This is a genomic window from Novosphingobium sp. PP1Y, assembly GCF_000253255.1.
Classification (GTDB): Bacteria; Pseudomonadota; Alphaproteobacteria; order Sphingomonadales; family Sphingomonadaceae; genus Novosphingobium.
The window spans coordinates 1,771,379-2,220,255 of record NC_015580.1 but is presented as its reverse complement, the minus strand read 5'-3'; the positions used below and the strand labels follow the sequence as shown (position 1 = coordinate 2,220,255).

The window sequence follows — 448,877 nt, the reverse complement described above, 5'->3', positions numbered from 1 at the left end:
TGAGCACGACGCTCATGATGTAGAAGGGAACACGCCACTTCAGGAAGTGGATGTTGGTGTTCTCGGGAACGAGTTTCAGGAGGCGCATGGCAGCAGGCCCTTACACGTGCAGTTCGGTCGGCCGCGCCTTGCGCAGCCAGGAGGCGACCCACATGCGGGTCAGCGTCACGCCGGTAAACACCGAGGTGAACAGGCCGATGATCAGAACGACGGCAAAGCCGCGAACCGGACCCGAGCCGAAGGCGAAGAGCAGCGCACCGGCGATCGCGTTGGTGACGTTGGCGTCGTAGATCGCGCGGCTCGCTTCCTTGTAGCCGTTCTCGACCGCGGCAATGACGCGCCGGCCCTTCTTGCGCTCTTCGCGCATGCGTTCGTAGATCAGCACGTTGGCGTCAACGGCCGCGCCGATGGTCAGCACGAAACCGGCGATGCCCGGCAATGTCAGGGTGGTGCCCATGACCGCCATCACGCCCAGGATCATCATCACGTTGAAGATCAGCGCGATCGTCGCGTAGATGCCGAAGCGGCCGTAGGTCACGATCATCAGCAGGACGACGAGCAGCGAGCCCACGCCCATTGCGATCAGGCCCTTCCTGATCGAGTCGGCACCCAGGTCAGGCCCGACCGTGCGTTCCTCAACGACGGTCAGGTCGACCGGAAGCGCGCCGGAGCGCAGCGCGATGGCGAGCTGCGTAGCCGACTGGACTGAAAAGCTGCCCGAGATCTGCGCGCTGCCGCCGAGGATGGGTTCGTTGATGTTGGGGGCCGAGAGCGCCTTGCCGTCAAGAATGATGGCGAAGCGCTTGTTCACGTTCTCGCTGGTCAGCTTGGCGAACTTGGCGCCGCCGGTCTGGTCGAAGGTGATCGACACCACCGGAGCGTTGGTCTTGGGATCGAAGCCCTGCTTGGCATTGGTGAGCTGGTCGCCCTTGATGCCGCCGAGGCGCTTGACCGCAAGCATCGGTACGCCGCCCGAACCGGGCGAATTGGGATCGGCCCAGGGCACCAGTTCGTCGCCCGGCGGGACAATGCCCTGCTGGATGTCGTTGGGCGCAGCCGTCTCGTCGACGAGCTTGAATTCGAGCTTGGCGGTCTGGCCGATCAGGCTCTTGAGCGCTTCGGGATCGTCGAGACCGGGAACCTGGACGACGATGCGTTCCTCGCCCTGGCGAATGATCGTGGGCTCGCGCGTGCCGAGTGCGTCGATACGCTTGCGGACGACCTCGATGGCCGAGTCCATTGCATCGGACACTGCCTGGTCGAGGCCTTCGCGAGTCGGCGTCAGCACGAAGCGGTTGCCGTCCTCGACCTTGATGTCCCAGTCGCGCTGGCCGGTAAGGCCGGCGCCCGAGGTGAGCGCGAGGATTTCGTCACGCGCGGCGTCGACCTGCGCGGGATCCTTGAGCATGAAGCTCAGGCGACCGTTGCTGCTGGAGATATCGCCGATGGCAATGCGCGGATTGGCGAGACGCAGGCGTCCGCGAACCGATTCCTCCATGTTCTCCAGCCGCTGCTGCGCGACCTGGCTCTTGTCGGCCTCGAGCAGGATGTGACTGCCGCCGGCAAGGTCGAGCCCCAGATTGACTTCGGGGGCGGGAAGGACGCTGGGCCAGGGAAGGCCGGAAACGGAAAACAGTGAAGGCAGCGCGGCTGCGGCGATGACAAGCGTCAGGCCCCAGTACCAGAGCTTCTTCCAGGTAGGAAATTCGAGCATTGCCTTGGGCTTCTCTCCGAGAGGGCGCGCCGGAATAGACGCATCCCGGATGTGTTTCGGGCCTCACGTGGCCCGGGCAGAATCGACTCAGTCGTTCGCGGGCTTGCTGCCTGCGGGCGGAATCACGTCGACGATGGTCGACTTGAGCGTCTTTGCACGCACGCCCTGCGCGATTTCGACTTCGGCGTAGTTCTCGTCGACCTTGATGACCTTGCCGATGAAACCGCCGCCGGTCAGCACTTCGTCGCCCTTCTTCAAGCCCGAAAGCTTGGCCTTGTGCTCCTTCTGCTGCTTCATCTGCGGACGCAGGATGAGAAACCAGAAGATCACGGCCATCGCAACGAACGGCAGGTACTGCACCCAGGCGGGCGGCCCGCCGGCAGGTGCAGCGGCAGCGAGCATGGGAAGAATCGAGTTATGCATGAAACAGATGCGCCTTCTTGTGTGGTCCCTCGAGCGACTCGCCTGCAGTCATCCAGACCGATGCGCGCCTGCCCGGGAAATCCACTTCACGGAAATTCCAAGTGCGCGGGCGGTTAGCAATAAAGCGAAGCACTGGCAACGCGCGGCCTCGGAACGGTACCGGGACGGGGCGAAACATAGGTGCGACGGGAAACCGTTCAACCCATGCGCAAAAGTATGTTCTTCGCGCTTGCGCTCCTCGAATGAGGTGCCTATAGGCGCACCCCTCGGTCGGGACGTAGCGCAGCCTGGTAGCGCATCACACTGGGGGTGTGGGGGTCGGAGGTTCGAATCCTCTCGTCCCGACCAAGATTTTCCAGGACATTCGGAAAATAAGGAAGCATCGCGGCACAGCCGGTCGCGATGCCCAGCGTGTACCGCAAGGCAAACGCAGCGTTTTCCTACACGCGCCGATTTGGTTACCTACCTGCGATCGCCAATTGCATTGCAGGAGTGCCCCATGCCGCTGCTCGATTCGCTGATCAGCCCGATTTCACACATCATCGACAAGGTCATTCCCGATCCGGACGCCCGCGACCGGGCCAAGCTGGAACTGCTTCGACTCGAAAATTCGCAGGAAATCGAGAAACTTCAGGCCAGCCTTTCCGCCGTCGTCGCCGAGGCCGGATCTGCCGATCCATGGACGAGCCGCGCCCGTCCCAGCTTTCTCTACGTCATGTACGCCATGATTCTCTGGGCCCTGCCGATGGGCCTGATCGGTGCCTTCAGCCCTTCGACCGCGCAGGCCATTGCCACGGGCATGACCGCCTACCTGCGCGGCATTCCCGAACCGCTCTATGCGCTTTTCGGGACCGGCTACCTTGGCTATTCCGCCATGCGCCAGTGGGGCAAAGCCAAAGGAAGCGACCGTTAACCGCTGCATGACATCAGGAGCGTACGAATTTTCGCGGTAAAACATTCCTAAGCTTTACCGTTCTAGGAGCAGATCGAAGCTTGCTCCTCTTCGTGTCGGACGCAGCAAGGACAACAGAATCGTGGGTCGCTCAATCTTGCGCACATTCCTGGCAATCGCGCCTGCCTTGGCCCTTTTCGGATGCGGATCGGGCCGGGAAGCCGAACTCGAACAGCAACTCGCAAAGGCCAAAGCCCAGGCGCAGGAACAGGCCCAGGCACGCGAAGCTGCCGAGCGCGAGGCCGCGGCTGCGCGAGACCAGGCCCGCCAGGCCGCCCTTTCCGACTTCTACGCGGGGTCCGGCGGCGACGAGGGCTATGTCGATGACGCGCCCGATTCCGATTCGGCCCCGGCCGACGATGCCCCTCCTCCCGATCCGAGCCTGCCTGCCATCGACGCCTGAGCGAGCCGATCAGCCACCCCGACTTGCATGGCCATGAGCAGTCGCTAAGGCTGTTCCCGAAAGACGAGGACCTTGCGCCGCTGCGTGAGAGACCGCACTCAAGGGAATGGTAAAAGATGACATCGAAGCTGGTCTATGTTCTGAACGGGCCCAACCTCAACCTGCTCGGCCAGCGCGAACCTGGAATCTACGGCGCCCAGACGTTGGATGACATCGCCGCGATGCTGGTCGAACGTGGGGGCGAACTCGATTGCGAAATCGAGATGCGCCAGTCGAACCATGAGGGTCATCTCGTCGACTGGCTGCACGAAGCACAGGCCGAGGGCGCGCACGCGGTGCTGCTGAACGCGGGTGCCTATACGCATACCTCCATCGCCCTGCTCGATGCGATCCGCGCGATCGATACGCCGGTCATCGAAGTGCACTTGTCCAACCCACACAAGCGGGAGGAATTTCGCCACAAATCATGGGTCGGCATGGCAGCCAAGGGGACGATCGCCGGCTTCGGTGCGAATAGCTACCTGCTCGCCCTGGAAGCTGTCGCCTCACTCTGACTTGCAAGAGTTGGCAACCGTCCCGACCTCCGTCAGCCTACGCGCTGAAAACGGGAAAGGACTTGCCGCAGATGTCGCAAACACGTGAAGGCAGCTGCTTGTGCGGCAGCGTGCGCTACGAAGTGGACTGGCCCCTCGCCGCCCTTGTCGTGTGCCACTGCACCCATTGCCAGAAGCAGGCGGGGAGCGCCTTTTCACTCGTGGGCGTTACCGCGCGCGAGGGTCTGCACCTTACCGGTGAACTGAAAACATACGAGGACAGCGGCACCACGGGCCAGACGGTCTATCGGCAATTCTGCCCGCAATGCGGCTCACCGGTGCTGACCGATACGCCCGCGGCCCGTGAACAGGGCATAATATTCATCAAGGCAGGGACGCTGGACAGCACCGAAGGGCTGGAGCCTTCGCTGCATTACTGGTGCGACAGCGCGCACGACTGGTTCGCGATACCCGACGGTGTCCAGAAGCTAGCGAAGCAGTAGCACGTCAGCCGCCCAACGGGACGCCGGGCTGGTTCTTCGAGGTTCGGATGGTCAGCGAGGTCTTGACGCTGTCCACGTTCGGCGCCGGCGTGAGCTTGGAAGTCAGGAACTCCTGAAAGCTCTGCAGGTCGCGGCTGACGATCTTGAGGATGAAGTCGATCTCGCCGTTGAGCATGTGGCACTCGCGCACTTCGGGCAGGCCCTGCATGTGCTCCTCGAATGCCCGCAGCGCTTCTTCCGCCTGGCTCTTCAAACTCACGAGCGCAAACACGGTGATCGTGAAGCCAAGCTTGGAGGCGTCGAGATCGGCGTGATAGCCTTGGATGATACCTGCTTCTTCAAGGCTGCGAACGCGGCGCAAGCACGGCGGCGCGGTCAGCCCGACGCGCTGAGCCAGCTCGACATTGGTGATGCGTCCTTCGTCCTGCAGTTCGGCGAGCAGTCGACGGTCGATTTCATCGAGATTGAACATTAGAACCTTCCTGTCGGCCGCAGCCCTGCAGCCACCCCTGATTGCAATTTCCACATCGAAAATGCGGCCAAGCTGTAATATTATTATCCCATAGCGTAATCGTCCCGCTTTGCAACGCCCCGAAACTGCCTGCTTCCGCTATTTCGCCACTTTGCTAGGATATTTTTCGGGTCAATTTGGCACCCCAGCGGAAGGACGTGGTTAACCTCTCACCCTCTAAGCGGACGGGACGCTCCTGGAGATTAGATGCATTTCGACGATCGCCTTGCCACGGTTATGCGCTTGCCCGCCTCTGGCGATGCACTCGCGCGTATCCAGTACAGGCAGCTCGTCGACCTGCTCGGCCGCCTTCCCTGCGATGCCCAGTCGGACATGCTCGAGGCCGGACTGGCCCGTGTCGAGGAACTGGCCGCCCATATTCCCGCAGCCGACCGTGCCCGCCTGCTGCGCCAGCCCCTGCAGCCGATCACCAATTCGCGCCTGCTGGCGATGCTCGCTGCCGACGAGCCCGATGTCGCCACTGCCGCGATCACCGGTGCGCGCCTGCAGCAGGACGAATGGCTCAAGCTCATTCCCGAACTGCCGGTCCGCGCGCGCGGCATCCTGCGCCACCGCCGCGACCTTGAACCGAAAGTCGAGGCCCTCCTCGAACGGCTCGGAATCCGGGATCGCGGCCTGCCTCCCGTAGCCAATCCGGTGCCAGCTGCAATTGAACCTAGCGGCCCCAGCCTCGATGACATTCTCGACCTCGCCGACGAATCCGCGATAACAACGCAAGCCGCGGCGCAGCCTGCGACTGCAGAGCCTGCGCCGCGCGCACAGCCCGCGCCTGCTCCTTCCAGTTCACCGGTCACGCCGGACCATGCGGCGGAATGGGCCCGGGCCGCAGCGGCCGTCCAGGCTGAACGCCCGCGCAATTCCGAGGCAGGGATCGGCGCCATCGTTCGGCGTATCGAGGAGTTCCGCAGGGCCCGCCAATCGCACTCCACGTTCGAAGTGGCGAACGACGATCCCCGCCTGCCGCTTGGCGATCTGGCGACGACGGCACCGCGCCTGCCCATCACGGTCGATTTCGAAACCGACCAGGAGGGCCGCATCACCTGGGCGGACAGCGCCTATGCGCCGTCGCTGGTCGGCCTCAGCCTCTCCGCCCATGAAGTGCCTGAGCAGCAGACCATGGCCGATCAGGACATGGCCACGACCATTCGCCACCGCCTGCCCTTGCTGGCGGCCCATGTGCGGATCGCGGGCGCTCCGCGCGTAACCGGTGAATGGCAGGTCGACGCGATCGCCAGCTTCGACGAACAGACCGGCCGCTTTTTGGGGTATCTTGGACGCCTGCGGCGCCCTGCTCGCCCTCGGCCGCACGACGTGCGTTCGGGCGGCAGCCTGAGCGAAGCCGATCGCATGCGCCAGATCCTGCACGAACTGCGCACGCCGGCCAATGCGATACAGGTGGCTGCCGAGATCATCCAGCAGCAGCTCTATGGCCCTGCCCCGCACGAATATCGTGCTCTCGCCGCAGCCATCGCCGGCGACTGCGCGCACATCCTCGCCGGGTTCGAGGAACTCGACCGCCTCGTAAAGCTGGAATCGGGCGCCATGCAGGTCGAATCGGGCGACTGCGACATCAGCGACATCCTGATCCAGACGGTCGCCCGGCTGCGAACCTGGACCGATCCGCGCCGCAGCGGCTTCGCGCTGCCGGTAGACATCGACTTTAACCCTTACCCGATCCAGGTAGACCGGATCGAGGCCGAACGTCTCGTCTGGCGCCTGCTCGCCGCGCTCGCGGGATCGACGGCCCCCGACGAAATTCTCGAACTGGCCTGCTCACGCGAAGCGGACACCTGCGTGGTCCTGCGCATCGCCCTGCCCACCGCGCTTGCCGCGCGCGATGGAAGCGAACTGTTCGACACGCCTCCGGGCGAACGGGGCCAGACGCTGTCTGCCGGCATGTTCGGCCTGGGCTTCACCCTGCGCCTGGCCGCCGCCGAAGCGGTCGCTGTGGGCGGCGCTTTGCGGCGGGAAGGCAATGACCTTCAATTAACCCTGCCCGGGTTGACCGCCGCGGCCGCTAGCCATAGCACCGCTGTCAATCATTCGCGCTGACACTTGCGGCGACTGGCAGGTGCAGGCGGATCGAGGGGGAATTCTTCTTGCCAGCGTCAAACCTGCTTGAGCCGCCCAAAGCGGCTGATCTTGCGACATTTTCCAGCGAATTCGGCCAGCGGTTCATCGTCACCGTCGATACCGAGGAAGAATTCGACTGGGACGCGCCGCTCAATCGCGACCGCCATGGCGTTGCGACGGTTCCGGCCCTTCGCAAGTTCCAGCAGTTCTGCGAAGGTTTCGGCGTCGTTCCCACCTATCTGATCGATTATCCGGTCGCCAATTCGGCTCTCACCAGCCAGGTGCTTGGCGAAGCCGTCAGCTCGGGCCGCGCCGAAATCGGGGTCCAGCTGCACCCATGGGTCAATCCGCCCTTCGAAGAAGAAATTAGCGAATTCAACAGCTACGCTGGAAATCTTGGCTTCGAGCTTGAAAGGCAGAAATTCCTGCAGCTGCGCGAGAAGATCGAATCCGTCTTCGGTATAGCGCCACAGATCTACCGCGCAGGGCGTTACGGCCTGGGTCCGCGCACCAGCGAGATCCTGACTGAGTTCGGCATTGCCATCGACACCTCGGTCCGTTCGCATTTCGACTACAGCGGCAAGGGCGGCCCGAACTATCGCAGCCATCCGCTCCAGCCCTATTGGGTGGACCGGGAACGCCGCCTGCTCGAACTGCCCCTCACGACCGTTTACTGGGGCCCGCTGCGCCAGCTCGGCAACGTCATCTACCCACATCTATGGCGCACGCCGACCGCACGCGGCGTCCTCGCCCGCACCGGATTGCTGGAGCGTATCCCCCTCACCCCAGAAGGCGTGACGGCTGACGAAGCGCTTCGCGGGGTCGACATCGCCATCGACGAAGGCCTGCCCGTCCTCGTCTTCTCGTTCCACAGCCCTTCGCTCGCGCCGGGCCACACGCCCTATGTGCGCACGGACGAGGATCTCGACGCGCTTTACGACTGGTGGCGCACGCTTTTCGCCCATCTCGAGCGGCGCGGCGTCAAGCCCACCAATGTTGCACAAATCATGTCGAGCGTGGAGCTTGCGTAGTTCGATGATGCAAGCTAACGCGCCTCAGCCCGGCTATGTCGATTGAAGCCGGGTCGGCGATTTGGGGCCTGTAGCTCAGCGGTTAGAGCTGGCCGCTCATAACGGCTAGGTCGCGGGTTCGAATCCTGCCGGGCCCACCATCGCCTGATATCGACGCCCGAGAGGTCGGGGAGTGGCGCAGTCCGGTAGCGCGCCTGCTTTGGGAGCAGGATGTCGCAGGTTCGAATCCTGTCTCCCCGACCAACTCGGAAAAAATCAATAATATCAGTTTCTTGAATGCACTAAATCCGCCTCTGTGGGGCAGGCTCGTAAGGCACAATCTGTCCCTCACCCAGCGACGCCATTAAAACTTTGTAAGAAATGAGGCCAACTCGGGGGACAACGGCCACCGCACTCTTGCCCGCGTTCTCTTGATGTTCCAGATTTTGTCTTGGACCCAAGAAAGGAGGATTCAAGATGAGTCAGAGCCATCCGCCATAAGAATCCCGAATTGACGCGAAACGTACCGCGATAACACTGCAGCGAACGTCTTTGTGACCAGCCTTCGCACGCTATAAAATAACAACAACCGCCGTCTTTGGTCAGTTACACGCACAGTAGCTCGGTTTGATAACCTTCGCGGGCACTAGGCCAACTCCCCTAAGGAGAATGCCATGCGTCCTTACAAAGTCTTCTATCTGCCAGATATGTGGAACGACTGGCACTGGTATATCTGTGACGCTTGCGACAAGTTTGTTGCGCGCTCGAACCGGGGCCACTTCCACTTAGTAGATGCGCAGAGGGAAGCTGAGGCCGTCTTGCAGTACCGCAAGGCGGGTTAGCACCTGAGCGCGATTAGAAAACATAACAACACGGTCCTGCCTGAGGGGGCAATCCGCCCCCTCAACCTTTGAGACTTAGGTCGAACGCAGGCAAAGGAACGTCTCATCGCGACGGACCAATTCGATCACAGATGAAATCTGTCTCCCCGACCAACTCGACTTCCGATCAGCCTGGCGCGCGCTTTCTTGCAGCTCCCATGCACCAGTGGGTGCGCAAAGCCGTGCCCTGCGCCCCCGTCTGTGCTTTTGCGCTATCGCAGGTCCGTCAGTCCTGCGGGATGAGGCGCATGGCCGTACCGCCGCCCGGGGCCAGCCAGATCTCGATCCTGTCGCCCTTGCGCACCGCTTGGGTTTCATAGGCAATTCGGTGGCGGGCCTCGGTCTGGTAAGTTGCGCCCTCGCCGTCCTTCCAGATCTTTGCCTCATAGGTCTTGCCCGCATCGAGGAAGTCGAAGCCGAGCGTGACCTTGCGCGCGGTGGCATCGTTCACGCCGCCCACGAACCATTCCGGCCCGTTGCGATCCTTGCGGGCGAAGATCGCATAATCGCCAACCTGGCCTGCGATCAGGTGACTTTCGGCCCAATCGGTCGGCACATGTTCGATGAATTCCATCTCGCGCGGATGGGCCTTGAGGTTTTCAACGAAATCGGCCGCCATCTGGATCGGTGAATAGAGCGCGAGATAGAGCCCGAGCTGCTTGGCCAGGGTCGAGGCCAAGGGGGCATGTTCCGCCCCCTCCAGGCTGAGCACGCCGGGAGTGAAGTCCATCGGCCCGGACAGCATGCGCGTATAGACGAGCGTGGGTTCATGGTCCGGCCCGTTGGCGAAAGTCCCCCAGGCATTGTACTCCATGCCGCGCGCACCCTCGCGCGAGACCCAGTTGGGATAAGTGCGTCGCAGGCCGGTATCCTTCACCGGTTCATGCGAATTGACCGCGACGTGATGCTGCGCAGCGACTTTCACGACATCGAGATAGTGGTTCACCATGCGCTGGCCATCGTGCCAGACCATCTTCGTTTCGCCCGGCTTGTTTCCGGGGGCGATGATCCCGCCGGCATCGGCGACGTAGCCGGTCTTGACCACGTCGACGCCCAGCTTTCCGTAAAGCGCCATGGCGTCGTCGAGCTGCGGTTCGTAGTTGGCGATGTTGCCGCCGGTCTCATGGTGGCCGATCAGGTGCACACCCCTTCTGGCTGCATAGGCGCTGAGCCCCTCGAGGTCGAAATTGGGCGTGGGCTGGGTGAAACTGAAATCATCGCCGTGGCCGAACCAGTCGCCGTTCCAGCCCTTGTTCCAACCTTCGACGAGCACGCCGCGAAAGCCATGCTGCGCAGCATAATCGATGTACTGCTTCGTCCGTTTCGTCGTGGCGCCATGGCGCGGTCCTTCCGCCCAGCTCCAGTCGCCGCGGATCATGCCCCACCAGATGCCGATATAGCGCGCCGGCTTGAACCAGCTCACATCGCCCAGCTTGTTGGGCTCGTTGAGGTTGAGCTCGAGGTCGTTCTCGACCAGACCGGCAGCGTCATTCGCAATGCGGACCGTTCGCCATGGCGTGGCGAAGGGCAGGTCGCGCACGACTTTCGCGCTGTCCGATCCCGGCGCCAGCTCGGTGCGGAAGAGCTGCCCGCTCGCGCGCTTGAACCAGTAGCCGGCATAGTCGACCAGCGCCGCTTCATGGAACGAGAGGTGCGTGCCGTCCTCCAGCCGCATGGTGATCGGCGTATGCGCCGTGGAAACCGCATCGATCGGCGTCTCCTGATAGACCTGTTCGTAGCGATTCCATTCGCCGCCCGGAATCCACCAGGCCTTGCCCTTGGGGACGATGTCGAACTCGGTCGTCTCCTCGGCAATGCGCATGGTCTTGAGCGCGGGCTGCTCGGGCAGTTCGTAGCGAAAGCCGATGCCGTTATCGAAGAGCCGGAAGCGCACGTTCATGCGCCGCGCGCCCTGCACTTGCGACTGCTGGAAACGCACAACGACCTCATTGTAGTGGTCGCGCACGTAGCGGCGCTCCCCCCAGGGCTGCTCCCAGGTGTCGTCGGCAGACGCTTTCTCGCTGCCGGAAATGGAAAAGCCGCGCACCATGTTGAGGCCATCGGTCAGGACGAAGCCCAATTTGCTGGGCGCAATCAGCAGCTTGCCCTTACGCGATAGCGACCATGTCGGGCGCGCATCGTTGTCGGTCGTGACCGAAAGCACCAGCGAGCCATCCGGAGATGACGCAGTCACGCTCGGCCGCTCCTCCTGCGCTGCGGCGGCATTGGCGCAAATCGCGGCGAGGCAAAACCCCGCCACAGCGAGAATACGTGTCGGTTTCATGATCGGTATTCCTCAGTTGATCCAGAGCGCGCCCCAGGCAGGCAAGGTGCCGGGCTCTGCTCCATTGACGGCGGCGACAACATTGGCCTGCGTCGGCACCTCGACCGGCCATGCGGCCGGCTCGGCGCTCATGTTGAACAGGGCCAGGATGCCCTGCCCCTCGCATTCGCGGCGCAGCACGAGGCGGGTTTCGTCGGCCAACAGAACCTCGCATGAACCCCGCCGCAAGGGCGCATTGCCGCGCCGCACGGCAATCAGGTGGCGGGTCAGGCTAAGCAGCGATTGCGGGTCGTCCTGCTGCCGGTCCACTGCGCGCGCGAGGTTCTCTTCACCCAGCGGAAGCCACGGCTCTGCGCTGGTGAACCCGCCAGCGGCATCATCGCCCTGCCATGGCATCGGCGTGCGTGCGCCATCGCGTGAAAGGGTCAGCGGCCAGTTCGCGATGGCCTCGGGGTCCTGCAGCATTTCGAAAGGCACATCGACCTGCAGCAGGCCCAGTTCCTCGCCCTGGTAGACGATCGGATTGCCCCTCAGCGAGGCCAGCAGCATCGCCTTCATCCGCGCGAAGGCCGCGCGATCCTGCGCCTTGCACCAGCGTGAGAGGGCGCGCGGGGCATCGTGATTTTCGAAGGCCCAGCTCGGCCACCCGGCAGATTGCTGCTCGGACCAACCTTCGAGAGCGCTTTGGACGAGCGAGGGAGAGAGCGCGTCGGCGTAGAGGAAGTCGAACCCGTAAGCACTGTCGAGCCGCTTGGCCCCTGCCGTGAACTCGCGCATTTCGCGTTCGGCGTTTCGACCGCCGACTTCGGCGAGCGAGAACGTACCTGGGTAGCTGGCGATCAGCGCCTGCAGTTTTTCGATGAACTGCGGGATATCGGCATGAGACTGGTTATAGGTCTGCAGCTGGTAATCGAACGAGCGCGTGCGCAGCTTGCCGTCCTCCGGTGCGGGCGGATTGTCGCGCAGCAGGGGATCGTGCATCGTGAAGTTGAGCGCGTCGATGCGAAAGCCGGAAACGCCCCGGTCGAGCCAGAACCGCGCGACATCGAGCAGCGCCTCCTGAACCCTGGGGTTGTGCACGTTGAGCTGCGGTTGCTGCGGCAGGAAATTGTGCAGGTAATACTGGCGGCGCCGCGCGTCCCAGCACCACGAAGGTCCGCCGAACACCGATTGCCAGTTGTTGGGCGGAGAGCCGTCGGGCTTGGGATCGGCCCATACGTACCAGTCGGCAAAGGGATTGTCCCGGCTTGCGCGGCTCTGTTCGAACCAGGCATGCTTGTCCGATGTATGAGCATAGACCTGGTCGACGATGACCTTCAGGCCAAGTGCGTCCGCACGGGCGACCAGCTCATCGAAATCCTCCAGCGTGCCGAAAATCGGATCGACCGCCCGATAGTCAGAGATGTCGTATCCGAAGTCGGCCATCGGCGAGGCGTAGAACGGAGAGATCCAGATCGCCTCGACGCCAAGCGAGGCCACGTAATCGAGCCGCGAGGTAATCCCCGGCAGGTCTCCTACGCCATCGCCGTTGGAATCGGCGAAGCTGCGCGGGTAGATCTGGTAGATGGCGGCTCCGCGCCACCATTCCGCTTGCCCGGTCGCAGCAGGGGGGGATGAAATGATATCGTCTGTCATCGTTGTCCAGGAGGGAGGAGTTGCACTGGTCTGGGGGATCAGTCGTCAGCCGCGCAGACGGCAAAACCCAGCGGCGGAAGGGAAACGGCGGCGCTGCCCGGCGCCGTTGCCATGGAAGGACACCCTGCGCCGGCCAGCGTCTTGAACTTGAGCGAACCGGTCTCGACAGAGACTTGCGCGGTGATGGGTTCGGCCGAGGTATTGAAGGCCAGCAGCACTTCCTTTCCGGTGTCGGGATCGAAGCGAGAGACGGCGAAGAGCCCCGGGCCTTCCGACGTTGCGCGCAGCCTGGTGGTGCCGGAGGTCAAGGCAGGCGTGTTCACCCGCAGCGCTGCGAGTTTCGCGATGAACCTGTAGAGCGGATGGCTCTCGTCGAAGTTCGATGCTGCGCTCGTGTCGTCTGTGCCGACCAGGCTGTCCGCGTTGTAGATCGCGGTGCGCGAGGGGAACATGTCCTGCCGCGATAGCTGGTCGCCGCCCTCGCCCCCGAAACCCTGCTCGTCGCCATAGTAGATCGTCGGCACGCCGCGCAATGTCAGTAGCATGGCGTGGCCCAGCTCTACGCGCGCCAGCAGGTCTTCAGGCGCGATCCCGGCATTGGCCTTCCTGATGAAGTAGGCGAAGCGCCCGGCATCGTGGTTGCCGAGGAACGTGGGCAGTTGCAACGCCGCCTGCCCTCCGCCCTGGTAGAGTGCATCGTCTTCTCCCAGCCGCGCCAGTTCCTGCGTCCCCGCCTTGCCGTCCACAGCAGCGATGACGGCGTGCATGAAAGCGAAGTCGAGCACGGCGGGCAGACCGGCATTGCGCGTCCAGCTCGCCAGCAGTGCCGGGTCGTATTCACCCGTCGCGACTTCCCCGAAGATATGAAAATTGGGGATGCCTTTTTGTCGCGCGCGCGATAGCATCGCGGGGACGAAGGCGCGCCAGAATTCCGGATTGACGTGTCTGGCCGTGTCGATGCGAAAGCCGTCTATGCCGAACCGGTCGATCCAGTCCCCGTAGATCGCGATCATCCCTTCCACGACGCGCGGATTCTCGGTCGCCAGATCGTCCAGCCCGACGAAATCGCCGTATTGCGAGGATTCGCCCTTCCAGTTCGTGTCGCCGCGATTGTGGTAGTAGATCGGATCGTTGAGCCAGGCGGGAACCTTCACGTTCTTCTCGGCCTTGGGCACGAAGGGTGTGTAGGCGAACGACGGATCGGTCAGCTTCGCCCAGTTCCGAGGCGTCGCCACGTCGTCACCGGCAAAGCCCGGGTTGATCGCCTTGCCGCTGGCATCGCCATGGGTCGAATAGGGATAGTCCGCCTTGCTGCGATAGGCGTAGTTGCCCTCCTTGCCTTCGCGGTACTGGATGACGTCGGCGGTGTGATTGGCGATGATGTCCATGTAGACCTTCATCCCGCGCGCATGGGCCGCATCGACGAGGGCCTTGAAATCGGCATTGGTGCCGAAATGCGGATCGACTTGCGTGAAGTCGGTGATCCAGTAACCGTGATACCCTGCGCTCTTGTTTCCTTCCGGGCCCTGCACGGGCTTGTTCTTGAAAATCGGGCCGACCCATATCGCCGTCGCGCCAAGGCGCTGGATATAGTCGAGCCGCTGCATCAGGCCCTTGAGGTCGCCGCCGTGGTAGAAGGCCTTGTCCGCCGGATCGAAACCGGTCGAGAACTTGTCGCCCTTCAACCCGCCCTTGTCGTTCGACCGATCGCCGTTCTCGAAGCGGTCGGGCAGAACGAAGTAGATCACTTCCTGCTCGGGCTTGCGCGCGCGAAAATCGCTCTGTGCCGCCGGAGCGGCAGAGGCCGTCTGTGCGAGCAGGCATGTGGCCATCGCGGCCAGCGAAGCGGTAAATCTGCTCAAGGAAGTGTCTCCAATTCGGGGGAGCTGGACAATGCCGAAGCGCAAGTCGCCGCCAGGAAATCCATGTGGCGCGGCATCGGGCCTACCGTCTGCAGACAAGCCTGTTCGACGGCGCCGAGGAAGCCGGCGAGATCTTCCTCGCTCAGGGCATCGGCAATGGGGTTCCAGCCGTTCGGCTCGATCCCCTGCCCGGCCATCACCTGCAGCCAGGCCGCCTCCTGGAACAGTTCGTCACCGGCAGGCTGAATCTGGCAGGCTTCCTCGAACTCGGCGATGCGGGCGGCCAGCGTATCAGGCACGGCCATGTCGCGGCAACGATCCCAGAACGGCTCGCCTGCGCGGGCATTGGCCTTGTAGTGCAGGATCAGGAAGTCGCGGATGCTCTCGAATTCTTCCGCGGTCCGGCGATTGAACGCGCTGACGATGGCAGGGCTTGCAGGACCGCAGGGCAATACGGTCAGGAACCGCATGATCGTCGACTGGATCAGGTGGATAGAGGTCGACTCCAGCGGCTCCATGAAACCGCTCGCCAGACCTACGGCCAGGACGTTGCGGTTCCACGCCTTGCGGCGGCGACCGGTCGTGAAGCGCAACAGGCGCGGATCGGCCTGCGCCGGCGCCTCGAGATGCGACAGCAGCAACCCGGTTGCGGCGTCGTCGCTCAGGTACTCGCTGCAATAGACGAGCCCGTTGCCGATGCGATGCTGCAGCGGAATGCGCCACTGCCAACCGGCGCTGCGGGCAATCGAACGGGTATATGGCGTGAACGGTCCCGCCGCCTCGCAAGGTGCAGCGACCGCGCGGTCGCAGGGCAGCCAATGGCGCCAATCCTCATAGCCGGTCTGCAGTTCCTCTTCGATGAGCAGGCCCTTGAAGCCCGAGCAATCGATGAAGAAATCGGCCGCAAGCGTCTGACCGCCCTCGGTCTGCACCGCAGCGATATCGCCTTCATCCTTGCGGATGACCCGGGCGATGCGTCCCTCGTGCCGGGTGACGCCCATGCTCTGCGCCAGGCGACGCAGGAAGGCGGCATAGAGACCGGCGTCGAAATGATAGGCCCAGGGCAATTCGGGAATGCCGGGACCGGACACGCCGGTTGCCATGCGTCCGGTGCGCGCGGCCAGTTCATTGGCAGCGTAGTGTGCCAGCGGCTTGGCAATGCCCGCCGCCTTCGCGCGCGCCCAGTAATGGCGGAAGGGCAGCAGGCCGAGGGGACGGCCCACCGTTCCGAAGGCGTGCATGTAGCTGTGGCCTTCGCCTAGCCAGCCGTCGAAGGCGATGCCCAGCTTGTAGGAAGCCGATGTCTCGCGCAGGAACTGCGCCTCGTCGATGCCGAGAGCCTTGTTGAACAGGCGGATGGCCGGGATCGTCGCCTCACCGACGCCGACGGTACCGATCGCCTCGCTTTCCACGAGCGTCACCGCGTATCCGGGAGGGGCAAAGCGGGCGAGTGCCGCGGCGCTCATCCAGCCGGCCGTTCCGCCGCCGACAATGACGATGCTGAAGCGGGTCTGGGTCACGCCTGTTGCTCTCCCGTCTGGTTCGGCCCGGCGCGCTCCACCGGCAGTGCCTCCTCATATCCCCTGTGCAGGGAGCGGCGGAACCGCAAAACTGTGTCCCAAATTGCGGTTCCGCCGCCCGGCGCCGAGAGCTGGAGGAGGAGGGATTCCCGGCGCCGAATTCTCTGGTCCGGCCCGGGGTTGCGCCCGGGCCGGGGCATTCGTCAGAACTTGTAGGAGAAGCCGGCCAGGAAACGACGACCGTAGCGCTGGTAGTCGATGATCTGGCGCGAATCGCCTCCGGGGTTGGTGGTGATGAAAGGTTCGTCGGTCAGGTTCTGCCCCTGCAGGTAAAGCGAGAGACCTTCGAGTGCGCTGCCTTCCTGGAAGTCGTAGCCGATCTGGCCGTCGACGATCAGCTCCGAAGCCGCCCGGCGACGTACGCGATTGGCCGCGAAACCGGAAACCTCGCCAATGAAGGTCGAGCGGTACCGAACCGAACCGCGCAGGTTGAAGCCAGCCTTCTCGAAGTAGGCGGTGCCGTTTGCGACCCACTTGGAATAGCCTGGAAGGTCGCTGGAAGGCGCGCCCGGCTCGGGCTGGATCTTCGTCTTCGTGTAAGCGACGCTGCCGGTCACGCCGAAGCCTTCAAGCGCCGGTACGAACGTGTCGAACGGCAGTGTTGACGCCAGCTCCACGCCGTAGAGCTTGCCGCCCTGCCCGTTGATCGGAACCTGGATCTGCGCCGTCGGCGAGATGGTCACGCCATTGCCCGGATCGGCAAGTGCCAGCAGGCTGGACGGGATCGTGATGTCCTGCTTGTAGACGTAGCTCTTGAGTTCCTTCCAGAAGAACTGGGCCGAGATATAGCCCTTGCCGCCGAAGTACTTCTCGAAGGTCAGGTCGAGGGCATTGGCGCGCCACGGACGCAGGTCCGGATTGCCGGATTCGCCGGTGACCTGAGCCACATTGCCGGTAATCGTGTAGCTCGTGCTGAGCGAAGCGCGCATGTCGTCAAGGCGCGGACGAATGATCTCGCGCGATGCGGCGAAGCGGATCACGAAGTCGCTCGGCAGGCGCAGCGAGAGGTTGAGGCTCGGCAGCACGTCGAGATAGTCCGTGCTTTCGTTGCGCACGAGCGAACCCACATTGGGCGAACCGTTGGGATTGGTGCCAAGCAGGACAGCCGTTGCGCCCTTCGAGTTCTGGTCGGTCCAGTTCGCCTGTACGCCGATGTTACCGGTCAGGTTGGCCGAACCGATATCGGCATCGAAGTTGGCCTGGACATAGCCGGTCATTATCCGCTCGCGGATCGAGTAGCTCTTGACCACGACATCGCCGTAGGGGTTCGCGACGAGGTTGTAGATACCGTCGTTGATCAGGTCGATCGGGTTGTAGCTGATGACCGGACCGAGGCCGAGGTACTTCAGGTCGGTAGTGCCGAGGCGGTACTCCTCGGGCACCGGAACGCTGGTGAGCCCGTCGGTATTGGCGGCAAGGCCGAGGAAGTATTCTTCCGGAACGAGCGACTTGGAGCGGTTGTTGTAGTTCAACCCTGCACGGATCGAATCCAGCCAGCCGTTCTGGATGTGCTTCTGCACCTCGACGCGGAACTGCCAGAGTTCGTCCTTGACGATGCGGTTGTTGTAGTAACCGTCCTGACCACCGACGATGCTGGTGCCATCCTGCGCGATCTGGGTACCGCCCCAGCCCTGCGGCGAGGTCAGCTGGATCAGGTCGTAGTCGCCGTAATCGAGGCCATGGGTAAAGCCCGTGCCGCTCGACTTGCTCGTGAAGCCGATGGTATCGGTCGCTCCCAGATCACCGCGCCCCGTGCCCGAATAGCTCTCGATAGAAAGCTCGTTGCGGTCGGTCTTGGAGTAGCTGGCGTCGAACATGGCATCCCAGCCGTCGTCGCCTTCCCACTTGTTGTTCCAGCCGAACGAGTAGAGCTTGGCATGGCGCTGGAACACGTCGTTGCGCAGCACGCCCTTGACGTCGTCGAAGCTGCCCGAAGTGATCAGGCCGTCGCTGGCGGTATAATCGGGATTGAGCGTTGCATTACCCCAGTAGAGCGGAAGCTCGATGCCGCGCTTGATCTGGTCGTCCTTGAAGTTCGAGTAGAACGCATCGATCGTCGAGGTGAAGCGCGGGTCGGGCCGCCATTGCAGCGTACCGTTGAGACCCAGACGCGTGAGCTTGGTCGAGGTGTTGTACGACTTCGAGCCGCCGATCACCTTGTTGCCGTCAGGCGTGTCGGCATAGCCCCAGGCGTTGAATTCCTCGATCTGATAAGGCTCGTCGGTGTAGCTGGCGCCCAGTGCCACGCCGATCGTGTTGTTGGCGAACTGGTCCACGTACATGCCGTTGACGCGGTAGCCCATGTCATCGGAGCCGGTGTTGAGCTTGCCGAGATCCGCATAGGAGCCGCGCGCACCGAAGGAGACGACCCGCTTGCCCGCTTCGAGCGGACGGATCGTGCGCATGTCGACGGTGCCCGAGAGACCCTGCCCCACAAGGCTCGCCATCGGCGTCTTGTAGACGTTGACCTGGCTGATCACCTCGGACGGATACTGGTCATACTCGACGGCGCGGTTGTCGCCGGTCGAGGTCTGCTCGCGTCCATTGAGCAGCGTGGTCGAGAAGTCCGGCGCAAAGCCGCGAATGGCGATGGCGTTCGAACGGCCGGAAACGCGCTGCGAGGTCAGGCCCGGCAGGCGGGCGATCGATTCCGCGATCGAGGCATCGGGCAGCTTGCCGATATCTTCGGCCGAGACCGATTCGACGATCTGCTGGGCCTGCTTCTTCTCGTTGATGGCATTCTCGAGACTGGCACGGAAACCAGTGACGATGATCACCTGATTGGCTGTATCCGCATCATCGGCCGCGGCGGTATCCTGCGCCTGCGCCGCGGCGGGAATGCCGGCAACAAGCGCGATGGCAATGGCCATTCCGGACGCAGTCCGGGCAGCCGAAAACTCTTTGCGAAGCGACATTCTGGTCCTCTCCTAAACCTACTTGCGGGGACCCGGAAAACTGGTGACCCACAACTGCTTCGATGAGGCCCGAAGTTCCATCCGCGACTCTCTCGATGACCCTTGCATAAGGGACGTTTTCATTACGCATAATATGGCATACGTATGCGAAGGTACGGCATGGCTCGCCGCATCGTGCCAGCGTACTATGTCGGAAAACTGAGAAATTCATTCGATTGCATTAACTTGGCGATCGTCAGGATGGGGTTGCCGGAATCCAGGCTACCTGGCGTGGGAGAAGAAGAAAGTGGGACGCAAGCCGAGCAACCGACCGACGAGTTTCGACATCGCCTATCGCGCCGGTGTATCCCAGCCCACCGTCAGTCGCGCATTGCGTGGCAGCAAGTCCGTAAGCGCCGCCACACGCGCCCGGATCGAGGAGATCGCCCGCGAACTCAACTACTCGGTCGACAAGAACGCATCCTCGCTGCGCACCCAGCGTTCGAACACGATCGCGCTGCTCTTCTTCGAGGAACAGACCCCCGACGATTCCAAGATCAACCCCTTCTTCCTCTCGATGCTGGGGTCGATCACGCGCCAATGCGCCCATCGCGGCCTCGACCTGCTGATCTCGTTCCAGAAGATGGAGGACGACTGGCACGTGCGCTATCAGGACAGCCACCGTGCCGACGGCCTGATCCTGCTCGGCTACGGCGACTACACCCTCTATGAAAGCCGACTGGAACAACTTGTCGGACAAGGCACGCATTTCGTGCGCTGGGGTTCTGTGGACGACGACAACATCGGCGCGACCGTGGGATCTGACAATCTCGGCGCGGGCAAGCTTGCGGGCGAACACCTGCTCGGCCTGGGCCGGAACAAGATCGCATTTCTGGGACAGGCGGACGAACACTATCCCGAATTCGCGGATCGCTACCGCGGCCTGTGTATGGCGCTCGAAGCGGCCGGAATAGCGCCTGACCCGGCGCTCAAGCGCAATGTCATCAGCCATGAGGAACTGGGCGGCGAGGCGATGGCCTCTATCATCGCAAGCGGCGTCCCCTTCGATGCCGTCTTCGCCGCCAGCGACCTCATCGCCATCGGCGCGATGAAGGCACTTGCAGCGGCAGGCCTCTGCGTTCCCGAAGACGTGGCAGTTATGGGTTTCGACGACCTGCCGGCAGCCAGCATGACCAATCCTCCGCTGACTACGGTGATGCAGGACCTGCGCAGCGCGGGGGAACTCCTGGTCGATACGCTGGTAGCCCAGATCGAGGACTCCCCCCCTCCGCCCCGCCAGATCGGCACCCGGCTGATCCCGCGCAAAAGCACGACGGGGTGAGCCTGCCGCCCGCCCCCTGCATGCCCATCCGGCAGTCACGCCGTGCATATTAGGCATTCGTATGCATGTTGCCGAGCGCTGCGCCGCATGCCACGCGATTGCTCTTGTGACGCGGCCGCGCCTTGGGGCGATGCATTCCGCGCCGACCTTTGGGGATGATGCCATGGAGATGCCCGTGCAGGGAGACATGCCTGCGGTGAACGAAAAGCCCCGGCTTGGGTTTGCCGGACTGTGGAACATCAGCTTCGGCTTCTTCGGCATCCAGATCGGCTTCGCTCTCCAGAACGCAAACATGAGCCGGGTATTCCAGTCTTTGGGTTCCAGCATCGATGACCTCCCTGCCCTGTGGGTGGCCGCACCGCTTACCGGCCTGCTGGTTCAGCCGATCGTCGGACACATGTCCGACCGCACCTGGCTGGGCCGGTTCGGCCGTCGTCGTCCCTACTTCCTCGCCGGAGCGATCCTGGCGACCATCGCTCTCCTGCTCATGCCCGAAAGCGGCGGACTGCTCATGGCGGCGATGCTGCTGTGGATGCTCGATGCCAGCCTCAACATCTCGATGGAACCGTTCCGTGCCTTCGTCGGAGACATGTTGCGCAAGGACCAGCACACCGCCGGCTATGCAGTGCAGACTGCCTTCATCGGCGCTGGTGCGGTGGTGGGATCCTTGTTTCCCTACGTCCTCGATCACCTCGGCGTTTCGAATACGGCGACAGACGGCGGAATCCCCGACACCGTGCGCTTCAGCTTCTGGGCCGGCGGCGCGGCGCTGCTGGCCGCCGTGCTGTGGACCGTGCTCAGCACGCGCGAATATTCACCGGAGGAACAGACCGCCTTTGCCGAAACGCAGGAAGGTGAATCCACGGCAACGTCACAGGCGCTGGCAGCGCGCAGCCCGCTCGGCGGACTGGTCTGGATTGCCGCAGGCGTACTTGTCGCGCTCGCAGTAAGCGGGTGGGGCCTGGAAAAGGAAGTCTACCTGCTCGCGGCCCTGCTGGCAGCCTACGGCGTCGCGGTTATCGTCGCGATCCGACTGGCGCGTGCCGGTCGTTCCGCCTCCATGCTGGCGGGAATTGTCGGTGACTTCTCGGGCATGCCTCCGATCATGAAGCGCCTCGCACTGGTGCAGTTCTTCAGCTGGTCGGCCCTGTTCATCATGTGGATCAACACGACACCGGTGGTTGCCCAGTATCATTTCGGATCTGCAGACCCTGCAAGCGCGGCCTATCAGGAGGCAGGCAACTGGGTCGGCGTGCTGTTCTCCGTCTATAACGGCGTCGCGGCACTGGCTGCCCTGCTCATCCTGCCTTGGCTTGCAGGTCGTATCGGCAAGGCGCGGACCCACGCCCTGTGCCTGACGGCGGGTGCGGCCGGCTTTGCCGGCTTCATGCTGCTGCGCGATCCCGATGCGCTGGTCCTGTGCGAAATCGGCATCGGCATTGCCTGGGCCTCGATCCTCGCAATGCCTTACGCGATCCTCGCCAGCAGCCTGCCGCAGGCCAAGCTCGGCATATTCATGGGTCTGTTCAACGTCTTCGTGGTTCTGCCCCAGTTGCTGGTGGCCACCGTCATGGGCTCGATCATGAAAGCCTTCTTCCCGGGCGAGCCGATCTGGACGATGGCCTTCGCCGCCGCCACGCTGCTGGTCGCCGCTGCCGGAGCGCTGCGGATCGGCCAGGAAACCTAGCTGCAGCTGTTGGTGCCGCTGGTTCCGGTGACGCCTGGCGTCAGGTTGCGATCGTCCCTGACCACGTAAGCCGCTTCCTGGTGGAACTGGGTGTTCGACGTGAACATCGTGCCGAACAGCGGCTGATACTGGTAATAGACCTCGGCATACATCACCGCCGATCCGCTGGGTGCGGTGACCGTGTGTCCCGAAGTCCCCATGGCCGTAACCGAGTCCCCCTGCTTGCCGTATGCGGAGTTCTTCGCAAGGCTCCCGCTGCACCGCTGCCAGTGGATGTACTGACCGCCGGTCGCGCCGTTCTTCTCCAGGCTGGAGAGGATGATCCGGCCATTCGTCTCGAAGTCGAAGGCATTGCCTTCGACCAACGCGCCCTTGATGACCGAGGAGATCTGGTCTTCCGTCACCGTTGGCGTGACCGAGCTGTTGTCCGTCTGGCCAAGGCGCGAGGCATTGTCGGCCACCGAGGTCGCAATCTGAGAGACCTGCATGTTGATCGTCGCCATGTAGGCCAGTTCAGTGCCGTAGAGCCCCAGCGTGATCAGGATCGGCAGGATCAGCGCGAATTCGAGGATCGAGACGCCGCGGCGATCCCGGCCGAGACGAGCGATCCGATCCGCCAGAACGGCGCGGGCAATCATGTGCAGGTCCTCGCCGAAGAACCGTACCGTTCCTGCAGGGCATAAGGCTGGTTCTTTTTCACTGCGGTGGCCGAAAGCGTGCGCGTGTTGTCCATGCTATCGAGGAACGGCAAGGGAAACACCGGTTCGTACGTGACCTTCACCGTGTAGAGCACGACATCGCCCGAACCGCCGTTTCCGTCCTGCCCGATGTCCGCGTCCCACTGGCCATTGCCGTTTTCATCGACATAGCTTTCGGAATTGTCGCACACCCCGTTGCCGTTGTTGTCGTTCCACGATTCAGGCCGGCTGATATCGGCAAAGTCGTAATAGCTGGTGCGGCTCGTCGTGATCCTTGCGCCGGGCGCGACGCCGGACACCACCTTCTTCACGTAGTCGTCGTCCGCCGAGGTGTCCGCGCCTTCGATCGTGCCCTTGCGCGCAACTTGCTGCACTGCGCCGTGCATCACGGCGGACAGGTAGGCCATGTGACCGATATCCCAGATCCCGACCAGCAGCATGATCAGCACCGGCGATGCCAAGGCGAATTCCACCGCAGTCACGCCGTCGCTCTCGCGGCGGCAGCGACGCAGCATGGTAACCAGGGGACTGCGCACGATCATTCCACGATCCTCAACTCGCCGACCTGCTTGGCGATTTCCTGGAAGGCGGTGTTGAGTTCGGCCGAACTGTTCGCCGTAAAGGAACTGTTGTCCGACGCGCAGGTCTTGAGGTCGTCCGATAACCCGGAAGTGAAGGCGACAACCCAGATTCGGATGCCCTTGTCCTTGATCGCGTTACAGACCGCGAGGAAACGGGAGGTATGGCGGGCAGTATCGTCGCTGTAGCCATCGCTCGTGACCCGGCGATCCCAGTATTCCATGCCCCAGGCCTGCTGGATGTCGTAATTGGGTTCCATCACACCGTCTGTCATGAACACGATGTGGCGTGAAACCTCACCACCATTGGATGGCTCGGTGTTGACGTTGTCCGCGAAGATGCCGTCCGGGGACAGCATTCGACCGCCCCAGATCATGCCGATATCGAGGTAGGTGCTGCCTTCCGCCGACAGTGAATCCGCATAAGAATCGAAGGTGCCTTCGCTCATTCCGGTAAGCAGTTGTGCCTTTGCCGGGCAATAGGATGACGCGGAACGCCCTGAATCCGAAGTAGCAGTCGTGCGATAGCCATATTGGTTGAAGCGCCGGTAGGCCACTTCGGGCCACATCGGAGCCCATTTGGTCGAATCCGCCGAGGACGGTGCCGTGTCGATATCGATATCCAGCGCACCCGAGGGCGAATAGCCGTTCGACGAGGAATAGCTGAAGCTCGACGAAGCGGTCGTACTACGCTCCTCGATGCAGCCGGCCCAGGTGGAGGAGACAGTCGCGCCACTTTCACCTGTATAAGTCGTGACAGGCGAGAACGCCTTGTATTGGCTGGTGGAATAAGAAACCGGCTTGTATTCCCAATAGTAAAAATCCGAGTTTGAAGTCGGATTTGTTACCACCTTGGCGTTGCTATACGTATCAGACGTAACTTTATCCCGGGTTTCATAATATACCCATATATAGTAGCTATAACCATAGCTCGACCTGGAGCACTGGTAACTCGCCTTTCTCTGCCCCTGTGTCGTCGTCTTGGTTATCGTCAAGCTGGATCCGCTTCCCGATTTACTCGTGCTGGAACTGGGCGAACCATAATCCGAATAGCCCGCATCGTTCGAAGGGACCTGGTATCCGCACTTGTTGTTGGAGTAGCTCGTGTTGCTGAGGAGATACCAGCCTGCGCCAGAGTAATTCTGATAACTCGGCGTACCGGCGCTCTTCGTTGCCGAAGTGTAGTCTATGAAATAGGCCTGCCGCGACTGGTAGGTCCGCGTATCGACAAGATAGCTTGGGTCCTCATCGTAAAGCAGCCGACCGACGTTCACACTGGAGGAATAGGGCACGAAGCCATAGCGGATGCGGGCATTGGTGCCGGACGTCGCATTGGCAAGCGTGTCGTAGAAGTTCTTCATCGCGTCGCGCAGCGCCATGATGCGGGTCTGCGAATAGGACAGCGAATTGTTCATCGATCCGGTGGTATCGAGCACCATCATGATGTCGGCATTGCCCACGCCCATCGACGATCCGCAGGTCACCGACAGCGTGAAGTCGTTGTAACCGAAAATGCGCATGATCAGGGTGTCGAGCACGGTCGTGGCCTTGCCGGTCACCGTGTTGGCCTTTTCGTCCGCCGTGACCGTGAAGGCCGTCGAATGGGTTTCCTGGCGACCGTCGTCGAAGTTCGCGGCGAAGAACGCCTTGGCCGCGCTCTGCGAAGCCGCGTCGAAGCCGTTGGTCGTGACCGTGCGGCGACCGGCAAGCACGCCCGCATCGCAAGCGGACTGAAGCCTGTTCTCCACCTTGTAGGCGCGGCTGAGGTCGATGCCCGAGCCCACCACCGCAGCGGCCACAAGCATGCCCACCGCGGCAAGGGGCAAGACATTCCCGCGGTTCTCGCGGGCAATCTGTGCCGGCAAGGACATCACATCACGCATCTGTTAACCAGTTCGCTACCGTTCCACATCGGTCCCCGCAGCGTTCACTACATTGCAATCCTTAACATTCCTTGCGAACCGCATGACGGTGGCCCCGCAGTCCACCCGATGCTTTTAAGCAAGCAAGGATGACGCCGCCTGACGCCCCCGCTAAAAGCCGGCACATGACCCGCGAACCCTTTCAGTCGTCCGTCCTCTTCGTCTGCCTCGGCAATATCTGTCGTTCGCCGCTGGCCGAGGCCGCGCTGCGCCATGAAGCACTGCAGGCCGGGCTGGAGCTATGCGTCGATTCAGCGGGCACCGGCTCGTGGCACGTCGGCAACCCGCCCGATCCGCGCGCGCAGGCGGAAGCCTTGCGTCACGACATCGACATCTCGACCTACCGCGCACGGCAGGTCAGCCGCGAAGACTTTGAGCGCTTCGACCATGTCATCGCGCTCGACCGGGCGAATTATGCCGATCTTGAGCGCCTCGCCCCACGCAATCCGCGCGCGCGACTGTCGATGCTCCTCGATCATGTTCCGGGCATGGAAGGCAGCGACGTCGCCGATCCCTATTTCGGCGGTCCGGAGGGTTTTGAGGAAACCTGGCAGGAAGTCGCGCTGGCGGCTCGCCATCTCGTCACCGCACTGCTGGGCGATTCCCGCTAGTCAGCCAACGCACGCATCCAATACTGCATCGCTTTCTCGCTCTCCCGAGCGTCACGATGGTCCTTCCACGCGAATTGCGTGACCAGGCCATCCACGGGAGAATAGCCGCGTTTGCGCCAGAAGCCGTCGAGCGGCACGTAGTCCGGCGGACGATCCGGATGATCGGGCGGGCGAACGACGGCTGCAAACGTGGCCCATGCCGCATTGCACTGCTTCGCCTGCGCTTCGCGATGGTCGAAAAAGGCATGGCCTATCCCCTGCCCGCGATACTCGCGCAGCAGGACGGACTCGCCGAAATAGAAAAGCCGCGAAGAATCGATGCCCCTTCCATCGAAAGGATCGCGAAACTCCGCCTTCTGAGCCGCCATCGGCGAGGCCGTCGCTGCCCCTACGATGCGGTTGCCATCAAATGCAGCGACGAGAATGCCCTCGGGCGCTGCCACGAATTCGCGCAGATAGTCGCCCTCGTAGGCTGGGTCGCCGTCATAGAGATAGGGCCACTCGGCGAAGACCGCGATGCGCAATGCGGCCAGATCGTCGATCGCCTCGAGAATCTGCGCGCCCGTCAGGGCCTTGATGGCTATCGTCATGTCGCTGGCGTGTTCCCTCAGGTCATTGCCATGATCAGCCAGTCTGCCACAAGCGCCGGTCGCACCCGCCCCTCGATCTCGACACTGACCTTGAGGGTCTGGCGATACCGGCCCGGGCCCGTCCCGACAATCTCCGCAACGCTGAAATGACCGCGTACCCGGGCCCCGGACGAAACCGGCTCGAGAAAGCGCACGCGATCAAGCCCATAGTTGAACCCCTTGGTAATCCCTGGAAGCCTGGGCGTCTGCGCGCTTTCCAGAAGGACCGAAAGCAGCGAGAGCGAGAGAAAGCCATGAGCGATGGTGCCTTCCAACCCGACCGACCGCGCCGCATCTTCGTCCACATGCAGGAACGTCCAGTCCTGCGTGACATCGGCAAACCTGGATATCATCGACTGGTCGACGGTCAGCCAGTCGGAAACGTATGTCCTGCCTAGGCTTTGCGCGATCCAGTCTTGCACGGCATCGGCGGTGTTCGTCTTCAATGCTACCGGCTCCCTTCTGGGCCGCGACCTTGCCTCCTTGCGCTGCTGTCCTCAAGTGTGAAGCCGCGCAGTTTGCTTTTGATCGGGCTTGCATTATATGCGCGAAGCGAACGCCCCGGCCCGCGCAGTCGTGAAAGCGACTCCATCGTGCCGGGGTTTGTACTTTTACCGTATCAAGGACGAATCCGATGTCCCGTCGCCGCCAGATCTACGAAGGCAAGGCCAAGATCCTTTATGAGGGCCCCGAGCCCGGCACGCTGATCCAGTACTTCAAGGACGATGCCACTGCGTTCAATGCGCAGAAGAAGGGCACGATCCAGGGCAAGGGCGTGATCAACAACCGCATCAGCGAGTATGTCTTCACGCGCCTCAACCATATCGGCGTTCCCAACCACTTCATCCGCCGCCTCAACATGCGCGAGCAGCTCGTGCGCCAGGTCGAGATCATTCCGATCGAGGTCGTCGTGCGCAACGTGGCCGCTGGTTCGATCTCCAAGCGTCTCGGCATTCCCGAGGGCGAACCGCTGCCCCACACGCTGATCGAGTACTACTACAAGGACGACGCGCTGGGCGATCCGCTGATCGCCGAAGAGCACATCGCGTGCTTCGGCTGGGCCAACAACGAGGAGATGCAGGACATCTCCGCCATGGCCATCCGCGTGAACGATTTCATGTGCGGCATGTTCGCGGCGATCAACATCCGCCTCGTGGACTTCAAGCTCGAGTTCGGACGCATCTGGGACGGCGACTACAGCCGCGTGATCCTCGCCGACGAAATCAGCCCCGACGGCTGCCGCCTGTGGGACATGGCAACCGGCGAAAAGCTGGACAAGGACCGCTTCCGCCGCGACCTCGGCGGTGAGGAAGAAGCCTACCAGGAAGTCGCGCGCCGCCTCGGCCTGCTGCAGGACGATAACGGCCCGAGCGAAGTCTTCGATCTCTCGAAGCACCGCAAGCTGCGCGGCAAGTAACCGGCCACGCGCCTCGATCGGGGCGCTGACAAAGCCTTTCAGGGCCCGGAACGCGGTGGCAATCGCGATCCGGGCCCTTGTTATATGCGCGCCGCTGGGGCAGGTCTGGGCGCGATGAGAGGACTCCTGATTGCGCTTCTCCTGCTCCTGCCGGCCCCGCTGGCAGCCCGGGAGAACACGCCCCCCCGCGACGACACTTCCTGGGCCTTCGAGGCCAGCGACATTCCGCTCGATCCGGACTATCGCTTTGGGCGCCTCGCCAACGGCATGCGTTACGTCGTCCGGCACAATGCCACCCCTGCCGGGACCGGCGTGGTGCGCATGCTGGTCGAAGCCGGCTCGCTCGACGAAAGCGACAGCGAACAGGGCTACGCCCACTTCGTGGAGCACATGGCCTTCAACGGCAGCAAGCGCGTGCCCGAAGGCGAGATGATTCCCCTGCTCGAGCGCGATGGCCTCGCCTTCGGCGCGGACACCAATGCCTCGACCAGCTTCGACCGCACGATCTACAAGCTGGACCTGCCGCGCAGCGATTCCACCCTGCTCGACACGGCGCTGATGCTCATGCGCCAGACCGCCAGCGAACTGACCATCTCGCAGGGCGCAGTAGAGCGCGAGCGCGGCGTCGTTCTGTCCGAGATGCGCGATCGCAACACCTTCGGTTTTCGCAATGCGGTCGACGGGCTGAAGTTCTTCTACCCCGGCTCGCTCTATGCCAATCGCCTGCCGATCGGCACGACACAGACACTCAATGCCGCCACGTCTCAAAGCCTGCGCGCCTTCTACCACCGCGAGTATGTGCCTGCGCACGTTACCGTTGTCGTCGTAGGGGATTTCGACATCGACGAGATGGTCGCCGGTATACAGCGCCATTTCGGAGACTGGCAGGCCGAACCGTCCGAGCCGCAGCCCGATGCCGGACCGATTCGGGCGAAAGACAAGAGCCGCACGGAAATCTACGTCGACCCTGCCCTTTCCGAGCGGATAACCGCGCTGCGCAACGGCCCCTGGCTCTACGAACCCGACAGCGTGAAGCAGCGGCAGGAAAACCTGCTGCGCTCGATCGGCTACGACATCGTCAATCGCCGCCTCCAGCGCCTCTCGCGTCAGGCGTCCCCGCCTTTCCGAGGCGCAGGGTTCGGCACCGGCGACGTTTTTGAAACCGCGCGCTCGACGCGCCTCATAGTCGATACCGTCGACGGCAAGTGGCACGAGGGACTTCAGGCCGCCGTAGCTGAATATCGCCGCGCCCTCGCCTACGGTTTTGCCTCCTCCGAAGTCGCCGAGCAGGTGGTCTCGATCCGCAACACCCTGGTCGATGCCCTGGGCTCGGCCGACACGCGCAGCAACCCCGCGCTCGCCGAGTCCGCGCTGGCGCTCGTCACCGACCGGACAGTGCCCTCCACGCCCGAAACCGTGCTGCAACGCTTCGAGGCCTTTGCGCCGCAGATAACCCCCGAAGCCGTCCTCGCCGCGCTTGAGCGCGAAGCGATCCCGCTCAGGAAACCGCTTTTGCGTTTCGAAGGCCGGATCGCGCCCGAAGGCGGCGGCGAAGCGCTGCGGGATAGCTGGAAACAGGCGATGAAGGCCCCGGTCGAGCGCAGCGAAACCACCGCGCTCAGCGATTTCGGCTACACCGACTTCGGCGCTCCGGGAGAAGTGGTCAGCGACCGGATCGGGCCCGAACTCGGCATCCGCGAGATCCGCTTCGCCAATGGCGTAATGCTCAATCTCAAGCGCACCGACATCGAAAGGGACAAGGTGCGCGTCAGCATCAGCATCGATGGCGGCGACAAGCTCGATACCAGGAGCGACCCGCTGGCGACGGAAATGGTCTCCTATCTCGACGAAGGCGGGCTCGGGAAGCACAGCCGCGACGATCTCGACACGATCTTCGCCGGACGGACTGTCGGCTTCGGCCTCACCAGCGCGGATGCAAGCTTCGACGGACGCTACCAGACCACGCCGCGTGACCTCGAGCTGCAGCTTGACCTCATCGCCGCGCTCATCACCGACCCCGGCTATCGCCCGGAGGGCGCGGTGCAGTACCGCCAACAGGTGAACAACTATTTCGCCCAGCTGCGGGCCACCCCGGCTTCGGCCCTGAGCGCGGACCTCGGCGCGATCCTTTCGGACAAGGATCCGCGCTTCAGCCTGCAGCCGGTCGACGCCTATCGCCACCGCACTTTCGACGAACTCAAGCGCGACATCGGCGACAGACTTGCCCACGGCGCCATCGAACTGGGCATCGTCGGCGACATCGACGAGGACAAGGCTATCGCTCTTGTCGCCCAAACGCTGGGGGCGCTGCCGCCGCGCGAAGCGGCATTCCGCGACTATGCGAACCAGCCGCCGCGCACCTTCACGCCAGATCGGGAACCGCGCGTCCTGCGACACACCGGCGCATCCGACCAGGCATTGCTGCGGTTGACCTTCCCCACCCGCGACGACAGCGACCCGCAGCAGACGCTCGAGCTGGAACTGCTCGAACGGGTCATGCGCATCGAGCTGACCGACGAATTGCGCGAAGCGCTGGGCAAGACCTATTCGCCTTCGGCCAGCAGCAAGCTCTCGCGCGAGTGGAAGGGATACGGCACGTTCTCGATCAACGCCTCGGTCGACGTGGCGGATGTCGCGGCGACCCGCAAGGCGATCCACAAGGTTCTCGCCGCACTAAGCTCGGCACCGGTCAGCGACGACATCCTGACCCGGGCGCGCCAACCGCTCTACGAAGCCTTCCAGAACGCCTTGAAGTCAAACACCGGGTGGCTCTCGCTGGTCGATCGCGCCCAGTCGGAAAGCGACCGGATCGACCGCTTCGTCAAGGCGCGCGAGCGCCTGATGGCGCTCACCGCCGCCGATGTCGAGGCGACGGCCAAGCGCTACCTCCAACCGGATGCCGGCGTGGAAGTGCTGGTCCTTCCGGAAGGCGTCGATCCGCCCAAGCCCTGATCTGCAACGGAACCGCGCCTGTTGGCTCAGCGCACAGAGGCGGTTCCCAGATAGTCAAGCGCGGGAATGAGCTGGTCGAAGTGATCGATCACCGCATTGGCACCCAGTTCGCGGGGCGGCTTGTCGCAGAAGCCAAAGCTCACCGCGACGCACGGTAGCCCCGCAGCGGCAGCCGCGCCGGTATCGTAAGTCGTATCGCCGACATAGACAGCGCGCGCCTCCTGCCGCGAGACACCGGCCCGGTCGAGCATCTCGTAGATGAGATCGGGGTTTGGCTTGGCCTTGCCCGGCCCCAGCGTATCGCCGCCGATGACCGTGAAGAAGCGATCCGACAGGCCGAGCTCGTCGAAGATCCGCACGGCGAAGCGCTCAAGCTTGTTGGTCACCACCGCGATCTTCACGCCGCGCGCAGCCAGACCGTCCAGCATTTCGAGTCCGCCCGGGAACAGGCGCGTCTCGACCGCGATATTGGCCTCGTAGAAATCGAGCAGGATGCGGTGCAATTCGTCGAAACGCGCATCGGAAACCGGCTCCCCGGTAACCTCCAGCGCGCGGGCGAGCATCTTCTTCGCTCCGCCGCCGATCAGGTCGCGCACTTCGGACGACGGGATCGCCTGCCTGCCCTCCAACGAGATCGCGTGGTTCACTGCCGCTGCCAGATCCCCGTGACTGTCGAGAAGGGTTCCGTCGAGGTCGAACCCGACGATATCGAATGGAAATGTGCTCATCGCGTCCCCAGTTAAGACTTGATGTGGAAACCGCAACATTTTGCTGGCACATGAGCGCCATGGCCGAAGACTCATCCCCCCTCGCCCCGCTCGCGGTCGTTGTCCTTGCCGCCGGCAAGGGCACCCGCATGAAGAGCAACCTGCACAAGGTCCTGCACCCCATTGCGGGCAGGCCGATGCTGGAGCATCTCATGGCCAGCGCGGCCGAACTCTCCCCGCAGCGGCAGGTCGTCGTGGCCGGGCACGGGCTGGAGCAGCTTGAAAAGGCCCTGGGCGAAAGCGTGACTTTCGCAGTGCAGGAGCCGCAGCTGGGCACCGGCCATGCCGTCCAGCAGGCACAGGGCGCTCTGCAGGGCTTCGACGGCGATGTCCTGATCCTTTACGGCGATGTGCCTTTCGTGCGCACCGAAACGATGCGCGCCATGATCGAACGCCTTCACGCAGAGGATTCCCCGGCGGTCGTGGTGCTCGGTTTCGAGCCGGAAGATCCGCTGCAGTACGGCCGGGTGCTCGCCCACGACGATGGCCGCATCGCAATGATGGTCGAGTACAAGGACGCAACCGATGAGCAGCGCGCCTGCCGCCTGTGCAACTCCGGCCTCATGGCGGTGAAGTCGGCGGACCTGTTCGACCTGCTCTCACGCGTGGGCAACGACAATGCGCAAGGCGAGTACTACCTCGTCGACATCGTCAATGTCGCCACGCTCGAGGGCCGCACCTGTGCGGTCATCACCACGGACGATCCGGACGAAGTGGGCGGCATCAACAGCCGCGGCGAACTGGCCGAGGCCGAAGCACGCTGGCAGGCCCGTCGCCGCAAGGACGCCATGGCCGATGGCGTGACGCTTGCCGCGCCGGAAACGGTGTTCTTCGCATGGGATACGCAGCTTGGCCGCGACGTCACGATCGAGCCCAATGTGGTCTTCGGCCCTGGCGTGACGGTCGCCGACGATGTCACCATTCGCGCCTTCTCGCACCTTGAAGGCGCAACGCTGGAAAGCGGGGTCGAGATCGGCCCCTACGCCCGCCTGCGCCCCGGTGCGGTGCTCAAGTCCGGCTCCAAGGTCGGCAACTTCGTCGAGATCAAGAAGGCGGTGCTGGGCGAAGGCGCCAAGGCCAACCACCTCAGCTACCTGGGCGATGCAGAGATCGGCGCGGGAGCAAACATCGGCGCGGGCACGATCACCTGCAACTACGACGGCTACTTCAAGCACAAGACGGTGATCGGCGAGCGCGCCTTCATCGGCTCGAACAGCGCCCTGGTCGCCCCGCTCCAGATCGGCGCGGATGCGATCGTCGCGGCCGGCAGCGCAGTCACGCGCAACGTCGCCCCGGGCGAACTGCGCCTCGTGCGCGGGGAACAGCTGGTCAAGCCCGGCTGGGCAGACCGCTTTCACGATACGATGAAGAAGAAGAAGGCCGAGCAGAAAAAGTAGTTCCGCCCGGCCTCCGGAGCTGAATTACGAACCGATTGCCTTCTGCCGGGCGATATGTCCCAGTTCGATGCTGGCGGCCTTGTTCCCAGGCTCGAATTCCAGCGACTGCCTGAACGAATTCTCGGCCGCTTCGAGGTTGCCGAGCATCATCTGGTTGTAGCCGATCCCCCGCAGCGCCCGCGCGGCAAGGTCGGCGTCAGGCCCAGCCGGGTTCTTGTCGGTCACGTCCCAGGCGCGCAGGAACAGTTCGAGCGAAGTCTTCCAGTCGCGGCGCGACTTGTAGAGTTCGGCATATTCGTTGGCGTAATGCGCATCGAAGGGCGCCAGTTCGGTCGCGCGGCGCAGTTCCGCTTCGGCCAGATCGCCGCGCCCCATGTCGATCAGGGCATAGCCCTTGCCGAAGTGCGCATCGCACACCGCAGCATCGATCAGCACGGGGCTTGTACCCGAAGCACCGGTCGCGGTCGTGATCTTCGAGGCATCGCGTTCATCGCGCGCGCAGAAGCGCGGACGCGGATCGCCCAGGTGCCTGCGGTCCGCCGCAGAAATCACTGCGTCGAATTCTGCAATCGCCTTCTTCAGCTTGCCCGCGCGTATGAAGCCGAAGCCTGCCGAAGTGCGCTGCTTGTCCATGACATTGGGCGCAACCACCAACTGGCTGACTTCGCCCAGATGGCCCGGCGAAACCGATTCGGCACGCGCCGGGAACGACCCTGCAGCCGCACCGACCGCCATGGCCATGCACATTCCGGGAATTAAGGCCTTCCAGTGGTTCATGCTTTCATCCTCACCCAAATGCGCCGCGCACCTTTTGGAGGTCGACGAATCCGCTGAAATGCCGCGCACCTTGTTAGTGGTCGACGAACTGCAAAGCGTATCCGATGAACGCGGTTTGACAAGGATAATCGCTCACCCCAAACCCGGGTTCCAGCAATTCACCCCAAAAGGAGGCATCATGTCCGGCAGTCCCTGGAGCCATTCGCGCAGTTCTTCGATTTCCGACGACGTCGACTTCGAGATCAAGGGCCAGGAACTCCAGTTCGTCGAGATCGAGCTGGATCCCGGCGAAAGCGCCGTGGCCGAAGCGGGTGCGATGGTCTGGAAGGATGCCCCTATCGAGATGTCGACCGTGTTCGGAGACGGTTCGGGCGGCGAAGGCAGCGGCTTCATGGGCAAGCTGCTCGGCGCAGGCAAGCGCCTCGTTACCGGCGAAAGCCTGTTCACGACCGTCTTCACCCATCACGGCAAAGGCAAGGCGCGCGTCGCCTTCGCCGCTCCCGTGCCCGGCGCCATTCTCCCGATCAAGCTGGACGACGTCGGCGGGCGCCTGATCTGCCAGAAGGACGCCTTCCTCGCCGCGGCTCGCGGCGTCTCCATCGGCGTCCACTTCCAGCAGCGGATCATGACCGGCCTGTTCGGCGGCGAAGGCTTCATCATGCAGAAGCTGGAAGGCGATGGCTGGGTCTTCGTGCAGATGGGCGGCACGGTGATCGAGCGCGAGCTGGCCGCGGGCGAAGAACTTCACATCGACACCGGCTGCGTGGCCGCATTCACTTCGGGCATCGACTTCGACGTGATCCGCGCCGGCTCGGTCAAGTCGATGATCTTCGGCGGCGAAGGCGTGTTCTTTGCGCGCCTGCGCGGCCCCGGCAAGGTCTGGGTCCAGTCCCTGCCTTTCTCGCGCCTCGCCGGTCGGATGCTGGCGGCTGCCGGTTCGCGCGGGGGACAGAACCGGGGTGAAGGGTCAATCCTGGGCGGCCTTGGCGACCTGCTCGACGGCGACTGAGCGAACTTTCCACCGCTCGCTTGCGAAGGTCGGCGGCTAAACCGATTTTCAAGCTTGTCCATTGCAGGACGGAGCGCCATCTGCAGGACCAGCAAGGCTGGGTCCAGCGACAACAACATTCATCCGGAACAAGGCGGCAAGCGCGGCACATGTGTGGAATCATCGGTATCGTCGGCAAGGAAGAGGTTGCAGAGCGCCTGGTGGACGGCCTCAGGCGCATGGAATACCGCGGCTATGACAGTGCAGGTGTCTGCACCGTTCACGATGGCCAGTTGATCCGCCGCAGGGCTGAGGGCAAGCTTCTCAATCTCGTCAAGGAACTGGCCGTCGATCCTGCGCCGGGCCTCGTCGGCATTGCCCACACCCGCTGGGCCACCCACGGCGCGCCGACCACGGTCAATGCCCATCCCCATGCGACCGGGGAACTGGCGCTCGTCCACAACGGCATCATCGAGAACTTCCGGCCCTTGCGCGAAGCGCTCGTCGCGCGCGGACGCAAGTTCGAGAGCCAGACCGATACCGAAGTGGTCGCGCACCTCGTCTCCGAACTGGTCGAGGCCGGCCGGTCGCCGCAGGAAGCGGTCAGGGCAGCCCTTCCGCAGCTGCGCGGCGCCTTTGCGCTTGCCATCGCCTTCCGCCGCTTCCCCGACATGCTGATCGGCGCCCGCCTCGGCTCGCCCCTCGTCGTTGGCTATGGCGAGGGTGAGACCTACCTGGGCTCCGACGCGCTGGCGCTGGCCCCGCTCACCCAGCGCATTTCCTACCTCGAAGAGGGCGACTGGGTCGTCATCACCCGCGAGGGCGCACAGATCTACGACGTCGAAGGCCATGCGGTGGAGCGCGAGATCGTAACCTCCGGCGCTTCGGCCGTGGCGATCGAGAAGGGCAACTACCGCCACTTCATGCAGAAGGAGATCTTCGAGCAGCCGACCGTCGTTGCCCAGACCCTGCGCAGCTATATCCGCCAGATCGACCACTCCGTCGCCTTGCCCCAGATCGATTTCGACGTCACCAGCGTCAACCGCATCACCATCGTCGCCTGCGGCACCAGCTATTACGCCGGCATGGTCGCGAAGTACTGGATAGAGCATTTCGCGCGCCTGCCGGTGGACATCGATGTCGCCAGCGAGTTCCGCTACCGCGAACCGGTGCTGGAGCCGGGCGGGCTGGCCCTGTTCATTTCGCAGTCCGGCGAAACCGCCGATACGCTCGCCGCGCTGCGCCACTGCAAGGAGGCGGGCCAGAAGATCGCGGTCGTCGTCAACGTGCCGACCAGCACGATGGCGCGCGAGGCCGACCTGCTTCTGCCCACCCATGCCGGTCCGGAAATCGGCGTCGCCTCGACCAAGGCCTTCACCTGCCAGCTTGCCGTGCTCGCCGCCCTCGCCGCACATCTTGCGGTCAAGCGCGGGCGCATGGCACGCGAGGAGGAGATGGAAGTCGTCAATCATCTCGTCGAAACGCCTGCCTGCCTCAACGCCGCGCTGGCCCATGACGAGGAAATCGCCGAGATGGCACACCTCATCGCCCCGGCGCGCGACGTGCTTTACCTGGGGCGCGGACCGGACTTCCCGCTTGCCCTCGAAGGGGCGCTCAAACTCAAGGAAATCAGCTACATCCATGCCGAAGGCTATGCCTCGGGCGAGATGAAGCACGGTCCGATCGCGCTGATCGACGATGCCGTCCCGGTCATTGTCCTCGCCCCTTCCGGGCCGCTCTTCGAAAAGACCGTCAGCAACATGCAGGAAGTGCGCGCCCGAGGCGGCAAGGTCGTGCTGATTTCCGACAGGGAGGGCATCGAGGAAGCCGGCGAAGGCTGCATCGCGACGATAGAGATGCCCAAGGTCCACCCGCTGATCGCGCCGCTGGTCTATGCTGTGCCGGTCCAGTTGCTCGCGTACCACGTCGCCTGCGTAAAGGGCACCGACGTCGACCAGCCCCGCAATCTCGCCAAGAGCGTAACCGTCGAATAACGGCCGTTCGTGGAAATAATTCAGGCCCTGGCGACTGATCGTACGACTTTTACCCTGTAATAACACTTGGTCGGTTATTCCAGGGGAGTGAACACGCACACGTCCACCTACTGCGCCATGCCACGGGAACTGCCAGTATTGGCGGTGCTCGGGCTATCGGATCCGGACGACGGCGATTGGAGTCGGCTGCGGGGAATACAGTATTCCTGCCTCGGCCACTCCACTTTCGCGCGGGTCACGACGCAGATCTCCGCCATGCTCGCAACCGCGGCGCTCGTCTTCGGGCAAGTGCCGATGGCAGCTGTCGCGGTCTGGATCGCAGTGGCCTGCGTCACGCTCTGGCGAGGGGTCCGCATAGACCGCACGCTGATCGACGCGGACAAGCGCCGCATCTCGCGCGACGAAGTCCACGCGCAGATGATCAGCTCCATTCTCAACGGCCTGGCCTGGTCCGTCCCGATCGGCGGCCTCGGATTCTTCGTCGACGCGCAGACGCAAGTAAAGCTGTGGATCGTGCTGGCCATGCTGATGACCGCATCGGCCGTGCTGCTGCCCGCTGTACCGCTGGGAACCTTGCTGTTCACCGGAATCACCGGCGCTACCGCCATCGTGTTCTTCCTGAGCCGCGGCATGTTCGACATGGCCGCGGTCAGCATCGCCTTCTCGGGGATCGTGATTGCCGCCGCCATCGAAAGCGCGCGGCGCCACGTCACTACCAAGATCGCCGAAGCCGGCATTGTCGAGAAGGACGAAGTCGTCTCGATGCTGCTGCGCGAGTTCGAGGAAGGCGAGGCAGACTGGCTCTGGCAGATCGATACCGCACGCCGCGTGCGGTCGGTCTCCCCGCGCTTCGCCTTTGCCCTGGGCATGGATGCCAAGGAGATCGAGGGGCAGCCCCTGATCCAGCTCATCGCCGGATCGGCGTGGGAAAGCGGCCAGTTCTCGACCAGCCTCCACGACCTTGCCGAGCGCATCAAGCGGCGCGAGAACTTCAACAACCTGCTGGTGCGCGTGACGATCCACGGCCAACCGCGCTGGTGGGAGCTTTCCGGCACGCCCAAGCTCGACGAAAAGGGCAATTTCGACGGCTTCCGCGGCGTCGGCTCCGACGTCACCGAAGCGCGCGAGAATTCCGACAAGATTGCCTGGCTCGCGCGTTACGACACGCTCACCGGCCTGCCCAACCGCATGATGCTCACCGAAGCGCTGGGCGACGCGCTGGACTACGCGGACAAGTGGCGCACGCGCTGCGCCTTCCTGATGATCGACCTCGATCGCTTCAAGGCGGTCAACGATTCGCTGGGCCATCTCGTCGGCGACCAGTTGCTGGCCCGGGTATCGGAGCGACTCAAGGAGCAGATGACCGACAACGAACTGTGCGGCCGCCTTGGCGGCGACGAGTTCGCCATCGTCATCCGCGACGCTTCGGACCTTGCCCATATCGACCGTGTCGCCGAACGCGTCATCAAGCGCCTCTCACAGCCCTACGAAGTCGATCACCACACTCTCTACGTCGGCGCCTCGGTCGGCTCTGCGATCGGCCCGCGCGACGGCTCGACTGTCGAGACCCTCATGCGCAATGCCGACCTGGCGCTCTACCGCGCCAAGGATACCGGGGGTAACGAGCACTTCACTTACGAACCGGCCCTTCACGCCCATGCCGAGGAGCGGCGCAAGCTGGAATTCTCCCTGCGCCGCGCCCTCGAACGTGACGAATTCAAGGTCGTGTACCAGCCCGTCGTCGCGGCAGACACCGAGGGCGTCGTCAGCTTCGAAGCGCTGCTGCGCTGGGAAAGCAAGGATCACGGCAGCGTCAGCCCGGCAAAGTTCATCCCGCTGGCGGAGGATACCCGCCTGATCGTGCCGATCGGGGAATGGGTGCTCCGGGAGGCCTGCAAGGAAGCGATGAACTGGCCCGAACACATCCGCGTTGCGGTGAATGTTTCGGGCGAACAGCTCCTCGACCAGAACTTCGTGGCCAGCGTGGTCGGTGCGCTCCAGCACAGCGGGCTCAGCCCGAACCGGCTCGAGATCGAGGTGACCGAGAGCATCTTCCTGCGCGACACGACCATGGCCAATGCCGCGCTGGAGGAAGTCATGGCGCTGGGCTGCGGCATCGCGCTCGATGACTTCGGGACCGGCTATTCCTCGCTGGGTTACCTGCGCAAGCTGCGCTTCTCCACGATCAAGGTCGACCGCATGTTCGTGCAGGGCGCCGCCACGGGCAATCCCGAGAGCCTGGCGATCATCCGCGCCGTCGTCGCCATGGCGGACAGCCTCGGCATGTCGACAACCGCCGAAGGTGCCGAGACCCAGAATGAGGTCGACATGATCCGGCAGCTCGGCTGCCGCAAGATCCAGGGCTATTTCTTCGGTCGCCCCATGGCCCCCGAAGATGCAATTGCGCTATTCCGCAATCCGGCCAATTCGCGACAGAGCGCGGCCTGAGCGGATCACCGCGCACGGCTGAAGATTCCGCGCGATAATGCGCGGGCCTTGTCGGCAATTGTGCACCACTTACGAATTTAAGGGGACCAGGCCGACTGCCCCGGGCCACGCCCGGGACGCCGGCCTGCCTGGCGATCAGGCGCCGACCAAGCCCCTGATAGCGCTTTCGAACAATGCGCGACCATCCGTGCCACCGTGGGTAGCCTCGATGGCACGTTCGGGGTGCGGCATCATGCCCAGCACGTTGCCGGCATCGTTGAGCACGCCGGCGATCTGCCGGGCCGAACCGTTGACGTCCTCGGCATAGCGGAAGGCCACGCGGCCCTCGCCCTCGAGACGGTCGAGCGTCGCTTCGTCGGCGAAGTAGTTGCCGTCGTGGTGGGCGACCGGAATGAGGATTTCCTGTCCCGCTTCATAGCCGCTGGTGAACAGCGACTGCGCGTTTTCGACCTTGAGGCGAACGTCGCGGCAGACGAAGCGGATCACCGAGTTGCGCAGCAGCGCACCGGGCAGCAGCCCGCTTTCGGTCAGGACCTGGAAACCGTTGCAGACGCCGAGCACCGGAACGCCGCGACCGGCAGCCTCGATGACGGCGCGCATCACCGGCGAGCGCGAGGCAATCGCACCGCAGCGCAAGTAGTCGCCATAGGAAAAGCCGCCCGGCAAGGCGATGAAGTCCAGTCCCTCGGGCAGGTCGGCGTCACCGTGCCAGACGCGATGCGGCGCGGTGCCCGAAACCTTCTCCAGCGCGTCCGCCATGTCGCGGTCGCAATTGGAGCCGGGAAAGGTGATGACGGCGGAGCGGAAGCTCATGCGGCGACCTTCTCGATACGGTAGTTCTCGATCACCATGTTGGCGAGGAGCTTGCGGCACATGTCGTCGAGCGCTTCGTCGCTGACGTTGTCGGCAACGTCGAGCTCGATCAGGCGGCCGGCGCGGACGTCGTTCACTCCCGAGAAGCCGAGGCCTTCGAGCGAGTGATGAATCGCCCGACCCTGCGGATCGAGGACACCGGGCTTGAGGCTGACGTGGACGCGGACTTTCATCGCGGGGGCCTTTCGCTTGGGCGGTCTGGTCAAATGCAATCCCGCTTCGCGCGGAATCGCCGGATTCGTTCGGACCGCCTATGGCCCCGAGAACGCGCGGGAGCAAGCGGCAGCACGCGCTTCGTGGGCAAGCTTTGCAATTGAACCGCGCCGCGCAACCTGCCATCTCGCGGCAAGCCCCCTCAAGCGCCAAGCCGGAGTGCCAAGAATATGCCCATTTCGTTCGAAGGACAGGTCGCAATCGTGACCGGTGCGGGCAATGGACTGGGACGCGCCTATGCCCTCGAACTGGCGCGGCGCGGCGCGAAAGTCGTGGTCAACGACCTCGGCGGCGAGCGCGACGGGCGCGGCCACTCCGACGCCGCACTGGCGGTGGTCGAGGAAATTCGCGTAGCTGGCGGCGAGGCCATGGCCGACGGCGGCGACGTTTCGGACTTCGCCCAGATGGAAGCGATGGTCGCGCGCACCAGGGAAGCATGGGGCGGCGTCCATGTCCTGATCAACAATGCCGGCATCCTGCGCGACCGCACATTCGCCAAGATGGACCCGGCCGATTTCGAGCTGGTCGTGCGCGTCCACCTGCTGGGCAGCGCCTTTGCGACCAAGGCGGTTTGGGAAACCATGCGCGAGCAGCGCTACGGCCGCGTTCTGATGACGACTTCGTCCTCCGGTCTTGGCGGCAACTTCGGCCAAGCCAACTACGGCGCAGCCAAGGCCGGCGTTCTCGGCCTCGCCCGTACCTTGCGCATGGAAGGCGCCAAGTACGACATCCGCGTCAACTCCATCGCCCCGACGGCGGGCACGCGCATGACCGCCGACATCTTTCCCGATGAAGCCTATAATGCTTTCGTTCCGGAAGCCGTGGTGCCCGCCGCCCTCTTCCTCGTATCGAAGGATGCGCCAAGCGATGCCATCGTGGGTGCGGGTGGCGGCGTCTACCAGGGCGCCTTCATCACCATGAACGACGGCGTCCTGCTGCCCGAGGCAGAGCGGACCGTCGAAGGATTCGCAGCGGCCTGGGAACGTATCCGCGACCGGCGCGGCGACCGTGTCTTCGACAACGGCATGGAGCAGTCGCATCACGCGATGGCGATGCTGTCAGGCAAGCGCGGCTGAGAACGGGAGCAAAACAGCCCCCTGCCCTCAATCCTCGACGACCTTGAGGAGCTTGCGTTCGAGGGGGCTGAGAATGCCGGCCAGTTCATGCCCGCGCTTGAGCACTTGCCCGGCCTCGCCGAACAATGTCCACATGCCCTGCTTTCCGCGCAGTGCCGGGCGCTTCTCCACCCGCGCCTGCGGGCGTTCTGCAGCGCGGCGAAAGGCGCTGAAATTCGCGGCGTCCTTGCCGAAGTCCATGGCGTAGTCGCGCCACAGTCCGGCCGCGACCATGCGCCCGTAAAGATCCAGAATGCGCATCAGCTCGTCGCGCTCAAACCCCACCTGCAGAGGCTTGCGCCCGGGGAATGCAACGACACTGCCGTGATGGGAATTCAGTCCGGCCGGCCCAACCGACATTCAGCTCAAACGCCCTTGCATGCCGGTTCGGTGGACTTGCGCGCCTCTTCACGTTCGGCCATGAGCGCCTCGACTTGCGCACGCAGGGCATCGATCTGCTCTTCGAGCTGGTCGACGCGCTGGTTGGGCGCCGGTTCGCACGGTTCCTTGCAGGGCGTGCCGTAAGGCATGAAGTCCTTAGCGTAAGTCTCTGCGGCGACAAGGGTCGAGCGCGCCTTGACGCCGATCATGGTCGCGCCATCGGGCACGCTCTCGGTCACGACGGCGCTGGCGCCGATGCGGGCGCGCTTGCCGATGGTCACCGGGCCGATGATCTGGGCCCCGGAGCCGACGATGACATTGTCCTCCAGCGTGGGATGGCGCTTGCCGCCCTTGCCGTTCGTCGGGTTGGAACCGCCAAGCGTGACGCACTGGTAGATGGTGACGTTGTCACCGATCTCGGCCGTCTCGCCGATCACGGTGAAACCGTGGTCGATGAAGAAGTTCTTGCCGATGGTTGCGCCCGGGTGGATGTCGATCGCGGTCATGAACCGGGAGAGGTGATTGACTGCGCGCGCGAGGAAGAACAGGCGCGCATTGAACAGGCGATGCGCGATCTTGTGCCAGAACAGCGCCCACACGCCGGGATAGAGCAGCACTTCCCAACGCGAACGAGGCGCAGGATCGCGCGCCACGACAGAATCCAGATATCGGACAAGATTACCGAGCATTGCCCGAATCTCCCATCAATTCGCCTGCAAGGCAAGCATCGTAGAGCAGACCTAGTTCCCGAGGCCTTCCGGAGCACCGCCTTTAGTCTCGATCAAGGCTTCGCGCCAGATGGCCAGTGTGGGGGCCTGCTTGCGTTCCAAACTGAGCCGATCGATCGCTTCGAGCAGCCGTTCGACCCCCAGATGGCTACGCTCGCACCGTGGTACAAGATAATCGGTTGCGGAATGGTCAAGAACGAGGCCGCGCATCTCGGCGTGGACTTCCATCAAGGCGGCCAGCATCTCGTCGTCCGGCACGTCGATTTCGAGGTCAAGTGCGGCTCCCAATCGCGAATTGAGGTCCGGCAGGCTGACTTTCCAGGCTCCTTCGCCATTGCCGCGCGGTCGGTTGCTGACGATGAGCAGGGGCCGTCCGCTCTCCTGCGCACGGTTCCAGCGGTGGAACAGCGCGTCCTCGTCGACCGTGTCGGCATCGTCGACGACATCGCCCACGCCCGAATCGGCAAACCAGCTGGCAAGCAGCGACTTGCCCGAGCGCGGCGGTCCGGTGAGGATCGCGGTATGGAATGGCCAGTTGCCCGGTTCCGACATCGCGTCGATCACGGACGCATTGGCATTGCCCACGACGATGCGCGGGGGCCTGTCCCGATTGGATGAAAGCGGTAATGCAATCTGCCTCATGCCCAAGGCCCGGTCCTAGCGGCTGATCCTCAGCGTGGAACCGCTGACAGAAACATTCCAGCCCTGCGCCTTCAGCGCCGCGGCAAGGCGTTCCGCCCCGCCCGTTGCGGAGACCCGCATGACCGAGGTTCCGCCGATGGCAAGGCTCACCGTAGCGGCCCCGCTCACGCCCGGCACGCCGCGAACGGCAGCCAGCGCCGCGTCGACCGCTCCCGCATCGGGCGTTGCGAACTGTACGGTCACCGTCTCGACCTGACCGGCAGCGACGCTTTCGGACGCGGCGCCCGGGATCGGCTGAGGCGTGAGAAGTTCTGGCGGCGGCGCGCCTTGGGGCATCAGCTTGTCGCGCAATTCGGCGAAAGCGCGGTCCAGCGTGAGGCGACCGGCGGTGATCGTCGGGTCGGGCTGCAGCAGCCCCTGATCGAGCGCACCGCGGTAGATGCCATCGATGCGCTGCACTGCCTTGTCGAGCATTTCAGGCAACTGCTCTTCGCTTGCGGCCGTCATTTCAAAGCTGGAGAGGAACTTGTTGTCCGGGCCGTAGCGCGCCGTGAACGTACCCTTCACCGGGCCGCCCGGCCACTGGCGCTCGAGCCGGGCCACCGGCACGATCACGTCAGCCGCATCGAACTGGTTGAGCACGTTTCGCCACCACAGGCGGCTGCGCCGGCCCGGCTGTCCCGCCGTGAGAATCAGCGATTCGCCGCCCGCACCGGCGGGGCGTACATAATCGATGGTACTTTGCGCGGCCTGGAACTCGGCCCAGGCGCGCTGCCACGGTCCGCGCACCTCGAAGACCTGACGCACACCGCCCGAGTAGAGCACGGGAATGACCAGCAGCGGCGCCGAACGGACCGTCGCACCGTCTCCGCCGACGAACTGGCCCGCCTTGGCCTTGTCGAAGATGACGCCCAGCGAGGCGATATAGCGGTGCGGACCGATCTGTTCGTGCTCGATCACCACGGACGAGACCATGGCATCGATCGATTCGACCGGCATGTCAGGACCGCCCAGCTTCTTCCAGGCTTCCTTTTCCGCCTCCTTCCATGCCTTTAGACGGGCATCGGCGCCAGTCTTGTCCGACACGTCGACCTTGATGCCGTTGACCTGGATATCCTCGGAATTGACGAGCGGGGCAATGCCCCGGTCACCATCGATCTGCGCGATCAGCGCGGAACCGCCGGCAAAGGCGAGCGCCGCCGCGGCTACGCCGCCGAGGATCAGGCCCTTGCGCCCAGCGGCGCCGTTGAGCGAACCGGTGCGGGCGAGCCGCCGGAATTTGTGGGAGATTGTCGTGGCCATTGTCAAAACCCGGGCCTTTTGCCCAAACGGCGAGCGAAATCCAAGCAGGAAAGCGACTGCGCCCGAACTTGGGCATCCCCGGCGTTTTTTGTGCGTCATTTTTGCGGGTCGGGCGTGACTCGAAACCGATTGCGCACTATGCGCGCGCAATGTCCGAAGATAACTCCTCGAAGAGCTATAGCTATGAGCAGGCCGGCGTTTCGATCGCGGCCGGCAACGCCCTTGTCAAAGCCATCGCCCCGCTGGCCAAAGCGACCGCCCGTCCCGGCGCGGACGCCGACCTCGGAGGGTTCGGAGGGTTCTTCGATCCACGCGCGGCCGGTTACAAGGACCCGCTCCTTGTCGCGGCGAACGATGGCGTGGGCACCAAGGTCAAGCTCGCCATCGATCACGACCGTCACGACCACATCGGCATCGACCTTGTCGCCATGTGCGTGAACGACCTTATCGTGCAGGGCGCGGAGCCCCTCTTCTTCCTCGACTACTTCGCTACCGGAAAACTCGAGAACGGCGTCGCCGAACGCGTCGTTGCCGGCATTGCCGAAGGCTGCAAGATGTCGGGCTGCGCCCTCATCGGCGGCGAAACGGCCGAAATGCCCGGCATGTATGCCGCTGGCGACTACGACCTTGCCGGCTTCTGCGTCGGCGCCGTCGAGCGCGGCGAGCAGCTGACCGGCGACAAGGTGGCCAGCGGCGACGTCCTGCTTGGCCTCGCGTCCTCGGGCGTGCACTCGAACGGCTATTCTCTGGTCCGCCGCCTTGCCGAGGACAAGGGCTGGAAGCTCGACCGCCCGGCCCTGTTCGATGCGGAAACCCTGCTGATCGACGCGCTGATCGCGCCGACGCGCATCTATGTGAAGAGCCTGCTGCCCTTCATCCGCTCGGGCCGCATCCACGCTCTCGCCCACATTACCGGCGGCGGCCTGCTGGAAAATATCCCGCGTGTCCTGCCCAAGGGCCTGCATGCGCGCATCGACGCAGGCGCATGGCTGCAGCCGCGCCTGATGGCGTTCCTCCAGGCCCAGGGCAACATCGAGCCCAGCGAGATGGCCCGCACCTTCAACTGCGGCATCGGCATGGTCCTTGCAGTGGCCGCCGACGACGCGGGCGCGCTGCAGGCCGAACTCGAAGCGGCGGGCGAAACCGTTCACGTCATCGGCGCGATCGAGCCGGGCGAGAAGGGTTGCACCGTGCAGGGCAAGGCCGAAGTCTGGTCCGCTCGCGAGAACTGGGAAGCGACTCACTTCGCTTGAGACCAAGGATGCTGGTATCCCTCCGGCCTGACGCGAACGGAAGTTTCGAATGAACCGCGAAAAGGTTGCCGTCCTCATTTCCGGCAGCGGCACCAACATGGCCGCCCTGCTTTACGCGAGCCGGGCCGAGGACTGTCCTTTCGAGATCGTCCTGGTCGCCTCCAACGACCCGGCAGCCAAGGGCCTCGTCCTCGCCGAAGCAGAAGGCGTGCCCACCTTCGCCCTTTCGCACAAGGGCATGGCGCGCGCGGAACATGACAAGGCAATGGACGCCGCGATCCGCGAATCGGGTGCGCAGTGGGTCGCCCTGGCCGGCTACATGCGCATCCTCACCCCGGAATTCGTCGCGGGGTGGGAGGGCCGCATGGTCAACATCCACCCGTCCCTGCTGCCCAAGTACACCGGGCTGCACACCCATGAGCGCGCCATCGAGGCGGGCGATTCGCATGGCGGCGTTACCGTGCACCTCGTCACCGCCGAACTCGACGACGGCCCGATCCTGGGCCAGACCCCGGTTGCGATCATTCCCGGGGATACGCCCGACAGTCTGGCCGCCCGCGTCCTGATCGCCGAGCACCAGCTCTACTCACGCTGCCTCGCGCGCCTCGTGACGGTCGAGCAGAGCGCGCAATAACCGCCTTTTGCGGCTCGGCATGAGCCTAACGCATGGCAACAAGTTGAAGCAATTGCACCGGCGCTGTGCCCGCGCTGATCTGCGCGGCGCCCGAGGTGATCACTGCTGCGATGAACGATGCGCCGGCTACAATGATGAATGTCCTGCCGATCAAAGCAAACCTCCTGCAATTCGGATTCAATTAGCTAACTATTGATTAACCGAACGATAAAGCCTGCCGCAAAGAAAAAGGCCGCCCAATCGGGCGGCCTTCATCCATCTTGCGAAGAATTAACCGTCGATCAGCCGACGATCTCTTCCGGCTTGAAGAAGTAGGCGATCTCGATCGCGGCGTTCTCATCCGAATCCGAACCGTGGACCGAGTTGGCTTCGATCGATTCGGCGTAGGTCTTGCGGATGGTGCCTTCGGCGGCATCGGCCGGGTTGGTGGCGCCCATGACGTCGCGGTTGCGCTTCACGGCATCTTCACCCTCGAGGACCTGGACCACGACCGGGCCCGAGATCATGAACGAGACGAGGTCATTGAAGAACGGGCGTTCCTTGTGGACGGCGTAGAAGCCCTCGGCCTGTTCCTGGGTCATCTGGATGCGCTTGGAAGCGACGACGCGCAGGCCCGCTTCTTCCAGCATCTTGGTGACGCCGCCGGTCAGGTTGCGACGGGTGGCATCGGGCTTGATGATCGAAAAGGTGCGGGTAACCGCCATGTCTGGTTCCTTGCGAAGTATGGTATTTGGGAAAGTTGCGCGCGCCCCTAGCGGGGTTTCGGTTGCGCCGCAAGCACGCCTTTATCCGGCCTGGACCCAGCGGCCGCCTTCCTGCTTCCAGTAATAGTGCTCCACGCCTTCGCGAGAGCGCAGTTCGCGCCAGACGCCGCGGGCCTGCTGAACCGTCGATTCGTCGAAGAGGTAGAAGGTGCGCGCAAACGGTTCGCTGCCTTCACGCCACTGCCCGTCGGCGATGGCCATGAACTTCGCCCCATTAGCCGGTTGCGGCGCATCGGACAGGAGGATCGGCTGGCGTTCCTCCTGTCCATCGCCAACCTCGCCATTGGCAAGGAACGTGTCGGGCCCAGCCGACCACAGGGCCTGCCGGATCCGCTTGCGCTGCTCGCCGTCAGCGGAGACCACCAGGAGGCGCTCGCCCGACCCGACGACCTTACCCGCGATCAGCGGCAATGCGACTTCGGCTGGATCGCGGCTGAGCTGGTAGAAATCGACCCGCATCGGCCGCGTCCCTCCCCTTGCCTATCAGGCTTCGAGCGTGTCGCGAACAAAACGGTCGAGCAGGCGCACACCGTAGCCGGTCGCACCCTTGTCCCAGGTCGCGCCGGGCTTGTCGGTCCAGACGGTACCGGCAATGTCGAGGTGTGCCCAGGGCGTATCGTTCTCGATGAAGCGCTTGAGGAACTGCGCCGCAGTGATCGAGCCGCCGAAGCGCGGGCCGACGTTCTTCATGTCGGCGATCTGGCTGTCGAGCATCTTGTCGTAGCTGGGGCCCATCGGCATGCGCCACAGTCGGTCGCCCGAGGCATCGCCGGCTGCGGTCAGCTCGGCGGCAAGCTCGTCGTTGTTGGAGAACAGGCCTGCATATTCGTGAGCCAGCGAAAGGATGATCGCGCCGGTCAGCGTGGCAAGATCGACGATCCTGGCCGGGCTGTACTCACGCTGCACCCAGGTCAGCGCATCGCACAGCACGAGGCGACCTTCGGCGTCGGTGTTGATGACTTCGATGGTCTGGCCCGAAAGCGAAGTGACCACGTCGCCGGGGCGCTGGGCATTGCCGTCTGGCATGTTCTCGACAAGGCCGCAGATACCCACGACATTGGCCCTGGCCTTGCGCAGCGCGAGTGCGAGCATGGTGCCCGCAACCGCGCCTGCTCCGCCCATGTCCCACTTCATGTCTTCCATGCCGGCCGCAGGCTTGATGCTGATACCGCCGGTATCGAAGGTCACGCCCTTGCCGACGAAGGCAACGGGCTTGTCGCCCTTGGCGCCGCCCATCCATTCCATCACCAGCAGGCGCGCGGGGCGAACAGAGCCCTGCGCCACTCCGAGCAGCGAGCCCATGCCAAGCTCGGCCATTTCCTTGTCGTCGAGCACGCGGATCTTGATCCCGGTGCCGGCCATGCGCTTTTCGCAGCGGGCAACGAAGCTTTCCGGATAGATCGTGTTGGCAGGCTCGGTCACCAGTTCGCGGGTGAAGGCAACGCCGTCCGCCACGGCGGTTTCCACGTCCCAGTTGGCAGCAGTGCCATCGGGAGCGCCGATCACCGAGATCGCTGCCAGAGTGGGCTTCGCTTCGTCGGACAGCTTGGTGCGATAGACGTCATGACGCCAGGAACGCAGCACCGCGCCGAGCAGCGCGCCTGAAGTTTCCTCGGCGGAAAGCCCTGCCCCGGTCACATCTAGCGCCAGTGCGGTCTCGCCACTGGTCAGGTACTTGGCAACGACGGCCGCACCGGCCTTTTCGATGGCAGCGCGGCGATCCTTGGCCGACGCGGCGCCAATGCCCGCCAGCACAACACGCACGACCTTGCCGTCACGCTCCACGAAACCTTCGAAGACCTGCCCGGCCTTGCCGGTGAAACGCGACTGCTTCGCTCCCTCTGCAAGCACCGGTTCGAGATCGGCAGGCATCGCATCTTGGTTGACGAGGCGGGCCACGAGGCGTTCATCACTGGGAGTAGCCGCATCGAGGAACTGGATATTCATGGATTCTCCTGAATTTTCTCATGCGATGGCGCCGTTGGTTTCACAACTTGTGCGGTTCACCGCATCACTGGATTGCAGTTAGGCACCGGCGATGCGATAGGCAAGTGATGCTCCCCGCCGCGCAGATACCGCAGCAAGCCAGTCATCGCCGCTTGCGTCCCGTTTCGCTGGGCATCCTCGCCGCAGGAATCGCCACGTTCACGCTTGCCCCAGGGGCATATGCACAGGATGCGGCATCGGCAGCCGATGCCGTGGCGCCGGCCAGTACCGAAGAAAAGCTTCCGATCGCCTTCGAGGCCGATACGGTAGAGTACGACCAGAACGCGGATTCGGTGACCGCCAGCGGCAATGTCGTGTTGCGACGCGAGCAGCAATCGGTCCGCGCCGATACGGTCACCTGGAACCGCCAATCCGGGCAGATCGTCGCGAGCGGGAATGTCCGCCTCGTGGATCAGGACGGCAACCAACTCTATACCGACCGCATCGAGTTGACCGACGAACTCAAGACCGGTGCCATGCAGAACCTGCTGCTTGCCATGCGCGAAGGCGGCCGGCTCGCCGCGGCAGATGGTGAGCGCCTGCCCAATGGCGACGTCATTCTCAACAAGGCCGCCTACACCGGCTGCGACGTCGTGGGCAGCGACGGCTGCCCCAGGAAGCCCAGCTGGCGCATCGTCGCCAAGCAGGTGATCTACTCCGAGGACCGCCAGCGCATCCGCTTCAACGATGCGCGTCTCGAACTGTTCGGCGCAGTCCAGCTGCCCCTGCTTGGCCTGACCGTCAGCACCAATGGCCAGGCCGTCTCCGGCTTCCTTGTCCCCGATTTCCGCCTTTCGCCCTCGAACGGCGTCGAGATCAGCGAATCGTACTACTGGAAGATCTCCGAGAACCGCGACCTCACCGCGACGGCCTATGCCTATACCAAGGCCGCGCCGATGGCCTCGATCGAGTATCGCGCCCTTACCGAGAGCGGCGCCTACCAGATCACCGGTTATGCCACGTCCAGCAACCGGATACCTATCATCGGAACGACAGTAGGCACCGAGGGCGAAAGCGCCTTTCGCGGCTACATCTTTGCCAACGGCAGGTTTCAGCTCGACGATAACTGGAGCGTCACAGCCTCGATCCGGCGCGCGAGCGACCGCACTTTCCTGCGCCGCTACGATATCAGCCGTGACGACCGTCTGCGCTCCATCGTCAACGTGGAGCGGATCGATCAGGACAGCTATCTCTCCTTCGCGGGATATGCGACGCAGACCATGCAGTCGAGCCGCGACCAGGGACAGATCCCCGTCGCCTTCCCCGTCCTCGATTATCGCCGGCGCTTCGACGATCCCGTTCTGGGCGGCAAGTTCGAGACCCAGATCAACACCCTGGGCATCACCCGCACCAACGGCCAGGACACCCAGCGCGCCTTCGCCAGCGCGCAGTGGTCGCTGCGCAAGCTGACTTCGATGGGTCAGGAAGTCACGCTTACCGGCCTCGCGCGCGGCGACGTCTACCACTCGGACGAGAACGACAAGACAAGCACCGCGATCTATCGCGGCGATCCGGGTTGGCAGACCCGAGGTATCGCCACCGCCGCGCTCGACGTGAAATGGCCGCTGGTCGGCAAGGTCTTTGGCGGAACGCAGGTCCTCACCCCGCGCGTGCAGCTCGTCGCCACGCCGAAGGTGAAGAACCTCTCGATCCCCAACGAAGATGCGCGAGCGATCGAGCTGGAAGACAGCAACCTGTTCTCGCTCAACCGTTTTCCCGGCTACGACCGGATCGAAGACAGCGTGCGCTTCACTTACGGCCTCGACTGGCAGTTCGAAATGCCGCGCTGGCGGATCAGTTCGACGGTCGGCCAGTCGATCCGCCTGAGCAACAAGCCGACCCTGCTGCCCGATGGCACCGGCCTGACCAACAAGACTTCGGACATCGTCGGCCGCACCGAAGTGCGCTACCGCAACTTCCTCAAGGTGATCCACCGCTTTCGCGTCGACAAGGACAGCCTCGCGGTTCGCCGCAACGAGTTCGACGCCGTGGTGGGCAACAACGAGACTTATCTCGAACTGGGCTACACCAAGCTCAACCGCGACATATCCAGCGACATCGAGGATCTTCAGGATCGCGAGGAAGTGCGCGCAGCGGGGCGCGTCGCCTTTGCCAACTACTGGTCGGTGTTCGGCTCCGCAGTCGTCAACCTGACCGATCGATCGGAAGACCCGATCTACGGGTCCAACGGCTTCCAGCCCCTGCGTACCCGCCTTGGCGCCGCCTACGAGGACGACTGCATGCAGATCGCCTTCACCTGGCGCCGCGACTACGAGGCCACCGGCGACGCTCGGAGGGGCAACTCCTTCCAGCTTCGCTTCAGCCTCAAGAACATCGGCTTTCGATGAAGCAGACCTGCCCTTGCCCGTCGGGGAAGACGTCCCTAAGCGGAACTACGGGGAATTCCTCTGAATTGCGGGTGTACAGGCGTTGGCAGGCCCGAGCAAAGCCGCTATCGGGTTGGCTCATATTCGGTTAAGCCGCAGCACGGCAGGAGCAAATTCTGGTGCGGCGGGCACGTGCGACACCTGTCCCTGCCCCCGGAACACATCCGGTTAGGTCCGGTCGAAAACGGGATTGAGATTACGGTGCAAGCAATCAATCGCAGCAAGTTCATCAAGCAGGCGCTCCGTTCGATCGGCGCTGCCATCGTCATCTCGGGAAGTCTCGCCGCCTCTGCGGCCAATGCTCAGTCGGCACCGCAAGGCCAGATCGTCATTCCCGATGACGTGAAGATGTTCGGGAACGACAATCCCAACATGCGCCGCGCGACTGCGGTGGTGAACGGCTCGGTGATCACGGGGACCGACGTCGACCAGCGTCTCGCGCTCGTTCTCGCCGCCAACCAGGGCAAGGTGAGCGACGAGGAAAAGAAGCGCCTGCGCCTACAGGTACTGCGCAACCTGATCGATGAAACCCTGCAGATCCAGGAGGCCAAGGCTTCGGATATCGACATCGCGCAGGCCGAGATCGACCAGTCCTATGCACGCGTCGCCGCGCAGAACTTCAACCAGAACACCGATGCGATGGATGCCTATCTCAAACGCATCGGCTCTTCGCCGGAATCGCTCAAGCGCCAGATCCGCGGCGAGCTGTCCTGGCAGCGCCTGCTCCAGCGCAACGTCGCGCCGTTCATCAACATCTCCGAGGACGAAGTGAACGAAGTGCTCGACCGGCTGAAGGCCTCGAAGGGCACCGAAGAATACCGGCTCGGCGAAATCTACCTCGCAGCGACGCCCGAATCGCACGACCAGGTCGCCCAGAACGCGATGCAGATCGTGCAGCAGCTGCGCGAAGGCGGCAGCTTCGTCGCTTACGCCCGCCAGTACTCGCAGGCTTCGACTGCGGCAGTCGGCGGCGACCTGGGCTGGATTCGCCTTGCCCAGCTGCCCAACCCGCTCGCTGCTGCCGCCCGCGAGATGCAGACCGGCCAGCTGGTCGGCCCGATCGAGGTGCCCGGCGGTTTCTCGATCATCTACCTGATCGACAAGCGCCAGGTCCTGACCGCGGACCCGCGTGACGCGGTTCTCGCGCTCAAGCAGATCTCGATGGACTTCCCCAAGGGCATCAGCGAAGCGCAGGCCGGCGCGAAGGCCGAGGCCTTTGCCAAGGCGATCAGCGCGGCCAAGGGCTGCGGCGATGTCGACAAGGTCGCCGCCGGGGTCGGCGCTCAGGTCGTCGCCAACGACCAGGTGCGCGCCCGCGACCTGCCCGGACCGATTCAGAACGCCATTCTCCAGCTTTCGCCCGGCGAAACGCTGCCGCCCTTCGGGTCGGTCGAGGACGGCGTGCGAATCCTCATGCTTTGCGGCCGCGACGATCCGCAGGTCGACAGCGGCCCAAGCTTCGACCAGCTCATGTCGCAGATGGAAGACGAGCGCATCAACAAGCGCGCGCAGATGTACCTGCGCGACCTTCGGCGTGACGCGATCATCGAGTACAACTGACCTGCAACGGAGCGGCTGACATGGCCCTTGCGGCCCCGCTCGCGATATCGCTGGGCGACCCTGCCGGCATCGGCCCCGAGCTGATCGCCGAAGCCTGGATCAGGCGCGGAACCGCGGGCCTCGCCCCGTTCTTCGTCGTCGGCGGAGCCGAAGTGCTTGCGGCCGCTGCACGCACGCGCGGCATCGACTTGCCCGTGTCACGCATCGCAGAACCTTCGCAGGCCGATGCGGCATTCGCCCTCGGCCTGCCGGTTCTGGGCGATGAAGACTGCAAGCCGACCTTCGGCTCGCCCGACATGGCGGGCGCGCGCCTCGCCCTCCATTCGCTGGGGGCGGCGACCGCGCTCGCCCGTTCGGGCAAGGCAGGCGGCGTCGTGACCGGCCCGATCGCCAAGTCGAAGCTGGCCGAAGTCGGTTTCACACAGCCCGGACAGACCGAATTTCTCGCCGATGCCTGCAGCCTGCCGCATGAGGACGCGGTGATGATGCTCGCCGGTCCGTCGCTGCGCACGGTGCCCCTTACCGTCCATACCGCCCTCTCGCAGGTTCCCGCCCTGCTGACGCAGGAGCTGGTCGTACACCGCGCCCGGATCGTGGCCAGCTCACTGGCCCGCGATTTCGGCCTTGCCCGCCCTCGCCTGGCGATCACCGGCCTCAATCCCCACGCAGGGGAAGACGGCCGCATGGGCGACGAAGAGCAGCGGATCATCCGCCCCGCCATAGAGACGCTCAAGGCCGAGGGGCTCGCCGTAACCGGCCCCCACCCGGCCGACGCGCTCTTCGCCGCACACGAACGCGGTGGCTATGACGTGGCCTTGTGCATGTACCACGACCAGGCACTGATCCCGATCAAGACGCTCGACTTCGACCAGGGCGTCAACGTCACGCTCGGCCTGCCGATCATCCGCACCTCGCCCGATCACGGCACGGCCTTTGCCATTGCCGGAGACAACACCGCCAGTGCGGGTGCGATGATCGCGGCGATCCGCATGGCCGGCGAATGTGCGGCGAGGCGCGCGGCATGACCACCCTGCCTCCCTTGCGCGAAGTCATCGCCAGGCACGGCCTCTCCGCCTCCAAGGCATTGGGCCAGAACTTCCTGTTCGACGAGCAGCTGCTCGACCGCATCGCTGCCATTCCCGGCGCGCTTGAAGGCCACAACGTCCTTGAAGTCGGCCCCGGCCCGGGCGGCCTGACCCGCGCACTTCTGCGGGCCGGGGCGCAGGTCACCGCGATCGAGATGGACCGCCGCTGCCTTCCTGCGTTGGCCGAAGTCGAGCAGGCCTTCCCGGGCAAGCTCAAGGTCATCGAGGGCGATGCGATGAAGATCGCCCCTGCCAGCCTGTTCGACGGCCCCTATCACATAGTTGCGAACCTCCCTTACAATGTCGGCACCGCGCTGTTCACCGGCTGGCTTTCCGGCGAGGAATGGCCGCCGCAGTGGCAGTCGCTGACGCTGATGTTCCAGGAAGAAGTCGCGCGCCGTATCGTTGCCGAAGCCAATACCTCCGCCTATGGCCGCCTCGCCGTTCTGGCGCAGTGGCGGTCGAAGGCGAAGCTGGCAATGAAGGTGCACCGCAGCGCCTTCACCCCGCCTCCCAAGGTCATGTCGGCCATCGTCCACGTTACGCCGGGCACCGCTCCCGAAGGTGTTTCGATGCGCGTGCTGGAGCGCGTGACCGAAGCGGCCTTCGGCCAGCGCCGCAAGATGCTGCGCCAGAGCCTCAAGGGCTTGCCCGGGGCACTGGCGGCGCTGGACAGGCTCGGGATCGATGTGCAGCGCCGCGCCGAAACTCTCAGCGTGACCGAATTCGTGGCCATTGCCCGCGAATTGACGCCTTAGCTCGCCAGACTTGCCATTGTCGGTCGGCCGTCATCCCGGACTCGATCCGAGATCACGATTGGAAGGGCATCGAAACCGGCAGGCGAGAGCCGCCTAGTCCCAGTCGCGGGTGGAGAGTGCGAGGTCGGTGGTGTCGCTTGCCGCTTCGCCGCTGCCCAACCGCGCGATCACGAAGGTGCTGCCGCCCAGCAGCGCTGCGAGCAAGACCAGGCGGACGGCGCGCGACTTGCCGAAGGACTTCCAGCGCGGCCCTGCAGAAATGCCGATGACATCCCGCTCCGTCATCCGCGATACCGGAACCGCCATGCCCTGCACGAGGTCTGGCACCCGGATTTCTTCCTTGAGTGCGATGCCGCAGCGGTCGCCATGCGACCAGCGGACGCGGCCTGCCAGCAAATGATCGCCGATCTCGATCTTGACCCGCCCGCCCTTGGCCGGCGGGTCGGCCATCATCGCCATGAGGCCGCGCGAAGAGGCATTGCCCACCATCGCATCGCAATCGCGATCGTTGACGCGGACACGCACCATCAATGCGGCGGGCTCTCGTCCCTGCACTCGTTCCTTGCGGAAGAACATGATCCTCCCCCCATCTTGCACCATCAGGCAGGATGGGGGGAATCGCTTAGGATTTCGCTAAGGCGATCTAGGCAGTCACCAGAGCCGATTTCTTCTTCAGGCGCCAGGCATGCAGCAGCGGTTCGGTATAGCCGCTGGGCTGCTCGACACCCTTGAAGACGAGATCGCAGGCTGCCTTGAAGGCAAGGCTGGTGTCCCAGTTGCCCGCCATCGGTGCATAGAGCGGATCGCCGGCGTTCTGGGCATCGACCTTTTCAGCCATCCGCTTCAGCGCGTCCATGACCTGCGCCTCGGTGCACACGCCGTGAAGCAGCCAGTTGGCCATGTGCTGGCTGGAAATGCGCAAGGTGGCGCGGTCCTCCATCAGGCCCACGTCATTGATGTCGGGAACCTTGGAGCAGCCGACGCCCTGATCGATCCAGCGCACGACGTAGCCGAGCAACCCTTGTGCGTTGTTCTCCAGTTCCTCGCGCACTTCGTCCTCGGACCAGTTGGCGCCATCGGCCAGCGGAATCTGCAGCAGCAGGTCGAGGCCCGGGATTTCCTCTGCGGCGATACCTTCACGCAGGCCGAACACATCGACTTCGTGATAGTGCATCGCATGGAGCGTCGCGGCGGTGGGCGACGGGACCCATGCGGTGTTCGCACCGGTCCTGGGATGGCCGACCTTCTGCTCCATCATGTCGCGCATCATGTCGGGCGCAGCCCACATGCCCTTGCCGATCTGGGCGACGCCCGAAAGACCGTGCCTGAGGCCGATGGCGACGTTGCGCTTCTCGTAGGCGGCGATCCAGGTCGAGCCCTTGATGGCGCTCTTGCGGATCATCGGACCGGCCCGCATCGAGGTGTGGATCTCATCGCCGGTGCGGTCGAGGAAGCCGGTGTTGATGAAGACGATGCGGTCCTTCACCGCGTGGATGCAGGCGGCGAGGTTGGCCGAAGTGCGGCGCTCCTCGTCCATGACGCCCACCTTGACGGTGTTGCGCGGCAGCTGGAGCAAATCCTCAACTGCGTCGAACAAGTCATTGGTAAAGGAGCACTCTTCAGGACCGTGCATCTTCGGCTTGACGATATAGATGCTGCCCTTGCGGCTGTTGCCGTAGCGGGTCATGCCTTTGACGTCCTGCGCCGAAATCGCGCTGGTGATTACCGCGTCCATGATGCCTTCGGGGATCTCGCTGCCATCGGGCAGGAGAATCGCAGGGTTGGTCATCAGATGGCCGACGTTGCGCACGAACAGCAGGCTGCGGCCGGGAAGTTCCTGCGCCTCGCCGGTGGGGACGGTCACGACCTTGTTACCCGCCAGCTCGCGCGTCAGGGTCTGGCCGCCCTTCTCGAAAGTGTCGGTCAGGTCGCCGCGGATCACGCCGAGCCAGTTCGAATAGGCAAGGAGCTTGTCCTCGGCGTCGACGGCCGCGACCGAATCTTCAAGGTCGACAATGGTGGTCAACGCCGCTTCGAGAACGATGTCGGAAATGCCGGCCTTGTCAGTCGCGCCGACCTGGCTCGAGGGATCGACGACGATCTCGATGTGCAGGCCGTTGGACTTGAACAGGCAGCCCTTGCGGGTCTCGCCGACGCACTGGTCCGGATCGACCAGGGTGACTTCCAGGCTGTCGACGTCGGCCCAGCTTCCCGATGCCAGCGGCAGCGCCTTGTCTAGGAACTTGCGTCCCTCGGCGATGACGGCGGCGCCGCGAACCGGGTCGTAGCCCTTGCCCTGCGCCGGCGCGGCGTCGAGCGCATCGGTGCCGTAGAACGCATCGTAGAGGCTGCCCCAGCGCGCATTGGCGGCGTTGAGCAGGAAGCGGGCGTTGAGCACGGGCACGACGAGCTGGGGCCCGGCCATCGTCGCGATCTCGGGATCGACGTTCCGGGTTCCGATCGAGAAGACTTCCGGCTCGGGCACGAGGTAGCCGATGTCCTGCAGGAACGCCTGATATTCGCCCTGCTCGATCGGCCTGCCCGCGCGCGACATGTGCCAGGCATCGATCTGCGACTGCAGGTGGTCGCGCTTTTCCAGCAGTTCCCGATTGCGTGGAGCAAAGCGAGCCAACAGCTGCGCAAAGCCGCTCCAGAACGCATCCGTATCCTGCCCGATGGGCGCAAGGACCTTCTCCTCGACGAAAGCCGCCAATCCGGCGTCGATCTGGAGGCCCGAACGTTCAACCCTTTGCGTCATCTTTCCTCACACTTCCTGGACGCACGCGCGAAACCAATGCGCCGTGCGATCATTGTAGATTACCAAGACTGTCCTGGGGAAGGATGCCCTGCCCTATGACGCATGAGCCGGCGATTGGCAACAGGGACTATCGCCCGGCTCCCGGCGCGACAGGCGGCTTCCAGCCTTGGGGATCGCGTCGGAATCACTTACACTTCAGATTCCGGTAACCATCGCAAGGACCGGAAACCGGGGACTGGCACAAAGGTTGCTAAGAGGTAAACGAGAAAAGAGGATCGAAATGTTCAGGAAAATCGCCCGCCTCTTCGTGATCAAGACACGCTGGGAAGCGTACATGATCATCTATGCGCTTGCGCTGGGAGCGATCGAACGCGGCAGCGTATACCTGACCCGGTTTCCCGGATTCGGCGGCAAACTCCTGTTCCTCGCCTGCACCGGTTCGGTGTTCATGGCCGGCGCGAAAATCCTCGACTGCCTGAAATACGAAAAGGCACAGCGAGAGGGCGAAGCCGCGCAGGCTACGCCGCCGCTCGCCCTGCCCGAAGACCAACGCGAGGCGGCCTGACCGCGCGAGCCTCGCTGCCCTGGGCAATTTCCTGATCCAATCTGCATGAAGTGGGGTGTTTCTGTTGCCAGGTACACCCCGAACCCCTGGAATCCGCTTCTGTTGACCGGTGGGTCCAACCGCGTTCTAGCTTTGTAACTTCAGGCCGTTAGGCCCTAGAATTACGCGGCGAGAGCAAGTGCTTCGTTGTCGTTGGCACTTATGAGTTTTGAGCCTTGAACGGGTTACTCAGCCCGGACGAAAACACCGCTTTTCAACACACGTCGATCCTAGTTCGGCCCCGTCATCAACGCCGCCTTGGCGAGGTTGGTGGTGGAGCCGCCGGGTACCGCCCCCGGGTCCGCTGTGCCTATTGCACGCCGCAATTTATCGTCATAGCCGACCGAAGCCGGCAATGACCCATATAGGCGATCAAACGTGAATGTGAAGTGAGCAAGCTGCGGGAAACGCGAAGTTCCCCACCATTCAGCCGCGCTTCTTCAATTCGTCGCGAATTTCGGTGAGCAGTTCGATCTCGCTCGGACCCGAGGGCGCAGGCGCCGCCTCTTCCTCTTTCTTTTCAACCGCTTCCATCAGACGGTTCACATAGCGAACCATCAGGAAGATGATGAAGGCAAGGATCAGGAAATTGATCACCGCAGTGACGAAGGCGCCATAACCGATCATCGCCGCCCCGGCTTCCTTGAGCGCGGCATAATCGTCCATCGCGCCCGCATAGCCGTCGGGCGTGCTGAGCAGGATGAAGTGGTTGGAGAAGTCCGCACCGCCGAAGATGGCCCCGATCACCGGCATGATCACCTCGTCGGTCAACGACTTGACGATCGCACCGAAGGCCGCGCCGATGATGACGCCGACCGCCAGGTCCATGACATTGCCCTTGGCGATGAATTTCTTGAATTCCTGAAACATCCAGACCTCCTCGGTGCGGTTTTCGCAGGATCCTGTCATCGCAACCGGTCATTACGCCGGTCAAGTCCTTGAACCGCCACTGTGCACCGCTACATTCCCCCGGTGATGACCGCTTCCGCAGCGGTCGGCGAGGAGTAGGGAACACCATGTCAGCTTCGAATACCCCGGCCGGGATGCTCTCGCGCATCGGCCGCTATGCGCTCGTGACGCTTGCCGCGATGAGCCTGGCCGCCTGCGGCTTCAACTCTGTCCCGACCAAGCAGGAGGCCGCGAAGGCCAAGTGGGCCGACGTGCAGGCCGCATTCCAGGAGCGCGCGAATCTCGTGCCGAACCTCGCCGCCGTCGCCAAGGGCGCCGCGGAGCAGGAGAAGGCGATCCTCACAGGCGTCGTCGAGGCTCGCGCCAAGGCCACCTCGATCCAGGTCAATGCCGACGACCTCAACGATCCGGCCAAGATGCAGCAGTTCCAGCAGGCGCAGGCCAATCTCGGCGCGAACCTGGGCCGGCTGCTCGCCAGCTTCGAGGCCTATCCGGACCTCAAGTCGATCACCAACTACCAGATGCTGCAGAGCCAGCTGGAAGGCCAGGAAAACCGCATCCGCATTTCCGTGCGCGACTACAATGCGGCCGTGCAGGACTATAACACCGAGGTCCGCACCTTCCCGACGATGATCGGCGCCAAGCTGCGCGGCGCGGATCCGCTGGTGCCTTATCAGGCGGCAACCCCGGGCGCCGAAGTCGCCCCGAGCCTCGAAGGCAAGATGTGATCCGGTGATAGGCTTGCGGCTCACCGCCCGGACACTCGCGCTTGCGCTCATGCTGGCCTTCAGCGCCCTGCTCGTCCCACAGGCGAGCGAGGCGCAGGAGTTTCCCAAGCTGACCGGCCGCGTCGTCGATGACGCCCAGATCATTCCCGATGCCGAAGAAGCACGGCTGACGCAGAAGCTCGCCGCGCTGGAAAAGCAGTCGCAGCGCCAACTCGTCGTCGTGACCCTGCCTAGCCTGCAGGGATACGACATTGCCGATTATGGCTACCAGCTCGGGCGCAAGTGGGGCATCGGCCAGAAGGGCGACGATAACGGCGCCCTGCTCATCATTGCCCCCAACGAACGCAAGCTGCGCATCGAAGTGGGCTACGGGCTCGAGCCGGTTCTGACCGACGGGATGAGCTTCCTCATCATCAACAAGGTGATCGTGCCCAAGTTCAAGGCCGGCGACATGGCCGGCGGCATCGAGGCCGGCACCGACGCGATCATCAAGCAGCTCACGCTTCCGCCCGAGGAAGCCCAGAAAATCGCCGCACAGGCCGATGAGCAGCGCGAAAGCAGCGGCGGGCCTCCACTCGGCGTCATCGTGTTCATCATCGTCGTCACGGCAGTCATCGTCATGCCGATGGCGAACGAGGCGCGCGGCTTCGGACGGCGTCGGCGCAGCGGCATGGGGCCGTTCATCTGGCTACCGGGCGGCTTCGGCGGAGACGACGATCACTGGGGCGGCGGCGGTGGCTTCGGTGGTGGCGGCTTCGGCGGCGGAGGAGGTTTCTCCGGCGGTGGCGGCAGCTTCGGCGGCGGCGGGTCGAGCGGAAGCTGGTAGCGGAGATAGAAATGCCCTCACCCACCTACCTTACCGAGCAAGACCACGTCCAGATCAGCGCCGCCGTGACGCAGGCCGAACTGCAGAGCGCCGGCGAGATCGTGACAATCCTGGCCGACCGCTCCGACGGCTATACCGACATCGCGCTGGCATGGGCTGCGCTCGCGGCCCTGCTCGCGCTTTCGGCGCTGGCGATCGCGCCCGATTTCTACATCGGCCTCTACGACCGGCTCATCGCCGACTGGGGCCACCAATGGAGCCCGCGCGCGCTATTCACGCTGGCGGCCGGGATTGCGACGCTCAAGTTCGCCGCGGTCCTGCTCATCCAGTTCTGGCAGCCGCTCAAGTTCTGGCTGATCCCCCCGCCGGTGAAGACCGCGCGGGTGCATGAACGCGCGATCCGCGCTTTCCGCATCGGCGCGGAACGCCGCACAATGGGTCGTACCGGCGTGCTGATCTATCTCTCCATGCGCGAACACCGCGCCGAGATCGTCGCCGACGAAGCGATCGCCACCAAGGTCGATCCCGAAGTCTGGGGCGAGGCGATGAGCGCGATGCTCTCCCATGTGCGCGAAGGCCGCATCGCCGAGGGCATGTGCGCGGCGGTCGAGAAGGTCGGCGCGATCGTGGCCCCGCACTTCCCCCGCGCCGATGACGACATAAACGAAATCCCCGACAGGCTGATCGAAGTATGACTGCAGATGCCGATGCCCCCGAAGAGATCATGTGGGAGGGGCGCTTCATCACCACCAAGCGCCGCGGCCGCTGGGAATACGTCGGACGCGCCCGCGGCATCCATGCGGCCGTGATCCTGGCCGTCGACGAAGACGATCACGTCATCCTCGTCGACCAGTACCGCGTTCCCCTCGGCCGGCGTTGCATCGAACTTCCCGCCGGTCTCGTCGGCGATCATGACGAACACGAGGGCGAAGATCCTTCCGTTGCCGCTGCCCGCGAACTGGAGGAGGAAACCGGCTATCGTGCGGGCCGCATGGAGAAGATCGGCGAGTTCTTCTCGTCACCCGGCATGGTGAGCGAAAGCTTCACGCTGTTTCGCGCGCACGATCTGGTCAAGATCGGTGAAGGCGGCGGCGTCGACAGCGAGGACATCGTCGTCCACCGCGTGCCGCTGCCGGGCATCGAACAGGCCATCGCCGCTTATCGCGAGGATGGCTATGCCATCGACGTGAAGATCCTCTCGCTGCTCGGCCCGAAACTGCTGGGCTGATCGCGGTGCGCACTCGCCTGGGCATTTGCCGGCGCAAGGCCCGCTACTCCAACGAGGAGGAAGCGCTGCGCGTGGTCGAGAAGGCACCCTTCCCACTGCGCCCCTATCGCTGCGAACTGTGCCGGCAATTCCACTTGACCAGCCGCACCAAGGGCATGCGCCTGCCGCGTTTCGAAATCGAGCGGCGGCAGGCGAAATAAGTCAGGTCAAAGCGTCGTAAAAATGGCGCCGAAGTCCTTGCCGCCGTTTCCGGCTTCCACGAAAGCCTCGTAGATCGCCTTGGCGTGCTCGCCCATGGGGACGCTGGCCCCCGCAGTCTGTGCGCCTTCCATCGCAAGGCGCAGGTCCTTGAGCATCAGGGCCGAAGCGAAGCCGCCCTGATAGCCGTTGTCGGCCGGACTCGTCGCCCCGACGCCGGGCGCGGGGGTATAGTCATTGAGCGACCAGTTGTAGCCCGTCGACTTCGAGCTGATCTCATAGAACTTCTGCGGATCGAGCCCCGCCTTCTCGGCCAGGGCAAGCGCCTCGCAGGTGCCGATCATGTGGATCGCGAGCAGCATGTTGTTGCACATCTTGGCAACCTGCCCGCTGCCGATCGCACCGGCATGGATCACCGCCTTGGCCATCGGATCAAGAACGGTCTTCGCCTTCTCGAATGCTGCATCGCTGCCGCCGACCATGAACGTGAGCGTGCCGCCGTTTGCCGCCGCGATACCGCCCGACACCGGCGCATCGACCATCTGGTAGCCCGCCGCCTCGGCGAGGCCGGCGACTTCGCGGGCAGTGGCAAGATCGATCGTCGAGCAGTCGAGGAACAGTGCGCCTTCAGGGGCCTTGCCGATCACGTCCTTGGTATAGACGCCCTTCACGATCGCGCCGTTGGGAAGCATCGTGACGACCGCATCGACACCGGCGACGGCCTCGGGAACCGCCGAATAGGTCGCGCAGCCATGCTCTGCCGCCTTGGCCAGCGCCTCCTCGGACAAGTCGAAGGCGTGGACTTCGTGGCCCGCCTTGACGAGGTTGGCGGCCATGCCGCCGCCCATGTTGCCAAGGCCGATGAATGCGATCTTCATGTCATGCTCCCAAAACTGCACGTCCCGGCATCTAGCGCCGGAAGGCCGCGCGGACAGCTAGCCAGAGTGCTGGTCCGCACGCCTCTTTCCCAATGGCCGATCGGACTTACTTGCCCTTCCAGACGCCCGGCCGCTTCTCGACGAATGCGGCCATGCCTTCGGCCTTGTCCTCGGTCGCGGTGAGGACCTGGAACATGCGGCGTTCCATGACGAGCCCGGTATCGAGGGTCGTCTCGAACGCGATGTTGACCATTTCCTTGTTCATCATCGCGGCGAGTGGCGGCATCGAGGCGATGGCCTGGGCCGACTTCATAGCGACGTCGAGCAACTGGTCGGCGGGGACCACCTGGCTCACAAGGCCCGAACGCTCCGCTTCGGCGGCATCCATCATGCGCCCCGTGAGGCACATGTCCATTGCCTTGGACTTGCCCACGGCGCGGGTCAGGCGCTGCGATCCGCCCATGCCGGGCGCGACGCCGAGCTTGATCTCGGGCTGGCCGAACTTGGCGTTTTCCGACGCGATAATGAAGTCTGCCATCATCGCCAGTTCGCAGCCGCCGCCCAGTGCGAAGCCATTGACCGCCGCAATCCAGGGCTTGCGGGTAGTCTTGACGATCTGCGCCGTCCAGCCGGCGAAGAAGTCCTCCGAATAGAACTCCGCGCTCGGCTTGTCGGACATCTCCTTGATGTCGGCGCCTGCTGCGAATGCCTTGTCGCCCGAACCGGTGATGACCGCGCACAGCTGCGAGGCATCGGCTTCGTATGCGGCGAAAGCATCGATCAGCTCCGACAGGACCTGGGAGTTGAGAGCATTAAGCGCCTTCGGGCGGTTCAGCGTGATCAGGGTGACTGCACCCTTCTGTTCGACCAGGATCGTTTCGTAGCTCATAAAGGCTTCCATTCCTCTTCAGTGGGGAGCGGCGCGAAGATCGCGTCCAGCATCGCTTCGGTCACACCGGCAGGCGTCGCCGGGTTCCATTTAGGCTCGTTGTCCTTGTCGACAATCACCGCCCGCACGCCTTCGGCAAAATCGGGCAGCGTCAGGACCCGCGAACCGATGCGGTATTCCATCGCCATGTTCTGGGTGAAGGTCGAAAGCTTGAGCGATTCGGCCAACTGGCGCAGCGAGACCTTGCAGGACTGCGGGCTCTTGGTCCTGAGCGCGGCCAGTTCCTTGGCCGCCCATTCGCTGTCGTCGCTTTCCAGCGAGGCCAGGATCTCTTCCAGGGTATCGAAGGCGAAGTGCTTGCGGATGAAGGCTTCGTCGGCGGCAAGCTGAGAGGCCGGCGGCGAGACCGAGAGGGCGCTGAGCACATTGGCGATCTCGTGCCCGGCGGCGATGCGGCGCTTGGCTTCTTCCAGCGCATCGCTGGGCAGATAGTGGGTGGCAAGGCCAGCCCAGAGGCAGTCCTCGCCCTTCAGGCGCGCGCCGGTCACCGCGAGGAACTGGCCAATGCGCCCTTCCAGGCGCGAGAGGAACCAGCCCCCGCCCACGTCGGGGAACAGGCCGATGCCGGTCTCGGGCATGGCGAAGCGAGTGTTCTCGGTCGCGACGCGGAAGCGCGCCGGCTGCGAGATGCCCACGCCCCCGCCCATCGTGATGCCATCCATGAAGGCGACGATCGGCTTGGCGTAACTGAAGATCTGGTTGTTGAGCTGGTATTCCTCATAGAAGAACCGTCGCCCCGAAATGCCGCCGTCGTTAAGGGCCGACTTGCGCAGCAGGTTGATGTCGCCGCCCGAGCAGAAGCCCCTGCCCTCGCTGTGATCGATCATGATCGCGCCGATATTGTCGTCATCCGCCCAATCGGCCAGCGCCGAGGACATGCCCCGGCACATGTCGAGCGTCAGGGCATGGATCGCCTTGGGGCGATTGAGGGATATGTGACCGGCGACGCCATCGTGCCGGATAATCAGTTCGTCCGTCATCACTTGAGCAGGTCCCGTCCGATGATCATGCGCATCACTTCATTGGTGCCTTCCAGGATGCGATGCACGCGAAGATCGCGCCAGAAGCGCTCGATGGGATAGTCCTTGAGATAACCGTAGCCGCCGAACAGCTGCAAGGCGCGGTCGACGACCGAAGAGCCGGTATCGCTGGCGATCATCTTGGCCATGGCTGCAAAGCGCGTCTTGTCGGCCGTCTTGGCCGTGACTTTCACCGCCGCCAGGTAGAGCAGCGCTCGGGCGGCCTCGAGATCGGCGGCCATCTGTGCGAGCGTGAACTGGGTATTCTGGAACTCCCCAATTGACTGGTCGAACTGCTTGCGCTCCTGAACGTACTGGATCGCCTCGTCGAGGCAGCGCTGCGCCCCGCCAAGCGAACAGGCCCCGATGTTCAGGCGCCCGCCGTCGAGCCCGGCCATGGCGAACTTGAAGCCATCGCCTTCAGCGCCCACGCGGTTCTCGGCCGGGATGCGTGCATCCTCGAAGATCACCTGCGCGGTGGGCGAAGCGTTCCAGCCCAGCTTCTTTTCGGGCGCTCCGAAACTGACGCCCGGCGTGTCCTTCTCGACGAGGAAGCACGAAATCCCGCGGGACTTGTGATCGCTCGTGCGCGCCATGACGAGATAGACGTCATTGACGCCGCCGCCCGAGATGAACTGCTTTGTGCCGTTGAGGACATAGTGATCGCCGTCGAGGCGCGCCGAAGTCTTCAAAGCCGCAGCGTCGGACCCCGACCCGGGCTCGGTCAGGCAATAAGAGGAGATCTTCTCCATCGCCACCAGATCGGGCAGGTAGCGGTCCTTGAGCTGCTGGTCGGCGAAGCTGTCGACCATCCATGCGCACATGTTGTGGATGGAGATGTAGGCCGAAGTCGCCGGGCAGCCATAGGCCATGGCTTCCATGATCAGGGCCGCGTCGAGGCGGCCGAGACCGATGCCGCCGCCTTCTTCCGACACGTAGATGCCGCCGAAGCCAAGCTCACCGGCCGCCTTCCACACGTCGACAGGATAGTGGTGCTTTTCGTCCCACTCCGCCGCGAAGGGCGTGATCATGTCGGCGGTGAACTTGCGCGCGGTTTCCTGGATCGCGACCTGATCCTCAGTCAACCCAAACTGGTCAGTCATGTCAGCCCCTCGGTATCGTCATCTGGGCCCGGTTCACCCGGGCTGCCCTCATGGGCATTTCTTGTAGGTAAGCGGTTCGGGTGAGGCGTCCGGTCCGGTATCCTCGCGAACGAGGGTCTTGCCGCCATCGGGGGTCGACAAGGCCACTTCGCGGATCCAGCTCTGGCCCTCTCCGGTGAATTGATAGGAAGCGCTGATGCTGTCGTCGCCGACTTCCTTGATGGGCCCCAGTTCCGCAGCCGATTCGTAGAACTTGAGGTTGTCCTCGCCGACGGTCATCAGGCCCTTTGCATCCCCTGCCGTGCTGGTGCAATCGGCAGGCACGAGACCCCAGCGCCCGCGCAGCACCTCGGGAATCTTCATCTCTTCCGCGACTGCAACCTGCGTGGCCGTCTCGCTCGGCGCCGGCGCCGGCTGCTCCTGGGAACAGGCGGCCAGTGCCATGGCAAGGGCGGCAGCGCAAATCAGGGAAGTCTTGCTCATCGGTATGCTCCTCAGACGGTTCGTACAGGACCGGGAACGCGCCCCGATCCCGTACGGTTGCCGCAAAAGTGTCAGCCGATCGTCTCGATGATGTCCTTGCCGAACAGTTCCTCGTCCGACGGGATTGTCTTGGTCTGCTCGAGGGGCTTGGAGACCCAGGTCTCATTGATGAGATCGCGCCAGGTCACGTTGTTGTTGGTGCCGTTGCCGCCCCACGAGCCGCAGCCCAGCGAGAAGGTCTGGCGCATGCCGTTCCACAGGTTGCCCGAGTTCGATGCCGCCTGCGGCTGGTTGACCATGACGCGGCTGGTCCGCGTGCCCTTGGCCAGCTTCATGATGTTCTCGTCCGAACTGGAGTAGATCCCGCAGGAGTGGCCCTGGCCCTGGTAGGCCTGGATGGCGTTGGTCAGCGCAATCGCCTCGTCGATGTCCCTGGCGCGGTAGAGCGCCATGGTCACGGTCATCTTCTCGCCCGAGAAGGGATGGTCCTTGCCCGCGCCGGATTCGGGCACGATGAAGAACTTGGTCGCCTCGGGGATCTCGAAGCCGGCATAATTGGCGATGAACTGCGGCGACTGCGCCACGACCTTGGCGTTGATGTGCTCGCCGTCTTCCCAGATCGCCTTCTGCAGCTTGCCCTTCTGCTCGTTGTCAAGGACGAGCCCCCCCTTCTCCTGCAGCTTGGCGAGCATCTTGTCGTAGATGGCATCGAGCAGGATCACCGAGTTGTCCGACGAACAGGAGGCTGCATAGTCGAGGGTCTTGGAGATCAGGATCTTCTCAGCCGCATCGTCGAGATCTGCCGTCTCGTCGACGGTGATCACGGCATTGCCGACGCCCACGCCGAGCGCCGGAGTGCCCGAGCTGTAGGCTGCGGTCACCATGGCCGAACCGCCGGTGGCAAGGATGCGGTCGCACTGCTTCATCACTTCGTTGGTCTTTTCGACCGAAGGCTGCTCGATCGGGATCACGAGATCCGCCGGCGCGCCCATCTTGACCAGCGCTTCGCGCATCAGGTTGCAGATCTTCGCGTTGATCAGCTTGGCACGCGGGTGCGGGCATATGATGATCGAGTTGCGGCCCTTGACCGCGCTGATCGCCTTGATGACCGGGGTCGCTTCCGGATTGGTCGAGGGCGAAAGCGCACCGATCACGCCGACCGGCTTGGCGATCTTGACGATGTTGCGCTCGCGATCTTCCTCGATCACGCCCACCGACTTGTCGTCGATGATATCCATCAGCGTGGCGCGGGTCTTCACGAAGATCTTCTTGAACTTGCCTTCGTAGTTGCCGAGCTGCGTCTCATCGACCGTTTCCTGGGCGATCTCCTCGGCCAGACCCGGCTTGCACACGGCATAGACCATGCCCCGGATCCAGTGGTCGACCTGTTCCTGGGTCGCATTTTCGATCTGCGCCTGGGCTGCGCGCGAGCGCGCAATCAGTTCCGCCACCTCGGCGGCGACAGGCGTTTCGGCGATCATTTCAGCAGTAGCCATTTTGCATCTTCCCTAGTGTAACCACACGAGCCTCCGACAGTCCGTTCCCGCGTGCGCACACCGTGCGCCGGCTGTCTGGCCAAAGCTCGTTAGGCCATGTGCCACAGGCTCGTCCCCTGCCCTTTTGGTGGAGCCAGATCAAGTTTCTTAATCGCGCGATTAAATATGGGGAGCTTGGCCTTTCAGTCAATGGGGGGCATCACATTGCCGCTCGCCGGCATTGACGCGTCTTTCCCCCCTTGTCCCTTCAGCCGCGAACAGGCAGGACGGCGCCGATGTCTTTGTGCGCTAGGCACCGCGACGGCTGGCCGCCGGTTCCTTACGCAGACGAACATTGGAAAATATCAAGTGCGGCGCCCGCACAAGCCGCGAGGAAGGATGTAATTGCGTGAGTGAGACAACGATCGACCCGGCCGATTTCCGCAAGGTCCTTGGCAGCTATCCGACCGGCGTCTGCGTCGTCACGTCCCTTGATGGAGACAAGGTCGCAGGCATGGTGGTGGGCTCGTTCACTTCGGTTTCGCTCGATCCGCCACTGGTCGGCTTCTTTCCCGACAAGAAGTCGACCTCCTGGCCCCTGATCGAAAAGGCCGGACGCTTCTGCGTCAATGTCATGGCCAGCGACCAACAGGACGTGTGCCGATCGGCCAGCGCCAAGGGCGACGAGAAGTTCGTCGGCGTGGAATACGCGATCTCCGACCATGACCTGCCGGTGATTGCCAATTCCATCGCTTCCATCGAATGCCGACTCTATTCGGTGACCGAGGCGGGCGACCACTGGTTCGCCATGGGCGAAATCCTGCGCATGGAAACCGTGCGCGAAGATGACCCGATGTTGTTCCACCGCGGTCGCTACGGCGGTTTCGCCGAAAGGATGTAACAGGCACGAGAGAGGACGAGATGGCCATGCCCCTTGAGTCATTTTCCGTCGAGACCGATGACGGTGCCACGCTTGCAGGCGTCAGGCGCGATGGCGAAGGTACACCGCTCGTCCTCATTCACGGGTTCGGAGCATCGCACCGCGACTGGCAGGGCCTGATCGAAGACTTGCCCTCAAAGCTTGCGCTGATCGCCTACGACCAGCGCGGTTTCGGGGAATCGTCGGCGCCTGCGGGCAGGACCTATTCCCACGGCCACGATCTTCTCGCTCTCCTCGATGCGCTGGGCCTTGCACAGGTCGACCTTTGCGGAATGTCGCTGGGCGGAGCCACCGCCCTCAACTTCGCGCTGGATCACCCCAACCGCGTGCGTCGCCTGATCCTGGTAAGCCCGCTGATGGTGGGCTGGTCGTGGTCCGAAGACTGGATCGAACGCTGGAAGCAGATCGGGCGCGCCGCACGTTCCGGTGACATCGCCAGCGCCCGAGAGCTGTGGTGGCAACACCCGCTGTTCGAAAGTACCCGCAAGGGCGCAGCCGCCTCTGCCCTAAAGGCCTCGATCGCAGCCTTCCACGGTCATCAGTGGATTGAGGATAACCAGCACCAGGCCCTGCCCGACCTCGATCGCCTGGGCCTTCTGGCCGTGCCGACACTTTTGTTGACCGGTGCGCTCGACACCGAGGATTTCAGGCTGATCGGCGATGCAATTTCGGCACTAGGTCCGCAAGTAACCCGGATCGACCATGCCGACGCCGGGCATATGCTGAACTTCGAGATCCCGGGCCGAATCGCCCGGGACATCGTCGATTTCCTGTCAGACTAGACCGAAGCGAGCGCCGGCTCGGCCGGCTGCACCCGCTTGACGGACTTCTGCCGCTTGAGCCCGATAAGCGGACGGAGCGGGCCGATTTCCCGGCCGATCAGGTAGAACATCCAGGACCCCAGCGCGACCGAACTGCACAGCAGCAAGAATTCGGGCAAGGCAGTCAGCCCCTTGTCGCGCAGCCAGTAGCTGACGAAGACCATGATCGTCTGGTGCGCGATGTAGACCGGGAACACGGCCTCGGCCAATGTCGCACGCCAGCGCGCATCGCGGTTCCAGAAGCGATCCGCGATCCCGAACAGGGCGATGATCGTGCTCCAGCTCTGGACGGCCTTGGCGAAATAGAGCGGCGCCTGCCATTCGCGCGGCGTCGGAATATTGCCGGGATAAAGATAGGCATTGCCTGCAGCCCAGATGAAACCGGCCGTGGCAAGTACCGCCGCGACCTTCCACTGCCGCGCGATCGCTTGCCTCACGGCGTCGGACTCTCGCAGCAGGAAGCCGAACAGGAACATCGCCAGGTAATGCAGGTGCGCGGCCCGGTCGACGAGGATGCTGTGCATGTCGGTCCAGCCGAACGGCAGGTACTCGCGCACCAGATAGACGAAGACGATCCCAAGTGGCAGCAGCATGGGTCCTGCCAGCGCTTTCTCGGCAGCGGCATGGATCTTCGTACGAAGCGCTTCGGGCAGCACTGCGCGCAAACCGCAGAACAGAACGGTATAGGCGAGCAGGTAGACCACGAACCACAAGTGCATCACCCGGGGCACATATTCGTAGCGCACGGTGCGGAAGGAGAAGGCGTCGTGGAGCAGGTAGTAGAGATAGCCGTGCTCATAGCCGGAATTGACCAGCCCCATGTAGGGCTGCGGCGGCACAACCACGATCAGGCCGAAGACCAGCGGAATACCCAGTCGCGCCAGTCGGCTCCGGAAAAATGCGCCGGTACTGCCGTCCTTGCCAAGCAGCGCCGCGCTCGCATAGCCGGAGATCGCGAACAGCAGAGAGAGCCGCCATGCACTCAGGCCCAGCAGCGGAATCTCAGCCCAGCCGACTACGCCGCGCGTGGGCGTCTGATAGCCCCAAGGCGTGAAATTGTAGCCGACATGGTAGAAGATGAGCAGGACGAACGCGCCGATGCGCAGCCAGTCCATTCCATAGTGGCGTTGCGTCGAGGCAGGCTTCATCACGGTCCGATGCAATGGCAGAAACCGTGCGCCCTTACGCGCGATGGCGGGTTTCTGCAATCTTTCGCTTGTAACAGCCCCGTTCCAGATCCCCGTTGAAACCGCGATCCAGCGACTTGGTAACCGGTAACAATGGGTTATACACTCGCGCCATGCACATCCCCTCCTCCCGCATCACGATCAACGACATCGCTCGCTTGTCGGGCGTTTCTAAGAAAACGATCAGCCGCGTCATCAACCAGTCGCCACTGGTGAGCGAGGAAACCCGTACCAAGGTCGAGGCAATCATCGCCGAGACGGGTTTCGTGCCCAACGCGCAGGCGCGGGCGCTGGCCCGGGGGCGCAACCCTCTGATCGCCCTCGTCCACGACGGCTCGGATCGCGGCATCCTCGAAGCGGTCGAACGCGGAATGCTGCGCGGCATGGAGGGCAGCGAGTTCTCACTCGTTCTTCGCCCCGTCGAAGGCGATCCGCTCACCCGCCTGCGCAGTTTCATCGACCAGCACCGCCCCACCGGGATCGTCCTGCTGCCGCCCCTGTCCGAGAGCGAGGACCTTGCCCAGCTGTGTGACGAGACCGAGACACGCTGCGTGCGCCTCGGCCGCGTGCGCGGGGAACATGGCCTTGCCTGCGACGACCGCTCCGCCATGTCCGGGCTGGTCGCCTGGCTCATCCGGCTGGGCCACACGCGCATCGGCCTGGTCAGCGGCCCGGAATCCTCGCTGACCGCACAGCAGCGCGAACTGGGCTATCTCGACGCGATGGCCGACCATGACCTCGATCGCGGCCCCGCGCTCATCGCTGCAGGCGACAACTCATTCGAATCCGGAATGGAGGCGGGCCGCCTGCTGCTGGAAGTCAGCCCGCGCCCTAGCGCCATCATCGCCTGCAACGACGAAATGGCGGCCGGGGTCATCCAGACCGCCCAACACTCGGGCCTCATGGTCCCGGATGCCATTTCGGTTGTCGGATTCGACGACACGCCGCTCGCGGCGAAAATCTGGCCGGCGCTCACCTCCATGCACATTCCCTGGGCCGCCATGGCACAGGAAGCGGTCGCACGCATTCGCGGACCGGTTATGGAGGCCGAGGGCGCACCTGAGCTCAAGGCAGACCTGGTCATCCGCAATTCGGTACTCCCGCTCGAAGATAAGGCGGGAGCATCCTGAGGCGCGGAACGATCAACGGCCGTTGAAGGCCGGCTTGCGCTTTTCGATGAAGGAATTGACGCCCTCAAGGAAATCCTCGGTGCGGCCTGCCGCGCGCTGGTTGACGCGTTCGGCCTGAAGCGCGCTTTCCAAACCGGAATCGAGGGCCTCCCAGGCCATCCGCTTGATGAGGCCGAGCGAGCGCGGACCTGCGGCAAGCTGCCGCGCAAGCTTCATCGCCGCCTCGTCCAGTTCCTCATCGGGCACCACCCTGGTCGCCAGCCCCCAGTCCAGCGCCGTCCTGGCATCGACCTTTTCGCCCAGAAGCATCATCTGCGTGGCGCGAACCCGGCCCACCGCCTGACTTAGCAGGTAGGTGGCGCCGCCATCGGGCACCAGGCCCACATGGCAGAAGGCGCAGAAGAAGTAGGCATTTTCCGACATCATCACAATGTCGCCTGCCGCTGCAAGACCCGCGCCGAAGCCTGCGGCGGGGCCCCGAATGGCGGTGATGACCGGTTGCTCCATCGCCTTGATCGCCAAAATCAGGGGGTTGAAGGCACGGTCGAGTTGCCCGCCGACATCGCGCATCGGGTCGGTCAGCATGTCCTGCGCGGCCGTCAGGTTCGCGCCCGAACAGAAGCCCTTGCCCTCCCCGGTGATCACCACGGCCCGCGCATCCTGCGCGGCACGGTCGAGCGCGTCGACCATCTCGCGGCCCATGTCCTCAGTCACGCCGTTCATCGACTTGGGATCGTTCAGCGAGATCCGGGCTACGCCATATTCGAGGCTGAAAAGGATGTGCTTGTAGGTCATTTCAACTCCCAGTCTTGCAACCTGCGCATGGCTTTCAGGCTCTTCGCGATATCCTGTCGCTCGCCAACTGTGCGATAGGGGAGGTCAAGGCAAGTGCGGATCGCCGGCAAGCGCGATGTTTCGGCGTTGCAAGACGATGTTTCCAAGGGGCTCGCGACATTGATTTCGCACCTGCCGTGCCTAGATCATCGGCAAGGTTTCAATGTCTGGAGACAGGTGAAGTGAACGGATTGAAAACGGCCATGCTGCTGGCGGCGCTGACGGCGCTGTTCATGGGGCTGGGCTACATGTTCGGCGGCAGCGGCGGGGCGATGATCGCGCTTGTCGCGGCGGCGGGCATGAACCTTTTCACATTCTGGAACGCCGACAAGATCGTCCTGCGCATGCACAATGCGCGCGAGGTCGATGCGCGGTCGGCCCCGCAGTTCTACGGGATGATAGCCGATCTCTCACAGCGGGCCGGCCTGCCGATGCCGCGCGTCTATATCGTCGACAGTGCAAACCCGAATGCCTTCGCCACCGGCCGCAATCCCGAGAACGCGGCCGTCGCAGCGACGACCGGCCTGCTCGACATGCTGAACCAAGATGAAGTCGCCGCCGTCATGGCGCACGAGCTTGGCCATGTCCGCAACCGCGACACCCTTATCATGACCATGGTTGCCACGATTGCCGGCGCGATTTCGATGATCGCCAATTTCGGCCTGTTCTTCGGCGGGCGTGGAAACGACCGGGTCAGCCCCTTTGCCGCCATCGCCGCGATGCTCATGGCGCCCTTCGCGGCGATGATCGTGCAGATGGCGATCAGCCGCACCCGGGAATATGGCGCCGACCGCGCCTCGGCCGAGATCTCGGGCGATCCGCGCGCGCTCGCCTCGGCGCTTTCCAAGATAGCCGGCCCCGCCCGCGCGATCCCCAGCCATGCGGCGCAAGGCAACCCTGCCGCCGCTCAGCTCTACATCGTGCCCACCGGAATCTCGGACTTGTTCTCGACGCACCCGGCCACCGAAAAGCGCATTGCCGCGCTCATGGCGCTTGAAGGCTCCGGCCCGACGCCTGACCGCGTTGCAGCGACCACGCGCGGCTCGCGGTCCGCGCTCGACCCCAATCGGCGCGGCTGACATGTCGCGATCCGCAGTCGCGGTGAGACTTAGTCGGTCCCGGTAATCGCACTGACCAGAGCGCGCACTTTCTTCTGCCGCCACTGCGGCAGCGGCGCAACGAGCCAGTAGCCCCTGCGACACGGGGTGACGGTGTGGACGAGATCCTTGCGGCCCTGCCCGACGAGCCCTTCGGCCAGAAGCGCGGGAACTCGTGCCCGGCCCAGCCCGGCGACGGCGGCGGCCACGGCCTGCCCGGCATCGCTTACCGTAATCGGGGGCTTGTCCTCTTCGCTGTCCTTGTCCGCAATCTCGCCGTCGCTGCCGGGGAAAGGATCTCCCGGCCAGCCGATCCAGTCACCCGCGCCGATCTCTGCCCATTCCGCAGGCGCCAGCGCGATCCCTTCCAGATCGCCCGGCCCGTCCGTCCAGCGCACCGCGAGATCGAGATTGGCTTCGGTGAAATCGGTCATCTCGCCATCGACGATGACATAGCGCACTTGCGGGTTTGCTGCGCGGAACGCGGCGAGACGCGGCGCCAGCCAGGCCGCGAAAAATTCGCGCGGGGCCGCAATCGTATAGACGTGGCTCGACTGGCCCGCCTGCATCGTCTGCACCGCATCCTCGAAATGCAGGAACCCGGTGCGCAGCGCGGCAAGGCCCGATCCGGCCTCCTCAGTCAGTTCCAGGCCTTTGCTCGTACGGCGGAACAGAACGACGCCAAGCAGGTCTTCCAGCGCACGGATCTGCTGGCCCACGGCAGCGGGTGTAACCGCCAGTTCGTCGGCCGCGCGCGTGAAGGACAAGTGCCGGGCTGCCGCATCGAAGACTCGCAAGGCATTGAGGGGCAAGTGCGTTCGCTTCATGGAAGCTACCTATGCCTCGCAGGCGGCGGGGGCAATGAAGTTTGCGTAACGCCGGTCAAGGCAGGACTTTGCCACGAGCAAGTCAACCCGGATCGAAACGGACAGGCCCGCTTCGCTCAGCCCGCAGTCGCCGGTGCCGCAAGCGGGAAGAACGGGATCAGCGCCTTCACCTCCCGCCCGTCTGCGCCCTGGAAGACATAATGCCCTTCCATGCTCCCTTGCGGCGTCGCCAACGGGCAACCCGAGACGTAATCGTGACTGCCGCCCGGCGCGATGACCGGCTGTTCGCCAACCACGCCATCGCCGTCCACGACATTCACTTCACCCTTGCCATCGGTGATGCGCCAGTGACGGGTGAGAAGCTGAAGGGGCTGTTCCGAGTGGTTCTCTATCCGGATGTGATAGACCCAGAACCATTTCCCCGCCTCGATACGCGATTGTTCGGGCAGGAAATTGACGGCCACGCGAACGGTGACGCCATCGGTTATTGCCGTATGTTGGAACAGTTCCTTCATGACAGCCGCCAGCCTAACGGCGAATGATCGCGGAGACAACTGCCTGACCGGCGTTTCCTGCAATGCACTGCCTGCCCCGCGCGGCCTGCGCCCCGCCCCAAAATCAGCTAATCGAAGCGAAGCCGCAGTCGAGCGACCAGCGAAACCCCTCCGGGCGATAGCTCGTCTCGATCGCGGCATCGAGCTTCACGCGCGGCACATCGACGATGATACGCGATCCGAAGCCGTGGTGCGCGGGTGGCGACACAGGCGGCCCGCCACTCTCCGTCCAGGAAATGCGAAAACGCGCGTCCTCTCCCGCCCCTTCGACCTGCCACGCGATCAAGACCTGCCCGTTGGGGACCGAGAGCGCACCGTACTTCATGGCATTGGTGCACATCTCGTGCGTGGCCATGGCCAGCGCCTCGGCTGCACCGGGAGAGAGCATGACCGTCTCTCCCTGGCAGATCACCTGCGAGCGCGCCTCCCCCAGTGACCGCAACTGGCCCTCGACCATTTCCAGCACCGGAACGTCCGACCACGAACGCCGGACAAGGACATCCTGGTTCGCAGCCAGCCCCTGGATGCGCTGTTCCAGCTTCCTGACGAAATCCGGCCCATTGGCATCGCCGCGACGCGCGAGGGACTGGATGATCGCCAGCATGTTCTTGGAGCGGTGATTGACTTCCTGCAGCAGCAGTTCGATCCGCTGCTCGGCATCGCGCATTTCGGTAACGTCGGTGTTCGTGCCGAACCAGCAGATGATCCCCCCGCGCTCGTCGCGGATCGGCACGGCGCGGGACAGGAACCAGCGGTATTGGCCGTCAGCCCCGCGCAAGGGGAAGGTATCCTCCCAGTCCTCTCCGGTGTCCCAGCTATGTTGAACGCGCTCGACCACGCGATCGACATGGTCGGGGTGGTGAACGGCCTTCCAGCCCCAGCCCTGCATGGCCTCCAGCGTGGTCCCGGTGTAATCGAACCAGCGCTTGTTGTACCAGAAAATCCAGCCTTCGCTGTCAGCGATCCAGGCAAGCTGCGAGATGTTGTCGGCCAGCAGGCGGAAGCGTTCTTCGCTTTCCTGCAACTGCGCCATCATCATCTTGCGCTCGGTAATCTCGCGCGCGATCTTGCTCGCACCAACGACATTGCCGCCCGCATCGTGCACCGGCGAAACCGTCACCGCGACGTGAACCTCGCTGCCGTCCTTGCGCAGGCGAACCGTCTCGAAGGTGGAAATGCGCTCACCCCGGGTGATCGCCGCGATGATGCGGTCTTCCTCACCCTGGCGATCTGCCGGGATGAGCGTACGCACGTTGCGGCCGACAATCTCCTCGGCTTTGTATCCGAAGATACGCTCGGCCGCGTGATTCCAGCTCAGGATGCGTCCCTCCAGCGACTTGCCGACAATCGCGTCGTCAGTCGATTCGACGATCGCGGCGAGCAGTGCCGCCGGATCGGCGCCGAGGGACAGCGGGCTCAGAGCCCTGCCTTGGCCAGGGCCTGGTCGAGATCCTCGATCAGGTCGTCGGGATCTTCCAGCCCGACATTGATGCGCAGCATTCCTTCCGAAACGCCCATGGCCTCCCTGCCTTCCGGCCCCATGTTGTGATGGGTGGTCGAGGCCGGGTGACACATCAGCGACCGGGAATCGCCGATATTGTTCGAAATATCGATGAGCTGCAGGGCATCGAGCAAGGCATGGGCCTGTTCTCGGCCGCCATCGAGCACGAAGCTGAAGATCGGCCCGCAGGCATCCATCTGCTTGTGCGCAAGAGCCTGGCCGGGATGGCCGTCCAGCCAGGGATGCAGGATCCTCCGCACGCGTCCGGCAACGAACTCGCCGACCTTGAGCGCATTCTCGCTCTGCTTCCTGGCGCGCATGTCGAGCGTCTCGAGACCCTTGAGCACGACCCAGGCGTTGAACGGCGAAAGGTTCGGCCCGGTGTTGCGCTGGAAGGGCAGCAGCTTCTCGTTGATGAATTCCTCGCTGCCGCAAACGGCGCCCGCCAGGACGCGGCCCTGCCCGTCCATCAGCTTGGTGGCCGAATAGGCAACGACGTCCGCGCCCCATTCCAGCGGACGCTGCAGTGCAGGCGTGCAGAAGGCATTGTCGATCACGGTAGTGATCCCGCGCGAACGGGCCAGGCCGCAGATGTACTCGAGGTCGGCGACGTCCATCGTGGGATTCGCGGGCGTCTCGAAGAAGAAGACCTTGGTGTTCGGGCGGATTGCCGCTTCCCATGCGGCATTGTCGGTTGCGTCGATCACGGTCACGTCGATGCCGAAGCGCGGCAGCAGGCTGTCGCCCAGCCAGCGGCACGAACCGAAGGCCGCGCGGGCCGAGACCATGTGATCGCCCGCCGAGAGCTGGCAAAGCAGCGCAGCGGTCATCGCCGCCATGCCCGATGCCTGTGTGCGGCACGCCTCGGCCCCTTCGAGCAACGCAATGCGTTCCTCGAGCATCGCCACCGTCGGGTTCTGCAGGCGCGAGTAGGTCATGCCGTCCTGCTCACCGGCGAAGCGCGCGGCAACCGTCGCGGCATCGTCGTAGCAGTAGCCCGAGGTGAGGAAGAGCGCCTCGCTCGTCTCACCCATTTCCGAGCGCCACGTACCGCCGCGAATCGCGCGGGTGGCGGGACGCCATTGAGAGGTCTTGGCTCGGTCCATTCCGGTAGTGCGTTTCATGGCTCCTGCCTCTAGATTCGCGCAAGGCGCAGCGCAAGCGAATGCAGCGCTCCTGCAGCGTGCCTTCGTCCACCGCACAAGTTCGGCGTCCCCTTGAAGGAGGGGAAGTTCCCCCCTATCCCGCAAAGCCGATGCCGCTCACCCCCCGCAAAGACCGTGATCCGCTCGGCTGGTGCCTCTTCATCACGCTCGGATTCCTTGCCCTGTTGCTCTGGCGCATCGACCTGCCGGGGCGATACTATTTCGACGAGATCCACTACGTTCCGGCCTCGCTCAAGCTGCTGGACCTGATCCCGGCGAACCGCGAACATCCGATGTTCGCAAAGGAAGTGATCGCCACCTCTATCCACTTTCTGGGCGACCGCCCGATCGGGTGGAGACTGCCCTCGGCGCTGTTCGGCGCATTGGGCCTGCTCGGGTTCGGCCGCCTGATGTGGCACGCCTCGCATCGCCGCGCAGCGACGCTGGCGGCGATGATGCTGCTGGCGACCAATTTCATGTGGTTCGTCCAGAGCCGCATCGCCATGCTGGACATGATCGAGGCGGGCCTGTGCATGGTCGGCCTGTGGCAGTTCGCGGCGGCCCTGCGGTCCGGTTCGAAAGCCGCCGGGCGCTTCAGGCTGCTGCTTTCAGGGCTCGCCCTGGGCCTCTCGATAGCAGCGAAGTGGACGAGCGCGCCGGCCGTCATGCTGCCGGGCCTGTGCTTCCTCATCCTGTGGATTCGCGAAAACGGCCTGACCTTTGCCGGACGCCCCAAGGGCGGACCGGTCAAGGGCATCTCGCTGATCGAGGCGGCCTTCTGGCTCGGCCTGTTCCCGCTCGCGGTCTACTGGGCCACTTACGCGCCGGCGATGTTCTACACCGACCGTCCGGTCTCGCCTTTCGGCTTCCTCAAGCAGCACGAGTACATGCTGCGCCTGCAGGAAAGCGTGAAAAAGCCCCATCCCTACCGCAGCGTGTGGTACCAGTGGGTCGGCGACCTGCGGGTGATCTGGTACCTGTTCGAGACCATGAAGGATACGCAGCGCGGCATCGTCATGCTGGGCAATCCGTTCTCGATGATGGTCGGCCTGCTGGCCCTGCTCTGGGGTATAGGCGCCGCGATCTACCAGAAGCGCCACGACGTGCTGGCCTTCGTCCTGCTCTATGCCGCGACGCTAGGCGTGTGGATCTACAACGCCAAGCCGGTGCAGTTCTATTACCACTACCTGCTGCCCGGTGCCTTCCTGATGGGGGTTCTGGCGCTTGCCCTCGATGCCATGTGGGCCAGCAAGGGACGCTGGCAGCGCGTGGGCACAGGGACTTTCGTCCTCGCCCTCGGCTTTTTCGTCCTGTTCTTCCCGATCCTCTCGGGGCTGCCCCTGCCAAAGGACGTCTACAACTTCTGGATGTGGCTGCCCGGCTGGCGCTGATATCGCGGGTCACAAAAAAGGCCCCGCCGATTGCCGCGCGGAGCCCTTGTTTGCCCGACCTTTCGCTAGGTCGGTTTAGCGCTTGGGAAGATCAGTACTTGCCCCAGACGAACTTGGACGACAGCGCGAAGTTCCAGACCGAGCCGAGGATGATGCCGGTCACAACGGCAACAACGTCATGGAAGCCCATCGTCTTGAGCATGGCGGCCGAACCGATATTGGTCAGCAAGCCCAGCGAACAGGTCACGCCGAACTGCGCCCAGCCGCGCATCAGCGGCACGAAGCCGCGCAGACGCTTGTCCGAATAGGTCAGCTCATTGTTGAGCACGAAGTTGAATGTCATCGCGACGACGGCGGCGATGGTGTTCGCCACGTTGAACGTCGCGCTTTCCGACCAGTTGCCGTAGACGAAACGCTCACGGAACACGACGTGGAGCATCATCCACAGCGCCGCTAGCTGGACGACCACGCCCATTGCGCCGACAGTGCCGAACAGCGCGAAGCGGGTCGGAATGATGCGGCCGAGCCATTTGTCGTAAAGACCAATGAGAAATTCGAACACGACGGTCTGATCCAGCTTGCTTTCGCCTTCCGCGCGGGCGGCGAAGTGGAGGGGGAATTCCTTGACCCGAAGCGGCCGATCGACCGTGGCAAGGATGTCGAGAAGGATCTTGAAGCCCACACCCGAAAGGCGGTGGGCGTCTGCACGCAAGGTTTCCGTGCGCAGCATGAAATAGCCGCTCATCGGGTCGGTCAGTTCGACCCCGGTCACCTTGTTGGCAATCCTGTTGGCAATGCCCGATGCCTTGACGCGGTCAGGCCTTCCCCACGCCTCGGTGCTCGCCCCTTCCGCAAAGCGCGAGGCATAGGCGAGATCGTACTCGCCCGACTGCACGGCCTTGAGCATCTGGGGCAGCAGTTCCGGATCGTGCTGGTGGTCGGCATCCATCACCGCCACCACCGGGGCTGCGGTGGAACACATGCCCTCGATCGCCGCGCTCGCCAGACCTCGACGCCCGATGCGCTGGATGCAGCGCACGCGCGGGTCTTTCAGCGAAAGGCGACGGGCCTCATCGGAAGTCCCGTCCGGGCTGTTGTCGTCAACGAAGATGGCTTCCCAGACCACGCCCTTGAGCGCGGCATCGAGCCGCTCGACCATGCCGGCAACGTTGCCGCGTTCATTGAACGTCGGCAGCACGATAGCCAGCTCGAGCGGCTGCGCGGCAACGTCCACGGCCTGAGCAAGATCGGAACGAGTAATGTTCATGCGCCCCATGTTTCTTATGGACTACCTTGGGTAAGTCCTGCGCCTGTTACAACCGTTCGACGACGGCGTCACCGATTTCCCGCGTTCCGGCGCTGCCGCCAAGATCGCCGCCCTTGATGCCGTCGGCAAGCGCCCTGGCCACGGCGGCCTCGATCCGCGCCGCTTCGGCCTCGAGGCCAAGGCTATGGCGCAGCAGCATGGCCGCGGAAAGGATCGTCGCCATCGGATTGGCAAGGTTCTTGCCTGCGATGTCCGGTGCCGAACCGTGGATCGGCTCATAAAGGCCGAAAGACCCCTCTGCCAGCGAGGCCGAGGCGAGCAGGCCGATCGAGCCGACGCACATGCTGGCCTGGTCCGACAGGATATCGCCGAAGAGGTTGCCGGTGACGATGACGTCGAACTGGCCCGGATTCTTGACGAGCTGCATTGCCGCGTTGTCCACGTACATGTGGCTCAGTTCGACTTCGGGATACTCGGCCGAAACCTCGATCACCACGTCGCGCCACAGCTGCGAGGTTTCCAGCACGTTGGCCTTGTCGACCGAAGTCAGCTTCCTGCCGCGGGTCATCGCGGCCTTGAATCCCGAATGGGCGATGCGGCGCACCTCGTCCTCGGCATAGGACATCATGTCCCAGCCCTGGCGGCGGCCGTCTTCCAGCGTACGCATGCCCTTCTCGCCGAAGTAGACGTCGCCGTTGAGTTCGCGAACGATGAGCAGGTCGATGGTCTGCGCGACTTCGCGGCGCAGCGTCGTCAGGTCCTCAAGGCCCGGGAACACGCGTGCCGGGCGCAGGTTCGCGAACAGGCCGAGTTCCTTGCGCAGGCCGAGAATGGCCTGCTCCGGACGCAGGTGACGTTCAAGATTGTCGCAGGAAAAGTCGCCCACGGCGCCGAACAGGATCGCATCGCTCGAACGGGCAATGTCCAAAGTCTGCTGCGGCAACGGGTGTCCGTGCTTGTAATAGGCCGCGCCGCCGACATCGCCTTCGACCAGTTCGAGGCCCGGCAGGTCCAGCGTCTCGAGCACGCGGACCGCCTGTTCGGTGACCTCGGGGCCGATTCCGTCTCCTGCAAAAACCGCGATGCGCATGGCGTCTCCAGACTCGTCTTGTAGCTTCAGATACGTGCCAGCCGCTCACGCAGCAGGTCGCGCGCCGCCATAACGTCTCTGCGCCGATCAGCAAGCGGATACCTTGCCAGTTCACGTCCCAGTCTGTCGAAAGTGTCGAGAACGGCGACCCAATCCTCGTCCTGTGGCCGGGGCACGGGCACCCCGTAGCCCAGTTCGCGCAGCAGCAGCACTTCGAAGGACAGCAGCGGCAAGGCCCAGCCGCGCGCGGACGGCGCCACGCAAATCGCATCGAGCAAGGCCTCGAGCGCATCGTAAAGCGCGGGATAAGGATGCCGCTCGGGCAAGGCGATCGCGGTGAGCGCGGTGACCCAGGAAATGGCGGCAGAAGGCAAGGGCTCGGTCAGCCAAGGCCCGCGACTCTCGACAAGCTCGAGCCGCGCATAAGGCAACTGGCTTTCCGATCGTGCTCGGATCTCGGCATCGACCACGTTGCCCGGAATGACCACGGGCCGCAGGTTGCGCCCCCTGCCTCCTGCCACGTAAGCCGCAACGATGCCGCTCTCCTGTGTCAGCAGGCGCGCAATCACCGCCGTTTCGCCGTGCGGCCTCGTGGAACAGACTATGGCGGGAGCGCGAAGCTGCATGGCTTCCCTGTGCTACGGTTGATCGGGCGGGGCAAGCCGAGCGCGATCACCTTCGCCGCAAGGACCAGGGCGCGAAGAGCCCCGCACGGCCAAGCGCGCCCCACAGGAAACCGCAGATGGCCAGACTTGCCGGAACCTGCGCGGCAATCAGCAGGTCATGCCAATCCCGGCGCGCGGCGATGACCTCTCCCACGAGAGGCGCTGCCTGCGCCGTACCGAGAAGATAGAGCAAGGTCGCCAGCCCCGGAAACAGCGCTGCGAAGGCAGGCACGCGCCGCGCGATGAGGATAGCGAGACCCCAGAGGCCAAGGACGGCGAATGGCAGGCCGAGCGCCAGCGCTTCCAGTTCGGCCGCCGCGCCGCTGCGGTCCATGATGCCGGACACCGGAGCGACGAAGTCGGAAATTCGCCGGAAATGCCAGGAAAGCGGCAGGAGACCGGGCACGAGCACAGCCGCCGGCATCCAGCGCGGCATGGCGTCCGGCCAGCGCAGGCGCGCACGACGCCCAAGCGCCAGTCCAAGGACCAGCGCAGCGATGCCGTACAAGGTCAGGTAAAGGGCGGGCACCGGATCTGCGTCCGATGGACCGATCAACCCTTGGCGGAGAGCTTGGCCTCGAGCGCCGCGACCTGCTTCTTCAGCGTCTCGGTTTCCTCGCGCGCCGTCGCAGCCATTTCCTTGACGGCGTCGAATTCCTCGCGACTGACGAAGTCCATGTCGCCCATGAGCTCCTTGAAGCGCTCCTTGGCGGTATCACGGGCCTCACGCGTCATGCCTGCAAACGTGCCGGCGGCGCTGTTCATCATCTTGACGAAGTCGGCGATGAAGGGATTTTCGCTTTGCATGGCCCTATGATGGTGCGCACCGAAACGCGGCGCAAGGGGGGTCAGATCTCGAAACGCTCAACCGCAGGCGCAACATCGACGCCGTCCAGCTTGGGATTGGCTTCGAGAAACGCGTAATTGAGGTAAGTCGCGAAGAAAATCCAGGCGAGATACGGCACCAGCAGTGCCGCCGCGATCGGCCGGACCCGATAGAACAGGACTGCCGTAAGCAGGACCAGCACGTCGAGCAATGCAATCACGATCAGCCCGCCGGTAATCTGATGTGCACCGAAGAAAATCGGAGACCACGCAAGATTCAGCGCGAACTGCACGGTGAAGACGAGCACGGCAATACCGCGTCCCCGCGCTCCGCGAGCCGCAGCCACCATCGCCAGCGCAAGTCCCATCAGGACGTACAGTACGGTCCAGACGATGCCAAAGGCCGCCGGTGGCGGATAGACCTCGGGCTTCACCAAGGCGGCGAACCATGGATTGTCCGGCCCGCTCTGGGCCATTTTGCCGGAAAGAAAGCCGAGCAGCACAAGTGTCGGCACGAAGACCAAAGCCCATCGCGCAAAACTGGCACGCAACTGACCTGACGAAGCAAGCAGGTTCATCCCCGCATTCACCCCCGAATCACCAAGAGACCATGAAGATTAGGCAATTTGTGTAACGGCTGGAGCAAAGGTGCAATCGTTAGACGCCCCTGCGTGCCGAAACGAGAAACTCCACATTGCCTTCCGGCCCCTTGATCGGGCTTTCGACAATGCCTTCTACTTGCCAACCTTCACCCTCCAGCCAAGTGCGCACTTCGGCGCAGACACGTTCATGCAGGGCTGGGTCCCGGACAACGCCGCCCTTCCCCACTTCGTTGCGACCGACCTCGAACTGCGGCTTGATCAGGGCGACGAGCCGGCAATCGGGGGCTGCGAGGCGCAAGGGAACTTCCAGAACCTTGGCAAGTCCGATGAAGCTGGCATCGCAAACCACCCAGTTGCAGGGCGCATCGATAAGCTCAGGCGTGAGAATGCGCGCGGAAGTCTGCTCCAGGACAGTCACCCGCGGGTCCTGCCGCAGCTTCCAGGCGAGCTGGTTGGTCCCGGAATCGACCGCAAAGACCCGGCTCGCCCCATTCGTCAGCAGGACGTCGGTGAAGCCGCCGGTCGAACTGCCAATGTCCATCGCCACCGCATCGGCTGGATCCAGGCCGAAATGCTCGATGGCATGGGCAAGCTTGATGCCACCGCGCGAAACCCAGGGGTGATCGCGGCCGCGTACTTCCAGCGGCATGTCGCCGCGCAGGCTCTGCCCCGGCTTGGCAATCTTGGTTTCCCCGGAAAAGACGAGCCCGGCCAGTACCAGCGCCTGCGCGCGGGTGCGACTCTCCGCCAGCCCGCGGTCGACCAGCATCTGATCGACGCGCGCCTTGGGGGCGGGCTTTGGTTTTCCGACAGATAGTTGCGCAGATGGGTCAGTCATCGGGCCTGGGTACTTGAGATGGAGCGATTGTCATTCCATACCGGGAGCATGAAGGCAAATCCGCGCCTGCGCTCCACCTCCGTTTCGCTTCGCCTCCTTTCGGTCCTGACCGGGGCCCTGGCGCTTGCCGGCTGCATTCCGCAAGTGGCGGCTCCCCCGCCCCAACCGGCGCAGCGCCCCACGCCCACCCCGGCAACGACACCGACGCCCCTGCCACCTCCGGCTAGCGACTGGCGCGACGCACCGGCGACGCCAGGCGACTGGCAATACGCCCCCGGTTCGGCCGGCTCTTTCGCCAGTTTCGCCGGCGGCCAGTTCATCCTGCGCTGCGAGCGGCAGCAACAGAAGGTGTCGCTGACCCGCGCAGGCGTAGCTGCAGGTCCCGTTTCGATGGCGATCCGCACCACCGAAGGCGAACGCACCCTCGTCGCCAATCCGGTGCAGGGCGGCGTTTCGACAAGCCTGGCCGCCCGCGACCCGCTGCTCGATGACATGGCCTTCAGCCGCGGTCGCTTCGCAGTGCAAGTTCCGGGCATGGCAGCGCTCTACATTCCGAGCTGGACCGAAGTTTCGCGCGTCATCGAAGACTGCCGTTAACCCGGCCGCCGCCACGAATCGATCTTCGCATTCAGCTTCGCCGCGCCATTTTGCGCACGAGGCATGACAAGGCGGCCTCGTACCGGCCTCCACGGGATCGCCACGCGGCTGCAATTCCGAATCGACCATTAGTCACAACGCCATATCGGCTTTCCCGAAGAGAGCGGATTCGACCGCAAGCGGCTGATTCGATTTGCCGATCCCCTGCACTAGACCGCGGTAAGGTATTGCCCAAGAGCTGGGTCGCCTCTCCATGGAGACGAATCACAAGCCGTCCAAACGGCGATTCGGACTTCAAAAGCGGGTGAAAAAGCGCTGATTTCGGTAAATTCCGGCTCTCTTCAGGCCGCACTCAGCGGTGCCCCGAGCGGTGGGTCGAAATCGACCTCCAAGCTGGGGAAAACTGGCCGAAGTCATCATAATGACCGCAAAAAAAACGAATGCAAGACTTGTTGTGCGATGCGGAATCGGACACAAAAATACTCAAGACCGAAGGCCCCGGGAAACGCGCCCAGGACGACCTGAAGTCCCAGCCGCGAAAGCGGTGATCTTTGGCTCAACAGCGCGAAAGGAGGTGATCCGATGTCTCATGGTTCAGCAGAGAGGTCGGCAATTTCCGTCGCGAGGCATTATCGCTGAATTCTGATCAGGCGATAAAGGCTTTCGCTGGCGGCACTTCCGGCCGCTGACCATGCGAATGGCCGCACCGGTTTTCCGGTGCGGCCATTCTCATTGAGCAAACAATTCTCATGCAGCAAACAATCGAGGTCGTCCCGACTCGCGGGCACGGCCTTTTTTCATGCCCAGCGCCCTGGAGCAGCGCGGCCCTGAAGCAGCCGAGCGCCCATGCGTGCCGGCGACACCGGACTCGCGCAGTCCGATGCATCCATCCCTGCTCCTCGAATTGAGAAAATGAGGCTGGAAAATCGCCGGTAAGACGCCCATTGGCATCACTTGCTTTCAGCCGTTGCGGAAGACACCGCGCGCGCAGCAATTTGCCTCGCTGCGGCGACATGCTAATACATTACAGCTAAGTATCAAAATTTCTTTTCGGTTGCACTGAGCGCAATTTTTGTTCAACAGCGCGCCGCACGTACAATGATGAGGACCTAGTTCGATGGCGACGCTCGCCGATGCCGGCCTGACCTTCACTTCCCTGCCCCACCCCTCGCCGACCGGCGCGGATCAACGGGCTGCAATTCTTGCCAATCCGGGCTTCGGCACGAACTTCTCGGACCACATGGTGGTGATCGAGTGGACCGAGGGCCAGGGCTGGCACGATGCCGTGATCGGCCCGCGCCAGCCGATCGCACTCGATCCGGCCGCCTCTGTCCTCCACTACGCGCAGGAAATCTTCGAGGGCCTCAAGGCCTACAAGCAGGCGGACGGCAGCATTGCCCTGTTCCGCCCCGAAGCCAACGCCGCGCGCTTCAACCGCTCGGCCGAACGCCTCGCCATGCCCGAACTGCCCGAAGCGCTCTTCGTCGAATCCATCGAGCGCCTGGTGCAGGCCGACCGCGACTGGATCCCCGAGGCCGAAGGCGCTTCGCTCTACCTGCGCCCGTTCATGATCGCGACCGAGGCCTTCCTCGGCGTGCGTCCGGCCAAGCAGTACAAATTCATCGTCATCGCCAGCCCGGCGGGCAACTACTTCAAATCGGGCGCCCCGGCGGTCTCGATCTGGGTCAGCGACTATACGCGCGCCGCTCCTGGCGGCACCGGTGCAGCCAAGTGCGGCGGGAACTACGCCGCCAGCCTCGTGCCGCAGGGCGAGGCGATTGCCCGTGGCCACGACCAGGTCGTCTTCCTCGATGCCGCCGAGCACAAGTGGATCGAGGAACTGGGCGGCATGAACCTGTACTTCGTATTCGACGACGGTACCCTGCTCACGCCGGAACTGACGGGAACGATCCTGCCCGGCATTACCCGCGACAGCCTGCTCACCCTTGCCCGCGAGGAAGGGCTCACCGTCACCGAAGGCCGCTATTCGATCGACCAGTGGCGCGAGGATGCGCAATCGGGTCGGCTCGTCGAGACTTTCGCCTGCGGCACCGCCGCCGTGGTCACCCCGGTCGGCAAGGTTTCCGGGCGCGACGGTGAATTCACCGTCGGTTCGGGCGGCCCCGGCCAGCTCACCCAGAAGCTGAAGAGCCGCCTCGTCGCCATCCAGCGCGGGCAGGAAGCCGATACCCACGGCTGGATCCGCAAGATCGGCTGATCGAGCCGCCTCTCGGTCACGGGATTTCGCGAAAAGGCCCGGCAACGCATGGCGCTGCCGGGCCTTTTCTCGTTGGACGAGCAATCGTCCGCTCCGAACCGACGCCCTGCCGTGCAGGACCTTGTCCCCGGACAGGGCCGATCTTACCTACCGGGCCTGTGCCCCTATCCCTTACAGCGAAACAGGATGCCCCCCGCATGACCGATCTCACCTACACGCCGCCGAAAGTCTGGACATGGGATGCGGAAAACGGCGGCCAATGGGCCAAGACCAATCGCCCGATCGCCGGGCCCACGCACGACAAGGAACTGCCGCGCGGCCAGCACCCGTTCCAGCTCTATTCGCTGGGCACGCCCAATGGCCAGAAAGTCACGATCATGTTCGAGGAACTGCTCGCGGCAGGCATAAGCGATGCGGAGTACGATGCCTGGCTGATCTCGATCGGCGATGGCGACCAGTTCGGATCGGGATTCGTCTCGATCAATCCGAATTCGAAGATCCCTGCTCTGCTCGACTGCTCGGGCGATGAGCCGATCCGCATCTTCGAATCGGGCGCGATCCTCGTCCACCTCGCCGAGAAATTCGGCAAATTCCTTCCCACCGCACCTGCCGCGCGCGCCGAGTGCATGTCATGGCTGATGTGGCAGATGTCCACGGCCCCGGTGATCGGCGGCGGCTTCGGGCACTTCTACGCTTATGCGCCCGAGAAGTACGAGTACCCGATCAACCGTTATGCCATGGAAACGAAGCGGATCTTCGATGTCGCGGACCGGCGCCTTGCCGAGAACCGCTACCTCGCCGGGGACGAGTACACGATCGCGGACATCGCCACTTACGGCTGGTTCGGCGCATTCCTTCGCGGTGACGCCTATGACGACGGAGCAACCTTCCTGGACATTCCCAGTTACAAGAATGTCGTGCGCTGGGGCGAGGAAGTGGGCAACCGCAAGGGAGTCCAGCGCGGCCGCATCGTCAACCGCAACAGCGAAGGCTTCGTAAGCGAACGCCACAGCGCTGCCGATATCGACGCGGTCCTTTCCGCCTGATCGCATGGCGGGGGGCCAATTGTCCGAAACATGCGATTGGCCCCTTTTCAGCCCGAACATTAGCCGCTAAGCGCGCATTCCCTGCTGGGGCGTCGCCAAGTGGTAAGGCACCGGTTTTTGGTACCGGCATTCGCAGGTTCGAATCCTGCCGCCCCAGCCAGCAGCTTTCTGCGAGTCCTGCCCTGTCAGCGTCACGGGCACAGAACGCGTACCGCAGATCAGCCTCGGTGAAGCTCCAGTTTCGCCACCGCAGAATCGCCTGGCGCGACGACAGCATAGGATCGGGCTCGTCCTGGTCATGTTCAGGCTCATCAACATATTGCTAATTGAACCTGCGCCAGCCCGTGGCTGCTGACGTAGCTACTGGCCGGTACCTTTTTCATCGGTCATGCGCTGGACGAGCAATTCGATCTCATCAGGGTTGAGGACCCATGTTCGTGTCTTCTGACCTGTTCTGAACACCGGTCGTGTCAACAGGATGCGCGCTTGTTCCTTGGCGAAAGGCTTGAAGAGCGAGAAGTGCATCACGCATTCCAGGATCGTTCCAATGACCGGCGTTTTGCCGTCCAGATCGATCAGCGTCGCAGGCTGGTCCCAGGGTATGTTCATCATCGCCCCCGATTATCGTGCAACACCTCGGCTGCAAAGCGTCAAACACCCGACCCAGCGACCTTATTGGCGAGGAATGGGATCGCCTAGCGCTGTCGATGCCCAAACCAAGGCGCTGATTCCCGACCATGCGAGGTAGATTTTCGCGAGGCAATCAACGCCGTGCGCCACCTTGTTCGGTCACCCTATAGCCGGTGCCAGGAACTGGCGCGCAGGTTATCGGGACGGGTAGCCGTTGCGGAGGGCTTCTTCACCCTGCCCTCTCCGCTCCGATGCGCATTGCTTTCAGCGGCACACCATCTGCCCTTGGAGACTGTCTGGCATGGCACACGAAAAAGGAGCGACCGCAACGCGCGATCGCCCCCTTCCCCTGCCAGCTTGCTGACAAACGTATTGATCAGAACTTGTAGGAGCCCTTGACCCCGAAGGTGCGGGGCTGCGGCGGCGCCACGATCAGCGTATTCTGGCCTTCACCGGCTCCAAGACGCGGGTTGGAGCTGCGCAGGATGTTGGTTGGCGTCTTGTCATCGAACAGGTTAGTGACAAAAAGTTCGACCGAGTAGTGCTCGCTGCGCAAGCCACCGCGCAGATTGAAGCGGTTTGCCGGATCGGTATAGGCAAGGTTCGCTTCGGTCGCGTACATCCGTCCGGTGTAGGTGTAGTCGAGGCGGGCAAAGCCGTCCCAGGTCGCATTGATCGGGCGATCATAGGAGACCGAGGCCGATCCGCTGAACTCTGCGTAACGCGGCATAAGGTTACCTACCGGATTGCGATTGCCGGTGATGAACACGCATTCTGCGCAGTCGGTATACTTGATCTCGCTTCCTGCCCAGTTGAACGTGCCCTCGATCGTGAGGTAGTTACTGGCTCGCACCGTTGCTTCAAGTTCGAGACCGTAAAGATCGGTCGAACCGTTAGCGAGAGTGACGGTCGTCGTCTGCAGCGTGGGCGTGCCGCCGACGTCGATGGTATAGGGAATGTTCTGATTGATCTGACGACCGCGCCATTTCATGTAATAGGCGGAGGCCAGAAGCCGCAGGCGCTTGTCGAAGAATTCGCCTTTAACGCCAGCTTCGAAGTTGGTGAGCTTCTCTTCAGGCACTGCAAGCGGGACGTCCTGAACCGCAAGAACGGCATCTATCGTGGTCTGCGGCAGGGAGAAGAAGTTGGTATTGAATGTGCCCGGGCGGGTGCCGCGCGAATACGATGCATAGACATCGACGTCGGGCGTCACGTGGAAGTTCGCGATCAGGCGCGGACTGAAGGACTTGAAGGTCTTCTTGGCATCCGCGGCTATGTTGTAATGGTGAACTTCGTCCCACTGGTAGCGGCCTTCGGCACTGATCGTGACGATCTGACCGAAATCGTAGCTGAGCGAACCGAAGATACCCGTCGTCCTTGCATCGTAATTTGTCGGGCTTCCGAGATTGATGAATGTGCCGTTGATGTCAGCACGAACGCCAAAGTAAATGCCTTCCTCGTAGTAGTTCGCGCCCACAAGGAACTGCAGAGGCCCTTTCCCCGAAGTGCCGAAGCGCAACTCGGCCGAGGTATTGTCGATGTTATAGGGCAGATAGACCGCACGGAAATAACTGGGGTCCGGCCTGTTATAAGTCTCGGTCAGCGCGCCCCAGTCGTTTTTGTTGTGCCCGAAGTTGCCCGAGATCGCGTAATCGTCGAGGTCGTAATTGAAGGAGCCGATGATCTGGTAGGCTTCACGCTCGAGACCGAGATGATCGATGAAACCATCCTTGAGAACGCCGTTGTCTGTAATGAGCGAATAATCGGTGAGACCACCGAGCAGGGTGTTCTGCGAAATCCACTGCTTCGGGGCCGAACCGACACCACCGCAGATATAGTTGTTGCCGTCAACCGCCCGACCCGTTCCGCCGGGATTGCAGTTGTAATGGTCCTCCGCAAGCAGGGCCTGTGCCGATGCACCGTCGGAATCTTCCCACATCGTGCCGTACAGGCGAACGTTCAGGCGGTCGGTGGGCTGGAAGTTGATGGCCAGCGATGCGGCGCGGGTTTCGCGCGAGCCCGCCTTGCCCGGGTAGCCGAAGTTGTCGTAGGCGCCATCCGTCTTGTAGTAATAACCACCGACGCGCACCCCCAGCACGCCCTTGACCACCGGGGCTTCCACGGAGGCATTGAGCGTAAGCGTATCGAAGCTTGCGTAGGAGGCATCAATCTTGCCGCCCCATTCCTCGAGCGAAGGTGCGCGGGTCACGAAATTGATCGCGCCGGCAAACGTCGAACGGCCGAAATATGCGCTCTGCGGCCCCTTGACGACCTCGACACGCTCAACATCGCCGAGGCCCGGAACGGCGCCGGTCGGGATGGCGACGCCATCGACGAATACGGTTACGCCCTGCCGGTTCGGAGAATCGCCCGGATACATGCCACGCATGGAGAAAGTGCTGAAACCGCGATCATTGCGGTTGGCGGAACTGTTCTGGTAGCGCAGGCCAGGCACGAAATCATTGAGTTCATTGAAACCCTGCACACCCCTGGCTTCGAGACCTTCACCGCTGATCGCAGAGATAGACAGCGGAACGTCGAGAATGCTTTCGTCGCGCTTTCGCGCGGTGACCACAATGTCACCCGAGAATTCGGTTTCCGCGGACGCTTTGTCACCGGAACCCGCAGTCTGCGCGATCGCCGAAGATCCGGCACATACCGCAACAAGTGCCGTAGTAACCTTAAGTCCACTCTTGATAATTTTCAAGTAATTGCCAGTCATGTTAGATGCCCTCATCAACGCCATAGCAAGTGCTTCGCCCTGCCCCACATTTTCTTGATTTATTTATTTAGTGTGATGCAAAGTTTGCCATGACCCCAGCCTGCAAGCGCACACTATCCACTGCGCGAGAAAAAACTACGACGCAAAAAGCTGTAAATGCGTCATCCTTATGACAAAGAATTCAATGCCTTGTCTCTACATCGCACAGCGATTGTGCAATATTCGTGGCCGTTTCCTGCAAGGGCCGAACAAAGCTGGCTTCAGCCTGATCCATCTTCGCGGCCCTGACAAAAAAGGCGAGGGTCAGTGCGCCGACAACCTCTGCATCACGCAGGATCGGCACTGCAATCGACGATGTCTTGCCCGGATTGGCCGTGAACTGATTGAACATGCGAGCCGCGTAACCCTCCGCGCGAATACGGCTGGCCAGTTCCTCCTTCTGAAACATCTCGAGGATTCCCGGGGACTCGATCTTAGGCAAGAGCTTCATGCTTTCCAGCAGTTGCTCGCGGTCCTCATCGCTCATGTAGGCGAGCGTCGCGTGACCTGCAGCGGCCTCCAGTATCGGCATCGAATAGCCCGGATGATAGGTATTGAAGGTCAGCGCCGTGATCGAATGCGTGGAATCGCGAATGACCATCGAATGGCCGACCCGGGTCGAAAGCGTGATCGGCCAGCCCACGCGCCGCGTCAGGTCGATGATATGAGGCCGGGCCGCCTGGATGAGGATGCCGTCGCCCTGGAATCCGTTGGAGAGCGTCTGGACCAATGCGGTCGGCCGGTAGCGCTTGCGGTCGGGCTCCTGCTCGATCAGTCCTTCGTGCATGAGCGAATGAACCAGGCGGCTCGCCGTGGGATAGGGAACCTGTGAAGCCCGGGCGATCTGCATGAGGGTCAGCGAACCGCCTCGGTTGATGGCCTGAAGGACAGCCAAACCTCGACTGAGGGCGCGGATCGGTTTGTCATTGTTCATGCTGCGGATATTCCGCATTTCTGAATGCCATGCGGATAAACTTATAGCCCTTTGATCGCCTGGCGGATAAAACCCTTACAGTTTCTTCATTTCATCGGCGGGAAAGCCCGGCGCCGCGGCCGATTTTCTCGGCTCACGGAGCAAACGGATCGACCGGCTACCGCGACTCAAGCCATTCGATCACCTCGCTGACCGGCAGGACATCGGCATATTTCAGCTGCAGATCGGTAAGGTTCGCATAGTGGAAACTCTCGTGCTTGTCGGCACAGGTCTCGATCGGAACGATCGTCCGGTACCCCCGGCTCAGCGCGTCGACTGCAGTAGCGCGAACACAGCCCGAAGTGGAGCCACCGGTAACGACCACGGTGTCGACATCGTGCGACGTGAGATAACTTCCCAGCGGCGTTTCGAAGAATGCGCTTGGCATGCGCTTGTCGAAGATCGCATCGACCGACGGATCTATCTCGCAGCGCACATCGAAGTCGTGACGCCTGCTGCCGCGCTTGATGTTCTCGAGACTGTCAGGCGTATTGGTCCGCCGTCCCCAGATCCCGGCATCGGCGCCGGTTCCCATGTAAGCCACTTGCGTCCAGACCACCGGCATCGCGCATTCACGAGCGAGGTGGGAAATCTGATTGGTGAATTCGATCTGCCGCGGATCGGCTTCGTAAGCGGTGCTGAACTCGTCGATCCGCGTGTAGGCATTCTGGAAGTCGACATTGACCACTGCCAGCTTGCGCCCAAAGCCGAAGCGGGCGCGTTGCGGATCGGCCATGACGCTTTCGAAGATCTCCTTCGCGGTGCGCGTGTCACTGGCCATTTTCGTGCCGCGTGGCATCGTATCGCAATCTCCTGATCTGATGGCGCTGACGCCGCCGCCTACCCTACTCGCTGACATCGGATCTGCGCGGGACGAAGCCATAGAATGTCCACAGGGTGGAGAGGGACGCTGCCCTCCTCCTCAAGCGAGCCCCCAGGCTGCTAGGATACCGCGATGACAGGACGCTTCCTTGGATCATGTGCACAAGCGCGGGCAGGCGTCCGTTCGCTGACCCGCAGATCGGTGCTGGCAAGGACAGCTTGCCTGCTTGCCGCCGCAGGCGCGTCCCGGCGCGGTCTTGCGCGGGAAGCTCTGCCAGACGGGGTCAGGACGATAGCGAAGGGGCTCAAGTTCCCCGAAGGCCTGTTCACATATCCCGACGGCGCAATCGGCTGCGTCGAGATTGCCGGCGGAACCCTGCTGCGCATCGACAGGAGGGGAAGGCAGGAGATCACGGCCCGCCCGGGCCCCGGGCCAAACGGCGCGGCGCTGCTGCCGGACGGATCGGTCCTCGTGGCAGACAACGGGGGCATCGCCTTTCGCCGGACGGAGCAAGGCTTGCGTGTTGCCGGATTACCTGCCGACCTCGCCCCCGGCCGCATCGTGCGGGTCGCGCCGGACGGTGCAGTAGAATCACTCTATACGCAGTGCGACGGCGCTGCGCTCAACGGCCCGAACGATCTCATCCTCGACGGCCTCGGTGGCTTCTGGTTCACCGATACCGGCAAGTTGCGCCCTACAGGCCAGGACCCCGGTGCGCTTTATCATGCACGGCTGGATGGAAGCCGCATCGAGCGAGTGCTCCACCCGCTCGATGCCCCGAACGGCCTTTGCCGTACGCCCGATGGCGATCTGCTCGTCGTCCTGTCCAAGGCGCGCACGGTACTCAAGTTGCCGGCGCGCGGCGACACGCTGGGGCCGGCTGCGGTCTTCGCGCGGCTGCCGGGAGCGATGATCCTCGACAATATCGTGTGCGACGAGGATGGAACCACGCTGATCGGCTGCGTCAGGCCAGGGGGGATCGCGGTGGTTTCACCGGGTGGGATCTTGCAGGCGCTCATCGCCCTGCCCGATTTTGCAGTGACCGCCCTGGCCTTCGCAGGAGAGGATCGACGCGAGGTCCTCGCCTGCCTCTCCAGCACCGGGCGGATCGTCAGCCTTGCATGGCCGCGGCCCGGACTGGACCGCGCAATGGTGCCCGGAACAGCCTAGACCGGCTTTACCCGCAAGGCGGTATCCATCGAAGTAATCGCCTCGCAGCCATCCTTGCGAACGATCATCATGTCCTCGACATGCGTCGTGCCCCAACCGAATTCGTGGTAGGGCATGTCCAGCGTGAAGACCATGTTCTCCTCGAACGTGAGGTGATGATGGCCCGGCATCTCGGCCCCTACCGAGACCGGATGATCGGTATGCTCGAGGCCGACGCTATGCGGCCCGGCGATGACGAAGCCGGGGAAACCCTCCGCGTGAACGGTCTTGAGCGTGAGGTCGACGATTTCCTTGAAGGTCTTGCCCGGCCGGATGTTCTCATAGGCGACCTGCAGCCCGCGATTGACCGCCTCGAAACGCCGCAGCATCTCCGCGTCCGGCTCACCGAACAGCACTGAACGTCCGACATCGCCGCGATACTGCTTGTAGCTGGTCACGCTGTCGAGCTTGATGAGTTCGCCTGCTTCCACTTTCCCGGTTGCGAGGCCGCGGATGTTGGCGATGATCCACTCCGAACGGCAGCCGTGTTCTGCAGCAAGGCGGGCATGGATGTCCGAGAGCGCCTCGAGCGGCATGCCCACTTCCATCCGGTCGATCACGCCGTTCAGGACGGTCTCCCCGACCCGGCCTGCAGTGCGCAGAAGTTCGATCTCCGCAGGACTCTTCACCATACGGATCTCCTTGAATACGTTGAGAGCGTCCATGCCCTCAAGGTCTTCAAGACCGATCTCGTGGAGCCAGCCGAGCACGCGCGGATCGTCGAAGCCCAGGCGCTTGTCGGCCAGTCCAGCTTCGCGAATGGCGCGGGCCAACGCGCGCGTCGCAGTCGTCTCGGAGCTTCCCTGGTGCGCGGCATAGCGATCGAGCAATTGCCGGTCACGCGGTGCCATCGCTGCATTCTCGCGCGTGGGAAAGGGCGTAAGCGGCGTGTTCCTGTCGATCGTATCTGCCGAGACGACCTGGTCCAGATCGAGTTCTTCGGTTGAAAACTCGTAGTCGCGCGCCTGTGTCTTGGGCGCGACGCGCGTGATGAAAGTCGCGACGTTGGGCATCCAGGTCGGACAATGTTCGAGGTGATAGACTCCGGTTCCCGGCATCACCAATGCCGCCGGAGCATTCTCGTCGCGCGGCAGCAACGCGTAGAGCGTGTAGTTGCGCGACATGAGGAACATCGTGCCCCAATAGTCGGAAAGATAGTAGATATTCTCGCGAAAGGCGGCCACGAGTCCGTCCAACCCGTGACGGTCCATGACCTGATTGGCACGTTCGCGATTGAGTAGCATGATCCGGACTCTTTGCTGCTGATGTACGGCCCCGGGTCTAGGTGGGATCTTGCCCGCTACAACGCGCAGCCGCAGTCATTATCCGCAGCGTGGATAGGGCGGCAAGGCCTCTATGCCAGTGGGCGCCGTGATGGCCTAACCGGAAGCGATGGAAATTATGCAATGAAGCACGAGGCCACTTTCGGGCAGCAGGATCAGGCGGCGCCGCTGCCCCTTGGCATCTACTTCGGATGGGGTCTGGGGACGCTCGGCATCACCGCATACATGGTGGGCAGCTATCTCCTGCTACGCTTCATGACCGACTACATGGCCGTCCCCGCCGAGGTCGCGGGAACGATCTTCGCACTGGCCAAGATCTATGACGCCGTAGCCGATCCCCTGATCGGTTCGTGGAGCGACCGCTTCAATTCGCGCTGGGGCCGCCGGCGCCCCTTCCTGATGGCAGGTGCATTCGGCTGCGGGCTGATCTTCATGCTCGCTTTCAACATGCCGGTTGTGCCTACCGAGGGCGCTGCGATTACCATGCTGGCGGGACTGCTGCTGCTCCACGCAACGTCCTATGCGATCTTTGCCGTACCCTACATGACGATGCCGGCCGAAATGACCGACAACGCACATGAACGATCGAAGCTGATGTCGTTTCGCGTCGTCAACGGATCGCTTGGCAACATGCTGGGGGGGTTTGCGACGGCCTCGCTGATTGCCTATTTTGGCGGCGGTCTGGCCGGTCACCGCGCGATGGGCGTGATCATGGGCATCGTGATATTCGCGATCCTGATGGGCTGCTTCTTCATGACTTCGCGGGCGCGCCTGCGGCCAGTCGATGCGCGCAAGCACATTCCCTACCGCCAACAGCTCAAGCTTGCGTCGCGCAACCGGCCCTTCGTCATCCTCCAGATCGCCAAGCTGATGCTCCTGAGCGCTGCGGCGCTGCATACCGCATCGGCCCCGTTCTTCGTGCAACGCAGCCTGGGCATGTCCGACGAATGGCTCGGCACGATCTATCTCACCCTCACCATCGGGACGGTGATCGCGCAGCCGGGCTGGTTATGGTTGGCCCGGCGGGTCGGCAAGCGTACGGCCTACACTTTCGGCGGCGTGTTCACGGCTTGCGTCTGGATCATGTGGTTCCCGCTCGGCCACGGCACGCCGGAATGGATGGTGATCGCCATCGGCCTGCTGGCCGGCCTCGGCAACGGCGGAATCGTGATGATCAGCCAGTCGATGTTGCCGGATACCATGCAGTTCCAGTATCTGCGCACCGGCAATCGCATCGAGGGCAGCTTCGCGGGGCTCTACATCATGGTCGAGAAGCTGGGGCAGGCGATCGGCGCCTCGCTGACCGGCATCATCCTCGGCCTGTTCGGCTATATCGAAGCCAAGGGCGGCATCACGGTTGCTCAGCCGCAAAGCGCGGTCCTTGGCATTGCACTGTGCTACAGTATCTTTTCGACCGCCTTCCTGGTCTTGAGCATCGTTGCGATGCGTTTCTATCCGCTGGACGAGCGCACGATGACCCTTCGCGGCGAACCAACTGCGGGAGACTGACATCCATGGACCGACCGTACCAACGCCGCCTCGCCGTCCCGGGCATGAGCCAGGGAGAAGACCGCCTGCTCGGCATGATCGTGGCGCTTACCTCACAGGTTGCGGCGATGCGTGAGCGTATCGATACACTCGAAGTCCTGCTCGAAGCGTCTGGCATGCTCGATGCGGATTCGGTTGAGCATTTCGAACCGAACGAAAACGACGCAGAACGTCGCGACGGTCTGCGCGCGGATCTCATCGCCAAGGTGATGCATCCCCTGCGCGATGCAGCCGCACGCGAGGCCGAGCAAGCCCGGAAAGGATCGCCCCATGACTGAAGGCCATGCAATGCTTGCGCGCACCAATCATGACGAAAGGGCCGAACAGCTCTTCGTGCGCGACCTGAAGACCTACATCGCCGGCACACTGGAGCCCTCGATTGCCAAGAGCGCCGAATGCCTCGATCCGGGCGAAGGCCACAATTCCCGTGCGGAAACGACATACCGGCTGCTGCAGGAAAGCGAGAGCTTCGGCGGCTACCTTTCCTTGCGCAGGGCCAGCCAGGAACTGCTCTGGTCGCTTGTCGGAGCAAGCGTGGACAGGCAGAGAGGCGACCTCGACGCAGCGGCGCGATCGGCACCGGTCCGCGGTTCGTTGACCCTCGATCCGCAGACCAAACAACCCGAGTACCTGGCTGATCGCGACGTACATCTCATGCCGGGCGGTTACGGTGCGGACATCGAAGGCGTCGCCCAAGGAGCGCTGATGGATCGCGGCGGAGCGGTCTACATGCTCGGGCGCAACGGCGGTCTTCTCAACGACGGGCGCGGATGGACACTCGCCTCGCACCTCAAGACACGCTGGCCCGGCCGCGCCCCCAAGCGCATCCTCGAACTGGGTTGCGGGATCGGTGCCTCGGCCGTCCCGCTTGCAAAGGCATTTCCACAGGCCGAAGTTCACGCGCTCGACGTCGGCGCCTCGATGTTGCGCTATGCCCACGCGCGGGCCGCATATCTGGACGTCGACATTCACTTCACGCAGGGCAATGCCGAAAGAGCCCCCTACGAAGACGAAAGCTTCGACTGCGTCTTCACTTGCGTCGTTCTGCACGAGACAAGCCCTGCCGGCATCGAGGCGATCATGGCCGAATGTGCCCGCCTGCTGAAACCCGGCGGTATCGTCGCACATCTCGAGGTGCCCCAACGATACGACAGTGTGCCGCTATGGACGAAAGTGCGTGGCGAGATCGAACACGAATACAATAACGAGCCCAACTGGAAAGTCGCAATCAGCGCCGACTACGCTGCGCAACTGACTCGCGCGGGTTTCATCGATATCGAAACCGGCTTCCAGGACGCTGTGCGCGACGCTTCGCCAGGATCTTTCGACCAGGTGAGCAAGGGAGTGTTTCGTTCGTGGTTCCTCGCCTCTGGCGTCAAGCCGCAATGATGGCGCAAGTCGATCGCGCCTTTGCCCGGATCGATGAAGGGCTGGTACATTATCGCCATGCCGGCATCGCCGATGGCCCGGTCCTGCTGATGCTCCACGCCTCTCCGGGCTCATCGCGTGGGCTCGAGCCCCTCATGGCCGCGCTTACAGGTGCCAAGCCGGACCTGCGCCTGATCGCCCCCGATACGCTGGGCAATGGCGATAGCGCGCCGCCCGCTCCGGATGAGCCCGAAATCTCCTATTTCGCAGACCGTCTGCTCGCGTTTCTCGACAGGCTCGGGATCGACCGTGTCGCGATCTACGGCACCCACACCGGCGCCCGCATTGCCGCGGAATGTGCGCTCCAGGCACCGCGACGGATCAGCCACGTGGTTTTCGATGGCATCGGCGATTACGACGAAGAAATGCGCGCGCTCCTGCTCGACCGATATGCGCCCGAAGTCACGCCCGGCGAATATGGTGAGCACCTGATCTGGGCTTTCAACTTCATCCGCGATCAGGCGCTCCACTACCCCTGGTTCCTGCGCGATCCCGAGCATCGGTTGATGACCCGCGCCGTTCCCGGCGGCCAGGAAATGCACGAGCGGGTCGTCGAACTGCTCAAGAGCATCAGCAGCTACCACAAGTCCTACCGCGCCGCCTTCGCCTATCGCGCCAGCGAGCGCCTGCCGCTGTTGGAAACCCAGGCCACGTTCCTCGACGGCCAGGCGGAACTGCCCGTACTCAAGGAAAAGCTCCGCAAGCTCGCTGCTTCGGTCCGCGGCGCGCAAGTCGTCGAAGTCGAAACCAGTCCGCAAGGCAAGGCCGCGGCCATCGCGGCGACACTCGACTGAAGCCGGGTTCCCGCGCGTTCAGTCCTTCCGGATTCCAGCCTGGCGCTGACATGGCCAAGCGCGGAATGGCCAAGCGCGAAATGGCCGAGCGCGGAATGGCGGCGGGCGATGGCATGAAGCTCTTCGAAACCGTCGCCACGGGGCCGAGATGCCTGTGTCATCCTCCGTGTCTCATGCGCAGGCCCAATCTGCCTCCTGACAACAGGCCGCGTAGCAGTGAGCACCCGAATTGCTCACTGTGCAGATAATCGGCGCGGCAGCCCTGCCCCGTTACCCGCAATGGACGCATCACCTGACCGACCAGTGCGAAGGGAAAGACAATGCTGCTCAACCGCGAACGCGCCAACCGGATCATGGACCGCGAAGGGCTCGACGCTCTCGTCGCCGTCGCTCCGATCAACGTGTACTATCTCTCGGACTATTGGGGGGCGCTGATGCGCATGCGCCGCTCGTTCTACAACTACGCGGTGCTGACACGCGACGAGAGCAAGCCATCCGCCCTGATCGTCACCGGCGTCGAGCACTTGCGCTTCTTCCATAACCCGGCCGCGACCTGGATGGAAAATCGGATGCCCTACGTCCACCCGATATACCAGGACAGGCGCGATTTCGATCCGGACGTCGAAGATCCCGAAGCGATTGAATACGGGATGAAATGGCCGATCTCGCACGACACGTTGAGCCCGCGCGACAAGGAATACCTGGCCTACATGGAGGCGCATCGCGGCAAGGCATCGGTCAATGCACTTTATGCTCTGAAGAAGGGCTTGCAGGAAGCCGGACTTGAAAGCGCTCGGATCGGTTCCGACGATCCACGCATCGGGCCATGGCTGCATGAAATTGGCTTGCCCGGCGTAATGATCAGCGAGGCGACCACTCTTTTCCGCGAAATCCGCATGGTCAAGACCCCGCGCGAAATCGAACTGATGCGGCAGGTCGCCCGGATGAACGAGGAAGCGCTGGAGGCCGTTATCGATTCACTGCGGGTGGGAATGCCGCGCACCGAGCTGGAACGCATCTACAACGTCGAAATCGCCAGGCGCGGCGGACGCGGCCTGTATCTGGCCACCGGACAGCACGGGACCAACAATAACCTTGGCGGCGTACTGGAAACCGAGACGATCACGTTCGACGGCCTGTGCGAATACCAGAACTACCATGGAGATCTCGGTCGCGTTGCGGTTTGCGGGAGCCCGCGCCCCGATGTCGTGGAGCGCGTGAAAGCGCTGGAAATCGGCTGCGAAACCCTGCTCAAGACGATTCGTCCCGGCATAACCGCAAACGAGGTGACATCGACGGTAATCGAAGCCGTGCGCAAGGGCGGCTTCGAGGGATTCTTCTTCGCCACACCGCACAGCATCGGCCTGGAACATTCCGACCACATGATCCCGATCGGCCCCACCCTCCCCGGCGGCAATGGCGAATTCGTGTTCGAAGAAAACATGATCTTCTCGCTCGACATGCCCTATTACGAAATCGGCTGGGGCAACCTCCATGTCGAAGACCAGATCCTTGTCACCGCCAACGGCGCCGAACCGTTGACGAACTGTGACGTTTCCCTGCGCGTGCGACCAGCCACGCCCTATGGCGCGGCGGCCTGACATCCCGGTCAGGCGCGCCTATGCGCAGGTCGGTCCCGGCCAGCTGCACTATCGCATCTGCATTCCGCAAGAGCCGACCCGGCGCCCCCTCATGCTGTTCCACCCGACTCCGAAAAGCGGCTGGATCTACGAAACGATCATGCCCCTGTTGGCGGCGCAGGGGCGGACCGTCATCGCACCGGACACGCCTGGCTATGGCGCCAGCGACCCTCCGCACGAAAGACCTTCCATCGAAGGCTATGCCGAAGCGATGCTGGCACTGGCCGATGCTCTTCTTGCGGGCGAATGCCTCGACGTAGCAGGCTACCACACCGGGTCCTCGACCGCCGTGCAAATGGCAGTGGCGCAACCCGAACGGATCGGCAAGATCGCGCTGTTCTCGATTGCCGCCTACGATGCCGAGGCCCGCGCGGCGAAACTGCGCAGCCTTGCACCGTTCAAGACCGTTTGCGAAGACGGATCGCATCTCTCCCGCATGTGGAACACGGTTGCGCAACTGAGCGATGCGCGTGCCGATCCTGAATGGCGCCAGCGTTCGGTGACGGAGAACCTGCGCGCAGCGGACGGACCTGCAGGCTACCGAGCGGTCTATAACCACGACTTGAAAGCAGCCGCGCGCAAGGTGCGCCAGCCGGTCCTTCTCATCAATGCGCAGGACGACCTGTGGGAACTGACCCGGTTGAACCGCGATTGCTTTCCTCACTGCATCTACCGAGAACTGCCAGGCACCGCCCATGGCATGTTCACCTTCGCCGCCCCAGAGATCGCGCGGCTCCTGCAGGACTTTCTAGACGTGGACTGACGCGCGCCGCCAGGCTTTGCCGGGGAACGGGCTCAGGCCTGTACAGTATATTCGGGCATGTCAGCCAGCGCCCTCTCGTCCAGCTTGTAACGCGACATCGCAAGAAAGCTGGAAAACGCCAACAGGGCCGGAAGGACGGCGATCCCTGCATACAGCGCAAGGACCGTGGAGTGTGATTGCGCGACAAGCGCTCCGCCCTTGGTCGCAGTATAGCCGGCGGCTGCAAAGAGCAGCCCCATCAGGCCAGGACCAACGGCAAAGGCAACCTTTTCCATGAAGGCGTAGATACTGGAATAGACCCCTTCACGGCGTTGACCGGTAAGTTTGCGGTCGTACTCCATGACATCCGGTAACATCGAAATGCCCATCAGGGTGACTCCGGCCGCGCCTATTCCGTTGATCGTACCGCGGATCCAGAGTTCGGTTACGGTAATGCCCTCAGCGGTGAACGCATAGCTTGCGTAAAGCAGGGCAAGACAAAGGATCGCGGCCTGGTACGAAGCGGTCTTGCCAAAGCGACGTCCGCACCAGGTCCAGAACGGTACGACAATCATGGCAGTGATATTCTGCGACAAGGTGAGGTGGACCAGCCCCTGGTAACCGACCTTGAGCACGTTGAGCAGAAACAGCAACTTCGTGGTGCTGATCACCGAAATGGCGAGATAGAGGAACATCTTGGCGGTCATCAGCTGAACGAAGGATCGATTACGCAGCAACGAGAGCCATTGCTCCTTCGCCGGTACACTGGTCCTTACGTCCCGTTCGACGCGCTTGGCCTTGCGGGTGCCGACAAAGGAAATCACCATGGTCGTGAAGACGAGCGAGGCGGCCGCTGCGCCCATCCAGGCATATCCGGGTCCGCCCCCCCCGCCCCACTCGACGATCATCGCCATGACGGCAGCCGAAGTCAGCTGACCGATGGCAATGAAAAAGGTACGGAAGGACAGCAGGCGGGTTCGCTCATGGTAACCGTCGGTCATCTCGCCCGCCATGGCCACGTAAGGCACAGCGAAGAGCGAATATCCGGTCGAGTAGATGACCAGGGCCACGGCCATATACACCGTCAGCCCCACACCCGTGAGCGCAGGCGGCGCGAAAACCATCAGCAGCGAAACCGCACCGATGATCGCGCCGGCGAGCAGGTAGGGGCGGCGGCGGCCCATGCGGCTCCTGGTGCGATCGCTGGCTACGCCGATCAGAATATCGGCCATGATGTCGTAGAGCTTGGAGACCGTAAGCAGCACTCCGGCAAGCGCCGCAGATTGGCCAAGAATGGTCGTCATCAGGACCGGGAAGAAGATCGTCACGACGTTGAGCATGATCGACACGCCGAAAGAGCCGACTCCGAAACCCAGGCACACCCCGAAAGGCAGGCGTTCCGGCTCGCTCCCCTCGGCGCGCGGTTTCGCGGAACTGGCGGCTGCGGGTCGAGAGATGTCCATGGCCGGACTATCTCTCAGCATCGCCCGCGCATGTAAAAATGTTGTCACACTATCCGTCAGGTGAAGAGTTGCTCGCGGTCCGGCACACTTGCGGATCCGTAACCGGCAGAATCGTCCTCCACCTCGCGCGACCTTCGCGGCCTCACGCCGCCCAGCCTCCCCGCGCCTCTCCGGTTTGGCGCCCCGTCCCTGTGCAGTCCGCAAGGCGCCGACAAGCGCGCTGCAATGCAGTGCGCGGGAACCCGCCGCAAATAGCACCCGCAATTCAGCAACCTGATCCGATCGCCGCTCACAATGCCCTTAGTCTCTTGCCTTAGGGGTTATGGTAGCGCTATCTGCAGGACTAGAATGATCGATCGTGAATCGGATGGGAGAGTTGTTCAGGGCATGTTTCTGGGAATTGACATCGGCACGTCCGGCGTAAAGGCGGTGCTCATCGACACGGCGGGAACCGTGCGCGACCAGGCGTCTGCCCCGCTGACAGTCTCGCGTCCGCAGCCGCTGTGGTCGGAACAATCACCCGACGACTGGTGGGCCGCTACCGAGGCTGCCGTGCTGGGGCTTTCGGCGCCACTTCGCGCCAAGGCCCAGGCCATCGGACTGGCCGGGCAGATGCATGGAGCGACAATGCTCGGCGCCGACGATCGCCCGCTGCGTCCTGCCATCCTCTGGAACGACGGTCGCAGCTTCCAGGAATGCGAAGACCTGGAGGCGGCCGAACCGGATTCGCGGCGCATCGGGGGCAACCTGATGATGCCGGGATTTACCGCTCCCAAACTTCAATGGGTGCGCCGCCACGAACCCCGGATCTTTGCCGAAGTCCGCTCGGTCCTCCTGCCCAAGGATTACGTCCGCCTCGTCATGACTGGCGAGAAGGCGACTGACATGTCCGATGCTGCTGGCACCCTCTGGCTCGATGTTGCCCGGCGCGACTGGAGCGATGCTCTCCTTTCGGCCACAGGCCTTTCGCGCGAACATATGCCCAATTTGTTCGAGGGCAGCGAAGTGACCGGGCAGTTGCGCCCCGAGATTGCTTCGCGGTGGGGCATGGACAGCGTTCCCGTCGCGGCAGGCGCCAGCGACAATGCCGGCGGCGCTGCAGGGATCGGGATGATTTCGGACGGCGATGCTCTGCTCTCGCTCGGCACCTCGGGCGTGATTTTCGTGGCGACGCAGCAGTTTCGTCCCAATCCCGGGCAGGCGGTGCATGCCTTCTGTCACTGCCTGCCGGACATGTGGCACCAGATGAGCGTCCACCTCTCCGCCGCATCCTGTGTCGATTGGGCCGCGCGCCTGATGGGGCTGGATGCACCGGCCGACCTGTTCTCCCTTGCCGAGCGGGCCGGCGCGGCGAACGGCCCGGAACTGTTCCTCCCCTATCTTTCGGGCGAGCGAACGCCGCATAATGACCCGCATGTGCGCGGTGCATTCCTTCGCGCGGACAACGGGACCGACCAATCGCGCCTGGCCGCGGCAGTGCTGGAAGGCGTGGCCTTCGCCCATGCCGACGGTCTTGCTGCACTGCGCGAAGCGGGGACGCATGTTTCGTCACTGTCGGTCATCGGCGGCGGCGCAAGGTCCCGCTACTGGGGTTCGATCCTCGCCGCTGCACTCGACGTGCGGCTCGAATATCTTGACGGCGGCGAAGTCGGTCCTGCGCTGGGCGCGGCCAAGCTCGCGATGATGGCCGCGACCGGCGCTTCGGCAGCCCAGGCGTGCGTGCGCCCAGCCGTCATCGACGCCATCGCACCCGATCCGCTGCTGGCCGAGCGCCTGGCACCCAAGCTTGAGAAATTCCGCCGCGCCTATGCGGCAGTTCGAGAACTGTGAAAGGAATAAGAAGGATGTCTGCCGAATACTTCGCCGAGTTCGACACGGTCCGTTACGAAGGCCCGGAAAGCACGAACGACCTTGCCTATCGCTGGTACGACAAGGACCGCATGGTCATGGGCAAGCGGCTCGAAGATCACCTGCGCTTCGCCGTCTGCTTCTGGCACACCTTCTGCTGGCCGGGCAGCGACGTTTTCGGCGCGGGCACGTTCACCCGTCCCTGGCACGCCGGCCCGAACGACGCCAAGGCCGCGCGTGCCAAACGCGAAGCCGCGCTTGCCTTCGTCGAGAAACTCGACCTGCCCTTCTACTGCTTCCACGACGTGGACGTGATGGCGGACGCCGAGGACGCCACCAGCTTCCGCGCCAGCTTCGCCGAAGCCGTCGATCATCTCGAGGAACTGCAGGCCAGGCACGGCCGCAAGCTGCTATGGGGCACTGCCAATCTCTTCGGCCATGCGCGCTACATGGCGGGCGCTGCGACCAATCCCGATCCGGAAGTCTACACCTGGGCGGCCATGCAGGTGCGAGATGCGCTGGAAGCCACCCATCGCCTCGGCGGTTCCAACTACGTCCTGTGGGGCGGCCGCGAAGGCTACGACACGATCCTCAACACCGAGATCGGCATCGAGCAGGAGAACTTCGGCCGCTTCCTGCAGCTTGTGGTCGACCACAAGCACCGCATCGGCTTTACCGGAACCATCCTGATCGAGCCCAAGCCGCACGAGCCGACCAAGCACCAGTACGACTTCGACACGCAGACCGTTTATGCATTTCTCAAGCGCTTCGGCCTCGAGAACGAGGTCAAGGTCAACATCGAGGCAAACCACGCGACGCTTTCGGGCCACACCTTCGAGCATGAACTGGCAATGGCGCGCGCGCTGGGCATTTTCGGCTCCATCGACGCCAACCGCGGCGACCCGCAGAATGGCTGGGATACCGACCAGTTCCCCAACTCGGTGGAAGAACTGACGCTCGCCATGCTCGAAGTGATCCGCGCCGGCGGCTTCACCACCGGCGGTTTCAACTTCGATGCCAAGGTGCGTCGCCAGTCGATCGACGCGGCAGACCTGTTGCATGGCCACATCGGCGGCGTCGACACGATCGCCAGGGCTTTCCTGCGCGCCGCTGCCATGATCGAGGATGGCCGCCTGGAGGCCTTCCGCGCGGATCGCTACGCAGGTTGGAAGGGTGAGCTTGGCCGCAAGATCCATGCGCCCGACGCCACCCTTGCTTCTATCGCCGATATCGCGGTCCATTCCAATCGCGCACCTGAGCCGAAGTCCGGCCGTCAGGAATGGTGCGAGAACTACGTCAACCGCTTCTGAGGTTGATCGACACCGACATGATAAAGACCCGCCGTTTGCATCAGCAGACGGCGGGTCTTTCGTTTCCCGATATTACTGCGCCCGATGGCTGCCCGACTCTGCGGCGCCTGGCCTGGCCTGGCCCCGGATCGGCCTTGACCTCATCTTTCCAGCGCTTTCTTCTCGATCTGCCCAACGTTTCCCATACCGCTTGCACCTTGATAGAACCAGAATACGATTCTGTAGATGCGCAAGAGACGGGATGCGTCAAAGTACCGTTGCCGAAATGGATCGAATGACCAGCGATGAATATGGCAGATGCAGCCCACACGACAGCAAGGATCGGGCTGCGATCCTTGCGCATCCTCGGATCTGCTTTAGTTCACCCGAGCAAACGGTTGCCTCGCTCAAAATCAGGTCGCCATTCAAGAACGGCAGGCGACTGGGCTCGATGACAGGGACAACATGAGCAAACCAAAGCCCAACATGAAACTGGCGGCGATCGCTCCGAAGGCCGGGACAGCCAAGTCCGAACACGCGCTTTCGGCAAGCCAGTCCGAGTCCCGCCAGCCAATGCAACCGCGCAGCCAGGCTTCTCTGGACCGCATGCTGACCGCAGCAAGGAAACTCATGATCGAGCGTGGCGGCGAGGACTTCACGCTTCAGGAAGTCAGCAATATCGGCAAGGTGTCGACCGGCTCGATCTATCATCGCTTCGCAGGCAAGGACGAACTGGTCCGCGCCGTGATCGAACGCGAACTGGCGGTCATGGCCGATGACGAGAACCGCGCCTTTGCCGAAGCGCTGAATAATTCAGCGAACCTTGACGCGTATATTCCAGCCTACGTCCGCGCGTTCTCAGACATCCTGCGCAAGAATTCGCTTATGCTGCGGCTTGCCATGCGGCGCGCAACCGTCGACCATGAAGTGTCCCACTCCGGTAACCGGCGTCACCGGGAATCGACCGAATCGCTCGCTTGCGACCTGAGCCGCTTTCGCGGAGAGATCTCTGGCGATGCGGACACGAAGGCCGCCATGGCTTTCCACATCGCCTTTTCCACGCTGGTCCGCCAGTTGAGCCTCGAGTCCATCGACCCTGAGTCAAACCATAGTGATTGGAGCATGATGCTTCACGAACTCAGCGAGATGATCCTGGCCTATCTCAAGTTCGGAAGAAGCCGCAGCACCTCCTGATTGACCAAGTCCCGAAAAGGCCACCACCGGGCCGGAAAGAGAGAAGGACGCGCAGATACCGGCGCCTTTCGAATTGTCGGTTGAAATTGAGTGTCGGTGCCGACCGATATGCCCTTCACTTCTCGCAAGTGCGCTCTTTCCAGGCTTCGCGGGCCTGCCAGCCACGTTCTTCCAGCTCGGGCGTCGCGGCCGCCTCGCAAGGGTAACCGATGCACAGGATCGCGATGAGTCGCCAGGTATCCGCAACGTCGAGCAGCTCGCTGACGAACCGGGGGTCGACGATCGAGACCCAACCCATGCCGATCCCGCGCACCCGGGCGGCCAGCCACATGGTATGGATCGCCATGACCACCGAGTAGTCGAGCATCTCCGGCATCGTCGCAATGCCCAGCCCCTTCCCCGCGACCGGCTTGCCATCGCAGAACACGGCCATGACTTCGGGCGCTTCGCGCAAACCGTGCAGCTTGAGCGACTTGTAGTGATCGCGCTGCTTCGCATCGTTGTAGCGTTCGGCAGCCAGTGCGCTCTGCTCGTCGACGTGTCGGGCCAGTCGTTCCCGCAAACCGGGACTGCGCACCCGCACAAAGCGCCATGGCTGGGAATTGCCCACCGACGGGGCCAGGCTGGCGCAGCGGAGCAGATGCTCGATATCGCCGCGGGGAATGGCGCGCGTGTCGAAATGCCGCACATCGCGCCGCCAGTGCAGCAATTGCTCAAGCTGCGCGGCAAACGCTGCATCGAAGCTGGGAGGCGCCTGCGTCAAGATGCTCTCCCTGCCCCGGTCTTGTCGTTGAAGGTCCGGTGCATCAGGTATGTATCCATAATCCAGCCGTGGCGCTCCCTCAATGCCTTACGCGCCTCGACAATGCGATCGGCAACCACTGGCAAGGAGCCGTGGATCAGGGCCTCGTGCTCCATGCCGAGATAAGCACCCCACCATATCTCTATTCCTTCAGGCTCCAGCGTTTCAAAGGCGCATCCGCGGTCGAGCATGACGACGACAACATTGGTCCCCTGCGGCCAGCCCTTTTCGCGCAACTGCCTGCCGGTGGTCACGACGAGAGGTTCGGCAAGGCGATTGAGCGCAATCGCGTGGGCGGCGGTCAAGGCCTGGATACTGGTGATGCCGGGGACCACTTCGATCTTCAGATCCATGCCGTCATCCTGCAGGCGCGCGGCGATGCGCAAGGTGCTGTCGTACAGCGAGGGATCGCCCCAGACGAGCAGCGCCAGACGCCCGCCTTGCGGCAGGTTTCGGGCGATTTCCCGGGCCCAAGTCCGGGCGATGGCATCGTGCCAGTCGTTGACCGCTTCAAGATAATCGCCGTGCGTAGCCCGAACCGGAAGGTCGAATTCGACGACGCGGACGGGCCGCTCCAGCACTTGCGCGCAGATGCCCCGGCGCAAGTCGAGCAGGTCCGCCTTCGCCTCACCCTTGCGCGGCAGCAGAATCAGGTCGGCCTCGTTCATGGCCCGCCGCGCCTGCATGGTCAGGTGATCGGGATTGCCGGTGCCGATCCCGATGAGGCTGAGCGCGATCATGCGTAGGGAGCGATCTGGTGGAAGAACGTGCCGGTCACCCGGCCGCGCCGCGACCCGGTTTCGGGCACGACGCTACCGTCGGCATCGGTAACTGCGGCCAGCGGCTCGTCGGGCTGCTCGAGGATCGTCGAGTAATGGAACTCATGACCGCGCAGACGGGTCCCCGCCGTCAGGTTAGCCACGGGTCCCAGCAACTGCGCACTGCGATAGCCCAGGTGCATCCTGCGCTGCGCGTAGCTGGTCACGAGGCCAAGCAGGCCGGCCATCGGGTGGCGCGCGCCTTCCTTGTCGACGAGTGCCTCGCCCAGCACCATGTAGCCGCCGCATTCGCCATGGACCGGACGGGTCTCGGCATGGCGGCGCAGACCGGCAAGGAAGCGCGACGCCGAGGCGATCCGGCCGGCGTGAAGCTCGGGGTAGCCGCCCGGCAGCCAGACGAAGTCCGCGCTTTTGTCGGGTGCCTCGTCCGCCAGGGGAGAGAATGGCATGATCTGCGCGCCTGCCCGCCGCCAGCCTTCCAGCATGTGCGGGTAGATGAAGGAGAAGGCCTCGTCCTGGGCCAAGGCGATGCGCTGCGCAGGAGGCTGCGGCAGGCCCGATCCCTCTCCGCGCTCGAGCGCCCTCGCCGCCTTGCGGATCGCCGGAAGGTCGGCATGTTCGCGCAGGAAGGCGGCATAATCGGCGATCTTGCGGTCGAGCTCGGGTTGCTCTGCAGCCTGCACCAGCCCGAGGTGGCGTTCCGGCAAGGTCAGGTCGCCGCGCCGAGGCAATGCGCCCAGCACCGGCATTCCAATGGCCTCCATCCCCCGGCGGACAAGGCGTTCATGGCGCGGGCTTGCCACACGGTTGAGGATCACCCCGGCGAAGGGGATGCGCGCATCGAAACGGCGAAACCCCAGCGCCGTCGCCGCGGCGGACTGGGCATGGCCGGACACATCGAGGACCAGGATCACCGGCCAGCCCATGCGCCGGGCGATGTCCGCGCTGGCGCCGTTGCCGGCCGCCCCTCGCGTGGCGACGCCGTCATAGAAGCCCATGGAGCCCTCGGCGACGCAGATGTCCGCCTCGGCTGCCATCGCCGCGACGGCATCCAGCAAGCCTGTGTCCATCGCCCAGCTGTCGAGATTGAACGAGGCATTCCCGCAGGCCGCCCGATGAAACGCGGGATCGATATAGTCCGGCCCGCTCTTGAACGGCTGGACCGCGTCGCCGCCCTCGCTCAATGCGCGCAGCAGGCCGAGCATGACAGTGGTCTTTCCGGTTCCCGAGGCGGGCGCGGCGACGAGCAGTCCGGGCGTGCTCATGCGATGCCTCCGGCAAAGCGCGAGGATGCATCCTGCGGCCGGAAGCGGCGGTCATAGCCGGGGGAATAGAGGCAGCTTTCATCGAAGCCCTCCCCCGCCAGCACTCGCCCGACGACGATCAGCGCGGTGCGCTCCATGCTGCCAGCGACTTCTGCCTCGATGGTTTCCAGCGTGCCGCGCACGATCCGCTGGTCGGGCCAGCTTGCGCGCCAGACGACCGCGACCGGGCAGTCGGGTCCATAGGCCGGTGTCAGGTCGGCCACGACCCGGGCCAGGTTATGAATCGAGAGGTGAATCGCCAGCGTCGCGCCGGTATCTGCGAAATTGATCAGGCTCTCCCCTTCCGGCATCGCACTCGCCCGGCCCGAAGTTCGGGTAAGGACCAACGACTGCGAAAGGCCCGGCAAGGTCAGCTCGGTTTCCAGCGCTGCTGCGGTTGCCGCGAAAGCGGGCACGCCCGGCGTCACGGTGAAGGGAATGTCCAAGGCCCGCAGCCTCCTGAGCTGCTCACCCATTGCCGACCATACCGAAAGGTCGCCCGAATGGAGCCGCGCCACATCGTGACCGGCAGCGTGGGCCGCGGCGATCTCTTCCATGATCGCGTCGAGATCGAGCGGCGCGGTGTTGACGATGCGCGCGCCGGGAGGACAGTGATCGAGCACTGCGGCAGGCACCAGCGACCCGGCATAGAGGCAGACCGGCGAGGCCGCGATCAGATCGCGCCCGCGCAAGGTCAGGAGGTCGGGCGCGCCGGGGCCGGCGCCGATGAAGTGTACGGTCATGGGAACGATCCTTGGGCAATGGCGCATGTCGCCATGCGGTCGGGGGAAATGTGGCGCGCCGCGATCAGCTGCGCGCCAGGGCCGGCGGCGGCCAGGGCGCTGGCTTCGGACACGCTCCCGGTTGCGTGGCTGGCAAGGCTTGCATCCGACTGGGTGGGCGTGACGATGCGGGCAAGCACCTGCGCCGAGACGCCGGTCAGCGGAAGACCCAGGACCGCGGCCAGGCGAGCCAATTCCGGGCTTGCCGCCTTGTCCGCCGCTGTGGCGAGCAGGGTCACGCGCGGCGAGAACTGCTGCGCCAGCGCCAGCGCGTCCTCCAGCGACTGTAGGGTCGCGCCCTGCCGGAAACCGAAACCGGCGACAATCACAGGACGACGCTCCACTGCACGACGGGAAAGCTTGCTCGCCAGCCCCGGCGACTGCCGAGCGGCGCGGCGTGGGCCAGTTCGATCCTCAGGAGATCGCCGCCCTTATCCGCCTGCCACTGGGCCAGCAGCGCTTCCGAGTCCAGCGTTACGGCATTGGCGACGAGCCGGGTTCCGCCAGGAAGCATGGTCACCAGGCTTTCCAGCAGCGCTTGCGACAGCCCCCCGCCGATGAAGACGGCATCGGGCGCATCGTCCCGTCTCTGATCGAGAATGCCGGGGGCACGGCCGGTCACCACCTCGAGCCGGTCGACGCCGAGCGCACGGGCATTGGCCCGGGCCCGCTCCGCCCGAACCGGATCGCTTTCGAAGGCCACCGCCCGGTTCGCCGGATGACGCAGCAACCATTCGACCGCAATCGAGCCCGATCCCGCGCCGATGTCCCACAAGGTCTCACCCGCCACGGGGGCAAGCGCGGAAAGCGTCAGGGCGCGTACCGGGCGCTTGGTGATCTGGCCATCGTGGTCGAACAGGTCATCAGCCAGTCCCGAGGCGCAAGGCAAGGCGCGCCCCTGCCCGGCGCAGGCAATGCCGACCGCGACGGGGTGAGCGACATCGCCGAAAGCAATTGCGTCAGCCCGCACGCGGCGCACCCGCTCACGCGGGCCGCCCAGCGCCTCGAGGACATGGAGATCCGATGGACCGAAGCCATGCTCGCCCAGATAGGCGGCCAGATCGCGCACAGCATCCCCGTCCCGCAGCAGGACCAGCATCCTGCGGCCTGCGGCCAGATGCGGGCGCAGACGCGGTAGCGGCGCGGCATGAAGGCCCAGGCACACCGTATCCTGCAGCGACCATCCCAGGCGCGAAGCGGCCAGCGAGAACGTCGAGGGCACGGGATGTGCGATCCATTCGCCCGCTTCGAGATGCCGCGTAACTGAGGCTCCGCCGCCGAACCAGAACGGATCGCCCGAAGCGAGCATGACCACGCGCTTCCCGCGATGGGCCAGCAACCCTTCGATGCCGAGCGCAAAGGGCACTGGCCATTCCTCGGCGCGGCAACTAAGCGCGGGCAGCAGCGAAAGGTGCCGGGGGGCGCCGATCACCAGTTCGGCCTGCGCAAGTGCATCGCGCGCGGCGGCCGAAAGCCCCTCCACCCCATCCTCGCCGATGCCGAGGATCGTCAGCCACCGACCGGGGCCAGTGAAGGAGGAAGTGTCAGCCATGCCGAAAGTTCTCCTGCTGGGCGGCACTACCGAGGCAAGCGCTCTGGCCCGCCTGCTCGCCGATGCCGGCGTGGACACGACGCTCAGCTACGCGGGACGGACTACCAGCCCCCGTAAGCAGCCGGTCCCGGTACGCGTCGGCGGATTCGGAGGTGCCGAGGGCCTTGCCGACTGGATGCGGGAAAACCGGGTGACCCACCTCATCGATGCGACGCACCCCTTCGCGGCAACCATGAGCGCCAATGCCGTCACCGCCGCGCAGCTTGCCGGAACGCCGCTCATCGCCCTCACCCGTCCGGCATGGGAACCGCAGGAAGGCGATCGCTGGCGTCACGTGGCGGACGTTGCCGCCGCTGTGTCCTCGCTTGCCGGGCCTGCCCGCAGGGTCATGCTGGCGCTGGGCCGCATGCATGTCGGCGCGTTCGCCGCGCAGCCGCAGCATCACTACCTGCTGCGCTTCGTCGATGCGCCCGAGGGCCCGCCGCCATTGCCGCGCCGCAGCCTCGTCGTCGATCGCGGGCCCTTCACTGTCGACGACGACATCGGGCTGATGCGCGAGCACGCCATCGAACTCGTCGTGTGCAAGAATGCCGGAGGAACCGGCGCGCAGGCCAAGCTCGTGGCGGCGCGCGAACTGGGCCTGCCGGTGGTGATGATCGACCGCCCCGCCATTCCCGCACGGCGCGAGGTCCACGATCCGCTTGAGGTCCTGCACTGGCTGGATCACGCGGCAGCTTCCACGGCTGAACGCGGCGTATAGAGAATCGGCCCGCCCTCGCGCGCGATGATGCGGGTGCGGCTCGACCCCACGATTACTACGGTGCGCATGTCGGCCATCTCCGGCCGCGCTTCACGCAAGCTCACGATGCGCAATTCCTCGTCGGGCGTGGTGACGGCGCGGGCGAAGAGGATCGGCCGCTCGGGCCCGCAAGCCTCGCGCAGAACCTCCAGGGCCCGTGCGAAACCTGCAGGTCGCGACGCGGAGCGCGGGTTGTAGAACGCCATCGCGAAGTCCGCTTCGGCGGCGAGGCGCAGGCGCTTCTCGATCAGGTCCCAGGGCTTGAGATTGTCCGAAAGGTTGATCGCGCAGAAATCGTGCCCCAAGGGCGCTCCGGCGCGGGCGCTTGCTGCAAGCATCGCGGTAATCCCGGGCAGCACGCGGATATCGATATCGAGCCACGCAGAAGGCCCCGCCTCCAGCGCTTCGAACAGGGCCGAGGCCATTGCGAAGACGCCCGGATCGCCCGAAGACACCACGACGACGCGACGCCCCTGCGCGGCAAGGTCGAGCGCATGGCGCGCGCGGTCCAGTTCCACCCGGTTGTCCGAAGGATGCAGCCGCAGCCCCTCGCGCGGCGCAATCCGCGCAACGTAGGGAATATAGCCGATCACATCGGTTGCCTCGGACAGCGCCTGCGTGACCTCGCCGGTCACCAGCGCCTCGTCGCCCGGCCCCAGCCCGGCGACGCAGACCCGGCCCCGATCCTGCGCCCCGTTCAATACCGGCGCCCCGCTCACGGGCGGCGTCCCTGACCGTGGATCAGCAGGATCGAGAAATAGGGCGTCACGTTCTCCGCCTCGGCAAGGCGGGTCACGCGCTGGTCCGGCATCGCCGCATGCTCGACCAGCCACGCATCCTGCTCGCGCCCGGCCGCGGCGACGGCACGGCGCAGCTTGGCCAGGTTGCGCCCGATCTTCATCACCACCAGCGCATCGGTATCGCGGATGCGCCTCTCCAGATCGGCCTCGGGCAATGTCGCGGTCAAGACGGTCAGGACGTCATCGCCCCATGTGATCGGCACATCGGTCGCATTCCACGCCCCCGACATGCCGGTGATCCCTGGCACGACCTCAACCGGAACATGCCCGGTCAGCCGCGAATGCAGGTGCATGAACGAGCCGTAGAAGAAGGGATCGCCCTCGCACAGGACGACGATGTCCTCACCTTCGCGGGCGAGCGCCAGAAGCCGTTCGGTACTCTGCGCGTAGAACTCGGCAAGACAGGCCTTGTAGCGCGGATCGTCGAAGGGGATCTCGGTGGTGACCGGGTACTCCAGCGGAATCTCGATCACGTCGGGACGGAGCAGTTCATCGGCAATGCGGCGCGCCTGTCCCGGTCGGCCGGCCTTGCGGAAGTAGGCGACATGGCGGGCGGAGCGCACCAGCCGGTCGGCCCGCACGCTGAGCAGATCCACCGCGCCGGGACCGAGGCCGACCCCATGGACGGTGCCGCAGGTCACGCCCCCAGTCATTCGGCGCGGCTCGCAAGCGCGTTGACGGCAGCCACGGTGATCGCACTGCCGCCCAGTCGGCCCTCGACAATGCAGCACGGCACCGGCGGCGCAGCCCAGAGCGCCGCTTTCGATTCCACCGCACCGACGAAACCGACCGGGCAGCCGACGATCGCCGCCGGGCGCGGGCACGCCGGGTCCTCAAGCATGTTGAGCAGATGGAACAGCGCCGTGGGTGCATTGCCGATGGCGACCAGCGCCCCCGCAAGATGCGGCCGCCACAATTCCAGCGCCGCGGCGGAGCGCGTATTGCCCATCGCCTTCGCCAGTTCGGGTACTTCGGGTGCGCGCAGCGTGCACAGCACCGGATTGTCCGCAGGCAGGCGGGCCCGGGTAATGCCTTCGGAGACCATGTGCGCATCGCACAGGATCGGTGCACCGCCTGCCAGCGCCTCTCGCGCGGCTTGCGCAAAGCCCGGCGAAAAGCGGACGTGCCGGGCAAGCTCCACCATGCCCGCGGCATGGATCATGCGTACCGCAACGGGTTCTTCTTCGGGCGAAAAGGCCGTCAGCTCGGCCTCGGCCCGGATCGTGGCGAAGGACTGGCGGTAGATCGCTGCGCCATCGGTTTCATAGTCATGCGGCATCAGCCTGCTCCGAAAAGAGCCAGGACCTCGTCCCGGCCAAGAGCGAGGCGCTCGCGCCCCTCGCCCGAAAGATCGTATCGCCCCTCGCGGCCGATCAGCGTCACATCGGCCCGCCCGGTCGCCGCACAGCGCTTCGCGCAGCCAGAGACATGCAAGCGTCCGGTGACCTGCGGAGCGATGCGGCGCGCCAGCGCGCGGGTCTCGACGCTTGCCTGCGGACACGACGGCGCACCCGGGCAGGCATCGACGCGCAGGAGCGGATCGGCCGGATCGTCCACCAGCCCCTCCACGGGCGCAAAGGCAGCGCCTTCGACGATGAGCAGCCGCCAGGGAGTGGTGCGCAGCGCCGTTGCCGCCGGGTCCGAGATCAGGCGGGCCAGCGCCAGTGCCGAGATCTGTCCGAAAGGCACGCCCCATGCCGCACCTGTGGATGTCGGGCCGGGCTGCAAGGGGCAAGACCCCCGCGCAGGCAGCAGCGAGCCTTGCGCCCACTCGGGAAGTTCAGCTGTAAACCGGCTCATGCGACCGGCCTCAGGCCCGCCGTTTTCAGCGAACCAGCGCGCCATGGCGATCAGGCGGTCGACTTCCGCGCCAGCGGTCACTTCCGCGCCCGCGGTCCGGCCCTGCGCGCGCAGGATCAGGCTGCCGCCGGCCGCACGCTCGATCCGGAAATCACCCGCCTCCCCCGGCAGGACAGGGACCGCCCCGGCGTCGATCACGAAGCCGACCTTGCCCGGCAACTCCGGCAACTCACCGAGCCTTGCGATGAGTTCAGCGGCAATCCGCGCAGTATCGTCGGCTTCCTGCCAGATGGGCGCGACAAGGAGATTGCGCTTCTTCTCGTGGACGGGATCGGCCTCGACCAGTTCCAGTTCGACGAGCCGTACAATAAGCGCAGGCCACTCAGCCTCGCTCACCCCGCGCAGCTGGAAGTTGCCGCGGCGGGTCAGGTCGATCAGGCCATTGCCGAAGGTCAGCGCGGCATCGCACAGGCCCAGCACCTGCTTGCGGTTCAATCGCCCGAGGCGCGGGCGCACCCGCACCAGCAGGCCGTCTCCCGCCGCCATCGGATGCCATGCATCGGGACACCAGCCCCTGATCGCGAAGCCGCTCATTGCCCGCCTCCCAGGCTGGCAAGGATCGAGTTGCGCCGCGTCCGCCACAGGCCAGCGGCATGAAGCGCGCCGAAGCGGGCTTCCATGGCTGCGAGCGCTTCGGGATTTTCGCGCGCCATGAACGCCCGCACTTCCGGCTCGCCGAGCGTCGCGTCGTGATAGAGATCGAACAGCTGCGGCGGCACCGAAGCGGCGAGATGCGCGAAGGCGCCAAGGTGATCGAGCGTCGCGGCCAGTTCGGCAGCCCCGCGAAAGCCGTGGCGCATCATCCCGGCAACCCAGCGCGGATTGGCCGCCCTTGCCCGCACGACACGCGCAATCTCCTCGCTCAAGGTCCGGGCATGCGGCCGGGCGGGATCGCGAATGTCGAGGTGGTAGAGCGCCGCCTTGCCGCCGGTAACCGATTGCGCTGCGGCAAATCCCGCCTCGTGCGCGGCATAGTCGGCCGCAAGCAGCAGGTCGGTCTCGGGCAGGTCCTGCAGGTGCACGAAAGCGTCAGCCCCGGCGACGCGCTCACGCAAACCCGCAGGATCGGGCGCCTCGTCCTGCCCGTCGAGCGCATGGTCGGACGCCGCAAGCCAGGCTTCACCGGCAGCCCGGCGCGCTTCGTCGGTATAAGTCTCGGCCGTATCGCGCAGACCGAGACCATAGCGCCCGGGACGCGGGCCATAGACGCGCGGGGCTGCGGCCCTGCCGGCGAAAGGATTCCACTCCGGCGTCTCGTCCCTCTCGCTCAGTGCGCGCACCGCCATCCCGAACAGGGAGGCAAGGACCGGAAACGCATCGCGGAACAGACCCGAGACGCGCAGCGTCACGTCAATGCGGGGCCGGTCGAGCATGGCCAGCGGCAGGATTTCCACTCCGGTCACGCGTTCGGACGCATTGTCCCACACCGGCTTTGCGCCAAGCAGGTGCAGGGCCATGGCGAACTCCTCGCCCGCCGTGCGCATCGTCGCCGAGCCCCACAGGTCGACCACCAGACCGCGCGGATAGTCGCCATGGTCCTGCAGGTGCCGGCGGACCAGTTCCTCGGCGAGGACCACGCCTTGCGCATGGGCCGTGCGCGAAGGCACCGCGCGCGGATCGACCGCGAAGAGGTTACGCCCGGTCGGCAGGACATCGGAGCGCCCGCGCCATGGCGAACCGGATGGCCCCGCCGCCACGCGCCGTCCGGCCAGTGCGGCCAGCAGTCCGCTGCGCTCCGCCTCGCCCTGCTCGCCGCGGCCGTAGACATGCAGGCCCTCGCCGAACTGGCTCTCCTTCACGTCGCACACGAAGCGGTCGATGCGGGTGATCGCCTCGACCAGCGAGGTCGCGCCGTCGAGGCCGAGTTCAGCCTCCAGCCCCAGCGCCTGCGCTTCCTCGCGGATGGCCGATTGCAGCCTGTCACGCCGCGCCGGATCGAGCCCGTCGGCGTTGGAAAACTCGTCCAGCAGCGCTTCGAGGCGCGTCAGTCCTGCGCCTTGCTGCGCGGGAGCCAGCGGCGGCGGTGCGTGTCCCAGCGTGACGGCTCCGATCCGGCGCTTGGCCTGCGCCGCCTCGCCGGGATCGTTGACGATGAATGGATAGATGACAGGCAGGGCGCCGGTCAGCGCCTCGGGCCAACAGGCATCGCCAAGCGCCACCGATTTACCCGGCAGCCACTCAAGCGTTCCGTGCGCGCCGAGATGGACGAGCGCATCGACCCGGCGCTCGTGCAGCCAGAGATAGAAGGCAACATAGCCATGACGCGGGCAACGCGAGACATCGTGGTAATCCTCGTCACGCTCGGCAGACCAGCCGCGCTCGGGCTGCAGGGCGACCAGGACATGGCCAAGCTCCACGACGCGAAAATGAAAGGCGCCGTCGGCAACGGCGGGGTCCCTTTCGGCGTCTCCCCAGGCCTCGGCCAGATCGGCCTGCAGCGCTGCAGGCAAGCGGGCCAGAGCGGCGCGATAGGCGCCGAGCGGCCAACTGGCGGTTGCTTCGCCAAGGCCCGCCACAAGGTCATGGCCGCATTCGACCGCGTAACCGGCCTGCGCCAGATCGGCGAGGATCGCATCGGCGGAGGCCAGTGCATCCAGCCCGACGGCGTGGGCCATCTGGTAGCCCTTGCCCGGATAGGTCGAGAGAACCATCGCAAGGCGCCGCTCTGCCGCGGGTTTCCGGCCCAGCGCGATCCACCCCGCGACGCGCGCGGCAATCGCTTCGATACGCGATGGCTCGGCGCGGTGGGCACTGCGCGAAAATTCAAGGGCATCGTCGCGCGCGGCGGCTTCCTTGAAGCTGGCCACGCCTGCAAAGATGCGGCCGTCGACTTCGGGAAGCACGACATGCATGGCGAGATCGGCCGGCGACAGACCGCGCGAGGCATCCTGCCAGGCTTGCCGCCCGCTCGTCGCCAGCGCGACCTGGAACACCGGGACACCGGCGCCGTCGAGCGGCGTCGCGCCTTCATCGTCACGCGCGGAAAAAGCGGTCGCATTGATCACCGCCGCGGGCTGCAGCGCCCGCACCCAGCGATCCACCCAGCCGCGAACTTCAGGGGCCTTCAGCGAGGGCACGTAAAGGCCCAGCACATCGAAACCGCGTGCGCGCAAGGCCGCGTGGAGTGCCTCGAAAGGATCGAGATCGGCGGAGCTGAGATAGGATCGATAGAACGTGAGAAGCACGCGCGGGCGGGATGCTGTCAGGGCAAAGGCCGCCGGACAGGCCGTGTCTTCACCTGGAAGCCAGGCCCCGGCAGTCGGCAGCGCCTGAATAGCCCGGACTTCGCAACCCGTCTTGCCGTCCGCCAGCAGGCCGCCCGCTTGCGCGAGCCGTGAAAGAGCTGCCCGCGCCGCAACCGCGCCGCCGATATCGCAAAGGCGGGTCAGTTCGCGCAGCGTGGAAACCGGAACGGTCGAGACGGCATCGAGCCTTTCGTCCTCGCGCCCGTCTGCGGGCAGCACGGCCAGCGCGATCCCGCGCGAACGCGCCAGCGCCTCCACCTGCTGCAGGCCGTAAGTCCAGTAGGGAAGCCCGCCGATGATCCGTACCAGGATCGCCTTCGCACATGCCAGCGTGCGCTCGACATAGGTGTCGACCGACAAGGGATGCGTCAGTGCCGCAAGATTGGCGAGGCGCAGCGAGGGCGGACTGTCCCCCGCATCGCGCGCGCTGCGCCACCCGGCAGCGAAAGCGCCGAGGTCGCTGTCCGAAAACGACAGCACCACGAGATCGGCCGGAGCCTGCCCCAGATCCTGCGGAACGGAGGCTTCCTCGATCCCGTGGGTCTCGCGGAAGATGACGTGCATCGCGGCCTCAGCCCTGCAGCACGGCCCTTATCGCAGCGGGATCGAGGTGATCGTGCTCGGCAATGGCGACCAGCGACGTGAGGCGCGCTTCACCGGGGCGCCAGGGGCGGTCGTAGTGGCTGCGTACCCGCGCGCCGACCGCCTGCACCAGCATGCGCATCGGCTTGCCGGCTACCGCGACATAGCCCTTCACCCGCAGCACCCGGTGATCGCTCGCCAGTGTTTCGATGCGTGCGGTGAGAGCAGCGGGATCGGCGATTTCGCCCAGTTCGATGACGGCGCTGTCGAAATCCTCGTGCTCGTGATCGTCCTCGCCATCGTGGTGCGAGGGACGCGCGGCAATGTCGTCCTCGGCAGCAGCGCCAAGGCCAAGGATCACACGCGGATCGACGACGCCCTCGCTCAGTTCGATGACCGGGACCGGGCGCGGGGCTTCGGCGGCGATGACTTCACGCGCGCGGGCAAGGCCCTCGGCGCCGGCAAGGTCGGCCTTGGTCAGCAGCACCATGTCGGCGCAGGCGAGCTGGTCCTCGAAGACTTCGGACAGCGGCGTCTCGTGATCGATTTCCGGGTCGGCCGCGCGCTGCGCCTCGAGTGCGGCGAGATCGGGTGCGAACCGGCCCTCGGCCACGGCCTCAGCGTCGGCAAGGGCAAGCACCCCGTCGACAGTGATGCGGCTGCGGATCGCGGGCCAGTCGAAAGCCTTGAGCAGCGGCTTGGGCAGCGCGAGACCCGAAGTTTCGATCAGGATGTGATCGGGCCGGGGTTCGAGCGCCAGCAGCTTCTCGACAGTGGGGATGAAGTCGTCGGCGACGGTGCAGCAGATGCAGCCATTGGCCAGTTCGACGACGTTCTCTGCCGGGCAGTCGGGGATGGCGCACGACTTCAGGATATCTCCATCGACGCCCAGCGTGCCGAATTCATTGACGACGACCGCCAGGCGGCGACCGCCGGCATTGCGGATGAGATGGCTGATGAGCGTGGTCTTACCCGCGCCCAGAAAACCGGTGATGATCGTTACAGGGACCTTGGACAGGTCAGGCATCGGCAATTCCCCACGCGCCATGGCGACAACGGCGGGGCTTGCCGGGAGCGAATCCGACCGACGCGCGGCGACGGGCGGGCGCGAAAAGGCACCCGTTACCGCGCGTTCGTGCAGCCCCAGCCGCACAGCTTCGTCGCTCAGACGGAAGAATTACCGTGCCGTGACCATCCCCTGGATCAAGGCAAGAGCGACCGGTGCGCCGGCAGGTCTCCTGGCTTGCGGGTCACTGCTTGATGCACGCCTTCCCGGATCGCCTTGCGGCTTCATCCAGTGGCCGGCCCTTCGCGTGAGGAAGGGAACCGTGTGCATCTCGCTATCCGCTCACAGTTGCAGGGACAGCCGCGGTTTTGGGAAGGAGAGACCTTCCCGCACCGCATTCCCGATTAAGCCCCTTTCGGGGCACCGGCGCGATCATTCGAAGCACAGAATCGATCCGTGCTTCGAAGCGAGGCCCTAGAACAGATCGACCGCCAAGCCAATCGCCTAAGGACCGCTTCTCATGCCGAGATGCGCACTTCGATATCGTCGAAGCGCTTCCAGCGGTAGATCGCGAAGCTGGCGAGCCAGCACAGCACGAAAAGGCCGATGATGCCGAACCCCAGGCTGTTGAAGTTCTCTCCCAGTTCGCCGGCAATATCGAACAGGCCGCCGGTGAGGCCCAGCTTATCGCCGATCAGGGCGACCGTTTCGATCCCGCCGATGACGATGGCGACAAGCGCCGAAATCAGGGTGATGGTGATGTTGTAGTAGAGCTTGCGGATCGGCTTGACGAAAGCCCACTCATAGGCGCCGAGCATGACGACGCCGTCGGCGGTATCGATCAGCGCCATGCCCACGGCGAAAAGCACCGGCAGGACGAGGATCGTGCCGATGGAGAGCCCGTCCGCCGCCTGCCCCGCCGAAAGGCCCAGGATGGCCACTTCGGTCGCGGTGTCGAAACCCAGCCCGAACAGGAAGCCCAGCGGAGCCATGTGCCAGCTGCGGGTGATGAGGCGGAACATCGGCCGGAAAAGGCGCGCCATCAGCCCGCGATTGCCCAGCAGCATGTCGAGGTCTTCCTCCACATAGGCGCCCCCGGCACGGACATGGGCGAAGGTCTTCCACACGTTGCGCAGGATGATCAGGTTCATGGCGGCAATCGAGAACAGGAAGATCGCCGAGATCGAGGTCGCGACGAGACCGCCGACCTGCTTGAGACTTTCGAACTGCGTCAGTGCGCTCGTCGTCAGGGCAATGGCTATGGCCGCGATGGTGACGATGCCGGAATGTCCGATGGCGAACCAGAAGCCGACTGCGATCGGGCGCTGACCGTCCTGCATCAGCTTGCGGGTCACGTTGTCGATGGCCGCGATATGGTCCGCGTCCACGGCATGGCGCAGCCCCAGGCCCCATGCCAGCAGGGCCGTGCCGAGCATGAGCGGCTGATCGTGGAACAGCGAGAAAGCCCAGATCCAGGCGGCGATATTGGCGGCCACGAGCGGGCCGAAAAGCCAGCCTATCCGGCGGCGCAGGTTGGGTCGAACAGAATGCGGCAATTGAGCCATGATGCGAAATCGTCCTCCGGCGTCTTGCGACAAGGCCGGGACGAACCGCTCTGGCGAACGGCCGGAAGGCGCAGGCAACCGGACGCCAGGGCCGGTCGACACGCCGCTCCGCTGCGGCCCCGACCGCAGGTTCGTCGCTCAGACGGAGTTCACCGTGCCGCGGCCATCCCCTGGACCAGGGCAAGAGCGACCAGACGCCGGCAGGTCTCCTGGCTCGCGGGTCACAGCTTGATGCACGCCTTCCCAGGCCCTTCGCGGCATGCCGCATTCGGCCCAGTGGCTGCTTCCCAGGCGCCCATGGCGCATGAAAAGCCCTGTGCATCGCGCTATCCGCTTACAGTTGCAGGGACAGCCGCGGACTTGGGAAAGGCAATCCCTTCCCCGCACCGCATTCCCGATTAAGCCCCTTTTACGAGGCACCGGCGCGATCAATGGGAATCGGCAAGAACCGATTCGAAGGTGCTGATAACACCCCGATTTCGCAGTGCCCATCGCAAGTTTGCGGCAATCGCGCGGCCCAGGCGCGGCGCGCAGCCTACAGGGCGCGTTCGGTAAAGGCGCCGCGCATGCAGTGGTTGGAACTCATCGCCGAGCCGTATCCCCCGGCATTGAGGAAGGCGATGAAGTCCCCCTCCTCAACGGGCGGAAGGAGCGTGTCGGCAGCCCAGATATCAAGCGCTTCGTTGATATTGCCGGCAATCGTCACCCGCTCGCCCGGCGCCGATCCATCGCCGCGCAGCAGGCAGGGAACCGGCTCGCACGGCAGGTCGTAGAAAGCAGGTTCCGGGTGGAGATTGAAGCCCCCGCCGACGAAGACGAACCGGGTGTCGCGCTTGATTTCGACGTCGGTCACGGGAAGCACGAGCATCCCGGCATCCTTGGCAATGTAGTCCCCCGGCTCAACGGCGATGCGCAGGCCGCGTCCGGCAAAATGGCGGCGCAGGATCGCGGCCCATTGCGCCAGATCGAGCGGCCTGTCCCCGCAGCGATGGGGCAGCCCCAGCCCGCCACCGACGTTGACCGTGCGCACCTGCGGCACTTCGTCGAGGAAGCGAGAGGCCTCCGCGACGGCCAGATCCCAGCTCTCCAGCTGATCGGTCAGGTATCCGCAGCCGACATGAAAATGCAGCGAGGTGATCGCCAGCCCATGGCTTTTCGCGAGGGCAAGCGCCTCGCCCCACTGCTCGCGGTAGATGCCGAACTTGGTCGTTCTTCCCCCGGCATAAGTCAGCTTCTCGGCATCGCCGTAGCCGGTGCCGCGCCCGGGATTCACGCGAATGCCGATCTCGCGGCCCGGCGTGCGCTCACCGATGCGTCGGATCATGCCCATGGTGTCGCAATTGATCGTGATCTCGGGATGGGACAGTAGTCGTTCCAGATCGCGCGGCGTGACGCCAGTGCCGGTGAAACTGATCTGACCGGGCGCAAAACCGCAGGCCAGGGCATGATCCAGTTCACCCGGAGAGCAGATGTCGACCCCGCATTTGCCGCTTTGTGCGAGCCGCTCAAGCAGGGGCGCAAAGCGGTTGGCCTTCATGGCGTAATAGACCGTGAAGGCGCAGCCGATATCGCCAAGGGCAGCGACCACCCTATCGAGATTGGCTTCGACGCGGTCGAGCGAATAGAGAAACAGCGCCCCCCCTTCCTCGCCCCCGCTCTCGCCCTCACCGGCCAGTGCGGCGACATCATGTCCCGCGAAGTGCAGGCGCCCGCCGCGATAATGCAGGTCTGGGCGCTCCCACCACGGCGCAGTCCCGGCCGATGAGCCCTGCTGCGGCACGGTCACGACTTCAGCGGCTTGGCCTGCCCGTCCAGAATTCGCCTGCCCTCCTCGTTCGCACTCTCGGCGCGCCCGGTGATCCACGCGCGGCAGCGCTGCGCGGCACAATGGCATGCGAATTGCCGATAGAGAACATCCTCCGTCGCGGCATAGTCGATGGTCAGGACTTCGCCAGCATCGATATCGCTAAGGGCGACAAGTTCGAAGCGCTCCATGTCCAGCCGGCAATTGGGCTCGCAACCGTGGGACAGGTAGCCGACGAATCGCGTGTCATGGACATGCATCCCCGGCGAGACCTGCAGGCTGTGCTGCAGCAGGTCGGCGCTGACTTCGCCGTTGAACCTGTCGAGCACCTCGCCCGCGGCAAAGGGGGCAAGCGCACGCACGCACAGGCCCAGCGTCTCGCAATCGCAGACGACAAGACGATCTTCGCCGGCTTCACTCGCACTGGAATGTCCCCGCGGCTGGATGAACAAGGCCGTTTCCCCTGACGCCTGCTGAATTTTGCTGATCTTCGAGGCTGTTACCCTAGGGGCAATTTCTTAGCGAAACGTAGCCTGTTGCATTCGCCTTCGCGCGCATATTCCACGCGGTCCATGATCCGGCGCACGATGTGGATGCCAAGGCCGCCGATCTCGCGCTCCTCCACGGAAAGCGAAGTATCGGGCGTCTCAAGCGACAAGGGGTCGAATGGCCTGCCATCATCGATAAGGTCGACCGCGACTTCCCCGTTCCCCACCCTGAGGCAGGCGGTTATGCGCGGCATATCCTGCTCCTTGCCGTGTTCGAGGATGTTGCTGACCAGTTCGTCGAACACGATCATGACCTTGGTCAGAACATCGAGCGGCAGGTCGGCGCTTTCCAGATAGGCTTCGATATCCTCGAGGAACGAGGGGAACCCTGCCCTTCCGTTGGCGAGAGTGCGTTCGTAATCGCAATCCATGCCACTCGATCCCCGTACCGGCGCCACGCGATTGCGGCCCCGGCCAGCTTAATCGAGTGGAAAAATTTCACAACTTCTCCAATAAGGTGCGTGGACACGATGAGAAGACGGGCGGAGACAGGGCGATGGAAATCAGCGAAGAAATCAAGGGTCCGGCCCTGGTGATGACCCTTGCCGGTCGGCTCGACAGCAATACCGCGCCGCTGCTCGAAACCCGTCTGCCTTCGCGGATCGAGGGCAATCCGGCCACCGTGATCGACCTGTCGCAGGTCAGCTACGTCAGTTCCGCGGGCCTGCGCATCCTGCTAAAGGGCGCGAAAGTGGCCAAGGCATCGGGCAACAGGCTCGCGCTTTGCGGTCTCGCTCCGTCAGTGCGTGAAGTGTTCGATATCAGCGGCTTCACCGCTATCTTTGCGATCGAACCTGACCTCGTTTCCGCTCTCGCCGCAGTCGGTTGAGCACGGAGGGCCGATCACGGCGAAGATGCCAGTCGGCTTCAGGAGCGCATCGAGACTGGCCAGCCATTCATCGGGCCCGATACCGCGCGCGGCCTTGAGGTAAACCCGCGCACGCTCCGCTTCATCGGCTTGCGCAAGCGTCACCAGCTGCAAGGCCCCTTTGGCCAATGGCGCACGCCATTCGTGCACGACCAGATCCGAAAGAGCATAAAGTTGGCCCGCAAGGTCCAGCGCGCGGCCGAGTTCAGCCTGCGAAGCGGATGCCTCGATCAATCGCCGGACATGGCAGGCCGCTGCCAGTGCATCGACAGGGTCCGCATCCTCGCAGCGCCCCAGCACGACGGCGCCGCCCTGCTCCATGTCGGCAAAGGCGAAGAAACTTCCCGCCGGAATGGCGCCGGAGGCGCGCATCGCAATGACGGCGTCCGCGGTGCGGCAGGCGCAGGGTGCGAATTCCACCGCGCGCGCATTCTCCAAGGCGTTTGCGAGGCTTCGTGTGCGGCCCTTGCGGACCTCGACGAGCGTTGCCCGAAGTTCGGCAGCTTCGCCGCTGGCATCCATGAGCCTCACCGCCCCGGCAAGATCCTGCGCCTCGCGGATACGCCATCTCACTTTGCCGTCCGGAACATGTCCCGACAGCGCGCGTCTGCTCAGGTCCAGTTCGCGGGTCAGGCGGCGGGCAACGAAAATGGCAAGCGCGCTCGCCAGGGCAATCAGCCCCAGAGCGATCAGCACCACGTCCCGGCGAATGAGGCGCAAGTGCTCTGCCATCGGAGCGCGGCTGAAGCGCGCTGCGACGAAACGACCCTCCCCTGCCGGTGCAAGCCCGATCACCCAGCCTTCCGCGCCGTCCTGCACCATCGTCCGAACGGAAGGCCGGCTCGGCCGGGCCAGCGCCGTGAGATCCCATTCCTGCCCCCCCGACTTGAGCGCAAGAGCCGGTCGGTCCGCCTCGACGAGATAGAGGGCGCCCAGTCCCTCGACATGCGCAAGGGCAGCCTCAAGCGCCTCGCGGCGGTTGGGCTGGGCAAGGGTCTTGCCCGGATCGGTCATTTCGCGTGTAAATTCTGCAACCGTAACAGCCGTCGCCAGGGCCTGTTCGCGAAGTGCATGCTCCAGTTCCGTGCGCTCCTGCGAATAGAGCAGCGCCCCGTTGACGAGCGCCAGCGCAAGAAACAGCGGCACGGCCAGCAGCAGGATTATCGAGCGGATCGTCATGCGTCAGCCCCGGCCCGGATCGCGGCGAGGCCCACCACGAAATCGGGACACTCGCGCGCGATGGTGAAAAGGTGCGGCCTTGCCAGGCACAAGACTTGCGCCCCCCTTCCTCCCGCGATGTAGTCAGCCCGCGTCGGCAGACCGAACAGCGCGGACGGCGCATCGAATACCGCGGGCGCCTGCCTGCCCTCAACGACAACCGAGCCGCCGACCACCGTGACCAGCCGCTGCGCCACCGCTCCACCTGCAAGGACCGTCTCACCCGGTTCATATTCGAAGCGGCGGGCATGGCTGGCGACAAGCAGCAGCTCGGTTTCGGTCAGCCGGTCGAACGGCGGACAGGCTGCAAGTGCCAGGGCCTCGGCAACGACCTGCGCCGCGATCATCGTGCTTCTCCCGGCCATACGACGAACTCGCCGCCCGTCAGCGAGACGAACGAGACGCGCTCCTTCGGATCGAAGCGGCCGGGATCGGCGTGCCGGCCTGCAACGCGAAGCCCGGCCTGGGGCGTTCCAATCCATTCAACCCAGCCAGCTGTGCCGTCAACCACCAGGCAAGCGCCCTGATCGCAGTCAGCGAGCATGGCCCAGTCCGCGCAGAGCGCCGGATTCTCGGCCATCGCTTGTGCGAGGCGCGCCATGGCGCGCTGGGCAAGAACCGTGCGCGCATCGGCGGGATCGCCGGGCGTCCAGGCAATCACGCGGCGAGCACCGGACAGCAGGATCACCGGCTGGCCCGGTCCGATGCCGGATCCGCTTGCCAGCAACCCTGCATGGGCGCGAGCGTCTTCCTGCACGCTGCGCTCCCTGCGCGCCTGCAACTCGCAGGAAATCTCCGCCGCACGTTCAAGCAGGGCTTTGCGCAGGACGGTGACTTCACGCGGCGCAGACCCTTGCGCCGCACTGTGCCCGCGACCCGCCGCAACCTGCAGGGTCTCTTCTGTAAGCGCCTCGATGGGCCCGGCAATACGCCGCACGAGCGCCAGTGAGACGAGCAGGCAGGCAAGCACCGAGCCAACACCGATCATCGCGCTCATGAACAGCGCATTCTGAGTGGCGACCTGTATGACCGAGACATTGACGTCCGCCCCGGCCGACGCCGCGATGCGCCCGCCCGCGCCTCTGACCGGGGCTGCCCCCGTCTTCAGCAGGCCCCACTGTTCCTGGTACTCGATCGGAGAAACATAGATCGATCCGGTATCCTCGACCCGCCTGAGACCTTCGGCCGTCTCGTCGGGCAAGTCGTCGCTGGAACCGAGCGGAGAATGATCCTCCCCCGTCGAGGCATCGAGAATATAGAGGATGTCCGCCGGGCCGCCGTTCACCTGGGTATAGAGGTAGGTCAGGTCCAGTTCCTTGCGGATACGCTGCATGGGCTCGACATTGCGGCGATAGGCAGTGCTGGCCTCGGCTGCCTGCGCGTCTCCGCCCTCGAAGGCCACTGCGATGAGGGCATCGTGATCTGCCGGATCGACCATCGCGCCGGCAAGCGCGCTCGTCGTCACCAGCTTGCGCTCGAAGCCCTCGAGGATCGAAGCGTAGAGCCAGTTGTAGACGAACACCGCCAGCAGAACCGCCACGACGACGACCGCAGGCAGGAAAGTGCGCAGCAGCAGCGCTTTGATCGGCACGCTTCTAGGCCGCATATTGCCGACCGTCCTGTGACTTGAGCATGACCAGTGCCAGTTCGGGGAAGCGCGCGGCGACTTCGCCCAGATCGCGATGGGCGATCCAGAACGGGGAGCCCCCAGCCTCCCCTGCAAGGGCCCCGCCTTCCGGCTTCTCGAAGACGGCGCACAGTACCGCAGCACCCAGCGCTTCGAGCGTAGCACCGCCAACCTCGGGATGGTCCGCCAGAGCCGCCAGCAGATCGAGCGAATGCGGCCGGGTAGCGCCGTCGATCTCCAGGAGATCAAGGACATGGCGGCGCACCATTTCGGGCATGCCTTCGCGGATCACCGCCTTGAGACGCTGGGTGAAGCCAGCGGCGTCCAGACGGTCATGGAGAACGTCAGCCGCCAAAGTCATTTCCATTGCCTGGCCGCTGGCGAGAGCCTCTACGAGAACCTGTTCGACATCGATTTGCGCGCCCTCACGCGGCTGCGCTTCGCCGTGCAGGAGCGGTCCGAGCAGGCGCAGATAGTGGCGAGGAACGCTGCTCTCGATTGCCTCCACCGCGTTGCCCCGCACCTTGGGGTTGGCGGAATGGAGCGAGACGATCAGGAGATCGAAATTCGGCAGCAGCCCGCCGATTGCAAGAAGTTCCAGCACGAAGTCTATCGCAGCTTCCGCCCGCTCGCGCTGGGCACGCGCCAGCAGTGCGACGGAGCGGTGCGTGCCGGCGTGGAGGTCGAGCAGGCTCGCCGTATGGCCGAGGCGCGAGGCTTCATCCAGTTCGCCGGTCACGAGACGATCGAGGTTGGCGGCAAACTGGGCGTAGGAAATCTGCGCCAGCGCGCGTGCCGCGATAGCGCGGGACCGATAAGCCAAGGCCCGGTCGCGCATCCCGCCCAGCAAGCGGGGGATCGCCGTCTCGCCCAGCTCCGTCAGCATCGTCGCAATTGCGCGCCGCGCCCTTGGCGCCAGTTCGGTGGCCGCCTCGAGAATGTCGGGAATGGATTCGCTGTCCGCGATCCGGCCGAGCAGCCGGATCATCCGCCGCCGTTCGTCGCGCTCCAATTTCGGAAGACACCGCGCCAGAGGCGGGACGATGTGCACGTCCTCGCGCGTTGCCAACCGGTCGATGGCCTCGGCAACGCCGATGCACTTCGCCGGATCGCCCAGCGTGAGCTGTGCCAAAAGGGCATCGATATCGGGCCCCTGCGATGCAGCAGACCCGCTAACGGGAGCTTCGCCCAGCAGGCGCGCGGCGATCTGCGCACTGTCTCCTTCACCTGCGGCGGCCCTGGCGAGCAGGCTCCTTGCCTCGGGTTCGAACTGCGGGGAAAGCACGCCGCGCCCGCCGAAGTTCATCCAGCCCTGCCGCATGTTGGCAGCCATCGCCGAAGGATAGAGCTGGCGCAGCGCGACAACGACGGCAACAAGCGTCGCGCCCACGATGATCCCGATGCCCGAAAGCTCGCGCATGTCGATCTGGCTGGCCGCGTAGATCAGGAAGCCGCCCGAGACGAGGCTGGCGAGCGGCTCGGCCATGCCCTCCATCACCGTGCGCAGCGGCCGCTTCACCCGCGAGGGGACGGCATTGAACAGCAGGTTCTGGTTGTTGTACTCGATCGAGGTCAGGACCCCGTGATAGGCGAAGAAAGCCGCAAGCGCAGCGCCCGTCCCCCCCTGCAGGAAGAACCACCCGAACACCGCAAAGTAGGTCAGCGGCTGGATGAAGGCGACATTGCGCACGCCCAGCCGCGCCACCAATCGGTTGAACACGAAAAGGCAGGTCACGAGGTTGAACAGGTTGGCTGCCGCGTAGAGCGTGCCGAACAGCGATGCCAGGGCCGCCTCGTCGCGGCCTTCCTGTAGCACCATCGAATACTGGTACTCGGCAAGATTGGTCATCAACAAGGTGACGAAGAGCACCAGCGTGAAGACCATCGTATAGCGCGACCGGCCAAAGGCGCGGCCGACCGCTGCAAGCTGGCTCAGGGCACCGCCCGATTCTTCCTCGAGATCGCTGTCGCTCTCGGCAATCTGGCTCCAGCGCCGGCGCAAAAGAGCGGCCAGTGGCGCGGTTGCCATGGCGATGGCGGCCCACAGCAGGAAGAAGTCCTGCACCGCCACGCTCTCTGCCAGCAGGCCCACCAGCATCGCGCCGCAGGCCGTACCGAGCGCGCAGAACGCGGCGAAGAGCGGGAAAAGTCGCTTGGCGTCCTGTATCGCGAAATAGGCGTCGGTATAATTCCAGAACAGCGAGTAGAGCGCGATGTACCACATCGCCAGGTAGAGCTTTACCGCGAAATAGAGCGGAACCTGCCAATCCGGCGGCAGTCCGGCATCGATCAGGGCCCAGAATGCCACTCCGCCCGCGACCAGCGCGGCCAGGGTCAGATCGACCATGCGATCGATCGAAAAACGCACGAGCAGGTAGGAAAACAGCACCGTGTAGAGCAGCATGACCGCCGGCGTCAGCATGAACACCAGCGGCAGGCGGTCCGCGCCGACATTGCTCAGGAATGCGGCATCGCCGGCACTGAAACCGACCCCCATGCCCATCTGCAACAGGAATCCGAACAGGCCGAACTGGATAAGTCGGGGCCATTCACCGCGCTCGAGCCGGAAGAGGCGGTTAACGAAATCGAGCAATGTTCTCCCCACCAATGTCGCGGTCCGGCTTAATCAATTTTTGCAAGTATCGCTGCAATAGGGCTTATTCCGTTTCTATCGCGTTATCAGGCACAGTATCGGGGGGATGATTTTCGTGGCGACCATGGATGGAGCGCAAAGGGTGCGCAGGTTCGGCCTCAAGCCGCAACTGCTGCTCCTGCTCTTTGTACTCAACCTGGTTTCCGCAACGGTCTATACCGCTGTCCTCTACAGTACCGACCGCAACGAGATCCTCACGGGCATCGACGGCAAGCTGCGGATCGCGACGAATGCCGTGCGCGAGATCATCCCCGATGGATACCACCGGCGCATCCGCGATGCGAAATCGGTCACGCCGGCTGAGTACAGGCAGATCCAGCAGCACCTGTCGCGCTTCGGCAATGCTTCGGGCCTGACGTATGTCTATACCTACATGAAGTTCGGCGACGACATCCGCACCGTGGCTACCAGCGCCACCGACGGCGAAATCGCGCAAGGCAGTGAGACGAAGTTCTTCACGCTCTACGACACCGCGCCCGACAAGCTCTATCGCAGCTTCGCCGACGGCACGGTGCGCTTCGACGAGTACAGCGATTCCTTCGGCCGCTTCCGCTCGATCTACATGCCGGTGAAAAGCCCTGACGGGCGCGTCCACGTCATCGGGGCGGACATCGACCTGACCTGGCTGGACGAGCGGCTGCACATGGCGCTCGTGAAGTCGATCGCGATCGGCATTGCCCTGTTCGCGCTGTCGATGGCGGTCGGCTGGTTCCTCGTCTCGCGCATCGTCGAACCGCTGGTGCGGTTGACCACCTTCACCCGCAACATGGAGACGCGCAGCTTCCGGCCCGACGAGGACGAAATGGACGCCATGCGCAAAATCAGCCGCGACCGGGGCGATGAAGTGGGCAGCCTTGCCGAAGCGATGGCCGGGATGATTGCGCGCCTCCAGCGCTACCTCGTCGAGGTTGCCGAAGCGACGGCGGCGCGCGAAAGGGTGGAAGGCGAGCTTTCCGCCGCGCGCGACATCCAGATCGGCATGTTGCCGCGCAAGTTCCCGCCCTTCCCCGACCGCACGGACCTCGACGTTTTCGCCCTGCTCGAACCGGCCAAGCAGGTGGGCGGCGACCTCTACGATTATTTCCTGATCGACCGAAACCGCCTGTTTTTCGTCGTCGGCGACGTATCGGGCAAGGGGGTTCCGGCCGCGCTGTTCATGGCCATGACCACCACCCTGTTCAAGGCGCACGCCATGTCGGGCGGATCGACCGGCCAGATCATGGAGCGGGTCAACGCCGAACTCTCGCGCGACAATGCCGCGGAGATGTTCGTGACCGTCTTCGCGGGCATCCTCGACTTGCGCAGCGGCGAGGTGGAATACAGCGACGGCGGGCACGAGGCGCCCTTCATCGTGCGGGCGGATGGATCGGTCGAACGGCTGGCCAAGCAGCAGGGCATGGCGCTCGGCGTGTTCGAGGACGTTCCCTTTCGCACCGGCCATTTCGACTTGCGCGAAGGCGATGCGCTGGTCCTGTTCACCGACGGCGTCTCGGAAGCGACGGGCGCGAACGACGAACTGTTTACCACGGCCCGCATCGCCGATGCCCTGGCCAGCGCACGCGCCGAATTTTCCGCCAGACTGATTGCCGAAGGACTCGCGCAATGCGTGCGCGGATTCGTCGGCGCCGTGCCGCAGTCGGACGACATCGCGATCCTGACGGTCTGCTACGAAGGCGCCCGCGAAACCGTCAGCCCAGCGTGATCGGCGGCCGCTCGAGCCCGTGCATCTTGCGCAAGTAGAGCCGCATGTCGTCGATCTGGCCGCGTAGTTGCTCGACGCTGGCCGGCCGGGCGTCGAGCGCGGCGGCGATATAGGGGCAGCTCTCGCGCTCCCAGGGCAGGAAGTCGAAACCTTCTTCCGCATCGTGCATCCACACGATCGGATATGGCCGACCGAACATCACGCCCTTCAGTTCCTCGCGCCCGACCAGGTACATCGCGACGGTCGAGAGATTGTCCGCACCCAGCAGCGCTTCGACCAGATCGAGCGATAGCACGAGACTGGCCGGACGGGCATATTTCGAAAGGCGAAAGCCCAGGTCGAGGTCCGGCCCGATGAAATCGAGATGCGGCGCGGCATCGTCCGAGGACAGTTCCGGGATTTCGAGAGCGATGTTGTTCTCGGCAAAGTCAGCCAGCCAGGCCGTGCCCTTGAGGCGCAATGGCAACGTCTCGAAATGGGTGGCTTCGTAAAGCCGCATGGTGCGCAGCAGGACGCGCAGGATCCCGGTCAATTCCTCGGCGCTGGAAGGCTGCGCGGTGAAGATCACCTCATCGCCCATGGCTTTCCAGACATCGACCGCCGGAGTCTCGTCCTCCTCGAGGAATTCGAAGCCCATCTGCCCCACCAGCATCAGCGGGAAGTTGGTGAAGAATGTGCGGAAGATCTCCATCCAGCCACCCGGCCCCTTGGCGGTCTTGGTCGCCTTGAACTGGGTCGAGCCGACCATGTCTACGGAAAGGAAGAGACGGGACATGGCGTGGACCCTGCAATCAGAAGCTGGCGGCAAGCGAGGCAATGACGCCCGCCCTGGCGAAACGGCCTGCCTCATCGGCACCGGAATAGTTGGTATCGACGTAGGACAGCGATGCGGTCAACGGTCCCGTCGCATAGGAAAGACCCGCTTCCCAGTCCCACTTGCGGTCGTAGGCATCGCCGTTTTCATAACCGAGATGACCGAACATGCTTACAGGCAGGCTGCCCAGCGGAACCTGGCCCTTTGCCGCAATGTAGATGTTGTCCCCGCCGAAATTGTCCTGCCGGGGCACCCAGCCCATGTCGAGACCGACGCTCCCGGTCCCCAGTCTGGTCGTGGCCGAACCCAGAACCTCGAAGTAGTTCACGCCCTGGCCACCTGGATAGACATAGGCTAGCGCAGTAACCGAATAGTCGATGCCGGCGAGAGAGCCGCCATAGCCGCCGTAAAGGTCGAGCTCGGTGTTGGAACCGCCGGAATCGGCAATGCTCGAAGCCCAGGTGCCGATGAACAGGCCGCTGTCATGGCTGAGGTCGATACCGCCCTGGATCGCCGGGTCCTTGCCCGACAGGCTGATGCCGCGAAAACGGTAGTCGGAAACGATGCTGGCATTCGCAGAGAGCTGGAAGGCAGGCGTGGCGCCATCGACGCTTTCACTCCCTGCGGCCGGCAGGGGCATCGCACCCAGGGCAAATGCGAGAAAGCCCGCTGTCGATCTTACACTCGATGCCACGCCCGTAGCCACTCCTTCCCGCGATCCGGCAGGCTTAGGCCCATTTGCAATAACTATTGGTAAATCAATGCAACGCGCAGACCGCAGGCGCCACCGCCTGCCGCTGTCCGGGAAGCGCCACTATAGCCTTGCGCCAGGCGCTTCCAAGAAAGCCCACCCGAATTTTGCAAGCGCGATCAGAAGCTGTTCTTTCAAAACTGCAATAGTCGATAGGAATATCGGTGCGCATCATAGGGATCAGTACGTAGATTGCGAAGAACTCAATATTTCTCCTGCTTCTCTTACTCTGACTCCATCGAAGTCCGTCTTCTTGTCGACTTGGGGAGCGTCGTTGCGATCCGGGCTGCCGATGGGAATTCGAGGAGTCCGACATGCTGCAATGGTTTGAAAAGACGGCCCCTATCCGTACGAAATTCAAGGCTCTGACAGCCCTGCTCGCCCTGATCGGCACGGCGGGACCGGCCACGACATGGCTCGCTGGCGGAAACGCCGAACTGATCGGCGCTGCCTGCGCTTCACTCGCCGCCACCGTGATCGTGATGATCCTCGCCGCGCGCCATATCACTACCCCTTACGTCAATACGGTCATGCGGATGGAAGCGCTGGCCGACGGGGACACCGACAGCCCGATCCGCTACACCGACTACAAGGACTGCGTCGGGCGCATGACCAAGGCCATGGAAACCTTCCGCAACAACGCCGTGGCCCTGCGCAGCGACAATGCCGCGCAGGAAAGGCAGATCATCGATGCCCTGAGCGGCGGGCTCAAGAAGCTCTCCAGCAATCATCTCGACTGCGAAATCCGCAATCCCTTCCCCGGCGCCTACGACGACTTGCGCAAGGACTTCAACGCCGCCGTCCGCTCTCTCGCAGGTACCATACGCTCTGTCCGCACCGCCGCTGCCAGCGTGCGCACCGGCGCAACCGAGATCCGTTCCGCCTCGGACGACTTCGCGACCCGCAACGAGCGCCAGGCCGCCAGCCTCGCCGAAACCGCATCGTCGATGAACGAAGTCACCAGCAACGTGAAGCGGACCGCCGACAAGGCGACCGACGTACAGCAGGCCGTTTCCGGCGCTCACCGCGAAGCCACCGAGGGGGGCGAAGTCGTGCGCAGGGCCGTCGCAGCGATGGGCGAGATCGAAAAATCGGCCCAGGAGATCGGCCAGATCATCAACGTGATCGATGGCATCGCCTTCCAGACCAATCTCCTCGCGCTCAACGCAGGGGTCGAGGCCGCCCGGGCAGGCGATGCCGGCAAGGGTTTCGCGGTCGTCGCCAATGAAGTGCGCGCCCTTGCCCAGCGCTCTGCCGAGGCGGCGAAGAACATCAAGGAACTGATCACCGTCAGCAGCAAGCAGGTCGGCGACGGCGTCGTTCTCGTCGGCGATACCGGCACCCTGCTCGAAAAGATCGTCGCCAGTGTGGGCGATATCGACGAGCTGATGGCCGAGATCGCCCGCAATGCCACGCAGCAGGCGGGCAACCTTCAGCAGATCAACGACGCGGTGGGCGAAATGGATCGCCTGACCCAGCAGAACGCCGCGATGGTCGAGCAATCTACCGCAGCCTCGCGCAGCCTCGCCGACGAGGCGAATGAGATGACCTCGCTCGTCTCCTCCTTCGTCACCGGCGAAGACGACATCGTGCGCCCGATGCGCAAGTTCGCCCCATCGGTGCCTTCGGCTCCTGCCCCTTCCCTCCATTCGGCGCCTCGTCCGCAACCCGCGTCGATGGGCAATGTCGCCCTGCAATCGGTGCCCACGAACGACGAGGACTGGAGCGAATTCTGATCCTCAAGCGATGGCAGCTTGTGCAAAACCCGTGAGACAGCCCTGCGATTGCGGGGCTGTCTTACATTCGCAAACCGCGCATTCCCGCCATTTGCGGCCCTTTGCAGGGCTATGGGAACCTGCAGGACTTGCCGAAGCGCCGAAAAACGGCAAATAGCGCGGCATGAGCTGGCTAACACGCGTACGCAATTCCCTCTCGCGCACGAGCAAGCGCGACACACCCGACAACCTCTGGATCAAGTGCCGATCCTGCGGTGAGATGCTGTTCGTCAAGGACTTCGAGGACAACCTCTCGGTCTGCCCGAAGTGCGACTACCACGGTCGTATCAGCGCGCAGGAACGCATCGGGCAACTGCTCGATCCCGGATTCTCGATCCTGCCCACGCCCAAGGTCAAGGAAGATCCGCTCAAGTTCCGCGACAGCAAGAAGTATCCCGATCGCCTCAAGGCCGCCCGCGCCAACTATCCCTACGGCGATGCGCTGACCAATGCGGTCGGCCAGATCGAGGGCAAGAAGCTCGTGCTGGGCGTGCAGGACTTCGGCTTCATGGGCGGTTCGATGGGCATGGCGGTCGGCGCAGCCTTCGTCAGCGGTATCGAGCGCGCGATTCGCGAGAACTGCGGCTATGTCATCTGCACCGCGGCTGGCGGCGCACGCATGCAGGAAGGCATTCTCAGCCTGATGCAGATGCCAAAGACGACGGTTGCCCTGCGCCGCCTCAAGGCTGCCGGATTGCCCTACATCGTCGTCCTGACCGACCCCACGACCGGCGGGGTCACGGCCAGCTACGCCATGCTGGGCGACGTCCAGATCGCCGAGCCGGGCGCGCTCATCGGCTTTGCCGGCCAGCGCGTGATCCAGGACACCATTCGCGAAAAGCTGCCCGACGGCTTCCAGCGCGCGGAATACCTCCACGAACACGGCATGGTCGACATGGTCGTGCATCGCCGGGACTTGCGAGAGACGCTGGCGCGCCTGCTCGATTATCTCCGTCCGGTTGCATCTGCAGCCTGACAACGCAAAACTGCGCACAGTCCCTTCGCGGAAAAAATGTGCAAGGTTAGGATTAATCCCTTGTCACGTGCTATCGCCCCCGCGATAGCCGCGGCAAAATATGCTGATCCGAGGAACGCATGGGTAACCAAACGAGCGGCAAGGCCGCTGGCATGAACATTGACAGCGCACTGGTGCGCGAACTGGCGGAGCTTCTCTCCGACACCAACCTCAGCGAGATCGAGGTAGAGGACGGCGAACGTCGCATCCGCGTCGCCCGCACGCTGATGGCAGCGCCGATGGTCCAGGCCGCGGTCGCTCCGGCCCCCGCGGCTGTCGCTGCTCCGGCCGCTGCCGCACCTGCCGCGGCAGAAGCCGCCGCGCCGGTCGTCGACGGCACCGCCGTCAAGTCGCCGATGGTGGGCACCGCCTACCTCGCGCCGGAACCCGGCTCGGCCAACTTCATCTCGGTCGGCCAGAGCGTGAAGGCAGGCGATACCCTGCTGATCATCGAGGCGATGAAGGTGATGAACCCGATCACCGCACCTGCCGCGGGCACCGTCAAGGCCATCTTGGTGGACAATTCCCAGCCGGTCGAATTCGACCAGCCGCTCGTCGTCATCGGCTGATCGCATGGGCATTTCCCGCATACTGATCGCCAATCGCGGAGAAATCGCGCTGCGTATCCATCGCGCCGCGCATGAAATGGGCATCGAGACGGTCGCCGTGCACTCCACGGCCGATGCCGACGCGATGCACGTTCGCCTCGCCGACCACGCGGTATGCATCGGCCCGCCCTCGGCCCGCGATTCCTACCTCAACGTCGCCGCGATCATCGCTGCGGCAGAGATCACCCAGGCCGACGCGATCCACCCCGGATACGGCTTCCTTTCGGAGAACGCCAAGTTCGCCGAGATCGTCGAAGCCCACGGCATTACCTGGATCGGCCCCAAGCCCGAGCATATCCGCACGATGGGCGACAAGGTGGAAGCCAAGCGCACCGCCGGCGCGCTCGGCCTGCCGCTGGTCCCCGGGTCGCCGGGCGCCGTCGAAGACCTCGACGAGATCCGCGAGCTTGCAAAGGAAATCGGCTACCCGGTGCTGGTGAAGGCCGCATCGGGCGGCGGCGGTCGCGGCATGAAGATCGTGCCCAGCGAAGACCAGCTCGAAACGATGGTCAGCCAGGCCCGCTCGGAAGCCAAGGCCGCCTTCGGCGACGACACCGTCTACGTCGAGAAGTACCTGGGCAATCCGCGTCACATCGAATTCCAGATCTTCGGCGATGGCAACGGCAATGCCGTTCACCTGGGCGAGCGCGACTGCTCGCTGCAGCGCCGTCACCAGAAGGTGCTCGAGGAAGCTCCATCGCCCGTCATCACGGCAGAGGAACGCGCGCGCATGGGCGGCGTCGTCGCCAAGGCGATGGCCGACATGGGCTATCGCGGCGCCGGCACGATCGAGTTCCTGTGGGAAAAAGGTGAGTTCTACTTCATCGAGATGAACACCCGCCTGCAGGTCGAGCATCCGGTGACCGAAGCAATCACCGGCGTCGACCTCGTGCGTGAACAGATCCGCATTGCCGACGGCAAGCCGCTGTCGGTCAAGCAGGACGAGATCGAGTTCAAGGGCCACGCCATCGAGTGCCGCATCAATGCCGAGGACCCGTGGACTTTCGTCCCCTCCCCCGGCCTTGTCGACACGTTCCACGCGGCCGGCGGCATGCACGTGCGTGTCGATTCCGGGCTCTATGCCGGTTACCGCATCCCGCCCTACTACGATTCGATGGTCGCCAAGCTGATCGTCTACGGCCGCACCCGCGAGGGCTGCATCATGCGTCTCAAGCGGGCGCTGGGCGAAATGGTCGTCGGCGGGGTCAAGACCTCGATCCCGCTGCACGAAGCGATCATCCAGGACCCGGAATTCCAGTCCGGCGACTACACGATCAAGTGGCTCGAACAGTGGCTGGCCGACAAGGCCGAAGCCGAAAGCGAGGCCAAATGATCTCCTATCTCGATTTCGAGAAGCCGATTGCTGCCCTCGAGGCGCGCATCCACGAGCTGCGTTCGACCGCCGACACCGGCGGCCTCGATCTGGTGAACGAGATCCAGAAGCTCGAGACCAAGAGCGAGCAGCTGCTGGCGCGCACATATGCCACGTTGACGCCGTGGCAGAAGACGCAGGTCGCCCGCCACCCGCAGCGACCGCACCTTCGCGACTATCTCGCCCATATCTTCACCGAATTCATGCCGCTGGGCGGCGACCGTCTCTACGGTGAGGACGCGGCGATCGTGGGCGGAATGGCGCGGCTGGGCGACCGGCGCGTCATGGTCATCGGCCATGAAAAGGGCCACGACACCCAGACCCGCATCAAGCACAACTTCGGCATGGGCAAGCCGGAAGGTTACCGCAAGGCGGTGCGCCTGATGGAACTGGCCGGGCGCTTCGGCCTCCCGGTCGTGACGCTGGTCGATACCTCGGGCGCCTTCCCCGGCGTGGAAGCCGAAGAGCGCGGCCAGGCCGAGGCCATTGCCCGCGCCACCGAGGCCTGCCTGTCGCTGCCCGTGCCGATGGTCGCCACGATCGTCGGCGAAGGCGGATCGGGCGGCGCGGTCGCCCTGGCGAGCGCCGAGCGCGTGCTCATGCTCGAACATGCCGTCTATTCGGTGATCAGCCCGGAAGGCTGCGCCTCGATCCTGTGGCGCACCGGTGAGCGCGCAGCGGACGCCGCCGCCGCCATGCGCGTAACGGCGCAGGACCTGCTCCAGCTCAACGTGATCGACCGCATCGTGCCCGAACCGATGGGCGGCGCTCATCGCGATCCCGCAGCCGCCTCGCAGGCGCTGGGCAAGGCCATTGCCGAGGAGCTCGACGCACTTGCGGGCGTTCCGGCCAGGGACCTGCTCCATCGCCGCGAAGAACGCTTCCTGGCGATCGGCAACCTCTAGTAGGGGGCCCCGCCCCTCTCCCGAAGAATTCAGGCATGGCCGGAGTGCACAGCGCGCTCCGGCCATTCTGATTCCTGCTCTGCCTCAGAGTGTCTGGAGCGCGTTTCTGACCAATGAGGAAAGATCGCCGTCGTGGACGAACCCGGCTCTTTCGGCCGCAGGCGTCGCGAGAGGCGGCTGCGCTGCGAAGGCAGCCTCCAGTTCCATATCGGCGCGATAGGCCACCAGATCTGCGGACACGCCGCACTGGCGGGCGATTTCCGCGGCGAGATCGCGCATGGCGATCCGCTGCGCCGGCAGCGTGACTGCCCGCGTAGGCGGCAACAGAGCGGTATCCAGCGACAGCGCATGGATGAAGTTGTCGGCGCAGCATGCTACCGACTGCGCCCAGATCGTGCCCCCCGCGGAGACCGGACAGGTGAAAGTCTCGCCGGCCTTGAGGGCATGGAACAGGTCGCTCATGAAGGCCGACTTCATGCCGGACGGTCCCTTGGGCCGCGCAAGTATGCCCGGCAGGCGCACGGTCACGCCGTCGATCATGCCGCGATTGGACATCATCGCGACCGCGCCCTCCATCATCGCCTTGTGCCCGCCGTAGATCAGCTTCGGCGAGAGCGGCGTCTCGTCGTCGACCTGCTCCGGCAGCGGATCGCCGAAGACGGCGATGGAACTGGCATAGACGACGCGCAAGCCCGGACGCAGCGCATTCGCTTCCAGCAGCAGGTCGTACATGGCATCGACATTGATCCGGCGCGAAGCCTCGGGATCGGCCTCCGCCGCGCCGCCCGGAACGGTCGCGAGATGGACAAGCGCATCGCAGCCGCCAGCCAGCGCATCGCCGCGCACGGCCCTGTCTCCGAGATCGCCCGCCACGGCACGGGCACCTTGGGGAATGCCGCCCGCATGCGCATCCAATGCAACGACAGTGTCGCCGCGCTCCAGCAGCCGCGAAACAAGTTGCCGACCGACGAAGCCGCCGCCCCCCGTCACCAGGACCTTCACGCTGCGCCTCCCGCGCACCCAAACCTGCCGCCGCGCAAGTCTCTTGCACAAGACACGCCTTTGTCCGCGCCTTGCCCCAAAAACCGTGCTGCGGCCGGGACCAATAACCGTCCAAAGCTCGCGCGCATATTTGTCCTCCCCGCTGCCGCCACCCGAGTCCGAGAGTTAGCCGTACGCGGCTCAGACGTCGCATTGAATATGTGGATGCCAAACCATCGATGCATTGAATGCAGGCAGGCCGAAGACCGCGTAACCGGATTTCGCCCGCCACCTTTGTCCCCGCTACGCGCCGCGCGATTGCGCCGCCGCGTGAGGGTATCGTTCCGGTCTGGAAATGCAATTGCCGCAGCCGCCGGCGAAGTGGTGAGCCCGACAGGATTCGAACCTGTGACCCGCTGATTAAAAGTCAGCTGCTCTACCTACTGAGCTACGGGCCCACGATGCCGTTTCGCGGCTGCGGAAGGGTCAACTAGGGACAGGGCGAGGCTTGGTCAAGCGCGCATGCAACTGATTCACCGACAAGCCGGTCAAGGGATCGCGCCAGCCACCCGCAATAGTGCACGCGGGGCCCAGTACGAACTGCCGCTGACGATAGGCCGGGTGCGGGATCACGAGCCTGTCGCTGGTCCATGGGCCGCCATCCCACAGGACGATATCGAGATCGAGCACCCGCGCGCCCCAGGGCCGTCCGCCCGACTTGCGGCCGAACTTGCGTTCCATCTTGGCCAACTTGTGGAGCACTTCGTCCGGATCGCGATGCGTACCGACGATGGCGACGCCATTGGCATAGCGCCTGCGCGAGGGGCCCAGCGGGGCAGAGTCAATCAGCGGCGAGACGGCTTCGACCTCGAACTTGCCCTTGTCGAGCGCGGCAAGCGCGGCCCTGAGTACCTTGTGCGGATCGCCATGCTTGCGATGCCGCATGTTCGATCCCAGTGCGATGAGATAGCGGTGCCTTGCCAAGTCGGTCAGACGTCCTGCGCGATGCGGGTATAGAGCTGCGGACGGCGATCCCGGAAAAAACCCATGCCGGCACGGTGCTTCGCCGCACGCGCAAGGTCCAGCTTCGCAACCAGCACGCCGGTTTCCTGCTTGCCGAATTCGGCGACGAAATCGCCCCACTCGTCGGTGATGAAGGAATGGCCGTAGAATGTCTGCTCGCTGCCCGCCTCGGCCTCGATGCCGATGCGGTTGGCCGCGATCACCGGCATGCAGTTGGAAACCGAATGGCCAAGCATGGCGCGGCGCCACATACGGCTGGTATCAAGCGCGGCGTCATAGGGTTCGGAACCGATGGCAGTAGGATAGAACAGCAGTTCGGCCCCCATCAGCGCCATCACGCGGGCGCATTCCGGGTACCACTGGTCCCAGCACACGCCGACGCCGATGCGCGTGCCGAACAGGTCCCATACCTTGAACCCGTCGTTGCCCGGCCGGAAGTAATACTTCTCCTCGTAACCGGGGCCGTCGGGAATGTGGCTCTTGCGATAGGTCCCCATGATCTCGCCGTCGGCATCGATCATGGCCAGCGTGTTGTAATAGTGGTGCCCGTCGCGTTCGAAGAAGCTGGTCGGGATCGCCACCTTGAGCTTCCTGGCCAGCGCCTTCATCGCGATGACGGAGGGATGCTCGGCCGTGGGGCGGGCCAGCGCGAAGAGCTCCTCTTCCTCCACCTTGCAGAAATACGGCCCCGAAAACAGTTCGGGCGGCAGGATGATCCGGGCGCCGTTGCCCGCCGCCTCTTCGACGAGAGCGGAAACGGCGGCGATGTTTTCCGCCTCGTCGGCGAAGCCAAGGGCTAATTGCAGTGCTGCGACAGTGATTTCGGCCATGGGCCGGCCCTTTATCAGGGCCGCTTGCGGAACAGAAGCGTCATCCGGTCACTTTCGCCGATCGCTGCGTATTTCGCCTTGTCCTTGTCCTTCAGCGCGTAAGTCGGCGGCAGGGTCCACACGCCCTCCTCCCAGTCCGCGGTGTCCCTGGGATTGGCGTTGACCTCAGACCTGGCGACCAGCTCGAAGCCGTTCACTTCCATGAACTTGATCACGTCCGTCTCGCGCAGGTAGCCGCGATTGCCATAACTGACCGCGTAAGGGGCGTCTGCCTTGGCCCGGTGCTGGACGATACCAATCAGGCCATCGTCCTTGAGCAGCGCGCGCATGGCCTTGATCTCGCTGTCGGCGATGTTCCAGCGCAGCATGTTGTGCATCATGCGCACGACGAGGATCCGGTCGAAGGTTCCCTTCTGGTCGTCCGGCACGGTTTCGAGCGTCATGCCCGAGAAGCTCTGGGCCGGAAGCCCCGTCCATCCCGCGACCTGATCGGCGAAACCGGCAGCCGAGGCATTGATCTTGTCGGCGTCGAACGGCCCCTGCTTCGGGTTGAAGAACAGGCCGGTGAGATGCCCTTCCTTGGCCAGATAGGGCGCAAGGACCCGCGAGTACCAGCCGCCGCCCGGCGCATATTCGCCGACCTTCATATCCGGGCGAACGCGGAAGAAAGACAGGGTTTCCGCCGGATGGCGAGCGGCGTCACGATTGCGGTCATCCTTGCGCGCGGGATGTGCGAGAGCGAGTTCGACCAGTGCTTCGCAGCCCTTGCAGAATTCCGCTTCGGTGCGCGCATCGGCCCCGGCTTCCACTGTGGCGGCGGAAAGCGGAGCGGCCAGCAGACCCAGGAACGACGAAACGGCTACCAAAGTTCGACGCATCACGATTCTCCCAGCGCGGACGAAGTGGCGGAAAAGTAAACCAGATCGGGACAAAGGCAACCCGGATAGACGACCGGGAATGGCGCCTCCCGATGACAAGGGCGGGTCAGCTACCTATGTTCGTGGGCTTGAATGCCCCCCGAACGACAAGGACAGGACAAACCATGGAAACGGCAATCGTGGCAGGCGGATGCTTCTGGTGCACGGAAGCGGTGTTCCGCGACGTGGTCGGCGTGAGCGAGGTCGAGAGCGGCTATATCGGCGGCTCGGTGGAGAACCCCAGCTACAAGCAGGTCTGCTCCGGCACGACCGGGCATGCCGAGGCGATCAAGGTCACCTACGATCCCGAAACGATCTCCTATGCCGAAATTCTCGACGTGTTCCTCGGCACGCACGATCCGACGCAGCTCAACCGGCAGGGCAACGATGTCGGCACCCAGTACCGCTCGGCGATCTTCCCGCTGGACGATGCCCAAAGGTCCGAAGCCGAAGCCGCCATCGCGCGCTCCAACGAGGATCACGGCGGCAAGGTCGTGACCACCATCGAGGGCCCGGCCACATGGTATCCCGCCGAGGACTATCACCAGGAATACTGGGAAGGCGAAGGCCAGCGCAATCCTTACTGCCTGGCAGTGATCCCGCCCAAGCTGATGAAGCTGCGCAAGAGCTTCCAGGCCAAGGTGAAGGCCTGACCCTTCCGCAAGGCAGCGCTGCGGTTCACATTGATCCGCAGCGCTGCCTCATGACTTGCGCCAACGCGCCACGAAGAAGCCGTCCAGCCCGCCTGCCTCGGCCAGCATCGCCGGGTCCGTGCGCAACCAGCCTTCGGGCATTGGCGAGAGGCCCGCAGGCAATTCGTCCTGCAAGATGGGCTCAGGCGTCAGCGATACTTGCGCGGCCTGGGCCTCGCCTTCCGCCGCTTCCAGCGAGCACACGGCATAGACCAGCATTCCGCCCGACTTGAGCCATTCGGCCGCGCGGGCCAGCAGGCCGGACTGCAGTTCGGCCATTTCCGCGATCTGCCTTGGCCCGATCCGGTGCAGGACGTCGGGATGGCGGCGGCTGGTGCCGGTCGCGGTGCACGGCGCGTCGAGCAGGATCGCGTCGAAGGGCGCTTCCGGCTCCCACTTGAAAGCATCGGACTGGACCACGTGAGCGGAAAGGTGCGTACGTTCGAGGTTGTCTTTCAGCCGTTCGAGACGGCGCTTGGAAATATCGAGCGCGGTGACGTCCCATCCGGCCGCGGCCAGTTGCAGCGTCTTGCCGCCGGGCGCGGCGCACAGGTCCAGCACGCGCCGCCCCTCGCCCTGCCCCAGCAGCCGCGCGGGCAGGCTGGCGGCGAGATCCTGCACCCACCACGCACCTTCGCGAAAACCCTCGAGCGTTTCGATCGCCGCGCCGCGCGGCAGGCGGAGGTGGCCGGGCATCAGCGTTGTGCCGCCCAGTCTTTCCGCCCACTCCTGCGTCTTGTCCGGTTCGCGCAGGGCGAGGTCGAGCGGCGGCGGCTCGGCCAGGCCCCGGGCAATTTCTCCGGCCCGTTCACCCCAGCGGGCGAGCACGGCATCGGGCAGCGTCGGCACGTCCGGCAGCGAAACCTCTCGCTTCACCAGCGTGGAGAAAACGCCATGCGCCAGCCGCCTCGGCCCGCCGGTCAGCAAGGGCAGCCCGGTCGCGATCACCGCATGCGGCGGCGTTTCCAGCCGCAGGACCTGTGCCAGCATGAGCTCGAGGACAGCGCGCGGCTTTGCATCGTCGGGCAGGCGCTGGCGCGTGGCGCTGTCGATCAGCTCATCGAGGTCGGCCTTCCAGCGCAGCACCTCGCCGGCAATCGCGCGGGTCAGCGCCCGGTCGGCATCGCCGCGCACGCGCGACAGCGCAGCGCCGGCGGCCTGGTCGAGAGTTTCGCCGCGCCGCAGAACGGCATCGATGAGGTTGAGCGCGGCACGGCGCGCCGGAAGGCCGGGAATGTCCATCCGCCTGCCCCTATAGCGGATTGCGTTTTCCCGCCAGTGGCACCACATGGGCACGATGACCGAACGCGCCACCAAACGTCCCGAAGGCTTCAAGAAGCCCGCGCACTGGACCAACGATCCCGCGCCGCAGCCCACAGACGCCAAGGCAGATCAGGACTCGCCCGATCCCGACGGCGAGCTTTCTCCCACGCGCTATGGCGACTGGGTGCACAAGGGCATCGCTGTCGACTTCTGAGCCCTTGCCGCCGACCACAGCGGGAAGAAGCAGGAAACCGGCACGCCCGGCTCCATCCCGGCCTTTCCGGGATCAGGGCCGAATTTCTATGGGCGTCCCATCCGGCACGGTCTGCCAGAGGTATTCGATCTCATCGTTGGAAACGGCAATGCAGCCATCGGTCCAGTCGCCCGGCACCCGGCCCTGCGAAAGGCCATTGGGCTGGCCGTGGATCATGATCATGCCGCCCGCCGACCGGCCGCGTGCCGCCGCAAAGGCGCGATCTTCCTCACTCGGATAGGAAACGTGCAGCGAGAGGTAATAGGCGCTCTCGGGATTGGCCCAGTCGATCTCGTAGAGCCCTTCGGGCGTACGCCGGTCGCCCTCGAAGCGCTTGGGGCCGACCGGATCGCCCATCTGGATGCGCTCTATCACGCGCACCAGCCGGCCCTGGGAAAAGAGCCGGATCGTCCTTTCGGACTTGTCGACGCGAACGAAGTCGATTTCCGGCAGCGCCGGTTCGTCCTGCGCCGAGGCTGCGGCGACAAGCAGCAGGAGCAGCGGAGCGAACCGTAGCACGCTCCGCCGCATCGCGATCAATCCTCGAAGGGATCGCGCACGAGGATCGTGTCCTCGCGCTCGGGGCTGGTCGAAACCAGCGCGACCGGAGTTTCGATCAGTTCCTGCACGCGCTGGATGTACTTGATCGCCTGCGCGGGCAGATCGGCCCAGGAACGGGCGCCGGCGGTGGTGCCCTGCCAGCCGTCCATTTCCTCGTAGATCGGCTCGACGGCGGCCTGGTCGGCAGCGTGGCTCGGGAAGTAGTCGAGCACCTTGCCGTTGAGGCGGTAGCCGGTGCAGATCTTCACCTTCTCGAAGCCGTCCAGCACATCGAGCTTGGTCAGGGCAATGCCGGTGACGCCCGAAATCGCGCAGGACTGGCGGGTGAGAACCGCGTCGAACCAGCCGCAGCGGCGCTTGCGCCCGGTGACGGTGCCGAATTCGTGACCGCGTTCGCCGAGGCGCTGGCCGGTATCATCGTCCAGTTCAGTCGGGAACGGACCCGAGCCGACGCGGGTGGTGTAGGCCTTGACGATGCCCAGCACGAAGCCGGTTGCCGAGGGGCCGAGGCCCGAACCGCTTGCCGCCGTACCCGAAACCGTGTTCGAGCTGGTGACGAAGGGATAGGTCCCGTGGTCGACGTCGAGCAGTACGCCCTGCGCACCTTCGAAGAGTATGCGGGCGCCGGCCTTGCGAACCTTGTTGAGACGCTTCCACACCGGCTGCGCGAACTGCAGCACGAAAGGCGCGATCTCGCGAAGTTCGTTGAGCAGCGCCTCGCGGTCGACCGGGTCCTGCCCGAAACCGGCGCGCAGTGCGTCGTGATGGGCGCAAAGACGGTCAAGCTGCGGATCGAGCGAATCGAGGTGTGCCAGGTCGCACACGCGGATCGCGCGGCGGCCGACCTTGTCTTCATAGGCCGGACCGATGCCGCGACCGGTGGTACCGATCTTGCCGGCGCCCGCCGCGTTCTCGCGCAGACCGTCGAGGTCGCGGTGGAGCGGCAGGATCAGCGGGCAGTTGTCCGCGATCGCGAAGTTCTCGGGATTGATCTCGACGCCTTGGCCACGCAGCTTCTCGACTTCGGCCTTGAGGTGCCAAGGGTCGAGAACCACGCCATTGCCGACGATCGACAGCGTGCCGGTGACGATGCCAGAAGGCAGCAGCGAAAGCTTATAGACCTGCTCGCCCACGACGAGCGTATGGCCCGCATTGTGGCCGCCCTGGAAACGAACCACGGCATCCGCCCGGCTCGCCAGCCAATCGACGATCTTGCCTTTGCCCTCATCGCCCCACTGGGCGCCAATCACGGTTACGTTGGCCAACGCCTGCACGCTTTCATTACTGTTTGAAGTCCGCCGCGCGCCCTAGGCCCTGTGGCCTCCAAGGGCAAGGTGCAGGTGACAATTTGTGCCAAGGCGATTGCGGCACACCGCGCTCCAAGCCTTGCAATCTTGCAGCACTTCCGGGTTCGCGCGAAAAATCTTACGCTGCTCCCCCTGCCGGGAAAGCCATGTGAAACGCCGATCTTGGCTCAAGGTCCGAGCCTGCAAGAACATCGTGCAAGGTTTCCCCGGAGGCACGGCTCACAGCTGGATAGCACGCACAGCAGCGTTCCTGCGCTGTGCGTCGGCGGCAAGTTTTTGAGGGCACAACCTCGGGCCACTCTGGCCTGTCGGTTGCGGCGGACCGATTCGCCCCCGAGATGACGTCAGAGAGGAACGGCCTCGCCGTTTTCCAGCCGGTGCGAACAGCCCAGCGCGATGGGGTCGTCGTTCTCACCAAGCGCGGCCACCGTCGTCCAGCCGACCGCGCGCTGCTGCTCGGCCACGCGGGCATCGTGCCCGAGCGGGAGGAAGAGCTTCTTCGTATCCTGCGGTTCGCTCGCCAGGACTTCGATCAGCGGATCGGGATAGAGCGAGAATCCGGCCGCCGGTTCGCCATCTTGTCCACCGAGCTGGCCGAGAATGCGGTAGGTACCGCCCCGTCCCAGACTGCCCGATACGCCTTCTGCGTAGATCGTGAAGCCGAACCAGGACTGGTATTCGAAGCCATGACGTTCGGACGGATCGAGCGTCAGGCGTGCCTTGCCATCCACCCGCGCGGCGATTTCGCGCAGGCCTGCAATGCGCCCGGCAAGAACGCCCGCGTTGTCAAAAGCGGCAAGCCGCGCGATCGCGGTTTCGAACGGACCGACGGCATAGAGCAACGGCAGGTACGCCTCACCCCCGGCATCGACCAGCCCGCCAGCATCCTTGGCATCGAGCATCTGGCGCACCGCTTCTATCTGGCTGGCCGCCAACGGCAGCGCTTCGGCCGAGAGGGCATCGACGACATCGGGCAGCGTGAAGTCGACCGAAATGCCGCTGGCACCGGCAGCGCGCAACGCCTCGATGGCGATCTCGACGATCTCGGCGGCAGCGGCAACGGAATCGCTGCCAATCAGCTCGGCGCCGAGCTGCAGCCGTTCGCGCGCCGGGTCGAGCCCGTCGCCCTTGATGGTGACGACCTGCCCGGCATAGCACAGGCGCAGCGGACGCGCCGCCGCCGCAAGGCCGGTAGCGGCAATGCGACCGACCTGCATGGTGATGTCCGAACGCAGCGCCAGTGTGCGCAACGACACCGGATCGACGAAACGGAACATGCGGCGCACCTGGACGCCGGCCATGCGGCTGGCCATCGACTTCTCGAATTCGATGGTCGGCGTTTCCACCCGCTCATAGCCATGGCTCGCCATGGCATCCAGCGCGGTGCGGCGCACACGCTGCGAAACGGCCGCCTGCTGCGGCAACCTGTCACCAAGCCCCTCGGGCAGAAGATCGCGATCGGTATCCTGCATGATGGGTGGGCCCTTAACGGCAAGGGAGCGGATTGTCGAATGCGTTTGGACTGCAAGGTGCAAGGCCGCATTCACAGAAGGCTTTCGCTCCCTTCTCTGCCCGCCAAAAAGAAAGGGGCCAGTGCAACGCACCGGCCCCTTTGCATTGGGAGCTGTTACGTTCCGATCAGAACGAGAGCGCCTTGACCATGCGCACGCCCGTCACTTCGCAGGCCTGCTTGAGCACGCCTTCCGGCACGGCACTGTCGACCGAGAGCAGAAGCACGGCCTCGCCGCCGGCTTCACGGCGACCGAGGTTGAAAGTGCCGATGTTGATCTCGTTCTCGCCAAGCAGCGAACCGATGCGGCCGATGAAGCCCGGTGCGTCCTGGTTGACGATGTACATCATGTGCCCGGCCAGTTCGGCTTCGACCTTGATCCCGAACAGTTCGACCAGGCGCGGCTCGACGTTATTGAACAGCGTGCCGGCCACCGAACGCTCGCCCGCTTCGGTCTTCACCGAGACGCGGATCAGGGTGTGGTAGTCGCCTTCGCGCTCGGTCTTGACCTCACGCACTTCCAGACCGCGCTCCTTGGCGAGGTACGGGGCGTTGACCATGTTCACCGAGTCCGACTGGACACGCAGGAAGCCGGCGAGCACGGCGGCTGCAATCGGCTTCATATTCAGTTCGGCTGCAGCGCCCTCGGTGTGGATCGAGATCCGCGGAACCGAGTCATGCGTGAGCTGGCCGACGAGGCTGCCCAGCTGTTCGGCAAGCGCCATGTAGGGCTTGAGCTTCGGCGCTTCCTCGGCCGAGAGCGACGGCATGTTCAGCGCGTTGGTGACGCCGCCGTTGACGAGGTAGTCGGCCATCTGCTCGGCCACCTGCAGCGCCACGTTGACCTGCGCTTCGTTGGTCGAAGCGCCGAGGTGCGGGGTGCAGATGAAGTTCGGGGTACCGAACAGCGGCGATTCCTTGGCCGGCTCGGTGACGAACACGTCGAGAGCCGCACCGGCGATATGGCCGGAGTCGAGCAGGTCCTTGAGCGCTTGTTCGTCGACCAGGCCGCCACGCGCACAGTTGATGATGCGCACGCCCTTCTTGGTCTTGGCGAGGTTCTCGCGGCTCAGGATGTTGCGGGTCTGGTCGGTCAGCGGCGTGTGCAGCGTGATGAAGTCGGCACGGTCGAGCAGCGTGTCGAGGTCGACCTTCTCGACACCCATTTCCACGGCGCGCTCAGGCGTGAGGAACGGGTCGAAGGCGGCTACCTTCATCTTCAGGCCCAGCGCACGGCTGGCGACGATCGAACCGATGTTGCCCGCGCCGATGAGGCCGAGGGTCTTGCCGGTGACTTCAACGCCCATGAAGCCGTTCTTCGGCCACAGGCCCGCTTGCGTCTGCGCGTTTGCTTCGGGAAGCTGGCGGGCCAGAGCGAACATCAGGGCGATGGCGTGTTCGGCCGTGGTGATCGAGTTGCCGAACGGCGTGTTCATCACGACGACGCCCTGCGACGAAGCAGCCGGGATGTCGACGTTGTCGACGCCGATGCCGGCGCGGCCGATCACCTTGAGGTTCTTCGCCGCGGCGAGAACCTCCTTGGTAACCTTGGTCGAGGAACGGATGGCAAGGCCGTCGTAGTCGCCGATACGGGCAATGAGCTGTTCCGGCGTTTCGCCGGTGATCACGTCGACGTCGCAACCGCGGATCTCGAAGATGCGCGCGGCATTGGGGTCCATCTTGTCGGAAATGAGGACTTTGGGCTTGGTGGTCATGTCTTTCCTCGTCATTCCCGCAAGCGCGGACATTCTATCCGCCCTTGCGTCTAACCTTGAGGTAGTATGGATCCCCGCCTTCGCGGGGATGACGAATTGATTGGCTTAGCCGGCCTTGACGGTGGCGTAGGCGTAGTCGAGCCAGGGACCGAGATCCTCGATGTCCTGGGTGTCGACAGTGGCGCCGCACCAGATGCGCAGGCCCGCCGGGGCGTCGCGGTAACCGGCTACGTCGAAGGCAGCGCCTTCCTTTTCGAGGACCGCCGCGAACTTCTTGATGAAGTCGGTGTCGGCGCCTTCGACCGTCAGGCAGACCGAGGTCTTCGAACGGCTGGCCGGATCGGCAGCGAGATGACCGAGCCAGTCACGCTCCGCAACGATCTTGTCGAGCGCAGCGGCATTGGCGTCGGAACGGGCCTTCAGCCCTTCAAGACCACCCAGCGACTTGGCCCACTCGAGAGCGAAGATCGCGTCCTCGACAGCAAGCATCGAGGGGGTGTTGATCGTCTCGCCTTTGAACACGCCTTCGGTCAGCTTGCCGCCCTTGGTGAGACGGAAGACCTTCGGCAGCGGCCAGGACGGGGTGTAGCTTTCAAGGCGCTCGACGGCACGCGGGCCGAGGATCAGGACGCCGTGGCCGCCTTCGCCGCCCAGAACCTTCTGCCAGGAGAAGGTGGCGACGTCGATCTTCGACCAGTCGATGTCGTAGGCGAAAACGGCGGAAGTCGAGTCGGCGAAGGACAGGCCCTCGCGGTCGGCCGGGATCCAGTCGGCATTCGGAACGCGAACGCCCGAAGTGGTGCCATTCCAGGTGAAGAGCACGTCGTTGCTCCAATCCACCTGCGAAAGATCCGGCAACTGGCCGTAGTCGGCGCGGATCACGGTCGGATCCAGCTTGAGCTGCTTGACGGCATCGGTGACCCAACCCTCACCGAAGCTTTCCCAAGCCAGCGTCGTCACGCCGCGCGCGCCGAGCATGGTCCACATGGCCATTTCGAACGCGCCGGTGTCCGAACCGGGGACGATACCGATGCGATGCGTCTCGGGCAGCTGCAGCACTTCGCGCATCAGGTCGATGCAGTACTGAAGGCGCGACTTGCCGATCTTGGCGCGGTGCGAGCGGCCAAGCGATTCGACGCTGAGTTTTTCGGGGGAGTAGCCCGGCGGCTTGGCGCAGGGACCGGAAGAGAAGTGCGGACGCGCAGGCTTGCGCGTCGGTATCGTAATATCAGTCATAAAGACTCTCCTTGCAGAGAGCTCGCGCGGCGTTGGGACCGCGTGGCCCGGAGCCGCCTCTAGTCTCCCACCCGAAATTGTCAATCGCATTGCAGTGGATAACGCATGCCCCTGATGGTGAAGCCTGCGCTCGCTTCATCGCAAAGACCGAGACCCGATGGCCTTGGCAATATTCTGTTAACCAATCCCTGCGAGACTTTGTTCATGCGCAGACTCCTGCTCATCCTGCCGCTGCTGGCCCCGCTCGTCGCCTGCATGGACATTCCCCAGGCCACGCAAAAGACGGCCTCGCGCCCCGCTTCCGGCACTCTCAGCCCGCGTCCGGCCTACCGCCAGTGCCTTTCCGAACTGGGCGCACAGCACGCCTCGTTCACGCCCCTGCCCGACCAGTATTTCGGCCAGGGCTGCTCCAATGTCGGCACGGTCCGGCTCGCCAGCCTGCGCAGCGATACGGCATCTCTCGAATTGTCGAATCTCGGTCCCGTCACCTGCTCGGTGGCAACCGACTTTGCCGGCTGGGCCCGATTCGGCGTCGACCGCGCGGCCGAACAGATCCTCGGCAGCCGGGTCATGCGAATCGAGACCTACGGCAGCTACAGTTGCCGCAATGTCGCGGGGACCAACCGCCGCTCCGGTCATGCCACCGCCAATGCCATCGACGTTTCCGCCTTCGTGCTCGACGACGGGCGCCGGATCAGCGTGCTGGACGACTGGGACGGCGGGACCGATGCCGAACGCCGGTTCCTGCGCGTCGTGCACCAGAGCGCGTGCAAGCGATTCGGAACCGTCCTTGGCCCGCAGTACAATGCGGCACACCGCAATCACTTCCACCTGGAAGCCGACGGGGCGAATTTCTGCCGATAGATAGGCGGCTCTGCCGCTGGCTTCACGCTTGGATGTGCAGGCAGCAACCTGCGCTCAGGCTGAACCGGGCCTGCAGGCCAGGACGCATGGTGAAATGGACAGGATCACCCCTGCCCTCACGCGTCATCCTGAACCTGTTGCAGGATCTATCTTGCCTTGGGCACTGCCGTCCCATCCGCAGACATGAATCCTGCAACGGGTTCAGGATGACGCCGAGGCCCAGTGAAACCCCGGCCAAGCAGCAGGCTCACTCCGCCGCCGTCTGCAGGGCAGTATCCATGTGATAGTCCGGCAAGGCGTCCAGCGCCTGGCGCAAGGCTTCGCCCCAGCCGGTAGAGATCGCCTGGAAATAGGGATCGTCCCATTCGATGCGGCGTTCGTGCAGCGGCGTGAAAGTGTCGCGTTCGATCACCAGCAGATCGAGTGGCATGCCGACCGACAAGTTCGCCTTGAGCGTCGAATCGAAGGATACGGTCATCAGCTTGACTGCATTCTCGAAGCTCATCTTGGGCTCGTAGCCGCGAATGAGGATCGGGCGCCCGTACTTGGTTTCGCCGATCTGGAAGAAAGGCGTGTCGAAGCTAGCCTCGATGAAATTGCCTTCCGGGTAGATCAGGAAGAGACGCGGCTCCATGCCCTTGATCTGCCCTGCGACGATCAGCGAGGCGCTGAAGGTTCCCGCTGCGCTCTGCCCGTTGTCGGCGGCGCGCACGGCGATGGTGTCCTGCAGGAGATTGCCCACGATGGTCGCCACCTGGAACATCGATTCGGCATCGAGCAGCGAATTGTGACGATCGGAAGGCGCCTTGTTACGCTCTTCAAGCTGGCTGACGACGGCCTGCGTGGTTGCCAGATTGCCCGCCGACATCACCGCGATGATGCGCTCCCCGGGCACTTCCCAGTGGAACATCTTGCGGAAGGTGGAGATATTGTCGACGCCTGAATTGGTCCGCGTGTCGCTCATGAGCACGAGGCCACGTTCCAACATCATGCCCACGCAATAGGTCATGGAATTCTAAGCCCCTGCAACCGCTTCAGCGACCCCGCCCGGCACAGCGCCCTGAGCGGCCGCTCAGCGACCCTGCATCTGCTGCTGCTGCCCGCCTGGCGAGGACTGCTGCTGTCCCCCTAGCATCTTCTGGCCGACCGACAAATGCACATCGAGCTGCGTTTCCCCAGCACCGATGGCGATTCCGGTGACCGGGGCGGCCTCGCTGTAGTCGCAGCCGGTAGCGACCCGGATATAGCGTTCATCGGGACAGATCGCGTTGGAGATGTCGAAACCGACCCAGCCCAGCCCCTGCACGTAGGCTTCGGCCCAGCCGTGGCCGGCCTCCTGCTCCACTTTCTCGTCCATCAACAGGTAACCGCCGACGTAGCGCATCGGGATGTCGAGGAGCCGTCCGGCGCTGATGAAGATGTGGGCGTGGTCCTGGCACACGCCCTGCCCCGCGGTCAGCGACTGTTCCGCGGTGGTGGTGACGTCGGTCGTGCCCGGAAGGTACTCGACCTGCTCTGCAATGGCGTGAGACAGGGCATGAAGGTAGTTGAGCGTATCGTGACGGTCGACCCCGATCGAGGCGACCAGCGAGCGAACCCTGTTGCCTGCGCGCGTCAGGGGCGTCGGGCGCAGGAAGCACCAGAGCGGCATGTGCCCGGTGTGCTGTCCGGTGACGCCGTTGTTGTCCATCGTGCGCACCGTCCCGCGGCAGGTCACGACGACTTCCGGCACCCCCGGTTCTATCGAGACCAGTTCGGTATGATTGTGGTGCTGGTCGTCATACTCGGCTTCGCGCTTTGCGCCGGAAAGGTCCATGTCCCACTCGATCACTTCCTGGCCGTGGGTGGACTTGGGTTTCAATCTCAGGCGCTGCAAACCGTGCGTGACACTGTCGGCGAATGCATAACGGGTCGTGTGCGTTACGGTCAGGAGCACTAGGCGAGCCTCATTCAATAAAGCGGTAGTCGGCGGCAATGGCGTCGCCGATCAGGTTGGTCTTGCCGATGAAGTCCTGAAGGAACTCATGCAGACCCATGTCGAAGATCTCCTCGATCGTCGTCTGGTGCAGTCGCGCGCCGACGTTGCGCAGCAGTTCGTGAGCGCCGGTCTCATGCCCGTACTGCTTGGCCAGCCCGGCCATGTTGCTGCGGATCTTCTCGAAGCAGAACACCAGGCTGCGCGGGAACTGCCCGTCGAGGATCATGAAGCGGGCGATGTCGCGCGGGTCCATCGAACCGGCGTTGAGCCAGGAATAGGCGCGGCTGCCCGCAACCGAGCGCAGCAGCGTATCCCACTGGGCATTGTCGAGGCTGGAGCCGACCCAGGCGACGGACGGCAGCAGGACGTAGTACTTCACGTCGAGAATGCGGGCAGTGTTGTCCGCGCGCTCGATGAAAGTGCCGATGCGCGCGAAGTTGAACACGTCGTTGCGCAGCATCGAGCCGCCCATGGCGCCGCGCACCAGGGTCGCCTGACCGCGAACGGCGGTGAGCACTTCGCCCAGGTTGCTCTCGCGAACCGGGCGCGAGAGGATCTCGCTCAAGGTCATCCAGCCGTCGTTGGTGGCTTCCCAGACCTCGTTGGTGATGCTTGTGCGCACGACCCGCGCATTGGTGCGGGCGGCTTCGACCATCCTGAGGACGCTGGCGGGGTTCTCCCTGTCGCGCAGCAGGTAGTTGAACACCTGCGGTCCGGTCATGTCCTTGTGCGCCGCCTTGTAGGCTTCGAGCTGGCCGGTGGTGGTGAGGACCGATTTCCACTCTTCGTCCTGCGAGGCCTTGTCCCCGCGGGTCAGCGCAAGGTGGAAACCGACGTCGATCAGGCGCGCGGTGTTCTCCGCCCGTTCAAGGTAGCGGGCCATCCAGAAGACGCCATAGGCAGCACGACCGAGCATTATTCGTCCAGAACCCAGCTGTCCTTGGTGCCCCCGCCCTGCGACGAGTTGACTACCAGGGAACCTTTCTTGAGCGCCACGCGGGTCAGGCCGCCTGGCGTGATGTCGATGCCGTCGGGCGACACCAGTACGAAGGGCCGCAAGTCGACGTGGCGCGGGGCGAGCCCTTCCTTCGTGAAGATCGGCACCGTCGAGAGCGAGAGCGTCGGCTGGGCAATGTAGTTTTCCGGCCGGGCGCGCAGCTTCTCCTCGAAGGCCGCCAGTTCCTTCTTCGAGGACGTCGGGCCGATGAGCATGCCGTAGCCGCCCGAGCCATGGACTTCCTTGACGACGAGGTCCTTCAGGTTGTCGAGCACGTAGGCGAGCGAGTCCGGCTCGCTGCAGCGCCACGTCGGCACATTGTCCAGGATCGGCTTCTCGCCGGTGTAGAACTCGACGATCTCGGGCATGTAGCTGTAGATCGCCTTGTCGTCGGCGATGCCCGTGCCCGGCGCATTGGCGATCGTGATGCCACCGGCGCGATAGACGTCCATGATCCCGGCAACGCCGAGAACCGAGTTCTTGTTGAAGCTGAGCGGATCGAGGAAGTCGTCGTCGACACGGCGGTAGATCACGTCCACCGCCTTGTAGCCGCAGGTGGTGCGCATCGCGACGCGGCCGTCGACGACGCGAAGGTCGCTGCCCTCCACCAGTTCCGCGCCCATCTGGTCGGCCAGGAAGGCGTGCTCGAAATAGGCCGAATTGTAGATGCCCGGAGTCAGCACCGCGACCACCGGCCGCTTGCTGCCCTTGAAGGCCGGCGGCGCGCAGGCACGCAGCGAGCGCGCAAGGCGGCGCGGATAGTCCGAGACCGGTCGCACCGGGATCCTGGTAAACAGCTCGGGGAACATCGCCATCATCGTCTCGCGGTTCTCGAGCATGTACGAGACGCCGGACGGGGTGCGGGCATTGTCCTCCAGCACCATGAATTCCTCGGGGCCGGTGCGCACGAGGTCGATGCCGACGATGTGGGTATAGACCGCGCCCGGCGGCGTGAACCCGATCATCTGCGTCAGGAACGCCTCGTTGTTGCGCAGGGCGTGGATCGGCAGGCGCCCGGATCGGATGATTTCCTGCCGGTGGTAGAGATCCTGCAGGAAGGCATTGAGCGCCCTCACCCGCTGCTCGATCCCGCGCGTCAGCTTGCGCCATTCGCGCGCGGTGATGATCCGCGGGATCATGTCGAACGGGATCAGCCGCTCTTCGGCGGCATCGTCGCCATAGACGTTGAAAGTAATTCCGATGCGGCGAAAAAATCTTTCGGCCTCGGCGTCCTGGCGTTTCAGCCAGGCCTTGTCCTGAGAGTCGTACCAGTTTCTGAAATCGGCGTAGGCAGGACGGACCGAGCCGTCCTCGTCGAGCATCTCGTCATACTTGATACTGTTAGCAGCCGACATTGTGACTCCCGTTTGTCCATGTGATGCAACATGGATGGGGAGTTGCCAAGGGTTTACGCTGCAGTTGCGAAATAAATTTTCTGCACGCGAAAGCGGCCGAAACCGGACCGATCCGCTCCCGGTCAGCTGACCGGAGCCGGCGCCTTCAGAGCAGCCCGCGCCGCGTCAGGTCCTCGCGCAGCCGGGGCGCGTCGGTAAAGTGATGGACGTTCCAGCCGAGCCTGTCCGCAGCCTCGATGTTTGCCGCATTGTCGTCGATGAAGATCATCGCGCCGGGCTCATGGCCGAAACGGCGCGAGGCGATCTCGAAGATGCGCGCATCGGGCTTGGCGATCTTCTCGTCGCCCGAAACGACGATGTCGCCGAACAGGTCGAACAGCGGCTCGCTCTCCCGGTACTCGCGCCAGAACGGACTGGCGAAATTGGTGATGGCAAAAAGCGGCACATCGCGCCCGGCCAGTTCGCGCACGATCTCGTGGCTGCCCGGAACATTGCCGGGAATGGTCTCGAGAAAGCGGGTGGCATAGGCGTCGATCAGGTGATCGTTGCCGGGAAACTGCGCCTTGCGCTCAGCGACCAGTTCGCCAAGGTCGCGGCCGGCGTCGTGCAGGAAGTGCCATTCCTCGGTCACGACATGGGTCATGAACCAGTCGAGCCGATCGGCATCGTCGATCAGCTGCGCAAAGAGCCGGCGCATGTCCCACTGGACGAGCACCCGGCCCACGTCGAAAACGACGGCTTCGATTGTTCCGGACAAGACAAGACCCCCGCGAATGGCGGGGGCCTCATGTCTTTCAGAACCAATGGGCCGGTCCGCCGGTTATCCCTGCCGGGTTCGACAGGGATGGGCGAAACGAATCAGCCCTGACGCGCCTTGAAGCGGCGATTGGTCTTGTTGATGACATAAGTACGGCCGCGACGGCGGATCACGCGGTTGTCACGGTGACGGCCCTTGAGCGACTTGAGGCTATTGCGAATCTTCATCGTTTGTCTCGTCTGCGTGTGTCGGGCGGTTACCGACCGCCGGAAAATTGAAGCCGCGCCGTTACTGGTCGCTGCCTGCAAAGTCAAGCGCCGGTGGGCAATTCCTGCGGCATCCGACTGAGATTTAGGCTCCGTTCATCGCCCGGCAATGGCACGCCATCATATACCATCGCCGGGCGCGACGACACTGAACTTGAAAAAAGAGAAGACGGTAATGCACAACCACAAGCGCGCGCTTCTCGCCGCGGGCATGGCCGCCATGGCGCTATCCCCTGCCTTCGCGCCGATCCCGGCTTTCGCCCGGCCGCTGGGCTGGGGTTCCGGCTGGGGCCGATCCGCCTGGGACGATCCGCTGGACCGCTATCCCGACCGCCTTTCCGCGCGCGCCGCATCGCGGTCCCGCGATTCGCGCGAGGGCCGGGTAGAGGTCAGCCGCTTCGCGGCCCAAGGCGATGCCGCCGCGGCCCTGGGTCACGGCCCGGTCACCGTCGAATCGGAATCGGGCGACGGCCCCTGGTTCGATTCCGGCAAGCGGGCCACTTACGAAGCAGCAATCGAGAACGCGCTGGTCGGTGCGGGCTACGACACGCTCCATCCCGGCGCAACGCCGGGGCAGGTCGCCCGGCTGCGCATCACCCGGCAAGTGCTTGCCCCTGCCGAGGAAAAGCGCAGTCCCGTAAGCGGCACCGCCGCCATGGGCGTGAGCAATCGGGGTTCGGCCTATGGCCTTGGCATCAACATCGACCTTACCAAGCCGCGCGCCGCGCTGATTTCCACCCGGCTCGACACGCGCATCGTCGACGAGGCCAGCGGCAAGGTCCTGTGGGAAGGCTACGCCACGATCGCCACGCGCGAAGGCGACGGAGACTGGAGCGACGACCGCATCGCCAGCAAGCTGGCCACCGCTCTCTTCGACAATTTCCCCAAGGCGGACCCGGTAGCCGTCCCTGAAAACTGAGCGACTTGCATCCTCCCGGTGCAGGCGGCACACCGGCACATGCCTGAGCACCGGAGAGGTTGATATGCGCCATACCCTGCAAGCCTTTGGCGGCGCCGCCGTCCTGGCGACGAGCCTGTTCCTGGGCGGCTGCGTCGCGCCGGTCGGACCGGTAGAAGTCACCCGGTTTCATGCCGCCGGCGCGATTCCGCTGGGCCGGGGCACGATCGCGGTCGAACCGTCCGAAGGCCAGGAGGCCGGGATGGAATTCGGTGCCTTCTCCGGCGCCGTCCTGCGCGAACTGACCCGCGTCGGCTACACCGCGCCCCTGCCCGGCGCGGCCCCCAGCCAGCAGGTCGCACAGCTGTCCGTCGAGCGCCACACCCTCGCCCCGGTCCGCAACGGCAGCCCGGTATCGGTCGGCGTGGGCGGCAGCACCGGCAGTTACGGCTCGGGACTGGGCGTCGGTCTCGGCATCGACCTGTCCGGACCGCCACCTGCGCAAGTGGAAACGCAAATGCACGTGATGATCCGCGAACGCGAAAGCGGCCGCACCATCTGGGAAGGCCGCGCGCAGTTCTCGGTCAGCAGCAAGTCTCCCCTCGCCCAGACGTCGCTGGGGGCCGCGAAAATGGCCGAAGCGCTGTTCAAGGACTTTCCGGGCCAGTCCGGGGAAACTATCCTCGTGAAATGACAGAGATCCAGATCACCTCCGCATTCGATTCCGGCAACATCGAAGTCCTATCCATCGACGGTACCGAGGCGCGCCTTGCCATCCGGCGCGACCACGAGTCCGACTTCTACCAGTGGTTCCACTTCCGCGTCAGCGGCGCGCAGGGACGCGAAGTGACGCTGCGGATCACCGGCCTCAACGGCTCGGCCTATCCGATGGGCTGGGCAAGCTACAACGCGGCCGTCAGCGAAGATCGCCGGTTCTGGGGCCGCGCCGCCGGACAATGGGACGAGAGCCGCGACGGCGGCACCCTCACCATCACCTACCGCCCCTCAGGCGATCTTGCCTGGTTCGCCTATTTCGCGCCCTATTCGATGGAGCGGCACCACGACCTGGTGGCGCGCATCGCGGCTGCGGACGGCGTCGCCTACAGCTGCCTGGGCACCACCCTGGACGGTCAGCCGGTCGACTGCCTCGAGATGGGCGATGGCCCCGTGCATGTCTGGCTCTATGCGCGCCAGCACCCGGGCGAATCGATGGCCGAATGGTGGATGGAAGGCGCGCTGGACCTGCTGGCCGACCCGGCGAGTTCGGTGGGCCGCGAACTGCGCCGTCGCTGCCGCCTGCATGTCGTGCCAAATTCCAACCCCGACGGTTCGCGCCGCGGCCACTTGCGCACCAATGCCGCGGGCGTGAACCTCAACCGCGAATGGGACGAGCCGAGCGCCGGACGTTCGCCCGAAGTGCTGGCGATCCGCAAGGCCATGGACGCCAGCGGGGTCGACTTCGCCATGGACGTGCATGGCGACGAAGCGATTCCCGCCGTATTCCTGGCAGGGTTCGAGGGCATCCCCTCGCTCAAGCCCGAGCAGAAGGAAGGGTATGACCGCTACGCCGCCCTGCTGGAACGGCGCACGCCCGATTTCCAGACCAAGCTCGGTTACCCGGTCGCGCGGCCCGGCAAGGGCAATCTGGCGATGTCGACGAACCAGCTTGCCGAACGCTTCGGCTGCGTCGCGATGACGCTGGAAATGCCGTTCAAGGACCACAACCCGGCCGCCGACCCGAAACAGGAATGGAGCCCGGAACGCTCGATGCAACTGGGCCGCGACTGCCTTGGGGCCCTGCTGGAATGGCTGATCGAACGCGAAGGCTGAACGCCCGCTGACTTCGCCGCGCCTGCCGCCTTCGGTTACCCCAGATTGGCGGGACCGAAGGCGTGGGGCAGCAGTTCGGACAGGCGCAGCTCAAGCCCGCCGTTATCGCCATCGCACCAGATGAGCGGATCGGTGCCGCCCAGCTGCGCCAGTTCGTTGAGGACCTGCCGGCAGCGCCCGCATGGCGTGACCGTGGCCCCGCTGCCCGGCTGGCCGGGCACGCCGCCTGTCACCGCCACGGCGATCAATCCGCCGCTCCCGCCGGAGGACAGGACTTTCGCCGAAGCCACCGTCTCTGCGCACAGCGACAGGCCGTAACTCGCGTTTTCGACATTGGCGCCGGTCACCACCGAGCCGTCCGCGAAAAGCAGTGCGGCGCCGACATGGAACTTCGAATAGGGCGCATAGGCCAGCCCCGCCGCCTCGCGGGCCGCCGCGATCAGGGCCTCACGGTCCGGCGCCAAGCTCATGGCTGCACGACGACCCAGCGCAGGCCGTCGGCCGCCACCTCGTTTGCCAGCGCACCGTTCGCCGTCCACAGCGTCCAAGGGCGCCCGCCATAATCCGGCAGCAAGCGGTCGCGCATGAGCCAGAGGTTGCGGTCGAGCTTGTTGGCCACCTGATAGCGCGACTCGAACCCGGGCGAGACTTTCAGGATCACCGCCTTGCCGGCATGGGTCTCGACCTGGTTGAGGAAAGTCATCAGTTCGCTTTCGACTTTGGCGTCGGATACTTTCACCGGGCAGTCGCCGGCCAGCATCTCGAGATCGACGACCGGCGGCAACAGATCCGCATCGCGCGGCACCGTGGTGACGAAATTCGCCGCCTGCTTTTCCGCCGGCTGGCAAGGATCGTAGCGGTGAACCGCGCCCACCTGCATGCCGATTGCCCTTGCAGCCTCGAAATTCTCCACGAAACGCGGATCGCGGGCAAATGCGCTGGCGCTGGCGTCGATATAGGCGAAGTCGGCGCCGATGGCCTTGATCGACTTCCAGTTCACCGGGCCGTCGTCGACGCCGATCTCCACGCCCTGCACCGGATAGATCGCGCGATCCGGCGTCCAGTGGCGCAAGTGCCACCAGCCCCAGGCACCTGCGACGATCGCGATGAGCAGGACCGCGCCAAGCAGCCGCAGCTTCCAGCCGGTGCCGCCTGCCCGCGCCCTTCCGGCGCTTTTTCTTCGTGCCATGTCCTGCCCCCTCAACCGCGGATATGCAGGACGCAGATCAGGGTGAAAAGCCGCCTTGCCGTGGGAAAGTCGGTCTCGATCTTCCCCTCGAGCCGTTCGACGAGCAGTTCGGCCGCCTCGTTGTGGACGCCGCGCCGGGCCATGTCGATCGTTTCTATTTCCTGCGGTGTCGCCTTGCGAATCGCCTGGTAGTAGCTTTCGCAGATCGCGAAGTATTCGCGGATGGGACGGCGGAATCGCGCGAGTCCCAGCACCATCGTCTCCAGCGCGGCGCCCTTCTCGTCCGAGATTTCCAGCGAAAGGCGCCCGTCCCGAACCGAAAGCCGCAGGTGGTAAGGGCCTTCGTGACCGGCCTCGAATGCGCGTATCGGCTTGAAAATATTGTCTTCGATAAGATCGAAGATGGCGATACGCCGTTCCTGCTCGATATCGGCGTTGCGCCACAGAATGGTCGCGTCGTCGAGTTCGATATGCGTGATGCGCGGGTCCGCCATGATGCGAACGGCCTTTACGCGCTTGCAGCATGGGCGGGCAAGCCGTTCCGTATCCTTCCACAAGCTGTGGATGAAAATGGCAACACTCGTGGCTTGCTGGCAGCACTCGAGAAGAGCATTGTCGACCTCCTCATGTCGCAAGAACAGCTTCTACTTCGGGTCTCCGATACCAACGATTCCGCCCAAGTGCGGGCCCTGCCCTCCAACGTCGAGGCCGAGGCCGCGTTCCTGGGCGCGGTCCTGATCGACAACCGCGTGATCGAGGAACTGCAGACCCAGCTTGGGCCGCAACACTTCTTCGAACCCGTCCATGCCCGCATCTACGAGCGTATCCTGGGACTGCTGGACCGCAAGGCGGTGGTTACCCCGGTCACGTTGCGGCCGTATTTCGAAGCGGACGAACAGCTCAAGGCGCTGGGCGGCGTTTCCTACCTCGCCCGCCTGACTGCCGATGGACAGGGCCTGCTGGCCCCGCGCGAACTGGCCGAACAGATCTACGACCTTGCGCTCCTGCGCGAACTGATCTCGGTCGGCCGCGGCCTCGTCGAAGGGGCCATGGACACCTCCGAATCGGTCGAGCCGATGGAGCAGATCGAACAGGCCGAGGCTGCGCTCTACAAGGTGGCGGAAGGCGCCGCGACCGCGAATGAGGCGCAGAGCTTCGGCGTCGCCACCCGCACCGCCATTTCGGCCATCGAGAAGGCGTTCAATTCGGGCGGCCACATCTCGGGCAAGACCACCGGCCTTACTTCGGTCAACCAGAAGATCGGCGGCCTGCACGATTCCGACCTCATCATCCTCGCCGGACGTCCCGGCATGGGCAAGACCTCGCTCGTCACCAACATCGCCTTCAACGCCGCCGACCGGCTGCAGCGCGACCATGCGGACGGCATCGAGACCGAAAAGTCGGTGGGTGCGGCGGTTGCCTTCTTCAGCCTGGAAATGAGCGCCGACCAGCTCGCCACGCGTATCCTCGCCGAACAGTCGGGCATCAGTTCCGAAGCGTTGCGCATGGGCAAGATCAGCCGCGAGGACTTCCAGCAGCTTTCCTTCGCCAGCCAGCGACTGGCGGAACTGCCCCTGTTCATCGACGATACGCCCGGCCTTTCCATCGCCGCGCTACGTACTCGTGCCCGCCGCCTGAAGCGCCGCCACGACATCGGCCTCGTCATCATCGACTACCTGCAGCTCCTTTCGGGCTCTGGCCGCGCGACCGACAACCGCGTCAACGAGATTTCGGAAATTTCGCGCGGTCTCAAGACCCTGGCGAAGGAACTTCACGTTCCGGTGATCGCCCTTTCGCAGCTTTCGCGTGCGGTCGAACAGCGCGACGACAAGCGCCCGATGCTTTCCGACCTTCGCGAGTCGGGCTCCATCGAGCAGGACGCCGACATGGTCTGGTTCGTCTACCGCGAAGACTATTACGTGAAGGCGACCGAGCCGAAGTTCCCCAGCGACACGGACTCCCCCGACGTCAAGGACAAGTGGGAAGCCTGGCGCCAGAAGATGGAAGAAGTCACCGGCCTGTCCGAACTGATCATCGCCAAGCAGCGCCACGGCGCCACCGGCAAGGTGCGCCTGCGCTTCGAGGCGCGCATTACCAAGTTCTCCGACCTCGCTCCGGACGATCTCAGGGCCAACCAGTACGACAGTGACTGACGGCCGGGTCCTGCTGGTGGCCGGGGGCAGCGGCTCGGTCGGCAGCGCCATCGCGCGCGAGGCATTGGCCGAAGGCTGGAAGGTCGCCGTTCACGGGCGCAGCGAGGACAAGGTTCACGCCCTCGTCGCCGGCCTTTCCGACCAGGGCACGATAGACGGGTTCATTGCGGATATCCGGGAGGACGAGGCCGCCGAAACGCTCGTCGCGGAAGTGGCCGAACACTTCGGCCGGATCGACGCGGTGATCGACTGCACGGCTTGCGGACCGATGGGTATAACCGGCCTGTTTCCAGAGACTTCGCCCGATGTCTTCACGGAGTTTCTCGACGTCTCGGTGGGCTGGTTCGAGAGGCTGGCCCATGCCGCATATGCCTTTCTCGCGCAGGAAGGCGGAACGCTGATCGCATTCGTTTCCGATGCCGGAATCCATGCCGCACGCCGCCAGACCCTCGTCGGCGCGGCGCGCGCCGCGACCATCGGCTTCATCCGAAACTTCGCCATCGAGGCCGCGCACGACGGGATTCGGGCTCACGCGATCTCGCCAAGCTATGTCGCTGGAACCGACACCTCCCGGCGCAAGGGCGCGGAATTCATGTCGCGCGTGTCCCGAAGGGCCGGCCTCGGCCTGCCAACGCCAGAGGATATCGCGCCGATTGCACTGTTCTTGTGCGGCGACAGGGCCCGCAGGATCACCGGGCAAGTGATCAGCATAAACGGCGGCCTGAGCGCCTGAGAGCCGCCCCTTCGCTTGCGAACGGTCTCAGGCGGAAAGATCGTTGCGCATCGCCCGGGCAAGGACGACCATGAAGCGGCTGTCTTCATCGCACCATGTCGAGAGCGGTTCCCAGCCGCCGCCAAGAAGCAGTGTCGCAGCGCTACGCATGTCGTACTTGTGGCTGTTCTCGGTGTGGATCGTTTCGCCCTCGTCCATGGTGAAGTGCCGTCCGCAGACTTCGAAACCGATGTCCCGCTGCGCTACCAGATGCATCTCGATCCGCGCGTGACGGTCGTTCCATATGGCGCGATGACGCAGGCCGTCGAGGGGCAGCGATCCATCCAGCTCGCGGTTGATCCGCGCGGCCAGGTTGAGGTTGAAGGCGGCCGTCACCCCGCGCGCATCGTCGTAGGCCGCCTCGAGGACCGGACGCGGTTTGACCCGGTCCATGCCGATCAGCAGCAGGCTGTCCGGCCCCAGCGTCTCCCGCATGGAGCGCAGCAGATCTATCGCCGCGCGCGGTTCCATGTTGCCGATGGTCGAGCCCGGAAAGAAACCCAGCCGTTGTTCCTGCTCCATCCCATCGGGCAGCAGCGCCTCTATCGCGATGGGCTGCATGAAATCGGCCTCGGCGGGTACGATCGGCAGTTCGGGATAGGAGTCCTCCAGCGGGCCGCAGGCATCGCGCAGGAAGTCGCCGGAAATGTCGATGGGCAGATAGGCGCTGGGCGCCGCGGCATCGAGCAGAAGCGGCGTCTTGGTCGCGCTGCCCGCGCCGAATTCAACGATCACCCGGCCCGAACCGACGGCGCGGCCGATTTCGTCCTGCCGGTCGGTGAGTATGCCGATCTCGGTGCGCGTGGGATAGTATTCCTCGAGCTGGGTGATTTCCTCGAACAATTCGCTGCCGCGCCGGTCGTAGAACCAGCGGGCGGGGATCGCCTTGCGCGGTTGGGACAGGCCTTGCAGCACCTCCGCCCGGAATTGCGCCTGGAGTGCATCGCGCGGAATTTCGGAAAGGCAGGGTGCGGCAGTGGCCATGGCTTACAGATCCCTTGCTAGACGCAGGCCGGTGAACTGCCAGCGCTGATATGGTTGGAAGAAATTGCGGTAGGTGGCCCGTGAATGGCCACGCGGCGTGGCGCAGCTTGCACCTTTCAGCACGCATTGGCCGCTCATGAACTTGCCGTTGTATTCTCCCACCGCGCCCTCAGCCGGACGGAAGCGGGGATAGGGAAGATAGGCCGAGCGGGTCCATTGCCAGCAGTCACCGAACAACTGGTCCGTGCCGGAAGGATTGACCGCACCGCCGTCCCACTGCACGCCCGCTGACGGATCGCTGTCGCGCGCGGCGACTTCCCACTCGAACTCGGTGGGCAGCCGCAGCCCGGCCCAGGTCGCAAAGGCGTCAGCTTCATAATGGCTGATATGCGTGACCGGCGCATCCGGATCGCGGTCTCGCCACCCGCCGAGCGTGAAACCCTCCCCCTCGCGCCAGTAGAGCGGCGCGGTAATGGCACTCTCCTGCACCCAGGCCCAGCCGTCCGAAAGCCACAGGCCCGCCGTGCGATAGCCGCCGTCGGCGATGAACGCATCCCATTCGCGGTTGGTGACGAGCCTGCGCGACAGGGCGAAGGGTTCGAGCAGAACGCGGTGCGCAGGGCCTTCGTTGTCGAAGGCGAAGGCGGGGCCCTTGTGCCCGATCCTCGCGATCCCGCCGGGATGCTCGATCCAGCCCTGATCGCCCAGCCCGCGATCCACCCCGCCCTCGGGCAGGACGCCGTAAGCGGGACCCAGCGGATTGCGCCAGAGCGCATGCTTGATGTCGGTGAGCAGCAGTTCCTGGTGCTGCTCTTCATGCGCGATGCCCAGCGCGATCAGGTCGGCGAGCTCGTCGCGCTCGAGCAGGCCTTCCATCGCCGCGTCGACATGGGCGCGATAGTCCAGCACCTCGTCGAGCGAGGGGCGCGAGAGCATGCCGCGCGCGGCTCTGGCGTGGCGTTCGCCTTCGGCCTCGTAATAGGAATTGAACAGGTAGGGCCAACGCTCGTCGAACAGGCCATATCCGTTCAGATGGTCGCGCAGCAGGAAGGTTTCGAAGAACCAGGTGGTATGCGCCAGATGCCACTTGGCAGGCGACGCATCGGGCATCGACTGGATTGTCGCATCGGCATCCGACAGCGGGGAAACCAACGAGACGCTGGCACTGCGCAAGGTCCGAAAGCGTTCGGACAGGCTGCGGGACCGCCCCGCCGCGGACAGACTGTGCGCAAGGTCCATGGGAAGCCTAACGCCCTTGCGGCGCTCAGGCTCCCCATCGACCAATTAATTTATGCTGCCTGCTTGTGGTGAGCGGTCGCTTCGAGGTTGAGCAGGTCTGCCATTTCGAATGCGAGTTCGATCGACTGCGCGCCGTTGAGGCGCGGGTCGCAATGGGTGTGGTAGCGATCGGCCAGCGCCTCGTCGGTGATGGCGATGGCGCCGCCGGTGCACTCGGTCACGTCCTGCCCGGTCATCTCGATGTGGATGCCGCCCGCATGGGTGCCCTCGGCTCGGTGGACGGCGAAGAAGCCGCGGACTTCGCCGAGGATACGTTCGAAGGGACGGGTCTTGAAGCCCGATTCCGCCTTGATGACGTTGCCGTGCATCGGGTCGCACGACCAGACCACCGGGTGCCCTTCCGCCTTTACCGCGCGCACCAGCTTGGGCAGCCCGGCCTCGACCTTGTCATGCCCGAAGCGGCTGATGAGGGTCATGCGGCCCGGCTCGCGCGAGGGGTTGAGCGTGTCGAGCATATGCAGCAGCGCGTCGGGCTCCAGCGAAGGGCCGCACTTCATGCCGATCGGATTGCCCACGCCGCGCAGGAATTCGACGTGAGCCGAACCCTCGAAGCGGGTGCGATCGCCGATCCACAGCATGTGGGCCGAACAGTCATACCAGTCGCCGGTCAGCGAATCGCGGCGGGTCAGCGCCTGCTCGTACGGCAGCAGCAGCGCCTCGTGGCTGGTGTAGAAGCTGGTGCCCTGCAGCTGCGGCACGGTCGTCGGATCGACGCCGCAGGCCGCCATGAAGTCCAGCGCCTCACCGATGCGGTCCGCCATCTGCGAGAACTTCTCTCCCCAGGGGCTGCGGTCGATGTGATCGAGCGTCCACTGGTGAACCTGCCGCAGGTTCGCATAGCCGCCGCCCGCGAAGGCACGCAGCAGGTTGAGCGTCGCAGCCGACTGCGAGAAGGCGCGCAGCATGCGCTCCGGGTCGTTGCGACGCGTTTCCGGCTCGAACTCGATGCCGTTGATGATGTCGCCGAAGTAGCTGGGCAGTTCCAGATCGCCGGCCTTCTCGGTCGGCGCGGAACGCGGCTTGGCGAACTGGCCGGCCATGCGGCCGACCTTCACCACCGGCTGCTTGCTGGCGAAAGTCAGAATGACCGCCATCTGCAGCAGCACGCGGAACGTGTCGCGGATATTGTCGGGATGGAACTCTGCAAAGCTCTCGGCGCAGTCCCCGCCCTGAAGCAGGAAACCGCGGCCTTCGGCCACTTCGGCCAGGTCCTTCTTGAGCTCGCGCGCCTCGCCGGCAAAGACCAGCGGCGGGAACTTTGCAAGCGTGGCCTCAACCTCGCTCAGCTTCTCCGCATCGCCATAAACCGGAAGGTGGCGCGCTTCGTGCGCCTTCCAGCCGTCCGGGGTCCAATTGCTAGCCACTTCGGTTACTCCTCAAGTCGCGCCGCTCTCCCTGGCGCGCGCAAGCTAATGTAAGGCGGGCCCCATACCCTCCCGAAGCAATTTTTGCAAAGCCGGTTTGGCCGATCAGTATGATCGATTGCGCCCCGATTTCGCGGCGCCGGCCGCAAGGCCATGTGCCGCAAGGGTTTGCGACCGCCTGCTTCAGCGGCTGGCAATAGTCCCCGAAGTCTTGCCCTCTGGCATCACTTCCAGCCGCCACGAGGCATTCTTGCCCAGATAGCGGGCGGCCAGCGCCTGCATCTTTTCCGGCGTCGTCTCGGTATAATCGTAAAGGACGGTGCGGATCGTGCCGAAGCGCGAAGGCTCTTCGGTCGCGCCTTCGAGCTGGCTCATGAAGAACGAGGTGCTCGAAGCCGCGCGCGTTACCTGCTGCCGCAGCGGTTCGGTTACACGCGCCAGTTCGTCGGCCGTCGGCGGATTGTTGATCAGGTCCTGCGCGATCTCGTCGGCGGTCTGGAAGAACACGGAGACCGACTTGGGATCGACCTGCGCCATCGCCGTGATCGATCCGCCCGCCTGCAGGTCCACCGGCCAGGAGGAATAGACGTAGGGCGCGTAGCTCACGCCCAGCTTCTCGCGCACGGCATCGAGCAGGCGGTTGGTGAACAGCTGGGTCAGGATCTCCAGCTGGCGGGATTCGCGAATACCCATAGAACCGCCGCCGGTCGGCCAGGAAATGACCGCCGCCGCCTGATCCGGGTCGCCGTGATGATGCAGCACGATAGGCTTGTCGGATGGCTGGGGCACGGAGACGTTGGCAAGATCGGCGGTCGATGGCGCGGGCGTGCGCGCCTTGAGCGCGCCGAAGGTCTTCTCCAGCGATGCGATAGCCGCAGCCTTGTCGAAATCGCCGAAGATCTGCACTTCGACCGGACCGTCGTGCAGGGCCTTGCCCCACACACGCTTGAAGCCCTCGGGTGTGGTCGCCTCGATCTCGGCCGGGGTCGGCGTTGCGAAGCGCGGGTCCTCGCCGCGCTGATAGAACTGCAGGTCGCGGTTCAGCACGCCCTGCGGCGACGTGGCGAAGGTATCGTACTGGATCTTCGCCGCTGCCTTCGCGCGCAGGAAAGGACTGGTGTCCCACTTGGGAAGGTCGAGCTTGGCCGCAAAAAGATACAGCTGGTCGGCAAGGTCGGACGGGCGCGTCTCGGCAGAGAACTGGAACGAGGCGTCCTGCACGTCGAAATCAAAGCCGAGCTTGCGGCCGGTGGCGACCCTGTCGAGATCTTCCTGGCCCAGCGTGGCCACGCCCGAGCCGACCAGCGCGTACTGGCCCAGCGTGATGTAGGGCGCATCCTTGGGATCGATCGAGCGATAGCCGCCGCCGAAGCGCACCTTGACCATGACCCGGCCCGGCTCTTCCTGAACCGGCCAGAGCAGGACCTTCACCCCGTTGGCGAAAGTCAGTTCCTCGATGTCGAGCAGTCCCACCGGCAATTCCGCCTCGGGCTTCGCCGGTTTGCCGATAGCCGGCAGCTTGTCGAACGATACGGGAGCCGCATTGGCGGCCAGACGCACGCTCTCATCCGGCTTGACCGGATCGAGCAGGGCCTGGCGCAATTCGGCATCGCTCGCCTGTCCGGCCTTCTGCGTGGTGAACAGCCCGCGCGTCACGGTGCCCGAGAACAGCGCCTGTGTGTGCTCGAGGACGGCCTTGGGCGTGAAGAGCGGCTTCGTCTCGCGGAAGATGCGCAGCACGTCCTGCGGCGCGGCCACAGTCTCGCGGATGTCGAGCGCGTTGACGAGATCGTCGGCCAGCTTCGAGCCGGGCAGGATGCGCTGCTGCTCGACCGGGACCTGGAAGGCCACATCCAGTTCGGCCACTTCGCGGTCGATCTCTTCCTGCGTCGGCGGGCGGGAGACGGCATCGGCGATGACCGCGCGCACGTCCTTCAGCGCGGCTTCCCAGTCGTCGCCGAGCGGGGTCACGGAGACGAACGTCGCATCGGCCGAGCGCGAGACGTCGTCCTGGTTGACCGAGGCAGAGAGATAACTGCCCCCTGCCCGCGCCTTCGATTCCAGACGACGGTTGATGATGGCCTGCGCGATAGAATCGATCATCAGCCCCTGATTATAGACGATGTTGTCCGTCACCTGCCGCCAGGGACGCAGGATTGCGTACATCATCGAGGGCGGCAGGTCGGGTTCGACGAGCACGCGGGTTTCGCCCACGGGGTTGCGGGGATCGGCCCCGGCCGGCGCAGCCGGATCGCCGAAGCTGGGCGCGGGAGAACGCGCGCCGCTGGCCTTCCAGTCGCCGAACCACTTCTTCACGTAGCTGGCCAGCGTCGCCGGATCGGCGTCACCCGCCACGATCACCGCCACGTTATCGGGCCGGTACCAGCGCGAATAGAAGGCCCGTACCGACTGCGGGGTCGCCGCAGTCAGGGATTGCACGGTGCCGATCGGTTCACGCACGGACAGCGGCTGCCCGGCGTAGAAGACTTGCTGCATCGCGTCCTGCACGCGCTTGGAAGCGCCGCCGCGTTCGCGCATTTCAGCCAGCACGATCGGCAGGTCGGACTTGAGGTTGGAGGCCGACAAGGTGGGCGCGCTGACCATGCCCGACATCAGCTTGAAGGTCTCGTCGAGCGATTCCGGCGTCGCATTGGGCAGATCGAGCTTGAACACCGTCTGCGTCGTCGAGGTCACGGCATTGGTATCGCTGCCGAAGGTCGCGCCCAGGCGCTGGAAGGCGGCAATCGCCGTGCCCTCGGGAATGTACTTCGACTGGCGGAAGAGCATGTGCTCGAGAAGGTGCGCATAACCGCGCTCGGAGTCCTTCTCATAGAGAGAGCCGGCGTCGACGCGAATGCGGATCGACACTTGGCCGGGCGGCACGCCGTTCTTGCGCACGGCGTAGCGCAGACCGTTCGAAAGCTCGCCAAAGTGCCAATCCGGATCGTGCGGAATGTCGCTGCCGCGATAGAGCCACGGGTCGCTGTCATCGAGCTTGGCCGGAGCGGCGACTTCCTGGGCCAGGACGGGCTGGACCGGAGTCTGGCTGAGCAGCATCAGGCAGGCGAGCGAGCGAGCGGCGGCGCGCGAATAATTCGTCATCCCGCAAGCTATAGGACCGCCCAGCCTTAAGGACCAGTGAATAGCACGGAAAACCCCGCCGATGCGGCACATTTCGGGACGCCCGACATGCCGCCGCCCTTGACCAGCCGCCCACATTACCTAAATCGCAGTCACCATGTTCATCGAAACCGAAACCACGCCCAATCCCGCCACGCTCAAGTTCCTGCCCGGGCGGCAGGTGATGACCGGCGGGACGCGCGAATTCACCTCGCCAGAAGATGCCGGCGCCTCCCCCCTCGCCGAAGCGCTGTTCGATCTGGGCGACGTGACCGGCGTGTTCTTCGGGCAGGAATTCATTTCCGTCACCGCAGCGCCCGGCGTTGAGTGGCATGGCCTCAAGCCGCAGGTCGTCTCGATCCTGCTCGACCACTTCGTTTCGGAAGCCCCGCTCTTCGTCGGTGGCGACGCCAGTGGCATCGCCGTTCCGGCCGAGGCGGACGAAGACTTCGGAGACGATCCGGCCGATGCCGACATCGTCGCGCAGATCAAGGACCTGATCGAGACGCGCGTGCGCCCGGCCGTTGCCAACGACGGCGGCGACATCATCTATCGCGGCTACCGCGAGGGCGTCGTCTACTTGGCGATGCAAGGCGCCTGCTCGGGCTGCCCGTCCTCTACCGCAACGCTCAAGCATGGCATCGAAAGCCTGCTCAAGCACTACGTCCCGGAAGTCAGCGAAGTGCGAGCCGCGTGAGCCGGCGCAATACCGCGCGCTGAGCCGCCGTGACTGCAGACGACACGTTCGACAAACCCAGACCAGGAAGAATGAGAACCCTCGTAATCGACAGCGCTACCGAGGCTTGTTCGGTTGCCTTGTTCGACGGCGACGATCTTGTCGCCGGAGAGTTCCGCATGCTCGGCCGGGGCCACGCCGAGGCCCTGGTGCCGATGATTTCGGCCCTGCCCGAACGGGGCCGCGCCGATTGCATTGCCGTCGCTCTCGGCCCGGGCAGCTTCACCGGCGTGCGCGTGGGACTGGCAACGGCCCGCGCCCTGGCACTGGCATGGGGGGCCGAGACGCGCGGCTATTCGAGCCTCGCGATGATCGCCGCCATGGCCCGCGCCGAACACGGGGACGTTCCCGTCGCAGTCGCCATGACCGGCGGACACGGAGAATGGTTCACCCAGGGCTTTGCCCCCAACGGCGACACGACTCGCGCCCTCGCCTCGCTCAAGCCCGGCGATGCCGCACAGGCGAGCACCGAGGCGATGGTTGCCGGCAACCAGGCCAGAGCGCTTGTCGACAGGCGCGGTAGCGGCGAGGCGCTTGAGACCTGGCCGGACGCGCGCGCCTTTTCCCGGTTGCCGTACCAGGCGTTCCTGGCCGACCTGCATCCGGTCTATGGCCGCGAACCCGATGCGAAATTGCCGCTGGCGAAGCAGGCATGAATGACGACATAGACCGGCTCATGGCGGTCATGTCCGCCGGATTTGATCCGATCTGGGGCGAAGCCTGGAACCGTCGGCAGGTCGAAGATGCCATCGCGTTCGGCTTCACGCATTACTTCCTGATCTCTCCGGAGGGCAAAGCCTCACCCGAAGGTGAAGTTGTCGCCGGCTTTTCTCTGTCACGCACCGGTTTCGAAGAAGAGGAATTGCTGCTTCTTGCCGTTCGCCCGGAATACCGCAGGCGTGGCCTTGGGCGCATCATGCTCAATTCTTTGCGGGAATCCGCTCGCGAAAGAGGCGCAAAACGCCTGCTGCTTGAAATGAGAAGAGGTAATCCGGCCGAATCCCTTTATAGAGATTTCGGATTTGGCGTCATCGGCGAAAGACCAGACTACTATCGAACAGCCGATGGTCAGCGGATCGACGCAATTACCTTCGCCTGCGACATCTCAAGGTAAGGTGTTACAAATTGATGCAAGTGATTTGAACTCATCTACGATTGAGTCCGAATCGCTGAAATGAACTTGTATTCTTCAAAGAAATGGTTCAGTGGACGCAGCGGCTAGTATAAGCTCGCCCAATCCCCCCAGTAATGCGGTCGCAAAGAGGTCCAAACATGGAAGACATCCAAATCGATACCAATGAAACGCTGATCACGCTGACGTCCGACATCGTCGCAGCGCATGTAAGCAACAACAGCGTTTCCGTCGAAGATCTGCCTGCGCTTATCACCAACGTCTACGGTGCACTCTCCGGACTTGGCAGCGCTGCGGCCGTTGAAGAAGAAAAGCCGGAACCGGCAGTATCCGTGCGCGCTTCGGTGAAGCCGGACTATATTATCTGTCTTGAGGACGGCAAGAAGCTGAAGATGCTCAAGCGTCACCTCATGACCCACTACAACATGACCCCGGAAGAATATCGCGCGCGCTGGAACCTGCCCGCCGACTATCCGATGGTCGCCCCCAACTATGCCGAAAAGCGCCGCGAACTCGCGAAGAAGATCGGCCTTGGTCGCAAGCCCAATGCTCGTCGCGGACGCAAGCCCAAGGCTGCCGCCTGATCGACCGACAGACGGTTGAGATTCCGGGCGCATCGGCCTAACGTGGCCGGTGCGCCCTACTTGTTTTTATAGGTCAAACGTGCACCAACCCATCGACCTCGAAGCTCTTTGTCATGAACGTGGTCTTCGGATCACCGATCAGCGCCGAGTCATTGCAAAAGTTCTTTCCGAAAGCACCGATCACCCCGACGTCGAAAAACTGTACGAACGCGCCACGGCCATCGACCCGGGCATCTCGATTGCCACGGTCTACCGCACGGTTCGCCTGTTCGAAGAAGCGGGCATCCTCGATCGTCACGATTTCGGTGACGGGCGCGCCCGCTACGAAGCTGCACCGGAAGCGCATCACGACCACATGATCGACGTCGAATCCGGCGCCGTCATCGAATTCGTCGATCCGGAACTGGAATCCCTGCAGCGTCAGATCGCCGAAAAGCTGGGTTTCCGGCTTGTCGATCACCGCATGGAACTGTTCGGCGTCAGGATCGACCGCGAGGACGGTGAAGCCCGCAAGTAACATCACGGACCCGGCCCGTCTGCAGCGCATCGCGCCGCTGGGCTGGGTCCTGATTGCCTGCCGGATCGTCCTTCTGCTGGCCAGCGTGGTGACGTGCGTCGCGCTATATTACCTGTTCGCGCCCTTCACATCGGCGAATCCCATCCCCCGCCTGTTCCTCAGGCTCGTCGCGGCCATCGCCGGCCTGCGCCTGCGCACGGCGGGCGAGCACCCCGGCCCCCGCGCGTTCTTCCTCGCCAATCACGTCAGCTGGCTGGACATTCCGGCCATTGCCGGCGTCACCGGCTCCGCCTTCGTCGCGCATGACGGCCTGGCGGCGATCGGCCCGCTACGCTGGCTGTGCGCAATGAACGACACCGTCTTCATCGCCCGGCACGACCGCCGCAGCGTTGCCGCCCAGGTCCGCCTGGTTCGCGAGGCGCTTCACGATACCGGCGCGCTGACGATCTTTCCGGAAGGAACGACAGGCGAAGGCACGCGGCTCCTGCCCTTCAAGTCCTCTCTGCTGTCCGCAATCGATGCCGACATCGAGCATGTGCCGATCCAGCCGGTCTGGCTCGACTATGGCCCGCGGGTTGCGGACATTGCATGGGTCGGTAGCGAACCGGGGCTAAGCAATGCCATGCGGATACTGGCCCGGTGGCGGCCGATCCCGCTGACCATCCACTTCCTCGCCCCGCTGGTGGGTGAGGAGCGCACCGACCGCAAGGCCATCGCCCGCGCCGCTCGTGCGCGAATCGAAGCGGCCATGCACGAAACCTGACCGGAGCCTAATGGCCCCGGACAGTCACCCGCCGCACATTCTGTGAGGAATCAGCGCGTCGCGTTGTAGGCGAGTTGCTTGTCGTCGAGCTGGAAGCCGACCAGCACTTCGAAGGACGCGCGCGCCAGGGCGGCCTTCACCGTCGGGTCCGCCAGCGGATCGAGCGCGGCATCGCTTTCACCCGCCTTGCGCTTGCGGGTGATCTGGTCGCGGATTTCCGGCGGCAGAGTCGCAGCGGCGCGATCGATATAGGCGATGCCGGTGCCCTGGGCCTGCGCCCGAGCCTGTCCATCGGCGAAATTGAGCGTCACGCTGCCCACGCGCTTGGAAACAACCGATGTGCCGCCCTGCAGGACAGTCACGAAATAGGGCAAGGTCACCTGGCGCGGCCCGCTGGTGTCGGTGCGGTTGGCGAACACATCGAAGCTGACATTGGCGGTGACCCTGTCGCCCACATCCTCGTTGCACTGGCTGCGCACGTTGGTCATCGCGCCCACGACGTCGATATTGGCGGCGGTATGTTCGCCTGCGCCGCGGAAAAGCGTCACGTCGCCGGTGTAGTTGGGAATACCCACCGCCGGACAGCGACTGCGCACTGCCGTGATGCCTACGCCGGAGTCGACCACGATCTCACCCTTCTTGGCACAACCACTGAGCCCGGTCAGCGCGGCGGCAGAGCAGAGAATTGTGGCAGTCAATCGGCGTGCATTCATCTTGGCTTCCTCGAATGGCATGCGCTTGCCCTAGCGATGCAAGCGGCAAAGCGCTAGAGGCGGCAACATGAATGCCCCCTTTCCGTCCACGAGCAAGCTGCCATTGCGGCTCCTTATCGCTGCCCCGCGCGGATTCTGCGCCGGAGTCGACCGTGCCATCGAGATCGTCGAGCGCGCGCTCGAGATCTACGGTGCGCCCGTCTATGTCCGCCACGAGATCGTCCATAACAAGTTCGTGGTCGATGGCCTGAAAGCCAAGGGCGCCATCTTCGTCGAGACCGTCGACGACGTTCCCGACGGGGTCCCGGTGATCTTCAGCGCGCACGGCGTTCCCAAGTCGGTGCCGGCCAAGGCCACCGAGCGCGGCCTTGAATGGCTCGATGCCACCTGCCCGCTGGTCAGCAAGGTCCATCGCCAGGCCGAGCGCCAGATCGAGGCCGGCCGCCACATCCTGTTCATCGGCCATGCCGGCCACCCCGAAGTCATCGGCACTTTCGGCCAGGTTCCCGAAGGCAACATGACGCTGGTGGAAACCGTCGAGGACGTGGCCCGACTGCCGTTCGGGCCGGACGATGCGCTCTCCTATCTCTCGCAGACCACGCTTTCGGTGGACGATACCGCGCAGATCATCGACGCCATTCAGGACCGCTACCCGCAGGTCGTCGCGCCCAAGGCCGAGGACATCTGCTACGCGACCTCCAACCGCCAGGCCGCAGTCAAGGAAGTGGCGCCCAAGTGCCAGCTGATGTTCGTGATCGGCGCGCCCAACAGCTCCAACTCGCTGCGCCTCGTCGAGGTCGCCCAGCGTGCCGGGGCCTGTGCGCAGCTGATCCAGCGCGCTGCCGACATCGATCCGCGCTGGCTCGATGGCGTCGATACGGTCGGCATCACCGCCGGCGCATCCGCGCCCGAGGAACTCGTTAACGAAGTCGTCGCCCGCCTCAAGGAACTGCGGCAGGTCGATCAGGAAGAAGTGGTGACCGAAAAGGAGCACATCACTTTCAAGCTTCCGCGCCAGCTCGTGCGCTGAGGGACAGGACATGGCAGTCTATACCCGCCTCGGAGCAGAGGACATGGCCGGCATCATCGCGGCCTTCGACGTCGGCACGCTGATTTCGGCAAAGGGCATCGCGGAAGGCGTGTCCAACAGCAACTGGCTCATCGAGACGCAGGACACGAAGGGCCAGGCCCGCCGCTTCATCCTGACGATGTACGAAACGCGCACGGATGTTGCGGACCTTCCGTTCTTCCTCGGCCTGCTCGATCATCTTGCGGGCAAGCAGTGCCCGGTGCCGCGCACGATTCACGATCGCGAAGGTGCCAGCTTTCGCCTTCACGAAGGCAAGGCGCTGGCGCTGATCGAATTCCTTCCCGGGGTCTCGGTCAGCGAACCGACCACGGGACAAGCGCGTGCCGTAGGCGCAACGCTGGCACAGGTTCACCTTGCCGCGCAGGACTTTCCCGCCGCACGCGACAACTCGATGGGACTGGCGGCCTGGCAGGAACTGCTGGGCGCCTGCGGCCATGACGGGCTCGCATCGATCGACCCGGATCTGGCGCGCCTCGTCGACCACGAGCTGCCGCTAATCGCGTCGCTCTGGCCATCCAACCTGCCGCGCGGCGTAATCCACGCAGACCTGTTCCCCGACAATGTGCTGATGCTGGGCGACAAGGTCACCGGCCTCATCGACTTCTACTTCGCCTGTACCGACGTGACTGCCTACGACATAGCCGTGACCCACGCAGCATGGTGCTTCAGCGCCGACGGCACCACGTTCCAGCCCGAGCTGTCGAGGGCCTTGCTCGAAGGCTACGAAGCGGTGCGTCCACTTCTGCCCGAAGAGCGTGCGGCTCTCCCGATCCTTGCGCGGGCAGCGGCGATGCGCTTCCTTGCCACGCGCGCCTACGACTGGCTGAATACGCCGGACGACGCGCTGGTCACCCCCAAGGACCCCATGGCCTTCGCCCGCCGCCTGCAGTTCTACGCCGATCCCGCCAACGAAGGGATTTTTGCGCGATGAAGCAGGTCGACATCTTCACCGACGGCGCCTGCAAGGGCAATCCCGGCCCGGGTGGCTGGGGCGTGCTCCTGCGCATGGGCCCGCATGAGAAGGAAATGTCCGGCGGCGAGCCAGAGACCACCAACAACCGCATGGAGATGACCGCCGTCATCAAGGGCCTCAATGCCCTGATCGAGCCGTGCGAAGTGGTGATCCACAGCGACAGCAAGTACGTCATCGACGGCATGACCAAGTGGGTCCACGGCTGGCGCAAGAAGGGCTGGGTCAATGCCAGCAAGCAACCTGTGCGCAATGCAGACCTGTGGCACGAGCTGATCGAAGCGGTCGCCCGGCACAAGGTGCACTGGCAATGGGTGCGCGGCCATTCCGGCCATGTCGAGAACGAACGAGTAGACAAGCTGGCGAGCGATGCCGCCCAGTCCGCAGGACACTAGGACAGCCCCCCTGCCCGACACTGCCGATGCCGGTTCTGCCGACCAGCCGGCCCGGATTTCAGCAAGACTGCGCAGTGAACTGCGCGCCTTGATCACGCCGGGTCCACGCATGGCCGACGAATGGGCCTGCGTGGCATCGGTGCTGCTCTCCATCGTCTTCGCCCACCTGATCGGCGCGAAGATGATCGCCTGGGCCGCATTCTCGGCATACGTCCTGCTCAAGAGCGATGTCGGCGAAACCCTGCTGCGCGGCGTGCTGCGCATGACGGGCACTTCCATCGGCATTCTGCTTGCGGTCCTGCTCGTGCCCATGGCGGCCAATTCGCTGCCCATGGCGATGGTCTGCGCGGGCGTGATCGGCGCGCTCGGCCTTTATGGCATGTTGACCGCCCGGCGCGCCTATGCCTGGCTGCTCTTCGGCCTGACCTTCGAGATGATCCTGCTCGACAAGCTGGAAAGGCCCGGGCTGGACACGATAGATTTCGCGCACACGCGCCTGCTCGAAGTCGCTGCCGGGACCATGGCCTGCACGATCGTGAGTATTGTTGCGGCCCTACTCGCCCGTCAGAAGTGGCTGGGTTTCAAGCCTGACAAGCCGAAGCGCATCACTTGGAACCCGGTGGCCGCACGCCATGCGGCGCAAGCCGGCGTGGCGCTTGCCGCCCTGCCCGCGCTTCACGCCATTCTCGGGCTGCGCGAGCTGGCGCAGGCGGGCATCACGATCCTCGTCGTGATGATCGTGCCGGTTTCCGGCATTGGCCCGAGCGGCTTCATCCCCGTCACCCGGCGCCTGTTCCATCGTGCACTGGGAAGCCTGGCGGGCGGCGCGCTCGCGCTGGGCGTGCTGGCCATAGCCCATGGCAGCCCGCCCCTGCTCATCGCCGGGACCTGCCTTGGCATCGTGCTGGGCCGCCATCTCGAGAACGGCCTGCCCAGCGTGACCTATATCGGCCTGCAATTCACCCTGACGGTGCTCATCGTGCTGATCCCAGACAGCTACGAAAACGTCGCCATCGAACCTGCATTGATGCGGCTCGCCAGCGCTTTCATCGGCATGATCGTGCTTGAGCCGGTCCTGCTGGCCTGGCACCTGATCGCACCGCGCAAGGCGGCTCATGCAAAGCAGGAACCCTAGTCAGTCAATCGGTCGTCGTATCGACGACTTCGGCGCCCGGTCCGTTTCTGATGATCGATTCGATGGCATTCTTCGCCGAAGCCTTGCTGGAATAGCCTTCCGTCCAGAACATCGTTTCCGCGTTGTAGCAGAAATAGGCCACGTACTCGCCGGCCTTGTTCTTACGGATCTCGAAGCGATGCGCCATCAAGTGTCTCCTCGGTTGGGGCTGTCCGGGCAACTGAGCAATTCCGGCAGGAGAACGCAAGGCGAATGGCCCGCCGTTGCAACCTGGAAGCTGTCAGCCAAGCCGCGCCGGAGCGTAAGGCGCGGGATCGACCGGACCGCCCGCCTCTCCCATCAGCAGCCGCGCGCCCAGTTCGGCGGCGGCAGGCGCGGTCTGGATACCGAAGCCGCCCTGGCCAGCGAACCAGAAATAGGCCGGGTCCTCGCTGGCGAAACCGTAGACCGGCAGCCGGTCCGGGGCGAAACTGCGCAGACCGGCCCAGCGATGCTCGAGTCGCTTTATCGGCCAGTCGACCACCTGTTCGAAGCGATCGATCGCAAGCGCCACGTCGAATTCCTCCGGAGCGGCATCGCAGGGGCGACTCGGCGTCTCGTCATGCGGGCTGAGCCAGAGCCGGCCGCTTTCGGGCTTGAAGTAGAAGCCGCCGGAAATGTCGAGCACGAGCGGCAGGTCGCCGGGAACCTCAGGCGTCACGGCGAGCTGCACCACCGTACGGCGATAGGGCGTGATGCCAATGGGGCGCTGCCCGGCGATCCGCGCGACCGGATCGGCCCAGGCGCCTGCCGCGTTGACGAGGATCTCTGCCTGAACCTCTTGTCCGTCGGCCAATTGCAGCGTCCAGCCGGAGGCCTCGCGCCGCGCTTCGGCAAGCCTTGCCCTGCATCGCAGTTCGATCCCGGCCTTGCGCGCCTGTGCAAGGTAGTACTGGTGCAGGCTCCCGACGTCGATGTCGCAGGTGCTCGGCTCCAGCGCGGCGCAGGTCCAGCCTTCGCGCAAGTGCGGTACGCGCGCTTCCATCCCGGCCCGGTCGAGCAGTTCCACCTCGACTCCGATCGCCCGATAGGTCTCGGCAAAGGCCTCGATCTCGCTTTCCTGCCCGGCCCTGCCGAGGGTCACGGCAGTACGCGGCGTGAGCATGCCAAGTTCGCGCAGGATCGGGCCGGATGCACTGGTCAGCGGCTGCACGCCGGGGCCGCCGTAGCTTTCGGCCCAGAAGGCAGCGGAACGTCCGGTGGTGTGGTAGCCGGGCCGATCCTCACCCTCGATGACGAGCACCCGCGCCCGCGTCCCGATTGCCGCGGCAAGCGAGGCGCCGGCCATACCGGCCCCGACAATCACGATATCGTAACGCGCGTCCATTGCCGGGAGCCCCTAGAGCATTGCGGCAAAGCCTGTGAACCGGTTTTTATGCAACTTGCTTTGCGTTACCGGCAGGCGGGGGCGACGCGGTCGAGGAACTTGCGGATCTCGGCCAGCGCCCTTTCGCGCACCGGATCGAGTTCGCGCAGGATCTCGTGACGGCATTCCGGGCCGAAAGCGACCAGCTTGCCGCCCGGCAGGCGCTTTGCCGCCCGGGCGATGGCTCGCCACGATACGAGGCGATCCCGGGTCGTCCCCAGCAGCAGGACCGGCACCTGCACCGCCTCCAGCGCACCTGCCTTTTCCAGTCCGCGAATCGAGTCGAGCGCCCGTTCGATCCAGCCCCAGCTGGCCGCGCCCATGGTGATCGCAGGGCGCTCGCGCCGCCAGAATTGTTCGTCTTCGTAGCGCGAGGCATCGTGCGTCAGCAGCAGATTGCGGGCCCGGTGGACGAGTTCGGGCTTCTCGTCGCCCGACCATGCAGCGCGCCGCGGATCGCCGAACCGGACCATCACCTTGGCGATCTGATGCAGCACGAAACTGGGCACCCGGTCGGGCCGCAAGCCCAGCATCGGTGCCGAGAGCACCAGCGCATCGGGACGCACCTTGCCCTCGGCCACTGCGCGCAGTGCAAGGTGTCCGCCCATCGAATGGGCGACGAGAACATGCGGCCCCGGTGTCCGGGCGCGCCATTCGTCCCACAGCACCACGAGGTCATTGATCCAGATGGAGAAGTCGTCGATGTGCCCGGTCAGCGCGTCGCCCCCCAGACGGCCGCTCAAAGCCTGTCCGCGCCAGTCCGCCGAGGTGACTTCCCAGCCCTCGCCATGCCACTCGTCCAGGGTCTCTAGCCACTTTTCGTAAGCATCGCCGCGCCCCGGCATGAACAGGATCGAGCCGCGCGCATGCGCTGCCTGCGGAGCCGGCCAGTCGATCCGGCGAAGCCGCGTTCCATCGGGAGTGGTCCACCAGCTTTCGCGGGCCGCAACAGGGATCTCCCGCCGTGCGCTGGATGGGGTCGGGCAGGTCTGTGCAACGGTCACTTGGCTAATTCCGGCCTCAGCGGCTTGGTTACTATTTGATAAGTGATAATCGGTAGAGCGGTTCCCGATCAGGGGGACCACTACATGCAAGGCGGGTATTTTTCGTACGCATTGCTGGCGGCATTGGCAACTGCACTGCTCTACGCCGCCTATACCGACGTAAAGCGGCGTGAGATCGACAACTGGCTGAACGCGGCCATCGCGCTTTGCGCGCCCGTCTGGTGGTATTCGGCCGGATATGGCTGGGCCGACGTCGGCTTCCAGTTCGGCCTGGCGGTCCTTACGTTCATCGTCACCTGCTTCCTGTTCGCCATGCGCCAGATGGGCGGAGGCGACGTGAAGCTGCTGACCGCCCTCGCCTTCTGGTTCAGCCCGGCCGCCTTCATCCAGCTCATCGTCATGATGGGCGTGATCGGCGGCGGCGCGTCTGTGGCAATGGCCTTTTTCAACATGCGCCGCGTGCCCGGTGAAGTCGTTCGCGACGTGCTGGCTGGCGTGACCGCGATCGCATGGGTCTGGTGCGCCTGCCTGTTCGTCTATGCCATGGCGACGCGCCAGCCGCTGGTCGATGCCGATACGCTCAATGCTCTTGGCACCTTCCTGCCGCAGCCCTGGACGATCGCGCTCGCGATCCTCGCCGTGCTCGCACTTTTCGCATTCGGGTTCCGTCACATGCTGCGCAGGCAAAAGTCTCGCCTGCCGATTCCCTATGGCGTCGCCATCTCGCTCGCAGGCCTCTGGGTACTTAGCGAGCAGGCCTATTCGGCGGCACTTTTGAGCTGAATTCTTGGATGAACCTCATTTTAACCAATTCACCCGATGTTGAGGACAACTACTCGGGGATTTCTAGGGGGCTTCAGAGCCATGGATAAGAAGAAGCTGGTGCTGCTGGTCGTCGCGCTGCTCATCGCAGCGGGGACGGCCTTCGTCGCCCGTTCGATGTTTGCAGGCGCCTCCGCGCCGCAAGCCGATGCCGCGCCGGCCGCGCCGACGGGACCCAAGGTCCTCGTCGCCCAGCGCGCCCTGCCGGTGGGAACCATCATCACCGCCGATGCCATCTCCTTCCAGGACTGGCCTTCGGAACTGGTGAAGGACGCTTACTTCATCGATGGCGAGGCGGACATGTCGAAGCTGCTCGGCACCGTCGTGCGCTTCCCACTCACCGCCGGCCAGCCCGTGACCCAGGGTTCGCTCGTCGCGCCTGGCGACCGCGGCTTCCTTGCCGCCGCGCTTGGCCCGGGCATGCGCGCCGTGACCATACCGGTGTCGGCCAAGACCGGCGTCGGCGGTTTCGTCTTCCCGGGCGACCGCGTCGACCTCGTCCTGACCCAGCAGGTCAAGGGCGAAGGCGATCCGCTGCGCACCTCCGAAACGATCCTGCGCAACCTGCGCGTCCTTGCCACCGACCAGACCACCGACAACGAGGTCGTCGACGGCAAGACCGTGGTGAAGGCGTTCCGTACCGTGACTATCGAAGTTACCCCGCGCATCGCCGAAAAGGTCGCCGTCGCGCAGGAGATCGGCACGCTCAGCCTTTCGCTGCGCTCGATCGCCGACAGCCAGGGTGAGTTCGAACGGATCCTTGCCAACGGCGAAGTGAACGTGCCCGAAGGCGCGACCAAGGAGCAGGAAAACCAGCTCGTGCGCCAGGCGATGGAACGCCCGATCGAAGGCAACACGACTTACGTCACCGGCGGCGACGTCTCGCGCTTCCAGCGCTCGAGCCGCCCGATGACGGCCGACGAACGCGCCGCGCGCAGCAATGCCATGGCCGTCGCCTTCTCCAACCGCGGTCCGGTTTCGGATGCCGCTCCGGTTCGCTCCGGCCCGATCGTTCGCGTCACCCGCGGCAAGACCACCACTGCAGAAGTCGTGGGAGCCAAATAATGGCAACCCCAACCGCAATCGATTTCTCTGCCACGAAGGGCAAGGTCATGAAACAGCGCCTTCTCAAGTCCGTGTTGAGTGCCGCCTGCGCCCTGTCGCCGCTGGCTCTCGCCGTCCCGGCTCCGGCTGCCGCCCAATCGGTAGTCCGCCCGGCGCAGGATATCTCGCTTTCGATCGGCAACGGACAGCTCATCAACGTGCCCGGCACGATGACCGACGTCTTCGTCGCCAATGAGGCGGTCGCCGACGTGCAGGTCAAGTCGCGCAACCAGTTCTACGTCTTCGGCAAAGCCGGCGGCACGACCACGGTCTATGCCAGCAACGCGGCCGGTACCGTGATCTGGTCGGCCAACATCCGCGTCGGCTCCAACCTCGACAGCGTCGACGACATGCTGCGCCTTGCCATGCCCGAGGCCAAGATCGGCGTCTCGACGATGGGCTCCAACACCTTCCTGCTGACCGGCACCGTCAAGACGCCGGAAGACGCCTCGGAAGCAGAGCGCCTCGTCCAGGCCTATGTCGGCGACAAGTCGAACGTGATCAGCCGCCTGCGCATGGCCACGCCGCTGCAGGTCAACCTGCAGGTGCGCATCGCCGAAGTCAGCCGCTCGCTGGCCAAGTCGCTGGGCGTCAGGTGGGCGACAACCGACAGCACAGGCGGTTTCAAATTCGGCCTCGGACAAGGCAGTGTCGTCGGCTCGCAATTCACGCCCGGTGGCCCCCTTGGCGTAGGCAACGTGAAGGCCCCTGCAGGCGGCTCGGACATTGTCAACACAGCCACGGGCACGACCCTTGGCGGTGCGGGCAAGCTGCTGGGCCTCAACATTCTCGGCGCGCTCGATGCGGGTGAGACCGTGGGCCTCGTCACGACGCTGGCGCAGCCGAACCTGACCGCGCTTTCCGGCGAGACCGCCGAGTTCCTCGCAGGCGGCGAATTCCCGATCCCGATCAGCCAGGGCCTCGGTTCGACTTCGATCGAGTACAAAAAGTACGGCGTCAGCCTCAGCTACACCCCAACCGTGCTCGCGAACGGCCGCATCTCGATCAGGGTGCGTCCGGAAGTCTCGGAACTCTCGAGCCAGGGCGCGATCGTGCTCAACAACTTCGAGGTCCCGGCGCTCACCACCCGCCGCACCGAAACGACCATCGAACTGGGCTCCGGACAGAGCTTCATGATCGCGGGACTGCTCAGCAACAACTCGCAGAACACGATCACCAAGATGCCCGGCGCAGGCGACCTGCCGATCCTCGGCTCGTTGTTCCGCTCGACGAGCTACAAGCGCGGCGAGACCGAACTGGTGATCGTCGTCACCCCGTATCTCGTCAATCCGGTCGATGCGAACCAGATCGCGTTGCCGACCGACGGCTTCCAGGCTCCCAACGAACTGCAGCGCCTGCTGGGCAACATGGCCAGCGACGGCGCCAGCGAAGCCAAGCCGCCCCAGCCCACGCAGTCGCCTTCGGCTGTCGAGGGTCCGGGCATCGGCGATGCCTCGGGCAGCGGCAAGTCGAAGAAGAAGGCGAAGCGCACGGCCGCCGACGACTCCGCCAGGCCCGGCTTCACCCTGAAGTGAGAAAGGTAGTGACGATGCACAAACCGAACATGGCATTCGCCAGCCGCGCCGCCGGCACTGCCCTCGCTCTGGCCCTCGGCCTCGGTCTTGCAGGGTGCGGCGGCATTCCGTCCAACCGCTCGATGAACAGCGTCCACCAGCCGGTCGTCGAGAAGGTCAACTACACGCTCGACGTATCGACCGGCGGCTCGGGCCTTGCCTATGGCGAGCAGCAGCGCCTCGCCGGCTGGTTCGAGGCGATGGGCGCGAAGTACGGCGACAAGGTCTATGTCGACGATCCCTCCGCCAACAGCTCGACCCGCTCCGCGATCGAGGCTGTCGCTTCGCGGTACGGCCTGCTTCTGAGCGAATCCGCCCCGATCACCGAAGGTTATGTCCCGGCCGGAACGGCACGCGTGGTCATCACGCGCTCCAAGGCCAGCGTCCCGGGGTGCCCCGACTGGTCAGCCAAGAGCGATGCCAATCCCGCCAACGGCCTGAGCAGCAATTACGGCTGCGCAACCAATTCCAACCTCGCCGCGATGATCGCCGACCCCGAGGACCTCGTGCGCGGCGCCACGACTACCGGCGAAACCTCGGTCATGAGTTCCTCGAAGGCGATCGACATCTACCGCAAGGCGCAACCGACCGGCGCCAGCGGCCTCAGCAACACTTCAAGCAAGGGTGGGAACTGAACCATGAACGCTCACTGGAAGACCGGGAGCCCCAACGGACGCGACCAGTTCGCCGCCTACTTGTGCGACGAAGCCTCGCTCGACGTCCTGCGTCCTATCGCGATGGAAATGGGCTGGCAGCCGGAGAAGTGCAACAAGGGCGGCCTGCGCAATGCCGTGCAGTCGCTCTCGATCACCGCCAGCCCGAACATCCTGATGGTCGACCTGTCGGAAAGCGGCGATCCGCTCAACGACATCAACGCCCTTGCCGAAGTCTGCGAACCGGGAACGGTCGTTGTCGCGATCGGTCAGGTTAACGACGTTCGCCTCTATCGCGACCTCATCGCCAGCGGCATCCACGATTACCTGCTCAAGCCGCTTTCGCCGGCGCAGGTGCGCGATTCCCTGGCCCAGGCGCAGACGGTCTTCGCTGCGCCCAAGAGCCATGACGCGGGCGCGGTGCGCCAGCATATCGCCACGGCCGTGATCGGCACGCGCGGCGGCGTGGGTTCCTCGACGCTCGCCACTTCGCTGGCATGGCTGTTCAGCGCCGACCACAAGTTGCCGACCGCACTGCTCGATCTCGACATCCACTTCGGCACCGGCGCGCTGAGCCTCGACCTCGAGCCCGGGCGCGGCCTGACCGACGCGATCGAGAACCCCAGCCGCATCGACGGCCTGTTCATCGAACGCGCCATGATCCGCGCGAACGACAACCTCGCAATTCTCTCCGCCGAAGCGCCGATCAACGCGCCGCTGATGACGGACGGGGCTGCCTTCGTGCAGCTTGAGGAAGAGTTTCGCCAGGCCTTCGAGATGACCGTCATCGACATGCCGCGCAACATGCTGATCAACTTCCCGCAGCTCGTTGCCGATGTGAACGTCGTGGTCCTCGTGACCGAGATGACCCTGGCCTCGGCGCGCGATGCGATCCGCATGCTCTCGTGGCTCAAGTCGCACGCACCGCACGCGCGCGTGGTGGTCGTGGCCAACAAGGTCCAGTCCAGCCTTGCCGAAATCAGCAAGTCCGACTTCGAGGCCTCGATCGAGAACAAGATCCAGCTCTCGATCCCCTACGACCTCAAGGCGGCATCGATGGCGGCCAAGCTCGGCCAGACTTTCGCCGATGCGAACCGTTCCAGCAAGGCCGGTAGCGCCGTTCGCGAACTCGCCCGGATGATCACCGACACCGGCGACGATACCGCGATTTCGCTGGCCGGCGGCAAGTCGCTGCTCGGCAAGCTCGATATCAAGTCGGTGATGAACAAGGTCAGCAAGAAGGCCGCAGCCGACGCCTGATCCCTGCCGGGGGGACACCCTCCCGGACGGGAACGCGGCAAGAGGCTTGGGCAGAAGGCATAGGACAGCATGAACGCACTTCAGCTGATACTGGTCGTAGCGGGAATGACGAGCATCATCGTGCTCCTCTTCTTGGCATTTTCGGGCCCCTCGCCGACCAAGGAATCCGCGCGCCGCCTGAGCAGCCTGCGCTTTCGTCACTCGGAAAGCGCGACCGCGCGGGTCGAGGCCCAGATGCGCAAGGCCGTGGCCGCCCGCAAACCCAAGATGCACCACATCGCCGGGTCCGGATCGCGCATCGACGCGCTGGCCCTGCGCCTGCACCGCTCGGGCCTGTCCTGGACCCTGTCGCAATACATCTACACCTCGGTCGGCATTGCCCTTGCCGTCACCATCGTGTTTTTCCTAAAGTCGGGCGCGTTCTTCCTGTCGCTGGCGTTCGGTCTCTTCCTCGGCGCGGGCCTGCCCCACTCCGTGGTCGGCCATTTCATCAAGCGCCGTTCGAACGCCTTCACCGTGAAGTTCCCCGACGCCATCGAACTGCTCGTTCGCGGCCTGCGCTCGGGTCTACCGGTCACCGAAACGCTGAGCGTGGTCGCCAAGGAAGTTCCCGGCCCGGTCGGCGTGGAATTCAAGCTCGTTACCGAGCGCATCAAGATCGGCAAGACCATGGAGGATGCGCTCCAGGAAACCGCCGACCGCCTGGCGATGCCGGAATTCAACTTCTTCTGCATTACCCTCGCCATCCAGCGCGAAACCGGCGGCAACCTGGCCGAAACGCTTGCCAACCTGGCAGACGTGCTGCGCAAGCGCGCGCAGATGAAGCTCAAGATCCGCGCGATGAGCTCGGAATCGAAAGCCTCCGCCTACATCGTCGGCTCCCTGCCCTTCATCGTCTTCGCCATGATCTGGTGGATCAACCCCGGCTACATCGGCGAATTCTTTATCGACGAGCGTCTGATCGTCGCGGGACTGGGCGGCATGGTCTGGATGGGCATCGGCGCCTTCATCATGGCCAAGATGGTCAGCTTCGAAATCTGAGGGACTGGAAACGATGATCCAACAAGCATCCGGCCCGACGCTCCTCGGTTTCGACGTTGTCTTCGTCGCGACGCTGCTGGCTGCCGTGGCCGCCGTCGCGATGATGTTCGCCATCTATGCCGCGGTCACCGTGCGCGACCCGATGGCCAAGCGCGTCAAGTCGCTCAACCAGCGCCGCGAAGCGCTCAAGGCCGGTATCACCACGACCGCGCGCAAGCGCCAGAGCGTGGTGCGCCGCAACGACACCACCGACAAGATGGGCGCCTTCCTCGGCTCCCTGAAGGTCTTGCAGGACAGCCAGCTAAAGGAAATCCAGCAGAAGCTGGCACAGGCAGGTATCCGCAACAAGGAGTGGGCCGTCGCCGTTGTCTTCGCGCGCCTCGTCGCGCCGATCGTACTGGGCGTCACTGCCGCGATCGTGATCTACGGCATCAACTACTTTCCGGAATGGAGCAGTTTCAAGAAGTTCGGCGGTTTCGCCGTCGCGCTTCTGGCGGGCTACAAGGGCCCCGACATCTTCATCCAGAACATGATCACCAAGCGCACCGACGCGATCCGCAAGGGGCTCCCGGACGCGCTCGACCTGCTGGTCATCTGCGCCGAAGCCGGCCTGACCGTCGACGCCTCGTTCGAACGCGTTGCCCGCGAACTGGGCCGGGCCTATCCGGAACTGGGCGACGAATTCTCGCTCACCTCGATCGAACTGTCATTCCTCACCGAACGCCGACAGGCTTTCGAGAACCTCGCCTGGCGTGTCAATCTCGATGCCGTCAGAGGCGTCGTCACGACGATGATCCAGACCGAGCGCTACGGTACGCCGCTGGCCTCGGCCCTGCGCGTGCTCTCGGCCGAATTCCGCAACGAGCGCATGATGCGCGCCGAAGAAAAGGCCGCGCGCCTGCCCGCGATCATGACCGTGCCGCTCATCCTGTTCATTCTGCCGACCCTGTTCGTCGTCATTCTCGGCCCGGCGGCCTGCTCGATCGCCGATGCCTTCTCGGGCGGCGGCCCCGGCAGCAACTGACAATCCGATCCCGGCAAACAGAAAAGCCCCTCCCGGAAGATCCGCGGAGGGGCCTTTTTTGCACTCAGTAGCAACGCGGAGCGCATGCCCCTCCTCGAACGGAGGTCAGGCGCCCTCGCCGAGTATCCGACTGGCCACCGCATCCAGCCGCGCCACGAGTTGCGGATCGCGCGCTTCCGGCGCGGTCACCAGCGCGTGTTCCAGCGCGTAATCGAAGGGGCTGGGCTCGCGGCGGGCCGGCAGGTTGGCGGCCAGTGCGCGCACAGCCTGCCGCGCCAGTTCGGCATTGGCCTTCATCACTTCCAGCACTTCGGAAACCTCTACCGTCGCGCCCGCGCCGCGCCAGCAGTCGTAGTCGGTGACCATGCCCAGCAAGGCGTAAGGCAGTTCCGCCTCACGGGCTAGGCGCGCCTCGGGCATGGCGGTCATGCCGATGACGTCGGCGCCCCAATCGCGATACATCAGGCTTTCCGCCCGGGTGGAGAATTGCGGCCCGTCGATGGCGATATAGCAACCGGCTTCATGAACGCTGGCACCGGCCAGCCGTGCCGCCGAGGTCGCCATGCCGGCAAGGCGGCGGCAGACTGGATCGGCAAGACTGACATGGGCGACCATGCCGGGGCCGAAGAAGCTGTTGTTGCGCCCCACGGTGCGATCGATGAACTGGTCGACCGCCACGAAATCTCCCGGTGCCATCGCCTCGCGCAGCGAACCGATTGCCGACAGCGCGAGCACATCCGTAACACCGCAACGCTTGAGCACGTCGATGTTGGCGCGGTAGTTCACTTGCGAGGGCGGCAGCACGTGCCCTGCCCCGTGGCGCGCGATGAAGGTGAAACGCACGCCGTTCAGACGGCCGGTCGTAACCGGCCCGGAAGGTTCGCCGAACGGGCTGGAAACCGGAATCTCCTGCGCCTCGTCAAGGTCGATACCGGCGGCCAGTCCCGATCCGCCGATCACTCCGATATGCCAGAAGGGGCTTTTTTCAGCGCGCAAGGATGCCTGCCATGATGATGTCGATGGTGTGTTCGCGGTAGCGGTCGCGCAGTTCCTCGGTCAACGTATCCTGATCGAAGCAATGCTTGAGCACGAGACGCGCCGAGAAGAACCGGTCTACCGCGCCGGTCACGGTAAAGTAGAATAATTGCGGATCGATTTCACGAAACGCACCTGCCTTGACCCCGTCGCCGATGAGCTGTTCGTAGGCGCGGTACATCGGCGAGAGATAGCTGTCGGCAATGCGGCGCGCTTCGGTATCGTCGCTTTCGCGGATCACGCGCATCGTCAGGCGGTTGAGATAGGGCACCGTGTAGAAGGTATCGACGACCTTCCACAGGTGACGGCGGAGCTTGGCTTCCGGGTCCCAGCCGTCCTTGGCAACCAGCGCGTCGACACTGGTGACGATCGCTTTCCAGTCCCGGTCCAGCAGCGCCTTGAGCAGCCCGGCCTTGTTCCCGAAATAGTACTTCACCAGCGCGGAGTTGAGGCCTGAGCGCAGGCTCAGTTCGGACAGCGAAATGTCGATGACATCGCCATCGCGCATGATCTCACTGGCCGTATCCAGCAGCAGGGCGCGGGCACCGGGCGGTACGCCGGCAACCTCACCTTCACCCTTCGCCATCGGCTGCCCCTTCATCGCACTCTTCTGTCCTGCACTGTCATTTCGGCCCCATGCGGATCGCTCCGTCGAGACGGACCGCTTCGCCGTTCATGTAGTCATGTTCAAGCATGAAAAGCGCCAATGCCGCGTATTCCGCCGCTTTTCCGAGCCGTTTGGGGAACGGAACCATGGCCGCAAGCGCCTGCTGCACCTGGTCGGGCATACCGGTCATCATCGGCGTTTCGAAAATGCCCGGCAGGATCGTGTTCACGCGAATCCCTTCGTTCATCAGGTCGCGCGCGATCGGCAGGGTCATGGCCAGCACGCCGCCCTTCGACGCCGCATAGGCGGCCTGGCCGATCTGTCCGTCCTGCGCCGCGACCGAAGCGGTATTTACGATGGCCCCGCGCGCGCCATCTTCGTCCACCGGATCGAGCGTCACCATTCCCGCCGCCGACCTGGAAATGCAGCGGAATGTGCCCACGAGGTTGATTCCGACCGCCTTCTCGAACAGGCCCATGTCATGCGCACGCGGCGCGCCGGTTTCCCGGTTCTTGCCTACAGTCTTGGATGCAGGCGCGATGCCGGCGCAATTGACGAGCACGCGTTCCTGCCCATTGGCCGCCCGCGCCTTTTCGAAACCGGCATCGACACTGGCATCGTCAGTCACGTCGACCGCGCAGAACACGCCGCCGATTTCAGCGGCAAGGGCCTCGCCCGCCTCGGCACTGAGATCGAAGATCGCAACCTTGACGCCCTTCGCCGCAAGAGCACGCGCTGTCGCCGCTCCCAGGCCCGAGGCCGCCCCGGTCACCACCGCAGACACAGAGCTGTCGAGTTTCATCCCGTTTCCTTTTTCCTGCACTCACCCTGCTCATCCGCAGGCGATTTAATCAATCGATTAAATGCCCCTTCGCGGCTGGTCAATGCGCAAGAAAATTATCCGGCGATATCCGCCGGCCGGAAACAGACGAAGGCAAAATTCAAACGCTTCGCATAGAAAGACGGACGGGGAGCGAAGAAGCATGGGCAACTTGCAGTCTCTCCAAGCCACCTCTGCGCAAGAAATTTACCGTTCGGATCGCCAAAACCAATGCTCTATATCCCAGCACCGTGGAATGGTGCGAATTTACGTCGCGCGGGTCAAAATCTCGCGCAAAACCGCACTGTTGCGCCGATAACACAGCTTGCGACACAATTTACACACGAGCTACGATAACCATTGAAAGGCCCTTCCCGCAGAGCAACAAAGCCGGATGACAAAAGGAAGACATTCTTCCCTGCCGTCAAAAACGGGTTGCTTGCCCAGCTTGGTCACACAATCGGCAAGCGCACGAAAATAAGGGACACCAATTGTGAAAAACTTAATCAAGAAGGCCGTCCTGCGGAGCGGGACCTGCTTGTCAGTCTCTGCGATCCTGATTGCAGGCCATGCACAAGCTCAAGAGCAGCCTGCGGACGACGCCGATACCGGTGAAGTGATCATCGTGACGGGTTCGCGCATCACCAGCCCGAACCTCACTTCTTCGAGCCCGGTCTCGGTAGTCAATGGCGACACCTTCAAAGAGTTCAACTCCCCGAGCGTCGAATCTCTTCTCGCCTCCAACCCCCAGTTCCTTCCCGAAAGCGGTCCGGCGGTCAATAACGGCAACCCGGGCGCCGCATCGCTGAACCTGCGCGGCCTCGGAGATCAGCGCACCCTCGTGCTTGTCGATGGCAAGCGAATGGTTTCCTACGATTATAACGGCGTAGTCGACGTAAACTCGATCCCGACTTCGTTGATCAAGCGCGTCGATGTCCTGACCGGTGGCGCATCTGCCGTTTATGGTTCGGACGCCGTGTCCGGCGTTGTCAACTTCGTCCTCGACGACGAGTTCAAGGGCCTTCGCTTCGACGGCTCGACACAGTTGACGAGCCGCGGCGACGCCCCGGTATATGACCTCAACCTGACGGGCGGACTTGAACTGGGCGACCGCGGCAACATCGTTGCTTCCGTCGGCTACCTCAAGCGGGGACTCATTTACCAATCGGCTCGCAAGTTCTCTGCCTTCGCGCTCGACTCCGACGACCTGGTTTCGCCCGGCGGTTCCTCCACGGCTGTCCCGACAGTTTTCGACAACACCTTTGCGGACACCGATGCCGACTACTACCAGGTCGGCGCCGGCAATGACCTGGTTCCGTTCTATGAGCCCTATAACTACGCCCCGCCGAACTACCTGATCACTCCCCAGGAGCGTTGGCTCGGCACCGTCCTTGCCAAGTACGAAGTTGCCGATGGCGTCGAAGTTTACGGTCGCGGAAGCTACATTCGCAGCAAGGTCAACAGCCAGAGCGCGCCGACTGGCACCTTCGGCTATTCCTTCAATATCTTCCCTGACAACCCGTACCTGACCGATCAGCAGCGCGATCTGTTCTTCAACGGCATTGGAACGATCAATGCCGACGGTTCGACGACTGTAAACATTCGTAGGCGTATTGTCGAAAGCGGTGGCCGCACTACCACTTACGATAACGAATCCTGGCAGGCCGTGCTGGGTGTTCGCGGCGATCTTTCCGACACTTGGAGCTACGACGTCTTCGGACAGTACGCCAAGACGACCCGCAACATCGCCTATCTTAACGACATCACCTACGCGCGCGTCGCGCAGGCATTGGACGCTGTTCAGGTGGGATCGGACATCGTCTGCCGTGACGCAAGCAACGGCTGCGTTCCGATCAATCTGTTCACGACCGACCCCCTCACGCCCGATGCCGTTTCGTTCATTTCGGCAAGTGGTCGGGAGCGCGACGTAACGCAGCAGTGGGTCGCTGGTGCAGCTCTTTCGGGTAGCTTCGGCTCCATCTCCCCGTGGTCGGACACCGATATCGGTGTCGCGCTGGGCATCGAATACCGTAAGGAAAAGGCGCGTGCCGACATCGACGACGCTTTTGCGTCGGGCGATCTGATCGGATACGGTCAGGGCATTCCCTTCCCTGCGTTCAGTTACGACGTGAAGGAAGCCTACGGCGAATTGCTGATCCCGGTTGTCTCTGACCGCCCGGGATTCCGCGAGCTCACTCTTGAGACTGGCGCGCGCTACTCGGATTACTCGTCCGTAGGCAGCGTCTTCACCTGGAAGGCCGGCGCGAACTGGATGCCGGTCGATGGTGTTCGCCTGCGCGGTATGTTCCAACGAGCCGTTCGTGCCCCGAACATGTACGAACTTGCCACTCCGCAGGTGTCGAGCATCGACAACCTCGACACGGATCCCTGCGCTGGCGACAATCCAGTCGGCAATGCCACTCTGACCGACCTTTGCATCGCTACAGGCGCTCCTGTTGGCCAGATTGGCCGCATCCCAGAGCCGGTCGCGGGACAGATCAACGCCTTCTCCGGCGGCAATCTCGATCTGAAAGCAGAAAAGGCCAACACGATCACAGTGGGTGTCGTGCTCAATCCGCCGAGCATCCCTGGCATGACCCTGTCGGTCGACTACTACGACATCAAGATCAAGAATGCGATCGACACGCTCGGCGGCTCGCCGCAGAACGTCGTGGATGCGTGCTATAGCATCATTCAGGATGCAAATAGTGCCTATTGCCAGGCGATCCACCGCAACGCCCTCAGCGGCTCGCTCTCGGGCGGGATCGACTTCGGCGTCGACCAGTTCCAGTTCAACGCGGCATCGCGCACGACACGCGGCGTCGACGTTCAGTTCGACTACAAGCGCCCTGTCGGTGCCTACACTGTCGGCCTGAACGTTGCTGGAACCTATGTGGCCACCTACAAGAAGCAGGGCGCATCGTTCCTTCCGGAAACCGAATGTGCCGGTCGTTTCGGCTTTGCCTGCAACTTTGCTCCCATGCCCAAGTGGAAGCACACTGCAACGCTCACCTTCGGCGGCGACGATTTCAATCTTGCCGGTCGCTGGCGCCTCATTGGCGGCGTCAAGGAAGACTCCGGAACGGACATCCTGAAGTCCAAGATCCCCAGCGTCAGCTACTTTGACTTCACCGCGAATTTCAACGTGGAGGAATCTTATACGCTTCGCCTCGGGATCCAGAACGCATTCGACAAGCAGCCTCCGATCGTCGGTTCGGCAGCAGGTGGTACGGCATACAATGCGGCGAATACATTCCCGTCTGTGTACGACGTGCTGGGTCGGACATTCTTCGTCGGCCTGACGGCGAAATACTGAGAAATCTCCAAGTGAGATTGCCTTGATCAGGGAGCGGTAGACCAACGGTTTACCGCTCCCTTTTTATTGGCAATGCAGACAAAATGACACGCGGCGCCCTTGGCACCTACTTTGTCTCGGTGAACGGACAGCGCGCGATCAAGATGCGACGAGTGAAATAAGTGCAGATGCCTGGCAGGACATGGCGCCAAGCATCTAATCCATAAAGACATTCACTTCGAGCGTTGCACGCGCGGCGTACATTGATCGGTGCTGCGCGATATCCCGCTTCGCCTTGCATGCCCGCGAGGTCGCTGGAATCGCGGTCGGGCAAGCGCCTCTCCCGCCCGTGCGCGAGCAACATGGTGTTGCACATCTGTCACTTGCGTCAACACAATCTTCACCATGAAGCGATATTCATCGTGCCGCGGTTTGGGCGCGGAATCTAACTTCGCGATTTGAAAGTGCGAAGAACAGATCCTGTCACAACGGAAATAAGGGTTCGTCAATTCCAGATGCGCTGTCGATGGACAATCACAGCAGAGGGGCAAAGATAGTGAAAGCGATTCCAACCAAGGCGGTACTTCACAGTGCAATCTGCCTTGCGGCATTGGCCATTGGCGGCACTAATACTGCTTCCGCCCAGGATGCGGCCGATGCAGCGGAACAAGGCAATCCGATCATCGTCACGGGCTCGCGCATCGCACGACCGGAACTGTCTGCTGCCAATCCCGTGATCACCGTCACCAATGAGGACATCGCCTCGTCCGGCACGGTCAACCTGACAGATTACCTCCAGACGATACCCGCGCTGCAGAACTCCTTCAGTTCCTTTGACAGCAGCGGAGATCGCGCGGGCATCGGGACCACCGGCCTCAACTTGCTGGACCTGCGTAATCTCGGTGCCGAGCGCACCCTCGTGCTCATCGACGGCAGGCGCCAGGTCGCTGCCTTCAAGGGGCTCCAGGCCGTCGATATCAACACTATCCCGACCGACCTCATCGAGCGGGTCGAGGTGCTGACCGGCGGGGCTTCGGCCATCTATGGCGCGGACGGCGTTTCAGGCGTCGTCAACTTCGTCCAGAAGAAAGACTTCGAAGGCGTGACCGCCCGCGTGCAGAACGGCATCTCCAGCCGCGGCGACGCCGGACAGCGCCTGATCGCCCTCACCGCAGGCCACAATTTCGCACAGGGCCGGGGCAACTTCGCGATCGCGTGGGAACATGGTGAGCAGGATCGGCTGACCCAGCAGCAGCGCAAGCGCTATTCGGGCACGAACCGTACAGGGTTCTATTTCAATCCTGACAAAATCTCCTCGACAGGCCAGCTCGTCGACGGGGAACCGTTCTATGTGCCGCTCGATGACGTCCACTATTTCGACACGTCGCGCGCAGGAGGCATCGACGTCAATTACGACGGCGTTCCCGATTTCTTCGGAGCACAAGGAACCCCTTTCGACCCCGGCGAAGTCCTGCAGCCCACGCCGCCGGGTGTGCAGCCGTACCTGTATCGCCGCGGCGGCAACGGCACCCTTGTCGCGGACTACGGCAACGATCTGCTGCCTGAGATCAATCGCGACATCGTCAGCGCGGTCGCACATTTCGACTTCAGCGATGCCTTCACGCTTTATGCGGAAGGCAAGTACGCCAACACGCAGTCGTTCAGCCTCGGCCAGCCAACTTACGACTATTACCTCTTCATTCAGGCCGACAATCCGTACATCCCGGACGCCGTCCGCCCGTTCATCTTTCCCGTTAGCCCGTTCGGCGACCCCTTCGGTCCCGCCGGGGTCCTGGTCAATCGCGACAACTTCGATTTCGGCCGCCGCGGCGAAGACATCGAGCGCGAGACCATCCGCACGGTCATAGGGGCCAAAGGCGACCTCACGCCCAACCTTTCCTACGACCTTTCCTATGTCTATGGGCAGACCAAGGTCACCGCGGACTACATCGGCAATATCCTGAGCGACCGCTTCTACGCCGCCATCGACGCGGTGAGCGATGGCGCTGGCGGTGTGACCTGCCGGGCCAACGTGATGCCAGGATGGACACCGTTTCAGCCCGCCGTCTACACGCGCGCTCCAATCCCGCCGGTGACGTTCTCGCCGGGCGACTGTGTCCCGCTCAACATCTTCGGCGAAGGCGTCGCCTCGCAGGAAGCCATCGACTGGATCACTGCCGATACCACCGACCGCACGAAGCTGACCCAGCATGTCGTCAGCGGCGCGATCACCGGCAACACCGGGTCCACGTTCGCGTTTCCCGGCGGTCCGCTCGGCTTCGCGGTCGGCGGAGAATACCGCAAGGAAAAGAGCAACTTCACTCCCGATCCGCTGGTTGCGCAGGGCCTGACCTGGACGAACGTGCTGGGCGGCTCGAAGGGCCGGTTCGACGTCTGGGAAGCATTCGCCGAGGTCAATGCGCCGCTGCTTGCCGACATGCCCTTCGCCCACCGCCTGGATGTGGATGCGGCCATCCGCTATTCCGACTATTCCACCGTCGGTTCCACGACGGCCTGGAAGTTCGGCGGCAACTGGGCGCCGGTTCGCGACATTGCCTTGCGCGGCACCTACTCGCACGCAGTCCGTGCGCCCAACATCACCGAACTGTTCGGGGCGACCTCGCAGACTTTCCTGCCGGTAAACGATCCCTGCAGCTTCGTGCAGGTGCAGAACGGCAGCCAATACCGCGCCGCGAACTGTCAGGCCCTGCTGACCAGCCTGGGCGTAGCCAATCCGGCCACGTTCATCGGCCAGCCCAACCGGGTTGGCGGCCTCGTCACCGCCAATCCGGATTTGCGCGAGGAAACCGCCAAGACCTTTACCGCAGGCGTGGTGATCCAGCCCAGCTTCATTCCGCGCCTTGTCGTGACGGCTGACTGGTATGACATCAAGATCGACGATGCCATCAACACCGCCAGCGCGGATCAGCTTGCCGGACTTTGCGTGGACCAGCAGTCGCTCGACAACGCCTACTGCGACCTTATCGCGCGGCAGGGTTCCGGTGACGCCAACCCGGGCTACATCTCGGGCTTCACGCTTTCGCCGTTCAACGTCGCGAACTTCAAGACGTCCGGGCTCGATTTCACCGTCAGCTACTTGCACCCGACCGACAGCGCCGGGACTTTCGGTCTGCGCCTCGTGGGCAATTACCTGCATGAGCTGAAGTTCGTCCCCGTCCCGGGCGCCGATGCGATCAACAAGGCCTATCTGCCCGGATCGCCCAAGTTCCAGATCACCACCGACCTTACCTGGGCCAAGGGCCCGGTCAGTTTCGACTGGCAGATCAACTATGCATCAAGCACTTATCGCTTCGACCGCCAGACCATTGCCAGCAACCCGGATATCGTCGCGCCGGAGTACCTGAAGTACAAGGAGCGCTTCACCCACGATCTCAGCTTCCGGGTCCAGGCATCGGATCGGTTCGAATTCTATGGCGGCGTGAACAACATGTTCGACCAGAAGCCCTCGTTCGCCCTGCTTAACTATGCAGGCGCCGAATCGGGCCTCAATACGCCGGTCAGCGCAGTCGGTCGCTTCTTCTTCGTGGGGGCGCGCGTGAAGATGGCGGACATCTTCGGCGGACCGCAGTAAGCCCGACTTATCCGGTACATGTAAAAAGGGCGGGATCTTCGCAGATCCCGCCCATTTCGTTTACTCCACGGCGATCGCCAGGGCGCCGTCGCCGTCGTCGATCCGCACGGTCGAGCCGTCGGGGATCTCGCCGGCCAGCAGTTTCTCGGCAAGCGGATCCTGCAGGTAGCGCTGGACCGCCCGCTTGAGCGGCCGCGCACCGTAGACCGGATCGTAGCCGACTCGGCCCAGCCAGCGCTTGGCGGCATCGGTCAGGTCGAGCTCGATCTTGCGGTCCTTGAGCAGCTTCTGCACCCGCGAGACCTGGATCTCGACGATCGGGCCCATGTGGTCCTGGCCAAGGCGGTGGAACAGGATGATCTCGTCGAGACGATTGAGGAACTCGGGCCGGAAGTGCGCGCGAACGACTTCCATCACCTGCGGCTCCACGCTCTCGACGTCCTTGCCATCCTCGATCTGGGTCAGGTACTGGCTGCCCAGGTTCGAGGTGAGGATGATCAGGGTATTGGTGAAGTCCACCAGCCTGCCCTGCCCATCGGTCAGGCGGCCGTCGTCCAGCACCTGCAGCAGCACGTTGAACACGTCCGGGTGCGCCTTCTCGACCTCGTCGAACAGCACGACCTGATAGGGCCGGCGCCGCACCGCCTCGGTCAGCACCCCGCCTTCCTCGTAGCCGACATAACCCGGAGGCGCGCCGATCAGGCGAGCCACCGCGTGCTTTTCCATGAACTCGGACATGTCGATGCGAACCATCGCGCTGTCGTCGTCGAACAGGAAGCCGGCCAGCGCCTTGGTCAGCTCGGTCTTGCCGACGCCCGTCGGGCCGAGGAACAGGAACGAGCCGAGCGGGCGGTTCGGGTCCTGCAGACCTGCCCGGGCACGGCGGACGGCCTTGGACACCGCCTGCACGGCCTGCTCCTGCCCGATCACGCGCTCACCGATCACCTGCTCCATCTTGAGCAGCTTCTCGCGCTCGCCCTCGAGCATCTTGTCGACCGGCACACCGGTCCAGCGGCTGACGACACCGGCGATGTCGTCCTCGGTCACTTCCTCGCGCAGCAGCGCATTGGCCGACTGGTCCTGCGCCTCGGCGAGCTGCTTTTCCAGGTTCGGGATCGTGCCGTATGACAATTCGCCTGCACGGGCGAGATCACCCGAACGCTGGGCCTGCTCCAGTTCGAGGCGCGCTGCATCGAGCTGCTCCTTGAGCTTGCCTTCGGCGGCGATCTTGTCGCGCTCGTTCTGCCAGCGGGTCGTCAGCTCGCTCGACTGCTGCTCGAGGTTCGCCAGTTCCTCGCGCAGGGACCTGAGCCGGTCGGCCGAAGCCTCGTCGGTCTCCTTGCCCAGCGCCGATTCCTCGATCTTGAGCTGGATGATCCGGCGATCGAGTTTTTCGATTTCCTCGGGCTTGCTCTCCACTTCCATGCGGATTCGGCTCGCGGCCTCGTCCATGAGGTCGATCGCCTTGTCGGGCAGGAAGCGGTTGGTGATGTAGCGGTTGGACAGGGTCGCAGCCGCCACGATCGCGCCATCGGTGATCCGCACGCCGTGGTGCAGCTCGTACTTCTCCTTGAGGCCGCGCAGGATCGAGATGGTGTCCTCGACCGTCGGCTCGCCCACGAAGACGGGCTGGAAGCGGCGCTGCAACGCGGCGTCCTTCTCGACGTACTTCTGGTACTCGTCGAGCGTGGTTGCACCGATGCAGTGCAGCTCGCCGCGCGCGAGCGCGGGCTTCAACAGGTTGCCCGCGTCCATCGAGCCTTCCGAAGCGCCCGCACCGATCAACGTATGCATCTCGTCGATGAACAGGATTATGTCGCCCTCGGCGCCCTTCACTTCGTCGAGCACGGCCTTGAGGCGTTCCTCGAACTCGCCGCGGTACTTCGCGCCCGCGATCAGCGCGCCCATGTCGAGCGCCATGAGACGCCGGTCCTTGAGGCTGTCTGGCACGTCGCCATTGGCAATGCGCAGCGCGAGGCCCTCGGCAATGGCGGTCTTGCCGACACCGGGATCGCCGATAAGGACGGGGTTGTTCTTGGTGCGCCGGGCAAGGATCTGCACGGTGCGGCGGATCTCCTCGTCGCGGCCGATGACCGGGTCGAGCTTGCCCTCGCGCGCCGCTTCGGTGAGGTCGCGCGCATATTTCTTCATCGCGTCGTAGGCATTCTCCGCGCCCGCGCTGTCGGCGGTGCGGCCGCCGCGCAGTTCGGTGATCGCGGCTTCGAGCGCCTGCGCAGTGACATTGGCCGCCTTGAGCGCCTGACCGGCCGGCGTCGTGCTGGCAAGCACCAGCGCAAGCAGCAGCCGCTCGACAGTGACGAAGCTGTCGCCGGACTTGGTCGCAGCCTGCTCCGCCGCGTCGAGAACGCGCACGGCATCGTTGTCGAGACCCGGCGCCCCCTGGGCACCGCTGCCCGAGACCACCGGCACCTTGGCCAGCGCCTTGTCGAGTTCGTCGGTCGCGAACTGCGGATTGCCGCCCGCACGCTTGATGAGCCCGGCGGCCATGCCTTCGGGATCGTCGAGCAGCGCCTTGAGGATGTGCTCGGAACTGATGCGCTGGTGGTTCAGACGGATGGCCACGGTCTGCGCCGCCTGAAGGAACCCCTTGGCCCGGTCGGTGAACTTTTCGAGATTCATGGTCTTTCGTGCCTCCTGATCCCGACGATATAGTGTTGCATTTTTGCAACACAAGGACCGCTGCGATACTTTTTATCCGGTCCATTTGGGACCTTATGCAGCGGATTCAATTGTCCGGGATCAAGAATGCAAAAAGGCGGCCCACGCATATGTGGATCGCGTCGTCGCGCGTCATGGAATCGCTGGCCTGTCGGCCGCAGCGTGCTAGACCTCGGCTCATGAGAATTCTGCCCCTCACGAGCGCCACTGCGCTTGCCGCCGCACTTCTCCTTTCAGCCCTGCCTACGGCGAGCACCGCCGCCGCACCACCCGCGCAGACGCAGAGCGCGCAAGTCGCCCCGGCCGCGAGCGACACCGGAACGGCGACCCCGCAGGAACTCGTCGCCAAGGTCGACATACCTTTCGAAAAGTTCGTCCTCGCCAACGGGCTGACGACCATCGTCCACACCGACCGCAAGGCCCCGATCGTTTCGGTGACGCTCTACTACAAGGTCGGATCGAAGAACGAACCGCGCGGCCATACCGGCTTTGCCCATCTCTACGAGCACCTGTTCTTCGGCGGCTCGGCCAATGTGCCCGACTTCGACGTGCCGCTCGAGGCGGCCGGATCGACGCCGACCAACGGTTCGACCTGGTACGACCGCACGAACTACGTCGAGACGGTACCGACCGGCGCACTCGACCTTGCGCTGTTCATGGAAAGCGACCGCATGGGATGGCTGCTGCCCGCAGTCACCCAGGACAAGCTCGACAAGCAGCGCGGCGTTGTCCAGAACGAGAAGCGCCAGGGCGACAACCAGCCATACGGCCTGTTCGACTATGCGCAGGCGGACGGCCTCCTGCCCGTCGGCCATCCCTATCGCCACGCCACCATCGGTTCGATGGCGGACCTCGACGCCGCGACACTTACCGACGTTCGCAAGTGGTTCACTGAACACTACGGTCCCAACAACGTCGTCCTCGTCCTGTCCGGTGACATCGATGCGGCCACGGCCCGGCCCAAGGTAGAAAAATGGTTCGGCCAGATCCCCCGCGGGCCCGAGATCGAGCCGGTCAAGGCCGGGCCGGTCACCCTGCCCGCCCCGCTATCGCGCGACATTACCGACCAGGTCCCGGTCCTGCGGCTGACCCGCAACTGGACCGCGCCCGGCATCAACGATCCGGATACGCCCGCTCTCAAGGTCGGTCTGCACATTCTGGGCGGTCTTGCCAGCTCGCGGCTCGACAACGAACTGGTGCGCGGCAAGCAACTGGCCGTCGCGGTGACCGCCTTCGACCAGGTTTTCGAGCAGCTCAGCTTCCTGCAGATGACGATGGACGTGAAGCCCGGCGTGGACCGCGCCGTGGCCGAAGCGGCCTTCGACAAGGTCCTTGCCGACTACTTGCGCGACGGGCCGACCGAGGACGAAGTGCGCCGCGCCGTCGTCAGCACCCTTTCGGGTGAGATCGGCGGGCTCGAGCGCGTCGGCGGCTTCTACGGCAAGGGCGCGACGCTGGCCGAGGGGCAGGTCTATTCGGACGATCCGGCCAAGTACAAGCGCGACCTTGCCGCTATGGCCGCCCTGACGCCGGCACAGGTCAAGGCCGCGCTCAACAAGTGGATGTCGCGCCCGGTCTATGCGCTGAACGTCGTGCCCGGTCCGCGCACCGAAAGCGGCGACACGATGGGCGGTTGGGGCGACGAGGCCGATCACGCCGCGCCGCCTGCCGATCCGCATGCCGAGGCCCCCGCGCTGGCCCCGGCGCCCAAGCGCGAATTCCCGCCGGTGCAACCGGTCGGTGAACTCGCATTCCCGGCCATCGAGCACGCGACCTTGTCGAACGGCATCCCGGTCGCACTGGCCCGCCGCACCGCCGTGCCCAAGCTGGTCCTCTCGATGGACTTCGATGCCGGCTATGCTGCCGACGCGCTCGATACGCCCGGTACGCAAGGCATGATGCTGGAGATGCTCGACCAGGGCACCGACCGCCTCGATGCAACCGCCATCGCCGAAGCGCAGGAGCGCCTGGGCGCACAGATCCAGATCGACGGCTCGCTCGATACCAGCACCGTCACCCTCTCGGCGCTCTCGGACAATCTGGCACCCTCGCTCGACCTGATGGCCGACCTCGTCCTGCATCCCGCCTTCAAGCCCGCCGACGTCGCGCGGGTGAAGGCGCAGGCCGAGGCGGAACTGGCGCAGAAGCTCTCCTCGCCCAATGCCATGGCCCTGCGCGCGCTGGGCTCCACCCTCTTCGGCCAGCACCCCTATGCGCAGCCGACCGATGGCCTGGGCAATGCCGCCTCGCTCGCAGCGCTGACGCCTGCCGCGCTGCGCGCCGCGCACGACAAGTGGCTGCGCCCCGACCTCGCGCGCATCACCGTCGTTGGCGACATCACCATGGACCGGCTCAAGCCGATGCTGGAACAGGCCTTCGGTGCATGGAAGGCTCCGAAGAGCGCTGCCCCAGTCAAGCCGCTCGGCGCTGCCGTACCGGCCGCGCAGGGGCGCATCGTCCTGATCGACCGCCCCAATTCGCCGCAGTCGGTGATCATGGCCGGACGCGTCCTGCCAATCACCGGGCGCAAGGCCGATACCGAGGCACTGGGGCTTGCCAACGACGTGCTCGGCGGCGGCTTCCTCTCACGGCTGAACAAGGACCTGCGTGAGGAAAAGGGCTGGAGCTACGGCGTCTACAGCAGCGTCACCCAGCCCACCGGCCCGCGCACTTTCGTGGTCAGCGCGCCGGTGCAGGCCGACCGGACCGGCGATGCCATCAAGGCGATCATCGCCGATGTCGGCGCCTTCCCGGGCCAGAAGCCGATCACGCAGGAAGAACTGCAGCGCGTCACGGAAGGTACGATCCGCGCCCTGCCCAACCAGTTCGAGACCAACGCCGCAGTGCAGGCTGCCATTCGCAAGAACGAGCGCCTCGGCCGCCCCGAGGACTATTACGTCAAGCTGGCGGCGAAATTCCGCGGCATCGGGGCCAGGGCCATCGAAGCCTCGGCGAACGAATTCCTGCGACCCGGCGGCATGACTTATGTCGTGGTCGGCGACCGCAAGATCGTCGAACCGCAGCTCGAAGGACTCGGCCTTCCGATAGACGTGCAGCAGGCCCCGCAGGCCGCAGCCGACGACCAAAGCGTGGAATGATCCGGCAAAGACACCAGACGCCACCCCGACGCCACAAGGAGAATGACCCCATGTCAGTAGGCGGCAGCTACGATTGCATCACCAAAACCCCGCTCGGCGACCAGAAGGGAGTCCTCACCGTGGTTCCGGGCGACGGCGACAGCTTCACCGGCAATATCACCGGCGATCTCGGCTCCATGGACATCAGGGACGGCCGCATCTCGGGCAATACCCTGAGCTGGCAAATGAAGATGACCATGCCGATGCCGATGGACCTCGACTGCACGGCCACCGTCGAAGGCGATGTCATCACCGGCAAGGTCAAGGCCGGCATGTTCGGAACGATGGACCTGACCGGCACGCGCCGGGCCTGAAGCCATGCGACGGGCACGCCCAGTCCCCGGGCCTCACCCTTCGCCAGGCTCAGGGTGAGCGGCTGACGGATAAGCGATCCCCCTCCCCGTCGCACTGCAACGGGGAGGGGCCGTAACCTCAGGCCAGCTTGGCCTTCAGGATTTCGTTGACGACCTGCGGGTTGCCCTTGCCCTTCATGGCTTTCATCGTCTGGCCGACGAAGAAGCCGAACAGGGCTTCCTTGCCCGCCTTGTACTGCTCGACCTTGTCGGCATTGGCAGCGAGCACCTTGTCCACCTCGGCCTCTATGGCGCCGGTGTCCGATTCCTGCTTGAGGCCTTCGCGCTCGACGATCACGCCTGCGTCTTCGCCCGTCTCGAGCATGATCTCGAGCACCTGCTTGGCCGCCGAGCCGGAGATCGTGCCCTTGGCGATCAGGGCGAGAAGATCGCCGCCCTTTTCGGGGGTTACCGGCGATTCCTCAAGTGAAGTGCCCAGCTTGTTGAGCGCACCGAACAGTTCGGAGATCAGCCAGTTGGCCGCCTGCTTGGCGACTTCGGCGGGCTGCTTGCCGGCCGCCCGTGCAGTTTCGGCAAGGAGACGTTCGAACCAGCGCGCGGTCTCGACCTCGGCGGTCAGCACGCCCGCATTGTAGGGCGAAAGGCCCAGCTCGTTCTCATAGCGGTGGCGCTTGGCGTCCGGCAGTTCGGGCAGCGAGGCGCGGCACTCTTCGAGGAACGCGTCGTCCAGCTCGAGCGGCAGGAGGTCGGGATCGGGGAAGTAGCGATAGTCGTGCGCATCTTCCTTAGAGCGCATCGAACGGGTCGTGCCGCTGGTCGGATCGAACAGGCGGGTTTCCTGCACGATCTTGCCGCCGCTCTCGAGCACGTCGACCTGGCGGTTCGCCTCATGCTCGATCGTCTGCATGACGAAGCGCACCGAGTTGACGTTCTTGGTCTCGGTACGGGTACCGAATTCCTCGCCCGGGCGGCGCACCGACACATTGACGTCGCAGCGCATCGAGCCCTGGTCCATGTTGCCGTCGCATGAGCCGACATAGCGCAGGATCGTCCGCAGCTTCGAGACGTAAGCCCCTGCCTCTGCGGGAGAACGCATGTCCGGACGGCTGACGATTTCCATCAGCGCCACGCCAGAGCGGTTGAGATCGACGTAGGACATCGTCGGATGCTGGTCGTGCATCAGCTTGCCCGCGTCCTGTTCGACGTGGATGCGCTCGATGCCGATGGTCTTGGTGTCTTCGGGGTTCTTGTCGTCCAGCGCGATCTCGATCGCACCCTCGCCCACCAGCGGGTGGTAGAGCTGGCTGATCTGGTAGCCCTGCGGCAAGTCCGCGTAGAAGTAGTTCTTGCGGTCGAAGCGCGACCACTTGTTGATCTGCGCGTCGATGGCCATGCCGGTGCGCACCGCCTGGCGGATGCACTCGCGGTTGAGCACGGGGAGCATCCCCGGCATCGCCGCATCGACAAGGCTGACCTGCGAGTTCGGCTCCGCGCCGAACGCGGTTGCCGAGCCGGAGAACAGCTTGGAGTTCGAAGTGACCTGCGCGTGGACTTCGAGGCCGATCACGACCTCCCAGTCACCGGTTGCGCCCTGGATGCGATAAGTGCTGTCAGCCATTTCTCTTACCACCACTTGGCCGGCTTGGCCGTGAACCCGGCCCGCTGTTCGATCGCGAGGCCGGCATTGAGAACGCCCTGTTCGTCGAAGGCCTTGCCGATGACCTGCAGGCCGAGCGGCAGCCCTTCGCGGTTGATGCCCGCCGGGACCGACATCGCCGGCAGGCCCGCCAGCGAGGCGGGAACCGAGAAGACGTCGTTGAGGTACATGCTCAGCGGATCGTCGGACTTTTCGCCCAGCGCGAAGGACGCGGTCGGCGTGGTCGGCGCGAGGATGACGTCGCATTCCTCGAAGGCCCTGGCGAAGTCCTGGCTGATCAGGGTGCGCACCTTTTGAGCCTGCGTGTAGTAGGCGTCGTAGAAGCCAGCCGAAAGGACGTAGGTGCCGATCAGGATGCGGCGCTTCACCTCGGCGCCGAAACCGGCGGCGCGGGTGGCCGCGTACATGTCCTGCAGGTTGGCCCCGTCGGGCAGGTCGCGCAGGCCATAGCGCACGCCGTCATAGCGCGCGAGGTTCGAGGAAGCCTCGGCCGGCGCGATGATGTAGTAGGCGGGCAGCGCATACTTGGTGTGCGGCAGCGAAATCTCGACGACTTCTGCGCCCGCATCCTTCAGCCATGCAACGCCCTGGTCCCACAGCGCGGCGATCTCGGCGTCCATGCCGTCCATGCGGTATTCGCGCGGAATGCCGACCTTCTTGCCCTTGAGATCGGCGGAAAGACCGGCTTCCCACTGCGGCACCGGCATGTCGAGGCTGGTCGAATCCTTGGGATCGAAGCCGGCCATGGCTTCCAGCATGATCGCGCAGTCGCGGGTGTCGCGCGCCATCGGCCCGGCCTGGTCGAGCGAGCTGGCGAAAGCGACGATGCCCCAGCGCGAGCAGCGTCCGTACGTCGGCTTGATGCCGGTAATGCCGGTGAAGGCGGCAGGCTGGCGGATCGAACCGCCGGTGTCGGTGCCGGTCGCGGCCGGGCACAGGCGCGCCGAAACGGCAGCGGACGAACCGCCCGAGGAACCGCCCGGCGCAAGTGCGGCATTGCCGCTGTCGTTGCGACGCCAGGGCGAGATCACGTTGCCGAAGTAGCTGGTCTCGTTCGAGGAACCCATCGCGAACTGGTCGAGGTTGAGCTTGCCCAGCATGCCCGCGCCCGCGTCCCACAGCTTCTGCGAAACGGTCGATTCGTACTCGGGCCTGAAGCCTTCGAGGATGTGGCTGGCAGCCGTGGTCTGCACGCCGCGGGTGGCGAACAGGTCCTTCATGCCGATGGGCACGCCGCCCATCTTGCCCAGCGCTTCGCCCTTGGCGCGCCGGGCGTCGGTGGCCCTGGCGGCTTCGACCGCAGCTTCGGGGGTGGCGACGATGAAGGCGTTGAGCGCCTCCTGTGCGGCAGCGACATTGGCGTTGAACGCCTCGGCCACTTCGACGGCGGTGAATTCGCCGCCGGCAACGCCGTCGCGGATCTGGGCTACGCCAAGTTCGGTAAGGTCAGTCATGCTGCTTCCAGCCGATAATGTTGCGCGCGTGCCTCGACAGGCTCGGCACGAGCGGAGGTAGAAAGACGAATTTCGCAGACATCCGCGCGCCCTGCGCTTGTCGCGGGGCAGGCGCGGCGTCCGCGACCTGGCACTATTCGATCACCTTGGGCACGCCGAAGAAGCCGTGCTCGGCAGCCGGCGCATTGGCAAGCACGGCATCGCGCTTGTTGCCGCCGGTCAGCGGATCGGCGTCGATCACGTCTTCGCGCAGGCGCAGCTTGTTGGGGATCACGGCCGTCATCGGCTCAACGCCGGTAACGTCGACTTCGCCGAGTTGCTCGACCCAGGCGAGAATGCCGTTGAGTTCAGGGACCATCGCCTCGAGCTCCTGCTCGCTCACCTTGATGCGGGCGAGGCTGGCGATCTTGGCCACGGTTGCGGTATCGACCGACATGGCTGTTCCTCAATGATGACGGGGCCGACGCGCGGCCCCGTTTCGATAAATGGGCTGTGAGCGGGCGCTAGCACCCGCTCCTGACCGCATCAAGCGGCGAAGCAGGCGCGGATCAGCCCGGATCAGCCCCGGATCAGGGGTGAGCCGGTGCTTCTGCGCCCGGCATGCCGCCCTGCGACTGCATCTGCTGGAGCTGCTGGAGGATGCGCTGCTGCTGCTCGATCTCGGCGCGGCTCTTGAAGTCGATCAGTTCGATTTCGAAGGTCAGGTCGGTGTTGGCGGGAATGTCGCCGACGGCCTTGTCGCCATAGGCCAGCTCCGAGGGGATCTCGACCTTGTACTTGCCGCCGCGCTGCATCTTGACCAGCGCCTTGGTAAAGCCCGGGACGACTTCGTTGAGCGCCATGGGGACCTGCTTGGCCTCGTCGAAGACCTTACCGTCGGGCAGCGTGCCCTTGTAGTTGATCAGCACGACGTCATCGGCGGTCGGGGATTCGCCCGAACCGGCGGTCAGCGTCTTCACGTCGACCGAAGGCGGAAGTGCGGCATAGGCCACGCCGCCGGCCGCCAGGGCAATTGCGGCAACGCCGAGCCAAATCTTGGTGACGGCGCCCTTGGCAACAGGCTGCAGCGGGACGCGGGTGATCTCTGTCATCTTCGTTAGGCCTCGTACGAAAATTCGCCCCACAGGCAGATACACAAAGGGCGCGGATGGAAATTCCGCGCCCTCATGGCTCAAGCAGATGCGGCGTTCAAGCACGAACGCCGCGCTCAATGGATGTTTCCCGCATTTGCAGCGGGAAAGGCGTCTTACTTGACGCCGTCGCGCTCCATGCGCTTGCGCTCAAGCTTGCGGGCGCGGCGCACGGCAGCGGCCTTTTCGCGGGCGCGCTTTTCCGACGGCTTCTCGTAGTGACGGCGCAGCTTCATTTCGCGATAGACACCTTCCCGCTGCAGCTTCTTCTTGAGCGCACGAAGGGCCTGATCAACATTGTTGTCGCGAACCATGATCTGCATAAACCGAAACACCTCACAAAAATAACGAACGAAGCTCGCCCCGCGTCGTTTCCCGCGTGGCAAACTGCGAATCTGAAAGCCAAAAACAGGGCCGCACCCCGAAAGAGTCCGGCTCGATTGGGCGGGCCGTTAGCAAAGCGACCGCACAAAGACAAGCAGAAAGGCCTGAAACCAACGGCAATCCGGCCCTACATTCACACAATATAGTGACACGAAGGCCACATTTCAACGCCGGGAGGGGGAGTCTGCTCCCCCCTCTCCCGCAGCCCCAACGGCTTGCGCAGCACAGTCATGCGGGAAGAATTGGATTATTGCCGATTCGCCGCTAAGGCGACGCGATGCCTCATCCCTCCTTTATAGTAGCCTCGCTCTACGTGGCGTTCGGCGGCGGATTCGGCGCCTGGCTGCGATTCCTTGTGGGTCGCGCCTGGGTCGCCGCGATCGGGCCCGTGCGTGCCAGCGATTTCCCCTGGGGAACGCTTACCGTCAACGTCCTGGGCAGCCTGTTCATGGGCCTGCTCGTGGGCTGGCTCGCGCGCTTCGGCAGCCATGGCGAAGGCACCCGCCTGTTCCTTGCCATTGGCGTGCTCGGCGGCTTCACCACGTTTTCTTCCTTCAGTCTCGACATCGTCAGCCTTGCCGAGCGCGGCCAGCTCGGGCTTGCGGCTTTCTATACCGGCATCTCCCTGATCGCCGGCGTGATGAGCCTGTTCCTTGGCCTTTCGATCATGAGGCACGTTGCATGAGCCGCCCCGAAAATAACGACATTGTCCGCCAGTTCACCGTCGGCGCCGACGATGAAGGCGTCCGCCTTGACCGCTGGTTCAAGCGGCACCTGCCGCAAGTCGGCTTCGCCACCGTATCGCGCTGGGCCCGCACCGGGCAGATCCGCGTCGACGGCAAGCGCGCCGACGTCGCCGACCGGCTGAGCGCCGGACAGGTCCTGCGCGTCCCCCCGGGCGGCGAGGTCAAGCCGGGCGGCAAGCCAGCCCGCACGCGCCGCGAGCTGACCGAGGAAGAACTGGAACTCGCCGATTCGATGGTCCTCACGCAGGACCGCGCCGCCATCGTGCTCAACAAGCCGCCGGGCCTTGCCACGCAGGGCGGCTCGGGCATGAAGCAGCACGTCGACGGCCTGCTCGACGCCTATGCGCCTGACGGCCCGCGTCCCCGCCTCGTCCACCGGCTCGACAAGGACACCTCCGGCGTCCTGCTGATCGCCCGCACCCCGGGCAGCGCCGCGTTCTTCTCCAAGCGCTTCTCCGGCCGTTCGGCGAGGAAAATCTACTGGGCTCTCGTGGTCGGCGTGCCCAGCATCTCGGACGGCATGATCGAACTGCCGCTGGCCAAGCAGCCGGGCACCGGCGGCGAGAAGATGCACGTCGACGAGGAAGGCGGCCAGCCCGCACGCACCCGCTACCGCGTGCTCGACCGCGCCGGGAACCGCGCCGCGTGGGTGGAACTGCATCCTCTGACCGGCCGCACCCACCAGCTGCGCGTGCACATGGCGGCAATCGGGCACCCGATCGTCGGCGACGGCAAGTACGGCGGGCAGGACGCCTTCCTGACCGGCACGATCAGCCGCAAGATGCACCTGCACGCGCGCCGCCTGATCATCGACCATCCCGACGGCGCCCCGCTCGACGTGACCGCCCCGCTGCCCGAGCATTTCGCCAATTCGTTGGAGCAGCTCGGCTTCGATGAGGCCGACGGCGCCGAACTGCCCGAAGCTCCGCCCGAGCCGGGCAAGGACGAGCAGAAGCGCGCGGCCAAGGCCCACTCCAAGCAGTACCGCAAGGAACGGCGCGGAGAGCGGCGCTCACGCGGGGACGGCCCGCCGCCGCGCGGCGGCAAACCGGGGGCACGCTCGGGCAAGCCCGCCCGCCCCGGCGGCAAGCCTGCGCGGCCCGGCGGAAAGCCCGGCCCCGGCAAGCCTGCCGGTGGACGGCCGACGGGAGGCCGGAGCGGCGCGAAGAAGCCCGGCGGCCCGCGAGGCAAGCGGTGAAGCTGGCCGTCTTCGACTGTGACGGCACGCTGATCGACGGACAGGCGGCGATTTGCGAGGCAATGGAAGCGACTTTCGCCGAGCACGGCCTCGCCAGTCCGCCGCGCAATACGATCCGCCGCGCCGTCGGCCTGTCGCTGCCGCAGGCGATGCGCCAGCTGCTGCCCGGCAGCGATTTCGAACAGCAGCAGGCCATGGCCGAAAGCTACAAGGCAGCCTTCCGAGCCGCACGCGCCGAAGGCCGCGTTTCGCAGCCCCTGTTCGAGGGGGTCGAGGACTGCCTGCGCACGCTCGCCGCATCGGGCTGGACGCTCGGCGTCGCCACAGGCATGTCCGACCGTGGCCTGGCGCATTGCCTTGCCAACAACGGCATAACCGACCTGTTCGTTACCCTGCAGACCGCAGATCGCCACCCTTCCAAGCCCAATCCGGAAATGCTGGAGCAGGCCCTGTTCGAAGCGGGAGCGCAGCCCGGCGAAGCGGTCATGATCGGCGACACCGGCTACGACATGCAGATGGCGCGGTCCGCCCGCACCCGCGCGGTCGGGGTCGACTGGGGCTATCACCATCCCGAAGAACTGAAGGCGGCGGGCGCCGAATGGGTCGCGGAAACCCCGGCCGAACTGCTGGCCTACCTGCTCAAATGAGCGAGCGCGATCCGGCGGCGGCCCGCTTTGCGGTGATCCAGATCATGCGCCTGCTGGGCGTGGCCTTCGTCGTTTGCGGCATCCTCATCGCCAACGGCACTTACCCCCTGCCTTCGTGGCTGGGCTATATCCTCATCGCCGTCGGCCTGGCCGACACCTTCATCGTCCCCAAAGTTCTCGCGCGGAAGTGGCGCACACCCAAATGAAGCGATTCTACAAGGAAGTTACCGTCGGCGAGACCGACTCAGGCTGGCGCGTCCTGCTCGACGGACGGCCGATCAAGACAGCCGGAGGCCGCACGCAGATAGTGCCCACCATGCCCCTGGCCGAGGCGCTGGCCGAGGAATGGGCCGCACAGGGCGAAGATATCGACCCGGCCGGCTTCGTCCTGCGCGACTTGTGCGATTTTGCCATAGACGCAGTTGCCGTCGACCGCGCCGAGGCGATCCGGGGCATGGTGCCCTACGCCGAGACCGACACCCTTTGCTATCGCGCAGACCCGGAAGATGCGCTCTTCCAGCGCCAGCAGGAGGTCTGGGAACCCCTGCTCAAGAGCGCCGAGGAGCGCTGGGGCCTGACGTTCACCCGCGTTTCCGGCATCATTCACAAGCCGCAGCCGCCCCGGACCCTTGCCCGCCTGGAACAGCTTCTGGGCGAGCAGGACGACTTCACCCTGGCGGGCCTGCGCATGCTCACCAGCCTCGCCGCTTCGCTCGTCATCGGCCTCTTCGCGGCCCAGCCCGATGCGGACAGCGAAACGCTGTGGCGCGCTGCCAACCTTGAAGAGGACTGGCAGATCGAGCTGTGGGGTGAAGACTGGGAAGCCGCAGAGCGCCGCAAGACCCGCCTCGAGGCTTTCGAGCTGGCCATGCGCCTCACCCGGCTCGCCCGCGAAGGCTGAGGCGGGCGGCGTGAAGCTCGTCTTCAGCCGCAAGGGTTTCGACACGACAGCGGGCGGAGTGCCCTCTCCGATCCTGGGCGGCGCACCTGTCTCCCTGCCGATCCCCGCAGCGGACCGCTCTCGCACCAGCTTTGCCGAACGCGGCCTCGGCGAACTGGTGACCGCCCTAACGCGCGGCCGGATCGGCGGCGCCGACCTGTGCCATGACGACCCGATGTTCGGAGACGGGCTGTGCTGGTTCGGCCAGTGCGGCGCGGCGCAAGGTCATCTCATCAAGCACGGCGTCGGCCCGGGCGATCATTTCCTGTTCTTCGGCCTCTTCGCCGATCCCGACACGGGCGAGCGCCATCACCGCATCTTTGCCCACATGCGCGTCGAGGCCTGCGCTGCTCCCGAGGCCCTGCGACAATCCCCCTGCTGGCGCGAACCGCCAAGGCCCCATCCCCACGCCGAAGGCGAATGGCCCGCAAACAATACGATCTGGTTCGGCCCCGGCGCCACGGCACGCAGGGCCGTGGACGAATTGCGGCTGACGCAGCCGGGCGGGCCGCTCAATCTCTGGCAAGTGCCGCCATGGCTGGGAAAACGCGGCCTCACCTACCATGATCGTCCGGAACGCTGGATCGGCCGCCGAGGTCTCGATTCCGCGCGGCGCGGGCAGGAATTCGTCTGCGACATCGGCCGGGCCCGCCAGCCGCGCGCCTGGCTGGAGCGCATGATCGCCCTGATCGAGGACCAGCCCAGCGGCTGAGGTTCACCGCCAAAAGAAAACCCGCCCCGGCCTGAACCGGAGCGGGCTCGCATGCTTGTGGTTGGGAGAGGCTAGAGGCGCCTCACCCTATCCTTGCCAGGCAAGGATCAGAACTGGAAGCCGAGGCCGACCAGCACATTGTGACGGCTGAAGTCGCTTTCGTAGTTCGTGTAGCGATATTCACCCTTCACGAACATGTTGTTGCTCAGCGTGTACTGCGCGCCGGCACCGAGACGGAAGCCGTCGCCGTTTTCGCCGATCGAGTCGCTGTCGACGCCATCGTTATAGGTCAGGCGAACGCGTCCGTTGGCGTAGCCACCCAGAACGTAAAGCTTGGTGCTTTCGCCAACGGTGGTGCCGAGACGGACCACGGCGGCGAGATCGCGGCCGGTCTTCACGCAGAGCTTGTCGCCAACGACGTCAAAGTCGCGGACGCATTCCTTGGTGCTGCTGTCGGCAACGGTGCCCTGAATACCAACGAACATGCCACCCGACAGAGCGACGTCGTAGCCAGCCGAAGCGCCATAGCTCACGCCTTCGTCGGACTCGCCGCCGATGGAAACGACGTCGAGGCCGGTCTCAGCCTGCACCCACGCCTGAGCGTTGGCGGCGGCGGGAACGACGAACAGTGCGGCAGCGGCGCCGGCAATGGCAAACTTCTTCATGTAAAACTCCTGCATTTTCTTATCCTCCCTGCCCGGCAGAACCGGGGGGAGGCGCCGCGTACGGAGAGGATAAAACGCAGTCAATCCATGGAGATGAAAGGAAGTGTGACCCAAAGGAGACGTGTTGCACTGCGGCAACACGGGCATCGCGCAGCGGGGCACCAAAGTCTCGCTAAAGTGCGGATGCAATCCATTGCCAAGAAGTGTGACGGAACATTGCGAAGAATTATTTCGCCCCCACCTCTTTTCATAAGAGGAGACGCCCCCATGGATTGCACATTACTGCAACTACACTTGAAATTTTATCAATTCAGGCTTCGAAATACGCATCCCAGCCCGGGTGTAGCGCCGTCGATCAGCCTTCCTTGACCCAATGCGCGACCTGCCGGGCCACGTCGTTCGCGGCCTGGTTCAACGCGGGACCGACCCAGTCGGCCTTCGGCTCGACGTTGTTGACCACGGATTCGAAGCGGCGCGTGACGATTTCACCACCGGGTTCACGGAGCATGGCGTCGAAGCGGACCACGACGGAACTGCTCGGGGCATCATAGCCCATGTTGAGCAGGCGGCCGCCGATCAGCGTCTTGCCGGTCACTTCGAAATCGCCGCCTTCGACCACCAGCTTGCCGGTTTCGGCTCGCAGCGTTTCGGCAAGCAGGTTGCGGAACTGGCGGGTGGGCTTTTCGATCCACGAAGCGTCCTTGAGATAGGCAACGCTGGATTCGTTGATCTGGACCGGCACGCGCATGACATCGAGGCTGCGGTCGGCCTCGGGATCGAGCACGACGATGGCATCGCTGAGCTGGCCGCTGGCCGTCGCCCCGGCCGGAGCGCTGACATCGGGCGTGAGCTTGATCAGCTGTTCGGGCACTTTCGCACCGAGGCTGATGCATCCCGGCAGCGTCAGACAGGCTGCCGCGATCACCGCCCCGCGCCATGCGCCGGACTTGCGCCAACCGCTCATCGCATTCCCCATCCTGAATTCCGTCATGGCTTGTAGTCCGGCAGTTTCTGGCCCTTGAGCAGCGCACCTGCGCCCTGCTCGTCGATCTTCTCGGTCACGTTGCGCAGCGCCTTGCTGGTCGCGCGAAGGTCACGGATCGCGGCTTCCGCGGCGGGCAGCGTCTGCTGCGAAACCTGACGCAGCGCGGGCTGGGCAGTCTCCATCGTCTTGTCGAGCTGATCCATCGACTTCTGCGCGGAACTGAGCGTGGCGCGCAGCTGCGCCGCCAGCGAATTGCCCTCGCTGCCGAGCAAAGAGTCCGCCTTGGTCGCCACGCCCTCGAATGCGGCGAGCGTCTTGGTCGCCTGATCCAGGGTGCCCTGCAGTTCGCGCACAGTCGCCTCGATCTGCGGCGTGGCGCGCGACAGGTCGCGGGTCATCTTGTCGGTATTGCTCAGGATGCCGGTGATCGAACGCCGGTTCTCCTCGGAGAGAAGCTGGTTGAGGCTTTCGGTCAGGGTGGCGAGACGTTCCAGCAACAGCGGCGCGTTGGAGAGAATCTCGCCAAGGCCTCCGCGCTTGGTCGGGATGACCGGCACGCCTTCGGGGCCCGGTTCGGTCAGCATCGGGGCGCCCTTGACCGCGCCTTCGAGCTGGATGTCCGAAACGCCGGTGAAGCTGCCCTGGATCGTCGCGGACGTACCCACCGTCACCGGGACCTTCTCGTCCACCTTTATGCGCACGCGAATGAAGCTGGGGTCCTTGGGCCACAGCTCGATCTGCGAGATCTGCCCCACGGGAACACCCGCGTAGTTGACCTCGGACCCCTTGGCGAGCCCGTCCACCGACTGCTTGAAGAAGATGTCGTATTCGGTGCGCTCGCCTTCATTGAGGCGGGCGATCCAGATGATGAAGGCCGCCAGCAGCGCCAGCAGCACCAGCGTGACGGCTCCGACCCAGACATTGTTGGCGCGCGTTTCCATGTCCCGTGCCTATGCCCCCGCTCTTCCGGACTTGTCCATGGTCTGCCCTTCGCCCCTTTCGGTCTTCTCTTCATCAACGAGCCCTGACCCTGCATGTTCCGGGTGCACTTCGGGATCGTCCTTGGCCGCCAGTGCGGCGCGGCCGCGCGGGCCGTTGAAATATTCCTGGATCCACGGGTGATCGAGCGCCAGCAGTTCGGGAATCGTCCCGCAGGCGATCACCTGCTTGTCCGCCAGCACCGCCACGCGGTCGCAGATCGCGTAAAGCGTATCGAGGTCGTGCGTGATGAGAAAGACCGTAAGGCCCAGCGTTTCCTTCAGTTCGCGCGTCAGCTTGTCGAAAGCGGCCGCGCCGATCGGGTCGAGGCCCGCGGTGGGCTCGTCAAGAAACAGCAGCTCGGGATCGAGCGCAAGCGCACGGGCAAGGCCGGCGCGCTTCTTCATCCCGCCCGACAGCTCGTTGGGATACTTGTAGGCCGCTTCCTCGGGCAGGCCCGAGAGCTTGACCTTGAAACGGGCGATCTCCTCGCGCAGCTGGTCGGATATCTCCGGGTAGAACTGCTTGAGGGGAACCTCGACGTTTTCGCCCACGGTCAGCGTCGAGAACAGCGCGCCGCCCTGGAACAGCACGCCCCAGCGCGAACGGATGTCGATCTCGTCCTCGTCATCGGCATGTTCCATGTCATGGCCGAGCACGGTGACGGTGCCCGCGGTGGGCCGCTGCAAGCCGATGATCGAGCGCATCAGTACCGACTTGCCGGTGCCCGAGCCGCCGACGACACCGAGAATCTCGCCCTTGCGGACTTTCAGCGAGAGATCCTCGTGGATCACGTGCTCACCGAAGGCGTTGCGCAGCCCCTCGACCTGGATCGGATATTCCTGGGTGTCGCTCATTTCCAGCCGATCTCCGTGAAGAAGATCGCGAAGAAAGCGTCGAGGACGATGACGGTGAAGATCGCGGTGACGACCGACTGGGTGGTGCGGCTGCCCACTTCCTCGGCGTTGGTGGTTACCTGCATGCCCTGATAGCAGCCCGCCAGCGCGACGATCAGCGCGAAGACCGGGGCCTTGAGCAGGCCGATCCACACGTCCGTGATCGGCACCACGGCCTGGGTGCGCTGCAGGAATGTCCAGAACGGAATGTCGAGCGCGAAGTTCGAGATGAAGGCGCCGCCGATGATCGCGAGGATCGCCGACCAGAAGCCGAGCAGCGGCATCATGATCATCGAGGCGAGCACGCGCGGCACCACCAGCGCTTCCATCGGCGAGACGCCGATGGTGCGCATGGCGTCGACTTCCTCGGTCAGCTTCATCGTCCCGATCTGCGCCGCAAAGGCGGAACCCGAACGCCCCGCGACCATGATCGAGGTCATCAGGATACCAAGCTCCCGCATCGAAAGGCGCCCAGTCAGGTTGATGGTGTAGATCTCCGCGCCGAACTGGGCGAGCTGCACCGCGCCCTGCTGGGCAATGACGATGCCGATGAGGAAGCTCATCAGGCTGATGATCCACAGCGAGTTGATGCCCACGTACTGCATGTGATGGACCAACGACTTGACCCGCAGCCGCGAGGGGTGGCGGACGATCGTGCCCAGGCTCATGATGAGTTCGCCCAGGAAGGCGACAGCGCTCATCGCTCCGCGCCCCCACAGGGTCACGACACCGCCGAATTCCGCGACCGTGCGGCGCAGCAGCGGAGGCTCCGGCGCGATCTCCGCTTCCTCCCCCTCGACGCTGCCGATGGCTGCGAAGAGCCGCCGCGCCTGCTCGCTTTCATGAACGATTGCCACGCCTCGCCGGTCGGCAAATCGCGAGACCAGCCACGCGCCTGTCGTATCGATATCGGTAACGCCGGAGAGGTCGATCTGCTGAAAATGCCCGTCGACAGCCTCAAGCTTGTCCTCGAGATCGCCCAGCGAATGCACGCGCAGTGGTCCCTGCAGCGCCAGCGTAGGAACACCGCCTTCGTCGCTTTCCGACAGAGTGAATTCAGCCCATTCCCGCATGTGCGCTCGTATTGGGGGAAAAACCGTGGACCGGCAAGAGGTTCCCCGGCTGCGACGAATTGTTCGCCGCGACGTCGATCCCTTGCTTTCGCAGGGCCGTGCGGCGAAACAAAGGCACGGACCCGCGAGAGGCCGCACTGGCAACTTGCGCGACTTGCCCAGCACTGGCAAAGCGCCGCGCCATGACCGACCAGAATCCCGCGCCTGCGCTCGACAAGACTTTCGACCCCGCCCCGATCGAGGCGAAGTGGTATTCCCACTGGGAAGACAACGGCCTGTTCCGCCCGGAGCGCCCGGACGCGCAGCCGTTCACCATCGTCAATCCGCCGCCGAACGTCACCGGCTCGCTGCACATCGGCCACGCGCTCGACAACACGCTGCAGGACATCGTCATCCGCTACGAGCGCCTGCGCGGCAAGGACGCGCTGTGGGTGGTGGGCACCGATCACGCCGGCATCGCCACGCAGATGGTGGTCGAGCGCCAGATGGAAGCGAAACAGGACAAGCGCACCAACTATTCGCGCGAAGCCTTCGTCGACAAGGTCTGGGAATGGAAGCACGAAAGCGGCGGCACCATCACCCGCCAGCTGCGCCGCCTGGGCTGCTCGATGGACTGGAGCCGCGAGCAGTTCACGATGGACCCGCACTTCACCAGGGCGGTCGTGAAGGTCTTCGTCGATCTCTACAACCAGGGCCTGATCTACCGCGACAAGCGGCTGGTGAACTGGGACCCCAAGCTCAAGACCGCGATCTCCGATCTCGAGGTCGAGACGCGCGAGATGCAGGGCGGTTTCTGGCACTTCAAGTACCCGCTGGCCGACGGCGTGACGCTTGCCAACGGGCAGGACTACATCGAGGTCGCCACCACGCGCCCGGAAACGATGCTGGCCGACATGGCCGTGGCTGTCCATCCCGAGGACGAGCGCTACGAGGCCGTCATCGGCAAGGAGATCCTCCAGCCGATCACCGGGCGCCGCTTCAAGGTGGTGGGCGACGAGCACGCCGATCCGCAGCTGGGCTCGGGCGCGGTGAAGATCACGCCGGGCCATGACTTCAACGACTTCGAAGTCGGCAAGCGCGCCGGAATCAAGCCTGCGGACATGCTCAACATGTTCGATGCCGAAGCCAACGTGGTGCAGACCGCGGATGGCCTGATTCCCGAAAAGTACCTTGGCATGGAGCGCTTCGCTGCGCGCGATGCCGTGGTGGCCGAGATGAAGGAACTGGGCTTCCTCATCCCCCACGTCACCAGGGACAAGGAAGGCAACGAAGTCCTTCACGACGCCGAGCCGCGCACGATCCAGACCCCCTTCGGCGACCGCGGCGGCGTGGTCATCGAACCCTGGCTGACCGACCAGTGGTACGTCGATGCCGAAACCCTGGCCCAGCCCCCGCTCGAGGCAGTGCGCTCGGGCAAGATCGAGATCGTCCCCAAGACCTGGGAAAAGACCTTCTTCAACTGGATGGAGAACATCCAGCCGTGGTGCGTCAGCCGCCAGCTCTGGTGGGGCCACCGGATTCCGGCGTGGTATGCCGAGGACGGCGAAGTCTATGTCGCCGAGACCGAGGAAGAAGCGCAGGCGCTGGCCGGCAACAAGAAGCTGACCCGCGACGAGGACGTCCTCGACACGTGGTTCTCGTCGGCACTGTGGCCTTTCGCCACGCTGGGCTGGCCGGACGAGGACGCGCCGCTGCTCAAGAAGCACTACCCCAACGACCTGCTCGTTTCCGGCTTCGACATCCTGTTCTTCTGGGATGCGCGCATGGCGATGCAGGGCATCCACTTCATGAAGGAAGTGCCGTGGAAGCGGCTCTACCTGCATGGCCTCGTGCGCGCGGCGGACGGGCAGAAGATGTCAAAGTCCAAGGGCAACGTCGTCGACCCGCTCGGCCTGATCGACAAGTACGGCGCCGACGCGCTGCGCTTCTTCATGTCGGCCATGGAAAGCCAGGGCCGCGACGTGAAGATGGATGAAAAACGCGTCGAGGGTTACCGCAACTTCGCGACCAAGCTGTGGAACGCGGCCCGCTTCTGCCAGAGCAACGGCATCGGCGCCTCGACCTCGGTAGAGGCCCCGGCGGCCACGACGGCAGTCAACAAGTGGATCATCGGCGAAGTCGTCGAGACCCTGGCCGAACTCGACAAGGCCATGGCCGAGCTGCGCTTCGACGCGGCGGCGAACACCATCTACCACTTCGTCTGGGACCAGTTCTGCGACTGGTACATCGAACTGGTGAAGGGCAACTTCGACGCGGAGACCAAGGCCGTCGCCGGTTGGGTGCTCGACCAGATACTCGTCATGCTTCACCCCTTCATGCCCTTCGTGACCGAGGAGCTGTGGAGCAAGATGGGCGAGCGCGGCGATTACCCGCTGATCACCGCGAAGTGGCCCGCCCCGAACGCCGCGATCGACGGCGCCGCCAAGGCCGAAGTCGAGTGGCTGATCGCGCTGATCGGCAACCTGCGCGGCGCCAAGGCCGAACTCGGCATTGCGCCGGGCGCACGCCTGACCGCCTACCTTGCCGATCCGAGCGAAGCGACAAGGGCCATCGTCGAGCGCAACGGCGCGGCGATCGACCGCCTTGCCCGCCTCGATGCGATCCACTTCGAAGCGGCCCCGGCAGGCGCACTGCTGCAAGTCGGCGCCGGCGATGCGATGCTGGCGATCCCGCTGGAAGGCGTGATCGACATCGCGGCGGAAAAGGCCCGCCTCGAAAAGGCGCTGGCCGCCTCGCAGAAGGAAGCCAAGTCGCTGGAAGGCCGCCTCTCGAACCCCAAGTTCGTCGAAAAGGCCAAGCCCGAGGCGGTCGAGAAGGCCCGCAGCGACCACGCGCACCACACCGCCGAAGCCGAGCGCCTTGCGGCGGCACTGGCGCGCCTGGGGTAAGCCAGGCGCCTTTGGCCTTCGACAGGCTCAGGGCGGGCGGAGCGAAACGTCTCGCTCCGCCCGCCCTTTTGCCAGGCCTGTCGACGCACCCGCAACGCACCGGCACCACGCTATCTTCACCATTTCCTACACGGGCCGGGTCTGTCACTGTACCGCCATGCCCGTCCCTCAAAGCCCTTGCAAAACAGGTGTAATCAAGGCGGCCCACAGAGCGGTGCCAATTGCCTCTGGACTGTGTAAACCGTGTAAACCTGTCGGAACCGAAACCCGCCTTCGATGCCCCTGATCCTTGCCACGACCACGCCGGGTGAACCAGAAATCTTCGCTTCGCTGCAGGGCGAAGGTGCGTCGATGGGACGTCCGAGCACTTTCGTGCGGCTCTCGCGCTGCAACCTTGCCTGCCAGTGGTGCGATACCGCCTACACCTGGCGTTTCGAGGGTGACAACCGCCCCCACCGCGACGACACTGCCTTCAAGCGCACGGCGAACCAGCTCTCGCTGGCGGAAGCGGACGTGGCGGCGCAGGTTGCTGCCCTGCCTCCCGACCGGCTCGTGATCACCGGCGGCGAACCGCTGCTGCAGGGTCCGGCGCTGGCCCGCATGATCGGTGAACTGAACGCGCTGCGCCCCGGCATGCATGTCGAGATCGAGACCAATGGCTCGGTTGCGCCCCACGCCGCGCTCGATCCGCTGATTCACCAGTTCAATGTCAGCCCCAAGCTCGCCCACAGCGGCAACCCGGCGGACCTCGCGCTGATCCCGCAGCGCCTCGCGGCATGGTCGGCCGATCCACGTGGCTACTTCAAGTTCGTCATTGCCGAGCCGGAAGACCTCGACGAAGTGCTTGCGCTCCAGCAGACTTACGCGATTCCGGGCGAGCGCATCTTCCTAATGCCAGAAGGCCGCTCGAGCGAGGTGGTGCGCCAGCGCTCCGCCTGGCTGGCCGACTTGTGCGTGAGCAGGGGCCTGCGCTTTACCGACCGGCTGCACATCCACCTCTGGGGCGACACGCGGGGAACATGAGCGAAGCGGTATCGATGGAAGCGGAGGCCCTTGCCGAGGGCACTCACGGCAAGACCCAGCGCGGTGACCTGACGCAGGGACCGATCCTGCGCACCCTGCTCCTTTTCTCCATCCCGATGCTGCTGTCGAACGTGCTGCAGACGCTCAACGGCTCGATCAACACGATCTGGGTCGGCCGGCTGCTGGGCGAGAGCGCGCTGGCGGCAACCGCCAACGCCAATATCGTGATGTTCCTCGTAATCGCCGCGACGATCGGACTGGGCATGGCGACGACGGTGCGCGTCGGCCAGCATTTCGGTGCCCGCGACATCGAAGCCCTGCGCGCGACATTCGGCACCGGGCTCGGCCTGTGCGTCGCCCTGTCGGCCGTGACCGGCGCGCTGGGCTGGTACTTCTCGCCCGCCCTGCTCGACGCTCTCGGCACGCCCAAGGCCAGCGTGCACGAGGCCCTCGCCTACTTGCGCGTGATCTTCGTCACCGTGCCGTTCGGGGTGATGTCGATGATCATCTCCATGGCCCTGCGCGGCGCCGGGGATTCCAAGACGCCGCTATACGCCATGATCCTGACGGTCATGCTCGACATCGTGCTCAACCCGCTGCTGATCATGGGCCTGGGGCCCGTGCCCTCGCTGGGGATCGCCGGGTCGGCCATGGCGACGGCCTTCGCCAACTTCTCCGGCACGATGTTCCAGATCCGCCAGATCTACCGCAAGGACCTGCCGCTGCGGCTGCGCGGAGCCGAATTGCGTTATGTAATCCCGCGAAGCGAAGAGCTGAAGTACATCGTGACCAAAGGCGTGCCGATGGGCGCGCAGATGCTGCTTTTCTCATCGGCCGGCGTCATCATGATCGGGCTGGTGAACCGCGAGGGGCTTAACGCCGCCGCAGCCTACGGCGCGTCGCTGCAACTTTGGAACTACCTGCAGATGCCCGCCTTCGCCGTGGGCTCGGCCGTCAGTGCGATGGTGGCGCAGACGCTGGGAGCCGGCAATCATGCCCGCGTCGGCGCAGTGACCCGCGTCGGCGTGCTGAGCAACCTGGCGATGACCACCACGCTCGCCGCGATCATCGTCCTGGCCGACCATCCGCTGCTTGCCCTGTTCCTGGGCGGGAACAGCCCGGCCATGCCGATTGCCGAACGCATCCAGCTCATCTGCACCTGCGCCTACCTTTTCATGTCGGTGACGATGATCCTGTCGGGCACCATGCGCGCCTACGGCGCCGTCGTGGCGCCGCTGATCATCATGGCAATCGCGCTCTACCCGGCCCGCCTTGGCTTCTATTACGCGCTATACCCGCAGATGGGTGGCGATGCCGTCTGGTGGGCCTTTCCGGTAGGGGGCATCGCCTCAATGCTGCTGACAATCGCCTACTATACGAAGGGCAATTGGCGGCGCGCCTTCGCAAAGGACTAGACGCCCTTCGTTCAGCGACCCTGAGCGCGCCAGCGCTGAACCGTGCGCTGGACCATCTCTTCCTCGCCGCCGGACGTATTCCAGAGCTGGGTGAAGGACGGATCTTCCGAAGCCGGACGCTTGAATTCCTCGAGGTCGTCGAAGGAGACGCGGATCGGGATCGAGACGCCCTCGCCGCAGATGATGCACTCGCGGTTGCGCAGCGCCGGTATGGAATCGAGGAAACCGCGCGCACCTTCCGGCATCGCCGCGCGCACGAAAGCCTGGTCGCGGTCGTTGTTGAGGCGCATCGAGATGATCGTGCCGCACTGCGACAGCACGCCTTCGGCAAGGTCTGACGGACGCTGTGTGATCAGGCCAAGCGAGATGCCGTACTTGCGGCCCTCCTTGGCGATGCGCGAAAGGATGCGCCCGACCGAGGAACCGTCGGCGTTCTTCTCGTTGGGAACGTAGCGGTGCGCTTCCTCGCACACGAGCAGGATCGGGCGGGTCTTTTCCTCCCGCGACCAGATCGCGAAGTCGAAGACAAGACGGCTCAGCACCGCAACGACCGTCGAAGTGATGTCCGAAGGCACGCCCGAAACGTCGATGATCGAAATCGGCCGCCCGCGCGAAGGCAGGCGGAACAGCGTCGAAATGAAGTCCGCCATCGTATCGCCGACGAGCATGCCGGAGAACATGAACTGGTAACGCGGATCGCCCTTCAGCTCGTCGAGCTTGTTGCGGATGCGCATGTAGGGCGCGCTGGAGTGGCCCTTGTCGAGCTTGCCCATCGCGTTGCTGATGATGTTGCCCAGGTCCGAGAGCAGGTAGGGGATCGGCGAATCGACGGTGATCTTGCCCATCTGCTCGGCGAGCCGGTTCTTCGAACGCGCCTCGAGCAGGCACTTGCCGAGGATTTCGGCGTCGAGCTGCCGGTCGTCGCCGCGCGAAGTCAGCAGGACTTCGCAATGCTCCTCGAAGTTCATCAGCCAGTAGGGCATCTGCAGGTTGGAGACATCGAGGATCACCCCGGTGCTGCGGAACGCTGCGGAATATTCGCCGTGCGGGTCGACCATGATGATATGGCCTTCGGGCGCATGCTCGCAGATCCGGTGCAGGATCAGTGCCGCGCTGGTCGACTTGCCGGTACCGGTTGAACCCAGCAGCGCGAAGTGCTTGCCCAGCATCGCATCGACATAGAGCCCGGCGCGAATGTCTCGGGTCGGATAGACGTTGCCGATCTGGATCGCGCTGCGTCCGTCGCTGGCATAGATCTGCCGCAGGTCCTCGCTGGTCGCGGAATAGACCGGCGCGCCGGGGACCGGGAAGAAGGTAACGCCGCGGCGGAAGCTGTGAATGCGCCCGGTAAGGCGCTCTTCCTCACCCTCGCCCAGGAAATCGGCGTCGGCGGCGATACCGCCGGGGACCGCATTGTCCTGCTTCTGGTTGCGTACGCTGGCAAGCAGCCAGCCATTGCCGACGCGGATCTTGATCTGGCTGCCGACCTGCCCGGACAGAGCGACGGTGGGATCGGGATCTTGAGAAGACAGGGAAAGTTTCTCGAGATCGAACGCGATGCGCGTTCCGGCACCTGCTACTTCCAGGACCACGCCAATCGGCTCAGCCGTGCTCTTGCGCGTCACGGGTTTGAACGACCCATCGACGTTCCGCTCAGCAGGAGTTGCACGCTCAAACTCATCGATACGCATCTGATCCATCAAGCACCTGGAAAGCCGCCAAGGATCTTGGTTTCTAGGTCTGTCGAGTTAATTTCCGGCTAAAATGCACACACGATTGCATCGACGCACAGGAGCGCCTCTTGCAGGCGCCAGCCAACCTGGGATCAGATCAGTGCGAACAGGCGGCCTGCAAGCCAGCCCATGCCTACCGAGACGAAGACGGCGAGCAGTCCATAGACGAAGCCGTAGTTATCCGAGAAATTCGCCACGGCGCGCTCGAAGCCAAGCTTGCGCACCTCCACTTCGCTCGAGGCCGAAGCGACCACACGACCCTTCGATATCGCAAACGTTTCAGCGGTATAGGTACCGATCGGCACGCTGGACGGCAGGTCGATGCGCGCCTGATAGAGCACCTGTTCGCTCACCTTCACGCTGCCCTCGCTGTCACGATAGAGGCCGTGCTTCTGGTTCAGTTCCACAAGCCCTGCCGAAAACCGCGACTGCTCTTCCGGATTGATCGCCCCAATGGGTGAAAGCTGCAGCCACTGAAGGCCCAGTTCGTAGATGGCGGCGGTCTTGTCGTCGACGATTTCGGAGATGGGGCGTGTCGAGGCGATCGCATAGTAGGACGGAGCGGAGCGGAATTCGGTACTTGCCGCATTGATCCAGATCCCGGCGACCTTCTGCTTCTCGCGCAGGACGATCGACTGAGTCGGCCCCTTGAGAACGACGACGATGTCATAGTCCTGCGCCGCGCGGGAGCCTTCCGGCGTCAGGATCGCTCCGAAGAGGAGCAGTTCGGTGCCGGTGAAGCCTTGCTGGAGATCGACTTCGTGCTGCGAGACTTCGGGCACGAGGATCGGATCGCGGGCTCCCGACAGCAGGAACAGCGCCATCAGCGCGCACAGCGACGCCCGCAGGCGCTTCACAGCGGCGCCATCGTGTAGATGTCGTCAGGCCGGTATCCCAGCCCGAGCGCCATGCGCGCCGCAACCACGAGGACGATGATGGCCAGCACGAGGCGCAGTTTCACCGGGCTCGCCTTCTGCGCGAACTGCGCCCCCAGCTGCGCGCCCGTCACCGAGCCGAACAACAGCAGCGAGGCGAGGACAATGTCGATCGCGTGGGTCGTGAGGGCGTGCATCATCGTCGTCGCCATCGTCACGAACAGGATCTGGAACAGCGACGTACCGACCACGACATTGGCGCTCATGCCCAGGATGTAGAGCATCGCCGGCACGAGGATGAAGCCGCCGCCGATTCCCATGAGCATCGTCAGGATGCCGGTGCCCATGCCAAGCAGGAGCGGCGCAAGCGGCGAAATGTAGAGCCCGGATCGATAGAAGCGCCAGCGCATCGGCAGGCTTGCGACCATCGGGTGGTGGCGCCGCTTCTTCGCCGCCATCGGAACGCCGCTGCGCTCCGCCCTGATCGACTGGATGCTCTCCTTCGCCATCAGGCCGCCGATCGAACCGAGCAGGACAACGTAGAGAATGTTGATGACGGTATCGATCTGACCGAGTTGGGCAAGCAGGTTGAACAGCAGGGCGCCGATCCCGGTCCCGATGATACCGCCCGCGACCATGACTGCGCCCATCTGGTAGTCCACCCCGCCCCGGCGGGTATGCGCGAAGACCCCTGACACGCTCGCACCGGTCACCTGGCTGGCAGCCGATGCCGCGGCGACCGTGGGCGGTATGCCGTAGAAGATCATCAGCGGCGTCGTCAGAAATCCGCCGCCCACACCGAAGATCCCCGAAAGGAGGCCGGTGATCGCGCCAAGGCCGACGATGATCAGGCCATTGACCGAGAGATTGGCGATGGGAAGATAGACGTCCATTACTGCTATCTCGCTACCGCAGCGTGGCGGCGGAGAAAAGCAGCGATTCAGAAACCTGCGGAAAGAGTCACGGCTGGACCCGAATCGGGGTTTGCATTGCCCAGGAAGCGGAAGCGCCAATCGAATGCAAGGCGCCCGAAGGCTCCCCTTCCCAGCGGCCCCGTTACCGTTGCCGAAGGTCCGAAATCGAGCCGCCCGGCCCCTTCCTGGACGCCGCCCCACATGCCGGCACCCAATCGTGCCTGGAAGCGTCCTGCAGAAAACAGGTCGCAATCAGCACGAATCTGGCCATCGGCGAAAGCCGTCGCGAACTTTCCGCCGACGTAGCCTGCCTGTCCGTAAGCCTCGCCGCGCAGGCCCATTGCAAGTTCAAAGGGTGCCAGTTCCGTCACTGCCATTGCGACAGGCTGGAACCTGCGCGTTCCGGCATCGTCGGTCATCCGCCCTTCGACCGCCCCGACGATCGGAAGGCCCGGAACCGGCCGCGCGGAAATACCCAGAGCCGCTGAAGTCTGCCGCACCGTCCCGAGAGTCGAAGTCGAGCGAAGATAGGCCGTCGGTCGATAAGCGCTGCGCGGGGCAATACGATATCGCAGCACCGCGCCCGACTGGCTTGCCCCGTAAGTCGCCGGCAAAGCTCCCTTGACGAGCGCCACATTTCCGCTTCCGCGTATCAGGGCCCAGGCATCGCCGGACCAGCGCTTGGGCTTAACCGCAGCGCCTGCCTCTCGATCCGGCCCCGCCGGTATCCTGGCCGCGTTCGCGCCCGACCCGACGACGGATGGAGGCGCAGGCTGAGCCGCAAGTTGAACGCCCGGCAAATCGTAGATCCCAACGCGCGGCAGCCGATCGAGACCGAACCCGGCCGCAGCCGGGCCATTTGTCAAATCCGCAAGGTCCCAGATTACAGGAAGCCATGCGGGCGCCGTTCGACCCGGCGCATTGTAGCTCCGCTCCTCCAGCCCCGCCCCGTTCCCGAGGAAGCGCGAATCCGATTGCGGGCTCTGTTCGCGCCCGTCGCGAACCGTGGAAAGGCTGGCTTGTGGCGCGGACTGGGGCCCTGCGGTAGCGTCGAAACGGAGCGGTCCAAATTGCCTCACGCCAGCCGGCCCACGCGCACCTTCACTGGCCACGGCTTCCTGGATCAGGGTCGGCGGTTCCCATGTGATGGCGCGACCGCCGATCCAGCCGCCGGCTACTGCGAGCAGCGCAACCAGCGGTTGACCGCGAACCTGGGTTCCTGCGGTCATCGGACGCCTCCAGTCCGGGACGAGACGTGGGCCGGATGGACATCGTGCCGGGTCTTGTCCCAGGTTATCGCCTCCCCGCGCAAGGTCTGGATGTAGCGCGCCAGCGCACGGCGCCCCGCCATGATCGTGATGATGTTGGCAACCGGTATCCGCAGCACGGCGCGCAAGCCTTCGGCCAGGCCATATTCGCGCGCGGTAAACACGAAGCGGACAAGCGCACGCCATAGGAAGCTGGCGAAGCACAACAGAAGCATGGTTCTCAGCGATGACGATATGACCACCTGCGAGTGCCATCCGGCAAGCCGGAACACGCCAAGCACACCTTCCACCAAGAGCAGAATGTAACCCATGCCCAGAACGAGGGCTGTGAGCGGGCCCCGCCTGTCGCGCAGCGCCATCCAGAAATCGGCGAAACCCTGATCCCAGCCAAGCCGGTCCCAGCCCTGAAAGGCGATCCCGTGGATCCAACGCGTCTTCTGGCGAACTGCGTCTTCAAGGCGGGACGGGAAATAAGCGCGGGTGGCAACGAGCTTGCCGTCGGCATCGCGTGCCCGCAGGAAAACCGAACGCCCCCCTTCCCGCCTGACCAGCACGCCCAGTTCATAATCCTCGGTCAGGCACTCCGACGCAAAAGGACCCGGGCCACCCTCCGCATGGCGAAGCCCGGCAATGCGGGCCATGATCTCTCTTGAGAAGCCGCAGGCAACACCTGCCGCCGGGATGGCCGCGCCAAGCGCATTGCGTACGACCAGCGACTTTGCATGGGACTCGGTGAACTCATCCGAGTAGTGCCCGCCAACCCAGGGGGAATTTGGCTGAGGCTCTGGCCAGACCGGCAGTTGCACGAAGTCTGCCTCGGTGAGCGCACCATCGATGACGGCAAGCTCGGCCGGGTGGACCATGTCCTCGGAATCGTGCAAGACTATGCTCTTGAAGCGGTATCCGTACCGCCTCTCATCGTCACATACGGCGGTGTAAAGGCGGTTCAGACAATCTGCTTTGGTCGTTGGCCCGGCATTGTGGTGGATGACGACCCTCACACGTGGATCATTTCCGGCACCTGCCATGGCCGCCGAAACCGTGGCTGGATCGTTGCTGTAACAGCCGACATAAAGGATGAATTCAGCTTGCTTCCAGACCGAGAGTGCATGGTGGATTGTATGGCCGATAACCTGCTCTTCCTGCCAGGCGGCAATGAAGACGGCTGCCCTCCCGGCGAGCGGCGCCTCGGCCGCTTCGCGGCTGACGTATCCCGCGCATGCACGGCCGGTCAATCGCAGCCAGATCCAGCACAAGTCGACGGCGACCTCATCGATCGCCCCCAGAAGAAACCAGAAGGCCGCGAACAGAAGAAGTTCCTGTTCCACAAGTTGCAGGACTGCCATCGCAGACCGTATGACTTCAATCGAGTTCAAACCACCCCCATCCGTCCAATACATGCCAGTTCTCTCACGCGAGCATCACGCAAGTATTCGAACGCACCGTTCACCAGAAAGTCTGACTGAAACAGAATTATGAGCCTGAAACGACACTTCGCCAACAATTTGGCGCGCGCTTTCACAAAGTTAATGGGCGGTGAAGCCTCTGCAGGCGTCCTGCTGATCATCGTCGCAGGGCTTGCACTGGTCGCAGCGAACTCGCCGCTGGCGCATGATTACCATTACCTGTTCCATCATGAACTGTCCTGGACGCCGGTCGCCAAGCTCGACAGTCTGCACCTGTGGATCAACGACGCACTGATGGCGATTTTCTTCTTCGTCGTCGGACTCGAGATCAAGCGCGAGATCCTTGACGGCGAACTGTCGAGCGCATCCAAGCGACGGCTTCCGGTCCTCGCCGCCGCCGCCGGCATGCTCGTCCCTGCCCTCATATATATCGCCACGGCCGGCAGCGGGCAGCCAATGCAGCGTGGCTGGGCCATCCCGGCCGCTACCGACATCGCCTTCGCCGTAGGCGTGCTCGGTTTGCTCGGCAACCGCATCCCGCCCTCGCTTCGCCTGTTCCTGCTGACTGTCGCCATCGTCGACGACCTTGGCGCTGTCGTCATCATTGCGTTGTTCTATACCGCCGAGATCAAGATGATCTGGGGCGTGGGCGCGCTGCTCATGCTAGCCGGCCTGATCCTCGCCAACCGGCGCGGTGTCCACCACTTGTGGGTCTATCTGATACTGGGACTCGGGCTGTGGTACTGCGTCCTGAACACGGGCATTCACGCCACGATCGCCGGCGTCGTCATGGCCTTCACCATCCCGCTTAAACCGCTGCACCGAGGCGACAGCATGTTGCTGCGGCTCGAGCACGCGCTCGTTCCATGGAACAGTTACGTGATCGTGCCGCTGTTCGGATTCGCCAATGCCGGTGTGGCCTTGAGCGGAATCGGCTTCGACGGGCTGCTTGACCCCGTTCCGCTGGGCGTTGCCCTCGGTCTGTTTCTGGGCAAGCAGATCGGCATCTTCTCGGCGATCGTCGTCTCGGACAAGGTCGGCTTTGCCCCGAGACCGGCCGGCGCCTCATGGGTCCAACTCTGGGGCATGGCGGTGCTGTGCGGGATCGGCTTTACAATGAGCCTGTTTATCGGCGCACTCGCCTTTCCAAGATACCCGCTCCTCATCGAAGAAGCGAAACTGGGTGTTCTTGTCGGTTCGCTCTTCTCCTCTCTGCTGGGGTATGCGATCCTGCGCTTCGCCAAATCGCCGACGCCGAGCGCATCCTGAAATTCCGGTGCCGGCCCGAAGGCGGCCGGCACCGCATTCCGGAATCCTACCAACTACCGACGTTCGGCATGCTCACCCAAGGCTCGGTGGGCTCGAGGCGCCCATCGCCTTGCAGGAGTTCTATCGAGATCCCGTCCGGCGTGCGCACAAATGCCATGTGTCCGTCGCGCGGCGGACGGTTGATCGTAACGCCGGCATCCATGAGCCGCTGGCAGGTTTCGTAGATATCATCGACTGCAAAGGCGAGATGGCCGAAATTTCGTCCTCCGGTGTATTCTTCCCGGGATCCGTCTTCCGCTGGCCAATTGTATGTCAATTCAACCTCAGCTTCCTCCTGACCCGGTGCAGCTAGGTAGATCAGCGTGAAGCGCCCCTGATCGCTGGAGAAGCGGCGGGTCTCCTTCAATCCGATCAGCTCGAAAAAGCGCAGAGTCGCGTCGGGATCGCTGACACGGACCATTGTGTGGAGATATCTGAGCACGAAAAATCCTTCATTTCGTCGATAGAACAGAACGGTTCATCGCAGATAAAGCCGTTCGTCGGCATGAATGCAGGCCCAAGAGGGAGACCTGCGATGCCTGATCTTAGCCCAGAAAATGCCGAACGCTCCACCGGGTTCTTCGCCCAGGACACAACGAAACGATGGCTGGCCAGTTCCACCGTTCTGGCGATCGGCATGATCGTCGGCGGCTTCGGTCTGGGCGACGGCCTCAAACGCGCCCAGCATGCAGACAGGTCGGTTACGGTGCGCGGCCTGGCAGAACGGGACGTGACTGCAGACCTCGCAACGTGGACGATCGCCTATTCGGCCAGCGCCGGGAACCTGTCGGAGGCGCAGGGCAGCGTTGATCGCGATACAGCGCAGATCCGCAGCTTCTTTCGCGAACTCGGCTTCCCGGCAGACGCCCTGCAGCCGACTGGCGTCAACGTATCGCAGTACAAGGATAATGGCGTACCGACTTTCACGGTGCGCCAGCGCATGACCTTGCGCAGCACGGACATCAAGCGTGCGCAGGATGCGGTAAGGAAGCAATTCGAGCTGGTTCGCCGCGGCGTGGTGCTCGAGGAAGGTTCAGGCATGTCCTATGCCTTCACCAGGCTTAACGACATCAAACCTGAAATGGTGGCAGAAGCGACCAGGGACGCGCGCGCTGCAGCCGAGCAGTTCGCGAAAGACAGCGGATCGCAGGTCGGCTCCATCAAGAACGCCACCCAGGGTTACTTCTCGATCGATGCCCGCGACGGCGAGACCGGCGGCTATGGCGTCTCTGACACACCTTACAAGAAGGTTCGCGTCGTCACGACCGTCAACTTCTATCTGAAGTGACCTGAAGCAGGCGGAGAAAAACCCGCCCGGAAACTCCGGGCGGGCCCTCCTGCGAATTCAATCGCGTTCAGCTATCGATCAGAACGAGACCGAGAGCGAGCCGACAACGGCACCGTCGACGAAATTGTACGTGGAACCGTCACCGAAGGTCGTGCGGTTGCCCTGTGCATCGACGTACGAAACGCCGACCGACAGGTTGCTGTTGACCGCGAATTCGGCGCCGATCGACCAGTCGAAGGCGGTGCCGTCATTGGTGTAGGTCAGGAAACCGTCGGTGTAGCCAATGTGTCCCTTGAGGCTGACCGGCGTGTTGGGCACGGCAACGCCGAGATCGCTGTAGACGTAGAAGTTGTCGGTGCCGCCGAGCGAGTCCTGCTTCGGAGCGTAGGCAACGCCAACGGTCGCATCCACGGGGCCGAGAGTCTTGCTGAGCGAGCCGTAGAATTCGACGTAGTCGTAGTCACCGGCAGGAGCGTTCGGGTAAGCGTAATAAAGCACGCCGACGTCGCCCGAAACGCCGCTTGCGATCTCACCCGACCAACCGCCGTAAAGGTCGAGCTCGGTGTGACCGTAACCGACGGTGTCCTCGTCCAGCGAAGACCCCCAGGTGCCGACGTAGAAGCCGCTCGAGTGGCTGATGTCGACACCGCCCTGAACGGCAATATCGCCGCCGGAGAGGTCAACGCCGCGGAAGCGGTATTCGGTAACCAGCGATGCATTGCCCGAGATGGTGATGTCCGAAGGGACACCGGCGTCATCGGCAAATGCAGGAGTTGCTGCGAGTGCAGCACCCGCGAAAAGTGTTGCAGCAAAAAGACCACGGACGGACGTAAGCATGTTCATTCCCTCACTAACTTTCTTATCAATGCATCGTCCCACCTGCGCTTGGCCGTCAGTCCTCTTCATGGAACCGATCTTGCCAGCCCAGCAATGCTGCACTGCACCACCGCATGGCACAAGAAAAATTTCGATTGAGCAACACACGAGAAAGAAAGTGTGGATTTTTTGCCACTGCATGAAACGCGAGGCACATTGCCTTGTCCGTCGATCCCTTGAGGCCTATAACCCGCTCACCAGAATGTTCACGAAGATCCGCACCATGCTGGGACGTCAAAAAGCGGCCCAAATTCCGAGCCTGAATTCAGGAGATCGGATCTATGCCATTGGTGACATCCATGGCCGAATTGACCTGTTCGATTCACTCATCGGTGCCATTGAGCAGGACGATGCCGCCAAGGCGCGCGCAAACACCACAGTGATCCTGCTGGGTGACCTGATCGACCGCGGGCCAGACAGCGCAGCTGTTGTTGCACGCGCGAGGGAGTGGGCGAGAAGCCGCCACCTGGAATTTATCAAGGGCAACCACGAGGAAATGCTGATTGCCAGCCTCGAGAACGCCGATGTCCTGCGCGGCTTCTTGAAATACGGCGGGCGCGAGACAATCATGTCGTATGGCATCGACGAGGCTTTCATCGACCATGCGAAGCCCGAAGAGCTGCAGCAACGCATGATCGAGGCGATCCCGCGCGGCGACATCGAATTTCTCGACAGCTTCACCAAGCTGATCCGCAACGGCGACTATCTGTTCGTGCATGCCGGAATCCGGCCTCAAACGCCGCTCGATCACCAGCTTGGCCGTGATTGCCGCTGGATAAGAGAGCCGTTTCTCAGCCACAATGGCGATTTCGGCGCATTCGTCATCCACGGCCACACGATCGCCGAGGAGCCGCAGGTGCGCAGCAACCGTATCGGCATCGATACGGGCGCTTTCGTCTTCGGCGCGCTGACCGCCATCGGAATCGAAGGAACCGAGCGCTGGTTTCTCCAGGCACGCGAAGACGAAGCCGGCGCCATCTCCACTTTTGCCGCGGCGGCCTGATCATTCATTCTGAAAAGTCGGCTCGCGTCAACGACGCGAGCCATTTGCCGGGGAGCCTGTAAGCCGGGTTCTGTGCCTGGCGTGGTCTCCCAAGACTGGGACCTTACGCCGCGGCGGCAGCCATTCCTCTCGGCGACGCATTGCCGCGCCGCTCCAGCGACCAACCCGGGCTGCCTGGGTCCGAAACCGACCCGCCTGTCGGCCCGAAAGCCTAAGGCCAGCAGCCCCTATTCGGTCTTGCTCCGGGTGGGGTTTGCCATGCCGCTTGCCGTTACCGGAAGCGCGGTGCGCTTTTACCGCACCCTTTCACCCTTGCCTGCCTCGCGAAGAGGCATCGGCGGTCTGCTCTCTGTGGCACTTTCCCTAAGCTTCCCCTCGCCTGCGCGAGAGTCGCCCGGCGGGCGTTACCCGCCACCCTTGTTTCGTGGAGCCCGGACTTTCCTCGGCCTTTGCCTTGCGCATCAAGAGCCTGACGAAGGACGCGGCTGCCCAGCTCCCCGGCGAGCGCTCACCTAGCACGACCGGTGTCACGCTCCAACAAGAGTTCGAACAGGATTCCCCCGATCTCCCCATCGATTTCACCATCGATGATCTCTGGCCGCCAGCGCCGCTGGAAAGCCCGCACGGCGGCGCGCCCATCGGTGATGTCGTAACCGAACCTTTCCAGCGCGAGGTAGAAGGCCCCCGGATTGTCGTAGAACAGGTTCATCTTGGCCTTGGGAATATCGAGCGCGAGGCCTAGTTCGCCGAGCCTGACCCAGTCGAAGTACTCGCCCGGGTCCTGCTTGCGGGCCGGCGCAACGTCGGAATGACCGACTACGTTGGCGCGCGGAATGTCGTGACGATCCATGATATCCGCCAGGAGCGGCAGCAGCGCATCCATCTGCGGCTCGGGGAACGGGCGATAGCCGAATTCATGCCCCGGATTGACCAGCTCGATCCCGATGCTGGCCGAATTCACGTCAACCTCGCCGCGCCAATAGGAGCGCCCGGCATGCCAGGCCCGCTTTTCCTCCGGCACGAGGTTGGTGACGACCCCGTCTTCGTCGATCATGTAGTGAGCGGAAACCTCGGCCTGCGGATCGCACATCCGCTCCAGCGCTTCCTGCGCAGACTTCATGCCGGTGTAATGCAGCACGACCATCGAGATCGGCCGTTTGCGCATGTTGCAGTTGGGAGACGCGACGACGTGATTGACCAACCATCGATTCATCGTCGGGCTCCCATCTGAGCGATACCTGCGATCCTTCAGGCCCCCGGAAGAACCGCGCCGAGTACCAGCGCATCTTCGGCGAGGGCAAACTGCAGCCCGCCCCCGGCATCCTGCGCCAGTTGGTGCAGCATCGCCGCCGGGGCGGTCCGGCTCGACAGTTCGCCTTCCGGCAGTGAGCCTTCCAGCGCGCGGCCGATATCACGGTCGAAGGCGATCCGCGGACCGGCGGAACGTACCACGATCTCGCTCGCCCCGTCGCGCAATTCCGCAGCGAAGTCGATGGTACCGCCGCGGGGCAGGGCCTCGATGCCGATCAGCCCGAAATTCAGCAGGGTCTTGATCGCGGGCTTGGGCATGACATCGCTGGCCAAGGCCCAGTTGACCGAGATACGCGCATTGCTGGCAACCAGTGCATCGATCAGGGCCCGCGCCTCGTTCACCGGAATCATTTCACCGAAGCCGCCGGCGGCGCCGAAAGCAAGGCGGAAGAACTTGAGCTTGTCGGCCGATACGCGCGCGCTCTGGTCGAGCAGCTCGAAGCAGCGCTGGCGCATCTCCGGGTCCTTCTCGTCCGCCAGCAGCTCAAGGCCGTTGGTCAGGGCACCGACCGGGCTGAGCATGTCATGGCAAAGGCGCGAACACAGGAGGCTGGCAAGTTCGACGGGACTGATGGTCATCAATCAAAGGCTCTCGTTTTTTTCAGTCCGGGTTTCAGGCAATTGCCTGCAGGTCGGCGACCATCGCCGCCCGCGCAATCACCACCCCGTTTGCGGGGGACCTTTCCCGCTCTGGCGCCAGAAAGCAACCGGCGTGGCCGACGAATTCCGTTCGACCGTTCCGAATGCCGGTGGATTTCTTCGAAATGCCCCGCTTCAAGCTTCGGTAACGCGCATTTCTATCCTCTCGAAGCCTTCAGCGGCGTCCATCCAGAGAGCAACTTGCTCTCCGGCAACGATTGCCCAGACCCGCCGGTCGCCCGAAGCGTGTTCACAGTCGGTTGCCGAGGGGACCGGATGACCGACCGGATGCGAATGGTAATAGCCCACGACCTGCCTGCCGCCCGCGCGCGCTTCCTTGTGCGAGGCGAGCAGGACCAGAGGATCGATCTCGAACTGGCGCTCGGGCTCGGGCGCCAGATTGGCGGCTGCGCGCACCTCATCTATGCGCGTTCCCTGCCCCATCAGCACCCCGCAACATTCACACGGAGCCGCCTTTTGCGCTTCTTCGAGCAATCTTGCCAGAACGGCACTTGTCACTTCGACGACCATCCCCAAATCCTAGCCACAATGGGGGCCAGTTCCAACATCACTGAAGATCTGATCGAGGGCTGCATCGGCCCGGGCGGCGGGAGGCTGGACAAGACGCTGGCCGAAGCGAGCGGCCTCTCGCGTGAGCGGGTCAAGGCGCTGCTGGGCGATGGCCGCGTAACGCTGGACGGAAAATCCGCGACGCAAGCCTCGCTCAAGGTGAGCGAAGGCACGCCCTTTACGATTCGCGTGCCCGCAGCGGTGCCCGCCGAAGCCGTTGCGCAGGACATCCCGCTCAATGTCGTGTTCGAGGACGAGTACCTCATCGTCATCGACAAGCCGGCCGGGCTCGTCGTTCATCCGGCAGCCGGCAATCTCGACGGAACGCTGGTCAACGCCCTGCTCCACCACTGCCGCGGCCAGCTTTCGGGAATCGGCGGCGTCGCCCGTCCCGGCATCGTTCACCGAATCGACAAGGACACCTCCGGCCTCCTTGTCGTCGCCAAGACCGACAGGGCCCACGAAGGTCTGGCCGCGCAGTTTGCCGACCACTCGATCGAGCGGGCTTACAAGGCGATTGTCGGTGGGCACCCGCTTCCGATCACCGGCACCGTGACCGGCGCAATCGGTCGATCCAGTTCGAATCGCAAGAAGATGGCGATTGTCGAGGAAGGCCGCGGGAAGCACGCGGTGACGCATTACCGCACCATCGAAAGGCTGAGGAACGCCGCGCTTGTCGAGTGCCGCCTCGAGACCGGACGAACTCACCAGGTCCGCGTTCACATGTCGTCAATCGGCCATCCGCTATTAGGTGATCCTGTCTATGGACGTACACCTTCAGCGCTTCGCCCGATTCTCCAGAGGCTCCAATTTTCCCGCCAGGCGCTTCACGCCGCGGAACTTGGCTTCATCCATCCCGTTAAGAAGGAGAAGGTGCACTTCGTCAGCCCAGTCCCCGCCGATATGGCGGCACTCATTGATGAATTGCAAAACTGAAATCGGATTTATGTGCTATCATGAACAGGTGGCCACAAGCTAAGACGCCTAGCAAGGGTCTTTGACCGATGGCCGACCGGAAAGGACGGATGAACGTGAGCAACAACGAACGCAATCTCCCGGCTGTGCCGACTCTCGGCGGTGAGCAGAGCCTCAACCGCTACATGAGCGAGATTCGCAAGTTCCCGGTGCTTTCGGCCGAGCAGGAATACATGCTCGCGAAGCGCTACAAGGAACATGAGGATCCGGAGGCTGCAGCACAACTGGTAACCAGCCACCTGCGACTCGTCGCGAAGATCGCGATGGGCTACCGCGGCTATGGCCTTCCCGTTTCGGAGCTGATTTCCGAGGGGAATATCGGCCTGATGCAGGGCGTGAAGAAATTCGAACCCGATCGGGGCTTCCGCCTCGCGACTTACGCGATGTGGTGGATCAAGGCCTCGATCCAGGAGTTCATCCTGCGCTCTTGGAGCCTCGTGAAAATGGGCACCACCGCCGCGCAGAAGAAGCTGTTCTTCAACCTGCGCCGCATGAAGAAGAACCTCGACGCCTACGAGGATACCGACCTGCACCCGGACGACGTCGCCAAGATCGCGACGACGCTGGGCGTGTCGGAAACCGAAGTCGTCAACATGAACCGGCGCATGATGATGGGCGGCGATGCCTCGCTCAATGTGTCGCTGCGCGAGGAAGGCGAAGGCCAGTGGATGGACATCCTCGCGGATGACCGCCCGCTGCAGGACGAAACCGTTGCCGACGCCGAGGAAGCCTCCGTCCGCCACGACATGCTGGTCGAGGCCATGGATTCGCTCAACGACCGCGAACGCGACATTCTCACCGAACGTCGCCTGACGGACGATCCCAAGACGCTCGAGGAACTGAGCCAGGTCTATCACGTCAGCCGCGAGCGCGTGCGCCAGATCGAGGTGCGCGCCTTCGAAAAGCTGCAGAAGGCGATGAACCGCATCGCTGGCGAAAAGCGCCTGATGCCGGCCACCTGATCGCAAGCGGGCTGATCACAGGCGGCTTGGGATCAGGCCAACCGCGAACCGGACAAGAGGCCGGGCCAACCCGTTGGGGGTCGGCCCGGCCTTTTTGATTGGCGCCCTTTCTGCCGCGCCGAATGCCTGTCCAGCGGGGCGCTTTTCCGGCAGCCACAAGATCGCTAGTAGATCACCGGGGCCGCGGCGCATTCGCCAGCGGCCACCACCCTGTTTTCCGGAGCCTTGCCCCCTTGCTGCGCATCCTTGCCAAAACCGTCGTCTGGTTCGTCGCCATCAGCGTGGGTCTCACAGTCCTCTATCGTTTCGTACCACCGCCGGTCACTGTGACCATGGTGCTGGACGGCAATGGCATCACCAAGGACTGGGAGCCACTGAGCCGGATAGACCGGAACATGGTTGCAGCCGTCGTCGCCGCCGAGGATGGCAAGTTCTGCAGCCACAGCGGCTTTGACACCGAGGCGATCGAGAAGGCGTTGGAGCGCAACGCCCGGGGCGGCCGTCTGCGTGGCGGGTCGACGATCAGCCAGCAGACCGCCAAGAACGTGTTTCTCTGGCAGGGCGAAGGTTGGACCCGATACCTGCGCAAGGGCCTGGAAGTCTGGTTCACCTTCCTGATCGAGAACCTATGGGACAAGCGGCGGATCATGGAAGTCTATCTCAATGTCGCCGAAACCGGCATCGGCACTTACGGCGTCGAGGCAGGCGCGCAGCGCTATTTCGGCAAGTCAGCAGCGAATCTGACCCCGACCGAAGCCGCGCGCATGGCCGCTGCCCTGCCCAGCCCCAAGACCCGCGCGGTGAAGAGCCCCTCGGGATTCACCCGCCGCTACGGCAACACGATCGCCGCGCGCATCGGCACCGTAAAGCGCGACGGCTACGACGCCTGCGTCTACCAGTAAGCCGCTGGCGATCACGCACAGGAAAGGGGAGGGAACCGCAGTCCCCTCCCCTCGCAGTTTCCGGTCTTTCGTCGGCAGCGATCAGAACTGGAAGTTGATCGAGGCCGAGAACGTGCGCGGTGCACCGAGATAGGCGTAAGTCGTCGCCGTCTCGCTGACGCCAGCGTCATCGAACGAGCCGTAGTAGAACTCGTCGAACAGGTTGGTGACGTTGGCCTGCAGGTAGGTCTTGTCGCCCATGCCCAGGAAGCCAAGGTCGAGGCGCGCGTCGAGATTGACCACGGTATAGCCAGGAACCTTGGCCGCCCAGATCTGATCCCCGGCCTTGTTGAGGGCAGGCGTGTTCAGGCTGTTGTAGTAGCGCGAACCGGTGCGCTTGGCTTCAACGCCGATCGAGACCGGACCGGCATTGCCTTCGACACGGCCACCGAAGGTGTACTTCGGCACGCCGCCTTCCATGTTCCCCGAGGTCTCGGCAAAGCTGTCCGTCCCGGTCTGCACGTCGTCGCGGATCTTCGACCACAGGTATGACGCGAAGATATAGGCCTTGAAGTGGCTGTCCGGGCTGACGGCGAGCGTACCGTCGAGGCCATAGCGGTCGACCGTACCGAGGTTGGTATAAGTCGTGCGGTCCGTTTCCGGATTGTAGGCCGAGGAAAGACGGTTGGCGAAGATCGTGTACCAGCCACCGAACGAACCCTGAATCATGCCGCTGCGAAAACGCAGGCCAAGGTCGAAGTTGTCGGAGGTTTCCGGCTTGGCCGAACGGGCCCCCTCGGTGCCGGGTGCGTAATAGAAGGAATTGTAGAGGTTGTCGGTGCCGGGGACCTGCACACCCTTCGAGTAGTTGAAGTAGAGGCTGGCTTCAGGCGTGAAATCGTACGTGAAACCTGCCGTGGGCAGTACGCGGTTGTAGTTGAAGACACGGTTGTCCGGCGCGCCGTAGCCAGGATTTTCGGCAGCGCGGGTCGCTTCGTCGGCGCTGTTGGTGGCAAAGCAGTCAACGTATCCGGAAGAGCTCGTGGTCAGGCAGTTCTGCGTCAGGTTACGGCGGAAGAACGGCACGCGCACACCGGCCACGACATGCAGCGAGTCGTTCGCGAAGTCGCCGGCATACTCACCGGAGACCTGATTCAGGATCGCATAGGACAGGCGATCGCGCTTCTCCAGGACGTTTCCGGCAGCGTCCGTCAGCGGATTCTTGTTGTTGAAGTAATGCTCGGCAAGGCCATTGGCCTTGAGGAAGCCGACCTCACCGGTCTGGCGATGACGGCCGCGATCGTAAGTATAGGCAAGGCGGACGCGGTTGTTGTCGCCCAAGTCGTAGCGCAGCGAAGCGATGACACCGATGCGGTTGGTAACGGTCTGGCTCGGCGTCGAAACGAGGACCGAGTCGCGCGTATCGCTATCGCCGTTCAGGTCTACTCCGCCGAAGTAGGGGCTGCCGCCGATATAGCCGCTGGTGATCGTGTCGCTGAAGGTACCCTCGTAGCCGACGCTCGTGCCGCCGCCGTTGGCCGAAGTGTACTGGAAGTACGGGTCGACGGTCAGGACCAGGCTATCGCTCAGGGTGAAACGCGAATTGATGCGGATATTGCCGGTCTTTGACGGGTTGTAGCGATATTCCCAAAGCGATCCGCAACCGTACTTGTCCGCGACGTCCTCCACACCGCCAATCCCCGCCGGAATCGTGCAGCGCTCCACCACATAGTCGTCACGCTCGGACTTGGTGAGCGGAATGCCGTCCGTGGTCGTCAGCTTCCAGTCGGAGGACATGTTGTTGCGGTTGTTGTTGAGATGACCGGACACGGCGATGAAGTCGCCATTGTCGCCGAGCGGCTGGTAGATCTTGGCGTTGAACTGCGTCTTCTTGATCTCGCCGAAACCGCCGAAAAGGGCATCATAAGTGTCACGCGAAGCGGCGAAGTAGGCGCGGGTTCCGGAGTCGTTGAGGTCTCCGGTGTTGATCATGCCAAAGATGCGCATCTTGCTCTGGTCACCGACCGTGCCGACCATCCGCGCGCCGAACTCGTGCGTGGGCGTCAGCGAACGGTAGTTGACGGTCGAACCGGTGGCCGATGCCGTTGGCGAGTCGACATCGGTCGTGCCGAGGTTGACGTTGACCTGCTCGATCAGTTCCGGATCGAGGTTCTGGTTGGTGTAGAGCGCGTAGCTGCCGGTGTCGTTGGCCGGGATACCATCGAAGGTCTGCGAAATGCGGGTATCGTCGAAGCCGCGGATCATCAGGTTGCCGCCGGAGGAACCGAAGCCGTCGTAGTTCTGGAAATTGACGCCCGGGATCAGGTTGATCGTCTCGTTGATCGTCTGGCCAGGCGTGCCGCGGCTGATGAACTCCTGGGTCAATACCTGCTTGGCCTTGGGCGTGTCGGGCAGTTCGACGCCGGCAACCGAACGGTCGATCCGTCCGGTGACGATGATGGTGTCGTCCTCGAAATCGACCGAGCCGGTCGACTGGGCAAGCGCCGGAACGGAAAGGAAAGCGGCTCCCACGGCCAGCATGCTGGTCGCGGTGTTCAAAGCGGTTTGGAACTTCATGGGGGACCCCTGAATTGTCAGATCGGGTTGCAGCGAAACGAGCGGAAGCAAATTTGCGGTGGGAGAGAACCGCGTCGGATTTGCTGCAGCCGCTAAGAGCACTCGCACATGACAACTTTCTGACGCCAGGGATTCCTTTTAGATCTCAATAACGTAATTTTCAAAATTTCCGTCAGACACAATATTGCCAAAAATCTGTAATATCGCATTGATTCAATGACTTACTGAAAATACTTCAATATTGCTATGCGACATAAATGTCACGCGTCGACCGGACGATCGTCGACACGCCCATTTTTCCTTTCAGAAAGAATGACATGTGATGATACTTCATAGCTTGCTGGGGCATGCGCCGCCGTGCGATGGAGTGGCGCATGGGCAGCGGACATCATCACGGGCATGATCATTCCCATGGTCACAGCCACGGGCACCACCATCATGCCCCGCCGCCGCCGGGCAACGCGAGCAAGGCCTTCGCCATCGCAGTCGCGCTCAACATCGGCTTTGTCATTGCCGAAGTCGTCGCCGGCCTGATCAGCGGCTCGATGGCATTGCTGGCCGACGCCGGGCACAACCTTTCGGATGTCCTGTCGCTGATGCTGGCATGGGCCGCAAGCGTACTGGCCGCGCGGCCACCCTCGGACCGTTTCACCTATGGCTTGAAAAGCTCATCGATCCTCGCGTCGATCGCCAATGCCGCGCTCCTGTGGGTCGCCATCGGCGCGATCCTCGTCGAGACGATCCAGCGCTTCAGCGATCCTGCGCCGGTGGCCGGGATGACCATGATCGTGGTGGCCGCCATCGGCATTGCGGTGAACGCGCTGTCCGCCCTGCTCTTCGCGAAAGGCAGCAAGAGCGACCTCAACCTGCGCGCCGCCTTTGTTCATCTCATGGCGGACGCGGCGGTTTCCGCCGGGGTCGTGCTGGCGGGGCTGGCGATCTACTGGACCGGCGCGGCGGTGATCGACCCGATCACTTCCCTGCTCATCACTGCCGTCATTGCCTGGTCAAGCTGGGGCCTGCTGCGCGATTCGCTGCGCATGGGCATGCTGGCCGTACCAGACCACATCGACGTGGCGAAAGTGCGCGCCTTCCTTGAAAAGCAGCCCGGCGTCATGCGGGTCCACGACCTTCACATCTGGCCGATGAGCACGACCGAAACTGCGCTCACCGCCCACCTCGTCATGCCCGGCATCAGCCGGGAAGGCGCGTTCCTGCGTCAACTGGCTCACGACCTCGAACGCGAATTCAGCATCGGCCACCCGACACTGCAGGTCGAGACCGATCCCGATGCACCCTGTGCGCTTGAAAGCGAAAAGGTCATCTGACCTTTAACGCGGCGCCCTGATGCAAAAAGGCCGCCCGCATCACGGCGGACGGCCTTTTTTGCAGTCTGTCAGCGCTTAGGTCTCAGGCGGCGGCTTCGGCCTTGTCGCCCTTGAGCACGCGAACCGGTTCCTTGCGACCGTCGACCACTTCCTTGTCGACCACGACTTCGGCGATGTCGGTCTCGGTCGGCAGGTCGTACATGGTGTCGAGCAAGAGGCCCTCGACGATCGAGCGAAGGCCACGCGCACCGGTCTTACGGTCGATCGCCTTCTGGGCAATCGCCTCAAGCGCCTCGTCGGTGAAGGTCAGCTCGACGTCCTCAAGCTCGAAGAGCTTGCGGTACTGCTTGATCAGCGCGTTCTTCGGCTCCTTGAGGATCTTCACGAGCGCGGCGATATCGAGATCTTCCAGCGTCGCGATGACCGGCAGGCGGCCGACGAATTCGGGGATCAGGCCGAACTTGAGCAGATCTTCCGGCTCCGACTTCTGCAGGAGCTCGCCCACGCGGCGTTTGTCGGGATCGGCGACATGGGCGCCGAAGCCGATCGAACGCTTCTGCAGGCGGTCGGCGATGATCTTTTCGAGACCAGCGAAGGCGCCGCCACAGATGAACAGGATATTGGTCGTGTCCACCTGCAGGAATTCCTGCTGCGGGTGCTTGCGGCCGCCCTGCGGCGGAACCGAAGCGGTGGTGCCTTCCATCAGCTTGAGCAGCGCCTGCTGCACGCCCTCGCCCGAGACGTCGCGGGTGATCGACGGGTTCTCGGCCTTGCGGCTGATCTTGTCGATCTCGTCGATGTAGACGATGCCATGCTGCGCCTTCTCGACATTGTAGTCGGATGCCTGGAGCAGCTTGAGGATGATGTTCTCGACGTCCTCGCCCACGTAACCGGCTTCGGTCAGCGTGGTGGCATCGGCCATCGTGAAGGGCACGTCGAAAGTTTTCGCCAGGGTCTGCGCCAGCAGCGTCTTGCCCGAACCGGTCGGGCCGACGAGCAGGATGTTCGACTTCGAAAGTTCGACGTCGCCCTGCTTGCCGCTGTGCTTGAGGCGCTTGTAGTGGTTGTGCACCGCTACCGACAGCACGCGCTTCGCGCGGTCCTGGCCGATCACGTAGTCGTTAAGCGTCTCGCAGATTTCGCGGGGAGACGGCACGCCGCCGTCCTTCTTGCCCGCGATCCCGGCCTTGGTTTCCTCACGAATGATGTCGTTGCAAAGCTCGACGCATTCGTCACAGATAAAGACCGTGGGTCCCGCGATCAGCTTGCGCACTTCGTGCTGCGACTTGCCGCAGAAGCTGCAGTAAAGGGTGCTTTTCGCGTCAGATCCGCTCAATTTCGTCATTTTCCGTCTTTGGCCCCCGTTTGAGGCGACTCGATTAGTCTACTCTGCGGGGGGCCGGTTTTGCAATCCTAGGCCGAATTCGTTGAGACTGGCTAAATGGCTAACACCGCGTATTGCCAATCAGCCCTTATCGTCATCCTTCGGTCTGTTTCTCGGCATCGGGCCGTGTTTCGAAGACCTTGTCGACCAGACCGAAGGCCAGCGCTTCCTCGGCTTCGAGGAAGGTATCGCGGTCCATCGCCTGCTCGATTTCGTCGAGCGACTTGCCGGTGTACTTCACGTAGAGATCGTTCAGCCGCTTGCGCATGCGCAGGATTTCGCGCGCCTGGATCTCGATGTCGGATGCCATGCCGCGCGCGCCGCCCGAGGGCTGGTGCACCATGATGCGGGCATTGGGCAGCGCGATGCGCATGCCCGGCTCCCCGGCGGCGAGCAGGAAGCTGCCCATCGATGCGGCCTGGCCGATGCACACGGTCGATACGCGCGGCTTGATGTACTGCATGGTGTCATGAATCGCCATGCCCGCCGTGACGACACCGCCCGGCGAGTTGATGTACATCGAGATATCCTTGGAGGGATTTTCCGATTCCAGGAACAGCAGCTGAGCGACGATGAGCGAAGCCATGTGGTCCTCGACCTCGCCGGTCACGAAGACGATGCGCTCACGCAGCAGGCGCGAGTAGATGTCGAAGCTGCGTTCACCGCGACTGGTCTGCTCGACGACCATGGGCACCAGGGCGCCGGTCACGGGATCGGTGGTGAACTTTCCTTGGGCGCCCGAGGCGCCAAACAGGTCGAGCATGGGAGTCCTCTTCTGGTTGGACCGTCTATGTCGCGTGCCGTTTGCCGATGTTCAAGGGGATTAACCGATCAATCGACATCCGGAATGGGACAATCGTGTCACGGATACCTCGAATCCGGCAGGGACCGGGATGCGACAACGGCCCGGCGTGCCTGAGCACACCGGGCCGTCGATCGCAAAAGCACTGACCGGGATCAGTCTTCGGTCTTCGCGGCAGCCTTCTTGGCCGGGGCCTTCTTGGCAGCCGGCTTCTTGGCGGCAGGCTTGGCTTCGCCTTCCGCGTCGGCATCGTCGGCCTTCTTGACAGCGGCCTTCTTCGCCGGAGCCTTCTTGGCAGCCGGCTTTTCGGCTTCGTCCGCGTCGTCCGCCTTCTTGGCGGCAGCCTTCTTCGCCGGAGCCTTCTTCGCGGCAGGCTCCTCGGCATCGCCCTCATCGGCGGCGACGTCGGCCTTCTTGGCGGCAGCCTTCTTCGCCGGAGCCTTCTTCGCAGCCGGCTTCTTGGCGCTCGCTTCGTCGGTGTCGGCTTCGATGGCGGCCTGCAGTTCGTCGCGGGTCACTTCACGCTCGGTGACTTCGGCCTTCTCGATCAGGAAGTCGACGACCTTGTCCTCGTAGAGGGGCGCACGCAGCTGGGCGGCCATCATCGGGTCGTTGGCGACGTATTCCATGAAGCGCTGACGGTCTTCGGGGCGGTACTGCTGCGCCGCCTGCGAAACCAGCATCGACATTTCCTGCTGCGAAACCTCGACGCCGTTGGTCTGGCCGATTTCCGACAGGAGCAGGCCCAGGCGAACGCGGCGCTCGGCGATCTTGCGGTAGTCGTCCTTCTCGGCTTCGATTTCCTTCAGCGCAGCCTCGGGATCTTCCTCGTGGCTGGCTTCGTGGGTCAGCTGCTGCCAGATCTGGCTGAACTCGGCCTCGACCATCGTCGGCGGCACGTCGAAGTCGTGGCCGGCGGCAAGCTGGTCGAGCAGCGAGCGCTTCATCGCGGTACGGGTCAGGCCGGCAGTTTCCTGCTCGAGCTGGCCCTTCAGCAGTTCCTTGAGCTGCTCAAGACCCTCAAGACCCAGTTCCTTGGCGAAATCGTCGTCGATCTTGGTCTCGGCCGGAGCCTTCACTTCGTGGGCGACGATGTCGAAGGTGGTTTCCTTGCCCTTCAGGTTTTCGGCCTGGTAGTCCCCGGGGAAAGTCACGGTGATGGTGCGCTCGTCACCGGCCTTGATGCCGACGAGCTGCTCTTCGAAGCCGGGGATGAAGCGGCCCGAGCCGATCACCAGCGGGGCCTTCTCGGCCTTGCCGCCCTCGAATTCGACGCCGTCGAGCTTGCCGGTGAAATCGATGATCACCTGGTCGCCGTCTTCGGCCGCGCCGTCCTTGGTCTCGAAGCGCTGCTGCTGCGAGGCGATCCGCTCCACCGCTTCGTCGATCGCCGATTCGGCAACCGGAACGATCAGCTTCTCGAGCTTCAGGCCGTCGATGGCAGGAGCCTCGATGACCGGGAGAACTTCGAGGCTGACGGTGAGCTCGGCGTCCTTGCCCTGCTCATAGCCTTCGCCCAGCGCGACGTCCGGGTTCATGGCCGGGCGCAGCGAATTGTCGGCGACGAGCTTGTCCATCGCTTCGCGAATGGTGGTGTTGAGCGCTTCGCGGTGAATCGCCTCGCCGTGCATCTTCTTGACGAGGTTCGCTGGCACCTTGCCCGGGCGGAAGCCGGGCATGCGCACCTGCGGCGCGATCTTCTGGATCTCGCCCTCGACGCGAGCGGAAATGTCCTTGGCGGGGATGGTCACCGTGTAGGCGCGCTTCAGGCCCTCGTTGGTGGTTTCGACGATCTGCATTTCGATGCCTTCCTGTGCAATCCTTTAGGTCGCGTGCGCGACCGACTCTCTCGCCCCATCCTCTCACCGCGGCGAAACTGGTGCGGGCGAAGGGACTCGAACCCCCACATCTTTCGATACTGGTACCTAAAACCAGCGCGTCTACCAGTTCCGCCACGCCCGCATTCGGATGAAGCCTGAAACTCAAGGGACGTGCCCTTATAAGCACGCGCGGAAAAGGGCAAGCGCTGCGACTCGTCATCATCCCTTGCGAGGCGATCCATTCGCCCCCACGTTGAGATCGAACAGCACCAGAGAGGTAGCCATGGCGACGCAGCCCGGGGACGTCCCCGCGAACAATCCGCCCGAAACCCCGGTCCCCCCGGCAGAACCTACCGAGCCGGGCCAACCTGCGGAAGCGCCGCCCTATTCGCCGGATTTCGACCAGCCGGACGAGGCCCCCGAGGAAATGCCCCCGCAGGACTGAACGCCGCCTGAGCGGCGCTATTTCAGCCCTGCCAGGGCCCCGATCCTGGCCATCAGCGACAGCCCCTGACCCGCTTCGCGCGGATCGTCGATAGACGGCAGATCAGGGCATTCCAGGCAATAGGCCTGCGCTCCGCGGCTTCCCGTGAGGTCGGCAAATTGCGCTGCGATCCGCCGTGCCCGAGCCTCCTGACGCGCGGCGACCAGGCCGGTCAGGTCGTAGACCGCTTCGCTATCGCTTGGCCCTGCAAACATGCGCCGCAGCATCGATTCGAAGCGGCCTTCCTGCGCGCCGATGTACTCAGCGTGCCACTTGCCGTTGCCCACGCCGCCTTGCTTCGCTGCATAAGCCAGCGCGGCATCGAGATCGCCCATCTCATCGACCAGCCCCAGCTCCTTCGCCTCGGCTCCCGGCCAGACGCGCCCCTGGGCAACCCGGTCGATCCTTTCAGGAGTGGTCTTGCGCGACTTGGCAACGACTCCGAGAAACTTGCCGTAGATGTTGTCGACCGACGCCTGCAGCATGCGCTCGACCTCGGGCGTGAAGCCGCCGAGGATGTCGGGCTGTCCGGAGAGCGGCGTCGTGCGCACGCCGTCGCTGGTCACCCCGAAATCGGCCAGGGTCTTTTCGAAACTGGTGACGACGGCAAAGACGCCGATCGAGCCGGTTACCGTACCCGGCTCGGCGAAGATCCGCTCGGCCGGCGTGGACACCCAGTAACCGCCGCTGGCCGCCATGTTCGCCATCGAGACCACGACCGGGATCTTGCGCGCCTTGTAGCGGTCGATGGCGCGGCGGATGCGCTCGGCGGCCATGACCGAGCCGCCCGGCGAATCGACTCGCACAACGAGCGCCTTGAAGCCCTCATCGATGTTGTCATCGAGCAGCTGGGCGATCCGGTCGCCACCGGCCTTGCCCGGGCCCGCCTCGCCGTCGACGATCTCTCCGGCAATGGTGATGACGCCGATGCTGGCACCCTCGGCCCTGGCCGGATTGGCCGCCAGCCAGGTGTCGAGGCGGGTATGGGCATAGGCGGGACCATCTCCGCCCGCCCCCTTCCCGGCGATCTCGGCAACGCGCTTTTCGAACTCGGTCTTGTCGCCGATGCGGTCGACCAGTCCGGCAGCCTTGGCTCCTTGCGCGAAATCTCCCATCGAAGCCTCGACCCAGGCCATGGGGTCGCCGGCAATCTGCTCAACCTTCGAATTGGGCCGCGCCTGCTTCACGTCGGCCTTCCAAGTCGCCCAGATCGAGCCGTAGAGATCCTCGTTGGCTTCACGCGCGGCAGGCGACATGTCGCTGCGAATGTAGGGCTCGACGTAGCTCTTGTAGGTTCCGGCGCGATAGACGTGGGCATTCACCTTGAAGCGATCGAACAGCCCCTTGTAATAGGTCTGGGTGCCGCCGGGTCCGGCCACGAAGGCCCCGCCCATGGGATCGACCCACACTTCGCTGGCATGGGCGGCCAGCAGGACGCCGTCGTCGGCATATGCGTTGGCGAAAGTCAGGACCGGCTTGCCGGCCGCACGCACCTCGTCGATCGCCCTGCCGATCTCCTGCAGGTGGACCATGCCGCCCCCAAGGAAGCGCGACATGTCCAGCACCACCGCCTTCACGTGATCGTCCTTGGCTGCGCCGCGCAGGGCCCGTTCGATGTCGCGGGCCTGGTACTCGCCGGCCGGAGCCTCAGCCGACAGCAGGAGCCGCAAGGGGCTGACCTCGCTGCGCTCCTCCACCACGACTCCGTCGAGATTGAGCAACAGTGCACCGTCGACGACACGGCCCGGGGTCGGCCGCGACGCCAGTGCGCCGTAGATGAGTCCGAAGAACAACAGCAGGAAAAGCAGGGCGAGTGCATCCTTGAAGGCGACCAGCAGCTTCCAGACCTTGCGCGCGAATTGCATGAAATTACCTGCCTTTCCGAGGGCACCCTTACCTGCCCCGCTGCGCAGTGCAAAGAAGTCCCGGGAGCAGTGGCTGGGGACATCGTGCATCTCCGGGCCGAATCGGCTTGAGCCGGGGAGCAGGCACGCCTAAGGCATCGTCTTCAATGACATCGCCAGAATTCACTTATCCGGAAGGCAGCGCCGCCTTCCCGCACCGTGGCCTCGTAGGCATCGCGGGCCTCGCCCCGCATGAGATCATGTTCCTCCTCGACGAGGCGCAGCAGTGGGTGGAGCTGAACCGCCATGCCCAGAAGCGGCGGGACCTGCTTTCCGGCCTGACGATCATCAACGCCTTCTTCGAGAACTCGACACGTACGCTTCTCAGTTTCGAGATCGCGGGCAAGCGCCTGGGCGCGGACGTCGTCAACATGGCCGTGGCGACATCGAGCGTGAAGAAGGGCGAAACGCTGATCGACACGGCGATGACGCTCAATGCCATGCGCGCCGATGCCATTGCGATCCGTCACGGCAGCTCGGGCGCGGTCCAGCTGATCGCGGACAAGGTGGACTGCCCCGTCATCAATGCCGGTGACGGCCAGCACGAGCACCCCACCCAGGCCCTGCTCGACGCCCTGACGATCCGCCAGGCCAAACGCGCCTTCAACGGCCTGCGCGTAACCATCTGCGGCGACATCCTGCACAGCCGGGTCGCCCGCTCGAACATCCTGTGCCTCACCTCGCTCGGCGCCGAAGTGCGGGTCTGTGCCCCCCCGGCACTGATGCCCGCCGACATCGAGCGGATGAACGTGCAGGTCTTCCACGATTTCGACGCGGCCCTTCAGAATGCCGACGTGGTCATGATGCTGCGCCTCCAGCTGGAGCGCATGCAAGGCCAGTTCATCCCGTCCCCGCGCGAGTATCGGCACCTCTACGGCCTTTCGCTGGAGCGTCTCGCCAAGGCAGAGAGCAACGCCCTCGTCATGCACCCGGGCCCGATGAACCGCGGCATCGAGATCGACAGCAATGTCGCCGACCTCGTCGACCGTTCGATGATCACCACGCAGGTCGAAATGGGCGTGGCGATCCGCATGGCCTGCCTCGACGTACTGACCCGCAAGGCGCGCGGACTGGAGGGCTGGGCATGAGCATCCACGCACCCCTGACCGTCACCGGCGGCAAGCTGGTACTGCCCGACGGGCGGATCGAGGCCGGAAATATCCGCTGCGAAGGCGGGTTCATCACCGCCATTGGCGACGTTTCGCCGCAGGCGGGCGACATCGTCCACCAAGCGGGCGGCAAGCTGGTCACGCCCGGCCTCGTCGACGTGGCCGTCTTCTCGATCGACAAGCCCGCCTTCCACTTCGGTGGAGTGACGCGCGCGGCGCTGATGCCCGACCAGGACCCGCCGTTGGACGTTCCGGCCCGCGTGCGCTTTGCCGCGCAATCGGGCAAGCCTGATTTCTGGGTCCACCCCCTCGCCGCAGCGACGAAGAATCTCGAAGGCGATTCGCTGGCCGAGATCGCGCTGATGCGTGATGCCGGAGCACGCGCCGTCGCCACCGGGCGCAGCTGGATCCGCGATTCGGGCACGATGCTGCGCCTGCTGCAATATGCCGGGATGCTCGACATGGTCGTGGTGACCCATGCCGAGGACTCCGGACTCGTCGGCAAGGCCGTCGCAACCGCCGGGGAAATGGCGACGCGCCTGGGCCTGCCCAGCGCTCCGGCCGAAGCCGAGGCACTCGCAATCGCACGCGACATTGCCCTGGCCGAACTGGCCGGCGCGAAAATCCACTTCCGCAAGGTGACCACCGCGGCCGGCCTCGAACTCGTGCGCCGCGCCAAGGAGCGCGGTGCGAAGATCACGGCAGGTGTCAGCCCCGCCTACTTCATGCTCTCGGACCTCGCCCTCGCGAATTTCCGCACATTCGCGCATCTTTCGCCGCCGCTGCGCTCCGAGGCCGATCGCAAGGCAGTGATCGCCGCCATCGCCGACGGCACCATCGACATGATCGGTTCGGGCCACGATCCGCGTGGCCCCGAGGACAAGCGACTGCCATACACCGATTCGGCACCGGGCATGGCCGGTTCGGAGACGCTCCTGCCGCTGACGATGACGCTCGTTCGCGACGGCGTGATCTCTATGAACCGGGCTTTCGAGCTGCTGTCCGCCAATCCCGCAAAGCTGCTGGGCGTCGATGCCGGACGCCTTGCCGAGGGCATGGAAGCGGACATCGCCGTGATCGACCCGGACCGTCCATGGATCGTCGATTCGGACGAAATGGCAGCCGCGGCGGGCAACACCCCGTTCGACAAGCAACCGATGCAGGGCCGCGTGCTGGCGCTGTTCAAGGGCGGCGTTGCCGTAAAGGCAAAGAAGCCCGCCGCCTGAGGCCATCGAGGCCCTAAATGAATGCCTGCGCTATCGCCTGCCGCCTCCGAAAGGCGAGCGGGGCAAAAAAAGAGGCCTTCGTCCGAAGACGAAGGCCTGCAAGGTTCACATGGAACTGTTTGGGTAGGAGACTTCAGCGCCGCGCGCGCAGCGGGGCTCCTACGGCGCCGCCCTTCGGCAGGGCGCCGGGCAGCGATTGCGATTCGGAATAGGCCAGGCAGCCTTCACCGCGGTTCCTGACCGAAGAGCACAGCGAATGCGCCGATGCCCGGTCGAAGCCTTCAGCGGCCACGCGGTAGTAGCGCGCGCCGTTCACGACGGCTTCGGTGATGCGCATGGTGTGATCCTTCAGTGAAGGATTGCGCTTCACGAAGATGCCCCAGGCTCGCTCGGCCCCTTCGCGAGACTGGAACGATCCCAGTTGCACGAGATGGGCCTGGATTTCGGACCGGCTCGACTTGGCCTTTTCGGGCTGGGCGATCTTCTCGGTCGACATCCGTTCGAAAGTAGCCTGGAAATTGCTTTCGCTCTTGGCGACCTTCTGGATCACCGGCTTGGCAACGAAACGGCTGGAGGGTCCAGTCTCGACGTGTTGTTCGACAACCTCGTTGACGGCAGCAAGCGAAGCCCGCTCAACCGGACGCGCGGCCGGTGCCGGAGCCGGATCGGCCTGATCTGAACCACCCCAGAAGCTCTCGCCGGTCTTCACCGGCGGCAGTTCACCGGCAGGCGCCTGACCGAAGGCAGGAGTCGGAATATCGGTACGTGCAAGCCGGGCTGCATCGTCCTTGTTGCCCAGTGCCAGTGCGGTGGGCTGCCCCGGGTCGGCGCGCAGCGGCGCGCCAAGCAGGCCGGCCACGCGGGCACGCGACGCATCGGGGCGAGCCTTCGAAGCCCAATCGCTCAAACGCGCATCGAGCTGGTCTGCCGGAACATCCTGCCCCGCGATCAACCGCGCCTGCATCCACTGTCCCTGAAGGGCATAGGCATACGCCAGGTTCTGCCGGGCCTTAACGTTGTTGTCCTCGCTGCGCACTGCGTCGGTTAGCACGGCAACACCCATTTCGGGCTGCCCGGCAAGGGCAAGGGCAAGGCCGAAGTCGCTTGCCGGAATATCGTTGCGCCAGCGGCCCAGAACCGAGATCGCCTCGGCATTGCGGCCTGCGCCAATATAGGCCAGCGCCATGCCCAGACCGATGCGGGCGTTATCCCCGCCCAACGTGACGGCATCCTCAAAGGTCGTCGCAGCCGAGTCGAAGCGTCCGGCAGCAAGGTAAGCCTGCGCCAGTTCAGTGCGCGCCGAGGCGCTCTCGGGAGAACGGGCCACGCGCTGTTCCGCGCGAGCCACGGCGGCGCCGGAATCGGCATCGTTGAGGCCGCGCGCCACCGGCGCCCGCGCGCTCGATGCGAACGGCGACTGGCCGGCGCAGCCCGAAAGCATGACAACCGCCATTGCCGAGCATAAAGTCAGCCCTGTCGTCCGGGTCCGGTTTTCTAAACGTCGCATTGTTCTGCCCCCCTCTGCCTGCTTCAGCTAGGCTTGCGCGCAGTGCCGGTCAGCGCGAACAGCTCCGGCATTTCAGAAAGATACTTGTCGAGCGCCTCAGTCACGAGGACTTGCGCACTGCGGTTGAGAACCACGCCGGCCATCTTGAGGCGGAAATGCCGTTCCGCATCGAGGCGCAGCGTGAAAGCGGCGCGACGGCCCTCCGGCATGGTCCTCGCCGGCGGTTCGCTGCGATGGATGCGATGAGCCAGCTGCTCGATCTGGCGCAGCACATCGGGCACCTCATGGACGCTGCCCGATTCGTCATGGTTACGGGCCGGAGCCTGTTCGGAATGCGCGAGCGTCGGACGGTTGGCAGTCAGGCGCGATGCCGGCCTCGGCGCGGATGCCGCACCAGTGCCGCCGCCGTGGCCTTGGCCAAAGTCGTTCCAGCCCAGGTCGTCCATCTTGTGCGGGTCGATCGGGATCCCGCCAGCGGTGAACTTCGACGTATCCTGCGGACGCATCGCCGGCCGAGCACCGCCCTTGCGGGCGAGAAGCCTCGGCGAGAGCGAGGCGAAATCGCGTGGCTCGCTCATGCCTTCTCCCCCCTCAGGAACCGGCTACGCGGCGACCGAAGCCGCCAACGGGACGATGATTGCCCTGAACCATCGGCGCGCCCATCGGGGCTGAGAAGACGGTGCGGCGGAAATTCTTTTCGAGACGGTCCGCGACGTAGTTCCACAAGGCCGTGACTTCCTGCGAGGAACGCCCGTTGGGATCGACTTCCATCACGGTGCGCCCATCGATCATCGAGGCGGCAAAATCCGTGCGCTGGTGCAGCGTGACCGGTGCGACCGTGCCATGCTGCGACAGGGCGACGGCGGCCTCTGCGGTGATGCGCGCCTTGGGCGTTGCCGCGTTGACCACGAAAATCAGCGGCTTGCCCGACCGTTCGCACAAGTCGACCGTGGCGCCCACGGCGCGCAGGTCATGCGGACTGGGACGGGTCGGAACGACGATAAGTTCGGCAACCGAGATCACGCTCTGGATCGCCATGGTGATGGCAGGCGGCGTGTCGATCACGGCCAGCTTGAAGCCCTGCTGGCGCAGGACCTGAAGGTCGCTCGCAAGGCGGGCGACCGTCGTTTGCGCGAAGGCCGGGAATTCGGCTTCACGTTCGTTCCACCAATCGGCCAAAGATCCCTGAGGGTCGATGTCGATCAGGACGACCGGGCCAGCGCCGGCGCGTTGGGCCTGAACTGCAAGATGCCCCGAAAGCGTGGTCTTGCCGGAACCGCCCTTTTGCGATGCCAAAGCCAGTACTCGCAAATCAAAGTCCCCCGAGAAGTTGCGATACGCAGTAAAAGTCTCGAGAGGTGGGATCGCAGATCGGTCCTAATTTCCGGTTAATCAATGCCGGATGGCTACCGGGATCCGATTTCGCGTCGTCATGCGGTTTTTCCGGCCTTGGAAAGATCCCCTTCACCATTCCCGTTTAGGAAACCGGCCAGTGCAAATCGGCGCTGCCCGGATCCGGGGACTGGTACCCGCACCGTAGTTTCGCTTACCATTGCGGAACCTGGCGGCAATCAACGAGTAATTTTCGCTGTGAAGAAATTTCTCCGATTTTTCCGCAATCTGGGCCTTTGCGCGACTCTGTTCACGCTCATGGCCGCGCCAGCTCTGGCCGACGTCAAAGCAGGAGTCGACGCGTGGAGCGCGGGCGACTACGCTGCTGCCGTGAGGGAGTGGAAACCGTTGGCAGCCGCCGGTGATCCGGACGCGCAGTTCAACCTCGCCCAGGCTTACAAGATGGGCCGGGGCGTGCCGGAGGACATTGCCAAGGCCAAGGATCTTTACGGCAAGGCCGCCGCCCAGGGCCACATACAGGCCTCCGACATCTACGGACTGCTGCTGTTTCAGGACGGTGAACAGGCCAAGGCCATGCCTTACCTCGAATCCTCCGCCGCGCGCGGGGATCCGCGGGCGCAGTACATCATCGGCGTTGCGCACTTCAATGGAGACTATGTCGCCAAGGACTGGGTTCGCGCCTATGCCCTCGTCAGCCTTGCCCAGCAGGCCGGCCTGCAACAGGCAACCAATGCCCTCAAGCAGATGGACGAGCACATTGCGCTGGAGGACCGCCAGAAGAGCGTTGCCCTCGCCTCGCGCATCGCCGCCGACGCGCAGGCCACGCGAGAGCGGGAGAGCGCGACTGCCCAGCTGGGTAACGGCACCCTGCCCACCTCCACCAGTGGTGGCAACGTACGCCCCCCGCAGATCGTCGCCGCCGAGAATGCCGTAGCCGAAGCGGTGCGCGCGACCGGCAGCGCCAGCCCGGCGACCGCCGGGGCCGACTACACGCGCAAGAGCGTTCCGGCGCCCGCCATGCCATCCGCATCAGGCACGAATGCAAAGGTCCTTGCGAACCCGGCTCCGGCCAGGCCCGTGGAGACCGCAAGGCCCGCCCCGGCACATGCACCTGCAACCGGCGGCCCCTGGCGGGTCCAGCTTGGCGCATTCGGCGTGGCCGGCAATGCCGACAAGCTCTGGTCCAGGGTCGGCAGGCGCCCCGAACTCGCCGGACGCGCAAAGATGCTCGTGCCCGAAGGAAGGCTCACCAAATTGCAGGCCGGCGGTTTCGCATCCAAGAGCGAGGCCGACGCGGCCTGCTCAAGACTGTCGGCGGGCGGATTCGCCTGCCTCCCCGTGAGAAATTGATCGACGCGGCGTTCGCCTCGCAGTCGCCCAGGGCGATCGCAGGCAGCGCCGAGCGTCTGGTCACGCTGGATCTCATCCGCGGCGTTGCCGTGCTGGGCATCCTTGCCATCAACATCGCGGGCTTCGCCGGCCCGAGCATCAATTCGATCACGCCCAGTCTGCCGCATCAGGCCGGCCTTGCCGACGAAGCGGCCTGGGCTTTCGGATTCATCTTCTTCGAAGGCAAGATGCGTGCGCTTTTCGCGATCCTGTTCGGGGCCAGCCTCTCGCTCTTCTGCGAGAGGATCGAGGCAATCGGCGGCAACGGCGAACTGCTGCAGGTCCGCCGCCTGTCCTGGCTCATGCTCTTCGGAACGCTGCATTATCTGCTGCTGTGGTGGGGAGACATCCTGTTCGTCTATGCCACCTGCGGCATCGTCGCCCTGCTCTCCCGCCAGCTTTCGACCCGGCTGATACTCGGCCTCGCGCTCGCCATCCTCGCGACCACGCACATCTGGGAAATCATGGCCGCCCTGCCCGTCGTCCACGCCGAGGAAGCGGTTCGCCTGGGCACGGCGACAATCGCTCAGCAACAGGCGGTGCTGGCCCGGCTCGACCTGTACTGGGACGAAAGCGCGCGAGAGCTGGCGCTCTATACATCCTCCTATCTCGACATCGTGATCGCCAAGCTGCGGGACGACCCGTTCTGGCTCTTCACCATGGCCAGCAGTACTTATGGAGAGATCCTGCCGCTGATGATGCTGGGCATGGCCATGCACCGGCACGGCTTCTTCGCTGGCGACTGGCCGGCGCACCGCATGAAAGCCGTCGCCATTTGCTGCACGACCTCAGGACTGGCCCTCACCCTGGCCGCGCTGGTCTGGGCCTGGCCGCGCCATTTCCCGCCCATCGCCATGTACATGCTGATATCGCACGGTCTTGTCGTACCGCATGTGCTGTGCGCCATCGGCTACGGTGCGATTCTCGCGCTTGCCACGCCGGCATTGGCGCGATCGCGAATCGGACAGCGCCTGATCGCCGCGGGCCGCATGGCCTTCAGCAATTACATTTGCACAAGCGTAGTGATGACCGCGATCTTCTATGGTTGGGGTCTCGACCTGTTCGGCCGGGTCGGCCCGGCCGAACAATGGCTGTTCGTGGTGCTGGGCTGGACGCTCATGCTGGCCTGGAGCGAACCGTGGCTTCACCATTGCCGCCAGGGACCGCTGGAATGGCTCTGGCGCTCGCTTGTCATGCGCAAACTTCTGGAAAACCGTCGCAATTCCGCGATTTCAAAATGATATTGCGATCCATTCTCATTTGCGTATGATGACGGGCAAGAGGATTCGCCCATGTATGTCTGCATCTGCAATGCTATCAAGGAAACCGACCTGAGGGCGGCCGCGCGCTGCTGTCAGGGCAATGCCGAAACGCTCTACGCAGCCCTTGGCCGCACCCCGCAATGCCGCCAGTGCCTCGAGGAAGCGGAAGAGATCATCGCCGACGAACTGTGCGGAGACCGGTCGGCGGCCATGACCGCCCATTGATCCACGCCATTGATTTTGCGCCAGTCGGCCTTGTCAGGCCAACCCCCGGCGCCCATATTCGCGGCTCGTTTGAAAAGGAGCACGCGCGATGAAGGGCGACCCACAAGTCATTGATTTCCTGAACAAGGCTCTTTTCAACGAGCTGACCGCCATCAACCAGTACTGGCTCCACTACCGGATGCTGGACAACTGGGGCATCAAGAAGCTCGCCGCTTACGAACGCCACGAATCGATCGACGAAATGAAGCACGCGGACGTGCTGGCCGATCGCATCCTGTTCCTTGACGGCCTTCCCAATTTCCAGGCGCTGGGCAAGTTGCGCGTCGGTGAAAACGTCGAGGAGATCCTCAAGGCCGATCTCGCGCTCGAACACGATGCCATTCCACTCCTCAAGGAAGCGATCGCCCACTGCGAAGCCGTGCGCGACTACGTCAGCCGCGAGGTCTTCGAGCGCATCCTCGAGAGCGAGGAAGAGCACGTGGACTGGCTGGAGAAGCAGTTCGACATGATCGAGCGCATGGGCATCCAGAACTACTGCCAGCTGCAGAGCGAGCCCGCAGGAGAATCGTGAGGCCAAGGCGGTGTCCTTGCACTTCATCTCGGGCCTGGGCCTTTCCATACCGCTAATACAGGCACCGATGGCGGGCACCTCCACGCCCGCCCTCGCCGCGGCCGTGTGCAATGCCGGGGCGCTCGGTTCCATCGCGGTGGGCACGCTGACGCCCGAAGCCGCAGCGCAAGACATCGCCCGGCTTCGCGCCGCGACAGACCGTCCCTTCAACGTCAATCTCTTCGTCCATGCGCCATGCAAGGCCGATCCGCCGCGCGAGGCTGCGTGGCTGGAAAGCCTCGCTCCGGCTTTTGCCGAATTCGATGCCGAGCCGCCCGCACAGCTCGAGACGATCTACCCGACGCTTATCGGCAATGCCGAAATGCTGGGCACACTTGTCGATTTGGCCCCGCCGGTGGTGAGCTTTCATTTCGGCCTGCCCGAAGCCGAGGCGATTGCAGCGCTCAAGGCTGCGGGATGCCTGCTGCTCGCCACCGCTACCTCGCTCGACGAAGCTCGGCGTGCCAAAGATGCCGGGATCGACGCGGTGGTTGCGCAAGGCTGGGAAGCGGGCGGCCATCGCGGCGTGTTCGATCCCGATGCGCCAGATGACCGCCTCGGCACCCTGGCCCTGACCCGCCTGCTGGCCGCGCAGTCCGGACTGCCGGTCATCGCCGCGGGAGGGATCATGGACGGCGCCGGCATTCGCGCCGCGCTCGATCTGGGAGCGGTGGCCGCACAGCTCGGTACTGCCTTCGTCGCCTGCCCGGAAAGCAATGCGGATGCCGCCTACCGCGCCGCGCTTGCCAGCGAAAGCGCGCGCCACACGACGATGACTGCGGCGATTTCCGGCCGTCCGGCCCGCTGCCTTGCCAATCGCTTCACCGCATTGGCCGCAAGCGAAGCTCTGCCACCGGTCGCGCCCTATCCCCGCGCCTATCATGCGGGCAAGGCGCTGAACGTCGCCGCCAAGGCTGCAGGCGAAGGCGGCTTTGGCGCGCAATGGGCGGGCCAGGGGGCGCCCCTTTCCCGCCCGATGCCCGCCGCCCAGCTGGTCGCCCAATTGGCCGCGGAGCTTGCGGCTACTCGCTAGCGGGCTTGGCGCCGGTCCGGTACTTGTCGAACCACGCAAGGATCGCGGAAGCCTTCGCTGCCGACTGCGAGGGCCGCGCGGCGATACCGCCGTGGCTTGCGCCCGGTACCTTCACCATCGCCGTCGGCACCCCGCGGATCTGCAGCGCGGCGTAGTATTGCTCGGATTCGCTGACCGGCGTGCGATAGTCGTCGCTGCCCACAACCACCAGGGTCGGGGTCTTCACGTTGCCGACGAGGCTGAGCGGCGAGCGCTTCCAGTATGCCATGGGATCTTCCCAGGGCTTCTTGTCGAACCAGTAGCGCGAGGTGAACGGCGTGGAGTCCATCGTCAGCGCCTCGCTGATCCAGTTGATCACCGGCTTTTGCGTGGCCGCGGCCTTGAACCGGTCGGTCTTGCCCACGATCCATGCCGTCAGCACGCCGCCGCCCGAACCACCGGTCACGAACAGGTTGTCCGGATCGGCCACCCCATCGGCGACCGCCGCGTCGACCGCCGCCATGAGGTCGTCGTAGTCCGTGCCCGGATAGGCGCGGTCGATGAGGTTGGCGAACTCTTCGCCATAGGACGTGCTGCCGCGCGGATTGGTGTAGAGCACGGCATAGCCATGCGCGGCGTAGAGCTGGTAATCGGTGGCGAAGACAGGCGCATAGGCGGTGTTCGGCCCGCCGTGAATTTCGAGAATCAGGGGCGCGCGCTGGCCGGGCTGCAGACCGGGAGGGGTTACCAGCCAGGCGTCGATCGGCCTGCCATCGGGTGCGGTCACGGCCAGCTTGCGGACCGGCGCCATCGCCTTGTCGGCCATCCAGGTCCCGTTGAGGTCGGTGAGCTTGCGTCCAGATCCGCCGTTCGACACCCACAGGTCCGCCGGATGGCTGGTGGTCCCGGCCGTATAGGCGATACGTCCGCCCTTCGAGACGCTGAAGCTGCCGCCGGTGTAGGGCCTGTCGTAATGCCCGCCGGGAGTCAGACCGGACACCACCGGCTTGATCGACCCGTCGAGACCGACGCGGGCGACCCGGGTCTGCGCCTCGTCGTCGTACTGGACGTAGAGGCTGTTGTTGCCTGCCCACTCCAGCGCGTCGATCGAACGGTCGAGCTTCGGTGTCAGCAGCCGCACGCCGCTGCCATCGGCATTCATGACGTAGAGATCGGAGTTTTCGTAGGATCGGTTGACGTCGTCGTAGCCGAGATAGGCGATGTGCTTTCCATCGGGAGAGACAAGCGCCCCGCCATCGGGGCCCTGCCGGGTCGTCAGCGCACGGATCGCGCCGCTTGCGATGTCGACGCTGTAGACTTCCGAGTTGTTTATGTCGCGTTCCCAGTCCTCGTGCCGGTTGGCGCTGAAGACGATGCGCCTTGCGTCGGCCGTCCAGGATAGCGGGCCGCCATCGTCGAATTTGCCGAAAGTCACCTGCCGCGGCGCGCCGCCGTCGGCCGGAACGACGAAGATATGGTCGAAGCCCGGTTCCAGATAGCCGGCACCGTCGAAGCGATAGGTTACGCGGTCGATCACCTGCAGCGGCTCGGCCCATTGCGCGCCTTCGGGACGGGTTTCGGGCTGCGAGCCCAGCTTCTCACCTTCGCCCGGAACACGCATGGTATAGGCGATCTGCCTGCCGTCCGGCGACCACGCCAGCGCGCCCGGGCTATCGGGCAGGTCGGTGACGTTGACGCTCGCGCCGCTGGCCAGCCACAGGACGTAAAGCTGCGGCGCGGAACTGCCGTCGCTCGAAACATAGGCGATACGCTTGCCATCGGGCGACCAGCGAGGGGACATATGCGCGCCCGGCCCGGCGACGAGCGGACGCTGCTCGCCCGTGGATACATCGACCAGCCACAGTGACGGTTCGACCTTGTCGGTCATGATGTCGGCGCTGCTGCGCACGTAGACGATCTTCGAACCGTCCGGCGAGATCTGCGGATCGGTAACGCCCTGAAGCTTGAACAGGTCATCGGGCGTGAAACTGCGCTGCGGCCCGGCGGCGGCAGAGGACGGCTGCGCTGCAACGGCGGGAGCCAGCGGGACGCTCGCCAGTGCCAGGGCGCTGACGGCGATTCGGAATTTCATGGTGGAAATCAAGAGAGCGACCTCGTGATGTGGGGGGATGAGCTGTTGTCTCGCCCGCTTCGGCGAAAAAATCCACCCCAGTCTTGCAGCTGCGAAGATCGGGGATGGAATTGCCGGATTTCATGATATTGCTCCGCCAATGGAGACAAAGCGCCCCTCAGCATACGGCCTTGAAGACTACGCGTTCATCGGCCTCGTCATTCTTGTCACTGTCGCCTTTGCCTGGTTGCTGGCCCCCTATTTCGGGGCGGTCCTGTGGGGCATCGTCGCCGCGATCCTGTTCGAGCCGATGACCCGCAAACTGGAAGTGAAGCTGGGCGGCAGGCCCAATACGGCGGCGGCGCTGGTGCTGCTTCTCCTGCTGGCAATCTTTATCCTGCCCGCCCTGTTCCTGGGCGCCAGCCTCGTGCAGGAGGCGACGTCGCTCTATGACCGGATCAGCAGTGGCCAGATCGACCTTGGCGCCATGCTGCAACGGCTCCGCACCGCCCTGCCCGACCAGATCGGCGACACGGTGGCACGTTACACATCCACCGATTTCGAGACGCTACGGCGCGAATTCGGCTCGGGCATCGCCAGCGGCCTGCAGGACATCGCCTCGCGCCTCCTCATCGTCGGCCAGGGGGCACTCAGCTTCATCGCCGCGCTGGGCGTGATGCTCTACCTCACCTTCTTCCTGCTGCGCGACGGCGAACGCTACGGCGAACTCGTGCGCACCGCGATCCCGCTGCGGCCGCACCTGCGCGATGCGCTGCTCGATCATTTCATGCTGGTCGTGCGCGCCACCATGAAGGGCACCGTTGTCGTGGCAGTGATGCAGGGTCTCGTCGGCGGCCTGATCTTCTCGGCCATCGGCATCGAAGGTGCGCTCCTGTGGGGCGTGCTGATGGGGTTCTTCTCGCTGCTGCCCGCCGTAGGCACCGGCATCGTGTGGGTTCCCGTCGCGGGCTACCTGTTGGCGACCGGCAACTATGTCGAAGGCGGCGTGATGATCTTCTGCGGCGTGTTCATCATCGGCATGATCGACAACCTGCTGCGCCCGATCCTCGTCGGCCGCGATACCCGCATGCCCGACTTCGTGGTCCTGATTGCCACCCTGTCCGGCCTCGAACTGTTCGGTCTCAACGGCTTCATCGTCGGCCCGGTCATTGCCGCACTGTTCATCGCTGTGTGGAACCTCGTTTCCGAGGCGAAGGGTGCAGGCAGCCTGACCAATATCAAGGGCACCGAAGCGGCCAGGCGCGCCCAGGCCGCGCAAGCCGAGGGCGAGGCGGACGCGGCCGCCGAATCGGAAGCAGAGGCGCACCCCGGCTAAGCCAGCCGAATGCGCCTGCCGCTCCCGCGGGCCTCGGTCAGTCTTTCTTGAAGGGGTTCTTCGGGCTGCGCAGCGTCATGCGGATCGGCACGGCCTCGAAACCGAGTTCACGCCGCAGGCCGTTGATCAGATAACGCCGATAGCTCTCGGGCAGCATGTCGAGACGCGTGCCGAACAGCACGAAGCCCGGCGGGCGCGTCTTGGCCTGGGTGATGTAGCGCAGCTTGATTCGCTTGCCGCCCGGCGCCGGGGGCGGATTCGCCGAAAGCGCATCGTCGAACCAGCGGTTGAGCGCGGCGGTCGGCACGCGGCGGCTCCAGGCCTCGCGGATAGAGAAGGCCGCAGCGATCATCTCGTCGAGGCCCTTGCCCGTGCGCGCAGAGACCGCGAGCAGCGGCACGCCGCGCACTTGCGCAAGACCGTCATCGAGCGCGGCGCGAATGCCATTGAACAGCTTCGAGGCGTCTTCGGCCACGTCCCACTTGTTGATCGCGATCATCAGCGCGCGGCCTTCCTCGAGGACTTTCGAGGCGATCTTGAGGTCCTGGTGCTCCAGCCCCTTGGTCGCATCGAGCAGGAGGACGACGACTTCGGCAAAGTCGATTGCGTGGCGCGCATCGGCCACCGCCATGCGTTCCAGCTTTTCGACCACGCGGGCCTTCTTGCGCATGCCTGCGGTGTCGATCAGGCGCACCTCGCGCGCGTCGCCGGTCTTGGGATCGGTCCAGAGCCAGTCGATCGCGATCGAATCGCGGGTGATCCCTGCCTCCGGCCCGGTCAGCAGCCGGTCTTCCCCCAGGAAGCGATTGATCAGCGTCGATTTGCCAGCGTTCGGGCGGCCGACGATGGCCAGCTTCAGCGGCGCCTTGAGCAGCGCCTCCTCATCGTATTCCTGGTCTTCTTCCTCGACCGGCTGCAGCGGTTCGAGGTGCGGCAACAGGACCTCGAACAGGTCGCCCATGCCTTCGCCATGCTCTGCCGAGATCGCCACCGGATCGCCTAGGCCGAGCGAGTAGGCCTCGAGCAAGCCGCCCTCGCCCGCGCGCCCTTCGGCCTTGTTGGCCAGCACGATGACCGGCACCGGAGAGGCCCGCAGCCAGTTTCCGATTTCCTCGTCCAGGGGTGTCAGTCCGGCGCGCGCGTCCACAACGAAGAGCGCAACGTCGGCAGTCGCCAGCGAAGCCTCGGTCTGCTTGCGCATGCGCCCGGGCAGGGTTTCCGCCTCGTCGTCTTCCCAACCGGCAGTATCGACGATCTGGAATTTCAGCCCGAGCAGTTCGGCATCGCCGAAGCGCCGGTCGCGCGTGACGCCGGGCTGATCGTCGACAAGCGCGAGCTTCTTGCCGACCAGACGGTTGAACAGGGTGGATTTGCCGACGTTGGGCCGGCCGATGATGATGACTTGCGGGAGCATGATGGCGACTCGCTTGGGGATTTCCGAAGGCTTTGGCAAGCACCCGGCAAACATCCGGCAAATTCTTGCCGGTCCGTTAACCCAATTTTGCAGGCAAACGATAACCGTGCCTAGGTGATCGTGCAGGCATGAAGGGTTACTGCACAGCAATCATTTTCGCTCTGAGCGCGGCCGTAATCTCTCCGGCCAGTGCCCGCAGCGCCATCGACGCGATCGTGTCCAACGACGATTCCGGCAGCGCGGGCAGCCGCCCTCTTTCATCGGGCTCGTCCGGCGCAGCGGGCAATTCCGACTACCTGGAATGCGTGCCCTTTGCGCGGCAACTTTCCGGCCTGCAGATCTATGGCGATGCCCATACCTGGTGGAAGCAAGCCAAGGGCCGCTACGCCCGGGGGTTCGAACCGCGCGTCGGCGCCGTCCTGGCGATCAAGCCGCATGGCAATTCCACGCTCGGCCATGTCGCAACCGTCACGCAGATCGTCGATTCCCGCACGATCCTGGTAAGCCACGCCAACTGGTCGGTCCCCGGCAAGATCGAGCGCAACGTCAGCGTGCTCGACGTCTCGCCGGAAAACGACTGGAGCGAAGTGCGCGTCTGGTACGGCCCGGCCCACAACCTGGGCGCATCGCACTGGCCGGTCGCGGGCTTCATCTACAACGCGCAGCCCGGATCGCTCCCGGACGCCGGATCGAGCCGCATTGCCTCACAGGCCGAATCGGCGGCGCCCCTGAGTGAGGGCAAGAAAAAGGGCCGCCACAGCGACCCCATCGGCGCCATCATCGCCGGAAACTACTGAGTTTACCCGAAAGGGGCCGGTCCTGTGCGGGATCGCGGGACCGGCCCCGAAACTCTGCCTAGCGAAGAGCGCCTACTTGGCGACCGGCGCGTCTTCGCCGAGATCCTCGTACCATGCTTCGACCGGGCCATTCAGCTTGATTGTCAGCGGATTGCCGCGACGGTCGAGCGTCCTGCCTGCCTGCACGCGCACCCAGCCTTCGGAAATGCAGTATTCCTCGACATTGTTGCGTACGGTGCCCTTGAAGCGGATGCCGATGCCGCGGCGCAGCTTTTCGGCATCGAAGAACTCGCTCTTCGGGTTGATGGCAATGTGATCGGGCGGCACGTCAGGGCCGGAATTGGTCTCTTCGGTCATGCTCCGCGCTTTAGTCGGCAATGGACGCTTGTCAATTCGCGCGGAGTTGTCTAGGGGCGCGCTTCCGCAACTGGAAGCGGGCGCGTAGCTCAGCGGTAGAGCACACCCTTCACACGGGTGGGGTCACAGGTTCAATCCCTGTCGCGCCCACCATCCATTGGATGGTTTCTCGGACAGATCCCGAAATTCCGCGATTGATCGCAATCAATGCGCCGCATGCACGAACCGGCGCATGGCTCCTTCATCGAAGGAGGGAATTGCCATGTTCAAGACAAACGTCGGTACGCTGGACCGATTGGGACGTATCGTTCTGGGAATCGTCCTCATTGCCCTCGTCTTCGTCGGACCGAAGACGCAGTGGGGCTGGATCGGCCTCGTCCCGTTGATGACAGGGCTGCTGCGCACCTGCCCGTTTTATTCACTGCTGGGAATTCGCACCTGCAAGGCTGAGTGACGCAGGCCATCTCGCGCTTGCGCCGGACTCGCCGAGACGGCATAGCCCGGCGCCATGCATGATATCCGCCTGATCCGTGACAACCCGGTCGCTTTCGACGCCGGTCTCGCCCGCCGCGGGGTTGAACCCGCTTCCGCCCAGATCCTCGCGCTCGACGAGCAGCGCCGCGCGGTCGCGACGCGCATGCAGGAAGGCCAGAACCGCCGCAACGAGGCGTCCAAGGCGATCGGCAAGGCGATGGGCCAGGGCGACAAGGAAACCGCCGAGGCGCTGAAGGCCGAAGTCGCGCAGCTCAAGGAATCCCTCCCCGCGCTCGAGGCGCAGGAGAAGGAACTGAGCGCCAGGCTGCAGGACGAACTGGCGCGCCTGCCCAACATCCCGGTCGAGGAGGTTCCCGATGGCGAGGACGAGACGCAGAACGTCGAAGTCGCGAAGTGGGGCACCCCGCGCGAATTCGCCTTCACGCCCAAGGAACACGCGGATCTCGGCCCGGCCCTCGGCCTCGACTTCGAGACCGGCGCCCTGCTATCGGGCGCGCGCTTCACGTTCCTGAAGGGCCAGATGGCGCGTCTGCACCGTGCCCTTGCCCAGTTCATGCTCGACACGCAGACCGCCGACAACGGCTACATGGAATGCAATGTTCCACTGCTGGTCAAGGACGACGCAGCCTTCGGCACCGGTCAGCTTCCCAAGTTCTCCGAGGACCTGTTCCAGACCACCGATGGACGCTGGCTGATCCCTACCGCCGAAGTCAGCCTGACGAACGCGGTGCGCGAACAGATCGTCGATGCCGAGGCCCTGCCCCTGCGCATGACCGCGCTGACCCCCTGCTTCCGTTCCGAGGCGGGGGCGGCGGGCCGCGACACGCGCGGCTTCATCCGCCAGCACCAGTTCGAGAAGGTCGAACTGGTCACCGTCTGCAAGCCGGAAGAGAGCGAGGCGGAGCACGAGCGCATGGTCGCGGCGGCCGAAGGCATCCTGCAGGCGCTGGAACTTCCCTATCGCAAGGTCCTGCTCTGCGCCGGCGACATGGGCGCCACCGCGCGCAAGACCTTCGACCTCGAAGTCTGGCTACCCGGGCAGAGCGCCTACCGCGAGATCAGCTCGATCTCCAACTGTGGCGACTTCCAGGCGCGGCGCATGAACGCGCGCTACAAGCCCGAAGGCTCCAAGAAGACCGAGTTCCTGCACACGCTGAACGGCTCGGGCCTTGCGGTCGGCCGCACTCTCGTGGCCGTACTGGAGAACTACCAGCAGGAAGACGGTTCGGTCGCGGTGCCAGAAAGGCTCAAGCCCTGGATGGGCGGGATCGAGAAGCTGGAACCGCTCGCCTGAACGACGCGCCGGCGGGCAATCGCCGGCAAACAGCCCGACAATCGGCTCCGCAGGCAATTCGGGGCCACGAAGGAATTTGATCGATGCGCATTCTTCTCACCAACGACGACGGCATCAACGCGCCGGGCCTCTACGTTCTCGAGAAGATCGCGGCGCAGCTCTCGGACGACATCTGGATCTGTGCGCCGAGCGAGGAGCAATCGGGCGCCGGTCACTCGTTGACGCTGACACGCCCGGTGCGCCTGCGCGAACACGCGCCGCGGCGCTTCTCGGTCTCGGGAACGCCGACCGATTCAGTGACGATGGCGCTGCGCAAGGTGCTGCCCGGCGCGCCCGACCTGATCCTGTCGGGCGTGAACCGCGGCGCGAACCTGGGCGATGACATCACCTATTCGGGTACGGTCTCGGCCGCCATGGAGGGCGCGCTGGCCGGCATCCCCTCGATCGCGCTGAGCCAGGTCTATTCCAAGGAAGGCGTGGGCAACAACGTCGACTTTTCCGCTGCCGAGGCATGGGGCGCCAAGGCGCTGCGGCCGCTGATCGACGCCCCCTTCGCACCGCGCACGCTGATCAACGTCAACTTTCCGGCGCTACCTGCAGACAAGGTTAACGGCGTCCGCGTCGTGAGGCAGGGATTCCATGACTACGCCCGCGGATCGGTTGTGGAAGGCATTGATCCTAGAGGTTTTCCTTATTTCTGGTTTGGTTTACACGGTATTGAGCATACCCCCGGTCACAACACCGACCTGGAAGCCATCGCGGAAGGATTTGTCTCGGTGACGCCATTGCAGCTCGACCTGACGCACGATGCGTCAATGTCCAACCTGATGGATCGCTACAAGGCATGAAGCCGCCTCTCCTGCTTGCCGCCGCAGCCGTGCTGCCGGGACTGGTGCTGACGCCCTCCCACGCTAGCGCCGCCAATGCCGCTCAGGAAACCGTCCATGTGGTGGAGCCGGGCGAAACCCTGAACGGGATCGCCAACCGGGCCGGCGTGGATCCAGCCGCCATTGTCCGGGCGAATAACCTGGAAGCGCCGTTCATCGTTCGCGCCGGTCAGGAACTGGAGATCCCGCGCGGCGGCGCAGGCGTCGGTGCAGGCACAGGCGTCAGCACAGGCAGCGGCACCTACGAGGTCACCTTCGGCGAAACCCTGTTCGGCATTGCCAATCGCACCGGCACATCTGCCAGCGCGATAGCCAGCGCCAACGGTCTCGAGCCGCCTTATGTGCTGCGTATCGGCCAGAAGCTGACCATTCCCGGCAAGTCGCAGGACGCCGCTGCCGTCAGGACCGCATCGCGGGTGATCCCCGCGCGCGGCGATACGGCCTCAGCAACCGCTCCCGAGGAAGAGACAGTCCATCTCGTCACTCCCGGGGAGACGCTCGGCGGGATAGCCCAGCGCGCCAAGGTCGCCCGTATCCTGATCGCCGAAGCCAATGGGCTGGAGCCGCCCTACGTGGTCAAGGTCGGCCAGAAACTGCAGATCCCGCGAACCCGGCGCCACACCGTGCAGGCGGGCGATACCGGCTTTGCGATTTCCTACAAGTACGCGGTTCCCTGGGACCAGATCGCCACCGCCAACGGCCTCGATCCGGACGCACCGGTCAAGCCGGGGCAGAACCTGCTGATCCCGACCCTGCTCAATCCGCAGAAAGGCGCGGTCCCGCAACCAGCCACACCGGCGACCGCGACCCCCGCCACGCCTGCAGCAAGCAAGTCGCGCTTCCTCTGGCCGGTCTCCGGGCCAATCCGGCGCGATTTCAGCAGCGGCGCAAACTACCACGACGGCCTCGACATCACGGCGGCCAAGGGCACCATGGTGCGGGCAGCGGCAGCGGGCACGGTGAAGTTCGCGGGCAAGGAGAAAGAGCAGTTCGGCAACCTCGTCGTGATCGACCACGGCGATGGCTGGTTCACCGCCTACGGCTTCCTCAGCCGCATCACGGTGAAGGACGGCGCCAGGGTCGCCGCGGGCGAGCGAATCGGCCTCGTGGGGGACACAGGTCTAGCCAAGGGAGACGAGCTGCACTTCGAAGTACGCCGCAACGGCAAGCCGGTAGACCCGCTGGACGAACTGCCCAAGTCACCCTAAGCCTCGGTTATGTCGAAGAAGCGGCCCAACCCGGCACTGTTCAAGCCGCTGCGTCGCGCTATCGGCGTCCCGGTCTGGGCCGATGTCGCCATTCGCCTCGGCCTTGCACTCGGGCTGATCTTCCTTGTCGTCATGGTCCACTGGCTGGACCGCGATGGCCTGAAGGATACGCACGACGGCACGGTCAGCTTCCTCGACGTCGTCTATTTCACGATGATCTCGATCACCACGACCGGCTTTGGCGACATTGCCCCGGTCAGCGACAAGTCGCGCCTGATCGAAGCGGTCATCGTCACGCCGATCCGCCTGGCAGTGATCTACATCTTCGTCGGCACGGCCTATAATTTCATCATCAAGCGCAGCTGGGAGACTTGGCGCATGAAGCGCATCCAGGAACGGCTCGAAGACCACATCGTTGTGCTCGGCTACGGCGTCAGCGGGTCCGAAGCAGTGCAGGAGCTGATCGCGCGCGGCACCGATCCCTCGTGCATCGTCGTGATCGACCCCAGTTCGGCAAGGCTGGCGCTGGCGGAAAGCGCGGGCTGCAACGTCATGGAGGGCGACGCCACCCGCGACGAGACGCTGGAGGCCGTGCGCATCGGCAAGGCCCGCTCGATCCTCGTGTCGGCAGGCCGCGACGATACCACGATCCTGATCATCCTGACCGCCCGCCACGTCGCCCCCAAGGTGCCGATCACGGCGGTGGTTCGCGCCGATGACAACGAGCTGCTTGCCCGCCAGGCAGGTGCCGACAACGTGATCAATCCGGTGCGCTTCACCGGCCTGCTGCTTGCCGGCTCGGCGGAAGGCCAGCATATCTCGGAATACCTGTCGGACCTTGCCTCGGTCACGGGCCGCGTCCAGCTTGTCGAACGCAAGGTCAAGCCTGACGAGATCGGCAAGCCGCTGGAAAAGATCGCGACCGGCAAGGGACTGCGGATCTACCGCGGATCGCGCGTGATCGGTTTCTGGGAGCCGGACGCCCACGTGCTGGAAGCGGACGACCTGATCGTCGAGATTTCCTACGCCAGTTGCGACCCGGCCTGAAGGCGCCGGATCAACCCAGCACCCAGAACACCAGGCCCATGGCAAGGTAGGCCACGAGCCAGAACGCGCAATCGATCACCCGGCGCATAGGCTCGGTACGATTGCGCAATTCGACCAGCCATACCGCGGGAATGACGAAGGCAATGGCGATCCCGCCGGTCTGCATGAAGTATAGCCAGGGTTTCGCCTGCAGCGTTTCAGCGCCGATGCGGGCAAAGTTGTGCCCGAACATCGCCGCGCTCACCAGCATCAGCACGCCGACGAGGATGTAGTTGCTGCGCGTCTCAGTCTTGGCGGGAATCAGTTGGCCGCTCTTGCGGGTAAAGGTGCCGAACCACGCAATGCTGATGCCAAGGGCCAGTGCCGCGGCGATCACCACCGCCACCCAGTTTACCGGACCCATGACGTAACTCCTTCCCGTTTACGGCCATATCCCATTGAAAAAGCCGTGTTAGAGCCAGTCTCGCAGCCTTCGGTAACGGGTGCAAGGGCGCGATTGCGCCGCATGTCAAAAGCCGCGCGTCATTCAATTCGTGACTCGACGGCTCAATCGGCGTATCGGGCGCGCCATCCCATGGCCATAGAACTCCCCTCCCCGCCGAAGGTCGGCATGGTCAGCCTTGGCTGCCCCAAGGCGCTTGTCGACTCCGAACGTATCCTCACCCGCCTGCGTGCAGACGGCTACACGATGAGCCCGGACTATGCCGGCGCCGACGTCGTGCTGGTCAATACCTGCGGCTTCCTCGATTCCGCTAAGGAAGAGAGCCTGGCAGCGATCGGTGAAGCCATTGCCGAGAACGGCCGTGTCATCGTGACAGGCTGCATGGGCAATGAAGCCGAGACGATCCGCGCCCGCTTCCCGGACGTGCTCGCCGTGACCGGTGCGCACCAGTACGAAGCCGTCGTCGAAGCCGTTCACGAAGCCGCGCCGCCGGATCTCAGCCCCTACCTCGACCTGATCCCGCAAGCTTACGACGAGGCCGGGGTCAAGCTGACGCCGCGCCACTACAGCTATCTGAAGATTTCGGAAGGCTGCAACCACGCTTGCGCGTTCTGCATCATCCCGCAATTGCGCGGAAAGCTCGCCAGTCGCCGCATCGATGCAGTGCTGCGTGAAGCGGAAAAGCTGGTGCAGGCCGGAACCCGCGAACTGCTGGTGATCAGCCAGGACACGTCGGCCTACGGCGTCGATGTGCGCCACGAGGAGCGTTCGTGGAAGGACCATGCAGTCCGGACCCACATGACCGACCTCGCCCGCGAACTGGGCCAGCTCAAGGACGCACAGGGCCGCGCGCCGTGGGTGCGCCTGCACTACGTCTATCCCTATCCGCATGTCGACGCGGTTATCCCGCTGATGGCGGAAGGGTTGCTGACGCCCTACCTCGACATTCCCTTCCAGCATGCAGCGCCTTCGGTGCTCAAGGCGATGAAGCGCCCGGCCAATGAAGCCAAGGTGCTCGAACGCCTGCGCTCCTGGCGTGAAATCTGCCCGGACATCGCGATCCGTTCCAGCTTCGTCGTCGGCTTCCCCGGCGAGACGGAAGCCGATTTCGAGTACCTGCTCGACTGGCTCGAGGAAGCCCAGCTCGACCGCGTCGGCGCCTTCCGTTTCGAACCGGTTGCAGGCGCTGCAGCCAACGACTTGCCCGGCGCCGTGCCCGAAGAGGTCAAGGAAGAGCGCTACGCCCGAATCATGGAAAAGACCGCGGCGATCAGCGCGGCCAAGCTTCAGTCCAAAATCGGTCGAATCCTGCCCGTCATCATCGACGAAATCGGTGAACCGGATGAAGATGGCGACATTGGCGCAACCGGACGCTCGCAGGCCGATGCCCCTGAAATCGACGGCAATGTCTTCCTTCGCAATGTGGGGAATGACCTTCAAGTTGGTGATATCGTTGACGTTCTTGTCGAAGACGCGGATGAGCACGACTTGTTCGGAGCACGCAGCGACAGCTGAGGCCTATCGTCAGCACGATACCTGTGTTGCAAAATGCGCAATACTAAGGAAGGTTTTCGCATTTGCGGCATGGCCCGATCACGAGCATATAGGGAGGGCCTTTCAGGCATCCTCTCCCAAAAAACTTCCAAGGGCTGGTCTTCGGACCGGCCCATTTTTTTTTGGCCGCTTTCCATGCGCTTGCGCCTCAGCGAGATCATGCGCCGAGAGTCATGGTTGCAAAATATGCAGCACCGGAAAATCTTTTCGCATTTGCGGCGAATCGGCTCCGACGGCATATGGAACAGGCCTTTCAGGCATCCTCTCCCAAAAAACTTTCATGGGCCGGTCTTCGGATCGGCCCTTTTTTTGTCCGATTCGGGCTTTTCCCGTGATTCGAGGCATCACGGCGGTATGAGGATGTGGTGAGCACCGAAAGCGACCCCCTCGACATCCTCATCGTCGGTGCCGGCATTTCCGGGATCGGCATGGCTGCACACCTGCGGCGCAACCTGCCCGGCAAGCGCATGGCCATCCTCGACAGGCGCAAGGATTTCGGCGGAACCTGGGACCTGTTCCGCTATCCCGGTGTACGCTCGGACAGCGACATGTACACGTTGGGTTTCGCTTTCGCGCCCTGGTCGGGAGATAGGTCGGTGGCGCGCGGGGAGGAAATCCTGTCCTATCTGGGCAAAGTGGCAGCCCAGCACGACCTCAACCGCCACATGCATTTCTCGCACCAAGTCACCCACGCCGACTGGGACAGCGACCACGCGCTCTGGCGTGTGCACGCTAAGACGGGCCAGGGCTCCGCCGATTTCATGACGCGGTTCCTGATCCTCGGCTCAGGGTACTACGACTACGACATGCCTCACGATCCGCAGATCGATGGCCTGAAGGACTTTGCAGGACCGGTGCTGCATCCGCAATTCTGGCCGCAAGGCTTCGATCCTGCAGGAAAGCGCATTGCCGTGATCGGTTCGGGCGCGACTGCGGTAACGCTGGTTCCCGCCCTTGCCGATGCCGGCGCCCGCGTGACGATGGTCCAGCGCACGCCAAGCTGGTTCCTCGCCCAGCCTGCCCGCGACCTGTTTGCGAACGCCGCCGAAAAAGTCCTGCCGCGCCGCTGGGCTTACGGCCTTACCCGGCTGCGCAACAATGCCCTGCAGTACTGGTTCTTCAACAAGTCGCGCCGCGAACCCGAGCAGGTGGGCGCTTGGCTCAAGCAACGCATCCGCGATCAACTCGGCGGACACTATGATGAAAGGGCCTTTTCCCCGCCCTATGGCCCCTGGATGCAGCGCATGTGCTTCATGCCTGACGGGGATTTCTTCAAGGCGATCCGCGAAGGCCACGCCGCTCTCGCCACTGGCGCTATCCGGCGCGTCGTGGGCGATGCCATAGAGCTGGAAGGCGGGGAACGGGTCGAAGCCGATGCCATTGTCACGGCAACCGGCCTGCGACTGGCTACCCTGGGCAAGATCGCGGTTGCCCTCGACGGCAAACCCGTGAACTTCGGAGAGCATTGGTACTATCGCAATTGCATGTTTTCGAACGTGCCCAATCTTGCCGCCGTTTTCGGTTATCTCAATGCGTCATGGACCAACAGGGTCGACATGGTGGGCGAATGGCTCTGCCGGCTCCTTGGCCAGATGGATGCCTGGAGAGCCGACACGGCCGTGCCGTTCCTGCCTGCAAACCATGACCTCGAAGCGGACGATCCGTTGGCCGGCTATTCCTCAGGCTATCTCCAGCGAGGCCGCCACCTTGTTCCTATGAGCGCAAAGTCCGGCCCGTGGCGGCTCAGCCACGACCTCATGCGCGACCGCCGCGAATTGCGGGAATTGCCGATCGATGACGGGCACTTGCAGTTCAGTCGCGCAGGTCGGCAATTATAGCTCGCCCCGGCTAGCGGTGCGCGCGCATTTGTCCTAGCCATGCGGCCATGGCCGAATCCTCGCGAATCTACACCGCCGCCCTCGTCGTCATCGGCGACGAGATTCTCTCCGGACGCACCCACGACAAGAACATCGCCCAGGTGGCGAGCTGGCTGCAGATCCAGGGGATCCGCCTCGCCGAAGTGCGCGTGGTGGCGGATGACACGCCAGCCATCGTCGAGGCGGTCAACACCCTGCGGGCCCGCAACGACTATCTCTTCACCACCGGTGGCATCGGCCCGACGCATGACGACATCACTGTCGATGCGATCTCCGAGGCTCTCGGCGTTGACGTGATCGTCCACCCGGAGGCCCGCGCGATCCTCGAGAAATACTACGAGACGCGCGGCGGCCTGACCGATGCGCGCCTGCGCATGGCCCGCACGCCCGACGGGGCCGACCTGATCCCCAATCGCTACACCGGCGCCCCCGGCATTCGGCACGGCAACATCTTCATCATGGCCGGCGTGCCCAGCATCACAGCCGGCATGCTCGATGCCCTTTCCGGCCAGCTCGAAGGCGGCGCGCCACTGCTATCGGAAACGATCGGCTGCTGGGTCGGCGAAAGCGACGTCGCGGACCTGCTGCGCGAAACGGAGAAGACGTTCGAGACCTGCCAGATCGGCTCCTACCCGTTCTGGCGCGAAGGCCGCACCGGCGCCAATTTCGTTATCCGGTCGATCAGCGCCGATGACCTGGCGGCCTGTACCCGCGCACTCGTCCGGGGCCTGGAAGCCATGGACCGCCCCGCCGTTGCCGGTGGAATCTAGGCCCGCCATAGCGGCCCTGCTGGTCTCGCTTCTCCTCGACGGCTGCGCCGACACCTCACTTGATCGGTTCGAGAGGACGCTGGCTGCGCGGGACAGCGCAACCCTGGCACTGAAGGACTGGTGCACGGCAAAGGGAATCGGCGATCCTGCGCACATCAGTGCAAACCCGGTCCGCAATGATGATGCGCCCCTGCCTTCGGACGCACTCGATCTGCTGCGCGTGGATGACGCGGCGAGTCTGAATTACCGCCATGTCCGGCTCGACTGCGGCGGGGTAACGCTTTCGCAGGCACACAACTGGTTCGTGCCCGCGAGACTGACGCCGCAAATGAATACGGCCCTGCACCAGACCGACACGCCCTTCGGCAAGGTTGTCGCCCCGCTTCGCTTCACCCGCCAGCGTCTCGCCGCATTGCGCGGCCGGGCGGAAGGTTGCCCGCAAGGGACGATCCTGTCCCACCGCGCCATCCTTTACCTGCCTGACGGCAGCCCCATCAGTCTCGTCGTCGAATGTTATCAGGCCGCTGCGCTGGACATTCCGACCGACGCAGGTCGCAGGTAAACGAAGCGGAAGTCCCCTCGCTCAACGTCTGCGAGGGTGTGCTGAGAAAAATGCAAGAGCCCGTCCAGGCCATGCTGAAAGACCCGCGTTCCACCTTCGCGCGCCAGCACGCTCTGGTCTTCCCATCCGTCAAGGAACAACTGACTGTTCGCCTTCAGCCAATCGACCAGTTGCTGCACGCGTGGGTCGCCGACCGACTTCGCAAAATCCCGGCGGAACTCGGCAAGAATGCGCCGCGCGCGCATGTCATGATCGGGCAGGAGATCGCGCGCCGCCGGGTGGGTGAAGACATAGACGAGGAGGTTTGGGGCCACGTCACCTTCGTCGAAAAGCCCGGTAAAGAGGCGCCGCGCTGCGCCATTGGCCACGCAGACGGTCCAGGCAGGGTCTAACGCATAGGCAGGCCAAGGCAGGGCATCCACGAGATGAGCCAGTGCATCGGGGGCGGAGGACATCGCCTGCGCCGACGGTGGCCGCGACGGATCGTGCCGCTGGGCCAGTTCGAACAGATAGCTGCGCTCGGCCGCCGACAGATTCAGCCCATCGGCGAGACGCGACAATGTCTCTGCCGAAGGCCTGACGTCCCGGCCCTGCTCGATCCACGCGATCCAGGTCGTACCGATGGCAGCGCGCGCTGCAAGTTCCTCGCGCCTCAAACCCGGGGTACGGCGGCGGCGACCATGACCTTCAGGAGCAAGGCTTTGCCTTCTGGCACGGACGAAGGCTCCGAGCAGTGCGCGTTGGTCAGAGGATGGCATGATTCTATTTATAACAGGATAATGATGTCCATTGTAACAGGCTAATGAAGCGATGAAGGCGGTCTGACAAGGAGACTTTCCATACCAACCGACCATTTCGACCTGATCGACCGCCAATTTGGCTTAAATGCGCAATCATACGTCACCAGTATGGTTCACGCACAGGCCAAGGACCTCGCTCGAATTGCCGCAATCGCCCAGACTTACAGGCCCACTCGCGCGCTGGACCTGGGGGCGGGAGGCGGCCATCTGAGTTACGCCGTTGCACCCCACGTGCGGGAAGTCGCCGCCTGCGACCTGTCCGCGCAAATGATCGAGCAGATCGCCCGCGAGGCGGAGCAACGGAACCTGCCAACGATCCGTACGCAAGTGGCAGCGGCCGAAGACCTGCCCTTCGCCGATGACTCATTCGATTTTCTGGCCTGCCGCTTTTCAACCCATCATTGGCACGACGCCGTGCAGGGCATTCGCGAAGCCCGGCGCGTCCTTTCCCCGGGCGCGGTAGCGGTTTTCAGTGATGTCGTCGCCCCTGCCCTGCCCCTCGCCGACACCTTCCTGCAAGCCGTGGAACTGCTTCGCGACCTGTCGCACGTGCGCGACTACACGGCCCTGCAGTGGACCGCGATGCTGGAAGGCGCCGGATTTCGGGTCCGCACCGTGACGACGGGGCGCTTGCGGATGGACTTAGCCGACTGGACGGGCCGCATGCGCACGCCCCCGCAGCGATGCGCCGCGATCCGCACCCTGCAGGCCGCTGCCTGCCGCGAAGTTGCGCAGCACTTCAAGATCGAGGCGGACGGCTCGTTCACCATCGACACCTTGCTGATCGAAGCGGACTGAGGCCGGAAGGCTTCAGACAAAGAAAAGGGCCGGCAAGGTTTCCCTCGCCGGCCCGTTCCTAACCGTTTGTCCGGTCCTGAAGGAATCAGGCGCCGGCAACCTCGGTCGTGTCGATCTTGAGGCCGGGGCCCATCGACGAGGACAGCGAGATCTTGCGAACGTACTTGCCCTTGGCGCCCGAGGGCTTGGCCTTGACGATCGCGTCGACGAACGCGTCGAAGTTCTTCTGCAGGTCGGCGTCCGAGAACGACATCTTGCCGATGCCGGCGTGGATGATGCCCTGCTTCTCGACGCGGAACTCGATCTGGCCGCCCTTGGCGTCCTTCACGGCCTGCTCCACATTCGGGGTGACGGTGCCCAGCTTCGGGTTCGGCATCAGACCCTTGGGGCCCAGCAGCTTACCCAGACGACCGACGACGCCCATCATGTCCGGAGTGGCAATGACGCGGTCGTAGTCGAGGTTGCCGGCCTGCATGTCTTCCATGAGGTCCTCGGCACCCACCTTGTCGGCGCCGGCAGCCAGAGCGGCCTCGGCCTTGTCGCCCTTGGCGAACACGGCGACCTTGACGGTCTTGCCGGTGCCGGCCGGGAGCGAAACCATGCCACGGACCATCTGGTCGGCGTGGCGCGGGTCGACGCCCAGGTTCATCGCGACTTCGACGGTCTCGTCGAACTTGGTGGTCTTGAGTTCGCGCAGCAGCGTCAGAGCCTCACCGACGGGGTAGTGCTTCTGGTTGTCGCCCAGCTTTTCGGTGAGCGTCTTCTGCTTCTTGTTCAGCTTTGCCATGGAATCAGCCCTCCACCACTTCGAGGCCCATCGCGCGGGCCGAGCCTTCGATGATGCGGGTAGCCGCTTCGATGTCGTTGGCGTTGAGGTCCTTCATCTTGATCTCGGCGATCTCGGACAGCTTCGAGCGCGCGATCTTTCCGGCCGAAACCTTGCCGGGCTCCTTCGAGCCGGACTTGAGGTTGGCGGCCTTCTTGATGAGGAAGGTGGCAGGCGGGGTCTTGGTGACGAACGTGAAGCTGCGATCCGCATAGACCGTGATGATGGTCGGGATCGGCATGCCCTTTTCCATCTCCTGCGTGGCGGCATTGAACGCCTTGCAGAATTCCATGATGTTCACGCCGCGCTGACCCAGGGCAGGGCCGATCGGCGGAGAGGGATTTGCGGCGCCGGCAGGCACCTGCAGCTTGATGTAACCTTCGATCTTCTTGGCCATGAGGCCGCTCCTTTCACACTTTCGCGCCAGACCCCGCGCAAATCCGCGAGATCGGGCACTCATGTTTAGCGGTATGACGGATGCGCCAAGCATCCTCCCGCCGGGAATCGCATCGGCAAGGCCGATCCGAAGGGCGCGCCCCTAAACGATATCGGGAGAAAAGGAAAGCATGAGTTGTATGGTCCGACGGCGCTCGCCGGACCGCCTGATCAGACAGGACTGGCCATACCTGCGCCGATGTTCCGCCTGCGGCGCAGCCAGGTGCGCCGGATCGCGCGGCGGCTCGGCTGCTCGACCAGGCGATAGCACAGGTCCGCGAGGATGAGGACCGTGCCTGCGAATGCAGCGATCACGACGAGTTGCGTCGTTCCTTTTCCAGGCAATTCACCGAGCCGTGACTGGAAAAGTTGCAGGACCGGCATGTGGATCAGATAGATCCCGTAGCTGCGGTCTCCCAACCACTGCATGGGTGCACTGCCCATGAAAGGCGCGCGCAAGCTCAGCAGCAGGACGGCGGGCCAGGCATAAAGCGTAAGCGGCAGCAGCGAACTGCGCCCGCCCATGTCGAGAGCAAGCCCGAAGGCCAGCATGCAGACCAGCAGCGCACTCGACGCCTGCGACAGTCGCGCGCGGCAATGCCACATGACTTGCCCAAGAAAGAAGCCGAGGAGCCCGCGCGGCAGACCGTCACCGACCCACGGACCGCCAGCCCGCCCCTGCAGCACGAAATGCGCGAGGGCTCCCACGATAGCAAACGCCGTCACCAGCCGCAGTGTCCTGCGGCCACCCGCCGCGCCCAGGGCGAAGAGCACGTAGCAAATCACCTCAACCGAAATCGACCAACTCGGCCCGTTGAAAGTATGGGCAACGGGCTGAACGAAAGCCTGCAGCATCATCAGATGCGCCCCGAAGGCGATTGCGGTATTGCCCGGCGCCGTGAAGAACAGGGCAGCGCAGACCAGCAGCGTCAGCAGATGCAGGGGATAGAGCCGGGCAAAGCGTGCGACGGCAAAATCCAGCAACCCGCCGCGGGTCAGGGGTTGACCGCCCTCTTCCGCGTTCTCTCCCAGATAGACATGCGCGAAGATATAGCCGGAAATGAGGAAGAACAGATCGACGAGAGTCCAGCCCCAGTCGTGAAACCAGTCATAGAGACGCGGCTCGTTTCCATGCATCCCCGGGAGGAACAGCTGCTGCGCGTGGTAGAGAAATGCGACACCGCAGGCCGCCAGCCCGCGCAATCCGTCGAGACGTATCAGCCTCCCGACATCGCGCCCTGGCCCATCTGCCGCCCGATCCATTTCAACTCCTCATTGACTGGCGGCTCTTAGCCCCTGCTCGGTAACGCCCGGGTTAAGCCGACATCGCGCATATCGATGCGGCCGCGCACAAGTCGCCGGGTCGGCACCTCGGCAAGCAGATAGAGAAGTTCGGACGCGATCAGGACGGCCAGCCCGTAAAGGAGGGTCGCCCCGAGCATGAACCAGCCGCTGCCTTCCTGCCTGCCGATGATCCGCACGATCAAATCGAGCAGGGGCACATGGACCAGAAAAATCGCGTAGCTGCGATCGCCCAGCCAGAGCAGGACGCGGCTTTCCAGCAGCGGAATGCGCAGGGCCAGCAGCAGCAGGGACGGCCAGGCAAGGAGACTGAGCGGCAGGAGCGGGCTGACGTTGCCCATATCCAGCGCAATCGCGAGCACGAAGATGACCGAAAGCAAGAGCGGGGAGGACTTGCGAAGCTCAACCCGTCGCCGCCACAGGATCTGGCCGATGAAGAAGCCAAGAATGCCGCGCATCAGCAGGTCCTGGTTCCACGGCCCTCCCGGCAGACCGAAAGTGAGGACGAAGACCGTACTTACGAAAATGGCAGCGACCGAAAACTTGAGCAGCGTCGGTCGTCCGGCATGAAGCGCCAGCCCGAAGAAGCCGCAGCAGATCGCCTCGACCGATAGGAGCCACGCGGCAGGGTTGAAGGACTGCACTGCCGGCTGCACCAGTCCCTGCAACATAAGCAGGTGGGTCAACAGCGCGGCCTCGCCATTCTGCGGAGCGCCCCAATAGAGCGCGGCGCACAGTATCAGCAGTAAGAGATGCAGGGGATAGAGCCGCGCCACGCGGCCGAAGGTGAACGACACCAGTTCATCGCGACTGCCAAGCCCTCGCCCCCCGACGTAGATGTGCGCGAAGATGAAGCCGGAGATGACGAAGAACAGGTCGACGATGCTCCAGCCCCAGGCATGAAGCCAGCCGATCACCGGTCCCGCATGGTCGAACGAGCCTGCCGCGAAGAGGGCCTGCGCCTGGTAGCCAAGAACAATGACCAGAACGGCAATGCCGCGAAGGCCGTCGAGTTGCCCCAATCGGACCACGCCCCCTCCAAACGCGTCGTGCGTTTGTCGCATCTTCGATTCCCCCGAATGTTCCGAACAGGGTAGCGATCGATTAGTTAATATCGCGCTAAGCGATATATAAATCTATGATAAATATAGAAATTTGCTGTCATTGCCTGCGTTATTCAATGCAAAAAGGGCAATTGCGGATCATTGCATACTGAGGTATATAGCATGGTATGAAAAGTGATGATACCAAGGCTGAAGACTTGATTGCCGAGCTTGGATTCCTGTGTCTGGGAAGCCGATTTCGCCGACTTGGCGAACGTTTGCAGACAGGCGTGTCCGAACTGGCAGGGCTGGAAGGCATCACCCTGCAACCCGCCCAGTTTCCCATCATTGTCGCCCTGGAACACGGACCGATGACTGTCGGCGCGCTGGCCCGGCGCCTTGACCTGAGCCAGCCCGGCATCACCCGCGGCATCGGCAAGCTGCTGGCCGAGGGGCTGATCGAGCCGGTATTGAACGATGGCGACCAGCGCCTGCGTGCCTATGCCCTGAGCGAAGCCGGGCGCACACTTCTCTCCCGCGTTCAGCTCCATGTATTCCCGCTTGTGCAGCGCGCCGTGGCCGACTTGTGCGAAGGCCCTCCGGACGACCTGCTGGGCCATCTCGCTCGCCTCGACCAAGCCCTGGAAAGGAGCCCGTTCGAACAGCGCCTGCGCGCCATGCGCAATCAAGGGATCGGAGCATGAGCGAGCATGTCCTCGACCGTCTCATCTGGAATGCCCTGACCGGCGAGCAGGCAGGATATGCCATCGGATCGGGCAAGGCCCGGCGCTACCGTCCGGACATCGGTCCGCTCGCGGCAACGCAGGACCGTTCGCCGGAGAGCCAGGCGGATCTTTCCGCTCTCATCCGGAAGCACGGCGCCCTATTCATCGTCGAAATGGAACAAGAGGCCGGGCAAGCGATGGAGCCCGAAGGAACGCGCGTGACCAAGCGCCGCCAGGGAATCCAGCTCGTCTTTACGGGGAACCGCCCTGCCCTCGACGATACCGCCATGGTAAAGCTGACCCGCAGCCACTACCCGCAGATGCTGGCATTGGCACGGCTGACCGAACCCGGCCCGTTTGCAGACAGTACCGCAGACCTCGGACAGTTCTGGGGAATATTCGAAGACGGCAGGCTCGTCGCCATGGCCGGGCAACGCATGCGGGTTCCCGGCTTCGTCGAAGTCAGCGGCGTCTGCGCCCTGCCTCAAGTGCGCGGCCGCGGCATTGCCTCGCGGCTGATGCGCAAGGTTATCGCCGATATCCTGGAAGAAGACCGCGTGCCGTTCCTGCACAGCTATGCGGACAATGAAAGCGCGCTGGCGCTTTATGGGCACCTCGGCTTTGCCGAACGCGCCCGCGTCTGGATGACGCTGTATGACGCCGCACCCTGACAGGCGCGGCGCCGGAACGGATTACTTGCTGAGTTCGACGTGCTCGAAGTCGAGCTCGACCGGCGTGGCGCGGCCGAAGATCGACACCGAAACCTTGACGCGGTTCTTGTCGAAATCGAGTTCTTCGACGATACCGTTGAAGCTGGCAAACGGACCGTCGAGGACCTTCACCGAATCGCCGATCTCGTAATCGATGTTGATCTGCTTGCGCGGCTCTGCAGCAGCGGCCTCGGCGGCACCGAAGTAGCGCGCGGCCTCGCTCTCGCTGATTGCCTGCGGCTTGCCGCTGGATCCCAGGAAACCGGTGACCTTCGGGGTGTTCTTCACGAGGTGATAGACGTCATCGTTGAGCGTCAGCTTGGCGAGGACGTAGCCGGGCATGGTCTTGCGCTCGACCTGCACCTTCTTGCCACGCTTCACTTCGGTGACGTTCTCGTGCGGGACCTGCACTTCCTCGACGAGCTGCGACAGCCCCATCCGCTCCGCCTCGGCCAGGATCGCTTCCTTAACCTTGTTCTCGAAGCCGGAGTAGGCGTGGATGATATACCAACGGGCCATGGTTCTCTCTTCTTCCGGTTTTCAGGCGATCACAGCAGCGACAGAAGCGAGCTGACGACCCAGCCGAACAGCGCGTCGATTCCAAGAAAGAACGTGGCGAGCAGCACCGTCATGATGCCGACGAAGATCGCCGTCGTCACAGTTTCCTGGCGCGAGGGCCAGTGAATCTTGGAGGCTTCTGCGCGCACCTGCCGGATGAATTCGCCGGGAGTGGTCTTGGCCATGTCAGTTGCTCTCGTGTCTCTTGCCTGATGCCTGAGAAAAAACTCTCATCTCTTCCGGCTAGGGGACATCGCCGCCCCGGCCGGGGCCGGGAGGGGCAAATGTTATCCGCTTGTCGGAAGGAAGATGCGACTTAGCTTCCGTCCACCGGATTTGCAAGGTCTGCCGGTATGGCAAGTCGTGCAAGGAACGAGTTGGACGTGCTGTAGAGGATCCGGGCCCCGTCCGGCAGCGCCACCGGCTTCGCCCTGCCGATGTACCACAGGTACTCGGCATGGAGCGCGGGACGGAACTTGCGCAGGTCTATCCGCTGGTTCGAGGAGTAGAGGATGCGCTGCGTCGGATCGGCAAAGCGGAAAGCGGTCTCGCGCATCGTCAGCATGTGCACGTCGGGCAAGGCGAAGTTGGAATTTTCCATCGCGCTGCGCCGGACGACGGCATAGCTGCCGAAATGCTCGAAGGGACCGAACAGCCACTGGCTGCGCGGGATCGCCACGGCCGTCGCCACTTTCGCGCCCTCGGGCATGTAGTCGAGCGCGGCGATCATCTGGCGCGCTGTCTGCGCGTCCTGGTACCAGACCACCGACGTGATCGCGAGGCGGCTCGTGAACAGGAGGCCTGAAAGCGCCAGGCCCCAGCGCGGCGCAGGCCAGTTGATGGCAAGGCACGCGACGAGGAGCGCCGTCGTGCTGAGGCGATAGTCGGCATAGTCGCCGCCGAAGATCTGCCGCGGCACCACCAGCGTCAGGCCGAAGAGGATAAGCGCCGCCCAACCCATGCGCCCGTCGATCCGGCGGGTAACGAAGGCCACGAACAGGACCAGCGCCAGCACGGCCACGCTGGTCACGTCCAGCAGGTAGTCGTAGCTGCGCATCGCCTTGTAGAGGATGCCCCATTTGTACTCGAGCACACCGCCGCCGTAGGACACCTTGGAATTGGCGCCCATGCCAAGGAGCATCGGGACAAGCGGGAAGATCAGCGGCCAGGGCTTGAGGAACGGGCGCCAGTCCAGCCAACCGCGCCGCTTGGTCCATTCATAGCCGAAGACCATGACGCCCAGCACGCCCCAACCCGAAACATGGCAGAGCCACACGACGAAGCCCACCGGGATGAACAGCAGGCGCCGCGTCCAGGGGCGCTCGTCAAGCTGCGCCCAGACCGCAAACGCGAACAGCGCAAGCGCGACCGAGAGCGAGTAGTTGAGGAACCCCATCAAGAGCGAGGGCGACCAGATCGTCGCGAAGGCCAGGATGGCGCCTACGCCGACGCGGCGGCGGAGCGTCCAACTGACCGAAATGATCGAAAGCCCGGTGAGAATCGGGATCAGCGCGACGATGATGCGACCCGCCAGTTCGATCCCGAACAGCGGCGCCATCGGCACCATCAGCAGTTCCACACCGAGGTTGCCGGTCCATTCCCACTTGAACTGGAAATACTTGGTCAGGAACGGGTCGCGCCCGTGATCGACCATGATCTGGTAGCCGGCGAGATGCGAAGGATAGTCGGTCATCTGCGGCGTCCACGCCAGCAGGGCCGGCAGGGCTGCAAGGAATGACAGGAAAATGCCAAGCCAGAGCGCTTCGTCGCGTTTCAGTCCACCTGACGCGCTTGTCTCGACCGTATTGTGCCGCGCGGTTCCGTGCATCTGCGACTGAATCTTCCCCGATACGCCACCAAGAACGTGAGCCCCGGATGGACCATACGGTCCGAGTCGCAGGACGCGGCCCTCCTAATCGTCACAAGGCGATTGGCAAGCCTGCCAGCGATACAGCCGATTTCCGCTCGCCGCAAATTCCCATCGCATGAGCGCGTGGCGAATCATCGCCCCATGAGGGGAAAGCTTCGAACTCAACGATTTTCGGGAAATTTGGCAGGAGTGGCAGGATTCGAACCCGCGGCCCTCGGTTTTGGAGACCGATGCTCTACCAACTGAGCTACACTCCTGCGGGCGCCGTGGCCTCTAGATGGAGCCGCGACGGATTACAAGAGTGTCCTTACAAGATATTCGACGCCACAACGATTTGCTAAGATCCCGCAAGGCAATACCGCCAGGAACAAGGCCTCGGAAACCACCGTGCACGCACCGCGAACCGCGAACATGATCGAGCCCGAACTGCTCATGCTCGCTTACCGCAGCGGGATTTTCCCGATGGCGGACAGCCGCGACGATCCGGAAATTTTCTGGATCGAGCCGCGCCAGCGGGCAATTCTGCCCCTCGACGGCTTCCACCTGTCGAAGTCGCTGGCACGCACGCTGCGGCGCGGCCGCTTCACCGTGACCTGCAACGAGGCGTTCTCGGACGTGATGGAAGCCTGCGCCGCCCCGCGCGCCGTGCGGGAGGATGACGACGAAGGCGGCAGCTGGATCAGCCACCGGATCCAGGACAGCTACGAGAACCTGCACTTCCTGGGCCATGCCCATTCGATCGAATGCTGGCAGGAATCGGCAGACGGCAGCGGGCGGCAACTTGTCGGGGGGCTCTACGGCGTCGGGTTCGACCGGGTGTTCTGCGGCGAATCGATGTTTTCGCGCGTGCCCGATTCGTCGAAGGTCGCCCTCGCCTGGCTCGTTGCGGCGCTGCGCCGCGCAAGTGCCATCCTGCTCGATTGCCAGTTCATCACGGCGCACCTCGCCTCCCTCGGCGCGGTGGAAATGCCGCAGAAGCGCTATCTGACGTTGCTAAAAGCCGCTCAGTTCGCGCTGGAATCCGATGCGGAAGCAGTCGGGCTCGGGGACGGCGCAGGGGCCGGAGTCGGCGCGGGGCTGGGCGCAGGATTGGGCTCAGGCGTGCTTTCGCTGCCGGAAGGCTTCGCCGCATTGCTGGAGGATGCAGCCGAAGCGGGACTGGCGTCCTGCCCCGGGAAGCTCATCGCGCAGGACTTGACCCAGACATCGTAAACCGGGTGCTCGACCACGTTGAGGCCCGGCGAATTCTTGAACAGCCAGCCTGAGAACACCTTTTGCCAGGCGAGCTTTTCCTTCGAGGTCCTGCGATCTTCCACGAAGACCTGGACGAAGGCGCCCTCTTCCTGCGGCTTTTCCCAGGGCAGCGTCTTTTCGCAGGTCGCGACCTTGACCACGAGGTTACCGATGCGCCGGGTTTCGCCCGGCTTCATCTTGAGATCCTGGGTCAGGTTATTGCGCTTGTTGAGCACGCCGAGAGTGACGACACGATCCTTGTTGGGCGTACCGATCCGCTGGCCCTGAACGGCCTGGGCAGGGCCTGCCTGCATGCCGGCCAGCGCCTCGGGGACGCTGGTGTCTTCGGCTTCGGGTTCAGGTTCGCCCCTGCACCCGGCAAGAGCCAGAAGGCAGGCAGTCAACGCCAGCGCGGAGATTCGTGAGCCGCGGGCCCGCATCACTAGGCTTCAGGCGTCCGGCGACCAGGCTTCATAATCGCCGGTGGCAGCCGCACGCCTGCCGCCACGCTCCAGCGCGCCCTGCGGCAGGTAGGCCTGCGCCGTGCCGGTGGCGTTCGGCGTATAGTCGACTTCCCAGATCCGCGGCGGCGGCAGGTGGCTTTCGGGGACACCGTCATAGGAGTGATGCAGCCAGCCATGCCATTCGGCCGGCACGCGGCTTGCATCGTTGGCGCCGGCGTAGATGACCCAGCGGCGCTCATAGCCTTCGGTGGTCTTCGTCTTGTCGCCCTTCGAGCGATAGTACTTGTTGCCCTGCGCGTCGGTTCCGACGTGCTCGCCGTGACGCGAGCTCCAGAGCGAGGTTCCGATGGTCGCACCATCCCACCAGGTGAAGATCTTCGACAGGATTCCCATGAGCCGCGCGTTAGCGCCCTTCGCCCGCGATGCCAAGCACGTTGAAGCGCTTTGCCCACCGGGCAGCGAGAAAATTCGCGGCCAGGCGAGGACATAAGAGCCGGATCGACGGACCCGGCGCCCTAGATGGCTGCGCCCTGACCCCGCTTCACCGCAGCGCGACCACCACTCGCCGCTGATTTTCCGTCATTTGCAGCCGTTCATCTGGCGTTGTGGATCGTGACACGATGGAGCGCGTTCCATTCGCGAAACACGCAGAGCAACGGAGGTGATCCACCATGCGTAAAGCCATCATCGCCGCCACCATGGCGGCTCTCACTGTCCCCACCGCCGTCGTGACCGCGACCCCGGCCCTCGCGAAGCAGCGGCATTATCACAGGACCGACAACGGCATCCGCTACTGGCGGGGCGATAATGGCCGCTACTATTGCAAGAAGTCGGACGGAACGACCGGACTGCTCATTGGCGGCGTTGCCGGTGCCCTCATCGGACGCGCCGTCGATGGCGGCCGCGACAAGACGGTCGGCACGATCATCGGCGCTGGCGCCGGTGCCCTCCTCGGCCGCGAGATCGATCGCAATTCGAGCCGCCCGGCCCGCTGCCGCTAAGACCTGATCCGCACGGAATTCATCCGACGGACAAACAAAAGGCGCCCTGGCCGAAACCCCGGGGCGCCATTTTGTGATCATTGCCTGATCTCCGACACCTATAGATGCATGCCGCCACTGGCCTCGATCACCTGACCGCTGACCCAACCTCCTTCTGGTCCGCACAGGAAGGAAATGACGCGGGCGATGTCCTTGGGCTCTCCCACCCGCTTGAGCGCCGCGGCTTCTGCAAGGACCTGGACGGTGTCCGGGTCATTGAACAGGCCCGGTGCGAAGTCGGTCATCGTCGCGCCCGGAGCAACGGCATTCACGGTAATGCCGCGCGCACCCACCTCCTGCGCCAGCGAACGGGTGAAGTGGTCCACCGCCGCCTTGCTCATCGCGTAGGCAATGCATGAGGCATAGGCCGTGCGCGCCACCATCGATGACAGGTTCACGATCCGCCCCCCGTTCCGCATGCGCCTGAGCGCTTCCTGCGTCACGAAGAACGGCCCCTTGGCGTTGACCCGCATGGTCAGGTCGAACAGCGACTCCCCCGTCTCTTCGATCGAGGCCATTTCCCCGATCCCCGCGTTGTTGACCAGAATGTCGAGGCCATCGGCCATACCGTCGAATTGTGCGAACATCGCATGGATCGCGTCGAGCGAACCGACGTCACCCTGGACGGCAAAGGCTTGCCCGCCCCTATCCGCGATCGTGGCAACGACTTCATCGGCGGCAGCGGCGTTGCTACGGTAATTGATGCAGACCTCGGCGCCCTCGGCCGCCAGGGCGAGAGCGACTTCCCGGCCGATGCCGCGCGATCCACCCGTAACCAGGGCGATCCTGCCCGCCAGCTTGCTCATTCGATTCTCCCGAAAGTTTGATACGCCAGACATTGGCGCGCATTCGGGATCGCATGCTAGGTTGCAGGCACGAGCCTGACACCTCGCCTATTGCGCAGAAGATGCGGGGCCGCGGCGCTTCACCACTCGACCTTGTCGCCCGGCTCGATCCCCAACTCGGCCGCCCGGCCGCCATTCAGCTCGAGCACGCCGCTTGCCATGCCGACAGCCGGCAGCGGCGTTTCGTCGTAGGGCACGGCGTTGGCCGCGATGTTGAGAATGCGGTGATCGGTGCCGATGAAGATGATGTCGAGGGGGATGACCGTGTTGCGCATCCAGAAGGCCGGCCGGCGTGGCGGGTCTTCGGGGAAGATCATCCCTTCATCCGGCCCCATCTCGGTTCGGAACATGAGACCCTTGGCCTGCTCTTCCTCGGTCTTCGCCACTTCAACGCTGAACTTGTGGACCTTGCCGTGCGACTTGACGATCAGCGGCACGACTTCGAGCCCCGATATGGGATGAACCGCAGGCGCGGCCGACTTGGCGACGGCCTCCTGCCCGCCCTGGGAACACCCCCCGACGATCATCAGGAACGTGGCGGCAACGGCAGTGAAAGCTTTGTTCAGGCGCAAGAATCTTCTCCGGAAACCGACTCGACCCAGTCCTCGACCGCGTCGGGATCGTCGGCATCAACGATCTGCCGGGCGATGTCGAGCCTGTGTCCGGCCCGCATCATCGCGGCAATCTGCTTTTCCCGCTTCGCCATGTCCGGAACCTGAATGGCAAACGGCCCGAAACGCCTGCGCCGTGCCAGTACCAGCGCGGCCCGGCGCTGTTCCAGCTCACCCGGCCGGAAGTCCCCGGCGATATCGTCATCCACTCCGGCGACCTGCAGCACCTCGCCCACGCGGCGCGCGCCGTAGCCCCGGCGCAGCAGACTGCCCGCCTTCATGCGCGCCCAGCTTGCATCGTCGACATAGCCGCGCTGCGCGTATCGACCGACCAGGTCATCGAGTTCGGGAGCGTCATCGTCTTCCCATCCCCGCTCGCGCAGCTTGCGCTGAAGATAACTGCGCAGTTTTGCTTGCGTCGTTGCAAAGCGCGCGACATAGGCCAGCGCCAATTCCTCGAGGCGGGCTTTCGTCAACGGTTGTGGATTGCGACGCTTGGAAGACATGTTGCCCTATTCGTGCCACAGTCGGCTCAGAATGGGGAGAGCGCGCGGAATTTGGTCGTTGAAGGCAGCTATCTAAGGTTCAGGTTAAACCGGCTAGAAGCTCCCAGTTCCGCAAGGAAAACGGTATAACAACAACGGGTTATGAAGATATGAGCGACACCATCTCCGTGGTGCCGAATGCGGCTAAGGACCTTGTCCGCACTCCCAATGAGGACGCGCTCCCCCGTCGATTTGCCGACTTCGACACCTTTTGTGATGCATTGGATTATGCCGCGCAAGGTTCGCGCGGCTTCAATTTCCACGATCCGCGCGGCACGCTGACGCGCGTCTATCCCTTCAGCGAACTGCGCGAAGATGCACGGGCAGTGGCCTATGCGCTGGTGGCGCGCGGCGTGAAGCCGGGTGACCGCATTGCCCTGATTGCCGAGACCGGCACCGATTTCGCGGCCCTGTTCTGCGCCACCGTCTATGCCGGTGCGTGGCCGGTGCCGCTGCCCCTGCCCACCAGCTTCGGCGGCAAGGACAACTACATCGAGCAACTTGCCGTCCAGCTTTCCAGTTCGGACCCGGCCATGCTGATCGGTCCGGACGAAATCGCGCACCTGACCTCTGCCGCGGCAGAGCGGCAGGGCTGCGGCCATGCAACGTGGTCCGAATTCGCGGCGAAGGACGCGCCCGAAGTCGAACTGCCAAGGGCACTGCCTGACGATATCTGCTACCTGCAGTACTCCAGCGGCTCGACCCGTTTCCCGCACGGCGTTGCCGTCACCCACCGTTCGCTGATGTCGAACCTCGCCGCGCACAGTCACGGCATGCAGCTTACCGAGACCGACCGCTGCATTTCCTGGCTGCCCTGGTACCATGACATGGGCCTCGTCGGCTGCTTCCTCTCGCTGATCGCGAATCAGGTCTCGGGCGATTACCTCAAGACCGAGGACTTCGCCCGCCGCCCGCTGGCATGGCTGGACCTCATCACCCGCAACCGGGGCACCTCGATCTCGTACTCGCCGACGTTCGGCTACGACATCTGCGCGCGCCGCATTTCCAGCCAGAGCCCGGTGTCGGACCGCTTCGACCTGTCGCGCTGGCGCCTTGCCGGCAACGGCGCGGACATGATCCGTCCCGACGTCATGCAGAACTTCGTCAACGCCTTCGCCGATGCAGGCTTCAAGGCTTCCGCGTTCCTGCCCAGCTATGGCCTTGCCGAGGCGACGCTGGCCGTCACCATCATGCCCCCGGGCGAAGGCATCCGCGTCGAGCTGGTCGAGGAAGAACGCCTTTCGGGCTCCCCGCGCGACCTCAGCCGCCCGGCCCGCTACCGCGCCATCGTCAATTGCGGCAAGCCCGTGCTCGACATGGAAGTCGTGATCCGCGGCGAAAACGGCCAGACCCTGGGCGATCACAAGATCGGCAAGGTCTGGTGCCGCGGTACCAGCGTGATGCATTCCTACTTCCGCGATCCGGAAGCGACCGAGGCCTGCCTCGTCGACGGATGGCTGGACACCGGCGACATGGGCTACATGACCGAGGGCTACCTCTTCATCGTCGGCCGCGCCAAGGACATGATCATCATCAACGGCAAGAACCACTGGCCGCAGGACATCGAGTGGGCCGTCGAACAGTTGCCCGGCTTCAACCACGGCGACATCGCCGCCTTCTCTGTCGAGATGGAGAACGGCGAGGAAGCCCCGGCCGTGCTGGTCCACTGCCGCGTGTCCGATCCGGTCAAGCGGCTTGAGCTGCACGAGATGATCCGCGACAAGGTTCGCTCTATCACCGGCATGAACTGCGTGGTGGAACTGGTTCCGCCCAAGAGCCTGCCGCGTACCAGCTCGGGCAAGCTCAGCCGTGCCAAGGCCAAGAAGCTTTACCTGTCGGGCGAGATCGAGCCGTTCAGGCTTGCGGCCTGATCCGCCGCGCCGACAGGCCATCCAGGATCCAGCAGCCCGGCGCCGCGTCAAGCCGCTCCGGGCTGTTTCCGTTTCAGGGCCATTACGCCTGTTCCGGAGGGCTCAACCAACAATCTGATAATCCACGGTCAGCCCGGGGACGGCAAGCAGTCACCTTGCCCGTAGCTGTCCGTCGAGCCGCTCCGCCAGCCTGAGCGCCAGCGCCACCAGGGTGAAGGTCGGATTGGCCCAGCCCGCCGTTGCGAAGACCGAGCTGCCCGCAAGGTGCAGGTTCGCCACGCCGTGAACCTTGCAGTGGGCATCGACGACGCCGCTCGCCGGATCGTCGCTCATGCGCGTGCCGCCCATGTGATGATAGCCGGCGATGGGGTGGTTGCCGACGGTGGGATCGACCGGCCAGTCATTGCCTGCCTCGCTGATCCACTCGCTCGGCGTCACCGAGCCCCGGCCCATGCGCTCAAGCTCCTCACCGAAGACACGGGCGAACACGCGCGCCGTGTGCTTGTCGAGCGGATCGAGCTGCCAGTTGAGGTCGGCCTGCCGTTCCCCCAGGGCATTGCGGGTCTGCGACAGGACGATGCGGCTGTCCGGATTGGGCGCCTGCTCGCCGCGAACGATCATGTAGAGACCGGTCATGCCGGTATTGGCCATGGCCGCCTCCACCCGTTCGCGCACGACGCGGTGGAACCATGCCCGCAGCCCCCTGTAGATATGATCGAGCTTGCGCCCGGTTCGGTCCGGCTTGAGCGAGTGCTTGATCGTGCCGTAGAGCTTGTTGCCCAGCGCCACGCCCTTTTCCGGCGGGCGCTGCAACTTGAAGGTGACGATCGAGTTCATCGCACCTTCGGCTTCCTGCAGGCCGTCGGCCAGACGCAGTACCGGGGCCAGCGGCGGTCCGGACTTCATGAAGCGCTTCTGGTAGGCGGCCCAGAGATCGAAGGGCCTGTCGGTCTCGACCTTCCCGATGCGCCCCGTCGGATGCTCCATGAAGAAGCGGCCGAGCTGGTCGCGGCCATTGCCGATGCCGCCGGCGCAGACGTCGTCCGAGGCCAGCATGAGCCGCACGTTCTCGATCGCACCGCAGGCCAGCACATAGTGCTTCGCCTTGAGCCTGGCCGACTGCCCGCCCAATGTGCGCACTTCGACATGCTCGATCTCGGCCCCGTTCGCGCTGGCCTGCAGGTTCACGACATTGGCGTGGAGCAGGATCGTCAGGTTCGGCGCGTCGATCAGGTCCCTTGCGCGGCCCTGTGCAAAGCGTTCGGTCGCCTCGTCGAAGCGCCACAGGTCAGTCGCCAGCTTCTCGGGGCTGAAACCCTGATCGGGAATGCCGCAGAGCCGGTACGCGTCGTCCCATTCGAACGGTCCGATCTCGAAGATGTCCTGCGCCTGGCGGTAATACGGCATGACGTCATCGCGGCTGATCGGCCAGCCCGAGTGCGGAACCCACGCACGCTTGGCAAAGTCGATTTCGTCGAGCAACGCGCATCGGCCGCCCCAGATCGATACCGTCCCGCCGAAGAAACGCAGGCGCGATTCTTCCAGGTCGTAGTACTCGTGGCCGATGTTCTCGCCCTTGTAGAGGGCCTGCGTCTTCTCCTCGAAGTCCATGCCGCCGCTTTCGGCCAGGCACACCTGATGACCCGCCCGCATCAGTTCGCGCGCGATGGTCACGCCGGCGGCGCCGGCGCCGATCACGCAGACGTCGAACTGGCGGTCGGCAGCTTCGGGGTTCTTGGCAAGGTCAACGAGCATCGAAAGTCTGGTCCCACCAGCAGGAGAACATGGCGATCGCGTAGAGGATGCGACCGTGATTGGCGAGGCCCGCGGCATGCTCGGCAAACAGCTTCTCGACCGCGTCCTGCCGCAAGTAGCCGCTGCGCGAGGCCCCGCTCGAGATCCAGGCCTCCTGCGCGAACCTGGCGAAGCCGCCGCTGAACCACTCGGCGAAGGGCAGTTGGAAACCCAGCTTGCGTTCATCGAGCGCACCCGGGAACAGCCAGGGTTCCGCTGCTTTTCTAAGGGCATACTTGCCGACCTTACCGCGCAGCTTCATGTGGCGCGGCATCGTCAGCGCCCAGTCGACCAGCTTGTGGCTGAGGAACGGCACGCGCGCCTCGAGCGAATGGGCCATCGATCCGCGATCCGTGCGGTTGAGCAGCGAGGACGGCATGTGGACGGTCAGGTCCGCCAGCATGAACTGCGCCAGAGGATCGAGATCGCGCGCGCCGGGCCAGCCGAAATACTCTCGATCAAGGTCGGCAAAGGGATGATCGCTTTCCTGCCGCGCGTGAAATCCCTCTTCGTAAAGGTCCTCGCGCACCCACGGGGTAGAAATCTGCGTGCCCTGGAAGAAGCGCTGGTAGTTGCTTTCCAGCATGGCTGACTGCCGGAACCGGCGCGCGTTCTGCCGCAGGTAGTTGAGCCGCTTGCCTCCCATGCCAGGCACATGGTCCACCGCCGCCAGGACCGGCTCGAGCATGCGCAGGAAAGGTGCCGTGCGCGCGGCGGCAAGGGCAGTGCGCTGACGCTTGTAACCAGCGAAGATCTCATCCGATCCTTCCCCGCACAGCACGACCTTCACATGTTCGGCCGCCAGTTTCGAAAGGTGCCAGACCGGAACCGCCGCCGTCGCCGCGCAGGGTTCGTCATGGCTGCGCTGCACTTCCGGCAGCATGACGCCGGCATCCTGCGGTTCGAGCGGCAAGGTGATGTGCTCGCAGCCCAGGTGCCTGGCGATGCGTCCTGCCGCCTCGGTCTCGTCGATCGAGGTGCCGGGAAAGCCCATGGTGAAGGCCTTGACCGGCGCCGTCGCATGGCGGGCCATCGCCGCGACGATTGCGCTGGAATCGACCCCTCCGGACAGAAATGCCCCGACCGTGACGTCGGCTAGCATGTGCCGCTTCGTGGTCTCGGAAACCCAGCGCTGCGTTTCCTCGATCCACTCCGCGTCGGAAAGCCCCGCGCGCTCGCTGAACTGCGGGCGCCAGAACTGGCGAAGCTCGGGATCGCCCTCCGGAGCGATGTGCAGGACATGGCCGGGCGGCAGCGTCTTGACCTCGCGCCAGATCGAGCGCGGCTTCTGGACGTGCCCGAACATGAAGAAGTCATGGACGCCGCGCTCATCGATCGAGAAATCGAGCGAGCCGCCGTCAGGGGAGGTCATCGCCCGCAGCGTGCGGATCTCCGAACCAAAGGCAATGCCCCCCTGTTGCAGGGTGTAGTAGACCGGCTTGATACCCAGAGGATCGCGGGCAAGGACGAGGCGGCGTTCCCTGGCGTCCCAGATGGCCAGACCGTACATGCCTTCCAGCATCGGCCAGACATCGTCGCCCCAACGCACATAGGCGGCCAGCACCGTCTCGGTGTCGCTATGCGTCGAGAAGGTCCAGCCCCAGGCCTCCAGCTCGTCGCGCAACTCCGGGAAGTTGTAGACCTCGCCGTTGAAGACGATGGCCCAGCGCCCGTCTGACGAATAGATCGGCTGATGCCCGCCTTCGAGATCGACGATGGAAAGGCGGCGGTGTCCGAGGCCGATGTCGCCATCGAGGTGGATGCCCCAGTCGTCAGGGCCGCGATGGACGATCGTATTGCAGGCCCGCACGATCGCATCGCGCGGCACCGGCCTGCCGCCGCGCCTGTACCAGCCGGTAATACCGCACATTTTCGCCCTGCCTATGCCGCCAAGCCTGTGACAGCCGCGTTACAGCGGGTGGCCCCTCAGGGAAAGGCCCCCGCGCATCGCAGGCTTTCGGATCGTGGAAAAGGCCCTGCCCCCGCTGACCGGAAATGCAGGCTCAGATCTCGCGGTCGAGTTCCAGGTAATCGCGCGGGATGCGCAGCGCCTCGGCTGCAACCTGCGTCTCACGCAGGAACAGGATCAGCGCGTAGAGCAGAAGCACCACCGAGACCAGAAAGGTTGCTGCGGCAAGGACATGCAGGTCGAAGCTCGCAAGTCCTTCGAGAAACAGGACGGCGACCGTCGAACCGATGGCAAGGCCCGAGAGCACCATGATGCGGATGGCCTGGGTGATGATCGTGATGCGCTTGTCGATGATGCGGATTTCCCGGACCACCAAGTCGTGCTCGGTGCCCTCGGTGTTCTCGTGCATCGTCTGCAGGATGCGCGCCCGGTCGACGACCCGGCCGAGCCGGGTCGAGAGGATGTTGAGGATATTGCCGATGGCAACGAGGACGAAGACCGGCGTCAATGCCAACTGGATGGTTTGGACGATCATGCCCGTACTTATTGCATCGAGACGTCAGTCTGCACAGCCGCGTGCAAGAAGACAGACGCTATCCTGTGCAAATCCGATAGCATCGAAAGTGGGCGCAAGCGCGCATTCGCCCGGCGATACGGGCTGGCCCGAAACCGTGACCGTGCCTTCACGCGGGATGACCAGCAAGGCGCCGGGATAGCGATCCGCCATGGCGTCATCGGGCCGGCCTGCGACCTGATCGAGCAGGAACAGCGGCCCGTCGACAAGCACCTGCGACCTGTCGGGAGCGACCTTGCGGCTCCACTTCATCGCATAGGGTTCGCCGCGCGCAACGGCCATGCCCTCTTCCAGGTGAAGTTCGCGCGGCCGGCCGTAATCGAACAGGCGATAGGTAATGTCGCTGTTCTGCTGCACCTCGATCAAGCTGACCCCCGCGCCGATGGCGTGAACCGTATTCGCGGGAATGTAGAAGAAATCGCCCGGCGCAACCTCATGCCAGACCATCAGGTCCTCGATAGAGCCGTCCAGCGCGGCCGTGCGCAGTTCGTCCTCGCTCAGGTCTTCATGAAAGCCGATGCCAAGGGTCGCACCCGGCTCCGTGGCCAGGATCAGCCAGCACTCTTCCTTGCCCTGCCGACCGATCCCTTTCGCGAGAGTCTGCGCATCGTTCGGGTGGACCTGCACGGAGAGCTTCTCACTGGTGAAGATGTACTTGACCAGAAGTGCGGGCAATTCGGCGGGCGGCTCGAACCAGATTTCGCCGATGCGCTGGCCGTCCGGCGCAATGAACGGTGCGGGAAGTTCGTCCCGACCCCAGGGCTTTTCCACCTGACGGATCGGCAAAGTCCCGCTCATGCCTGCGCTCCACGGTTCGGGGTAGCAAAGCTGCCTCCGCACACGCGCAAACCGCCTTCGAGGATCGAGATAACTCCTACGGACATGAAATTGAACCTAGGCCATTTTTGTGGAAAAGAACGTGGAAATTCAGGAGGCACGCCCGAATTCCCGCGGGGTTACACCAGAGTCGCGATAAAACCAACGCTGCCTCCAGCCATAGACGGACTCGACCGGACGCCCGGAGGCATCCTGTGCCGGGCGAAAGCGAAAGCGCTCGGCCGCTAGGCGGCAGGTAATCTGGCCTGCGCTCGGGTCCGGGCTCTGCTTGACCACACGGCAGCCCTTCACCCGGCCGTCGGTGCCGACCGTCAGGGCAACGATGACTTCGCTGCCGATGCGCAGATCGCGGCTGCCGCGCGGGTAATCTTTGGCTGAGTTGATATCGCCCCTGATCTTGACCGGCGGGGTGACGGCGCCGCCCCCCTGACCCGACCCGCCGTTACCCGAGCCGGTCCCGTGCCCTTCGCCCGACGCGCCCGTGCCCTCGCCTTCGTCGCGGGCGCCCGAGGCGTTTTCGTCGCCTTTGCCCGCCACGGGCGGCGCCTGTGTCGGCTTGATCGCAATGGGGGCCTTGGGGGCCGCCGTTTCGCGCGGCCTGGCTTTCTTGCCCGGCGGCGCAGCAGCGCCTTCCTCTTCGGGCGGAACAGGTTCGGGAGGCGGCGTCTCGGTCGGCTCAGGCGCCGGCGCCGGCTTGACCGTCACCGTGAATGCTTGGGTCACGCCGTCCAGGACGCTGGCCGCGAACTGCGGCGTGAAGGCGCGAACGAGCGCGGCAATCACCACGAGGTGCAGGAGGGCGACGATGGCGACAACGCCCAGCCGCGTCTTGCGCTCCGGCTTGAGATCGGCCTTGCTCATCCTCGCCCTTGTAGCCTCAGCTTTCGGCGAAGGAATAGGGCTGCGCCGCGCGGCGGTAATCGTCGGCCAGGATGTCCCTGCCAATGGGCGGAACCGCCCGCGCCACGCATTCGGCGCGGTGGCACAGGCGGCAGGTCACGCCGATGGGCGTGCCGGGCGCCTCATTCGGTTCGACGCCGGCAGCATAGACGAGCCGTCCAGCCTCTTCCGCAGCGCACGCCAGCGCAACCGCGCGCATGACCTGCGGACGGCCGTAGCGCCCCCTTCCCGATGTGACCGTGCGCGCGATCGAGAAGAAGCGCTGGCCGTCGGGTAGCTCCAGCCACTGGGTCTGGATCTCGCCCGGACGCCGGAAAACCTGGTGCACGTTCCACAAGGGGCACCCGCCCCCGTGCGCTGCGAAGGGAAAGCCCGCTCCATCGAGCCGCTTGGAGACATTGCCCGCTTCATCGACGCGAATGAAGAAGAACGGCACCCGTTCCTCTCCGGGCCGGTGCATGGTGGTGAGGCGGTGCGCCACCTGCTCGAAGCTGGCGCCAAACAGGCCGCCGAGCGCCGCAATGTCGTACTTGCGTGCTTCCACCGCCCGCGCGAACTTGCGGTAGGGCATGACCATCGCCGCCGCGCCATATCCCGCCAGCGCCCGGCGCACGAGCGTCGCGGTCGTGTTGCTGGCGAATTCCTGCTCTCGCACGAGCTGCATGATCGTGCTGCGCATGGCCGTATGTGCGATGTGGGTGGCCAGCTGGAAGGTCCGGCTCGCCGCGTCGAGCGAATCGTCGATCAGCAATTGCTGGTTGTGGCGGTCGAAGCGGCGCATCGCATCCATCAGCACGTCGGATGGCATGAAACGCACGCGTACACCCTTGGTGCCGAGCCACTTTTCCATCCCGCCTGCCTTGTCGATCTCCGCGGCAAGCTCTTCGGCCTGGGTGTCGAGCCCATGATAGTAGTTGCGCGAATGGGCGAAGAAGCGCTGCGCCTCGCGCACCGGATCGCTGTCCTGCCGGCCCGGCCCTGCATCGCGCTGTTCGGCCAGGGCCTGCTGCTCGCGCGTGTAGGCGCTGTGAAGCCGCAGAAGGGCTTCGGCCACGCCCGGAAAGCTCATCGCCAGGTCCGACACCTCGAGCGACGGCAAGTCTATGTCGTCGAACACCGGATCGCGCAGCACATCGCCCAGCCGCCGGGCATAGTCGGCACCGTCCTCGCTTGCGAGATCGCCGATCTCCAGCCGATATGTACGAGCCAGGCGCAGCAGCATGTCCGCCGTGACCGGTCGCTGGTTGCGCTCGAGCAGCGCGACATAGCTGGGCGAGATCTCCAGATCGTCGGCCATCGCCTGCTGTGTCAAACCCAGCTCGCGGCGCAGGCGGCGCAGCCTTGGCCCAAGGTATAAGGGACGGTTTTCAGCCATATCCGAAAGTATTGTCAGACCTGCACAACTTTACAATGAAAATCTGTAAAGTTTGACAACGACACTTCGCGGGCCATTTCCCGCGGCGCAATTCCTGCCTAGCTCAGACCCATCGAACGGCAACACCAGTGCTTACGGGAAAAGCGAATCATGACCTACCAGCAGAAGATCATCGAGGCGGGCCGCACCATCGGCACCGAACCCAACTGGACCGGGATCGAGCCCGAATCGGTTGCGCGCATGCGCCTGCAGAACCGCTTCAACACCGGCCTCGACATCGCCCGCTACACCGCGCGCATCATGCGCGAGGACATGGCCGCCTATGACGCAGATCCCGCGAACTACACCCAGTCGCTGGGCTGCTGGCACGGTTTCATCGGTCAGCAGAAGATGATTTCCATCAAGAAGCACTTCGGCTCGACCAAGCGCCGCTACCTCTATCTCTCGGGCTGGATGGTTGCCGCCCTGCGCAGCGAGTTCGGCCCGCTGCCCGACCAGTCGATGCACGAGAAGACTTCCGTCCCGGCCCTCATCGAGGAACTCTACACCTTCCTCAAGCAGGCCGACGCACGCGAACTGGGCATGATGTTCCGCGAACTCGACAAGGCCCGCGACGCCGGCGACGAAATGGAAGCCAGGCGCCTTGAGGCCGCGATCGACAACTACGAAACGCACGTCGTTCCGATCATCGCCGACATCGATGCCGGCTTCGGCAATGCTGAGGCCACGTACCTCCTCGCCAAGAAGTTCATCGAGGCGGGCGCCTGCTGCATCCAGATCGAAAACCAGGTCTCGGACGAAAAGCAGTGCGGCCACCAGGACGGTAAGGTCACGGTTCCGCACGAGGACTTCATCGCGAAGATCCGCGCGGTTCGCTACGCCTTCATGGAACTGGGCGTTGACGACGGCGTCATCGTTGCCCGCACCGACTCGCTCGGCGCCGGACTGACCAAGCAGATCGCCTTCGTTCGTGAAGCCGGCGATATCGGCGACCAGTACAACGCGTTCCTCGATTGCGAGGAAGTCGATGCCGCAAAGCTCGGCCACGGCGATGTCCTGATCAGCCGCGACGGCAAGCTGATGCGCCCCAAGCGCCTGGCGAGCAACCTCTATCAGTTCCGTCCCGGAACCGGCGAGGACCGCTGCGTGCTCGACTGCATCCAGTCGCTGCAGAACGGTGCCGACCTGCTCTGGATCGAGACCGAGAAGCCCCACATCGGCCAGATCGGCGGCATGGTCTCGCGCATCCGCGAAGTCATTCCGAATGCCAAGCTGGTCTACAACAATTCGCCGAGCTTCAACTGGACGCTGAACTTCCGCCAGCAGGTCTTCGACGCCTGGAGCGCGGCAGGACGCGACGTCTCGGCCTATGACCGGGCGAAGCTGATGAGCGTCGACTACGACGGCACCGATCTGGCGGCAGAGGCCGACGAGCGCATCCGCACCTTCCAGAAGGACGCGGCGCGCGAGGCGGGCATCTTCCACCACCTGATCACCCTGCCGACGTACCACACCGCGGCCCTGTCGACCGACAACCTGGCCAAGGAATACTTCGGCGAGGCGGGCATGCTCGGTTACGTCAAGGGCGTGCAGCGCCAGGAAATCCGCCAGGGCATCGCCTGCGTCAAGCACCAGAACATGGCCGGCTCGGACATCGGCGACGACCACAAGGAATACTTCGCCGGTGAGGCGGCCCTCAAGGCCGGCGGCGAGCACAACACGATGAATCAGTTCGCCGCCTGAGGCGAACGCCCCGATCTCCCTTGTGGCCGGAGAAGCCTCCTCTCCGGTCACAAGGGACCCAGGTTCGCTGCACAGGGCAGTGAAGCAACGAGTTCGCGGGCCCATCCGCACCCACGAGCGACATGAAAGGAGTACAGTGATGACTACTACCACCACTTGCGAACCGGCTCGCTCGCGCGCCGTGCTTTCGACCCAGGACTTCCAGCTGCTTCAGGAAGCGGTCCTGTTCTACCTTCGGGCGCATGAGGACGATCCGATCTCCTCGAAGTACTCGAACCTCTATCACCGTCTGAGCAGCGCAGCCCGCCGCTGAGACGCAGCAAAGGTGCGGCGCGCGCAAGTGCCGGCCGAATCACCGTTTTGTTTTCCTGGGGAGGAAAGCTTGGCCCGTCGCCTCTTGCGCGACGGGCCATTTCTTTTGTCTTGAGGGACTTGCGCACAAATGACGTGGCAATTCCTCAAGTCCGGCACAATTGCGCTGCAAGACTGCGGACCGGGCCGACGAAATCCTGCCTTCCTCTTGTTATGATGAGAAAATTAACCTCTGCCAGATAGCATTCCCGGCACTGGGGTCGTGCAAGGGACTGTGGGGGTTTACCAAGTGCAAAGCGGCGCGCCTGCCAATGAGCAGGCACAGTCTTCGCTGGAGCATGCGCTGCAGGCGGCTTCGCTTGCGGAACGACGGCTGCGTGAAGCGATCGAGGTCTTGCCGGAGGGGATCGTCTTCCTCGACGCGGAAGGCCGTTACGTCCTGTGGAATCGCCAGTACGCCGAGATCTATTCGCGCTCTGCGGATCTGCTCGAGCCTGGCGTGAAGCTGGAGGACACCTTGCGCATCGGCGTCGAGCGCGGGGACTATCCCGAGGCTGCCGGGCGCGAGGAGGAATGGCTCGCACATCGCCTTTCGCTGATGCACAAGCCCGGCATTCGTCACGAACAGCGTCTCTCCAACGGCCGCTGCATCATGATCGAGGAGCGCAAGACCGGCGATGGCGGAACCATCGGCATCCGCGTCGACATCACCGATCTCAAGCAGAAGGAAGAAACCTTCCGCCTGCTTTTCGAACGCAACCCCATCGCCACCCTGGTTTGCGACGTGAACCGGGGCGAGATCCGCTCGGCGAACGAAGCCGCCTGCGCCTTCTTCGGCTATGAAACCAGCGAAATGGCAGGAATGCCGATAGCCGCCCTGTTTCCGCCCGCCACGCGCTCCGAGGCCGAGGCCATGTTGGCCGCCGAATGCCCGGACACCAACGAGTGCTGGCAGATGGTCCGCCGCGACGGCGACGCCGTGGAAGCGGTCATTTCGACCCGCCTTTCGCAGATGGAAGGCTATGCAGCCACGATCGTCTCGATCTTCGACGTCACCGAACGACGCCGCATCGAACAGCGCATGGCGCACATGGCCCGTCACGACGAGTTGACCGGACTTGCCAACCGCGCCCACTGCCGTGAGCACTTGCGCGACGCCCTCCACCGCGCGCGCCGCGGCGAAACGGTAACGATCGCGCTCGTCGACCTCGATCACTTCAAGGCCGTAAACGATACCTATGGCCACCAGTTTGGTGACCTGCTGCTGACCGAGGCGGCCATGCGCATGCGCGAACTGATCCCTCCCGATGCACTGCTGTGCCGAATCGGAGGGGACGAATTCGCGGTAATCTTCCGCCGCTCCAGCCAGACGCAGACAGAACTGGTCGGCCGCGCGATCATCACCGCCCTGTCCGAACCCTTCTACGTGAAGGGCAACATGATCCACATCGGCGCCACTGTCGGCTTCGCGAGTTCGCCAAACGACAGCAGCGATCCTGAAACGCTACTGCGCTTTGCCGACCTGGCGCTCTACGCGGCCAAGGGAGACAGACGCGGGAGCTGCCGCAGCTTCGAAGCGCGGATGGACCATGCCGCGCAGGAAAAGAACAAGCTGGAGAAGGACTTCCGCAAAGCCGTGCGCAACGGCGAACTGGAGGTCTTCTACCAGCCGCTGGTCAATCTCGAAAGCGGTGCGATCGAATGCTACGAAGCGCTGGCCCGCTGGAACCACGCCGAGCGCGGCTGCGTTTCTCCGGAGATCTTCGTTCCGCTGGCCGAGGAAATGGGCCTGATCGATCAGGTTGGGCGCTTCGTGCTGCAGACCGCCTGTACCGAGGCGATGCGCTGGCCCCATGACGTCAAGCTCTCGGTCAACGTCTCGCCACTGCAGTTCCGCAACGGCAACCTGCTCAGCACGGTCATCAACGCCCTGTCGGCTTCCGGCCTGCCCGCCGAACGGCTAGAACTGGAGATTACCGAGGCCGTGCTGATGGAAAAAGGCCCGCGCCCGGCCGCCATCATCCGCAACTTGCGCGCCTTCGGCATCGGCATTTCGCTGGACGATTTCGGGACCGGCTATTCGTCGCTCAGCTACCTGCTCAATTATCCGTTCACCAAGATCAAGATCGACAAGTCCTTCGTGCTCAGCCTGCACGAAGAAACCAATTCGCGGGCAGTCATCCGCGCCGTGATCGGTCTTGGCCGCAGCCTCGGGCTGACGGTTGCCGCTGAAGGCATCGAGCGGGAAATCGAACGCGACTACTTGCGCAGCGAAGGCTGCGTGCAGGGACAGGGATTTCTCTTCGGCCGCGCCGAACCGGCCTACGCGCTCGCGGTCACCCAACAACGCGACGCGGCCTGATTGCTTCCCTGCACCGGGCCGACGCAGGGGCATGCGCCCTTGATTGCCTTGCCGATTTGACGGAACGCATGGAACCCGAAGGGTAGCCGCGCGAGTTTGTCTGTCAGGCAAGGCAAGGAGGCCGCGAGATGAAAAGCATCGCCACGCTGACGATGAATCCCACCATCGACGTATCCTATGACGTCGGCCAGATGCGCCATACGCACAAGATGCGCACCGACAACGAACGGTACGCCCCGGGCGGCGGCGGCATCAACGTGGCCCGGGTCTTCGTCAGGCTCGGCGGGAACGCGCGCTGCTATTACCTGTCCGGCGGTGCCACCGGGCCGGCGCTCGACGGCCTGATCGACCGGCATCAGCTGGTGCGCACCCGGATTCCGATTGCCGGGCCGACGCGCATCGCCTCGGCCGTGTTCGAGCACGAAACGGGAAAGGAATACCGCTTCGTGCCCAAGGGCCCGCAGATCGCCGAGAGCGAATGGCGCACCTGCCTCGAACAGGTGGGCGAAGCGCAGTGCGATTACATGGTCTTGAGCGGATCGCTCCCACCGGGCGTGCCGGACGATTTCTATGCCAGGATCTCGGAGTTGCTGCGCCCGCGTGGAATAAAGATCGTCCTCGACAGCTCGGGCAGAGCGCTCGCTGCAGGGATCGAGGCAGGCGGCCTCGCCTTGCTCAAGCCCAGCCTTGGGGAATTGCAATCCTACATCGGGCGCACGCTTGAGGGCGCAGACGCCATCGGCGAAGCGGCCATGGGCATCGTCGAGGCCCGCAAGGCCCATCTCGTCGCAGTGACGATGGGGCATGAAGGCGCGATCCTTGCGCGCAAGGAAGGACCCGTTTCCCTACCGGCCATTACCATCGAGGCGGCCAGCGCCGTCGGTGCCGGAGACAGCTTCGTCGCGGGCATGATCTTCGCCCTGGCGAGCGGACAGAGCGAAACCGAAGCATTCCGCCTTGGTCTCGCCTCGGGTTCGGCTGCCGTGCTGCGGGCCGGTGCGGATCTTGCCCATCCCAGAGAAATCGAAAGCCTGCTTCAAAGGGTCGCTGCCATCTGAATACTGTCGCGGATCGCACCGGGCCACGTGCGATGCCCGATGTGCGATCCGAAAGGCTCGCCGCGTCAGGTCCGGCCCGATCCGCGAAAAAGCGACATGCGCTTGCCTAAATCGTGCCGCATTGCCCGCACAGTTGCATTCCGAGCCGATAAAGGGTGCGTCCGGACCTGGCCTGCATAATCAGCGTACTGCGCCAATCCTGCACTTGCAGTTGGCGAGCCGTCCGCATTGCGCCTGCCTTGCAAGACTGCATGCTGAGTTCCGGCCCGATCCTCTCCGCCATTTACTTCTCCGCCGCCGATTCGTTCGCTGGTCCCTACCGCCGGGAGATTTCCACCTGGGCGGCGCAAGGGAAAGCGAATGGTCATCCGATCCCGAGCAAACTGATTAACGCCAGAGGACCTTGAGCCAAGTTGCAAGGACCGGGTCGAACGATATCGGAAGGAAATGAAAGGAACGGTGTGCCGTTTCGTCATAAAGCAGAGCGGGGACTGCGGCGAAGATGCAGCGCAGCAATTTGTGTAATTCAACCTTTGCGCGGCATATAAATTTCTGCAATATGAACGCGAAAGGTCCTCACCGACCTTACCGGCGTTGGGAGAGAGCGCGCCGGGGAGAGTTTATTCACTCTCCGGCGCGCCAATTTCTCGCAGTTGCAGTAAAACGCCAATTATCAAAAAGCACAAGAGAATCATGCGCCTTCGGGCGCATTTTTCTTGTCCTGTCGCCACAACACGAATCGCCTATTGTGCAACTGCAGCATAAGATGCCTGAAATCCCCTGCATTTGCGAACATTGTTTCGAGACTTATGACACCGTTGTCTGATTCGGCACGCAGGGGGTGCTAGACTCAGCTCACGATTACGCCAGCATGGGCAGAAGGACTTGGAAGGGCTAGCGTGACGACGAAAATTGCAGCGCCCTCCGTCGCACCTGAAGCAGACACAACGCGTCTGCTCTGGACCATCGCCCTGCCGGCGATGCTGACCAACATCGCAACAGCGCTCTTCGGACTGGCCGACATGTGGGCGATCGGGCGTCTTGGCGACGCTCCGGCGCAGGGAGCGGTAGAGCTCGGCGCGAAGTACATGATGGCGCTGCTCAACGTCTTCAATTTCCTGCGCACCAGCACTGTCGCGCTGACGGCGCAGAGCGCGGGCCGGCGCGACAGCGGCGAACAGGCAGAGACGCTCGTGCGCGCACTCGCCGTTTCACTTGGCATCGGTGCCGTACTTCTGGCAACCATGCACGTGGCGATCCCGCTGGGCCTGGATCTTCTCGAGGCTTCAGGACAGGTGCGCGAAGGCGCCAGCGACTATATCGAAATCCGCTATTGGGCCGGTCCGATCTGGCTGGCCAATTGCGTGTTGGTGGGCTGGCTGATCGGGCAACGCCTTGTCCGGCATGTCCTCGTCGTCGAGATAACCGCCAACGCTGTCCACATCGCGCTCGATCTGCTGCTCGTACTCGTCGCAGAGTGGGGCGTGACCGGTGTCGCGACGGCCACGCTGAGTTCGGAAGCACTCAAGTTCGTGCTTCTGCTGGCCATCGTCCTGCGTCAGCCCGCCTCGCGCGAAGCCTGGGGCGCCTTCGCACGCCGGATAACATGGCGGCGGGAAGCGCTGCTTCGCCTCTTCGCGCTCAACCGCGACCTGTTCGTTCGCACCCTGCTGCTCAACGCGGCAATCCTCATCTTCGCGCGCAGCGGCGCCCAGCAAGGGGCTGTCACGCTGGCCGGCAACGGCATCCTATTTCAACTCTTCATGCTCTCCGCCCTGTTGCTCGACGGATTCGAGAATGCAGCGCAGGTCCTCTGCGGCGAGGCCCTTGGGGCACGCGATCGCAGCCGTTTCTCCGCCACCGTTCGCAAGGCCCTGATCTGGGGCGGAGTGACCGGATTGTTTCTGAGCCTGGCTTACATGCTGGGCGGTCCATGGCTGGCAGCCCGCTTCAACACCGACAGCGCAGTAATCGCCGAAACCGGAACCTATGTCTTCTGGGTAGCGCTGCTGCCGCTACTGGGCGTCGCCTCGTTCGTCCTTGACGGTGTGTTCGTCGGCGCAGGATGGACGCGTGCGATGCTGGGAACGATGGCCGTGGCCATGGCGGTCTACGGCGTCCTGATCTGGCTGCTCCACCCATTGGGCAACCATGGCCTGTGGCTGGCCTTCACGCTGTTCTTCGTCGTTCGCGCGATCGGCCAAATTATCGTCCTGCCGCGCCTGACGCGCCGCAGTTTCAGCTGCGACGGTAAATAACGCAAAGGTTGTTGGCCGGCATTTCCACGAAACGCTCAAAGGCTAGGCCCTCGCCACGGGCGACCCCACTGACGTCCTCGAGTTGGCGCAGTCCCCAGCGCGGATCGCGGGCCTTCAGGCTCAGGTCGAATTCTGCATTGCTGGGCTCGAGCGGATACCCTTTGCGGCGGAACGGTCCGTAGAGGATGAGCGGTGCACCGCAAGGCAGTGTGCGCCCTGCCCCCGCCAGCAGTCCGAGGGTCGAACCCCAGGGACTGATATGGATCATGTTAATGCACACGATCGCATCCACGCGCTCGACCGGCCATGTCTCGGCGGCGGCATCCAGTTCCAGCGGCGCGCGAAGGTTGAACGAGCCTTCCGCCTCGCGCCACGAGGCAATCGAGGCGCGTGCGTCGGCATCGGGATCGCTCGGCTGCCAGGTAATGTCGGGCAATGCCCGGGCGAAGTGCACGGCGTGCTCTCCCGTCCCGCTGGCGATCTCGAGCACAAGCCCCCTGCCCGGCAACGCTTCGCGCAGGATGGCGAGGATCGGATCGCGATTGCGGGCGGTAGCAGGCGCGTGGCGACGGTCGTCGGTCATGGCCATGGACTAGGGCCCGCGCCGATGCCCTGCAAGTCCCCACCCGGACGATTGCGCCGGCCGCCTGCGACCGGGCAAGCCTCAATCCCAGAGGCTCGCCTCGCCGGTATTGCCAGTGTCGGCCGCCGCATCACCTGCGCCGGTTTCATCCTCGAGGAAACCGCAGAAGCGGGAGCGCAGCGCATCGAGACTGATGCGCCGCATTTCCTGTTCGCTGAACCCTGCCGCCAGGATCGCGGCCAGCACGCGCTGCTTCTGGGCGATCAGGTCGATCGCCTGAAGTTCGCGCATGTGCCGGTCTGCGAAGCCTGCATCCCGGCAGAAGACTTCACCGAGCGCCTCCACTTCGCTGCCGAGTTCGTTGAGAACCTCGGCCATGGCCAAGAACTTGGGTTCGTGGTGCATCGTGCCTCTCAGGCCGCCATCAGGCCGTCTTCGGCGGAGCTGAGTGCCTGGAGATCGAGCACCATGACCATGTTGTCGTCGATCGCGGCAAGTCCTTCGAGGAAAGGCACGACGCTGTCGTTGCCGGTCGAGGGCGGTGCCTGCAGCGTTTCACTGTCGAATGTGACGATGTCGCTGACCGATTCGACGATCAGGCCCTGCGCCTGCCCGTTGACCTGGCACACGATGATCGCGTGGCGCGGTGTCGCTTCGGTGGCGGGCCAGCCGAGGCGAGCGGCCAGGTCGACGACCGGCAGAACGGTACCGCGCAAGTTGACGACGCCCGCGACGTAGCTGGGCACGCGCGGCATCGGCGTGACCGGGCTCCAGGCGCGGATTTCGCGGATCTGCATGATGTCCAGCGCAAATACCTGGCCGGAAACTTGGAAAGTGATCAGTTCGCGTTGCATGAACTCATCCTCGCTTTGAACGATGACCCTGCCGGGCCGTATCAGTGGGCGACGCGGCGCACGGCCGCGACGAGCTTGTCGGTATCGAAAGGCTTGACGATCCAGCCGGTCGCACCGGCGGCGCGGGCACGCGCCTTCTTCTCGTCAGAACTTTCGGTGGTCAGCACCAGGATCGGGCGATCCCGGTGGCGGGTGCCGCCGCGCACCTGCTCGATCAGGCCAAAGCCGTCGAGGCGCGGCATGTTTATGTCGGTAATCACGACATCGACTTCGTTTACCGCCAGCCATTCCAGCGCGGATACGCCGTCGTCGGCCTGCGAAACCTCGAAGCCGTTGGTGGACAGGGCGTGATTGAGCAGCGCGCGCATCGAGGCACTGTCATCAACGGTTAGAACTCTGGTTGTCCTGGACATCAAATGCCTCACTTCTTCAGAACAGTTCGACTTCGCCACGCGGTGCCTGGCGGATCATGGGTGGTGCCTGGACCTCGGGTGCATCCGAGGAGGCGACGGTACGGCAGCGGACCTTTCCGGATGCCGGGCGAAAATCGACGCGGCGCGCATTGGCACCGCCCAGGTCCTCGCGCACCAGTTCGATGCGTTCGCTCCTGAGGAAACTGCGGGCAAATTCGGCATTGGCAGTGCCGATCTGCTGCATGCCGGCGCGAATGTTCGCGCCGCCATAGAGATGCGCCCGCAGACGGTTCTTGTGTGCGCCGTAGGACAGCATTTCGTTGATCAGCATTTCCATCAGGTAAACGCCGTAATGGACGTCCACCTCGCCCGGACTTCGGCCAGACGGCGGCTCGGGCAGGAGGAAATGGTTCATGCCGCCCAGTTCGATTTCCGGATCGTAAAGGCAGGTGGCGACGCAGCTGCCCAGCACCGTGCTGAGTTCGACGCGCGGCCCGGAACTGACCTTGAACTGCCCCTGCAGAACGGTCAGTCGGACAGTGGCCCCGCTCGTGATGATCGCGTTCATGATCCGTCAGGCCGCCATGCTGAGCGCGTGGTGCGCGATACGGTTTATCGGGGCGACGACGCGCGCCGCTCCCAGCGAGATGGCCGCGCGAGGCATGCCGAAGACGATGCAGGTGCTTTCGTCCTGGACGATGGTGTGCGCGCCCGCCTCGCTCATCGCGAGCAGGCCCTTGGCGCCGTCCTGGCCCATTCCTGTCAGCAGGATGCCCACCGCTCCGGCGCCGACATATTGGGCTACCGAATGGAACAGGGCATCGACGCTGGGGACGTGGCCGGAGATCGGCTCACCCTTGCGCAGCTTGGCGTAGAGTACGTCACCGCCCTTCACCAGCAGATGATGGTCAGCCTCGGCGGCGAGGTAGACGTGCCCCGGCCGCAGCGGCATGTCATGCACCGCAACGCCGACCTTTGCAGGGCAGACCTGGTCGAGCGTACGCGCAATTGCCGGTGCAAAGCGCGGGTTGACATGCTGGACGATGACCGTGGGCGGGCAATCCTGCGGGAAGTCGCGCAGGAGGACCTGCAACGCCTCGACCCCGCCGGTGGAGGAGCCCACCGCGATCAGCCGGGCATCGCGACGGATCGCCTTGCTGCCGGCACTTGGCGCGGCCGAAGGAGACTTGCCCGGCTTTTCATAGGATATTTGTGCGGCCTGACGGATCATCCCGGCCAGCCGGCCGCCGTCCTCGAATGCGAGTTTCCCGCTGGGATCGTACTTCGAATAGCAATCGACCGCACCCAGCGCGAGCGCGCGCGCCGTAACCTCGTTGCCTTCGCGTGTGGCGCCCGAGACAATGATCACCGGGGTCGGGCGCAAGGTCATGATCTTCTCGAGGAAGTCGAGGCCGTTCATACCCGGCATCTCGATGTCGAGCGTCACCACGTCGGGATCGAGGCTCTTGATCATGGCCCGCCCCTCGGCGGCATCGGAAGCGGCGCCAACCACTTCGATGTCAGGCTGCTGGCGCAGGCGCGACATCAGGATGGCACGCATGGTCGCGGAGTCATCGACGATGAGAACCCGGATCGTCATGCAGCGCTCCTCTGGTAGATGGTGGGCCCGACAAGGTCGAGCTGGCGCTGGGCGGGTCCGGTCACGCGTTCGGAGTGACCGATGTAGAGAAAACCGCCGGGGACGAGGGCATCGACGAAGCGCTGCACGAGACGCTCCTTGGTAGGATTATCGAAATATATCATGACGTTACGGCAGAAGATGACGTCGAACTGCCCCTTCATCGGCCAGTCGCCCAGCAGGTTGAGCAGGCGAAATCGCACTATCGAACGGATCGCATCGGACATCGAAACATTGCCGCCCTCGATGCGCGCCCAGGCCTTGCGCAAGTCCTCGGGCACCGGCTGCACTTCCTTTTCCGCATAGACCCCCGCTTCTGCCTTCGCGATGGCGTGGGGCGCGACGTCGCTGGCCAGAACGCGCAAGTCACTGCGCATCAGGTTGACGCCGACCTGCCGTTCGGGGCCGAGCAGGGTCATGACCATCGACCATGTCTCTTCCCCGCTGGAGCAACCGGCCGACCACAGCCGAACCGGCTGCCGATCGCCCAGCTTGGCAAGCAGGCGCGGACGCGCCTCGCGCCGCAAGTGTTCGAAATGATGTGCTTCGCGGTAGAAGAAGGTATGGTTGGTCGTCAGCGAGGCCACGGCGCGGTTCAGTTCATCGGCATCAGAGCGGATCATCTCGATGTAGCGCGAGAACGTGACGCACCCGGCCTGGCGCACGAGCGGAGCGAGGCGCGAATAGACGAGCATCGCCTTGCCTTGCTGGAGCACGATGCCGACGGCCCGATAGACGATCTCGGATACGGCCTGGAAATCGGCCGCACTGTAGATGTCCGGGCTGACGCCGGGAATCGGCTCAGTCGTGGCGGGCGAGGCGCTCATGCAGCCTGGCGCTCCTGTCCGGGAGCGGCATTGGAGACGAGACCGTCGACATCGACGATCAGCGCCACGCGCCCGTCGCCAAGGATAGTAGCGCCGGCAACGCCGTCTACCGGGCGGAAGTTGGTAGCCAGGCTCTTGATGACGAACTGGCGCTGGTCCTGAATTTCATCGACAAGCAGCGCCGCCTGACCGGTGCTTTCGGTATCGACGACGATCAGGACGCCTTCGTCGGGCGTCAACGCGCCGCTCGATGCGCCCAGCGCCGAACGCAGCGACACGATGGGAATGAAGCGGCCCCGCACGTTGAGCATGTTGCGGTTGGAGCCCAGCCCCTGCACTTCGCCGTCGCCCGGACGCAGGCTTTCGACCACGCTGGCGAGCGGAACGACCAGTGTCTGGTCGCCGACGTTGACGATCATGCCGTCCGAAATCGCGAGAGTGAGCGGCAGGGTCAGGATGAAGGTCGTGCCCTTGCCCGGCGTGCTGTCGATTGTGATACGACCGCCAAGGTCCTTCACGTTCTGGCGCACGACGTCCATGCCGACACCGCGACCGGAGATGTTCGAAACCGTCTGCGCGGTCGAGAAGCCGGGCGCGAAGATCAGGTTGTCGATCTCCTCGGCGGTCAGCTGCGCTTCGGCGCTGACGATGCCCTTCTCCACGGCCTTGGCCAGCACGCGCTCGCGATTGATGCCGGCGCCGTCGTCGGCGATCGAGATGAGGATGCGGCCCGAACGATGCTCGGCCGAAAGCGTGAGCGTGCCTTCCGGCGCCTTGCCGGCGGCAATGCGGTCCTCGGCACTTTCGATGCCGTGATCGACGGCATTGCGGATGAGGTGCGTGAGCGGTTCGCCCAAGCGCTCGATCACCGTCTTGTCGAGTTCGGTGGTCTCGCCGATGACGTCGAGCTTCACATGCTTGCCGGTCGACGATGCCAGTTCGCGCAGGATGCGCGGCACGCGGCTGAAGACGCTCGAGATCGGCTGCGCGCGAATCGACATCGCGCTTTCCTGGATGTCGCGGGTCAGCGTCTCGAGCAGCGAAAGCTCCTCGTTCGCGGTAATGCCATTGGCGCCGAGACGCTGGACAAGCATGGCCTGCGCGATCACGAGTTCGCCCACGAGGTCGATCAGGCGATCGAGCTTGAACAGGTCGATGCGAATCGACTGGCCACCTGCCGGGGGAGCCGGCGGCGCGGCCTGGGCAGCCTTTGCGGCCGCATCGGCAGGTGCATCCTGAACCGGAGCCGGTTCGGGCTGCGCAGCAGCGGCCACAGGTGCTGCCGGCTGCGGGGCAGCGACCTTCGCTTCCTTCACAGGTGCGGACGCAACCGGTGCAGGCGCAGGCTTGGGAGCCGCCGCAACGATCTTCACTTCGGGAATGTCCGCGTCCTCGCCGAGTGCGAGCGCGCAGTCGTCTCCGATGAAGTCGAAGATTTCGCGAACCGAATCCTCGCTGGCCGTCTCGGGCATCGAGAAGGTCCAGCCCAGGTAACCCAGCGCCGGATCGAAGGCATCGAGCGGCGGCACCTGCGAGACGTCGCAATGCACGCATTCACCGCCAAGGCTGGCGATTTCGCGCACCATCAGCAGCGGTTCGCTGCCATTGCGCATGGCGCCCGAATGCGGACGAAGATGAACCTTCCAGCGCTTCTCCGGTGCGGCTTCGGCGGCCTTGGCCGGGGCCGGATCGAAGCCTGCCGTCAGATCGTCGAGCAGTGCATCGAGATCGAGTTCGTAGTCGGCGCTGCCTTCCGCATCCGAGCCGGTCGTATCCGGCTCGCTGACCTCCGGCTCGGCTGCGGGCTCAACCGCCGCTTCGGGAGCGCCGCCGGCATTGGCCGCCATCGACGCTTCCATTTCGCTGATCAGGGCCGCGTCGGCCGGCGCATCGCCCCCTTCGCGCGCGGCCTCGACATGGTCCGAAAGCGTATCGAGCGCCCTGAGCAGCAGGTCGACGAGTTTGCTCTCGATCGCCACGAGCCCCTCGCGGACATCGGAGAGCAGCGTTTCGAAAGTATGGGTATAGGCCTGAAGCGCAACATAACCGAAAGCACCGGCGCCGCCCTTGATCGAGTGCACCGCGCGGAAAACCGCATTGACCGTATCGGCGTCCTGCGTTCCTGCCTGGCAGGCGGCAAGACCGCTTTCAGCCGCCGCCAGCGATTCCTCGCATTCGGCAAAGAATATCTGCTGGATTTCCTCAGGGCTCATAGTTCGCTCTCTTCGAAGAGTTCCGCGGTGAGGCCGGTCAGTTGGGCCGCATCGAGAAGTGCCGGGGACGGCGCGATAGTAGCGCCGCCATCGCTGCGGCGTGCGGATACGAGGAGCTGGAGCACCGCCTGGCCGACGTGCTCCACACCCGATCCGTCAATCGCGGTCGGACTGCCGCCCATCGCCGCAACCAGCTCCGGCCATATCGCTTCGGCAGCGGCGCGGTCACAGCGCGCCGGCAAGATAATACTGTTCATTTTGCCCCCAGCAGTTTGCCACTGAATACGACCGCAGCCTTTCCGTCACTATGTCACCAGTCCTACGCAGTTATCCTTAGGGAAACGGTCAGAAGCCGGTCATCCAGGCACTCGGCCTGCCGAATTCCGGGCAGCCTGATCGTTAACTCAAGGCAACGGGATGACCCTCCGATCGAGCCGGGAAATCGTCCGCGAACCACTGACAAGGGTCACGCTACACGGCGGCTTGCCAAAACCTCGTTTGCTATCAACTCAGGCGATGTCCGTAGATTGGTTAAGGAATTTGATCGCTCAATTAGTGGTATCCAGCGCAGCCAATCGATATCCATTTTTCAGCGAGAAGGTTTCTCCCTCATGCATGACGCCCGCGTACTGGTAGTCGACGATTCAGCGGCTATGCGCGCCCTGTTTTGCGATGTTCTTGAGCAGACAAAGAACATTCGCGTCGTCGGCACGGCCGCCAATGCCGCCGAGGCCCGCGACCAGATCGCGGAACTGATGCCGAACGTAGTCACGCTCGACGTCGAGATGCCCGGGATGAGCGGCATCGAGTTTCTCGAAGAGATCATGACCACCAACCCACTGCCCGTCGTCATGCTGTCCAGCCTTACCCAGAGCGGCACCGAAACATCGCTCAAGGCCTTCGAACTGGGCGCGGTCGAATGCTTTCCGAAACCGCTCAAGGCAACGCCGGAACAGTTCGCCAAGACAGTGGGCAAGCTGGGCAAGATCGTGCTGGCCGCGGCCAACTCCAACGTGCGCGACAAGCCGCGCAACCGCGGCCCCAAGGCCGAAGCGGAAGCCGGCGGCTATGCCAGCAACGGCAAGATCGCGGCCTTCAGCGCCTCCATGGGCGGCGTCGACGCGCTGACCGAAGTGCTCTCGCATTATCCCAAGAACTGCCCGCCAACCGTGATCATCCTGCAGACCGAACCGGCACTGGCGCAGATGTTCATCGACCGTGCCAACAAGGACTTCCCGTGCGCGGTAAAGGCCGCCGCCGATGGCGCGGAGCTGAACTCGGGCACGGTCTACATCGCTTCTGATCCCGGCAAACACGTGATCGTCGAACCCGGCGCGCCGGCCAGGCTGCGCCTTGTCGAGCGCGATCCGGTCGAAGGCTTCCGCCCTTCGGCAACGCTGCTGTTCGGCTCGATCGCTCGCGCCTCGATGCCCGCCATCGGCGCGGTGCTGACCGGCATGGGCGAAGACGGCGCGAAGGGCCTGAAACTGCTGCAAGCCGCAGGCTGCCGCACGCTTGCCCAGGACCGCAACACCGCCACCGTCCCGCAGGCGCCGGCAGCGGCGGTTGAGGCTGGCGCGGTCGACAGCGAACTGCGCCTCGAGGATCTTGCGGCCGACATCCTCGCGAATTGCGGCTCGGAGGGCTGATCCACTCATCCTGAAAGCAAAGCGAGCGGGCGACACCGGCCAAGGTGTCGCCCGCTCGCTTCTTTTTGGGCGTCCGGTGGAGGGGTAACCGAACGCTCTAGGGGTCAGTGCGCCGCTTGGGGTTTGGCGTCCTTGGGAGGCCGCGGGGCGATCCAGATCGTCGAGGCGGCGATGACCAGAACAACTGCAGCGATGGCGAACAGGTGCGTCGTGCCCAGCGCCGTGCCCTGCAGCCCCACGATCCGCGAAATCGCGGCCGCTGCCTGCTCGGCGCTGAAGCCCTGATGCTGCAGCGTATTGGATACCTGCTCGACCCCGTTGAGTGTCCCGACCATTTCGGCCGTGTCCATACGCGAGGCATCGTTCCAGTAAGTCGTGACCAGAGCGGTAGCCACAGCGCCCGCGAGCGTTCGCGCGAAGTTGGCGATACCCGAGGCCGTCGCAGTTTCCTCAAGCTCGACCGCGCTCAGGCTGATCGTGGTGAGCGGAACGATGAACAGCGAAACCCCTGCCCCCTGCAGAAGCTGGGGCATCGATATCATCCAGAATGTCGAATCCGTCGACCAGTACGATCTCATCATCGAGCAGAAGCCGATCCAGGAAATGCCGATGAACACAAGCAGACGCGGGTCGAATTTCTGCATCAGCCGCGGCACCATGGGCGACACGGCCACGGCAAGGATGCCGCTGAACGCCATGGCAAAGCCCGCATCGGTAGCAGTGTAGCCCATCGATGTCTGAAGCCATTGCGGTATGACCACGACCGACGAAAAATAGGTCCCGAAAGCGATCATCAAGGAAATCGTTGCCGCCGTGAAGCCTGAGTGCCTGAAGACCTTCAGGTCCACGATCGGGTGCTTCTCGGTCAGTTCCCAGATCACGAAAGCAGCGAAGAACACGGCAGCCACGCAGGCCATGATCACGATCTTGGTGGAACTGAACCAGTCTTCTTCACGCCCAAGGTCGAGCATCATCTGGAAAGCGCCCACCCAGATCACCAGCAGCACCAGCCCGATCCTGTCGATCGGCAGCTTTCTGGTTGGTGTCTCCGCCCCGCGCAGCAGGGTCGCGATGCCGAAGAAGATCGGAACGGCAAGCGGCACATTGATGAAGAAAATCCATTCCCACGACCAGTTGTCGCTGATCCAGCCGCCGAGGATCGGTCCCGCAATCGGCGCGGTGACGACGGTCATCGCCCACATTGCCATGGCGCGCGAATGCATTTCCTTGGGAAAGATACGCAGCAGCAGCGTCTGGGTGAGCGGCATGAGCGGGCCACCGCAGAAGCCTTGGCCGATGCGGAACAGCACCAGCATGCCCAGCGTACTGGACAGGCCGCAAAGCGCGGAGAAGACCGCAAAGCCCGCAAGTGAGAAAAGGAAGACCCGCAGGGTGCCGAAGCGCCCGGCCAGCCAGCCCGTCAACGGCACGCAAATCGCCTCGGCGACCGCGTAGGAGGTAATCACCCAGGTACCGCTCGATACCGAGACGGCCAGGCCGCCTGCGATGTGCGGCACCGAGACGTTGGCGATCGTCAGGTCGAGCACGACGATGAAGTTCGCCATGGCCAGCACAAAACCGGCCACGATCAGCCGTATTCCAGTCAGGGGGCGAGGTGCCGCCTCGCCCGGGTTCGTTCCGGCAGATGCTGTTGCCGCGCCCGCCATTACTTCGAATCCGTGAGATCGATTTCAGCTTCCATCGACAGACCGATGCGCAGCGGGTGCTCCTGCAGTTCCTTGGGATCGAGTTCGATGCGCACCGGCAGGCGCTGCACAACCTTGATCCAGTTGCCGGTCGCGTTCTGCGCCGGGATAAGCGAGAATGCCGCGCCGGTGCCGCCAGAGAAGCCGACGACCTTGCCGTGATAGGTAACATCGCTACCGTAGAAGTCGGAAGTCACTGTCGCCCGCTGACCCGAGCGGACCTTGCCGAGCTGGTCTTCCTTGAAGTTGGCGTTGACGTAGAGGCGGTTGACCGGGACCACGATCATCGCGACCGAACCGGTCTCGATTTTCTGGCCGACCTGGATCGAACGCTTCGCGATCACACCATCCACCGGTGCGCGCACGACCGTGCGCTGGAGGTCGAGCCTAGCCTGGGCCAAACGCGCCTTGGCCAGGCGGATTTCTGGCGCGGTTTCATTCGTAGTGCCGGAAGTGAGGGCCACAGAGGCCTGCTCCTTCTTGCGCGCACTGACCGCGTTCGATTGCGCTTCGTCGAGCGCGGCCCGGGCCTGGCTTGCCGCCGCCTGCGCCGAAGTCAGCGCTTCACGCGCTGCGGCAAGCTCTTCGGCGGAAACCGCACCGCTGTCCGCCAGTGCTGCGCGGCGCTTGTAGTCGGCCTGCGCCTTGGCAAGCGAGGCATTCGCCGAGGCGACGCGAGCCTTGGTCGATGCGATCTGCTGCGCACTGGCATCGGCCGCAGCGCCAAGGGCGCTGTTATTGGCGATCGATTGGGCATAACGCCGCTGCGAAAATGCCAATGCGGCTTCGGCCTGGGCGAGTGCGATCTTCTGGTCGGTATCGTCGAGCCGGAAGAGGAGCTGCCCCTTCTTGACCGGCTGCGTGTCGGTCACCAGCACCTCGGCGACCTGCCCGCTGGTCAGCGGGGTCACTTGCGCGGAGTCACCGGCAACATAGGCATTATCGGTCGATACCGAGCGGCTGCCGATGAACACATCATAAAGGAAGTAGAGAGCACCGACCGCAAGCACGGCCACGGCCAGACCGATCAGCAGCGGCTTGCGCCGCTTCTGATCAACAACGCTGGCCTCGCCGGCTCCGTTCTCGTCTTCCGCAGGCAGGTCCTGCACATCGTCACTCATTGTCGGGAGCCTTCTCACTGGAATTGTCGTCGAACCCACCGCCCAAAGCGCGCTTGAGCGCGACTTCGAGGGCAAGGGTCCGGAAATGGGCATCGATCGCCGAGGTGCGCGCCTGCAAGGCCGCAGTCTCGGTGGTCAGGGCTTCGAGATAGTTCGACAGACCGCCGCGATACCGCTTGAGCGCGATATCGTAGGCTGCCGCGGACTGCTCTCGTGCCTGGAGGGCATCCTTCTCCTGCTCGGCCGCCGCATTGCGGCTTGCCAGCGAATCGGCCACGTCGCGAAGCGCGCCGACGACCGTGTCGTTATAGTTGGCGACTGCCGCATCGTAACCGCCGCGCGCCTGCGTAAACTGGCCCTTGAGGCGTCCGCCCTGGAAGATCGGCAGGCTCAGCGCGCCCCCTACGTTGCCGTAAGTCGACCCGCTGTCGATCAGGTTCGACAGACCGAGCGAAGTCAGACCGATCAAACCACTGATCGAAATGTCGGGCATGTATGCGGCCTTGGCCGCGTCGATCCGGGATGCCGCCGCTTCAGCGCGCAAGCGCGCGGCCACGATGTCCGGACGCCGGCCTGCAAGGGCGATACCGGCATCAGCAGGAACGGGTGTTTCCGGCAGGCTGTCGATCGCGGGAGCCGTGATCGCAAGCCCGCGGTCCGGCCCGGCGCCCAGCAGAGCCGCAAGCGCATGGCGGCGCAGCAGTTCCTCTTCCTGGTTGGCCGAAAGCGCAACGCGCGCCTGCGCCGCGGCGGCCTGCGCCTGGCGCAAAGGAGACTCGTTATCGAGGCCCTGCTCCACGCGCTGGCCGGTCAGGTCCACCATCGACTGGCGCGCCTTGACCGCTTCAGCGAGCGCCTTGCCCCGTGCGACAAGACGCCCCAGGTCGAAGTAGGACGACACGACATTGGACGAAAGCATCAGCTCCGCCTGCCGGGCGTCCGCCTGCGCGGCCATTTCTTCCGACGTGGCAGCAGCGAGTTCCTTGCGCGCCCTCCCCCACAGGTCGAGGTCGAAATCGCCGGTCAGCGCAAGCGTGCCGGTGCTGTTCCAGCCCTTGGGCACGAAACCCGAGGGCACGCCGTTGTTGTAGCTCTGCTTCGTCAGCCCGGCCGAGCCACGCCCGCCGAGCTGAGGCTGGGTTTGCGCGCCTGAGACCTGCGCAGCACCGCGCGCCTGACGAATGCGCGCTTCAGCCATGGCCACACTGGGCGAATTGGCCAGCGCCTCATCCACCAGCGCGTCGAGCCGGGGATCGCCGTAGGCTTTCCACCACTGCTCACGCGGCCAAGCGGCATCGGTCGCCGAAGTCTGCAGGGACCGCCCACTGTCGAGATTCGCGGGTGCGCGCATCTGGGGCCGCGGCCCGAGATCGGGCGCAGCGCAGGCGGAAAGCGAAAGGGTCACAGCCAGCATGGAAGCCACCGCGACTCGAGAGGATAATGTCGTACTCATGCGTACACTTTTTATTGTGCCCCTCCTTGTCAGTGTCAACTGGAAAGTGTACTAGACAGTACAGACATGACAGAGAAACTTGGCAAACGGGAACTCAACAAGGCGAGAAAGCGCGCGGAGATCGTAGCGATCGCCACGCATTCTTTCCTGGAGCACGGTTACGCGGCAACCAGCATGTCAGCTGTAGCCGATGAGCTTGGCGGATCTAAGACGACGCTGTGGTCTCACTTCGCATCGAAAGAGGACCTTTTCATTGCGGTCATCGACCATCGCGTCGATTGCTTCGGCCGAGAAATGGAAGAAGCCCTGAAGGACAACCGCTTCAGCACCGCCAACTTGAGCAAGCGCTGCGTCACGCTGCTCGAAAAGCTCATGGACGAGAATTCACGTCGCCTCTTCGGCCTGATCCTGACCGAAGGTGGACGCTTTCCCGAAATCGTCGAGGCATTCTATGCGCGCGGCCCAGCGCGTCTGCTCGCACACATGAAGGAGTACTTCGCTACCCGCTTCGATGAAGACGATGCGCGCGATCTTTCGCGACTGGTTCACACTGCCGTCGTCGGCTTCCGTTCGGATGCGATCATCAGACCCAAACCTCCAACCAGGGCAGAGATACAGGCATTTGTCGACGTACTCCTGTTCCGCCTTGGCCTGGACGGAATTTCGCCGATCAACAGCTAAGCCGCCAGTTGCCTATCCCTTGCCGGTACCTTTGATTGGCAGCGCCGTTTCGTACTTCACCGTGCGGAGCGCAAAATGGGACGATGCCGCGCCCACGGCAGGGTGCTTGAGCAGCGTGTGCGCCAGGAACTTCTCATATTCCTCCACGTCCTCGGCAACGACGTGGAGCAGATAGTCCCAATCCCCCGACATCGAATAGCATTCCGTGACCTGCGGATGTTCGCGCATCAGCGCTTCGAACTCGGCGACGTTTTCGTTCGTGTGGCTGTGCATGCGAACCTGGCAGATCACCTTGACCGTCTGCCCGAGCAGCTTGGGATCGGCGAGCCGGACCACGCCGCGCAGGACGCCAGCCTCCTCAAGCTGCTTGACCCGTCGCCAGCATGACGGTGCCGTACTGCCGACTTTCTGCGCCAGATCGGGATGGCTGAGTGCGCCATCTTTCTGCAAAGCCGCTACGATCTTTCGGTCCAACGCATCCATTTTGGAACAATCTCTCAATTTTTCCTTTAATTGTGAACGTACGTCTCAAACACTACTCCTGCAACGGCAAGTTTGAACGGCAAATTCGCAGCCCATCTGAGACAATGCTAGGAAAGGACCGCCCGGTTTGTCGGAACGACGGCGCCGGGTCCGCGTTCGAATGGCATGGGCGGCACAAGTCGTTCGCCCGCAAACTGGGATAAGCGAGACATGACCTTCTGGCAGACCGACGCGACGCACGATCCGGCACTCACAAGCTGGGTCGAAAGCGCCAAGGGACACCGCGACTTCCCGATCCAGAACCTTCCGCTCGCCGTATTCTCTCCGGCCGGCGAGACTCCGCGCATCGGCGCAGCGATCGGCGACATGATCCTCGACCTTTCTGCCTGCGCCAAGGCGGGACTGCTGCCCGATGCAGCGTCCTCTGCCGCAGGCTCGGACAGCCTGAATGCGTTCATGGCGCTGCCCGAGGGCGACCGGAAGGCCCTGCGCGCCATCCTGAGCCAGATGCTTGTCGACGACGACCAGCGCAGTGCCGTCGAACCGCACCTTCACCGCGCCGGGGCCTGCACCCTGCACCTGCCCGCGCGGATCGGCGACTACACCGATTTCTACGTCGGCATCCATCACGCCAACAATGTCGGACGCCAGTTCCGGCCGGACAATCCACTGCTGCCCAACTACAAGTACGTGCCCATCGGATACCATGGCCGCGCCTCCTCGATCCGCGCATCGGGCGTGCCGCTCGTGCGCCCGACCGGCCAGCGCAAGCCACCCGAAGCCGACGCGCCGGTGGTCGGACCGAGCGTGCGGCTCGATTATGAACTGGAACTGGGCGTGTGGATCGGTCAGGGCAATGAACTGGGTACACCGATCCCGATATCAGAAGCCGCGAACCATATTGCCGGGTTCTGCCTGCTGAACGACTGGTCGGCTCGCGATTTCCAGGCGTGGGAATACCAGCCGCTCGGCCCCTTCCTTGCCAAGAACTTCCACTCGACGATCTCGCCCTGGGTCGTCACGCCCGAGGCCATGGCCCCCTTCCGCATGGCCCAGCCGTCGCGGCCCGAGGGCGACCCTGCCCCGCTCGGCTATCTCTCGGACGACGAAGACCGCTCGCACGGCGCGCTTGCCGTAACTCTGGAGGTTTTCCTGAGCAGCGCAAAGATGCGCGAGGGCGGCATGGAACCCTTCCGCCTGAGCCGAGGTCCGGCGAGCAACATGTACTGGACCGTGCAGCAGATCGTCACCCACCACGCATCGAACGGTTGCAACCTGCAAGCCGGCGACCTGCTTGGAACCGGCACTATCTCCGCACCGACCCGCGACGGCTTCGGCAGCTTGCTGGAGCTGACGAGCGGCGGCAAAGAGCCGATCTCCCTGCCCTCCGGCGAGACCCGCACTTTCCTGGAAGATGGCGACGAAGTCACCTTGCGCGCGACGGCTCATGCCGAGGGCTACGTCTCCATCGGGTTCGGCGAATGCCGCGCGGCGGTCTTGCCGGCACGCTGATCGTCACCCCAGGTCAGGCAGCCGCCAACGCATCGCGCAGCGGCTGCAGCCACGCTTCGCAAGGCTTCCAGGCATCGACGCCGTAGCGCGATATCGGGCGGCGCACCTGCTCGCGGCAGGCCGACGATGACGATGGAATCGGGCGGACCAAGCCTGCCCGCGAACTTGCGCCGAACATAGTGCCCTGCGGACCGGAGAGAACCTCGATGCACTCGAGACGGCGGCCATCCTCACCGGCCGCCCTTCGCGCTGGTCCTGCTCGCCATGTGTTGCGGCCTGATCAAGATGCTGAGGCACGCGAATCGGCAAGTCGCGGCCGAAGAGGTTATCCTCGAAGTGGCTGCAGAGTAGCGCCTGACCTGCAGTCCTGACCGAGACGCTTGACTCTGACATTGTGTCAGGGTCCATTACATGCTGCGTCACTTCTGGAGACGAGCAATGACGCAGCCTGGGCAATGCCACCATCACCATCGCGACGGCGCAGCGCCGCAAGACGCAGCGGCGCGCGATCCGGTTTGCGGCATGACTGTCGATCCCGCCACGGCGAAGCATCGCAGTGAACTTGGCGGGCACAGCCATTACTTCTGCAGCGCGCGTTGCCTCGAGAAGTTCGAAGCCGATCCGGATCGCTACCTGAACCCGTCCGATGCATCGCCAGAGGACGTCCCCGAAGGCGCCCAGTGGATCTGCCCGATGCACCCGGAAGTCCGTCAGGACCATCCCGGTTCATGCCCGATCTGCGGGATGGCGCTGGAACCCGAGACGGTCTCGCTCGACAGCGGCCCTAACGACGAACTGATCGACATGACGCGGCGGTTCTGGATCGGCCTCGCCCTGGCCCTCCCGGTATTCCTGCTGGAGATGGGCGGGCATCTTTTTCCGGCGATCCACCACCTCGTGCCGATGCGCACCTCGATCTGGATCCAGCTGATCTTGGCGACGCCGGTCGTCCTCTGGGCCGGGGCGCCCTTCTTCGAGCGAGGCTGGGCCTCGGTGAAATCGCGCAACCTCAACATGTTCACGCTGATCGCGATGGGCACCGGCGTCGCGTGGGTCTACAGCATGATCGCCGCGCTCGTCCCTTCGGCATTCCCGCCGTCGTTGCGCAGCGCCGACGGCACCGTCCCTGTCTATTTCGAAGCTGCGGCCGTCATAACCGTCCTCGTACTGCTGGGACAGGTCCTCGAGCTTCGCGCGCGTGAACGCACTTCGGGCGCGATCAAGGCATTGCTCGAACTGGCGCCGCGGACCGCGCGCCGGATTGCGGACGATGGCAGCGAGGCGGAAGTCGCAATCGAGGACATCGCCACCGGCGACCGGCTGCGCGTGCGTCCTGGCGAGAAGGTTCCGGTCGACGCGGTGGTAGAGGAAGGACGTTCGGCGCTCGACGAGGCGATGATTACCGGGGAATCGATGCCGGTGACCAAGACCGTGGGCGATACCGTGATCGGCGGCACCATCAACCAGAGCGGCGCGCTGATCGTGCGCGCGCAGAAGGTCGGGCGCGACACGATGCTTGCTCGCATCGTCCAGATGGTTGCGGAAGCGCAGCGCTCGCGCGCGCCGATACAGGGCCTTGCAGACCGGGTGGCCGGCCTCTTCGTGCCCACCGTTCTCGCCGTCGCCGTGGCAGCCTTCGCGATCTGGGCGATTTGGGGCCCGGACCCGCGCTTTTCCCATGCTCTGATCGCCGCCGTGTCGGTGCTGATCATCGCCTGCCCCTGCGCGCTGGGATTGGCAACGCCGATGTCGATCATGGTCGGCATCGGGCGCGGCGCCGGGATGGGCGTACTGATCCGCAATGCCGAGGCGCTCGAACAGTTCGAGAAAGTCGACACGCTCGTCGTCGACAAGACCGGTACCCTGACCGATGGCAGGCCCTCGGTCGTAAAGGTGATCTCTGCCGCAGGCGCCGACGAAGACGAGCTGCTGCGGCTCTCCGCCGCAGTCGAGCGCGCATCGGAACACCCCCTGGCCGCGGCCATCGTCCGCGCTGCCGAGGACCGGTCGATCCCCCTTCCCGACGTCCGCGAATTCGACTCGCCGACCGGCAAGGGGGCGCTCGGTACCGTCGAAAACCGCAAGGTCATACTTGGAAACGCCCGCTTCATGGAAGAACAAGGCATTGCCACCGGGGTGCTACAGGTCGAGGCCGAGAACCTGCGGGGCGACGGCGCGACGGCGATCTTCGTCGGCATCGACGGCAAGGCCGCCGGGATCGTCGCGATTGCCGATGCCGTGAAGGTCACCACGCCCGAAGCGCTCAAGTCGCTGCGCGAGGACGGCATTCGCGTCGTCATGCTCACCGGAGACAATCGCACGACAGCAAGGGCCGTGGCGCGCAAGCTCGGGATCGAGGAGGTCGAGGCGGAAGTCCTGCCCGACCAGAAGAGCGAGGTCATCGCCAGGCTCAAGGCCGAAGGGCGGATCGTCGCCATGGCGGGAGACGGGGTGAACGACGCCCCGGCGCTCGCTGCGGCAGACGTGGGCATTGCAATGGGATCGGGCACCGATGTCGCCATCGAAAGCGCCGGGGTCACGCTCTTGCGCGGGGACCTGAAGGGCATCGTCCATGCCCGGCACCTGAGCCGCGCGACGATGGCGAACATTCGCCAGAACCTGTTCTTCGCCTTCGTCTACAATGCCGCAGGAGTGCCGATTGCCGCGGGGCTGCTCTATCCCTTTTTCGGCATCCTGCTCTCACCGATCATCGCCGCAGCGGCGATGTCGCTCTCCTCGGTCAGCGTGATCAGCAATGCGCTGCGCCTCAACCGGATCTCCCTGTGAACATCGGCGAGGCCTCGCGCAGGAGCGGCGTATCGCAGCGCATGATCCGCCATTACGAGAAGATCGGCCTGATCCCCCCACCCCTGCGGCGCGACAGCGGCTATCGCGACTACGACGCACGGGACGTCCACCGCCTGCACTTCATCGCCAATGCCCGGGATCTGGGTTTCTCGGTCAGCGAAATCGAAGCGCTGCTGGACCTGTGGGACAACCGCGAGCGGGCGAGCAGCGAAGTGAAGGACATGGCCCTGCGTCACATCGAAGAGCTGGGCGAGAAGATCGCGGCACTCGAAGCCATGAGAGCGACCCTGCGGGACCTGTCCGAACAGTGCCACGGCGACGAGCGCCCCGACTGCCCGATCCTGCGCGGCCTCGCCGGAGACGACGCCAACCGGGATTGACCCCCGCCTCTCGCAATGACGAAAAAAGGCCGGGACACGCAGGGCGCATCCCGGCCTTCATGAGATCCGTCTGGCAGGTGCTTCAGTTGCGGCTTGCCAGCTCCGAGTTCGACCAGAGCGCCAGAAGCGTACCAAGCGCGCCCGATAGCAGGTAGGCACCCGAGGCGATCAGTCCGAAATTGACCGAGAGCAGCAGCGCGGCCAGCGGCGCGAAGCCGGCACCGAAGAGCCAGGAAAGGTCGCTGGTCAGCGCCGATCCGGTGTAGCGGTGCTCGCTTGCGAAGCCCGAGGCGACCACGCCCGAGGACTGCCCGAAGGCCAGGCCCAGCAGGATGAAACCGATCACCATGAACACGATCTCACCGGCCGTGCCTGCGTCGAGCAGCTGCGGCGCGAAGCCGGAGAACACGGCGATGCCCACGGCGCAGGCGCCCAGCAGGCGGCGACGGCCGTACTTGTCGGCCAGGCGGCCGGAGGCGATGACCGCGACGACGCCGAAGGCTGCCGCCATCGCCTCGATCAGCAGAAAGCTCGTCGGCGCTTCACGGGTGAAGAGGAACACCCAGGACAGCGGGAAGACCGAGACCATGTGGAACAGCGCGAAGCTGGCAAGCGGTGCGAAGGCGCCGATCACGATGGTGCGCCACTCGCTGCGGATAGTGCCGAGCACGCTGACCGGCTGCAGGTCGCGGCTGTTGAACAAGTGCTCGAACTCGGAAGTGACGACGATGCGCAGACGCGCGAAGAGCGCGACGACGTTGATCGCGAAAGCGACGAAGAACGGGTAGCGCCAGCCCCAGTCAAGGAAGTCGGCAGCAGGCAGCGAAGCGATCATGTAGGCGAACAGCATGCTTGCCACGATCAGGCCGAACGGCGCGCCCAGCTGCGGGATCATCGCGTACCAGCCGCGGCGGTTCTCCGGCGCGTTGAGCGCGAGCAGCGAGGCGAGACCGTCCCAGGTGCCGCCGAGCGCAAAGCCCTGGCCAAGGCGCAGCAGCGCCAGCAGCCAGATCGAGGTGGTCCCGGCATCGGCATAGGAAGGCAGGAAGGCGATCGATGCGGTCGAGCCGCCAAGCATGAACAGCGCGATCGTCAGCTTAGTGCCGCGGCCATAAGCCCGGTCGACGGCCATGAAGACGAGCGAACCGACCGGGCGTGCGATGAACGCCAGCGCAAAGATCGCGAAGGAATAGAGCGTGCCGGTCAGCGCATCGACGAACGGGAAGAACAGCTTCGGGAACACCAGCACCGAAGCGATGGCATAGACGAAGAAGTCGAAGAATTCCGAGGTGCGGCCAATGATCACGCCAATGGCGATCTCGCCCGGCGAGGGCTTGTGATGTTCCTTGAAGATGGGCAGGCCCAGGGCTTCGCGGACTCCTTCGCCGGTCTGGGGGGTGCTGGTCATCTGGATCTCGCGGCCTTTGTTTCTGGTCCGTGCCCGGTGCTGCAATCCTGCGCCTGTCACGGACGAATCACTTGCGGGACGCACGCGGCGCCCGACGTCACATCTGCGCCCTATCGTCATTGATCGCCATCAAGGGGATTGGACAAAATGTCCTATGTTCGCATTCGCAGCATCGGCCTAGGCGCTGCGCCATGCGCTCTCCCGAGTCTCCCCCTTCGCCGCGCCTTCTGTCCGCGCTGGCCCGAGTCCCCGTCGCCCGCACTGCCGCCGCCCTGGCGCTGACGGGCGCCCTTTCCGCCTGCAATACGGTCGTGCTCGACCCGGCCGGCGATGTCGCGCAACAGCAAGGTGACCTCGTCGTCATCTCGACCGTGCTGATGCTGCTGATAATCGTTCCGGTCATGGCGCTCACGATCTTCTTCGCGTGGCGTTACCGCGCGTCGAACAAGGAAGCGACCTACGAGCCGGACTGGGATCACTCGACCCAGCTGGAACTGGTAATCTGGGCGGCGCCGCTGCTCATCATCATCTGCCTGGGCGCGCTGACCTGGGTGGGCACCCACCTGCTCGACCCCTATCGCACGATCGGCCGCATCGACAAGCAGACCGCGGTCGCGCACGATGCCAAGCCGCTCGAGGTCGACGTCGTCGCGCTCGACTGGAAGTGGCTGTTCATCTACCCCGAGCAGGGCATCGCCACCGTCAACGAACTGGTCGTGCCGACCAACCGCCCGCTGCAGTTCAAGATCACCGCATCGAGCGTGATGAACTCGTTCTACGTGCCCGCCATGGCCGGCCAGATCTACGCGATGCCGGGCATGGAAACGCGCCTGCATGCAGTGATGAACGAGACCGGCGACTTCATCGGCTTTTCGGCCAACTATTCGGGCGCAGGCTTCTCGCACATGCGCTTTGCCACGCATTCGGTTTCCGACGCGGACTTCGCCAAGTGGGTCGATGGCGTGAAGACCGGAGGCAAGGACAGCGCCGGCACGCTCGACCGCGCGACTTACCTGAAGCTTGAGAAGCCGAGCGAAAAGAACCCGGTCGCCCGCTATGCCTCGGTCGATGCAGACCTTTACGGCGCCATCCTCGACATGTGCGTGGAGCCGGGCAAGATGTGCATGAGCGAGATGATGGCGATCGACGCGCGCGGCGGCCTGGGCAAGGCCGGCATCCGCAACGTCGAGATGCTCGCCTACGACAAGTACGGCCGCCAGGCTTCGGCAGCGGCGAACGCCAATCCCGACGCCGCCACCAAGCGCGAACTGGCCTGGGTCCGCGCCCTGTGCAAGCAGGAGCCCGGCAAGGCCCCAGACAATACCGTGAAGGCCCCCGCCAGCATGCGCTCGCTGACCGGCGCCGGCCTTTCCGCCCCGCAGTCCGTCGCTCTGGAACAGAACGACGAAGCGCCGGCGCGCCCCCTCCTGATTTCCCGGAACTGACGACATGGAAGCCGTAGATCACTCGCACTGGAGCCTGTTGCTGGGCCGCCTGTGGTGGGATGCCATTCCCACCGAACCGATCGTCCTGGCGACTTTCGTCGTCGTCGCCCTCGGCGGCGCGGCGCTGCTTGCCGGGCTGACCTATTTCAAGCTCTGGGGCTATCTCTGGAAGGAGTGGTTCACCAGCGTGGACCACAAGAAGATCGGCATCATGTACATGGTGCTGGGCCTCGTCATGTTCCTGCGCGGCTTTGCCGACGCGGTGATGATGCGCATCCAGCAGTCGATCGCCTTCAACGGCAATGAGGGTTACCTCAACGCCCATCACTACGACCAGATCTTCACCGCCCACGGCGTGATCATGATCTTCTTCGTGGCGATGCCCTTCGTCACCGGCCTGATGAACTACATCGTGCCGCTGCAGATCGGCGCGCGCGACGTATCCTTCCCCTTCCTCAACAACTTCAGCTTCTGGATGACGACGGCAGGCGCGGTTCTCGTGATGATGAGCCTGTTCGTCGGCGAGTTCGCGCAGACCGGTTGGCTGGCCTACCCGCCGCTGTCCAACTTCGCGTACAGCCCGTGGGTCGGCGTCGACTACTACATCTGGGCCCTGCAGATAGCCGGTGTCGGTACGCTGTTATCCGGCGTCAACCTGATCGCGACCATCGTCAAGATGCGCGCGCCGGGCATGACCATGATGCGCATGCCGATCTTCACCTGGACCGCGCTGTGCACCAACATCCTGATCGTTGCCGCCTTCCCGGTGCTGACGGCCGTGATGACGATGCTGACCGCAGACCGCTATCTCGGCTTCAACTTCTTCACGAACGACTTCGGCGGCAACGCCATGATGTACGTGAACCTGATCTGGATCTGGGGCCACCCAGAGGTCTACATCCTCATCCTGCCGCTCTTCGGCGTCTTCTCGGAAGTCACCTCCACCTTCTGCGGCAAGCGCCTCTTCGGCTACTCCTCGATGGTCTACGCCACGCTGGTCATCACCATCCTGTCGTACGTCGTGTGGTTGCACCACTTCTTCACGATGGGTTCGGGGGCAAGCGTCAACTCGTTCTTCGGGATCACCACCATGGTCATCTCGATCCCGACGGGCGCGAAGCTCTTCAACTGGCTGTTCACGATGTACCGCGGACGCATCCGCTATGAGCTGCCGATGATGTGGACGGTCGCCTTCATGCTGACTTTCGTGGTCGGCGGCATGACCGGCGTGCTGCTCGCAGTGCCGCCTGCCGACTTCGTGCTGCACAACTCGCTGTTCCTGATCGCCCACTTCCACAACGTGATCATCGGCGGCGTGCTGTTCGGCATCTTCGCGGCGATCAACTACTGGTGGCCCAAGGCCTTCGGCTTCAAGCTCAACGAGTTCTGGGGCAAGGTCAGCTTCTGGCTGTGGATCCCCGGCTTCTGGTTCGCCTTCATGCCGCTCTACATCCTGGGCCTGATGGGCGTTACCCGCCGGATGCGCGTGTTCGACGATCCCTCGCTCCAGCCCTTCTTCATCGTTGCGGCCTTCGGGGCCTTCCTGATCGCGCTCGGCATTGCCGCGATGCTGGTCCAGTTCGCCGTCTCGATCTGGAAGCGCGAGGAACTGAAGGACGAGACCGGCGATCCGTGGGACGGCCGCACCCTTGAGTGGTCGACCAGCTCGCCCCCGCCGGAATACAACTTCGCTTTTACGCCGATCGTCCACGACATCGACGCCTGGGACGACATGAAGCGCTGCGGCGTGGAGCGTCCGACCAGCGGCTTCCGCCCGATCCACATGCCCAAGGGCACGGGCGCGGGCGCGATCCTGGCCGGTCTCTCGCTGGTCTTCGGCTTCGCGATGATCTGGTACATCTGGTGGCTGGCGGCGCTCTCCTTCGCCGGCATCCTCGGCTACGCCATCGCCCATACCTTCAACTACAAGCGCGACTACCACATCCCGGTCGAGACGGTCATCGAGACTGAGGCCGCGCGCGACCGCCAGCTTGCGGCGGCGGGAGCCTGAGACATGAACGCCACCACCATGCAATCCTCGCCCAAGGCGAGCCCGGCCGAGATCACCGCCGCGTTCTACGACCTGAACGAGCACGACCATCCCGAAGGCGGCAGCACCATGCTCGGCTTCTGGCTCTACCTGATGAGCGACTGCCTCATCTTCGCGATGCTGTTCGCGGCCTACGGTGTCCTGGGCGGTAACTTCGCCGCAGGCCCGGGCCCCAAGGACCTGTTCGAGCTGCCGCTCGTCGCGCTCAACACCGCGATGCTGCTGTTCTCCTCGATCACCTACGGCTTTGCCATGCTCGCGATGGAGAAGAACCGCGTCGGCCAGACCCAGATCTGGCTGCTCGTCACTGCCGTGTTCGGCGCCGCGTTCCTCTCGATCGAGCTCTACGAGTTCGCGCACCTCATCCACGAAGGCGCGACGCCGATGCGTTCGGGCTTCCTCACCGCGTTCTTCTCGCTGGTGGGCACCCACGGCCTGCACGTCACCTTCGGTCTCGTCTGGCTTTTCACGCTGGTCAGCCAGATCGCGAAGAAGGGCCTCATCCCGGCCAACAAGCGCCGCCTGATGTGCCTTTCGCTGTTCTGGCACTTCCTCGACGTCATCTGGATCGGCGTCTTCACTTTCGTCTATCTCATGGGAATGCTGTGATGAGCGCTGCCGACCACCACATCCACCCGCACCCGCACGCCGACGATCGCCATGCCGGTGGCCACCATGACGGAGATCACGGCAGCCACGGCTCCATGCGCGACTACCTGATCGGGTTCTTTCTCTCGGTCATCCTGACCGCGATCCCGTTCTGGCTGGTGATGACCGGCGCCATCGCCGACAAGCAGGCGACGGCCCTCGTCATCATGGCCTTCGCCATCGTGCAGATCGTGGTCCACATGATCTACTTCCTGCACATGAACACGAAGGCCGAGAATGGCTGGACGGTCATGGCGCTGATCTTCACGATCATCATAGTCGTGATCGCGCTTTCCGGTTCGCTCTGGGTCATGTACCACCTCAATCACAACATGATGCCGATGAGCCACGATATGGGGCAGTTGCCCTGACCGGGACCCGCTCAGCAGGGCCGGAGATCAAGCAAGCGCGGCGGCCCCTCGGGTTCGCCGCGCTTCTGCTTTTGCTGACGGTCGGTTTTGCCGCACTTGGCCTGTGGCAGATCCAGCGCATGCACTGGAAGCACGCGCTGATCGCGCGGGTCGACGCGCGCGTCCATGCCGCGCCCGCCGCCCTGCCCGGCAATGCCGAGCTGATAGCGAAAGGCAGCGACGGCACCGAATATCTTCGCGTGCGCGCAAGCGGCACCTATATCGGCCGGGCCTCCGCACTGGTGCGGGCGGCCACCGAACTGGGAACCGGGTACTGGACGATGACGCCGATGCGCATGGACGACGGCAGGCTGGTCTGGATCAACCGCGGCTTCCTTCCCGAAGGGAGCAAGCTGGCGCAAGTCCGCAAGGGCGTGCCGCAGGGCCGCGTCTCGGTGATCGGGCTGGTGCGCGAGGACGAACCGGGCGGCAGCCTGCTGCAGTCGAACCGCCCCGGGGACGAGCGCTGGTACTCGCGTGACATCGCCGCCCTGTCCCGGTCGCGCCAGCTTGGCCCGGCGGCGCCGGTCTTCATCGATGCGCAGAGCGAGAGCGGCGCAGGCAAGGCACCGGGCGGCCTGGCCCCGAAGCCGGGCCTCACCGTTATCCACTTCCCCGACAACCACCTCGGCTATGCCCTGACCTGGTTCGCCATGGCATTCATGTCGATTGCCGCGACGGTCTTCGTCTGGACGCGCAAGGGCGGCAGGCAGGCGTGCTGAGACTGGCCGCCTTTCCGACGTCCGGCAGCGAGACCTGGCGCAGCGTCATCCTGCTGATGCAGCTGCGCTGGATCGCGGTGATCGGCCAGCTCATCACCATCGTCTCGGTCAAGCAGTTCCTGCATGTTCACCTGCCGCTCGCCGCGCTGCTGATCGCTCCGCTGCTGCTGATCCTGGTGAACCTCGGCTCGGCAAGCGTCATTCGTCGCCGCCGTGCCTTTTCCCAGGCCGAGCTGTTCGTGGCGCTGATGATCGACGTCGTCGCACTGTGCTGGCAGCTCTACCACAGCGGCGGCGCGACCAACCCCTTCACGTTCCTGTTCCTGCTGCAGATCGTGATCGGCGCCGTCATCCTCGAGCCGCGCTGGAGCTGGCTGGTCGCGCTCAACACCTGCCTGTGCATGGTGCTGCTCACCTTCCAGTACGTGCCGCTCGAACTGCCCGCGCCGCATTCCGACAACCCGTTCCGGCTCTACATCTTCGGCAGCCTGTTCTGCTTTCTGCTTGCTGCAGTCCTGCTCGTCTTCTTCGTCGTGCGGCTCGACCGCAACCGGCGCGAGAGCGACAAGGCGCTTGCCGCGCTGCGCCAGCAGGCTGCCGAGGAAGACCACATCATCCGCATGGGCCTGCTCGCATCGGGCGCGGCGCACGAACTGGGCACACCCCTCTCCTCCATGTCGGTGATCCTCGGGGACTGGGCCCACCTGCCCGAGATCAAGGCCAACGGCGAACTCGGCGAGGACCTTTCCGACATGCGCGTCGAGCTGGAACGCTGCAAGACGATCGTCACCGGGATCCTGATGTCGGCCGGCGAAATGCGCGGCGAAAACCCCAGCATCTCGACGGTTCACACCCTGTTCGGGGAAATCGTCGAGGAATGGCAGAGCCGCATGGACGGCGAACTGCGCTTCGTGAATCGCTTCGGTGAGGATGCGACGATTGTCGCCGACCCCGGCCTGCGCCAGGTCATCGGCAATGTAATAGACAATGCGCAGGAAGTCTCGCCCGACCTTGTCATCTTCGAGATTGCGCGCGAAAGCGACAATATCGTCATCGCGGTCAGCGATATCGGCCCGGGCTTCTCGAAAGAGATGCTCGCTCGCGTCGGCCAGCCCTATTCCTCGACCAAGGGACGCGACGGCGGCGGCCTTGGCCTGTTTCTGGTGGTCAATGTGGTGCGCAAGCTAGGCGGCCGTGTCATCGTCGAGAACCGCGAAATGGGCGGCGCAACCGTGCGGCTGATCCTGCCGCTTGCAGCGCTCGCCTATGACAAGGACAACCAGGCATGACCACGAGCGAGCGCAGCGAAGACAAGCCCACCCTGCTGATCGTCGAGGACGATCCCGCCTTCGGGCGCACCCTGCGCCGCTCCTTCGAGCGACGCGGCTACATCGTCGCCTCGGCATCGTCGGCGGCAGAGGCCGACGAACTCGCCCGTGCAGATGACTTCGACTATGCCGTGGTCGACCTAAAGCTGGGCAACGATTCCGGGCTCACGGTGGTGCAGTCGCTCCACGCCCTGCGGCCCGATACGCATATCGTCGTCCTCACCGGCTATGCCAGCATCGCCACGGCCGTCGAGGCGATCAAGCTGGGCGCGGCGCATTACCTGGCCAAGCCATCGAATACCGACGACATCGAGGCCGCCTTCTCCAGCGCGCAGGGCGATCCCAACGTCCCGGTCGACGGGCGCAAGAGCTCGATCAAGACGCTGGAGTGGGAATATATCCACCAGACCCTGGTCGAGTGCGACTTCAACATTTCCGAGGCCGCCCGCCGCCTCGGGCTGCATCGCCGCACGCTGGCACGCAAGCTAGAAAAGCGCCGGATTTGAGGCCACTATCGCGCCATGTCCGAAACGCCCCGCCTCAAGCTCCACGCACGCCTCTATTGCGGAGACGAAATCGCCATGGGGCCGGGCAAGGCAGACCTGCTCGACGCGATCGGGCGTGAAGGCTCCATCTCGGCAGCGGCGCGCGCGATGGGCATGAGCTATCGCCGGGCATGGCTGCTGGTCGACGCGATGAACCGCTGCTGGACCGAACCGCTGGTGGAAACGGTCGCCGGAGGCAGCCATGAACGCGGGGCCCGGCTTTCCACGCTGGGCGAAACGGTCCTGCAACGATACCGCGCCCTGCAGGACCTTCTCGCCAAGGCCGAGTCTTCCGAGGAATACGCCTTTCTCAAGGACGGAGTGCGTCCCGAGCCCCTGCCCAGCCAGAGCGAGTAACGCCGGACAACGGCACCGTATGGCGCCAAGCTTCCTTATCTGTGCATTTTTCTATATAGCTCTTCGGGTTGGTTAAATCCGACCCGGCGAGTCGAAACTTGCCACTGAAACGGCAAAGGCTCGCCCGGTAATAGGGGGAGAGGCCTATGCGCGTTGCGATCGCCATAGTGGCGCTCGTGCTCGGCTCGATCGTATTCCACCTGCTCAGTCCGTGGTGGCAGACGCCGCTTGCGTCCAACTGGGACTCGATCGATTCCGCCCTGCACATCACCCTGCTGATCTGCGCGATCGCCTTCGTGTCGCTCAATCTGTTCCTGGCGCTTGCGATAGTGCGCTTCCGCCACCGCCCCGGCAGCCGCGCCCATTATGCGCCGGAGAGCCCCCGGCTCGAAAAGACGCTGACCTTCTGGACCGGCCTTGGCATCGTCGGGATGCTCGCCCCCGGCCTCGTCGCCTGGGGCAAATATGTCGACGTGCCCAAGGATGCCGCCGTCGTCGAGGCGATCGGCCAGCAGTGGCAGTGGACCTTCCGCTACCCCGGGCCTGACGGCGTGCTCGGAACCGCCGGCGTGCAGTACATGACGCCGGACAATCCCTTCGGCGTCAATCCGCTCGACCCCTTCGGCCGCGACGACATTCTCGTGCAGGGCAACGAACTGCACCTGCCCAAGGGCAAGTCGGTCAAGCTGGTGCTGCGCTCCAAGGACGTGCTGCACGACTTCTACGTGCCGGAATTCCGGGCCAAGATGGATCTCGTCCCCGGCCTCGTCACCTATTTCTGGATGACGCCAACGACCATCGGAACCTTCGACATTCTTTGCGCCGAACTGTGCGGCGTGGGTCACCATGAAATGCGCGGCAAGGTGGTGGTAGAGCCACGCGAAAGCTTCGAGGCATGGCTGGGACAGCAGGAGAGCTTCAACCAGCTCCTGGCGATGTCCAGCCCCGATGCCGTCACGGAAATGTTCCGCAAAGCCAATTCCTGTTCGACGCCGGCAACCTGGGGGGTGCGCTGATGGCTACGACGATTGCCGACGACCTGAGGCCGATGCATCATCCCAAAACCTGGGTCGGCAAATACGTCTGGAGCCAGGACCACAAGGTCATCGCGATCCAGTATGGCATCACGGCCATCGCCATCGGGCTGGTCGCGCTCGTCCTCTCGGTGCTGATGCGCCTGCAGCTTGGCTTTCCTGGCCTGTTCCCGTGGATCCAGCCGGAAAACTACCTGCAATACGTATCGATGCACGGGATGATCATGGTGGTCTACCTGCTGACCGCATTGCTGCTGGGCGGTTTCGGCAATTACATGATCCCGCTGATGATCGGCGCGCGGGACATGGTGTTCCCCTTCGTCAACATGCTCAGCTACTGGATCTATCTGCTCTCCGTCCTGGTGCTCGTCTCCGGCTTCTTCGTGCCCGGCGGACCGACCGGCGCGGGCTGGACGCTCTATCCCCCGCAGGCGATCAGCGAAGGCACGCCCGGCAACCAGTGGGGCATCGTCACCATGCTGGGCAGCCTGGCGATCTTCATCATCGCCTTCACCATGGGCGGCCTCAACTACGTAACGACCGTGCTGCAGGCCCGTACCCGCGGCATGACGCTGATGCGCATGCCGCTGACCGTGTGGGGCATCTTCATCGCCTCGATCATGGGCCTGCTGGCCTTTCCCGCGCTGTTCGTGGCGGCGATCATGATGCTGCTCGACCATTTGCTGGGAAGCAGTTTCTTCATGCCGGCGATGATGACGATGGGGCAGGAGAGCAGCACGCAGGGCGGCAGTCCGCTCTTGTTCCAGCACCTGTTCTGGTTCTTCGGCCACCCCGAAGTCTACATTGTCGCCTTGCCCGCCTTCGGCATCGTGTCCGACCTCATCAGCGTGCACGCGCGCAAGAACATCTTCGGCTACCGCATGATGGTCTGGGCCATCGTGGTCATCGGCGGGCTGAGCTTTTTGGTCTGGGCGCACCACATGTACGTCTCGGGCATGAATCCGTACTTCGGGTTCTTCTTCGCGACCTCGACCCTGATCATCGCGATCCCGACCGCGATCAAGGTTTACAACTGGCTGCTGACCCTGTGGCGCGGGGACATTCACCTGCGCGTGCCGATGCTGTTCGCCATCGCCTTCCTGTTCACCTTCATCCACGGCGGGTTGACCGGCCTGTTCCTCGGCAATGTCAGCGTCGACGTACCCTTGAGCGACACGTTCTTCGTCGTCGGCCACTTCCACATGGTCATGGGCGTATCGCCGATCCTCGTGATCTTCGGTGCAATCTACCACTGGTATCCCAAGATCACCGGGAGGATGTGGAACGAGACGCTGGGCCAGATCCATTTCTGGGTCACGTTCCTTGGCGTCTATGCGGTGTACCTGCCGATGCACTACCTCGGCATCCTGGGCGTACCGCGGCGCTACTATGCGCTGGGCGAGACAAGCTTCATTCCCGAATCCGCGCACCTCGCCAACGAGGCGATATCGGTAGCAGCGATCGTCGTCTTCGCCGCGCAGTTCCTGTTTTTCTACAACATGATCTGGAGCTATTTCCGGGGACCCAAGGCCGATCCCAACCCCTGGGGCGCGGCCAGCCTCGAATGGCAGACGCCTGAGACCCCGCCGGGTCATGGCAACTGGGGGCCACGCCTTCCCACCGTCTACCGCTGGGCCTATGACTACAGCGTCCCCCACGCCGCGCGCGACTTCATCGCCCAGAACGAGCCGCCATCTGCCGATGCGCCTTCCGAGGAGGTGCTGCCATGAGCCTGATTTCGCGGCTTGCCGAGAAAAGCTGGGAGACCCCCGGCATCGACCGTTACCGCGAGCCGGACAGCTATCGCCCAGCGGCCGCGACGGTGGGCGTCTATGTCTATTTCGGCGTCGCCACCGTCATTTTCACGCTGCTCGCGGCGGCCTACCTGGTGCGCATGGGCGTCCCCGGTGCGGTCGATCACGGAACGGGCGACGACTGGCGCCCGATGCCCGAGCCGCCGCTGCTGTGGATCAACACCGCGATACTGCTGCTCAGCAGCCTTGCCTGGGAAGCCGCCGCCCGTGCCTCGCGCCGGGACGACGTGCCCCGCATGCGAACGATGGTGCTGGCGGGCAATGCACTGGGACTGCTGTTCCTTGTCGGGCAGGTGCTGCTCTGGTGGCACTACCAGACCGCGGGCTATTACCTCTCGGCCAATCCCGCCAATGCCTTCTTCTATCTGCTGACGGCGATCCATGGCCTGCACCTGGCGGGCGGTATCTTCGCGGGCGGACGCACGCTCGGCCAGATGGCGATCCGCGCCGACGGGCAGCGGATCTGCCGCAATGTCCGGCTCTGCACGATCTACTGGCACTACCTGCTGGCCGTCTGGCTGCTGCTGGCGGCGCTGCTGGTTGCGACCTGAAAAGAAGCGGGACGATGGGAACATGGACCACGTAACGACAAGCCAGTTGGAACCGCGCGACGCCGCGCAGGGCATCCAGTCGATCGCCGCGGACTGGTCTGCGGATCAGGAAGTCTTTCGCCATACCCATTGGGGCAAGGCGATGATGTGGATCTTCCTGCTCAGCGATACCTTCATCTTCTCCTGCTTCCTTACCGCCTACATGACGATGCGCGCATCGGCGAGCCTGCCCTGGCCCAATACCGCCGAGGTCTTCGCGCTCAGCATCGGCGGCGAGCCGATACCGCTGATCCTGATCGCGATCATGACTTTCGTGCTGATCAGTTCCAGCGGCACGATGGCGCTGGCGGTGAACTACGGATACCGCGGCGATCGCCGCAAGACTGCCGCGCTGATGTTCGCCACTGCCCTGTTCGGGGCGACCTTCGTGGGCATGCAGGCATTCGAGTGGACCAAGCTGATCGTCGAGGAAGGCGTGCGGCCCTGGGCCAACCCGATGGGCGCGCCGCAGTTCGGCGCCAGCTTCTTCATGATCACCGGATTCCACGGCCTGCACGTGACCTGCGGCGTGATCATGCTGCTGATCGTCGCAACGCTGGTCCTGCGCGGTCACTATGACCGCAAGGGCGACTATTCCGCCGTCGAGATCGCAGGCCTCTACTGGCACTTCGTCGACCTCGTGTGGGTCTTCATCTTCGCCTTCTTCTACCTGTGGTGACGCGAAAGGAAGCACGGCATGGACCATGACACCGCGACCGCCCAAGAGGCCCCGAGCGCATCCGCGCATGAGGACGGGCATCAGCAGCATCCGCTGGGGCTTTACCTCAAGGTCTGGGGCTATCTCTTCGTCCTGTCCACGCTGTCGTACCTTGTCGACTACTTCCACGTTCAGGGGATCGTGCGCTGGACGCTGATCATCGTGTTCATGCTGCTCAAGGCCGGGCTGATCGTGTCGATCTTCATGCACATGGCGTGGGAGCGGCTGTCGCTGATCTACGCGATCCTGGTCCCGCCGCTGGTGCTGCTGGTGCTGGTGCGGATCATGCTGTTCGAGTCCGACTACACGTTCTGGACGCGGGCGATCTTCTTCGGCGGAGGAGGCTGAACCATGATCCGGTCGAGATGGACGGCGGCGGGACTGTGCATTGCGGCAACGGTCGGCGTAGCATGGGGGCTGGGATTCTTCTTCGATCACCTCATGAGCAAACACCCGGGCGGCCAGCTCGGCTACGATCCGATGGAAAACAACGCAGCGCCGATGGACATGGGCGCGGTGCAGCGGGGCTGGCCCAACGCCATGCACGACCCGAGCGAGCGGGCGCGCATGATGGCCTACATGCACGGCATGGGCAGCCGCGAGCCGATGCCGATTGCCGCGCCTGCCCCGCAGCCGCAGGCCGCACCTGTGGACCTGGGCACCCTGCTAGCCGGTGCCGAGCCGCAAGTCGGCCAGGCCAAGACACAGGTCTGCGCCAGTTGCCACGATTTCACCCAAGGCGGCCCGAACAGGATCGGTCCGAACCTGTGGGGCGTGGTTGGCCGCGACATCGGCTCTCATGCCGGTTTCGCCTATTCCGATGCCATGAAATCGGAGCCCGGAAACTGGTCCTACGAAAAGCTGTTCGACTACCTCGCCTCGCCCGCACGGGACATTCCGGGAAACAAGATGGGCTTTGCCGGTCTGCGCAAGCCCGAGGACCGGGCCGCGGTCATTCGCTATCTCGCCACGCTGGGCGGCAGTGCGCCCCCGCTTCCCCGGCCCAAGGAGCCGGCCGGGGAAACGGCGGCGCAGTAGCGGCGCTCAGCGCACCACAGCCCGTGTGTAGAGGTGCCAGGTAGCGTAACCGAGTACTGGCAGCACCACCGCCAGGCCGATCAGCGCCGGAAGCGCTCCCAGCACCAGCATTCCGACCACCATCACACCCCAGATCGCAGTCGTGCCGGGGCTTTTCATCGCCACGCGGACGGATGTGCGCATCGCGGTTCCCCAGTCGACGCGATCATCGACCATCATCGGGAAGGAGATGAAGCTCATGGCAAGAACGACGATGGCAAAGCCGAAGCCGACCAGGTTGCCGATGACGATCATCCGCCAGCCTTCCGAAGTCGACAGCACGGTCTGGAAGAAAGTCCCCACGTTGCGGGCCGCATCCGGATAGGCCGCGCCGAAGGTCGTCGCATAGATATACCAGGCCGCGATCAGCCAGACCACGAAGAGCAGCGCCACAACCGCGGCGAGGCTGATGACCGACAGGGCCGCAGGGCCGTGGAAGACATCGAGGAAATGCCGCCAGCGGGCATCGAGGCCAAGTTCCCGGCGCCGGGCCAGTTCATAAAATCCGCTCGCAACGGCAGGCCCAAGCAGGACCGCACCGGCCACGATCGGGAAGACCAGGGGCAGCACCGACTCCTGATAGGCATAGATGCCCGCAAGCATCACCGCCGCAGGATAGATCAGCCCGACGAAAACGAGATCCCCCCGTTTGTCGAGGAAATCGTCCCATCCCTGGGCAAGGGCCGTCATCAGGTCATGCAGGCCGATCTTGCGGATGTGGATCTCATCGCCGGCATGAAGTGAACCGGCAGGACGCGCTATTGCCATGCACATCTCTCCCACGCTCTCAGCCGAGGGGAAATGTTCTGCCTGCAACTCCCAGCCGGGATCATGGCCAAGGGCGTCGATCGATTACCGCATTGCCGATAAGCGAAAGCGCGGTCAGTCAAAATCTCAGCTCGGAGTTGCCCCCACGGCTTCGATTGATGCCCGACAATACGCCCCCGGCGCGCATCATGGCAAGCATTCCGAACACTTTCGCACAGTTATATAACCGATAAACACAAGTGACGGCGCCGCTTTCAACTGCATCGGGATATATCATTAACGCCTTCGGTTCGTCGACAACCGATCCTTGCGCGGCCCAAAACTCGTGGACATTACAAGCTCTTGCCCTAGATATTTGCACCCATTCCGGAGCATGAACCGGGATGCGGCCAAGGCAGACGGGGCAATCGTGAGCGCAGACTTCTACTTTTCGAAGTTCGAGAACCGGCGACCGCCCGCACCCCTGCCCCGATCACGCAGTGTCGAGCTGATCTGGCAGGTCCTCGCGGTCTGCTCCTTGATCGCCGGCGCGTTCTACATTGCCTGGCGCTGGACCAGTTCGCTCAACATGGATGCGCTGTGGTTCGCCATCCCGATGGCGCTTGCAGAGACCTGCGCCTATTTCGGCCTGTTCCTGTTCACCGCCAACCTGTGGAAGACGCGCGACTATCCGCGACGGGAGCCGCCCGCCTCGATCACCGAGTGCGTGCGCGAAGGCGAGGCCGTGAAGCGCCCGGTATCGGTCGACCTGTTCATTGCCACCTACAACGAGGACGTCGAACTCGTCCGCCTCTCGATCCGCGATGCGAGGCAGGTCACCTACCCCCATCCCATCGATTTTCGCATCCACGTACTCGACGACGGCCGGCGCGACGAAATGCGACAGGTCTGCGAGGAGGAAGGCGTCGGCTACATCACACGAGACAGCAATGCGGGCTACAAGGCCGGCAACCTGCGCAATGCCATGGAGCGCACCAGCGGCGACTTCATCGTGATCTGCGATGCCGACACCCGGCCATTCCCGACGATGCTCGAACACACGCTGGGCTACTTTCGCGATCCCGACGTTGCCATCGTCCAGACTCCGCAATGGTTCTACGACATTCCCGAAGGCGAACGGCTGCAGGATGCATGGGGCCGCCGCGCCGGGTCCGCGGGACGGATGCTGGGCAAGGCGATCGAGACCGTCTTCGGCGAAATCCGCCTCGGCGAAGATCCTTTCGCCAATGATCCCGCGATGTTCTACGACATCATCCAGCGGCGCCGTAATCCCTGGAATGCGGCGTTCTGCTGCGGGGCCGGGTCGATCCATCGTCGCGAGGCGGTCATGTTCGTTGCCCTGCGCGCCTATGCCGATGCCATCGCCCACGATCCCGCCGATGCGCGATCCCGCATTGCGCGCCTGCTGCGCCCGCGCAATGCCGAGGAAGACGCGCTCGCCCGCTGGCAGGCCGCGCAGGAGCAGGAACTGACGCCCTACAAGTTCCACGTTTCGGAAGACATCTATTCGACCATCGTCCTCCATCAGGACAAGGAGCGCACCTGGAAAACGGTGCTGCACCCACAGGTGGAATCGAAGATGCTGTCGCCGCAGGACCTGCTCGCCTGGACGGTGCAGCGCTTCAAGTACGCGGGCGGCAGCCTCGACATCTTCTTCCACGACAACCCGGTGACCCGCCCCGGCATGTCGCTGGCGCAGCGCGTAATGTATCTCACGACTTTCTGGTCGTACCTCGGGGCGCTGTGGAACCTCGTCTTCCTGCTGGCGCCGATCGTCTACATGACCACCGCGATCCCGCCCGTCAGCGCCTACACGGGCGAGTTCTTCATGCGCGCGATGCCGTTCCTCGTCCTTAACGAACTGGCCTTCATGATGGGCACCTGGGGGCTTTCCGGCTTCAAGGGCAAGGTGTCCTACCTTGCCAGTTTCCCGATCTCGCTACGCGCCCTGTGGGCAGTGGTCCGGCGCAGGAAGATCTCCTTCCCGGTTACCCCCAAGCAGCGGCAGTCGGGCACGCACCTGCGTCTCGTGTGGCCGCAGATCGCGATCATGGCAGCAACCGTTCTCAGCTTCGCCTGGTGTGCTTTCCGCCTGTTTGCCGTAGGCGGCGGCTACAGCCTGGGCGGCCTGATCGCCAACGGGCTGTGGGGCCTCAACAATATCCTCGCCATGTCGATCATGGTGCGCGCCGCCTTCTGGAAGCCCGAGGAAGAACGCTCGCCGCCGGAGAACCTGCCATGAGCATTCGCGAGAACCTGCGCCGCGGCCGCAGCCACATCATCACGGCCATAGTGCTGATCGTCGCCGGAGCCCTGGTCGTGCACATCGAGGACCGCAACCTCCAGCGCGAATCGGGCGAGCCGGTGCCCGATCATGCCGCTGCGGTCCAGGATGCGGCAACCACGCCCGGCGGGGCTCAGGACTGAAGTCGCTTAACCAGCGTAAGGCGGTTGATGCCGTCCGCACTGACGTAGTCGATCTCGTCGACGCAGGCCTGGATGATGTTGCAGCCGCGGCCATGGGTCGCTTCGGGATCGACCACCCGGCATTGGGTGAAGTATCCTTCCGGCACCGGCGCCCCGCCATCGCTCAGCACCAGGCGCAGGACGTCTGCCTCCGCGATGACTTCGAGCGTCATTTCGCCCTGCCCGCTGTTGGCGTAGCCGTGCTCGACGACATTGTTCGCCGCTTCGACCAGGGCCAGTTCAACATCGAACGCCGCCAGATCGTCAACACCTTCGCGGGCGCAGAATTCCTTGAGAAAAGCTGCAAGACGGCGAACCTGCGCGAGGTTCGCCGCGATGGCGATGACGGCGGGCCGGTCAGCCGAGAGTGGCATCTGCCTGTTCTTCGGTATCGCAGATCACGAACAGCGTATCGAGCCGCGTGATCTGGAACAGGCGGCGCACCGCCGCATTGGCTCCGACGACCGCGATCCGGCCGCCCGGCCCCATCTGCTTCATCAGCGAGACGAGCACGCCAAGCCCGGTGCTGTCGATGAATTCGACCTGGCCGAGATCGATCAGCACGCGTTCGGGACGGTTCGCGAAAGTTCCCGTCATTTCATCGCGAAACGCCGGAGCTGCCGCCGCATCGAGCCTCGGATGCTGGATCAGGATTCTCAAGATCTGCGTGTTGCCCGTCATGCCGATTGTATCTCCAGAATCTTGTTCTCGATCACGAGGAGCGAAATGTCATCCTCGAAGCCGGCGCTCGACCGCCGGGCCAGCAAGCCCAGTTCCAGTGCGCCAACGAAGTCCCGTATCCGCTTGCCGGCATTGCTTGCGAGCGTCCTCACCAACCTTTCCACTCCGAACTGCTCACCGGCACTGTTGCTGCATTCGGTCACGCCGTCAGAATATAGCACCAGCCTTGCGCCGGGAGGGAAGGCAAAGCGCGTCGGCTTCCAGGATGCATTGTCGAACCAGCCCACCGCCATGCCGTACTCGACTTCGGGAGTCAGGACCTCGTTTCCTACTGCGATCAGCGGGCGCGGGTGGCCGGCGCAGACCATCCAGCACTCCTCGCGCTCGGGCCGGACGATGCCGCATGCAATCGTGGCATAGCTGTCGTCCCCGCGGTCAAGGATCTCGCGGTTGATCGATTCGAGCGACTGCACGAGATCGTCGGGCGACTTCGGGCGGAGCTGCTTGATGCGATGGTGCAGGTGGAACGAGTCGAGCGCTGCAGGCACGCCGTGGCCGCGCACGTCGATCAGGAAGAACAGCGCCCCGCCCTCGCGCAAGGGCGATACGCCGATCGAGTCGCCGCCGAGCATTGCCGCAGGACGATAGAGGTGGCGGAAATTCAAAGCGCCCACGAGCCCTTCGGCCGGCAGCAGCCGCGCATGCAGGGCCGTGGCCGCATCAAGGTCGGCGCGCACCCGGTCGAGCGCTTCACGCGTGCGGCGGTGGGCCACTTCCAGCAGGCTGTTGCGGCGCTGCAGGCGGCGATGGAGCAGGCGGTTGCGCTGCGCGCTTTGGACCGCCAGTTCGAGCTGGACCTGTTCAAAGGGCTTGAAGAAGAAATCGTCGACGCCCGCTTCCATGGCCCGGCGGATCACGACTTCATCGTTGCGCGCGGTCATCATCACGACGTGAAGATAGCTGTCCTCGCTACGCCCGGCGCGGACATGGCGGACCAGTTCGATCCCGTCCATCCCCGGCATCTGCCAGTCGGTGACCAGCAGGTCGACCGGCTTGCGCGCGAGCAGCGCAAGCGCTTCCTCCGCGCTCGCCGCACAAGCGACATTGCAGCCCAGCGCCTCGAGATGGACCGTGAGGACATCGCTCATCAGGTCATCGTCATCGACGACCAGCACTTCGAGATGATAGCGCACGGGGCTGGATTGGAAGGTCTGCATCGGATCCGACAACTGCGAAGGCGTTCCGAAATTATCTTCGGAAATGGTTACCTTTTGGCAAACAACTCTCGATAGGTTGCGGAATGAGCCAGTGTTTTCCGAATGCCGGGAGCACCGTCGACCAGGATCCAATGCCGAATGAACATGACTAACAAGTTCCTGACTGCCGGCCTTATCATGGCTGGCGCGCTCGCATGTGCCGTGCCTGCCCTCGCGCAGGATTCCGGCGTTGCCTATGCCGGAGGATCGGCGGGTGACGGCGTCAACGGCTATGCCGGCGCAGTCGTGGCCCTGCCCGGTGCGCGCCTTGGCGAAGGACTTGCCCTGCGCGCCGGCGTCGGCGGCGGCGAATACCGCTACGAAGCGGGCGGACAGCGCATCGATGCCACTTACGTGAATGCCGAAGTCGCGCTCGTCTATCAAACATCGGGCAACTGGGGATGGGCCAACTTCTCGGCCGGTCCGCGCCTGACCGACACCAGCCTCAAGCCAGACGATCCGGGCAACCGCCTGCGCGGCACGCGGATCGATGCCGCGGTTCAGACCGATGGCGCGCTTGGCACCGCCTGGCGCCTCACGTGGTTCGGATCGCTGGGCATCAACGACCGCGCCTATATCGCTCAGGCCCGCTTCGGTCCGCTGGTCGATGGCGACAGCGACACCCGTCTTGGCGTCGAGGGCGGCATCCAGGGCGACCGCAGCTATACCCGGCGCAGCATCGGCGGCTTCGCATCGACCCGCCTGACCGGCCAGTGGCAGGGCCTTGTCTCGGGCGGCGTGACCGACCAGGCGGGCCGCAACGTCAAGCCCTACGTGGCGCTCGGTGTCAGCCGCGTATTCTGACCCACCTGCCGCGCCGGTGCCGCAGCCAGCGCCGCGGCGCATCGGAGCGCAATACGTCCACGCCTTCCGGAGGAACGCCGCCAGATGAAGACATCTCTCGCCGCTTCGGTATCCGCACGGCGCGAGACCTGGCGCCAGCGTATCGCCAAGATCATCGCCCTGATCGTGCCTCTGCTGATCGGCGGTGTCGCGCTGCTGCTGCAGGAACAGGTGCAGACCACCGACAAGCTGGCTGCAGCCGAGGCCGAAACCCAGGAGAAGCGCAACCTCATCCTCTCGGTGTTTTCCGCCCATCAGGACATCGAGACCGGTGGCCGCGGCTATGTCCTGACCGGCGATCCCGAGTTTCTCCAGCCTTTCGACAAGGGTACCCGCGAACTCGCCCGCATCGAACCGGCGCTGCGCCGAGCCTTCGCCGGGCAACCTGACGACCTCACCGAACTGGCTGCGATTTCGGAGCTTTCGCACCACAAGCGCGATTTCACCGAGCGAGTCATTTCCCTGCAGAAGTCAGGAGACAATCGCGACGCGGTTGCCCTGATCCGCAACAAGGACGGCAAGCGGCTGATGGACAGCATCCGGGTCCATATCACCAGCCTGCTCGAGCGCGAGAACGACCGGCTGACCGAAGTCTCCGCGCGTTCGCAGCAGGCGATCTCGGCTCTGCGCCGGGTGACTTTCGGCCTGCTGTTCCTGCTTCTGGCCCTGCTGCTCGTTGCCGGATTTGCCATCCTGCGCACCCTGCGTGCCCGCGAACAGGCCCTGATCCAGCTCGAGGACGTATCGCTGCGCCGCCAGGCAGTGCTGGAAAACGCCATGGATGGTATCATCACGCTCAACCCCAGCGGTTCGATCGAGAGTTCCAACGCCGCAACGACACGCCTGTTTGGCTTCCGCGAGGCCGAACTGAACCGCCGCGACGTGGCAATGCTGTTCGCCGGTCAGCCTGCGATCGGCGCGTTCGCCCGCGAACTGCGCGAAATACACCTGTCGCGCGACAACCAGGGCACAGCGCGCGAGCTCACCGGCAAACGCAAGGACGGAACCGAATTCCCCATAGAGATCGCGCTTTCTGCGATGGTCCTGAACGAAGGCCTGCGCTACGTGGCGGTCATTCGCGACATCACCGAACGAAAGCGCGTCGAGCAGCTGAAGTCCGAATTCGTCTCGACAGTCAGCCATGAACTGCGCACACCGCTCACCTCGATCGCCGGATCGCTGGGCCTGCTCAGCGGCGGCGCAGCAGGAGAATTGAGTGAGCGCGCCGGGAGGCTGATTTCGATCGCGCAGAACAATGCCAACCGCCTCGTGCGCCTGATCAACGACATACTCGACATCGAGAAGATCGAATCGGGGCGCATGCCGTTCCACAATCGCGAGATCGACCTGACCGCGGCGCTGGCGGAATCCATCGAGGCAAACCGCAGTTTCGCCGATGGCTACGGAGTTCGGCTGGCACTGAAGGCTCCGCAAGGAACGCTGCTCATCAATGCCGACCCGGACCGCCTCGCCCAGGTGTTCGCCAACCTGATGTCGAATGCGATCAAGTTCTCGCCCAAAGGGGGGACCGTCACGGTAACGGTCACGCCCGGGACCAGGTCTCATCGCGTGTCTTTCGCCGATGAGGGGCTGGGCATCCCCGAGGAATTCCGCAGCCGGATCTTCGGCAAGTTCGCGCAGGCGGACTCGTCCGACACCCGGCAGAAGGGCGGGACAGGCCTCGGCCTGTCGATCGTGCGCGAGATCGTCCAGCGCCTTGGCGGCGAAGTGAGCTTCGAAAGCCAGCTCAACGAGGGCACGAGTTTCCATGTCGACCTGCCCGCCATGATTGCAAGGCCCCGGATCACAGAGCAGGGGCACGAGGCGAGCCTGCTCCTGTGCGGTAACATCGCGGCCAGCGCTTTCGCAGAGGCCCTGCGGCGCTCCGGGAACGCGGTCAAACTGGTCGGCAACATGGAACAAGTCCGAGACGCACTGGCCGAGAGCGTTTATGACGGCATCGTGGTCGACATGGGGCTGCGGGACGGCGCCGGGATCGAAATCATCCGCACGGTGCGCGAGACCGCCGAACACGCGCAAACCCCGGTTCTCGCGCTGGGCGGCAGGCCCGGTCCCGATGAAATGGAAGGCGATGCCGCGCTCGTTCTGGACTGGCTGTCCAAGCCGGTCGAGGTCACGCGCCTGATCGACAGCGTCGATGCCGCCGCCCGAGTCCTCGACGGCACGCGCCCTCGCGTCCTCCACCTTGAGGATGACCCCGATATCGCCCGTATCGTCGCCGAGGCCCTCGAAGGGCGTGCCGACGTCGTGACCGTGGATGGCCTGGCAGCGGCGCGGCGCGAACTGGCCCAGCGCAGCTTCGACCTGGCGATCCTGGACCTTACCCTGACCGACGGCGACGGCAGCGCCCTGCTTCCCGACCTGCACCGCAACGGCGAACCGTTGCTGCCGGTCGTGATCTTCTCCGCGCAGGACGCCGATCCCGAAACCGCCGGTTCGGTCGATGCCTACCTGACCAAGGCCCGGACTCCGATCGGCGCGCTGGTTGGCATCGTCGAAAGCCTCACCTCTCCGACAGACACCCGGGAAACCGTCGCATGACCATCGAAATCCTCTACGTGGACGACGAGCCTGACCTGCGCGAGGTCGCAACCATCGCGCTCGAGATCGATCCCGAGCTTCATGTGCGCGCCTGTGGCTCGGGCGCCGAAGCACTGGCGATCCTCGAAACATGGACGCCCGACCTTGTCCTGCTCGACATGATGATGCCCGACATGGACGGGCCGACCACCCATTCGGAAATCAGGAGGCGCTTCGGCAGCCGCGTCCCGATCGTTTACATCACCGCCCGCGCGCAGGAGCACGAACGCCAGCACCTGATGTCGCTCGGAGCGCTGGGCGTGATCGCCAAGCCATTCGACGCGATGACCCTGGCCACACAGGTCCATGAGTTGGTCGACCGTGTCTGACCTCGAAGACAAGCTGGCTCCGCTGCGCCAGCGATTCTTGGAACGCCTGCGCGGAAATCTGCCCGCCCTGCTGGCATTGCGCGAGGATCTTGAAGACGAGATCGCGCGCATGGAACTGATCGCTGCCGCGCACAAGATCGCAGGCATGGCCGGTACCATGGGCTATCCGGAGTTGGGAGCGGCTGCGCGAATGCTGGAGGAAGGCCTTGTCTACCGGCCCGGCGAAACCACCATGTCGCGCGCCGATATCGACAAGCTGACCGACTGCATCAGGGCGCTTATCGGCAAGGACTGAGCCGAAGACCAGCACGATCAAACCGACCCTGGCGCATGCGAAGCCTTTCCGGTTCATTTCCGAAAATAGCGCCACGGAAACAATTCGTCACGGAGACGAAGGAACCAGGACACGAAGAACTCCCAATCAGGAGCCATCGAGATTCCACATGGGAGCACAGAATGTTTTCGGCAGCGCTTTTCGCCATTTCCACCCTCGCAAACCCGGGCGTTTCCTGCACTGCGACAGCCCTTGCCTGCATGGAAACGGCTCCGGCAGCCCAGGCCTATCCGCATCGCCCCTTCCTCAAGGCCAAGGGCGTGATCGGCATGAGCCGCATCAATTCCTCGGAAACAAAAGGCAACGAACAGGCAAAGCTTTCCTGCGCCGCGCACCCCACCAAGAACCCTTCCTGCCGCCACCGCCTGGTGAAGGCACAAGGCGAAGCATCACGCTCCGACTTCGCACTTGAGACGGCACGCGAAGAGAGCGCGCAATGATCCTCGCGCGTTCGCTGCTGCCCTTGGCGCTGGCGATCGCGCCCTTCGCCGGGGCCGGTTCCGCATTCGCCTACGACCGGCTTCCCGCCGCCTTGGCGCAGCTCACTCCCGATGAGGTTCGCGAGCAGGTCAAGGTCCACGACGATCCGGCCACCCCCCATGTCGTCGTGTCCACCCGCGAAGCATGGGATCGCGGTCGCTCGATCGGCGGCGCCCACGCTCGCGACGTCCACCTGCGCGCGCTGGTCGATCGACAGTCCGGCGCGGTCCGCTGGCAGGTTTGGCACGAGCTGGTGCATCCGGGCCCGACCCCGCGCGTGGTCGGCGTCAATTACGAAGCCGGCGGGCAGACCGCCCAGGCCGACCTGCTGTTCGCCGAGCAGTGGAAGGAGGACTGCCCCTCCGTCGACGCCATCCACCGGGCGTGCAACCGGCACACACGGCTCGTCTTCGAACTGCCGGAGCAGGTCGTGAGCGAGATCGCGGAAAGCTACACGCCTGAAAGCCGCAGGCCATGGCAGCTCAAGTTCAGGGCCGAGAACGGCAAGTCGATCAGTGGCGGCCTCGCCCCGGCAGAAGCCGCAGGTCTGCTCGACGCTGTCGAGACAGTGCGCCAGGCCTTGCCTCGCACGCTGGGCTGATCGAAAAATCCCGATATTCGCGTCGTTGCGGTTTGCCTGACCGCACCGGCCTTCCTATTTACCTGGCAACATGCAAGAGACGATGACGTTCGCACACAGAATCAGATCCCCCCACGACATGATCACTACGCCCCCCACCATTCTTCTCGTCGAAGACGATGGTGCGCTCCGTACGTTAACCGCCCGGGCCCTGCGCCAGAGCGGTTTCAACGTGTTGACGGCGGCAACGGGGGCGGAGATGTGGGTCACCCTGCGCGAATCCCCGGTCCAGCTGATCGTGCTGGACATCATGCTTCCGGGCACCAGCGGCTTCGACCTGTTCCGCAGCCTGCGCCGGGAAAGCGACATTCCGATCATATTCATCTCCGCAAAGGGCAGCGAGGAAGATCGCGTGCTCGGGCTTGAGCTGGGCGCCGACGATTATCTTCCCAAGCCGTTCAGTACGCGCGAACTGGCGGCCCGAGTCAGTGCAGTCCTGCGCCGCGGCGGCTACGAAGGTACCATAGAAAGCCCCGCCGACGGCCGCGCGCCCGAACTGATCTACTTCGATGGATGGCAGGTTTCGCTCGCGCGGCGCGAACTGCGCTCTCCGAACGGCGCCATGGTCGACCTGACGGGTGCGGAATTCGACCTGCTCTCCACCTTCCTGGGCTATCCCCAGCGGGTGCTCGGGCGTGAGCGCCTGATGGAACTGTCGCGCTCGCGTATCGGCGACAGCTCGGATCGCAGCATCGACGTCCTTGTCAGCCGACTGCGTCGCAAGCTCCAGACCGAAGACAAGGAGTCGCCGATCGTCACGGTGCGCGGCGTCGGCTACATGTTCAGGGCGGAAGTGACCCGTACCTGATGCTCTCGCGCGGCATGGGACTGTTCCGGCGCCTCGGCCTGCCAGAGCGCCTGCTTGCCGTTCTCCTGCTTGTCCTCGTCGTCGACATCATCGCCAACACGGTGCTGTTCGAACGTGTCAACTCGTTCGAACTGCGCCGTGACGATGCCGAGCGGATTGCCGAAAACCTCGTGCTGGCGACCCGCGCCATAGAGCGTGCGCCGGGCGTGGAGCGCGACGCCATCGCCGATGCGCTGAGCACGGATCGCTTTTCGCTCGAGTGGTCGCCCCCCTCTGACCGCAAGCGCGGATCGCTGGGCCTCGCCAACTTGCGCGCGCAAGTCGTGGAGATCGAACCCACCCTTGCCACGGGCGACATCGAACTGCACCTTGAGGAGCTTCCGGGCAAAGGCAATATCGGCGGCTCGATCCTGCTGTCGGACCGCAGCATTCTCAAGTTCCACACCCACGCCAATGCCGCCTGGAAGCTGACCGCCGGGCGGCTCGTGAGCATGATCCTGCCCACTCTGCTGCTGATCGCCTTCGCCTGGGTGCTGTTGCGCGCGATGCTCAAGCCGTTGCGCTCGTTGATCGGTGCGACCCGGGAACTGGGCTCCGGACCGCCCCAGCCCGTGCCCGAACGCGGCCCGGACGAGATGCGCCAGCTGATCCGCGCGCTCAACGACATGCAGGAACGCATCCACCAGTCTCTGGTCGACCGCACGCAGACGATGCTGGCGATCGGGCATGACCTCAAGACACCGCTATCGCGCATGCGCCTGCGCCTCGACGACGGCAGCATCGGGCAGGAGGTGCGCGAAGGCATTTCCCATGACATCGACGAGATGCGCATGCTGATCGAATCGATCCAGGCCTATATCGACAACGGCGGCGAAACGATTCCGTCCGAGCGCATCAACCTCTCGATCATGGCCGAAACGCTCGTCGATACCGCTGCAGACCATGGCGCCGACGCTCGGTTCGAGGGCACACCCGGCGTCATCATCAAGGCCCGGCCGGTGGCCATACGACGCGCGCTATCCAACCTCATCGAAAACGCCATTCACTATGGCGGCAACGTCCGGGTCACCGTGCGCCGCGACGGCGACGGCGCGGAAGTCGTCGTCGAGGACGATGGTCCCGGCATCCCGGAAGACCGCATCGCCGATGCTCTCCAGCCCTTCGTGCGTCTCGATACGGCGCGCAGCCGCGACACCGCAGGCATGGGGCTTGGCCTGCCGATCGTCCAGAAGGCCGTGCGCGCGGAGAACGGAACGCTCGACTTGCGCAATCGGCGCGACGGCGGCCTTCGCGCGACCGTCCGCCTGCCACTTGCGCCCGAATGACGAATCGCCGCACCGCAGCAAAACTTCGTAACGTTCGCGAACAATGACGGACAAGCACGCCACCTAGCTCTTGGAGCAGAACCTGAGGGGAAAACCCGCAGGACGATTCTACCCAAGGAAAGGTAATCAACGTGAACGAGTTGATCGGTCGCGTCTTCAGCTTCGAGAAGACGATCTTCCCCGCCAGCAGCGACTTGTTCGGCAAGCTGGCAACCCAGGGCCAGGAGCCCAAGGCGCTGATGATTTCCTGCGCGGATTCGCGCATCGTCCCCGAGCAGATCATGCAGGCCCAGCCCGGCGACCTGTTCGTCTGCCGCAATGCCGGCAACATCGTCCCGCCCTTCGCAACGATGAACGGCGGCGTATCCTCCACGGTCGAATATGCCGTCGCTGCCCTCGGCGTGCGCGACATCATCGTGTGCGGCCACTCGGATTGCGGCGCGATGAAGGCACTGAGCAACCCGGTCGGCCTCGACAAGATGCCCAATGTCGCAGCATGGCTGCGCCACGGTTCGGCGGCCGAGCATATCGTGACCACCTGCCACCCCGAACTGGGCGAGCGTGAGCGCGTGCGCGCCATCAGCCTCGAGAACGTGATCGCGCAGATCGCCCACTTGCGCACCCATCCATCGGTCGCGGCAGCCATCGCCCGCGGCGAAATGTCGCTCCATGGCTGGTTCGTCGACATCCACGCCGGCCAGGTCCTCGGCCTCGACGGCGATACCGGCGAATTCGTGGCCCTGCGCGAGGATCGCGAACTGCCCGTCGCGCTCAAGGCCCGCACCCGCATCGCCACCGAATTGGCCGAGGCCGCGGAATGAGCAGCGCTGCCGCCGAAACGCGCAATGGGCCTTTTGCCTTCTTCGCGCGCGACTTCACGGCCTCGATCGTGGTTTTCCTGGTTGCCATGCCGCTGTGCATGGGCATTGCCATCGCTTCGGGCGTGCCGCCTGAAAAGGGCCTCGTCACCGGTATCATCGGCGGCATCATCGTGGGCCTCTTCGCCGGTTCACCGCTGCAGGTCAGCGGCCCTGCAGCAGGCCTTGCCGTCATCGTCTTCGAGTTCGTCCGCGAAAACGGCCTCGAAGCGCTCGGCCCGGTCCTGCTGCTGGCCGGCGTGATCCAGCTGGTGGCCGGCGCGCTCAAGATGGGCGGCCTGTTCCGCGCGATCAGCCCGGCCGTCGTCCACGGCATGCTCGCCGGTATCGGCGCGCTGATCGTCATCGGCCAGTTCCACATCCTGTTCGACGCCAAGCCGATGTCGAGCGGGCTGGAGAACATCGCGATGATGCCCGCCCGGGTTCTGGGTCTCGATCTCTCCAGCGTGTCCGCCACCGAGCTGGCTCTGGGCCTTGGCCTGCTGACCATCGTCATCATGCTCGGTTGGGAAAAGCTGCGCCCCAAGTCGATGGCTCTCGTTCCGGGCGCCCTGCTCGGCGTGGTCGCTGCCACCGCCGTGGCATGGATGCTGGGCCTGGGCGTGGCGCGGATCGAGGTACCTGCTTCGATCGGTGCGGCCTTCGCGCTGCCCACCAGCGCGGAATGGTTCGCCCCGCTTGCCAATCCTGGCCTGATCGTCGCCGCCGTGGCGATCGCCTTCATCGCCAGCGCCGAAACGCTGCTCTCGGCCGCCGCGGTCGACCGCATGCATGATGGCGTGCGTACCGAGTACAACAAGGAATTGCGGGCGCAGGGCATCGGCAACTTCCTGTGCGGCATGGTCGGCGCGCTGCCGATGACCGGTGTGATCGTGCGAAGCTCTGCCAACGTGCAGGCCGGCGCCAAGACCCGCCTGTCGACGGTCCTGCACGGTGTCTGGATCCTCGGCTTCGTCGCGTTGCTGCCCTGGCTGCTGCGCGAAGTGCCGATGGCTGCGCTGGGCGGCGTGCTCGTCGTTACCGGTTGGCGCCTCGTCAGCCTGAAGCATGTCCAGCACCTGCTCAAGGCCCACGGCTACCTGCCGGCGGCGATCTGGGCAGTGACGTTCATCCTGGTGGTAACCACCGACCTCCTGACCGGCGTGCTTGTCGGCCTTGGCCTGTCGCTGGTCGAACTCCTGCCCCACGGCCGTAACCTCGGCCTCAAGGTCCATGAGCACGAGGACGAGGCCGGACCGCGTCTCGAGCTGCACGGCGCGGCCACCTTCCTCGGCCTGACACGGCTCAATGCGGTGCTGGAGCGCCAGCCCGCTGACCGGCCCGTCCACCTCGACCTCGATCGGGTGCGCGCCATGGACCACACAACGGCGGAAACGCTCAGCGAGTGGATCTCCCGCCGGCGACAGCGCGGCCACAAGGACAAGGTGACCGGCCCGGCCTCGATCCTGAAGCCGTTGCCGCTGGCGACCTGATAGAACTGACCCTGAGCAGTCGGACACCTCCACGTCCGGTTGCCATCTGCGGGCGGGTACACGCAAGTGTGTCCGCCCGCTTCTTTGTTCGGGCAAGCCCCACAGACAGGCAAGGGACCCCGGCGCCCGAATCTCCGTGCTGCAGATGCGAAACAATTTGTCACGGAAAGGCAAGGCTGCGGACAACTTGCGCAAATAATGTCGACACGGTCATCGCGATACGCCTGCGCCACGCAGCGACAGGCGACGAGGTGACCGCAGGATGGAACACGAAGACACAAGTCAACATGAGGGTGTTCCAAATATGACGTTTCGTCTGCTTTCCGGCGTTGCCGGTCTCGCCGCTGCCAGCCTCGGCATGGCTTCTCCTGCGCTCGCGCAGGACGCTCCCGGCCCCATCACCGTTTCGGGCGAAGTCGCCCTCGTCTCGGACTACCGCTTCCGCGGCGTTTCGCAGACCGACGAGGAAATGGCAGTACAGGGCGGCATCAACGTCGAACATGAGAGCGGCTTGTACGCTGGCACCTGGGCGTCCAATCTCTCGGGCTGGGGCACTTTCGGCGGCTCGAACATGGAGCTCGACCTCTACGCCGGCTATGCCACCGAAATCGCCAGTGGCCTCAACGTCGACGTCGGCATGACCTGGTTCATGTATCCGGGCGGCGCCTCCGATACCGACTTCGCCGAAGTCTACGTCAAGGGTTCGACCACGTTCGGCCCGGCCGACTTCCTCGTCGGCGTCGCCTACGCGCCCAAGCAGCAGGCGCTCGGCAAGGTCTACAACAACGCCGCCAGCTACAACGCCGGCATCCCCGACAATCCGGGTGCCAAGTCGGACAACGTCTACATCTGGTCCGATGCCAGCGTCGGTGTGCCCAATACGCCGCTCACGCTCAGCGCGCACCTGGGCTATTCCAACGGCAACTCGGGCCTTGGCCCGAATGGCACGAGCATCGCGCCGACCGGTGAATTCCTCGACTGGTCGCTCGGCGCCGATCTCGCGCTTGGCCCGGTGACGCTGGGCGTCGCCTACGTCGACACCGACATCTCCAGCTCGGATGCCGCCTACCTGCAGCCGAACTTCGCCTCGTCGAAGGACGGCTCGAAGATCGCCGACTCGACGATCCTGTTCTCGATCTCGGCAGGCTTCTGACCTTGATGTCCCGCCCGGATGCGATGCGCGTCCGGGCGGGCATCTCCCTCTAGCTTCGCCGCGCGCCCGTCTGGCCGAAGCGCGCGACCAGATCGTAGAGATCTCCGCGAAAGTGCTGGCGCACGAAAGTGATGCTGTCCTTGCCGCGCCATGTCCTGCGCTCGACCAACAAGGTCGCCGTTCCGGGCACAACCTCCATCCAGCTTGCCACTTCGGCATCCGCACCTTCCGCCGCAATGCGCGTCTCGGCTTCGTCCCAGGGCACGTGCCGCAGCAGCCATGACCCCGGCGCCTGCTCGGCAAAATCGACGAATTCGATATCCGGCACTGCCGTCAGGTCGACCTGGCGATGCTCGACCGCAAAAGCCGCATCGTTGGCGTAGTGAACCCCTGCCAGAGACAGCACCCGCCCTCGCTCCGGCCCGAAAGGACTGTCGGGCCCTTCGGTGATCTCGCGCTTGCGCAAGCGATACTGGTGCACTTGTCCCCGCGCCGCGATCTCCTCGGCCAGGTCGGGAATGTCCAGCACCATCGAATGTACCCGCGGCCGGGACACGAACGAGCCGGCACGCTTGCGCCGCTCGATCAGTCCGGCGGCAGCGAGCGCGGACAGCGCCTTGTTCACCGTCATGCGCGAACAGCCGTAATGCGCCATCAGCTCCGCCTCGGTCGGCAGCCGCTCTCCCGGAGACAGCTCGCCCGAAACGATACGTGCCTCCACTTCGGCGCGAATGCGTTCGCCCAGCGGCAGTGTCATTGCGCCAGCCGCTTGAGGGTTGCCGCGAAGTGATCGACGATCGCACCGCGCCGGACATGGCGGCCATCCCGTACGATCCGGCAACCACGCCGCCACACGCTTTCGATAGCGCCCTGTCCGGCGGAAAATACGAAGGCATCGAGCAGCGCATCGTCGCTGCGCCCGATCAGCGACGGCGCATCGGCGCGCAGGCTCACCAGATCCGCCGGCGATCCCGGGGCAAGCGGCGCAGGAGCCGCCAGTGCCTGCGAACCGCCCGCCACCGCACCATGATACAGGAACCGACCGGTCGATCCTCCGCCCGGTTCTGTCAGGCAGCTGCGGCCATGGTGCGAAAGGCGCTGGCCATATTCGAGCAGGCGGAGTTCTTCGGTCATGTCGATCCGGACGTTGGAATCGGAGCCTATGCCAAAGCCCAGCCCACCTGCCAACGTTGCGGCAGCGGGAAAGATGCCGTCGCCCAAGTTCGCCTCGGTCATGGGGCAAAGCCCCGCAATCGCGCCGCTGCGGATCATACCCCTCCACTCCGCTTCGTTCACGTGGGTTGCGTGGACGAGGCACCAGTCGGGTCCGACCTCGGCATTGTCGAGCAGCCACTGCACCGGCCGCGCACCGCTCCAGGCAAGGCAATCGTCCACTTCGCGCTGCTGTTCGGCGATATGAATGTGCACCGGGCCATCATGCCCCAACGCGGTCACCTCGGCCAATGCGACGGGCGTGACCGCACGCAGCGAATGCGGGGCGATACCGAGGCGCGCATCGTGCAATCCCGCCAGCGCGTGCCGCGAGGCATCAAGCAGCCGCGCGTAACTCTCTGGATCGGTAACGAAGCGACGTTGCCGAGGTGAGGCAGGCAACCCGCCGAAGCCTGCCTGCGCATAGAAAACCGGCAACAACGTAAGCGCTATCCCGGTCTCGGCGGCGGCTTCTGCAAGCGCTGCCGCCATGCGCGCCGGTTCTTCGTAAGAATGGCCGGAAGGATCGTGATGCAAATAATGGAACTCGCCAACGCGGGTGAAGCCCGCCTCCAGCATCTCCATGTAGGCGAGCGCGGCGATAGCCAGCATCGCTTCGGGATCGAGCCGATCGACGAAGCGGTACATCGCCTCGCGCCAGGTCCAGAAGCTGTCCTTGCCCTCGCCGCGATACTCCGCAGCGCCTGCCATGCCGCGCTGGAAGGCGTGGCTGTGCAGGTTGGGCATGCCGGGCAGTCCGATGGCGTGGCGCCTGTCGCCGGGCCGCGGCGCGGCATCGGGCGTGATCGACACGATCAACCCGTCCTCGAGCACCAGACGTACGGCGCGCTGCCAGCCGCCGGGCAGGAGCAGGCGTTCAAAATGCAGCACCGTTTCCGTGTTCATGGCGCGACTCCATCGGCTCGATTTAATGTCTATACATTATTGCACGTCCATGCCAAGATTTCACTCTCGAAATGGAGGCCGCGATTCTCGTGAAGTGCGACAGGGTCTGGATGAATGCGCGTCTGGCGACGATGGCCGGGCCCGGTCTCGGCGTGGTCGAAAACGGCGTCGTGGCAGCGCGCGGCGGCCAGATCGCCTATGCGGGACCGCGCAGGCTGGCTCCGGACTTCGCTGCAGACGAGACGGTCGATTGCGCGGGTCGCTGGATCACCCCGGGCCTGATCGATTGCCACACGCACCTTGTCTACGCGGGCAACCGCGCGCAGGAATTCGAACTGCGGCTCGCCGGTGCGAGTTACGAGGAGATCGCTCGCGCCGGTGGCGGCATCGTCTCGACCGTGGCGGCGACGCGCGCCGCCAGCGAAGCCGAACTGGTCGCAAGTGCCCTGCCCCGCCTCGACGCGCTGATCGCCGAAGGCGTCACCACCATCGAAATCAAGTCGGGCTACGGGCTCTCGCTCGATGCCGAACGGCGCATGCTGCGCGCTGCCCGCCGACTTGCCGACGAACGCGCCGTCGGCGTGACAACAACCTTTCTTGGCGCCCACGCCCTGCCTCCGGAATTCGCCGGCAATGCCGATGGCTACATCGATACCGTGGTGCGCGAAATGATCCCTGCGCTTGCCGCCGAAGGGCTGGCCGATGCCGTCGATGCCTTCTGCGAAAGCATCGGCTTCACGCCCGCGCAGACCCGGCGCATCTTCGAGGCGGCGCGCCAGGCCGGCCTGCCGGTCAAGCTCCATGCCGAGCAGCTGTCGAACCGGCACGGCGCAGCCCTCGCTGCAGGTTTCGGAGCACTCTCGGCCGACCATCTCGAATGGCTCGACGATGCCGGCGTCGCCGCGATGGCCGGTTCAGGCACTGTCGCCACCCTGCTGCCCGGAGCCTTCTATTGTACCCGCGAGAGCCGCGTTCCGCCTATCGGAGCCTTGCGCGGCGCGGGCGTACCCATGGCGCTTGCTACGGACAGCAACCCCGGCACATCGCCGATGACGTCGCTCCTGCTGGCGATGAACATGGGGGCGACGCTGCTTCGCATGACTGTCGAGGAATGCCTGCTCGGCGTTACCCGTCATGCGGCCCTCGCACTCGGGCAGGGCGACAGGATCGGCACGCTGGAGGCAGGCAAGGCCTGCGACCTGGCAATCTGGGACATCGAGACCCCGGCCGAGCTTGTCTACCGCATCGGCTTCAATCCCCTTCACGCCCGCATTCGGAGAGGCCAGTGAATACCGTTACCCTGAAGCCCGGCAGCGTTCCGCTGGCCGAATGGCGCGCCATCTACCGGGGGGCGCGTGTCCGCCTCGATGCCGGGGCGAACGAGGCCATTGCCCGCGGCGCGCAGGCTGTGGCCCGCATCGTCGCGCGCGGGGAGCCGGTCTACGGCATCAACACCGGCTTCGGAAAGCTGGCCAGCATCCGCATCGAGGATGCCGACCTTGCCAAGCTACAGCGCAATATCGTCCTGAGCCATGCCGCCGGTACGGGCGAGCCGACGCCCGTCGAAGTCGTCCGGCTGATGCTCGCTCTCAAGCTCGCCAGCCTGACCCAGGGCGCATCGGGCATCTCGGCACGCACGGCGGGTCTGCTCGAAGCGATGCTCGAAAGGGACATTACACCGGTCGTGCCTTGTCAGGGGTCGGTCGGCGCGAGCGGAGACCTCGCGCCGCTTGCCCACATGGCGGCGACGATGCTGGGCGTGGGCGATGTCTTCGCGCGCGGTGAACGCATGGCTGCCGCAAGGGCGCTGGCCGATGCCGGACTGGAACCTGCCGAGCTTGGCCCCAAGGAGGGTCTCGCCCTGCTCAACGGCACGCAGTTCTCCTGCGCATGGGCACTTGCGGGGCTGTTCGAGACCGAACGCCTGCTGCAATCCGCACTGGTCGCAGGCGCCCTATCGACCGAGGCGGCCAAGGGATCGGACGCGCCCTTCGATCATCGCATCCACACGCTGCGCGGCCATGTCGGCCAGATCGCCGCCGCCGATGTCCTGCGCTGCCTCATGGCCGGTTCGGCGATCCGCGCCTCCCATGTCGAGAACGACATACGCGTGCAGGACCCCTACTGCCTGCGCTGCCAGCCGCAAGTCATGGGTGCCGCGCTGGATGTGCTGCGGCAGGCGGCCGGGACCCTTGCCATCGAGGCCAACGGCGTCTCGGACAATCCGCTGATCTTCCCTGAAACCGACGAGGCGCTGTCGGGCGGCAATTTCCATGCGGAGCCGGTCGCTTTCGCCGCCGACATGATCGCGCTGGCAATCTGCGAGATCGGCTCTCTTTCCGAACGCCGCACTGCCATGCTGGTCGATCCCGCGCTGTCCGGCCTGCCCGCCTTCCTGACGCCCGAGCCCGGGCTCAACTCCGGCTTCATGATCCCGCAAGTGACCGCCGCCGCGCTCGTTTCCGAGAACAAGCAGCGCGCCTATCCCGCCAGCGTCGATTCCATCCCGACTTCCGCCAACCAGGAGGACCATGTCTCGATGGCTGCGCACGGGAGTCGTCGCCTCGTGGCCATGGCCCGCAATGCCACCGCTGTCGTCGGCATCGAACTGCTGGCCGCCGCGCAAGGATGCGACTTCCATGCCCCGCTACAATCGAGCGAGGCGTTGGAGGCAGTCAGGCACGCCGTGCGCGCAAAGGTCCCTGCGCTTGGCCCGGACCGCCATTTCCATCCCGACCTGGAAGCGGCCAATGCGCTGATCCGTTCGGGCGCCATCATCTCGGCGGCAGGCGTCGAGCTGCCGGGCGTGGCATGAGCGACTGGCTCGACATAGACCGCGGCGATGCACCGCTGATCGTCTGCTTTCCGCATGGCGGCACTGCGATCCCGGAAGCCATCGAGGCGGGCCTGAGCTCGCCCTGGCTGGCGCGCAAGGATGCCGACTGGCACATCGCGCAGCTCTACGCCTTCGTGCGCGACATGGGCGCGACGACGATCCGCACCGCCATGTCGCGCACGGTGATTGACTGCAATCGCGATCCTTCCGGCCTCTCACTCTATCCTGGCCAGGCGACTACCGGCCTGTGCCCGACCGAAACCTTCGACGGTGAGCCTCTCTATTCGGCCACCCGGCCCGACGAAGCCGAAATCGCACGGCGCCGGGCAAACTGGTTCGATCCCTACCACGCGGCCCTGCGCGACGAGATCTATCGCCTGCGCACCCGCCACGATGACATCGTCGTCTACGACGCCCACTCCATCCGCAGCCGCGTGCCGCGCCTGTTCGAAGGCGAGCTGCCGCAATTCAACGTGGGCACCAATGGCGGTGCGACCTGCTCTCCGGCGCTACGCGAGGCCGTCGCCTCGATCTGCGCTGCCAGCGGGCACAGCCATGTTGTCGACGGGCGTTTTCGCGGTGGCTGGACCACCCGCCACTACGGCGCGCCCGACATCGGCATTCACGCGATCCAGATGGAACTCGCGATGCGCGGCTACCTTACCGAGCCCGAGGCGCCCTCGCCCGACAACTGGCCCGCCCCGCTTGGCACACAGCCCGCCGTCCTGCCCGTGCTGCACCGGATCATCGAAGCCTGCCTAGACTTCGCGAAAGGAAGATCATGACCCGCCTCGACAATTCGCGCCGGATCGTCCCTGCGACCGGAACCGAACGCACTGCGCAAAGCTGGCTCACCGAAGCGCCCTTACGCATGCTCATGAACAACCTGCACCCCGATGTGGCCGAGCGTCCCGAAGAACTCGTTGTCTATGGCGGCATCGGCCGCGCCGCACGTGACTGGGAAAGCTACGACCGCATTGTCGAGACGCTGCGCCGCCTCAAGGACGACGAGACGCTGTTGATCCAGTCGGGCAAGCCGGTCGGCGTGTTCCGCACCCATGCCGATGCGCCGCGCGTGCTGCTTGCCAATTCGAACCTCGTACCGAAGTGGGCGAGCTGGGAGCACTTCAACGAACTCGATCGCAAGGGACTGGCGATGTACGGCCAGATGACCGCAGGTTCGTGGATCTACATCGGCAGCCAGGGCATCGTTCAGGGCACTTACGAGACTTTCGTCGAAATGGGCCGCCAGCACTATGGCGGCGACCTCACCGGGCGCTGGCTGCTTACCGCCGGTCTTGGCGGCATGGGCGGCGCGCAGCCGCTCGCAGCGGTCATGGCTGGGGCTTCCTGCCTTGCCATCGAATGCCAGGAAAGCCGCATCGATATGCGTCTGCGCACAGGTTATCTCGACCATCGCGCCGCAACCATCGAGGATGCCATGGCGATTCTCGAAAGGGCGCGCGCCGAAGGCAAGGCCGTCTCGGTCGGCCTGCTCGGCAATGCCGCCGCGGTGCTGCCCGACATGTTCGCGCGCGGCATCCGCCCCGACTTGCTCACCGACCAGACGTCCGCCCACGATCCGGTGAATGGCTACCTGCCCCTGGGCTGGACCGTCGCCGAATGGGTCGAGCGCCGGGAACGCGAACCCGAAGCGGTAGCCAAAGCCGCCAAGGCCTCCATGGCGGCCCACGTTCGCGCGATGCTCGACTTCCATGAAGCGGGCGTGCCCACGGTCGATTACGGCAACAACATCCGCCAGATGGCCAAGGACGAAGGCGTCGAGAACGCCTTTGACTTCCCCGGCTTCGTCCCCGCCTATATCCGCCCGCTGTTCTGCCGCGGAGTCGGCCCGTTCCGCTGGGCCGCGCTTTCGGGCGATCCGGAGGACATCTGCAAGACCGACGCCAAAGTGAAGGAACTGCTGCCCGACGATACCCACCTGCACCGCTGGCTCGACATGGCGCGCGAGCGCATCCACTTCCAGGGCCTGCCAGCGCGCATCTGCTGGGTCGGCCTGGGCGATCGGCACCGGCTCGGACTTGCCTTCAACGAGATGGTGGCGAGCGGCGAACTCAAGGCCCCGGTCGTGATCGGCCGCGACCACCTCGATTCCGGTTCGGTCGCCAGCCCCAATCGCGAGACCGAGGCCATGCGCGACGGCTCGGACGCGGTTTCGGACTGGCCCCTGCTCAACGCCCTGCTCAATACCGCCAGCGGTGCAACCTGGGTCTCGCTACATCACGGCGGCGGCGTCGGCATGGGTTATTCGCAGCATGCCGGCATGGTCATCGTCGCCGACGGCAGCGACGCGGCAGCGAGGCGTCTGGAGCGCGTCTTGTGGAACGATCCGGCCAGCGGCGTTATGCGCCATGCCGATGCAGGCTACGAGATCGCGCTGGACTGCGCGCGCGAAAAGGGACTGGACCTGCCCGGTATTCTCGGCTGACGATTGCCTATCCCGCTCATCCCCGGCTAAAGGCACCGCCATGGACAGGTCACCCATTCTCGTCGTCACCACCGGCGGCACCATCGACAAGCAGTATTTCGACGCGCTCAGCGAGTACCAGATCACCGAAAGCGTGATCGAGAAGCTGCTGAAGATCGCGCGCGTGACGCATCCGTTCCGGATCGTCGAACTGATGCGCAAGGACAGCCTCGAGCTGACTGACGAGGATCGCGCACTGATCGCCGCGACGATTGCCAATGCGCCGGAGAAGCGCGTGGTCGTTACCCACGGCACCGACACGATGGCTGTAACGGCGCAGGCGTTGGCGCACCTCACCGACAAGACTGTCGTGCTGGCTGGCGCGCTGGCCCCGGCAAGGTTTTCGGAAAGCGATGCCGCGTTCAACCTTGGCATGGCCTTCGCTTGCTGTCAGGCGGCCAGCCCCGGGGTTTGGATCACGATGAACGGGTCGGTCTTCGATGGCCTGAAGGTCCGCAAGGATCGTGAGGCAGGCACTTTCGTCGAGGTCTGATTGACACCTTAGGTCCGCCACGGAACCGAAACGGACCCATCTTCCCTCAGAATACGCAGAGATCCGGAGCGACCCGTTCGCGCCTCTCCAATAAGTAGGCCCTTAGCCTGCAGATAGGAGGCGCAGGCCGTGGCTGCTCACGACTTTCGCCTTCTCCCCCGCTGTCGGCAACGGCAGATACGTCGCCCCGCACCCTCCCGTGCCCCGGTCGACATGGTGAAGGGAGCGTCGATGACTCTCGTGACACGGCTCGATACAGGCTTGGAGACTGCGCTGGCCCGCGCACCGATCGGTGCCATGTGCGTTGACGATACCGGCGTCGTCTCCTGGGCCAATGCCGCCCTCGCCGCGATCCTCGGGGAAAGCGATCCTGCCTCGCTGCACCAAGGACTGATCTATGCCCGGATGGCCGACGACGACGCGGACACGCTGCGCCAGATGCTGGACATGTCGGTCGAGGCTCGCGGCGGCCGCACATGGCAGTCCGCGCTTCTTGACATCGACGGCAACAACCATCCGGTCGACCTGACGCTGGGAGACGGTCCCGGCTCTGCCGGTCAGCACACCATCGTCTACGTCCGGAGCCTCATGCGACAAGTCGCCGCGGAACGCCGTTTCAGCCAGATCTTCGAGAATCTGCCGCTCGGTCTTCTGCTTGTCGACGACCGGCAGCGCATCGTCCAGGTCAACCGGACGCTGGCAGACGAGTTCGGCTACAGTCCGGAGAGCCTCGTCGGCCAGCCGCTCGATTTGCTGGTGCCGGATCGCTATCGCCATGGCCACGCTAGCCACGTCGATGGCTACATCGCCGCGCCCAGCTCGCGCATGATGGGTTCGGGGCGCGATCTGACCGGCCTGCACAGCTGCGGTGAGGAACTGCCGGTCGAAATCGCACTCACCCGGCTCGAACAGCCCGACCGGCCGCTGACCATGGCGATCGTCAGCAACATCTCGCAGCGCAAGAGCGCTGAAAGCGCACTGCAGCAGACCAATGCCCAGCTGGAGGAATTCACTTATGTGGCCAGCCACGATCTGCGTGCCCCCCTGCGCGGTATTGGCGACCTGGTGAGCTGGATCCGCGAGGATCTGGGCGAAGACAAGCTCCCGCATGACGTGCGCCACAACTTCGATCGCATCGCCACGCGCATCGCTCGCGCCGAGCAGATGATCGATGACCTGCTGGACTATGCCCGGGCCGGCACCCCAGATACGATGATCGAAGTGATCGATCCGCACGAACTGGTCGCGGAGGCGCTCGCTCATGCGATGGTGCCGGAAAGCTTCAGCGTCGAGTTGGACATCGCCGGCGGCCCCATAACGGCCCCGCGCGCGCCCCTCGCCACCTCCTTGCGCAATCTGATCGGCAATGCCGTGAAACACCACGGCCAGCGCTGCGGTAATCTGCGCATTACCTTGCGCGAAGAAGGCCGCTTCGCCGTCTTCACCGTTGAAGACGACGGTCGCGGCATAACCGAGGGCAACGAGGAACGCATCTTCAAGCTGTTCCACCGCGCTTCTCCCGGCACGGACGGTGACGGCGTCGGGCTCGCCTTCACCCGGCGTATGATCAACGCGCATGGCGGAATGATCACCGTCGTGCGCGGCAAGGGCAAACTGGCCGGTGCCTGCTTCGAAGTACACTGGCCCCGAATCCTGCTGCGGGAGAGGGACAATGGCTGAAACCGGCGAAATGGCCGAGGCCGATGACCGTGCTGCACTGGCCGATTGCACGGTCCTCATCGTCGATGACGACGATGTCGCCATCGAAGGCGTGCTACGAAGTTTTCGCAAGCATCACGTCCCCTGCAGGACGCTGACGGCCGGCGACGGGAGCGAAGCATTGGCGGTACTCTCGGGCGATCACCCCGACAAGAAGCTGACGACGCCTGTGATCGTCCTGCTCGACCTCAACATGCCGCGCATGGACGGCTTCCAGTTCCTCGAAGCCGTGCGCGCGGACACGCGATTGCGGCGCACGGTGATCTTCGTCCTTAGCACCTCCTCGCGCGATCAGGACCGCTGCCGCGCCTACAACGAGCAGGTGGCCGGATACATGGTCAAGTCCGAGGTCGGGCCGCAGTTCGCCCGCCTTGCGGAGTTCATGACCAAGTACACTTTGACCCAGGAACTCCCGTAAGAGCAGGCTTTCAAGGACCCCCACGATGAAAGGCTTTTCCAAGACCGGCAACGGCCTGTCCGCCCTGATCGTCGATGACGACGACGTCGATCGTGAACGGCTGATCCGCATGCTCAGGCGCTGCCCACGCGACATATCCATCACCGAAGCCACATCGCATGCCGAAGCGATGACGCTTATCCGCAAGCCGGCCAGCCACTTCGACATCGTCTTCCTGGACTTCGGCCTGCAGGATGGTGACGGACGCGATCTCATTCCCGCGATCCGTGACGAAATCGATCCCGACTGTCCGATCGTCGCCGTGACCGGAAACAGCAACGAACAGATCGCGGTGGATTCGATCAAGTCCGGCATGACCGAATTCCTCGCCAAGCGTCAGCTCTCGCAAGAACAGGTTCTTGCCTCGATCGAGGAAGGGATTGCCTGGCGCAAGTACCGGCAGGAGCTGCGCCGGGCGGAAGAGGAACTGACCCACCGCAGCCTGCACGATCCGCTGACGGACCTGCCCAATCGCACCCTTTTCTTCGACCGGCTCGGCCAGTGCTGCGCCCGCGCCCGGCGCCATGGCGATTCCTTTGCCGTACTGATGGTCGATCTCGACCGGTTCAAGGAGATCAACGACAGCCTCGGCCATGCCGCCGGCGACCTGACCCTGACCGTGATCGCCCAGCGCCTGCGCAGTCATTTGCGCGAAGTGGACACGGTCGCGCGACTTGGGGGTGACGAATTTGCCGTCATCCTGCAGGCCATCGATTCCACCGAACTGGCCCTGAAGATGGGCAGGAAGCTTACCGACCTGATCGAACAGCCGGTCGCCTGCGGCAACCACATGCTCAACGTGGGGGGATCGATCGGCATCGCCCTTTGCCCCGAGATGGGCACTGCCGCGCAGACCCTGCTCTCGGCGGCCGACGATGCGATGTACCTGGCCAAGCGCGGCATCGACAAGGTCGTGATAGCCACCGACAGCCAGACACGACCGGGCCCTTCGCTGGATCGCAAGGGTATGCTGGTGGAACTGGAAAACGCGATGTCATGCGACGCCGTCGATTGGCACTGGCAGCCCAAGGTCGAATTGCGATCGGGACGAGTCCTCGGTTTCGAGGTCCTCGTGCGCTGGCGCCATCCTAGCGGGGCGCCGGTGCCTGCCGACCAGCTGATCCACACCGTCGAGCAATCGCCATTGCTCGAATCCTTCACCAACCATTGCCTCAACAAGGTGCTGGGTCAGTTCGCGCAGATCCAGGACCGGATCGACGAGGCGACCATCGCGATCAACATATCGGCACGGATGCTCGAAAGGGCCAAATTCATCGAGAACCTGCCCCAGCTGATCGCCCGCCATGGCGTCAATCCACGGCGTCTGATTTTCGAACTCACCGAGACCGCACTGATCGCCAATCCGGCTCAGGCACAGCGCGTGATCGAAAGGCTGCGCGAAAACGGAATTGGCCTGTCCATCGACGACTTCGGATCGGGCTTCACCTCGTTCGGCTACTTGCGCGAATTTTCCATCAGCGAAATCAAGATAGACCGCTCATTCATCTCGCGCTTCACCGAAAGCCGGTTCGACCAGTCTCTGGTCAACAGCCTTGTCGTGCTTTGCGAGAACCTCGGCATCTCGCTTGTGGCCGAAGGCGTCGAAACACCCGAAACACAGCAGTTGCTCACCACCCTGGGCTGCAACGCCGGACAGGGATACGGGATCTGCCGCCCCATGCCTTACGAAGATGTCCTGCCCTGGATGACCCAGCGCGGCGACGCAACGCCGCAACACCGGCTGCGCGCATGAATCAAGCCGCAACCGGTACGATCAGAAACTCAGGGCCGCGCCTTGGGCTACCGTTTCCACGCGCCCGGCCACCCAGATCGAGCCGTCCGCTTCCTGCGAGCAGTGGACATGGCCGTCGGCACCGGTCCTCTGCCCCTGTCCGGCAAGGTAGCTGCCACTCGCCAGGCCTTGCCCGAACAGGTACTGCGCCACCGCGGCATTGAGGCTTCCCGTCACCGGGTCCTCCACCATCGCCTCGGTCGGATCGGCGAAGAAGGCCCGCACTTCGAATTGCTTGTCGTGCCCCGGCCCCCAGGCGCCAAGCAGGCCGACATCGGTGGGCATCGGCGCACGCGGCACCGGGTTTGCGGCCACCACCTGCTCGGCTGACTTGAGGTGAAGGAGCTTCCAGCCCGGTCCGTTATCGGCATGCACGGCTGCGATCACCTGGTCTTCCGCCACACCGGTAAGGCGGATGGCTTCGGCCCGGTCCTCGTCCGACAGCGGTCCGGTGCGCAGCAGGTCCGGTGCGCGAAATGCCAGCCGGTCGGCATCCTGCCGCACTTCGACAAGGCCTATGCCGCATTCCTGCATGATCCTGCCCGCATGTTTGGGAACACCGCCCGAGGCAAGCCAAACATGGGCCGTGCCCAGCGTCGGATGCCCGGCGAAAGGCAGCTCACCCGCCGGATAGAAGATACGTAGGCGGTAATCGGCGGCGGTGTCGGTCGGCGGCAGGATGAAGGTCGTTTCCGAATAGCCGAGCCATCGCGTCAACTTCAACATCGCGTCGGCTTCGAGATCCTCAGCTCCGCGCACTACGGCCAGGGGATTGCCGCTCAGCGGTCCGGACCCAAAGACATCGACGAGATCGATTTGCACCTAATGAACCTTTCATCATTGCAGTTCACTTCATCGCAGGATTACATCGGTCTGTCTCCAGTCCCGGCGACCCAACGAACCGTTCATCCGGCGTTGGGTTCAGGTGAACCTAAAAGCAATTCAAAGGTTCAAGACAGGCACTTGCAGGAGGACGCAATGTTCAAGAAATCCATTCTGGCTTTCACGGCCGCCGCCTTGGCGATCCCGGCCGTGCCGGCCGCTGCCGATCCGCCGCCGTGGGCACCCGCGCACGGCTATCGCGAAAAGGAACGCCATCACCGCATGTACGATTCGCGCGGCCGTTATTACGAACCGCGTCGCATCACGCGCCGCGATCGCGTCTGGCGTGGACGCGATGGCCGCTATTACTGCCGCCGTGACAACGGTACGACCGGTCTGATCATCGGTGCCGGCGTCGGCGCTCTCGCCGGGCACGAACTGGCGGGTAACGGCGACAAGACGCTTGGAGCGATCCTTGGCGGCGTTGCCGGCGGCCTGCTCGGCCGCACCATCGACCGCGGCGATCTCAAGTGCCGTTGACCTGAGCGGCATTGCCTCAAGACGCATGGGGCGTCCCGTCGAAACCGACGGGGCGCCCTTTCGCTTTGCGTCCATCTGGCGCAGCGATAGTTGCGAAGGACTGGAATTCCAGCGCTATCCCCGGCCGGCTGTATATGCTCCAATAAGGCCGATGACCCAAAACGACATTCCTGAAGCCACATGACCATGCGACCGACGATGATGGTGACGGGCGGCGCGAAACGGATCGGCGCGGCCATTGCGCGTGCCTTCGGAGCCGCCGGTTGGCACGTCGTAATTCACTACGGCCAGTCGACGGCGCAGGCCGAGGCGCTGGCGGGACAGCTTCCTTCCGCCGAAATCGTCAGCTGCGACCTGGGCGATGGACAGGCCGCCGTTGCACTGGTGGAAAGCCTTGCCGTCCGGCTCCAGGACTGGCGGGTGCTGATCAACTGCGCAGGTGTGTTCGATCTCGATACGGCAGAGGCGCTCGACACGTCCACCTTCGCCAAGGCGATGCAGGTCAATGCGTGCACCCCGGCGCTGCTTGCCCAGGCTTATCTGCGCCATGCGCAGGCAGTGGGCGGGCGACGGGTGATCCATGTCACCGACCAGAAGCTGCTCAACCCCAATCCGGACTTCTTTTCCTACACGATGAGCAAGCATGCGTTGGCCGCAACCATTCCGATGCTGTCGATGGCCCGCACCCATGCCGAGGATCGCATCTATGGCATTGCCCCCGGGGCCATCCTGGCCAGTCATGACCAGACCGAAGCCGAAACCGAAGTGTCCCACCGCATGAACCTGCTGGGTCGCAAGACCACGCCGCAGGACATTGCCGAAACGGCCCTGTTCCTGGCGCAAGGCTGGCTTGCGAGCGGAGAAACCGTGTTCGTCGATTCCGGCCAGCACCTTCTCGCCCAGGAGCGCGATGTTCTGTTCCTCGCCCGGCAATAGCGTAGCTGGTTCCGGATAAGTCCTTGCCAGTGGCCAATTGCCGGCTACGCTGTCCACATGGCCCGGAACCATTCGCACTGCGACAGGTTCAGGCTCCGTAGGTAAAAGAATTATCCAACGGGATCATAAGCATATGTCGAAGATGTTGCTCGAACGATTTCTCGGCAAGGCGGTTCGCAAGGGCATTCTCGAAATCACCTATTCGGACGGCACCCGGACGCGCAAAGGCACGCCAGAGCCCAATTATCCCGATGTCGCCGTGCGCTTCACCGATCCCATAGCCGAGCGCAAGATCATCCTCGACCCGCGACTGGGCGCTGCCGAGGCTTTCATGGACGGTCAGCTGTTGGTTGAGCGCGGCGACATCATGGAACTGGTCCAGCTCCTGCGCGCCAATCGACCGTGGGATCGCGGCGGCAGTTTCGGCGAAGGATCGAGACTCAAGAAGATCGGAACGCGCGCGCTCACTGTAATCGACGGCATCAACAAGGCCGCCCGCGCCAAGGCCAACGTCGCCCACCACTACGACATCGGCAACGACCTTTACACGCTGTTCCTCGATCGGGACCACATGCAATACAGCTGCGCCTACTGGCCGAATGCGGACGGAAGCGACAGCATGTCGCTGGAACAGGCGCAGGAGGTCAAGCTCGCCCATATCGCCGCCAAGCTCGCGCTCGCTCCCGGCCAGCGGGTGCTGGACATTGGCTGCGGTTGGGGGGGCATGGCGATCTACCTGGCCAAGCATGCCGACGTGAACGTCCTTGGCATTACCTTGAGCGAGGAACAGCTTGCCCTTGCACGCAAGCGGGCCGAGGCCGCGGGCGTGGCGGACCGAACCCGCTTCGAACTGGTCGACTACCGCGATCTTGCGGCCCAGGGGGAGAAGTTCGACCGCATCGTCTCGGTCGGCATGTTCGAGCATGTCGGGCAGGCGCAGTTCAACCGCTTCTTCCAGGACTGCGCGAAGCTGCTCGTCGACGACGGTGTCATGCTCCTGCACACCATCGGGCGCATGGGCGGCCCGGGCTCGACCGATGCCTTCACCCGCAAGTACATCTTCCCCGGCGGCTACATCCCCGCGCTGAGCGAAACCATCGCGGCCAGCGAACGCTATCGCCTGATCGCCGCCGATGTGGAGAACCTGCGCCTGCACTACGCACTGACCCTGCGCGAATGGTACAAGCGCTGCGTCGCCCACAAGGACGAGATCGTCGGCCTCTACGGAGAGCGCTTCTACCGCATGTGGATCTTCTACCTCGCCGGCGCTACCGCCGCGTTCGAGAGCGGGAGCATGTGCAACTACCAGATCCAGTACACCCGCCGCCGCCGCGCCCTGCCCCTCACCCGGGACTACATGGCAGCACGAGAGAAAGAGCTGCTTCGCGCCGGGTGATTGCGAGCGCCTTTTTAACACCGGCATTGCGCCGAACCGCCCCCGCTGTTAGGCGCGCGTCGCAATTCCAGCGTCGATTCCAGCGGAGCTCGCAAGCGTCATGTCCGATATCAAGAAGGTCGTCCTCGCCTATTCCGGTGGGCTTGATACCAGCGTCATCCTCAAGTGGCTGCAGGTCACCTACAATTGCGAGGTCGTGACCTTCACGGCCGACCTCGGCCAGGGCGAGGAGCTTGAACCCGCTCGCGCCAAGGCCAAGCTCATGGGCATTCCCGACGAGCACATCTACATCGACGACCTGCGCGAAGAATTCGTGCGCGACTTCGTGTTCCCGATGTTCCGTGCCAATGCCCGCTACGAGGGCGACTACCTGCTCGGCACCTCGATCGCGCGTCCGCTGATCTCCAAGCGCCTCATCGAAATCGCCCACGAGACCGGCGCCGACGCCGTCGCCCACGGCGCAACCGGCAAGGGCAACGACCAGGTCCGCTTCGAGCTGTCGGCCTACGCGCTCGATCCGAACATCAAGGTCATCGCTCCCTGGCGCGAGTGGGACCTCAATTCGCGCACCGCGCTGATCGCCTGGGCCGAGGCCCACCAGATCCCGGTGCCGAAGGACAAGCGCGGCGAAAGCCCGTTCTCGACCGACGCCAACCTCCTGCACACCTCGTCGGAGGGCAAGGTGCTCGAGGATCCGTGGGAAGAGACCCCCGACTACGTATATTCGCGCACCGTCAATCCCGAGGATGCGCCGGACCAGCCGGAATACATCACCGTCGACTTCGACAAGGGTGACGGCGTCGCGCTCAACGGCGTGGCGATGAGCCCGGCCACCCTGCTCACCCAGCTCAACGAGCTGGGCCGCAAGCACGGCATCGGCCGCCTCGACCTCGTCGAGAACCGCTTCGTCGGCATGAAGTCGCGCGGCATGTACGAGACGCCGGGTGGCACGATCTACGCCGCTGCCCACCGCGGGATCGAGCAGATCACGCTCGACCGCGGCGCCGCGCACCTCAAGGACGAGCTGATGCCGAAGTACGCGGAACTGCTGTACAACGGCTTCTGGTTCGCCCCGGAGCGCGAGATGCTGCAGGCCGCGATCGACCACAGCCAGCTGCGCGTCAACGGCACCGTCCGGCTCAAGCTCTACAAGGGCATGGCCTCGGTCGTCGGCCGCAAGTCGCCCGATTCGCTGTACTCCGAGCGCCATGTCACGTTCGAGGACGATGCGGGTGCCTACGACCAGAAGGACGCCGCCGGATTCATCAAGCTCAACGCCCTGCGTTTGCGGTTGCTGGCCCAGCGCGACGCTTCCTGAATCCTCTCAAACGGTTAACACATTCCGGCGGTCCGTTGCCAAAGCGCGACGGGCCGCTTTTGCATGAGTCCCCTTTTTGCGTTGCGGCATGTAGGAGTCCCCCACACCTGAAACGGGACGGAGTGGGGAATCTTGGCAGTTCGACCGGGCAACCGGAAAGCACACCTGCTTGTCGCGCTTGCGGCACTGGTCACGCTTCCGCTTGCAGGCCCCATCCACGCCGCCGACGTTGCCGTGCCCGAGCTGGCCCCGCAGCAGGCCGCACCGGCGCTGACCGCGCCCGCCGCTTCCACCGTCACGACCGGTGATGTCGCCCCCGCCCCCGCCGAAATCGACGCGCCCGAGTTCGATCCGATCGGTTCGGGCATGGCGAGCTACTACGGCCGCCAGTTCGCCGGCAACCGCACCGCCAGCGGCGACCTGTTCGACCCGCAGGCGCTGACCGCGGCGCACCGCACCCTGCCCTTCGGCAGCAAGGTGCGCGTGACCAACGAGGCGACCGGCGATTCGGTGATCGTCACCATCAACGACCGCGGGCCGTTCCACGGCAACCGCGTGATCGACCTCAGCCGCGCCGCCGCGGACGAGATCGGCCTGACCCGCGCCGGCAAGGGCCGCGTGGAACTGGCGCTCCTGGCCGACTGAGCCTTCTTTTTTTCGGTTTTCCGCTGGGCTTTTGCATCGGGGGGCTTCGACAGGCTCTGCCTGAGCGGGTCCTGCGCCTGAACGCGCATCCCTGCGAAAAACCTGCGCGCTTTCGCCAGATCCATCACCGCAAAAAGTCGGCCAGCGCGGTGGTGGGAGGGGGGTGGGAGCATCACCGCGCCGGCCTTCACTTGCGATAACATCGGCCCCGGCAATCCGTTCCCGGCGCCTGCGGATTTTTCGAAAGACGCTGCAAGGCCCTGCAGGTTTACACGGTTTACACTGTCCAGAGAGGTACGGCGCGGGCCCGTCCAGCGACTTGTACTCCATCGGCGCCCCGTCATCCGCATCGCCGCCGTGGCCCTGCCCGCCCGCATCGGGAGAAGCGAATTCGGCAGGCAGATCGTCCAGCCCCGGCCCGATCCAGCCGTCCCAGGCGACCACGCCCTGCCCGCCGCGCGCGTCCGCTTCGCGCTCCTGCCGGGCCTGCCGCAGCACTGCGTCGACATGGTCGCAGGCGCGGGCCTGCCATGCGTCCCAGTCCTGCCCGGCCCCTTCCGGGTCCGCCGGGGCACAATCGACATAGTCGCGGCGCGAGAGCGGCAGGACCGGATCGGGCGCGTCCTCGTCCAGCATGGGATCGAACGCCGGATCGAGCGCCGGATCGAGAGGGGACTGGAAAAAGTCCGCGTCCGGCGCCTCGCCAGAAAGCAGCGCCAGCACTTCATCGAAGCGCCCGGCCTGCTCGCTCACGTGGTGCTGCTCGGCCAGCCGGTCCAGCCGCGCGAGGTGGGCCAGCAGCAGGCGGGAATCGTAGCGCCGCCGCCGCCCGACCAGCTCTCCGCGAAACCACACCGCCTCGTCCACCCCGTCGATCGCGCGGGTCGCCAGCACTTCCTCGGCATGGGCGCGCGCGAGAAGCAGCGCCGCGGACCAGCCTTGCGCAAAGACCGCATCGCGCCGCCGCAGGAGATAGGCGGAGGTCCGGCTCATCCCCACTTGCGCACAGGCCGCGCGCACATCGCCCCGGTCGGCAAGGTGGTGGAGGAAGGCAACCTTGCGCGCATCGCTCCAGCCATTGTGGGGCACGCCGTCCCCCTCCCGCTTGGCGGAGGGATCAAGGGTGGGCATTCCATCCCCCTGCCCGTCCCGTTCCCCCTGCCCGCAGCCCCGGGCCTGCCCGAAGGACGAGGCCACCGACGGCGAGGCCATCCCGGCGCCGCAATCCCGGTCGAAATGGTCAGGGCAAGCGGAGGCGGGCCAATCGTCGGACGGCAGGCCGATATCGCGCGAAGCCGGTATCCACCCCCGCCCGAAGCGCGTGGGCGGCGCAGTGTCGCCTGCTTTTGCCGCAGAGGGACCGGAAGACGGACGGGCATCCGGAGCGGCGCCATTCGGCGCGCCGGGCGTGGCTGGACTGGAACTGTCGGACATGGTTCACCCCCTCGAACTGGAGCATCAGGACCGGCGCGAATGACCCGCGCCGGGGTGAACCGGGGTATTTATGGCATGTGGGGGTGTGTAGGAAAGTCTCTCGAAGCTTCGCGCTAAAATGGTGAAATCTGCGTGACACCAAAGGCAACGACGCTCTAATTTTGTCGCACTTTATTATCCAAGAGAACAAGTAAGTTTGTGAAATTCACAACAGACCAACACTCTCTAATCGTCATCGAGATTGAAAAGTACATAAAGAACGACGAAATAAATCGAGATAATTTGCAATTAATTATACAAAAATCAAATCCGCCAACAGACATAATTGATATATACATGATACAGCCAAACAACATCATAATAGACATTTGATAGCCATAAATGTAGTCTTGCATCGGATTCTGCTCCGACAATACTCGCTCTTGAAATTTATCATTATTAAGAATTGTCGCAGCTCGAGCCGTCCAAGCAACTGACATACCCACCAAAATAGATGCAGCGGGAAACAATGCCTTCCCAGCGAAATAGAATCCGTCAACCTTCAAAAAAACGGTCAACACAAATGCAATAATGAAGTCAATTAATAGCCACCAATTAAGGAGAAGTCTAAATCCAGTTCTGCGACCAAATTTAGAAAACATCCATGGCCAAAAAGTTTCAATCATTATTTACACTTCTTAGGCGCCCATAGGCTGAACGCAAAGCCATTAACATTTTTTCCTTCATCTCATCTATGCCTTCAGAAAATTGTATTCTCTCGAGCAATGGAGTTCCGCGAAGATAGATCGTTTTCGGCTTCGTATCAGATTCTTCTAGAATTGTAGCACTAGCGGTGTCGCCGAGTGAGGCTGCACTTCTTGCGACTTCTTCAACAAGTTCTTTATCCAGATCAGGGCCACGCGTTTCGATTGTTGTCCTCGAACCACCGATTGCCTTATTATACCTTTCCGCTGGGCCGTGTATAAGAGCTTGAACGTCATGAGGGTTCTCAAACTCAGCAACGAATTGAAACCTCGTGACTTTATAGGCGCCCTTCACCTGCTCTATAAAACCTTCAGGGTCTCTCAGCTCATCAACAACGATTCTAAACCCTGCATCCGCGGCAAAGGGAACACTATTGAGGAGTTTCTCAAGCTTCAAAGCAACCTCCTCCGCCTTTGCAGAAATGGGCGACTTTTTCTCAATTACGCACGCTTGAGTCTGACCATCGAACACCCCGTATACGTAAGGGGCTCTTTCGCCTTCTGAATCATAGAAGAACTGTTTCGCGTCATCATACTTCGGAGTATTTACTGATTGAATGCGGCCTATTTGAAAAGCGATTGCAGCGCTGGAAAATTTATCGGTCCCAGCAATATGCCACTCACTGCCTCCGCCGATTTGCGCAACAGGATGCTCCTCGAATGCATCAAATATCACCTCTTGCGGCGCTCTATTTTCAACAAACAGGTCAGCTTGCGGCAAATGCTCACACCTGATTCGAAATACGTGTAAAGCTTTTTCCATGTAACTCCTCGTCACTACCAAACGGCGGTGATAAGTTGAGATTCTCTACTCAAAAAGGCAATTATCGCCACTTGAAGTTACATTTTATTAATCGACGCAGCAGCCCAATATCGCGCGACTGATAAACATTTTACATCACTTCCCCAACAACGGCTTCAAATAATGCCCCGTGAATGAGCGCTTGTTCTTCACCACCTGCTCGGGCGTGCCTTCCGCCACGATCTCACCGCCGCGCACGCCGCCTTCCGGGCCAAGGTCGATGATCCAGTCGGCGGTCTTGATGACGTCGAGGTTGTGTTCGATCACCACCACCGAATTGCCCTGGTCGACGAGGCGGTGGAGCACTTCGAGGAGCTTGCGCACGTCCTCGAAATGCAGGCCGGTGGTCGGCTCGTCCAGAATGTAGAGCGTCTGCCCGGTGGAGCGGCGGGCCAGTTCCTTGGCCAGCTTCACGCGCTGCGCCTCGCCGCCCGAAAGCGTCGTCGCCTGCTGGCCGACCTTGACGTAGCCCAGCCCCACTTCGTTGAGCATGTGCATCTTGTCGCGGATCGGGGGCACGGCCTTGAAGAACTCTTCCGCGTCCTCGATCGTCATGTCGAGCACGTCGGCGATGGAGTGGCCCTTGAACTTCACTTCCAGCGTTTCGCGGTTGTAGCGCTTGCCGTGGCATTCCTCGCAGGTGACGTAAACGTCGGGCAGGAAGTGCATCTCGATCTTGATCAGGCCGTCGCCCTGGCACGCCTCGCACCGGCCGCCCTTGACGTTGAAGCTGAAGCGCCCGGGCTTGTAGCCGCGCGCCTCCGATTCCGGCAGGCCGGCGAACCAGTCGCGGATCTGGGTGAAGGCGCCGGTGTAGGTCGCCGGGTTGGAGCGCGGGGTGCGACCGATCGGGGACTGGTCGATCTCGATCACCTTGTCGCACATCTCCAGCCCGGTCACCCGGTCGTGCGGGCCCGCGATCATGCGCGCGCCGTTCAGCGTGCGCGCGGCGGCGGCGTGGAGCGTATCGAGCGTGAGGCTGGACTTGCCCGAGCCGGAAACCCCGGTGACGCAGCAGAAAGTGCCCAGCGGGAACTTCGCGGTGACGCCGGTGAGGTTGTTGGCCCGCGCGTTCTCCACCGTGACGAAGTGGCCGTTGCCCTTGCGGCGGGTCTGCGGCACCTCGATCCTGCGCGCGCCGGTGAGGTACTGGGCGGTGAGGCTCTGCTTGCTCTTGAGCACCTGCTTGAGGGTGCCTTCGGCCACCACCTCGCCGCCGTGGACGCCCGCGCCGGGGCCGAGGTCCACCACGTGGTCGGCCGCGCGGATCGCGTCCTCGTCATGCTCGACGACGATGACCGTGTTGCCAAGGTCGCGCAGGCGCTTGAGGGTTTCCAGCAGGCGGTCGTTGTCGCGCTGGTGCAGGCCGATGCTCGGCTCGTCCAGCACGTAGAGCACGCCCGAGAGGCCCGAGCCGATCTGGCTGGCGAGGCGGATGCGCTGGCTCTCCCCGCCCGACAGCGTGCCCGAGGTGCGGTCGAGGTTGAGGTAGTCGAGCCCGACGTTGTTGAGGAAGCCGAGGCGCTCGTTGATCTCTTTCAGGATGGCGCGGGCGATCTGCTGCTGCTGGTCGGTGAGCTTGCCTTCCAGTTCGCCGAACCACGCGAAGGCGTCCGCCACCGAAAGCCGCGCGGCATCGGCGATGTCGCTATCGGCAATGCGCACGGACAGCGCCTCGGGCTTGAGGCGCTTGCCGTCGCAGGTCTCGCAAGGCTGGGCGGTCTGGAACTTGGCCAGTTCCTCGCGCATCCAGGCGCTGTCGGTCTGGATCATGCGGCGGTTGAGGTTGCCGATGACGCCCTCGAACGGCTTGTTGACGGTGTATTCCTTGCGCCCGTCCTTGAAGGTGAGCGGAACCGGCGCGCCCGCGGTGCCGTAGAGGACGACGATCTTCACCTCGTCGGGCAGGTCCTGCCAGGGCGTGGTGAGGTCGAAGCCGAAGTGCGCGGCAAGGCTGGAGAGCACCTGCATGTAGTAGGGGCTGGGCGGGTTGGACTTGGCCCAGGGCACGATCGCCCCCTGCTTGAGCGTCAGGTTCTCGTTCGGGACGACGAGCTGCGGGTCGAACAGCAGCTTCTCGCCCAGGCCGTCGCAGGCCGGGCACGCGCCCTGCGGGGCGTTGAAGCTGAACAGGCGCGGCTCGATCTCCTCGATGGTGAAGCCGCTGACCGGGCAGGCGAACTTCTCGGAAAAGACGATGCGGTTGGGCGGCAGGCCCGCGCCCTTGAGGTTGCGTCCCTGCGCTTCCTCTTCCTCGCGGCCCGGGACGTTGCCGTCCGCAAGGTCGACATAGGCGAGCCCGTCGGCCAGCTTGAGCGCCTGCTCGAAACTGTCGGCAAGGCGCGTCTGGATGCCCTCCTTCACGGCGATGCGGTCGACCACCACCTCGATGTCGTGCTTGTACTTCTTGTCGAGCGCGGGGGCGTCCTCGATCGCATGCATCTCGCCGTCGATGCGCACGCGGGTGTAGCCCGCCTTCTGCCACTCGGCCAGTTCCTTGCGGTATTCGCCCTTGCGGCCGCGCACGACGGGGGCAAGCAGGTAGAGGCGCGTGCCTTGCGGCAGGGCCATGACCCGGTCGACCATGTTGGACACCGTCTGCGCCTCGATCGGCAGGCCGGTGGCGGGCGAGTAGGGAATGCCCACGCGCGCCCACAGCAGGCGCATGTAGTCCCAGATCTCGGTCACCGTCGCCACCGTGGAACGCGGGTTGCGGCTGGTGGTCTTCTGCTCGATCGAGATCGCGGGAGAAAGCCCGTCGATATGCTCGACATCGGGCTTCTGCATCATCTCGAGGAACTGGCGGGCATAGGCGCTCAGGCTCTCGACATAGCGGCGCTGGCCCTCGGCATAGATCGTGTCGAACGCCAGGCTCGACTTGCCCGAGCCCGAAAGGCCGGTGATGACGATCAGCTTCTCACGCGGGAGCGCAATGTCGAAGCCCTTGAGGTTGTGCTCGCGCGCGCCGCGCACGGTAATGTGAGAGAGACTCATGGGGAGCGTGTGTTCCAGATTTGTTCGCGTCGATCAAGCGGCGGGGTGACTTGCCCGCAAGATGGGATGCAAACGGTTTATCGCAATGGCTTTGCATCGCCCCGGACGAATTGGCAAAATGCGCGCAGGGTTCAGGTGAAGGTCTAAAAGATCATGCAGCGTTTTGGTTTCCTGTGCGCAGCGGCGCTGGCCGCGGCGACATTGTCCGGTCCGGTCCATGCGGACGATCCGTACGAGAAACTGACGCCCGAGGAACTCGCCCGCGACAAGGCGACGATCCGCCGCCTCAACCGCGAACAGCTCGACTACGTGCGCAAGCGCGACGCGCAATATGCCAAGGGCTGGCGCGCCTACGACGACGCCCGGCGCTCGCCTGACTATGGCGAAAGCCGCTATGCCCGGCAGATGCGCGACTACGAGGCCGACCGCCGCGACTACGAGCGCGCGATGGCCGACTGGCGCGAAGACGTCGCCGCCTGCCGCGCCGGCTACTACTCACGCTGCCGCCGCTGAGGCGGGCGAGTCCCCGGGCTGACTTGCGCCCGGCTGCATCTTCCCTTCGAGATTGCCGCACAGGCGGAAATCCAGCTCTCGATGCGCGCTATCGCGCGTCCTGCCACAGCCCAGCTTTCCCCGCGCCGGCGAATTCCCGGTTTACACGCTGGCGCCCTGTCGCACGCAGGATGCAAGCGAACAAACTCTTGAGTCGCCCCCTTCCCCAATACTGCGAATGCGCGTAAAAATGTCGCCGGACACCAAGAAGACGAGTCGAATTTTACAAGTAATGGTAACTCCAAGTAATTTTATTTCCGACAGCACTTCAATACCGGGGTGAGTCGAGGGGTTTCTGAATTCTGTAAATCATTTCAGCGTCGTAGTGAGGATATCTCGCGGCGCTCAGGTCTTGTCGGGCATCTTGCCACATCTACCGATTCCGGGTCGCCTGGAACTTCTCGAGCCGCAGGTTGCAGAGCCTGACGGTCCTTGCCCTGCGCCTCATATCGTCAGGAGACGAACCATGAAGAGAATCCATGCCGCCATCCTCGCCGCGACAATGTTCGCCATCGCAACTCCTTCGCTTGCCGACGTCGTGGTGAAGGACACCGCCTGGTCCAGCCTTCCCCATCGCGAAGTGCGTTTCAATGACCTCAACCTCGACACCCCCCAGGGCATCGACAAGCTCAATGTGCGCATTTCCGCTGCCGTAAGGACGGTCTGCGGCCAGCCCGATGCCCGTATCCCGCGTGAAGTTGCCATGACCCACACCTGCCGCGACCAGTCGCTGCAACGCGCCTTTGCCGATCGCGATTCGATCCTGGCCGCGCGCCTTGCCGCCCGGGACGATCCGAGTCGGCTCGCCGCGCTCGATACATCGATCGCCATTGCGGCCCGCTGAGGAACGGGCGCCGAAGGACCGCCCACCCCCTTCACACCGGACGGTCGACTGAACCGGAAGGCAGGGAACGCTCGCACGCTCCCTGCCTTCGGTCACCCCGTGAGGCAAGCATCGGGCTGCGCAGGCCTGGCGGTCCTGCCTGCCCGATGCTTGCCTCACGGGGCGGCTAACCTAAGATGGGGGCATGAGAAAACTTCCCCCCGTTCTCGCCGCAGCCCTGCTGGCTGCCAGTTCCCACCCTGCCCTTGCCAAGGTCTCGGTCGATGCCGACCGGATCGCGGCCGACGTCAAGACGCTTGCCTCCGATACTTTCGAAGGCCGCGCGCCCGGCACCGCGGGCGAGGACCGCACGATCGGCTACCTGATCGCGCGGTTCCAGGACCTTGGCCTGCAACCCGCCGGCCCGGACGGACAGTGGATGCAGACCGTCCCGCTGCTCCACACGAAGCTTGAAAAGGCGCGGACCCTGGCCTTCACCGGCCCCAAGGGCGCGATGCCGGTCGAACAGGCCAAGGACCTTTACGTCTCCACCGTGCGGCCCGACGACATTGCCGCCATCGAGAACGCGCCCGTCGTCTTCGTCGGCTATGGCGTGAATGCGCCCGAGCGCGGCTGGGACGACTTCAAGGGCGCGGACCTGAAGGGCAAGGTGGTCGTCTTCCTCGTCAACGATCCCGACTTTGCCGCGAAGCAGGGCGAGCCGGCGGCAGGCAAGTTCGGCGGCCGGACGATGACCTATTACGGGCGCTGGACCTACAAGTTCGAGGAAGCCGCGCGGCAGGGCGCGGTAGGCGCGCTGATCGTGCACGATACGCAAGGCGCGGGTTACGGCTGGAACGTCGTCGTCAGCCCGGGCGGCGAGAACTACGACATCGTGCGCAAGACCGAGGACCTGACAAGCCTGGCCCTGCAGGGCTGGCTATCTGGCGATGCGGCCAAGCGCCTGTTCGCCAGCGCCGGGCTGGACCTAGCCAAACTATCGGCGGCGGCGCGGCGGCCCGATTTCCGGCCGGTGCCGCTCAAGGGCGTGACTTTCGATGCCGACGTGCCGGTAACTCACGAGCAGATCGCCAGCCACAACGTGCTCGCGCGCATCGAGGGCACGACGCGCGCCGACGAAGTCGTGATGTTCGGCGCACACTGGGATGCCTACGGCAAGGGCGAACCCGACGCGCAGGGGCGCATCTACCGCGCCGGGGCCAACGACGACGCGCTGGGCATCGCCGCGATGTTCGAGATTGCCCGCGCCATGAAGGCCGAACCCGCACCGCAGCGCAGCGTCGTCTTCGCCGCGTGGACGGCCGAGGAGCGCGGGCTGCTCGGCTCCGAGTTCTATGCGGCCAACCCGGTCTATCCGATGGAAAAGACGGTCGCGAACCTCGCCATCGACATCCTGCAGACGGCAGGCGCGGCGAACGACGTCGTGCTGGTGGGCAAGGGTCAGGACACGCTGGAGGACGACATGGCGCGCGTCGCGGCCACGCAGGGGCGCACGGTGACGCAGGAAAGCCTGCCAGAGCGCGGGCTGTTCTACCGCGCCGACCATTTCTCCTTCGCCAAGCGCGGGGTGCCGGTCATGCTGCTGATGGGCATTGCCGGGGCGGCTGACCTCAAGCAGGGCGGCACCGCGGCCGGTCAGGCGTGGATCGATGCCTATACCGGCAACTGCTACCACCAGGCCTGCGATGCATGGTCGAGCGACTGGAACCTCGACGGGGCCGTGCAGGACATCGACCTGATCGGCACCATCGGCGAGGAACTGGCGAACTCTGGCAAGTGGCCGCAGTGGAAGGCCGGCTCGGAGTTCAAGGCGATCCGCGACAGAAGCGAAGGCGTGCGGCAATAACCATGCGCCTGCGCCTTCCGATCAGCGCGCTGCTGGTCCTTGCGCTTTCGGCCTGTGGCGGCGGGGTGAAGTTCCGCCCCGTCAGCGACACGCCGGTGCGCGTGGGCCCGCCCTACAAGATCCGCGGCGTGACCTATACGCCCGCCGCGGATCCGCACTATGACATGCTCGGCTATGCGACGTGGTACGGCAACGAGTCCGGCAACCAGACCGCCAATGGCGAACGCTTCCGGCCCGACTGGGTGACTGCCGCGCACAAGACGCTGCCGCTGCCCAGCTATGTCGAGGTTACCTCGCTCGATACCGGTCAGCGCATTATCGTGCGGGTGAACGATCGCGGGCCCTTCGGCGAAAGCGCGCGGATCATCGACCTCTCGCGCGGGGCCGCCGAGCTGCTGGGCGTGCGCGCCAGGGGCAAGGCGGCGGTGCGGGTGCGCGTGGTCGAACCGACCGAGCGCGACCGCGCGGCCCTGCGCGAAGGCAAGGCCGCAAGCAAGCTGCCGCCGATCCCGGAGCGCACGCTGGCCAACCTGCAGGCGCAGTTCGCCCGCGGGGTCGGCTCGCGCTGAGGCCCCGGCCTTACTCGGCCGCTTCGAGCTGGGCGTAGGCGTCGGCTTCCTTGCCGATCAGGATATCGGCCAGGAACCAGTAGGCCTCACCCCAGGCGGCCAGCACTTCGTCGCTGGCGGCATCGCCCAGCACGTCGCGGATCGCCGGAAGCAGGGCATCGGCGACGTAAGGGTAATGCTCGGCCTTCACCCCGGTCTCGACATGGCGCTGGACCATACGCTGCACCGGCGCGGTGAGATTCTGCAACTTGTCCACATTCTGCGCATAGGCAAGGATCGCGGCGGCAAGTCGGCGCGGCTGTTCGCCGGAAACCTGCGCGGCCTGGTCGAACATCGCCTTCACTTCCTCGTTCACGAACAGGCGCTCGTACATGCGGGTGGTGATGGCGACGCCGTGCTCCTGCAGCACGGGCGCGGTGGCCTTGACGATGGCGACGGTCTGTTCGGAAAGCGGCTGAGCCATGACGAATCCCCTAAAAGATGCAAACTGAATGCATCTATACAGCGCGACTAAAAGATGTAAATAGGAAGCATCATTATTTCGGAGACCCGCCTTGCGCCTTACCGCGCACACCGATTACGCCTTGCGCATCCTGCTCCACGCCGCGCTGACGCAGGCGCAGGACCCAGACGCCCTGCTCTCGATCGCGGAGGTGGCTAAGGCCCATGCGATCTCGCGCAACCATGCCATGAAAGTGGTCAATGCGCTGGGCAACGCGGGCCTGCTGGAGACCCTGCGCGGTCGCGGCGGCGGTTTTCGCCTGGGCAGGCCGGCCGACGAGATCCGGCTGGGCGACGTCGTGCGCCTGACCGAGCCGAACCTGCAGCCCGCCGACTGCGGATCGTGCGTCATGCAGCGCCACTGCGGCCTGATCTCGCCGCTCGACCGGGCGGTGCATGCCTTCCTCGCCGAACTTGACAAGCAGACGCTGGCCCAGGCCGCGGTGGAATCGCGCCTTCCCGCCATGGCCGCGCCGCTCTGACGGGAACTTTCAGCGCCCCTGCACGTTCTCCTCCATGCGAGAGGAGAAAACGCAATGGACACGACCAAGATCGGACAAGAGATCCCCTATCGCCGCAAGAACGATCCGCGCAGGACCGGCTCGCTGATTTTCGATCGCGAGCGCGACGACCATGTGCGCGACAATGAAGGCGGCGAAGAGATGAAGGTCTGGTCCGGCGGACACTTCAAGAAGAGCTGACCGCCGGATCGACAGCCCCCTGCGCAAGTTTCCGCCGACGCAACAAATGTTCGTCTGGCGCAGGGGGTGCATGGTGTTTGGAACAGCCCTGCTCCCGCTTGCACTCGGCAGCCTGCTGACGCGCGTGCGCAACGTGTTCGGCCAGCTCGTTTCGGCCAATACCAACGACACGCCCGATGCCATCGATACCGCGATGTCGCCCAAGCTCGCATCCCTGTCCCTCGAGACGGGGAGGAAATCCGGGCTGCGGCATGGCGGCCGGTCCCGCTCATCCTGAGCCTGCCGAAGGACAGGCACCAAGGCCGCCCTAGCGCGCGTCCAGAGTAAAGGGCGAAGGCTGCCCCAACGACAGGGCACGCTCGCCCGGATCGCCCAGCCAGCGTGCCGGGCAGTTCCAGACCCGGTGGATCACTTCGCGGGCCAGCGCGATCTCGGGCGGGCCCTCGGCCTCGACCCTGCCGTTCTTGAGCACCACCACCTGATCGGCGTGGTTCATTGCCGTCGCCAGGTCGTGCAGCACCAGCACGACACCGCGCCCGGCCCTCGTCTGCTGGCGAAAGCGCCGCATCAGGGCGGCGGCATGGGCAAGATCGAGATTGGCGAAAGGCTCGTCGGCCAGCACCCAGCCGGGGCGGGTCGCCAGGACGCGCGCCATCAGCGCCCTTGCCCGCTCGCCGCCCGACAGACGCGAAACCGGGCGATGGCGAAGGCCTTCGAGGTCCATCGCGGCAATCGCCTCGTCGATGGCTTCCTGCGCTTCCTTTGCCGGGGCATCCTTCCACGGCAGGCGGCCGATCGAGACCAGCACTTCGACCGAAACGTCCCAGGCCACCTCAGGCGACTGCGGGAGGTAGCCGATCCACTGCGCACGCTGGGCCGTCGAGCATTGCGACAGGGGCCGTCCGCCCAGCTGGACATCGCCCACATCGGGCCGCAGCAGCCCGGCCATGCACGAAAGCAGCGTCGACTTGCCCGCGCCGTTGGGGCCGCAGATCGCCGTGACCATCCCGCGACGGCACTGCAAGGACACTCCGTCGAGCCGGTTCTTCACGCTCAGGTTGCTGGCGCCAAGGCTCATGCCAGTTCCTGACGCATCTTGAGCAGCAGGTGCAGGAAGAACGGCGTCCCGAGCAGGCTGAGGGCGATGCCGAGACGCAGTTCGCCCCCGGCCAATGGCAGCACGCGGCACAGGCAATCGGAAATGAGCAGGAGCAGCGCGCCTGCCAGCGCGCTCGGGACGATCAGCGAGGACGGGCGGTGGTCGGTAAAGGGGCGCACGAAGTGGGGCACCATCAGGCCGACGAAACCGATGATCCCGGCCACCGCCACGCCCGAGCCGACCGTCAGGCCGATGCCGATGATCATCATCGCCTGCAGCCGGAACGGCTCGACCCCCAGCGAGCGCGCCGCGGCTTCGCCCAGCGTCAGGGCATTGAGGCTGCGCCCGGCGGCCAGGAGCACGCCGATCCCCGCGGCGGTAAGCGGCAGGGCGATCCAGACTTCGCGCCAGGAGCGGTCGGCAAGCGAGCCCATCGTCCAGGTGACGATCTCGGTCATGGCGAAGGGCGATGGGCTCAGGCTGATCGCAAGGCTCATCAGCGCGCCGGCAAGGCTGGAGACCATCAGGCCCGCCAGCGTGAACAGCGCGACGCCGCCGCTGCGACCGGCGATCAGTGCCAGCAGCGTCATCGCTCCGCAGGCCCCGGCAAGCGCGAAGACCGGCAGCAGCCACGGCGAGGCGGCATAGCCGGTCCAGAAGCTGAGCACCGCGCCCAGCGCTGCGCCGGGTGCAATGCCGAAGAGACCCGGGTCGGCCAGCGGATTGCGCAGGAAGCCCTGCATCGCGGCTCCGGCAGCGCCCAGCCCCGCGCCCACCACCAGCGCCAGCACCGCGCGCGGCAGACGCAGCTGGACGAGGATGATCGAAGCATTGTGCGCCGTCGGCGAAAAGGGATCGATCCACACGCGTCCGGCGAGCAGTGAGAGCGGCACGGCCACCAGCAGGCCGGCCAGCAGCAGGAGGATGAGGCGCGGGTTCATCGCACCCGTGCCGTCCGGATCGCCGCGTCCTGCCGGTCCAGTTCGCGCCGGGCGCGCCCGAGCGCGTCGATGGCGCGCGGGATCGTCGGGCCGCCGCACCAGAGGATCGAACGATCGAGCGGAAAACGCTTCATGCGGCTCAGGCTCGCGAGAGCGGGGTGATGCAGCATGCGGTCCTCTTCGGCCAGCGGATTGCCAACTGCGAAGACGACGCGCGGCGGATCGGCCAGTACTTTCTCGAGCGGCAGGAAATCGGCCTGCGAAAGCCCGCGTGCACTGGCCGCGTTCGTAAAGCCGGTGTGCTTCATCATGTCAACGATCAGGGTGTCGTCACCTGCGACCAGCCCTGCCGATTCCCAGACCAGCGCCGGTACGGGCGTAGCGCCCCGGGGCGGCGCGGCGCGGGCCAGCGCCTCGTCGATCCGGCCGATCAGGCGCTTGCCCAGTTCGGGATGGCCGGTGAGGCCCGCAAGTTCCCGGATCTGGCCGCGCGCAGCCTCAAGGTCCGGCGCAATCGGCATTTTCACCACCTTGAAGCCCAGCTCGTCGAGCGCGCTGGCCGTGGCGGGCGGCAGGAAACTGCTGGCGACAACCACTTTCGGGCCGATGGCGGCGACTTCCTCCACCGTGCCCGAGACCGCGCGGTAACCGCGCGCCTTGGCAAGGTCCATCGAAGTGGACTGGGCATCGTGGCTGTAGCCCGAGATCGCCAGCAACTGGCCCGGCCCGGTCACTTCTGCCAGGATCGCATCGGTGCAGGGATTGAGCGAGACGATGGTCGGGTGGGCCGGATCGCCCGGCGCGGCAAGCGGGGCGGCCCCGGTATGGCCGCCCCCGCAACCCGATATGCAGGTCCATGCCAGCGCAAGGACCCCGGCGCGGACCAGGGCCCGCGCCAGATGCTTCCCTCCGGTCCTCCCGGACTGCGGGGGAAGCGACAGGGTCACATCTTCACCCGAACCCCGGCATAGGCCGAGCGGCCCGGCGTGCCGTAGCCCGAGACCGTCGTGTAATCGGCATCGGTCAGGTTCTCGATGCGCGCGAAGACTTCGTAGCGCTGCGCTATCGTGTAGCTCGCCCGCAAGGTCGCGGTCACGTAACCGTCCAGCGGGGTCAGATTGTAATTGTCGTTGTAGCTGTCGGACACCATGCGGATATCGCCGCCCAGCGTCAGCCCTTCAAGCGGCGCGTCCCAGTCGGCCGAGACGGTGAGTGCATTGCGCGGACGGCGGGCAAGGTCGTTGCCCCGGTTGAGATCGCCGGCCGTGCGGTTCACCGACTTGACGTAAGTATAGACCGCGCTGGCACGCAGTCGCTCGGAAACCCGGGCGCCCAACTCGATCTCGGCGCCGGTTGCGCGGGCCTTCCCGACATTGGCATAGAAACCGTAGCGGCCATCCCCGCAAAGCGCATCGCTCGATCCGAAGCACGAGACGTAGTCGATCAGGTTGCGGCTGTCGCGGCGAAAGCCGGTGACCGCGAAGTGCAGCGGGCCGTTGCGGTCGCCATACTCGATCCCGGCATCGTAGCTGCGGCTGCGCTCGGGCATCAGCTCGGGATTGCCGTATTCGGAGAACAGCTGATAGAGCGTGGGCACCTTGAAGCCTTCGCCGTAGGAGGCGCGGATGCGCCAGCCCGCCGCCACGGTGACGCTGCCGTTGGCACCGAAGGTCCACTTGTCGCCGAAATTGGAGTGGTCGTCGTAGCGCACGCCCGCGGCCAGGCTGAACAGATTGCCGTAGTAGCCGAGCAGGCCGTGCACGCTCGTCAGTTCCGCGTCGGCGCGAATGCGCGAGCCGTAGAGGAAATCGTCGGACTTGATGTGCGACCATTCATGGGCGCCCCCGAAGTCGAGCCGGACGGCATCGGTGGCGTCGTAGGAGCCACTCAGCTCCGCCCTTTCGCTGCGGCCCTGCGTTTCGGAATTGAACTGGTCCGAGATCGTCGGGTCGTAGTAACGGCGGCGGGTGTCCGAAACCTGATAGCCTGCATCGAGCGTGAGCGCATCGCCGGTCCACGTCAGTCCCGCGCGGCCGCCCAGCTCGCGGGTCTTCTGGTACTCGGGCGTATCGGCGAAAGTGTAATCGGGCGCCGGATAGCCATCGAGGTCGAGCGTGCCATCGGTAAAGCGGCCCACCACGCTGGCGGTAAGGCCCGGCACCAGATCGACGTGGGCACGGCCACCGGCCCGCCACTGCCTGAAGCCGTCGGCCTCGGTACCGGACGCCGCCTGGCTGATGCCATCGGTGCGCATGTAACCGCCGTTGAGGTTGACGCCGTAAGTCTCGCCGGAAAGCCCGGCCGAAACCTGCCCGTCGAAGCTGTCGCGCGCGCCATACTCTGCCGAGCCCTCGACGCCGTTGACGTCGCGGCTGGTGATCGCCAGCACGCCGCCGATGGCTTCCGATCCCCAGACGACCGAGTTCGAGCCGCGCAGCAGTTCGACCCTGCCGACCGGCCCGGTCATCAGGTTGCCGAAATCGAACCCACCGCTGGGCGCGGCAATGTCCGCAACGCGCAGGCCGTCGACCAGCACCAGAAGCTGCTGGGAATTGGCGCCGCGCACGAACAGGCTCGTCGTCCCGCCGATGCTGCCGTTACGGCTGAAGGTCACGCCCGGCAGGCGCTCCAGCACGCGGGCGACGTCCGGCCCCTGGATGGAATCGATCTCCTCGCTGCCGACGACGCTGACGGGCTGCCCCGCCTGATCGACGCGCAGCGCGCTGCCGGTCGCGATCACCGTGATCGCGTCGCCCAGCGGAACGAACGGCGCGACATCGGCCTCATCGGCAAGAGCGGGGGAAACAAGAGCGGGTGTGGACACGGCAAGCGCGGTGCCGAGCAGATACAGATACTTCACGTACAAACCTCCAACCTGAACGAAGCGTCGCTCGTGGCTGAGGCCGCGCCTTCACGGCGCATGACTCGCTGCATTCCGGTCCAACCCGCCCGGCGCGGAACGACCATCACTGGCAGGTCTCCTGGCTCCCGGATCATAGCGCCGCCCCACCTTCCCGGCATCCTTGTGACAAGACACCAGTGGCCAATCGGGACGGAACTCCCCGGTCACAGTTGCGGGGACAGCGCCGGAATCGAACCGGCTTCCCTCTTAGGTCCGGCAAGCCGGACAACCCGTGACGTGGCCGGGCGGATACTGCGGTGTTGCAGGCTTTGCAAGCACGGCCACGCAAGTACCTGCCCGCGCAACCGGTTTGTTTACCGGTTAAGGCTACAAGGCGGCGGTGTGTCGCTTCGGGACGGCGACCACGGAGCGGATGCGCCGGATCGATAGGCGGGTTAGGCGCAGGATGCGCCGACGAGCCACGTTGACGGGGCGCACGTTGAAGTGGCGCACATTGACGGTGCGCACTTTGACGGTGCGCACTTTGACAAGGCGAGCGAAAGGAACCGAGTGACCGAGCCACCTGCCCTGATGGCCCTGATCGGCGAAAGCGAGGCGCGCCCACGCGACTTCGCGGCCCGGTTCGAGCGCGGGCGCAGGAACCGGCATGCGCACCGCGCCCATCTGCAGCGGCGCTGGAGCGTGGCTGCTGCAGGCCTTGCCGCCATCGCCCTGCCCGCCTTCGCCTCACCGGGACACTGGGACCGCTTCACCATCGCCGCTGCCACGGCCGAGGCGCAGACCCCCGAGCCGATGCCCTTCGAGCGCGCCGGATCGAGCTTTCCCGGCTCCGCCTTCTATTACCTCGAACAGGAAGCCGCGCCCCTGAAGGTGGGCGAAGGCATCCATTCCGACGCCGGGGACGCGGCCGCACCGCCCCCTGAAGCCCGCGCCCCTGCCCGCCCGCTCACCATCGATGCCAGCGGCATCGACCGCACCCGCGCGCTGCAGTGCATGACCGCCGCCATATACTATGAAGCCGCAAGCGAGGCCGAAGCCGGCCAGCGTGCGGTTGCGCAGGTCGTGCTCAACCGGGTGGCCCACCCGGCCTATCCCAATACCGTGTGCGGCGTGGTCTACGAAGGATCGGAACGCTCCACCGGCTGCCAGTTCTCGTTCACCTGCGACGGCTCGCTCGCACGCAAACCTTCGCGCTATTTCTGGGACCGGGCGATGCAGGTCGCCCGCGCCGCGCTGTCGGGCTACGTCTATGCCCCGGTCGGCCTGGCGACGCATTACCACACCGTGCAGGTCCATCCCTACTGGGCTGCGAGCCTCGATTACCTCGGCACCATCGGGGCGCATCGCTTCTACAGCTTCCATGGCGCGGCGGGCCGCCCGGGCGCCTTCCGCTTCGCCTACCTGGGCGGCGAACCGGCAGCCGCGCCGCACCCCCGCGACACCGCTTCGCCCACCATGGCGGCGGCAGACACGCTCGATCCGGTGGCGATCCAGCGCCGGTTCGATGCACAAGGGGCAGCGCCGACTGCCGCGGCAAGCCCGATCGAGACAGCCGCCGCCAAGACCGCGCCCGCGCCGATCTATTCCAGCGCCATTCGCGAACGCGGCGGCGAAGCACTCTACCGGGCGCAGAAGCTGCCCGAAACCGGCGACATCAAGCCGCAATACGCCAATAGCGGCCGCTGGATCGCCCAGCCGGGCACCTGACCCGGCGCGATCTGTCTCCTTTCGGGGCACCGTGGGGCCATGGCAAGAATTCGGCAACCATAGGCCATTACAAACACTTAGAGCATCATCGCCATAAGGGTGCCGATCAGAACAACGACACAAAGGGCCCGCCTGACATGACGATCCGCTTCTCCGCTGCCTATGGCGGAAAAAGTCCAGCGATTGTGCGTGCCCTGTGCCCCTCCGCCCCCCTGGGCGCAGTCAACGACAATGGCTGCAGGCCCATTCTCGGCGGCTCCGCCCGCCGCGCCATCGCTGCCTATTCGGAACAGATGCACCTGCCGATGCAGGCGGCGAACGACCAGCGGATGCTGACCGAGGCCCTGCGCCACTTCGCTCGCCACGGCCTCTCGGCCGCTGCCCATGCGCGCGAGAACGCGGAAGCCGCCAAGGCCGCGAGCGACGAGGAAGCGTGCCGCTGGTGGATCTCGATCTGCCGCCAGCTGGACCGCCGCATGGCCGACGCCCTGGCGCGCAAGATCGCCCGCCACGGCTGATCCTGCGGCGGCGAGACGGCCGCGCCCCATCTTCGCAGGTAATGCCGCGCGCGAGGCCCATCCTTCGACAGGCTCGGGACGAGCGGTGCGTGTGGGGTGAGCGCAGCCGCTCCGAATCGCGACGGCGCGCAAGCCCCTCAAGTCCGCGCATCTTGCCCTTCCGGCGATTCGCCCCGAGCCTCTTGCAATGCCCTGGCTTCGGTGAGAGACATGTCCCGCGCCGCGCAAGACTTACGCAAACCTTGCCAAATCGTTGAAAATCCGCGCCTGGCGGTCCTGTTTTATCGCCACTATTGCAATTGCGAACTATTATCAATTAAAAGTGCCCGCTTGCGCCCTGCCCGCGTCGTTTCGCGGTTGCAATGTCGGTGCGAGGGGCGTAGGGCCCGCTTCGCAACTGACGGCACCTGCCTTATGCGGGACAAAGCAGGCCGCCTTTCACGTCCGAGGTCCCGCCATTGGGAAGGACAAGCACGCATCATGGCTCGTAAGAAGATTGCCCTTATCGGCGCCGGCAACATCGGCGGCACCCTCGCGCACCTCGCTGCGCAGAAGGAACTGGGCGACATCGTCCTGTTCGACATCGCCGAAGGCATCCCCCAGGGCAAGGCTCTCGACCTGTCGCAGTGCGGTCCCGTCGAAGGCTTCGACGCCGCCATCACCGGCACCAATGACTACGCCGACATCGCCGGCGCCGACGTCATCATCGTCACCGCTGGCGTTCCCCGCAAGCCGGGCATGAGCCGCGACGACCTGCTGGGCATCAACCTCAAGGTGATGAAGTCGGTCGGCGAAGGCATCAAGCAGTACGCTCCCGACGCTTTCGTGATCTGCATCACCAACCCGCTCGACGCGATGGTCTGGGCGCTGCGCGAATTCTCCGGCCTGCCCCACAGCAAGGTCGTCGGCATGGCCGGCGTGCTGGACTCGGCGCGCTTCTCGACCTTCCTCGCCTGGGAATTCGGCGTTTCGGTGCGCGACGTCACCAGCTTCGTGCTGGGCGGCCACGGCGACACCATGGTCCCTGTCGTCGAGTACTCGACCGTCAAGGGCATCCCCGTTCCCGACCTCATCAAGATGGGCAAGTCGACCCAGGAGCGCATCGACGAGATCGTCAAGCGCACGGCCAACGGCGGCGGCGAGATCGTCGGCCTGCTCAAGACCGGCTCGGCCTTCTACGCTCCGGCCGCTTCCGCCATTGCCATGGCTGAATCCTACCTCGGCGACCAGAAGCGCATCCTGCCCTGCGCCGCCTACCTCGAAGGCCAGTACGGCGTCGACGGTCTCTACGTCGGCGTGCCGGTGAAGATCGGCAAGGACGGCGTCGAGGAAGTCATCGAGATCTCGCTCGACGAGAAGGCCAAGGCAGGTCTGCAGGTCTCGATCGACGCGGTCAAGGAACTGCTGGTAGCCTGCAAGGGCATCGACGGCTCGCTGGCCTGAGGAAATAGCCGTCGTGCGATGCGGGCCTGACAATCTCGCCAGTATCGCACGGCGCAAATAGTTTCTTGGAACCTCCCCAGCCAATCAGGCTGCTTCCACGATCAGGAACAGGAAAAAATCCATGTCCATTCTCGTCGACAAGAATACCAAGGTCATCACCCAGGGGATGACCGGCAAGACCGGCAGCTTCCACACCCAGGCCGCGCTCGACTACGGCACGCAGATGGTTGCCGGCGTCACCCCCGGCAAGGGCGGCACCGAACACCTCGGCCTGCCCCAGTTCGACACGGTTGCCGAAGCCAAGGCCGTGACCGGCGCCAATGCCTCGTGCGTCTACGTTCCGCCCTCGGGCTGTGCCGACGCAATCCTCGAAGCCATCGATGCCGAAATCGAACTGATCGTCGCCATCACCGAGGGCGTTCCGGTTCTCGACATGGTTCGCGTCAAGCGCGCCCTGACCGGTTCGAAGTCGCGCCTCATCGGCCCCAACTGCCCCGGCCTGCTCACCCCCGGTGAATGCAAGATCGGCATCATGCCCGCCAACATCTTCTCGAAGGGTTCGGTCGGCGTGGTCTCGCGCTCGGGTACGCTGACCTACGAAGCCGTGTTCCAGACCACCAATGCGGGCCTCGGCCAGACCACTGCTGTCGGCATCGGCGGCGACCCGGTCAACGGCACCAACTTCATCGACGTGCTCGAACTCTTCCTCGCCGACGACGAGACCAAGTCGATCATCATGATCGGCGAAATCGGCGGCTCGGCCGAAGAAGAAGCCGCGCAGTTCCTCAAGGACGAGGCCAAGCGCGGCCGCAAGAAGCCGATGGCCGGCTTCATCGCGGGCCGCACCGCCCCTCCGGGACGCCGCATGGGCCACGCCGGTGCCATCGTCTCGGGCGGCCAGGGCGGCGCCGAAGACAAGATCGCAGCCATGGAAGAAGCTGGCATCCGCGTTGCGGCCAGCCCCTCGCTGCTCGGTGAAACCCTTGTGGAAGCCCTCAAGGAATTCGCCTGACGATCAGGTCGGTGCATGTGTCCGGCGGGGCCGCCCCGCCGGACCATGCGCCGGGTCGCCAAGTACAGGCAGAACCATAACTGCATAAACGGCCAGCCAGGTTTTCCTCCCCGGGAACCAGCCGGCTTCCAATTGATTGCTCGGTAACGTCGGGCTGTTAATCCGACGAGGTAAGGTGATTCCGATGGGCAACGAAAATCTCGATTTCACTCCGGACCTCGGCATGGACGAGCCCCAGCCCGGACCGAGCTGGCAGCGCAGCAACTGGCCGCGCGTAGGGGCCGAGTTCGAGGACGACCTCACCCAGGGTCTCGATCCCACGGCCCTCAAGGTCCAGATCGAAAAGGCCGCTGCCAAGGGCGGCAAGAAGGTCGATCAGGCCAGCCTCGACCAGGCTGCCGCCGACGCGATCCGCGCCATGATGCTGATCCGCACCTATCGCGTGCGCGGTCACCTGGCGGCGGACCTCGACCCGCTCGGCCTCAACCAGCGCAAGCTGCCGCAGGACCTCACCCCCGAATACCATGGCTTCACCGGCGACGCGCTCGACCGGCCGGTGTTCGTCGGCGGCAACCTCGGCCTCGAGTGGACCACGGTGCGCGAACTGGTGCAGATCCTGCGCGCCAACTACTGCGGCAAGGTCGGCCTCGAATACATGCACATCGCCGATGTCGAGGAACGCCGTTTCCTCCAGGAGCGGATGGAAGGCGCCGACAAGGAAATCGAGTTCACCCCCGAGGGCAAGAAGGCGATCCTTCAGGCCGTCGTGCGCGGCGAGCAGTACGAGAAGTTTCTCGGCAAGAAGTACGTCGGCACCAAGCGCTTCGGCCTCGACGGCGGTGAATCGATGATCCCGGCGCTGGAGTCGGTGATCAAGTACGGCGGCGCCCAGGGCGTCAAGGAGATCGTCTACGGCATGGCCCACCGCGGCCGCCTCAACGTTCTCGCCAACGTGATGGCCAAGCCCTACAAGGTCATCTTCCACGAATTCTCCGGCGGCACCGCCAACCCCGAGGACGTCGGCGGTTCGGGCGACGTGAAGTACCACCTGGGCACTTCCACCGACCGCGAGTTCGACGGCATCAAGGTCCACATGAGCCTGATGCCCAACCCCTCGCACCTCGAAACGGTCGATCCGGTCGTGCTCGGCAAGGTCCGCGCCTACCAGGTTTTCCATGACGACATCGGCGACGACGTGGGTCCCGGCGCCAAGCACAAGCAGGTCCTGCCGGTGCTGATCCACGGCGACGCAGCCTTCGCCGGCCAGGGCGTGGTGTGGGAATGCTTCGGCCTTTCGGGCGTTGCCGGCTACAACACCGGCGGCTGCATCCACTTCGTCATCAACAACCAGATCGGCTTCACCACGACGCCGAACTTCGCGCGCAACTCGCCCTACCCGACCGACGTCGCCAAGGGTGTCCAGGCGCCGATCCTGCACGTCAACGGCGACGATCCGGCCGCGGTTACCTTCGCCTGCAAGCTGGCGATCGACTATCGCCAGACCTTCGGCCGCGACATCGTGATCGACATGTGGTGCTACCGCCGCTTCGGCCATAACGAAGGCGACGAGCCCAGCTTCACGCAGCCGCTGATGTATGCGCAGATCAAGAAGCACCCCTCGGTCAGCACGATCTACGCCGAGCGCCTGAAGGCCGAAGGCGTGATCGACGACGCCTTCCTTGCCGAGACGGTGGAAGGCTTCAACAACCACCTCGAAGAGGAATTCGAGGCGGCCAAGACCTACAAGGCCAACCATGCCGACTGGTTCGGCGGGCGCTGGAGCGGCTTCAACAAGCCGGTCGATCCGGAAACCGCGCGCCGCAACGTGCATACCGGCATCGAGGGCAAGCTGTTCGACAGCCTCGGCCGTACCCTCACCACGGTCCCCGACGACCTGACCATCCACAAGACCCTCGCCCGCGTCATCCAGGCGAAGGACGAGATGTTCAAGACCGGCGAGGGCTTCGACTGGGCCACCGCCGAAGCGCTCGCTTTCGGCAGCCTCGTCTCCGAAGGCTACGGCGTGCGCCTGTCCGGCCAGGACTGCGAACGCGGGACGTTCTCGCAGCGCCACGCCGTCTGGGTCGACCAGAAGACCGAGCGCAAGTACACGCCGCTCGAAACCCTGCCCCACGGCACCTTCGAGGTTCTGAACTCGACGCTTTCGGAATACGGCGTGCTCGGCTTCGAGTACGGCTATGCCAGCGCCGATCCGAAGACACTGGTCCTGTGGGAAGCGCAGTTCGGCGACTTCGCCAACGGCGCGCAGATCATCATCGACCAGTACATCGCCGCATCGGAAGCCAAGTGGCTGCGCGCCAACGGCCTCGTGATGCTGCTGCCGCACGGCTACGAAGGCCAGGGTCCGGAGCACTCCTCCGCCCGCCTCGAACGCTACCTGCAGCTCTGCGCCTCGGACAACATCCAGGTGTGCAACATCACTACCCCGGCCAACTACTTCCACGTGCTGCGCCGGCAGATGCACCGTCCGTTCCGCAAGCCGCTGATCATCATGACGCCCAAGTCGCTGCTGCGCCATCCGATGGCGAAGTCGCCGGCTTCGGAGTTCGTGGGCGAAGGCCACTTCTTCCGCATCCTGTCGGACCCGAAGGCGCCGAGCGACGAGAAGACCAAGAAGGTCATCCTGTGTTCGGGCAAGGTCGCCTACGACCTGTTCGAGGCGCGCGACCAGAACGACATCGACGACACCCAGATCATCCGCATCGAGCAGCTCTACCCCTTCCCGGGCGAACCGCTGGCCCTGCGCCTCTCGCGCATGAAGAACCTCGAGGAGATCGTCTGGTGCCAGGAAGAGCCTAAGAACAACGGCGCCTGGTTCTTCGTCGAATCGCTGATCGAGGAATCCGCCAAGGAAGCCGGCGTCTCTGCGTGCCGTCCGCGCTATGCCGGCCGCGGCGCCTCGGCCTCGCCCGCAACCGGCCTTGCCAAGCGCCATGCCGCCGAACAGGCCGCGCTGGTGGCCGATGCACTCCACCTTTCCGTCCGTGACGAACTCCGACGCAAGCAGAAGGCTTGAGATAACCCATGTCCACCGAAGTCAAGGTCCCCACGCTCGGCGAATCCGTTTCCGAGGCCACCATCGGCCAGTGGCTGAAGCAGCCCGGCGAGGCGGTTGCCGCTGACGAGCCGATTGCCAGCCTCGAGACCGACAAGGTCGCCATCGACGTCATGGCCCCGCACGCGGGTGTCATGGGCCAGCAGCTCGCAGGCGAAGGCGACACCGTCACCGTCGGTGCGCTGATCGCCACCATCGAGGAAGGTTCGGGCTCGGCCCCGGCTCCCAAGAAGGAAGCCGCCGCGAAGAGCGACGCTCCGGCCCCTGCCGCTGCTGCGCCCGCCGCCGCCCCGGCCGCTGCCGAAGACGCACCCTCGGGCGCCTCGGTCCTCTCGCCGGCAGTGCGCCGCGCGGTGCTGGAATACGGCATCGATCCCTCGACCATCAAGGGCACCGGCAAGGACGGGCGCATCACCAAGGACGACGTGATCGCGGCCGCCAAGAACAAGCCGGCTTCCGCGCCTGCCTCGGCCGCTCCGGCCGCATCCGCCGCGCCCGCGCGCAAGGAAGAGCGCGTCAAGATGACGCGCCTGCGCCAGACGATCGCCAAGCGCCTCAAGAGCGCGCAGGACAATGCCGCCCTGCTCACCACCTTCAACGACGTCGACATGTCGGCGGTCATGGAAGCGCGTGAGAAGTACAAGGACGTCTTCGCCAAGAAGCACGGCATCAAGCTCGGCTTCATGTCCTTCTTCGCCAAGGCCTCGGTCCTTGCGCTCAAGGACATCCCGGCGGTCAACGCCCAGATCGACGGCGACGAGATCGTCTATCACGACTACGTCGACATCTCGATCGCGGTCTCGGCCCCGAACGGCCTCGTCGTCCCGGTCGTGCGCGACTGCGACAAGCTGGGCTTCGCCGGCATCGAGCAGGCCATCGCCGACTACGGCAAGCGCGCCAAGGAAGGCACGCTGACCATGGAAGACATGAAGGGCGGTACCTTCACGATTTCCAACGGCGGCGTGTTCGGCGGCCTGATGTCGACCCCGATCATCAACCCGCCGCAGTCGGCGGTGCTGGGCCTCCACCGCATCGAGGACCGACCGGTCGTGCGCAATGGCGAAATCGTCATCCGTCCGATGATGTACATCGCGCTGTCCTACGACCACCGCATCATCGACGGTCGCGAGGCGGTCACCGCGCTCAAGACCATCAAGGAAGCGATCGAGGATCCCACGCGTCTCCTGATCGACCTTTGATCCCGATCACCCCGCCCACCTTCGAAGATCGACGGACCGGGCGGGGTTTTCACTTGTGCTGAAATGACTATTTTCCCCTCGTGCCGCACCTGCTTCGGGCACGAGCGTACGGAGGCCTCACATGGCTGATTACGATTACGACGTCCTTGTCATCGGTGCCGGCCCGGGCGGCTACGTCGCCGCTATCCGCGCCGCGCAGCTCGGCCTCAAGACCGCCTGCGCCGAAGGGCGCGAAACGCTGGGCGGTACCTGCCTCAACGTCGGCTGCATTCCCTCCAAGGCGATGCTCCATGCCTCGGAATACTTCGAGCAGGCCGCCAGCGGCGCGATGACCAAGCTGGGCGTCAAGGTTACGCCCGAACTCGACCTGGAGGCCATGCACGGCCAGCGCCGCGATTCGGTGAAGGGCCTGACCGGCGGCATCGAGTTCCTGTTCAAGAAGAACAAGATCGACTGGCTCAAGGGCTATGCGCAGTTCAAGGACGCGCACACCGTCGAAGTTGCCGGCAAGTCGGTAACCGCCAAGAACATCGTCATCGCCACCGGCTCCTCGGTCACCCCCCTGCCCGGCGTCGAGATCGACAATGACAAGGGCGTCGTCGTCGATTCGACCGGCGCGCTGGAACTGGCTTCGGTTCCCAGGAAGATGGTCGTCATCGGCGGCGGCGTGATCGGCCTCGAGCTCGGCTCGGTCTGGCGACGCCTCGGCGCGGAAGTGACCGTCGTCGAATTCCTCGACCAGCTCCTGCCCGGCATGGACGGCGAAGTGCGCAAGGAAGCGGGCAAGCTGTTCAAGAAGCAGGGCATGACGCTCAAGCTGGGCACCAAGGTGACCGGCGTCGAAGTGAAGGGCAAGAAGGCCAAGGTCACCGTCGAGCCAGCCGCGGGCGGCGATGCCGAAGTGATCGAGGCCGACGCAGTGCTCGTCTCAATCGGCCGTCGTCCCAACACCGAGGGCCTCGGCCTCGACAAGATCGGCCTCGAGCTCAACCAGCGCGGCCAGATCGAGACCGACCACGACTTCGCGACCAAGGTCGACGGCGTCTGGGCCATCGGCGACGTGATCCCCGGCCCGATGCTGGCGCACAAGGCCGAGGATGAAGGCATTGCCGTGGCCGAGAACATCGCAGGCCTCACCGGCATCGTGAACCACGACGTCATCCCCGGCGTGGTCTATACTTTCCCCGAGATCGCCGGCGTCGGCCTGACCGAGGAAGCGGCCAAGGAACGCGGTGCAGTCAAGGTCGGCAAGTTCCCGATGCTCGCCAACTCGCGTGCCAAGACCAACCACGAGCCCGACGGCTTCGTGAAGGTGATCGCCGATGCCGAGACCGACCGCGTGCTCGGCGTGTGGTGCATCGCCTCGGTTGCCGGCACGATGATCGCCCAGGCCGCGCAGGCCATGGAATTCGGCGCGACCAGCGAAGACATCGCCTATACCTGCCACGCGCACCCGACCCATTCGGAAGCGATCAAGGAAGCGGCGATGGCCGTGACCGGCAAGCCAATCCACATCTGACCGTCTATTGCAGACTGACATGAAGGCCGGTGCTGCCCCGCAGCGCCGGCCTTTTGTCTTTCCGGCTCCCGGTGCAGATCGCGTGCAGCACGACAACGAGACTCTCGGGAAACAATCGGGAATTGAAGCGGCTCTATCCGGGGCATGATCATTTTTTGATCACTATTGCCTAATTTTTAAGCAGATAGAGATGGATTGATATGTCGCTGGCCCTGATTCCCCTTGCCCTCGTCACTGCAACCGCTCCCACCCACTCCATCGACATCCACCACAGCGGTGCGAACCATGCCGTTGAGTATCGCGGCGTGATCGAGACCAATGCGAAGATCCGCAGGACGGGCGCACCCACCCGCGCCCACAGCACCCGCTGCGATCTCACCGCTACCGTCTCCGTCGAGCGCCACATCATGATGGGCGCGAGCACGCCGGCGCTGACCAGCACGATTGCCCCCACCAAGGTTCTCGAACAAACCGCATACGGCCCCTGCGCGAACGCGGCGGAACGTCTCGAAAGGCTCGTGGCCGCACATCACGGGAAGATCTTGAAATTCCTCGCCTCTGCTGCAGAAGCGGACCGCCCGTCTGCGCTTGCCGCCATCGAGGCGGTGCGTTCGCTGGCTGTCAATTGAATCGAACCAAGGAAAAGACTTGTCCCTTAACCCACACTACGCCCTTGCCGTTGCCCTGCCGCTCATCCTCGCAGCCGCCCCGGCCTGTGCGCAATCCATGGAGCAGACCGGCGCCAGCATCGAGGCCACGACCGACTATCGCGAGGACGGCCTGAGCTGGAGCGACAGCGCCCCGGCCCTGCGCGCCGAAGGCACGCTCGCCCTGAGCCATGATCTCTCGATCTCGGCCAGCGTCGCCACCCTGCGCGGCAGCCGGCGTCACGGCGGCAGCGATTGGGGCTTCACCATCGCCCCGCGCTATTCCACCTCGGCGGCGGGCTGGGATCTTTCCGCAGGGATTGCCGGCCACCTGTTCGCCGGGGCCGATGATGGTGCGAAGGGCCTCGACTACGTGGAACTGGAAGGGCGCGCAGCCCGCACGCTGGGACCGGCACAGCTGGCCCTGGGCGTCAGCTACGCGCCGTCTCAGGATGCCATCGGCGGCAGCTATGGCCATGCCGGCGCCGACCTTGGCGTCGGCCTGCCCGGCACGCCGATCACCGCCTATGTCGGCGGCGGCTACGCCTTCGGCAATTCGAACGGCGATGCCAGGAGCACGCGCCTGCGTCCGGACGGCAACTACGCCAACTGGTACATGGGCGCCGAGCAGAGCTTCGGGCCGATTGCGGTGGGCGTGCTCTACTCGGACACCTCGATCAACCGGCACCGCGCCGCAGCCGTGGAATATGGCGACAAGGGCACGGGCGAACGCCTGAGCGCCTACGCCCGCGTCTCCCTTTAACCCCTTGCCCCCGCAGGACCAGCCTGCGGGGGATTCCCGAGACACTCGCCGCGCGCCGAATGCATGCCTGCGCGCGGCGAGCCGAAGAACGCATTCTCCCGTCACTCGTTTACCCGAGGCTGCGCCTCCACCGGTCGAAAGCCGATGGAATGCGCCGCCCCGATCGGCGAGTTCGCTTTCCGGGGCCGGTCCCGGGGCGATGCCCTGCACCGGCCCGGATCGCGGGTCGCACCGCCGCAAGAGGCCCCACGGCGCAGGGCAGGAGTAGCGTTTGAACAGGATCGAATGTCTCGATGGCCTGCGCGGCCTTGCCGCGCTGTGGGTACTGATCGGCCATTGCCTGATCCTTACCGGCTTTTCCCTCCCGATTCTCGGCAAGCCGGACCTGGGCGTCGACCTGTTCATCCTGCTGTCCGGCTTCCTGATGACTTTCCAGTTCCAGCTGCGAAAGGACAGGGAAGACTGGGCGCGCCCCGCCACCTGGGCTGCCTTCTGGACCCGGCGCTTCTTCCGGATCTCGCCGCTCTATTTCGTCCTGCTCGCCGCCGCGTTGCTGGCGGGCAAGGCGATCTACGCAGACCGCGTCGTGATCGACAGTTTTCTCGGCCAGTCCCTGCAGGCGCCGGAGCGCTATACCGACGCGAGCGCCTCGAACATCGCTCTGCACGTCACCTACCTGTTCGGCCTCCTGCCCGAATATGCCTTCCGCACACCCCTGCCCGACTGGAGCCTCGGGCTGGAGATGCAATTCTACGCAGTGTTCCCCTTCGCCGTACTCCTTGCCGGACGCTTCGGCTGGATAAGGACCGCGCTGTGCGTCTCGATCCTCTCGGTATCGATTGCCCTGCTGGCGGGCGCGCTGGGCGCGGCCTATCCGATGCCTTCGTTCCTGCCGCTCAAGATGCACCTGTTTGCCGCCGGCATGCTCATCGCGGCGGCGCTGGAAAGGCAGCAGGCGGCCTGCCTCGCCGCCGCTGCCGTGCTGGTAGCCATCCCCATCGGCGGCAAGACCGACCTGCTCCACCTCGTCGTGCGCGAGGGGATCTTCCTCGGCTTCTTCGCGCTGGTGCACTGGCGGGCGATACCGTGGATCGACCGCCTGTCCCGCCTGCTCGGAGCGCCGCCGTTCCACTGGCTGGGCGAGCTGTCCTACGGCGTCTATCTCGTCCACCTGCTGGTCCTGCACCGCGTTGCCGCCTGGACCATCGAGGAATGGGCGCAGGACATGCCCGCGGCCGCCCGCTTCACCCTGACTTTCGCGATCACCGCGCCCATCGCCTACGGGCTGGCCTACGCGAGCTATCGGCTGGTCGAGCTGCAGGGACAATCGCTTGGCCGGGCCGTCATCGCCCGCTTCGGCCGGCGCAAGCTTGCGCGCCAGACCCGGGCAGAAGAATACGCTGCCCCCTGAGGCAGTCCACCACGCGACTAGCTGGCGCAGCTCGCGCTTGGCCCCGCCCCGCATTGCTCCTATTTCTGATGCCATGTCCCTGCGCCCGTTCCATCTCGCCTTTCCCGTCCACGACCTTGCAGCCGCGCGCACTTTCTGGGGCGAACTGATCGGCTGCCCGGAAGGGCGCAGCAGCGACGGATGGATCGACTTCGATTTCTTCGGACACCAGATCGTGGCCCATCTCCTACCCGGCATGGCTCCGCCCGACGCCGGAGCAAACCCGGTAGACGGGCACGACGTGCCGGTGCCGCACTTCGGCGTGGTCCTCACCCTGGAGCAATGGCGCGAGCTGGCAGAGCGGCTGACGACGGCCGGCATGGACTTCGTCATCCCCCCGCACGTGCGCTTTCCCGGTCAACCCGGAGAGCAGGCGACGATGTTCTTTCGCGACCCTTCGGGAAATGCCATCGAAATGAAGGCCTTCGCGGATTTGGGTCAGCTTTTCGCGCGCGCATGATCCGGCGGCGCTCCCCCCAGGATCTTCCACACATTTGCTAACCCGGCTAAGTTAAATTGCTGATATGCCGCTTGAACTGATTATAACCCAGTTCCTATTTAACGTGATGCAAAGCATTGCAAAGGGATTGGGGTGAAGGCGGCCTACTATCAGGAGAACGGCGGACCGGAGGTCCTGCGTTACGGATCGGTGCCTGATCCGCAGCTGGCCGAGGACGCCGTGCTGATCCGTGTCGAGTTCATTTCCGTAGAGGGAATGGACATGGTGTGCCGTCACCTGATCCCTTTCGAGGAAGAGCAGCATATCGCCGGCTGCCAGGCGGCTGGCACTGTCGAGGCACTGGGCAGCGCCGTGAGCGGCTTTCGCATCGGCGACCGCGTCGTCGGCTTCCATTTCGGCGGCAGCCATGCCGAACTTTTCGCCGCGCCGCAGGGCAGCGTCTGGCACGTCCCCGAGGGCATGGACCTCGCCCTGGCCGCCGTCGTCCCCCTCACCTTCGGCACTGCGCACGATTGCCTTCATGCCTTCGGACAGGTTCGGCCGGGCATGGACGTGCTGGTCCATGGCGCGACCCTTGGCGTCGGGATCGCCGCGGTCCAGCTTGCCAAGGCCGCGGGCGCCAAGATCACCGGCACTGCCCTTGGCGACGATCGCCTGTCGCGCATCGCCCCCCTCGGACTGGACCATGCCATCGACTATCGCGATCCCGACCGGGTCAAACGCTTCCGCGAGATCACGTTCGGCAAGGGCTTCGACCTCGTGATCGACTCCGGCACCGGAATGGAGAAGGATTCCGTCGTCCAGTCCATGCGTGTCGGGGGCCGCTACGCCATTGCCGGTGTCGCCAACACCCGGCTGCCGCAGTTCGGCTATCTGGAAACGATCATGCACGGCCTTGTCGTGGGCGGCATCACCATCGCCCATGCCATGCACACGCCGCGCGGCCATGCCGTCGTATCCGAATTGCTCGAAAGCGCCGCGCGGGGCGAGATCGAGATGCCGATCGAGCACGAATTCGCCCTGTGCGAGGCCGAGGAAGCCCACCGCTTCGTCATGGAAGGCCATCCCTTCGGACGCGTGGTCATGCGTCCCTGAGGGGCTGTGGACGGCCTTTATCCAACACCGGCATTATCCCCCGTCACCCCGGAACCGATCCCGGGTCCCGCTTGCGCAGGGATGACGGGGAAATGACATGCCGAATCTGCGATCAGATCGCGTCGGGATAGATCGGCCTAATGTCGACCGGCAGTGAGCCCATCGAGGCGATGGCGGCTTCGGCATGGGCGTCGAGCTTCGCCCACTTGTCCATGAAGGCCTTGGTGCCCGCGTAATCGCCATGGGCCTGCAGCATCAGAATGTCATGCAGCAGATCGCGAACGCCCGCTTCCATCCGGGTGTTATCGATGACGTAGCGGCCTGCGGCCTCGTCCCAGCGAAACGCGCCCTTGTCCAGCAGGTAGGCGTATTGCAGCGCCGCGCCCTTGCCGTGCGCCTCCACCGCGCCGAAACGCACGGCGCGGAAGATGCCGGTGAAGTAGGTGGCGAAGAGCTGCGGCTTCTCCGCCGCCGGGATCTCTCCCTTGCGCATCATCAGCAGGATGTTCCAGACCCCCGCGACGTCGGCCTTGGCCTCTTCGAGCGCCGAGCCCTGTTCCTTGAGCATCTTGTCGACCGTCGTCGTCTCGCCGTTCACGACGATCGTGCCCGGCCCGAGGCTGTGCGAGAGTTCATGGAACAGCGTCTCGAACTGCATGTACTTCTTGTCGACGAGCGCGGCCTGATCGGGTTCCAGCACCAGTGAGCCCATCGGCTTGAGGATGCGTTCGAACTTGGCGCCCAGCACATTGGACAGGATCACCTTCTTCGCGCCCTTCGCCTCGCGCACGCGCTCGTCGTTGGGCAGGTTGAAGGCAATGGTCTGGACGCCGGGCACGTTGTCGCCCCCGCCGTGGACCTGCTCGGCCACCGCAATCGGGCTGGCGAAGCCGCGCTGGAAGTTCTTGTAGCGATCCTCGATGGGAAGATTGGCTTCCATGTCCTTGAGATAGTTCTTGTACTTGGCAAGCGCTGCGGACTCCTGCGGGTCCTTGAGCGTCACGAAGCTCTCGAAGGCGGTCTTCGCGCCCATCAGGCGGTCGGTATAGACTTCGTATGGCCCGATCGCGACTTCGATGGGCGTGCCGGTCAGGTCCATCCAGGCCAGCTCGCTCTCGAAATAGTCGTCGGTGCGGAAGGCCCTGGCGCGCAGGGACAGGAACTTCTTCAGGCTGGCGTTGCCGGTTCGCGCGGCAGCCTGCTCCAGCAACTGCGCGGCAGGTTCCAGCCACTGCCTGTACTCCACCGAGTACGGCACCGCGACCAGCCTGTCGCCCTCGCGCTTCACCACCGTATAGGGGCTGAGCAGTGCCTCCTTCTGGTCCGGGTGGGCCGCGATATAGGCTTCCAGCGCCTCGCGCGTCAGATCCTCGGGATAGAAGCCTGCACCTTCGGGCATCGGGGTCGAACCCCAGAAGGGATGAAGCTCGGCCAGTTCGTCCCAGGGGCCGAAGTTGCGGTCGAACATCTCGACCAGCAGGTCGCGGTCGGACCGGCGGTTCATCGAGACCGCGCGGCGCACCTGCGGGTTTTCGGCATAGCGCTGGCGCAGGTAGATCTCGCTCATCAGGTCCGATGCCTTGATCAGCAGGTTGACGACGTCGCGCTGCTCCTGGTTGAGGAAGCCGGTCTCGACGTCCATCCGGATCGTCGCCAGCTTCTCCTTCTGCGCCGGCAAGTTGTAGTCGCCATCCGCCTCGGCCGGGATCGGACGGACATCGGCCGGCGGCACCGAAGCGACTTCGCCGGGGGCCTGCGTGCACGCACCGCCGGCAAGCAGGAGGGGAAGGAGCGAGAAGCGCATCAGCATGGACGCGGACGTCTTTTCCGTTGCGGGCGTTCTGTTCGTTGCGGGCTTGTTATTCGTTGCGGGCATGGGGGGAATGTCCGTTGATTGTGTGTGACCTGTCTCGAGACTTAGCGCCCTGCCATGGCGACGCAAGGCCCCTGCCCTGTGCTGTGGATGGTGCTAAGGGACAGGCATGATGCCGATGCTTTCCGCGATAACGCCGCCGCCCGTGCCCGCCCTGCCGCCGATGCTGGACCTGCTGGGCATTGCCGTCTTCGCGCTAACCGGCGCACTGGTGGCCGCGCGCCTGCGCCAGACATTCGTGACCGTGGCCTTCTTCGCGCTCGTCACCGGCGTCGGCGGCGGTTCGGTGCGCGACCTGCTGATCGGCGCCCCGGTATTCTGGATTCAGGACCCGCTCGTCGCGCCCGTCTGCTTCGCCGTCGCCCTGATCGCCTGGTTTACGCCGGTGCGCTGGTGGGAAGGCAAGCTGCTCGAATGGGCCGATGCGCTGGGGCTGGCGACTTATGCAGTGTTCGGCACGATCAAGGCGCTGGCCTGGGGCGTGCCCACGGTCGCTGCGATCATGATGGGCGTCATCACCGGCTGCGCCGGCGGCATCGTGCGCGATGTCCTTGCCGGCCAGCCCTCGATCCTGATGCGCCCGGAACTCTACGTCACCGCTGCAGCGCTTTCCGCCGCTCTGGCCGGTCTCGGCATCGCGCTTGGGCTGTCGGCGCAATTGACCTGGGCGATCGCGGTGTTTGCCGGCTTCACCATGCGCGGTGCGGCGATCCACTGGTCCATCGCCCTGCCCGGCCATGCCGGCGCGCCGGAGGACTGAGGCGCCGGCCGCCTCGCCCGTCGCCAGTCTCGAGAAGCGTCGACCCTGGCGTGACTGGACGGGAGATCAGATCAGGGCATGGCCGTCGACCGCCACCGAGCGCACGCGCCCCTCGCGGTCGATGCTGCAGGCAAACTCGCGGCCATCCTCAAGCCGGCCTTCGACGCTGTAGCGTTCACCCATGCGCGCGACAGTGTCGACGGTATCGATGCGACGTTCGCCGCGTTCGATCTCGTCGGCGCAGCTTGCCACCATGTCGTCGAAGCTCTCGTTCGAACGGGCGCCCTCGGGATAGTCACGCGGATTGCCCCGTTCCTCGCGCGGGACGTCACCGTAACCGCGATCCTCGGGCGCATCGTAGTCCGGCCCGCCGGGGTAGCGGGAGGGTTCCTCGACCTGCTTGTCCCTCGCGGACTTGCTGGCAGCGCTGGCGATGGCTGCGATCCCGCCGACGATCAGCAGGCCGGCCAGAACGTCACCGCCATCGAGGCCGCGGTCATGGTGGTGATGGCGATAGCCCCGCCAGTCGCCGTAGCCGCGGGCGAAAACCGGCGTCGCGGTCATGGACAAGGCCGCAGCGGCGGCAAGCGAGACAGCTATGCGTGAACGGAAGGTCTGCATTGCAGGTCAGTCCCACATCCGGCGTGCACGATCCGCGCCGCCCATCATCGACATGAAATAGGCGGCCCATGCTTTCTTCGGCATGAACCGCCCATCCTCTCAGCCATTCGGCTCGTCGCAAATGTTACAGGCCGCGAATGCCCTTGAAGTCGAGGTCGCGGATCCCGCCGCGATAATCGACCTTGCACTCGAACGAACCGGAATCGTAGCCGCGCAGCGAGCTGTTCCAACCCCGGTAATCGCGGTTCCAGCCCCGGCCATAGTCATGGTCGCCCGAGCGCCAGTGACGGCCCATGGCGTTCACCGCGATACGGCCCTTGACCTTGTAGCCGTAGCTCTTGCGATCGACCTTGCGCACGTCGGTTACCTTGGCCCTGCCGCCATAGCTGTAGCGGCTGGCCGCCCGCTCGGCCGTGCGCACGCATTGCTGCACGGCATCGCGCGCGCTCATGCCCCGGCCATATCCGGCCCGGCCATAGTCGTAGCGCCCGCGGCGATCGCGGTCGTAGCGATAGTCGTAGCGGTCGTTGCCGCTGCTGGCGGCCGCGGCAACCGCAGCGATCCCGCCGATGACGAGGGCACCGGCAATCACGTCCCCGGTGCCGATCCCGCCGCTGTGGTCCCGGGCCAATGCCGGGCTGGCCGTCGCAACCGCCATGGCACCGGCGGCCACGGTGCCGACCACATTCCTGGTGAACTTTTCCATGGCTTCGTTTCCTTTCTCATCCGGACGCCATGTCCGGGCATGAGAAGGTCCTAGCAATCGGGCCATGAGGTGACGCTGAACCCCGGCTACAGCCATTGTTCAGCTAAGTGGTTATTTTTCTGAACGCTGGCCGCCTTGCGAAATCTTCAGCCCGGTCCAGCGCGCAATGAAGGCGAGGATGTCCGCGCCTTCCTCGATCGCCTTGTCGGTGGGCTTGCCCGAACCGTGCCCGGCCCGCGTCTCGATCCGGATCAGGTGCGGCCTGTCGCCGATATCGGCCGCCTGCAGCGCCGCAGTGTACTTGAACGAGTGCCCGGGCACGACGCGGTCGTCGGTGTCCGCCGTAGTCACCAGAATCGCGGGGTAGTCCACCCCGCCGCGAATGTTGTGATAAGGCGAATAGGATCGCAGGATGCGAAAGTCGGCCTCCTTGTCGGGATAGCCGTAATCGTCCACCCAGTACCGCCCGGCCGTGAAACGATCGAAGCGCAGCATGTCCATCACGCCCACTTGCGCCACTGCGGCCGCGTAGAGATCGGGCCGCTGGTTGACCACCGCGCCGACCAGAAGTCCGCCGTTGGACCCGCCCTGGATGGCAAGGCCGTCCTTCTTCGCGATGCCCTCGTCGATCAGGTACTCGCTGGCGGCGATGAAGTCGTCGAACACGTTCTGCTTGTTCGCGCGGCGCCCCGCATCGTGCCACTCCCGCCCGTATTCGCCGCCGCCGCGCAGGTTCGCCAGGGCAAAGGCACCGCCCGCCTCCAGCCAGGCAAGGCGCACCGCGGAGAAGCCCGGAGTCAGCGAGACGTCGAAACCGCCGTAGCCGTAAAGCAGTGTCGGCACCGGCCGGTTCATCCGCGCCACCGTCTTGCCGCGCACGACGAACATCGGCACGCGGGTGCCGTCCTTCGACCTGAAGAAGCGCTGCTCGACCGAATAGTCCTGCGGATCGAAGCACAGCTTGGGCTCGGCAAAGGGTTCGGTCTCGCCCGAAGCGATGTTCATGCGGTAGATCGCGGCGGGACAGTTGAAACTCGAAAAGGCGTAGAAGGTCTCGGGATCACCTGGACGGCCGCGAAAGCCCGAGGCTGTGCCGATACCGTTCAGCGTGATCGTGCGCCCCGGCCTGCCATCGAGTCCGATGATCTCGGCATGACTGGCGGCATCGCGCATGTAGTTGAGCACGAGCTGATCGCCGACGATGCCCGCGCGCTCGAGGATGTCCGTGCGCTCGCCGACGAGTTCGGTCCATTCCGGATTGTCCTTGGACAAGTCGATGCCGACCAGGCGGTAGCGCGGCGCATCCTTGTTGGTGACGTACCACAAGTGCTCTCCGGAGCCTTCGACGAAGCGCCAGTCGTCGGTGAACCCGGAGACGATCTTGCGCGCCTTCCAGCCCTGCTCTGCGCGCTTGTCGAGATCGATCACGGAGACCTCGTACCGCGCATCGGTGCCCACGGACGTGGTGATGACCGCCAGCCTGCCGTCCTGCGTCACCCGCGCGAAGTGATTGTACTCGGGATGATCGGGCGTCGCGAAGACCACCTCGTCTTGCGACTGCGGTGTGCCCAGGCGGTGGAAATAGACCGTGTGGTTGTAGTTCAGCCCCTGGAACGCCGTCCCTTCCTCCGGCGCGGGAAAGCGCGAATAGAGGAAGCCTTCCTCGCCGACCCAGGACAGGCCGGTGAACTTGGCCCAGCGCACTGCGTCTTCCAGCGGCTCTCCGCTGCGCACGTCGAGTACGCGCAGGATGCGCCAGTCGCTGCCGCCGTCCTGTACGCTGTAGAGCAGGAAGTGCCCCTTCTCGGAGGGTTCCCAGGCGTCCAGCGCGGTCGCGCCGTCGCTAGCCCAGGTATTGGGATCGAGCAGGAGCTTCGGCTTGCCGTGCAGCCCCTTGCGCACGAACAGCTGCGACTGCGGCTGCAGGCCGGAATTGCGGGTATAGAAATAGCGCTGCCCCGCCTTGTCGGGCAGGCCGTAGCGCTCGTAGTTCATGATCTCGCGGATGCGCTGGGCAAAGCGCGCGCGCTGCGGCAGGCCAGCGAGGTAGTCCTCGGTCACCGCATTCTCGCGCGCAACCCACTCGGCCACCTCGGGCGACTGGCGCACGTCCGCCTCCAGCCAGCGGTAGGGATCGGCGATCTTCTCGCCAAAGTGGGTCTCGACGATGTCGTCGCGGCGCGTTTGCGGATAGGTCTGGTCAGCCATGGTCCCGGCACAGATGGGCGTCGCCAGCGCCAGCGACAAGGTCAGCGCCAGCGACAGGGTCAACGCCAGCGAGAAGATCGGCGCCCGCGACGGGGCCCCGGCCACAGGGGGCAACCAACCCAGTGCGACTGCCTTGAGGCGCCGCATCGTTCTCTCCCAATCCCAAACGCAAGAGCGGCCGCGAGTCTAGCACTCGCGACCGCTCACGCAATCTTGTCGATGAATGCGACCGGGCTCAGGCCTCGGCGTATTCCTCGGCTTCGTTCATCACCGGACCCGAATCCTGGCCCTTGGCGTCGACGTCACGGTCGACCAGCTCGATGATCGCGATCGGGGCTGCGTCCGAAGCGCGGATGCCGGCCTTGATGATGCGGGTGTAGCCACCGCTGCGACCGGCATAGCGCTCGGCCAGAACTTCGAAGAGCTTCTTTTCCTGGGCCTCGTCCATCAGGCGCGAGTGGGCCAGACGGCGGTTCGAAAGGCCACCGCGCTTTGCGAGCGTGATGAGCTTCTCGATGTAGGGACGCAGTTCCTTCGCCTTGGGCGTGGTGGTCTGGATCTGCTCGTGCTTGATGAGCGCGGCAGCCATGTTGCGCAGAAGGGCGGCGCGGTGGCCCGAGGTGCGCTGCAGCTTACGCTGACCGTACTTGTGACGCATGTTCATTCTCCGTTCGTAGGGGGCCCGTGCGAGGTAGCCCGATCCAGGTGGCCGTCAGGGCCGCCACCTTTCGCCCAAAGCATCGACCCGGCTCGCGCCGGGTCGACTGGTTCCTTATCCAAGGAGCTCCTGTTCGAGCTTCTTGGCCATCTCTTCGATGTTCTCGGGCGGCCAGCCCGGGATGTCCATGCCGAGGCGCAGGCCCATCGAGGAAAGGACTTCCTTGATCTCGTTGAGCGACTTGCGGCCGAAGTTCGGCGTACGGAGCATCTCGGCCTCGGTCTTCTGCACGAGATCGCCGATGTAGATGATGTTGTCGTTCTTGAGGCAGTTCGCCGAACGCACCGACAGTTCAAGCTCGTCGACCTTCTTGAGGAGGTAACGGTTGAGCTGGTTGGTGTCGCTTTCCTCGGGCTGCGCAGCGGCCATGCCGATCATCTGCGGAGCGCCGACCGGGGCGATGTCCTCGAAGTGGACGAACAGGGCCAGCTGGTCCTGAAGGATGCGCGCCGAATAGGCCACGGCATCTTCCGGGGTCACCGTGCCGTCGGTCTCGACGCTCAGGCTCAGCTTGTCGAAGTCCAGCTCCTGGCCGATACGGGCGTTCTCGACCTTGTAGCTGACCTGGCGGACCGGCGAGTAGAGCGAGTCGACCGGGATCAGGCCGATCGGCGCATCGACGGGACGGTTGCCGACGGCGGGGACGTAGCCCTTGCCGGTGTCGGCAGTCAGTTCCATGTTCAGCGTCGCACCTTCGTCGAGGTGGCAGATCACGAGGTCCTTGTTCATGACCTCGATGTCACCCGTGACGGCGATGTCGCCAGCCTTGACCTCGGCCGGACCGGTTGCCGAAAGCTGCAGACGCTTCGGGCCTTCGCCCTGCATCTTGAGCGCGATCTGCTTGACGTTCAGGACGATGTCCGTGACGTCTTCATGCACACCGGCAAGCGAAGAGAACTCGTGCAGCACGTTCTCGATCTTGATCGAGGTGATCGCCGCGCCCTGAAGCGAGGAGAGCAGTACGCGACGCAGCGCATTGCCGAGCGTCAGGCCGAAGCCGCGCTCGAGAGGTTCGGCGACGAAAGTCGCCTTCAGCTTGGGGTCTGGTCCCGGCTTGATCTCAAGGCTGTTCGGCTTCTTGAGTTCCTGCCAGTTCTTGATGTTGACAGTCATGGACTTCCCCTGGGATTTCGATGGCGGTTACGTCCTCAGGCCGGGTGGAAAGGCCTGGGACGATCCGAAGGCCGGGCAACGACCGGTTCGTTGCCCGGAATAACTCGATCAGACGCGGCGGCGCTTCGAGGGGCGGACACCGTTGTGCGGGATCGGTGTCACGTCGCGGATCGAGGTAATCGTGAAGCCGACGGCCTGCAGGGCGCGCAGGGCGCTCTCGCGGCCCGAACCCGGACCCTTGACCTCGACCTCGAGGGTGCGCACGCCATGCTCGGCGGCCTTCTTGCCGGCGTCGTCGGCGGCGACCTGGGCGGCGTAGGGAGTCGACTTGCGGCTGCCCTTGAAGCCCATCATGCCGGCCGAGGACCACGAAATCGCGTTGCCCTGGGCGTCGGTGATGGTCACCATGGTGTTGTTGAAGCTCGCATTGACGTGCGCAATGCCGCTCGTGATGTTCTTGCGTTCGCGGCGCTTAATGCGCTGGGGTTCGCGTGCCATGTCCGTGTATCCTGTCGATAAATCGCTGCGGAAACCGAGGGCCGAAACGGCCCGTCAGGCTTACTTCTTCTTGCCGGCGATCGGCTTGGCCTTACCCTTGCGGGTACGGGCGTTCGTGTGGGTGCGCTGGCCGCGAACGGGCAGACCCTTACGGTGACGCAGGCCGCGGTAGCAGGCGAGGTCCATGAGGCGCTTGATGTTCATCGCGGTTTCGCGACGAAGGTCACCCTCGACCAGGTGGTCGGCGTCGATGGTTTCACGGATCTGGAGCACTTCGGCGTCCGAGAGGTCCTGAACACGACGGGTGTGATCGATGCCGAGCTTGTCGGCGATCTCAACGGCCTTGGTACGACCGATACCGTGGATATACGTGAGCGCGATGATAACGCGCTTGTTGGTGGGGATGTTCACCCCGGCAATACGAGCCACTTAAATCTCCATGCTCCACAGAAGACGCTTGGACGCCCTCCATCTCAACGCTTGCCACCCGAATTCCGAGGAAACGGCAAAAGCCCAGAAGGCGTACCACACGATGCCTTTGACACGCGCGGCGTGAGCCATCCGGACTACCGTGGTTTTCGAGTGAAGGGCGCGCTTAAAACGATTCGCAGCACCTGTCAACGTCCAGCGGACGATAAACGGTGCCGTGTCCGCCATTGTATGGCGGCCAGCGCTCAACCTGTGTTCACTTACTACCGTATCCACGGCGCGCAGTCAAAATTTGTCAAAACGCGCGCGCTCCATCAGCGACCGATAATTTCGTCGCCGGTGGCAGCAGGCGGCTCTGGCGGACCGGCCTGTTCAGCCTCCGGCGCCTTGGCGGGCTTGTCCTCGGGCAGCGGGAAAGCGGCCGAAAACGCGCCCCCCAGCTTTCCGGCGAGGCTTGCCAGCTGCGCACCGAGCATGCCGTCCACCGCCGGGGCGAGCTTGTCCATCGGCGTGCGCAGGAAACCGCCTACAACATACTCGAGCAAGATCTGCGTGCCGTCTTTGGCGGGCTTGATCTCGATCGTCAGGGTGCCGTTGGCGGCATCGGCCTGCAATGGTCCCAGCGCCCCGACCATGCGCAGCGCATGGTCGCTTTCAATGTAGACCACCCGCATGTGCTCGACGCTGCCGCGCGGCGCGGCATTGGGCGACTTGGGGTTGCGCAGCACTTCGCAGAAGCACCCGCCCGCTTTCGCATCGATCGAAAGATTGGCCGCGTCGCCCGACCATGTATGCGAGGATTCCCACCACTTGGCGGGATCGAGGATCATGTCCCAGGTCTTGGCCGGACTGGTCGAAACCTCGACGAGGTGGCGCACCACGAAACCGCGTTCGGACACTTCCGCCACTTTCGCCCAAGCCGGTACGGCGCTCCCGAAGAGAGCCAGGGCAAGAGCGAATGCAGCGGATTTCATCGGAGCGGTTCTCCTGGAAGGTTTCCGGCCTTTCTCCGCACAGGCGGCGGAGGCGGCCCCGGGTGAGAGGCGGAGCCGCAAGGCCCCTGCCCTTCACCCGTCAGGCACGATCAGGAACCGAGGACGGCCTCGATCGCTGCGGTCACGTCGTCCATGTCCGCCATGCCGTCGATCTTCGCAACGATCCCGCGCGATTCGTAGATCGGCAGGATCGGAGCGGTCTTGGCCCGGTACTCGGCCATGCGCGTGCGCACGGTCTCGGCATTGTCGTCGGGACGGCGCTTGAACTCGGTTCCGCCGCACTTGTCGCAGGTTCCCGGAACCTTGGGCTGCTCGAACTTGTCGTGGTAGCCCTTGCCGCAGGTGGCGCAGGTGAAGCGACCGGTGATGCGTTCGACCAGTGCGTCCTCATCCACCACCAGCTCGATCACATGGTCGAGCTTGCGACCGCGCTGCGCCAGGATCGCATCGAGCGATTCGGCCTGCGCCGCGGTGCGCGGATAGCCGTCGAAGATGGCGCCCGCATCGGGGCCCATCGCGTCGAGTTCGTCACCGATCAGCGCCGACACGATTTCGTCTGAAACCAGCTCGCCTCGTTCCATGACGGCCTTGGCCTCGAGCCCGGTCGGCGTTTCCGCCTTCACTGCCGCACGCAACATGTCACCGGTCGAAAGCTGGCGCATGCCGTGCCGCTCGACGAGACGCTGTGCCTGGGTGCCCTTACCCGCTCCCGGCGGACCCAGCAGAATGATATTCACGCCTTACCCCTCAGTTATATGTCCGGCGCTCGCCCCTTAGCGGATGCGGCCTTTCAGTTTCGCCTTCTTGATCAGGTCGCCGTACTGGTGCGCCAGCAGGTGAGACTGGATCTGGGTGATCGTATCGACCGTCACGTTGACGACGATCAGCAGACTCGTGCCACCCATGAAGAGCAGCGGCAAGCCGGTCATCGACAGGAAGTACTCAGGTACCGTGCAGACGATGGTCAGGTAGATCGCACCGATCACCGTTACGCGGGTCAGCACGTAGTCGAGATAGGTCGCGGTATTCTTGCCCGGACGGATGCCCGGGATGAAGCCGCCATTCTTCTTCAGGTTCTCGGCAGTCTCTTCCGGATTGAAGACGACGGCGGTGTAGAAGAACGAGAAGAACACGATGCCGGCTGCGTAGAGCAGCATGTAGAGCGGCTTGCCGTGGCCCAGGTACTGGTTCAGCGTCACCACGATCTGGCCCATCGTCGATTCCGGCGAAAGCGAATTGCCGGCGAACTGGGTGATCGTGAGCGGCAGCAGCAGCAGCGAGCTGGCGAAGATCGGCGGGATCACGCCCGCGGTGTTGATCTTGAGCGGCAGGTGACTGCGGTCGGCCTGCATCATGCCGCGCTGCGTGGCGCGCTTGGGATACTGGATCAGCAGGCGGCGCTGTGCGCGCTCCATGAAACAGATCATCAGGATCATCGCGATGATGAGGACGATCAGCGCCATGATCAGGAACGAACCGGTGTCGCCCGCACTGTAGGCCTGACCCAGGTTGCTGGCGAAAGTCGGCATCTGCGCGACAATGCCGGCCATGATGATCAGCGATACGCCGTTGCCGATGCCGCGCGAAGTGATCTGCTCACCCAGCCACAGCAGGAACATCGTGCCGCCCACCAGCGAGATGACCGCGCCGATGCGGAACATGAAGCCCGGATCGACGACCGCTTGCAGGCCGCTCGACGCGCCGTAGGCCTCGAGGCTGACAGCCAGGAAGTAGCCCTGGATCGCGCACAGGCCGACGGTGCCGAAGCGGGTGTACTGGTTCAGCTTCTTGCGGCCGGCCTCGCCTTCCTTCTTCAGCGCGATCAGCGCCGGATGGAGCGAAGCGGCCAGCTGCACCACGATCGAGGCGGTGATGTAAGGCATCACGCCGAGCGCGATCAGGCTCATGCGCGAGAGCGAACCGCCCGAGAAAGTGTTGAACAGGTCGAGAATGCCGCCCTGCGTCTGGCTGTAGAGCGATTCGAGAATCAGCGGGTTCACACCCGGCAGCGGCACGAAGCTCAGGAAGCGGAAGACGATCAGCGCACCGATCGTGAACCAGATGCGGTTCTTGAGTTCGGTTGCCTTGGAGAAATTGGCAAGACTGAGCGAACTTGCGATGTTGTCGGCGCGAGATGCCATGACGTTAGGGATGCCTCGAAGAATCTTATCGGAGTCGCCCTTAGCGGCTGCATGCCGGCTTGTCGAACCCCGGGACAGGAACTCGTCATATAGTTCTCGAGGCGGGAGCGAAAACCCCTGTCTCGAAAAACCGTGGACTGAACAGCATGAGAGGGCGAAGCGCCTGGCGCCCGCCCTCTCCGGATCATCAGATCACTTTACCGCCTTGCCTCAGGCTTCGGCTGCTTCCTTGGCGGGAAGCACCACCGAACCACCGGCCTTTTCGACCGCGGCAACGGCGCCCTTCGAGGCACCGGCGACGTTGAACTCGACCTTGGCAGTCAGCTCACCCTTGCCGAGCAGGCGGACGCCGTCCTTGCCACCGCGGGCCAGGCCAGCGGTCTTCAGGGCGGCGTGATCGACGGTGCCCGAAATGTCGAGCTTGCCGGCGTCGATCGCCTTCTGGACCATGCCCAGGTTCACTTCCGCAAAGTCCTTGGCGAACTTCTTGTTCGAGAAGCCGCGCTTCGGAAGACGCATGTGGAGCGGCATCTGGCCGCCCTCGAAGCCGTTGATCGAAACGCCCGAACGTGCCTTCGCACCCTTCTGGCCACGGCCACCGGTCTTGCCCTTGCCCGAGCCGATGCCACGGCCGATACGCATACGGCGATGACGGGCACCCGAGTTGTCGCGGATATCATTCAGTTTCATAGTCTGCACTCGCTTTCGCTTTAGGTCGCGCTTGATAGGAAGGCGGCCCCTTAGGGGATCGGGCGGCGAATGTCACCCCCCTTTCGCCCGCGCGCCCCTTTCACCGGGCCCCAGACGCCTGGGCCCGGGCAACGCCCCTAGCGCGAGCGCACCCCGACGATCAGCGAAGCCTCGCCATCGATCACGTTGCCGAAGACGCCGCGCGCCGGCTTCCAGTGCAGGACATCGAGGCCCAGCGCGCAGATCTTCTCGTCGTAGTCGGGATAGTCGGTCGAAGGCTCGATGCGGCAGCCGGTCGATTCGCCATCGCTGTTCACCGTGAAATAGATCCGGTGCTTGGTCAGATACCGGTTCTTGCTGAACTGCTCGGCGAAACTGTCGTTGAGCTGCGTCAGCCCGTGGTTGAACCGGTCGATATCGCCATCGGAGAGACGCGGCAGTTCCTGCAGCGCGTTGAAATCGTCCTCGGTCACCAGCGGCTGCATGCGGCGCAGCATGCCCACCCATTGCTGCACGCGCGCCACCTGCATCGGCGAGCGGCGGTCGTAGATCGTCTGGCAGCGCGATCCGCCCGGGCTCGATTCGGCCCGCAGCAGCAGGTCGGAAGCGCCGCGGCGGCGATAGGCTATCGCCCAGGCGAGCGGCGTCATGCCGAACAGGTCCGGCGTGTTCACGTCGTACTGACCGGACCGCAGCAGGCCGTCGAGGCGGCTGACCGAACCGCGCCGTGCCAGTTCGGCAAGGGTCGGCGCAGAGCGCACCGGTCCGAGATCGGCGAAACCGAATGCGTGATCGGATGGCCCGGCGCCCTGTACCTGCAACGTACCGTCCTCGCCGAGTTCGACCTTGCCGTCGAACTTGCGGCAGATGTCCCCATAAGGGTAGCGCTCGTCAGCCAGGATCGCCGCGTTGTAGGCCCGCGCGAACGTCTCGGCGCGGGTCAGGTAGTCGATCTTTGGCTGGTCGGCGGGAACCCCGTCGATGAACGACACGGCGCGGATCGCGCGCGCGCTCAACCCGCCCATGATCCGGCACTGCGCGCCATAGACCGAAGTGGAGACGCCTTTCGCGGTGAGCGCCCCGGCCAGGCGGAAATCGCCGCGATCCAGAGCATCGGCTGCCTGAGCGGCCGGATCGAGCGACTTGCCCTCCAGCAGCGCCTTGCGCAGGGCATCGTCCACCTTGCGCTGCATGCGCAGCAGTTCGGGATCAGACAGTTCGTCGATGCAGGCGCTCTCGCTGCCGATCACTTCCAGCGCATTGGCGTCGCGGTTCTCTTCGCTGACCGGGCGCGTATCGCAGGCGGCCGTGCTAAGCAGCGTCAGGCAGAGAAGCGAAACGGCAAGAGAACGACTGGCCAAGGTATTCCTCGTCTGGAGATCCGGCCCGGTGCGGCGCCCGGGGCTTGCGAGCGCCCTTAGCACAGCGGGCGGACAGAGGAAGGTGTCACGAGAGGCAGGCCGGCGCGAACAGGCGCTATTTCGCCCTGCCCTGCCGATTGCAGTCCGCCCAGACGTCCATCTTGCTCGAGAGGAGCCACTCGGGCGTCTCCACGCGGGCAACGAGGCGGCAGTTGGCATGGATATAGGCGCGCACCGGCGCCAGCGTCTCCCAATTGACCGGATCCTGCCGCGGCTTTGGTGCGAGCACGACGGTGCTGGGACGCTCGGCCAGGACCCGGCGCACTTCGCCTGCGGTGGAGAGGTGGCTGACGTCCTTCTCTATCGTCTGGGCAAGGTGATGCGGGAAGACCAGCGGGGTCACGAAGCGGTGCCCGGTCAAGTGATAGAGCTGGAAAGGCCCGTCGTAGACGAACAGCGGGCCGCCATCGTCATGCGCCCGCACGGCCTTGGCCAGTTGCGCCATCGCCGCGCGCGAGCGCCGGGCGTGCTCGAAGTCCAGCACCGACGTTTCGCGAAACGCGAGGAAGCCCAGCACTGCCATGGCGATGGGCCCGGCGATACGTCCCTGGAGCAGTCCCGCGCTGACGATGGTGAGCGGCACGAGGATCGGCAGGGCATAATGAACGTAGAAATTGGGAACCGAGAGCAGCCCCAAGGTCGCCGCCAGGAGCCAGAAAGCCATGAATTGGCGCTGCAGCGGAACCATCTGCGGAATGCCGAGCACGCCCATGACGAGGAACGGCGCAAGCCTGATGAACATGAGGATCGTGCGGATACCGGAGGCCAACCAGACTTTCGGCTTGGCCAGGTTCGATGTCACCATCGCGTGCCAGTAGATCGCCCAGTAGCCTTCCAGCCAGTACCAGGCCGAAATCCCCAGCATCGGCGCAGCTCCCAGCAGCGCCCACGATGCAATGATCGCGCAGACCCTGCGGCGCGGAAGCGGTGAGTGCCACAAGGTCCAGGCGCTATAGAGGCCGAGGAAGGCGCTCTCAAAGAAGCTGGTCTGCTTGACCGTGATAGCACATCCACCCAGCAGCATGGCTGCATAGGGACGCCAACCCGGCTTTCCTTCGCGCAGGTCCGGTACCGCCTGCAGGACCAGCAGCGCCGCACTTCCCACGAAGAGATTGTAGAAGATCGGGGACTGGCCGCCGAAACCCTGCTCCTGCTCCAGCCACAACAGATAGGCGATTCCCGCAAGAAGACCGCCCTGCGCCCGGTTCCAGAAACTCGCGATCGAACCGATCACCCATGCCGTCGCCGCCGCGAGGACCGTTGCCACCAGCTGGTAGGCCAGCGGGGAATAGGAAATGAAGGCAATCAGGTAATAGAGAAAGAACAGCCCCCAGGGCTTGCGGTCCCAGACGTCGACATAGGGCACCGCATGCTGCTGGTGCATGGCGATGCCTACGGTCTGGTAGAACGTCTCGTCGACGTGGAGGTTGGGGTCGCCGAATGTGCTGGCGCGCAGGGCGAGTGCAACGAGCAGGAAGATGATCCCGTACCACGCCGGGAACTGTGCTTGCTTCATCTCGGCAAAAGCCCCCTGCCCTCATCGCCCGCAGCCCGATGCGCCATCGGCGGGCCGCCCCAAGGCGCAGTCCTAACCGGCAACTCCGCGTAATCAAAGCGCGACGCGGCGAATCGCGCAACGGGCCAAGGAAAAAGGGCCCCGACGTCGCCGCCGGAGCCCTTTTCGAATGTCTCTCGACCGTTCCCCGCAAGGGAGAACCAACGAGCAGGTCAGTCGACCACGGCCACCATGTGGGGCAGCTTGGCGATCGCACCGCGAACTTCGGCGGTGTCCTCGAGTTCGACGACCTTGTGCATCTTGCCGAGGCCAAGACCGATGAGGATCTTCTTCTGGCTCTCGGGGCGACGGATCGGCGAACCGATCTGCTTGATCTTGATCTTGGCCATGGTTGATTACTCCACGATGGCTTCGGCAGCGGCCTCGGCCTCTGCTTCGCTGGCACCGCCACGACCAAGGAGGTCGGCAACCTTCTTGCCACGACGCTGGGCAACCGACTTCGGCGAAGTCTGGTTGGTCAGCGCGTCGAAGGTGGCGCGGATCATGTTGTAGGGGTTCGACGTACCGACCGACTTGGTCACGACGTCAGCAACGCCCAGGCTCTCGAACACGGCGCGCATCGGACCGCCGGCGATGATGCCGGTACCGGCCGGGGCGGTACGCACGTTGACCTTGCCGGCACCGAAACGGCCCTTGCCGTCGTGGTGCAGGGTGCGGCCTTCCTTGAGCGGCACGCGGACCATCTTCTTCTTGGCAGAAGCAGTGGCCTTGGTGATCGCCTCGGGAACTTCGCGAGCCTTCGCGTGGCCGAAACCGACGCGGCCCTTGCCGTCGCCAACGACGACGAGAGCAGCGAAACCGAAGCGCTTGCCGCCCTTCACGGTCTTCGAAACGCGGTTGATGTGGACGAGCTTTTCGATCAGCTCCTCACCACCATCTTCCTCGTTGCGATTGCCGCGACGGTCGTCGCGACGGCCACGGCCGCCACGCTCGCCACGATCACCGCGACCACGGCCGCCACGACCGCGACCCTCACGGGCCTCCCGCGGCTCACCGCCCTGCGGGTGCTCAGCCGCAATCGGCTGTTCGGGGTTGGTGTTTTCGTCAGCCATGATCAGAACTCCAGCCCGCCTTCGCGGGCGGCTTCGGCCAGCGCCTTGACGCGGCCATGGAACAGGAAACCGCCACGGTCGAACACGACGGAAGTCACGCCCGCCTTCTTGGCAGCCTCGGCGAGCTCCTTGCCGACGCGGGTAGCCGCGTCGACGTCGGTGCCCTTGCCGCCAAGGGTATTGGCGGCAGCCACGGTGCGGCCCTGCGCATCATCGATGATCTGCGCATAGATGTGACGGCCGGTGCGGTGCACCGACAGACGCGGACGATCGCCGCCACGGGCACGCAGAGCGGTACGAACACGCCGGCGACGGCGTTCGAAAAGGGAAAGCTTTGCCATTACTTCTTCTTCCCTTCCTTGCGGAAGATGAACTCGCCGCGGTACTTGATGCCCTTGCCCTTGTAGGGTTCGGGCTTGCGCCAGCGACGGATCTCGGCCGCAATCTGGCCGACCTTCTGCTTGTCAATACCGGAGATCTCGACCGTGGTGTTGTCCGGGGTCTTGATCTCGATGCCTTCGGGCACGTCGATGTCGACATCGTGCGAGAAGCCGAGCTGAAGCTTGAGCTTCTTGCCCTGGGCCTGCGCGCGGTAGCCGACGCCCTTGATCTCGAGGACCTTGGAGAAACCTTCGGTCACGCCTTCGATCAGGTTGGCAACGAGCGTGCGCTGCATGCCCCAGTGGCTGCGGGCCTGCTTCGACTGGTTGATCGGCTTCACCGCAATGGTGCCGTCTTCAACCGCGTAGGTCACCTGGTCAGAAAGACCCATGGTCAGGGCGCCCTTGGGCCCCTTGACCGAGAGGATGCCGTTGTCGATCGCGGCGGTGACACCGCCGGGGATCGCAACCGCCTTCTTGCCGATGCGGCTCATCAGAACACCTCCGCAAGCACTTCGCCGCCGACGTTCTGCGAACGGGCTTCCGCGTCGGAAAGCACGCCCTTGGGCGTCGAGACGATGGTGATGCCAAGGCCGTTGCGCACGATCGGAAGTTCCTTGGAACCCGAATAGACGCGGCGACCAGGCTTGGAAACGCGCTGAACGTGCTTGATGGCGGGCTCGCCTTCAAAGTACTTCAGTTCGATGCGCAGCTGCGGGTGAGCGCCGGTGGCATCTTCGCTGTAGCCACGGATGTAGCCTTCGCGCTGGAGCACTTCGAGCACGCGTGCACGAAGCTTGGAGGCCGGCGACAGGACGGAGTCCTTCTTGGCGCGCTGGCCGTTGCGGATGCGGGTGAGCATATCACCCAGGGGATCGGTCATAGCCATTTTCTATATGCCCCTTACCAGCTCGACTTCGTCACGCCGGGGATCATGCCCTTGTTGGCAAGATCGCGCAGCTCGATGCGGCAGAGGCCGAACTTGCGGTAGTAACCGCGCGGACGGCCGGTCGTGGCGCAGCGGTTGCGAACCCGGGTCGGGTTGCCGTTGCGCGGGATCTCGGCCAGCTTCAGGCGGGCGATGAGACGCTCGGTTTCGTCGAGCGATTCATCGTCAGCGATCGCCTTGAGGCGCGCATACTTGCCTGCGTACTTCTTGACGAGCTTCTTGCGACGCTCGTTCTTGTTCACGGAACTCAGTTTCGCCATGGACTTAAGCTCTCTTCCTCAGCGGCGGCTCACGCCGCCTCCTTCTGTTCCTCGGCTTCGGCCGGGAACGGGAAACCGAACAGACGCAGCAGCTCGCGCGCCTCGTCGTCGGTCTTGGCGGTGGTGGTGACGATGATGTCCATGCCACGCACCTTCTCGATCTTGTCGTAGCTGATCTCCGGGAAGATGATCTGCTCCTTGAGACCCATCGCGTAGTTGCCGCGGCCGTCGAACGACTTCGGGTTGAGGCCACGGAAGTCACGGATGCGGGGCATCGCGATGGTGATCAGACGATCGAGGAACTCGTACATGCGTTCACGGCGCAGGGTAACCTTGCAACCGATCGGCATGCCTTCACGCAGCTTGAACTGCGCGATCGACTTGCGAGCCTTGGTGATCACGGGCTTCTGGCCGGCGATCGCCTCCATCTCGGCAGCGGCGGTCTGGACCTTCTTCTTGTCCTGGCTCGCCTCGCCCACGCCCATGTTGAGCGTGATCTTCTCGATCCTGGGCACTTCCATGACGTTCTTGTAACCGAACTTCTCGGTCATCGCCTTGACGATCTCGTCGTCGTAGCGCGAACGCATGCGCGGAGTGTACTTCTCAGCCATCGATGGTCTCCCCGGACTTCACGGCCACACGGACCTTCTTGCCGTCCTTGGTTTCGAAGCGAACGCGGGTCGGCTTGCCGTCCTTGTCGGCAACCGCGACCTTGCTGATCGCCATCGGAGCCGGCGTGCGCTCGATGCCACCCTGCGGGTTCATCTGCGTCGGCTTGCGGTGCTTGGTGGCGACGTTGACGCCTTCGACCACGACCTTGCCGTCCTTCGGGAGAACCTGAAGCACGGTACCGGTGCGGCCCTTGTCCTTGCCGGACAGGACGACGACGCTGTCACCCTTCTTGATCTTCGCGGCAGCCATTACAGCACCTCCGGAGCGAGCGAGATGATCTTCATGAAGCCACGTCCGCGCAGTTCACGCACGACGGGGCCGAAGATACGGGTGCCGATCGGCTCCTCGTTCTTGTTGACGAGGACAGCTGCGTTGCTGTCGAAGCGGATAACGCTGCCGTCAGCGCGGCGCACGTCCTTCTTGGTGCGCACGATCACCGCACGGTGAACGTCGCCCTTCTTGACGCGAGCGCGGGGCTGCGCCTCCTTCACCGACACCACGATGATGTCGCCGACGCCGGCGAAGCGACGCTTGGACCCGCCCAGTACCTTGATGCACTGGACGCGCTTTGCGCCGCTGTTGTCCGCGACGTCGAGATTGGATTGCATCTGGATCATCGATCCGGTTCCTTCTCAACTGGCTTACTGGGACTTTGGCCGAAACCAGCCCAGCAGTTCCAAAAAAACGTCTTAGTTCGCTGCTTCGACGTCGAGGTTGGCCTCGACAGCAGTGCCCTTGCTTGCAGCGAGGCGATCCAGCACCTTCCAGGACTTGGTCTTGGAGATCGGCTTGGTTTCCTCGATGCGGACGCGCTCACCGGTGCGGTAGGCGTTGTCCTCGTCGTGGGCATGGTACTTCTTCGAACGGCGGATGATCTTCCCGTACAACGGGTGCTTCACCTTACGCTCGACGAGCACGGTAACGGTCTTGTCGGTCTTGTCGGAAACGACGGTACCGATCAGAATACGCTTTGGCATCGTGTTTCCTCCTTACGCCTTCGCCGCACGCTCAGCCTGGAGCGTCTTGATGCGGGCGATGTCGCGACGGACTTCCTTGATGCGTGCCGGGCGCTCGAGCTGGCTCGTGGCGGCCTGGAAACGCAGGTTGAACTGTTCGCGCTTGAGGTCGACGAGTTCAGCGGTCAGCTGGTCGTCGGTCTTGGCGCGCAAGTCTTCAGTGCGGTTCGCCATTACTTGTCTCCACCCAAGTGCGAGGTGTCGCCGAGACGGGCAACGACCTTGGTCTTGATCGGCAGCTTCATCGCGGCGCGGCTGAAAGCCTCCGCGGCGAGCGGGCCGGCAACGCCGTCCAGTTCGAATAGGATGCGACCCGGCTTGACGCGGGCTGCCCAGTATTCGACCGAACCCTTGCCCTTACCCTGACGGACTTCGGCAGGCTTCTTCGAAACCGGCACGTCCGGGAAGACGCGGATCCAGAGACGGCCCTGGCGCTTGATGTGACGCGTGATCGCGCGGCGAGCCGCCTCGATCTGGCGGGCGGTGATCCGCTCGGGCTCGAGGGCCTTGAGGCCGTACGAGCCGAAGTTCAGGTCGGTACCACCCTTGGCATTGCCATGGATCTTACCTTTGAACGCCTTGCGGAACTTGGTTTTCTTCGGTTGCAGCATGGTGCTTCTCTACCTCAAGCCTCAGCGCGCCGGACGGACGCCGGAGGTCTGGGCCTCCATCATCAAACGATCCTGCGCCGTCGGGTCGTGGCCGAGAATCTCGCCCTTGAAGACCCACACCTTGATGCCGATGATGCCATAGGCGGTCAGCGCCTCGGCTTCGGCATAGTCGATGTTCGCACGCAGCGTGTGGAGCGGAACGCGACCTTCGCGATACTGCTCGACACGGGCGATTTCAGCGCCGCCGAGACGGCCACCGCACATGATCTTGACGCCTTCGGCGCCCAGACGCATCGCGGACTGCATCGCACGCTTCATGGCGCGGCGGAAAGCGACGCGACGCACGAGCTGGTCGGCAATGCCCTGGGCGACGAGCTTGGCGTCGATTTCCGGCTTGCGGATTTCGACGATGTTCAGCTTCACTTCGCTTTCGGTCATCGCAGCGAGCTTCTTGCGAAGCTTCTCGATGTCGGCGCCCTTCTTGCCGATGATGACACCCGGACGGGCGGCATAGATCGACACGCGGCACAGCTTGGCGGGACGCTCGATCACCACCTTCGAGATCGCTGCCTGGGGCACGCTCTCGATGATGAACTTGCGGATCTTGAGGTCTTCCTCAAGCAGCTTGCCGTAGTCCCGGCCTTCCGCGAACCAGCGGCTGTCCCAGGTACGGTTGATCTGCAGACGCAGACCGATCGGATTGCTCTTGTGACCCATGGATCAGGCCTCCTCGACTTCGCGAACGACGATCCTGAGGCGCGAGAACGGCTTGAGGATCCGGGTGGACTTGCCGCGACCACGAGCGTGGAAACGCTTCATGGTGATCGACTTGCCGACCGACGCCTCGGCAACGACGAGAGCGTCGACGTCGAGGTTGTGGTTGTTTTCCGCATTGGCGATCGCCGAAGCGAGAACCTTGCGTGCATCCACGGCCATCGCCTTCTTCGAGAAAGCGAGGATGTTCATGGCTTCCTCGGCCTTCTTGCCGCGGATCAGGCCGGCGACGAGGTTGAGCTTCTGGGCGGAACCACGAATGGTGGTGCCGACCGCAAGAGCTTCCTTCTCGCCAACGCGGCGGGGTGCTGCCTGCTTGCTCATTAGCGCTTGCCCTTCTTGTCGGCGGCGTGACCGGGGAACGTGCGCGTGGGCGCAAATTCACCGAGCTTGTGGCCGACCATGTCCTCGTTGACCGAGACCGGGATGAACTTGTGACCGTTGTAGACCTGGAAGGTCAAACCAACGAACTGCGGAAGGATAGTGGAACGACGCGACCAGGTCTTGATCGGGCCGGCCTTGGCTCCTGCATCCTGCGCGACCTCGGCCTTCTTGAGAAGGTACAGGTCGACGAAGGGGCCTTTCCAGACGGAACGTGCCATCGTGTCTTACCTCTTCTTCTTGGCGTGGCGCGAACGGATGATCATCTTGTCCGTCTGCTTGTTGTTGCGAGTGCGGGCACCCTTGGTCGGCTTGCCCCACGGAGTGACCGGGTGACGGCCGCCCGAGGTGCGGCCTTCACCACCGCCGTGCGGGTGGTCGACCGGGTTCTTGGCGACGCCGCGGGTCAGCGGGCGACGGCCCATCCAACGCTTGCGGCCAGCCTTGGCGAGGGTCTGGTTCTGGTTGTCGGGGTTCGAGACCGCGCCAACCGTGCCCATGCAATCGCCGCGCAGGTAGCGCTGCTCGCCCGAGTTGAGGCGCACGATGACCATGCCGCGGTCACGACCGACGACCTGGACGTAAGTGCCTGCCGAACGGGCGATCTGGCCGCCCTTGCCCGGCTTCATCTCGACGTTGTGGCAGATCGTGCCGACCGGCATCTGCGACAGAAGCATCGCATTGCCCGGCTTCACGTCGGTCTTCTCGCCGGCGACGACGACGTCGCCGATGGCCAGACGCTGCGGCGCGAGGATGTAGGCGAGTTCACCGTCCGTGTACTTCACGAGTGCGATGAAAGCGGTGCGGTTGGGATCGTATTCGATCCGCTCCACGGTCGCTTCCATGTCCCACTTGCGACGCTTGAAGTCGATGAAGCGGTACTTCTGCTTGTGACCACCGGCGATGCCGCGCGAGGTGACATGGCCCTTGTTGTTGCGGCCACCGGTCTTGTTCTTACCTTCGGTAAGCGCCTTGACCGGCTTGCCCTTCCACAGCGCCGACTTGTCGACGAGGACCAGGCCGCGGCGGGCGGGGCTGGTCGGGTTGTAGTTCTTCAGTGCCATCGAATCAGCCCCGTACGCCTTCGGTCACGTCAATCGACTGACCTTCGGCCAGCGTGACGATCGCCTTCTTCACGTCGCTGCGGCGGTAAGCCTTACCGCGCCAGCGCTTGGTCTTGCCCTTGGTGACCAGGGTGTTCACGCCAGTAACCTTGACGTCGAACAGAGCTTCGACAGCAGCCTTGATCTCGGGCTTGCTCGCGCCGCCGGCAACCTTGAAGACGACCGCGTTGTTCTCCGAAAGGAGGGTCGACTTCTCGGTGATGTGGGGAGCGAGGATCACGTCGTAGTGACGGATGTCCACGTTGCTCTTAGCCATTGAAACGCGCCTCCAGCTTCTCGACCGCGGCGCGCGTCAGCACCAGCGTATCATGCTTCAGGATGTCATAGACGTTGGCGCCGACAGCCGGGAGCACGTTGACGCCGACGATGTTGCGGGCTGCACGAGCGAAATTGTCGTTCACCGCTTCGCCGTCGATCACGAGCACCTTCTTGCCGAAGCCAGCCTTGGCGAGCTGACCGGCGAGCGCCTTGGTCTTGGCTTCACCGTCGAGGGTGTCGACGATGACGAGACCGTTCTGGGCCTTCGAGGACAGAGCCATCTTGAGGCCGAGAGCGCGGATCTTCTTGTTCAGCGAGATGTTGAACTCGCGGCGACGTGCACCGTGAGCCTTACCACCGCCGATGAAGACCGGAGCCGCACGGTCACCGTGACGAGCCGTGCCGCCGCCCTTCTGGCGACCCCACTTCTTGCCGGTGCGTGCAACGTCCGAGCGCTCGCGGGTGGCGCGGGCGATGCCGCGACGGTTCTCGAGCTGCCAGGTGACGACGCGGTGCAGGATGTCTGCGCGCGGCTCGAGACCGAACACGTCATCCGACAGTTCGATGTCGCCCTTGCCGGCGCTGCCATCGAGGTTGAGGACCTTGACCTTCACGACTTAGCCCTCCTGGCCTTCGGTCGCTTCCGGCGCCGCGGTGTCTTCCGCAGGCGTGTCGGCAGCGGCCGTGTCATTGCTGTTTGCGGCCTGCTTCAGGCCGGCGGGGTACGGAGCCTCGGCGTGACGGTCGACCTTGACGGCGTCCGAAACGGTCAGCCAGCTGTTCTTCGCGCCCGGGACCGAGCCCTTGACGAAGATCAGGCCGCGCTCATCGTCCACGCGGACGATCTCGAGGTTCTGCTGGGTGCGCTGACGGTCGCCCATATGGCCGGCCATCTTCTTGTTCTTGAAGACCTTGCCCGGATCCTGGCGGTTACCCGTCGAACCGTGCGAACGGTGCGAGAGCGAAACACCGTGGGTGGCGCGAAGACCGCCGAAGCCCCAACGCTTCATGGCGCCCGCAAAGCCCTTGCCCTGGGTGTGACCGGCAACGTCGACGAGCTGGCCGGGCACGAAGTGCGAGGCAGCGATGGTCGAGCCGACGTCGAGCAGCGCGTCGTCGGCGACGCGGAACTCGGCAACGCGCATCTTGAGCGGAACTTCAGCCTTGGCGAAGTGCTCGCGCTGCGGCTTGGCAACGTTCTTCTGCTTGGCTTCGCCGGCACCGAGCTGAACCGCGACGTATCCGTCACGATCGGCAGTGCGAACCGAAACCACCTGGCAATCTTCCAGCGCCAGAACGGTAACCGGCACGTGCCGTCCGTCCTCCTGGAACAGTCGGGTCATCCCGACCTTCTTGGCGATCACGCCTGTACGCATGACCTTTACTCCTTACAGAGGCCTGCGCGAGCCCATCCCGCACAGGCGTGTCCAGCCCAAATTGTGATGCATGCCCCGTCCGGGCTGGGTGCTCCCTTGCTGGTGCCCTTGGCACCTGCCGGAAGCGAGACGGGGGACGCATTCCCGGCACTGGCCCGAAGGCAGCACCGGAGGTATCCCTTGTGTCCCCGCCGGTTTCCCTTGGGGGCTCTGTCTCTGCGGGTTTCTCCCCGCAAAGCCGGCCTCGAGGGCCGACAAGGTCAGTTGGATCCGAGGATCCGAATGTCGTTCCGGCAGTTTAAGGTCCGCCCGGAAAGGACCATGGGGCCGCCAAAGGCAGCCCCTGAAGCCGGCTTAGGCCAGCTTGATCTCAACGTTCACGCCTGCGGCCAGGTCGAGCTTCATCAGCGCGTCGACGGTGGCGGCGTTCGGCTGCACGATGTCGAGCAGACGCTTGTAGGTGCGAACCTCGAACTGCTCACGCGACTTCTTGTCGATGTGAGGACCGCGGTTCACGGTGAACTTTTCGATCTTCGTCGGAAGCGGAATGGGGCCCCGAATGAGCGCGCCGGTACGGCGGGCGGTGTCGGCGATCTCGCCAGTGGCCTGGTCGAGTACGCGGTGGTCAAACGCCTTCAGGCGAATGCGGATGTTCTGAGCTTCCATTACCTACTACCGATGAGAAAGAGCCTAGGGACCGTAGCCCCGAACAAATTCGAGCCGCGCCCCTACACCGCATCCCGGATTCGTGCAAGCCCTTTGCGCCCCTTATTTTCGCCGATTTCCGCGGCCGCAACGAAATGATGCACCCAGCCTGATTCGCGAAACATTCGTCCAGGCCAGAAGTACGCGGGAACGCACGGACCTGTCAGCGCTGCTTCTTCTTGCCGAGCGCGGCGTTGAAGTCGGGATCCTTGTTCGCAACCCAGCCGAGGAACTTCTCGATACGCGGGTCGATCTTCAAGAGATCGACATCGAGACCGTAGCGCTGAAGCTCGGAATTGGTGAAGGTGGTGATCAGCATGTTCTGGCAGATCGGGTGCATCGGCACGGTGTCGCGCCCTCCCCGGCTTTTCGGCACCGGGTGATGCCAGATCACCGTCTCGCCGCAGGGCCTGGAGCAAAGCCAGCAATCGGGCGGCGGCGGCGCCTCGGGTGCATCGTCGCCGTCCGTGAAGACGTCCTCTCTGGGACCGTGCTTTGAATACTTGCGTGCCATGCAGACGCCCTAAGCGCGGAGCGATCCGGACGCCAGCCCCGGTGTCGGCTGCAAATGCCCTGCACAGCAAAAAGCCCGGCCTCCTTGCGGAAGCCGGGCCCTTGTCTCGGTCGCCCGAGGATCGCGAAGATTACTTCGTGATCGTGGCAACAACGCCCGAGCCGACGGTGCGGCCGCCTTCGCGGATAGCGAAGCGCAGACCTTCGTCCATGGCGATCGGAGCGATGAGCTTGACCGACAGGGTCACGTTGTCGCCCGGCATCACCATCTCGGTGCCCTCGGGAAGGATCACTTCGCCGGTGACGTCGGTGGTGCGGAAGTAGAACTGCGGACGGTAGTTCGCGAAGAACGGCGTGTGACGGCCGCCTTCGTCCTTCGACAGGACGTAGACCTCAGCCGAGAACTCGGTGTGCGGGGTCACGGTGCCCGGCTTGGCGAGAACCTGGCCACGCTCCACGTCGTCGCGCTTCAGGCCACGAACCAGCGCGCCGATGTTGTCGCCGGCTTCGCCCTGGTCGAGCAGCTTGCGGAACATTTCGACGCCGGTGACGGTGGTCTTCTGCGTGTCGCGGATACCGATGACTTCGACTTCTTCACCGACCTTGATGATGCCGGTTTCGACGCGGCCGGTAACAACCGTACCACGGCCCGAGATCGAGAACACGTCTTCGACGGGCATCAGGAAGGGCTTGTCGGTCGGGCGCGGCGGCTGCGGGATGTACTCGTCCACGGCCTTCATGAGCTCGAGGATCTTTTCCTTGCCGATGGCGTCGTCGCGGCCTTCGAGAGCGGCCAGAGCCGAGCCCTTGATGATCGGAATATCGTCGCCCGGGAAGTCGTACGAGGACAGCAGTTCGCGAACTTCGAGTTCGACGAGCTCGAGGAGCTCTTCGTCGTCGACCTGGTCGACCTTGTTCATGAACACGACGAGAGCCGGAACGCCGACCTGACGGGCGAGCAGGATGTGCTCACGGGTCTGGGGCATCGGGCCGTCGGCAGCGTTCACGACGAGGATCGCGCCGTCCATCTGGGCGGCACCGGTGATCATGTTCTTGACGTAGTCAGCGTGACCCGGGCAGTCGACGTGGGCGTAGTGACGCTGGTCGGTCTCGTACTCGACGTGTGCGGTCGAGATGGTGATGCCGCGCTCGCGCTCTTCGGGAGCCTTGTCGATGTTGGCGAAGTCGACTGCTTCACCGCCGAAAGTTTCCGAAAGAACCTTGGTGATCGCGGCAGTCAGCGTGGTCTTGCCGTGGTCGACGTGGCCGATGGTGCCAATGTTGCAGTGCGGCTTGTTCCGCTCAAATTTTGCCTTCGCCATCTTACAAACCTTCTTCTCGTTTGAAATTGAATCTGCGGGATAGATAGGCGACGCCCGCTGAATCAGGCGCCGCCCCTAGAACCATTCCTGCCCTTAGGCAAGCTTCTCCTTCACCTCGGCCGCGACGTTGGCCGGGACCTCGTCGTAGTGAGAGAAGAACATGGAGTAGTTCGCGCGGCCCTGGGTGAACGAGCGGAGCTGGTTCACGTAGCCGAACATGTTTGCCAGCGGCACGTTGGCCTCGACAACCTGGGCGTTGCCGCGGCTGTCGGTGCCCTGGATCTGGCCACGACGGCTGTTCATGTCGCCGATGACGTCACCGAGGTATTCCTCGGGGGTGACGACCTCGACCTTCATGATCGGTTCGAGCAGCTTGATGCCGGCCTTCTGGGCGACTTCGCGCATACATCCGCGACCGGCGATTTCGAAGGCCAGGGCCGACGAGTCGACGTCGTGGTAGGCACCGTCATAAAGCACGATGTCGAAGTCGATGATCGGGAAGCCGACGAGCGAGCCGGTCTCGGCCGTTTCGCGCATGCCCTTCTCGATGGCCGGGATGTATTCCTTCGGAATGTTACCGCCCTTGACTTCGTCCTTGAAGGTGATGCCCGAACCGCGCTCGCCCGGCGTGACCTTGACCTTCACGCGACCGAACTGGCCGGTACCGCCCGACTGCTTCTTGTGGGTGTAGTCCACGTCGACCGGCTTCGCGAGATATTCGCGATAGGCCACCTGCGGCGCACCGACGTTGGCTTCGACCTTGAACTCGCGACGCATGCGGTCGACGATGATGTCGAGGTGAAGTTCGCCCATGCCCTTGATGATGGTCTGGCCCGATTCGTGATCGGTCGAGACGCGGAAGCTGGGATCCTCGGCCGAGAGACGGTTGAGCGCAACGCCCATCTTCTCCTGGTCGGCCTTGGTCTTGGGTTCCACCGACAGCTCGATGACCGGCTCGGGGAATTCCATGCGCTCGAGAACGATCGGCGCCTTCTCCGAGCAGAGCGTATCGCCGGTGGTCGTTTCCTTCATGCCGGCCAGCGCAACGATGTCGCCTGCGTAGGCTTCTTCGATGTCCTTGCGCTCGTTGGCATGCATCTCGAGGATACGGCCGACCTTTTCCTTCTTCTGCTTCACCGAGTTCAGGTACGAACCCTTCGAGAGCGTGCCCGAGTAGATGCGGCAGAAAGTGAGCGAGCCGACGAACGGGTCGTTCATGACCTTGAAGGCCAGCGCCGAGAACGGCGCGTCGTCCGACGGCGGACGGCTGTCGGGCTCGTCGCTGTCGACCTTGACGCCCTGGACGTCTTCGATGTCGAGCGGCGAAGGCAGGTAGTCGACGACGGCGTCGAGCAGCGGCTGAACGCCCTTGTTCTTGAACGCCGAACCGCAAACGACCGGAACGAACGCGTGGCCGAGCGTACCCTTGCGGATCAGGCGCTTCAGCGTGTCGACGTCGGGCTCGTTGCCTTCGAGGTACGCTTCCATGACATCGTCGTCCTGCTCGACGGCGAGTTCGATAAGCTGGCTGCGGTACAGCTCGGCTTCGTCCGCCATGTCGGCCGGAATCTCTTCATAGAAGAACTCGGCGCCGAGCGATTCGTCCTTCCAGATGATCGCGCGGTTGTGGACCAGGTCGACGAGACCCTTGAGATCGGACTCGAGACCGATCGGCAGGTAAAGCACTGCAGGGGTGGCGCCGAGGCGGTCGATGATCGACTGGACGCAGTACTTGAAGTCGGCCCCGGTGCGGTCGAGCTTGTTGATGAAGCACATGCGCGGAACGCCGTACTTGTCAGCCTGACGCCACACGGTTTCCGACTGCGGCTCAACGCCGGCAACGCCGTCGAAGCACGCAACCGCGCCGTCGAGCACGCGCAGCGAACGCTCGACTTCGATGGTGAAGTCGACGTGTCCGGGGGTGTCGATGATGTTGATGCGGTAGTCGCCCCAGAAGCAGGTGGTCGCTGCCGAGGTGATGGTGATGCCGCGTTCCTGCTCCTGCTCCATCCAGTCCATGGTCGCAGCGCCGTCGTGCACTTCGCCGATCTTGTAGGACTTGCCGGTGTAATAGAGGATACGCTCGGTCGTGGTGGTCTTGCCGGCGTCGATGTGCGCCATGATACCGATGTTACGGTACATATTGAGCGAATGGCTACGTGCCATGGTGAAGTTCCTTCAGCAGGAGTTTCTTGAAGGTGGGGCCGATCGCGAGATAGGCCCCCGCCCCCTGAATTGAAAGTGTGACGCCCGGATGACTTCACGTCCCGAGCGTCACGACGCCGATTACCAGCGGTAGTGCGAGAAGGCGCGGTTTGCGTCCGCCATGCGGTGCGTGTCTTCGCGCTTCTTCACGGCATTGCCGCGGTTGTTGGCAGCGTCCATCAGCTCGCCCGAAAGGCGGGCGGCCATGGTGGTCTCGGGACGATTGCGCGCCGCCGAGATCAGCCAGCGGATGGCCAGGGCCTGGGCACGCTCGGGGCGAACCTCGACCGGAACCTGGTAGGTCGCACCACCGACGCGGCGGCTGCGCACTTCGATCTGCGGCTTCACGTTGTTCAGCGCATCGTGGAACAGCTGGACCGGATCGGCCTTGGCGCGCGATTCCATGGTGTCGAGCGCACCGTAGACGATGCTTTCGGCGACCGACTTCTTGCCGTCGAGCATGAGGTTGTTCATGAACTTCGACAGGACCTGATCACCGAACTTCGGATCAGGCAGGATTTCCCGCTTCTCGGGACGACGACGACGTGACATCGTTTAGAATTCCTTGTTCTTGCGACCGGGCGCTTTCGCCTTCCCGGCCGGTCAATCTTCATCGCGCGGCGCGGTAAAGCGCCGCTGCCGGATCACTTCGGACGCTTGGCGCCGTACTTCGAGCGCGACTGCTTGCGGTCCTTGACGCCCTGCGTGTCGAGCACGCCGCGCAGGATGTGGTAGCGAACGCCGGGAAGGTCGCGAACGCGGCCGCCGCGGATGAGCACGACCGAGTGCTCCTGCAGGTTGTGGCCTTCACCCGGGATGTACGAGATGACTTCGCGGCTGTTGGTCAGGCGCACCTTGGCGACCTTGCGAAGTGCCGAGTTCGGCTTCTTCGGGGTCGTGGTGTAGACGCGGGTGCAGACGCCACGCTTCTGCGGGTTCTGCTCCATCGCAGGGACCTTCGACTTGGCCTTCTGCGGTTCGCGGCCCTTGCGGACCAGCTGGTTGATCGTGGGCATCTATACTCTTCTTTCAAAATGGGAGTGCGATGGATCCGGCCCGTACCGTGGGCGCAGAACGCAAGCCACGGGACGGACCCGTCGCACCCCGGGTCATCAGGCCCGGCGGGTTCGAAAGACGAAGCATGATCGGAAGTCACGAAGGACCGGTTCTGACCGCCGTTACCGCATCAGCCTGATGGCGACGCCGACGAACCAGGACCCTGGCCGCAATCGTGAGCCGAAAAACACTCCACCCGGCACGAACCGCCGGATTACTTTGCCACCGGGTTTCCGAAAGCGCCCTTGCCCGAATCGGGACAAGACCAGCTGTCATGGGACCGATCCGGAGGCAAAACCGCCGGAAAAGCACCGAAAACACGCGAGCGACAATGTTCAGCTCTAAATCTTCCCCTGCGACCTGAAGCCGCAAAGGATGCGCGCCCTTAGGCGAGATCCCCCTTCGGGTCAAGGCGAACGGGGCGCCGGCTCAGGCTTTCCTGCGGGTCTGTCCGAGGAAATCCCCCTTGCCGAGGGCAACGCCCTGGCTGCGCAGAAGGTCATAGGCGGTCGTGGCATGGAAGAAGAAGTTGGGCAGCGAGAAGCTGAGCAGGAAGTTCGCGACAGTGAAGTCCATGCGGTAGCTCTTGAACTCGAAGCGCATGTCGCGATCGGCGATGGCGTCGAGTTCGCCCGGCGCAACGCCCTCGAGTGTCGCGATCGACTGGGCGACCTGTTCGCGCAATGTCGGGAATTCGCTCGGCACCGGATCGAGCTCGGGACCGAACACGCCTGCGCGAACGCCTTCGATCGCGCGGGCCGAATGATGCCCGGCCTCCAAGACCTGCTTGGCGAACGGCCACATGTCGGGCGCAAGCCGCGCCTCGGTCAGCGTCTCGGGCGAGACGCCGACTGCCTTGCAATGGTCTTCGGCCTTTTCGAGCTGCCCGGCCAACGCCCGCAGGATCTGCAGACATGTTTTCACATAGGCGTCATCGAGGGAAACGGACACGGCTCTCTATCTCCCTGAAAATGTTCGGGCTCGGGGTAGAGGAAGCCGCCGGTCAGCACAACCGGCCCGGCAGGCACAGCGCATATCCGTCCGCGCGAGTGCAATCAGGACTGCGCGGTCCGATTAGCGCGAACGGCCCGCCGGACTAGCTGTACTCGTGCTCGCCAGCCTCGTCGCCATGCTGCGACGCCTCACCTGCACCATCGGCGGGACTGGCCACCTGGACGCAGTTGCGCCCTGCACTCTTGGCCCGGAACAGGGCTTCGTCCGCCGCCCTCAGCGCCTCGCCGGACGTCTCGTAGGCATGGGCATCGGCCACGCCCGCAGAAAAGCTGATGCGCCCGAACGGAAGATCCGTCGCGCGGTTGACGAACTTGCGGGTCGCAAGCTTCTCACGCGCATTGTCGAGGATATCCATGGCTTCCTGAGCGGTTTTGCCGCGCAGCAGGACAACGAACTCCTCACCGCCGTGGCGCGCCACGTGGCACCTGTCGTTCGAGATCTTCGCGAGCGACTGCGCCACCGTACGCAAGATACGATCGCCCGCCTCGTGGCCGTGGACGTCGTTGATGCGCTTGAAATTGTCGATGTCGCAGAAGGCGACGGCCAAGGCGTCTCCCACCTCGCGCGAGTCCCCGAATTCCTGCTTGAGCACGGCCTCGAAGGCGCGGCGGTTGGGCAGGCCTGTCAGGTGATCCATCTCCGCCTCGCGCCGCGCGTCCGCCAGGTTCTTCTGAAGAGCGCGGGTTTCGCGTTCCGAACGGCTCAACTCGCGCTCGATATCGCGGGTGCGCGAGATCATGTCGCGCGCCAGCGAGGCCAGCTGCACGATCACCTCGTTCGCATTGCCCACGGCCCCAAGGTCGCCAACATGGGCCTCAAGCGCCGAATTGTAGTCGTTTGTCGCCGTTCGCGCGGCAGTGGTGGTGGCGGCAAATTCCGCAATCGACGATTCGAGGCGCATCACCAGATGGTGGAGCTGCTCGCCCGAATTGTCGCGGCTCTGAGCAATCACGACATCCTCGAGCCAGGCCAGTGTGATCGGCTCCCGGCTGCTGATGCGGTCGGCCACGAGCCGCCCGACCATGGGATTCGCCCCGGTTACGATGTCGTGCGCGATCTCCAGCGTCGCTACCGACACCGGCAGGCGATGCGTCAGCAGGAAACTGGAGATCTCCGCCAGCGTCTTTTCCCGCATGCGCTCGCGCGGGTCCACCAACTGCGGCGCGGCTTCGGCTGCAGGCGCAGCCTGCTCGTGCGCCTCGCCGTCCGCGCCTCGGGCCTTGCCCAGCCCGAACCAGCGCATGAAGCCCCCCCGGGCCTGACTGTCGTCGTTTGCCGTCATGCGCTCGGTTAACGACAAAACCGTGGTTAATTTAAGTAGTAATAGTCGGGATCTGGATAAAAACTTTCTGGCAAGCATTGAAATCGGCCAAAAAGCACGTTCCGTGCATTTTGCGCAATCGCCGCACCGCCCGCCGGCGGACAAGCACGCGGGTCTTTAGTTGACCGCCCAAAGTCGAATCACCGGGCGGGCAAGTAAACTATGGGTAACGATCAGTCGGCGCCGTCCGCCGCTTCTTCCTCGCCCGCGATGGTGGCAGGTGCCAGTGCCGATGGCTCCGGCGCAGGTACGGTGGAAGCGGGCGGCGGAGCGGCGACCCGGCGAGCGCCGATGATCTTCACCTCGTCCTCGAGGATGTCGCCCTTCATCACGCCTTCACCCTTCGTGGCCGAGCGCGGCATGTCCCAGATCTTGCGCACGACATTCATGCCGGAGACGACATGACCGAAGGCGGCGAAACCGGCGCCGGGATCTTCGCCTTCGTTGCCCGCCTGCGCGTCGAGCGCGGGCATGTCGGAAATGAGAATCATGAAATCGGCCGTGGCAGTGCCCGGCGCGAAGCGCGCCATCGAAACGGCCCCCGCCTTGTGCAGGATGCCCGTCCTGTTGGTCGGCTCATGGGCCACGGGCGGGAAAAGCTTGGCGCCGTCGCGCACCCCGCCCTGCAGCAACCCGGCCGGTTCGTCGCTGTAATCCAGGTGCATGGCCCGGTAGAACACCGCGCCATCCAGGCGTCCGGAATCGACGTACTTGAGGAAGTTCGCGGTGGTCAGCGGCGCATGCGTCTTGTCGAGATCGAGCGTGATCGCGCCGGCGGGCGTCTTCAGCTCGACATAGACATGCTCGACCCTTTCAGGAGCCGCGGGAGCTTGAGCCACGGCAGGCGGCGCGGGCACATCGCCGGGCGCCTCGGCCTGCCGGGCACCGGCCGGCAAAGCGAGCGCGGCCAGCGCGAAAGGTGCGGCCATGGCGGCAAGAACCCTGCCCGGTCGCACCTTCGCCTTCATCGGATCAGCGCACCCGCGGTCCGCCGAAAGGCAGCGGCGGAGGTGGACGGCGCGCGCCGCGCGGCAGCTGGGCCTGATAGGCGCGGCCGCAGTGCTGGACGCAATAGGGGAAGCCGGGGTTCACCTTGTCGCCGCAGAAGTGGAAGTCCGGCTCGCCCGGGTGCCCCATCGGCCAGCGGCAGATGCGGTCGTTGAGGTCGAGCAGGCTCGTCTTGTCGGCGATTTCCGGGCTCGGCTTGGCCGGAACCAGGCGGCGCGGCGGAGCGGGCGGGATCGGCTGCTGCTGATCGCCGGGCCCCTGACGCAGGAAGCCACCGGGACCGACCGAGACGATGCGCGGCTGCTCCGAGGCGGGCTTGTCCGCAGCAGGGGCTGCCGGCGCAGAAGGCGCAGCGGCGCGCGGAGCCGGCGCGGCCGGAGCCTGCGGCACAGGCCTGGCCACCGGCGCCTCGGCCTTGGGGGCTGGCGCAGCTGGCGCTTCGGAGGCGGGCTTCGCCTTCTTGGGAGCCGCCGGACGAGCCGGCTTCTCGTTCGCCTTGACCGGCGAGGGCCGGGCCTTGAGACCGAGGCGATGCGCCTTGCCGATAACCGCATTGCGGCTGACGCCTCCAAGCTCGTCCGCGATCTGGCTGGCAGTGGCGCCGCCTTCCCACATCTTGGTCAGCTTCTCGATCCGCTCGTCCGTCCAGCTCATTCCTAATCCATCTTTCGCGCTGGGCGACTCCGAAGAATCGCCCGAAAAAGTTCCATGCCGCTTGCCTCGGAAGACCGCAGCCGATAGTCGCCGCTTCATGGCCGATCAAACGAATTCGACCGAGATGCTGACTCCTGCCGGTATCCCGCAGCCACGCCAGTTTCCGACGAAGGGCGAGCCTGTGATCCACCAGGTGAACTGGGTGGGGCTCAAGACCCTTTATATGAAGGAGGTGCGCCGCTTCTTCAAGGTGCAGACCCAGACCATCTGGGCACCGGCGATCACCACCCTTCTCTTCCTCGTGATTTTCACTGTCGCGCTGGGTCGCGGCGGGCGCGAAATCCTCGGCGTGAACTTCGCGACTTTCGTGGCGCCGGGCCTGATCGTCATGGGCATGATGCAGAACGCCTTCGCCAATGCGAGCTTCTCGTTCCTCTCGGGCAAGATCCAGGGCACGATCATCGATTTCCTGATGCCGCCGCTCAGCGAAGGCGAACTGATGCTGGCGATGGTCGCCGCCGCCGTGACCCGCGCCGTCCTCGTCGGCTTGGCCCTTTGCGCGGCGATGCTGCTGTGGCCCGGCGTCGACTTGTCGGTAGCCCACCCCTGGGCGGTCGTCTGGTTCGGCCTGATGGGGTCGGTCTTCCTTGCCCTGCTCGGCTTCATATCCTCGATCTGGGCGGAAAAGTTCGATCACAACGCGGCGGTGACCAACTTCGTCATCGCCCCGCTCTCCCTGCTGTCGGGCACGTTCTACGTGATCGATAACCTTGCGCCGGCTTTCCAGGCGGTGAGCCGCGTCAATCCCTTCTTCTACGTCATCTCGGGCTTCCGTTTCGGCTTCCTGGGCCAAAGCGATATCGGCGATACCAACATGGCCGTTCTGCACAGCGCCATCGGCATCGGCATTGTCAATGCCGTACTGGCCTTCGTGGTCTATCGCGTGCTCCGTTCCGGCTGGAAGCTCAAGGGCTGAAGCATAGGCGAAGGGGTGCCGGAACCTTGCCCGGCAACTCCGGAGCGCCGCGGGCGGCGTCTGACGAATAGTCAGTCTTCCGATGACATTCCGACCTCGTGCCGGGACTGACGTCCTCTTACCCTGCAGGCAGGCGTCCGCTCGATCTGGACTAGCTCGACTTCAATCTGGGCATCCGGGCTGCACGACTACGCGGCCAGCGACGAGTTCTGCCTCATCTCCCCGAAAACTTCATCACGGCCGAGGAGGTCATGGCGCCGATGGCCGCCCGGCTGCGCAATACGGCGTCCACCCACGGGCAGCTCCCTGTCGATGCTCTCGCCGGGGTAAGCGACCTGGCCGTTCTGCGCGGCGTGGAATGCCATGAGGCGCAGGGTTACTAGCTGGCGCAGCGCCGAGTGCCGCCAAGGTCGTGACTCAGCTGTTGCAAGGCCTGTGAGGCGCAGGCCGGATATCCTCGAAGCGGCTCAGATCAGGAACGAACGCATCGCCCGACCGCCGCCGCGAAGCCCGCCCTCAGTGATGAATCAATGAGCCAGACCGCGGCGCAACTGGTAGCGGCCGTTCCGGAATTCCTCGAAGATCTCGCTGACGGAGGGATGATCCACAGGCCCGCCCTCGGCATCCTCGAGCAGGTTCTGCTGACTGACGTAGGCGACGTAGCTGGAATCCTCGTTTTCAGCGAGGAGATGATAGTACGGCTGCTCGCGGCTGGGCCGCAGTTCCAGCGGGATCGACTGGTACCATTCCTCGCTGTTGGCGAAGACCGGATCGATATCGAAAATCACGCCGCGGAAGTCGTGTTGCTTGTGGCGAACGACGTCGCCAATCGCGAATCGCGCCCGCGTCTGGAACGGCGCGTCGATGACGCGTCCGGCCTGTGGCGAAAAGAAGGACGCTCTGTTCATGACCGCAAATATAGGTTTTGTGCGGGTGCGAAACAAGCGACGCCCCAAGAATACCCACAATTTCCCAATCAGGGGGTTGGCAAGCTCAAACAAGTGGGCTAACGGCGCGCTTCGCTCGACCCGGCGGGACTTTCCCGCTCCATCGCGATCTCTAGCGGAGAGGTGGCAGAGAGGTCGAATGCGCCGCACTCGAAATGCGGTGTACGGGCAACCGTACCGTGGGTTCGAATCCCACCCTCTCCGCCATTAACTTACTGAAAATGCGTTAGACTATCCCCTTCGGGGACACTGCAGGACATGCTGCCGCGCGGGTGTTCCGGTGGCTGCTTTGCCACGCCTTTCCGGCGCCCCGGATCAGGCGTAGAAGCTGGCGAAAGGCGCGCTGGGCTGGAAGGATTGCCATTGTCCTTCGACCTGCCCGAGACGGTCCGCGATGACGTGAAAAACCGCCGGATTGGTCATGAAGCCGAAATGGCTCGACACTACTTCGACGTTTTCATTGATCTCGTCGGTATCGCCGAGGCAGTTTTCCCAGGCGGTGACACCATCTGTCCTGCTGAACACGGCCGTCGAGGGAATCGGCAGGGCATCGGCACCGATGCGATAGCGCTCGACCATCTTGGCCGAAGTGAAATCGTTGCCGGTGGCGAACTGGTAGACCGTCTGCAGGTTGGTCGCGCGCGGATTGCCGGAGAACGGACTGCCCAGCGAGATCACCTGCCTCAGGTCATCCGGATCGCGCCGCGCCGCCTCGCGGGCGATGACCCCGCCCAGGCTCCACCCGACGAGGCTGACCTTGCGGCCGGTATCGCTGCGGATGGCCCGGATGCGCTCGGCGATGTATTCGCCGTTCTCGCCGACGGTGTGCTGGTCGAAGTTCCACCCCAGGTCCATCGGATAGACGTCATAGGAAAGCTGCTTGAGGAAGCTGCGCAGGAGAATCGTCATCGTATCGTTGGTGGCAAAGCCCGGCAGGACCACCACCGGATGACCATCTCCGCGCGGAGAGAGCGACAGCAGCGGGCTGAGCGCCACGAGTGCGCCGGCTTCCATGAGGCACCGCGCCGGCTCAAGCAGGGCCAGGCCGAGGAACGGCGGACGAATGGCGGCAGTCTTGTGCTCCATGCGCGTTCAGGCCCTGCCGATGTGCGCGGGGATAAGGAAACGGGTCATGAGAACTCCTGTAGCTGTCCGCGCGGGGCCATCGCCAGGTGCGGTCGGGGGAACGACAGCGCCTAAAGGCTATATGCCGTCCGCGTGGACGCATAACGCTCGAGATTGAGCGCCATGATGACAATGTCGCTGGTCGCACCCGCGGCGTCGCGGACCTGATCACGCAGCAGCGCTTCGGGACGAAAGCCCAGTTCCTCGAACATGCGCAGCGCGCCTTCCTGATCGGGCGTCATCTGCACCGTCAGCTTCTCCACGTCTTCGCCCAGCGCCTGGTCGACGCAGTGCATCGCCAGCAGGCGGCCCAGCCCCATGCTGCGGCTGTCCACGCCCACGAGGATACGGATATCGGCGACATGGCTCGACCAGCTCAGGCGGTCGCGGACCAGCGCGGTGCAGCCGTGGACCTGACCTTCGACGTCGACCGCAAGCAGGCTGCTGATCGATCCGCCCTCCTCGGTCTGGTCGATCCAGGCGGACACGACCTTCTCCTGGCGGATATCGCGCTGAAGGAACAGCAGGTCGTGGGCCGGCAGCGATTGCGCGAAGGCCAGGATCGCGTCCCGGTCGCCGCGCTCCATCGGGCGCAGGTTGACGCAGGACTCGCCCAGTTCGAGCCGGGTGGGGGCAATATCGTTGCTGATCGTCATGTCGATCGTACTCCAAGCCAGTCGTCTATATGGGGCCATAGCCGCCGGACTGCAGCGGGTCCCGCGACAAGGCTGACATGGCCGCCTTTTGAAACGATTTCGTGTCTGTCCTTCGATCCCGTCAGCTGCATGAGCGGCTGCGTCGCCTCGTGACTGACGATGTGATCGTGCTGCGCCACGATGTTGAGCAGCGGACAGGTGATGCCCGACAGGTCGACCATTTGGCCGCCCACTTCGAGCGTGTTCTTCGCCAAAGCATTTTCCCACATGAGCCGCGTAATGATCTCGCGGAAGTATTCGCCGGGAACCGGGAGGGTTTCTGCCGCCCAGCGGTCGAACATGCGGTAGGACTTCACGTAGTCATCGTTCCACATGTTGTTCCAGAGCGTCATGCGCCCCGCCGTGCGATTGGCCGGACGTGACAGGTCGAAGGCGCCGAGCATCACGTCGGCGGGGATGACACCAAGTTCGCGCACCAGCAGGTCGACATCGAAGTAGCGCTTGTCCGCCCAGGCCTGGAACAGCTTCATGTGCGTGAAGTCGATGGGCGTGGCGATTGCGATCAGGTTCCTGACCGCTTCGGGATGCAGCGCGGTGCAGATCGTCGCCAGCGTTCCGCCCATGCAATAGCCGGCCAGCGAAACCTCGGTTTCCTGCGTGATCTCCTGGATGGCGGCGAAGCTGTCGGGCAGGAAGCGGTCGACATAGTCGGCAAGGCCCAGCCCGGCTTCCCCACGCCGGGGAGGATTCCAGTCGAGGTTGTAAACGTCGTAGCCGCATTTGAGCATGAACTCGACGAAACTCTGTCCGGCCGCGAGATCGAAGATGTAGCCCTTGTTCGACGGCGGCGAGACGATCAGCAGCGGCACCCGGTAGATCTCGTCCAGCACCGGTTCGTAGCGGTAGAGAACCGCGGTTCCATCGCGATGGATGACTGTCTTGGGCATCGTCCCGACCGGCGCGCGGTCGGCGATGAGGAGGTCGAGCCCCTTGATGTTGCGCTTGAGCGCCCGCTCAATTTCCTGTTCGACGCGCTGGGCGATGGCGTCGCTGTCGAGCGGTGATGGCTCTGCTGGCAAAGTCAGCCGGCCTTGCCTGCCGGCTTGCGGGTTCTGCGCGGCTCCTGCTTGCCTTCGCGAACGGGGCCGTCCTGCGCCAGCTTGTCGAGCGCGATGCGCAGCTGGGCGATCGAGTCCTCTATGGCATCGAGGCGATCGGACAGCCCTTCCACCTGGGCCTTGGTCGGCAGGTTGAGCGACTGCAGGACGTTCTCAAGCTGGTCGGTCACGGTCCTCTGCGCAACCAGCATCATCTTGGTCGCCTGCCCCATGATCGCGCTGAACTGCTCGCTCTCGGTGAACTTGCCTGACCAGGCGTTGATTTCGAGCTCCCAATCCTGAACGAACTTCTGCCAGGCGGCGAGCGGGTCATAGGGCGCATTGCTCATGGGCACTACAATGCTTTGCACCAGCGGCAGTACAACTAGCCATAAAGAGAGATTCGCGCGGATAATGGCGAGGAATGCCGCCATCGCCCTGCCCGGGATGGCGGCTTTCCTCGCGCATGGTCCGCGCTTCGGCGTCAGGCCGGTTCGAGGCGCCCCTGAATGATCGCGCTTGCCAGCTTGCCGTTGACTTCGGCAAAGTGATCGAAGCGCGCCACGAACTGCGCCATGCCCTGACTGAGCGAACGCAGCTCGCCGTCGAGCCCTGCCAGTTCGGCACCGGGCAGCAGCATTTCGATGACGTCCCAGCGCGACCATCCCTCGAGCGGGACAATGCCGAGCATCTGTCCCCTCCGGCTTGCCAGGTGCGAGGTCACGCGCGAGGTCGCCGAGCCCGGGACGCGGATCGCAACATGGGCAAAGGGTTCGAGCAGATAGGGTCCCGCCGCAGCCAGTGCCTCGCTCATCGCCAGCCGCCCGGCCAGCCGGAACGCCAGTTCGGAACTGTCGACGGTATGGAAGGAGCCGTCGACCAGGGTAACGGCAACGTCCACCACCTCGAAGCCTAGCGGCCCGCTCTCCATCGCATCGCGCACGCCGTGTTCGACCGAGGGTATCCACTGCCTGGGCACCGCGCCGCCGGTAATGCGCTCGTCGAATCGGAAGCCCTCGCCGCGCTGGAGCGGGCGAACCTCGATCACCACGTCGCCGAACTGGCCATGGCCTCCCGACTGCTTCTTGTGCCGTCCGCGCTGCGTCACCGCCTTGCGGATGGTCTCACGATAGGGAATGGCCGGCGCGCTGGCGGAAACGTCCACCCCGTAACGGCGCTTGAGCCGCTCGAGCGCGACCGCGAGGTGTTCGTCCGTACGGCCACGGATCAGCATTTCATGGGTCATTTCGTCGGGCGCCCATGCGAGCCCGGCATCTTCCTCCACCAGCTTGCCGATGGCGGCAGACAGGCGCACTTCGTCCTTGTGGTCCCTGACCTCGATGGCGAGCGCACAATTGGTTGGCGGCATCGCCGCAGGCTCCGCAGGTTCAGGCCTGTTCCCCGCCATGCCAAGGCGCTGCCCGGCGCAGACATCGTCGAGCTTGGCGATCCCGACGACATCGCCCCGATCGGCCTGCTGCAGCTTGTTCGCCGCGCTGCCCTGCAAGGCGAAGAGCGCCCCTGCCCGCACCGCCTCGCCGCTTTCGTCCACCCAGTCGGCCCCCTCGCGGACCTCACCGCCGAACAGGCGCATGAGCGCGAGGCGACCGACCGAACTGCCGTTCATGATCTTGAAGACCTGCGCAGTGTTCGGGCCGATGCCAAGGCGCTCCATCGCCTGTTCCATCGGCGGCGTGTCATGCCGCAGCATCTTGAGCAGACGCCGCACGCCGAACCCGTTGATCGCCGAACCGAACAGGACCGGCACCGCCTGCCCTTGCGCCGTTTCGCGGGTCAGGTCGCCGAAGATGACATCGAGCCTGGGAACTTCGTCCAGCAGCAGTTGCTCAAGGAGAACGTCGTCATGATCGGCCAGTTGCTCCAGCATGTGAAAGCGCGCTGCGGTCTCCACTGCCTCGAGATCGGCGGGAATCGGTATCTGTTCGGAGGGCTTTCCAGGCCGGTAGTGATAGGCCCGCTCCAGCGCCAGATCGACGAAGCCGTCGATGTGCTCGCCGTCGCGGATGGGGATCTGCCGCGCCACCAGCGCCGAGGCGCTCAGCGGCTGCAGCGTTTCCAGCAGTTCCTCGATGCTGCCGCGCGCCTGATCGATCCTGTTGACGAAGATCGCCCGCGGAATGTCCATCGCCTCGAGCTGACGCAGGATCGGCTCCGCCTGCGGGCCGCGCACGGGATCGGGGTCGATCACCACCAGAGCGAGGTCGGCCACCGCAAGCGCCTGCTCCGCATCGGCGGAAAAGCCGGGCGCGCCGGGGACGTCGAGCAGCACGAAAGGCTCTTCCATCCAGCCAAAGCGCATGAGGTTCAGCTCGGTCGATCCGCCTCGGGATCGGGCCTCGGGACTGGCATCGCCCACGCTGTTGCCGTCCTTGACTGCGCCCAGTCTGGTAATCGCTCCTGCCGCGAACAGCATCGCTTCTGCCAGACTCGTCTTGCCTGCGCCCGTCGGTCCGACGAGCGCAATGACTTTCGCGCCGTTGCTGGTTGCCTTCATGTCGCTCTCCTCGCGCTTGCATCTCCTGAAGTCCTGCCCGCTCTTGTGGCGGTGCGCCGGAGTCGCGAGGATCCTCCCAGAACCGGGCCAATGCAAGCGAAACGAGGGATAGTTTCCTGCGCTTGCGGACCGCCGGGGCTTGGTCCAAACCTTGGCCATGACAGACATGACTTACGCGCGCTACCTGGCGCTCGACGATCTTCTCGCCGCCCAGCACCCCGTCTCCGACGAACACGACGAGCTGCTGTTCATCGTCATTCACCAGACCAAGGAACTGTGGCTCAAGCAGATCCTGTCCGAACTGCATCTTGCCATCGGGCTGGTGCAGCGCGACGCCCTGGTCGAAGCCTACAAGAGCCTCGCCCGGGTCAGCCGCATCCAGTCGGTGATGACGCTGGCCTGGGAAGTCCTCGCGACAATGACGCCCAGCGACTACTCGACCTTCCGCCCGGTGCTGGGAAGCAGTTCGGGCTTCCAGTCCGACCAGTTCCGCACGATGGAGTTCCTGCTCGGCCTCAAGCAGGCGGGGCATCTCGAATTCCAGGCCGACCGGCCCCATGCGCGCGCGGCGATGGAGAAGGCGCTCCAGCAGCCCAGCCTGTGGGACGAGGCCAACCGCGCGCTCGCCCGCGCCGGCTTCGCGCTGCCCGCCGAGGCTCTGGAACGCGATTTCAGCGCGACCTACAAGCCATCCCCCCAGGTCGAGGCGGCATGGCTGGAAGTCTACCGCGATCCGCATCGCCACTGGGACCTCTATCAGCTCGCCGAAAAGCTGGTCGACATCGACGATGCCCTGTCCACCTGGCGCCACAAGCACGTGCTTACGGTCAGCCGCATCATCGGCGGCAAGCCCGGTACCGGCGGGACATCGGGCGTGCCCTATCTCGCCTCGACCGTGACCAAGCGCGCCTTCCCGGAACTCTGGTCGCTCAGGACCAGCCTGTAATCATGGGCACCTCTCACAAGCACCTGTTCAGCCGCGCCATCGGGGCTGCGCCCGGCAGGCTGCACTTCGCCGCCCATTCGCACCACTTGTGGCCGGACGCCTCGCATGACGGCCACCTTGCCTGCTGGCAGGACGCAGCCGCCCTTGCCGACCGCAAGTGGGATCGGATCATGGGCGAGGCCTGGCCCGAAGCGCAGCGCCATGTTGCCGCCGAACTGAACCTGCCCGACCCATCCACCGTCGTCTTAGCGCAGAACACGCACGATTTCCTCGTGCGCATCGTCTCGGCCCACCCGCGCCGTCCTTTGCGCATTCTGGCCAGCGACGGCGAGTTCCACAGCTTTCGCCGACAGGCCGCGCGCTGGCTGGAGGCAGGCGTGATCGAACTGGAAACGGTGCCCCTCGCCGGAGAGGACTTCGAGGACCGTTTCCTCGCCCGCGCGCAAGAGGGCGATCACGATCTCGTCTGGATCAGCCATGTCATGTTCGGCACCGGGCAGGTCTTCTCGGGGCTCGAGCGGCTTGCCGAGATCGCCCGCACCGAAGGGCCGTGGGTCGTGGTAGACGGCTATCACGGGTTCATGGCGACGCAGACCGACCTGTCGCGCGTTGCCGACCGGCTGTTCTACCTCGCAGGGGGATACAAGTACGCCATGTCCGGCGAAGGCGTGGCGATCATGCACGCCCCGCCCGGCCTTGGCGAAAGACCGCAGGTTACAGGCTGGTATGCCGAGATCGCCGACTTGTCCGATCCATCGGGCCACGTCGAATATGCCGCCGACGCGCGGCGCTTTCTTGGCGCCACCTTCGATCCCTCCGGGCTCTACCGCTTCAACGCGGTGCGCGCGATGCTGGCGGAGGAGGGCCTAGATACCGCGGCGATCAGTGCGAAGACCGA

General features: G+C 64.3%; 432 protein-coding genes, 9 tRNA genes, 2 other RNA genes, 3 pseudogenes and 3 riboswitches (2 of these 449 running past the window's edge). Of the genes and pseudogenes, 205 read left to right on the top strand and 241 right to left on the bottom strand.

The window, feature by feature from the left end:
- From secF to yajC, 3 genes are all read right to left on the bottom strand, one after another.
- Positions 1 to 88, bottom strand: partial view of a protein translocase subunit SecF gene (secF, locus tag PP1Y_RS16655; RefSeq protein WP_007011183.1) — the beginning only. The gene continues 899 nt to the left of window position 1, outside the view; 88 of the gene's 987 nt are visible here — the first part of the coding sequence; the start codon lies at positions 86 to 88; its stop codon lies beyond the left edge, outside the window.
- 12 nt (positions 89 to 100) lie between these two features.
- Positions 101 to 1,714, bottom strand: a complete 1,614-nt coding sequence (secD, locus tag PP1Y_RS16650; RefSeq protein ID WP_007011184.1) for a protein translocase subunit SecD — start codon at positions 1,712 to 1,714, stop codon at positions 101 to 103.
- An 87-nt stretch (positions 1,715 to 1,801) separates the two neighbouring features.
- On the bottom strand, positions 1,802 to 2,137 hold the full coding sequence (gene yajC / locus PP1Y_RS16645) for a preprotein translocase subunit YajC (RefSeq protein WP_038576590.1): 336 nt from the start codon (positions 2,135 to 2,137) through the stop codon (positions 1,802 to 1,804).
- 271 nt (positions 2,138 to 2,408) lie between these two features.
- On the opposite strand from yajC, the gene PP1Y_RS16640 reads away from it, so the two are divergent.
- The 5 genes from PP1Y_RS16640 (at position 2,409) to PP1Y_RS16620 (ending at position 4,528) form a co-directional block, all read left to right on the top strand.
- A tRNA-Pro gene (locus tag PP1Y_RS16640) sits at positions 2,409 to 2,485 on the top strand.
- Between the two features lie 151 nt (positions 2,486 to 2,636).
- On the top strand, positions 2,637 to 3,050 hold the full coding sequence (locus tag PP1Y_RS16635; protein ID WP_013833273.1) for a holin family protein: 414 nt from the start codon (positions 2,637 to 2,639) through the stop codon (positions 3,048 to 3,050).
- A gap of 121 nt (positions 3,051 to 3,171) precedes the next feature.
- On the top strand, positions 3,172 to 3,492 hold the full coding sequence (locus tag PP1Y_RS16630; RefSeq protein WP_013833272.1) for a hypothetical protein: 321 nt from the start codon (positions 3,172 to 3,174) through the stop codon (positions 3,490 to 3,492).
- A gap of 116 nt (positions 3,493 to 3,608) precedes the next feature.
- Entirely contained in the window at positions 3,609 to 4,046 is a 438-nt protein-coding gene (gene aroQ, locus PP1Y_RS16625) for a type II 3-dehydroquinate dehydratase (protein ID WP_013833271.1), read from the top strand.
- A gap of 71 nt (positions 4,047 to 4,117) precedes the next feature.
- The gene (locus PP1Y_RS16620; RefSeq protein WP_013833270.1) at positions 4,118 to 4,528 is read left to right on the top strand and encodes a GFA family protein; all 411 of its coding nucleotides are present in this window, start codon (positions 4,118 to 4,120) and stop codon (positions 4,526 to 4,528) included.
- Between the two features lie 4 nt (positions 4,529 to 4,532).
- On the opposite strand, the gene PP1Y_RS16615 is transcribed toward PP1Y_RS16620, so the two are convergent.
- Positions 4,533 to 5,000, bottom strand: coding sequence for an Lrp/AsnC family transcriptional regulator (locus PP1Y_RS16615; RefSeq protein ID WP_013833269.1), 468 nt, complete (start codon positions 4,998 to 5,000; stop codon positions 4,533 to 4,535).
- A gap of 246 nt (positions 5,001 to 5,246) precedes the next feature.
- On the opposite strand from PP1Y_RS16615, the gene PP1Y_RS16610 reads away from it, so the two are divergent.
- The 4 genes from PP1Y_RS16610 (at position 5,247) to PP1Y_RS16595 (ending at position 8,407) form a co-directional block, all read left to right on the top strand.
- Positions 5,247 to 7,112 (top strand): HAMP domain-containing sensor histidine kinase, encoded by a 1,866-nt coding sequence (locus tag PP1Y_RS16610; protein ID WP_013833268.1) that lies wholly within the window; start codon positions 5,247 to 5,249, stop codon positions 7,110 to 7,112.
- A gap of 47 nt (positions 7,113 to 7,159) precedes the next feature.
- Complete coding sequence (locus PP1Y_RS16605) at positions 7,160 to 8,164, top strand: polysaccharide deacetylase family protein (RefSeq protein ID WP_013833267.1); 1,005 nt, start codon at positions 7,160 to 7,162, stop codon at positions 8,162 to 8,164.
- Between the two features lie 64 nt (positions 8,165 to 8,228).
- A tRNA-Ile gene (locus tag PP1Y_RS16600) sits at positions 8,229 to 8,304 on the top strand.
- 26 nt (positions 8,305 to 8,330) lie between these two features.
- A tRNA-Pro gene (locus PP1Y_RS16595) sits at positions 8,331 to 8,407 on the top strand.
- Positions 8,408 to 9,250: 843 nt separating this feature from the next.
- Here PP1Y_RS16595 and PP1Y_RS16590 read toward each other — a convergent pair.
- The 5 genes from PP1Y_RS16590 to PP1Y_RS16565 all read right to left on the bottom strand — a co-directional run bounded on the left by PP1Y_RS16590 (position 9,251) and on the right by PP1Y_RS16565 (position 19,255).
- Positions 9,251 to 11,308, bottom strand: coding sequence for a glycoside hydrolase family 97 protein (locus PP1Y_RS16590; RefSeq protein WP_013833266.1), 2,058 nt, complete (start codon positions 11,306 to 11,308; stop codon positions 9,251 to 9,253).
- Positions 11,309 to 11,320: 12 nt separating this feature from the next.
- Positions 11,321 to 12,943 carry an alpha-amylase family glycosyl hydrolase gene (locus PP1Y_RS16585; RefSeq protein ID WP_013833265.1) on the bottom strand — a complete coding sequence of 541 codons (1,623 nt, stop codon included), beginning with the start codon at positions 12,941 to 12,943 and terminating at the stop codon, positions 11,321 to 11,323.
- Between the two features lie 38 nt (positions 12,944 to 12,981).
- Positions 12,982 to 14,775: an alpha-amylase family glycosyl hydrolase gene (locus PP1Y_RS16580; RefSeq protein WP_013833264.1), complete on the bottom strand. Its 1,794-nt coding sequence runs from the start codon at positions 14,773 to 14,775 to the stop codon at positions 12,982 to 12,984.
- Between the two features lie 26 nt (positions 14,776 to 14,801).
- Complete coding sequence (locus tag PP1Y_RS16575; RefSeq protein WP_013833263.1) at positions 14,802 to 16,325, bottom strand: tryptophan halogenase family protein; 1,524 nt, start codon at positions 16,323 to 16,325, stop codon at positions 14,802 to 14,804.
- 203 nt (positions 16,326 to 16,528) lie between these two features.
- Positions 16,529 to 19,255: a TonB-dependent receptor gene (locus PP1Y_RS16565; protein ID WP_013833262.1), complete on the bottom strand. Its 2,727-nt coding sequence runs from the start codon at positions 19,253 to 19,255 to the stop codon at positions 16,529 to 16,531.
- A 331-nt stretch (positions 19,256 to 19,586) separates the two neighbouring features.
- On the opposite strand from PP1Y_RS16565, the gene PP1Y_RS16560 reads away from it, so the two are divergent.
- A complete protein-coding gene (locus PP1Y_RS16560; protein WP_013833261.1) occupies positions 19,587 to 20,621 on the top strand; it encodes a LacI family DNA-binding transcriptional regulator in 1,035 nt (344 codons plus the stop codon).
- Between the two features lie 163 nt (positions 20,622 to 20,784).
- Positions 20,785 to 22,308, top strand: a complete 1,524-nt coding sequence (locus tag PP1Y_RS16555; RefSeq protein ID WP_232512408.1) for an MFS transporter — start codon at positions 20,785 to 20,787, stop codon at positions 22,306 to 22,308.
- On the opposite strand, the gene PP1Y_RS16550 is transcribed toward PP1Y_RS16555, so the two are convergent.
- Genes PP1Y_RS16550 through PP1Y_RS16540 form a run of 3 tightly spaced genes read right to left on the bottom strand, consistent with a single transcriptional unit; the run spans position 22,305 to position 25,455 of the window.
- Complete coding sequence (locus PP1Y_RS16550) at positions 22,305 to 22,946, bottom strand: TadE/TadG family type IV pilus assembly protein (RefSeq protein ID WP_013833259.1); 642 nt, start codon at positions 22,944 to 22,946, stop codon at positions 22,305 to 22,307. The two genes, PP1Y_RS16555 and PP1Y_RS16550, sit on opposite strands and share 4 nt — an antisense overlap.
- Complete coding sequence (locus PP1Y_RS16545) at positions 22,943 to 23,548, bottom strand: TadE/TadG family type IV pilus assembly protein (RefSeq protein ID WP_051010049.1); 606 nt, start codon at positions 23,546 to 23,548, stop codon at positions 22,943 to 22,945. The genes PP1Y_RS16550 and PP1Y_RS16545 overlap by 4 nt, the downstream gene beginning before the upstream one ends.
- Complete coding sequence (locus PP1Y_RS16540; RefSeq protein WP_232512407.1) at positions 23,545 to 25,455, bottom strand: pilus assembly protein TadG-related protein; 1,911 nt, start codon at positions 25,453 to 25,455, stop codon at positions 23,545 to 23,547. Before PP1Y_RS16540 ends, PP1Y_RS16545 begins: the two co-directional genes overlap by 4 nt.
- 176 nt (positions 25,456 to 25,631) lie before the next feature.
- Here PP1Y_RS16540 and PP1Y_RS16535 point away from each other — a divergent pair, with 176 nt between their 5' ends.
- On the top strand, positions 25,632 to 26,117 hold the full coding sequence (locus PP1Y_RS16535; protein ID WP_013833256.1) for a low molecular weight protein-tyrosine-phosphatase: 486 nt from the start codon (positions 25,632 to 25,634) through the stop codon (positions 26,115 to 26,117).
- Here PP1Y_RS16535 and PP1Y_RS16530 read toward each other — a convergent pair.
- Positions 26,114 to 26,707: a GNAT family N-acetyltransferase gene (locus PP1Y_RS16530; protein WP_013833255.1), complete on the bottom strand. Its 594-nt coding sequence runs from the start codon at positions 26,705 to 26,707 to the stop codon at positions 26,114 to 26,116. The two genes, PP1Y_RS16535 and PP1Y_RS16530, sit on opposite strands and share 4 nt — an antisense overlap.
- Positions 26,708 to 26,724: 17 nt before the next feature.
- Positions 26,725 to 27,192 carry a MaoC/PaaZ C-terminal domain-containing protein gene (locus PP1Y_RS16525; protein ID WP_013833254.1) on the bottom strand — a complete coding sequence of 156 codons (468 nt, stop codon included), beginning with the start codon at positions 27,190 to 27,192 and terminating at the stop codon, positions 26,725 to 26,727.
- A 188-nt stretch (positions 27,193 to 27,380) separates the two neighbouring features.
- On the opposite strand from PP1Y_RS16525, the gene purC reads away from it, so the two are divergent.
- Complete coding sequence (purC, locus tag PP1Y_RS16520; RefSeq protein ID WP_007011290.1) at positions 27,381 to 28,163, top strand: phosphoribosylaminoimidazolesuccinocarboxamide synthase; 783 nt, start codon at positions 27,381 to 27,383, stop codon at positions 28,161 to 28,163.
- Positions 28,164 to 28,277: 114 nt separating this feature from the next.
- Positions 28,278 to 31,115 carry a pitrilysin family protein gene (locus PP1Y_RS16515; protein WP_013833253.1) on the top strand — a complete coding sequence of 946 codons (2,838 nt, stop codon included), beginning with the start codon at positions 28,278 to 28,280 and terminating at the stop codon, positions 31,113 to 31,115.
- Positions 31,116 to 31,141: 26 nt separating this feature from the next.
- Here PP1Y_RS16515 and PP1Y_RS16510 read toward each other — a convergent pair whose 3' ends face one another.
- The gene (locus tag PP1Y_RS16510; RefSeq protein ID WP_013833252.1) at positions 31,142 to 31,843 is read right to left on the bottom strand and encodes an HAD-IA family hydrolase; all 702 of its coding nucleotides are present in this window, start codon (positions 31,841 to 31,843) and stop codon (positions 31,142 to 31,144) included.
- A gap of 59 nt (positions 31,844 to 31,902) precedes the next feature.
- Here PP1Y_RS16510 and glmU point away from each other — a divergent pair, with 59 nt between their 5' ends.
- Complete coding sequence (gene glmU, locus PP1Y_RS16505; RefSeq protein WP_013833251.1) at positions 31,903 to 33,279, top strand: bifunctional UDP-N-acetylglucosamine diphosphorylase/glucosamine-1-phosphate N-acetyltransferase GlmU; 1,377 nt, start codon at positions 31,903 to 31,905, stop codon at positions 33,277 to 33,279.
- 24 nt (positions 33,280 to 33,303) lie between these two features.
- Here the strand turns inward: glmU and PP1Y_RS16500 are convergent, their stop codons facing one another.
- Positions 33,304 to 34,056, bottom strand: a complete 753-nt coding sequence (locus PP1Y_RS16500; RefSeq protein ID WP_232512405.1) for a lipopolysaccharide assembly protein LapB — start codon at positions 34,054 to 34,056, stop codon at positions 33,304 to 33,306.
- A 178-nt stretch (positions 34,057 to 34,234) separates the two neighbouring features.
- On the opposite strand from PP1Y_RS16500, the gene PP1Y_RS16495 reads away from it, so the two are divergent.
- The 3 genes from PP1Y_RS16495 to PP1Y_RS16485 all read left to right on the top strand — a co-directional run bounded on the left by PP1Y_RS16495 (position 34,235) and on the right by PP1Y_RS16485 (position 39,486).
- Positions 34,235 to 35,065 carry a TIGR00266 family protein gene (locus PP1Y_RS16495; RefSeq protein ID WP_013833249.1) on the top strand — a complete coding sequence of 277 codons (831 nt, stop codon included), beginning with the start codon at positions 34,235 to 34,237 and terminating at the stop codon, positions 35,063 to 35,065.
- Between the two features lie 149 nt (positions 35,066 to 35,214).
- A complete protein-coding gene (gene glmS, locus PP1Y_RS16490) occupies positions 35,215 to 37,038 on the top strand; it encodes a glutamine--fructose-6-phosphate transaminase (isomerizing) (RefSeq protein ID WP_013833248.1) in 1,824 nt (607 codons plus the stop codon).
- Positions 37,039 to 37,155: 117 nt separating this feature from the next.
- Positions 37,156 to 39,486, top strand: coding sequence for a bifunctional diguanylate cyclase/phosphodiesterase (locus PP1Y_RS16485; protein ID WP_013833247.1), 2,331 nt, complete (start codon positions 37,156 to 37,158; stop codon positions 39,484 to 39,486).
- Positions 39,487 to 39,621: 135 nt separating this feature from the next.
- On the opposite strand, the gene purQ is transcribed toward PP1Y_RS16485, so the two are convergent.
- Positions 39,622 to 40,299, bottom strand: coding sequence for a phosphoribosylformylglycinamidine synthase subunit PurQ (purQ, locus tag PP1Y_RS16480; RefSeq protein WP_013833246.1), 678 nt, complete (start codon positions 40,297 to 40,299; stop codon positions 39,622 to 39,624).
- Positions 40,296 to 40,532: a phosphoribosylformylglycinamidine synthase subunit PurS gene (gene purS / locus PP1Y_RS16475; RefSeq protein WP_007011299.1), complete on the bottom strand. Its 237-nt coding sequence runs from the start codon at positions 40,530 to 40,532 to the stop codon at positions 40,296 to 40,298. The genes purQ and purS overlap by 4 nt, the downstream gene beginning before the upstream one ends.
- A gap of 210 nt (positions 40,533 to 40,742) precedes the next feature.
- Between purS and PP1Y_RS16470 the strand changes: the two genes are divergently transcribed.
- Entirely contained in the window at positions 40,743 to 41,648 is a 906-nt protein-coding gene (locus PP1Y_RS16470; protein WP_007011301.1) for an SDR family NAD(P)-dependent oxidoreductase, read from the top strand.
- Between the two features lie 27 nt (positions 41,649 to 41,675).
- Here PP1Y_RS16470 and PP1Y_RS16465 read toward each other — a convergent pair whose 3' ends face one another.
- Genes PP1Y_RS16465 through PP1Y_RS16450 form a run of 4 tightly spaced genes read right to left on the bottom strand, consistent with a single transcriptional unit; the run spans position 41,676 to position 44,740 of the window.
- Positions 41,676 to 42,047, bottom strand: a complete 372-nt coding sequence (locus PP1Y_RS16465; protein ID WP_041558933.1) for a DUF2794 domain-containing protein — start codon at positions 42,045 to 42,047, stop codon at positions 41,676 to 41,678.
- A gap of 5 nt (positions 42,048 to 42,052) precedes the next feature.
- The gene (gene epsC, locus PP1Y_RS16460; RefSeq protein ID WP_013833244.1) at positions 42,053 to 42,757 is read right to left on the bottom strand and encodes a serine O-acetyltransferase EpsC; all 705 of its coding nucleotides are present in this window, start codon (positions 42,755 to 42,757) and stop codon (positions 42,053 to 42,055) included.
- A gap of 51 nt (positions 42,758 to 42,808) precedes the next feature.
- Entirely contained in the window at positions 42,809 to 43,438 is a 630-nt protein-coding gene (locus tag PP1Y_RS16455; protein ID WP_013833243.1) for an ATPase, read from the bottom strand.
- 15 nt (positions 43,439 to 43,453) lie between these two features.
- Positions 43,454 to 44,740: a hypothetical protein gene (locus PP1Y_RS16450; protein ID WP_013833242.1), complete on the bottom strand. Its 1,287-nt coding sequence runs from the start codon at positions 44,738 to 44,740 to the stop codon at positions 43,454 to 43,456.
- Between the two features lie 149 nt (positions 44,741 to 44,889).
- Between PP1Y_RS16450 and purM the strand changes: the two genes are divergently transcribed.
- The gene (purM, locus tag PP1Y_RS16445) at positions 44,890 to 45,993 is read left to right on the top strand and encodes a phosphoribosylformylglycinamidine cyclo-ligase (RefSeq protein WP_013833241.1); all 1,104 of its coding nucleotides are present in this window, start codon (positions 44,890 to 44,892) and stop codon (positions 45,991 to 45,993) included.
- Positions 45,994 to 46,042: 49 nt separating this feature from the next.
- Positions 46,043 to 46,615: pseudogene (purN, locus tag PP1Y_RS16440) on the top strand (phosphoribosylglycinamide formyltransferase); the annotation flags it as partial.
- Between the two features lie 293 nt (positions 46,616 to 46,908).
- Here the strand turns inward: purN and ndk are convergent.
- From ndk to PP1Y_RS16425, 3 genes are all read right to left on the bottom strand, one after another.
- Positions 46,909 to 47,331: a nucleoside-diphosphate kinase gene (ndk, locus tag PP1Y_RS16435; RefSeq protein WP_013833239.1), complete on the bottom strand. Its 423-nt coding sequence runs from the start codon at positions 47,329 to 47,331 to the stop codon at positions 46,909 to 46,911.
- An 81-nt stretch (positions 47,332 to 47,412) separates the two neighbouring features.
- On the bottom strand, positions 47,413 to 47,850 hold the full coding sequence (locus PP1Y_RS16430; protein WP_013833238.1) for a DNA polymerase III subunit chi: 438 nt from the start codon (positions 47,848 to 47,850) through the stop codon (positions 47,413 to 47,415).
- Positions 47,851 to 47,874: 24 nt separating this feature from the next.
- On the bottom strand, positions 47,875 to 49,338 hold the full coding sequence (locus PP1Y_RS16425) for a leucyl aminopeptidase (protein WP_013833237.1): 1,464 nt from the start codon (positions 49,336 to 49,338) through the stop codon (positions 47,875 to 47,877).
- Between the two features lie 107 nt (positions 49,339 to 49,445).
- On the opposite strand from PP1Y_RS16425, the gene PP1Y_RS16420 reads away from it, so the two are divergent.
- The 4 genes from PP1Y_RS16420 to rsmA all read left to right on the top strand — a co-directional run bounded on the left by PP1Y_RS16420 (position 49,446) and on the right by rsmA (position 55,167).
- Positions 49,446 to 51,725 (top strand): LPS-assembly protein LptD, encoded by a 2,280-nt coding sequence (locus PP1Y_RS16420; RefSeq protein WP_013833236.1) that lies wholly within the window; start codon positions 49,446 to 49,448, stop codon positions 51,723 to 51,725.
- Between the two features lie 240 nt (positions 51,726 to 51,965).
- Positions 51,966 to 53,324: a peptidylprolyl isomerase gene (locus PP1Y_RS16415; protein WP_013833235.1), complete on the top strand. Its 1,359-nt coding sequence runs from the start codon at positions 51,966 to 51,968 to the stop codon at positions 53,322 to 53,324.
- A gap of 20 nt (positions 53,325 to 53,344) precedes the next feature.
- Entirely contained in the window at positions 53,345 to 54,349 is a 1,005-nt protein-coding gene (gene pdxA / locus PP1Y_RS16410) for a 4-hydroxythreonine-4-phosphate dehydrogenase PdxA (protein ID WP_013833234.1), read from the top strand.
- Positions 54,346 to 55,167 (top strand): 16S rRNA (adenine(1518)-N(6)/adenine(1519)-N(6))-dimethyltransferase RsmA, encoded by an 822-nt coding sequence (gene rsmA / locus PP1Y_RS16405; protein ID WP_013833233.1) that lies wholly within the window; start codon positions 54,346 to 54,348, stop codon positions 55,165 to 55,167. The genes pdxA and rsmA overlap by 4 nt, the downstream gene beginning before the upstream one ends.
- Positions 55,168 to 55,260: 93 nt before the next feature.
- Here the strand turns inward: rsmA and PP1Y_RS16400 are convergent, their stop codons facing one another.
- The gene (locus PP1Y_RS16400; RefSeq protein WP_041559362.1) at positions 55,261 to 55,743 is read right to left on the bottom strand and encodes a PilZ domain-containing protein; all 483 of its coding nucleotides are present in this window, start codon (positions 55,741 to 55,743) and stop codon (positions 55,261 to 55,263) included.
- Positions 55,744 to 55,810: 67 nt separating this feature from the next.
- Entirely contained in the window at positions 55,811 to 57,925 is a 2,115-nt protein-coding gene (locus tag PP1Y_RS16395; protein WP_013833231.1) for a malate synthase G, read from the bottom strand.
- Positions 57,926 to 58,205: 280 nt separating this feature from the next.
- Between PP1Y_RS16395 and PP1Y_RS16390 the strand changes: the two genes are divergently transcribed.
- Positions 58,206 to 58,490: a hypothetical protein gene (locus PP1Y_RS16390; RefSeq protein WP_013833230.1), complete on the top strand. Its 285-nt coding sequence runs from the start codon at positions 58,206 to 58,208 to the stop codon at positions 58,488 to 58,490.
- Between the two features lie 49 nt (positions 58,491 to 58,539).
- On the opposite strand, the gene ssrA is transcribed toward PP1Y_RS16390, so the two are convergent.
- Positions 58,540 to 58,922: a transfer-messenger RNA gene (gene ssrA, locus PP1Y_RS24850) on the bottom strand.
- Positions 58,923 to 58,955: 33 nt separating this feature from the next.
- Entirely contained in the window at positions 58,956 to 59,399 is a 444-nt protein-coding gene (gene mscL / locus PP1Y_RS16385; RefSeq protein ID WP_041559361.1) for a large conductance mechanosensitive channel protein MscL, read from the bottom strand.
- Positions 59,400 to 59,545: 146 nt separating this feature from the next.
- Between mscL and PP1Y_RS16380 the strand changes: the two genes are divergently transcribed.
- The 5 genes from PP1Y_RS16380 to PP1Y_RS16360 are packed head-to-tail and all read left to right on the top strand — an operon-like array spanning position 59,546 to position 62,420.
- Entirely contained in the window at positions 59,546 to 60,166 is a 621-nt protein-coding gene (locus tag PP1Y_RS16380) for a LemA family protein (RefSeq protein WP_007011322.1), read from the top strand.
- 49 nt (positions 60,167 to 60,215) lie between these two features.
- On the top strand, positions 60,216 to 60,992 hold the full coding sequence (locus PP1Y_RS16375; RefSeq protein ID WP_013833227.1) for a YgcG family protein: 777 nt from the start codon (positions 60,216 to 60,218) through the stop codon (positions 60,990 to 60,992).
- Between the two features lie 11 nt (positions 60,993 to 61,003).
- Entirely contained in the window at positions 61,004 to 61,687 is a 684-nt protein-coding gene (locus PP1Y_RS16370) for a TPM domain-containing protein (RefSeq protein ID WP_013833226.1), read from the top strand.
- Positions 61,684 to 62,220, top strand: coding sequence for an NUDIX hydrolase (locus PP1Y_RS16365; protein WP_013833225.1), 537 nt, complete (start codon positions 61,684 to 61,686; stop codon positions 62,218 to 62,220). The genes PP1Y_RS16370 and PP1Y_RS16365 overlap by 4 nt, the downstream gene beginning before the upstream one ends.
- 5 nt (positions 62,221 to 62,225) lie before the next feature.
- Positions 62,226 to 62,420, top strand: a complete 195-nt coding sequence (locus PP1Y_RS16360) for a hypothetical protein (RefSeq protein ID WP_041558932.1) — start codon at positions 62,226 to 62,228, stop codon at positions 62,418 to 62,420.
- A gap of 6 nt (positions 62,421 to 62,426) precedes the next feature.
- Here PP1Y_RS16360 and mmsB read toward each other — a convergent pair whose 3' ends face one another.
- The 6 genes from mmsB to PP1Y_RS16330 form a co-directional block, all read right to left on the bottom strand.
- A complete protein-coding gene (mmsB, locus tag PP1Y_RS16355; RefSeq protein ID WP_013833224.1) occupies positions 62,427 to 63,296 on the bottom strand; it encodes a 3-hydroxyisobutyrate dehydrogenase in 870 nt (289 codons plus the stop codon).
- A gap of 106 nt (positions 63,297 to 63,402) precedes the next feature.
- On the bottom strand, positions 63,403 to 64,185 hold the full coding sequence (locus PP1Y_RS16350) for an enoyl-CoA hydratase-related protein (protein ID WP_007011328.1): 783 nt from the start codon (positions 64,183 to 64,185) through the stop codon (positions 63,403 to 63,405).
- On the bottom strand, positions 64,182 to 65,225 hold the full coding sequence (locus PP1Y_RS16345; RefSeq protein WP_013833223.1) for an enoyl-CoA hydratase/isomerase family protein: 1,044 nt from the start codon (positions 65,223 to 65,225) through the stop codon (positions 64,182 to 64,184). Before PP1Y_RS16345 ends, PP1Y_RS16350 begins: the two co-directional genes overlap by 4 nt.
- The gene (locus tag PP1Y_RS16340; RefSeq protein WP_013833222.1) at positions 65,225 to 66,367 is read right to left on the bottom strand and encodes an acyl-CoA dehydrogenase family protein; all 1,143 of its coding nucleotides are present in this window, start codon (positions 66,365 to 66,367) and stop codon (positions 65,225 to 65,227) included. Before PP1Y_RS16340 ends, PP1Y_RS16345 begins: the two co-directional genes overlap by 1 nt.
- Before the next feature lie 48 nt (positions 66,368 to 66,415).
- Positions 66,416 to 66,850 (bottom strand): hypothetical protein, encoded by a 435-nt coding sequence (locus PP1Y_RS16335; protein WP_041558931.1) that lies wholly within the window; start codon positions 66,848 to 66,850, stop codon positions 66,416 to 66,418.
- A 71-nt stretch (positions 66,851 to 66,921) separates the two neighbouring features.
- Positions 66,922 to 68,346 (bottom strand): aldehyde dehydrogenase family protein, encoded by a 1,425-nt coding sequence (locus tag PP1Y_RS16330; protein ID WP_041558930.1) that lies wholly within the window; start codon positions 68,344 to 68,346, stop codon positions 66,922 to 66,924.
- Between the two features lie 388 nt (positions 68,347 to 68,734).
- On the opposite strand from PP1Y_RS16330, the gene PP1Y_RS16325 reads away from it, so the two are divergent.
- Positions 68,735 to 69,226, top strand: a complete 492-nt coding sequence (locus PP1Y_RS16325; RefSeq protein WP_013833219.1) for a flavin reductase family protein — start codon at positions 68,735 to 68,737, stop codon at positions 69,224 to 69,226.
- Positions 69,227 to 69,252: 26 nt separating this feature from the next.
- Positions 69,253 to 70,047 carry an alpha/beta fold hydrolase gene (locus PP1Y_RS16320; RefSeq protein ID WP_013833218.1) on the top strand — a complete coding sequence of 265 codons (795 nt, stop codon included), beginning with the start codon at positions 69,253 to 69,255 and terminating at the stop codon, positions 70,045 to 70,047.
- Here PP1Y_RS16320 and PP1Y_RS16315 read toward each other — a convergent pair.
- Positions 70,044 to 71,234: an acyltransferase gene (locus PP1Y_RS16315; RefSeq protein ID WP_013833217.1), complete on the bottom strand. Its 1,191-nt coding sequence runs from the start codon at positions 71,232 to 71,234 to the stop codon at positions 70,044 to 70,046. The genes PP1Y_RS16320 and PP1Y_RS16315 overlap by 4 nt on opposite strands.
- A gap of 152 nt (positions 71,235 to 71,386) precedes the next feature.
- Between PP1Y_RS16315 and PP1Y_RS16310 the strand changes: the two genes are divergently transcribed.
- Complete coding sequence (locus PP1Y_RS16310; RefSeq protein WP_013833216.1) at positions 71,387 to 72,403, top strand: LacI family DNA-binding transcriptional regulator; 1,017 nt, start codon at positions 71,387 to 71,389, stop codon at positions 72,401 to 72,403.
- Positions 72,404 to 72,415: 12 nt separating this feature from the next.
- On the opposite strand, the gene PP1Y_RS16305 is transcribed toward PP1Y_RS16310, so the two are convergent.
- Complete coding sequence (locus tag PP1Y_RS16305; protein ID WP_013833215.1) at positions 72,416 to 73,198, bottom strand: enoyl-CoA hydratase-related protein; 783 nt, start codon at positions 73,196 to 73,198, stop codon at positions 72,416 to 72,418.
- A 221-nt stretch (positions 73,199 to 73,419) separates the two neighbouring features.
- Between PP1Y_RS16305 and htpX the strand changes: the two genes are divergently transcribed.
- Positions 73,420 to 74,316: a zinc metalloprotease HtpX gene (htpX, locus tag PP1Y_RS16300; protein ID WP_173364731.1), complete on the top strand. Its 897-nt coding sequence runs from the start codon at positions 73,420 to 73,422 to the stop codon at positions 74,314 to 74,316.
- Positions 74,317 to 74,345: 29 nt separating this feature from the next.
- Here the strand turns inward: htpX and PP1Y_RS16295 are convergent, their stop codons facing one another.
- The 4 genes from PP1Y_RS16295 to PP1Y_RS16280 all read right to left on the bottom strand — a co-directional run bounded on the left by PP1Y_RS16295 (position 74,346) and on the right by PP1Y_RS16280 (position 78,340).
- Positions 74,346 to 75,161: a LysR family transcriptional regulator gene (locus PP1Y_RS16295; RefSeq protein ID WP_013833213.1), complete on the bottom strand. Its 816-nt coding sequence runs from the start codon at positions 75,159 to 75,161 to the stop codon at positions 74,346 to 74,348.
- Positions 75,162 to 75,277: 116 nt separating this feature from the next.
- The gene (gene apaG, locus PP1Y_RS16290) at positions 75,278 to 75,676 is read right to left on the bottom strand and encodes a Co2+/Mg2+ efflux protein ApaG (RefSeq protein WP_013833212.1); all 399 of its coding nucleotides are present in this window, start codon (positions 75,674 to 75,676) and stop codon (positions 75,278 to 75,280) included.
- Between the two features lie 103 nt (positions 75,677 to 75,779).
- Entirely contained in the window at positions 75,780 to 77,048 is a 1,269-nt protein-coding gene (locus PP1Y_RS16285; RefSeq protein WP_232512731.1) for a PAS domain S-box protein, read from the bottom strand.
- Between the two features lie 83 nt (positions 77,049 to 77,131).
- Positions 77,132 to 78,340, bottom strand: coding sequence for a PLP-dependent aspartate aminotransferase family protein (locus tag PP1Y_RS16280; protein ID WP_013833210.1), 1,209 nt, complete (start codon positions 78,338 to 78,340; stop codon positions 77,132 to 77,134).
- 131 nt (positions 78,341 to 78,471) lie between these two features.
- Here PP1Y_RS16280 and PP1Y_RS16275 point away from each other — a divergent pair, with 131 nt between their 5' ends.
- A complete protein-coding gene (locus tag PP1Y_RS16275; RefSeq protein ID WP_041558928.1) occupies positions 78,472 to 79,752 on the top strand; it encodes a phospholipid carrier-dependent glycosyltransferase in 1,281 nt (426 codons plus the stop codon).
- A gap of 91 nt (positions 79,753 to 79,843) precedes the next feature.
- On the opposite strand, the gene PP1Y_RS16270 is transcribed toward PP1Y_RS16275, so the two are convergent.
- From PP1Y_RS16270 to PP1Y_RS16240, 7 genes are all read right to left on the bottom strand, one after another.
- The gene (locus PP1Y_RS16270; protein WP_013833208.1) at positions 79,844 to 81,019 is read right to left on the bottom strand and encodes a glycosyltransferase family 2 protein; all 1,176 of its coding nucleotides are present in this window, start codon (positions 81,017 to 81,019) and stop codon (positions 79,844 to 79,846) included.
- 46 nt (positions 81,020 to 81,065) lie between these two features.
- Positions 81,066 to 82,109 (bottom strand): 3-isopropylmalate dehydrogenase, encoded by a 1,044-nt coding sequence (gene leuB, locus PP1Y_RS16265; RefSeq protein WP_013833207.1) that lies wholly within the window; start codon positions 82,107 to 82,109, stop codon positions 81,066 to 81,068.
- 26 nt (positions 82,110 to 82,135) lie between these two features.
- Positions 82,136 to 82,735, bottom strand: coding sequence for a DNA repair protein RecO (locus tag PP1Y_RS16260; RefSeq protein WP_013833206.1), 600 nt, complete (start codon positions 82,733 to 82,735; stop codon positions 82,136 to 82,138).
- Positions 82,736 to 82,781: 46 nt separating this feature from the next.
- Entirely contained in the window at positions 82,782 to 83,303 is a 522-nt protein-coding gene (locus PP1Y_RS16255; RefSeq protein ID WP_232512403.1) for a hypothetical protein, read from the bottom strand.
- Positions 83,304 to 83,326: 23 nt separating this feature from the next.
- Positions 83,327 to 83,581 (bottom strand): accessory factor UbiK family protein, encoded by a 255-nt coding sequence (locus PP1Y_RS16250; RefSeq protein WP_013833204.1) that lies wholly within the window; start codon positions 83,579 to 83,581, stop codon positions 83,327 to 83,329.
- A 41-nt stretch (positions 83,582 to 83,622) separates the two neighbouring features.
- The gene (locus PP1Y_RS16245) at positions 83,623 to 84,177 is read right to left on the bottom strand and encodes a TspO/MBR family protein (RefSeq protein ID WP_013833203.1); all 555 of its coding nucleotides are present in this window, start codon (positions 84,175 to 84,177) and stop codon (positions 83,623 to 83,625) included.
- A 79-nt stretch (positions 84,178 to 84,256) separates the two neighbouring features.
- Entirely contained in the window at positions 84,257 to 85,039 is a 783-nt protein-coding gene (locus PP1Y_RS16240) for a TlyA family RNA methyltransferase (protein WP_013833202.1), read from the bottom strand.
- An 18-nt stretch (positions 85,040 to 85,057) separates the two neighbouring features.
- Here PP1Y_RS16240 and PP1Y_RS16235 point away from each other — a divergent pair, with 18 nt between their 5' ends.
- The 4 genes from PP1Y_RS16235 (at position 85,058) to PP1Y_RS16220 (ending at position 89,060) form a co-directional block, all read left to right on the top strand.
- Positions 85,058 to 85,636: a hypothetical protein gene (locus PP1Y_RS16235; RefSeq protein WP_232512402.1), complete on the top strand. Its 579-nt coding sequence runs from the start codon at positions 85,058 to 85,060 to the stop codon at positions 85,634 to 85,636.
- A 1,117-nt stretch (positions 85,637 to 86,753) separates the two neighbouring features.
- The gene (locus tag PP1Y_RS16230; protein ID WP_013833201.1) at positions 86,754 to 87,854 is read left to right on the top strand and encodes a branched-chain amino acid aminotransferase; all 1,101 of its coding nucleotides are present in this window, start codon (positions 86,754 to 86,756) and stop codon (positions 87,852 to 87,854) included.
- A 197-nt stretch (positions 87,855 to 88,051) separates the two neighbouring features.
- Positions 88,052 to 88,900 (top strand): glutathione-dependent disulfide-bond oxidoreductase, encoded by an 849-nt coding sequence (gene yghU, locus PP1Y_RS16225; protein WP_013833200.1) that lies wholly within the window; start codon positions 88,052 to 88,054, stop codon positions 88,898 to 88,900.
- An 85-nt stretch (positions 88,901 to 88,985) separates the two neighbouring features.
- Positions 88,986 to 89,060: transfer RNA gene (locus tag PP1Y_RS16220), tRNA-Gln, on the top strand.
- Positions 89,061 to 89,260: 200 nt separating this feature from the next.
- Here the strand turns inward: PP1Y_RS16220 and PP1Y_RS16215 are convergent.
- The 4 genes from PP1Y_RS16215 to PP1Y_RS16200 all read right to left on the bottom strand — a co-directional run bounded on the left by PP1Y_RS16215 (position 89,261) and on the right by PP1Y_RS16200 (position 94,063).
- The gene (locus PP1Y_RS16215; RefSeq protein WP_041558926.1) at positions 89,261 to 89,512 is read right to left on the bottom strand and encodes a hypothetical protein; all 252 of its coding nucleotides are present in this window, start codon (positions 89,510 to 89,512) and stop codon (positions 89,261 to 89,263) included.
- A 394-nt stretch (positions 89,513 to 89,906) separates the two neighbouring features.
- Positions 89,907 to 92,252 carry a TonB-dependent receptor gene (locus PP1Y_RS16210; protein WP_013833198.1) on the bottom strand — a complete coding sequence of 782 codons (2,346 nt, stop codon included), beginning with the start codon at positions 92,250 to 92,252 and terminating at the stop codon, positions 89,907 to 89,909.
- A gap of 181 nt (positions 92,253 to 92,433) precedes the next feature.
- A complete protein-coding gene (locus PP1Y_RS16205) occupies positions 92,434 to 93,225 on the bottom strand; it encodes a helix-turn-helix domain-containing protein (protein WP_041559360.1) in 792 nt (263 codons plus the stop codon).
- A gap of 157 nt (positions 93,226 to 93,382) precedes the next feature.
- Entirely contained in the window at positions 93,383 to 94,063 is a 681-nt protein-coding gene (locus tag PP1Y_RS16200; protein ID WP_013833196.1) for an isochorismatase family protein, read from the bottom strand.
- 156 nt (positions 94,064 to 94,219) lie between these two features.
- Here PP1Y_RS16200 and PP1Y_RS16195 point away from each other — a divergent pair, with 156 nt between their 5' ends.
- Positions 94,220 to 95,257 carry an SMP-30/gluconolactonase/LRE family protein gene (locus PP1Y_RS16195; protein WP_013833195.1) on the top strand — a complete coding sequence of 346 codons (1,038 nt, stop codon included), beginning with the start codon at positions 94,220 to 94,222 and terminating at the stop codon, positions 95,255 to 95,257.
- Here PP1Y_RS16195 and PP1Y_RS16190 read toward each other — a convergent pair.
- Entirely contained in the window at positions 95,254 to 96,540 is a 1,287-nt protein-coding gene (locus tag PP1Y_RS16190; RefSeq protein ID WP_013833194.1) for a Xaa-Pro peptidase family protein, read from the bottom strand. The two genes, PP1Y_RS16195 and PP1Y_RS16190, sit on opposite strands and share 4 nt — an antisense overlap.
- 162 nt (positions 96,541 to 96,702) lie before the next feature.
- Here PP1Y_RS16190 and PP1Y_RS16185 point away from each other — a divergent pair, with 162 nt between their 5' ends.
- The 6 genes from PP1Y_RS16185 (at position 96,703) to PP1Y_RS16160 (ending at position 102,752) form a co-directional block, all read left to right on the top strand.
- Positions 96,703 to 98,088: an MFS transporter gene (locus PP1Y_RS16185; protein WP_013833193.1), complete on the top strand. Its 1,386-nt coding sequence runs from the start codon at positions 96,703 to 96,705 to the stop codon at positions 98,086 to 98,088.
- Between the two features lie 5 nt (positions 98,089 to 98,093).
- Complete coding sequence (locus tag PP1Y_RS16180; RefSeq protein WP_083835213.1) at positions 98,094 to 98,405, top strand: hypothetical protein; 312 nt, start codon at positions 98,094 to 98,096, stop codon at positions 98,403 to 98,405.
- The gene (locus PP1Y_RS16175) at positions 98,398 to 99,516 is read left to right on the top strand and encodes a class I SAM-dependent methyltransferase (RefSeq protein WP_051010047.1); all 1,119 of its coding nucleotides are present in this window, start codon (positions 98,398 to 98,400) and stop codon (positions 99,514 to 99,516) included. Before PP1Y_RS16180 ends, PP1Y_RS16175 begins: the two co-directional genes overlap by 8 nt.
- Positions 99,513 to 100,349: an alpha/beta fold hydrolase gene (locus PP1Y_RS16170; RefSeq protein WP_051010046.1), complete on the top strand. Its 837-nt coding sequence runs from the start codon at positions 99,513 to 99,515 to the stop codon at positions 100,347 to 100,349. Before PP1Y_RS16175 ends, PP1Y_RS16170 begins: the two co-directional genes overlap by 4 nt.
- Before the next feature lie 320 nt (positions 100,350 to 100,669).
- Positions 100,670 to 101,950 (top strand): M24 family metallopeptidase, encoded by a 1,281-nt coding sequence (locus PP1Y_RS16165; RefSeq protein ID WP_013833189.1) that lies wholly within the window; start codon positions 100,670 to 100,672, stop codon positions 101,948 to 101,950.
- On the top strand, positions 101,934 to 102,752 hold the full coding sequence (locus tag PP1Y_RS16160) for an alpha/beta fold hydrolase (protein WP_013833188.1): 819 nt from the start codon (positions 101,934 to 101,936) through the stop codon (positions 102,750 to 102,752). Before PP1Y_RS16165 ends, PP1Y_RS16160 begins: the two co-directional genes overlap by 17 nt.
- Positions 102,753 to 102,784: 32 nt before the next feature.
- On the opposite strand, the gene PP1Y_RS16155 is transcribed toward PP1Y_RS16160, so the two are convergent.
- On the bottom strand, positions 102,785 to 104,194 hold the full coding sequence (locus PP1Y_RS16155) for an MFS transporter (protein WP_013833187.1): 1,410 nt from the start codon (positions 104,192 to 104,194) through the stop codon (positions 102,785 to 102,787).
- Positions 104,195 to 104,581: 387 nt separating this feature from the next.
- Here PP1Y_RS16155 and xylB point away from each other — a divergent pair, with 387 nt between their 5' ends.
- From xylB to PP1Y_RS16135, 4 genes are all read left to right on the top strand, one after another.
- Positions 104,582 to 106,024, top strand: coding sequence for a xylulokinase (xylB, locus tag PP1Y_RS16150; protein WP_013833186.1), 1,443 nt, complete (start codon positions 104,582 to 104,584; stop codon positions 106,022 to 106,024).
- Between the two features lie 14 nt (positions 106,025 to 106,038).
- On the top strand, positions 106,039 to 107,352 hold the full coding sequence (xylA, locus tag PP1Y_RS16145; protein ID WP_013833185.1) for a xylose isomerase: 1,314 nt from the start codon (positions 106,039 to 106,041) through the stop codon (positions 107,350 to 107,352).
- Positions 107,353 to 107,354: 2 nt separating this feature from the next.
- Complete coding sequence (locus PP1Y_RS16140; protein WP_041558923.1) at positions 107,355 to 107,630, top strand: hypothetical protein; 276 nt, start codon at positions 107,355 to 107,357, stop codon at positions 107,628 to 107,630.
- A gap of 166 nt (positions 107,631 to 107,796) precedes the next feature.
- A complete protein-coding gene (locus PP1Y_RS16135; RefSeq protein WP_083835210.1) occupies positions 107,797 to 108,525 on the top strand; it encodes a TetR/AcrR family transcriptional regulator in 729 nt (242 codons plus the stop codon).
- A gap of 115 nt (positions 108,526 to 108,640) precedes the next feature.
- Here the strand turns inward: PP1Y_RS16135 and bluB are convergent, their stop codons facing one another.
- The 6 genes from bluB to PP1Y_RS16105 are packed head-to-tail and all read right to left on the bottom strand — an operon-like array spanning position 108,641 to position 113,744.
- Positions 108,641 to 109,288, bottom strand: coding sequence for a 5,6-dimethylbenzimidazole synthase (bluB, locus tag PP1Y_RS16130; RefSeq protein WP_041558922.1), 648 nt, complete (start codon positions 109,286 to 109,288; stop codon positions 108,641 to 108,643).
- Positions 109,285 to 110,067 (bottom strand): precorrin-6A synthase (deacetylating), encoded by a 783-nt coding sequence (gene cobF / locus PP1Y_RS16125; RefSeq protein ID WP_013833182.1) that lies wholly within the window; start codon positions 110,065 to 110,067, stop codon positions 109,285 to 109,287. The genes bluB and cobF overlap by 4 nt, the downstream gene beginning before the upstream one ends.
- A complete protein-coding gene (locus PP1Y_RS16120) occupies positions 110,064 to 111,371 on the bottom strand; it encodes a cobyrinate a,c-diamide synthase (RefSeq protein WP_013833181.1) in 1,308 nt (435 codons plus the stop codon). Before PP1Y_RS16120 ends, cobF begins: the two co-directional genes overlap by 4 nt.
- A complete protein-coding gene (gene cobM / locus PP1Y_RS16115) occupies positions 111,368 to 112,153 on the bottom strand; it encodes a precorrin-4 C(11)-methyltransferase (protein ID WP_013833180.1) in 786 nt (261 codons plus the stop codon). Before cobM ends, PP1Y_RS16120 begins: the two co-directional genes overlap by 4 nt.
- On the bottom strand, positions 112,150 to 112,521 hold the full coding sequence (locus PP1Y_RS16110; protein ID WP_041558921.1) for a cobalamin biosynthesis protein: 372 nt from the start codon (positions 112,519 to 112,521) through the stop codon (positions 112,150 to 112,152). The genes cobM and PP1Y_RS16110 overlap by 4 nt, the downstream gene beginning before the upstream one ends.
- Positions 112,518 to 113,744, bottom strand: coding sequence for a bifunctional cobalt-precorrin-7 (C(5))-methyltransferase/cobalt-precorrin-6B (C(15))-methyltransferase (locus tag PP1Y_RS16105; protein ID WP_013833179.1), 1,227 nt, complete (start codon positions 113,742 to 113,744; stop codon positions 112,518 to 112,520). The genes PP1Y_RS16110 and PP1Y_RS16105 overlap by 4 nt, the downstream gene beginning before the upstream one ends.
- On the opposite strand from PP1Y_RS16105, the gene PP1Y_RS16100 reads away from it, so the two are divergent.
- Positions 113,743 to 114,504: a cobalt-precorrin-6A reductase gene (locus tag PP1Y_RS16100; RefSeq protein ID WP_013833178.1), complete on the top strand. Its 762-nt coding sequence runs from the start codon at positions 113,743 to 113,745 to the stop codon at positions 114,502 to 114,504. The two genes, PP1Y_RS16105 and PP1Y_RS16100, sit on opposite strands and share 2 nt — an antisense overlap.
- Here the strand turns inward: PP1Y_RS16100 and cobJ are convergent.
- From cobJ to PP1Y_RS16050, 10 genes are all read right to left on the bottom strand, one after another.
- Entirely contained in the window at positions 114,468 to 115,262 is a 795-nt protein-coding gene (cobJ, locus tag PP1Y_RS16095) for a precorrin-3B C(17)-methyltransferase (RefSeq protein ID WP_013833177.1), read from the bottom strand. The genes PP1Y_RS16100 and cobJ overlap by 37 nt on opposite strands.
- The gene (gene cobI, locus PP1Y_RS16090; protein ID WP_013833176.1) at positions 115,259 to 115,996 is read right to left on the bottom strand and encodes a precorrin-2 C(20)-methyltransferase; all 738 of its coding nucleotides are present in this window, start codon (positions 115,994 to 115,996) and stop codon (positions 115,259 to 115,261) included. The genes cobJ and cobI overlap by 4 nt, the downstream gene beginning before the upstream one ends.
- Positions 115,993 to 116,622 carry a precorrin-8X methylmutase gene (locus PP1Y_RS16085; RefSeq protein ID WP_013833175.1) on the bottom strand — a complete coding sequence of 210 codons (630 nt, stop codon included), beginning with the start codon at positions 116,620 to 116,622 and terminating at the stop codon, positions 115,993 to 115,995. The genes cobI and PP1Y_RS16085 overlap by 4 nt, the downstream gene beginning before the upstream one ends.
- Entirely contained in the window at positions 116,622 to 117,737 is a 1,116-nt protein-coding gene (locus tag PP1Y_RS16080; protein ID WP_013833174.1) for a precorrin-3B synthase, read from the bottom strand. Before PP1Y_RS16080 ends, PP1Y_RS16085 begins: the two co-directional genes overlap by 1 nt.
- On the bottom strand, positions 117,734 to 121,012 hold the full coding sequence (gene cobN / locus PP1Y_RS16075) for a cobaltochelatase subunit CobN (RefSeq protein ID WP_013833173.1): 3,279 nt from the start codon (positions 121,010 to 121,012) through the stop codon (positions 117,734 to 117,736). Before cobN ends, PP1Y_RS16080 begins: the two co-directional genes overlap by 4 nt.
- Positions 121,013 to 121,019: 7 nt before the next feature.
- On the bottom strand, positions 121,020 to 122,057 hold the full coding sequence (cobW, locus tag PP1Y_RS16070) for a cobalamin biosynthesis protein CobW (RefSeq protein ID WP_041559354.1): 1,038 nt from the start codon (positions 122,055 to 122,057) through the stop codon (positions 121,020 to 121,022).
- A gap of 183 nt (positions 122,058 to 122,240) precedes the next feature.
- Positions 122,241 to 122,479: riboswitch (cobalamin riboswitch) on the bottom strand.
- 75 nt (positions 122,480 to 122,554) lie between these two features.
- Positions 122,555 to 123,601 carry a HoxN/HupN/NixA family nickel/cobalt transporter gene (locus tag PP1Y_RS16065; RefSeq protein ID WP_013833171.1) on the bottom strand — a complete coding sequence of 349 codons (1,047 nt, stop codon included), beginning with the start codon at positions 123,599 to 123,601 and terminating at the stop codon, positions 122,555 to 122,557.
- 181 nt (positions 123,602 to 123,782) lie between these two features.
- A riboswitch (cobalamin riboswitch) is annotated at positions 123,783 to 124,040 on the bottom strand.
- Between the two features lie 96 nt (positions 124,041 to 124,136).
- The gene (locus PP1Y_RS16060; RefSeq protein WP_041558919.1) at positions 124,137 to 125,387 is read right to left on the bottom strand and encodes a diaminopimelate decarboxylase; all 1,251 of its coding nucleotides are present in this window, start codon (positions 125,385 to 125,387) and stop codon (positions 124,137 to 124,139) included.
- Positions 125,384 to 125,857 (bottom strand): SET domain-containing protein-lysine N-methyltransferase, encoded by a 474-nt coding sequence (locus PP1Y_RS16055; RefSeq protein ID WP_041558918.1) that lies wholly within the window; start codon positions 125,855 to 125,857, stop codon positions 125,384 to 125,386. Before PP1Y_RS16055 ends, PP1Y_RS16060 begins: the two co-directional genes overlap by 4 nt.
- 47 nt (positions 125,858 to 125,904) lie before the next feature.
- Positions 125,905 to 126,324, bottom strand: coding sequence for an ATP-binding protein (locus tag PP1Y_RS16050; protein ID WP_013833169.1), 420 nt, complete (start codon positions 126,322 to 126,324; stop codon positions 125,905 to 125,907).
- A gap of 125 nt (positions 126,325 to 126,449) precedes the next feature.
- Between PP1Y_RS16050 and PP1Y_RS25400 the strand changes: the two genes are divergently transcribed.
- The gene (locus tag PP1Y_RS25400; RefSeq protein WP_013833168.1) at positions 126,450 to 126,782 is read left to right on the top strand and encodes an STAS domain-containing protein; all 333 of its coding nucleotides are present in this window, start codon (positions 126,450 to 126,452) and stop codon (positions 126,780 to 126,782) included.
- Here PP1Y_RS25400 and PP1Y_RS16045 read toward each other — a convergent pair.
- From PP1Y_RS16045 to PP1Y_RS16030, 4 genes are read right to left on the bottom strand one after another with little or no spacing between them, the layout of a single operon-like run.
- On the bottom strand, positions 126,693 to 128,000 hold the full coding sequence (locus PP1Y_RS16045; protein ID WP_041558917.1) for a hypothetical protein: 1,308 nt from the start codon (positions 127,998 to 128,000) through the stop codon (positions 126,693 to 126,695). The two genes, PP1Y_RS25400 and PP1Y_RS16045, sit on opposite strands and share 90 nt — an antisense overlap.
- Positions 127,997 to 128,386, bottom strand: coding sequence for a hypothetical protein (locus PP1Y_RS16040; RefSeq protein ID WP_013833167.1), 390 nt, complete (start codon positions 128,384 to 128,386; stop codon positions 127,997 to 127,999). Before PP1Y_RS16040 ends, PP1Y_RS16045 begins: the two co-directional genes overlap by 4 nt.
- The gene (locus PP1Y_RS16035; RefSeq protein WP_148274992.1) at positions 128,383 to 129,630 is read right to left on the bottom strand and encodes a histidine kinase; all 1,248 of its coding nucleotides are present in this window, start codon (positions 129,628 to 129,630) and stop codon (positions 128,383 to 128,385) included. Before PP1Y_RS16035 ends, PP1Y_RS16040 begins: the two co-directional genes overlap by 4 nt.
- Before the next feature lie 4 nt (positions 129,631 to 129,634).
- Entirely contained in the window at positions 129,635 to 132,259 is a 2,625-nt protein-coding gene (locus PP1Y_RS16030) for a HEAT repeat domain-containing protein (protein WP_041558915.1), read from the bottom strand.
- A gap of 124 nt (positions 132,260 to 132,383) precedes the next feature.
- Here PP1Y_RS16030 and PP1Y_RS16025 point away from each other — a divergent pair, with 124 nt between their 5' ends.
- Positions 132,384 to 134,021 carry a PP2C family protein-serine/threonine phosphatase gene (locus PP1Y_RS16025; protein WP_013833164.1) on the top strand — a complete coding sequence of 546 codons (1,638 nt, stop codon included), beginning with the start codon at positions 132,384 to 132,386 and terminating at the stop codon, positions 134,019 to 134,021.
- On the opposite strand, the gene PP1Y_RS16020 is transcribed toward PP1Y_RS16025, so the two are convergent.
- Complete coding sequence (locus PP1Y_RS16020) at positions 134,008 to 134,796, bottom strand: hypothetical protein (protein WP_013833163.1); 789 nt, start codon at positions 134,794 to 134,796, stop codon at positions 134,008 to 134,010. The genes PP1Y_RS16025 and PP1Y_RS16020 overlap by 14 nt on opposite strands.
- 16 nt (positions 134,797 to 134,812) lie before the next feature.
- Complete coding sequence (locus PP1Y_RS16015) at positions 134,813 to 135,529, bottom strand: TorF family putative porin (RefSeq protein WP_232512400.1); 717 nt, start codon at positions 135,527 to 135,529, stop codon at positions 134,813 to 134,815.
- Positions 135,530 to 135,900: 371 nt separating this feature from the next.
- Between PP1Y_RS16015 and PP1Y_RS16010 the strand changes: the two genes are divergently transcribed.
- From PP1Y_RS16010 to PP1Y_RS15990, 5 genes are all read left to right on the top strand, one after another.
- Positions 135,901 to 137,322, top strand: a complete 1,422-nt coding sequence (locus tag PP1Y_RS16010) for a methyl-accepting chemotaxis protein (RefSeq protein WP_013833161.1) — start codon at positions 135,901 to 135,903, stop codon at positions 137,320 to 137,322.
- A 163-nt stretch (positions 137,323 to 137,485) separates the two neighbouring features.
- Positions 137,486 to 138,337, top strand: coding sequence for an acetyl-CoA carboxylase, carboxyltransferase subunit beta (gene accD, locus PP1Y_RS16005; protein ID WP_013833160.1), 852 nt, complete (start codon positions 137,486 to 137,488; stop codon positions 138,335 to 138,337).
- Positions 138,338 to 138,456: 119 nt separating this feature from the next.
- A complete protein-coding gene (accB, locus tag PP1Y_RS16000) occupies positions 138,457 to 138,945 on the top strand; it encodes an acetyl-CoA carboxylase biotin carboxyl carrier protein (protein ID WP_013833159.1) in 489 nt (162 codons plus the stop codon).
- 4 nt (positions 138,946 to 138,949) lie between these two features.
- Entirely contained in the window at positions 138,950 to 140,317 is a 1,368-nt protein-coding gene (accC, locus tag PP1Y_RS15995) for an acetyl-CoA carboxylase biotin carboxylase subunit (RefSeq protein WP_013833158.1), read from the top strand.
- Positions 140,314 to 141,261 (top strand): acetyl-CoA carboxylase carboxyltransferase subunit alpha, encoded by a 948-nt coding sequence (locus tag PP1Y_RS15990; protein ID WP_013833157.1) that lies wholly within the window; start codon positions 140,314 to 140,316, stop codon positions 141,259 to 141,261. The genes accC and PP1Y_RS15990 overlap by 4 nt, the downstream gene beginning before the upstream one ends.
- A gap of 84 nt (positions 141,262 to 141,345) precedes the next feature.
- Here PP1Y_RS15990 and PP1Y_RS15985 read toward each other — a convergent pair whose 3' ends face one another.
- The 5 genes from PP1Y_RS15985 to PP1Y_RS15965 form a co-directional block, all read right to left on the bottom strand.
- Positions 141,346 to 142,263 (bottom strand): NAD-dependent epimerase/dehydratase family protein, encoded by a 918-nt coding sequence (locus PP1Y_RS15985; protein WP_013833156.1) that lies wholly within the window; start codon positions 142,261 to 142,263, stop codon positions 141,346 to 141,348.
- 361 nt (positions 142,264 to 142,624) lie between these two features.
- Positions 142,625 to 142,700 (bottom strand) — tRNA-Lys (locus PP1Y_RS15980).
- Positions 142,701 to 142,728: 28 nt separating this feature from the next.
- Positions 142,729 to 143,226, bottom strand: coding sequence for a 2-amino-4-hydroxy-6-hydroxymethyldihydropteridine diphosphokinase (gene folK, locus PP1Y_RS15975; RefSeq protein ID WP_013833155.1), 498 nt, complete (start codon positions 143,224 to 143,226; stop codon positions 142,729 to 142,731).
- Between the two features lie 5 nt (positions 143,227 to 143,231).
- Positions 143,232 to 144,095 (bottom strand): N-carbamoylputrescine amidase, encoded by an 864-nt coding sequence (gene aguB, locus PP1Y_RS15970; protein WP_013833154.1) that lies wholly within the window; start codon positions 144,093 to 144,095, stop codon positions 143,232 to 143,234.
- A gap of 14 nt (positions 144,096 to 144,109) precedes the next feature.
- Positions 144,110 to 144,973, bottom strand: a complete 864-nt coding sequence (locus PP1Y_RS15965) for a class I SAM-dependent methyltransferase (protein ID WP_013833153.1) — start codon at positions 144,971 to 144,973, stop codon at positions 144,110 to 144,112.
- Between the two features lie 164 nt (positions 144,974 to 145,137).
- On the opposite strand from PP1Y_RS15965, the gene msrA reads away from it, so the two are divergent.
- Complete coding sequence (gene msrA, locus PP1Y_RS15960) at positions 145,138 to 145,665, top strand: peptide-methionine (S)-S-oxide reductase MsrA (RefSeq protein ID WP_041558914.1); 528 nt, start codon at positions 145,138 to 145,140, stop codon at positions 145,663 to 145,665.
- A 48-nt stretch (positions 145,666 to 145,713) separates the two neighbouring features.
- On the opposite strand, the gene PP1Y_RS15955 is transcribed toward msrA, so the two are convergent.
- The gene (locus tag PP1Y_RS15955) at positions 145,714 to 146,946 is read right to left on the bottom strand and encodes an RsmB/NOP family class I SAM-dependent RNA methyltransferase (protein ID WP_013833151.1); all 1,233 of its coding nucleotides are present in this window, start codon (positions 146,944 to 146,946) and stop codon (positions 145,714 to 145,716) included.
- Between the two features lie 55 nt (positions 146,947 to 147,001).
- Here PP1Y_RS15955 and PP1Y_RS15950 point away from each other — a divergent pair, with 55 nt between their 5' ends.
- Positions 147,002 to 147,181 (top strand): DUF1674 domain-containing protein, encoded by a 180-nt coding sequence (locus PP1Y_RS15950; protein ID WP_138921264.1) that lies wholly within the window; start codon positions 147,002 to 147,004, stop codon positions 147,179 to 147,181.
- A 72-nt stretch (positions 147,182 to 147,253) separates the two neighbouring features.
- Here PP1Y_RS15950 and PP1Y_RS15945 read toward each other — a convergent pair whose 3' ends face one another.
- The 5 genes from PP1Y_RS15945 to PP1Y_RS15925 all read right to left on the bottom strand — a co-directional run bounded on the left by PP1Y_RS15945 (position 147,254) and on the right by PP1Y_RS15925 (position 153,549).
- Positions 147,254 to 147,751: a murein L,D-transpeptidase family protein gene (locus PP1Y_RS15945; protein WP_013833150.1), complete on the bottom strand. Its 498-nt coding sequence runs from the start codon at positions 147,749 to 147,751 to the stop codon at positions 147,254 to 147,256.
- A gap of 5 nt (positions 147,752 to 147,756) precedes the next feature.
- Positions 147,757 to 149,046 carry an adenylosuccinate synthase gene (locus tag PP1Y_RS15940; protein WP_041558913.1) on the bottom strand — a complete coding sequence of 430 codons (1,290 nt, stop codon included), beginning with the start codon at positions 149,044 to 149,046 and terminating at the stop codon, positions 147,757 to 147,759.
- Positions 149,047 to 149,432: 386 nt separating this feature from the next.
- Positions 149,433 to 150,560, bottom strand: coding sequence for an ATP phosphoribosyltransferase regulatory subunit (locus PP1Y_RS15935; RefSeq protein ID WP_013833148.1), 1,128 nt, complete (start codon positions 150,558 to 150,560; stop codon positions 149,433 to 149,435).
- 166 nt (positions 150,561 to 150,726) lie between these two features.
- Positions 150,727 to 152,313, bottom strand: coding sequence for a phosphoglycerate dehydrogenase (gene serA, locus PP1Y_RS15930; protein ID WP_013833147.1), 1,587 nt, complete (start codon positions 152,311 to 152,313; stop codon positions 150,727 to 150,729).
- A gap of 105 nt (positions 152,314 to 152,418) precedes the next feature.
- Positions 152,419 to 153,549: a phosphoserine transaminase gene (locus tag PP1Y_RS15925; protein ID WP_007011530.1), complete on the bottom strand. Its 1,131-nt coding sequence runs from the start codon at positions 153,547 to 153,549 to the stop codon at positions 152,419 to 152,421.
- A 204-nt stretch (positions 153,550 to 153,753) separates the two neighbouring features.
- Between PP1Y_RS15925 and PP1Y_RS15920 the strand changes: the two genes are divergently transcribed.
- On the top strand, positions 153,754 to 154,413 hold the full coding sequence (locus PP1Y_RS15920; protein ID WP_041559353.1) for an extensin family protein: 660 nt from the start codon (positions 153,754 to 153,756) through the stop codon (positions 154,411 to 154,413).
- Between the two features lie 247 nt (positions 154,414 to 154,660).
- Here PP1Y_RS15920 and PP1Y_RS15915 read toward each other — a convergent pair whose 3' ends face one another.
- The 6 genes from PP1Y_RS15915 to ykgO all read right to left on the bottom strand — a co-directional run bounded on the left by PP1Y_RS15915 (position 154,661) and on the right by ykgO (position 159,727).
- Positions 154,661 to 155,422: a proteasome-type protease gene (locus PP1Y_RS15915; RefSeq protein WP_013833145.1), complete on the bottom strand. Its 762-nt coding sequence runs from the start codon at positions 155,420 to 155,422 to the stop codon at positions 154,661 to 154,663.
- Between the two features lie 63 nt (positions 155,423 to 155,485).
- On the bottom strand, positions 155,486 to 156,349 hold the full coding sequence (locus PP1Y_RS15910; protein ID WP_007011533.1) for a transglutaminase family protein: 864 nt from the start codon (positions 156,347 to 156,349) through the stop codon (positions 155,486 to 155,488).
- A gap of 10 nt (positions 156,350 to 156,359) precedes the next feature.
- Positions 156,360 to 157,307 (bottom strand): alpha-E domain-containing protein, encoded by a 948-nt coding sequence (locus PP1Y_RS15905; RefSeq protein WP_007011534.1) that lies wholly within the window; start codon positions 157,305 to 157,307, stop codon positions 156,360 to 156,362.
- Positions 157,307 to 158,743: a circularly permuted type 2 ATP-grasp protein gene (locus PP1Y_RS15900; protein ID WP_013833144.1), complete on the bottom strand. Its 1,437-nt coding sequence runs from the start codon at positions 158,741 to 158,743 to the stop codon at positions 157,307 to 157,309. Before PP1Y_RS15900 ends, PP1Y_RS15905 begins: the two co-directional genes overlap by 1 nt.
- A 145-nt stretch (positions 158,744 to 158,888) precedes the next feature.
- Positions 158,889 to 159,500 (bottom strand): HAD family phosphatase, encoded by a 612-nt coding sequence (locus PP1Y_RS15895; protein ID WP_013833143.1) that lies wholly within the window; start codon positions 159,498 to 159,500, stop codon positions 158,889 to 158,891.
- A gap of 101 nt (positions 159,501 to 159,601) precedes the next feature.
- Positions 159,602 to 159,727 (bottom strand): type B 50S ribosomal protein L36, encoded by a 126-nt coding sequence (gene ykgO / locus PP1Y_RS15890; protein WP_004210176.1) that lies wholly within the window; start codon positions 159,725 to 159,727, stop codon positions 159,602 to 159,604.
- A 214-nt stretch (positions 159,728 to 159,941) separates the two neighbouring features.
- Between ykgO and PP1Y_RS15885 the strand changes: the two genes are divergently transcribed.
- From PP1Y_RS15885 to PP1Y_RS15875, 3 genes are all read left to right on the top strand, one after another.
- A complete protein-coding gene (locus PP1Y_RS15885; RefSeq protein ID WP_232512398.1) occupies positions 159,942 to 160,685 on the top strand; it encodes a DUF4136 domain-containing protein in 744 nt (247 codons plus the stop codon).
- Positions 160,686 to 160,749: 64 nt separating this feature from the next.
- Positions 160,750 to 161,358 carry a hypothetical protein gene (locus tag PP1Y_RS15880; protein ID WP_013833141.1) on the top strand — a complete coding sequence of 203 codons (609 nt, stop codon included), beginning with the start codon at positions 160,750 to 160,752 and terminating at the stop codon, positions 161,356 to 161,358.
- Positions 161,355 to 162,494, top strand: a complete 1,140-nt coding sequence (locus PP1Y_RS15875; RefSeq protein WP_013833140.1) for a M14-type cytosolic carboxypeptidase — start codon at positions 161,355 to 161,357, stop codon at positions 162,492 to 162,494. The genes PP1Y_RS15880 and PP1Y_RS15875 overlap by 4 nt, the downstream gene beginning before the upstream one ends.
- Before the next feature lie 35 nt (positions 162,495 to 162,529).
- On the opposite strand, the gene PP1Y_RS15870 is transcribed toward PP1Y_RS15875, so the two are convergent.
- From PP1Y_RS15870 to PP1Y_RS15860, 3 genes are read right to left on the bottom strand one after another with little or no spacing between them, the layout of a single operon-like run.
- On the bottom strand, positions 162,530 to 162,964 hold the full coding sequence (locus PP1Y_RS15870) for a cytidine deaminase (RefSeq protein WP_013833139.1): 435 nt from the start codon (positions 162,962 to 162,964) through the stop codon (positions 162,530 to 162,532).
- On the bottom strand, positions 162,961 to 163,683 hold the full coding sequence (locus PP1Y_RS15865) for a glycoside hydrolase family 25 protein (RefSeq protein WP_013833138.1): 723 nt from the start codon (positions 163,681 to 163,683) through the stop codon (positions 162,961 to 162,963). The genes PP1Y_RS15870 and PP1Y_RS15865 overlap by 4 nt, the downstream gene beginning before the upstream one ends.
- Before the next feature lie 11 nt (positions 163,684 to 163,694).
- The gene (locus PP1Y_RS15860) at positions 163,695 to 164,177 is read right to left on the bottom strand and encodes a UPF0262 family protein (protein ID WP_007011542.1); all 483 of its coding nucleotides are present in this window, start codon (positions 164,175 to 164,177) and stop codon (positions 163,695 to 163,697) included.
- Between the two features lie 132 nt (positions 164,178 to 164,309).
- Here PP1Y_RS15860 and PP1Y_RS15855 point away from each other — a divergent pair, with 132 nt between their 5' ends.
- Together PP1Y_RS15855 and PP1Y_RS15850 are read left to right on the top strand one after the other, a co-directional pair.
- A complete protein-coding gene (locus PP1Y_RS15855) occupies positions 164,310 to 165,836 on the top strand; it encodes a replicative DNA helicase (RefSeq protein WP_013833137.1) in 1,527 nt (508 codons plus the stop codon).
- The gene (locus PP1Y_RS15850) at positions 165,829 to 166,569 is read left to right on the top strand and encodes an SDR family NAD(P)-dependent oxidoreductase (protein WP_041558912.1); all 741 of its coding nucleotides are present in this window, start codon (positions 165,829 to 165,831) and stop codon (positions 166,567 to 166,569) included. The genes PP1Y_RS15855 and PP1Y_RS15850 overlap by 8 nt, the downstream gene beginning before the upstream one ends.
- Positions 166,570 to 166,596: 27 nt before the next feature.
- Here PP1Y_RS15850 and egtD read toward each other — a convergent pair whose 3' ends face one another.
- The 4 genes from egtD to PP1Y_RS15830 form a co-directional block, all read right to left on the bottom strand.
- The gene (egtD, locus tag PP1Y_RS15845) at positions 166,597 to 167,592 is read right to left on the bottom strand and encodes an L-histidine N(alpha)-methyltransferase (RefSeq protein ID WP_013833135.1); all 996 of its coding nucleotides are present in this window, start codon (positions 167,590 to 167,592) and stop codon (positions 166,597 to 166,599) included.
- A 3-nt stretch (positions 167,593 to 167,595) separates the two neighbouring features.
- Positions 167,596 to 168,831 (bottom strand): ergothioneine biosynthesis protein EgtB, encoded by a 1,236-nt coding sequence (gene egtB / locus PP1Y_RS15840; protein WP_013833134.1) that lies wholly within the window; start codon positions 168,829 to 168,831, stop codon positions 167,596 to 167,598.
- 50 nt (positions 168,832 to 168,881) lie between these two features.
- Positions 168,882 to 170,255, bottom strand: coding sequence for a class II 3-deoxy-7-phosphoheptulonate synthase (locus tag PP1Y_RS15835; protein ID WP_013833133.1), 1,374 nt, complete (start codon positions 170,253 to 170,255; stop codon positions 168,882 to 168,884).
- A gap of 183 nt (positions 170,256 to 170,438) precedes the next feature.
- The gene (locus tag PP1Y_RS15830) at positions 170,439 to 173,357 is read right to left on the bottom strand and encodes a pitrilysin family protein (RefSeq protein WP_013833132.1); all 2,919 of its coding nucleotides are present in this window, start codon (positions 173,355 to 173,357) and stop codon (positions 170,439 to 170,441) included.
- 136 nt (positions 173,358 to 173,493) lie between these two features.
- Here PP1Y_RS15830 and PP1Y_RS15825 point away from each other — a divergent pair, with 136 nt between their 5' ends.
- From PP1Y_RS15825 to PP1Y_RS15800, 6 genes are all read left to right on the top strand, one after another.
- Positions 173,494 to 174,072, top strand: coding sequence for a NifU family protein (locus tag PP1Y_RS15825; RefSeq protein WP_013833131.1), 579 nt, complete (start codon positions 173,494 to 173,496; stop codon positions 174,070 to 174,072).
- A 71-nt stretch (positions 174,073 to 174,143) separates the two neighbouring features.
- On the top strand, positions 174,144 to 174,767 hold the full coding sequence (gene tsaB / locus PP1Y_RS15820) for a tRNA (adenosine(37)-N6)-threonylcarbamoyltransferase complex dimerization subunit type 1 TsaB (protein WP_013833130.1): 624 nt from the start codon (positions 174,144 to 174,146) through the stop codon (positions 174,765 to 174,767).
- Positions 174,764 to 175,225 carry a GNAT family N-acetyltransferase gene (locus PP1Y_RS15815; protein ID WP_013833129.1) on the top strand — a complete coding sequence of 154 codons (462 nt, stop codon included), beginning with the start codon at positions 174,764 to 174,766 and terminating at the stop codon, positions 175,223 to 175,225. The genes tsaB and PP1Y_RS15815 overlap by 4 nt, the downstream gene beginning before the upstream one ends.
- A gap of 158 nt (positions 175,226 to 175,383) precedes the next feature.
- Positions 175,384 to 175,827 carry a MucR family transcriptional regulator gene (locus PP1Y_RS15810; RefSeq protein ID WP_013833128.1) on the top strand — a complete coding sequence of 148 codons (444 nt, stop codon included), beginning with the start codon at positions 175,384 to 175,386 and terminating at the stop codon, positions 175,825 to 175,827.
- Between the two features lie 79 nt (positions 175,828 to 175,906).
- Entirely contained in the window at positions 175,907 to 176,344 is a 438-nt protein-coding gene (locus PP1Y_RS25395; protein ID WP_013833127.1) for a Fur family transcriptional regulator, read from the top strand.
- Complete coding sequence (locus tag PP1Y_RS15800) at positions 176,328 to 177,107, top strand: 1-acyl-sn-glycerol-3-phosphate acyltransferase (RefSeq protein ID WP_013833126.1); 780 nt, start codon at positions 176,328 to 176,330, stop codon at positions 177,105 to 177,107. Before PP1Y_RS25395 ends, PP1Y_RS15800 begins: the two co-directional genes overlap by 17 nt.
- 50 nt (positions 177,108 to 177,157) lie before the next feature.
- On the opposite strand, the gene PP1Y_RS15795 is transcribed toward PP1Y_RS15800, so the two are convergent.
- Positions 177,158 to 177,820: a hypothetical protein gene (locus tag PP1Y_RS15795; RefSeq protein WP_013833125.1), complete on the bottom strand. Its 663-nt coding sequence runs from the start codon at positions 177,818 to 177,820 to the stop codon at positions 177,158 to 177,160.
- Positions 177,821 to 177,887: 67 nt separating this feature from the next.
- Here PP1Y_RS15795 and ispH point away from each other — a divergent pair, with 67 nt between their 5' ends.
- The 4 genes from ispH to PP1Y_RS15775 are packed head-to-tail and all read left to right on the top strand — an operon-like array spanning position 177,888 to position 181,410.
- Positions 177,888 to 178,850 carry a 4-hydroxy-3-methylbut-2-enyl diphosphate reductase gene (gene ispH, locus PP1Y_RS15790; RefSeq protein ID WP_013833124.1) on the top strand — a complete coding sequence of 321 codons (963 nt, stop codon included), beginning with the start codon at positions 177,888 to 177,890 and terminating at the stop codon, positions 178,848 to 178,850.
- Between the two features lie 10 nt (positions 178,851 to 178,860).
- Complete coding sequence (gene thrB, locus PP1Y_RS15785) at positions 178,861 to 179,841, top strand: homoserine kinase (protein WP_013833123.1); 981 nt, start codon at positions 178,861 to 178,863, stop codon at positions 179,839 to 179,841.
- On the top strand, positions 179,838 to 180,275 hold the full coding sequence (gene rnhA, locus PP1Y_RS15780; RefSeq protein ID WP_013833122.1) for a ribonuclease HI: 438 nt from the start codon (positions 179,838 to 179,840) through the stop codon (positions 180,273 to 180,275). The genes thrB and rnhA overlap by 4 nt, the downstream gene beginning before the upstream one ends.
- Positions 180,250 to 181,410, top strand: a complete 1,161-nt coding sequence (locus PP1Y_RS15775) for an FUSC family protein (RefSeq protein ID WP_232512396.1) — start codon at positions 180,250 to 180,252, stop codon at positions 181,408 to 181,410. Before rnhA ends, PP1Y_RS15775 begins: the two co-directional genes overlap by 26 nt.
- A 4-nt stretch (positions 181,411 to 181,414) precedes the next feature.
- Here the strand turns inward: PP1Y_RS15775 and PP1Y_RS15770 are convergent, their stop codons facing one another.
- From PP1Y_RS15770 to PP1Y_RS15760, 3 genes are all read right to left on the bottom strand, one after another.
- The gene (locus PP1Y_RS15770; protein ID WP_013833120.1) at positions 181,415 to 181,597 is read right to left on the bottom strand and encodes a DUF1508 domain-containing protein; all 183 of its coding nucleotides are present in this window, start codon (positions 181,595 to 181,597) and stop codon (positions 181,415 to 181,417) included.
- A gap of 93 nt (positions 181,598 to 181,690) precedes the next feature.
- Positions 181,691 to 182,776: an FAD-binding oxidoreductase gene (locus PP1Y_RS15765; RefSeq protein ID WP_013833119.1), complete on the bottom strand. Its 1,086-nt coding sequence runs from the start codon at positions 182,774 to 182,776 to the stop codon at positions 181,691 to 181,693.
- A gap of 65 nt (positions 182,777 to 182,841) precedes the next feature.
- A complete protein-coding gene (locus PP1Y_RS15760) occupies positions 182,842 to 183,819 on the bottom strand; it encodes an alpha/beta hydrolase (RefSeq protein ID WP_013833118.1) in 978 nt (325 codons plus the stop codon).
- Positions 183,820 to 183,903: 84 nt separating this feature from the next.
- Here PP1Y_RS15760 and PP1Y_RS15755 point away from each other — a divergent pair, with 84 nt between their 5' ends.
- The 7 genes from PP1Y_RS15755 (at position 183,904) to PP1Y_RS15725 (ending at position 191,297) form a co-directional block, all read left to right on the top strand.
- Positions 183,904 to 184,602, top strand: coding sequence for a prepilin peptidase (locus tag PP1Y_RS15755; RefSeq protein ID WP_007011563.1), 699 nt, complete (start codon positions 183,904 to 183,906; stop codon positions 184,600 to 184,602).
- Between the two features lie 81 nt (positions 184,603 to 184,683).
- Positions 184,684 to 185,706, top strand: a complete 1,023-nt coding sequence (gene cpaB / locus PP1Y_RS15750; RefSeq protein WP_013833117.1) for a Flp pilus assembly protein CpaB — start codon at positions 184,684 to 184,686, stop codon at positions 185,704 to 185,706.
- A complete protein-coding gene (locus PP1Y_RS15745) occupies positions 185,706 to 187,280 on the top strand; it encodes a type II and III secretion system protein family protein (protein ID WP_013833116.1) in 1,575 nt (524 codons plus the stop codon). Before cpaB ends, PP1Y_RS15745 begins: the two co-directional genes overlap by 1 nt.
- Positions 187,281 to 187,294: 14 nt before the next feature.
- On the top strand, positions 187,295 to 187,954 hold the full coding sequence (locus PP1Y_RS15740) for a CpaD family pilus assembly protein (protein ID WP_232512729.1): 660 nt from the start codon (positions 187,295 to 187,297) through the stop codon (positions 187,952 to 187,954).
- 3 nt (positions 187,955 to 187,957) lie between these two features.
- On the top strand, positions 187,958 to 189,232 hold the full coding sequence (locus PP1Y_RS15735) for a pilus assembly protein CpaE (protein ID WP_013833114.1): 1,275 nt from the start codon (positions 187,958 to 187,960) through the stop codon (positions 189,230 to 189,232).
- 69 nt (positions 189,233 to 189,301) lie between these two features.
- The gene (locus tag PP1Y_RS15730; RefSeq protein WP_013833113.1) at positions 189,302 to 190,273 is read left to right on the top strand and encodes a type II secretion system F family protein; all 972 of its coding nucleotides are present in this window, start codon (positions 189,302 to 189,304) and stop codon (positions 190,271 to 190,273) included.
- Between the two features lie 13 nt (positions 190,274 to 190,286).
- Positions 190,287 to 191,297: a type II secretion system F family protein gene (locus PP1Y_RS15725; protein WP_013833112.1), complete on the top strand. Its 1,011-nt coding sequence runs from the start codon at positions 190,287 to 190,289 to the stop codon at positions 191,295 to 191,297.
- Positions 191,298 to 191,402: 105 nt separating this feature from the next.
- Here the strand turns inward: PP1Y_RS15725 and mtnP are convergent, their stop codons facing one another.
- The 3 genes from mtnP to PP1Y_RS15710 are packed head-to-tail and all read right to left on the bottom strand — an operon-like array spanning position 191,403 to position 193,741.
- Positions 191,403 to 192,293, bottom strand: a complete 891-nt coding sequence (gene mtnP / locus PP1Y_RS15720) for an S-methyl-5'-thioadenosine phosphorylase (RefSeq protein ID WP_013833111.1) — start codon at positions 192,291 to 192,293, stop codon at positions 191,403 to 191,405.
- Positions 192,283 to 192,933, bottom strand: a complete 651-nt coding sequence (locus tag PP1Y_RS15715; RefSeq protein ID WP_041558909.1) for a TetR family transcriptional regulator — start codon at positions 192,931 to 192,933, stop codon at positions 192,283 to 192,285. The genes mtnP and PP1Y_RS15715 overlap by 11 nt, the downstream gene beginning before the upstream one ends.
- A 22-nt stretch (positions 192,934 to 192,955) precedes the next feature.
- Positions 192,956 to 193,741, bottom strand: coding sequence for an SDR family oxidoreductase (locus PP1Y_RS15710; RefSeq protein ID WP_013833109.1), 786 nt, complete (start codon positions 193,739 to 193,741; stop codon positions 192,956 to 192,958).
- A 556-nt stretch (positions 193,742 to 194,297) separates the two neighbouring features.
- On the opposite strand from PP1Y_RS15710, the gene PP1Y_RS15705 reads away from it, so the two are divergent.
- Positions 194,298 to 197,075 carry a TonB-dependent receptor domain-containing protein gene (locus tag PP1Y_RS15705; RefSeq protein WP_232512394.1) on the top strand — a complete coding sequence of 926 codons (2,778 nt, stop codon included), beginning with the start codon at positions 194,298 to 194,300 and terminating at the stop codon, positions 197,073 to 197,075.
- 535 nt (positions 197,076 to 197,610) lie between these two features.
- A complete protein-coding gene (locus tag PP1Y_RS15700) occupies positions 197,611 to 200,646 on the top strand; it encodes a TonB-dependent siderophore receptor (protein ID WP_232512393.1) in 3,036 nt (1,011 codons plus the stop codon).
- Between the two features lie 60 nt (positions 200,647 to 200,706).
- Here PP1Y_RS15700 and clpB read toward each other — a convergent pair whose 3' ends face one another.
- The gene (gene clpB / locus PP1Y_RS15695; RefSeq protein WP_013833106.1) at positions 200,707 to 203,286 is read right to left on the bottom strand and encodes an ATP-dependent chaperone ClpB; all 2,580 of its coding nucleotides are present in this window, start codon (positions 203,284 to 203,286) and stop codon (positions 200,707 to 200,709) included.
- 218 nt (positions 203,287 to 203,504) lie between these two features.
- On the opposite strand from clpB, the gene PP1Y_RS15690 reads away from it, so the two are divergent.
- Positions 203,505 to 206,423 carry a pitrilysin family protein gene (locus tag PP1Y_RS15690; RefSeq protein ID WP_013833105.1) on the top strand — a complete coding sequence of 973 codons (2,919 nt, stop codon included), beginning with the start codon at positions 203,505 to 203,507 and terminating at the stop codon, positions 206,421 to 206,423.
- Positions 206,424 to 206,473: 50 nt separating this feature from the next.
- The gene (locus PP1Y_RS15685; protein ID WP_013833104.1) at positions 206,474 to 206,776 is read left to right on the top strand and encodes a hypothetical protein; all 303 of its coding nucleotides are present in this window, start codon (positions 206,474 to 206,476) and stop codon (positions 206,774 to 206,776) included.
- Between the two features lie 118 nt (positions 206,777 to 206,894).
- Here PP1Y_RS15685 and gatB read toward each other — a convergent pair whose 3' ends face one another.
- The 5 genes from gatB to rpsU all read right to left on the bottom strand — a co-directional run bounded on the left by gatB (position 206,895) and on the right by rpsU (position 211,340).
- Positions 206,895 to 208,394 carry an Asp-tRNA(Asn)/Glu-tRNA(Gln) amidotransferase subunit GatB gene (gatB, locus tag PP1Y_RS15680; protein ID WP_013833103.1) on the bottom strand — a complete coding sequence of 500 codons (1,500 nt, stop codon included), beginning with the start codon at positions 208,392 to 208,394 and terminating at the stop codon, positions 206,895 to 206,897.
- Positions 208,395 to 208,399: 5 nt separating this feature from the next.
- A complete protein-coding gene (gene gatA / locus PP1Y_RS15675; protein ID WP_013833102.1) occupies positions 208,400 to 209,887 on the bottom strand; it encodes an Asp-tRNA(Asn)/Glu-tRNA(Gln) amidotransferase subunit GatA in 1,488 nt (495 codons plus the stop codon).
- A 133-nt stretch (positions 209,888 to 210,020) separates the two neighbouring features.
- Positions 210,021 to 210,323 (bottom strand): Asp-tRNA(Asn)/Glu-tRNA(Gln) amidotransferase subunit GatC, encoded by a 303-nt coding sequence (gene gatC, locus PP1Y_RS15670; protein WP_013833101.1) that lies wholly within the window; start codon positions 210,321 to 210,323, stop codon positions 210,021 to 210,023.
- A 133-nt stretch (positions 210,324 to 210,456) separates the two neighbouring features.
- Positions 210,457 to 210,978 carry an FKBP-type peptidyl-prolyl cis-trans isomerase gene (locus PP1Y_RS15665; protein WP_013833100.1) on the bottom strand — a complete coding sequence of 174 codons (522 nt, stop codon included), beginning with the start codon at positions 210,976 to 210,978 and terminating at the stop codon, positions 210,457 to 210,459.
- 155 nt (positions 210,979 to 211,133) lie between these two features.
- On the bottom strand, positions 211,134 to 211,340 hold the full coding sequence (rpsU, locus tag PP1Y_RS15660) for a 30S ribosomal protein S21 (RefSeq protein WP_007011585.1): 207 nt from the start codon (positions 211,338 to 211,340) through the stop codon (positions 211,134 to 211,136).
- Between the two features lie 338 nt (positions 211,341 to 211,678).
- Here rpsU and crcB point away from each other — a divergent pair, with 338 nt between their 5' ends.
- From crcB to PP1Y_RS15630, 6 genes are read left to right on the top strand one after another with little or no spacing between them, the layout of a single operon-like run.
- Complete coding sequence (gene crcB / locus PP1Y_RS15655) at positions 211,679 to 212,086, top strand: fluoride efflux transporter CrcB (protein ID WP_013833098.1); 408 nt, start codon at positions 211,679 to 211,681, stop codon at positions 212,084 to 212,086.
- Positions 212,083 to 213,345, top strand: coding sequence for an RluA family pseudouridine synthase (locus tag PP1Y_RS15650; protein WP_013833097.1), 1,263 nt, complete (start codon positions 212,083 to 212,085; stop codon positions 213,343 to 213,345). The genes crcB and PP1Y_RS15650 overlap by 4 nt, the downstream gene beginning before the upstream one ends.
- Complete coding sequence (locus PP1Y_RS15645) at positions 213,342 to 213,992, top strand: HAD-IA family hydrolase (RefSeq protein WP_013833096.1); 651 nt, start codon at positions 213,342 to 213,344, stop codon at positions 213,990 to 213,992. Before PP1Y_RS15650 ends, PP1Y_RS15645 begins: the two co-directional genes overlap by 4 nt.
- The gene (locus PP1Y_RS15640) at positions 213,989 to 214,198 is read left to right on the top strand and encodes a hypothetical protein (RefSeq protein ID WP_013833095.1); all 210 of its coding nucleotides are present in this window, start codon (positions 213,989 to 213,991) and stop codon (positions 214,196 to 214,198) included. Before PP1Y_RS15645 ends, PP1Y_RS15640 begins: the two co-directional genes overlap by 4 nt.
- Positions 214,195 to 214,893 (top strand): ATP12 family chaperone protein, encoded by a 699-nt coding sequence (locus PP1Y_RS15635; RefSeq protein WP_013833094.1) that lies wholly within the window; start codon positions 214,195 to 214,197, stop codon positions 214,891 to 214,893. Before PP1Y_RS15640 ends, PP1Y_RS15635 begins: the two co-directional genes overlap by 4 nt.
- A 10-nt stretch (positions 214,894 to 214,903) precedes the next feature.
- Positions 214,904 to 215,644: a hypothetical protein gene (locus PP1Y_RS15630; RefSeq protein ID WP_041558908.1), complete on the top strand. Its 741-nt coding sequence runs from the start codon at positions 214,904 to 214,906 to the stop codon at positions 215,642 to 215,644.
- Between the two features lie 107 nt (positions 215,645 to 215,751).
- On the opposite strand, the gene PP1Y_RS15625 is transcribed toward PP1Y_RS15630, so the two are convergent.
- The 5 genes from PP1Y_RS15625 to PP1Y_RS15605 form a co-directional block, all read right to left on the bottom strand.
- Complete coding sequence (locus PP1Y_RS15625; protein WP_013833093.1) at positions 215,752 to 216,309, bottom strand: outer membrane protein; 558 nt, start codon at positions 216,307 to 216,309, stop codon at positions 215,752 to 215,754.
- Between the two features lie 355 nt (positions 216,310 to 216,664).
- Complete coding sequence (locus tag PP1Y_RS15620; RefSeq protein WP_013833092.1) at positions 216,665 to 217,273, bottom strand: ABC-type transport auxiliary lipoprotein family protein; 609 nt, start codon at positions 217,271 to 217,273, stop codon at positions 216,665 to 216,667.
- A 23-nt stretch (positions 217,274 to 217,296) separates the two neighbouring features.
- The gene (locus tag PP1Y_RS15615; RefSeq protein WP_013833091.1) at positions 217,297 to 218,235 is read right to left on the bottom strand and encodes an MlaD family protein; all 939 of its coding nucleotides are present in this window, start codon (positions 218,233 to 218,235) and stop codon (positions 217,297 to 217,299) included.
- Between the two features lie 9 nt (positions 218,236 to 218,244).
- A complete protein-coding gene (locus PP1Y_RS15610) occupies positions 218,245 to 219,129 on the bottom strand; it encodes an ABC transporter ATP-binding protein (protein ID WP_013833090.1) in 885 nt (294 codons plus the stop codon).
- Positions 219,126 to 220,241 (bottom strand): ABC transporter permease, encoded by a 1,116-nt coding sequence (locus tag PP1Y_RS15605; protein WP_013833089.1) that lies wholly within the window; start codon positions 220,239 to 220,241, stop codon positions 219,126 to 219,128. The genes PP1Y_RS15610 and PP1Y_RS15605 overlap by 4 nt, the downstream gene beginning before the upstream one ends.
- A 182-nt stretch (positions 220,242 to 220,423) precedes the next feature.
- Here PP1Y_RS15605 and PP1Y_RS15600 point away from each other — a divergent pair, with 182 nt between their 5' ends.
- From PP1Y_RS15600 to PP1Y_RS15590, 3 genes are all read left to right on the top strand, one after another.
- Complete coding sequence (locus PP1Y_RS15600; protein ID WP_013833088.1) at positions 220,424 to 223,129, top strand: valine--tRNA ligase; 2,706 nt, start codon at positions 220,424 to 220,426, stop codon at positions 223,127 to 223,129.
- Between the two features lie 276 nt (positions 223,130 to 223,405).
- The gene (locus tag PP1Y_RS15595) at positions 223,406 to 224,152 is read left to right on the top strand and encodes a 7-carboxy-7-deazaguanine synthase QueE (RefSeq protein ID WP_013833087.1); all 747 of its coding nucleotides are present in this window, start codon (positions 223,406 to 223,408) and stop codon (positions 224,150 to 224,152) included.
- Entirely contained in the window at positions 224,149 to 225,567 is a 1,419-nt protein-coding gene (locus PP1Y_RS15590; protein ID WP_232512391.1) for an MATE family efflux transporter, read from the top strand. Before PP1Y_RS15595 ends, PP1Y_RS15590 begins: the two co-directional genes overlap by 4 nt.
- 11 nt (positions 225,568 to 225,578) lie before the next feature.
- Here PP1Y_RS15590 and PP1Y_RS15585 read toward each other — a convergent pair whose 3' ends face one another.
- From PP1Y_RS15585 to PP1Y_RS15565, 5 genes are all read right to left on the bottom strand, one after another.
- Positions 225,579 to 227,267 (bottom strand): ATP-binding protein, encoded by a 1,689-nt coding sequence (locus tag PP1Y_RS15585; RefSeq protein ID WP_013833085.1) that lies wholly within the window; start codon positions 227,265 to 227,267, stop codon positions 225,579 to 225,581.
- A gap of 125 nt (positions 227,268 to 227,392) precedes the next feature.
- On the bottom strand, positions 227,393 to 228,157 hold the full coding sequence (locus PP1Y_RS15580) for a TIGR02186 family protein (RefSeq protein ID WP_013833084.1): 765 nt from the start codon (positions 228,155 to 228,157) through the stop codon (positions 227,393 to 227,395).
- Positions 228,154 to 229,068 (bottom strand): sulfite exporter TauE/SafE family protein, encoded by a 915-nt coding sequence (locus PP1Y_RS15575; RefSeq protein WP_013833083.1) that lies wholly within the window; start codon positions 229,066 to 229,068, stop codon positions 228,154 to 228,156. Before PP1Y_RS15575 ends, PP1Y_RS15580 begins: the two co-directional genes overlap by 4 nt.
- Before the next feature lie 47 nt (positions 229,069 to 229,115).
- Positions 229,116 to 230,318: a hypothetical protein gene (locus tag PP1Y_RS15570; protein ID WP_013833082.1), complete on the bottom strand. Its 1,203-nt coding sequence runs from the start codon at positions 230,316 to 230,318 to the stop codon at positions 229,116 to 229,118.
- Positions 230,315 to 231,703 (bottom strand): glycosyl transferase family protein, encoded by a 1,389-nt coding sequence (locus PP1Y_RS15565; protein WP_013833081.1) that lies wholly within the window; start codon positions 231,701 to 231,703, stop codon positions 230,315 to 230,317. The genes PP1Y_RS15570 and PP1Y_RS15565 overlap by 4 nt, the downstream gene beginning before the upstream one ends.
- A gap of 129 nt (positions 231,704 to 231,832) precedes the next feature.
- On the opposite strand from PP1Y_RS15565, the gene nhaA reads away from it, so the two are divergent.
- Complete coding sequence (gene nhaA / locus PP1Y_RS15560) at positions 231,833 to 233,032, top strand: Na+/H+ antiporter NhaA (RefSeq protein WP_051010044.1); 1,200 nt, start codon at positions 231,833 to 231,835, stop codon at positions 233,030 to 233,032.
- Positions 233,033 to 233,078: 46 nt separating this feature from the next.
- Here the strand turns inward: nhaA and PP1Y_RS15555 are convergent, their stop codons facing one another.
- Positions 233,079 to 233,513, bottom strand: coding sequence for a VOC family protein (locus PP1Y_RS15555; RefSeq protein ID WP_013833079.1), 435 nt, complete (start codon positions 233,511 to 233,513; stop codon positions 233,079 to 233,081).
- Positions 233,514 to 233,708: 195 nt separating this feature from the next.
- Between PP1Y_RS15555 and PP1Y_RS15550 the strand changes: the two genes are divergently transcribed.
- Entirely contained in the window at positions 233,709 to 234,359 is a 651-nt protein-coding gene (locus PP1Y_RS15550; protein WP_148275107.1) for an SIMPL domain-containing protein, read from the top strand.
- A gap of 78 nt (positions 234,360 to 234,437) precedes the next feature.
- Here PP1Y_RS15550 and PP1Y_RS15545 read toward each other — a convergent pair whose 3' ends face one another.
- Positions 234,438 to 235,196, bottom strand: coding sequence for a TorF family putative porin (locus PP1Y_RS15545; RefSeq protein ID WP_013833077.1), 759 nt, complete (start codon positions 235,194 to 235,196; stop codon positions 234,438 to 234,440).
- 241 nt (positions 235,197 to 235,437) lie between these two features.
- Between PP1Y_RS15545 and PP1Y_RS15540 the strand changes: the two genes are divergently transcribed.
- Positions 235,438 to 236,238, top strand: a complete 801-nt coding sequence (locus tag PP1Y_RS15540) for a metallophosphoesterase (RefSeq protein WP_013833076.1) — start codon at positions 235,438 to 235,440, stop codon at positions 236,236 to 236,238.
- A 43-nt stretch (positions 236,239 to 236,281) separates the two neighbouring features.
- Here PP1Y_RS15540 and rnpB read toward each other — a convergent pair.
- The 4 genes from rnpB to PP1Y_RS15525 form a co-directional block, all read right to left on the bottom strand.
- Positions 236,282 to 236,739, bottom strand: an RNA gene (gene rnpB, locus PP1Y_RS24820) — RNase P RNA component class A.
- 7 nt (positions 236,740 to 236,746) lie between these two features.
- Positions 236,747 to 237,451, bottom strand: coding sequence for an N-acetylmuramoyl-L-alanine amidase (locus PP1Y_RS15535; protein WP_013833075.1), 705 nt, complete (start codon positions 237,449 to 237,451; stop codon positions 236,747 to 236,749).
- A gap of 35 nt (positions 237,452 to 237,486) precedes the next feature.
- On the bottom strand, positions 237,487 to 238,128 hold the full coding sequence (locus PP1Y_RS15530; protein WP_013833074.1) for a histidine phosphotransferase family protein: 642 nt from the start codon (positions 238,126 to 238,128) through the stop codon (positions 237,487 to 237,489).
- A gap of 195 nt (positions 238,129 to 238,323) precedes the next feature.
- On the bottom strand, positions 238,324 to 238,719 hold the full coding sequence (locus tag PP1Y_RS15525; protein WP_013833073.1) for a Mov34/MPN/PAD-1 family protein: 396 nt from the start codon (positions 238,717 to 238,719) through the stop codon (positions 238,324 to 238,326).
- A gap of 18 nt (positions 238,720 to 238,737) precedes the next feature.
- Between PP1Y_RS15525 and PP1Y_RS15520 the strand changes: the two genes are divergently transcribed.
- The 3 genes from PP1Y_RS15520 (at position 238,738) to mtgA (ending at position 241,597) form a co-directional block, all read left to right on the top strand.
- Entirely contained in the window at positions 238,738 to 239,694 is a 957-nt protein-coding gene (locus PP1Y_RS15520) for an RluA family pseudouridine synthase (protein WP_013833072.1), read from the top strand.
- A gap of 89 nt (positions 239,695 to 239,783) precedes the next feature.
- Positions 239,784 to 240,695: an RNA polymerase sigma factor RpoH gene (gene rpoH / locus PP1Y_RS15515; protein ID WP_013833071.1), complete on the top strand. Its 912-nt coding sequence runs from the start codon at positions 239,784 to 239,786 to the stop codon at positions 240,693 to 240,695.
- A 233-nt stretch (positions 240,696 to 240,928) separates the two neighbouring features.
- Complete coding sequence (gene mtgA / locus PP1Y_RS15510) at positions 240,929 to 241,597, top strand: monofunctional biosynthetic peptidoglycan transglycosylase (protein WP_007011616.1); 669 nt, start codon at positions 240,929 to 240,931, stop codon at positions 241,595 to 241,597.
- A gap of 81 nt (positions 241,598 to 241,678) precedes the next feature.
- Here the strand turns inward: mtgA and PP1Y_RS15505 are convergent, their stop codons facing one another.
- A complete protein-coding gene (locus PP1Y_RS15505; protein ID WP_013833069.1) occupies positions 241,679 to 244,153 on the bottom strand; it encodes a TonB-dependent receptor in 2,475 nt (824 codons plus the stop codon).
- 374 nt (positions 244,154 to 244,527) lie between these two features.
- On the opposite strand from PP1Y_RS15505, the gene PP1Y_RS15500 reads away from it, so the two are divergent.
- Complete coding sequence (locus PP1Y_RS15500) at positions 244,528 to 245,481, top strand: cation diffusion facilitator family transporter (RefSeq protein ID WP_013833068.1); 954 nt, start codon at positions 244,528 to 244,530, stop codon at positions 245,479 to 245,481.
- A gap of 82 nt (positions 245,482 to 245,563) precedes the next feature.
- Here PP1Y_RS15500 and clpX read toward each other — a convergent pair whose 3' ends face one another.
- The 4 genes from clpX to PP1Y_RS15480 form a co-directional block, all read right to left on the bottom strand.
- The gene (gene clpX, locus PP1Y_RS15495; protein WP_007011619.1) at positions 245,564 to 246,826 is read right to left on the bottom strand and encodes an ATP-dependent Clp protease ATP-binding subunit ClpX; all 1,263 of its coding nucleotides are present in this window, start codon (positions 246,824 to 246,826) and stop codon (positions 245,564 to 245,566) included.
- A gap of 133 nt (positions 246,827 to 246,959) precedes the next feature.
- Positions 246,960 to 247,628 carry an ATP-dependent Clp endopeptidase proteolytic subunit ClpP gene (clpP, locus tag PP1Y_RS15490; RefSeq protein ID WP_007011620.1) on the bottom strand — a complete coding sequence of 223 codons (669 nt, stop codon included), beginning with the start codon at positions 247,626 to 247,628 and terminating at the stop codon, positions 246,960 to 246,962.
- 194 nt (positions 247,629 to 247,822) lie between these two features.
- Positions 247,823 to 249,466, bottom strand: a complete 1,644-nt coding sequence (gene tig / locus PP1Y_RS15485; RefSeq protein ID WP_013833067.1) for a trigger factor — start codon at positions 249,464 to 249,466, stop codon at positions 247,823 to 247,825.
- A 78-nt stretch (positions 249,467 to 249,544) separates the two neighbouring features.
- A tRNA-Leu gene (locus tag PP1Y_RS15480) sits at positions 249,545 to 249,629 on the bottom strand.
- A gap of 141 nt (positions 249,630 to 249,770) precedes the next feature.
- Between PP1Y_RS15480 and PP1Y_RS26130 the strand changes: the two genes are divergently transcribed.
- Positions 249,771 to 249,932 carry a hypothetical protein gene (locus PP1Y_RS26130; RefSeq protein ID WP_007011622.1) on the top strand — a complete coding sequence of 54 codons (162 nt, stop codon included), beginning with the start codon at positions 249,771 to 249,773 and terminating at the stop codon, positions 249,930 to 249,932.
- Positions 249,933 to 249,949: 17 nt separating this feature from the next.
- On the opposite strand, the gene sppA is transcribed toward PP1Y_RS26130, so the two are convergent.
- A complete protein-coding gene (sppA, locus tag PP1Y_RS15475) occupies positions 249,950 to 251,836 on the bottom strand; it encodes a signal peptide peptidase SppA (protein ID WP_013833066.1) in 1,887 nt (628 codons plus the stop codon).
- Between the two features lie 146 nt (positions 251,837 to 251,982).
- Here sppA and PP1Y_RS15470 point away from each other — a divergent pair, with 146 nt between their 5' ends.
- A complete protein-coding gene (locus PP1Y_RS15470; protein ID WP_013833065.1) occupies positions 251,983 to 252,963 on the top strand; it encodes an aspartate carbamoyltransferase catalytic subunit in 981 nt (326 codons plus the stop codon).
- Positions 252,960 to 254,210: a dihydroorotase family protein gene (locus PP1Y_RS15465; RefSeq protein ID WP_013833064.1), complete on the top strand. Its 1,251-nt coding sequence runs from the start codon at positions 252,960 to 252,962 to the stop codon at positions 254,208 to 254,210. Before PP1Y_RS15470 ends, PP1Y_RS15465 begins: the two co-directional genes overlap by 4 nt.
- A gap of 133 nt (positions 254,211 to 254,343) precedes the next feature.
- On the opposite strand, the gene PP1Y_RS15460 is transcribed toward PP1Y_RS15465, so the two are convergent.
- From PP1Y_RS15460 to PP1Y_RS15450, 3 genes are all read right to left on the bottom strand, one after another.
- Entirely contained in the window at positions 254,344 to 255,651 is a 1,308-nt protein-coding gene (locus PP1Y_RS15460; RefSeq protein WP_232512387.1) for a lipopolysaccharide assembly protein LapB, read from the bottom strand.
- A gap of 89 nt (positions 255,652 to 255,740) precedes the next feature.
- A complete protein-coding gene (locus PP1Y_RS15455; RefSeq protein WP_013833062.1) occupies positions 255,741 to 256,295 on the bottom strand; it encodes a hypothetical protein in 555 nt (184 codons plus the stop codon).
- Between the two features lie 13 nt (positions 256,296 to 256,308).
- On the bottom strand, positions 256,309 to 257,028 hold the full coding sequence (locus tag PP1Y_RS15450; protein WP_013833061.1) for a ParA family protein: 720 nt from the start codon (positions 257,026 to 257,028) through the stop codon (positions 256,309 to 256,311).
- Positions 257,029 to 257,307: 279 nt separating this feature from the next.
- Between PP1Y_RS15450 and PP1Y_RS15445 the strand changes: the two genes are divergently transcribed.
- The 5 genes from PP1Y_RS15445 (at position 257,308) to PP1Y_RS15425 (ending at position 261,589) form a co-directional block, all read left to right on the top strand.
- Positions 257,308 to 258,420 carry an SPOR domain-containing protein gene (locus tag PP1Y_RS15445; RefSeq protein WP_041558907.1) on the top strand — a complete coding sequence of 371 codons (1,113 nt, stop codon included), beginning with the start codon at positions 257,308 to 257,310 and terminating at the stop codon, positions 258,418 to 258,420.
- Positions 258,417 to 259,700, top strand: a complete 1,284-nt coding sequence (locus tag PP1Y_RS15440) for a DUF418 domain-containing protein (protein ID WP_013833059.1) — start codon at positions 258,417 to 258,419, stop codon at positions 259,698 to 259,700. The genes PP1Y_RS15445 and PP1Y_RS15440 overlap by 4 nt, the downstream gene beginning before the upstream one ends.
- 51 nt (positions 259,701 to 259,751) lie before the next feature.
- Positions 259,752 to 259,946 carry a bacterioferritin-associated ferredoxin gene (locus tag PP1Y_RS15435; protein ID WP_007011633.1) on the top strand — a complete coding sequence of 65 codons (195 nt, stop codon included), beginning with the start codon at positions 259,752 to 259,754 and terminating at the stop codon, positions 259,944 to 259,946.
- 88 nt (positions 259,947 to 260,034) lie between these two features.
- Complete coding sequence (gene bfr, locus PP1Y_RS15430) at positions 260,035 to 260,517, top strand: bacterioferritin (protein WP_007011634.1); 483 nt, start codon at positions 260,035 to 260,037, stop codon at positions 260,515 to 260,517.
- A 16-nt stretch (positions 260,518 to 260,533) separates the two neighbouring features.
- A complete protein-coding gene (locus PP1Y_RS15425) occupies positions 260,534 to 261,589 on the top strand; it encodes a nitronate monooxygenase family protein (RefSeq protein ID WP_041558906.1) in 1,056 nt (351 codons plus the stop codon).
- Here the strand turns inward: PP1Y_RS15425 and PP1Y_RS15420 are convergent.
- Positions 261,579 to 263,660, bottom strand: a complete 2,082-nt coding sequence (locus tag PP1Y_RS15420; RefSeq protein WP_013833057.1) for a S9 family peptidase — start codon at positions 263,658 to 263,660, stop codon at positions 261,579 to 261,581. The genes PP1Y_RS15425 and PP1Y_RS15420 overlap by 11 nt on opposite strands.
- A gap of 139 nt (positions 263,661 to 263,799) precedes the next feature.
- Between PP1Y_RS15420 and PP1Y_RS15415 the strand changes: the two genes are divergently transcribed.
- Positions 263,800 to 264,975, top strand: a complete 1,176-nt coding sequence (locus tag PP1Y_RS15415; protein WP_013833056.1) for an AI-2E family transporter — start codon at positions 263,800 to 263,802, stop codon at positions 264,973 to 264,975.
- A 37-nt stretch (positions 264,976 to 265,012) separates the two neighbouring features.
- Here PP1Y_RS15415 and der read toward each other — a convergent pair whose 3' ends face one another.
- Positions 265,013 to 266,389 (bottom strand): ribosome biogenesis GTPase Der, encoded by a 1,377-nt coding sequence (gene der / locus PP1Y_RS15410; protein ID WP_013833055.1) that lies wholly within the window; start codon positions 266,387 to 266,389, stop codon positions 265,013 to 265,015.
- Positions 266,390 to 266,517: 128 nt separating this feature from the next.
- Between der and PP1Y_RS15405 the strand changes: the two genes are divergently transcribed.
- Positions 266,518 to 267,186 carry a CHAP domain-containing protein gene (locus tag PP1Y_RS15405; protein ID WP_013833054.1) on the top strand — a complete coding sequence of 223 codons (669 nt, stop codon included), beginning with the start codon at positions 266,518 to 266,520 and terminating at the stop codon, positions 267,184 to 267,186.
- 72 nt (positions 267,187 to 267,258) lie between these two features.
- Here the strand turns inward: PP1Y_RS15405 and PP1Y_RS15400 are convergent, their stop codons facing one another.
- Positions 267,259 to 267,543: a DUF3297 family protein gene (locus tag PP1Y_RS15400; protein ID WP_013833053.1), complete on the bottom strand. Its 285-nt coding sequence runs from the start codon at positions 267,541 to 267,543 to the stop codon at positions 267,259 to 267,261.
- Positions 267,544 to 267,621: 78 nt separating this feature from the next.
- Between PP1Y_RS15400 and PP1Y_RS15395 the strand changes: the two genes are divergently transcribed.
- The 6 genes from PP1Y_RS15395 to PP1Y_RS15370 all read left to right on the top strand — a co-directional run bounded on the left by PP1Y_RS15395 (position 267,622) and on the right by PP1Y_RS15370 (position 272,474).
- A tRNA-Val gene (locus PP1Y_RS15395) sits at positions 267,622 to 267,696 on the top strand.
- A gap of 109 nt (positions 267,697 to 267,805) precedes the next feature.
- Complete coding sequence (locus PP1Y_RS15390) at positions 267,806 to 267,997, top strand: DUF2892 domain-containing protein (RefSeq protein WP_013833052.1); 192 nt, start codon at positions 267,806 to 267,808, stop codon at positions 267,995 to 267,997.
- A 54-nt stretch (positions 267,998 to 268,051) separates the two neighbouring features.
- Positions 268,052 to 269,332, top strand: coding sequence for a serine--tRNA ligase (serS, locus tag PP1Y_RS15385; protein ID WP_013833051.1), 1,281 nt, complete (start codon positions 268,052 to 268,054; stop codon positions 269,330 to 269,332).
- A gap of 83 nt (positions 269,333 to 269,415) precedes the next feature.
- On the top strand, positions 269,416 to 270,180 hold the full coding sequence (gene surE, locus PP1Y_RS15380) for a 5'/3'-nucleotidase SurE (RefSeq protein WP_013833050.1): 765 nt from the start codon (positions 269,416 to 269,418) through the stop codon (positions 270,178 to 270,180).
- Entirely contained in the window at positions 270,177 to 271,427 is a 1,251-nt protein-coding gene (locus tag PP1Y_RS15375) for a LysM peptidoglycan-binding domain-containing protein (protein WP_013833049.1), read from the top strand. Before surE ends, PP1Y_RS15375 begins: the two co-directional genes overlap by 4 nt.
- Positions 271,428 to 271,436: 9 nt before the next feature.
- A complete protein-coding gene (locus PP1Y_RS15370) occupies positions 271,437 to 272,474 on the top strand; it encodes a TrkA family potassium uptake protein (RefSeq protein WP_007011707.1) in 1,038 nt (345 codons plus the stop codon).
- Positions 272,475 to 272,484: 10 nt separating this feature from the next.
- Here the strand turns inward: PP1Y_RS15370 and PP1Y_RS15365 are convergent, their stop codons facing one another.
- Entirely contained in the window at positions 272,485 to 272,877 is a 393-nt protein-coding gene (locus PP1Y_RS15365; RefSeq protein WP_013833048.1) for a DUF1761 domain-containing protein, read from the bottom strand.
- 171 nt (positions 272,878 to 273,048) lie between these two features.
- Between PP1Y_RS15365 and rimO the strand changes: the two genes are divergently transcribed.
- From rimO to PP1Y_RS15345, 4 genes are all read left to right on the top strand, one after another.
- The gene (rimO, locus tag PP1Y_RS15360; RefSeq protein ID WP_007011709.1) at positions 273,049 to 274,431 is read left to right on the top strand and encodes a 30S ribosomal protein S12 methylthiotransferase RimO; all 1,383 of its coding nucleotides are present in this window, start codon (positions 273,049 to 273,051) and stop codon (positions 274,429 to 274,431) included.
- 404 nt (positions 274,432 to 274,835) lie between these two features.
- Complete coding sequence (locus PP1Y_RS15355) at positions 274,836 to 276,308, top strand: NAD(P)/FAD-dependent oxidoreductase (protein WP_013833047.1); 1,473 nt, start codon at positions 274,836 to 274,838, stop codon at positions 276,306 to 276,308.
- Positions 276,309 to 276,355: 47 nt separating this feature from the next.
- Entirely contained in the window at positions 276,356 to 277,117 is a 762-nt protein-coding gene (locus PP1Y_RS15350; protein ID WP_013833046.1) for a molybdopterin-binding protein, read from the top strand.
- A complete protein-coding gene (locus tag PP1Y_RS15345; protein WP_051010042.1) occupies positions 277,107 to 277,679 on the top strand; it encodes a hypothetical protein in 573 nt (190 codons plus the stop codon). Before PP1Y_RS15350 ends, PP1Y_RS15345 begins: the two co-directional genes overlap by 11 nt.
- Here the strand turns inward: PP1Y_RS15345 and PP1Y_RS15340 are convergent.
- Positions 277,634 to 278,437: a helix-turn-helix domain-containing protein gene (locus tag PP1Y_RS15340; protein ID WP_013833045.1), complete on the bottom strand. Its 804-nt coding sequence runs from the start codon at positions 278,435 to 278,437 to the stop codon at positions 277,634 to 277,636. The two genes, PP1Y_RS15345 and PP1Y_RS15340, sit on opposite strands and share 46 nt — an antisense overlap.
- Before the next feature lie 150 nt (positions 278,438 to 278,587).
- On the opposite strand from PP1Y_RS15340, the gene PP1Y_RS15335 reads away from it, so the two are divergent.
- Positions 278,588 to 279,277 (top strand): class I SAM-dependent methyltransferase, encoded by a 690-nt coding sequence (locus PP1Y_RS15335; RefSeq protein ID WP_013833044.1) that lies wholly within the window; start codon positions 278,588 to 278,590, stop codon positions 279,275 to 279,277.
- Between the two features lie 85 nt (positions 279,278 to 279,362).
- Here the strand turns inward: PP1Y_RS15335 and rplA are convergent, their stop codons facing one another.
- From rplA to PP1Y_RS15315, 4 genes are all read right to left on the bottom strand, one after another.
- The gene (gene rplA, locus PP1Y_RS15330) at positions 279,363 to 280,064 is read right to left on the bottom strand and encodes a 50S ribosomal protein L1 (protein WP_007011714.1); all 702 of its coding nucleotides are present in this window, start codon (positions 280,062 to 280,064) and stop codon (positions 279,363 to 279,365) included.
- Positions 280,065 to 280,068: 4 nt separating this feature from the next.
- Complete coding sequence (rplK, locus tag PP1Y_RS15325) at positions 280,069 to 280,500, bottom strand: 50S ribosomal protein L11 (RefSeq protein ID WP_013833043.1); 432 nt, start codon at positions 280,498 to 280,500, stop codon at positions 280,069 to 280,071.
- Between the two features lie 209 nt (positions 280,501 to 280,709).
- Positions 280,710 to 281,801, bottom strand: a complete 1,092-nt coding sequence (locus PP1Y_RS15320) for an acyltransferase (protein ID WP_013833042.1) — start codon at positions 281,799 to 281,801, stop codon at positions 280,710 to 280,712.
- Positions 281,802 to 281,827: 26 nt separating this feature from the next.
- The gene (locus PP1Y_RS15315; RefSeq protein WP_013833041.1) at positions 281,828 to 282,904 is read right to left on the bottom strand and encodes an acyltransferase; all 1,077 of its coding nucleotides are present in this window, start codon (positions 282,902 to 282,904) and stop codon (positions 281,828 to 281,830) included.
- A gap of 269 nt (positions 282,905 to 283,173) precedes the next feature.
- On the opposite strand from PP1Y_RS15315, the gene PP1Y_RS15310 reads away from it, so the two are divergent.
- Complete coding sequence (locus tag PP1Y_RS15310; protein WP_232512707.1) at positions 283,174 to 283,587, top strand: MarR family winged helix-turn-helix transcriptional regulator; 414 nt, start codon at positions 283,174 to 283,176, stop codon at positions 283,585 to 283,587.
- Entirely contained in the window at positions 283,584 to 284,279 is a 696-nt protein-coding gene (locus PP1Y_RS15305) for a GNAT family N-acetyltransferase (RefSeq protein ID WP_013833039.1), read from the top strand. Before PP1Y_RS15310 ends, PP1Y_RS15305 begins: the two co-directional genes overlap by 4 nt.
- A 21-nt stretch (positions 284,280 to 284,300) precedes the next feature.
- Here the strand turns inward: PP1Y_RS15305 and nusG are convergent, their stop codons facing one another.
- The 4 genes from nusG to PP1Y_RS15285 all read right to left on the bottom strand — a co-directional run bounded on the left by nusG (position 284,301) and on the right by PP1Y_RS15285 (position 287,003).
- Positions 284,301 to 284,837, bottom strand: coding sequence for a transcription termination/antitermination protein NusG (nusG, locus tag PP1Y_RS15300; protein WP_013833038.1), 537 nt, complete (start codon positions 284,835 to 284,837; stop codon positions 284,301 to 284,303).
- Positions 284,838 to 284,866: 29 nt separating this feature from the next.
- A complete protein-coding gene (secE, locus tag PP1Y_RS15295; protein ID WP_007011721.1) occupies positions 284,867 to 285,061 on the bottom strand; it encodes a preprotein translocase subunit SecE in 195 nt (64 codons plus the stop codon).
- A 131-nt stretch (positions 285,062 to 285,192) separates the two neighbouring features.
- Positions 285,193 to 286,704, bottom strand: a complete 1,512-nt coding sequence (locus PP1Y_RS15290) for a hypothetical protein (protein ID WP_013833037.1) — start codon at positions 286,702 to 286,704, stop codon at positions 285,193 to 285,195.
- 223 nt (positions 286,705 to 286,927) lie between these two features.
- Positions 286,928 to 287,003, bottom strand: a tRNA-Trp gene (locus PP1Y_RS15285).
- A gap of 154 nt (positions 287,004 to 287,157) precedes the next feature.
- Between PP1Y_RS15285 and aat the strand changes: the two genes are divergently transcribed.
- Positions 287,158 to 287,958, top strand: coding sequence for a leucyl/phenylalanyl-tRNA--protein transferase (gene aat / locus PP1Y_RS15280; protein ID WP_013833036.1), 801 nt, complete (start codon positions 287,158 to 287,160; stop codon positions 287,956 to 287,958).
- A 35-nt stretch (positions 287,959 to 287,993) separates the two neighbouring features.
- Here aat and PP1Y_RS26375 read toward each other — a convergent pair.
- Together PP1Y_RS26375 and PP1Y_RS15270 are read right to left on the bottom strand one after the other, a co-directional pair.
- Positions 287,994 to 288,176 (bottom strand): annotated as a pseudogene (locus tag PP1Y_RS26375) (DUF2155 domain-containing protein); the annotation flags it as partial.
- Between the two features lie 252 nt (positions 288,177 to 288,428).
- Entirely contained in the window at positions 288,429 to 288,836 is a 408-nt protein-coding gene (locus PP1Y_RS15270; protein WP_007011724.1) for an NADH:ubiquinone oxidoreductase subunit NDUFA12, read from the bottom strand.
- A gap of 278 nt (positions 288,837 to 289,114) precedes the next feature.
- Here PP1Y_RS15270 and PP1Y_RS15265 point away from each other — a divergent pair, with 278 nt between their 5' ends.
- Positions 289,115 to 289,444 carry a glycine zipper 2TM domain-containing protein gene (locus tag PP1Y_RS15265; protein WP_041558901.1) on the top strand — a complete coding sequence of 110 codons (330 nt, stop codon included), beginning with the start codon at positions 289,115 to 289,117 and terminating at the stop codon, positions 289,442 to 289,444.
- 98 nt (positions 289,445 to 289,542) lie between these two features.
- Here PP1Y_RS15265 and PP1Y_RS15260 read toward each other — a convergent pair whose 3' ends face one another.
- The 3 genes from PP1Y_RS15260 to PP1Y_RS15250 form a co-directional block, all read right to left on the bottom strand.
- Positions 289,543 to 290,289: an SDR family oxidoreductase gene (locus PP1Y_RS15260; protein ID WP_041558900.1), complete on the bottom strand. Its 747-nt coding sequence runs from the start codon at positions 290,287 to 290,289 to the stop codon at positions 289,543 to 289,545.
- 119 nt (positions 290,290 to 290,408) lie between these two features.
- Complete coding sequence (locus tag PP1Y_RS15255; protein ID WP_013833033.1) at positions 290,409 to 290,855, bottom strand: DUF192 domain-containing protein; 447 nt, start codon at positions 290,853 to 290,855, stop codon at positions 290,409 to 290,411.
- 35 nt (positions 290,856 to 290,890) lie between these two features.
- Positions 290,891 to 291,445 carry a regulatory protein RecX gene (locus PP1Y_RS15250; RefSeq protein ID WP_013833032.1) on the bottom strand — a complete coding sequence of 185 codons (555 nt, stop codon included), beginning with the start codon at positions 291,443 to 291,445 and terminating at the stop codon, positions 290,891 to 290,893.
- 149 nt (positions 291,446 to 291,594) lie between these two features.
- On the opposite strand from PP1Y_RS15250, the gene PP1Y_RS15245 reads away from it, so the two are divergent.
- Positions 291,595 to 293,355, top strand: a complete 1,761-nt coding sequence (locus tag PP1Y_RS15245; RefSeq protein WP_013833031.1) for a fatty acyl-AMP ligase — start codon at positions 291,595 to 291,597, stop codon at positions 293,353 to 293,355.
- Positions 293,356 to 293,505: 150 nt separating this feature from the next.
- On the opposite strand, the gene PP1Y_RS15240 is transcribed toward PP1Y_RS15245, so the two are convergent.
- From PP1Y_RS15240 to PP1Y_RS15215, 6 genes are all read right to left on the bottom strand, one after another.
- Positions 293,506 to 295,110 (bottom strand): FAD-dependent oxidoreductase, encoded by a 1,605-nt coding sequence (locus PP1Y_RS15240; protein ID WP_013833030.1) that lies wholly within the window; start codon positions 295,108 to 295,110, stop codon positions 293,506 to 293,508.
- Positions 295,100 to 297,019 carry an asparagine synthase (glutamine-hydrolyzing) gene (asnB, locus tag PP1Y_RS15235; RefSeq protein WP_013833029.1) on the bottom strand — a complete coding sequence of 640 codons (1,920 nt, stop codon included), beginning with the start codon at positions 297,017 to 297,019 and terminating at the stop codon, positions 295,100 to 295,102. Before asnB ends, PP1Y_RS15240 begins: the two co-directional genes overlap by 11 nt.
- Before the next feature lie 133 nt (positions 297,020 to 297,152).
- On the bottom strand, positions 297,153 to 297,593 hold the full coding sequence (locus PP1Y_RS15230) for a DUF2721 domain-containing protein (RefSeq protein ID WP_013833028.1): 441 nt from the start codon (positions 297,591 to 297,593) through the stop codon (positions 297,153 to 297,155).
- Positions 297,594 to 297,617: 24 nt separating this feature from the next.
- Complete coding sequence (locus tag PP1Y_RS15225) at positions 297,618 to 298,430, bottom strand: class I mannose-6-phosphate isomerase (protein ID WP_007011733.1); 813 nt, start codon at positions 298,428 to 298,430, stop codon at positions 297,618 to 297,620.
- Between the two features lie 129 nt (positions 298,431 to 298,559).
- Entirely contained in the window at positions 298,560 to 299,330 is a 771-nt protein-coding gene (locus PP1Y_RS15220) for a TonB family protein (RefSeq protein ID WP_013833027.1), read from the bottom strand.
- Between the two features lie 16 nt (positions 299,331 to 299,346).
- Positions 299,347 to 300,744, bottom strand: a complete 1,398-nt coding sequence (locus PP1Y_RS15215) for a short-chain fatty acyl-CoA regulator family protein (protein WP_013833026.1) — start codon at positions 300,742 to 300,744, stop codon at positions 299,347 to 299,349.
- Between the two features lie 150 nt (positions 300,745 to 300,894).
- Between PP1Y_RS15215 and PP1Y_RS15210 the strand changes: the two genes are divergently transcribed.
- The 5 genes from PP1Y_RS15210 to PP1Y_RS15195 all read left to right on the top strand — a co-directional run bounded on the left by PP1Y_RS15210 (position 300,895) and on the right by PP1Y_RS15195 (position 308,477).
- The gene (locus tag PP1Y_RS15210; protein ID WP_013833025.1) at positions 300,895 to 302,487 is read left to right on the top strand and encodes an isocitrate lyase; all 1,593 of its coding nucleotides are present in this window, start codon (positions 300,895 to 300,897) and stop codon (positions 302,485 to 302,487) included.
- Positions 302,488 to 302,626: 139 nt separating this feature from the next.
- Positions 302,627 to 302,800: a hypothetical protein gene (locus tag PP1Y_RS26125; protein WP_173364728.1), complete on the top strand. Its 174-nt coding sequence runs from the start codon at positions 302,627 to 302,629 to the stop codon at positions 302,798 to 302,800.
- A gap of 288 nt (positions 302,801 to 303,088) precedes the next feature.
- Positions 303,089 to 305,161, top strand: a complete 2,073-nt coding sequence (locus tag PP1Y_RS15205; protein ID WP_041559347.1) for a bifunctional diguanylate cyclase/phosphodiesterase — start codon at positions 303,089 to 303,091, stop codon at positions 305,159 to 305,161.
- A gap of 128 nt (positions 305,162 to 305,289) precedes the next feature.
- The gene (locus PP1Y_RS15200; protein ID WP_013833023.1) at positions 305,290 to 306,219 is read left to right on the top strand and encodes a 1-phosphofructokinase family hexose kinase; all 930 of its coding nucleotides are present in this window, start codon (positions 305,290 to 305,292) and stop codon (positions 306,217 to 306,219) included.
- An 899-nt stretch (positions 306,220 to 307,118) separates the two neighbouring features.
- Positions 307,119 to 308,477, top strand: coding sequence for an MATE family efflux transporter (locus PP1Y_RS15195; protein WP_013833022.1), 1,359 nt, complete (start codon positions 307,119 to 307,121; stop codon positions 308,475 to 308,477).
- On the opposite strand, the gene PP1Y_RS15190 is transcribed toward PP1Y_RS15195, so the two are convergent.
- The 9 genes from PP1Y_RS15190 to PP1Y_RS15150 all read right to left on the bottom strand — a co-directional run bounded on the left by PP1Y_RS15190 (position 308,458) and on the right by PP1Y_RS15150 (position 315,263).
- On the bottom strand, positions 308,458 to 309,060 hold the full coding sequence (locus tag PP1Y_RS15190; RefSeq protein WP_041559346.1) for a DUF938 domain-containing protein: 603 nt from the start codon (positions 309,058 to 309,060) through the stop codon (positions 308,458 to 308,460). The two genes, PP1Y_RS15195 and PP1Y_RS15190, sit on opposite strands and share 20 nt — an antisense overlap.
- Before the next feature lie 81 nt (positions 309,061 to 309,141).
- Positions 309,142 to 309,465 (bottom strand): hypothetical protein, encoded by a 324-nt coding sequence (locus tag PP1Y_RS15185; protein ID WP_013833020.1) that lies wholly within the window; start codon positions 309,463 to 309,465, stop codon positions 309,142 to 309,144.
- An 8-nt stretch (positions 309,466 to 309,473) separates the two neighbouring features.
- On the bottom strand, positions 309,474 to 309,914 hold the full coding sequence (locus PP1Y_RS15180) for a chemotaxis protein CheW (RefSeq protein WP_007011745.1): 441 nt from the start codon (positions 309,912 to 309,914) through the stop codon (positions 309,474 to 309,476).
- A gap of 41 nt (positions 309,915 to 309,955) precedes the next feature.
- Positions 309,956 to 310,327, bottom strand: a complete 372-nt coding sequence (locus PP1Y_RS15175; protein WP_013833019.1) for a response regulator — start codon at positions 310,325 to 310,327, stop codon at positions 309,956 to 309,958.
- 16 nt (positions 310,328 to 310,343) lie between these two features.
- Complete coding sequence (locus PP1Y_RS15170) at positions 310,344 to 310,895, bottom strand: chemotaxis protein CheD (RefSeq protein WP_013833018.1); 552 nt, start codon at positions 310,893 to 310,895, stop codon at positions 310,344 to 310,346.
- A 6-nt stretch (positions 310,896 to 310,901) separates the two neighbouring features.
- Positions 310,902 to 311,927, bottom strand: coding sequence for a chemotaxis response regulator protein-glutamate methylesterase (locus tag PP1Y_RS15165; protein ID WP_007011748.1), 1,026 nt, complete (start codon positions 311,925 to 311,927; stop codon positions 310,902 to 310,904).
- Entirely contained in the window at positions 311,924 to 312,793 is an 870-nt protein-coding gene (locus PP1Y_RS15160) for a protein-glutamate O-methyltransferase CheR (RefSeq protein WP_013833017.1), read from the bottom strand. Before PP1Y_RS15160 ends, PP1Y_RS15165 begins: the two co-directional genes overlap by 4 nt.
- On the bottom strand, positions 312,790 to 315,006 hold the full coding sequence (locus PP1Y_RS15155) for a chemotaxis protein CheA (protein WP_041558898.1): 2,217 nt from the start codon (positions 315,004 to 315,006) through the stop codon (positions 312,790 to 312,792). Before PP1Y_RS15155 ends, PP1Y_RS15160 begins: the two co-directional genes overlap by 4 nt.
- Positions 315,003 to 315,263 carry an STAS domain-containing protein gene (locus PP1Y_RS15150; RefSeq protein ID WP_051010041.1) on the bottom strand — a complete coding sequence of 87 codons (261 nt, stop codon included), beginning with the start codon at positions 315,261 to 315,263 and terminating at the stop codon, positions 315,003 to 315,005. The genes PP1Y_RS15155 and PP1Y_RS15150 overlap by 4 nt, the downstream gene beginning before the upstream one ends.
- Positions 315,264 to 315,617: 354 nt before the next feature.
- Here PP1Y_RS15150 and cheB point away from each other — a divergent pair, with 354 nt between their 5' ends.
- The gene (gene cheB, locus PP1Y_RS15145) at positions 315,618 to 316,655 is read left to right on the top strand and encodes a chemotaxis-specific protein-glutamate methyltransferase CheB (protein WP_013833015.1); all 1,038 of its coding nucleotides are present in this window, start codon (positions 315,618 to 315,620) and stop codon (positions 316,653 to 316,655) included.
- Positions 316,656 to 316,759: 104 nt separating this feature from the next.
- On the opposite strand, the gene PP1Y_RS15140 is transcribed toward cheB, so the two are convergent.
- Genes PP1Y_RS15140 through PP1Y_RS15130 form a run of 3 tightly spaced genes read right to left on the bottom strand, consistent with a single transcriptional unit; the run spans position 316,760 to position 320,935 of the window.
- The gene (locus tag PP1Y_RS15140) at positions 316,760 to 318,322 is read right to left on the bottom strand and encodes a DHA2 family efflux MFS transporter permease subunit (RefSeq protein ID WP_013833014.1); all 1,563 of its coding nucleotides are present in this window, start codon (positions 318,320 to 318,322) and stop codon (positions 316,760 to 316,762) included.
- Positions 318,322 to 319,482, bottom strand: coding sequence for an HlyD family secretion protein (locus tag PP1Y_RS15135; protein ID WP_013833013.1), 1,161 nt, complete (start codon positions 319,480 to 319,482; stop codon positions 318,322 to 318,324). Before PP1Y_RS15135 ends, PP1Y_RS15140 begins: the two co-directional genes overlap by 1 nt.
- Positions 319,475 to 320,935, bottom strand: coding sequence for an efflux transporter outer membrane subunit (locus PP1Y_RS15130; RefSeq protein WP_013833012.1), 1,461 nt, complete (start codon positions 320,933 to 320,935; stop codon positions 319,475 to 319,477). Before PP1Y_RS15130 ends, PP1Y_RS15135 begins: the two co-directional genes overlap by 8 nt.
- A gap of 66 nt (positions 320,936 to 321,001) precedes the next feature.
- Between PP1Y_RS15130 and PP1Y_RS15125 the strand changes: the two genes are divergently transcribed.
- Positions 321,002 to 321,616, top strand: a complete 615-nt coding sequence (locus tag PP1Y_RS15125) for a TetR/AcrR family transcriptional regulator (protein WP_013833011.1) — start codon at positions 321,002 to 321,004, stop codon at positions 321,614 to 321,616.
- Between the two features lie 12 nt (positions 321,617 to 321,628).
- Here PP1Y_RS15125 and PP1Y_RS15120 read toward each other — a convergent pair whose 3' ends face one another.
- The gene (locus PP1Y_RS15120) at positions 321,629 to 322,099 is read right to left on the bottom strand and encodes an Lrp/AsnC family transcriptional regulator (RefSeq protein WP_013833010.1); all 471 of its coding nucleotides are present in this window, start codon (positions 322,097 to 322,099) and stop codon (positions 321,629 to 321,631) included.
- A 210-nt stretch (positions 322,100 to 322,309) separates the two neighbouring features.
- On the opposite strand from PP1Y_RS15120, the gene fahA reads away from it, so the two are divergent.
- Positions 322,310 to 323,611 (top strand): fumarylacetoacetase, encoded by a 1,302-nt coding sequence (fahA, locus tag PP1Y_RS15115; RefSeq protein WP_013833009.1) that lies wholly within the window; start codon positions 322,310 to 322,312, stop codon positions 323,609 to 323,611.
- A gap of 13 nt (positions 323,612 to 323,624) precedes the next feature.
- Here the strand turns inward: fahA and PP1Y_RS26625 are convergent.
- A pseudogene (locus PP1Y_RS26625) lies at positions 323,625 to 323,828 on the bottom strand (hypothetical protein); the annotation flags it as partial.
- Between the two features lie 221 nt (positions 323,829 to 324,049).
- Here PP1Y_RS26625 and PP1Y_RS15110 point away from each other — a divergent pair.
- The gene (locus tag PP1Y_RS15110) at positions 324,050 to 326,398 is read left to right on the top strand and encodes a heavy metal translocating P-type ATPase (RefSeq protein WP_013833008.1); all 2,349 of its coding nucleotides are present in this window, start codon (positions 324,050 to 324,052) and stop codon (positions 326,396 to 326,398) included.
- Positions 326,395 to 326,799, top strand: coding sequence for a Cu(I)-responsive transcriptional regulator (gene cueR, locus PP1Y_RS15105; protein WP_013833007.1), 405 nt, complete (start codon positions 326,395 to 326,397; stop codon positions 326,797 to 326,799). Before PP1Y_RS15110 ends, cueR begins: the two co-directional genes overlap by 4 nt.
- An 82-nt stretch (positions 326,800 to 326,881) precedes the next feature.
- Here cueR and PP1Y_RS15100 read toward each other — a convergent pair whose 3' ends face one another.
- Positions 326,882 to 328,207 carry an MFS transporter gene (locus tag PP1Y_RS15100; protein ID WP_007011765.1) on the bottom strand — a complete coding sequence of 442 codons (1,326 nt, stop codon included), beginning with the start codon at positions 328,205 to 328,207 and terminating at the stop codon, positions 326,882 to 326,884.
- A gap of 191 nt (positions 328,208 to 328,398) precedes the next feature.
- Here PP1Y_RS15100 and cyoA point away from each other — a divergent pair, with 191 nt between their 5' ends.
- The 14 genes from cyoA to PP1Y_RS15030 all read left to right on the top strand — a co-directional run bounded on the left by cyoA (position 328,399) and on the right by PP1Y_RS15030 (position 340,906).
- Positions 328,399 to 329,652: a ubiquinol oxidase subunit II gene (gene cyoA / locus PP1Y_RS15095; protein WP_013833006.1), complete on the top strand. Its 1,254-nt coding sequence runs from the start codon at positions 328,399 to 328,401 to the stop codon at positions 329,650 to 329,652.
- 4 nt (positions 329,653 to 329,656) lie between these two features.
- The gene (gene cyoB / locus PP1Y_RS15090; RefSeq protein WP_013833005.1) at positions 329,657 to 331,663 is read left to right on the top strand and encodes a cytochrome o ubiquinol oxidase subunit I; all 2,007 of its coding nucleotides are present in this window, start codon (positions 329,657 to 329,659) and stop codon (positions 331,661 to 331,663) included.
- Positions 331,664 to 331,666: 3 nt separating this feature from the next.
- Entirely contained in the window at positions 331,667 to 332,311 is a 645-nt protein-coding gene (gene cyoC / locus PP1Y_RS15085; RefSeq protein WP_007011768.1) for a cytochrome o ubiquinol oxidase subunit III, read from the top strand.
- A complete protein-coding gene (gene cyoD / locus PP1Y_RS15080) occupies positions 332,311 to 332,721 on the top strand; it encodes a cytochrome o ubiquinol oxidase subunit IV (RefSeq protein ID WP_041558897.1) in 411 nt (136 codons plus the stop codon). Before cyoC ends, cyoD begins: the two co-directional genes overlap by 1 nt.
- A 119-nt stretch (positions 332,722 to 332,840) precedes the next feature.
- A complete protein-coding gene (locus PP1Y_RS15075) occupies positions 332,841 to 333,482 on the top strand; it encodes an SURF1 family cytochrome oxidase biogenesis protein (protein WP_232512699.1) in 642 nt (213 codons plus the stop codon).
- Complete coding sequence (locus PP1Y_RS15070) at positions 333,476 to 334,771, top strand: ATP-binding protein (protein WP_013833002.1); 1,296 nt, start codon at positions 333,476 to 333,478, stop codon at positions 334,769 to 334,771. Before PP1Y_RS15075 ends, PP1Y_RS15070 begins: the two co-directional genes overlap by 7 nt.
- Complete coding sequence (locus tag PP1Y_RS15065) at positions 334,768 to 335,316, top strand: response regulator transcription factor (RefSeq protein ID WP_007011772.1); 549 nt, start codon at positions 334,768 to 334,770, stop codon at positions 335,314 to 335,316. The genes PP1Y_RS15070 and PP1Y_RS15065 overlap by 4 nt, the downstream gene beginning before the upstream one ends.
- A gap of 15 nt (positions 335,317 to 335,331) precedes the next feature.
- Complete coding sequence (locus PP1Y_RS15060; RefSeq protein ID WP_007011773.1) at positions 335,332 to 335,712, top strand: winged helix-turn-helix domain-containing protein; 381 nt, start codon at positions 335,332 to 335,334, stop codon at positions 335,710 to 335,712.
- A gap of 146 nt (positions 335,713 to 335,858) precedes the next feature.
- A complete protein-coding gene (locus PP1Y_RS15055; RefSeq protein WP_007011774.1) occupies positions 335,859 to 336,728 on the top strand; it encodes a cytochrome c oxidase subunit II in 870 nt (289 codons plus the stop codon).
- The gene (locus tag PP1Y_RS15050) at positions 336,728 to 338,476 is read left to right on the top strand and encodes a cbb3-type cytochrome c oxidase subunit I (RefSeq protein WP_041558896.1); all 1,749 of its coding nucleotides are present in this window, start codon (positions 336,728 to 336,730) and stop codon (positions 338,474 to 338,476) included. Before PP1Y_RS15055 ends, PP1Y_RS15050 begins: the two co-directional genes overlap by 1 nt.
- The gene (locus tag PP1Y_RS15045) at positions 338,473 to 339,111 is read left to right on the top strand and encodes a heme-copper oxidase subunit III (protein WP_007011776.1); all 639 of its coding nucleotides are present in this window, start codon (positions 338,473 to 338,475) and stop codon (positions 339,109 to 339,111) included. Before PP1Y_RS15050 ends, PP1Y_RS15045 begins: the two co-directional genes overlap by 4 nt.
- Before the next feature lie 22 nt (positions 339,112 to 339,133).
- The gene (locus PP1Y_RS15040; RefSeq protein ID WP_013833000.1) at positions 339,134 to 339,829 is read left to right on the top strand and encodes a heme-copper oxidase subunit III family protein; all 696 of its coding nucleotides are present in this window, start codon (positions 339,134 to 339,136) and stop codon (positions 339,827 to 339,829) included.
- A gap of 18 nt (positions 339,830 to 339,847) precedes the next feature.
- Positions 339,848 to 340,216 carry a cytochrome C oxidase subunit IV family protein gene (locus tag PP1Y_RS15035; RefSeq protein ID WP_007011778.1) on the top strand — a complete coding sequence of 123 codons (369 nt, stop codon included), beginning with the start codon at positions 339,848 to 339,850 and terminating at the stop codon, positions 340,214 to 340,216.
- Positions 340,217 to 340,219: 3 nt separating this feature from the next.
- Entirely contained in the window at positions 340,220 to 340,906 is a 687-nt protein-coding gene (locus PP1Y_RS15030; protein WP_041558895.1) for a cytochrome c family protein, read from the top strand.
- 6 nt (positions 340,907 to 340,912) lie between these two features.
- Here PP1Y_RS15030 and PP1Y_RS15025 read toward each other — a convergent pair whose 3' ends face one another.
- Complete coding sequence (locus tag PP1Y_RS15025) at positions 340,913 to 341,713, bottom strand: DUF2189 domain-containing protein (RefSeq protein WP_013832998.1); 801 nt, start codon at positions 341,711 to 341,713, stop codon at positions 340,913 to 340,915.
- 409 nt (positions 341,714 to 342,122) lie between these two features.
- On the opposite strand from PP1Y_RS15025, the gene PP1Y_RS15020 reads away from it, so the two are divergent.
- Both PP1Y_RS15020 and PP1Y_RS15015 read left to right on the top strand, forming a co-directional pair.
- On the top strand, positions 342,123 to 343,955 hold the full coding sequence (locus tag PP1Y_RS15020; RefSeq protein WP_041559344.1) for a glycosyltransferase: 1,833 nt from the start codon (positions 342,123 to 342,125) through the stop codon (positions 343,953 to 343,955).
- Positions 343,952 to 344,140, top strand: coding sequence for a hypothetical protein (locus PP1Y_RS15015; protein ID WP_041558894.1), 189 nt, complete (start codon positions 343,952 to 343,954; stop codon positions 344,138 to 344,140). Before PP1Y_RS15020 ends, PP1Y_RS15015 begins: the two co-directional genes overlap by 4 nt.
- On the opposite strand, the gene PP1Y_RS15010 is transcribed toward PP1Y_RS15015, so the two are convergent.
- From PP1Y_RS15010 to PP1Y_RS15000, 3 genes are read right to left on the bottom strand one after another with little or no spacing between them, the layout of a single operon-like run.
- Positions 344,131 to 344,553, bottom strand: a complete 423-nt coding sequence (locus PP1Y_RS15010; RefSeq protein ID WP_013832995.1) for an ATP-binding protein — start codon at positions 344,551 to 344,553, stop codon at positions 344,131 to 344,133. The two genes, PP1Y_RS15015 and PP1Y_RS15010, sit on opposite strands and share 10 nt — an antisense overlap.
- Positions 344,537 to 344,860, bottom strand: coding sequence for an STAS domain-containing protein (locus tag PP1Y_RS15005; protein ID WP_013832994.1), 324 nt, complete (start codon positions 344,858 to 344,860; stop codon positions 344,537 to 344,539). The genes PP1Y_RS15010 and PP1Y_RS15005 overlap by 17 nt, the downstream gene beginning before the upstream one ends.
- On the bottom strand, positions 344,857 to 346,077 hold the full coding sequence (locus PP1Y_RS15000; RefSeq protein WP_041559343.1) for a PP2C family protein-serine/threonine phosphatase: 1,221 nt from the start codon (positions 346,075 to 346,077) through the stop codon (positions 344,857 to 344,859). The genes PP1Y_RS15005 and PP1Y_RS15000 overlap by 4 nt, the downstream gene beginning before the upstream one ends.
- A 138-nt stretch (positions 346,078 to 346,215) precedes the next feature.
- Here PP1Y_RS15000 and bcsS point away from each other — a divergent pair, with 138 nt between their 5' ends.
- The 11 genes from bcsS to PP1Y_RS14945 all read left to right on the top strand — a co-directional run bounded on the left by bcsS (position 346,216) and on the right by PP1Y_RS14945 (position 356,979).
- The gene (gene bcsS, locus PP1Y_RS14995) at positions 346,216 to 346,920 is read left to right on the top strand and encodes a cellulose biosynthesis protein BcsS (protein WP_041558893.1); all 705 of its coding nucleotides are present in this window, start codon (positions 346,216 to 346,218) and stop codon (positions 346,918 to 346,920) included.
- A gap of 84 nt (positions 346,921 to 347,004) precedes the next feature.
- Positions 347,005 to 349,521, top strand: a complete 2,517-nt coding sequence (locus PP1Y_RS24720) for an ATP-binding protein (protein WP_013832991.1) — start codon at positions 347,005 to 347,007, stop codon at positions 349,519 to 349,521.
- Positions 349,518 to 349,889 (top strand): response regulator, encoded by a 372-nt coding sequence (locus tag PP1Y_RS14985; protein ID WP_013832990.1) that lies wholly within the window; start codon positions 349,518 to 349,520, stop codon positions 349,887 to 349,889. The genes PP1Y_RS24720 and PP1Y_RS14985 overlap by 4 nt, the downstream gene beginning before the upstream one ends.
- Positions 349,882 to 350,184 (top strand): Hpt domain-containing protein, encoded by a 303-nt coding sequence (locus tag PP1Y_RS14980; protein WP_158511860.1) that lies wholly within the window; start codon positions 349,882 to 349,884, stop codon positions 350,182 to 350,184. The genes PP1Y_RS14985 and PP1Y_RS14980 overlap by 8 nt, the downstream gene beginning before the upstream one ends.
- 161 nt (positions 350,185 to 350,345) lie before the next feature.
- Positions 350,346 to 350,663, top strand: a complete 318-nt coding sequence (locus PP1Y_RS14975; protein WP_041558892.1) for a hypothetical protein — start codon at positions 350,346 to 350,348, stop codon at positions 350,661 to 350,663.
- Positions 350,660 to 351,304, top strand: coding sequence for a hypothetical protein (locus PP1Y_RS14970; protein WP_013832988.1), 645 nt, complete (start codon positions 350,660 to 350,662; stop codon positions 351,302 to 351,304). Before PP1Y_RS14975 ends, PP1Y_RS14970 begins: the two co-directional genes overlap by 4 nt.
- Positions 351,305 to 351,422: 118 nt before the next feature.
- A complete protein-coding gene (locus PP1Y_RS14965) occupies positions 351,423 to 352,151 on the top strand; it encodes a response regulator (RefSeq protein ID WP_013832987.1) in 729 nt (242 codons plus the stop codon).
- Positions 352,151 to 353,476 carry an ATP-binding protein gene (locus PP1Y_RS14960; protein WP_041558891.1) on the top strand — a complete coding sequence of 442 codons (1,326 nt, stop codon included), beginning with the start codon at positions 352,151 to 352,153 and terminating at the stop codon, positions 353,474 to 353,476. The genes PP1Y_RS14965 and PP1Y_RS14960 overlap by 1 nt, the downstream gene beginning before the upstream one ends.
- Positions 353,477 to 353,607: 131 nt before the next feature.
- A complete protein-coding gene (locus tag PP1Y_RS14955) occupies positions 353,608 to 354,297 on the top strand; it encodes a carbonic anhydrase (protein WP_013832985.1) in 690 nt (229 codons plus the stop codon).
- Positions 354,294 to 355,826: a SulP family inorganic anion transporter gene (locus PP1Y_RS14950; protein WP_013832984.1), complete on the top strand. Its 1,533-nt coding sequence runs from the start codon at positions 354,294 to 354,296 to the stop codon at positions 355,824 to 355,826. Before PP1Y_RS14955 ends, PP1Y_RS14950 begins: the two co-directional genes overlap by 4 nt.
- Positions 355,827 to 356,130: 304 nt before the next feature.
- On the top strand, positions 356,131 to 356,979 hold the full coding sequence (locus PP1Y_RS14945) for a TorF family putative porin (RefSeq protein ID WP_041558890.1): 849 nt from the start codon (positions 356,131 to 356,133) through the stop codon (positions 356,977 to 356,979).
- Positions 356,980 to 357,028: 49 nt separating this feature from the next.
- Here the strand turns inward: PP1Y_RS14945 and PP1Y_RS14940 are convergent, their stop codons facing one another.
- Positions 357,029 to 357,736, bottom strand: a complete 708-nt coding sequence (locus PP1Y_RS14940) for a GntR family transcriptional regulator (protein ID WP_013832982.1) — start codon at positions 357,734 to 357,736, stop codon at positions 357,029 to 357,031.
- A complete protein-coding gene (locus PP1Y_RS14935; RefSeq protein ID WP_013832981.1) occupies positions 357,733 to 359,097 on the bottom strand; it encodes a formimidoylglutamate deiminase in 1,365 nt (454 codons plus the stop codon). The genes PP1Y_RS14940 and PP1Y_RS14935 overlap by 4 nt, the downstream gene beginning before the upstream one ends.
- A gap of 89 nt (positions 359,098 to 359,186) precedes the next feature.
- On the opposite strand from PP1Y_RS14935, the gene hutI reads away from it, so the two are divergent.
- From hutI to PP1Y_RS14895, 8 genes are all read left to right on the top strand, one after another.
- A complete protein-coding gene (gene hutI, locus PP1Y_RS14930; RefSeq protein WP_041559341.1) occupies positions 359,187 to 360,386 on the top strand; it encodes an imidazolonepropionase in 1,200 nt (399 codons plus the stop codon).
- Positions 360,383 to 361,912 (top strand): histidine ammonia-lyase, encoded by a 1,530-nt coding sequence (hutH, locus tag PP1Y_RS14925; protein ID WP_041558889.1) that lies wholly within the window; start codon positions 360,383 to 360,385, stop codon positions 361,910 to 361,912. Before hutI ends, hutH begins: the two co-directional genes overlap by 4 nt.
- Positions 361,909 to 362,718, top strand: a complete 810-nt coding sequence (gene hutG / locus PP1Y_RS14920; protein ID WP_013832979.1) for an N-formylglutamate deformylase — start codon at positions 361,909 to 361,911, stop codon at positions 362,716 to 362,718. The genes hutH and hutG overlap by 4 nt, the downstream gene beginning before the upstream one ends.
- Complete coding sequence (hutU, locus tag PP1Y_RS14915) at positions 362,715 to 364,382, top strand: urocanate hydratase (RefSeq protein WP_013832978.1); 1,668 nt, start codon at positions 362,715 to 362,717, stop codon at positions 364,380 to 364,382. The genes hutG and hutU overlap by 4 nt, the downstream gene beginning before the upstream one ends.
- Positions 364,383 to 364,422: 40 nt before the next feature.
- Complete coding sequence (locus PP1Y_RS14910; protein ID WP_007011799.1) at positions 364,423 to 364,914, top strand: asparaginase domain-containing protein; 492 nt, start codon at positions 364,423 to 364,425, stop codon at positions 364,912 to 364,914.
- Positions 364,915 to 365,145: 231 nt separating this feature from the next.
- Positions 365,146 to 366,594, top strand: coding sequence for a PAS domain S-box protein (locus PP1Y_RS14905; RefSeq protein WP_148274982.1), 1,449 nt, complete (start codon positions 365,146 to 365,148; stop codon positions 366,592 to 366,594).
- Positions 366,587 to 367,051: a response regulator gene (locus tag PP1Y_RS14900; protein WP_148274981.1), complete on the top strand. Its 465-nt coding sequence runs from the start codon at positions 366,587 to 366,589 to the stop codon at positions 367,049 to 367,051. Before PP1Y_RS14905 ends, PP1Y_RS14900 begins: the two co-directional genes overlap by 8 nt.
- A gap of 25 nt (positions 367,052 to 367,076) precedes the next feature.
- Positions 367,077 to 368,843, top strand: a complete 1,767-nt coding sequence (locus PP1Y_RS14895) for a bifunctional diguanylate cyclase/phosphodiesterase (RefSeq protein WP_041558888.1) — start codon at positions 367,077 to 367,079, stop codon at positions 368,841 to 368,843.
- 21 nt (positions 368,844 to 368,864) lie between these two features.
- On the opposite strand, the gene PP1Y_RS14890 is transcribed toward PP1Y_RS14895, so the two are convergent.
- Positions 368,865 to 369,704 carry a PhzF family phenazine biosynthesis protein gene (locus PP1Y_RS14890; RefSeq protein ID WP_013832974.1) on the bottom strand — a complete coding sequence of 280 codons (840 nt, stop codon included), beginning with the start codon at positions 369,702 to 369,704 and terminating at the stop codon, positions 368,865 to 368,867.
- Positions 369,705 to 369,860: 156 nt separating this feature from the next.
- Between PP1Y_RS14890 and PP1Y_RS14885 the strand changes: the two genes are divergently transcribed.
- From PP1Y_RS14885 to PP1Y_RS14860, 6 genes are all read left to right on the top strand, one after another.
- On the top strand, positions 369,861 to 370,244 hold the full coding sequence (locus PP1Y_RS14885) for a glycine zipper 2TM domain-containing protein (RefSeq protein ID WP_041558887.1): 384 nt from the start codon (positions 369,861 to 369,863) through the stop codon (positions 370,242 to 370,244).
- 180 nt (positions 370,245 to 370,424) lie between these two features.
- Positions 370,425 to 371,180 (top strand): SDR family oxidoreductase, encoded by a 756-nt coding sequence (locus PP1Y_RS14880; protein ID WP_041558886.1) that lies wholly within the window; start codon positions 370,425 to 370,427, stop codon positions 371,178 to 371,180.
- A gap of 133 nt (positions 371,181 to 371,313) precedes the next feature.
- Positions 371,314 to 372,576, top strand: a complete 1,263-nt coding sequence (locus tag PP1Y_RS14875; protein WP_013832971.1) for a cyclopropane-fatty-acyl-phospholipid synthase family protein — start codon at positions 371,314 to 371,316, stop codon at positions 372,574 to 372,576.
- Between the two features lie 100 nt (positions 372,577 to 372,676).
- Complete coding sequence (locus PP1Y_RS14870) at positions 372,677 to 373,894, top strand: argininosuccinate synthase (protein ID WP_013832970.1); 1,218 nt, start codon at positions 372,677 to 372,679, stop codon at positions 373,892 to 373,894.
- Positions 373,895 to 374,026: 132 nt separating this feature from the next.
- Entirely contained in the window at positions 374,027 to 374,539 is a 513-nt protein-coding gene (locus PP1Y_RS25800; RefSeq protein ID WP_041558885.1) for a septal ring lytic transglycosylase RlpA family protein, read from the top strand.
- Between the two features lie 357 nt (positions 374,540 to 374,896).
- Entirely contained in the window at positions 374,897 to 376,090 is a 1,194-nt protein-coding gene (locus tag PP1Y_RS14860; RefSeq protein ID WP_041558884.1) for a hypothetical protein, read from the top strand.
- 38 nt (positions 376,091 to 376,128) lie between these two features.
- Here PP1Y_RS14860 and PP1Y_RS25795 read toward each other — a convergent pair whose 3' ends face one another.
- From PP1Y_RS25795 to uvrA, 3 genes are all read right to left on the bottom strand, one after another.
- Positions 376,129 to 376,638, bottom strand: coding sequence for a hypothetical protein (locus tag PP1Y_RS25795; protein ID WP_013832968.1), 510 nt, complete (start codon positions 376,636 to 376,638; stop codon positions 376,129 to 376,131).
- Positions 376,631 to 377,479, bottom strand: coding sequence for a hypothetical protein (locus PP1Y_RS25790; RefSeq protein ID WP_013832967.1), 849 nt, complete (start codon positions 377,477 to 377,479; stop codon positions 376,631 to 376,633). The genes PP1Y_RS25795 and PP1Y_RS25790 overlap by 8 nt, the downstream gene beginning before the upstream one ends.
- A gap of 135 nt (positions 377,480 to 377,614) precedes the next feature.
- The gene (gene uvrA, locus PP1Y_RS14850; RefSeq protein ID WP_013832966.1) at positions 377,615 to 380,512 is read right to left on the bottom strand and encodes an excinuclease ABC subunit UvrA; all 2,898 of its coding nucleotides are present in this window, start codon (positions 380,510 to 380,512) and stop codon (positions 377,615 to 377,617) included.
- Positions 380,513 to 380,665: 153 nt separating this feature from the next.
- Between uvrA and PP1Y_RS14845 the strand changes: the two genes are divergently transcribed.
- From PP1Y_RS14845 to PP1Y_RS14830, 4 genes are all read left to right on the top strand, one after another.
- Positions 380,666 to 381,025, top strand: coding sequence for a hypothetical protein (locus PP1Y_RS14845; RefSeq protein ID WP_013832965.1), 360 nt, complete (start codon positions 380,666 to 380,668; stop codon positions 381,023 to 381,025).
- A 505-nt stretch (positions 381,026 to 381,530) separates the two neighbouring features.
- Complete coding sequence (locus PP1Y_RS14840; RefSeq protein ID WP_007011814.1) at positions 381,531 to 381,908, top strand: UrcA family protein; 378 nt, start codon at positions 381,531 to 381,533, stop codon at positions 381,906 to 381,908.
- 184 nt (positions 381,909 to 382,092) lie between these two features.
- On the top strand, positions 382,093 to 383,754 hold the full coding sequence (locus PP1Y_RS14835; RefSeq protein WP_013832964.1) for a M28 family metallopeptidase: 1,662 nt from the start codon (positions 382,093 to 382,095) through the stop codon (positions 383,752 to 383,754).
- A gap of 2 nt (positions 383,755 to 383,756) precedes the next feature.
- The gene (locus tag PP1Y_RS14830; RefSeq protein ID WP_007011816.1) at positions 383,757 to 384,323 is read left to right on the top strand and encodes a septal ring lytic transglycosylase RlpA family protein; all 567 of its coding nucleotides are present in this window, start codon (positions 383,757 to 383,759) and stop codon (positions 384,321 to 384,323) included.
- 10 nt (positions 384,324 to 384,333) lie between these two features.
- Here the strand turns inward: PP1Y_RS14830 and PP1Y_RS14825 are convergent, their stop codons facing one another.
- Complete coding sequence (locus PP1Y_RS14825; RefSeq protein WP_007011817.1) at positions 384,334 to 384,786, bottom strand: globin domain-containing protein; 453 nt, start codon at positions 384,784 to 384,786, stop codon at positions 384,334 to 384,336.
- 91 nt (positions 384,787 to 384,877) lie between these two features.
- On the opposite strand from PP1Y_RS14825, the gene PP1Y_RS14820 reads away from it, so the two are divergent.
- From PP1Y_RS14820 to PP1Y_RS14815, 3 genes are all read left to right on the top strand, one after another.
- Positions 384,878 to 385,306 carry an Rrf2 family transcriptional regulator gene (locus PP1Y_RS14820; RefSeq protein WP_013832963.1) on the top strand — a complete coding sequence of 143 codons (429 nt, stop codon included), beginning with the start codon at positions 384,878 to 384,880 and terminating at the stop codon, positions 385,304 to 385,306.
- A gap of 54 nt (positions 385,307 to 385,360) precedes the next feature.
- Complete coding sequence (locus PP1Y_RS26120; RefSeq protein ID WP_007011819.1) at positions 385,361 to 385,525, top strand: hypothetical protein; 165 nt, start codon at positions 385,361 to 385,363, stop codon at positions 385,523 to 385,525.
- A gap of 70 nt (positions 385,526 to 385,595) precedes the next feature.
- Complete coding sequence (locus PP1Y_RS14815) at positions 385,596 to 385,802, top strand: M3 family metallopeptidase (RefSeq protein ID WP_148274980.1); 207 nt, start codon at positions 385,596 to 385,598, stop codon at positions 385,800 to 385,802.
- Between the two features lie 30 nt (positions 385,803 to 385,832).
- Here PP1Y_RS14815 and PP1Y_RS14810 read toward each other — a convergent pair whose 3' ends face one another.
- The 4 genes from PP1Y_RS14810 to PP1Y_RS14795 are packed head-to-tail and all read right to left on the bottom strand — an operon-like array spanning position 385,833 to position 390,425.
- The gene (locus PP1Y_RS14810; protein WP_013832962.1) at positions 385,833 to 386,603 is read right to left on the bottom strand and encodes an ABC transporter ATP-binding protein; all 771 of its coding nucleotides are present in this window, start codon (positions 386,601 to 386,603) and stop codon (positions 385,833 to 385,835) included.
- Positions 386,600 to 387,565, bottom strand: coding sequence for an iron ABC transporter permease (locus tag PP1Y_RS14805; RefSeq protein WP_013832961.1), 966 nt, complete (start codon positions 387,563 to 387,565; stop codon positions 386,600 to 386,602). Before PP1Y_RS14805 ends, PP1Y_RS14810 begins: the two co-directional genes overlap by 4 nt.
- Entirely contained in the window at positions 387,562 to 388,512 is a 951-nt protein-coding gene (locus PP1Y_RS14800) for an ABC transporter substrate-binding protein (RefSeq protein WP_013832960.1), read from the bottom strand. The genes PP1Y_RS14805 and PP1Y_RS14800 overlap by 4 nt, the downstream gene beginning before the upstream one ends.
- The gene (locus tag PP1Y_RS14795; RefSeq protein ID WP_013832959.1) at positions 388,509 to 390,425 is read right to left on the bottom strand and encodes a TonB-dependent siderophore receptor; all 1,917 of its coding nucleotides are present in this window, start codon (positions 390,423 to 390,425) and stop codon (positions 388,509 to 388,511) included. Before PP1Y_RS14795 ends, PP1Y_RS14800 begins: the two co-directional genes overlap by 4 nt.
- 93 nt (positions 390,426 to 390,518) lie before the next feature.
- Positions 390,519 to 390,716: riboswitch (cobalamin riboswitch) on the bottom strand.
- Positions 390,717 to 390,977: 261 nt separating this feature from the next.
- Between PP1Y_RS14795 and PP1Y_RS14790 the strand changes: the two genes are divergently transcribed.
- The 12 genes from PP1Y_RS14790 to PP1Y_RS14735 all read left to right on the top strand — a co-directional run bounded on the left by PP1Y_RS14790 (position 390,978) and on the right by PP1Y_RS14735 (position 405,317).
- Positions 390,978 to 392,135: a cell wall hydrolase gene (locus PP1Y_RS14790; RefSeq protein ID WP_232512697.1), complete on the top strand. Its 1,158-nt coding sequence runs from the start codon at positions 390,978 to 390,980 to the stop codon at positions 392,133 to 392,135.
- A 137-nt stretch (positions 392,136 to 392,272) separates the two neighbouring features.
- Positions 392,273 to 392,653 carry a hypothetical protein gene (locus PP1Y_RS14785; RefSeq protein WP_007011827.1) on the top strand — a complete coding sequence of 127 codons (381 nt, stop codon included), beginning with the start codon at positions 392,273 to 392,275 and terminating at the stop codon, positions 392,651 to 392,653.
- Positions 392,654 to 393,133: 480 nt separating this feature from the next.
- The gene (gene mdh / locus PP1Y_RS14780) at positions 393,134 to 394,096 is read left to right on the top strand and encodes a malate dehydrogenase (protein WP_007011828.1); all 963 of its coding nucleotides are present in this window, start codon (positions 393,134 to 393,136) and stop codon (positions 394,094 to 394,096) included.
- Between the two features lie 121 nt (positions 394,097 to 394,217).
- Positions 394,218 to 395,108, top strand: coding sequence for a succinate--CoA ligase subunit alpha (gene sucD, locus PP1Y_RS14775; protein ID WP_013832957.1), 891 nt, complete (start codon positions 394,218 to 394,220; stop codon positions 395,106 to 395,108).
- Positions 395,109 to 395,292: 184 nt separating this feature from the next.
- The gene (locus PP1Y_RS14770; RefSeq protein WP_013832956.1) at positions 395,293 to 398,145 is read left to right on the top strand and encodes a 2-oxoglutarate dehydrogenase E1 component; all 2,853 of its coding nucleotides are present in this window, start codon (positions 395,293 to 395,295) and stop codon (positions 398,143 to 398,145) included.
- A gap of 8 nt (positions 398,146 to 398,153) precedes the next feature.
- Positions 398,154 to 399,383, top strand: coding sequence for a 2-oxoglutarate dehydrogenase complex dihydrolipoyllysine-residue succinyltransferase (odhB, locus tag PP1Y_RS14765; RefSeq protein WP_007011831.1), 1,230 nt, complete (start codon positions 398,154 to 398,156; stop codon positions 399,381 to 399,383).
- A 121-nt stretch (positions 399,384 to 399,504) separates the two neighbouring features.
- Positions 399,505 to 400,902: a dihydrolipoyl dehydrogenase gene (lpdA, locus tag PP1Y_RS14760; protein WP_013832955.1), complete on the top strand. Its 1,398-nt coding sequence runs from the start codon at positions 399,505 to 399,507 to the stop codon at positions 400,900 to 400,902.
- A 200-nt stretch (positions 400,903 to 401,102) separates the two neighbouring features.
- Positions 401,103 to 401,531, top strand: coding sequence for a hypothetical protein (locus PP1Y_RS14755; RefSeq protein ID WP_013832954.1), 429 nt, complete (start codon positions 401,103 to 401,105; stop codon positions 401,529 to 401,531).
- Between the two features lie 19 nt (positions 401,532 to 401,550).
- On the top strand, positions 401,551 to 402,312 hold the full coding sequence (locus PP1Y_RS14750; protein ID WP_065762412.1) for a TorF family putative porin: 762 nt from the start codon (positions 401,551 to 401,553) through the stop codon (positions 402,310 to 402,312).
- 271 nt (positions 402,313 to 402,583) lie between these two features.
- A complete protein-coding gene (locus tag PP1Y_RS14745; RefSeq protein WP_013832952.1) occupies positions 402,584 to 403,723 on the top strand; it encodes an acyltransferase in 1,140 nt (379 codons plus the stop codon).
- A gap of 73 nt (positions 403,724 to 403,796) precedes the next feature.
- Positions 403,797 to 404,222: a VOC family protein gene (locus PP1Y_RS14740; protein WP_013832951.1), complete on the top strand. Its 426-nt coding sequence runs from the start codon at positions 403,797 to 403,799 to the stop codon at positions 404,220 to 404,222.
- Positions 404,223 to 404,354: 132 nt separating this feature from the next.
- Positions 404,355 to 405,317, top strand: a complete 963-nt coding sequence (locus PP1Y_RS14735) for a zinc-binding alcohol dehydrogenase family protein (protein ID WP_013832950.1) — start codon at positions 404,355 to 404,357, stop codon at positions 405,315 to 405,317.
- Between the two features lie 112 nt (positions 405,318 to 405,429).
- On the opposite strand, the gene PP1Y_RS14730 is transcribed toward PP1Y_RS14735, so the two are convergent.
- On the bottom strand, positions 405,430 to 407,127 hold the full coding sequence (locus PP1Y_RS14730) for a hypothetical protein (protein WP_232512695.1): 1,698 nt from the start codon (positions 407,125 to 407,127) through the stop codon (positions 405,430 to 405,432).
- Positions 407,128 to 407,299: 172 nt separating this feature from the next.
- Between PP1Y_RS14730 and PP1Y_RS14725 the strand changes: the two genes are divergently transcribed.
- Complete coding sequence (locus tag PP1Y_RS14725) at positions 407,300 to 407,950, top strand: trimeric intracellular cation channel family protein (RefSeq protein WP_051010040.1); 651 nt, start codon at positions 407,300 to 407,302, stop codon at positions 407,948 to 407,950.
- Positions 407,951 to 408,016: 66 nt separating this feature from the next.
- Here PP1Y_RS14725 and PP1Y_RS14720 read toward each other — a convergent pair whose 3' ends face one another.
- From PP1Y_RS14720 to PP1Y_RS14510, 42 genes are all read right to left on the bottom strand, one after another.
- Positions 408,017 to 408,571 carry a hypothetical protein gene (locus PP1Y_RS14720; protein ID WP_232512693.1) on the bottom strand — a complete coding sequence of 185 codons (555 nt, stop codon included), beginning with the start codon at positions 408,569 to 408,571 and terminating at the stop codon, positions 408,017 to 408,019.
- Positions 408,572 to 408,695: 124 nt separating this feature from the next.
- A complete protein-coding gene (locus PP1Y_RS14715) occupies positions 408,696 to 409,277 on the bottom strand; it encodes a hypothetical protein (protein WP_007011841.1) in 582 nt (193 codons plus the stop codon).
- Between the two features lie 111 nt (positions 409,278 to 409,388).
- The gene (locus PP1Y_RS14710; RefSeq protein WP_232512691.1) at positions 409,389 to 411,632 is read right to left on the bottom strand and encodes a prolyl oligopeptidase family protein; all 2,244 of its coding nucleotides are present in this window, start codon (positions 411,630 to 411,632) and stop codon (positions 409,389 to 409,391) included.
- A gap of 88 nt (positions 411,633 to 411,720) precedes the next feature.
- Complete coding sequence (gene rplQ, locus PP1Y_RS14705; RefSeq protein WP_013832944.1) at positions 411,721 to 412,143, bottom strand: 50S ribosomal protein L17; 423 nt, start codon at positions 412,141 to 412,143, stop codon at positions 411,721 to 411,723.
- 114 nt (positions 412,144 to 412,257) lie between these two features.
- Positions 412,258 to 413,316, bottom strand: coding sequence for a DNA-directed RNA polymerase subunit alpha (locus PP1Y_RS14700; protein WP_013832943.1), 1,059 nt, complete (start codon positions 413,314 to 413,316; stop codon positions 412,258 to 412,260).
- Positions 413,317 to 413,424: 108 nt separating this feature from the next.
- Positions 413,425 to 413,814 (bottom strand): 30S ribosomal protein S11, encoded by a 390-nt coding sequence (rpsK, locus tag PP1Y_RS14695; protein WP_007011846.1) that lies wholly within the window; start codon positions 413,812 to 413,814, stop codon positions 413,425 to 413,427.
- Between the two features lie 60 nt (positions 413,815 to 413,874).
- Entirely contained in the window at positions 413,875 to 414,243 is a 369-nt protein-coding gene (gene rpsM, locus PP1Y_RS14690) for a 30S ribosomal protein S13 (RefSeq protein WP_007011847.1), read from the bottom strand.
- Positions 414,244 to 414,557: 314 nt separating this feature from the next.
- A complete protein-coding gene (locus PP1Y_RS14680) occupies positions 414,558 to 415,217 on the bottom strand; it encodes an SRPBCC domain-containing protein (protein ID WP_013832942.1) in 660 nt (219 codons plus the stop codon).
- A gap of 110 nt (positions 415,218 to 415,327) precedes the next feature.
- Positions 415,328 to 415,975, bottom strand: coding sequence for an adenylate kinase (locus PP1Y_RS14675; protein WP_013832941.1), 648 nt, complete (start codon positions 415,973 to 415,975; stop codon positions 415,328 to 415,330).
- 36 nt (positions 415,976 to 416,011) lie between these two features.
- Positions 416,012 to 417,379, bottom strand: coding sequence for a preprotein translocase subunit SecY (gene secY, locus PP1Y_RS14670; RefSeq protein WP_007011850.1), 1,368 nt, complete (start codon positions 417,377 to 417,379; stop codon positions 416,012 to 416,014).
- A 210-nt stretch (positions 417,380 to 417,589) separates the two neighbouring features.
- Positions 417,590 to 418,069 carry a 50S ribosomal protein L15 gene (gene rplO / locus PP1Y_RS14665; protein WP_013832940.1) on the bottom strand — a complete coding sequence of 160 codons (480 nt, stop codon included), beginning with the start codon at positions 418,067 to 418,069 and terminating at the stop codon, positions 417,590 to 417,592.
- Between the two features lie 137 nt (positions 418,070 to 418,206).
- A complete protein-coding gene (locus tag PP1Y_RS14660; protein WP_041558880.1) occupies positions 418,207 to 419,430 on the bottom strand; it encodes a hypothetical protein in 1,224 nt (407 codons plus the stop codon).
- 115 nt (positions 419,431 to 419,545) lie between these two features.
- Positions 419,546 to 421,006, bottom strand: coding sequence for a hypothetical protein (locus tag PP1Y_RS14655; protein ID WP_013832938.1), 1,461 nt, complete (start codon positions 421,004 to 421,006; stop codon positions 419,546 to 419,548).
- A 212-nt stretch (positions 421,007 to 421,218) separates the two neighbouring features.
- Positions 421,219 to 421,395 (bottom strand): 50S ribosomal protein L30, encoded by a 177-nt coding sequence (gene rpmD, locus PP1Y_RS14650; protein ID WP_013832937.1) that lies wholly within the window; start codon positions 421,393 to 421,395, stop codon positions 421,219 to 421,221.
- A gap of 6 nt (positions 421,396 to 421,401) precedes the next feature.
- Entirely contained in the window at positions 421,402 to 422,118 is a 717-nt protein-coding gene (rpsE, locus tag PP1Y_RS14645) for a 30S ribosomal protein S5 (RefSeq protein WP_013832936.1), read from the bottom strand.
- A gap of 2 nt (positions 422,119 to 422,120) precedes the next feature.
- On the bottom strand, positions 422,121 to 422,459 hold the full coding sequence (gene rplR / locus PP1Y_RS14640; RefSeq protein ID WP_007011856.1) for a 50S ribosomal protein L18: 339 nt from the start codon (positions 422,457 to 422,459) through the stop codon (positions 422,121 to 422,123).
- Positions 422,459 to 422,992, bottom strand: coding sequence for a 50S ribosomal protein L6 (rplF, locus tag PP1Y_RS14635; protein ID WP_013832935.1), 534 nt, complete (start codon positions 422,990 to 422,992; stop codon positions 422,459 to 422,461). Before rplF ends, rplR begins: the two co-directional genes overlap by 1 nt.
- Positions 422,992 to 423,387: a 30S ribosomal protein S8 gene (rpsH, locus tag PP1Y_RS14630; protein WP_013832934.1), complete on the bottom strand. Its 396-nt coding sequence runs from the start codon at positions 423,385 to 423,387 to the stop codon at positions 422,992 to 422,994. The genes rplF and rpsH overlap by 1 nt, the downstream gene beginning before the upstream one ends.
- Before the next feature lie 14 nt (positions 423,388 to 423,401).
- Positions 423,402 to 423,707: a 30S ribosomal protein S14 gene (rpsN, locus tag PP1Y_RS14625; RefSeq protein WP_007011859.1), complete on the bottom strand. Its 306-nt coding sequence runs from the start codon at positions 423,705 to 423,707 to the stop codon at positions 423,402 to 423,404.
- A gap of 29 nt (positions 423,708 to 423,736) precedes the next feature.
- Positions 423,737 to 424,318, bottom strand: coding sequence for a 50S ribosomal protein L5 (gene rplE, locus PP1Y_RS14620; protein WP_013832933.1), 582 nt, complete (start codon positions 424,316 to 424,318; stop codon positions 423,737 to 423,739).
- The gene (gene rplX, locus PP1Y_RS14615) at positions 424,311 to 424,628 is read right to left on the bottom strand and encodes a 50S ribosomal protein L24 (RefSeq protein WP_007011861.1); all 318 of its coding nucleotides are present in this window, start codon (positions 424,626 to 424,628) and stop codon (positions 424,311 to 424,313) included. Before rplX ends, rplE begins: the two co-directional genes overlap by 8 nt.
- On the bottom strand, positions 424,628 to 424,996 hold the full coding sequence (gene rplN, locus PP1Y_RS14610) for a 50S ribosomal protein L14 (RefSeq protein ID WP_007011862.1): 369 nt from the start codon (positions 424,994 to 424,996) through the stop codon (positions 424,628 to 424,630). The genes rplX and rplN overlap by 1 nt, the downstream gene beginning before the upstream one ends.
- Positions 424,997 to 425,068: 72 nt before the next feature.
- Complete coding sequence (gene rpsQ / locus PP1Y_RS14605; RefSeq protein WP_007011863.1) at positions 425,069 to 425,356, bottom strand: 30S ribosomal protein S17; 288 nt, start codon at positions 425,354 to 425,356, stop codon at positions 425,069 to 425,071.
- Between the two features lie 12 nt (positions 425,357 to 425,368).
- Positions 425,369 to 425,569 carry a 50S ribosomal protein L29 gene (gene rpmC / locus PP1Y_RS14600; protein ID WP_007011864.1) on the bottom strand — a complete coding sequence of 67 codons (201 nt, stop codon included), beginning with the start codon at positions 425,567 to 425,569 and terminating at the stop codon, positions 425,369 to 425,371.
- Entirely contained in the window at positions 425,569 to 426,006 is a 438-nt protein-coding gene (gene rplP, locus PP1Y_RS14595; protein ID WP_007011865.1) for a 50S ribosomal protein L16, read from the bottom strand. The genes rpmC and rplP overlap by 1 nt, the downstream gene beginning before the upstream one ends.
- Before the next feature lie 21 nt (positions 426,007 to 426,027).
- Positions 426,028 to 426,723: a 30S ribosomal protein S3 gene (gene rpsC, locus PP1Y_RS14590; RefSeq protein ID WP_007011866.1), complete on the bottom strand. Its 696-nt coding sequence runs from the start codon at positions 426,721 to 426,723 to the stop codon at positions 426,028 to 426,030.
- A 3-nt stretch (positions 426,724 to 426,726) separates the two neighbouring features.
- Entirely contained in the window at positions 426,727 to 427,104 is a 378-nt protein-coding gene (gene rplV, locus PP1Y_RS14585; RefSeq protein WP_007011867.1) for a 50S ribosomal protein L22, read from the bottom strand.
- On the bottom strand, positions 427,104 to 427,382 hold the full coding sequence (gene rpsS / locus PP1Y_RS14580) for a 30S ribosomal protein S19 (RefSeq protein ID WP_007011868.1): 279 nt from the start codon (positions 427,380 to 427,382) through the stop codon (positions 427,104 to 427,106). The genes rplV and rpsS overlap by 1 nt, the downstream gene beginning before the upstream one ends.
- 6 nt (positions 427,383 to 427,388) lie before the next feature.
- A complete protein-coding gene (gene rplB / locus PP1Y_RS14575; protein ID WP_007011869.1) occupies positions 427,389 to 428,225 on the bottom strand; it encodes a 50S ribosomal protein L2 in 837 nt (278 codons plus the stop codon).
- Positions 428,226 to 428,229: 4 nt separating this feature from the next.
- Positions 428,230 to 428,541: a 50S ribosomal protein L23 gene (locus PP1Y_RS14570; RefSeq protein WP_013832932.1), complete on the bottom strand. Its 312-nt coding sequence runs from the start codon at positions 428,539 to 428,541 to the stop codon at positions 428,230 to 428,232.
- Positions 428,534 to 429,157: a 50S ribosomal protein L4 gene (rplD, locus tag PP1Y_RS14565; RefSeq protein ID WP_007011871.1), complete on the bottom strand. Its 624-nt coding sequence runs from the start codon at positions 429,155 to 429,157 to the stop codon at positions 428,534 to 428,536. The genes PP1Y_RS14570 and rplD overlap by 8 nt, the downstream gene beginning before the upstream one ends.
- A 3-nt stretch (positions 429,158 to 429,160) precedes the next feature.
- Complete coding sequence (gene rplC, locus PP1Y_RS14560) at positions 429,161 to 429,919, bottom strand: 50S ribosomal protein L3 (RefSeq protein WP_013832931.1); 759 nt, start codon at positions 429,917 to 429,919, stop codon at positions 429,161 to 429,163.
- 354 nt (positions 429,920 to 430,273) lie between these two features.
- Positions 430,274 to 430,585, bottom strand: a complete 312-nt coding sequence (gene rpsJ / locus PP1Y_RS14555; RefSeq protein WP_007011873.1) for a 30S ribosomal protein S10 — start codon at positions 430,583 to 430,585, stop codon at positions 430,274 to 430,276.
- Positions 430,586 to 430,787: 202 nt separating this feature from the next.
- Complete coding sequence (locus tag PP1Y_RS14550) at positions 430,788 to 431,138, bottom strand: hypothetical protein (RefSeq protein ID WP_013832930.1); 351 nt, start codon at positions 431,136 to 431,138, stop codon at positions 430,788 to 430,790.
- Between the two features lie 130 nt (positions 431,139 to 431,268).
- On the bottom strand, positions 431,269 to 432,459 hold the full coding sequence (gene tuf / locus PP1Y_RS14545; RefSeq protein ID WP_007011876.1) for an elongation factor Tu: 1,191 nt from the start codon (positions 432,457 to 432,459) through the stop codon (positions 431,269 to 431,271).
- A 93-nt stretch (positions 432,460 to 432,552) separates the two neighbouring features.
- Positions 432,553 to 434,625 (bottom strand): elongation factor G, encoded by a 2,073-nt coding sequence (gene fusA, locus PP1Y_RS14540; protein WP_013832929.1) that lies wholly within the window; start codon positions 434,623 to 434,625, stop codon positions 432,553 to 432,555.
- Positions 434,626 to 434,745: 120 nt separating this feature from the next.
- A complete protein-coding gene (gene rpsG / locus PP1Y_RS14535; protein WP_007011878.1) occupies positions 434,746 to 435,216 on the bottom strand; it encodes a 30S ribosomal protein S7 in 471 nt (156 codons plus the stop codon).
- 92 nt (positions 435,217 to 435,308) lie between these two features.
- Complete coding sequence (gene rpsL / locus PP1Y_RS14530; protein ID WP_007011879.1) at positions 435,309 to 435,680, bottom strand: 30S ribosomal protein S12; 372 nt, start codon at positions 435,678 to 435,680, stop codon at positions 435,309 to 435,311.
- 469 nt (positions 435,681 to 436,149) lie between these two features.
- A complete protein-coding gene (locus PP1Y_RS14525) occupies positions 436,150 to 436,671 on the bottom strand; it encodes a DUF1993 family protein (RefSeq protein ID WP_013832928.1) in 522 nt (173 codons plus the stop codon).
- A gap of 145 nt (positions 436,672 to 436,816) precedes the next feature.
- Positions 436,817 to 438,016, bottom strand: a complete 1,200-nt coding sequence (locus PP1Y_RS14520; RefSeq protein WP_041558879.1) for a GGDEF domain-containing protein — start codon at positions 438,014 to 438,016, stop codon at positions 436,817 to 436,819.
- A gap of 212 nt (positions 438,017 to 438,228) precedes the next feature.
- Positions 438,229 to 438,984 carry a peptidylprolyl isomerase gene (locus PP1Y_RS14515; protein WP_013832926.1) on the bottom strand — a complete coding sequence of 252 codons (756 nt, stop codon included), beginning with the start codon at positions 438,982 to 438,984 and terminating at the stop codon, positions 438,229 to 438,231.
- A gap of 43 nt (positions 438,985 to 439,027) precedes the next feature.
- Entirely contained in the window at positions 439,028 to 439,717 is a 690-nt protein-coding gene (locus PP1Y_RS14510) for a GcrA family cell cycle regulator (protein WP_038576277.1), read from the bottom strand.
- A 97-nt stretch (positions 439,718 to 439,814) separates the two neighbouring features.
- Here PP1Y_RS14510 and PP1Y_RS14505 point away from each other — a divergent pair, with 97 nt between their 5' ends.
- A complete protein-coding gene (locus PP1Y_RS14505) occupies positions 439,815 to 440,693 on the top strand; it encodes an ABC transporter permease (protein ID WP_041558878.1) in 879 nt (292 codons plus the stop codon).
- A 527-nt stretch (positions 440,694 to 441,220) separates the two neighbouring features.
- Here the strand turns inward: PP1Y_RS14505 and hspQ are convergent.
- Positions 441,221 to 441,601, bottom strand: a complete 381-nt coding sequence (gene hspQ, locus PP1Y_RS14500; RefSeq protein ID WP_013832924.1) for a heat shock protein HspQ — start codon at positions 441,599 to 441,601, stop codon at positions 441,221 to 441,223.
- Between the two features lie 156 nt (positions 441,602 to 441,757).
- Here hspQ and PP1Y_RS14495 point away from each other — a divergent pair.
- Positions 441,758 to 441,847: transfer RNA gene (locus PP1Y_RS14495), tRNA-Ser, on the top strand.
- A gap of 108 nt (positions 441,848 to 441,955) precedes the next feature.
- Here PP1Y_RS14495 and PP1Y_RS14490 read toward each other — a convergent pair.
- The 5 genes from PP1Y_RS14490 to PP1Y_RS14470 all read right to left on the bottom strand — a co-directional run bounded on the left by PP1Y_RS14490 (position 441,956) and on the right by PP1Y_RS14470 (position 447,033).
- Positions 441,956 to 442,726 (bottom strand): alpha/beta fold hydrolase, encoded by a 771-nt coding sequence (locus PP1Y_RS14490; RefSeq protein WP_013832923.1) that lies wholly within the window; start codon positions 442,724 to 442,726, stop codon positions 441,956 to 441,958.
- 110 nt (positions 442,727 to 442,836) lie between these two features.
- A complete protein-coding gene (locus PP1Y_RS14485; protein WP_013832922.1) occupies positions 442,837 to 443,421 on the bottom strand; it encodes a GNAT family N-acetyltransferase in 585 nt (194 codons plus the stop codon).
- Entirely contained in the window at positions 443,418 to 444,500 is a 1,083-nt protein-coding gene (locus PP1Y_RS14480) for an alpha/beta fold hydrolase (protein ID WP_013832921.1), read from the bottom strand. Before PP1Y_RS14480 ends, PP1Y_RS14485 begins: the two co-directional genes overlap by 4 nt.
- Positions 444,501 to 444,502: 2 nt before the next feature.
- Positions 444,503 to 444,868, bottom strand: coding sequence for a hypothetical protein (locus PP1Y_RS14475; RefSeq protein WP_013832920.1), 366 nt, complete (start codon positions 444,866 to 444,868; stop codon positions 444,503 to 444,505).
- Positions 444,869 to 445,002: 134 nt separating this feature from the next.
- Positions 445,003 to 447,033, bottom strand: coding sequence for an elongation factor G (locus PP1Y_RS14470; RefSeq protein WP_013832919.1), 2,031 nt, complete (start codon positions 447,031 to 447,033; stop codon positions 445,003 to 445,005).
- 157 nt (positions 447,034 to 447,190) lie between these two features.
- Here PP1Y_RS14470 and PP1Y_RS14465 point away from each other — a divergent pair, with 157 nt between their 5' ends.
- Positions 447,191 to 447,979: a tryptophan 2,3-dioxygenase gene (locus tag PP1Y_RS14465; RefSeq protein WP_041558877.1), complete on the top strand. Its 789-nt coding sequence runs from the start codon at positions 447,191 to 447,193 to the stop codon at positions 447,977 to 447,979.
- 2 nt (positions 447,980 to 447,981) lie between these two features.
- A protein-coding gene (locus tag PP1Y_RS14460; protein ID WP_013832917.1) for an aminotransferase class V-fold PLP-dependent enzyme crosses the window boundary here: on the top strand, positions 447,982 to 448,877 show its 5' portion. 265 nt of this gene lie beyond the right edge of the window; the window shows 896 of its 1,161 coding nt (coding positions 1-896); its start codon is at positions 447,982 to 447,984; the stop codon falls past the right edge of the window.

Coding starts and splice junctions, on each gene's coding strand:
- PP1Y_RS15620 (WP_013833092.1), bottom strand. CDS start 217,273: ATGAGCGGTTGGCGCAAGTCCGGCGCATGGCGCGGGGCGGTGATCGCG.
- rpsN (WP_007011859.1), bottom strand. CDS start 423,707: ATGGCGAAACTGAGTTCCGTGAACAAGAACGAGCGTCGCAAGAAGCTC.
- PP1Y_RS16235 (WP_232512402.1), top strand. CDS start 85,058: ATGGAGCGATTGTCATTCCATACCGGGAGCATGAAGGCAAATCCGCGC.
- PP1Y_RS16245 (WP_013833203.1), bottom strand. CDS start 84,177: ATGAACCTGCTTGCTTCGTCAGGTCAGTTGCGTGCCAGTTTTGCGCGA.
- PP1Y_RS14975 (WP_041558892.1), top strand. CDS start 350,346: ATGTTTTCGGCAGCGCTTTTCGCCATTTCCACCCTCGCAAACCCGGGC.
- PP1Y_RS14510 (WP_038576277.1), bottom strand. CDS start 439,717: ATGAGCTGGACGGACGAGCGGATCGAGAAGCTGACCAAGATGTGGGAA.
- cheB (WP_013833015.1), top strand. CDS start 315,618: ATGCATGACGCCCGCGTACTGGTAGTCGACGATTCAGCGGCTATGCGC.
- PP1Y_RS15050 (WP_041558896.1), top strand. CDS start 336,728: ATGGCTACGACGATTGCCGACGACCTGAGGCCGATGCATCATCCCAAA.
- PP1Y_RS15550 (WP_148275107.1), top strand. CDS start 233,709: ATGATCGTCGGCGGCTTCGGTCTGGGCGACGGCCTCAAACGCGCCCAG.
- PP1Y_RS16330 (WP_041558930.1), bottom strand. CDS start 68,346: ATGGCTACTGCTGAAATGATCGCCGAAACGCCTGTCGCCGCCGAGGTG.
- PP1Y_RS14815 (WP_148274980.1), top strand. CDS start 385,596: ATGGTGTTTGGAACAGCCCTGCTCCCGCTTGCACTCGGCAGCCTGCTG.
- PP1Y_RS15400 (WP_013833053.1), bottom strand. CDS start 267,543: ATGACCGAAGAGACCAATTCCGGCCCTGACGTGCCGCCCGATCACATT.
- PP1Y_RS15525 (WP_013833073.1), bottom strand. CDS start 238,719: ATGGTCGTCGAAGTGACAAGTGCCGTTCTGGCAAGATTGCTCGAAGAA.
- rplO (WP_013832940.1), bottom strand. CDS start 418,069: ATGAAACTGAATGATATCCGCGACAACTCGGGTGCCCGTCATCGCCGT.
- PP1Y_RS14725 (WP_051010040.1), top strand. CDS start 407,300: ATGATGCCGATGCTTTCCGCGATAACGCCGCCGCCCGTGCCCGCCCTG.
- tuf (WP_007011876.1), bottom strand. CDS start 432,459: ATGGCGAAGGCAAAATTTGAGCGGAACAAGCCGCACTGCAACATTGGC.
- PP1Y_RS15885 (WP_232512398.1), top strand. CDS start 159,942: ATGCACAACCACAAGCGCGCGCTTCTCGCCGCGGGCATGGCCGCCATG.
- rpsC (WP_007011866.1), bottom strand. CDS start 426,723: ATGGGTCACAAGAGCAATCCGATCGGTCTGCGTCTGCAGATCAACCGT.
- PP1Y_RS14905 (WP_148274982.1), top strand. CDS start 365,146: ATGACTCTCGTGACACGGCTCGATACAGGCTTGGAGACTGCGCTGGCC.
- PP1Y_RS15635 (WP_013833094.1), top strand. CDS start 214,195: ATGAAGCGATTCTACAAGGAAGTTACCGTCGGCGAGACCGACTCAGGC.
- PP1Y_RS15605 (WP_013833089.1), bottom strand. CDS start 220,241: ATGCGGGAATGGGCTGAATTCACTCTGTCGGAAAGCGACGAAGGCGGT.
- PP1Y_RS15745 (WP_013833116.1), top strand. CDS start 185,706: ATGGCAACCCCAACCGCAATCGATTTCTCTGCCACGAAGGGCAAGGTC.
- rplE (WP_013832933.1), bottom strand. CDS start 424,318: ATGGCTGAGAAGTACACTCCGCGCATGCGTTCGCGCTACGACGACGAG.
- PP1Y_RS15365 (WP_013833048.1), bottom strand. CDS start 272,877: ATGGGTCCGGTAAACTGGGTGGCGGTGGTGATCGCCGCGGCACTGGCC.
- PP1Y_RS15860 (WP_007011542.1), bottom strand. CDS start 164,177: ATGGCGGACCCGCGCATCACGCATATCGAACTCGACGACGCGACCATT.
- PP1Y_RS15060 (WP_007011773.1), top strand. CDS start 335,332: ATGTCCGAAACGCCCCGCCTCAAGCTCCACGCACGCCTCTATTGCGGA.
- PP1Y_RS16200 (WP_013833196.1), bottom strand. CDS start 94,063: ATGCCACGCGGCACGAAAATGGCCAGTGACACGCGCACCGCGAAGGAG.
- rpmD (WP_013832937.1), bottom strand. CDS start 421,395: ATGGCCAAGATCAAGATCAAGCAGATCGGTTCGCCGATCCGTCGCCCC.
- sppA (WP_013833066.1), bottom strand. CDS start 251,836: ATGCAATTCGCGCGCAAGGTCTGGAAGCTGCTGGTCGCCTTCAAGGAT.
- PP1Y_RS14505 (WP_041558878.1), top strand. CDS start 439,815: ATGGCCGATCAAACGAATTCGACCGAGATGCTGACTCCTGCCGGTATC.
- PP1Y_RS14710 (WP_232512691.1), bottom strand. CDS start 411,632: ATGCGGCGCCTCAAGGCAGTCGCACTGGGTTGGTTGCCCCCTGTGGCC.
- PP1Y_RS15740 (WP_232512729.1), top strand. CDS start 187,295: ATGCACAAACCGAACATGGCATTCGCCAGCCGCGCCGCCGGCACTGCC.
- PP1Y_RS16615 (WP_013833269.1), bottom strand. CDS start 5,000: ATGTTCAATCTCGATGAAATCGACCGTCGACTGCTCGCCGAACTGCAG.
- PP1Y_RS16390 (WP_013833230.1), top strand. CDS start 58,206: ATGTTCAGGAAAATCGCCCGCCTCTTCGTGATCAAGACACGCTGGGAA.
- glmS (WP_013833248.1), top strand. CDS start 35,215: ATGTGTGGAATCATCGGTATCGTCGGCAAGGAAGAGGTTGCAGAGCGC.
- PP1Y_RS14805 (WP_013832961.1), bottom strand. CDS start 387,565: ATGAACCCGCGCCTCATCCTCCTGCTGCTGGCCGGCCTGCTGGTGGCC.
- PP1Y_RS15730 (WP_013833113.1), top strand. CDS start 189,302: ATGAACGCACTTCAGCTGATACTGGTCGTAGCGGGAATGACGAGCATC.
- PP1Y_RS15110 (WP_013833008.1), top strand. CDS start 324,050: ATGACGCAGCCTGGGCAATGCCACCATCACCATCGCGACGGCGCAGCG.
- PP1Y_RS16040 (WP_013833167.1), bottom strand. CDS start 128,386: ATGATCGCGGCGCAGGTCGTTGCCGAGGCCCTGGCACTTGCAGCCTGT.
- gatC (WP_013833101.1), bottom strand. CDS start 210,323: ATGTCGGTCGATACCGCAACCGTGGCCAAGATCGCCAGCCTCGCCCGC.
- rplR (WP_007011856.1), bottom strand. CDS start 422,459: ATGGCAAAGCTTTCCCTTTTCGAACGCCGTCGCCGGCGTGTTCGTACC.
- PP1Y_RS16120 (WP_013833181.1), bottom strand. CDS start 111,371: ATGAGCACGCCCGGACTGCTCGTCGCCGCGCCCGCCTCGGGAACCGGA.
- PP1Y_RS16335 (WP_041558931.1), bottom strand. CDS start 66,850: ATGAGCAAGACTTCCCTGATTTGCGCTGCCGCCCTTGCCATGGCACTG.
- rplX (WP_007011861.1), bottom strand. CDS start 424,628: ATGGCTGCCGCGAAGATCAAGAAGGGTGACAGCGTCGTCGTCCTGTCC.
- ispH (WP_013833124.1), top strand. CDS start 177,888: ATGAATGCCCCCTTTCCGTCCACGAGCAAGCTGCCATTGCGGCTCCTT.
- PP1Y_RS15190 (WP_041559346.1), bottom strand. CDS start 309,060: ATGACCGACGACCGTCGCCACGCGCCTGCTACCGCCCGCAATCGCGAT.
- tig (WP_013833067.1), bottom strand. CDS start 249,466: ATGCAGATCGTCGAAACCACCAACGAGGGCCTGAAGCGCGCCTACACG.
- PP1Y_RS16555 (WP_232512408.1), top strand. CDS start 20,785: ATGGAGATGCCCGTGCAGGGAGACATGCCTGCGGTGAACGAAAAGCCC.
- PP1Y_RS16020 (WP_013833163.1), bottom strand. CDS start 134,796: ATGTCCCGTCTCTTCCTTTCCGTAGACATGGTCGGCTCGACCCAGTTC.
- PP1Y_RS14900 (WP_148274981.1), top strand. CDS start 366,587: ATGGCTGAAACCGGCGAAATGGCCGAGGCCGATGACCGTGCTGCACTG.
- PP1Y_RS15045 (WP_007011776.1), top strand. CDS start 338,473: ATGAGCCTGATTTCGCGGCTTGCCGAGAAAAGCTGGGAGACCCCCGGC.
- PP1Y_RS15055 (WP_007011774.1), top strand. CDS start 335,859: ATGCGCGTTGCGATCGCCATAGTGGCGCTCGTGCTCGGCTCGATCGTA.
- PP1Y_RS15690 (WP_013833105.1), top strand. CDS start 203,505: ATGAGAATTCTGCCCCTCACGAGCGCCACTGCGCTTGCCGCCGCACTT.
- PP1Y_RS16345 (WP_013833223.1), bottom strand. CDS start 65,225: ATGACGGACGAACTGATTATCCGGCACGATGGCGTCGCCGGTCACATA.
- cyoC (WP_007011768.1), top strand. CDS start 331,667: ATGAACGCCACCACCATGCAATCCTCGCCCAAGGCGAGCCCGGCCGAG.
- PP1Y_RS16170 (WP_051010046.1), top strand. CDS start 99,513: ATGATGGCGCAAGTCGATCGCGCCTTTGCCCGGATCGATGAAGGGCTG.
- PP1Y_RS15810 (WP_013833128.1), top strand. CDS start 175,384: ATGGAAGACATCCAAATCGATACCAATGAAACGCTGATCACGCTGACG.
- asnB (WP_013833029.1), bottom strand. CDS start 297,019: ATGTGCGGTATTACCGGCTGGTACAGGCGCGGCGGCAGGCCGGTGCCG.
- odhB (WP_007011831.1), top strand. CDS start 398,154: ATGTCCACCGAAGTCAAGGTCCCCACGCTCGGCGAATCCGTTTCCGAG.
- PP1Y_RS14910 (WP_007011799.1), top strand. CDS start 364,423: ATGGACAGGTCACCCATTCTCGTCGTCACCACCGGCGGCACCATCGAC.
- PP1Y_RS16190 (WP_013833194.1), bottom strand. CDS start 96,540: ATGCTACTCAATCGCGAACGTGCCAATCAGGTCATGGACCGTCACGGG.
- accB (WP_013833159.1), top strand. CDS start 138,457: ATGGGTAACCAAACGAGCGGCAAGGCCGCTGGCATGAACATTGACAGC.
- aat (WP_013833036.1), top strand. CDS start 287,158: ATGATCGAGCCCGAACTGCTCATGCTCGCTTACCGCAGCGGGATTTTC.
- PP1Y_RS15270 (WP_007011724.1), bottom strand. CDS start 288,836: ATGGGAATCCTGTCGAAGATCTTCACCTGGTGGGATGGTGCGACCATC.
- PP1Y_RS15075 (WP_232512699.1), top strand. CDS start 332,841: ATGCACTGGAAGCACGCGCTGATCGCGCGGGTCGACGCGCGCGTCCAT.
- PP1Y_RS16455 (WP_013833243.1), bottom strand. CDS start 43,438: ATGAGGCAGATTGCATTACCGCTTTCATCCAATCGGGACAGGCCCCCG.
- rpsU (WP_007011585.1), bottom strand. CDS start 211,340: ATGCAGATCATGGTTCGCGACAACAATGTTGATCAGGCCCTTCGTGCG.
- cyoD (WP_041558897.1), top strand. CDS start 332,311: ATGAGCGCTGCCGACCACCACATCCACCCGCACCCGCACGCCGACGAT.
- PP1Y_RS15415 (WP_013833056.1), top strand. CDS start 263,800: ATGGAGACAAAGCGCCCCTCAGCATACGGCCTTGAAGACTACGCGTTC.
- PP1Y_RS15915 (WP_013833145.1), bottom strand. CDS start 155,422: ATGACCTATTGCGTGGGCATGATGTTGGAACGTGGCCTCGTGCTCATG.
- PP1Y_RS16400 (WP_041559362.1), bottom strand. CDS start 55,743: ATGTTCTTCCGCAAGGAACGAGTGCAGGGACGAGAGCCCGCCGCATTG.
- mscL (WP_041559361.1), bottom strand. CDS start 59,399: ATGTTTCAGGAATTCAAGAAATTCATCGCCAAGGGCAATGTCATGGAC.
- PP1Y_RS15010 (WP_013832995.1), bottom strand. CDS start 344,553: ATGCCACTCTCGGCTGACCGGCCCGCCGTCATCGCCATCGCGGCGAAC.
- purC (WP_007011290.1), top strand. CDS start 27,381: ATGTCCCGTCGCCGCCAGATCTACGAAGGCAAGGCCAAGATCCTTTAT.
- PP1Y_RS15435 (WP_007011633.1), top strand. CDS start 259,752: ATGTATGTCTGCATCTGCAATGCTATCAAGGAAACCGACCTGAGGGCG.
- rimO (WP_007011709.1), top strand. CDS start 273,049: ATGGCCATAGAACTCCCCTCCCCGCCGAAGGTCGGCATGGTCAGCCTT.
- PP1Y_RS16310 (WP_013833216.1), top strand. CDS start 71,387: ATGCACATCCCCTCCTCCCGCATCACGATCAACGACATCGCTCGCTTG.
- bcsS (WP_041558893.1), top strand. CDS start 346,216: ATGAACATGACTAACAAGTTCCTGACTGCCGGCCTTATCATGGCTGGC.
- PP1Y_RS15665 (WP_013833100.1), bottom strand. CDS start 210,978: ATGACAGAGATCACCCGCGTCCCGCTGCAGCCTGTTGCCAAGGGCGCC.
- PP1Y_RS16085 (WP_013833175.1), bottom strand. CDS start 116,622: ATGCCGCATGACTATGAAACCGATGGCGCAGCGATCTACCGCCAGTCC.
- PP1Y_RS15290 (WP_013833037.1), bottom strand. CDS start 286,704: ATGCACGGAACCGCGCGGCACAATACGGTCGAGACAAGCGCGTCAGGT.
- glmU (WP_013833251.1), top strand. CDS start 31,903: ATGGCCGAAGACTCATCCCCCCTCGCCCCGCTCGCGGTCGTTGTCCTT.
- PP1Y_RS16050 (WP_013833169.1), bottom strand. CDS start 126,324: ATGGATTGCGATTACGAACGCACTCTCGCCAACGGAAGGGCAGGGTTC.
- PP1Y_RS15875 (WP_013833140.1), top strand. CDS start 161,355: ATGACAGAGATCCAGATCACCTCCGCATTCGATTCCGGCAACATCGAA.
- crcB (WP_013833098.1), top strand. CDS start 211,679: ATGCCTCATCCCTCCTTTATAGTAGCCTCGCTCTACGTGGCGTTCGGC.
- PP1Y_RS15215 (WP_013833026.1), bottom strand. CDS start 300,744: ATGGCTGAAAACCGTCCCTTATACCTTGGGCCAAGGCTGCGCCGCCTG.
- PP1Y_RS15240 (WP_013833030.1), bottom strand. CDS start 295,110: ATGCTCGTTGACCTTGCCAAGAACCCCGAAGCTGCCGACCGCCAGTTC.
- PP1Y_RS25400 (WP_013833168.1), top strand. CDS start 126,450: ATGGAAATCAGCGAAGAAATCAAGGGTCCGGCCCTGGTGATGACCCTT.
- msrA (WP_041558914.1), top strand. CDS start 145,138: ATGGAAACGGCAATCGTGGCAGGCGGATGCTTCTGGTGCACGGAAGCG.
- purS (WP_007011299.1), bottom strand. CDS start 40,532: ATGAAAGTCCGCGTCCACGTCAGCCTCAAGCCCGGTGTCCTCGATCCG.
- PP1Y_RS15120 (WP_013833010.1), bottom strand. CDS start 322,099: ATGGATGCGTTGGACCGAAAGATCGTAGCGGCTTTGCAGAAAGATGGC.
- PP1Y_RS14520 (WP_041558879.1), bottom strand. CDS start 438,016: ATGACGGCAAACGACGACAGTCAGGCCCGGGGGGGCTTCATGCGCTGG.
- PP1Y_RS15160 (WP_013833017.1), bottom strand. CDS start 312,793: ATGAGCGCCTCGCCCGCCACGACTGAGCCGATTCCCGGCGTCAGCCCG.
- PP1Y_RS16535 (WP_013833256.1), top strand. CDS start 25,632: ATGACCCGCGAACCCTTTCAGTCGTCCGTCCTCTTCGTCTGCCTCGGC.
- bfr (WP_007011634.1), top strand. CDS start 260,035: ATGAAGGGCGACCCACAAGTCATTGATTTCCTGAACAAGGCTCTTTTC.
- xylA (WP_013833185.1), top strand. CDS start 106,039: ATGTCTGCCGAATACTTCGCCGAGTTCGACACGGTCCGTTACGAAGGC.
- PP1Y_RS15965 (WP_013833153.1), bottom strand. CDS start 144,973: ATGCGTCGAACTTTGGTAGCCGTTTCGTCGTTCCTGGGTCTGCTGGCC.
- PP1Y_RS16165 (WP_013833189.1), top strand. CDS start 100,670: ATGCTGCTCAACCGCGAACGCGCCAACCGGATCATGGACCGCGAAGGG.
- clpB (WP_013833106.1), bottom strand. CDS start 203,286: ATGAATCTCGAAAAGTTCACCGACCGGGCCAAGGGGTTCCTTCAGGCG.
- PP1Y_RS15135 (WP_013833013.1), bottom strand. CDS start 319,482: ATGAGTGACGATGTGCAGGACCTGCCTGCGGAAGACGAGAACGGAGCC.
- rplP (WP_007011865.1), bottom strand. CDS start 426,006: ATGCTGCAACCGAAGAAAACCAAGTTCCGCAAGGCGTTCAAAGGTAAG.
- PP1Y_RS16215 (WP_041558926.1), bottom strand. CDS start 89,512: ATGATGAACATACCCTGGGACCAGCCTGCGACGCTGATCGATCTGGAC.
- tsaB (WP_013833130.1), top strand. CDS start 174,144: ATGAGAACCCTCGTAATCGACAGCGCTACCGAGGCTTGTTCGGTTGCC.
- PP1Y_RS15335 (WP_013833044.1), top strand. CDS start 278,588: ATGGTTCACGCACAGGCCAAGGACCTCGCTCGAATTGCCGCAATCGCC.
- PP1Y_RS14490 (WP_013832923.1), bottom strand. CDS start 442,726: ATGGAGCACAAGACTGCCGCCATTCGTCCGCCGTTCCTCGGCCTGGCC.
- PP1Y_RS15340 (WP_013833045.1), bottom strand. CDS start 278,437: ATGCCATCCTCTGACCAACGCGCACTGCTCGGAGCCTTCGTCCGTGCC.
- clpP (WP_007011620.1), bottom strand. CDS start 247,628: ATGCTCGACCTGTTTGGCGCCTCGGGCGCCCAAGGAAAGTTCACCACC.
- PP1Y_RS15130 (WP_013833012.1), bottom strand. CDS start 320,935: ATGAGTACGACATTATCCTCTCGAGTCGCGGTGGCTTCCATGCTGGCT.
- yghU (WP_013833200.1), top strand. CDS start 88,052: ATGACCGATCTCACCTACACGCCGCCGAAAGTCTGGACATGGGATGCG.
- rplF (WP_013832935.1), bottom strand. CDS start 422,992: ATGAGCCGCATCGGCAAGAAGGCGGTTGCGATCCCCGGCGGTGTCACC.
- PP1Y_RS15255 (WP_013833033.1), bottom strand. CDS start 290,855: ATGATCGTCGGGGGGTGTTCCCAGGGCGGGCAGGAGGCCGTCGCCAAG.
- surE (WP_013833050.1), top strand. CDS start 269,416: ATGCGCATTCTTCTCACCAACGACGACGGCATCAACGCGCCGGGCCTC.
- PP1Y_RS16080 (WP_013833174.1), bottom strand. CDS start 117,737: ATGAGCGGCTTCGCGATCAGGGGCTGGTGTCCCGATGCATGGCATCCG.
- PP1Y_RS14715 (WP_007011841.1), bottom strand. CDS start 409,277: ATGGAAAAGTTCACCAGGAATGTGGTCGGCACCGTGGCCGCCGGTGCC.
- PP1Y_RS16135 (WP_083835210.1), top strand. CDS start 107,797: ATGAGCAAACCAAAGCCCAACATGAAACTGGCGGCGATCGCTCCGAAG.
- rnhA (WP_013833122.1), top strand. CDS start 179,838: ATGAAGCAGGTCGACATCTTCACCGACGGCGCCTGCAAGGGCAATCCC.
- PP1Y_RS15245 (WP_013833031.1), top strand. CDS start 291,595: ATGAGCGACACCATCTCCGTGGTGCCGAATGCGGCTAAGGACCTTGTC.
- secD (WP_007011184.1), bottom strand. CDS start 1,714: ATGCTCGAATTTCCTACCTGGAAGAAGCTCTGGTACTGGGGCCTGACG.
- rpsG (WP_007011878.1), bottom strand. CDS start 435,216: ATGTCACGTCGTCGTCGTCCCGAGAAGCGGGAAATCCTGCCTGATCCG.
- PP1Y_RS15795 (WP_013833125.1), bottom strand. CDS start 177,820: ATGAATGCACGCCGATTGACTGCCACAATTCTCTGCTCTGCCGCCGCG.
- PP1Y_RS14950 (WP_013832984.1), top strand. CDS start 354,294: ATGAGCAGCGCTGCCGCCGAAACGCGCAATGGGCCTTTTGCCTTCTTC.
- rpsS (WP_007011868.1), bottom strand. CDS start 427,382: ATGGCACGTTCCGTCTGGAAAGGCCCCTTCGTCGACCTGTACCTTCTC.
- PP1Y_RS14885 (WP_041558887.1), top strand. CDS start 369,861: ATGTTCAAGAAATCCATTCTGGCTTTCACGGCCGCCGCCTTGGCGATC.
- PP1Y_RS15100 (WP_007011765.1), bottom strand. CDS start 328,207: ATGACCAGCACCCCCCAGACCGGCGAAGGAGTCCGCGAAGCCCTGGGC.
- PP1Y_RS14515 (WP_013832926.1), bottom strand. CDS start 438,984: ATGGCCGCACCTTTCGCGCTGGCCGCGCTCGCTTTGCCGGCCGGTGCC.
- PP1Y_RS15880 (WP_013833141.1), top strand. CDS start 160,750: ATGCGCCATACCCTGCAAGCCTTTGGCGGCGCCGCCGTCCTGGCGACG.
- PP1Y_RS16380 (WP_007011322.1), top strand. CDS start 59,546: ATGTCAGCTTCGAATACCCCGGCCGGGATGCTCTCGCGCATCGGCCGC.
- purQ (WP_013833246.1), bottom strand. CDS start 40,299: ATGAGCTTCCGCTCCGCCGTCATCACCTTTCCCGGCTCCAATTGCGAC.
- clpX (WP_007011619.1), bottom strand. CDS start 246,826: ATGACGAAATTGAGCGGATCTGACGCGAAAAGCACCCTTTACTGCAGC.
- PP1Y_RS15065 (WP_007011772.1), top strand. CDS start 334,768: ATGACCACGAGCGAGCGCAGCGAAGACAAGCCCACCCTGCTGATCGTC.
- PP1Y_RS14960 (WP_041558891.1), top strand. CDS start 352,151: ATGCTCTCGCGCGGCATGGGACTGTTCCGGCGCCTCGGCCTGCCAGAG.
- PP1Y_RS14720 (WP_232512693.1), bottom strand. CDS start 408,571: ATGCAGACCTTCCGTTCACGCATAGCTGTCTCGCTTGCCGCCGCTGCG.
- PP1Y_RS14700 (WP_013832943.1), bottom strand. CDS start 413,316: ATGACTGTCAACATCAAGAACTGGCAGGAACTCAAGAAGCCGAACAGC.
- rplQ (WP_013832944.1), bottom strand. CDS start 412,143: ATGCGTCACAAGTACGGTCAGCGTAAGCTGCAGCGCACCTCGGGCCAC.
- rpmC (WP_007011864.1), bottom strand. CDS start 425,569: ATGGCGAACCGCACTGAAGACTTGCGCGCCAAGACCGACGACCAGCTG.
- PP1Y_RS16610 (WP_013833268.1), top strand. CDS start 5,247: ATGCATTTCGACGATCGCCTTGCCACGGTTATGCGCTTGCCCGCCTCT.
- fahA (WP_013833009.1), top strand. CDS start 322,310: ATGACCTTCTGGCAGACCGACGCGACGCACGATCCGGCACTCACAAGC.
- PP1Y_RS16180 (WP_083835213.1), top strand. CDS start 98,094: ATGGACCGACCGTACCAACGCCGCCTCGCCGTCCCGGGCATGAGCCAG.
- gatB (WP_013833103.1), bottom strand. CDS start 208,394: ATGGCTGACAGCACTTATCGCATCCAGGGCGCAACCGGTGACTGGGAG.
- PP1Y_RS14895 (WP_041558888.1), top strand. CDS start 367,077: ATGAAAGGCTTTTCCAAGACCGGCAACGGCCTGTCCGCCCTGATCGTC.
- PP1Y_RS15200 (WP_013833023.1), top strand. CDS start 305,290: ATGAAAAGCATCGCCACGCTGACGATGAATCCCACCATCGACGTATCC.
- PP1Y_RS15945 (WP_013833150.1), bottom strand. CDS start 147,751: ATGCGGCGGAGCGTGCTACGGTTCGCTCCGCTGCTCCTGCTGCTTGTC.
- PP1Y_RS15470 (WP_013833065.1), top strand. CDS start 251,983: ATGACATCGCCAGAATTCACTTATCCGGAAGGCAGCGCCGCCTTCCCG.
- PP1Y_RS14840 (WP_007011814.1), top strand. CDS start 381,531: ATGAAGAGAATCCATGCCGCCATCCTCGCCGCGACAATGTTCGCCATC.
- cyoA (WP_013833006.1), top strand. CDS start 328,399: ATGCGCTCTCCCGAGTCTCCCCCTTCGCCGCGCCTTCTGTCCGCGCTG.
- PP1Y_RS14945 (WP_041558890.1), top strand. CDS start 356,131: ATGACGTTTCGTCTGCTTTCCGGCGTTGCCGGTCTCGCCGCTGCCAGC.
- PP1Y_RS15830 (WP_013833132.1), bottom strand. CDS start 173,357: ATGACGAATTATTCGCGCGCCGCCGCTCGCTCGCTCGCCTGCCTGATG.
- PP1Y_RS14550 (WP_013832930.1), bottom strand. CDS start 431,138: ATGGCACGCAAGTATTCAAAGCACGGTCCCAGAGAGGACGTCTTCACG.
- PP1Y_RS15260 (WP_041558900.1), bottom strand. CDS start 290,289: ATGAGCAAGCTGGCGGGCAGGATCGCCCTGGTTACGGGTGGATCGCGC.
- PP1Y_RS16010 (WP_013833161.1), top strand. CDS start 135,901: ATGCTGCAATGGTTTGAAAAGACGGCCCCTATCCGTACGAAATTCAAG.
- der (WP_013833055.1), bottom strand. CDS start 266,389: ATGCTCCCGCAAGTCATCATCATCGGCCGGCCCAACGTCGGCAAATCC.
- PP1Y_RS14730 (WP_232512695.1), bottom strand. CDS start 407,127: ATGCTGATGCGCTTCTCGCTCCTTCCCCTCCTGCTTGCCGGCGGTGCG.
- mmsB (WP_013833224.1), bottom strand. CDS start 63,296: ATGAAGATCGCATTCATCGGCCTTGGCAACATGGGCGGCGGCATGGCC.
- PP1Y_RS15545 (WP_013833077.1), bottom strand. CDS start 235,196: ATGCTTACGTCCGTCCGTGGTCTTTTTGCTGCAACACTTTTCGCGGGT.
- PP1Y_RS15390 (WP_013833052.1), top strand. CDS start 267,806: ATGTTCAAGACAAACGTCGGTACGCTGGACCGATTGGGACGTATCGTT.
- PP1Y_RS15140 (WP_013833014.1), bottom strand. CDS start 318,322: ATGGCGGGCGCGGCAACAGCATCTGCCGGAACGAACCCGGGCGAGGCG.
- PP1Y_RS16395 (WP_013833231.1), bottom strand. CDS start 57,925: ATGACGCAAAGGGTTGAACGTTCGGGCCTCCAGATCGACGCCGGATTG.
- rpsE (WP_013832936.1), bottom strand. CDS start 422,118: ATGGCTGACGAAAACACCAACCCCGAACAGCCGATTGCGGCTGAGCAC.
- egtD (WP_013833135.1), bottom strand. CDS start 167,592: ATGGCCACTGCCGCACCCTGCCTTTCCGAAATTCCGCGCGATGCACTC.
- thrB (WP_013833123.1), top strand. CDS start 178,861: ATGGCAGTCTATACCCGCCTCGGAGCAGAGGACATGGCCGGCATCATC.
- PP1Y_RS14965 (WP_013832987.1), top strand. CDS start 351,423: ATGATCACTACGCCCCCCACCATTCTTCTCGTCGAAGACGATGGTGCG.
- PP1Y_RS15770 (WP_013833120.1), bottom strand. CDS start 181,597: ATGGCGCATCGCTTCGAGATCCGTAAGAACAAGGCCGGCGAGTACGTG.
- PP1Y_RS15040 (WP_013833000.1), top strand. CDS start 339,134: ATGGACCACGTAACGACAAGCCAGTTGGAACCGCGCGACGCCGCGCAG.
- PP1Y_RS15125 (WP_013833011.1), top strand. CDS start 321,002: ATGACAGAGAAACTTGGCAAACGGGAACTCAACAAGGCGAGAAAGCGC.
- PP1Y_RS15180 (WP_007011745.1), bottom strand. CDS start 309,914: ATGCAACGCGAACTGATCACTTTCCAAGTTTCCGGCCAGGTATTTGCG.
- PP1Y_RS15535 (WP_013833075.1), bottom strand. CDS start 237,451: ATGAATCGATGGTTGGTCAATCACGTCGTCGCGTCTCCCAACTGCAAC.
- PP1Y_RS26125 (WP_173364728.1), top strand. CDS start 302,627: ATGACTACTACCACCACTTGCGAACCGGCTCGCTCGCGCGCCGTGCTT.
- PP1Y_RS16420 (WP_013833236.1), top strand. CDS start 49,446: ATGCTCCCCGCCGCGCAGATACCGCAGCAAGCCAGTCATCGCCGCTTG.
- PP1Y_RS16580 (WP_013833264.1), bottom strand. CDS start 14,775: ATGGCCACATGCCTGCTCGCACAGACGGCCTCTGCCGCTCCGGCGGCA.
- PP1Y_RS16340 (WP_013833222.1), bottom strand. CDS start 66,367: ATGACTGACCAGTTTGGGTTGACTGAGGATCAGGTCGCGATCCAGGAA.
- PP1Y_RS16365 (WP_013833225.1), top strand. CDS start 61,684: ATGACTGCAGATGCCGATGCCCCCGAAGAGATCATGTGGGAGGGGCGC.
- PP1Y_RS15455 (WP_013833062.1), bottom strand. CDS start 256,295: ATGAGCGAGCCACGCGATTTCGCCTCGCTCTCGCCGAGGCTTCTCGCC.
- PP1Y_RS15175 (WP_013833019.1), bottom strand. CDS start 310,327: ATGTCCAGGACAACCAGAGTTCTAACCGTTGATGACAGTGCCTCGATG.
- leuB (WP_013833207.1), bottom strand. CDS start 82,109: ATGCGCATCGCGGTTTTTGCAGGAGACGGAATCGGCCCCGAGGTCACC.
- PP1Y_RS16540 (WP_232512407.1), bottom strand. CDS start 25,455: ATGTCCTTGCCGGCACAGATTGCCCGCGAGAACCGCGGGAATGTCTTG.
- PP1Y_RS16370 (WP_013833226.1), top strand. CDS start 61,004: ATGCCCTCACCCACCTACCTTACCGAGCAAGACCACGTCCAGATCAGC.
- PP1Y_RS15150 (WP_051010041.1), bottom strand. CDS start 315,263: ATGAACAGTATTATCTTGCCGGCGCGCTGTGACCGCGCCGCTGCCGAA.
- PP1Y_RS16275 (WP_041558928.1), top strand. CDS start 78,472: ATGCCGCTCACCCCCCGCAAAGACCGTGATCCGCTCGGCTGGTGCCTC.
- PP1Y_RS16620 (WP_013833270.1), top strand. CDS start 4,118: ATGTCGCAAACACGTGAAGGCAGCTGCTTGTGCGGCAGCGTGCGCTAC.
- aroQ (WP_013833271.1), top strand. CDS start 3,609: ATGACATCGAAGCTGGTCTATGTTCTGAACGGGCCCAACCTCAACCTG.
- PP1Y_RS15030 (WP_041558895.1), top strand. CDS start 340,220: ATGATCCGGTCGAGATGGACGGCGGCGGGACTGTGCATTGCGGCAACG.
- accD (WP_013833160.1), top strand. CDS start 137,486: ATGAGCTGGCTAACACGCGTACGCAATTCCCTCTCGCGCACGAGCAAG.
- PP1Y_RS16635 (WP_013833273.1), top strand. CDS start 2,637: ATGCCGCTGCTCGATTCGCTGATCAGCCCGATTTCACACATCATCGAC.
- rplC (WP_013832931.1), bottom strand. CDS start 429,919: ATGCGTACAGGCGTGATCGCCAAGAAGGTCGGGATGACCCGACTGTTC.
- nusG (WP_013833038.1), bottom strand. CDS start 284,837: ATGGCCCGTTGGTATATCATCCACGCCTACTCCGGCTTCGAGAACAAG.
- aguB (WP_013833154.1), bottom strand. CDS start 144,095: ATGGCCGAAATCACTGTCGCAGCACTGCAATTAGCCCTTGGCTTCGCC.
- PP1Y_RS16230 (WP_013833201.1), top strand. CDS start 86,754: ATGGCGACGCTCGCCGATGCCGGCCTGACCTTCACTTCCCTGCCCCAC.
- PP1Y_RS14940 (WP_013832982.1), bottom strand. CDS start 357,736: ATGACACTGCCGCTGGGCGAACGCATTCGCGCCGAAGTGGAGGCACGT.
- PP1Y_RS15000 (WP_041559343.1), bottom strand. CDS start 346,077: ATGCAGACCTTCCAATCCAGCCCCGTGCGCTATCATCTCGAAGTGCTG.
- ykgO (WP_004210176.1), bottom strand. CDS start 159,727: ATGAAGATTCGCAATAGCCTCAAGTCGCTCAAGGGCCGTCACCGTGAC.
- purM (WP_013833241.1), top strand. CDS start 44,890: ATGTCCGAAGATAACTCCTCGAAGAGCTATAGCTATGAGCAGGCCGGC.
- PP1Y_RS15315 (WP_013833041.1), bottom strand. CDS start 282,904: ATGCGACAAACGCACGACGCGTTTGGAGGGGGCGTGGTCCGATTGGGG.
- PP1Y_RS14810 (WP_013832962.1), bottom strand. CDS start 386,603: ATGAGCCTTGGCGCCAGCAACCTGAGCGTGAAGAACCGGCTCGACGGA.
- PP1Y_RS15465 (WP_013833064.1), top strand. CDS start 252,960: ATGAGCATCCACGCACCCCTGACCGTCACCGGCGGCAAGCTGGTACTG.
- PP1Y_RS15370 (WP_007011707.1), top strand. CDS start 271,437: ATGTCGAAGAAGCGGCCCAACCCGGCACTGTTCAAGCCGCTGCGTCGC.
- cpaB (WP_013833117.1), top strand. CDS start 184,684: ATGGATAAGAAGAAGCTGGTGCTGCTGGTCGTCGCGCTGCTCATCGCA.
- PP1Y_RS15375 (WP_013833049.1), top strand. CDS start 270,177: ATGAAGCCGCCTCTCCTGCTTGCCGCCGCAGCCGTGCTGCCGGGACTG.
- rplN (WP_007011862.1), bottom strand. CDS start 424,996: ATGATCCAGATGCAATCCAATCTCGACGTCGCGGACAACAGCGGCGCA.
- serS (WP_013833051.1), top strand. CDS start 268,052: ATGCATGATATCCGCCTGATCCGTGACAACCCGGTCGCTTTCGACGCC.
- PP1Y_RS14655 (WP_013832938.1), bottom strand. CDS start 421,006: ATGAAGCAAGCACAGTTCCCGGCGTGGTACGGGATCATCTTCCTGCTC.
- PP1Y_RS15815 (WP_013833129.1), top strand. CDS start 174,764: ATGAATGACGACATAGACCGGCTCATGGCGGTCATGTCCGCCGGATTT.
- PP1Y_RS16465 (WP_041558933.1), bottom strand. CDS start 42,047: ATGTCGGTTGGGCCGGCCGGACTGAATTCCCATCACGGCAGTGTCGTT.
- PP1Y_RS15615 (WP_013833091.1), bottom strand. CDS start 218,235: ATGGAAACGCGCGCCAACAATGTCTGGGTCGGAGCCGTCACGCTGGTG.
- PP1Y_RS15460 (WP_232512387.1), bottom strand. CDS start 255,651: ATGCTTTCGGGCTGCGCCGGCCAGTCGCCGTTCGCATCGAGCGCGCGG.
- PP1Y_RS15320 (WP_013833042.1), bottom strand. CDS start 281,801: ATGGATCGGGCGGCAGATGGGCCAGGGCGCGATGTCGGGAGGCTGATA.
- uvrA (WP_013832966.1), bottom strand. CDS start 380,512: ATGAGTCTCTCTCACATTACCGTGCGCGGCGCGCGCGAGCACAACCTC.
- PP1Y_RS14470 (WP_013832919.1), bottom strand. CDS start 447,033: ATGAAGGCAACCAGCAACGGCGCGAAAGTCATTGCGCTCGTCGGACCG.
- PP1Y_RS14970 (WP_013832988.1), top strand. CDS start 350,660: ATGATCCTCGCGCGTTCGCTGCTGCCCTTGGCGCTGGCGATCGCGCCC.
- PP1Y_RS14835 (WP_013832964.1), top strand. CDS start 382,093: ATGAGAAAACTTCCCCCCGTTCTCGCCGCAGCCCTGCTGGCTGCCAGT.
- rpoH (WP_013833071.1), top strand. CDS start 239,784: ATGAACGTGAGCAACAACGAACGCAATCTCCCGGCTGTGCCGACTCTC.
- PP1Y_RS15155 (WP_041558898.1), bottom strand. CDS start 315,006: ATGAGCCCTGAGGAAATCCAGCAGATATTCTTTGCCGAATGCGAGGAA.
- PP1Y_RS14985 (WP_013832990.1), top strand. CDS start 349,518: ATGACCATCGAAATCCTCTACGTGGACGACGAGCCTGACCTGCGCGAG.
- pdxA (WP_013833234.1), top strand. CDS start 53,345: ATGGCCCTTGCGGCCCCGCTCGCGATATCGCTGGGCGACCCTGCCGGC.
- PP1Y_RS16195 (WP_013833195.1), top strand. CDS start 94,220: ATGACAGGACGCTTCCTTGGATCATGTGCACAAGCGCGGGCAGGCGTC.
- PP1Y_RS15990 (WP_013833157.1), top strand. CDS start 140,314: ATGATCTCCTATCTCGATTTCGAGAAGCCGATTGCTGCCCTCGAGGCG.
- PP1Y_RS24720 (WP_013832991.1), top strand. CDS start 347,005: ATGAAGACATCTCTCGCCGCTTCGGTATCCGCACGGCGCGAGACCTGG.
- PP1Y_RS16105 (WP_013833179.1), bottom strand. CDS start 113,744: ATGGCTGACACTTCCTCCTTCACTGGCCCCGGTCGGTGGCTGACGATC.
- cobF (WP_013833182.1), bottom strand. CDS start 110,067: ATGATCGCGCTCAGCCTCATCGGGATCGGCACCGGCAATCCCGATCAC.
- PP1Y_RS16550 (WP_013833259.1), bottom strand. CDS start 22,946: ATGATTGCCCGCGCCGTTCTGGCGGATCGGATCGCTCGTCTCGGCCGG.
- rpsK (WP_007011846.1), bottom strand. CDS start 413,814: ATGGCACGCGAACCCCAGCGCATTAAGCGCCGCGAACGCAAGAACATC.
- PP1Y_RS16045 (WP_041558917.1), bottom strand. CDS start 128,000: ATGACGATCCGCTCGATAATCCTGCTGCTGGCCGTGCCGCTGTTTCTT.
- PP1Y_RS16375 (WP_013833227.1), top strand. CDS start 60,216: ATGCTGGCCTTCAGCGCCCTGCTCGTCCCACAGGCGAGCGAGGCGCAG.
- PP1Y_RS16320 (WP_013833218.1), top strand. CDS start 69,253: ATGCCCCTTGAGTCATTTTCCGTCGAGACCGATGACGGTGCCACGCTT.
- PP1Y_RS16430 (WP_013833238.1), bottom strand. CDS start 47,850: ATGCGGGTCGATTTCTACCAGCTCAGCCGCGATCCAGCCGAAGTCGCA.
- PP1Y_RS15710 (WP_013833109.1), bottom strand. CDS start 193,741: ATGAAACTCGACAGCTCTGTGTCTGCGGTGGTGACCGGGGCGGCCTCG.
- PP1Y_RS14825 (WP_007011817.1), bottom strand. CDS start 384,786: ATGGCTCAGCCGCTTTCCGAACAGACCGTCGCCATCGTCAAGGCCACC.
- PP1Y_RS16260 (WP_013833206.1), bottom strand. CDS start 82,735: ATGCAGCTTCGCGCTCCCGCCATAGTCTGTTCCACGAGGCCGCACGGC.
- hutU (WP_013832978.1), top strand. CDS start 362,715: ATGACCCGCCTCGACAATTCGCGCCGGATCGTCCCTGCGACCGGAACC.
- PP1Y_RS16590 (WP_013833266.1), bottom strand. CDS start 11,308: ATGAAACCGACACGTATTCTCGCTGTGGCGGGGTTTTGCCTCGCCGCG.
- PP1Y_RS15015 (WP_041558894.1), top strand. CDS start 343,952: ATGAGCATTCGCGAGAACCTGCGCCGCGGCCGCAGCCACATCATCACG.
- secY (WP_007011850.1), bottom strand. CDS start 417,379: ATGGCATCTCGCGCCGACAACATCGCAAGTTCGCTCAGTCTTGCCAAT.
- PP1Y_RS15565 (WP_013833081.1), bottom strand. CDS start 231,703: ATGGCAGTCCTGCAACTTGTGGAACAGGAACTTCTTCTGTTCGCGGCC.
- PP1Y_RS16500 (WP_232512405.1), bottom strand. CDS start 34,056: ATGAACCACTGGAAGGCCTTAATTCCCGGAATGTGCATGGCCATGGCG.
- PP1Y_RS15955 (WP_013833151.1), bottom strand. CDS start 146,946: ATGGACATTCCCGGCCTTCCGGCGCGCCGTGCCGCGCTCAACCTCATC.
- PP1Y_RS15825 (WP_013833131.1), top strand. CDS start 173,494: ATGTTCATCGAAACCGAAACCACGCCCAATCCCGCCACGCTCAAGTTC.
- PP1Y_RS26130 (WP_007011622.1), top strand. CDS start 249,771: ATGGCGACGCAGCCCGGGGACGTCCCCGCGAACAATCCGCCCGAAACC.
- PP1Y_RS15520 (WP_013833072.1), top strand. CDS start 238,738: ATGGGGGCCAGTTCCAACATCACTGAAGATCTGATCGAGGGCTGCATC.
- PP1Y_RS15625 (WP_013833093.1), bottom strand. CDS start 216,309: ATGAAGAAGTTTGCCATTGCCGGCGCCGCTGCCGCACTGTTCGTCGTT.
- PP1Y_RS15350 (WP_013833046.1), top strand. CDS start 276,356: ATGGCCGAATCCTCGCGAATCTACACCGCCGCCCTCGTCGTCATCGGC.
- PP1Y_RS14935 (WP_013832981.1), bottom strand. CDS start 359,097: ATGAACACGGAAACGGTGCTGCATTTTGAACGCCTGCTCCTGCCCGGC.
- hspQ (WP_013832924.1), bottom strand. CDS start 441,601: ATGAACAGAGCGTCCTTCTTTTCGCCACAGGCCGGACGCGTCATCGAC.
- PP1Y_RS15005 (WP_013832994.1), bottom strand. CDS start 344,860: ATGACGGGCAACACGCAGATCTTGAGAATCCTGATCCAGCATCCGAGG.
- PP1Y_RS15865 (WP_013833138.1), bottom strand. CDS start 163,683: ATGGCACGAAGAAAAAGCGCCGGAAGGGCGCGGGCAGGCGGCACCGGC.
- PP1Y_RS16160 (WP_013833188.1), top strand. CDS start 101,934: ATGGCGCGGCGGCCTGACATCCCGGTCAGGCGCGCCTATGCGCAGGTC.
- PP1Y_RS15920 (WP_041559353.1), top strand. CDS start 153,754: ATGCGCAGACTCCTGCTCATCCTGCCGCTGCTGGCCCCGCTCGTCGCC.
- PP1Y_RS15900 (WP_013833144.1), bottom strand. CDS start 158,743: ATGTCGGCTGCTAACAGTATCAAGTATGACGAGATGCTCGACGAGGAC.
- PP1Y_RS14740 (WP_013832951.1), top strand. CDS start 403,797: ATGTCCCTGCGCCCGTTCCATCTCGCCTTTCCCGTCCACGACCTTGCA.
- PP1Y_RS16565 (WP_013833262.1), bottom strand. CDS start 19,255: ATGGCCATTGCCATCGCGCTTGTTGCCGGCATTCCCGCCGCGGCGCAG.
- PP1Y_RS14875 (WP_013832971.1), top strand. CDS start 371,314: ATGTCGAAGATGTTGCTCGAACGATTTCTCGGCAAGGCGGTTCGCAAG.
- PP1Y_RS15225 (WP_007011733.1), bottom strand. CDS start 298,430: ATGAGCGGGACTTTGCCGATCCGTCAGGTGGAAAAGCCCTGGGGTCGG.
- PP1Y_RS14830 (WP_007011816.1), top strand. CDS start 383,757: ATGCGCCTGCGCCTTCCGATCAGCGCGCTGCTGGTCCTTGCGCTTTCG.
- ndk (WP_013833239.1), bottom strand. CDS start 47,331: ATGGCGGTTACCCGCACCTTTTCGATCATCAAGCCCGATGCCACCCGT.
- PP1Y_RS16470 (WP_007011301.1), top strand. CDS start 40,743: ATGCCCATTTCGTTCGAAGGACAGGTCGCAATCGTGACCGGTGCGGGC.
- PP1Y_RS16585 (WP_013833265.1), bottom strand. CDS start 12,943: ATGACAGACGATATCATTTCATCCCCCCCTGCTGCGACCGGGCAAGCG.
- PP1Y_RS16295 (WP_013833213.1), bottom strand. CDS start 75,161: ATGAAGCGAACGCACTTGCCCCTCAATGCCTTGCGAGTCTTCGATGCG.
- PP1Y_RS15575 (WP_013833083.1), bottom strand. CDS start 229,068: ATGGACGTCTATCTTCCCATCGCCAATCTCTCGGTCAATGGCCTGATC.
- PP1Y_RS16515 (WP_013833253.1), top strand. CDS start 28,278: ATGAGAGGACTCCTGATTGCGCTTCTCCTGCTCCTGCCGGCCCCGCTG.
- PP1Y_RS16205 (WP_041559360.1), bottom strand. CDS start 93,225: ATGAACAATGACAAACCGATCCGCGCCCTCAGTCGAGGTTTGGCTGTC.
- rplA (WP_007011714.1), bottom strand. CDS start 280,064: ATGGCAAAGCTGAACAAGAAGCAGAAGACGCTCACCGAAAAGCTGGGC.
- yajC (WP_038576590.1), bottom strand. CDS start 2,137: ATGCATAACTCGATTCTTCCCATGCTCGCTGCCGCTGCACCTGCCGGC.
- PP1Y_RS15540 (WP_013833076.1), top strand. CDS start 235,438: ATGTTCACGAAGATCCGCACCATGCTGGGACGTCAAAAAGCGGCCCAA.
- PP1Y_RS16210 (WP_013833198.1), bottom strand. CDS start 92,252: ATGACTGGCAATTACTTGAAAATTATCAAGAGTGGACTTAAGGTTACT.
- PP1Y_RS16250 (WP_013833204.1), bottom strand. CDS start 83,581: ATGCAAAGCGAAAATCCCTTCATCGCCGACTTCGTCAAGATGATGAAC.
- PP1Y_RS15420 (WP_013833057.1), bottom strand. CDS start 263,660: ATGAAATTCCGAATCGCCGTCAGCGCCCTGGCACTGGCGAGCGTCCCG.
- PP1Y_RS15685 (WP_013833104.1), top strand. CDS start 206,474: ATGTCAGTAGGCGGCAGCTACGATTGCATCACCAAAACCCCGCTCGGC.
- PP1Y_RS14785 (WP_007011827.1), top strand. CDS start 392,273: ATGACGATCCGCTTCTCCGCTGCCTATGGCGGAAAAAGTCCAGCGATT.
- PP1Y_RS15870 (WP_013833139.1), bottom strand. CDS start 162,964: ATGAGCTTGGCGCCGGACCGTGAGGCCCTGATCGCGGCGGCCCGCGAG.
- PP1Y_RS15925 (WP_007011530.1), bottom strand. CDS start 153,549: ATGACTGATATTACGATACCGACGCGCAAGCCTGCGCGTCCGCACTTC.
- PP1Y_RS15500 (WP_013833068.1), top strand. CDS start 244,528: ATGGGCAGCGGACATCATCACGGGCATGATCATTCCCATGGTCACAGC.
- PP1Y_RS16495 (WP_013833249.1), top strand. CDS start 34,235: ATGTCCGGCAGTCCCTGGAGCCATTCGCGCAGTTCTTCGATTTCCGAC.
- PP1Y_RS16100 (WP_013833178.1), top strand. CDS start 113,743: ATGCCGAAAGTTCTCCTGCTGGGCGGCACTACCGAGGCAAGCGCTCTG.
- PP1Y_RS15855 (WP_013833137.1), top strand. CDS start 164,310: ATGTCGCAAGAACAGCTTCTACTTCGGGTCTCCGATACCAACGATTCC.
- PP1Y_RS16305 (WP_013833215.1), bottom strand. CDS start 73,198: ATGACCTACAAGCACATCCTTTTCAGCCTCGAATATGGCGTAGCCCGG.
- PP1Y_RS16315 (WP_013833217.1), bottom strand. CDS start 71,234: ATGAAGCCTGCCTCGACGCAACGCCACTATGGAATGGACTGGCTGCGC.
- PP1Y_RS16270 (WP_013833208.1), bottom strand. CDS start 81,019: ATGAACATTACTCGTTCCGATCTTGCTCAGGCCGTGGACGTTGCCGCG.
- cobN (WP_013833173.1), bottom strand. CDS start 121,012: ATGCACGTCATCTTCCGCGAGACCCACGGGATCGAGGAAGCCTCCGTT.
- PP1Y_RS15755 (WP_007011563.1), top strand. CDS start 183,904: ATGCAAGGCGGGTATTTTTCGTACGCATTGCTGGCGGCATTGGCAACT.
- PP1Y_RS15735 (WP_013833114.1), top strand. CDS start 187,958: ATGAACGCTCACTGGAAGACCGGGAGCCCCAACGGACGCGACCAGTTC.
- PP1Y_RS15610 (WP_013833090.1), bottom strand. CDS start 219,129: ATGAGCGACACCCAGGAATATCCGATCCAGGTCGAGGGGCTGCGCAAC.
- cobM (WP_013833180.1), bottom strand. CDS start 112,153: ATGACCGTACACTTCATCGGCGCCGGCCCCGGCGCGCCCGACCTCCTG.
- PP1Y_RS15165 (WP_007011748.1), bottom strand. CDS start 311,927: ATGACGATCCGGGTTCTCATCGTCGATGACTCCGCGACCATGCGTGCC.
- rplB (WP_007011869.1), bottom strand. CDS start 428,225: ATGGCACTGAAGAACTACAACCCGACCAGCCCCGCCCGCCGCGGCCTG.
- PP1Y_RS16450 (WP_013833242.1), bottom strand. CDS start 44,740: ATGGCCACGACAATCTCCCACAAATTCCGGCGGCTCGCCCGCACCGGT.
- PP1Y_RS14880 (WP_041558886.1), top strand. CDS start 370,425: ATGACCATGCGACCGACGATGATGGTGACGGGCGGCGCGAAACGGATC.
- PP1Y_RS16240 (WP_013833202.1), bottom strand. CDS start 85,039: ATGACTGACCCATCTGCGCAACTATCTGTCGGAAAACCAAAGCCCGCC.
- PP1Y_RS16155 (WP_013833187.1), bottom strand. CDS start 104,194: ATGGACATCTCTCGACCCGCAGCCGCCAGTTCCGCGAAACCGCGCGCC.
- PP1Y_RS15405 (WP_013833054.1), top strand. CDS start 266,518: ATGAAGGGTTACTGCACAGCAATCATTTTCGCTCTGAGCGCGGCCGTA.
- PP1Y_RS15590 (WP_232512391.1), top strand. CDS start 224,149: ATGAGCGAAGCGGTATCGATGGAAGCGGAGGCCCTTGCCGAGGGCACT.
- PP1Y_RS15775 (WP_232512396.1), top strand. CDS start 180,250: ATGCCGCCCAGTCCGCAGGACACTAGGACAGCCCCCCTGCCCGACACT.
- rplV (WP_007011867.1), bottom strand. CDS start 427,104: ATGAGCAAGCAGGCAGCACCCCGCCGCGTTGGCGAGAAGGAAGCTCTT.
- PP1Y_RS15035 (WP_007011778.1), top strand. CDS start 339,848: ATGGACCATGACACCGCGACCGCCCAAGAGGCCCCGAGCGCATCCGCG.
- PP1Y_RS15600 (WP_013833088.1), top strand. CDS start 220,424: ATGACCGACCAGAATCCCGCGCCTGCGCTCGACAAGACTTTCGACCCC.
- PP1Y_RS14570 (WP_013832932.1), bottom strand. CDS start 428,541: ATGGCTAAGAGCAACGTGGACATCCGTCACTACGACGTGATCCTCGCT.
- PP1Y_RS15210 (WP_013833025.1), top strand. CDS start 300,895: ATGACCTACCAGCAGAAGATCATCGAGGCGGGCCGCACCATCGGCACC.
- PP1Y_RS25795 (WP_013832968.1), bottom strand. CDS start 376,638: ATGATTGAAACTTTTTGGCCATGGATGTTTTCTAAATTTGGTCGCAGA.
- PP1Y_RS15935 (WP_013833148.1), bottom strand. CDS start 150,560: ATGCAGGATACCGATCGCGATCTTCTGCCCGAGGGGCTTGGTGACAGG.
- PP1Y_RS14770 (WP_013832956.1), top strand. CDS start 395,293: ATGGGCAACGAAAATCTCGATTTCACTCCGGACCTCGGCATGGACGAG.
- lpdA (WP_013832955.1), top strand. CDS start 399,505: ATGGCTGATTACGATTACGACGTCCTTGTCATCGGTGCCGGCCCGGGC.
- PP1Y_RS16485 (WP_013833247.1), top strand. CDS start 37,156: ATGCCACGGGAACTGCCAGTATTGGCGGTGCTCGGGCTATCGGATCCG.
- PP1Y_RS15220 (WP_013833027.1), bottom strand. CDS start 299,330: ATGAGCAAGGCCGATCTCAAGCCGGAGCGCAAGACGCGGCTGGGCGTT.
- accC (WP_013833158.1), top strand. CDS start 138,950: ATGGGCATTTCCCGCATACTGATCGCCAATCGCGGAGAAATCGCGCTG.
- sucD (WP_013832957.1), top strand. CDS start 394,218: ATGTCCATTCTCGTCGACAAGAATACCAAGGTCATCACCCAGGGGATG.
- PP1Y_RS25790 (WP_013832967.1), bottom strand. CDS start 377,479: ATGGAAAAAGCTTTACACGTATTTCGAATCAGGTGTGAGCATTTGCCG.
- PP1Y_RS26120 (WP_007011819.1), top strand. CDS start 385,361: ATGGACACGACCAAGATCGGACAAGAGATCCCCTATCGCCGCAAGAAC.
- mdh (WP_007011828.1), top strand. CDS start 393,134: ATGGCTCGTAAGAAGATTGCCCTTATCGGCGCCGGCAACATCGGCGGC.
- PP1Y_RS14755 (WP_013832954.1), top strand. CDS start 401,103: ATGTCGCTGGCCCTGATTCCCCTTGCCCTCGTCACTGCAACCGCTCCC.
- PP1Y_RS14845 (WP_013832965.1), top strand. CDS start 380,666: ATGCAGCGTTTTGGTTTCCTGTGCGCAGCGGCGCTGGCCGCGGCGACA.
- PP1Y_RS16280 (WP_013833210.1), bottom strand. CDS start 78,340: ATGAAACGCACTACCGGAATGGACCGAGCCAAGACCTCTCAATGGCGT.
- hutG (WP_013832979.1), top strand. CDS start 361,909: ATGAGCGACTGGCTCGACATAGACCGCGGCGATGCACCGCTGATCGTC.
- PP1Y_RS15170 (WP_013833018.1), bottom strand. CDS start 310,895: ATGAACGCGATCATCACGAGCGGGGCCACTGTCCGACTGACCGTTCTG.
- PP1Y_RS16025 (WP_013833164.1), top strand. CDS start 132,384: ATGGATGGAGCGCAAAGGGTGCGCAGGTTCGGCCTCAAGCCGCAACTG.
- PP1Y_RS14465 (WP_041558877.1), top strand. CDS start 447,191: ATGACAGACATGACTTACGCGCGCTACCTGGCGCTCGACGATCTTCTC.
- PP1Y_RS15650 (WP_013833097.1), top strand. CDS start 212,083: ATGAGCCGCCCCGAAAATAACGACATTGTCCGCCAGTTCACCGTCGGC.
- PP1Y_RS15305 (WP_013833039.1), top strand. CDS start 283,584: ATGAGCGAGCATGTCCTCGACCGTCTCATCTGGAATGCCCTGACCGGC.
- apaG (WP_013833212.1), bottom strand. CDS start 75,676: ATGAAGGAACTGTTCCAACATACGGCAATAACCGATGGCGTCACCGTT.
- egtB (WP_013833134.1), bottom strand. CDS start 168,831: ATGGACCTTGCGCACAGTCTGTCCGCGGCGGGGCGGTCCCGCAGCCTG.
- PP1Y_RS14870 (WP_013832970.1), top strand. CDS start 372,677: ATGTCCGATATCAAGAAGGTCGTCCTCGCCTATTCCGGTGGGCTTGAT.
- PP1Y_RS16425 (WP_013833237.1), bottom strand. CDS start 49,338: ATGAATATCCAGTTCCTCGATGCGGCTACTCCCAGTGATGAACGCCTC.
- PP1Y_RS15530 (WP_013833074.1), bottom strand. CDS start 238,128: ATGACCATCAGTCCCGTCGAACTTGCCAGCCTCCTGTGTTCGCGCCTT.
- PP1Y_RS15585 (WP_013833085.1), bottom strand. CDS start 227,267: ATGGATCAGATGCGTATCGATGAGTTTGAGCGTGCAACTCCTGCTGAG.
- PP1Y_RS16065 (WP_013833171.1), bottom strand. CDS start 123,601: ATGGCTCAATTGCCGCATTCTGTTCGACCCAACCTGCGCCGCCGGATA.
- PP1Y_RS16530 (WP_013833255.1), bottom strand. CDS start 26,707: ATGACGATAGCCATCAAGGCCCTGACGGGCGCGCAGATTCTCGAGGCG.
- xylB (WP_013833186.1), top strand. CDS start 104,582: ATGTTTCTGGGAATTGACATCGGCACGTCCGGCGTAAAGGCGGTGCTC.
- gatA (WP_013833102.1), bottom strand. CDS start 209,887: ATGACTGACCTTACCGAACTTGGCGTAGCCCAGATCCGCGACGGCGTT.
- rplK (WP_013833043.1), bottom strand. CDS start 280,500: ATGGCCAAGAAGATCGAAGGTTACATCAAGCTGCAGGTGCCTGCCGGC.
- PP1Y_RS15715 (WP_041558909.1), bottom strand. CDS start 192,933: ATGAAGGGGCAGCCGATGGCGAAGGGTGAAGGTGAGGTTGCCGGCGTA.
- cyoB (WP_013833005.1), top strand. CDS start 329,657: ATGGAAGCCGTAGATCACTCGCACTGGAGCCTGTTGCTGGGCCGCCTG.
- fusA (WP_013832929.1), bottom strand. CDS start 434,625: ATGGCACGTAGCCATTCGCTCAATATGTACCGTAACATCGGTATCATG.
- PP1Y_RS15025 (WP_013832998.1), bottom strand. CDS start 341,713: ATGGCAATAGCGCGTCCTGCCGGTTCACTTCATGCCGGCGATGAGATC.
- PP1Y_RS15265 (WP_041558901.1), top strand. CDS start 289,115: ATGCGTAAAGCCATCATCGCCGCCACCATGGCGGCTCTCACTGTCCCC.
- secE (WP_007011721.1), bottom strand. CDS start 285,061: ATGGCCAAGACCACTCCCGGCGAATTCATCCGGCAGGTGCGCGCAGAA.
- epsC (WP_013833244.1), bottom strand. CDS start 42,757: ATGCTCGGTAATCTTGTCCGATATCTGGATTCTGTCGTGGCGCGCGAT.
- rpsL (WP_007011879.1), bottom strand. CDS start 435,680: ATGCCCACGATCAACCAGCTGGTCCGCAAGGGCCGCGAACCGCAGAAG.
- PP1Y_RS14485 (WP_013832922.1), bottom strand. CDS start 443,421: ATGACGATCAGCAACGATATTGCCCCCACCCGGCTCGAACTGGGCGAG.
- PP1Y_RS16185 (WP_013833193.1), top strand. CDS start 96,703: ATGAAGCACGAGGCCACTTTCGGGCAGCAGGATCAGGCGGCGCCGCTG.
- cobI (WP_013833176.1), bottom strand. CDS start 115,996: ATGACTGGGGGCGTGACCTGCGGCACCGTCCATGGGGTCGGCCTCGGT.
- PP1Y_RS14475 (WP_013832920.1), bottom strand. CDS start 444,868: ATGAGCAATGCGCCCTATGACCCGCTCGCCGCCTGGCAGAAGTTCGTT.
- PP1Y_RS16510 (WP_013833252.1), bottom strand. CDS start 31,843: ATGAGCACATTTCCATTCGATATCGTCGGGTTCGACCTCGACGGAACC.
- PP1Y_RS15905 (WP_007011534.1), bottom strand. CDS start 157,307: ATGCTCGGTCGTGCTGCCTATGGCGTCTTCTGGATGGCCCGCTACCTT.
- PP1Y_RS16350 (WP_007011328.1), bottom strand. CDS start 64,185: ATGAGCTACGAAACGATCCTGGTCGAACAGAAGGGTGCAGTCACCCTG.
- PP1Y_RS15640 (WP_013833095.1), top strand. CDS start 213,989: ATGAGCGAGCGCGATCCGGCGGCGGCCCGCTTTGCGGTGATCCAGATC.
- PP1Y_RS16175 (WP_051010047.1), top strand. CDS start 98,398: ATGACTGAAGGCCATGCAATGCTTGCGCGCACCAATCATGACGAAAGG.
- PP1Y_RS15570 (WP_013833082.1), bottom strand. CDS start 230,318: ATGACCGCAGGAACCCAGGTTCGCGGTCAACCGCTGGTTGCGCTGCTC.
- rpsJ (WP_007011873.1), bottom strand. CDS start 430,585: ATGGAAGCTCAGAACATCCGCATTCGCCTGAAGGCGTTTGACCACCGC.
- PP1Y_RS15505 (WP_013833069.1), bottom strand. CDS start 244,153: ATGAAGTTCCAAACCGCTTTGAACACCGCGACCAGCATGCTGGCCGTG.
- PP1Y_RS14680 (WP_013832942.1), bottom strand. CDS start 415,217: ATGAAATCCGCTGCATTCGCTCTTGCCCTGGCTCTCTTCGGGAGCGCC.
- PP1Y_RS15595 (WP_013833087.1), top strand. CDS start 223,406: ATGCCCCTGATCCTTGCCACGACCACGCCGGGTGAACCAGAAATCTTC.
- PP1Y_RS16545 (WP_051010049.1), bottom strand. CDS start 23,548: ATGATCGTGCGCAGTCCCCTGGTTACCATGCTGCGTCGCTGCCGCCGC.
- cobW (WP_041559354.1), bottom strand. CDS start 122,057: ATGCCTGACCTGTCCAAGGTCCCTGTAACGATCATCACCGGTTTTCTG.
- PP1Y_RS15185 (WP_013833020.1), bottom strand. CDS start 309,465: ATGCACCACGAACCCAAGTTCTTGGCCATGGCCGAGGTTCTCAACGAA.
- PP1Y_RS15725 (WP_013833112.1), top strand. CDS start 190,287: ATGATCCAACAAGCATCCGGCCCGACGCTCCTCGGTTTCGACGTTGTC.
- PP1Y_RS15250 (WP_013833032.1), bottom strand. CDS start 291,445: ATGTCTTCCAAGCGTCGCAATCCACAACCGTTGACGAAAGCCCGCCTC.
- PP1Y_RS15950 (WP_138921264.1), top strand. CDS start 147,002: ATGACCGAACGCGCCACCAAACGTCCCGAAGGCTTCAAGAAGCCCGCG.
- rsmA (WP_013833233.1), top strand. CDS start 54,346: ATGACCACCCTGCCTCCCTTGCGCGAAGTCATCGCCAGGCACGGCCTC.
- PP1Y_RS15765 (WP_013833119.1), bottom strand. CDS start 182,776: ATGGACGCGCGTTACGATATCGTGATTGTCGGGGCCGGTATGGCCGGC.
- rpsQ (WP_007011863.1), bottom strand. CDS start 425,356: ATGCCAAAGCGTATTCTGATCGGTACCGTCGTTTCCGACAAGACCGAC.
- rpsH (WP_013832934.1), bottom strand. CDS start 423,387: ATGGCTATGACCGATCCCCTGGGTGATATGCTCACCCGCATCCGCAAC.
- serA (WP_013833147.1), bottom strand. CDS start 152,313: ATGACCACCAAGCCCAAAGTCCTCATTTCCGACAAGATGGACCCCAAT.
- nhaA (WP_051010044.1), top strand. CDS start 231,833: ATGAGCCTGAAACGACACTTCGCCAACAATTTGGCGCGCGCTTTCACA.
- PP1Y_RS15230 (WP_013833028.1), bottom strand. CDS start 297,593: ATGATCGTCCAAACCATCCAGTTGGCATTGACGCCGGTCTTCGTCCTC.